The following is a 454,617-nucleotide window of genomic DNA, read 5'->3' as shown; positions in this document are numbered from 1 at the left end:
GGCATCCACGGCCGCCCGCGACGCCCCCACGGCCGCGCCGAGCGCGTCGGCGAGGTCCTCGACCAGCTTGAACTGCTCTTTCGATCCCAGGCCGCGCCCACCGGAGACCACTTTCGCGGCCCCGCGCAGCTCGGGCCGCGACGAAGACTCCACGACCGCGTCGAAACTCTCGATCCGGGCGGCGGGTTTGCCCGACCCGGCCACCTCGAGTGCCTCCACGACGAGGGGGTGCGGTTCGGCGCGGGCCTCGATCGCGCCCTGTCGCACGGTCACGATCAACGGCCCGGTCGTCGCCGCAGACACGGTGGTGTAGGCGCCCCCGTACACGGAGTGCTCCGCGATGATCCCTTCCTGGTCGCGGGCGACGCCGACCGCGTCGAGCGCGACCGCCCACCGCCCCCGCACCGCGACCCGCCCGGCCACGTCCCGCCCGTCCAGCGAGTGCGGCAGCAGCACCGCCACCGGGCGCACCGCCCCGATCGCGGCCATGACCGCGTCGACCACCGGCACCCCCAGCACCGACCCATCCACCGGCGCCGTCAACACGCGCACCGCCCCAAGCCCCGCCGCTGCGGCCGCGACCGCCTCATCCCCGGTGGGCACGAGCACCACCGGGGACCCCACCAGCGCAGCCGCCCCGACCAGGCCCGCCGTCGACGACGCCAACCCCCCGCCCGCAGCGAGCTCGGCCACCACCAACACCACACCCACACCAGCACCACCAGCAGCCGCACTAGCACTACTCGCAGCAGCCGCACCGGTGTCACCCGCAGGGGTGTGGTTCAGGTCACTCGTCACGTCATTCATCACGCCACCCCTTTCGTTACGCCAGTCGGTTCTCGGCCAGGAACGCCGCCAACTGCTCGCCCGCGTCGCCCTCGTCCACGATCTTCACACCCGCCGCCCGCGGCGGCCGCTCCGCGACCGACACCAGGATCGACCGCCCCACCGACCAATCCTCCACATCCACCCCCAGCTCGGACACTGACACCGTGTCGAGGGGCTTCTTCTTCGCCGCCATGATGCCCTTGAAATTCGGGAACCGCCCATCCGGGAACGCCTCCGTCACCGACACCACGGCAGGCAGCCCCGCCGACACCCGCTGCACACCCCCCTCGACCGGGCGCGTCCCCGACACGCCCTCCGGAGAGATCTCCGCCGACGACAGCCCCGTCAGATGCGGCACCGACAACACTTCCGCGACCATCGCCGGCACCACACCCCCCGCCCCATCCGTCGACGCGTTCCCCGCCAGCACGACATCGAACCCCGCACGCGACACCGCAGCGGCCAGCACCTCCGCCGTCAACCCCGCATCCGCACCCACGAGACCCTCGTCCACGACATGCACGCCCCGATCCGCACCCATCGCGAGCGCCTTCCGGACCGTCGACACCGACCCCGCAGGCCCCATCGACACCACCGTCACCTCAACACCAGCATGCGCCTCCGCAACCCGCAACGCCGCTTCGACCGCACGCTCACCGATCTCGTCCAACACCGCCTCAGACACACCCCGATCAGCCAACCCCGTCTCCAAACTCAACACCCGATCACCGTAGGTATCAGGCACCTCCTTCACCAGGACGATGATTCTCATTGCGCTTCCTCCGAGGGTCGGGGTCGGTCTTGGGCATGGGGACGGGCTTGCGGCTCAGGCGCTCCGGAGACAGCCTGGGCGCGGATCAGCCCCGTTGATACGGGCGTCTCGATCCCGTACCCGCCGAGTTTCAGGGGCTGCGTGATCGCCTTCGTGAGCAAGAGGTAGACCGTTGCTCCGACCAGGCACGACGGGATCGACGCGGTCGTATAGGCGAAGAGCGGCGACGGCACGTAGGTGATGGGGTGCAGCAGCAGTGTGTAGGTGACGGCACCCGCCGCGAGGGCGACGAACGCCACCGGGTTCCAGCCGTACCAGTAGCCGACCGCCGACTCCGAGGCCGGTTTGTAGAGCTCGCGGATCGGCACGCGGGTGCGGCGCAGCAGGAAGTAGTCGACGATCCCGATTCCCACGAGCGGGGCGACGAGGATCGCGCCCCACGACAGGAAGCGGCCGTAGTTGTCGTACACGGTGCCCGGGAAGAACACGAGCACGGCTGCGGGGCCGAGGATCACGACGCCCATGAGCGGCCAGGCCATGCGCTGGAACAGCTTGCCTCCGCCGCTGCGCAGCGCGAGCATCGAGCCGTAGCCCTGAGAGAGGATCGCCGTGATGTTGGCGAATGCGATCGCGACGAGCGCGATGATGCCGAACACGGTACCGGTGAGCGGGATCAGCCAGTCGGTGGGCTCGGTGATCTCGAGTACGAGTGCGGCGAAGGTGCCGATGAGTGCGGCGAAGACCGATGCGCCGAAGATGCCGATCCAGTTGGGCCAGAATGCGGCGCGGGCGCTGCGGGTGAGCCGGGCGAGGTTGCCCATGTTGGGCCACCACGCGAAACCGCCGGCAACGCCGAGCTCGATGGCGATCATGAAGCTGACGTGCGGGTTCTCCTCGGGGTCGAGCGCCGGGATCGCGGTGAGCTCCTCCCAGGAGACGCGCGTGAAGATGATGACGGTGATGACGACGAGCACGATGACGAGCGCGGGGGCGACGACCTGGCTGACGCGCTCGACCGAGACGGGGCCTCGGGAGAGGATCGCCCACGCGCTGACGATAGCGATGAGACCGAGGATGCTGACCGCGGCGCCGGTCTTGCTGAGCTCGACCCCGAAGGCTGCGTTGATGATGTTGACGACGCCGTGGCCCAGCATGATGGCGAGGATCGCCGACCAGCCCGCCGCGAAGATCGTCGAGGTGGTGATCATGATGAGGCGGGCCCCGCCGTGGCCGAAGATACCGCGCAGCATCACGAACTGCTCGACGCCGTACTTCGCGGAGGCGAGCACGGGCGAGAGCGCGACGAGCAGCACCGAGATGCCGTAGCCGATCACGACGCTGGCGATCGCCTCGACGGCGCCCACGTAGTAGGCCACGGTGGCACCCTGCAGAAACGCCCAGGTGGCGATTGCGAGGCCGATGTTGACGGTGGAGAAGTCCCAGAAACCCCAGATGCGCTCGCGGGGGAGCAGGGGCAGTTCGTTCAGCGTCGCGTCTTCGGGGACGCGGGCGACCTTGATGCTCTCGGTGTGGATCTGCTGCACCATCAGGCGGCCCACCAGAGCAGCAGCGCCGAGGCCGCCGCGAGCGCGCCGGCGGCGATGAGGAAGTCCCTCCAGGGCAGATTGGTCTGCACCATGCCGCCGCATCCCGGTGATTCCATGCGTTCCAGGCGCCGCTGCAGCTCGGCTTCAAGTTCTACTTCGTTGTCCACGTTGACCTCGATTCATGATTGGTCGACCAATCAATAAACGAGCTTGAGGAAGAATGCTCACGAAGTCAAGTGGCTGGCCATAATTGTTTGACTGACCAGTTAATGGCATACTGATGTGTCATGCAGACAGTGACGTCATCGCCGGCTACGCTGCCGGAACGAACCTCGGTCGTCGTCGTGGGCGCCGGCTACGCCGGTCTCTCGGCCGCCCTCGAGCTCCACGACGCCGGCATCGATGTGCTGGTGGTCGAGGCCCAGGAACGGGTCGGCGGGCGCACGCTCTCCCTCGTCGACGAGGGGGGAGTGGTCATCGATCACGGCGGGCAGTGGGTGGGGCCCACGCAGCGCGACTTCCTCTCGCTGGTCGAGCGCTTCGGCGTCGAGACCTTCCCCACCTACCTCGGCGGGCAGAACATCGAGCGCTGGACGGACGGCTCGAAGCGTCACTTCAAGATCGCGGGCCCCGACGACGGTCCGGGCATGCGCGAGTATGTGCGGGTCATGGAAGAGATCGATCGGATGTCTGCGGCGGTGGATCTCGAGAACCCCGCCGCGACACCGGGGGCTGTCGAGCTCGACAGCGAGACCGTCCACTCCTACTTCGAGCGGACGGTGCAGGATCCCGACGCCCGGTTGCGCCTCGCGCTCGCGGTGCAGAGCGTGTGGACCGTCGAGCCGCGCGATATCTCGATGCTGCACTTCCTCTTCTACGTCGCTTCGGCGGGCAGCTTCGATCAGCTGATGGAGGCCGAGGGCTGCGCTCAGGAGACCCGCTTTGCGAACGGCGCGCAGGAGGTCGCGAAGCGCATCTCGGTTCTGCTCGGTGATCGTGTGCGCCTCGGCGCGCCGGTGCGGCGCATCGAGCGCTCGGGGGACGGGGTGCGTGTTCTCACGGATGCCGGAGATGTGCGAGCGGATCGCGTGATCGTCGCAGTGCCGCCGCCGGCGGGCCAGCAGATCCTGCACGAGCCCCCGCTGCCGACGCCGCGAGCCCGGTGGCTCGCGAAGAGCCCGATGGGCGATGTCGTGAAGATCCATGTCAGCTATGACCGGCCCTTCTGGCGCGACCGGGGCCTGAGCGGCGAGTCGACGCTCTACGGCGATCCGCTGCTCGGTTTCGTGTTCGATAACTCTCCGCATGACGCCTCGGCCGGAGTACTGGTCTGCTTCGTCTACGCCGACCGGGTGCGGGCGTGGCGAGCCCTCGATGAGCGGGAGCGCGTGCGGGAGGTCATCGACACTCTGGTCGATCTCTTCGGGCAGGAGGCCGCGGCTCCCGTGCGCTACGCCGAGAAGGACTGGGCCGAGGAGCGGTTCATCGGCGGAGCCTACGCGGCGAGCCCGGCTCCGGGAGCGTGGATCGAGCACAGTGCTGCCGGGTGGCGCACCCCTGTCGGTCGCGTGCATTGGGCCGGCACCGAAACCGCGAGCGTCTGGAACGGATACATCGACGGCGCGATCTCGTCGGGGCGGCGGGCGGCCGCGGAGGTGCGCTCGGCGCTCGCTGAGAGCGAGCCGACGGGTTACGATGGGATTTCTGAGCCCTGAGAGGAACCGCCACCATGGTTCGACCGAGTGTTGAAGACGAGCGACGCGCGCAGATCATGGCGGCGACGCGCCGAGTGATGGTGCAGCGGGGGGTCTCGATGCTGCGCGTGGCCGATGTGGCGCGCGAGGCGGGGGTGTCTCCCGGGATCGTGCACTACTACTTCGCAAGCAAGGATGAGCTGATCCGCGAGACCTTCGAGGACAACTTCGCGAGTTCGCTCGAGCGGCGCGCCTCCATTCTCGACGAGCCGTTGCCGGCCGATGAGAAGCTGGATGCGCTGCTCGGCTCCTACGTGCCGCTGGATGAGGCGACGCGCGAGTCCTGGCATGTGTGGCTCGAGCTCTGGGTGGGGGCGCTGCAGGACGAGCGTCTGCGCCAGCTCAATGATGACGCCTACGACGAATGGCGCAGCCTCATGGGGAGCGTCATCGCCGAGGGGATCGAGCAGGGAGTGTTCGAGACCGATGATCTCCGCACGGAGGTGAATCAGCTGGTCTCGATGATCGACGGTCTTGCGGTGCAGGCCCTGCTCGGATCCTCGGTGATCTCGGCGGATGAGATGCATCGCATCTGCCGCGAATTCGTTCGCGATCATCTGATCGCCCGCTGACCGCTCGGGCAGCGGGATCGGAGGCCGATCTTCGAGGGTCGGGGTTGACTTCGGTCTCGCGCGTTCGCTAAATTAACTGATGAATCAATTAACGGCAATGATGCCTCGGATCAAGGACGACGATGCTGTTATCCGCTACTTCTGCTCTCGGCGGCGCCGACCCGGCGTCGCTGGGCTCGTTCAGCACCCCGGCCTCGGTCGCCGTGGTGGGGGCCTCGGCCGATCCCTCGAAGTGGGGGCACTGGCTCGCGCGTGGCGCGGCCCTCGGTAAGGATCGCCGCAGGGTCTACATGGTGAACCGGGCCGGGGCCGTTATCGAGGGCGTGCAGAGCCACACCTCGCTCGCCGAACTGCCGGAGGCGCCGGAGCTCGTGGCGATCTCGGTGCCCGGGCCGCTCGTGCTGGGCGTCATCCGAGAGGCTCTCGAACTCGGCACCCGCGCTTTCCTGGTCGTCGCCGCGGAGATGGAGGGGGAACGGGAGGCCGCGGAGCTTCTCGCGGAGCACGGGGCCCGCATGATCGGCCCCAACAGCCTCGGCATCTACTCGGCCGAGGGCGAACTGCAGCTGATGTGGGGCGGAATGCGCCCGGGCAGTCTCGCCATCGTCTCCCAGAGCGGTCAGCTCGGCAGCGAGATCGCGGCGATGGGGCAGCGCATGGGCGTCGGGGTCTCTCGGTTCGTCTCGCTCGGCAACCAGACCGATGTGCGGGCCGCCGAGGTGGTTCGCACTCTCGTCTCCGACGGATTCACGCGCACCATCGGTCTCTATCTCGAGGACTTCTCCGCGGCCGACGAACTGTTCGAGGCGCTCCGGGAGGCGACGGCCGCCGGCAAGCGCGCGGTGCTGCTCACAACCGGTGAGAGCAGTGCGAGTCAGGCGCTCGCCCAGTCGCACACGGGTGCTATGACCTCCTCGATGGATCTCGTCGACGCGGCATGCCGGGCCTCTGGAGTGCTGCGCGTGCGCACGCCCGCCGAGCTCGTACAAGTGGCCTCGTATCTCGATCGCAGACCCCCGCCCGCCGGCCCGCGCGTCGCGATCATCACCGACAGCGGAGGCCAGGGCGGCATCGCTGCCGACGAGGCCGCCCGGCTGGGGCTCGAACTGCCCGAGTTGAGCCGGGAGCTGCAGGATCGCCTGCGACGGCACCTGTCGAGCAGCGCCTCCACCCGCAATCCGATCGACCTCGCGGGGTCGGGCGAGGCCGACCTGGCGGTCTACGCCGAACTCCCGCGCCTGCTCGCGGAGAGCGGTGAGGTGGATGCGGTCGTGCTATCGGGATACTTCTGCAGTTACGGCCACGACACTCCCCAGCTGCTCGAATCGGAGCGTGCGATCGCCGATCGCCTCGCCGCGGTCGAGGGGGTGCCCGTGCTGGTGCATGCGATGGCTCCCGACTCGCGGATCGCCCATCACCTGCTCGACGCGGGAGTGCCGGTCTCCGGGCGCATCGAAGACAGCCTCTTCGCGACCGCGGCCGCTCATCGACTCGGCCGCCCCGCGCTCGCGCGCGGGGAACGGGGCCGGCCACTGGCAGCGGGCACGCAGACCGAGATCCGCGAGGCGCTCGCCGCGGCGGGCATCCCATTCCCCGAACTGCGGGTCGTGCGCACCGCAGACGAGGCGGGGGCCGCGGCCGAGGCGCTGGGCGGTACCGTCGTGCTCAAAGCGGCCTGGCTCGCTCATAAGACGGAAGCCGGGGGAGTAGCGCTGCATCTTCGAGGGGCGGTCGCCGCGCGCGAGGCCTTCATCGAGATGCACGCTCGGATCGGCGACGGAGACTACACGGTGGAGGTGCAGGATACGCGCGAGCACGTCGCGGAGTTCATCGTCGCTGCCCGACGCGACGCGACCTTCGGCCCGGTGGTCACCGTCGGTTACGGCGGCACCGAGACCGAGGTGTGGACCGATGTCGCGCTCGAGCTCGCCCCCGTCGACATCGACGCGGCGCGCGGCATGATCGCGAGCCTCAAGAGCTCGCGGCTGCTCGCTCCCTGGCGAGGCCGCCCCGCGCTCGACGGCGAGGCGCTCGCGCGCATCGTCGTGCGCCTCGGCGCCGTACTCGCCGCGAGCCCCGGCATTCGCGAGATCGAGCTGAACCCCGTTCGCGTCGGCATCGATGGCGCGCTCACGGTCGACTGCCTCGCGATCCCGGATCCCTGATCGGCGCCTGCCCGGTCGCCGCCTCAACCCTGCAAGACCAGCCACAGCACGAGCGACGTGAAGACGCGTCCCGGCACCTCAACGGAAGGAACCCCACATGAACCTCATGGACAGCACCCGCAGCGTCTGGAAGCTCAGCGATGAGCAGGAGGCGATCGTCGAACTCTGCGGCGACTTCGCACGCGAGCAGGTGCGGCCGCTGGGCCGCGAGGTCGATGAGGCCGACGACGGCTCCCCCCTCGAACTCTTCCAGGCGGCCGCGCAGGTCGGCATCACCGACTTCATGATCCCCGAGGAGTTCGGGGGCGGGGGTTTCACCGATCTCTTCACGCAGTGCCTGGTGCAGGAGCAGCTGTGCTGGGGCGATCTCGGCATCGGCAACTTCCTCTGCTCGAACGGCTTCTTCGCCGATCCGCTGCTCGTGCTCGGATCTGAAGAGCAGAAGGAGCAGTGGCTGCGGCCCCTCACCGGTGAGAACCCGATCCTCACCGCCCTCGCCACCACCGAGCCGGGCGCGGGGTCGGATGCGGCCTCCATCACCACCCGCGCGGATCGCACCGACGGCGGGTACCTGCTCCGCGGGCAGAAGGCGTGGATCTCGAACTCGGGCTACGCGGATCAGTACGTGGTCTTCGCGAAGACCGACCCGGCGCAGCGCTCGCGCGGCGTCAGCGCCTTCCTGCTCAAGAAGGGGGCGGAGGGCTTCACGATGGGCGAACCGATGAAGAAGATGGGGCAGCGGGCGATTCGCTGCCGTGAACTGTTCTTCGACGACGTGTTCGTCCCCGAGGAGAACCGCCTCGGTGCGGAGGGCGAGGGCTTCATCGGCCTCATGAAGACCTTCGACGCCTCGCGCATCGTGCTCGCCGCTGCCGCGACCGGCTGCGCCCGTGCCGCCTATGAGTTCGCGCTGAACTACGCCCGCGAGCGGGTGCAGTTCGGCAAGCCCATCATCGAGCACCAGGCGGTCGCCTTCCGGCTGGCCGATATGGCCACTCGGATCGACGCCGCCTGGCTGCAGACCCTCCGTGCGGCCACCATGTTCGATCAGGGCAAGCCCGTGGTCGCCGAAGCCGCGATGGCGAAGCTGCAGGCTTCGGAGACCGCAGCCTTCTGCACCTGGGCCGCGGTGCAGACGCTGGGCGGCTGGGGCTACTCGCGCGAGTTCCCCGTGGAGCAGTGGATGCGCGACGCGAAGCTCGAGGAGATCGAGGAGGGCACCTCCGACATCATGCGCCTCGTGATCTCGCGCAATATGTGACCTTCGGTTATATTGACTGAAGGATCAATTATGAACGTCAAGGAGGACGTCATGCGATATCCCAGGAGAACCCTCGTCGTCGCCTCGATCGCGGCAGCGGGACTGGCCCTCACCGGTTGCGTCGGCGGAGGCGGCGGCGCTCCCGATGAGCAGACTCTGACCGTGACCATGTGGGGCGGCGCCGCGCAAGAGGGGCACGTCGCGACGGTCGTACAACCGTGGGCCGATGAGAACGGTGTCACAGTGCAGCAGGACTCGCCCACCGACTACGCCAAGCTCGACGCGATGGTCGACGCGGGCAAGGTGAGCTGGGGAGTGGTCGAGACGGAGCCCAACTACACCGATACGGCCTGCAAAGCGGGCACGCTCACGAAGCTGAGCGACGAGGTGAAGCAGGCGGCCGAGGAAGCCGAGGTCGATCCCGCGTTCATGAGCGATTGCGGGATTCCGATTCTGCAGTATGCGTTCACGATCGGGTATAACACGGAGAAGTTCGCTGATGGGCACCCGACGACGTGGGAGGAGTTCTTCGATACGGAGAAGTTCCCGGGGAAGCGGGGGTTCTGGAAGTATGCGACGGGCGGGATCTTCGAGGCGGCGTTGCTCGCGGATGGTGTGGCGCCGGAGGATCTGTATCCGCTGGATCTGGATCGCGCGTTCGCGAAGTTGGACACGATCAAGGATGACATCGTGTGGTACGACACGGGTGACCAGCAGACGCAGCTGGTCGCGAGCGGCGAGGCGCCCCTGGTGCAGGCCTGGAACGGCCGCATCACCCAGGCCGCCGCTGACGGACAGCCCGTCGCCAACGAGTTCGGCGAGAACCTCACCACCTACGAGCACGTGGTGATCCCGCAGGGGTACCCCAATACCGAGCTCGCCGAGGACTGGATGGTCTGGTTCCTCTCGAACCCCGAGGCGCAGGCCGATCAGGCGATCGAGACCGGATACGGCCCGGCCTCGCCCCGGGCGCTCGAGTTCGTCCCGGCCGAGGTGCAGGCCGAGCTCGCGGGCAGCGAGGCGGTCGATTCCCAGGCCGCGGCCACCATGGACTACGGCTACTGGGCGGAGAACTACGGCGACGTCACCGAGCGCTTCAACGTCTGGATGGCGCAGTAGGAGAGTTCGCGGATACCGGCCCCGTCGGTTGTGCTGGCAGCGTGCCGGTGCGGCCGGCGGGGCGAACTCTGCCCGGCGTCAGGTGCGCATACGCTATCGGTGAACCGTTCGACTGAGCAACGGTTCAGTTTCGAGGTGGAGGGGGAGGCCGTGGCCGGTCAGGCGCGTGGGGCGGAGCGCCGGGAGGACATTCTCGCGGCGACGGTGGAGCTGGTGGGAGAGCGCGGACACCAGGCCGTGCGCGTCGCCGACGTGGCGCGGCAGCTCTCGGTCAGCGCCGGGCTCATCATCTATCACTTCGGCACGAAGGGGGAGCTGCTCGCGGCCTCGTTCGCCTTCGCCGCGGAGCGAGACCTCGAGGTGGCGCGGGGGATCGCCGAGCGCGAGACGGGCGCGCTGCGGCGCCTGGTGGCGATCGTCGATTGGTATCTGCCGACGGACGCGAGCTTGCGCAGCTGGCGGTTGTGGCTGGACGGCTGGGCGGCGAGTCAGTTCGAGCCTTCGCTCGCCGAGGTGATCCGCGGGTTCGACGCCGCGTGGCGGGACCTGATGACGTGCGCGCTGCGGGCGTGCGCGGAGGGCGGCGCGGCGGAGATCGACGACCCGGAGGAGGCTGCCGTGCAGCTGATGTCGTTCCTCAACGGCATGGCTGTGATGAGTGTCACTGCGCCCGAGTGGGCCGAGGTCTCGGATACGACCGCGCGGGTGCGCGGGTTCCTGGCGCGTCAGTTCGGCGTTTCGTCGGAGGGGCCATCCGTGTGACCGGACTCCGTCGAATCGGTCTTGACTTCATTCCGGTCCTGCTGCACACTCTTAACTGAACCGTCATTTAATAAACAGATGACGGCCCGAATTGGCCTGGTTCTCGAAGAGGAGACGTGCATGAGTGTGAAGACCGTCGACGAGCGGCCGTCGTTCATGGAGATCACCTGGCATGACAGCCGCTCGCCTGCAGTGGGGTACGTCGTGATTGACCGGCTGCTGCGCGGCGTGTCGAGCGGCGGTCTGCGCATGCGCGCCGGATGCACCCTGGACGAGGTGCGCGGCCTCGCGAAGGCCATGACCAAGAAGGAAGCGGTGCACCTGAGCGAGGGCTTGAGCTATGTGCCCGTCGGCGGAGCGAAGGGCGGCATCGACTTCGATCCCCGCGATCCCGATGCGGCGGGCGTGCTCGAGCGATTCCTCGACAGCCTCGCCCCGATCCTGCGCAGCTACTGGGCGGTCGGAGAGGATCTCGGAGTGCGCCAGGACGTCATCGACGAGATCTTCGAGCGGCGGGGCTGGGACAGCGCCGTCGCTCCCGTGCGTCGGCTGCTCGGCGACGATGCGGCGGTGGAGGCCTCAGACGCGCGGGTGGCGAAGGCCTTCGAGGTCACGGTCGACGGCATCGCGCAGGACGAGCTCGTGGGCGGGTACGGCGTCGCCGTCGCAGCTCTGACGGCGATGCGGCTGCGGGGCCTCGCTCCGGATAGCGTGCGCGCGGTGGTGCAGGGACTCGGCTCGATGGGCGGCGCCACCGCCCGCTTCCTATCGCGAGCCGGCGTGAAGATCGTCGGCGTCGTCGATGCGGCCGGCGCGGTCACCGACGAGAGCGGGCTCGACGTCGAGGCGCTGCTGGCGGCCCGGGATCGCTTCGGCACGGTGGACCGCGAACGGCTCCCCGAGGGTGCGGTCGCGCTGCCCGGCGACGAATGGCTGAAGATCGACTGCGAACTGCTCGTGCCCGCCGCGATCTCCAACTGCATCACCGTCGACAACTGCGGCGATGTCGCAGCGCGGCTGATCGTCGAAGCGGCGAATCTGCCGGTGACCCCCGAAGCCGAGGCGCGGCTCGCGGCTCGCGGCGTCGAGGTGATCCCAGACTTCATCGCCAACTCCGGCACGAACGCCTGGTGGTGGTGGGTGCTGTTCGGAGACGTCGACGGGAGTTGGGAGCAGTCGCGGAGGATGCTCGACGAGCGACTGGACGAACTCACCGAGGAGGCGCTCGCCGCGGCCGATGCCGCGGGCATCACGCCGCGCGAGGCGGCCCTCGGCCTGGTGGGCGAACGACTGGCCCGGATCGAAATCGACGAGAGCTGAGGGTCGGGATGAGCAGCGAAGCAGGCATGGGCGGATACTCGGTGCCCGAGACGGAACGCGAGCGGGCGCTCGCGGCGGGAATCGATCCCCGGAACACCGGTCTCGCCGTCATGCAGACCCTGCGCGGATACGGGATCGATGCGGTCTTCGGCATTCCGGGCACGCACAATCTCGAGTTCTATCGCCACCTGCCGCGATTGGGCATCCGCGCCGTGACCTCGCGTCACGAGCAGGGCGCCGGCTACGCCGCAGATGCATGGGCGCAGCGCACCGGGCTGCCCGGGGTCGTCATCACGACCTCGGGGCCCGGACTGCTGAACGCGCTGTCGTCGGTGGGCACGGCCTACTGCGAATCGCGCCCGCTGATCGTGCTGTCGCCCGGTGCGCCGCGCGGGATGGAGGGCAGCTCCATCGGCATGCTGCACGAGACGAAGGATCAGCTGGGAGCCGCGCGCGCCATTGCCGACCGGGCCGTGCGCGTCGCCAGCGCCGAGGAGGCCGTCGAGGCCGTGCACGAGGCATTCGCCGTGCTGCGCTCCGGCCGGCCGCGGCCCGTGTACATCGAGGTGCCGCTCGACCTGCTCGAGGAGTCCACGGATATCTCGATCGAGTCGCTGGGTCCGCGCGAGGCGCCGCCGGCCCCGCAGCCGGTTAGCGCGGATATCGAGGCAGCGGCCCGGCTCCTCGCCGAGGCCGAGCGGCCGGCGATACTCGCGGGATCGGGCGCGCGCTCGGGCCGTGAGGCGCTGCAGACCATCGCCGAACTGCTGGGTGCGCCCGTGGTCACCAGCTCGAACGGCAAGGGGGTCGTCGCAGAGTCGCATCCGCTCGTCATCGGAGCCGAGCTGCGGCTGAAAGCCGCGGTGGACGTGCTCAACGAGGCCGATGCGCTCCTCGTCGTCGGTTCGAAAGTCGCCGTCGGCGAGTTCGCCGCGGGTGAGTTCGCGCCGACGGGGCGCGTGATCCGGATCGACATCGATGAGTCCCAGGGGCGCAACAATCTGGCAGCGGAGCGGGTGCTCATCGGAGACAGCGGCGAGGTGCTGCCGAGCCTGCTCGACGCATTGCGGGCGCTCGGCCCGGCGGGGGAGTCTTCGAATGAGCGTGCGCCCTGGATCTCGGTCGACGAGGTGCGCGCCGCGTGTCTCGCGGAATCGGACGGATACGGGCCCGGGGTCGGCGCGGTGGCGGCCCGCATCGCAGCTGCGCTGCCCGAGGGTGCGATCCTCACCGGTGACTCGTCTCAGATCTGCTACTCGGGCATGGCCGGCCACTTCCGGGCAGAGGGGCCGGCTGAGTGCATCAACATGATCACCTACGCCACCCTCGGCTACGGCCTGCCGGCGGCGATCGGAGCGAAGATCGCCGACCCGGATCGCCCCGTCGTCTGCGTCACGGGCGACGGGGCGCTCATGTTCTCGGTGCAGGAACTGCAGACCGCCGCCGAGCAGCACCTCGATCTCACCGTGATCTGCGTCGACAACGGGGGCTACGGAGAGATCGAGCAGAACGAGCAGGATCGCGGCATCGAGCCGATAGCAGTCCGCCTGAGTCAGCCCGACTGGCCGACGGTCGCGCGGGCGTTCCGCGGGCGCGGCTTCGCCGTCGAGTCCGCTGGTGAACTCGAGGAGCGGATCGCCGAGGCGGTCGAGCACCCGGGGGTCTCGCTCGTGCACGTGCCGATGGGGCTGTTCGAATAGGCGCCGCATCCGGTGAGCGGGCGGGCGCGCTTCGTCGGGCTGTTGCCACGGCCGAGAATGAATGTCATAGTTATCAAGGTTGATTGATTAATCAGTCAATTAAAGCGTCAAGGAGGACGTTGATGAAGAAGAGACTGGTCACCGCATTCGCCGGAGTGAGCGCCGCAGCTCTGATGCTGACGGCCTGCACCAACGGCGGGGGCGGCGTGAGCGAGGACACCCTGACGATGGTCGACTGGGGCGGAGAGACTCAGCGCGTGGCGATGGAGCAGCTCTACCAGCCGTGGGCCGAGGAGAACGGCGTTACGATGAAAGAGGACCAGCCCACCGATTACGCGAAACTCGACGCGATGGTCGACGCCGGCAAGGTCAACTGGGGGACCGTGGAGGTGGAGCCCAACTTCACGGACTCCGCTTGCGCGAACGGCACGCTCGAGAAACTCGGAAAGGAAGTGCTCGACGCGGCGGCCGAGAACGGCGTGGACCCCGAGCTGGTGAGCGATTGCGGGATTCCGATTCTGCAGTATGCGTTCACGATCGGGTATAACACGGAGAAGTTCGCTGATGGGCACCCGACGACGTGGGAGGAGTTCTTCGATACGGAGAAGTTCCCGGGGAAGCGGGGGTTCTGGAAGTATGCGACGGGCGGGATCTTCGAGGCGGCGTTGCTCGCGGATGGTGTGGCGCCGGAGGATCTGTATCCGCTGGATCTGGATCGCGCGTTCGCGAAGTTGGACACGATCAAGGATGACATCGTGTGGTACGACACGGGTGACCAGCAGACGCAGCTGGTCGCGAGCGGCGAGGCGCCCCTGGTGCAGGCCTGGAACGGCCGCATCTTCAAAGCTCAGAGTGAGGGCGAGCCGGTCGCCAACGAGTACGGTGAGAACCTCGGCACCTACGAGCAGATCGTGATTCCGAAGGGCTATGCGAACAAGGACCTGGCGCAGGACTGGATGGTGTGGTTCCTGGGCGCCACGGAAGCGCAGGCGGAGTACTCGCGTCAGACCGGCTACGGGCCCGCGACCCCTGCCACGCTCGAGGAGCTCAGCGCTGACGAGCAGAGCGAACTCGCGAACAGCCCTGAGAACATCGAGCAGCGCTCGGCCATGATCGACTACGGCTACTGGGCCGAGAACTACAGCGAAGTCACCGAGCGTCTGAACGTCTGGATGGCCGGGTGACGAGATGACTGCCACGCATACGGAGGCGATCGCCACAGCTGCGACGTCCGGCTCCGAGGGGCCTGTGAAACCGAAGCGGTCGATGAAGCGCTACTTCGCGATCGACGGCTGGGGCGCCCTGGTGCTGCCGCTCCTGCTGTTCCTGGTCGTGGTCTTCCTGGTGCCGCTCGTGGCGATGCTGGTGAAGAGCTTCACCGATCCCGAACCGGGCCTCGACAACTATCGCGCCGTCTTCGCCGAGCCGCTGTATATGAAGGTGATCTTCAACACCTTCTACGTGGCGACCCTGGTGACCCTGGTCACGCTGCTGCTCGCCTACCCGTACGCCTACCTCATGACGCTGGTGAAGCCGTTCTGGCGCACGGTGATGATGGTGATCATGCTGATCCCGTTCTGGACCAGCGTTCTGGTGCGCAGCTTCGCCCTGATCGTGCTGATGCGCGATACGGGCGTGATGAACACCCTGCTCATCGACACCGGGATCACGGACGAGCCGATCACCATGCTGCGCACCTTCGGCGGCGTCGTCTTCGGCATGGTGCAGGTCTCGCTGCCGTTCGCGGTGCTGCCGATGTACGCGACGATGAGCGGCATCGACAAGCGCCTCAGCCTGGCGGCGCAGAATCTGGGTGCCCGTCCCTCGGGTGCGTTCTGGCGGGTGTTCGTGCCGCTCAGCGTGCCGGGCGTGGCCGCCGGGCTGCTGCTGACCTTCATCCAGGCGCTGGGCTACTACATCACCCCGGCGCTGCTGGGCGGCCCGCAGAACACCATGATCGGTGAGCTGATCGTGCAGCAGGTCTCCGCAGTGCTCAGGTACGGCTTCGCGGCGGCCCTCGCGACGATGCTGCTGCTGCTCACGCTGGCGCTGCTGGGGCTGGCGAGCAAGTTCCTGAACCTCGAGAAGGCACTGATGAGGAGATCCTGATGACGAAGATTCTCACGCGCACCCTTCTCGGCCTGCTCGCGGTCGCGATCGCCGTCTACCTGCTGATGCCGGTGCTGGTGATCATCCCGATGTCGTGGTCCGAGAGCCCCTACCTGGCGTTCCCGCCCGAGGGATTCACCACGCAGTGGTACGAGCGATTCTTCTCTGATATGGCCTGGATGAGCGCCCTCGGCAACAGCCTGACCGTCGGTCTGCTGTCGGCCCTGCTCTCAGTCGTGCTGGGCACGCTCGCGGCTCTCGCCCTGGTGCGGGGCAGGTTCCCCTTCCGCGGCCTCATCATGGGGGTGCTGCTCGCGCCGATGATCGTGCCGTTCGTGATCGTGGGCCTCGCCGTCTACATCACATTCCTGAGCCTCGGGCTGACGCAGACGACCCTCGGTTTCGTGCTCGTGCACACCTGCCTCGGCGTGCCGTACGTGATGATCAACGTCGTGGCCTCGCTGAGCTCGGTGGACCGCCGACTCGAGATGGCCGCGATGAACCTGGGCGCGGGACCCGTGGAGACGTTCTTCCGCATCACGCTGCCGTTGATCTTCCCGGGCATGTTCGCGGGCGCGCTGTTCGCGTTCATCACGAGCTGGGACGAGGTCGTGGTCGCGATCTTCCTCTCGGGCCCCGAGATCACGACGCTGCCGGTGAAGATGTGGTCGGGCATCCGCGTGCAGATCGATCCGACGATCGCGGCCATCTCCACGCTCTCCCTCGTCGTGATCCTGGCCGCCTTCGGCTGCCAGGGTCTGGTCAAAATGTTCTCTTCCGCTTCCGAGCGTCGTCGCCGTAAGCGTATTGCCCAACTGCAGGAGGAAGTCGCATGACTGCTCAGCCCACCTACACTCAGCAGCTCTCCACGATCGGGGAGCAGGCGGGCGCGGCGATCCGCGTCTCCGATGTCGTGAAGACCTACGGCGACGTGACCGTGCTCGACCGGGTCAGCCTCGATATCAACGCCGGGGAGTTCATCACGCTGCTCGGGGCGAGCGGCTCGGGCAAGTCCACGCTGCTCAACATCCTGTCGGGCTTCACGAAGGCGGACGGCGGGCGGCTCGAGGTCGACGGAGAGGACATCACGCGCCGGCCGCCGCACAAGCGCGGTCTCGGCATGGTGTTCCAGCACTACGCCCTGTTCCCGCACATGAACATCTTCGACAACGTCGCGTTCGGCCTGCGCCGCCAGAAGCGGCCCAAGGGCGAGGTGCAGCAGCGGGTGACCGACGTGCTGCGCATGATCCAGATGGAGCACCTCGCCGACCGCAAGCCCGACCAGCTCTCGGGCGGTCAGCAGCAGCGCGTCGCACTCGCCCGCGGCATCGTCTTCGAGCCGCGCGTGCTGCTCATGGACGAGCCGCTCGGCGCGCTCGACAAGCTGCTGCGCGAGGAGATGCAGCTCGAGATCCGCAGGATCCATCAGGAGCTCGGCATCACCTTCATCTTCGTCACTCACGATCAGCACGAGGCGCTGACGATGTCGGATCGCATCGCCCTGCTCAAGCACGGCAGGATCGAGCAGCTCGGCACCCCGAAGGAGCTCTACGATGCTCCGAACTCGCGATACGTGGCGGAGTTCATCGGGGAGTCGAACCTGTTCGAGGGGCGCGTCGCGGACGGGGCGTTCATCGATGCGGGCGGTAATCGGTTCGGCATCCCGGCCGGTCAGGGCGAGCTGCTGATGGTGCGCCCCGAGCACGTGCGCGTCGCGGCCAGCCCGGATGGGCTGCAGAACGCCGTGCCCGTGCGGGTGTTCAACACGGTCTATCTCGGCAGCGACGTGGTGGTGTACGGGCGCGCGGAGTCGGGGCAGGCCATCGTTGCGCGCACCCCGGTCTCGCACGGCGCGGCGGTGCCCCTCGAGGGCGACCGGGCCGTCATGACCTGGACCACCGAGGACAGCCGGCTCGTGCCCGACTCGGAATCCGCTCCGCGCGCGTAGAGGCAGAGCCGGTAGGGGAGCCTGCTGGCGCGGCCGCGGGTTTCCGCCCGGTACGACCGAGGGGGTGCGGGATCGCGAGATCCCGCACCCCCTCGGCGTTGCCCGCAGGTCAGGTGAGCAGGCCCGCGAGGCGCGACCGCACGATCGATTCGCTCTCGCTCACCACCCGCTCGATGAGCTCCGACGTGCTCGGCACGTCGCCGATGAGCCCCTGGGTCTGCCCGGCCCACCACACGCCGCCGTCGACCTCGCCGTTGCCGAGGGCTCGCTCGCGGCCCCGCGCCCCCGATGCGAGGTGGGCGATGTCTGCGAAGGTGGTGCCCTCGCGCTGCTCGATCTCGATGATCTCGTCTGAGACCGCGTTCTTCGCGACGCGGGCCGAATTGCGGAACTTGCGGAACACCACGTTGGTGGAGCGCTCGGTGTTCTCGACGATCTGCCGCTTGATGTTCTCGTGCACCGGAGACTCTGTGGTGGCGACGAAGCGCGTGCCCATGTTGACCGCGTCGGCGCCGAGGGCGAGCGCCGCGACGAGGCCTCGCGCGTCGGCGATGCCGCCCGAGGCGATGATCGGGATATCGAGCTTGTCTGCGGCGGCAGGGATCAGCACGAGCCCGCCAATGTCGTCCTGGCCCGGATGGCCGGCGCACTCGAAGCCGTCGATCGATACGGCGTCGACGCCGATCGACTGGGCCTTCAGAGCATGACGCACGGTGACAGCCTTGTGGATCACCTTGACCCCGCCGGCCTTGAACGCGGGGAGGAAGGGCTCGGGGTTGTTGCCCGCGGTCTCCACGAACGGCACACCGGCCTGCACGATCGCGTCGGCGTACTCGTCGTAGGGGACCGGGTTGATGGTGGGCAGCATGGTCAGATTCACGCCGAAGGGCTTGTCGGTGAGTTCGCGTGTGCGCGCGATCTCCTGAGTGAGCTCCTCGGGCGTCGGCTGGGTGAGGGCCGACAGGAAGCCGAGCGCGCCCGCGTTCGCGACGGCGGCGATGAGGGGCGCGCGCCCCACGGCCGTCATGCCGCCGCAGACGATGGGGTGCTCGATGCCGAAGGTTTCGGTGAAGCGGGTGCGGAAAGGCATGGATCCTCCTTGATCTCAGAAGCGCGCTACCGTCTTCGTATAATTGACTGGCTAGTCAATCAAAATTGTAGCGCAGACGGCCCGGGTTCTGAATACCCGGGCGGGAACGGGCGGTTCTACGCTCCGGTGAATCGAGGCGCCCGGCGTTCGACGAAGGCATCGGCGGCTTCGCGGGCATCGGCGGTGTAGGCGCAGCGCTTCTGCGCGAGGGACTCCTCGTCGAGTGCTGCGCCGAAGTCGGCGGGCTGCGCGCCGAGCAGCCGCTTCGCGGTGGAGAGCGCGAGCGGCGCCTTCGCGAGGAGGGAATCTGCGAGTTCGGTCGCGGCGGTCGCGAGTCGATCCGGATCCACCAGCCGGGACACGAGCCCGATCTCGAGCGCCTGTTCGGCCGTGACCTTCGAGTTGAGCAGGAACAGCTCCTTGGCCCGCGCCTCTCCGAGCAGGCGCGTCAGCGACCAGGCGCCGCCGTAGTCGCTCGCGAGGCCGGCGTCGATGAACGCGGTGCGGAAGACGGCCGACGTCGAGGCGATGCGCAGATCGCAGGCGGCCGCCAGCGAGAGGCCCGCGCCCGCGCAGGGGCCGCCGATGGCGGCGATCGACACCGCATCAGCGCTGCGCAGCAACTCGACGGCGCGCGCGTGGCGGCGCAGCACCCCGGCCGACTGCTCGACGCTCAGGTGCGGCGGCGCGAAGACTCCCGCGGCGAACTCGTCGAGGTCCCCGCCCACGCTGAAGCAGCGCTCGCCGCCGGTCACCACGATCACGCGGACCGTCGGATCGGCGACGGCCGCCTCGACGGAGTCGAGCAGCGACTCCATGAGGGTATCTGTGAACGAGTTGCGGCGTTCCGGTCGGTTGAGGCGGATCGTCGCGGCGCCCTCGGGGGAGATCGAGAGCGTCGTCTCAGGGCCGGCGGCTCCCGGCGCGTTGCCGGCGGGTGAGTCGGTCATGGGTGCTCCTGCTGCTCGGGCCGCGTCTGCGGATAGATTGACTCGTGAGTCAACTCTAACGGGGTGCGGTTCGTGCCGATAGTTCGGATCTCTCCGCTCATTCGGATCGAATCCCAGTGAATCGATCCGAGATAACGGCCTGATCCGAAGTTTGGGATGCAGCTTCTCCCCACCGAGCACGTCAGCGGCTGCCGCTACACTGGGGAGCGGCGCCGACAATCGCGCCGCATACCGGCAACTGAACTCCGAAGGAGCGCATGGTGGCATTTATCGACGCGGTGATCGCCCGCGAGATTCTCGATTCGCGTGGCAACCCGACCGTTGAGGTCGAGGTCGGTCTGACCGACGATTCTGTGGGCCGCGCGGCGGTGCCCTCCGGCGCCTCGACCGGCGCCTTCGAGGCGTACGAGCTGCGCGACGGTGACAAGGATCGCTACCTCGGCAAGGGCGTGACGAAGGCCGTCGACGCCGTCTTCGACGAGCTGGGTCCCGCTATCGAGGGTTTCGCCGCCGATGACCAGCGGATCATCGACGCCGTGCTCAAGGAGGTCGACGGCACCGACAACAAGTCGCGCGTCGGCGCGAACTCGATCCTCGGCGTGAGCCTCGCGGTTGCGCACGCAGCGGCGGCCTCGGCCGAGCTGCCGCTCTACCGCTATCTCGGCGGCCCGAACGCCAGCACTCTGCCCGTGCCGCTCATGAATATCATCAACGGCGGCGCCCACGCCGATACCGGCGTCGACATCCAGGAGTTCATGGCGGTGCCGCTCGGCGCCGAGACCTTCTCGGAGGGGCTGCGCTGGGGCGTCGAGGTCTATCACTCGCTCAAGGCGCTGCTCAAGGAGCAGGGGCTCACCACCGCGCTCGGCGACGAGGGTGGCTTCGCGCCCGACCTGCCCCACAACTCGGCCGCGCTCGACCTCATCGTCGAAGCCATCAAGCGCGCCGGCCTCGAGCCGGGCCGCGACGTTGCCGTCGCGCTCGACGTCGCCTCCTCCGAGTTCTACGAGAACGGCGTCTACAAGTTCGAGGGCCAGGAGCGCACGGCCGCCGAGATGACCGCCTACTACGAGGATCTGCTGACCCGGTACCCGCTCGTCTCGATCGAGGACCCGCTCGACGAGAGCGACTGGGAGGGCTGGGCCCACATCACCGCCGAGATCGGCGATCGCGTGCAGCTCGTCGGCGACGATCTCTTCGTCACCAACCCCGCGCGCATCACCGAGGGCATCGAGAAGGGCGCTGCGAACTCGCTGCTCGTCAAGGTCAACCAGATCGGCACCCTCACGGAGACCTTCGACGCCGTGCAGCTCGCGCAGCGCGCCGGTTTCACCGCGGTGATGTCGCACCGCTCGGGCGAGACCGAGGACGTCACGATCGCCGACCTCGCCGTGGCGACCAACTGCGGCCAGATCAAGACCGGGGCACCCGCGCGCTCCGACCGTGTCGCGAAGTACAACCAGCTGCTCCGTATCGAGGAGGAGCTGGGGGGAGCCGCGAACTACGCCGGCCGCGGTGCCTTCCCCCGCTTCACCGCGTAATCGCGCCGGCGAACGCGCACTCGGACGAAGGGCAGCACGGTGAAACGCTGGGTCGAGGATCTCGGGGCGTGGGCCTCGAGCCTCCGATTCAGCGGTTTCACCGTGCTCGTCGTCGTGCTGGTCGCGGCGGGCGCTGTGATCGTGAGCCCCAGTCTCTCCACCTACGTGCAGCAGAGGCGCGAGATCTCCGAGCTGCGGGAGAGCGTGCGGCTGCATCAGGAGGCCGTCAACGAGATCGACGCCGAGCGCGCCAAATGGAAGGACCCGGTGTACGTGCGCTCCCAGGCGCGTGACCGGCTCTTCTACGTGATGCCCGGCGAGACTCAGCTGGGGGTCATCGACGACATCGTGCTGCCGGTCGAATCCGATGAGGAGACGAGCCCCGAGCTCTCGCGCATCCGCAGCGACTGGGTGCGCGGCATCGCCGCATCCTTCCTGACCGCGGGCACCACCGACGCGCCGCTCGAGGAGCTCGAGGGCGGTGCCGATCCCGAAACCGCAGAACCGGCCGATACCGATCCGGCCGTCACCGAAATCGACCCCACCGCCGAGGAGCCCCAGCAATGAGCCGCCCACCCTACACCGACCCCACCCCAGCCGATATCGTCGCAGTGAGCGAGCAGCTGGGGCGCGAGGCGCGAGGCGTCGTGGGCATCGCCGCGCGGGCGAGCGACGGTGCTCCCGCCGTGGTCGCGACCGCACCTCGCCTGCCCGACGGCTCGCCGTTCCCGACCTTCTACTACCTGTGCCACCCCGAGGCGGTGGCGGCGGCTTCGCGACTCGAGGCCGCCGGTGTGATGAACGAGTTCAACGAACTGCTCGCCGAGGACGAGGCGGTGCGCGCGCAGTACGCTCGAGCGCACGAGCAGTACATCGAGGACCGCGACAGCGTGGGGGAGGTGCCCGAGCTCGCGGGTGTGAGCGCGGGCGGCATGCCGACGCGGGTCAAGTGCCTGCACGCGCTGATCGGACACTCGCTGGCCGCGGGCCCCGGGGTCAACCCGATCGGGGATCTCGCCCTCGAGCGCTGCGGATGGCGCCCCTGATCCTCGTCGGTCGGCAGACGCGCCGTCCTGCTCGCGCCCGCCCCCGCGGGACCTCCGCCGATAGAGCTTTCCGGCCGGCTGAAATGCGGTTGAACAGCCTCATCGCCGACGAATATCGTTGTTTTCTGCGGGATCTCCGTCGGACCGACAGTAATCGCCGCCATCGAGATGTAGTATGGGGTGTCGGGCATGATGTGCCCGGTTTTTCTGTGCCCGCGATCCGGGCATTTCACGCTCATTGCATCAAGGAGACCGCTTCGTGGCGAAGAAGATTCTGATCGTTGGTGGTGGCTACGCCGGCTTCTACACCGCTTGGGGGCTCGAGAAGCTGCTGCGCGCGGGCGAGGCCGAGGTGACGATCGTCGATCCGCTGCCCTACATGGCCTACCTGCCGTTCCTTCCCGAGGTCGCCTCGGGATCGATCGAGCCGCGTCACGCGGTCGTCGCACGCCGCCGCCATCTGAACCGCACCCACAACATCGCGGGCAAGGTCACGGGTATCTCCCACGCCACCAAGACGGCCACGGTCACCCCGAATGAGGGCGAGGCCTTCGACTTCGAGTACGACCACATCGTCGTCACCACCGGTTCGGTGTCGCGCACCTTCCCGATCCCCGGCATCGCCGAGAACGCGATCGGCATGAAGACCATCGAGGAGGCCGTCGCGGTGCGCGACCGCCTCGTCGGCAACTTCGAGCGTGCGGCGTCGCTGCCCGCGGGTTCGCCCGAGCGCGCACGTCTGCTCACCGTCACGGTGGTCGGCGGCGGCTTCGCGGGCATCGAGTCGATCGCCGAGCTGCGATCCTTCGCCACCTCGCTGCTGCGCCGCTACCCCGAGATCTCCTTCGAGGAGACCAAGTTCCACCTGGTCGAGGCCATGGGGCGCATCATGCCCGAGGTCACTGAGAAGCTCGCCGACTGGGTCGTCGCCGATCAGACCCGCCGCGGCGTCGATATCCACCTCGACACGCAGCTCTCCTCGGCCGTCGACGGCCACATCGAGCTCTCGACGGGCGAGAAGTACGAGTCCGATCTGATCATCTGGACCGCGGGCGTCATGCCCCGCCCGTTCCTGCGCGGCACCGATCTGCCCATCGGTCCCCGTGGCCACGTCATCGGCAGCCCCGAGCTGCGCATCACCACCGAGGACGGCAAAGCGCTCGAGGGCGCCTGGACCGCAGGCGACACCTCGCAGACCCCCGACATCTCGTCGACCCCCGGCCCCGGCGGGTTCTGCGTGCCCAACGCGCAGCACGCGGTGCGTCAGGGGCGCCTGCTCGCCAAGAACATCGTCGCCGACCTGCGCGGCGAGGGCGTGCGCAAGTACGAGCACAAGAACATGGGCGCCGTCGCCGGCCTCGGCGTGAACAACGGCGTGTTCCGCTCCGGAGGCAGCTTCGCGATGAAGGGCTACTTCGCGTGGCTCGCCCACCGCTTCTACCACGGCCTCGCGATCCCCACGTGGGAGCGCAAGTGGCGCGTGTTCGGCGGCTGGGTCGGGCACTTCTTCCTGGGTCGCGACATCGTGAACATCGAGGCCCTGCAGGAGCCGCGCGCGATCTTCGAGGAGTTCGCCTCGCGCCCCAAGCCGAAGACCGACTGAGTCTCGAGCCTGGCGCTTCTGACGCTTTTCGCGCCGGGCCTCGCCGACCGGAGCCCCGCAGCACCGAGCTGCGGGGCTCCGCCAGTTTCCGGCTTCCGGTCCGTCCTGCTGTCGTTCGACTCTGCCCGAGATACGGATTTCGCGCGCTGGATCACGGTCAGAGCTGCGAAATCCGTATCTCGACGGGGAGGGGAGGGGGGAGGATCTTTCCTCGTGATCATGAAGACCCTCGCGTGCGTCTCCAGGATGTTGCGCGGTCTTGTAGCCTGAGGGCGTGCGAGCGGGGCGGGGGTTCTGGGTGACGCGGTCCGCGTCCGCCCCGCTGATCGCCCGCGCCTACTTCGCCCTCCAAGCAGCCGCGGGAGTCCTGTGGTGGGTGGGCGTCTTCACACTGCCGCCGGTGCGCCTGGCCACGCTCGGTGGCCTCGACCCGGTCGCCGTCGCGCTCGCGGACATCCCACTGCTCGTGCTCGCCTCGGCGCTCGCGGCGGTGCTCCCGGAGCCGGGGCGGCGTTGGGCGATGCGGATCGCCGTGCCCTGGACGCTGCTCGTCACGGCGGTCCTCGCGGTCTACGCGACGGCGACCGGCCTCGCGGGCTGGGGCGCGGTCATCATGGCGGCGGCGAGCTGCGGGGGCCTCGCCGCGTGGTCGCTCGCGGAACTCGGGCGGATCCCCGCGGAGCGGCTGCTTCTGGGGCCCCTCTCGTTCGGAGTCGCGCCGGCGGCGTCGCCGCGACGTCAGCTCGGCGCGACGCTGCTGCAAATGCTCGTGTTCTGGGCTCTGTTCCTCGCGGTGCTGCCCGCGGGACTCCGCCTGCTCGAGACCCGGTGGGGGCTGCACGTCGCATTCGCGGCACCGCTTCCGGCACTCGGGGGCGCGCTGCTGCTCGGCGCGAGCGCACTGGGCTTGTGGTCGGCGCTCGCGATGTCGCTGCGCGGGGAGGGCACGCCGCTGCCGTCCGCGAGCGCGCGGCGGCTCGTGATCACCGGGCCGTACCGGTGGGTGCGCAACCCGATGGCGCTGGCCGGGATCGTGCAGGCCGTCGGCGTCGGCCTGCTCGCGAGCTCATGGTTCGTGACCGCCTACGCGCTCTGCGGTGCGGTGTACTGGCACACGCTGGTGCGGCCCTTCGAAGAAGCCGACCTCGAGGCGCGCTTCGGCGAGGAGTTCGCGGCCTACCGCCGGCGGGTGCGCTGCTGGGTGCCGCGGCTCGGGCTGGCGCTGGAGCAGCCCCGGGCCTCGCGGCGAAACTGACGGTTTCAGCGAGGCCGACTGTTTCAGCGGCGCTGGAACGCTCGGTCTCGCTGAAACCGTCGGTCTCGATGAGGAGAGGCCGCCGGTGGGCGCCGCGCCGGAAAGGCGGAAAGCTCCGCTTCCCGCTTAACTTTCCCCGGCTGGTGAGCCGGGCGCCTCCGGCAGAGAAACGCTGACGCGTTTCTCCCTAAGCCTCCGGCGCATGCTTCGACAGGAACTCGTACATCGCGGTGTCATCGACCCCGGGGAACGTTCCCGTCGGCAGGGGCGAGAGCACGTGCTGGTGCATGCGAGCGCTCGGCCACGCCTTGCCCTCCCAGCGTGCGAGCAGCTCGGGTGCGGGGGTGCGGCAGCACGCCTCATCAGGGCAGGTCGAGACCCGGCGCTCGGGGGTGTCGCGGCCGCGGAACCACTTCGCGTCGTCGAAGGCCACACCGCAGGCGATCGCGAAGGGGCCGTGCTCGGCGTCGCCCGTCTGCACGCTCGACCAGTAGGTGCCCGCGGGCGTGTCGGTGTACTGGTAGAACTCGCTCGTGCGGTTGGTGCGGTGGAACGCGGTGCGTCCGCCCCACTTGTGGCACAGGATCTCGCCCTCGATCGATCCCGAGGCATCGCTCGGAAACGGCAGATCGTCGTTCTCGTAGCCGCGCACGAGGGTACCCTCGCCATCGGCGCGGTAGTGGTGCACGCGCAGGTCGAGGTGGCTCGTCGCCAGGTTGGTGAAGCGGTGCGCCGCGGCCTCGTGCGTGACGCCGAACGCGTCGCGCAGATCCTCGATCGCCAGATTGCGATTGCGCTTGGCCTGCTGCAGGAAGTCCACGGCGCGCGCCTCCGGCATGAGGCAGGCCGCCGCGAAGTAGTTGATCTGGAGCCGCTGCTCGAGGAACTCGGCGTAGCTCGCCGGCTCGGAGTGGCCGAGCACGCGGTGCGCCATGGCCTGCAGTGCGAGCGAGCGCAGCCCGTGGCCGCCCGGGATCGAGGCGGGCGGCAGGTAGATGCGCCCGTTCTCGAGGTCGGTGATGCTGCGGGTGTTCGACGGCAGGTCGTCGACGAAGATGAGGGTGAAGCCCAGCATCTCGGCGAGCATTGCGACGGTGCGGTGGGTGACGGCGCCCGTGGTGTGGCCGACCCGTCGCATGAGATCGGAGGCGATGAGCTCGATGTCGTGAATGTAGTTGTCGCGCTCGCGCATCTGCATGCGGATGGCGGTGTTCGCGCGGCGCGCTTCCTCGGAGGTCGCTGCCGCGGCTCGGGATCGCCTGGCCAGTTCGCGATGCAGGCCCACGAGCGACTCGAGGGCATCGTCGCTGAGCGTGCGCGGGGTGCGCACGTGGGGGAGACCGAGGCGGAGGTAGCCCGGGGTGGTCTGCGCGCGCTCGAGCTCGATCTCGAGTGCGCTGCGGTGATCCGGAGCCTCGCGGCGCAGCAACTCGGAGGGGTCGATCCCGAGTTCCCTGGCGATGCTCTGCAGAAGGCCGAGGCGCGGCTCGCGACGGCCGTTCTCGATGTGGGAGAGCTGGCTCGCCACTACGCCGACGCGCTCTCCCAACTGCTCGAGAGTCAGTCCGGCACGCGACCTGAAGTGCCGCAGGCGCTTGCCCAGCAGAAGTCGGTCGAGTTCGGTTTCTCCCTGTGTTGGGGTGGTATCCGGGGCCATTCCTTGACTATATGTCAAGAATGGTCAAAATTTACAGCGAGTTTGGTGAATGGCGGGTGAATCGGCTGCTGAGAATGGAGGTGTTACCGATTCTTCACCGACGACGTGTGAACCCGAGGAGAACGAACGTATGAGCGCCACCCAGGTCATCGAGGCCGAGACTGCTGCATCGGAGTCCGTGATCGCGGATCTCGTGCGTGCGAATGCGACCACCGCGAACGAAGAGGTACTGCAGTGGGTGACCGAGGTCGCCGAGCTGACGAAGCCGGTCGACGTGGTGTGGTGCGACGGTTCGCAGGACGAATGGAACCGCATCACCGCCGAGATGGTGGAAGCGGGATCGCTGATCCCGCTCAACAAGGATCTGCGGCCCGGCAGCTTCCTCGCCCGCTCGCACCCGGCCGACGTGGCCCGCGTCGAGGATCGCACCTTCATCTGCTCCGAGAAGGAGGAGGACGCCGGGCCGACCAATAACTGGGTCGCTCCCGCCGAGATGAAGGCGGAGCTCATGCCGCTCTTCGACGGCTCGATGCGCGGCCGCACGATGTACGTCGTGCCGTTCTCGATGGGACCCGTCGGCGGAGCGATCACGCAGCTCGGCATCGAGATCACGGATTCGCCCTACGCGGTGCTCAACATGCGCATCATGACCCGCATGGGCCAGGCCGCGCTCGACGGCATCACCCCCGGCAGCGAGTGGGTGCGCACGGTGCACTCGGTGGGAGCCCCGCTGGAGGAGGGCGCCGAGGATGCGGCGTGGCCCTGCAACGACATCAAGTACATCACTCACTTCCCCGAGACCCTCGAGGTGTGGTCGTACGGCTCGGGCTACGGCGGCAACGCCCTGCTCTCGAAGAAGTGCTTCGCGCTGCGCATCGCCTCGGTGATGGGGCGCAACGAGGGATGGCTCGCCGAGCACATGCTGCTGCTCAAGCTCACCAACGTCGAGACGGGCAAGGCGTACCACCTGTCGGCGGCCTTCCCGTCGGCGTGCGGCAAGACCAACCTCGCGATGCTCCAGCCCACCATCCCCGGTTGGAAGGTCGAGACCATCGGCGACGACATCGCCTGGCTGCGCCCCGGCAAGGACGGCCGCCTCTACGCGATCAACCCCGAGGCGGGCTTCTTCGGCGTCGCGCCCGGCACCGGCGAGTCGACCAACCCGGTCGCCATGGAGACGCTCTGGGGCAACACCATCTTCACCAACGTCGCGCTGACCGACGACGGAGACGTCTGGTGGGAGGGCAAGACCGACGAGGTCCCCGCTCACCTCACCGACTGGCAGGGCAACGACTGGACCCCCGAGTCGGAGAGCCCCGCCGCGCACCCCAACTCGCGCTTCACCGTGCCGATCCAGCAGACCCCCTCGCTCGCGGCCGATTGGTACGAGCAGGACGGCGTGCCGCTCGATGCGATCCTCTTCGGCGGCCGTCGCGCCACGAACGTTCCGCTCGTCGCCCGCTCGCTGTCGTGGGAGCACGGCGTCTTCATCGGCGCGACCGTCTCGTCCGAGAAGACCGCGGCTCAGGAGGGCACTGTCGGCGAGCTGCGCCGCGATCCCTTCGCGATGCTGCCCTTCTGCGGCTACAACATGGCCGACTACTGGGGCCACTGGCTCGAGATGGGCGAGAAGCTCGGCGACAAGGCGCCCAAGGTGTTCCAGGTCAACTGGTTCCGCAAGGGAGCCGACGGTCGCTTCCTCTGGCCCGGCTTCGGCGACAATTCGCGTGTGATCGACTGGATCATCCGCAGCGTCGAGGGAGAGGTCGAGGGTCGTGAGACCGCGATCGGCACCGTGCCCGCCGAGGGCGAGCTCAACCTCGACGGTATCGAGGTGCCGGCTGAGGACATGGAGGAGCTGTTCTCGATCGATCCCGCTTCGTGGCTCGACGAGGCCGACCTCACCGAGGAGTTCTTCGCCCGGTTCGGCGACCGAGTGCCGGCGGCGCTGCGCGATCAGCTCGCGCAGCTGCGCAATCGACTCGGCGCGTAGCCGCCGCAGCTCCCGAGCCCGAGGCTCCGGAGCCCGCCGGCCCGCCCCCGTCTCCTGACACTGCCGAAGGGGGCGCCCACAGACTGTAAGCCCCGCCGTTCTGCCCGACGGCGGGGCTTACTATTTCCGCCGAGCGTCGATACCACCTGCGGTCGGCTCCTGCAAGGGTGTTCCGCTGCGCCGCGCAGTCCACCACGCTGGAAGCATCGCTTCGAACGGAGAACGGAAAGGTGGATGCGATGAGCACACGGAAACAGATCAAGAAGGCCGCGGAGGCGACCGCGTGGAACCCGATGAAGATGCTGAGCCAGTGGGGAGTGCGCAGCTCGCACGCCTACAGTCTGGGGCTGATCTCGGTGGGGATCTCGTTCCTGACCTGGCTGTTCTCGCGCGGGAAGGGCGATGAGAAGTCGCAGTCCGATCGCTGGGGCCTCTTCATCGGCGAATGGGCGCCCACGTTCTTCGCGCTCGGCGTGGGTCTCAAGCTCGAGGAGGAATCCTGAGAAGCGCCGGGACCCGGCTGTCCGGAGACCAACTCCGCCGAGTCCCCCCACTGGGATTCGAACCCAGACTGTGCCGATTTTAAGTCGGCTGCCTCTGCCGGTTGGGCTATGGGGGGCAACCCCACCATCTTCCCACGAGCTCCGAGGGCACGTGGATCGGAACCGAATACGAACACGAAGGAGAAACGCCATGTCGATGATCGATGACGCATCCGACGAGACCAAGAACGCGATCAAGGAGGCTCGCAGGCGCGAGCAGGAGCGGCGCGAGCACGACTCGGATGCCGCCGACGCATCCGCGGACAGCTCCGACGACGACCGGGACACGAGCGGAGACGTGCCCGTGGCGAATCTCGAGTGAACCGCCGCCGGTCGGCCGGCGCGGGCGATGAAGGTGGCACAGCGCATGAGGCGTGTCGCAGCAGCGTAGGCTGGGGCAATGGTCTTCGCCAAAGTGCTGCTCATCATCGCGATCGTCATCGCGATCCTGCTGGCGCTCTACATGAGGTGGAGGGCCTGGCATGCTCGACGAGTCCGGGAGCGAGCAGCCTGGCAGGCCGAACTCGAGCGGGATCTGCGCCGCGATTGAGGCCCGCCTCGACGCTCGCAAGCCCTACACTTCCTCTATGACACTCGATCTCGCCGCCCCGGAGGTGCGCACCGCGGCCGCCGCGCGGCCCTGGGATCGGGAGGATCGGTTCTGGCGAACGCTGGACGAGGCGACGCGGGGGCGCCCGGCCCCCGTAGTCGCGCTGAGTGTCGAGGCGCTCAGCGAAAACGCGCACGATCTGTTGCGCCGGGCCGGGGGCCTGCCCATCCGGGTTGCCAGCAAATCCGTGCGCTCGCGGGCCGTGCTCGACGCGGTGCTCGCTCTGCCTGGTTACCGGGGCGTGCTCGCGTTCACCCTCGCCGAGGCGCTGTGGCTCGCGGATCGCATCGATGATGTGGTCGTCGGGTACCCGACGGCGGATCGCGCGTCGCTCGAGGCGCTGGGACGGGACGAGCGGGCTGCGAGCCGCGTCACCCTCATGGTCGACGATGAGGAGCAGCTCGACCTCATCGATGCCGTGATCGGTGCGGGGGAGCGGGCGCGGATCCGCGTATGCCTCGACCTCGATGCCTCCTGGCGCACCCGGGTGCTCGGCCACCTGGGTGTGAGGCGCTCGCCGATCCACCGCCCGGAGCGGTTGCGCGCACTCGCCGAGCAGGTCGTAGCGCGCCCCGGATTCGCGCTGGTGGGGGTGATGGCTTACGAGGCGCAGATCGCGGGGGTGGCCGACGCGCCGCGCAAGGCCGCCGAGGGGGCGATTCTGCGGGCGGTGCAGCGCGCGAGTGCGAAGGAGCTGGCCGAGCGCCGCGCGGCGGCCGTCGCCGCGGTGCGCGAGGTCGCCGAGCTGGAGTTCGTGAACGGCGGCGGAACGGGATCGATCGAGCGCACCGTCGCCGAATCCGCCGTCACCGAGGTCGCTGCCGGCAGCGGCCTGTACGGTCCGCACCTGTTCGATCACTATCGCTCGTTCACGCCGGCCCCGGCGCTGGGCTTCGGGCTCGACGTCGTCCGCAAGCCGTCGCGCGATCGCGCGACACTGCTCGGCGGGGGCTGGATCGCCTCTGGCACTGCGGCACCGGATCGGCTGCCGCTGCCGGTCTGGCCCGCCGGGCTCTCCTTCGAGCCGCGCGAGGGCGCCGGCGAGGTGCAGACGCCGGTGCGTGGGCGTGCCGCGAATCGCCTGCGCCCCGGAGATCGGGTGTGGTTGCGGCACGCCAAGGCCGGCGAGGCGGTGGAGCACACGAACGAGATCGTGCCCGTGAGGGCGAACGGGACGGCGCTGGCGCCGATCCCGAGCTATCGAGGAGAGGGGCGGTGCTTCCTGTGACGGGACGATCGCGCACACGAGCGGGCGAGGTCGCGGGGCCGAACGCGCGCTGGAACACTCGCTGGAGCAACTGGGCGGGCACCGAGCACTCGCGGCCTGAGCTCGAGATCGTGCCCCGCCGGGCCGAGCAGATCGCGCTCGCGGTGCAGCGCGCTCGCGAGACCGGGCGCACCGTCAAGCCGATCGGCGCGTCGCACAGCTTCACCGGGATCGGCGCGACCGACGGCATCCGCATCGACATGAGTCGCATGCGCGGCCTCGTCTCCGCCGATCCGGCGCGCGGCCGCGTCACCCTCTGGGGAGGCACCCACCTGTGGGAGCTGCCGGCGATCCTCAACCCGCTCGGCCTCGCGCTCGCGAACATGGGGGACGTGGATCGCCAGACCGTCACCGGCGCCACGCAGACCGGCACGCACGGCACCGGTGTGCGCCTCGGCGGTCTCGCGACCGGCGTGGTCGGGGCGACGATCGTGACGGGCAGCGGTGAGACGCTCGTGATCGACGAGGATCACCACCCCGACCTGCTGCCGGCCGTCGCATTGGGGCTCGGCGCGCTCGGGGTGCTCGTCACGATCACGCTGCAGTGCGTTCCCCGCTACCTACTGCGGGCAGAGGAAGCGCCGCTGCCGCTCGACGAGGTGCTCGACGGTTTCGTGGATCGCACGCGCGAGGCAGACCACTTCGAGTTCTTCTGGTTTCCGCACACCCGCCGGGCGCGCACGAAGACCAACACCCGCTTGCCGCTCGAGGCGGGGCGCGACCCGCTGACCCCCGCCGCCCGCTTCGCCGATGAGGAGCTCGCGAACAACCTCGTGTTCGGCGCCTGCGCGGCATTCGGCAGTGCCGCCCCGGGCGCGGTGCCGCGCATCAACCGCTTCATCGAGGGCGTGTCGAGCAGGCGGAGCTACGCGGACGAGTCGCACCGCGTCTACGTCACCCACCGCCGCGTGCGCTTCCACGAGATGGAGTACGGCCTGCCGCTCGAGGCCGTGCCCGACGCGATGCGCGAACTGCGGTCGATGATCGAACGGCGCCGGCATCGCATCTCCTTCCCGGTCGAGGTGCGGTCGGCCGCGGCCGACGAGCTGCTGCTCTCGACGGCGAGCGGCCGTGACACGGGCTACATCGCCGTGCACCGCTATCGCAGGGATCGGGATCGCGGCTACTTCAGCGACGCCGAGGCCATCCTCGCCGCGCACGGCGGGCGGCCGCACTGGGGCAAGATGCACACGCAGACGGCGGCCGTGCTGCGGGAGCGCTACCCGGCCTTCGAGGAGTTCATCGAGATCCGGGATCGCCTCGATCCCGAGCGCCTCTTCGCGAACCCGTACCTCGCGCGCGTGCTGGGGGAGTAGGACCCTCCTCGAACAGGCGCCCGGATCCGCCGGCCCTCAGCGGTTTCATGGGCTTCTTGGATAGGATGCACCTATGTCTGGTGGATTGATTGCCGCGCTCATCGCAGTCGGCGTGCTCGTACTGCTGATCGGCTACGTCTGGATCACGTACAACTCCCTCGTCACCCTGCGCGTGCGCGTCGACGAGGCGTGGAGCGATATCACGGTGCAGCTGAAGCGGCGAGCCGACCTCATCCCGTCGCTCGTCGAATCGGTCAAGGGCTACGCTGCGCACGAGCAGGGCGTCTTCGAAGACGTGACGAAGGCCCGCGCCGAGACGATCTCCGCTCAGGGACCGGCCGAGGCATCCGCGGCCGAGAACCACATGCAGCAGGCGCTCAAGAGCATCTTCGCCGTCGCGGAGGCGTACCCGCAGCTGCAGGCCAGCCAGAACTTCCTGCAGCTGCAGAGCGAGCTCGTCGACACCGAGAACAAGATCCAGGCCTCGCGCCGCTTCTACAACGGCGGAGTGCGCGAGTACAACACCAAGATCCAGGTCTTCCCCAACACGCTCTTCGCACGCGGCATGGGCTTCACCGAGCGCGAGTTCTTCGAGGTCGAAGACGTCGCCTCGATCTCCGAGCCCCCGCGCATCCAGTTCTGACCGAGGCGGCACGTGTACAGCGCGATTCGCCGCAACAAGATCAACAGCGTCCTCATCATCCTGCTGTTCATCGTCATCATCGGCGGGCTGGGCTGGCTCGCGGCGTACATTTACAACTCGCCCGGCATCGTGATCGCCGTCGTGGTCTTCGCCGCGGCGTACGCGCTGTTCCAGTACTTCGCCGCAGGGCGCCAGGCCATCATGATGAGCGGCGCGCAGCGCATCACCGAGGCCGATAATCCGAGGCTCTATCGCATCGTCGAGAACCTCTCGATCACCACGGGCACCCCGATGCCCGAGGTCTACATCGTGAACGATCCGGCCCCCAACGCGTTCGCCACCGGACGCAACCCCGAGAACGCGATGGTCGCAGCCACCACGGGTCTGCTCGACATCATGACCGACCCCGAACTCGAGGGCGTCATGGCGCACGAACTGGGGCACGTGCGGAACTACGACATCCGCGTCTCGATGATCGTCTACGGCCTCGTCGTCGCGATCGGCATGCTCGCCGACATGTTCATGCGCATGGCGTTCTTCTCGCGCGGCAATAACAACAACGGCAACCCCGTGATGCTGATCTTCGGCCTCGTCGCGATGGTCGTCGCTCCGCTCATCGCCTCCGTGGTGCAGCTCGCAGTGTCGAGGCAGCGCGAGTACCTGGCGGACGCGACGGGCGCGCTCACCACGCGTCACCCCGAGGCGCTCGCGAGCGCGCTGCACAAGCTCTCCGAGTACGGGCGGCCCCTGCAGCGGCAGCAGTCGAGCATGGCGCACCTCTGGATCGCGGATCCGCTGAAGCCCGGCATCATGGACCGCCTCTTCGCGACGCACCCGCCGATCCCGGATCGCATCCGTCGCCTGCTCGACATGGGCGGAAAATTCTGACGCCCATTCACTCGCCCTGAGGGCAGGGCGGACGGCTCGCGGAAAGGCGTAAGGTAGAGAGCACCGAGCCAAGGAGGTCGCCCCCACCGTGTCGAACATGTTCCGCTCCCTGTCGGTGCGCAATTACCGCATCTGGTTCGTGGGGGCGCTGGTGTCGAACATCGGTGCTTGGATGCAGGCCACGACGCAGAACTGGGTGGTGCTGACCGAGCTCACCGACAACAACGCGGCGGCGGTGGGCGCTACGATGGCGCTGCAGTTCGGCCCGCAGCTGCTGCTCGTGCCGTTCAGCGGGGCGGTGGCGGACCGGTTCGACCGCCGCAAGGTGCTGCTGGTCACGCAGTCGCTGCTCATGCTGCTCGCCGCAGGCCTCGGCCTGCTGCTCATCACCGGGCACGCGCAGCTCTGGCACCTCTACGGGTTCGCACTGGCGCTCGGCATCGTCAACGCCTTCGACACGACTTCGCGTCAGGCCTTCGTCTCCGACCTCGTCGGGTCGGCCCAGCTCTCGAACGCGGTCGCGCTCAACTCGGCCTCGTTCAACTCCGCCCGACTGGTGGGACCGGCCGTGGCGGGCGTGCTGATCGCGGCCGTCGGATCGGGGTGGGTCTTCCTCATCAACGCGGCCTCCTTCGTCGCGGTGCTGGGCGCGCTGCTGCTCATCGACTCCCGCCCGCCGAAGCCGGCGACCGGCCCTCGGGAATCGCAGCTTCGGCAGCTCTCAGCCGGTTTCCGCTACGTCCGGGCGAGGCACGATCTGCTGGTCATCTTCGTGATGGTGTTCCTGGTGGGGGCGTTCAGCATGAACTTCCCGGTGATCTCATCGACCATGGCCGTCGAGTTCGGCAGAGGGGCGGGCGACTACGGGCTGCTCTCCTCGATCCTCGCGATCGGCTCGCTCTCCGGCGCGCTGCTGGCGGCGCGCCGCCCCGCGGCCCGCATGCGGGTGGTGATCCTCGCAGTGGGCGGTATCGGCATCGTGAGCCTGATCGCGGCTCTCATGCCCACCTTCTGGACATTCGCGGCCACGCTCGTCTTCTTCGGCCTCGCGATCTCGACGATGCTCACCACGGCCAACGGCTTCGTGCAGACGACGGCGGATCCCGCGGTGCGCGGTCGAGTGCTGGCGCTCTACATGGCGATCCTCATGGGCGGCACCCCGGTCGGAGCGCCGCTCGTGGGCGCCGCCGCCGATGCGCTGGGCCCCCGGTCCACGCTGTTCATCAGCGCCGCGGCCGGTCTTGCGGCGTTCGGGATCGGCGTCACCTGGTTGTTCACGGAGCGCCGGCTGCGCTTCCACCGGGATCACGGCCTGCACCTGCGAGTGACGCATGCGGGTCGCCCCGGCCTCGACGACGACCCCGGGCGTCAGGTGGAGACGCTCACGGCGCCGATCACCATCCTGCGCCGCAGTGCGACCGCGGTCGGTGCGGGGGAGTCGGTGCCGCAGGAGGGCTCGGCAGCGGCAGCCACCGGCGCTGTGCCGATCGCCGATCTCGAGACCGTGGACGGGCCGGCGGGGGAACCTGACGAGAAGCCGAAACGGCGGTTCAGGGACGACGGCGAAGATCCTGCGGTGCAGCAGCGCTAGCACGGGGAATCCTGCTGAATCGCGAGTAGGCTATGAGTCGTCCCCGCGGCCGTTGCCGCACGCTCTCTGACGATGGAGATTTGATACCTGTGAGTGACTTCTTGTCAGCACAAACCCGCACCGAAACGGACTCGCTCGGCAGCCTCGAGATCCCGGCTTCTGCGTACTGGGGGGTGCACACGGCTCGCGCTCACGAGAACTTCCCCATCGCGCGCCGCCCCATCTCGGTGTACCCCGACTTCATCCGCGCCTTCGCGTGCGTGAAGCAGGCGGCTGCACGGGCCAACCTCGAGATCGGCGCCCTCGACGAGCAGCGCGCGACGCTCATCGACCGGGCGTGCGAGGAGATCAAGACCGGTATGCTGCACGACCAGTTCGTGGTCGGCGTCGTGCAGGGCGGCGCGGGCACCTCGACCAACATGAACGCGAACGAGGTGATCACCAACCGCGCGCTCGAGCTGGCAGGGCATGAGAAGGGCGACTACTCCTTCATCAACCCGAACGATCACACCAACCGCAGCCAGTCGACCAACGACACCTATCCGACCGCGATCAAGATCGCGCTCGCCTTCTCCCTCACCAGCCTGCTCGACGAGCTCGCACTGCTGGCCGATTCGTTCGCCGCGAAGGGCCGCGAGTTCTCGCACATCATCAAGGTCGGCCGCACCCAGCTGCAGGACGCGGTGCCGATGACGCTCGGCCAGGAGTTCAACGCTTTCGCCGTGACCCTTCGCGAGGACATCGATCGGCTCACCGAGGCCGTCTCGCTGCTGCGCGAGGTGAACATGGGCGCCACCGCCATCGGAACGGGCATCAACGCGGCCAAGGGGTACAAGGAGGCCGTGATCAAGCACCTCCGCGACATCACCGGCCTCGAACTCGAGACGGCCGGCGACCTGGTCGAGTCGACCAGCGACACCGGTGTGTTCATCACCTTCTCGGGCGCCCTCAAGCGCAGCGCCCTCAAGCTGTCGAAGATCTCGAACGACCTGCGGCTGCTCTCGTCCGGGCCGCAGGCGGGGCTCGGCGAGATCAACCTGCCCGCGCGCCAGGCCGGCTCGTCGATCATGCCGGGCAAGGTCAACCCCGTGATCCCCGAGGCCGTCTCGCAGGTGGCCTACTCGGTCGCTGGGGCCGACGTCACCGTGTCCATGGCGGTGGAGGCCGGCCAGCTGCAGCTCAACGCTTTCGAGCCCATCATCGCGCACTCCCTGTTCCAGTCGATCACCTGGCTCAAGCGGGCCTGCGAGACGCTGCGCGTCAACTGCGTCGACGGCATCACGGCGAACGAGGATCGTCTCGCCGACACCGTCTCGCGCTCGGTGACCGTGATCACCGCGCTCGCCCCGGTGATCGGCTACGCCGAGGCGGCGAAGCTCGCGAAGGAGGCGCTCAGCACCAACGAGAAGGTCTCCGAGCTCGTGGTCGCCCACGGTCTGCTCGACGAGGCGCAGCTCGCCGATATCCTGCAGCCGCAGAAGCTCGCGGGGCTCGCTCCCGAGACGGGCGTCATCGAGATCGTGCGGGAGGCCGCCCCCGAGAAGATCGAGGACGGCGAGGCTTCCTGAGCTGTTCGAGGGGTGCTGAGCTCGGCACCCCTCGAACAACGCCGAAAGGCTGATTCCGCATGCAGGATCTGAGATCCTCGTGCGGAATCAGCCTTTCGGTCTATCTAGCAGTCGCTAGGCCTCGACGCAGTGCGAGGTGAGCGAGCCGATGCCCTCGATCGTCACGGTCACATCGGTGCCGGGGCGCAGGTAGAGCGGGGGTTTGCGCGAGCGACCCGCGCCACCGGGCGAACCGGTCGAGATGACCGTGCCCGGCAGCAGCGTGAGCGACTGCGAGATTGACGAGATGAGCTGGGCGACGGAGCGGATCATGAAGCCCGTCGTCGAATCCTGTACGCGCAGGCCGTCGACATCGGTCGTAATGTGCAGCGCCTGAGGGTCGGCGATCTGGTCTGCGGTGACCACGACGGGGCCGATCGGGGTGAACCCGTCGAAGGACTTGCAGCGCGACCACTGCGGCTCCTGGAACTGCACGTTGCGCGCCGTGATGTCGTTGATCGCGGTGTAGCCGAAGACGTAGTCGAGCGCCTCCTCGGGGGAGACGTTCTTGGCCGCGCGGCCGATGATGACACCGAGCTCGCCCTCGTAATCGACCTCCTCGCTGATGTGCGCGGGGAGCGGCACCTCGCCCTCGTGCGGGCCGAGCGAGTTCGGGAAGAGGGAGAAGAGCACCGGGCCGGAGTCGTTGTCGAGGCTCAGCTCGCTCGCGTGCTCGTCGTAGTTGAGGCCCACCGCGAGCACGATGGGCGGGCCGATGACGGCCGGGGCGAAGGTCGCCTCGGCGATCCCCGTCCACTCGCTCTCGGGAAGGTCGGCTGCGGCCGCGCGCAGCCGACCCAGCTCTTCGGGGCCGGCCTCGATGAGCTGCTGCAGCGTCGTGTGGTCGAAGCCGAGGCGAGCCGCGGGAACGAAGCGTTCGTCGTTCACCACCGAGAGCTCGGGGGTGCCGGCGGGGGAGAGGATCAAGTGCGCGAATCTCACGTATCCAGCGTAGCCGACATGCCGATACCCGATGCGTTTCGAGCGGTTCCCTGACGTGTCGGCACCCGATCTTTGTGGGGAGGGCACTGCCGCGCGCGACTGCGGGGTTCCCTCAGAGCGAACGCGGACGTGCATGTCTCGGGGATCCGCGACAATGGGAGGATGAGTGAAACACCCATGACCAAGCCCGAGATCGAGTTCCCCGAGGGGCCGGCCCCCACTGAACTGCAGATCGTGGATCTCGTCGAGGGCTCCGGCGCCGAGGCGCAGGCGAGCTCGACCGTCGACGTGCACTACCTCGGCGTCGAGTACGACTCGGGCGAGGAGTTCGACTCGTCCTGGAGCCGCGGCGAGTCGATCAACTTCCCGCTGCGGGCGCTCATCCAGGGCTGGCAGGTCGGCATCCCCGGCATGAAGGTGGGCGGTCGCCGCAAGCTCATCGTTCCCCCTGCGCAGGCGTACGGCGCCTCCGGCGGCCACCCGCTCTCCGGCAAGACCCTCATCTTCATCATCGATCTGCTGGGCGTCAGCTGATCAGCGAAGGCGATTTCTCGCCTTCGCCAGCTGACGCCGAGCCCGTCTCGGGCTCGGGAGAGAGCGAAGCGAAGCTTCTCCACCAGTAGCTGATCAGCGAAGGCGATTTCTCGCCTTCGCCAGCTGACGCCGAGCCCGTCTCGGGCTCGACTGACCCCTTCTTCGAGCCCGCCCGAGCCTTGCCCGGGCGGGCTCTTCCGCGTTCGGATCCGGCGCGATCCCGTCCCCGCGAGATCCGGATCCTGCGCTCGCTTCGTGCATCGATCGACGTTGCCGCACCGATCTTCCGCGGATCGGGGTGCTTGAACCTCGATCGGTGCGGGAAGCGGGGCGGGGTGAGGCGCCCCCGCAGAGCTCGCCCGCCGCGAGTGGTAGCGTTGCTGTGTTCAGCAAACGCCCAGCAAGAACGGAGCGGCCGGTGGCAGAGGCTCGTCAGCAAACCAGTCAGCAGATCGCGGAACCGAAGCAGCCGAGCGGCGGCATCGATCGCTTCTTCCGCATCACGGAACGCGGATCCACCTTCGGAGCCGAGATCCGGGGCGGGCTGGTCACCTTCGTGACGATGGCCTACATCGTGATCCTCAACCCGATCATCCTCTCGGGCAGCCAGGATGTGCTCGGCAACTACATCGACGGCAGCCCCGGCGGAGAGCAGGCCTTCGCTCAGGCGAGCGCCGTCACCGCGCTCACCGCCGGTCTGATGACGATCCTCTTCGGCGTGGTGTCGCGGCTTCCCTTCGGCTTCGCGGCGGGGCTCGGGATCAACGCCTTCCTCGCGTTCTCCGTCGTCGGGCAGGTGACCTGGCCCGAGGCGATGGCGATCGTCGTGATCAACGGCGTGCTGATCGTGCTGCTCGCGGCCACGGGCCTGCGCCGCATGATCTTCGACGCGGTCCCAGTCGAGCTGAAGCTCGCGATCACGGTCGGCATCGGGCTCTTCATCGCGTTCATCGGCTTCGTCAACTCGGGCTTCGTCACCTCGACGGGTTCGAACTCGCCGCCCGTCGGGCTCGGGATCGGCGGATCGGTCGTCACGATCCCGACCCTGCTCTTCGTGGTGACCCTCATCGTCACCGGCGTGCTCGTCGCGGCGAAGGTCAAGGGAGGCCTGCTCATCGGCCTGATCAGCGGCACCGTGATCGCCGTGATCGTCGAGGCGATCGCGCACCTCGGCCCGCGCGCCGGGGCGGACGGCGAGATCGCCAACCCGGGCGGCTGGGGCCTCACCGTGCCCGAGCTCGGCTCCGCGCCCTTCAGCCTGCCCGATCTCGGGCTCGTGGGCGCCGTGAGCTTCGACTTCGGCCGAGTCGGGGCCGTCACGGTCGTGATGCTGGTCTTCACGCTGCTGTTCACCAACTTCTTCGACGCGATGGGCACGATGACCGGCCTCTCGCGCGAGGCCGGACTCGCAGATGAGAAGGGCAACTTCCCCAACATCAAGTCGGCTCTGGTCGTCGAGGGCGTCGGCGCGATCGCGGGCGGCCTCACCTCGTCGTCGTCGAACACCGTCTTCATCGAGTCGGGCGCCGGCATCGGGGAGGGGGCCCGCACGGGCTTCGCCAACGTCGTCACCGGCCTGATGTTCCTGCTCGCGATGTTCTTCACACCGCTCACCGGCATCGTGCCCACCGAGGTCGCGGCCGCGGCGCTCGTGATCGTGGGCGCTCTCATGATGGCGCAGATCAAGAACATCGACCTGAGCGACTTCCGGGTGCTGCTGCCCGTCTTCCTGACGGTCGCCGTCATGCCGATGACATACTCCATCGCCAACGGCATCGGCGCGGGCTTCGTGGCGTGGGTGCTCGTGCACGCCTTCAGCGGTCGCGCCCGCAGCATCCACTGGCTGCTGTGGGTCGTCGCCGCGGGCTTCGTGGTCTTCTTCGCGCGCGGTCCCATCGAGGCGCTGCTCGGAGCCTGATCGCGACGGCGCTCCGCACGAGGAAGCCCCTGATTCCGCGCATCGCGGCACCGGGGGCTTCCTCGTTCACGCTCAGTTGCCGAGGATGCGCTGGTACGCCTGCGAGTAGCGGTTGTCCTCCTCGGCGGTGAGCGAGCGCATGTCGAAGATACGCTTCGACATCGCATCGTCGGGGAAGATGAGCGGGTTCTCGGCGAGTGCGGGGTTCAGCTTCTCCATCGCCTCCCGGGCGCCGGCGACCGGGGTGACGTACTGCACGTATTCGGCGACCTGCGCCGCCACCTCGGGCTCGTAGTAGTAATCGATGAGCTCGTGCACCTGCTCGAACGCCCCCGTCGCCTTCGGCATGCAGAACGAGTCGACGAAGACCGAGGCGCCGGATTCGGGCACCACGAACTTCCAGATCTCCTCGCCGGCGTCCTCGTTGAGGATCGCGATGTCGCCCGACCAGGCCATGCCGGCCCAGACCGTCTCCTGCTCGAGATCCTGAGTGTACGAATTGCCCTTGACGGTAGCGACCTGACCGCTCGAGATGTGCTTCGCCGCTACATCCAGGGCTGCCTCGAACTCGTCGTCGCCCCAGTCGCCCTCGATGTCCACGCCCTGCTCGAGCATGATGAGCGCCAGAGTGTCGTCCTGCTCGGTGAGCAGGTTCACCTTGCCCTTGAGCTCGGGCGCCCACAGGTCCGAGACCTCGCGCACGCCCTTGGGGTACAGCTGAGTGTTGTAGACGAGGCCCGTCATGCCGGCCTGATAGGGGATCGACCACGTGCGCTCGGGGTCGAAGGACGCGTGCTGCACGAGGTCGATCATCTGGGCGTCGACGTTGGGCATGAGAGAGCGATCGAACTCGGTGATCTGCTCCTGCTCGAGCAGCCGCACGAGCGTGGTGTCGGAGGGCACCATCACGTCGTAGCCCGTATCCTGCTCGAGCTTCAGCTGATCCTTGATCTTGGCGATGAACGTCTTGTTGTCGTCGATGTCCTCGAAGTACTCGACGCGGATGTCGCTCTGCTCCATGAAGGCGTCGAGCGAGGGCCAGCCGCCGGTCTCGTCGTCGTAGTCGAGGTAGTAGGTCCAGTTCGCCCAGCGCACGGTACCGCGCGAGCCGTCGCCCGGGCCGCTCGATCCGGCGCAGGCGGCCAGCGAGCCCATGCCCAGCATGGCTGCGCCGAGCGAGGCGCCTCGCAGCAGCTGACGGCGGTTCATGCGGGCGACTCGCGCCCGGTTCACCAGATCTCGCACGACGGGGTCCGACGGCTGACGGAGCATGTTCCCTCCTTTGGAAACGGCGTCGCGGGCGCGACGCATCTCCGCTCCATCTTCACACAGGCGGGAGACGAAGTCCACGCGGGTGTCAATTGCGTTGACAGAGGCTTCGCCTCCCAGGTCCGTCAAAGCAGCCTGGGTCGGCTCGACCGTCTCAGCCGGCGGGGATCCCGCGGGTCAGTCCCCGAGCACCGCGCTGCGGAGCTGCTCGACCAGCGCGGGGTCGGCGGCGAACAGGAACGGCGTCCCCGGAGCGGTGTCCTCGTCGCGCCCGACCGCGGCGGCTCCCGCCTCGCGCGCGATGAGCAGTCCGGCGGCGAAATCCCAGGGCTGCAGCCCGCGCTCGTAGTAGGCGTCGAGACGGCCCGCGGCGAAGTTGCAGAGGTCGTAGGCCGCCGAGCCGATCCTGCGGATGTCGCGCACCAGGGGTAGCACCCTGGTCAGAGCCTCGGCCTGCTCGATCCGCCGCTCCACCGTGTAGCCGAACCCGGTGGCCACGAGCGCGGTGGCCAGCTCGCGCTTGCCGGAGATCGTGATCGGGGAGCCGTTCAGGCGCGATCCGCCGCCCTCCCACGCATCGAAGAGCTCCCCGGTGCGCGGGTTGAAGACCGCCCCGGCGATCGCTCTCCTCCCGTCGGCGCTCGCGGAGGCGTCGGGCACCGTGGCCGCGATGCTCACCGTGTAAGCGGGCAGGTCGTAGAAGTAGTTGACCGTACCGTCGATCGGATCGACGACCCAGGTGATCCCGCTGGTGCCCTCGACCCCGGCGCCCTCCTCGCCGAGCACGCCGTCGTCCGGGCGGGCGGCGAGCAGCGCCTCGACGATCAGCCGCTCCGACTCGCGGTCGGCCTCGGTGACGATATCGACCTCGCTCGACTTGCTCGCGGAGACCGAGACACCGCGGGCGCGCAACTCGAAGATGCGTTCACCCGCGGTGACGGCGACGTCCGCGGCGAGGCGGGCGAGAGACTGAGGATCATGGGCGTTCGAATTCGCAGAGCTCATGATCCCCAGCCTAGAGGCGCTGCGGTTCCGGGCGCGGTCACCGCACCGCGGGCACCTCGTAGGCGTAGGCCTCCTCGCCGTGAGCGCCGGCATCGATACCGGCCTCCTCGACCTCCACGGGCACGCGCAGTCCGGTCGCGGCCTTCACCGCCAGGGCGATGATCAGCGACACCGTGAAGGAGTACACCATCACGGAGACCACCGAGATCGCCTGCACCAGCAGCAGGCCGGCGTCGCCGCCCATGAACAGGCCGTCATCGAAGGCGAAGAAGCCGAGGTAGAGCGAACCGATCACGCCCGCCACCAGGTGCAGGCCGACCACGTCGAGGGAGTCGTCGTAGCCGAGGCGGTACTTCCACTCGATCGCGAACGCGCACGCCGCGCCGGCGATGAGGCCGAGGAGCAGCGCCCACACGGGGGAGAGGTTCGCGGCCGACGGAGTGATGGCCACGAGGCCGCCGACGGCGCCGGAGGCGGCTCCGATCACACCGGGCTTCTTGCCGCGCAGCACGTCGACGATGATCCAGCCCACGATGCCTGCGGCGGGCGCCCCCAGCGTATTGACGAGGATCAGGCCGGCCTCGCCCGTCTCGGTGGCGAGCCCGGAGTTGAAGCCGATCCACCCGAACCACAGCAGTGCGGCGCCGATCGTCACGAGCGGAATGCTGTGCGGCTTGTGCGATCCCGGCCCGAAGCCGAGGCGCTTGCCCGCGACGAGTGCGAGCGCGAGGGCCGCCGCGCCGGCGTTGATGTGGATCACGGTGCCCCCGGCGAGGTCGATCACCTCGGGCGTTCCGAGTGCGCCGCCGAGGTTCTGGATCCAACCCCCGCCCCACACCCACGCCGCGACGGGGAAGTAGACGAGCGTCGCCCACACGCCCGAGAACAGCACCCACGAGCCGAGGCCGACCCGGTCGGCGATCGCGCCCGAGATGAGCGCCGTCGTGATCATCGCGAACACCGCGCCGAACCCGACGCCGATGAAGTCCGCGGGTGCGGTGTCGATCAGCCCGAAGTCCTTGAACGGGCTACCCGCGAAACCGCTCTCTCCCTCGGCGAAGTAGTTCATGCTGTAGCCGAAGAGGATCCACAGCACTCCGACCACCCCCATCGCGCTCACGCTGAAGAGCATCATGTTCACCACCGAGCGCACGCGCACGAGCCCGCCGTAGAAGAGGGCGAGTCCGGGTGTCATGATGAGTACGAGCGCGGTGCTCGCGAGCGTCCACACGTCCTGCGGTGTGAGTTCCATGGCTGCCGCCTTTCCCTGTGCCGGCGTCGAGCCGGGATCCATCGTGCGACCAGTGTGCGCCGTCGCTGTTTCATGACGGTCTCAAGGCGGTGACGCGAGGATCACCGGTGTGTTTCGAGGGTGTCACGTCGGGCGGAGACCGCCGCGGCGGCGAAACGGTGCTAAGATGTACAGGTTGCCGTTAGAACGGCCGCGGATAAAGAGAGCCCCAGCATCCCGCTGACGGCGCCGCGCAGCAACAGAAAGGGGATCCCTATGGCACTGAGTGCAGAAGTCAAGAAGGCGATCATCGACGAGTACGCGACCAAGCCCGGTGACACCGGTTCCCCCGAGGTGCAGGTCGCAATGCTCTCGCAGCGGATCAAGGATCTGACCGAGCACCTCAAGGCTCACAAGCACGATCACCACTCGCGCCGTGGCCTGCTGCTGCTCGTCGGTCAGCGCCGTCGTCTCCTGGGCTACCTCCAGAACGTCGACATCAACCGCTACCGTTCGCTCATCGAGCGTCTGGGTCTGCGCCGCTAATCGATCGCCGCTCGGACTTACTGCGAAGCGCCCCGTTCCTCCCTGGAGGAGCGGGGCGCTTCTGCGTGTGCGGGCGGGCACGGCGCAACGCCCTCAGTTCGTCTCGTTCAAGTAGGAGATCTTGATCCACGCGGGCGGGTCTCCGGGAGATTCACCCGCGTGGAGCAGGATCTCCTACCCGGGGACGGCGAGTGCGGTGCGAACCGCGCACGCGAAAGCCCCCTCGGGCGCCGGTGGGCAGCCGAGGGGGCTCGATCCTGAAGCGATCCCGGCTCAGGAGCGGGTTCGCGAGATCAGATCTTCGAGGAGGCGTCCTTCAGAACGCTGCGAAGGATGCCGCCGATCTCTGCGAACTCCGACGGACCGATGGTCAGCGGGGGAGCGAGCTGGATGACGGGGTCTCCTCGGTCGTCGGCGCGGCAGTACAGGCCGGCCTCCCACAGAGCGGGCGACAGGTAGTCGCGCAGGAGCCGGTCCGACTCCTCCTCGTTGAAGGTCTCCTTGGTGGCCTTGTCCTTGACGAGCTCGATGCCGAAGAAGTAGCCCTCGCCGCGCACGTCACCGACGATGTCGATGTCGAGCAGCTTCTCGAGCTCGGCGCGGAACAGCGGGCTGTTCTCGCGCACGCGGCCGTTGAGGTCCTCTTCCTCGAAGATGTCGAGGTTCTCGAGGGCGGCAGCGGCGGCGGCCGGGTGACCGGCGAAGGTGAAGCCGTGGTAGAAGGTGTTCTCGGTCGAGTTGAAGGGCTCCGAGACCTTGTCCGAGACGATCATGGCACCGAGGGGCACGTAGCCCGAGGTGATGCCCTTCGCCGAGGTGATGATGTCGGGCTCGTAGCCGAGCGCCTTCGAAGCGAAGAAGTCGCCGATGCGGCCGTAGGCGCAGATGACCTCATCCGAGACGAGCAGCACGTCGTACTGGTCGCAGATCTCGCGAACGCGCTTGAAGTATCCGGGGGGAGGCGGGAAGCAGCCGCCCGAGTTCTGCACCGGCTCGAGGAAGACGGCCGCGACGGTCTCGGGACCCTCGAAGAGGATCGCCTCCTCGATGCGGTTCGCAGCCCACTGGCCGAATGCCTCGACGTCGTCGCTGGGCGCGCCCATCTCTTCTGCGCGGTAGAAGTTGGTGTTCGGCACGCGGTGACCGCCGGGGGTCAGCGGCTCGTAGAACTTCTTCATGTCGGGGATGCCGGTGATGGCCAGCGCGCCCTGGGGGGTGCCGTGGTAGGCGACCGAGCGCGAGATGACCTTGTGCTTCATCGGCTGGCCCTTGATCTTCCAGAAGTGCTTCGCCAGCTTGAACGCCGACTCCACGGCCTCGCCGCCGCCGGTGGTGAAGAAGACCTTGTTCATGTCGCCGGGGGCGTACGAAGCGAGGCGCTCCGACAGCTCGACGGCGGCGGGGTGCGCGTACGACCAGAGCGGCATGAAGTCGAGCTGCTTCATCTGCTTCGCGGCAGCCTGGACGATGCGGTCGCGGCCGTGGCCGGCGTTCACGACGAACAGGCCCGCGAGGCCGTCGATGTACTGCTTGCCGGCAGCGTCGTAGATGTGGTGGCCCTCTGCGCGGGTGATGACGGGGATGCCGTCGTTGAGCACCTTGCGGTTGGTGAAGTGCGGCCACATGTGGTCGCGGGCCGAAGCCTGGAGCGCGGCGGCGTCCACGGCTGCAGTGGGATCGTAGGACATGGTTATCTTGTTCCCCAGTCGTATTTCTGTTTGGTGAGTTGGAGGTAGACGAAGCTCTCGGTCGCCGCAACGCCGTCGATCCCGCGGATCTTCTCGTTGAGCAGTTCGATGAGGCCCTCGTCGTCCTCGCAGACAACCTCGGCGAGGATGTCGAAGGAGCCAGCGCTGAGTACCACGTAACTGATCTCCGGCATCTCGGCGAGACGATCGGCGACGACCCTGGTGTCACCGGAAACGCGGATGCCGAGCATTGCTTGTCGGCTGAAGCCGAGTCGCATCGGGTCCGTCACTGCAACGATCTGCATGACCCCGGCATCCGTGAGCTTCTGCACGCGCTGTCGCACGGCGGCCTCGCTGAGGCCGACCGCTTTGCCGATCTCCGCGTACGAACGACGACCATCGCGCTGAAGCTGCTCGATGATCGCCTTCGACGTCGCGTCGAGTGCGGGCGAGGTGCGTTTGGTGCTCACGCCACTGATTCTTGCAGTGAAATGTCGAAAAAGCAAAGGAATCCGAAGAAAACTGGATTGGAATCTACTTATCCCAGCCTTGAGCAGCGATCGAACCGGGATCGGCACCGCCATTCGGTATTGTACGTCGTCCGCGCCCCTCGCGGGGCGAGTGCGCGGGGCGGCGAGGATCGAGTTCGTGCTTCGGAATGCGTGGAACAGGCCCCGGATCTCTATCGGAAACCGCAGCACCGTGTCTGCGATGTAACCGTTTCATGTCGAAATGTGAGGCGCGCGGGATGCGAGCTTGGCATCGCTTCCCTCTCTGTGCCATTCTCATCTTCACACCCGGCAGTGCGGCCGATCGCGTTGCCGGTGCCACCCGTGAGAACCAAGGGAGATGCTCATGGCACGTCAGCCCGAAGACCCGATCGTCCGAAATATCGTCCAGATGCTGCGCGGAGCTCAGCTCAACCGTCGGCAGCTGCTCCGCGGTGCCGCGGTGGGGGCAGCCGGGGCCGGCGCGCTCGGCCTCTCCGCGTGCTCCGGCGGCGGAGGCGGGGGCGGGGGAGACGGCATCGTCTGGGGCAACTGGACCTACTACCTCGACTACGACGAGTCGACCGGGTCGTACCCGTCGCTCGACGCCTTCATGGACGAGGCGGGGTTCAACGTCGACTACGTCGAGGACATCGACGACAACAACACCTTCTACGGCAAGATCAAGGACCAGCTGAAGCTCGACCAGTACACCGGCTACGACGTGGTCACCTTCACCGATTGGATGAACGCCCGTCTCATCGAAGCCGGCCAGGTGCAGGAATTCGACTACGCCAATCTGTCGAACGTCGAGGCCAACCTGGTGGACGCGCAGTGGGATGCGCTCGACGTCGATTCCGGCCGCAAATTCTCGATCCCGTGGCAGTTGCCGGCGTCGGGCTGGGTATGGAACACGGAGGCCGTGCCGGGCGGGATCAAGACCCTCGACGACTTCCTGAAGCCCGAGCTCAAGGGCAAGGTGGTGGTGCTCAGCGAGATGCGCGACACCATCGGCATGGTGCTCGCGGGCCTCGGCTACGACCCCAACGGCGACTGGGGCGACAAGGAGTTCGACGAGGCGCTCGCGTGGCTCGACGACGCCCTGCAGAGCGGCCAGATCGGCAACGTGAAGGGCAACAGCTACACGCAGGACCTCATCACGGGCGACGCCCTCGCCGCGATGGCGTGGACCGGTGACGTGGTCATGCTGAACGCCGAGAACGACAACCAGTGGACGCTCGAGATCCCCGAGTCGGGCGGCATGATCGCGGCCGACTCCTTCACCGTCCCCAACGGCACCTCCGCCGAGGCGAAGAAGCAGGTCGAGCAGATGATCGACTACTACTACGACCCCGTCGTGATGGCCGAGGTCGCCGACTACGTCACCTTCATCCCGCCCGTGAAGGGCACTCAGGAAGAGATGCGGAAGATCAACCCCGACAACGCCGAGAACCCGCTCATCTTCCCGAGCGATGCCGACTGGGAGCACCTGCACCCCTTCCGCAGCCTCACCGCCGAGGAGGACAAGCGCTACTCGACCGCCTTCCAGAACGTGCTGGGGCTGTAGACATGACGGAGAACTCACTCGCGACATCCGGCGCAGACCTCGAACTCGTCGGCATCCAGAAGCGATTCCCCGGCTTCACGGCCGTCGAGAACCTCGACCTGAAGATCCCCGCGGGATCCTTCTTCGCGCTGCTCGGCCCCTCGGGCTGCGGCAAGACGACCACGCTGCGCCTCGTCGCCGGGCTCGAAGACCCGACGCAGGGCAAGATCCTCATCGGCGGCAAGGACGTCAGCGGTCTGAAGCCCCACAAGCGACAGGTCAACACGGTCTTCCAGTCGTACGCGCTCTTCCCGCACATGACGATCCTCGAGAACGTCGCGTTCGGCCTGCGCCGCCGCAAGTCCGCCGACCCCGTCGGGAAGGCGCACGAGGCCCTGCGGCTCGTCGAGCTCGACCACGTCGCCGATCGCAAGCCCGCGCAGCTCTCGGGCGGGCAGCAGCAGCGCGTGGCGCTCGCCCGCGCCGTGGTCAACCGGCCCGCGCTGCTGCTGCTCGACGAGCCGCTCGGCGCCCTCGACCTGAAGCTGCGTCGCCAGATGCAGCAGGAGCTCAAGCAGATCCAGCAGGAGGTCGGTCTCACCTTCCTCCACGTCACGCACGACCAGGAGGAGGCCATGACCATGGCCGATACGGTCGCGGTGATGAACAAGGGCCGGATCGAGCAGATGGGCGCCCCTGAGGAGCTCTACGAGCTGCCCCGCACCGTGTTCGTCGCGAACTTCCTCGGCCAGTCGAATCTCTTCGCCGTCGATGTGGTCGGCGGCTCGGACCAGGTGCTGCACACCGACCTGCTCGGCACGCGGATCTCGGTGCCCCGCTCGCGCAGCGAGCGGGAGAGCGGATCCATCACCGTGGGCGTGCGCCCCGAGAAGATGACGCTCGGCACCGCGCCCGTCGAGCCGGACGCAGGCCTCAACGCGATCGGCCCGGGCCGCGTCACCGATGTCTCCTTCATCGGCGTCAGCACGCAGTACACGGTCGAGCTCCCGGGATCGGCCCCGGTGCAGGTCTTCCAGCAGAACCTGCAGGCCGGCCCGACCGCCGCCCTCGGCGACGAGGTGTGGCTGAGCTGGCGCGTGGAGCACACCTTCGGCCTCGCCGATGATCGCCTCGAGACCGGCGCCCTCACCGCCGACCTCTCGACCCAGGCCATCGCGGCGCACGCAGCGCTCGGCGAGTAGGGGGCAGCTATGGCATTCACCGCCTTTTCGGCCTCCGCGAAGGCCGTCGAACAGGCGCCCCGCAAGAAGGGGTGGGTCGCGCTGCTGCTGCTCGCGCCCGGCATCGCGTACATGCTGCTGTTCTTCGTGGCGCCCTTCATCCAGCTCGCGCTCACCTCGCTGCAGGCCCCCGACGAGGGCGGCGGCATCGGGCAGTACGTCGCGGCCATGCAGTTCTCGAACTACTGGGTCGCGCTGCAGGAGTACTGGCCGCACCTGGTCCGCTCGTTCGTCTACGCGGTCATCGCGACTGTCGTGGGCCTGCTGATCAGCTACCCGATCGCGTACCTCATCGGCGTGCGCGTGCGCTCGCGGCCTCTGCTGCAGGGCGTGCTGCTGATCCTGGTCGTCGCGCCGTTCTTCATCAGCCTGCTGCTGCGGACGCTCGCCTGGAAGTCGATCCTGCCGAACGAGTGGATCGGCACGCACTTCTCCGTGATCTTCGGGTTGATCTACAACTTCATCCCCTTCATGGTGCTGCCGATCTTCTCGTCGCTGCAGGCGCTCGACCTGCGGTTGCTGGAGGCCGGATCCGACCTCTACGCGTCGCCGGTCACCACCTTCCGCAAGGTGACACTGCCGCTGTCGATACCCGGAGTGGTCTCGGGCACGCTGCTGAGTTTCATCCCGATGTCGGGCGACTACGTGGTCGCCTCGCGCGAGTTCTTGGGCGGCACCTCGACCACGATGATCGGTAACGTCATCGAGTCGAACTTCCTGCAGACGCAGAACTACCCGATGGCCGCGACGCTGTCGATCATTCTCATGCTCATCATCCTGGCGATCGTCGCCACATACGTGCGCAAGAGCGGGGCGGAGGATCTGCTGTGAAGAATTTCAGTCTGGGCAAGGCCTTCGTGCCGGTCGTCGCGACGGTCGCGCTCATCTACCTACTGCTGCCGATCCTGCACGTCATCCTGTTCTCCTTCAACGATGCCGGCCGCAACAACATCATCTGGCGAGGGTTCACGCTCGACAACTGGCAGAACCCCTGCGGCGCTCCGCAGGTCTGCCAGGCGTTCGGCAATAGCATCCTCATCGGCGTGGTCGCGACCGTGATCGCCACGGTGCTCGGCACGATGATCGCCATCGCGCTGGTGCGCTACAAGTTCAAGGGCCGTTCGACGGTCAGCCTGCTGCTGTTCACCCCGATGGCCACGCCCGAGGTGGTGCTCGGCGCGGGTCTCGCCGCGCAGTTCCTGCTCGCGGGCGTGGAGAAGGGGATCGGCACGATCATCCTCGCGCATACGATGTTCTGCATCTCGTACGTCGTGGTGGCGGTGAAGGCCCGCGTGGCGAGTCTCGATCCGGCGATCGAGGAGGCGGGGCGGGATCTCTACGCCTCGCCGGGGCAGGTGTTCTGGCGGATCACCCTGCCCATGCTCATGCCGGGCATCATCGGTGCGGCGCTGCTCTCGTTCGCGCTGTCGTTCGACGACTTCATCATCACGAACTTCAACTCGGGCACCGCGACCACCTTCCCGAAGTTCATCTACGTCTCGGCGCTCAAGGGCGTGCCGGCGCAGGCGAACGTGCTCGCGTCGATCGTGTTCATCGGCGCGCTGCTGCTGGTGATCATCGTGCAGATGGTGAACATCAACAAGCAGAAGAGACTGGCGCGGCAGTAGCTCCACGCGCCTCTCGCCGCCGCGCTTCTCGCGCAGCTCTCGGCCCCCACCGCAGAATCTGCGGCGGGGGCCGAGAGCTTTTGCGTCGCGGGCCGCATCGGGTGCAGGATGTTTGGCTGGCGGGAAGTCCCGCAGCAGACCAGGACGCAGCGGGGCGGACTCGCCCGGGCGATCCTCCGACTCTCGGAGAGCACATGACGAAGACGTTGATGCCGGCGGCCAAGCGCGGCGGAACCCTCAAGCGAAGCCTCGGGCTCTGGGCCATCGTCGGCCTCGGCCTCGGGTACATGACTCCGACGGTGGTCTTCGACACCTTCGGCCTCGTCGCGCGCGACACGAACAACGTCGTGCCGCTCGCCTACGCGGTCGCGCTCATCGTGATGGTCTTCACGGCGATCAGCTACGGCAAGATCGCGGGTGCGATCCCGAGCGCCGGATCCGCGTACACCTATGCCCGCGAGTCGATGCACCCGAATGTGGGCTTCCTCGTGGGGTGGACCGCGCTCATCGACTACATGCTCCTCCCGATGGTGAACTGCCTCATCATCCGCAGCTACCTCGAGGCGTTCTTCCCGGCCGTGCCGGGATGGGTCTGGGTGATCCTCTACGTCGTCTTCGTGACGGGCATCATCTACCTGACGATGCGCGGCACCTCGAACGTGAACATGATCCTGCTCGTGTTCTCGATCGCGGTCATGGCCGTGTTCGTGCTCCTGGTGATCGTGCAGCTCGCCGGCGGCGCCGGTGTCGGCGGCGTCGTCACGGTGCAGCCCTTCTTCCACAGCGGCGTCGAGTTCGGCGCGGTGCTCGCGGGCGCCACGATCGTCTGCTTCTCGTTCATCGGCTTCGACGCGGTCACCATGTACGCCGAGGAGGCCAAGACCCCGAAGATCATGCCGAAGGCGATCCTGCTCACCGTCGTGCTCGGCGGCGCGATCTTCCTCGTCGCCGGCTACTTCACCCAGCAGCGCTTCCCAGACTGGAACGAGTTCGCCCCCGGCGGCGACATGCAGTTCGTCGAGGACTCGACCCTCCCGATCATCGGCGAGCTGGTCGGCGGCAAGGTGCTCGCCGCGGTGCTCACCGCGGCCGGCTTCGCGGCGACGCTCGCATCGGGTCTCGCGTCGCACGCTTCCGTCTCGCGCATGCTGCTCGTCATGGGCCGCAACAACGTGATCCCGAAACGGGTATTCGGCTACATCAACCCGAAGACGCACACCCCGACCTTCAACATCGTGCTCACCGGCGCGATCTCGCTGCTCGCGATCGCCTTCACCCTCGAGATGATCGCGGCCTACATCAACTACGGCGCGCTCATCGCCTTCACCTTCGTGAACCTCTCGGTGATCGCTTGGTTCGCGATCCGCAAGGGCCGCCGGCGCACGCCGAAGGACATCTTCACGTACATCGTGATGCCGGTCATCGGCACGGCTCTCACCGGGCTGCTCTGGGTGAACCTCGACGGGCACGCCCTGCTCGGGGGTCTCATCTGGACCGGACTCGGCTTCGTCTACCTGGTCTTCATCACGAAGGGCTTCCGTCGGAAAGTAGCCTCCTTCGACGAGAACCAGCCCGTCACCGGCTACAACAAGGTGGTCGAGCACGAGCCCGTCGAGTAGCGCGCCTCGGCACGCTCCCGACGGGTGCGCGGGTCGAGCAGCGGCAGTGTGATCCCGCACAGCGGCCCGATGAGTAGGGCGAACGCGAGCGTGCCGGGGCCCGCGTCGCCGCCGAGCGCCCAGCCGATGAGCAGCACGGTGATCTCGACGCCGGTTCGGCCGACCCAGATGGGGGTGCCGAAGCGGAGGTGGATCCCGGTCATCAGCCCGTCTCGCGGCCCGGGCCCGAGGTGCGCGCCGATGTAGAGGCCGCTCGCGACGGCGAGCAGCACGAGACCGAAGGCGAAGCAGGCGACGCGCGCCCAGAGCGCCTCGGGAGCCGGTAGCAGCCACAGGCCGAGCTCGATCCCGGGGCCGACGAGGAGGATGTTGAGGACGGTGCCGATCCCGGGCCGCTGCCGCAGCGGGATCCAGAGCAGCAGCACCGCGAGGCCGATGAGGTTGGTGAGCAGGCCGATGCTCAGACCGCTGTGGACGGCGAGGCCCTGCGCGAACACGGTCCAGGGGTCGACGCCGATCGCGGCGCGGATCATGAACGCGTCCGCGATCCCGTAGAGGAGGAGGCCGGGGACGAGGCGCAGGAGTCGCGGGGTCATGGTGATCAGTCCACCGCAGATTGGACTGGTTTCCAAGAGGCCAATTCGCATACAGTGGCCCCATGATCGCGCAACGACTCTCGGCCCGCCGCCTCCAGGAGCTGCTCGGCGCATGGCGGGGCGACGGGCACAGCTACCGGGAGCTCAGCGAGAGCATCGGGATCCTCGTGCGCGACGGACGGCTGCCGCCCGCCTCCGTGCTGCCCGCCGAGCGCCCGCTCGCCGAACAGCTCGGGGTGAGTCGCACCACCGTGGCCGCTGCCTACCAGCGCCTCCGGGAGGACCGCGTGGTGGAGTCGCGGCGCGGCTCGGGCACGGTCGTGCTCGGACCGCGGGCGACGGGCGGGGACCGCCGCCCGCTCGGGGCTGACGAGGAGATCTCCCTGACACGCGCCTCGCCGGGCCCCTGGTCGGGACTGCCCGAGCTGGGGCGGCGGGCGCTCGCCGAGCACGCCGACGCCTTCCTGCTCGACGGCTTCGACACGATCGGGCACCCGGCGCTGCGCGAGATCATCGCGCAGCGCTACACGGACCGGGGGCTGCCGACCCGGCCCGACCAGATCATGGTGACGCTCGGCGCGCAGCACGCGATCTTCCTCATCGCGCGCACGCTGCTGCGGCGCGGCGATCGGAGCCTCATCGAGTCGCCGAGCTACCCGCACGCCCGCGAGGCGCTCGCCGCCGCCGGGGCGCTCGTCGCCGAGCTGCCCGTCGGGGTGCGCGGCCACGACGCGGCGAGCATGCTCGAGATCACCCGTCGCAGCGCCGCCCGCCTCGCATACCTGATCCCCGACCACCACAATCCCACCGGCCTCAGCATGCCGCCCGAGCTGCGGGAGCACCTCATCGCGAACCTCGCGGATCAGGGCGCGCACCTCGTCGTCGACGAGACGACCGCGGAGCTCGTGCTCGGCGCCCCGCGGCCCGTGCTGCCGTTCGCTGCCTCGGCGGCGCGGCCGCACCACCACGACGCGATCCTCACGGTCGGGTCGCTCGGCAAGACGGTCTGGGGCGGGCTGCGGGTGGGCTGGATCCGCGCCGCTCCCGACCTCATCGCCCGGCTCGAGGCCGCGCGGGTGGTTGGCGATCTCGGCACAGGCACCTGGGCGCAGGTGCTGGGAGCACTCGCGCTCGAGCGCTACGACGAGGTGCTCGCCGATCGTGCCCGCGAGCTCACCGCCGGCCACCGCGCGCTGCTCGCCGCGCTCGAGCGCCGGCTGCCGGAGTGGAGCTTCTCGCCCGCGACCGGCGGCGTGAGCGTCTGGGCCGACCTGGGGGAGCCCCGCAGCACCCGACTGGGCCGCGAGGCCGCACGGCTCGGCCTCCGGATCCCGCCGGGTCCGCAGTTCGGCAGCCCCGGCGTCTTCGAGCGCTTCGTGCGGCTGCCGTTCGCGGCCGCGGGGGTCGACCTGACGCGCGCCGTCGAGGTGCTGAGCCGAGCGTGGCGCGGGGGAAGGGGATCCGCGACGCCCGCCCCCGTGCGCGCCGAGCTCGTGTGAGGGCGCGATAGGCTAGGGGGATCATGCTCGATCTTGACTTCAGCGCTCGCATCAAGGCCCTCCGCGCCACCTACGCCGACATCGCGGCGGTCACCGATCTGCCACGGCTCGAGCGGGAGATCGGCGAGCTGGAACAGCAGGCCGCCGCGCCCGATCTGTGGGACGATCCTGCGGCCGCGCAGAAGGTCACCAGCGGCCTCTCGCACCGGCAGGCACAGGTGCGCAAGCTGCGCGGCGTCGAGAGTCGCCTCGACGACCTCGAGGTGCTGATCGAACTCGCGCAGGAGGCCGACGACGAGGAATCGGCGAAGGAGGCGGCCGACGAGCTCGTAGCGCTCGAGAAGCTCGTGCAGGATCTCGAGGTGCAGACCATGCTGTCGGGGGAGTACGACGAGCGCGCGGCGGTCGTCACGATCCGATCGGGCGCCGGCGGCGACGACGCCACCGACTTCGCCGAGATCCTGCTGCGCATGTACCTGCGCTGGGCCGAGCAGCACGGTTACTCAACCAAGGTGCTCGACACCTCCTACGCCGAGGGCGCCGGAATCAAGTCGGCCACGTTCGAGGTCGACGCCCCCTACGCCTTCGGCACGCTCTCGGTCGAGGCCGGCACCCACCGGCTCGCTCGCATCAGCCCCTTCGGCTCCGCCGACAAGCGGCAGACCAGCTTCGCCGGGGTCGAGGTGATCCCGCTGCTCGAGGAGGCCACCGAGGTCGATATCCCCGAGAACGACATCCGCGTCGATGTCTTCCGCTCGTCGGGCCCTGGCGGTCAGTCGGTGAACACCACGGACTCGGCCGTGCGCATCACGCACATTCCCACGGGCATCGTCATCTCCATGCAGAACGAGAAGTCGCAGATCCAGAACCGCGCGGCCGCCATGCGCCTGCTGCAGACCCGCCTGCTGCTGCTGCAGAAGGAGCAGGAGGCAGCCAAGAAGAAGGAGCTCGCGGGATCCGTCACGGCCAGCTGGGGAGACCAGATCCGCTCCTACTTCCTCTACGGTCAGCAGCTGGTGAAGGATCTGCGCACGGGCCACGAGTCCTCCCAGCCCGAGGCCGTGTTCGACGGGGACCTCGACGGGTTCATCGCCGCGGGCATCCGCTGGCGCTCGCTCTCGAAGAACGACTGAGCTCTTCCAGCAGGATTCCCCTCCGAGATTCTGCGACTCCGCGGAGAATGACGACGCCTCACCAGCGCGCCTGCGTCGGGCCCACAGGCAGAGGGCGTATTGTCGAGGCGTCATGATCCTCTTCGAGAACGTCACCAAGAAGTACCGGGGTACCGCGAAGCCCGCGCTCGACGGTATCGACCTCAGGGTCGATCGCGGCGAGTTCGTCTTCATCGTGGGCGCTTCCGGTTCCGGCAAGTCGAGCTGCCTGCGCCTCATCCTGCGCGAGGATCAGCCGAGCATCGGCAAGATCCACGTGCTGGGGCAGGATCTCAGCAAGATCTCATCCCGCAAGGTTCCCTATTTCAGGCGCAACCTCGGTACCGTGTTCCAGGATTTCCGCCTGCTCTCCAACAAGACCGTCTACGACAACGTCGCGTTCTCGCTCCAGGTGATCGGCAAGTCGCGCGGCTTCATCCAGGAGGCCGTGCCCGACACGCTCGAGATGGTCGGGCTGGCGAACAAGGCCAAGCGCTTCCCGCACGAGCTCTCGGGCGGCGAGCAGCAGCGCGTCGCGATCGCCCGCGCGATCGTGAACAAGCCGTCGATCCTGCTCGCCGACGAGCCCACCGGCAACCTCGACCCGGCCACCAGCCTCGGCATCATGCAGCTGCTGCGCGCCATCAACGCCTCGGGGACGACCGTCGTGATGGCGACGCACGAGGCGACCTTCGTCGACATCATGCAGCAGCGCGTGGTCGAGCTCTCGCAGGGCGTCGTCGTGCGCGACGAGGTGGGCGGCGGCTACGGCGAGACCGCGTCGATCCCCGTCGCCGACCTCTCGGAGGAGGGCGTGCAGGTGCTGCGCACGACCGAGGCGGTCGTGCGTGCGGCGCTCGCCCCCGAGGAGGGCGGCGAGCCCGATCCGGACGCGGAGGCCGCCGAGGCAGCGGCGATCCCGACCCCGCCCCCTGGCATGCAGGCGCCAGAGGCGGCCGCACCCGGCGCGCCGGCTCCCGACACCGACTCCCCGCAGCAGCCCTCATCCTCCGCGGATCCCCTGGACGAGCTGCTCGGCACCGAGACCCTGCGCGAGGCCTCCGTCTTCGAGGAGCCCCACCCGTTCGGCGAGGACGACTCCGAGATCGACGACGATGACGACACAGTGCGGGCCGGCGGCCCGCAGGCGCGTCGCATCCCCGGCTTCCTCGATCCCGGGCGGCCGATGGACCCCGTGCGGATGGCCGAGACCGGAAACCTCGCCGAGCACCTCGGGCTCAGCAGGAAAGACGACGACGAGACGGATGTGGGGCCGGTGCGATGAGGGCGGGACTGGTTCTCGGCGAGGTCTGGAACGGCCTGCGCCGCAACATGTCGGTGGTCATCTCGGTGATCCTCGTGACGTTCGTGTCGCTCACCTTCGTGGGCGCCGCGATCATCATGCAGCTGCAGATCCAGCAGATGAAGACGTTCTGGTACGACCGCGCCCAGGTCGCGATCTACCTCTGCACGGACTACGACCAGAGCGCGACGTGTGCGGGTTCCGACGCCGGCGAGGCCGAGATCTCCGCGGTCGAGGACGCCCTGCAGTCGGGCACGCTCCAGCCGTACATCGACGACTACTTCTTCGTCGACCATGAGCAGGCGTACGAGGAGTTCGCGAAGCAGTTCGAGGGCAATCCGATCCTCGAGATCACGCGGCCCGAGCAGCTGAACCAGACCTTCTGGATCAAGCTGAAGGACCCCTCGCGATCCGATATCATCACCGAGACCTTCTCGGGCATCCCCGGGGTGCAGAGCGTGTCTGATCAGCGCAGCCTGCTCGACCGCATCTTCCTGTTCCTCGGCGTCGCGAGCTACACCGCGATCGCGATCGCGGGGCTCATGCTCGTGGCGGCGATGCTGCTGATCTCGACCACCATCAGGCTCTCGGCGTACTCGCGCAGGCGGGAGATCGGGATCATGCGCCTGGTGGGCGCATCGAACCGATTCATCCAGACACCCTTCATATTGGAGGGGATCATCGCAGCGCTCGTGGGTGCGGTGCTGGCGGGGGCCGCCTCGGTGGGGATCGTGCGCTTCTTCGTGCAGGGCTTCCTCGCGACGGAGGTGCCGTTCACGAGCTACATCACGGTCGAGCAGTCGCTGATCGTGCCGCCGGTGCTCATACTCGTGGGGGTCGTGCTGTCGGCCATCGCCGCCAAGATCGCGATCACCCGCTACCTCCGGGTGTAGGCGGAGCCTGCTCGGAGTCGCGCGCTGAGACCGACCGTTTCAGTGAGACCGACGGTTTCAGAGTCCCTGAAACCGTCGGTCTCACTGAAACCGTCGCGTTCGGCGGTGCGGCGCGGCTCCCGCGACTGCGCTAAGCTGGGTCCTCGCGCTTCCGCGCGGACCCCACCGACCCGTAGAGAGAATGTGACCATGCCCAAGGAGACCGGCGAGAAGCTCATCGCGTCGAACAAGAAGGCGCGGCACGAGTATCTCATCATCGACACCTACGAGGCGGGGATGGTGCTCACGGGCAGCGAGGTGAAGTCCCTGCGCATGGGGCGGGCCTCGCTGGTCGACGGCTACGTGTTCATCGAGCGCGGCGAGGCCTGGCTCGACGCGGCCTACATCCCCGAGTACCTCAACGGTTCGTGGACCAACCACGCCCCGCGCCGCAAGCGCAAGCTGTTGCTGCACCGGCAGCAGATCGACAAGCTCTATCAGAAGACCCGAGAGGGCGGCATGACGATCGTGCCGCTGCGGCTCTACTTCCTCAACGGCCGCGCGAAGGTCGAGATCGCCCTCGCGAAGGGCAAGAAGGAGTACGACAAGCGGCAGACGCTGCGCGAGCGGCAGGACAAGCGCGAGGCCGAGCGCGCCATGCGCAGCCGCAACCGGCTGGGGGAGTAGGGGCCTCGCTGCCCTGCCGGCTGCCGCCTTGCCGGTTGCTGCCTTGCCGGTTGCTGCCTTGCCACTCTGCCGGCTGCCACATTGCCGGCTGCCGCTCAGCCGGCTGCTGCCTCGCCACTCTGCTGACTGCAACCCTGCCGCCCTGCCACTCAGCCGGCGATAAGGCGCGAGAGGCCAGAAACGGCTGGAGTCCTCGCGGATCCGAGCCCTTTCTGACCTCTCGCGAGGATGAGGCGCGGGCTACTCGCGAGCCCTCGCGCCCCGGCCCTCACATCGCGTCGAGCGCGCGGCTCACGTCGAGCAGGACGTCGTTCTGCACGCCGTGCCAGTGATCCGTGTCGGGCTCCGGCCACGAGGACAGTTTGACGATCACCGAGTCGGTCGGCGGATCCAGCCACAGGTTCTGCCCGTGGATGCCGATGCCGCTCACGTTGCCGCGCTCGTTGCCCGTGCACCACCACTGGCGCGTGTAGCTGCCGTCGGGGAACGTGCCGGTGAAGCCCTCGTAGGTCATGGCCTCGCGCGATCCGCCCTCCATGATGCTGCGTACCCAGGTCTCCGAGACGACACGGCCGCCCGGGGCGTGACCGCCGTCGAGCATCATGCGTCCCACGCGCGCGAGATCCCGCGCGGTGCATGAGACGCCGCCGTTCGCGAAGCCGAACCCCGTCGTGTCGACGGTGATGGTCGCGTCGCGGTCGGCGTCGAGCTTCGCCCACAGGTGGATCGAGAGCGCTTCGGCGTAGCGCAGGCCCGTGACGCGCTCGATGATCCACGCGAGCACGTCGGTGTTGGCCGAGCAGTACTGGAACTCGCCCGTAGCGCCGCTGCCGCGCAGCGTGGTGAGGAACTCGTAGGTGTCGGCGGGATCGCCGTCGCGTCGCGACCGCCAGCCCGCGGAGCGGTCGTGGGTCTGCACCTCGGAGGCGGGGTCGACGTAGTCCTCGCTGTAGTCGATCGCGACCTCCATGTCGAGCACCTGCTGCACCGACGGGCCGTCGTAGACGCTCCCCTCGAGCTCGGGCACGTACTCGGTGACGGGCCTGGCCGGATCGATGCGCCCCTCATCGACGAGCGCTCCGACGACTGTGCCGCACAGCGACTTCGAGACGCTCATCAGCAGGTGGCGGTCGTCGGGAGCGAAACCGGCGCGGTAGTACTCGGCGAGCACCTCGCCGCCGCGCAGCACCAGGAAGGCGTCGGTGTAGCTCTGCTCCAGTCGCTGCTGCAGGTCGGGGAGTCGAGGGGTGAGCGAGTCGAGGCGCACCGTCGCTTCGGACGGGGCGGCGGGGGAGCGGCGGGGGATCACTGCGGTGGGCAGGATCTCGCCCAGGTGCGAGAAGGCCCAGCGGTTCTGCGGGGCCTCCTGCCAGCTGTCGAGGTTCGGTTCTCCCGGAGCTCCTCCCGGGTAGCGCGCGGGGTGCGGACCGGTCGTGCTGCGCCTCTGCGAATCGGTGTCGCTATGCGTGTTCATGGGTCCCCTCACTCGGCGATCTGGGCGCGGATCCGGCGCTTCGCGAGCACCGTGTAGACCACGATCGAGACCACGATGCCGACGGGCGTCGAGAGATCGATGTAGCCGAGGGAGACGGCGAACGGGCCGGTCCAGACGTCGGTCGACAGGAAGAGCGCGGTGGCGGTGCCGCCGGCGACGACGGAGACGAGGCCGGCGAGGCTGAAGCCTCCGTGGTACCAGAACTTCGCGCCGGGTCGCTCGTCGAACAGGTCGAGGCCGTTGTACCGGTTGCGGCGCAGCACGATGTCGGCGACGTACACCGCGATCGTGGGCACCGAGATGATGAGCAGGAACTGCAGCATCAGGTTGATGGCGTCGATGAGGCTCGTCGACATCACGAGGAAGAGCGTGAAGGCGGTGCCGAGCACGCCGATGAGGATGGCCGAGGGGATGCGGCGGATCGGCACGCCGATCGACTGGAACGCCATGCTGGCCGTGTAGGTCGTCATGCCGTTGAGCGCGACCGTGTTCACGATGACGCCGATGACGAAGATCGGACCGAGCCACACCGGCAGCATGTCGAGCATCGCGAACTCGATGCCGAACTCGAGCGCGTCGGCCGAGACGACGCTGCCGAGGAGGGCTCCCACGATCGTGAAGAAGGTGAACGGCACGGCGCCGCCGAGCGCCGTCGCCCAGATGATGTGCGAGGGCTTCGCGTCGCGCGGGAGGTACCGAGCCATGTCGGCGCTGTTCGAGAAGGAGAGGGGGCTCGAGGCGAGAATCGCGAAGGCGATCGTGAGGCTCGACCAGAGGGCGACGCCCTGCAGCGGCTCGGGCTGCGTGAAGTTCCAGTCGACGGTCGGCAGGATGAATCCCGTCACCACGAGGAAGATGAGGAGCAGCAGGATGGTGAGGGCGGTGAAAGCCTTCAGGATGAGCGCGTGCCCGTAGACGGCGACGAGGACCGTGACGATCGAGACCACGACCGTCACGACGACGAGGCCGATCGTCTTATCCTCGATGCCCATGCGGGTGAGCAGCTCGGCGCCCATGAAGGACGACGCCACCCAGTTGAGAGCGAGGAAGACGCCCGAGATGAACCAGCCGTAGAAGGCGATCACGATCTTGTTGCCGCGGAAGCCGTAGATGGCGCGCTGGATCACGGAACCCGAGGTGCCGGCCGCGGGGCCGCTGACGGCGACGATGCCGGGGAAGACCCAGAGCAGGGACGCGACGAGGACGACCGCGATGGACTGCCAGATCTCCAGGCCGAGCACGGCGGTGAAGGAGGCGCCGATGGTGAAGTTGAGAACGCTCACCATTGTCGCGGCCCACACCGAGAAGAGGTCTCGGGGCTTGCCGTGGCGCTCGCTCTCGGAGACGAGTTCGATGCCGCGGGTCTCGGGCTGCGTGGGGATGTCGGCGAATTCCTGGTGGGAATCGGCTGGAGTGGGTGCGGTCACTTGGCAGTTCCTCTCGGCGGAGCCCCGAGCATCGTCGCGGGTGACATGAGACAGCGGCGCTGCTATTGGTCATGAGGCCAATGGACTCTATTGGTCACTAATCCAATAGGATGTGGCCCATGGTGTCAAGCGGAGGATCGTCGAGGGTGCGCAAGCAGCCCGAGGAGCGGCGTGCCGAGATCATCGCCGAGGCCGCGCGGATCGCGCTCGGGGACGGACTCGAACGCATCACGCTGCGCGCCGTCGCCGACGGGCTCGGGGTGCGACCGGGGCTGATCAGTCACTATTTTCCGGCGGCGGAGGATCTGGTGATCGCGGCCTTCCTGGCCGCCGTCACCGGCGAGCGGGAGCGATTGCAAGCGGGGGAGGGAAGCGCTCTCGACCGGCTCACCGCCTTCGTGCGCCGCGTCGAGTTCGAGTCGGTCGACCTCTCCCGGCTGTGGCTCAACGCGAGGCATCTCGCACGGTTCACCCCCGCGCTCGCCGAGGCGATCGAGGAGCAGGAGGCGCTCGACCGCGAGCGCCTGGTCGCGCTCATCGAGCAGGGGCGGTCGGAGGGTGCGTTCCAGGTGGCCGATCCGCTCGCGGCGTGCGTGCGGATCTTCATGGCCGTCGACGGCTTCGGCGCCTATGCGAACAACATCGGCGACTTCGAGCCGGAGGCCTACGTGCACTTCGTCGCCGATGTCTGCGAGTGGGCGCTCGGCATTGAGCCGGGCCGGTTGCGCGAACGCGTCGTCCGCGCGTAGCGCGGCGGCGTGCGCGTCGCCGTCCGTCGGCTGGGCGCCGCCGTCCGCGCGCCGCCGCCCGTCGTCTGCGCGTGATCCTCGCCGCGCCCACGATCCGGGGTCATATTCGTGCGTGTCGCCGCGCGCGACACGGCAAGAACTGACCTCGAATCGGCGACACGGCGGAAAGTGACCCCGGGCGAAGGCTGGAGCGGAGGGGTTCGAGCCGCCTGGGTCTTGGCGCGACGGTGATCTAGTGGTATTCTGTAAGGCCGGGATGATCCCGGATTGACAATTCCACAGCGCGTGATGCGAATGCCCCAGACAGCACCTTCGGGTGTGTGCGCCGTTCAGGCGTGAACTCGGGGCCGATCGGTTTCGACACGTCGATTTGAGACTGTGAGAAGCGGGCCGAGGACGCGGAGTTATCTCGTAAACGCCCTTCGCAAACCATAGGTGCCAACGCTAAGCGCACCGACTTCGCTCTCGCTGCCTAAGCAGTAAGACCGAGTCCGTCAGGTCGGGTGGGCCTCCGCCCCGGTTTCCTGGCGTCATCTAGGAGGCTTGCTGGTGCGTCGTGTCTCAGGGCGCGCCGGGACTTTCACTGAGGCTGGGCCCGTCATCCTAGGTGTTCGTGACAAAGGATGGGGCCGAGTAGAACGTCTGCACGAACTACGCTCGTAGAAGGCACGGAATCGTCGAAGTGGACCGGGGTTCGATTCCCCGCGGCTCCACCAGAGTGTTCGCATCACGCGCTGTCGGATCCCCTCTCGTGGAAGGGGAGCGGACGAGGTCCGCGACAAGGTTGCCGAGCGCGACGATGAGGATCAGCAGGAAAGCTCCCGTGCGAATCGCCGCGTAGCGGTGCCGCGAATACACTCGTTCTCGAGATCCGGCCCGGGTCGCGAGGGGAGCGGCAATGGATGTGACTGATGGTTGGACCGTGAAGACGCGGAACGGCTGGGTGCAGGGTTTGAGACGCCCAGGGCACGCCGCCTTCCTCGGCATCCCCTTCGCGGAGCCCCCTGTGGGTGAGTTGCGCTTCGCGGCGCCCGTGCCCAGGCGACCCTGGGAGGGCGTACTGCCGGCGATCACTCATGGACCCACTCCGCTGCGCGCTGCGGCACCGGGGCTCGTGCCCGAACCGGCGATCCCGGGCGACGACACTCTCAGCGTCTCGGTGTTCACGCCGGAGGCGGATCCCGCGGCGCGGCTCCCCGTACTCGTGTGGATCCACGGCGGGGCCTACACCGGCGGCTCGCCGGCGAGCCCGTGGTACGACGGGGCTGCTTTCGCGCGCGACGGTGTCGTGACAGTCGTCGTCTCCTATCGGCTCGGCTTCGACGGGTTCGGAGCGATCCCGGGCGGCTGCGCGAATCGTGCGGTGATGGATTGGCTCTGCGCACTCGAGTGGGTGCAGGAGAACATCGAGGCGTTCGGGGGCGATCCCGCGCGGGTCACACTCGCGGGCCAGTCCGCGGGCGGCGGTGCCGTGCTCACCCTGCTCGGCATGCCGGCGGCGGGTTCGCTGTTCCGCGCGGTCTGGGCGAGCTCGCCCGTGCTGCCGGTGCGCGCACTCGAGGATGCCGAGAGGATGACTCGAAGACTCGCGGCCCGCCTCGGAATCGCTCCCTCACGAGAAGCGCTGGCCGCGATCCCCGAGGAGCGCATCCTCGCCGAGCAGATGGCGGCGGCGCGTCCCCGTGGCCTCTCTTTGAACGCGTTGATCGAGCGCGCTCCCTCGTTCTGCCCGGTCGTCGACGGCGACCTGATCCCCGAACCGACGGTCGACGCCCTCGCGCGCGGCATCGGCGGCGACGTCGACCTGGTCGTCGGATCGAACGACAACGAGATCGTCCTTCCGGCAGAGTCGCTGCCGTCGTGGATCCGGCATGCTCCCGAGGGACTCGTGCTCTGGGCCACTGGACTCCACGGCCACGATATGCGGGAGTACCGCGCCACCCAGAGGGACGGTGGTGTCTCCGGCGCGGTGCCGGCGCTCGGCCAGGAGATCACGGACCGTGTGTTCAGACGCCAGGTCGTGCGGGTCGCCTCAGCGCGTGCGGCGTCGGCACCGGCCTCTACCCGGGTCTACCGATTTTCCTGGCCGTCGCCGACCAAGGGCGGCGCCATCCACTGCCTCGACCTGCCCTTCTTCTGGGACGTGCTCGATCGTGAGGACACGCACCCGATGACGGGGGAGCATCCACCGCGCAGCCTCGTCGATGCCGTACACGGTGCCGCGGTCGCTCTCGTGACGGGAGAAGGGCCCGAATTTCCCGAATGGGACGCGGCCGAACGCAGAGTCGCGCTCATCGGCGGAGACGGGGAGCACCCTGTTCAAACTCTGCCTGACGGATACGCCGGACTCTCCGCGCTGCTGCGCTGAAGCCGCACTCGCCGCTCAGCTCGGCTTTTGCCGTTCGCCGGGCTGCGGCTTGAACCACCCATCCGGCCGTTCTTGCTGCTGGTAGACATCCGGGATACCGTCGGCGTCCGCGTCCACGCGGTCGCGTGCACGGATGCGACCGTACTGGTGATTCCGGATCCCGAGGACGATCGCCGCGAGCACGGCGGCGATGATCGAGGCGGAGAGGATCGCGGCCTTTGCGTGGTCGTGAGCGGGGGAACCGCTCTCGAAGCTGAGCTCGGCGACGAGCAGGGACACGGTGAAGCCGATGCCCGCGAGCAGGCCGACCCCGACCATGTCGATCCAGCGCAGGGCCGGGTCGAGACGGATGCGCCCCAGCTTCGTGACGAGCCAGGTGGTGGTGACGATGCCGAGCGGCTTGCCGAGCACGAGCCCGGCGACGATCGCGAGGGTCACCGGGCTGAGGAGCGCGGCTCCGATCCCATCCCACCCGCCGAGGGAGACACCGGCGGCGAAGAAGGCGAACACGGGCACTGCGAAGCCCGCGGAGAGCGGCCGGAAGCGGTGCTCGAACTCCTCCGCCAGCCCCGGTCCGTCGACGCCGGCGGCACGGTCGACGCGCCGGTGCAGCACGGGGATGGTGAAGCCGAGCAGCACGCCCGCGATCGTGGCGTGGATGCCGGAGGCGTGCATGAGCGCCCACGCGACGACGCCGATCGGGAGCAGGATCAGCCAGGCCGCGAACGGGCGATCCCCGAAGAACGAGCGGAAGCGCTGCGCGACGATCCCGTAGACCGCGATGACGGCGAACGCCCCGACGAGGGGGAGGATCTCGATGCGGTCGGTGTAGAAGATCGCGATGATGCTGATCGCGATGAGATCGTCGACCACGGCGAGGGTGAGGAGGAAGATGCGCAGTGCGCTCGGCAGGTGCGAACCGATGATCGCGAGCACCGCCACGGCGAACGCGATATCGGTCGCCGTGGGGATCGCCCATCCATGCCGAAGTTCGGGCTGCTGCCACACGATCGCGGCGTAGATGAGCGCGGGGACGGCGACACCGCCGCAGGCCGCGGCGATCGGCACGATCGCGGTGCTGAACCTGCGGAGGTCGCCGGCGACGAACTCGCGTTTGAGTTCGAGACCGACGAGGAAGAAGAATATCGCGAGCAGCCCGTCGGCCGCCCACGCACCGAGGCTGAGGCGCAGGTGCCAGGGCTCGTAGCCGACCTCGAGATCGCGCAGCGCGAAATAGCCGTCGGCGAGCGGGGTGTTCGCCCACACGATCGCGATGACTGCGGCGATGACGAGCAAGATGCCGCCGACGGTCTCCTTGCGGAGGATCGCCGCGATTCGGCGGGCCTCGCGGAACGAACCGTAGCGGGGGAAGGAGGGGGAGAGCGTCTGGTTCACGGTGCCTTTCGCGGTCGGGTGGCGTGTATGCGATTCGCCGACCAGACTTCCCGGCACACCATCCGTCCTGCTCCACGGAGACACGACAGGTTGACCATGTTACGCACTGCCGACGGCTGATGCGAAGGGCACGCCGAGATCCGATCGATCCTTCACGTGCGAACTCGGACAGGAGTAGCATCGGGTGCGGTGCGCCGGGAAGTCTGGTCGGCACGTCGAGGCAGGATCAGCCGGTCGGCGTCAACGAGCTGAAGGATGCCTTGATGAACACGCCCACAGGAAGCGTCGCCGTGCAGCGCGTCCATGACCTCGGTGTGCGGGTGCGAGCCAGGGCCCGATATCTGGCGGGTCACTCGCCCGCGCGCATCGCGATCCTCATCTTCGCCGCCGCGACGCTCCTGTTCACCGCGCTGCTGATGCTCCCAGCTGCTGCCCGCTCCGGCTTCGCGACGCCGCTGCCCGACGCCCTGTTCACGGCGGTCTCAGCGGTGACAGTGACCGGTCTGACGACGGTTGAGACCGGTGAGCACTGGTCGATGTTCGGACAGGTCGTGATCCTCGTGGCCATACAGACCGGAGGCTTGGGAGTGGTGACCATCGCGCTGCTGCTGGCGCGGATGGTGACCCGCAGGCTCGGAGTCTCCGGGAGAGTGTTCGCGAAAGAGAGCATCGGCACCGCCGGCCTCGGTGATGTCGGACGGCTCCTGCGGGTGGTCGTCCTGACGACGTTCGTGATCGAGGGGGCGCTCGCCGCCCTCCTCATCCCGACGTTCGCCGTCGCAGAGGGCTCGGTGCTCGACGGCGTCTGGTACGGCGTCTTCTACGCGGTCTCGGCGTTCGGGAACGCCGGCTTCTCCCCTCACGTGGGTGGGCTCATGGCGTTCGCGGACAACGGCTTCGTGCTCGTCCCGATCGCGGCCGGCGTGTTCGTGGGCAGCTTCGGATTCCCGGTGTTCCTCAATCTGATCCGCGTGAGGTGGACGCGCCGCAAGTGGTCGTTGCACACGAAGCTCACGCTGTACACCACGACGATCCTGATGCTCGCCGGGGCCGTCGCCTGGGGCGCGTTCGAGTGGAACAACCCCGACACCGTGGGCCACCGGTCGTGGTGGGAGCGGATCGGCGGCGCGCTCTTCGCCTCGATCATGATGCGCTCGGGCGGGTTCTCGGCCGTCGACACCCAGGCCTCGACCTCGACGACGATGCTGCTCAGCGATGCGATGATGTTCGTCGGCGGCGGATCAGGGTCGACGGCCGGCGGGATCAAGGTGACGACCCTGGCGGTGCTGTTCATCGCGATCCTCGCGGAGGCGCGAGGCACCCGGAACACCAATGCCCTGGGGCGTCGTCTCCCGAACAGCATCCTTCGGCTCGCGATCAGCGTGGTGTTCCTCGGAGCGACCCTCGTGCTGGCCGCGGCAGGGTTGCTCACGATCGTCAGCGACGCGAAGCTCGATCGCATCCTGTTCGAGGTGATCTCGGCGTTCGCAACCTGCGGTCTCTCGGTCGGTATCTCCTCCGAGGTCGGCTCCTTCGGCAAGTACGTGCTGTCAGCCCTGATGCTCATGGGGCGGGTCGGGCCGATCGCGCTCGCCTCGGCGCTCGCGATACGCCAGCGCCAGGAGGCCTTCACGCTCCCGGAAGAGCGCATCGTCATCGGATAGCGGCACGACGCACCCGGGCGTGATCCCGACGCGACGCGTCGGCGCACGCCGCAACAGTGCCGGCCGACGGAGCCAAGGTTATGCTCGCCTACGTTGCGGGCGCTCCCCGCGAGGGTCAAGATGAGATCATGAGCGAGATCCTGCCGAGCACCTCACCGACGTCGACGCACGAGGGCGAGCCCCACGGCCAGGGGATGGGCCAGCGGCTCAATTGGTTGCGCGCGGGCGTGCTCGGGGCGAATGACGGGATCGTCTCGACCGCGGGCGTCGTCATCGGCGTAGCAGGCGCGACCCCGAACAACCTCGTCGCCATCGCGACGGCGGGAATCGCCGCGCTGGTCGCCGGTGCGTTCTCGATGGCCGGCGGTGAGTACGTCTCGGTGAGCACTCAGCGCGACACCGAGCGGGCGATGATCGCGAAGGAGGAGCGCGAGCTCGCCGAGATGCCGGAGGAGGAGCTCGAAGAGCTCGCGGGCTTCTACCGCGAGCGGGGGCTGTCGGAGCATCTCGCCAAGCAGGTGGCGGTGGAGCTGACCGCGAAGGATGCGCTCGCGGCGCACGCGGAGGTCGAGCTCGGCATCGACCCGAACGAGTACACGAGCCCGTGGGCGGCTGCCGTCTCGTCGTTCGTCTCGTTCACCGTCGGCGCGCTGATCCCGCTCGTCATGATCCTGCTGCCCTTCGGCGAGCACCGCGTGTGGATCGCCGCCGCGGCCGTGGTGATCGGCCTGTTCCTGACGGGCTGGATCAGCGCCGCCCTCGGCGGCGCCCCCAGGGGGCGCGCGATCCTGCGCAACGTCGTGATGGGGTCGGCGACGATGGTCGCGACCTACGTGATCGGCATGATCTTCGGGGTCGCGGTCAGTTAGGTCTGGCGGGCCGAGCGCGTATCGGACGAGATCGGAGGCACGCATGATCCTGAACGAGACGTACACGCTGTCGAACGGAGTCGAGATACCGAGGCTCGGACTGGGCACCTGGTTCATCGAAGATCGCCTGGCCGCGAGCGCGGTGCGAGAAGCGGTGGAGATCGGGTACCGCAACATCGACACGGCCCAGGCCTACGGCAACGAGCGCGGCGTGGGAGAGGGGATCCGCACCAGCGGCGTCCCCCGGGACGAACTGTTCGTGACGACGAAGCTCGCCGCCGAGATCAAGGACTACGAGGGCGCCGTCGCCGCGATCCGAGGATCCCTTGAGACGCTCGCGATCGGACACATCGACCTGATGCTGATCCACAGCCCGCAGCCGTGGAGCGACTTCCGGGGCGGCGACTATGCGGAGGGCAACCGCGAGGCCTGGCGCGCACTCGAGGAGGCGCACCGGGCCGGCATGATCCGCGCGATCGGCGTCTCGAACTTCCTTCAGAAGGATCTCGAGAACATCCTCGAGCACGGCTCCGTCGCACCGCAGGTGAACCAGGTGCTGCTGCACGCGGGCAACACGCCGACCGAGCTCCTCGCCTACTGCGAGAGCAGGGGCATGCTCGTGCAGGCCTACTCTCCGATCGCGCACGGCAAGCTGCTGGGCAGACCGGTGATCACGGCGATCGCGCAGAAGTACGGGGCGACGGTGCCGCAGCTCTGCATCCGCTACGCTCTGCAGCTGGGCGCACAGCCGCTGCCGAAGACCGCGAATCCCGAGCACATGCGAGCCAATACCCGGCTCGACTTCGAGATATCCGAGGCCGACATGGAGGTGCTGCGGACCCTGGACGAACGAGACGAACGAGACGACGAGAAGGACGGAGAGCACCGATGACTGAAACGATGCGCGCCCTCATCGCAGGGCGAGGCCCGGAGTGGGTGCTGGCCGACGTGCCGGTCCCGCAGCCCGGCGCCGGAGAGGTGCTGATCCGCAATCGCGCCTCCGCGAGCAACAACGCCGACATGCCCATGCTCGCCGAGGCCGACCCGTCCTCGGGCGGCAGCGGCGACGAGTTCATCGCCGGATACGAGTACGCCGGCGAGATCGCGGCGGTCGGCGAGGATGCGGGGGAGTGGCGGATCGGCGACCCGGTCATGGGCACCTACCCGTCGGCCTTCGCCGAGTACCTCGTGGTCGACCATCGCTTCGTGCTGCCGAGGCCCCTCGGTCTCTCACCCGAGATCGCCTGCGCGCTGCCGACGGCGCTGCTGACCGAGTACGGCGCGCTCCGCGTCGCGGGGTTCGAGCGGGGCCGGAGCGTGCTCGTTACCGGCGCCACCACCGGTATCGGATTCATCGGCGTGCAGCTCGCGAGAACGCTGGGCGCCTCGCGGGTGATCGCGACGACGCGCAGCGCCGACAAGCGCGACCTGCTCGTCTCGCTGGGCGCCGACGACGTGGTCGTCACCTCGGAGGAGGATCTCACCGAGGCGGTGCTCGGGGCGACCGACGGGCGCGGCGTCGACCTGGTGCTCGACCATATCGCCGGGCAGACCTTCGCCCAGTGCCTGCCGGCCACCGCGCACGACGGGCACGTGGTGAACATCGGGCGCCTGGCGGGGCCGGCCTCGACGATCGATCTCGACGCGCTCTCCTACAGGCACCTCACCGTGCACGGGGTCTCGTTCGGATTCTCGCGCGATTGGGAGACCGTGCCGATCCTCGACGCGCTGCACGCCCAGGTGCTTCCCGCGGTCGAGCGCGGGGAGATCCGCCCCGTCATCGACTCCTCGTTCGCGTGCGAGGACTCGCTGGATGCTGCGAACCGGCTGCGCTCGGGCGAGGCCGTCGGCAAGGTCGTGCTCGCGTTCGAGTGAGGCGGGACGGACGGGGCTCCGATATCAGCCCCGGCCTCGGCGCCGGCCGGAGTCGCCGTGCCGGCTCGCGGTAGGCTGAGGGATCATGAGGCGGGTCGCGGTCGTGGTGCTCGAGGGAGCGAAGCCCCTCGACGTCGGCATTCCCGCTCAGGTCTTCACCTCTCGCAGCAGCATGCCGTACTCGGTCGACGTGTGCGGGGTGGAGCCCGGCCTCATCACGGGCGGGGACGGCCTCTCGTATCACGTCGAGCACGGCATCGACGCGCTCGACAGCGCAGATCTCATCTTCGTGCCCGGCTACCGGCACCCCGACCGCGAGCCCCCGCCCGCCGCGCTCATCGAGGCGCTCCGCCGTGCCCATGAGCGGGGGGCGAGGCTCGCGGCGATCTCGACCGGGGCCTTCGCGCTCGCCGCGACGGGTCTGCTCGACGGCAAGCGCGCGACGACCCACTGGCATTATTCGAGGATCCTCGCCGAGCGCTTCCCCGAGGTGAGGGTCGACGAGCGGGTGCTCTTCGTCGACGAGGGGTCGGTGCTCACCTCGGCGGGCGCGGCATCGGGCATCGATCTCTGCCTGCACATCCTGCGCAAGGAGGCCGGGATGTCGGTGGCGAACCACGCGGCCCGCCGCCTCGTGGCGGCTCCCTATCGCAGCGGGGGGCAGGCGCAGTACGTGCCTCAGAGCGTTCCCGAGACGCACGGCGAGCGCTTCACGCTCACGCGCGAGTGGGCGCTGCGCAGGCTCGACGAGACGCTCGACATCGCTCGTCTCGCGGCTCATGCGCGGGTGTCGGAGCGCACGCTCTCGCGGCGCTTCAGAGACGAGACCGGCTACACGCCGATGCAGTGGATCATGCGGGCGCGGATCGATCGTGCGCGCGAACTGCTCGAGGAGACCGACCTCGGGATCGAGGAGATCTCCGCCGCGGTCGGGCTGGGCACTGCGACGAACCTCCGCCGCCACTTCAGGAGTGTTCTCGGCACGACGCCGAGCGATTATCGCCGAACGTTCTCGCGCTCGCGCTGAGGGTATCGCGCCGGCCGAGAACCCGTTGGCCGACGCGACGAGCGGGGGTGAGGCGGAGTGCCCGCAACTTGGCAGGATCCGTTCGGAGGCTGGCATTCAGGCCACTGGACTCGGGGCTCGAATCGGGCCAATCTGGAGGTATTCCGAGTGCAACGGACACTGAAGAAGAAAGTGGGATCATGACTGCTCGTGTGGCTATCAACGGCTTCGGACGTATCGGGCGCGGCGTGCTGCGCGCACTGCTGAAGAAGGACAGCGACGTCGAGGTCGTCGCTGTCAACGACCTCACCAACGGGGAGATGCTGGCGCATCTGCTCGAGTGGGACAGCGTCTACGGCCGTCTGAAGAGGGAGATCTCGTTCGAGGACGGCGAGCTGGTCGTCGATGATCGCCGCATCAAGGTGTTCGCCGAGGCCGACCCGGCGAAGCTCCCCTGGGGCGACCTGGGCGTCGACGTAGTGCTCGAATCGACCGGACGGTTCACGAAGGCCGAGGATGCCCGCAAGCACGTCGAGGCCGGCGCCAAGCGCGTGCTCGTGAGCGCACCCGCGACGAACGCGGACCTCACCGTCGTGGTCGGCGTGAACGACCACCTCTACGACCCCGAGAAGCACGTCATCATCTCGAACGCCTCCTGCACCACGAACGCCTTCGCGCCGCTCGCGAAGGTGCTCGACGACCTCGCGGGCATCACGCAGGGATTCATGACCACGGTGCACGCGTACACGCAGGACCAGAACCTCATCGACGGTCCGCATAAGGATCGCCGCCGCGCCCGCGCCGCGGCCCTCAACATCGTTCCCACATCGACGGGCGCGGCGAAGGCGATCGGTCTCGTGCTGCCGCAGCTCGACGGCAAGCTGTCGGGCACCTCGATGCGCGTGCCGGTGCCCGTGGGCTCGATCGTCGAGCTGAACGCGGCCGTTTCGCGCGAGGTGACCCGTGAAGAGGTGCTCGAGGCCTACCGCGCCGCGGCCGCCGAGGGCCCCCTGGAGCACGTCTTCGAGTTCTCGGACGAGCCGCTCGTGTCATCGGATATCGTGGGCAACTCCCACTCCTCGATCTTCGACTCCGAGCTCACCGAGGTGCAGGGCAAGCACATCAAGGTCACCAGCTGGTACGACAACGAGTGGGGCTTCTCGAACCGCGCCGCCGAGATGCTGGAGAAGCTCGCGAGCTGATTCCGCCCGGAGGGCCTGCCGCCGCTGCAGGCCTCCTCTGTCGCCGCAGGACCTCCGGCACCGTTGTAGACCTCTCACACGGTGTCGGAGGTCTGCGGCGGTATGAGAGGCCTACGCCGGCGACGGGGCGAGCGGACTCCCGTCGAAGGGGACGGAGGATCGCCTCAGCGACGGCGCATGCGCAGCACGAGCAGGGCGATGCCGCGCCACCCGAGCAGGAAGACGCCCAGCGTGATGGTCGCCACGAGGATGAAGGCCGGGGCCGTGCCCTGATCCGACAGCAGCCGCAGCCCCATGCCGAGCATCACGGTGCCCAGCCACACCGGGACTCCGGAGCGCAGGAGCTTGACCGGGTGCTTCCACACGAGTCCCCATCCCCAGACCAGCAGCAGGCCGACGAGGAAGGGCCACGCGGTCTCGAAGAGGCCCAGCAGTGTGGCCTCGCGAGCGTGATTGCTGCGCCCGAGCCCCGCGAAGAGCAGCACGAGCGCGGCATCGACGGCCAGTGCGAGCGCCGCGAGCGCCGGACGCACGGGGGAGACGGCCTCCGGGGTCTGCTCGGGGGAGGCCGTCATCGTGCGACTCCGGCCGAGGTCTTCGATCCCTCCGGTTCTCGCGAGTCCCCGAGCGCGCCCTCGATCGTCGCGATGACCGCGTCGTGCAGCGCGCCGTTCGTGGCGAGCGAGCTGCCGTTCCACGCGCTCTCCGAGCCCTCGATATCGGTGAACCGGCCGCCGGCTTCACGCACGATCGGCACGAGCGCCGCGAGGTCGTAGGGCTTCACGTCGAACTCGGCGACCACGTCGAGGAGGCCCTCCGCGAGCAGCATGTACGACCACATGTCGCCGTAGGCGCGATCCCGCCACACGGCGCGGCTGAGCTCGATGAGGGGGTGCAGGTAACCCGCGACGTCCCACTGCTCGATGCTCTGGAAGCTGAGAGAGGCGTGCTCGAGTTCGGCGATGCCCGAGACCCGCAGTCGACGGGGCTCCTGCCCCGCCTCGCGGCCCCAGGCGCCGCCCCCGGTCTCCGCCCACCAGCGCGCCCCGAACGCCGGAGCCGAGACGACGCCGACGGTGGGTGCTCCGTCGATCTCGAGGGCGATGAGCGTGGCCCAGTTCGGTACTCCCCGCAGGAAGTTCGCGGTACCGTCGATGGGGTCGATGATCCAGCGCCGGGAGCCCTTCTCCGAGCGCCCCGACTCTTCGCCGAAGAAGCTGTCGGCCGGCAGCGCGGCCTCGATGCGCTCGCGCAGCGCTCGCTCGACCGCCTTGTCGGCATCGGTCACGTACGTGCGGTCGGGCTTCGTCTCGATGGTCAGGTCGGCCGACTGGAAGCGGGGGAGCGAGACCGAATCGGCGAGATCCGCGAGCTCGAGCGCGAACGCGAGGTCGGTCGAGGGGGCGGGAATGGAATCGGACATCGAGCACCTTCCGTGAACGGCCAGTGAATCGGCAGCAGATACGAGAAAAGCTCCACCTGGCGGTGGAGCTTTTCTCGATTGCGTGCGCCCTCACGGGCTCGAACCGTGGACCCGCTGATTAAGAGTCAGCTGCTCTACCAACTGAGCTAAAGGCGCCTGCTGCTCGCTGAGCAACGAGGAAAATACTAACACGGGATTTTCCACACGCTCAAATCGGTGGCGGCTGGAAAGGATCGCGGGCGTGTCGCGCGGTCTCAGTCGTCGAGCGGTCGCCTGCGGGACCGCGGTCGCCGCACGAGAAGCGTGGCCGACACGGCCACCGCGATCACGGATCCGGACATCACTGCGAGGCGCGCCGTATCGGCATCGGCCGCATCCGAGAAGCTCAGGTCCGCGACGAGCAGCGCCACGGTGAACCCGACACCGGCGAGAGCGCCGACCCCGATGAGCTCGCGCCACCGCACGGAGTCGTCGAGCTCGGCGCGGGTGAAGCGGGTGAGCAGCCAGGTGGAGAGGGTGATGCCGATCGGCTTGCCGAGCACCAGGCCCACCATGATGCCGAGCGCGATCGGATCGAAGGGGAAGCGCGACTCGCCGCCGATCGCCACACCCGCGGCGAAGAACGCGAAGATCGGCACGGCGATCCCGGTGGAGAGCGGGCGGAAGCGGTGCTCGAACACCTCCGCGAGCTGTGTGCCGCCGGCGCCCGAGACCGGCACGAGGAAGGCGAGCAGCACGCCCACGATCGTCGCGTGGATGCCCGAAGCGTGGAACAGTGCCCACGCGACGATGCCGATGGGGAGCAGGATCAGCCACGGCCCCCAACCGGAGCTCGCGAACCACTGCGGGAAGCGCCGCACGAGGAAGGCGTAGAGCAGGATCGGCAGCAGGCTGCAGAGCAGCGGGAGCAGGTGCACGCCGGCGGTGTAGAAGATCGCGATGATGCTGATCGCGATGAGATCGTCGACGACGGCGAGCGTGAGGAGGAACATCCGCAGCGCCGGGGGGATGCGCGGAGCGATGAGCCCGAGCACCGCGACAGCGAACGCGATGTCGGTCGCGGTGGGGATCGCCCAGCCGTGCGCCGAGGGTGTGCCCGCCGTGAACGCCACGTAGATGAGGGCCGGAACCGCGACGCCGCCGAACGCCGCGGCCACCGGCACGATCGCGGTCGAGAACCGGCTGAGCTCGCCCTCGACGAACTCGCGCTTGAGTTCGAGCCCGACCATGAAGAAGAAGATCACGAGCAGGCCGTCCGAGGCCCACTGCCCCACAGAGAGGTCGAGGTGCAGCGACCCCGGGCCGATCCGCGTCTCCCGCAGCGCGAAGTACCAATCGGCGAGCGGGCTGTTCGCCGCGATGAAGCCGATCAGGGCGGCGACCATGACGATGACGCCCCCGACCACCTCGGCTCGCAGCAGCCTGCTGACGCGAGCCGCCTCGCGCTGGTTGACGAGGCGGAGCAGGCGGCGAGGCCGTCTCTGCTGGCTCGGGGCATCGGAGGAATGGAGCGGCTCGCTCATGCAGCGCCTTTCGAGGAACTCTTGAGATGTGTCTGCGGGGCTCCGATGCGCGCGAGGCGGCGGCGCGGGAACCCGCTGCGCTAGCGCTGCTTCTTGCGGCGCTTCTCGGCCTCTTGCTCGAGCTCGTGCTCCTCGTCCTGCTCCTGCATGGAGACAGTGGCGATGGCGAGTGCGAAGCCGGCCAGCCAGACCCCCCAGACGAGCAGGCGGCGCCAGTCCTTGCGCATGGACTGCGTGCGACGGGCGGTGCTGAGCGCACCGGCGGCCGCTCCGATCACACCGGGATTGGTGACGTACTTGCCGATCGACACGGTTCCTCCCTCGGTTGCGGTTGACGGGATCCGGGATCCCGATCCCGTCAGCCTACCTCGAACCCGAATCGCTCCATTCTGCCTTCCCGGGCGCACCGTCTTCTGGTAAATGGGAGGCGAGCGCGCGGGTGCGCTAATCTTGCAGGCAGGAGTCCGCGGGTGCGGATGCGAGACATGCGGCCTCGACGGTCGCGCCGAAGCGATAGTGAAGGAGAAGGTCGGTATGGCGAAGCATGAGACGCTGTTCGAGGAGAGCTCGCAGGGCGCCGTAGGTGCGGTGACCGCGATCGGCTTCATCCTCTCGGTCGTGCTGGTGGTCGGCGGAATGGTGCTGATGAGCTACGGCTTCAACATCGAGCTCGAGTCGGTCGTCGAGCAGTGGACCTTCTTCGGCGGCCTGGCGGCGACCATCATCGGCTTCATGCTGCCCTTCACCCTGCTGCCCGCCATCGGCAAGTAGCGGCTTCGCGCGAGCGCATCGAGGCGCCGGGGGATCGGAAGATCCTTCGGCGCTTTCGCGTGTGCGATCGCAGTGTCCCCGGCGGCGGCTAGACTGTGCCTATGGCAGAGATTGACATGAAGCCGCGAAGCCGCGACGTCACCGACGGGATCGAGAAGGCTGCTGCGAGGGGTATGCTCCGCGCTGTCGGCATGGGCGATGAGGACTGGGACAAGCCTCAGATCGGCATTGCGAGTTCCTGGAACGAGATCACCCCCTGCAACCTGAGCCTCGACCGTCTGGCGCAGGGCGCCAAGGAGGGTGTGCACTCGGGCGGCGGCTACCCCCTGCAGTTCGGCACGATCTCCGTGTCCGACGGCATCTCGATGGGGCACGAGGGCATGCACTTCTCGCTCGTCTCGCGCGAGGTCATCGCCGACTCGGTCGAGACCGTCGTCATGGCCGAGCGCCTCGACGGCACCGTCGTGCTCGCCGGCTGCGACAAGTCGTTGCCGGGCATGCTCATGGCGGCGGCACGCCTCGATCTCGCCTCGGTCTTCCTGTACGCCGGGTCGATCGCGCCGGGCTGGGTGAAGCTCACTGACGGCACGCAGAAGGAAGTCACCATCATCGACGCCTTCGAGGCGGTCGGCGCTTGCAAGGCCGGCACGATGAGCGAAGAGGATCTCAAGCGCATCGAGTGCGCGATCGCGCCGGGCGAGGGCGCCTGCGGCGGCATGTACACCGCCAACACGATGGCGTCGATCGCCGAGGCGCTCGGAATGAGTCTGCCCGGCTCCGCCGCGCCCCCCAGCGCCGATCGCCGCCGCGACTACTTCGCTCACCGCTCGGGCGAGGCCGTCGTCAACATGATCCGCAAGGGGATCACGGCGCGCGACATCATGACCAAGAAGGCCTTCGAGAACGCGATCACGCTGCTCATGGCCTACGGCGGCTCGACGAACGCGGTGCTGCACCTCCTCGCGATCGCCCGCGAGGCCGAGGTCGACCTCACGCTCGACGATTTCAACCGCATCGGCGCCAAGGTGCCGCACCTGGCCGACATGAAGCCGTTCGGCAAGTATGTCATGGCCGACATCGACCGCCACGGCGGCGTGCCCGTCGTGCTCAAGGCGCTGCTCGATGCGGGGCTGCTGCACGGCGACGTCATGACGGTGACCGGCAAGACGATGGCCGAGAACCTGGCCGAGTTGAATCCGGACCCGATCGACGGCGAGGTGATCCACCAGCTCGACGACCCGATCCACGCCACCGGCGGCCTGACGATCCTGCACGGCAGCCTCGCGCCCGAGGGCGCCGTGGTGAAGACCGCCGGCTTCGACGCCGAGGTCTTCGAGGGGCCGGCTCGGGTCTTCGACCGGGAGCGGGCCGCGATGGACGCGCTCACCGAGGGCGCGATCGGCAAGGGTGACATCGTGGTGATCCGCTACGAGGGCCCGAAGGGTGGCCCCGGTATGCGTGAGATGCTCGCGATCACCGCCGCCATCAAGGGCGCGGGGCTCGGAAAAGATGTACTACTATTGACGGACGGACGATTCTCAGGCGGCACAACCGGCCTGTGCATCGGCCATATCGCACCTGAGGCGACGGACGGCGGTCCGGTCGCCCTGGTCCGCGACGGTGACCTGATTCGGGTCGATATCGCCGCACAGACGCTCGACCTGCTGGTAGATCCCGCCGAGCTCGAGGCCCGCCGAGCAACCTGGGCCCCGCTTCCCCCGCGATACACGCGCGGTGTTCTGGCAAAGTACGCCAAGCTCGTCCGTTCGGCTTCCGAAGGCGCCGTCACCGGTTGACCCGGTGAGGTCGTGCATGCCCTCGACGGGCTCGCACCCGGCCGCTCGCACCGCGGGCGGGTTCGAGCCCGTCGGCGGGCATGGGCCCCGAGCCCCGCGCCGTCACCGCGTCAGTCGCACCCACACCTCAGATCAGGAAAGCAAGAGATGACCTCGGAATCGAGTGCAATCCCCCCATCGAAACCCGCGGCGACGCGCGGCGAGAGGATGAACGGCGCAACGGCCGTCGTCCGCAGCCTCGAGGCCCTGGGCGTCACGGACGTCTTCGGCCTGCCGGGCGGCGCCGTGCTGCCGCTCTACGACGCGCTCATGGACGCCGATCGCCTGCACCACGTGCTCGTTCGTCACGAGCAGGGCGGCGGCCACGCCGCTGAGGGGTTCGCCGCGGCGACGGGCAAGGTCGGCGTCTGCATCGCCACCTCGGGCCCCGGCGCGACGAACCTCGTCACCGCGATCGCCGACGCCTACATGGACTCCGTGCCGATGCTCGCGATCACCGGGCAGGTGTTCTCGCACCTCATGGGCTCGGATGCGTTCCAGGAGGCCGACATCGTGGGCGTCACCATGCCCATCACCAAGCACTCCTTCCTCGTGAAGCGGCCCGAGGAGATCCCGGGGGCGATCGCGGCGGCCTACCACCTCGCCTCGACCGGGCGCCCCGGCCCTGTGCTCGTCGATATCACCAAGGACGCGCAGGAGGGCGAGCTCGACTTCGTGTGGGATCCCCGCGTCGAGCTGGCCGGCTACCGGCCGATCACCAAGGCGAACAGCAAGCAGATCCAGGCTGCCGCCGACCTCATCGCGACCGCCGAGCGCCCCGTCTTCTACGTGGGTGGCGGCGTCGGCCGCGCCGGAGCCTCCGAGGAGCTGCTGCAGCTCGCCGAGCTGGTGGGCGCCCCCGTGGTCACCACGCTGATGGCTCGCGGTGTCTTCCCCGATTCGCACCCGCAGCACCTCGGGATGCCCGGCATGCACGGCACCGTTCCGGCGGTGCTCGCGCTGCAGGAGTCCGACCTGCTCATCACGCTCGGAGCCCGCTTCGACGATCGCGTGACGGGCAAGGCCGCGCTCTTCGCCCCCGACGCGAAGGTGATCCACGCAGACATCGACCCCGCGGAGATCGGCAAGATCCGCGCCGCCGATGTGCCGATCGTGGGTGACGCCGCCGAGGTGATCTCCGATCTCATCGCGGCGGTCTCGACCGCGAAGCTCAGCCGGGAGTTCACCGACCTCACCGCGTGGTGGGACCGGCTGCACCTGCTGCAGGAGCGCTTCCCGCTCGGATACGCCGAGACGAGCGATGGCCTGCTCTCGCCGCAGCACGTGATCCAGCGCATCGGCGAGCTCACCGGACCCGAGGGCATCTACGCCGCGGGCGTCGGACAGCACCAGATGTGGGCCGCGCAGTTCATCAAGTACGAGCGGCCGGGCGCATGGCTCAACTCGGGCGGCGCCGGCACGATGGGCTACTCCGTGCCCGCGGCAATGGGGGCCAAGGTCGCCGAGCCCGATCGTGTGGTCTGGGCGATCGACGGCGACGGCTGCTTCCAGATGACGAACCAGGAGCTCGCCACCTGCGTGGTGAACGACATCCCCATCAAGGTCGCCGTCATCAACAACTCGTCGCTGGGCATGGTGCGGCAGTGGCAGACCCTGATCTACGAGGGGCGCTACTCCAACACCGAGCTCAACACGGGTCACGGATCGCAGCGCGTCCCCGACTTCGTGAAGCTGGGGGAGGCCTACGGGTGCCTCGCCATCCGAGTCGAGCGCGAGGACCAGGTCGACGACGCCATCAAGCTCGCACTCGAGACCAACGACCGCCCCGTGGTGATCGACTTCGTGGTGAGCGCCGACGCGATGGTGTGGCCCATGGTGCGCCAGGGCACCTCCAACAGCGATATCCAGTACGCCCTCGAACATAGCCCCGAGTGGGAGGAGGAGTAATCATGAGCCGCCACGTACTCAGCCTCCTCGTCGAGGACAAACCGGGTCTGCTGACCCGCGTCGCCGGGCTCTTCGCCCGCCGCGGCTTCAACATCGAGTCTCTCGCCGTCGGGCCGACCGAGATGTGCGGTCTCTCGCGCATCACCGTCGTGGTCGACGAGGACGAGACGCTGCTCGAGCAGGTCACCAAGCAGCTCAACAAGCTCGTCAACGTGATCAAGATCGTCGAGCTCGACGAGTCCACCTCGGTGCAGCGCGAGCACGTGCTCATCAAGGTGCGCGCCGACAACCAGAGCCGATCCCACGTGCTCGAGGCAGTGAACCTGTTCCGCGCCCGCGTCGTCGATGTCGTGCCCGACGCGCTCACCATCGAGGTCACGGGCGACAGCGGCAAGATCGAAGCGTTCCTGAAGGTGCTCGAGCCTTACGGAATCAAGGAGATCGCGCAGTCCGGCCTCATCGCGATGGGGCGCGGATCGAAGTCCATCACGGAGCGCGTCTTCAAGAATTGACGGTGTCCTGCACCGTCATCCTGCGGCCGCGCAGCGGATCGCAGGATCCCGCCCCCAACACCCCGTCATCAGTGAGATTCTGCGGCGCAGAATGACGACTTAGATTCCCAGATCCCCACAACAAAGGAGAACCCAGTGGCAGAGATGTACTACGACGCCGACGCCGACCTGTCGATCATCCAGGGCAAGAAGGTAGCCGTCGTCGGTTACGGCTCGCAGGGCCATGCCCACGCGATGAACCTGCGCGACTCGGGCGTCGAGGTCGTCATCGCCCTCAAGGAGGGCTCGAAGTCGATCCAGAAGGCCGAAGAGGCCGGTTTCGAGGTCAAGACCGTGGCCGACGCCGCGGAGTGGGCCGACCTCATCATGATCCTCGCCCCGGACCAGCACCAGCGTGCGATCTACAACGAGCAGATCAAGGACAAGCTGACCGAGGGCAAGACGCTCGCCTTCGCCCACGGTTTCAACATCCGCTTCGGCTACATCGAGGCCCCCGAGGGCGTCGACGTGATCCTCGTCGCTCCGAAGGCTCCCGGCCACACCGTGCGCCGCGAGTTCGAGGCCGGCCGCGGCATCCCCGACATCATCGCGGTCGAGGTCGACGCCTCGGGCACCGCCTGGGAGACCGCGAAGTCCTACGCCAAGGCCATCGGCGGCACCCGCGCCGGTGTCATCAAGACCACCTTCACCGAGGAGACCGAGTCCGACCTCTTCGGCGAGCAGGCGGTGCTCTGCGGCGGTACCTCGCAGCTCGTGCAGTACGGCTTCGAGGTGCTCACCGAAGCCGGTTACCAGCCTGAGATCGCCTACTTCGAGGTGCTGCACGAGCTCAAGCTCATCGTCGACCTCATGTGGGAGGGTGGCATCGCCAAGCAGCGCTGGTCGGTCAGCGACACCGCCGAGTACGGCGACTACGTGTCGGGCCCCCGCGTCATCGATCCCTCCGTCAAGGAGAACATGAAGGCCGTGCTCGCCGACATCCAGTCGGGTGCGTTCGCGAAGCGCTTCATCGAGGATCAGGACAACGGCGCGAAGGAGTTCCAGGAGCTGCGCGCCAAGGCCGAGTCGCACCCCATCGAGAAGACCGGCGTCGAGCTGCGCAAGCTGTTCGCATGGCAGTCGAGCGACGACGACTACACCGACGGCACTGCTGCGCGGTAACCGTCGGCGTAGTCGGGACGGCTGCGCTTGCTGCCGATGATCGCGAGCGATCATCGCGAACCGACGGCACTGCTGCGCGGTGATCCGTAGCGGCTCCCTGAGCCTGTGGCAGTGATCCGAGGGTGCCGGGTTTTCGAACCCGGCACCCTTTTGCGTTGCTCGGGAGGGGCCGGACCTACCGCCGGGCACCGCGCTTCGTGCGCGCCGTCGCCTCAGCCTCCCACGGATCCTCGGGCCAGGGGTGCTTGGGGTAGCGCCCGCGCATCTCCCGTCGGACCTGCTGATAGGGCCCGTTCCAGAACGATGAGAGATCGTCGGTGACGGCGAGGGGGCGCCGCGCGGGGGAGAGCAGGTGGAAGAGGATCGGCACCCGTCCGTCGACGATGCGAGGGGTCTGCGCGAGGCCGAACACCTCCTGCAGCTTCACTGCGACGACGGGACGCGCGGCCTCGTCGGGCGCCGCGTCATCCGACCCCGCGTCCGGATAGTCGATGCGGATCGCGGACCCCGAGGGCACCGTGAGACGCTCCGGCGCCAACTCGTCGAGACGGGCGGCCTCGGGCCACGGCAGCAGCCGGCGCAGGGCGGTGGTGACGTCGATCCCGCGCAGGGATGCGCCGGGCCGCAGTCGCGCCAGATCCGCTCCCAGCCAGTGCTCGATGCCTTCCGTCAGTGCGACCTCGTCCATTGCAGGCCAGGGTTCCCCGATCAGCCGATGCAGCAGCGCCAGGCGAGCTCGCAGCGAGACCGCCGCGTCCGACCACTCGAGCGCCGAGAGCCCCTGCTCGCGCAGGTGGCCAGCGAGGGCCGGGATGGTGTCGTCCTCGGCGGGCGGCACCGGTGCGGAGGAGAGCAGGATCGCGCCGAGCCTGCGCTCCTCGCGCACACGCACGCGCCCCTCCTCGACGCGAGCGGCCCGCGTGCTCGTGATGAGCGGGCCGCCGATGCGCACGGCGTCCGCGCTGGTGAGGTGGGCGGCGAGACGGATCACGGCTCCGGTGCCGTCGGCCGCGCGCCCCGAAGCGCGCTGCACCTCGCGTACGGCGATCCACTCGCTGCCGATGAGGCCGCTGCCCTCGGGGAGCGCGGCTCTCGTGCCGCTCGCGAACAGGTAGCTGCGGGAGTGGGCCCCGGTGCGGCGCGCGATCCACTCCGGGCGGGCGAGAGCGACGACGACGCCGGGCGCCTCTGCCGAGTCCGTTCTGGATGTCGCCGCAGTCGGGCCCGGGGCGTCAGGCGCGTCGGAGCGAGCGATGCCCGACAGCCTCCGAGCCTCTCGACGCCAGCGCTGCGATCCCGCACTGCGCCCGGTTCGCAGCTCGCGCAGCAGCCGGGAGAGGTCGGCCCCCGGCTCGCGGTGGTCGTCGGAAACGGCCGCCACGATCTCGCCGACGAGTTCGGGATCGCCGAGGTCGTGCGCCCCCGCGAGGAGCGCGCGTGCCTCGCGTGCGCCGACCGGCAGCTGAACGACCCGCTCGCCGAGTGCGGTGATGCGGCCGTCATCGTCGACCAGCCCGAGGGTGTGCAGCACCTCGACGGCCGAGGCCATCGCCGCCGGGGGAGGAGGGGTGGGCAACGTCAGACCGGCGCCGCCCGGGGTACCCCATGCGGCGAGCAACAGCGCGGCATCGGTGAGGTCGGCCGACGCGATCTCGGGAGGGGCGGCCGCCGGCATCCGTGCGAAGTCGGTCTCCGAGTACGCCCGCATGGCGCGGCCCGGGCCCTGGCGCGCCGCGCGGCCCGCCCGCTGCTCCGCACTCGCGCGCGAGGCGCTCACCGTGACGAGCCCAGTCATGTCTCTTGCGCGATCCCGTCGGACCTCGCGCGAGAGCCCCGAGTCGATCACGAGGCGGACGCCGGGGACGGTGAGCGAGCTCTCGGCGAGCGAGGTGCTCACGACGATGCGCGCGGGATCGCCGCTGCCGCGCCCGCGCACGGCGCGATCCTGCTCGCGGGCCGGAACGCGCCCGTGCAGGGGAAACACCTCGACGCGCTCGTGAGCCGCGTGCCCGTCCCGAAGCAGGCGCACGACCTCGTCGACCTCTCTGGCTCCCGGCACGAAGACGAGGGCGTCGCACCCCTCCTCGGCCCGGATGCGGGCGGTGAGCGCGGCGAGGTGCGCGAGGTACTGGCGGGTCGCTCCGCGCTCATCGAGTCTGGGGCCGTCGCAGGGGGCGTAATCGATGCGAAGCGGGTGGAGGGGCGAGGGGATCTCGACGACCGGAGCGGGGGAGCCCGGCCCGTCGCCGATCAGCGCCGCGAACCGCTCGGAGTCGAGGGTGGCCGACATCGCGACAAGTGCGAGGTCGTCGCGCAGCGTGCGTACCTCGTCGAGCAGCGCGAGCAGGAGATCGCCGTCGACCGACCGCTCGTGCACCTCGTCGAGGATCACGGCGTCGACGCCCTCGAGGGCGGGATCGGCGATGAGACGGCGCAGCAGTACGCCCGGGGTCAGCACCTCGAGGCGGGTGTCCGGGCCGACGCGGCGCTCGCCGCGCACGGTGAAGCCGACCGCGCCGCCGATCCCGCCATCGCCGGCGCCGCGGTCGCCGCCTCGACCGCTGCCTCCTCCGGCCGTTCCGTTCCCGCCGTCGAGCTCCGCAATGCGCCGCGCCGCCGCGCGCACCGCGACCCGCCGGGGTTGCGTGAGCAGCACCCGGCCGCCACCGCGCCGCGCGACCAGGTTCGCGACGAGCGGCGGCACGAAGGTGGTCTTGCCGGTGCCGGGAGGCGCGGTGATGACGCAGGCGCCGTGCGCCACGGCCTGCTCGATCTCGGCTTGCGCGGCGGCGACCGGGAGCCCAGAGCCGATGCGGCCGAGGTCGAAGGTGTGCATGTCTCCCAGCGTAGGGCGAGTCTCCTTCCCCGAGCTGCAACGCGGAGTCTCGATGTGCTGCTGCGGGCAGGGTGAATCCAGCAGAGCGGGACTCCGCGTTTCAAGATGGTCGAGGCGGTGCTCGCCCAATGGGTGAAGTGCTCGACCCGATGGTGGCGAGCGAGTTGCCGATGACGGGATCCGAGATGCCGCTCGCCGGAGCGATGAGCCGGGCTCACCGTGTTCCCTTCGCCTGACTCATCGTCGCGCAGGCTCAGATGTACGGCCTCACCGTTGTGCGCAGGGACGGCGCGATCCTCGAACTCGAGGACATCGAGTGCACTGCGTGGAACTAGTGCCCGCCCCGCCCCTGCTCGAGAGACGGATCTCGCATGCGGATCCGCGGGTGTGCGTGCGAGATCCGTATCTCGCCGACTCCTCCGGTTGCACCCATCCGCGCGGGCGCCCGCAGGTCTCGCGCGAGCCGAGCGGGCGGCGCTGCAGGCGCCGGCCCCTCTGTCAAGGGGTACCCGGGATCCGGCGCTGCGGTGATAGCGTCGGCCGCACGCACGGATCACGTGCCGAGATGAGGATCGACCCGCGGAGGAGAGCAGCGATGAGCATCGAGCACAGCGACGGAGCGAGCGACATCGAGAGCCGGAAACCGGAGACCGTCGACGCAGTGGCGACCATCATGGTCGAGGTCCGGGATACGGCCGGTGCCGCCGCCTCGCGCGGCGAGGTCGAGCAGATGATCCGATCGCGGCTCGAGCGCGCCGGGGTCGAACTCAGCGCTGCCGAGGTCGCCGACCTCGCGACCCAGCTGGTCGAGGGCGACGAACCCGCGCACTCCTGACGGAGCGGCCTCGCGCTTTCGGCGTGCTCCGAGACTCCGATCGCTAGGGTTGAACCCATGGCGAAAGCAGAGGGCGGCGAGGAGCGGGAGAGCTCCATCGCGAGCGGGTGGACTGTGCATGCCGACCCGGTGAGGGCGGCTGATTCCGAACCCGCCGAGGAGTCGGCTGCACCGCAGGTCGGTCCCGATGCGGCGGGTGCCGACCCGGAGGAGCCCGATGCGGCCGAGCCCGCCCAGCAGCTCTCGAACGCCGCCCTGGTGCTGCTCGGTGTCTTCGGCGGGCTCTACCTGCTCTACGCATGGATCTGGCTCAGCTGGGCGCAGTTCTACGCTGTCCAGAACGCCTCGGTGGCCGAGTCGAGCGGATCGCTCGGCGCCGTGCTGCAGCAGCTCGTCTTCTGGGCGGCCCCGCTCGCGCCGATCCTGTGGTTCTTCAGCGTGCTCGTGCTGTGCCGCGGCGCGGGCATGCGACGTCTGACCCTCTGGATTCTGATCGGGGCGGTCGTGCTGCTGCCGCTGCCGGTGTTCAGCGGAGGGGGCGCATGATGGGACGCCGGATCGTCGCCTGGGCCGTGGCGGCCCTGCTCACCGCGCTGTACGTCTACACGGTTATCGCGGCGGTGGGCAACATCGTGCTGCTGCCGCAGATGGCCACGTCGATGGGGCTCGGGATCACGGGGACGGGCTGGTTCTGGCTCGTCTTCGGCGTGGTCCTGCCCGTCGTGGTCTACGCGCTCGCCCTGCTGATCGGCCGGGGCCGCTCAGCAGCGGCGCGACTGCTCGTGATCGCGGCGGGGCTCTGCCTGGTCGCGGCGGTGCAGCTCGAGGTGCTGCACCTCGTGCCGCAGTCGAGCTTCTTCGGATAGCGGAGGGCAGACGGGAGACGCGGGCTCGGCAGGTTAGACTGGAGCCCCGGTTCCGTGTCGAGCCGGGTTTCTCCTGCCGCTGACCCGAAGGATTCGCTTGATGTCTGCGCCGGTCGTGCTGATCGCCGAACAACTCTCTCCCGCCACTATCGCCGCGCTCGGCCCCGACTTCGAGGTGGTGAACGTAGACGGCACCGACCGCGAGGCGCTCCGCGCCGCTCTCGCCACCGCCGACGCCGTGCTCGTCCGGTCGGCCACACAGATCGACGCCGAAGCCCTCAGCTGGGCGCCGCGGCTCAAGGTCATCGCTCGCGCCGGCGTGGGCCTCGACAACGTCGACATCAAGGCGGCTACTCAGGCCGGCGTGATGGTCGTCAACGCCCCCACCTCCAACATCATCAGCGCGGCCGAGCTGACCGTCGCCCATATCCTCGGTCTCGCGCGCCACCTGCCCCGCGCGCACGGCTCGCTCTCGGCCGGTGAGTGGAAGCGCTCCTCCTTCACGGGCACCGAGCTCTACGAGAAGACCATCGGCATCGTCGGTCTCGGCCGCATCGGTGCGCTCGTCGCCGAGCGCCTGCGCGGCTTCGGCGTCGAGCTCATCGCCTACGATCCCTACGTCACGGCTGCCCGCGCCCAGCAGCTCGGCGTGCAGCTCGTCACGCTCGAAGAACTGGTCGAGCGCGTCGACTTCCTGACGATCCACATGCCGCGCACGCCCGAGACGCTCGGCATGATCGGCGCCGAGCAGCTGCGCGCGATGAAGAAGACCGCCTACGTGGTGAACGTCGCGCGCGGCGGGCTCATCGACGAGGCGGCGCTCGCGGAGGCGCTCACCGCGGGCGAGATCGCCGGGGCGGCGCTCGACGTGTTCATGCAGGAGCCCCCGGCCGACACCTCGCTCACCGGTCTGCCGAACGTGAACGTCACGCCGCACCTCGGAGCCTCGACCGAGGAGGCCCAGGAGAAGGCCGGCGTCTCGGTCGCGAAGTCTGTGCGCCTCGCGCTCGCGGGCGATCTGGTACCCGACGCGGTCAACGTCGCGGGCGGCGCCATCGACGAGTACGTGCGCCCCGGCCTGCCGCTCACCGAGAAGCTCGGACAGGTCTTCGCGAGCCTCGCCGGCGGCGCGATCTCCGCGCTCGACATCGAGGTGCACGGCGAGCTCTCCGAGCACAACGTCGACGCGCTGCGCCTCGCGGCGCTCAAGGGTGTCTTCTCGAAGATCGTCAGCGAGCCCGTGTCGTACGTCAATGCCCCTCTGCTCGCCGAGCAGCGCGACGTCGAGGTGCGCTTCACGGTCGACGGCGACTCCGAGAGCTACCGCAACGTCATCACGATCCGCGGTTCGCTCACCGACGGCACGCAGATGTCGGTCTCGGGCACGCTCACCGGACCCAAGCAGATCGAGAAGATCGTCGGCATCAACGGGTACGATCTCGAGCTGCCGCTCTCGGACCACCTCATCGTGTTCAGCTATGTCGACCGTCCGGGCATCGTCGCGACCTACGGCGGCATCCTCGGTGAGGCCGGGGTCAACATCGCGGGTCTCCAGATCGCGCGCGACGAGAAGAACGGCACCGCGCTGTCGGTGCTCTCGGTCGACGCGCCGGTCGAGGAGTCGCTCATCGGCGCCCTGCGAGGCTCGATCGGCGCCGAGACCCTCAGCACGATCAGCCTGGACGCGCAGTAGGGGCATCCTCCGCCTCTGCCGCTTCCGCTGCCTCTGCCGCTTCCGCCTGGCCGTCGCAGGCGCACCGATTGACGTTTAAGCACCTCGATTTGGGTCGTTTCGGTGTTTGAACGTCGATCGGTGCGACTGGAGGGAGGCGGCGGGGACGGAGGGGCGGGGCTCAAGAGGAATCGCGTCCAGGAAGCGGATGACGCGTGTCCTCGGGCGGCGTAGAGTCGGCATATGAGCATAGGTATGAGTGCAGAAGAGGGGCTCTCGGAGCTCGAGTTCACGGTTTCCGGCTTCATCTCGAAACCGCCCGCCGAGGTGTACGAGGCTGTCGCCGATCCCGCGATCCTCAGCCGATATTTCACCACCGGGGGAGCGCAGGGCCGCGCCGAGACCGGCTCGACCGTGCAGTGGGACTTCGCCGATTTCCCGGGGGCGTTCCCGGTCGAGGTGCTCGAAGCGACGGCGCCGACGCGCATCGTGCTCCGCTGGGGCGGAGTCGAGGGCGCGACGCAGGACCCGCGCGGTACGGAGGTTGAGTTCGAGTTCCGTGCGGTCGACGGCGGATCGCGCACGGAGGTGCGGATCGCCGAGCGTGCCTGGCGGGCGACCCCGAGCGGGGTGCGGGCGGCCTTCGGCAACTGCATGGGATGGACCGGCATGCTCGCCGCGATGAAGGCGTGGCTCGAGCACGGGATCAACCTGCGCGAGGGCTTCTACCGCTGAGTGCGTGATCGGGTGCGACTCACGAGCAGGAATAGGATGCCCGATGCGACGGCGAGCGCGATGCCGGCCGCTGCGACCGCCCCGTCGGAGAGTTCGAGGAACGATGTGAGCGTCGGGTGAGCCAGCCGGGTCGGCTCGTCGAACACCCACCAGCCGTCGAAACTGCGGTAGTTGATGTAGTGATGCCTGCGGATGCCGCCGAGATGCTCCGCGAGTCGCGGACGCAGGAGCGCGTTGAGGAGGACCGCGACTGCGACGGGCAGGGCGACGCAGCCCGGCAGCCACAGTGCCCGGAGTCGCGTGCCGTGGTCCGCCATGGTGAGAAGTGTAGTTCGATCCGGCGCGCTCGCACCGCCGGGTGATAGCCTGGTAGCGCAGACACATGTCTGAATCATCGATGAATCGAGCGCAAGGTCGCTGGTCTTCGGTGGTGGATCCCTCTCCTCCGAGCAGAGTGTTCTTCCACTGTTGATCAGCCCCCTCGACTTCCGTGGGTCGTCCGCGCGCTCGCCTGTAGTAAAGGAGAACCCGTGGAGGGTCCTGAAATCAAGTTCGCCGAGGCCGTGCTCGACAACGGCAAGTTCGGCAAGCGCACCATCCGCTTCGAGGCAGGCCGTCTCGCGCAGCAGGCTCAGGGCGCGGTCGCCGCGTACCTCGACGAGGAGACCATGCTCCTCTCGGCGACCAGCGCGTCGAAGCAGCCGAAGGATCACTTCGACTTCTTCCCGCTGACGGTCGACGTCGAAGAGCGCTCGTACGCCGCCGGTAAGATCCCCGGCTCGTTCTTCCGCCGCGAGGGCCGCCCCTCGACCGAGGCGATCCTCGTCTGCCGCCTGATCGATCGCCCGCTGCGTCCGTCGTTCGTCGACGGCCTGCGCAACGAGGTGCAGATCGTCGTCACCGTGCTGTCGATCGCGCCCGGCGAGTTCTACGACGCGCTCGCGATCAACGCCGCCTCGGCTTCGACGCAGATCTCGGGTCTGCCGTTCTCGGGCCCCATCGCCGGTGTGCGCCTCGCGCTGATCGGCGACCAGTGGGTCGCGTTCCCCAACGAGGAGCAGCTGAAGGAGGCCGTCTTCGACCTGATGGTCGCCGGCCGGGTCATCACCAAGGCCGATGGCAGCGAAGACGTCGCGATCATGATGGTCGAGGCCGAGGCGACCGAGGGATCCTGGAACCTGATCCAGGCCGGCGCCACCAAGCCCGACGAGGCCGTCGTGGCCCAGGGCCTCGAGGCCGCGAAGCCCTTCCTCACCCAGCTGGTGAAGGCGCAGGAGCAGCTCGCCGCCCAGTCGGCCAAGGAGGTGCAGGAGTACCCCGTGTTCCTGCCCTACACCGACGAGGTCTACGCCGCCGTCGCCGAGCTCGCGGAGGCCGAGCTGACCGGCATCTACCAGATCGCCGACAAGCAGGAGCGTCAGGACGCCGACGACGCGCTGAAGGCTCGCGTCAAGGAGGCCATCGCGGCCAAGGTCGAGGCCGGGGAGCTGCCCGCCGAGGCCGAGGGCCAGGTCTCGGGCGCATACAAGTCGGTGACCAAGAAGATCGTGCGCGGTCGCATCCTCTCCGAGGGCGCTCGCATCGACGGCCGCGGTCTGCGCGACATCCGCGCGCTCGACGCCGAGGTCCAGGTGATCCCGCGCGTGCACGGCTCGGCTATCTTCCAGCGCGGCGAGACCCAGATCCTGGGTGTCTCGACGCTGAACATGCTCAAGATGGAGCAGCAGATCGACTCGCTGTCGCCCACCACCAGCAAGCGCTACATGCACCACTACAACTTCCCGCCGTACTCGACCGGTGAGACCGGTCGCGTGGGCAGCCCGAAGCGCCGCGAGATCGGCCACGGCTTCCTGGCCGAGCGCGCGCTCGTGCCGGTGCTGCCGAGCCGCGAGGAGTTCCCCTACGCGATCCGCCAGGTCAGCGAGGCGCTGGGCTCGAACGGCTCGACCTCGATGGGCTCGGTCTGCGCCTCGACGCTGTCGCTGCTCAACGCCGGTGTGCCGCTGCGCGCCCCGGTCGCGGGCATCGCGATGGGTCTCGTCTCCGACGAGGTCGACGGCGAGACCCGCTACGCGACCCTCACCGACATCCTGGGTGCTGAGGACGCGCTGGGCGACATGGACTTCAAGGTCGCGGGCACCTCGGAGTTCGTGACCGCGCTGCAGCTCGACACCAAGCTCGACGGGATCCCCTCGGACGTGCTCGCCGGCGCTCTGTCGCAGGCGAAGGAGGCGCGCACCACGATCCTCGACGTGCTGTCGCAGGCGATCGACGCCCCCGATGAGATGGCGCCCACCGCGCCGCGCATCATCAGCGTGCAGATCCCGGTCGACAAGATCGGCGAGCTGATCGGCCCCAAGGGCAAGACGATCAACGGCATCCAGGACGAGACCGGCGCCGACATCTCGATCGAGGACGACGGCACCGTGCTGATCGGCGCGACCGACGGCGCTGCTGCCGAGGCGGCCCGCGCGCAGGTCAACGCGATCGCCAACCCGCAGAACCCCGAGGTGGGCGAGCAGTACCTGGGCACCGTCGTGAAGAACGCCGCGTTCGGCGCCTTCGTGTCGCTGCTGCCCGGCAAGGACGGGCTGCTGCACATCAGCGAGGTGCGCAAGCTCGCCGGCGGCAAGCGCGTCGAGAGCGTGGACGACGTGCTCTCGGTCGGTCAGAAGATCCTCGTGAGGATCACCAAGGTCGACGATCGCGGCAAGCTGTCGCTCGAGCCCGTGATCGAGGAGCAGGCCGAGGCCGAGGCTCCCGCGGAGGCGGCTGCGGAGTAGTCCCGGCTGATCCGCTGCGAAGGCGCCCGTCGAGCTCAGGCTCGGCGGGCGCTTTCGCGTGCGCGGTGCGTGCGTGATGAAGACGCGAGGGCGTGCAGCGCGGAGCGCCAACGCGATCACTAAGCTGGTGGGATGCGTGAACCGATCTTCCTGCCACTCGACCAGCCCGAGCTCGAAACCGATCTCGCGGGGGGCGTGGTGCGGCGCACCGTGCACCCGAGCGGGTTGCGCGTGCTCACCGAGCGGATGCCGAGCGCGCGCAGCGCCTCGATCGGCTTCTGGGTGGGGGTGGGATCGCGCGACGAGCAGGCGGAGCGCGACGACGCGCCGGGCAGTCTCGGATCCACGCACTTCCTCGAGCACCTGCTGTTCAAGGGCACCCCGACGCGCGATGCCTACTCGATCGCGACGAGCTTCGACCGCATCGGCGCCGAGCACAACGCGCTCACCGCCAAGGAGTACACCTGCTACTACGCGAAGGTGCGCGACGCCGACCTCGACGGCGCGGTGACGGTGCTCGCCGACATGGTGACGAACTCGGTGCTCGACGGCGACGAGTTCGAGATGGAGCGGGGCGTGATCCTCGAGGAGCTCGCGATGGCGGCGGACGACCTCGCCGATGTCGCGAACGAGCGGTTCTTCGAAGCGGTGATGGGGGATCATCCGCTCGGCCGGCCGATCGGCGGCCATCCCGAGACCATCCGCGCCGCGCGGCGCGATGATGTCGACCTGCACTACCGCGACCGCTACGATCCCACGACTCTGGTCATCACGGCCGCCGGTGCGGTCGATCACGACCGCCTGGTCGAGCGCGTGCTCGAGGCGCTGAACCTGTCGCCGCAGGAGCGCTGGCACACTGATCGCGACGGAACTCCGGTGCGACGCGTGCAGGGGGAGGGGAGGATCGACTCCACCAGCGTCGACGCGAGCGCGGATCAGACCCCTTCGGCGAGCTCGGTGCCCGGTCTCTCTACCGGAGCTGCGGGCACCGGGAACGCCGAACCGAGCGTGCACATCACCGCCCGCCCGAGCGAGCAGGTCAATCTGCTGATCGGCACCGAGGGCTTGCGCTCGAACGATCCGCGGCGCTTCGCCTTCGGCGTCATGAACTCGGTGCTGGGCGGCGGCATGTCGAGCCGCTTGTTCCAGGAGATCCGCGAGAAGCGCGGGCTGGCCTACACCGCGTACTCCTTCGGGGCGAGCTACAGCGACGCCGGGCTCTTCGGCATGTACGCGGGGTGCGCGCCCGAGAAGGCAGCCGAGGTGGTCGAGCTCAGCCGTCTGGAACTGCAGCGCATGGCCGAGACCGGCATCACGGATGAGGAGCGCGAGCGGGCGCTCGGGCAGATCGCGGGATCGTCGGCGCTCGCGCTCGAGGACAGCGACACCCGCATGGGTCGCCTCGCGCGCGCCGAGCTGGGCAGCGGGGAGCTCTACGATCTCGACGCGTCGCTGGAGCGCTTCGCGGCTGTCACGGGTGACGAGATCCGGAGCATCGCCGCTGAGCTCGCGGCTCGCCCGCTGACGATCGTCGCAGTGGGCGACACGAGCCGCGCCGAGCTCTGATCCGCCTGCGCCGCTCCCGACGCCGACCTCCGCACTGAATCGGGGTCAGTTTCGGCCGTGTCGCCTCGCGCGACACGGCCGAAAGTGACCCCGGATCGGCGACACGGCCGAAAGTGATCCCGGATCAGCGACACGGCGGACAGTGACCCCGGAACCGCGCGACGTCCTAGACTGGAACCCATGTCTGTGAGCGTTGCGGTGGCGGGAGCCACCGGTCGGCTGGGGTCCCTCGTCTGCCAGGTGATCGAGGAACACCCCGACTTCGAACTGGTCGCCCGTCTGACGAGCGCATCGAAGCCCGAGGAAGGAGCGGAGGCGCGGATCCTCGTCGACGTCAGCCATCCCGAGGCCTCGCCCGGCATCGTGGCGCGCGCGCTCGACCGCGGGCAGCGGGTGATCGTGGGGACGAGCGGGTGGTCGGCGGATCGCCTGGCGTCCTTGGAGCAGCGCCTTGCGGGCCTGCCCGAGACGGGCGCGATCGTGGTGCCGAACTTCTCGTTGGGCTCAGTGCTCGGTACCGTGCTCGCCCGTATCGCAGCCCCGTACTTCGACGCGATCGAGGTGGTCGAGGCGCATCATCCCGCGAAGGTCGACTCGCCGAGCGGCACGGCGGTGCGCACTGCTGAACTGATGGCGGAGGCCCGCGAGGGGCGCGCGGTCGATGCGCCGTTCGCTGAGCAGCCGGCTCGCGGGGAGCTCGTCGCGGGGATCCCGGTGCACAGCCTGCGGCTCGCCGGCGTGGTCGCGAAGCAGGAGGTGCGCTTCGGCGGGCCGGGGGAGGTGCTGACCGTGACCCACGACACTCACTCGAACGAGGCGTACCGCGCCGGCATCCGGGCTGCGCTCGAGGCCGCGGAGGCGACGCGCGGTCTCACAGTAGGACTCGACGCGGTGCTCGGGATCGGCGCGACGTCGCCGGGCGTCTCCGGCCCTTCCGGTGCAGCGCCCGCAGCAGCCGCCGAGGACCGCGCGTGAACGCGCGCACGAGGTCCATTCTCGGCGTCACGACCATGAGCGCGCTGCTCGTGCTCTACTTCGTGTTCGCAGGCATTCGCGCCGTCGCGCTGCTCGTCTCGCGCGAGCCGATCCCGGTGATCATGGGGGCCGCGATGCTGATCCTGCCCCTCCTCGGAGTGTGGGCGCTGGTGCGAGAACTGCAGTTCGGGCGTCGGGCCACGCGGCTCGCCGATCGTCTCGAGGCCGAGGGGCGCATGCCCGAGGAGCCGGTCGCCACCCACCCCTCGGGTCGGCCCGTGAGGGAGGACGCCGACGCGGCGTTCCCCCGCTACCGCGACGAGGCTGAAGCCCACCCCGAGTCGTGGCAGTCGTGGATGCGCCTCGGCATCGTCTACGACGCCTGCGGCGATCGTCGCCGCGCAAGAGCAGCGATTCGACAGGCAATCGCGTGCGAACGCGACGAAATTAGTGGGGAATCGGCCAAGAGTTAGGGAAAATCGAAGTTCCGGCCTACAATCGTCGGCGGGCGACAGCAGGACGGGGCCCGGATGACCCCGCGATCATCCTGCTGCCGAATGCGCGAACACGCTGCGGTGCGTGGGAAAGCAACGGTAGAGAACACATGGCCAAGTACGACCTCACGGCGCCTGAGCCGGCGACACGAACCCTCGACTCGGTGACGGGCATCAGCAAGAAGGGGCTCCCCGCGGGAACGGTGGGGGTGCTGGGCGCCCTGGTCATCGGCCTCTCGACCTGCGCGCCGGCATACACGCTGACCTCGGCGGTCGGGCCGGCGGCGAGCGAGGTCGGCTATCAGACTCCCGCGATCTTCCTCATGGGCTTCATCCCGATGCTGCTCGTGGCGCTCGGCTACCGGGCCCTCAACTCCGCGATGCCGGATTCGGGCACCTCGTTCACCTGGGCTGCGCGCGCCTTCGGGCCCTGGGTCGGCTGGATGGCGGGCTGGGGCCTCATCGCCGCGACCGTGCTCGTGCTCTCGAACCTCGCCGGCATCGCGGTCGAGTTCCTGTTCCAGTCGATCAGCATCCTGGTCGGCGATCCCGCCATCGCCGACATCGCGGGCAACCGCTTCATCAACATCCTCGTCTGCCTGGGCTTCATGGCCCTCGCCACGTTCATCTCGTACCGGGGCATGACCTCGACCAAGGTGTTCCAGTACGTGACCGTCGCCTTCCAGATGGTGGTGCTGGTGTGGTTCATCATCGCGATGTTCATCGGTGCAGGCGATCCGGCCAACACCGAGGGGCGCATGCCCGAGCTCTCCTGGTTCAACCCGCTCGAGGTCGACAGCTTCAGCGCGTTCGCCGCCGGCATCGCGGTCTCGATCTTCGTCTACTGGGGCTGGGACACGGTGCTCACCATGGGCGAGGAGACGAAGCCCTCGAAGGGCCGCCTCTCGACCGAGAGCAAGGCCGCGATGATCCTCGTGCTGATCCTCGTCGTGCTCTACGTCGGCACCGCGGCCGCCACCGTCGCCTACGCCGGTCTCGGCGACGGGCCCACCGGTCTCGGCAACCCCGACATCGCCGAGAACGTGTTCGCCGCGCTCGCGCACCCGGTCATGGGACCGGTGGCGATCCTGCTCTCCCTCGCGATCCTCGTCAGCGCGATGGCCTCGATCAACTCCACCGCGATCTCGCCCGCGCGCACCCTGCTCGCGATGTCTCACTACCGCGCTCTGCCGCAGTCGATCAAGCGCATCCACCCCAAGTACAAGTCGCCTTACGTGGCCCTGCTGTGGTCGTCGATCGTGGCTTCGGCGTTCTACGCCGTGATGCGCTTCATCAGCGAGGACGTGCTGTGGGACACCATCACGGCGCTCGGCATGATGGTCTGCTTCTACTACGGCATCACCGCGCTCGCGAGCCCGTGGTACTTCCGCAAGACCGCGCCCAAGGAGGGGGCGGGGGCGGTGCTCTCCAAGATCGTGCTGCCCGGGATCGGCGGCATCCTGCTGCTCATCGTGTTCGTGCAGACGACGATCGACAGCATGGATCCCGCCTTCGGCTCGGGAAGCAACATCGGCGGGGTCGGTCTCGTCGGCATCATCGGCGTCGTGGTGCTCGGACTCGGCGTGGTGCTCATGCTGGTGCAGGCCCGCGTGGCGCCCGAGTTCTTCAGGGGCCGTGTGCTCGCGAAGGCGGACGCGTCGAACGACACGTCCGCGCTGCAGGTCTTCGACGACGGGCTGGGGTCGTAGCGGCGGGGGATCGGGATCGCCGCGGTAGACTCGAAGTGTGAGTGCGAACGCGATCCCGACCCCCTACGAGGACCTGCTGCGAGAGGTCTACGAGCACGGCACGCCGAAGGCGGATCGCACGGGCACCGGCACCCGCAGCCTGTTCGGGCGGCAGATGCGCTTCGATCTGGCCGAGTCGTTTCCGCTGATCACCACGAAGCGCGTGCACTTCAAGTCGGTCGCCGTCGAGCTGCTCTGGTTCTTGCGCGGCGAGGGCAACATCGACTTCCTCACGCAGCACGGCGTGACGATCTGGGACGAGTGGGCCGACGAGAACGGCGACCTCGGCCCCGTCTACGGGGTGCAGTGGCGCTCGTGGCCGACCCCGAACGGCGAGCACATCGATCAGATCTCGCGGGTCGTCGAGCAGATCCGCGACAACCCCGACTCGCGCCGACTCATCGTCTCGGCGTGGAACGTGGCCGACCTCGACGAGATGGCCCTCGCGCCGTGCCACGCGTTCTTCCAGTTCTACGTCGCTGACGGCAAGCTCTCGTGCCAGCTCTACCAGCGCTCGGCAGACATGTTCCTCGGGGTGCCGTTCAACATCGCCTCGTACGCGCTGCTCACCCTCATGGTCGCGCAGCAGACGGGGCTCGAGCCTGGCGAGTTCGTGTGGACGGGCGGCGACTGCCACATCTACGACAACCACGTGGAGCAGGTCGAGCGGCAGCTCGCGCGCGACCCGTTCCCGTACCCGCGCGTCGAGATCCGCAAGGCCGACTCGATCCTCGACTACACGCTCGACGACTTCGAGGTCGTCGGTTACGAGCACCACCCGGGCATCAAAGCCCCGGTGGCGGTGTGAGCCGTGACCCGCGCTGAGGAGCTTCGCCCCGACTTCACCGGTGACGGAGAGGACGTCGGAAGCGGGATCGGCATGATCTGGGCCGAAGCGCGCGGGGCCGACGGCAGGGGAGCGATCGGTCGCGACGGCGGGATGCCCTGGCGCCTTCCCGAGGATCTCGCGCACTTCAAGTCGACCACCTGGGGGGCTCCCGTGATCATGGGGCGTCGCACCTGGGAGTCGCTGCCCGAACGTTTCCGTCCGCTGCCGGGTCGTGAGAACCTCGTCGTGACGCGCGATTCGGGTTATGCGGCGGAGGGCGCGACCGTGGTGGCCTCCCTCGAGGAGGCGGTCGCGCGTACCGCGGGCGTCGTGCGCGGCGAGTACGAGGCGCACCTGCAGCGGCTCGCGGAGGACTCGGGCGCGAGCTGCCAGGATCCGGGCGCCTGGCCCGCGCGAGCCGCGTGGATCATCGGCGGCGGCCGGCTCTACCGCGCCGCGATGCCGATCGCCGACGAGCTGGTGGTGACCAGGATCGAGCTCGACGTGCCCGACGCCGACACCTTCGCGCCCGGGATCGGGCCGGAGTGGGAGCTCGTCGACCCCGGCGCTCCACGCGTGTCGAAGACCGGGCTCGGCTACCGCTTCGAGCGGTGGGTGCGACGCTGAAGATGCTCCGAGCCGGTCGCCGGGCGGTTGGGCGGAGCTGCTAAGCGCCGATGCTGAGGGGCCGGATCCCCGCGCCGCGTGCGGCCTCGGCGAGGCGGGCGCCTTATCGATGAGGCGAGCGATCCAATGTGCGGGATCGCCGCGCCCACGCCCGAGGTCGAGATGACGCGAGTGGCCCCTATCCCGGTGGAATCGGGGCCGAGCGAGTCATCTCGAGGCGCATCGAGGTCGGCACGCGCCGCCGCGCGGAGCAATGTCAGGGGAGTCGGGTAGCCTAGTGAGGTGGCAATCCAGGAAAATCCCTTTGGTCAGGTGCTCGTCGCGCTCGTCACGCCGTTCCAGGCTGACGGCGAGGTCGATTGGCCCGCCGTCGAGAAGCACATCGACGACTGCATTCAGAGCGGTGCCGACGGCATCGTGGTCACCGGCACCACCGGCGAGACCTCCACGCTGACCGACCCCGAGAAGATCAAGCTGGTCGAGGTCGCCAAGTCGGTGAGCGGAGGCCGCGCGAAGATCATCACGGGCGGCGGATCGAACGAGACCGCGCACGCGATCGAGCTGTACCGGGCCAGTGAGAAGGCCGGCGCCGACGGCGTCATGATCGTCACCCCGTACTACAACAAGCCGACCCAGGCCGGTCTGCTCACGCACTTCCGCATGGTCGCCGACGCGACCGACCTGCCGGTGATCCTCTACGACATCCCCGGTCGCACCGGCGTGCCCATCAAGTACGAGACGATCCTGCGTCTCGCGAAGCACCCCAACATCCTCGCGGTGAAGGACGCCAAGGGCGATTTCAGCGAGGTGAGCCGCGTGCTCAACCAGACCGATCTCATGTACTTCTCGGGCGACGACGCGAACGTGCTGCCGCATCTCTCGATCGGCGCCACCGGCCTCATCGGAGTGACCGCGAACATCGCGGCTGCCCCCTACCGCGCCATCATCGACGCGGTCAACGCCGGCGACCTGCACACCGCCCGAGACGCGCACCAGCGGCTCGAACCCCTGGTGCGCGCCGTGATGACCCACGTGCCCGGCACGGTCGCGGCCAAGTACATCCTGCACGGTCTCGGCCGGATCAACAGCCCCCGCGTGCGCCTGCCCCTCGTGGGGCCGGAGGAGTGGGAGGCCGCCCTCATCGAAGACGAACTCGCACTCGTGACCGACGTGCCGGGTGTCGATCCCTCGAACTTCAGGCCGGACCGCAACGCGGCTGCCGGCGGTGCCCTGCCCAAGATCGCAGGCACCACCCGCTGACCACAGTCATCCTGCGCGTAGGCGCAGGATCTTCGAGTGAGATTCTGCGACTCGCTCCGCTCCCGCAGAATGACGAAGAAGGAGCACGGACTAAGGAATACATGACGAATCCCCCATACGCCCCGCCCAAGCTCGAACAGGGCACCCTCCGCATCACGCCGCTCGGCGGCCTCGGCGAGGTCGGCCGCAACATGACCGTCTACGAGATCAACGGCAAGCTGCTGATCGTCGACTGCGGCGTGCTCTTCCCCGAGGTGCAGCACCCGGGCGTCGACCTGATCCTGCCCGACATCACGAAGATCGAGGATCGCCTCGGCGACATCGTGGCAGTGGTGCTCACGCACGGCCACGAGGATCACATCGGCGGCGTGCCGTACCTGCTCAAGATGCGCGAGGACATCCCGCTCGTCGGCTCGAAGCTCACCCTCGCGTTCGTCGAGGCGAAGCTCAAGGAGCACCGGATCCGCCCGAAGACCCAGGTGGTCGCCGAGGGGGACCGGGTGCAGTACGGCCCCTTCGATCTCGAGTTCGTCGCGGTCAACCACTCGATTCCCGATGCGCTCGCCGTGGCGATCCGCACCGATGCCGGCCTCGTGATCGGCACCGGTGACTTCAAGATGGATCAGCTGCCGCTCGACGGCCGCCTCACCGACCTCCGCGCATTCGCCAGGCTGGGCGAGGAGGGCGTCGACCTCTTCATGACGGACTCGACAAACGCCGACGTGCCCGGTTTCACTCCGCTCGAGAAGAACATCGGCCCGGTCATCGAGCAGGTCATCGCGAAGACCCCGGGCAAGGTGGTCGTGGCGAGCTTCTCGAGCCACGTCCACCGCGTGCAGCAGGTGCTCGACGCCGCTCACGCGAATGGCCGCCGCGTCGTGCTGCTCGGCCGCTCGATGGTGCGCAACATGAAGATCGCGGCCGATCTCGGCTACCTCGATGTACCGGAGGGCGTGCTCGTCGACCTGAAGAAGAGCGGCGATATTCCGGATCACCGCATCGTCTACATGTCGACGGGTTCGCAGGGCGAGCCGATGGCCGTGCTCAGCCGCATGGTCAACCGCGAGCATCAGGTCGAGGTCGGCGAGGGCGACACCGTGATCATGGCTTCGAGCCTGATCCCGGGCAACGAGACCTCCGTGTACCGCGTCATCGACGGCCTCATCAAGCTCGGCGCCAACGTGGTGCACAAGGGCAACGCGAAGGTGCACGTGTCGGGTCACGCCGCCGCGGGCGAGCTGCTGTACTGCTACAACATCGTGCGCCCGAAGAACGTCATGCCGATCCACGGCGAGTACCGCATGCTCGTGGCCAATGCCGCGCTCGCGATCGAGACCGGTGTGCCGCAGAACCGCACCGTCATCGCCGAGAACGGCACCGTCGTCGACCTCGCGGACGGCGTGGCTCGCGCCGTGGGACAGCTCGACACCGAGTTCATCTACGTCGACGGCAAGAGCGTCGGCCGGGTCACCGACGACGATCTGCGGGATCGCCGCACGCTCGCCGAGGAGGGCTTCATCTCGGTGATCACCGTGGTCGAGCCGACGACCGCGCACATCGTGTCGGGTCCCGACATCCACGCAAAGGGCGTCGCCGAGGAGGCGCGGGTCTTCGAGAAGATCAAGCCGCAGATCGCCGATGCGCTCGAGGTCGCCATGAAGGACGGCGTCCACGACCACCAGCAGCTGCAGCAGATCACCCGCCGCACGATCGGCCGCTGGGTCGGCACGAAGCTGCGCCGCAAGGCGATGATCGTGCCCGTCGTGGTGGTGGTGTAGCGAGTGTCGGGCCTCTCGGGAGCGACAGGCTCTCCGGGGCTCGCCCCCGGGGAGGCGGTCGCCCGTTTCGCGAGCGACGCCGAGCGCGCCGACTGGGACACGCTGGTCGCGGCGAACCCCGGCGGCGGTGAGGTCTGGATGGGCGACGCCTATCTCGACCTGAAGCGCCGCGAGGGGCGCTATCGCGACCTCCGCGTGGTGGTGGAGCGCGCCGGGCGGGCGCCGGTCGTGGTGGGGGTGCTCGCCAAGCGGGTGCCGCTGCTGGGGGAGTGGTGGCATCTGCCCGCCGGTCCCGCAGGCGCGACCGTCGAAGACGTGCTCGATACCGCCGCGGCCGTCGCGGAACTCGCCCGATCCCGGGGCGCGTTCATGGTGAAGATCGAGCCGCGGCTCGATCCCGCGGCCCGCGACGCGATCCACGCCGCGGGGTATCGCGACACCGTGCGGATCATCCCGAACCCCTCGACCGTGATCGTCGATCTCGGCGACCCCGGTCGCACCGACGACGAACTGCTGGCGAGCCTCGGCAAGAAGGCTCGCAACTCGATCAACCGCGCCCGTCGCGACGGCATCGAGGCGACGCGCGTGCCCGCGACCGACGAGAACTGCGCTGCGCTCTACCGCCTGCTGCAGGAGACGGCCGAGGGCCGCTTCGTGCTGCGCTCCGAGCGCTACTACCGCGAGTTCTGGCAGTCGTTCGAGCGGAGCGGATCGGGCCAGATGTTCCTCGCCCATCGGGCGGGCGACGACGGGGAGCCGGTGCTCATCGCGGGGGCCTACGCGATGATCCTCGGCGAGAAGACCACCTACAAGGACGGCGCGTCTGTGCGCGCGAAGACCGCCTACGGCGCCTCGCACGCGCTGCAGTGGGAGGTGATCCGCTGGGCTCATGAGCGCGGCGCGGTCGCTCACGATCTCTGCGGTGCTCCGCCGGCGGATCGCGCCGACGACAAGACGCACCCCCTGCACGGCGTCGGTCAGTTCAAGCGCTCGTTCTCGCCCGAGATCACCGACTACGCGGGCGCCTTCGATCTGCCGTTGAAGCCGCGCGCCTACCGGCTCTGGGTCAAGATCGGCGATCGCATCGCACGCCGCGCCTCGCTCGCGCTCAAGAAGGATCCGTACTACTGATGGCTGGAATCATGCGCGCGAGCGCGGTCATGGCATCGGGCACGATGGTGTCTCGCGTGCTGGGCTTCGTGAAGGCGATCCTGCTCGTGGCCGCGATCGGCCAGGTGAAGTCGGTGTCGGGCGATGCGTTCGCCAACGGCAACCTGCTGCCGAACATCGTCTACATGATCCTGCTCGGCGGGATGCTCAACGCGGTGCTCGTGCCGCAGATCGTGAAGGCGGCGAAGGATCCCGACGGGGGCGCCGGCTACATCAACAAGGTGTTCACGCTCGTGGTCACCGCGCTCACCGCGCTCACGGCGCTGGCGATGCTGGCCGCGCCCTGGATCGTGTGGCTGTTCACGGTCTCGTGGCCGCAGGACCAGCGTGCGCTCGCGATCGCCTTCGCCTACTGGTGCCTGCCGCAGATCGCCTTCTACGGCCTGTACACGATGCTCGGCGAGGTGCTCAACGCGAAGAGCGTTTTCGGTCCCTTCACGTGGGCGCCCGTGCTCAACAACGTCATCGCGATCGCCGGCATCCTCGTGTTCATCGCGATGTACGGCGCCGACTCGAACGGGTTGCGCACCCCCGGCGAATGGACCCCGACCATGATCGCGGTGCTCGCCGGCAGCGCGACGCTCGGCGTGGTCGTGCAGGCCCTGATCCTCTTCGTCTCCTGGCACAAGGCCGGTATCCGCTACCGCCCCGACTTCAAGTGGCGCGGCATGGGTCTCGGCAAGACCGCGCGCATCGCGAGTTGGAGCCTCGCCACGATCCTGGTGATGAACCTCGGCGGTATCGTCACGAACAACGTCATCAACACCGCATCGGGGCAGGGACCCTCGGCGCTCGCGATGCAGAACGCCTGGTTGCTGTTCATGATGCCGCACTCGGTGATCGCGGTGTCGCTGGCCACCGCGTACTTCACCCGGCTCTCGGAGTGGGGGCAGAGCGGGCGGATGGCCGAGTTCCGGGCGGATTTCTCGGCCTCCGCGAGGCAGATCCTGCTCGTGATGGTGTTCGCCTCCGTGGTGATCATCGCTGTCGCTCCATTCATCAGCAAGGTCATGAATCCCGGCGCCTCTCAGGATCTCGTGGGCGACTTCACCATCGTGCTGCAGTGCTACATGCTCGGGCTCGCCGCCTACAGCTTCCTCTTCATCGTGCAGCGCGCCTTCTACGCGCTCTCGGATACCCGCACGCCCTTCATCTTCACCTCGGCGCAGGTGGCGCTGCTCGTGGTGATGTCGCTCGGCCTGCTCGTGCTGCCGAAGAATATGCTCGGGCCCGCATACGCGCTGGTGTTCGGCTTCACGACGGTGGTGCAGGCCCTGCTGGCGGTGTGGCTGCTGCGCCGGCGCATCGGTTTCATCGACGCCTCGCGGATCCTCGCCAGCCTGCTGCTCTTCATCATCGCCGCGGTTCCCGCGCTCATCGTGGGTCTCGTCGCGATGGTGGTCAGCGTCTACTTCTTCCCGGACTACGGGATGGTGGCCGCGGTGGCTCTCGCGATCGTCGTCGCGGCGCTCTCGGGGGCGGCCTACCTGGTCACTCTGAAGCTCATACGATCGCCGGAGCTCGCCGAACTCACCGACTTCGTCTCACGCAAACTCGGAAGGAACCGCTCGTGACCTCCCTCTCCGTCACCCCCTGCACCGATCGCGAGCTGTGGGACACCACGGTGAAGCGGCTCGGCGGCCATCCGCTGCAGCTGTGGGGCTGGGGCGACCTGAAGTCGGCCCACCGCTGGAGCGCGGAGCGCGTGCTCGTGCATTCCGGATCCGGCGCGGATGCCGCTGTCGTCGGCGCCTGCCAGCTGCTCACCCGTGCGCTGCCCGGGCCGCTCGGCGGCTTCGTGTACGCCCCGCGAGGGCCGGTGGTCGCGCGCGCGGGCGGGGAGTGGGCCCCGGGCGCCTCGGCAGCCGGCGATCCGGATCTCCCGGCAGCCGACCCCTCCTCCGCCGAGATCGCGGACGCGATCGCCGCGTACGTGCGCGGCACCCGTCGTGCGGTCGCCGTGTCGATCGAGCCCGACGAGGATGCGGGATCCTTCCCGCTGAGCGGCGACTGGCGCGAGGCGAAGACCCCCGTGCTGCCCGCTCGCACGCTGATCCTCGATCTGCGGCGCTCCGAGGACGAGCTGATGGCCGACATGTCGAAGAAGCACCGCCAGTACGTGCGGAAGGCCGGGCGCGAGGAGTCGCTGTCGATCCGCCCGGTCGAGACGCTCGCGCAGCTCGACGAGTGCCTCGAGGTCTACCGGCAGACGAGTGAGCGCGCCGATTTCGGGCTGCACGAGGACTCGTACTACCACGACGCCTTCACGATGCTCGGCGATGACTCGCCGGTGTGGGCGGCGTACGTCGAAGACCGCCCCGTCGCCTTCCTCTTCATGGCCAAGTCGTCTCGCACGGCGTTCGAGCTCTACGGGGGGATGGACGAGACCGGGCAGCGGCTGCGCGCCAACTACGCGCTCAAGTGGCACGTGATCCGCGAGATGAAGAAGCTCGGGATCGAGCGCTACGACTTCGGCGGCCTCATCAACGACGGCGTGACGACGTTCAAGAAGGGCTGGGCCTCGCACGAGAACCTGCTCGCGGGCACCTGGGATCGCCCGGGCCCGGGATACCGGATCTGGACCGAGGGCCTGCCGCTGGCGAAGAAGGTCGTGCGGGCGCTGCGCCGCCGCTGATCGGTGGAGAAAGGCTTCGCTCGACGGCCGATCTGAGGGTGGGCGGAGCGTCACCTCGCGAATGTCGGTGGTCGAAAGTACCCTTTGAATATGGCCAGTAAAACTTCGTCGCGCGAAAAATCGGGCAAGGGCACGGCACGGGGCTCTCGTGCCGCTGCTTCCCGTGCCGACGCGTCCGGCGGGTCGCGCGCCACGGCGAAGACGCGAGTGCTCGCGGAGCCGGAAGCCAAGGACGGCGTGCTCGTGCGCGCCTGGACCGGTCTCTCGCACGGCGTCGGCAACGCCGCGCGCGTGTTCCGCACCGAGCCCCTCGCACCCGAGGACCGCCGCGACGGCGTCCCGATGCTGCTCGTGCTGCTCGCCGTGATCGGCGCCGTGGTCGAGTGGTTCTTCATCGGCCAGCCGATCGCCGTGCAGCTGGATGCCTGGACCTTCGGCGGTCTGCTCGGCCGGGTCGCCTTCGGTCTTCCGATCATCATGGCCGGCTTCGCGCTGTGGCTCTTCAACCACCCCTCCAGCGTCAATGACAATCGGCGTATCGCGATCGGCCTGTTCATCGCCATCGCGAGCATCGCCGGCCTCACCCACATCTACGGCGGGCAGCCGGTGCCGCGCGACGGCATGCCTGCGCTCGCCGAGGCCGGAGGGCTGCTCGGCTGGATGATCGGCGCCCCGCTGCTGTTCCTCACCGTGTGGGTGGCGACGCCCCTGCTGTCGCTGCTGCTGGCGATGTCGGTGCTGATCATCACGAAGACTCCGCCCGGCCGCATCGCCCGGCGACTGCGCGAGGCCTACGCGTTCCTGTTCGGCGTCGCCGAGGGCGAGCCCGAGGCGGAGGCCGAGGAGCGGTCGGCCAAGTCGCGGCGGCGCGAGAAGTCGCAGCAGCAGGCGCTGTTCGATCTCGAGGACGAGACCGAGACGGGCGACGGATCGCTGCCGTGGTGGCGCCGCAATGCTTCGGGACGGGAGCAGGATCCCGAGTACGCCGACGACAAGCCCGCGCTCGACGCGGCGCTCGAGCCGAGCGCGCCCGAGGCGCAGAGCGAGGGCGCCTTCGAGTCCGCCCTCGCCCCCGAGTCCACCGACCCGTTCCCGCCCGGCCTCTTCAACGAGCTCGAGCAAGCCGAGGCGGCGGTTCAGGCTGCCGGCTCGACGCCTGCTTCCGGGCTCGGCGACGACTCCTGGGACGACTTCGCGAGCGATCCCGAACCCGCGGCGCCGGCTCCCGAGGCGTCGGAGGCGGCCACGACCCAGTTCACGGTCGCGCCCCCGCACGATCCCTCGCAGCGCACCGAGTACCTGCTGCCCGATCAGGGCACGCTCGCCGCGGGCGACGCTCCGAAGACCCACACCGAGGCGAACGACCAGATCACGGCCGCCATCGCGCGCGTGTTCGAGGAGTTCAAGGTCGACGCGCGGGTGAGCGGGTTCTCGCGGGGTCCGACGGTCACCCAGTACGAGGTCGAGCTCGGCCCCGGCGTCAAAGTCGAGAAGGTCACGGCGCTGTCGAAGAACCTCTCCTACGCCGTCGCGTCGAACGAGGTGCGCATCCTCTCGCCGATCCCGGGCAAGAGCGCGATCGGTATCGAGATCCCGAACAAGGATCGCGAGAACGTGGCGCTCGGCGATGTGCTGCGCTCCAGCCGCGCGCAGCGCAGCACCCACCCCATGACCATCGGAGTCGGCAAGGACGTGAAGGGCGGCTTCGTCGTCGCGAACCTCGCGAAGATGCCCCACCTGCTCGTCGCCGGTGCGACGGGCTCCGGCAAGTCGAGCTTCATCAACTCGATGATCACGAGCCTGCTCATGCGTGCGACGCCGGCCGAGGTGCGCATGGTGCTCGTCGATCCGAAGCGCGTCGAGCTCACGGTGTACCAGGGCGTGCCCCACCTCATCACCCCCATCATCACGAACCCCAAGAAGGCGGCCGAGGCGCTGCAGTGGGTCGTGAAAGAGATGGACATGCGCTACGACGATCTGGCGAGCTTCGGGTTCCGCCACATCGACGACTTCAACGAGGCGGTGCGCTCGGGGTCGATCGTGCTGCCTGCGGGGAGCCAGCGCGTGCTCAAGCCGTACCCGTACCTGCTCGTGGTCGTCGACGAGCTCGCCGATCTCATGCTCGTCGCCCCGCGTGACGTCGAGGACTCGATCCAGCGCATCACGCAGCTGGCTCGTGCCGCGGGCATCCACCTGGTGCTCGCGACGCAGCGTCCCTCGGTGAACGTGGTCACGGGTGTCATCAAGTCGAACGTGCCGAGCCGATACGCCTTCGCGGTGGCCTCCGGCACCGACTCGCGAGTCATTCTCGACGAGGTCGGCGCCGAGCGCCTGATCGGCCAGGGTGACGGATTGCTGCTGCTCAACGGCGAATCGACGCCGATGCGCGTGCAGGGCGCCTGGGTGGGCGAATCCGAGATCGCGAAGGTGGTCGCGCACGTCAAGGCTCAGGCTCAGCCTGAGTACCGTCCGGACGTGGCCCAGGTCGCGGAGAAGAAGGAGATCGACGAGGATATCGGCGACGACCTCGAGGTGCTGCTCGCGGCCATCGACCTGGTGGTCACCTCGCAGTTCGGCTCCACGTCGATGCTGCAGCGCAAGTTGCGCGTCGGCTTCGCCAAAGCCGGTCGCCTCATGGACCTCATGGAGTCGCGCGACATCGTCGGGCCCTCCGAGGGCTCCAAGGCGCGCGACGTGCTCGTGTCGCCCGAGCAGTTGCCCGAGGTGATCGCGCGGATCAAGGGCGGCCCGTCGAGTTCCGCTCCCTTCCAGCAACCCGCGGCTCCGGCGGCCGCGGCACCCTCTGCCGCGCCGGCTCCGGCGGATGCGGCACCTCCGGCTCCGGCCGAACCTCGCGCCGCCGAGCCCGAGGCTGCTACCGACGTCATCGATCCCTTGACCGAGGCGAGCGGCTCCGGCGACGATCGCTACGATGATCCGGTCGGCAAATACCAGGCGACCCTCGAAGAAGTCGAGGGAGACGACGATGAGGACGCCTGGCAGCTGACAGGCCGAGAATGATCGAGCAGCCCTACGGGGAATGAACGCGAGGAATAGATGACCGCACAGGATCCGGCGGTGAAGCCGAGCAACTGGAACGCGCCCAACATCATCACGATCGCGCGCATCATCGCGACACCGTTCTTCCTCTGGATGCTGCTCGCAGACGGAGGAGCGGGAGGCCCGCTGCGCTGGGCCTCGGCGGTGTTCTTCGTGCTGGCCATCGCTACCGATGCCTGGGACGGCTACCTCGCGCGATCCCGCAATCTGATCACCGACCTCGGCAAACTGCTCGATCCGATCGCCGACAAGGCGCTGACCGGGGCCGCCCTCGTGGGGCTCTCGATCCTCGCCGAGCTGCCCTGGTGGGTGACGCTGATCGTGCTGATGCGGGAGATCGGCATCACCGTGCACCGACTGATGATCGCGCACGATGTCGTGGTCGCGGCGGCATGGATGGGCAAGCTCAAGACGGTGGCGCAATCGGTTGCGATCACCCTCGCGCTGCTGCCGCTCGCCGGCGTACTGGGTCCGGCCGCGCCGGTCGCGTACTGGGCGAATGTGATCACGATGACCGTCGCGGTCGTGCTCACGATCGTGAGCGGTATCGACTACGTCGTCGCGTTCGTGCGCGCTCGCCGGGTGCGGGCATGAGGCCGGTGGGTCAGGGAGCGCCCCGAGCCGGGGGAGAGCTCGCGCGAGCCGTGATCGAGATCGCAGCAGCGCGCGGCTTGCGCATCGCGGTCGCCGAGTCGTTGACCGGGGGTCTTCTGGCCGACGCGTTCGTGTCGGTGCCGGGCTCTTCGCGCGTCTTCTCCGGTGGTGTCGTCGCCTATGACACGGCACTGAAGCACTCGGTACTCGGAGTGGATGCCGAGTTGCTGCGCGAGAAGGGGCCCGTCGACGGGGAGGTGGCCCGGCAGATGGCGAGCGGCGTGAGGCGCGTGTGCGCGGTCCCCCGGGAGGAGGGGGCGGATCCCGTGCCCGCGGATATCGGGATCGCCACCACGGGCGTCGCGGGCCCCGAGCCGGATCCGCAGACGGGACAGGCCGTGGGCACCGTGTGGGTGGGCGTGTGCCTGGGAGAGCGGGCGCGTTCCCTCGAATACTCGCTCTCGGGGGAGCGAGGCGATATTCGCAACGGATCCGTAGCCGCGGCACTGGAACTGATCCTGAATGAATTGGCCCGATCGGCTGAACTTGAGTCGGAGTGACTCAAGTTCAGCAAAGTTTCAGGAATAGGCGCGGTAGTCTCGGGGTTGTTTCCAGTGATTCCCTTCACAATAGAAGGGCATCCCCGCTGTGGCGACATGTCGATGGACGGGTATTGTGGAGGCATGACCCCGAGTCATGCAGTGAAGGAGGGTTCACATGGTGCTGATGCGTCAGGAGATCGGCGACGTGCTGCGTGACTTCCGGCTGCAGAAGGGGCGCACGCTACGACAGGTCGCCGGCGATGCGAGCGTTGCGCTCGGCTACCTGAGCGAGGTGGAGCGTGGCCAGAAAGAGGCCTCGAGCGAGATCCTCGCGGCGGTCGCCGATGCGCTGGATACGCCGCTGTCCGTGATCATGGGTGAGGTGAGCGAGCGGCTCGCCGTGGTCGAGGGTATCTCGATGCCTCTCTCCGGTCGGGTGCCGGATACGGTTCCTGCCGAGCTCGTGTCTGGATACGCGCCTGAGTTGGTGTCGTAACTCTTCGTGAAGCTGAGTGAGTTTCGGCGAGCCTGCGCCGACGAGTTCGGCGCCGACTACTCCGGAGTGCTGATCCGTGATCACTGGCTGGCGTCGCTCGGTGGTACGCCGAGCGACGCCCTCGATCGCGGGGTTCCCGCGCGCGAGGTCTGGCAGGCGCTCTGCGCGGATCTCGACGTTCCCGTCGAGCGGCGTCACGGGCGCGGGCTCATCGATCCTCGAGAATAATGACGGTGCGCCTGCGCTCTATCGCCTGGCGTCGCGGTTCATTCTCGTGAGTGAGTCTCGGCGGTGCGTCATTCCTGCTCCGAGAATGATTCCTCGTGGCCTTTGCTGTCGGTGACGATCAGCTTCTGATCGTCGGTCAGGCGGAAGCCGTTGATCTCGTACATGTCGAGCGTCATGGTTTCGGGGCATCCTCCGATCTCCGGAACCGTTTCGACTCGTGCGGCAAAGGCCCCCTCTTTCGGAGTCCAACTCCCCGCCGACGCGCATCTACCGCCTATGCCGAAGAAGTTCGGCTCAATACTGAGTCGCACCCCGGGGGTTGAGTCGGAAGTCCATTTGCCGAGGATCACGCTTCTCGTGTTGGGGTCGCGTGGGTCCTGGCGCTTGGCTTCGGCGCTGCAGCCCGTGACGACGGGTGCGAAGGCAATGGTTGCCAGTGACATGGCGGCGAGGATTCTGCTGGGCGCCGCCCTGGCTGTTCTCATCGAAACCTCCCTGCCCCGGTCCTCTTCGGCGGTGGTGCTCAGAAGTGTCTCACCTGCGCGCTGGTTCTGCCTATAGAAGGGGTCTTGCCTCATTCGCGCGGCATGCTCGATGAGCGTGTCTCCCGGTGTGTTGTTCGAATATGTGTTCGAGTCGTGGTAACTTCGTCCACAGGTAGCCGATTCGCCGACTTATCCTCAGATTCTCCGCTCGATCCATGAATGTCAGTGGTCCGTCCTAGGGTGTGAAGCAACCGGATATCAATGCCTTGTCTGCCCCATCATCGGGGTCGAGACAGTCGGTAGGCAGCAGGTCAGCGGCGTCGCCGCCCGTATTGAAGGAGCAAGCTCATGGCAGCACCCAAGTCCCCGATCGGGGCATCCAAGGATCGCGAGAAGGCGCTCGAGGCAGCGCTCGCTCAGATCGACAAGAACTTCGGCAAGGGCGCGATCATGCGCATGGGCAGCGTCGAGCGGGCGCCCGTCGAGGTCATCCCCACGGGGTCGGTCGCGCTCGACGTCGCGCTCGGCATCGGCGGCTTGCCCCGCGGCCGCATCATCGAGATCTACGGACCCGAGTCCTCGGGCAAGACCACGCTCACCCTGCACGCGATCGCGAACGCTCAGCGCGCGGGCGGCATCGCGGCCTTCATCGATGCAGAGCACGCGCTCGACCCCGAGTACGCGAAGAAGCTGGGCGTCGACATCGACGCGCTGCTCGTCGCTCAGCCCGACACCGGGGAGCAAGCGCTCGAGATCGCGGATATGCTGATCCGCTCGGGCTCGGTCGACCTGGTAGTCATCGACTCCGTAGCGGCGCTCGTGCCGAAAGCGGAGATCGACGGTGAGATGGGTGACAGCCATGTCGGGCTTCAGGCTCGTCTCATGTCCCAGGCTCTGCGCAAGATCACGGGCAGCCTGAACGCGACCAAGACCACCGCGATCTTCATCAATCAGCTGCGCGAGAAGGTGGGCGTGTTCTTCGGCAGCCCCGAGACGACCTCGGGCGGCAAGGCGCTCAAGTTCTACGCCTCTGTGCGACTCGATATCCGTCGAATCCAGACGCTCAAGGACGGTGCAGATGCAGTGGGCAACCGCACGCGAGTCAAGGTCGTGAAGAACAAGATGGCCCCGCCCTTCAAGCAGGCCGAGTTCGACATTCTGTACGGTGTCGGCATCTCGCGCGAGGGTTCCCTCATCGATTACGGCGTAGAGCAGGGATTCATCAAGAAGAGCGGTGCCTGGTTCACCTACGACGGCGACCAGCTCGGGCAGGGCATGGAGAACGCCCGTCGCTTCCTGATCAACAACCCCGACATCGCGAGCGAGATCGAAGAGAAGATCCTCACCAAGCTCGGCGTCAACGGGCGCAGCGAGGAGACGGCGGAGCCCGAGGGAGCTGCAGTAACACCGGCCCCCGAGGTCGAGCAGCGCGCGAGCGCCTGAGCCGGTGGCTGTTCGATTCCTGCCCCCGCCCGAGGAGCGCCCCGCGGGCGGGGAGGAGAGCCGACCCGATCTCGCCGAGGTGATCGAGCTGCGTTCGTTGCTCGGTGATCGTGGGTGGGGGCGGTCGTCTTCACCGAACCCCGCATCTGAGGAGCCGGACCCCGCATCTAAGGAGCCGGCGGCAGAGGCGGGCGAGGCCTCGGCGGCCTCCGAGAGCGCTGCTGCCGAAGCGGGGGTAGCGGTCGGCCCTTGGGTCGGCGCCGGCGAACCGGCCACTGTTGCGCTGAGCGGGGCTGCTGAGCCCGGGGCCTCCGCGGTTTCGAAGGTGTCTGAGTCGAGCACTCCCGAGTTCTTCGCTGAGCATACCGGGGGTGCAGACGATCCGGATCGAGCGTCCGCCTACGAGGACGGTGTGCGACTGCTGGCGCGTAGAGCTCGCTCCAGCGGGGAGTTGCGCGAGGAACTGGGTCGGCTCGAGCACCCTGCGCACGAGGTCGAGGCTGTGATCGCCGAGTTCGAGGAGAGCCACTACCTCGACGATCTCGGTCTGGCACGCGCCGTTACCGAGAAGCTCCGCGAGACGAAGCGGGCGAGCCGAACGCAGATCCGCATGAAACTGCGCGAACGACGGCTCCCCGACGCGATCATCGAAGAGGCCGTCGGCGAGCTCGACACCGACGAGGAGTTCGGGCTGCTGCGGGAGGCAGCCCAGGACCGGGCGCGCAAGCTCGGCGGCCTCGACCGTCAGACGGCCGAGCGCCGTCTGCTCGGGTTCCTCGCGCGGCGGGGATGGTCGGGCGAACCGGCGATGCGTGCCGCGAAGGAAGCCCTCGACGGCAACGGGGGAGGATCGGGAGTGCGCTTCCGCTGATCTGCTGGGCGCGGTCGTCGGGTAGCTCAACGCAGCCGTGTCGTGGCTGGTCCGGCAAACCGTAAACGGGGACGTCGCCTCGCCGCTGTGATAAGTGGAGAGTGGCGAGGCTGAGGGGCGGCGAAGCGACGTGAACTTAGACCGCCGGCTGGGCGAGCCGACCGTTCGCCGCTGGGCCGGCACCTCTGTCGAGATACGGATTCCGCACGCGGGATCACGGTCCTACCTGCGAAATCCTTCTTTCGGCAGCACTCGGGCAGGAGTGGAAGATGATCTCGCCCACAGAGGCCCGTGTCGAAACCCCGGCGGGAGCAACCTGCGACGGAGCGCAAAGGACGATGCGTCGGATAGGAGCGACGCGAGGCACAAGAACACGAAACAGCGACGACGACACAGCGACTTCGAAACAACCCCGCGGGCGGCAGGGCCTTCGGCGTCCGAAGGTAGAATCGTCTCCATGACTCTCGCCACCGCCGACCCGACCGAGATCGCCCCTTCGCCCGCCGCGCTCCGCCCCGACGGCAGCCCCCGCAGCTACACGGTGCGCACGCTCGGCTGCCAGATGAACGTGCACGACTCCGAGCGTCTCTCGGGGTCGCTCGAGGCCGCGGGTTATATCGCGGCTGAAACCGCCGAGGACGCCGACGTGGTGGTCATCAATACCTGCGCCGTACGCGAGAACGCCGCCAACAAGCTCTACGGCAACCTCGGGCACCTCGCAGGCGTGAAGCGCGAGCGGGAGGGCATGCAGATCGCAGTGGGCGGCTGCCTCGCCCAGAAGGATCAGGGCACCATCGTGGAGAAGGCGCCCTGGGTCGACGTCGTCTTCGGCACCCACAACATGGGGTCGCTGCCGGCGCTGCTCGAACGCGCACGCCACAATGCGGAGGCGCAGGTCGAGATCCTCGAATCCCTCGAGGTCTTCCCGTCCACGCTCCCGACCAAGCGCGACTCGGCCTCCAGCGGCTGGGTGTCCATCTCGGTCGGCTGCAACAACACCTGCACCTTCTGCATCGTGCCCTCCCTGCGCGGCAAGGAGAAGGATCGTCGCCCCGGCGACATCCTCGCCGAGGTGCAGGCACTCGTCGACGACGGCGCCGTCGAGGTCACGCTACTGGGGCAGAACGTGAACACCTACGGGGTCGAGTTCGGCGACCGTCAGGCCTTCGGCAAGCTGCTGCGCGCGATGGGCGACATCGAGGGCCTCGAGCGGGTGCGATTCACGAGCCCCCACCCGGCCGCGTTCACCGACGACGTGATCGCCGCGATGGCCGAGACCCCCAACGTCATGCCCTCTCTGCACATGCCGCTGCAGTCGGGTTCCGACACCGTGCTCAAGGCCATGCGGCGCTCCTACCGCTCCAAGAAGTTCCTCGGCATCCTCGAGGCGGTGCGAGAGCGCATCCCGCACGCCGCGATCACCACCGACATCATCGTCGGCTTCCCCGGCGAGACCGATGAGGACTTCGAGGACACGCTGCGCGTCGTCGAGCAGTCGCGCTTCTCGAGCGCCTTCACCTTCCAGTACTCGATCCGCCCCGGCACCCCCGCGGCGACCATGGACGGGCAGCTGCCGAAAGAGGTCGTGCAGGAGCGCTACGAGCGGCTCATGGCGCTGCAGGAGCGCATCTCGCTCGAGGAGAACCAGGCGCAGATCGGCCGCACCGTCGAGGTGCTGGTCTCATCGGGCGAGGGCAAGAAAGACGCGACCACGCGCAGGCTCTCCGGCCGAGCCGAAGACAACCGTCTCGTGCACTTCGCCGTGCCAGAAGGAGCGGAGGAACCGCGGCCGGGAGACACCGTCTCCGTGCAGATCACGTCGGCCGCACCCCACTTCCTCATCGCCGACCTCACCGATGTCTACAGCGTGCGCCGCACCCGCGCGGGCGACGCGTGGGACCGCCGTCAGGCGGACAGCTGCGGGGTGCCGACCCCCGCTGCGGGCGGTGCCCCGAAAGCCGTGAACCTCGGGCTGCCCACGATCCGAACCCGTGACTGAGGCCGCACGCCCGCCGCAGCTCTGGACGATCGTCGGTGCGACCGGCACCGGCAAGTCCGCGCTCTCGCTCGATCTCGCCGATCGCCTCGCAGCGGCCGGCCGTCCCGCCGAGATCGTGAACGCCGATGCCATGCAGCTGTACCGCGGCATGGATATCGGCACGGCCAAGCTGCCCGTCGCGGAGCGGCGGGGGATCCCGCACCACCTCTTCGATGTGCTCGATCCGGGCGACGAGGCTGCCGTCGCCTGGTATCAGCCCGCTGCTCGTGAGGCCATCGAGGCGATCCACGCCCGCGGCGCCGACGCGATCCTGGTCGGCGGATCCGGACTCTACGTCTCGAGTGTCATCTTCGACTTCGCGTTTCCTCCGCGCGATGATGCGCTGCGCTCCCGGCTCGAGACCGAGTTCGCGGAGAGCGGCGTCGCGCCGCTGCTCGCGAAGCTCGCGGATCTCGCCCCCGAGACCGCGGCGGCGGTCGACACCCGCAACCCGCGGCGCGTGATCCGAGCTCTCGAGGTCGCGCTTCTCGGCGGCGACGCGCAGGTGACGCTGCCCGCGGAGCCGCGACTCTGGAGGCCAGACACCGCGGCCGGGCCGATGACCCGTATCGTCGGCGTGCGCTGCGAGCGGGCGACCCTGGTGGAGCGCCTCGACCGGCGCGTGGAGCAGATGTGGGCCGACGGGCTGCTCGACGAGGTGCGTGCGCTGATCCCGAACCGCCTCGAACAGGGGAAGACCGCGAGCCGGGCCATCGGCTACGCCCAGGCGCTCGCGCAGCTGCGCGGCGACCTGAGCGAGGCCGAGGCGATCGCCGAGACGCAGGCGCTCACTCGTCGGTACGCCCGCCGCCAGGTCAGCTGGTTCAAACGCTACCCCGGCGTGCAGCGGTTGGACAGCCCGGATGCCGAGGAGATCGAGTTCGCATGAATGTTCACACAAGACGCTTCGTAGAGGACGACACGGAGGCGGTCGTGGCGCTGTGGGAAGCCTGCGGCCTCACGCGGCCATGGAACGATCCGCGCGCCGATATCGCTCGAAAGCTGAGCGTGCAGCCGGAACTGTTCAGAGTCGCAGTTTTCCGTGAGAGCGTCGTCGGTTCGATCATGGCCGGCTACGACGGGCACCGCGGCTGGTTGTACTACTTGGCGACCGACCCCGAGCATCGCGGGCGCGGGATCGCGACGCAGCTCGTCCGCGAGGCCGAAGAGGGCCTGCGGGACCTGGGATGTCCCAAGGCTCAGCTCATGGTGCGAAGCGATAATCCCGCGGTGCTGGACTTCTACGAGCGACTCGGTTACGAGCCCTCGAAGGTCAGCACCCTCGGTAAACGCCTCATCATCGATTGACGGTGAAAACGGCGCAGGCGATCGAGTTGGCATGAAACCGCGCTGAGCGCAAGTGACTGCGGCGCAGACGCCGGTGCCCATAGGCTGGAACCATGATTCTGCCTGACGCGCGAACCGTAGAACTGGACAGCGACTCCCGCGAGCGACTCCGAGCGAGAGGCCTCGACTACCGCAGGGTGGACGCGGCGGACGAGCCCGCCCTCGACGCATTCATCCGCGCGATCGCGCGCGGCTTCATCGAGAGCGAACCCACTGCGGAGAAGATCGAGGCCGCGCGGACCGGGCAGCTCGGCCGGCGCCTCATCGGCGTGTTCGACGCGACGAGCCCCCAGCGTGACCTGCCGGTCGCGACCGTGGGGTCGTGGATCGCGCCGCTGACGATTCCGGGCGGCGAGCTGCCCATGTGGGCCGTCAGCGAGGTCACGGTCGCCCCGACGCACAGGCGGCGTGGGATCGCGAGGGCGATGCTGGAGGGCGAGCTTCGAGCCGCGGCCGCAGCCGGTGTGCCTCTCGCGGGGCTCACCGCATCCGAGGCGACCATCTACGGTCGTTACGGCTTCGGCCCCGCCACCTGGCAGACGCGGTGGCGTGTCGATACCCGCCGTGCGGGGTGGGGTGGCACGGATCCGCGCGGTTCTCTGCAGTACGTCGACCGCGAGGACGCCGCCGAGGCCTTCGGGGAGCTGCACGAGCGCACCCGGGCGTCCCGCGTCGGAGAGATCGCCGGCTGGCCGCTGCGCTGGCGGCAGCTCTCGGGGGCGGTGCCGGGGGATCCCCACGGGTCGAGCGTTCGCGCGGTGCGGTACCTCGACCCCGAGGGCGTGCTCCGCGGCGCGATGGCCTTCCGCATCGTCGAGTCCGATACTGACTGGGCGCGTTCCCGTCTCGAGATCCGCCACCTGATCGGCGAGACCTCCGACGCGCACGCGGCGCTGTGGCGGTTCGCGCTGCAGCACGACCTCGTCGGCACGGTCACGGCGGAGATGATCTCGCTCGACGAGCCGCTGCCGTGGCTGGTCGCGGATTCCCGGGCCGCCGTCCGCACTGTCGAGGATCACGGCTGGCTGCGCGTGCTCGACGTGCCCGCCGCGTTCGCCGGGCGCAGCATGGCGGCACCGCTCGACGTCGTGCTGCGGGTCGAGGACCCGCTCGGGATCGCGGGCGGCTCGTGGCGGTTGGAGAGCGGGAGCGACGGATCGTGCCGTGCGGTGGCGGCGCCCGATGCGGAGGCGGAGATCGACCTGGGCGTCGGAGAGCTCGCGTCGCTGTACCTGGGCGGGGTGTCGGCGCGCTCGCTCGCGCAGGCCGGGCGGGTGCGCGGCGACGCCGCTGCCGTCGCCGCGCTCGATGCGGCGCTGCGGATCGACGGCGCACCCTTCCTGAGCATCATGTACTGAGCGGAGAGCGCTCTAGACTGGAGTGATGAGCACCCTCGCGTTCACCAAGGGCCATGGCACGGGCAACGATTTCGTGCTGTTCACCGACCCCGAGGGCGAGCGGCCCCTGAGCCCCGAGCAGATCCGCTTCCTCTGCGACCGCCGCTTCGGTGTCGGAGCCGACGGGGTGATCCGCGCGGTGCGTTCGCGCGCGATCCCCGAGGGGGCAGCGGTGCTCGCCGAGGAACCCGAGGCCGAGTGGTTCATGGACTACTGGAATGCCGACGGCACGCCCGCCGAGATGTGCGGCAACGGGATCCGGGTCTACGCCCACTACCTCATCACCGAGGGGCTGGTCGCCCCCGAGCGCCGCGACACCCTGCCCATCGGCACGCGCGCCGGTGTGAAGGACGTGCTCGCCGGCGTCTCGGGCTACACGGTCGACCTGGGGCGCTGGCGCCTCGCGGAGGATCGGCTCGTCTCCGCCTACGGCCTGGATGTGGCCCGCCCGGGTCTCGGGATCGACCTCGGCAACCCGCACGTGGTGACGGCTCTTGCGCATGTGGGAGAACTCGAGGGCCTCGACCTGCACCGCGCCCCGTCGCTCGACCCGGCGCCCGCGGAGGGCGCCAACGTGGAGTTCGTGGTGCCCGAGGATCCGCTCATCAAGGACGGGATCGCGCGCATCCGCATGCGCGTGCACGAGCGCGGCGTGGGGGAGACCCTCTCATGCGGCACGGGCACCGCGGCCGCAGCGCTGGCGTTCCGGCACTGGGGAGGCGAGGGGATGCCGAACCACTGGCGCGTGGACGTGCCCGGCGGGCGACTCGCGGTGCGCATGTTCCCGACCGAGGAGGGCGAGCACGTCTCGCTGAACGGCCCCGCGGAGCTGGTCTACACCGGGGAGATCGAGCTGCCGTAGGCTTTCGTTCCCTTCGAGATACCCGGGGAGCGGCACCCCGGGCGGCTGCCTCGGCGTGCTCCCTGAGCGCGAATCTCGCTCTCCGAGCCCGCCCTGCGTTCTTTGGAAGTCTGTTCCTCGCTTCCTGAGGCTGTCAAAGGGAACGCGCGCCGATGTCGACGGACCCGTTTGCATGAAGGCAATAAGTTTGTATTATGGTGATGTTCGAATGACCGCGTCGATGGCGAAGTGGGAAGCATGGCACGCAATGAGGCACGCAGGGCGGTGATCTGCCCTTGCCACGACGTCACCGTCGGTGACATCGAGGATGCGATCGATCACGGCCATACCGACCCCGAGACGATCAAGCGGGCCACCGCCGTCTACATGGGCGCTTGCCAGGGCAAGTTCTGCTCGCCGCTCGTGCAGCGCCTGCTCGCCGATCGGGGTGTCGAGCGCGCGGGGGAGCAGCGGCGCCCGGCCGCCAGGATCCCCGTCGTTCCGGTGCCGCTCGGGATGCTCGTGGCGCGCGACGCTCACGACGCTGACGCGGATGGCTCAGCGGAGAGCGCCCAGCAGAACGGGGCCGAGTGATGGCGCTGCCAGGTGTCTCATCTGAGCCGCTGCGCGCCGGCTACGACACGATCATCATCGGCGCCGGAGTGCAGGGCGTTGCGATCGCCTACGAACTCGCGAAGCGCGGCCACACGGACGTGCTGGTGATCGACCGCTCCTGGCCGGGCGGCGGCGCGAGCGGACGCAACGGCGAGCTGATCCGCTCGGCCTTCGCCTCGCGCGAGTGGTGCGACCTGTTCGAGCTGTCGCGCCAGAAATGGCTCGGGCTGTCGCAGGAGCTCGGCATGAACGTACTGTTCAACCGCACGGGTTACGCCGTCGTCGCGTCGACTGAGGAGCAGTGGCGGCAGTGTCGCGCCGACCAGGGCTTCCAAGCGGGGCTCGGGATCCGCACCGAGCTGCTCGATGAGGCCGAGGCCAGGCGGGTGCTGCCGGCCGCGAATCCGGATCTCGTGCGCGGCGCGGTGCTGCAGGAGCAGGCCGGCTTCGCCCACCATGACTCGGTCGTCGCGGCGTACCTCGAGAACGCGGCGCGACTCGGCGTCCAGGTCGTCGCGGGCGAGGCCGTCGTCGGGCTGCTGTTCAAGGGCGACGCGGTCGTCGGCATTCGCACGGCCGGCTCCGGCGAGGTGCGCGCCCGTGCGGTCGTCAACGCCGCGGGCGGGCAGGCACTCGAAATCAACGCCATGGCCGGGCTCGAGATGCCGCTCGTCGCCGCGCGGCTCGAGATGATCGTCACGCAGCCGGTGAAGCCGTTCCTCAAGCCAGGCGTGGCGGCGCTCGAACTGCTCGGGTACTGCCACCAGACGGGACGCGGGGAGTTCGTCGGCGGCACGGAGCTGCCTCGCGTAGACGAGAGCACCAGTCTCAATGGGACCTGGACCGTGCTGCAGGACATCGCGACGAAATTCGTACGACTCTTCCCGACGCTGGCCGGCGTGCGCCTGCTGCGGCACTGGGCCGGGACGGTGAGCCAGACCCCCGACCTCGCCCCCGTGCTGGGGCCGGTGCCCGAGGTCCCGGGCCTGCTGCTCAGCGTCGGGTGGGTCTACGGCTTCATGGGAGCGCCGGGAGCGGCAGAGCTGCTCGCCGATCACATCATCTCGGGCGTGACGGATCGGCGGATGGCCCCGTTCAGCATCGAGCGCACGCGCACCGGCGACTGGATCCGCGAGGGATCCCTCGTGGTGGATATGGATCTGGAGCAGGAACGATGACGGCCGACCGAGAGCTGAGCTTCACCTTCGAGGGACGCAGCGTGACCGCACGCGAGGGCCAATCGATCGCAGGCGCTCTGCGGGCGACGGGCCGGCGCACGCTGTCGCGGGGCGTCAAGTACCACCGTCCGCGTGGTTACACCTGCGGCTTCGGGGCGTGCGGCGACTGCCCGCTCAAGATCGATGGCATGCCCGCGACGGTGTCGTGCACCACGCCGGTGCGGGGAGGCGAGGTCGTGCGGCGAGAGGGCGGCTTCCCGAATGCGGGCTTCGACCTCCTGCGCGCGGCGGATCTGATGCGTCCATTCCTGAAAGCGGGATTCCAGTTCAAGCTGTTCGCCCGGCAGCCCCGGCTGTCGAAGCTCGCTGGCGCTGTGCTCGGCGCGCTCGCCGGGGGCGGCCGTGCGCCGAGCGCTGAGGCGGTCGCGCGTGCCACCGGCATCCGCGTCTCGGAGCGGGAGACCGACCTGCTCGTGATCGGCGGCGGCGCGAGCGGACTGGCGGCCGCGCTCGCAGCCGCCGACACGGGCGCGAGCGTGCTGCTTGTCGATCACGAGCTTCTCGGTGGCAGGAGCCGCGTCCGCACGGAACCGATCCGGGTCGGAGACACCGAGAGACGCCCTTCGGAGATCGTGGGTGACCTGCTCCGTCGTGCGGCGGATCATCCCGGCATCGAGGTGCTGCGCGGCTCGGCGATCGGTCTTATCGACGGCCTCGTCCCCGTCGTGGAGGCGGGCGGGGAAGCACGTCACGACGTGCGCGCCGCAGCCATCGTGCTCGCGACGGGCAGCTACGAGGTTCCGATCCTCGTGCCCGGTCACGATCTCCCCGGAGTCGTTCTCGCCGACGGCGCACTGCGCCTCGCGGCCCTGGAGGGGGTGCGGCCTGGCAGACGCGCGGTCGTGATCGACGGCGATCCTCGCGCCGCCGCCGTGGCGGAGGAGCTCGGCCGATTCGGTGTCGAGGTCGTGGCGCGGGTTCCCGCCCGGCAGGTGGTGCGGGTGACGGGCTGGTCGCGCGCGACCGGCGTCCTGATCCGTGAGGGGGATCACGGGTCCGGATCTGCCCCTCGCTCCAGGCCCCGTCGCGTCCGCGCGGATCTTATATGCGTGGTCGGCCCGCGCCGGCCGGCGGAGGAGCTCGCGCTCCACGCAGCCTACGGCGACGCGGGATCCCACGAGCGGGTCGTCTCGGACGCCGCGGTCGGCCTCGCCGGCGACCGCGTCGCGGTGGTCGGCTCGGCGCGCGGAGAAGCGGGCTACTCCCTGGAAGCGGTCGCCGCGGAGGGGACCCGGATCGCGGGCGTCGCGCTCCGCGAACGCCGCTCTGGCGGGCATGATCCTGCCCACACGACTTCCGGTTCGCAGGCAGAAGTCTTCGGCACAACGGAGTGAATAAGGAGAACACCATGAAGATCATCAGCAAGGCGCTTTCAGCGACCGCCCTCGTGGCGGCGGGCGCGCTCGCCCTCACGTCGTGCTCCGGCGGCAACGGCGGTGACGGCGGAAGCACGACGATGACCGTCGTCTCGTACGGCGGTCCCTATCAGGAAGCGCAGTCGACGGCCTTCTTCCAGCCGTTCGCCGAGGAGACCGGGATCGAGGTCGTCGAGGACAGCCCGACCGACTACGCCCAGCTCCGCAGCATGGTCGAGAGCGAGCGCCCGACCTGGGATCTCGTGCTGGTCGCCAACGACTTCGGCACGACCGTGGACGCCGACTACCTCGAGCCGATCGACTACGACGTGGTCGATCGGGATCAGCTCATCGAGGGGGCGGCCCAGGAGTACCGAGTTGCGGCGGACATCGAGGCCACGGTACTCGCGTACCGGAGCGACGAGTACGAAGCCGCGCCCTCCTCTTGGGAGGACCTCTTCGACACCGAGCGATTCCCGGGCAAACGCATGTTCAATAAGCATGTCGCGGGCGGTGCGCTCGAGGCGGCCCTGCTCGCCGATGGCGTCGCACCCGAGGAGCTCTTCCCGCTCGACGTCGACCGCGCGCTGCGCAAGCTCGACACGATCAAGGACGACATCGTATGGTGGGAGACCTCCGCGCAGTCGCAGCAGCTGCTCGCCTCCGGCGAGGCATCGATCGGGCTCGCCTGGGTCGGCCGCGCGGTCGACGCCGGTAAGGAGGCTCCGGTCGGCATCAGCTGGGACTCGTGGCTGCAGGTCGACGCCTACTGGGTGATCCCGAAGGGCGCACCGAACGCGGAGAACGCGCAGGAGGCGCTCGGATTCCTGCTGCAGGAGGATCCGCAGATCGAGTTCGCCTCGCTCAGCGACTACGGCCCGGTGAACGCGGCGGCCGCCGAGAATCCCGAGGTGATGCAGAACGAGAACCGTCCGACCAACCACCTCGACACCCGCGTCGGGATCGACGACGAGTGGTGGGGCGAGCACCAGGAGGACGTCGACCGGGAATTCCAGGAATGGCTGCTCAGCTGACGACGGCGCGGCCCGCCGGAGCGCGGTGGGCGGGGTGGCTGCTGCTCCTCCCCGCCGCGCTCCTGCTCGCGCTCTTCTTCGTCGTCCCGCTCGTCCTGATGATCCAGACGAGCTTCCGCGACGGCATCGAGACGTATCGCGAGATCTTCACCTCGCCGATCTACGCCCTCGTGCTCTGGAACACGCTGCGGACGGCCGTGCTCACGACGCTGTTGTGCCTGCTGCTCGCCTACCCGTACGCCTACGTGCTGACCCGGGTGGGGCCGCGCACGCGGCTCCTCATGCTCGGCCTCGTGCTCCTGCCGTTCTGGACGAGTCTGCTCGTGCGGAGCTTCGCGTGGGTCGGTCTGCTGCAGGACTCGGGGATACTGAACGGCGCGCTCGCGGCTCTCGGGCTGGTCGATGAGCCGCTGCAGCTGATCCGCACCCCGGCGGGTGTGCTCATCGGCATGGTGCACGTGCTGCTGCCCTACATGGTGCTGCCGCTCGTGACGACGATGGGGCAGATCGACCCCTCGGTGCTGCGCGCGGCGGGCAGCCTCGGCGCCGGCCCGTTCCGCCGCTTCCTCCGGGTGTTCCTGCCGCTCAGCCTGCCCGGGGTCCTGTCGGGTTGCGTGCTCGTGCTGGTGCTCTCGCTCGGGTTCTACATCACGCCCGCGCTGCTCGGCGACGCGCGGGACGCGATGATCGGCGAGACCATCGTGCAGGAGGTCACCAGGTACGGGCCGGTAACGGCGAGCGCGCTCGGCCTCGTCCTCCTCGTCGGCACGCTCGTCTCGCTGGCTCTGCTGCTCGCCGTGCAGCGGATCGGAACGTCCCGAAGGAGTACGAAATGAAACGCGTGCAGGTGCGCTGGGTGCTGCTCGGCGCCTTCGCTGCGGTCGTCGGCGTGTACCTGATGGTGCCGACGCTCATCGTGGTCCCGATGTCGTTCAACGCCTCCTCGGTGCTCGGCGTCTTCGGCGACGGCTGGACGCTCGACTGGTTCGCGCAGATCTTCTCGGAGCGGGACTGGGGCAGGACGGCCCTCACGAGCCTGCAGGTGGCCGTCGGAACGGTGGTGCTCGCCACCTCGGTCGGCACCGCAGCCGCGCTCGGGCTGCAGAAGGTCGCGGCGAAGTGGCGTCTGCCGATCACGGCGCTCATCGTGAGCCCGATGATCATCCCGCCCGTCATCATCGGCATCGGCACTTACGTGTTGTTCCTGAGGTGGTACCTCGACGGATCGGTGCTCGGCCTGATCCTGGCGCACAGCGTGCTCACCCTGCCGTTCGTCGTGGTGACCGTCACCGCGACGCTGTCCCAGCTCGACCCCGTCTACGAGCGAGCGGCCGCGAGCCTGGGGGCCGGCCCGTGGACGCGGTTCCGCAGGGTCACGCTGCCGCTCATCGCTCCGGGGATGTTCGCCGGCGCCCTCTTCGCGTTCGTCATGAGTTGGGACGAGGTCGTCGTCTCGATCTTCCTGACCGACGCGCAGACCCGCACCCTGCCCGTCTTCATGTGGACTCAGGTCCGCACCCAGCTCACGCCCACCCTCGCAGCGGTCGGCGTGTTCCTCACAGTCCTCTCCATCGTCGCGCTCGTCTCGATGCGTCGACTCCAGAAGGGAAACGACCGATGACCGCAAGCATGAGCGCCCCGCGGGGCGCGCACGACCCGGCCGGAACCGAATACGCGCTCGAGGTGCGCGGCGTCTCGAAGTACTACGGCTCTCAGGCAGCGGTCGACGATGTGTCGTTCGCGCTCGAGCCGGGCACGTTCCTCACGATGCTCGGGCCGTCGGGCTCGGGCAAGACGACGACACTCAACATGATCGCCGGGTTCGCGGCACAGGATCGCGGGACGATCACGGTCGCCGGTCGCGACATCTCGTCGATCCCTCCCCACCGGCGCGGCATCGGTGTCGTGTTCCAGAACTACGCCCTGTTCCCGCATCTCACCGTCGAGCAGAACGTCGCGTTCCCGCTCGAGATGGAGGGGATGCGGCGACGCGAGGCGCTCGTGAAAGCGCGCGAGGCGCTCGAGATGGTCGAGCTGGGCAACCGGGCGACGCACAAGCCGCGCGAGCTCTCCGGCGGTCAGCAGCAGCGTGTCGCCCTCGCCCGCGCGGTCGTGTTCGAGCCCCCTCTGCTACTCATGGACGAACCGCTCGGCGCCCTCGACAAACGGCTGCGCACGCAGATGCAGATCGAGATCATGCGGATCAGCCGCAACCTCGGCTCGACCGTGGTCTATGTCACGCACGACCAGGAGGAGGCGCTCGTCATGAGCGACCTCATCGCGGTCTACAACAACGGCGGGATCGAGCAGATCGGCACGAGCCGCGAGCTCTACGAGACGCCGAGGACGCGCTTCGTCGCCGACTTCATCGGTGAATCCGTGCTGCTGCCGTGCGTCGCCGAGCCCGACGGGAGCTGCCACGGGCTCGGCTGGCATGGCGCGCTCCCGAGCCGCGCCGAGCTCAGGGGCGGCCGCGGAGTACTCGTGCTCCGTCCGGAGGACCTCACGATCACGCAGGAGGAGGCGGGAGCCCGGCACGACGGCGCGGCCGCGGCTGCGAACAGCATCGCGGGCACTGTGACCGACGTGATCTACGTGGGCTCGGCGCTGATCTCGCTGGTGCGGACCGACGACGGGGTGGAGATCGAGGTGCGGGCACCCCGCTCGGAGGCTGCTCTCGCGGTCGGTCGCGGCGACCGCGTGCGCGTCGGCTGGCGACCGGAGAGCGCTGTGGTGGTTCCCGACGACGAGAGCGCGGTGCGCGGCGGAGACGGGGATCTCGCCACGAGCCAGCTGCTCGCGCCCGGACGGTGATCGAGCCATGAGGAACGGTGAGATATCCCACTGGATGCGTTCGCGGGGGATCGCCCCCGGTCACGTCGATCCGTCGCGCCCGCAGCTGTCGGAGACCCTCGACGCCGATGTCTGCATCGTCGGCGCCGGCTTCACCGGCCTCTGGTCCGCCTATCACCTGAAGCGGCTCGATCCGGCGCTCAGGATCGTGGTCCTCGAGCGTGAAACGGCCGGCTACGGGGCCTCCGGCCGCAACGCCGGCTGGCTGTCCCCGCTCGTGCCCGGCAACCGAAGGGTGTTCTCGCAGTCCGCCGGCTCGGACGATGCCGGGGTTCGCCTGCAGCGGCGCATGCTCGAGGCCGTGGACGAGGTGCTCGACATCATCCGAGCCGAGTCGATCGATGCCGACGCGATCCGCAGCGGCAACGTCGTCGTCGCCCGCAACCGGGCGGCGATGCAGCGGCTCCGGGCGCGTCTCGCGGGCGATCGCCGGTGGGGCTACAAGGACGACGAGGGCGTCGAACTGTCGGCGGCCGAGGTCGCTGAGCGCATCCGGGTGAACGGCGCCGTCGGCGGGCTGTTCTACCCCGTGGTCGGAAGGATCGACCCCGGCGGTCTCGTGCGCGGGCTCGCCGAGGTCATCGAGCGCCTCGGCGTGGATATCCGGGAGCAGAGCGACGTCACCGCGATCGAACCGGGTCTGGCGCGCACGGCCCGCGGTCTCGTGCGCGCGCGGGCCGTGCTGCGCTGCACCGAGGGCTACTCCGTGGGCATCGCCCGCGATCCGCGCCGGATCATCCCGATCAACAGCTCGATCATCGTCACCGATCCGCTTCCGCAGAGCACGTGGGACGAGATCGGGTGGAGCGGGCGGGAACTCTTCAGCGACGCTGCCCACGTGTTCAGCTACGCGCAGCGCACCGAGGACGGGCGCATCCTGATCGGCGGCCGGGGCAACCCGTACCGCTTCCGGTCGGGCACCGGGGGAGCGGGGTCGGTCGACCGCGCGACCGTCGAGTCGCTCGTACGGCGGCTGCACACGATGCTTCCAGAGACGAGGCCGCACGGGATCGCGCACACCTGGTCCGGGGTGCTCGGCGTCACCAGGGACTGGTGCGCGTCGGTGCGCTTCGACGAGTCGAGCGGACTCGGCCACGCGCAGGGGTACGCCGGCCACGGCGTCACCTCGGCGTACCTCGCGGCGAAGACGCTCGCGGAGGCGGTGCTCGGCCAGCGGAGCGGCGACAGCGCCCTTCCGTGGGCAGGCAGGCAGGCCCGCAACTGGGAGCCCGAGCCGATCCGCTGGGCGGGCGTGCACGCCATGTACCGCATGTTCTCCTTCGCAGATTGGTCCGAAGAGCGCAGCGACGCCGCGAAGACCTCGCTCTTCGCGCGCCTCGGTTCTCGCCTCGCCGGCCTGCACGAGTAGGGTGGAAGCGGTCGGCCGGCGCGCCGCAATGAAGTCCGATGAGGAGTGTCCCATGGCAGCGACGGTATTCGCAGACGCCCCAGAGGCGGGCGAGCGGACTCCGCTCGACGCGGTGGCCGAGGAGCGCCGCCGCACGATCCTCACCGCCGCCTCCGAGTGCATTGCCGTGCACGGCTACGACGGGGTGCGTCTGCGTGAGGTCAGCAAGCGCTCCGGCGTTTCGGTGGGCCTGATCCAGCACTACTTCGACACCCGCGACGAGCTTCTCGCACAGGCGATCCGGCACCTGAGCGAGCGGCTGCTCGCCGAGTTCGCCCGACACACAACCGAGGATCTCGGCGCGTGGCAGCGGATCGAAGGCCTCGTCGACCGGCTCTGCTCGGTCGACGACCTGCAGGGGCACAGCTTCATGTGGATCGCCTTCGGTGCGGCGGTCTCCGGGCATCCTGAGCTCAGACCGCACCTCGAGCGCGTCTACCGGTCGTGGGAGGCGTACGTGCGCGGCGCGATTGAGGCCGGGATCGAGAGCGGCGAGCTGCAACCGGTCGGCGAGGTGCAGGATACGATCGCCATCTACCTCGCGTTCTTCGACGGGTATGAGTACGACATGGGCACGGGCCTCGTGCCCGCCGACGCAGATGAGTTGCGGAATCGGGCGCTGCTCCTCGGGCGGGCGCTCTTCCGGCCCGCCGCTTAGCGGCGTTCCACGTTCTCCGGGCCCGTCGAAGGGAACGGGGATCAGGCGCGCGCCTCGATCACGTGGAACCCCTTGTGCCGCCCCGCGCGCGAAACCTCGAGTTCGGCGAACTCGGCCGCGATCCAGCGCTGCAGCGAGTCTGCGCCCAGGTGCTTCGCGACGACGAGGAAAGCGGCCCCGCCGGGCACCAGACGGGGAAGCCACTGCTGCAGAATGCCGTGCAGAGCCTCCTTGCCCACGCGGATCGGGGGGTTCGACCTGATCTCGGCGAAGCGCACCTCCTCGGGCACCTCGTCGGGCGCGGCGACGCGAACGTTCTCGAGCCCGAGCCGTGAGGCGTTCAGGCTTGTCAGCTCGCGAGAGCGCTCGTTGACGTCGATCGCCCACACCTCCCGATCGGGTGCGGTGAGGGCGGCATCGAGCGCGATCGGGCTCCAGCCGCAGCCGATGTCGAGCACCGGGCCGAGCGGTGCCTCTGCGAGACTCGGCAGGTTGCGCAGCAGCGCCTCGGTGCCGCGGTCGAGGTGTTCCGGGCTGAAGACGCCCCCGGCGGTGAGGACGCTGCGCGGGGATCCGCCGAGTACGACCTCGATCTCGCGGGGACGGTACTCGCCCGCGGGCGTCTCTGAGAAATAGTGCTGCGTCACCCGACCAGTATCCCAGGCGCGCTCGTGAGCAAGCCCCGACTCATGGCAGCATGGTTCGCAGGGGCCGCACCCTCGCACGCACCGCGGGCGGGATCCCGCGCCCCGTTCGGCGACGACGCGGACGGCGGATGAGATGACGCAGACGACAGCACGAGAGGCGACGGCGGTCGCGACGATCGCGCAGAGGATCGTCGGCGAGGTGGGGCGTGCGGTCGTGGGCAAGACCGTCGAGATCGAGGCGGCGGTCGCGACGCTGCTCGCAGGCGGGCACCTGCTGATCGAGGATGTTCCGGGTGTCGGCAAGACCACGCTAGCGACGGCGCTCGCCCGCAGCTTCGGCGCGCAGTCGGCGCGCATCCAGTTCACCTCGGATCTGCTGCCGGCCGATGTCACGGGCGTGGCGGTCTTCGACCAGGCCGTGAAGGAGTTCCGTTTCCACCCCGGTCCGATCTTCGCGAACATGGTGGTGGCCGACGAGGTGAACCGGTCGACCCCCAAGACTCAGTCGGCCCTGCTCGAGGCGATGGGCGAGGGGCGGGTGACGATCGACGGCGTCACGCACCCGCTGCCCGATCCGTTCATGGTGGTCGCGACGCAGAATCCGCAGGACATGGAGGGCACCTTCCCGCTGCCCGAGGCGCAGCGCGATCGCTTCATGACGCGCATCTCGCTCGGCTACCCCTCGCTCGAAGCCGAGGCGTCCCTGCTGAGCGCAGGCCCGCGCGGCAGCGCGTCGGGCGAACCGCCGGAGCGGCGCGAGGCGGCGGAGCCAGGCGAGGCGGCTGCGGGATCGAGGCCGGGCGCCGGACCGATCGCGGCGATCGAGGCGGTGGTGCCCCTCGAGCAGATGGTGTCCGCCCGCGCCGCCGTGGCGCGGGTGCATCTCGCGCCCGAGGTCGCCCGATACCTCGTCTCGATCGTCGCAGCCACGCGCGAGCATCCGGGCATTGCTCACGGGGCGAGCCCGCGAGCGTCGCTGCATCTGGCGGCGATGGCGCGTGCCCGGGCGGCGATGGGCGGGCGAGCGTTCGTCTCACCCGACGACGTCGCGTCGCTGGCCAGGATCGTACTGTCGCACCGCCTCGTCACCGGAGATCTGCACGGCTCGGCGTCCGAGGCGCTGGCCTCGATGGATCGGGCGGTCGAGTCGATCGTCGCGCGGACCGAGGTTCCCGGGCTGCGATGAACGCAGCGGCCCGATCGAAGCGCGCGCCTCGCGGTCGCGCGGCGGTGCGGCGCCCTTCATCCCCGCTGCTGCTCACGTCGCGCGGCGGCGGACTGCTCGCGCTCGCCGCCGTGGTCTGCGGTATCTGGGCGGTGGTGCGGTTGCGGGATCTGCTGGCGCTCGTCGCGCTCGCCGTCGCAGCGGTGCTCGTCTCCGTGCTGAGTCTGCTGCTCATCCGATGGCGCGGAGGGACGCGGGCGACGGTCGAGGTCGACGCGGTCGCGCCGATGGTCGGCGACCCGGTGACCGCGACTGCCGTGGTGAAGCAACGGCTGCCGTTCAGGCAGAGCGCCGAGCTGGTGTGGCGGGGGCCTGAGGGCTCGCGGGCGACGACCGTCGAAGTGCCCGCCCGGGGCGAGTCGCGGGTGGTGTCTGAGTGGCGAGCGACGCGACGCGGCGTCTCAGTGATCGAGGCCGCTGAACTGGTGCTGATGGATCCGCTGGGCCTGGCCCGACTGCGCGTACCGCTGAGGGCGCGAGCCGAGCTGCTCGTGCTGCCGGCTCTGCTGCCGCCCGAGTCGGTGCCGTCGGGGATCGGCGGCGCGGAAAGCGCGCGGGCGGCCCTCGCCGGAGCTTCCGCGGCGATCGGCAACCGCCCCCGCGACGCGGGGGACGCCGACGGGCGGTTGCGCGAGTACCTGCCGGGGGATTCGCCGCGCCGCGTGCACTGGAAGCAGAGCGCGCGTCAGGATCGGCTGCTGGTGAGCGTGCCCGAGCAGGGCGGCGGTGAGGCGCTCGCGATCGTTCTGGTGCTCGACTCGGTGGCGTACCGGGGAGCCGCCGAGTTCGAGCACGCGGTGTCGCTCGCCGCGACGCTCGTGCTGCGCGGCGACGGTCACGGCGCGGCGAGGGCGTCGACCGCTCTGTACACGGTACGGCCGGGCCCGACCGCCGGCGCGGGTCCGAGTGGGGGCGCGCCGGTCATCGAGCGCGCCGCCGCTGCACGGAGCGCCGCGCTCCGGGTGCTGGCTCTCGCCGAGTTGGCGAACGCCGAGACGGCCTCGGCTCCCGCGCACCGGGCGCGACCGCTCGTGGTTCCCGCGTCGGTGATCATCACGGGCAGGATCACGCCGGACGTGGCCGCCCTCGCCGCCCGTTCGGCGGCTGGAACGGTCATCTCGGTGACCTCGACCGCGGCGGCTTCATCGGTCGCGACGGATTCTCCGGGGCCGGCGGATCCGCCGGGAGTGATCGATCCCGAATCGCGCACCGCGATCCCGAGCGGATGGACGATCGTCCGCGCGCAGATGCCCGCGCTGGAGCACGCACCATGACCCGGCGCGATTCAGCCGGTGCCCGGCGCTCGGCCCCGGCCTCGGCGGTCGCAGCCCCTTCTGATGCCAGTCGATCGCTGCTCGCCTCCGCGCTGCTCTTCGCCCTGTGGACGATCGCGCTGATCGAGCTGCGGGAGCTCTTCGTCGGAACGCCGTGGACGCTGCGGGCGCTGATGACCGCGGCCGGGGTGCTGCTGACGTCGGGCCTGCTCGCGCGGCTTGTTCCGGGGCGGCGTGCCCTCGCGTGGCTGTCGGGCGCCATCGTCGGGGTCGGCTTGCTCGCACTGTGGATGTCGCTCGACGGGCGGCTGGTCGGCTGGCTCGCGCAGCCGCGTGCGCTCGCCCAGCAGACCTCCCTGGCGATGGCTCGTGGAGTGCCGCCGGTGACGCTCGAGGGCGCACTGCTCGACGCGGTGCTCGCGGCCTGGCTGCTGGGTCTGCTGCTCTCGTCGCTGCTGCTCGTGCGGTTCGGGCGCGGCTTCGCAGCGGGCCTCGTGCCGGCCCTCGTGATGCTCGGGCCCGCGCTCATCACGTCGCTACGGGTGCCCGCGTCACTGCTGCTCGTCACGGGCCTGCTGCTGCTCCTTCTGCTGTGGGCGGAGGCTCCGATGCGGGTCGGTCGGTGGCGCGGGATCGCCGCGGCCGGTGTCGCGCTCGCGCTCGCGGCGGGCTTCCTCGCCGTGCTTCCCCCGAGCCGGGATCGGGTGTGGAACACCGATGCGATCTCGGCCTCGCCGGTCGCAGCCGGGGTGCCCGACGTGACGATCGCGCTGGCCGAGGATCTGCGCCGGCGCAGCAACGCGATCGCGTTCGAGTACACCGGCAGCTATGGCAACCCGTCGCGCTTCACCCTCGCAGTGCTCTCCGACTTCCGTCGAGGGACCTGGCTGCCCGAGGACGAGCCGGATGCCGAGGGGCGCTCGGTCGGCGTCTCCCGCAGCTCGCTGCGGGCGGAGGAGGCGCGGGGGGCATGGCCGTTCGGCCGGGCGCCGGGGGTGGACGTGCGCGTCGTGGGCCTCCGTAGCGCCTGGCTGCCGCTGCCGCCGACGGCGGACCGGGTCGAGGCAGTGCGGGGATCCTTCGATCCCGAGCAGTGGATCTGGGGCGACGGCACCGTGACCGCGCGCTCCGAGACCGCACTGACCCGGCAGGATCAGGAGTACCGTGTGCGGCTCGCCGATGGGGTGGTCGACGAGGCCGGGCAGTACTTCCCGCCGGGCGTGGACCCGGCCGGGCTCGCCGATCCCGACCGCTACCTCGAGCTGCCGGAGGAGTTGCCCGCAGCCATCACCGAGGCGACGGAGGAGGTGGCCCGGCAGGCGGAGGCCTCTCTGGAACTGTTCTCCGAGGTGACGGGCGGGATCGACACCATCGGGCCTGATGGCATCGTCAGCGGCATGCGCGGGGCCGAAGTCACGGTGAGGCACCTCTCGGAAGCGGGCGACGAGGTCGAGGTCATCATCCCGAATGCGAACGACATGCTCCTGAGCGAGGCGACGCTACCCGCCTGGGCGACCGCCAGCGCGCTCGAGGGGTGGTTCCGCTCGGGCGAGTTCGTCTACGACGAGCAGGCGCCCTACGAACCCGGAGCCGACCCCGACGACCCGTACTCGATGATGGAGGCGTTCCTCGCGCAGCGCGCGGGCTTCTGCGTGCACTTCGCCTCCACCTACGCCGTGATGGCGCGATCGCTCGGGTTGCCGACCCGGGTCGCGGTCGGATACGTCGCCCGCGCCCAGAACACCGGATGGACTCCCGTGCGGGCGCGCGAGCTGCACGCCTGGCCCGAGGTCTACCTCGAGGGTCAGGGCTGGACGGCGTTCGAACCCACTCCGGGCGGCGCCGGCTATCGCGCCGAGACGGGAGAGCCGTACCGCGAGGATCCCGACCCGGACACTGGTGCCGATGACACGCCCGCAACGCAGCCGACGACGCCCGCGACGCAGGAGCCAGATCCAGCGCTCGACGACCCCGAAACCGACCTGGCCGCGACCCCGCGCGACCAGGGAGACGCGCGAGCGGGAACCCTCTCTCGGCTCGGGATCCCGCTCGCGGTACTCGCGACCCTCGTCGGGTTGCTGTGCCTGACTCCGCTCGTGCGCATCCTCCGGAGACGGGGGCGGCGACGGGGGATCGCGCGCGGAGACGAGCCCGCCGCGAGGGCCTGGGCCGAGTTCATGGACACCGCCGTGGATCTGGGGCTGTACACGCCGGGAACGTCGTCGGCTCGGGCGCGCACACCGGAGGCCGTTGTCGAGTACCTCGCGGAGGCGGGGGCCTTCGGCCGAGAAACGGGCGGCGACGGGGAGCGCGCGGCACGGGGGCTCGCGGAGGCGGTTGTCGAGGAGCGCTATGCCGGCGTCTCCGAGGAATCGGGCGGAACCATCGGGCCGAATGAGCCGGGCGGGTTGAGCGGGTCGAGCGGGCCGGCGCTGCTCGCGCACCTGGGTAGGGCGACCCGGGCGTTGCGGGCCCGCGCCGGACGGCGCGCGAGGGCTTGGGCCGCACTGCTGCCGCGCTCGCTGGGTCGACGAGCGATGCGCCCAGGGCGAACGGCCGACACGCCCGGCCGCGATCCGCGTACACTGGAGGCCAGATGACGAAACGCCTCACTGAAGACTCAGCACTCACGAACGAAACCGACGAGCACCGCACCGACGGCGGCGAGCAGCGCGATGACGCGCGTGGCGACGCCCCGGAGACCTCAGCCCCCGAGACCTCCGATCGGCCCGATGCTCACGGTCACCAGACCCCGGCCGACCCGCTCGATCGGGTGCTCTCCCGCGCCTCCGGGTCGGGATCGGCCACCGTGTTCCGCGACCTGGGCGGCGCTCAGGCCCTCGGCGACGAGGAGCACGATCGTCTCTCCGACGACCTCGACCTGATCCGGCTCGAACGGGAGGAGCGAGCGTCGCTCAAGCGCGTCGTCGGCCTCTCGACTGAGCTCGAGGACGTCACCGAGGTCGAGTACCGCCAGCTGCGCCTCGAGAACGTCGTGCTGATCGGGGTCTACTCCGGCTCGGGGCAGACCGGGCTCGAGGAGGCGGAGAACTCACTGCGCGAACTCGCGGCGCTCGCCGAGACCGCAGGTGCACGCGTGCTCGACGGACTGCTGCAGCGCCGCGCGAACCCCGACCCCGCGACCTATCTCGGCAAGGGCAAGGCGCAGGAGCTCGCCGAGCTCGTCGCCGCCGTCGGCGCCGACACGGTCGTGGCCGACACCGAGCTGGCCCCCTCGCAGCGCCGTGCGCTCGAGGACGTGGTGAAGGTCAAGGTGATCGACCGCACCGCCGTGATCCTCGACATCTTCAGCCAGCACGCCAAGAGCCGCGAGGGCAAGGCCCAGGTCGAGCTCGCGCAGCTCGAGTACCTGCTGCCGCGTCTGCGTGGCTGGGGCGAGTCGATGTCGCGTCAGGCGGGCGGCCAGGTGGGCTCCGGGGGAGCCGGCATGGGATCCCGCGGTCCCGGCGAGACGAAGATGGAGCTGGATCGCCGTAAGATCCACACCCGCATGTCGAAGCTGCGCAAGCAGATCGCGGGCTTCGCCCCCGCGCGCGATGCGAAGCGCGCGAATCGCAAGCGCGGCGAGGTGCCGTCGGTCGCGATCGCGGGCTACACGAACGCGGGCAAGTCGAGTCTGCTCAACCGGTTGACCGGCACGCAGGAGCTGGTGCAGAACCAGCTCTTCGCAACACTCGACACGGCCGTGCGCCACGCCGAGACCGCGGACGGCCGCAGCTTCACCTACGCCGACACCGTGGGGTTCGTGCGCAATCTGCCGCACCAGCTGGTCGAGGCCTTCCGTTCCACCTTCGAGGAGGTGGGCGAGGCCGACGTGATCCTGCACGTGGTCGACGGCTCCCACCCCGATCCCGCGGCTCAGCTGCGCACGGTGCGCGACGTGATCGCCGAGGTCGAAGCGCAGGGCATCCCCGAGATCGTGGCGTTCAACAAGGCCGATCTGCTCGACGAGTCCCAGCGGCTGGTGCTGCACGGACTGGCCCCCGATGCGGTGTTCGTGTCGGCCCGCACTGGTGAGGGAGTGGAGGAGCTGCGCGCCCGGATCGCGGCCGCGCTGCCGGTCCCGGATCGCGAGGTGACGGTCGTCGTGCCCTACGAGCGGGGCGAACTGGTCGCCGAGATGCATGAGCGCAACCGGGTGCTGTCGACGGAGTACGTCGAGCAGGGCACCCGCGTGCGGGCATACGTGACGGCAGAGATGCTGTCGAAGCTCGAGCCGTATCTCGAGCACGCGGGGGCGTAACACTTCGTAGTTCACACGGCGCAACATGCGTGCTCCGTGTCTGCGGTGCCGGATAGCTTGAGGGTGACCCGGCACGGTATCGCGGCGGGTCCGAGACAGTGATCCCGACCCGAAGGACCAGCATGCCCGCAACGACGCCCCTGCCCGACGCCACGATCCTCGGGTACCCGCGCCTCGGCCGCCGCCGTGAGCTCAAGCGCGCGGTCGAGACCTACTGGAAGGGCGGCACGAGCGAGGCCGAGCTCCTCGAATCGGCCCGCGCGCTCCGTGCGGCGACCCGCGCCCGGCTCGTCGAGCTCGGTCTGCCCGCTGAGGGCGGCGCCGTGCCCGAGAGCTTCAGCTTCTACGATCAGGTGCTCGACGCGACGCTCGCGCTGGGTGCGATCCCCGGCCGGTTCGCCGATGTCGCTCAGCGCGACGGTGCGAGCGACCTCGACGTGTACTTCGCGCTGGCTCGGGGCGACGAGGATCACCAGCCGCTCGAGATGACCAAGTGGTTCGATACGAACTACCACTACAGCGTGCCCGAGATCGATGAGCGCACGCCGTTCGCCGCGAACGCCGCCGCACTCGTCGCGCAGGTCGAAGAGGCGCGGGAGCAGGGGATCGAGTCGCGACACGTGCTCGTCGGCCCCGTCACCTATCTGCTGCTCGCGAAGGCCTCCGAGGATGCCGGCGCGGGGTTCAGACCGATCGACCGTCTCGATGACGCGCTCGCGGCCTACGCCGAGTTGCTGGGGGCGCTCGCCGCTGCCGGCGCCTCATGGGTGCAGTTCGACGAGCCGGCGCTCGTCTCGGATTCGCTCCCGGTGCCGCGCGAGGAGATCCTGACGCTGGTCGAGCGCGCCTACGGCGTGCTCGGTGCGGCCGACGATCGCCCGCAGATCCTGCTCGCCGCTCCCTACGGCGATGCGTCGAGGGCACTCGTGCGCCTGGGCGCGCTCCCCGTCGAGGCCGTGCAGGCCGACCTGGTGCGAGGCTCGCTGCCGCAGGACGCGCTGGGGTCGGGCGAGCTCGCGCGAGCGTTCGCGGGCACGCAGCTCGTCGCGGGCGTCGTCGACGGCCGCAACATCTGGCGCACCGATCTGCGCGCGGCGCTCGCGCTCGCCGAGCACCTGCAGCGGGCCGGCATCGACACCGTGATCGGCACGTCGAACAGCCTGCAGCACGTACCGCACGATGTGGAGGACGAGTCGAAGCTCGACGCGCGCCTCAAATCGTGGCTCGCCTTCGCCGACCAGAAGATCGAGCAGGTCGCGACCCTGGCCCGCGGTCTCACCGAGGGGACGGCCGCGATCGAGGCCGAGCTGGCCGAGACCGAGCGTGTGCTCGCGGATCGCGCGGCCGCTCCCGGCGTGCGCGTCGAGGGCATCCGCGAGCGTGTCGCGGCGGTCGCCGAAGCCGATCGCCGTCGCGCCTCCGAAGCTGAGCGCCGGCAGGCGCAGGACGCGCTCGGGATCCCGAATCTCGCGACGACCACGATCGGTTCCTTCCCGCAGACCGCCGAGATCCGCCAGGCGCGCTCGGCGTTCATCAGAGGGCAGATCGACCAGGCGGCCTACGACGGGTTCCTCAGAGAGGAGATCGAGCGGGTCATCCGGCTGCAGGAGCGGATCGGGCTCGACGTGCTCGTGCACGGCGAGGCCGAGCGCAACGACATGGTGCAGTACTTCGCCGAGCTGCTCGACGGATTCGCCGTCACCGAGAACGGATGGGTGCAGTCCTACGGCACGCGCGCCACGCGGCCCTCGATCCTGTGGGGCGATGTGTCGCGCCCGGCTCCGATGACGGTCGCATGGTCGGCGTACGCGCAGTCGCTGACCGATCGCCCGGTCAAGGGCATGCTGACCGGCCCGGTGACGATCCTCGCGTGGTCGTTCGTACGCGACGATCAGCCGCTCGCCGACACTGCGGGCCAGGTCGCTCTCGCCCTGCGCGACGAGATCGACGACCTCGTCGAGGCCGGTATCAGAATCGTGCAGGTCGACGAGCCGGCGCTGCGCGAGCTGCTGCCGCTCGACGCCGACCGTCAGGCGCCGTACCTCGACTGGTCCGTGGGCGCGTTCCGCCTCGCGACGAGCGGGGCCGCGCCCGAGGTGCAGATCCACACTCACCTCTGCTACTCCGAGTTCGGCGAGATCATCGACGCCGTCGACGGTCTCGACGCCGATGTCACCTCGATCGAGGCCGCCCGCAGCCGCATGGACGTGGTCGAGCCGCTGGGCGAGCACGGGTATTCGCGGGGCATCGGCCCGGGCGTCTACGACATCCACTCGCCGCGCGTGCCGAGCGTCGAGGAGCAGACGGAGCTCATCCGCATCGCGGCGGAGCGCATCCCGGGCGAGCAGCTCTGGGTCAACCCCGACTGCGGTCTCAAGACCCGCGGCTACGAGGAGACGGTGGCGAGCCTCACCAACCTCGTGCTCGCCGCGAAGGCCGTGCGCGAAGGCGCGGCGTGACTCTGCAGCCGACCGGTCGCGGGCCGTGGCCGACCGACGGGCTCCCCACGGAGCCCGTCGGCTCGCTGCCGCGGCCCGCGCGCCTGCAGCGGGCGGTGCTCGACGCCGAGGCGGGGCTGATCTCGCAGGCCGAGCTGCGGGCGGAGCAGGATCTGGCGGTGCGCGACACGCTCGAACGCCTCGCGGAGACCGGCTCGCCCATCATCACGGACGGTGAGCAGCGGCGGCAGAGCTTCGCGAGCTACCCCCTCGGCACCGACGCGGACGGGGTCGACGAGGGGCCGGTGTTCGCGGTCTTCGCCGACGGGCACCATCGGGTGATCCCGAGTCTCGCGAGAGCGCCGTTCGGCTTCCGTGCCTGGGCCGCCGACGACGTGGCCGGGGCGCGGGCGCTCACCGATCTGCCGCTCAAGCAGGCGGTCGTCTCACCGTCGATGCTGTCGCTCATGGTGCCGGCGGGCGGGCTCGGCGAGTACTCGCGCGAGGATTTCCTGGACGACGTGGTCGACGGCTGCACCGAGGACATCGAGCGCTGCTTCGCGGCCGGCGCCGCACGGGTCACCATCGATTTCACCGAGGGGCGGCTCGCGCTGCGCCGCGACCTGCGGGCTCCCTGGGCCGGGCCTGACGCGCTCGGCGGTTTCATCGACCTCATGAATCGGGTGCTGGATCGCCTCCCGCCCGAGCAGCGCGCCGCCGTGGGCGTGCACACCTGCCCCGGCAACGACAACGACTCGGCTCACAGCGCCGACGTCGACTACGCCGAGCTGATCCCCGAGCTGTTCCAGATCGAGGCCGGATACTTCCTGGTGCAGGCGGCAGGGGAGAAGGATCCGGATCGGGTGGCCCGCCTCGTGGGTGCGCAGCTGCGGGGGAGAACCTCCGTCGGCGACGCGCCACGTGTGCTCATCGGCGTCACGAACCCGACGAACCCCAAGCTCGAGACGGCCGAGCAGATCCGCGACCAGCTGGTGCGCGCCGCACGCTTCGTGCCGCCCGAACTGCTCGGATCCACCGACGACTGCGGCTTCTCGCCCTATCTGGTCGACGAGAAGCCGCGTCACGGTTCGCCCGACTTCGCACGCGACGTGGCCTTGGCGAAGATCGCCGCTCGGGTGCGGGGCACGGCGCTCGCGGCCGAAGCGCTCGCCGGGAGTGCCGAGGGTGCGGCGGTAGCCGGGGGTCCGGGTGCGGGTGCTGTCGCCGGCGCGGAGGCCGTTGGAATCGTCGCGAGCGCGGGGGCCGCGTCGTGAGCCCGCTCCCGCTCGTCGGCAGCGCCCCCACGCGCGCGAGGTTCTCGTTCGAGGTCTTCCCCGCGCGGAGTGGCGCCGCGGCGCTCGCCCTCGGGCACGCCGTGCAGCACCTCTCCGCGGCCGGCCCCGACTTCATCTCGGTCACCTACGGCGCTAACGGATCCAACCGCGATGCGTCGCTCGACCTGCTGCGCTACCTGCGCGACCACACCGACGCGCTGCCGCTCGCGCACCTCACCACGGTGGGTGAGACTCGCGATGCCGTGCGCGACACCATTCATCGCGTGATGGACGCCGGCGTGCACGACTTCCTGGCGCTGCGCGGGGATCCGCCGCGCGGTCTCGATGAGGGTGACGCCGCCGTGCGTGGATCGCTGTCATCGCTCGAACTCGTCGACCTGATCGCCGAGGCGAGAGCCGAACGCCCGCCCCTCACGAGCGTCGGGCGCACCGCAGTGGCCGCCTATCCGAACGGGCACCCCCTCTCGCGGTCTCGTGCGGAGGACATCGAGTGGCTCATCGCGAAGCAGGAGGCGGGGGCGCAGTTCGCGATCACGCAGCTGTTCTTCCGGCCCGATGAGTACCTCGGATTCGTGAGCGATGCCCGCGGCGCGGGCCTGCGGATCCCGATCCTCCCCGGCCTGATGCCGGTCTCGACGAGTGCGCAGCTGCGCAAGGTGGCCTCGCTGGCGGGGCGGCCGGCGCCGGCGAGTCTCGAGCGGGCGCTCGAGGAGGCCGGCGGCTACGCGCCCGAACTGGGGGTCGAGCACACGGTCGAGCTCGCTCGCGAGCTGCTCGCTGGCGGGGCGCCCTCGGTGCACCTCTACACCTTCAACCGGCACGAGCAGGTGCTCGCCGTGTTGCGGCAGCTCGAGCTGCTCACACCCGATCCGGTCGCCTGACGGCTCCGTCGCCGCCCGCCGGCTGCGGGATCCCTCCTCGGCTGCGCTGTTTCCGTCGCCGCCCGCGTCGTTTCCGTCGCCGCGCCGTTTGCGCCGCCGCGTCGTTCGCGTCGCCCTGCCGTTCGCGCCGCGCGCCTCGCGCCTCGCGCCGGGCGCGTCGCGCGCACCGTTGTAGACCTCCTGTACCGGTGTGGACCTCTCGTACCGCGCGAGAGGTCTACACCGGTGCGGGAGGTCTACATCAGCGGGGGAGTGCGAGCTGGGGAGCTCCGGCTCGCACTCCCGCAGGATCCGCTACACCGCCTGGAGGAAGGCGTCATCGGCGGCGGCGCGCTCCGCGAGGTGCTGCAGGTGGGCGGGAACGGGGCGTCCCTTCGCCGCCATCGTCTGAGCCCAGAGCCGCCCTGCCCGGTACGAGGATCGCACGAGCGGGCCCGCCAGCACGCCCGCGAAGCCGATCTGCTCGGCCTCGGCCTTCAGCTCGACGAACTCCTCCGGCCGCACCCACCGGTCGACCGGGTGGTGCAGCTTCGACGGCCGCAGGTACTGCGTGAGGGTGAGGATGTCGCAGCCCGCGTCGCGCAGCTCGCGCATCGTGTCGGTGATCTCGCGGCGATCCTCGCCCATACCGAGAATGAGGTTCGACTTCGTGATCATGCCGGCGTCGCGTGCCTGCGCGATCACGTCGAGCGAGCGCTCGTATCGGAACCCGGGGCGAATGCGCTTGAAGATGCGCGGCACGGTCTCGAGATTGTGGGCGAACACCTCGGGCGCGGCCTCGAACACCTGCGCAAGATCCTCGGGGCGTCCGCCGAGGTCGTCGGCGAGGCACTCGACGCCGGCGCCGGGGTTGAGGGCGTGGATCTGGCGGATCGTCTCGGCGTAGAGCCAGGCGCCCGTGTCGGGCAGGTCATCGCGAGTGACGCCGGTGATCGTGGCGTAACGCAGACCCATCGTGCGCACCGACTCGGCGACGCGCCGCGGCTCGTCGGTGTCGAGGGGCAGCGGCTTGCCCGAGGTGATCATGCAGAAATCGCAGCGGCGGGTGCAGATCGAGCCGCCGATGAGGAACGTCGCCTCGCGATCCTCCCAGCACTCGTAGATGTTGGGGCAGCCCGCCTCCTGGCACACGGTGTGCAGACCCTCGCGCTGCACGAGCGAGCGCACATCGGTGTACTCGGGCCCGAGACGGGCGCGGGTCTTGATCCACTCGGGTTTCTGCTCGATCGGCGTCTCGGCGTTGCGCGCCTCGATGCGCAGCAGCTTGCGCCCCTCGGGGGCCGGAGCGGCCGGTGCTGGGAGGGGCGGTGCAGCCGGGGCCGGGAGAGCCGGATCGGCGGGACGAGGATCCCGATCCTCGGCTCCACCGAGATCCTGCCCCTGCGCCGGGCCTTGCTCCTGCGCCTGGTCCCGCTCTGCGAGGACCTCCGCGAGCGGCCTGCCGAGGTTGACCGCGCTCATTCGGCGACCTCCTCGAGGGCGGCGGTGAGGCGGTCGGTCAGACCGGGGGCGACTTCTTCCGGAGTGATCCGACCTCCCGCGAGCTCGCTCAGCGTCGTCACCCCGGCGTCGGTGATGCCGCACGGCACGAAGTTCTGGAACGCCTCGAGGCTGTTGGAGCAGTTGAGTGCGAGCCCGTGGGTCACGATCCCGTCGCTCGCGTGGATGCCGATCTGGGCGAACTTCTCGAGCTCGCCGCCTCGATCAGCCCAGACCCCGGAGCGGCCGGGCACGCGGATGCCCGTGACGCCGAAGCCCGCCGAGACGTCGATGATGACCTGCTCCAGCTCGCGCACGAAGTCGACGACGCCCAGCCGTTCGCGCAGTCGCACCACAGGATAGGCGACGAGTTGACCGGGGCCGTGCCAGGTCACCTTGCCGCCGCGGTCGACCGGTACGACCGGGGTGCCGTCGCGGGGGTACTCGTCGGGGGCGGATCTGCGCCCCGCCGTGTACACCGGAGGGTGTTCGAGCAGCAGCACGGTGCCCCGGCTCTCGCCCCGTCGGATGCTCTCCGCAGCCCGGGTCTGCAGCTCGAGTCCTTGCTCGTAGGGGACGAGCTGCGGGGCGAAGCCCGCCTTGACGACGCGGATCGGGTCGAGTGCGGGCGGTTGGGTGGAAGTCTGCTCGGGGCGGGGCTGCTGGATCTTCGCAGCGGGGGCGACGGAGGCGGCTGGCGCGACGGAGGACATGAGTCCAGACTAGTTGTACCGAGTTCAACAAATCAAAGCGGGTGAAAGAGCCGGGTCGATGCCGAGCTCCGGTTTCGGTGGCGCTCCCTCGGATGCACCGAGCTTCTAGATGGTGGCGAGCTTCTGTGCTGCGAACCTCCGTGCTGGGAACTTCTGCGCTGCGAACTTCTGCAGCCGTGACGGCCTTCTATACGGAGCGGAAGACCGCGACGACGCGGCCGAGCACCTCGGCGTGGTCGCCGAGAATGGGCTCGAACGCGCTGTTGCGCGGAAGCAGCCAGGTGTGCCCGTCGCGACGCCTGAAGACCTTCACGGTGGCCTCGCCGTCGAGCATGGCCGCCACGATATCGCCGTTCTCCGCCTCGCGCTGCTGTCGCACCACTACGAAGTCGCCGTCGCAGATGGCTGCGTCGATCATCGAGTCTCCGATGACCCGGAGCATGAAGAGCTGCCCGTCGCCCACGAGCTGGCGGGGGAGCGGCACGATCTCCTCGACCTGCTGATCCGCTGTGATCGGGACGCCGGCCGCGATCTGCCCGACGAGTGGAACGTAGGCCGCCTCCTCCACCTGCTGAACGGGAGCCTCCGCGACCGCAGCGCTCGTGCTCGCGAGCTCGACGAGGATCTCGAGCGCGCGGGGGCGGTTCGGGTCGCGCCGGATGTACCCGCCCAACTCGAGGCGGCTGAGCTGATGAGTGACGCTCGAGAGCGATGAGAGGCCGACTGCGTCGCCGATCTCGCGCATGCTGGGCGGATAGCCCCGCGTGTCGACGGAGCGGGCGATGCACTCGAGGATCGCCTGCTGCTTCTCGCTCAAGGGCTTCCGGGCGGGGGGCGCGTCGCTCATCGCAGTCCTTTCCGAGGCCCGAGGGCGGTGTCGATGCGGGTGGATCCATGAATGTCAGTGGTTGCTGGTTCAGTGATCCCGTTGATCGAAACCCTAGCCGCTGGGCTCGAACACTGCCAAACAAGTGTTCGAGTGTCGCGGAAAAGATCGAAACATATATTCGAATCTCTGCTTGCGGTCTCGATCTATCGAAGATATATTCGAAACAGATGTTCGCGCCCACGTGCTACTCGCGAATATCGGAGAGAACGGAGAAGCCACCATGAGCGCACAGGCGGTTCTGCAGCAGGAGAGTCACCCGGTACGTACGACGGGCGCGAAGCTTCGTCTGACCCGTCGCGGGCGTGTGGTCTTCGGTTTCCTCGCCACAGTGCTCCTCGCGGGGCTGCTGGCGTTGATCGCGACCTTCGCGGCTCCTCAGGCGCTTGCATCGGTCGGCGCTGCGGGCCAGGGTTCCGACCAGCAGTTCCACTATGTCGTGGTGCAGCCCGGGGCTTCGCTGTGGTCGCTCGCGACCGAGCTCGATCCCGAGGCCGATCCTCGAGACCTGGTCGCCGAGATCGTGCAGCTCAATCAGCTCGATGGCTCCGGCATTGAGGCCGGCGACGCGATCGCGGTGCCGCTGCGCTATTCCGACAGCCCGGCGGTGTTCCAGTCCGAGGAGCTCGCGGCCTGAGGTGCAGGAGAGCGCGTCCACGGCGCTCCGGCCCTGCGGCTCTAGAATGGTTCGGTGACCAGTCTGAGCGACCTTCCTCTCCGCGCTAATCTCGTCGGCAAGGTGCCCTACGGCGCGCCCCAGGATCCCGTGCCGGTGAGCCTGAATGTCAACGAGAACACGCATCCGATTCCCGAGATCGTGGTCGCCGACATCGTGGAGTCCCTCGCGAATGCGGTGCGCGGGGTGAATCGCTATCCCGATCGGGAGTTCGCCGAACTGCGCGAGGCTCTCGCCGGATACCTCGGACACGGGCTCACTCCTGACCAGTTGTGGGCCGCGAACGGCTCGAACGAGGTACTGCAGCAGATTCTGCAGGCCTTCGGCGGACCGGGTCGTTCGCTGCTGAGCTTCACTCCCACCTACTCCATGTACCCGCTGCTCGCCTCCGGCACTGACACCGAGTGGGTCGCGGTCCCGCGCCCGGACGACTACGCACTCACCCCCGACCTGGTCCAGGAGGCCCTGCGCGAGCATCGCCCGGATATCGCGATCCTGTGCGGCCCCAACAACCCCACGGGCACCCCGCTCGATCGCGAGGTGATCCTCGCCGCCTATGACGCGTTCGACGGCATCCTCATCGTCGACGAGGCGTATCACGAGTTCGACGCCGAGCGGGAGAGCGCGGTCTCCCTGCTACCGGGGCGCCCCCGCCTGCTCGTGTCGCGCACCATGAGCAAGGCATTCGCCTTCGCGGGCGTGCGCCTCGGGTACCTCGCAGCGGATCCCGCCGTGATCGACGCTCTCAGGCTCGTTCGGCTGCCCTATCACCTGTCCGCGCTCACCCAGGCGGCTGCGACCGCGGCGATCCGCCACTCCGCCGAGATGCTCGCGACGGTCGCCGATATCCGTGAGCAGCGCGATCGCCTCGCCGCGGCACTCGAAGGGCTCGGCTACAAGGTGCACCCCTCGGGCGCGAACTTCCTGCTCGTCGGCGGTTTCTCCGACCCTGACAGCGTGTTCGAGACCCTGCGCGCGCAGGGCATCCTGATCCGCAACCTCGGCATCGAGGGGCATCTACGCATCACAGCGGGTACGGAGGCCGAGACCACGGCTGTCATCGAGGCGATCACGGCCCTCACTCCCGAGAACGCTCGCTCGGATGCCCGATAGAATCGAGCCCATGACCGCAGCAGCACGCACCGCCTCGCTCGAACGCTCGACGAGCGAGTCGCAGATCAGCCTGAGCCTCGACCTCGACGGCACCGGCGCCTCCGACATCGAGACCGGCGTGCCCTTCTTCGACCACATGCTCACGGCGCTCGCGCGGCACTCGCTCACCGACCTCACGGTGAGGGCGAAGGGCGACGTGCACATCGATGTCCACCACACGGTCGAGGACACGGGCATCCTGCTCGGCCAGGCGCTTCTCGAGGCGCTCGGCGACAAGCGCGGCATCTCCCGCTACGGCGACGCGCTCGTGCCTCTCGACGAAGCCTTGGCGCAGGCGGTGGTCGACATCTCGGGCCGTCCGTACCTCGTGCACTCGGGTGAGCCGGCCGGCTACGAGTTCCACCTCATCGGCGGCCACTTCACCGGGTCGATGGTGCGCCACTTCTTCGAGGCGCTCGTGCTGAACGCGCGGCTCACCGTGCACCTGAAACTCGTCGAGGGGCGGGATCCGCACCACATCGCCGAGGCCGAGTTCAAGGCCTTCGCGCGCGCGCTGCGTCAGGCGAAGGCCTTGGATCCGCTCGTCGCCGGCATCCCCTCGACCAAGGGCGCCCTGTGACCCAGGGCGTCGCGGCGGCCGGTCCCTCGGCACCCTCGGGAGGTGGCAGGAAGCGCGTCGTCGTGCTCGACTACGGCTCCGGCAACGTCCACTCGGCGGTGAAGGCGCTCGCGAAGGCGGGCGCCGAGGTCGAGCTGACCCGCGACCCGCGCGCGGTCGCCGAGGCCGACGGGCTGCTCGTGCCGGGGGTGGGGGCGTTCGACGCCGTGATGCGGCAGCTGCGCGAGGTGCGCGGTGACGAGCTCATCGACCGCCGACTCGCAGGGGGGCGCCCGGTGCTGGGCATCTGCGTCGGCGAGCAGGTGATGTTCGAGCGCGGTGTCGAGCGCGGCATCGAGACCGAGGGGCTCGGCCAGTGGCCGGGCACCGTGCGCAAGCTCGAAGCCGACGTACTGCCCCACATGGGCTGGAATACGGTCGAAGCGCCCGAGAACTCGGTGCTGTTCCGCGGCATCGCCGAGGAGCGCTTCTACTTCGTGCACAGCTACGCCGCGACCGAGTGGACGATCGAGGGGCGCGGCGAATCGACCAGGCCGGTCGTCACCTGGGCCGAGCACGGCGAGCGCTTCATCGCGGCCGTCGAGAACGGACCGCTGAGCGCCACCCAGTTCCACCCCGAGAAGTCCGGCGAGGCGGGCATCCAGCTGCTGCGCAACTGGATCTCGACCCTCTGATTCGAATATCAAGGAGAACCGTACGCATGAGTGAACTGGCGCAGGGCCCCAAACTGCAGCTGCTGCCCGCGATCGACATGGTCGACGGCAAAGCGGTCCGCCTCACGCAGGGCGAAGCAGGAACAGAGACGAACTACGGCAGCCCGGTCGACGCCGCGCTCGACTGGATCGACCAGGGCGCCGAGTGGATCCACCTGGTCGACCTCGACGCGGCCTTCGGCCGAGGCAGCAACGTCGCGGTGGCGCGCAAGATCATCAAGCGCGCGGGCGACGTGAACATCGAGTTCTCCGGCGGCATCCGCGATGATGAGAGCCTCGAGGCCGCGCTCGAGATGGGCGCGCGCCGGGTCAACCTCGGCACGGCCGCGCTCGAGAACCCCGAGTGGACCCGCGCGGTGATCGCCCGCTACGGCGAGCAGATCGCCGTCGGCCTCGACGTGCGCGGCGAGACCCTCGCCGCCCGCGGCTGGACCGAGGACGGGGGCAACCTCTGGACGGTGCTCGAGCGCCTCGAGGAAGCCGACTGCGCGCGCTACGTCGTGACCGACGTCACCAAGGACGGCACGCTGCGCGGCCCCAACATCGAGCTGCTGAAACAGGTATGCGCGCGGACCTCGCGCCCCGTGGTGGCCTCCGGCGGCGTGTCGAGCCTCGACGATCTCGCGGCGCTGCGCGAGATCGTGCCCCTCGGCGTGGAGGGCGCGATCGTCGGCAAGGCGCTCTACGACGGGGCTTTCACGCTTCCCGCGGCTCTCGACGTGGCCGGGCGCTAGGGCCCGCCGGGCGTAGACCGAGCCCATGGCCATCAAGAAGCTCCCCTCGACGGGCGACGCGCCGCGCTCCACGGGTGTTCCGGAGAGCCTGGTCGCGGGCGGACCCGCCGACTCGGCAGGGTTCCCCTGGGAGGGCCGCACGTTCGAGCATCACGGCACCGACTTCGCCGACGACGACGGTGAGACACCGGACGAGCTGCGCGCGGCCGTGTCAGCCGTGCGGGAGGTCGCGGGCGCGGTGGTCCGGGGCGACGCGGATCCCGACGCGCTCGCGGAGGCGAACGCCGACGCGATCCTCGCCCTCTCGCGCGTGCGCGTGCTGATCCCGCTCCTCGCCGAGGCGGGAGACACGGGGATCACCCCCGACGGTCGCACGGTCGAGAAATCGCAGGAGCTGTCGATCGTGACGATCGCCGCACCCGATGGGCGGCGAGTGATGCCCGTGTTCAGCTCAGTCACCGCGATGCGCGCCTGGCACGCCGATGCCCGCCCGATCCCGGTGCCCGGGCCGCAGGCCGCGCTCGCCGCGGCTCAGGAGGAGACCGACCTGATCATCGTGGACCCCGGCAGCCCCGAGCGCGAGTTCGGTGTGCGGCGCACGCAGCTGCGTGCCGTGGCGCTGGGGGAGCGGTGTCTGCCGGCCTGGGCGGATCCGGCGGTGCTCGAGGCGTTCCGGGCATCGACCGCCCGCGACCCGCGCGTGGTCGAGGTGCTGCTGGTGCCGGGCGATCCCGAAGCGCGGCTGCTCGCCCCCGAGACCGACGTGGTGCTGCGCATCGCCTCTGGGCTCGCCAGGGACGAACTGCAGGAGGTCGTCACCGGCCTGCAGCAGCGGTGGGCCGCGAGCGAGCTCATAGCCGAGCGGGTCGATTCGCTGCGCATCCGGGCCGTCGCCGCCTGAGGAGCGTCGCGGCGACCTCGGCACTGTTCTGCGGGTGGCGACGCGCCCGCGGATGCGGTCGTGGATGTCCGAGGCACCTGTTACGCTCTCGTACACATCCGGCTCAATGCGAAGGAGCAAGCCCTCATGACTTCGAGCACGTCAACAACGGCGGTGCCCCAGCCACGTGCGGAATGGACAGGCCAGATCGGCTTCATCATCTCCGCCATCGGTTCGGCGGTGGGTCTCGGTAATATCTGGCGCTTCCCGGGCGTCGCCTACGAGAACGGCGGCGGCGCCTTCCTGATCCCGTACATCGTCGCGCTGCTGACCGCGGGCATTCCGATCCTCTTCCTCGATTACGCCATCGGGCACCGCTTCCGGGGCTCGGCTCCGCTCGCATTGCGGAGGCTCGCGGGCAAGATGGGCGAGGGCATCGGCTGGTTCCAGGTGATGATCTGCGTGTTCATCGCGATCTACTACACCGCGGTGCTGGCGTGGGCCGCGAGCTACTTCGTGTTCTCGTTCAACGTGCCGTGGCGAGATGACGCGACGGGGTTCTTCGTCGGTGAGTACCTGCAGCTCTCGGATGCGCCCTTCACGATGGACTTCGTGCCGGGCGTGCTCATCCCGCTGGTGCTGATGTGGGTGATCACCCTCGTCGTGCTGGGCGCGGGCGTGGTGAACGGCGTCCAGCGCATCAACATGATCGCGATCCCGCTGCTCGTCGTGGGCTTCCTCGCCCTGGTGATCCGCGCCCTGTTCCTGCCGGGAGCCGCCGAAGGGCTCAACGCGCTCTTCACGCCCGATTTCGCCGCCCTCGCCGACCCCGGGGTCTGGGTCGCCGCGTACAGCCAGATCTTCTTCTCGCTGTCGGTGGCCTTCGGCATCATGATGACCTACGCCTCCTACCGCAAGCGGCGCTCGAACATGACGACGCCCGGCCTCGTCGTCGCCTTCGCGAACTCATCGTTCGAGATCCTCGCGGGCATCGGGGTGTTCGCCACGCTCGGTTTCTTCGCCTTCCAGCAGGGCATCGGCATCGACGAGCTCGAGGGGCTGACCGGAGTCGGGCTCGCGTTCATGACCTTCCCGGCGATCGTCGCCGAGATGCCCGGCGGACCGTTCTTCGGGGCGCTGTTCTTCGGGTCGCTCACACTCGCGGCGCTCACGTCGCTCATCTCGATCCTCGAGGTCGTCTTCGCCGGTGTGATCGACAAGTTCGGGATCGGCCGCAAGACGGCGGCCTACGGCCTCGGCGGCGTACTCGCGGTGATCTCGATCCTGCTCTTCGGCACGACGTCGGGGCTCGTCGCGCTCGATACGATCGACAACTGGGCGAACAATATCGGCATCGTCGCCTCGGCCGTGGTGATGAGCATCACGGTGCTCTGGATCAGGCGAGCCGGGCGCGAATTGAGCGGGCACCTCAGCGCCCTGTCGACCTTCAAGGTCGGTCGCACCTGGTTGTTCCTCGTCTCGGTGCTCGGCCCGGTGGTCCTCGGCTACATGCTCATCGCCACGATCATCGACCTGATCAACAACCCGTACGGGGACTACGACACGACCTATCTGCTGTTCGTGGGCTGGGGATCGGTGCTCGTCATGATCGTGGGGTCCATCGTGCTCACGGCGCTGCCGTGGAAGTTCGCGCCGGATCGATTCACGCCGTGGCCGCCGCTCGATTCCTCCGGGAAGCCGGCGGCGTCCGAGACGGCCCGTTCCGGTCGGCCCGCCGATATCGAGGGAGGTGCGCGATGACCCCCATCGCGATCGTGTTCCTGGTGCTCTCCGCCGTGGTGGTCTGGGGAGGCCTCATCGTCAGCGCGATCTTCCTGGGCCGCCGCCCCGAGATCGCGCAGTACCCGGCGGGCGGAGACGACCCCGCCTCCGAGGAGGTCTACGACCTGCCTCCGATCCGGGACACGTGACTCCGGTCGGAGCGGGTACTCCCGCTCATCGAGCCCGTGCTCCCGTTCCCTGCGTCTCGCGAGGGGAATGGGAGCACGGGCTCAGAACATGTTGAGCAGCAGCACGTAGCAGGCGGTGCCGGCCGCGATGCTGATCAGGGCGCGCCGGCGGCCGAGCAGGTGCACGATCACGGTCACCGCGGAAGCCGCTGCGATCGCCCACAGCTTGCCGGGGCGGGCGATGATCTCTTCGCGCAGTACGACGACGACCAGGATCAGCAGCAGGCCGGCGGGCATCCACCTGCCGAGCCGCTGTACGAGTTTCGACTTGCGCAGCGGTTTGAGCACCGCGAACGGGATCGCGCGCAGGCCGAGGGTGATGATACCGCCGATCGCGATCGCGGAGATCAGGTACCAGACGGATACGTCAGTCATCGTCGTCCCCCGTCGCTCCTGCGGCGCGTCGGACGAGCAGGTGCCGCACGACGAGCAGCGCGGTGAAGATGATGAGCGCGACGAGCAGTGCGGAGTTCGGGGCGATGAGGATCGCCGCGGTCACGGAGAGGCCGGCCAGCACGATCGACGGGATCTCCCTGCGGCTCCGGGCCGCGTCGAGGGTCATCACGATGAAGAGGGCGTAGAGGGCGAACTCAAAGCCCTCCACGGGCTCGGGCAGGGCGTTCGCGATCGCGACGCCGACGAGTCCGCCCGTGACCCAGTAGCCCTGCATGGCCAGCTGGCCGGTGACGATACGCGTCGAGGTGAGGCTCGACTGCGGCATGAGCGCGTAGGTCGCGTAGGCCTCATCGATGAGCGCGTACACCGAGTAGGCGCGCGGCAGCCCGCTCCGCACCCGAGCCAGCGGGAAGGAGAATGCGTAGAAGACGTGCCTGAAGTTCAGGGCGAAGACCGTGGCCGCGATGGTGATCAGCGGCGTCGCCGCGGCGAGCATGCTCACCATGAGCAGTTCGACGGAGCCCGCGAAGATGCCGATCGAGAGCGCGGGTGCGAGCCACCAGGGGAGCCCCGCCTGCACCACGAGCAGCCCGAGCGCCACGCCGAGCGGGAAGATCCCGAGCCCGACGCCGAGCGAGTCTACGAGCCCCTTCCGCGCCTCCGCCGTCACCGGGGTCAGATCACCGAACCCGTGTACTTCTCGCCAGGGCCGGCGCCCGGGGCGTCGGGGATCGCCGAGGCCTCGCGGAACGCCAGCTGCACCGAGCGCAGTCCGTCGCGCAGGGGGCGGGCGTGGGAGTCGCTGATCTCGGGTGCGCCGGCGGTGATGAGCCCGGCGAGGGCGTTGATGAGCTTGCGGGCTTCGTCGAGGTCGGTCTCGTTCTCGGGATCGTCGGCGAGGCCGCACTTGATCGCGGCTGCGCTGAGCAGGTTCACCGCCGCCGCGGTGATGACCTCGACGGCCGGCACCTCGGCGATGTCGCGAGCCGCCTGAGTCGGGGCCAGCGCCTCCGACTCGTGGATCGATGCGTCGTGCTGCGGGTTCTCGCTCATGCTGTCCTGACTGTCTGGGGGATATCTGTGCTAAACTTGCCTGTGGTTCTCGGCAACATGCCGAGATGCGGAAGAGGAGATTCTCCCACCCGGCACCGCCTTCAAGGTTACCGGGTAGTTGGCACCCCGCCGTTCGCGGCAGCTCATAAGGGTGCGGGCGGCGCGTGCGCGGCCCTGATCTCTCTCCGTCGCTTCGCTCAGAAGCGCCCATCACTTGAGATCAGAGGAGCCGGCGATCAGCGATCCCCGTACGAATGACAGAATCCGCGTCCCCGAGGTGCGACTGGTAGGACCCAGTGGCGAGCAGGTCGGGGTCGTCCCGATCGAGACTGCGCTGCGCCTGGCGGCCGACGCCGATCTCGATCTCGTTGAGGTCGCCCCGAACTCGAAGCCTCCCGTGGCGAAGATCATGGACTTCGGCAAGTTCAAGTACGAGGCGGCTCAGAAGCAGAAGGAAGCCCGTCGTAACCAGGCGAACACGATCCTCAAGGAGGTCCGGTTCCGTCTGAAGATCGACAAGCACGACTACGAGACCAAGACGAAGCGTGCGATCGGCTTCCTGTCGCAGGGCGACAAGGTGAAGGCGATGATCCTGTTCCGCGGCCGCGAGCAGTCGCGTCCCGAGATGGGCGTGCGTCTGCTGCAGCAGTTCGCCGAGGACATCGCGGAGTTCGGCACCGTGGAGTCGCGTCCCCGGATCGACGGTCGCAACATGGTGATGGTGATCTCGCCGATCAAGAACAAGTCCGAGGCGAAGGCCGAGCTGAACGCTCGTCGCGCCGAGGAGAAGGCCAGCCGCAAGGCGGACAAGGCGGCAGGCTCCGCCCCCGCCGGCGAGTAATCTACGGCGCACTGCCTCGCGCAGCTGCCCCGTGCAATATGCAGCCGTTCACGGCGCGCACACAACAAGGAGAAATCGATGCCCAAGCAGAAGACCCACTCGGGGGCCAAGAAGCGCTTCAAGCTCACCGGCTCCGGCAAGCTGATGAAGCAGCAGGCCGGCATGCGCCACAACCTCGAGGTCAAGGCCTCGAAGCGCAAGCGCCGTCTGAACGCCGAGCAGGTGCTCGCCAAGGGCGACGCCAAGCAGGCCATGAAGCTCCTCGGCCACTGATCCGGCCCGTCAACACCCCAGACTTTTCGTAAGGAAGAATAGAAATGGCTAGAGTCAAGCGGGCCGTCAACGCCCACAAGAAGCGTCGCGTCATCCTCGAGCGCGCCGAGGGCTACCGCGGACAGCGTTCGCGCCTGTACCGCAAGGCCAAGGAGCAGGTCACCCACTCCCTCGTCTACGCGTACAACGACCGTCGCAAGAAGAAGGGCGATTTCCGTCGCCTGTGGATCCAGCGCATCAACGCTGCATCGCGCGCCAACGGCCTCACCTACAACCGCTTCATCCAGGGCCTCGCTCTGGCGGGTGTCGAGGTCGATCGCCGCATGCTCGCCGAGCTCGCCGTGAACGAGCCCGCCGCGTTCACCGCGCTGGTCGAGGTCGCGAAGAACGCCCTCCCCGAGGACACCTCGGCTCCGAAGGCCGCGTAAGCGCTTCGCTCTTTCAAGCAGCACCCCGTCACCGGTAATGGTGGCGGGGTGCTGCTGTTTCTGCGGGTGCCGCGCCGCCGGCAGTCGTGCCGCCGTGCCGCTGTGGATCCGACGGCGCCCTGGATCGTCGTCGAGATGACGCCTATTGCCCACGAAACCGCCGGAGAAGGGCCGCACGGGTTATCTCGATCAGGTGGGGGCAGGCCGCGCCGCCACACTGCCGAAGCCCAGCAGACGGCGGGCGGGTAGTGTGGACGGGTGAACGATGCGATCCTCAGCAACCCCAAGGCCCCCCGTGTCAGGCGCGCCGCTGCCCTCGCCCGCAAGAAGGAGCGGCAGGAGCAGGGCCGCTTCCTGGTCGAGGGGCCTCAGTCGGTGCGCGAGCTTCTGGCGCACCGGCCCGAGCTCGCCGAGGTCGTATACGCCTCGATGGGCAACGAGCCCTGGCAGCACGAGGTCGACCGGCTCGCCTCCGAGGCGGGAGTGCGAATCGAGCGGGCCACGGACGAGGTCATCGCGGCGCTCGGCGAGACGGTGAACCCGCAGGGTGTGGTGGCCATCGCGCGCGTCTGGGAGGCGGATCTCGCCGAGGCGCTGCAGGTTGCGCGGCTCGTGGCGATTCTGCACGAGGTTCGGGATCCCGGCAACGCGGGGACGGTGCTGCGTGCGGCCGACGCGGCCGGGGCCGATGCCGTGATCTTCGCGGGTGAGAGCATCGACCCGTTCCACCCGAAGGTGGTGCGGTCGACCACGGGGTCGCTGTTCCACCTGCCGGTCGTCGTGGCGCCGACCCTGGCGGCGGCGGTGGGCGCGGCGAGTACCGCAGGCCTCACGACGCTCGCGGCCGACGTTCGCGGTGACGAGCTGCCGGTCGCGCAGGCCGAGGGGACGCTGGGGGGCCGGGTCGCCTGGGTGTTCGGCAACGAGGCGCGCGGCCTGAGCGAGGCGGATCGTGCCCTGACCGACCGCTCGCTCAAGCTCCCCATCTACGGCGCGGCCGAATCGCTGAATCTTGCCACTGCCGCGAGCGTGCTGCTCTACGCCACGGCGTTTGCGCAGCGAGCATAGGGCGAAACACGAAGCGTTTCGCCGCGAGCTGCGGTGCCGCACACGGCGGCAGGCGCGCATAGGGCGAAACGCGAAGCGTTTCGCCGCCCAGACCGCCTCTCGCCGCCGAGACCGCTTCTCGCCGTCGAGAGCGCCTCCGGAACTGACGGTGAAAGACAGTGTCGACGGCAGCACCCAGGCCGACACCGTTGACACGATCCGCCGCTCGCGCTCAGATGCTTGAGACGCTTGCGAGTCGCGGGCTCCCTCGGACTCGGGGATGGGTGCTCCGCGGGTCGGGGAAGGCTACCCGCGGATGATGCCGTGGTACCACGCGGAGGGTACCCCGGGCCGATGCGCGTCGAGCGCCCCTTCGCGACGATGGGAACATGAAGCTCCTTCAGCTCCTGCACCGGCCCGCCGTACTCCTTCCGACCGCGCTGATCGCGGCCTGCCTGCTCGCCGCCGGGATCGCGGTGACCGCCTGCGGCTATCTCGCGTATGCGACGCAGCCGATCACCGCGCTTCCCGTGCAGTAGCGTCGAGGCTAGGGGAGCAGGCTCGCGCCGATCCTCTCGCCGGGCCGGAACCCCGGCAGGATCGCGAACACCGCCGATCCCACGTGGGTGATCCACTCATTGAGCAGATCGGCCTCGTCGAGACGCCGCTGGATCGGCACGAACTGCGCCAGCGGGTCGCGCTGGTAGCACGCGAACAGCAGGCCGGCCTCGCTCCCGTCGTCGTAGTTGGCCGCGCGGCGGAAGATCCGCTCGGCAGGGTCGGTCGAGTGCGCGCGCCGGATGTGCGCCGCCAGCGGGATCATGCTGAGGCCGCGCGCGTCCTTCGCATCGAAATCGGCCGGGGTGTGCTCACCGCCGTCACCCGGGGGCGGCGGTGCCGACAGCGGTGCCCCGTCGGAGAGCCTGCGACCGACCGCCTGCTCGCGGCCGGGCCGATCCACCTCGTCCCAGGTGTCGAGCTCCATGCGGATGCGTCGCAGCACGAGTGCGCTGCCTCCCGCCAGCCAGCCGGCCTCCGACCCGAGCCACACCAGCGCATCGAAGTCGGGCTCGGCGGGCGACGGGTTCACCGTGCCGTCGACCTGACCCATGAGATTGCGCATGGTCGTGCCGTCGCCCTCCGAACCGCGCGCCCGTCGGAAGCCGCGCTGCCGCCACAGCGGCTCGACGAAACCGGCCAGGTCGCGGTCGAGCATGCGCGCGGCGTGCGAGATCGGGATCAGGTCGTCGGACTCGACGATGATCAGCAGGTCGCCGCCGTCGAAATCTCCGCTCAGCCGATCACGGGTGAACGCGGGCAGCGGGGCGAGCCAGGCCGGGCGCGAGGCACCCGCGCGCTCGACGAGGTCGGGGCCGACTCCGACGGTCACGGTGAGCCTGGCGGGCCGGGCCGCGAGCTCGGGCTCGGGATCGGCGAGCGGAGCCCCGCCCGAGGTGAGCCCCTCGATGTCTCCCGTGAGCACTCGGAACATGCGCCGCAGCGCGTCCGCGTCGGTGCCGGCGAGCAGGCGGTACGCCGCGTACAGCGTGTGCGCGGCCGGCACGGTGACGATCCCGGCCTGGTGCGGACCGTGGCAGGGGAGGGATTCGCCCCCGAAGCCGGGCAGTTCGCCGCCGGTACCGAGCGACGGCTCCGTCTCGGCGGCGGCCGCGGCGCCCGGGGGAGGCGGATCGGCTGCCCGCCGGGCGGCCCCGATCCCGAGCGCACCGCCCGCGCCGAGCACCGCGCCGAGCCCGGCCCCCAGCGCGCCGCCCGTGAGCAGCGCGCGGCGGCCGAGCTTCGGCGCGGCGTCGGATTCGGCGGGTGCGGTGCGCGGCTCCGGCTCAGTGCCCGCCATGCTCGGCGTGCTGGTCGGCACTGTGCTGGTCGGCACCGTGCTCATCCGCGCCGTGCTCGCCGGGATCCTGATCGCCGTAGTTCTCATTGGCGCCGGCGTAGTCCTTCACGAGCACCGAGAAGGACGCCTCGGCGCCGTCGTCGAACGCGACGGTGATCGGCACCTCGTCGCCCGCGAGCAGTTCGTGCGCGAGGTCCATGAGCATGATGTGGTCGGCGCCGGGTGCGAACTCGATGGAACCGCCGGCCGGCACGACGACCTCGCCCGGGATCTCCTGCATCACGCCGGAGGAGGTCACCTCGTGCAGTTCGGCGCTGCCGGCGGCCTCGCTCTCGACCGACACGATCACGCGATCCTCGTCACCGTGGTTCTCGAGGCTGCCGAAGACGCCGGTCATGCCCCCGGTGTCGCCGGCCTTCGCCCAGCCGTCGACGAGCGCGATGCTCGACGCGCCGTCGGCCTGGACTGCGCCGGGCGCGGGAGAGCCGCTTGAGGCATCTTCGGTGGCACCCGTCGAGCATCCCGCGAGCAGCGGGGCGGTCAGCGCGAGGGCGGCGAGCGGTGCGAGGGCGAGGGCGGATCGCTTGCCGTTCATCGTGCATCCCCCTCCGAGCCGGTTCCGAGTGCGCGGCGCTTGCGGGCCATGAGGGCCAGCGCCGCGAGGATCACGGCGACGCCACCGACGCCGATGAGGATCGCGGTCCAGGCGCCCCCGGCGGCGGGGGAAGCTTCCTCGGCGGCTGTTTCGTCGGCGCTGCTCTCGTCGGCACCGGAGACCGGTTCGGCAGAACCGTCGGTCTCGACGATCGCGGCGTCTTCGGCCTGGGTCGGTCCGGGCGCGCCGAGCTGCAGCACGAAGCCGCCCTCGATCGGGTGGCCGTCGCTCGACACGACCCGCCAGGCGATGTCGTAGTCGCCCTCCGGCAGATCCGAGGCCAGCTGCTGGGTGACGTCGGGGCCCGAGACCTCCGGGGTGCCGTCCGTGACGTCGGCGCCGTCGGCCGAGGTCACGACGATCTCGGTGCCGACCTCGATGATGCTGTTGTTGAAGGAGAGACGGATCGCGTCCGCCGAACCGGTCTGCGCGTCGGCGACGACGCTGCGATCGACGAGCTCGTCGTGGGCGAGGGCGGGGGAGGCGACGCCGAGGGACAGCCCGAGCGTCGCGAGGGCGGTGAGGCCGAGGGCGGCGATACGGCTGCGCTTCGATGCGAAGCTGCGATGGGTGGGATTCGTAGTGGGGTGCATCAGTGGTCTTTCTCGTGCGGCCCGGCGCACGTTCGAGCGCGCGCCTTCGGTGCGCGGCGGGTGAGCCGGGCGAACTGCGGTGAGGGAAAGGATGCGCCGTGAGGCGCGATCCCTATGCGGAGAAAGACGCCGCGGGAGGCCCGCGGTGACTGATCGCGGAACGGGCGAGGAATCGCGCGCGCAGCGGGGCGCGGAAGACGAGGGGGCGGATCGCCGGGCGTCGTGACGACACCGCGACGGGCCGGGGGCGCGCCCACGGCAGCGCGCGCCGCACGAGGTTGGCGAGTGCGAGGCAGGCGCGCTCGCCGCGGTGCAGCAGCGCGACGGTGAGCACAGCGGCGACCGCGTGGCCGATCCACATCGCCGTGTCGGCCGACGCCGCCGAGGCGAGATCCGGCGCGAAGCCCTGCAGCGCCGCGAGGTGCGTCGCGTGCGCCGGAGCGGGCGGGCCCTGCGGGGCAGTACTGACGACGTCGACGCCCGCGAAGATCCAGTGATAGAGGAACTGGGCGGTCCCCACGGCCGTCGCGAGTCGCCAGAGGGACGCGACGCGACCGGCGAGCGCGGTGCAGAGGGGAAGGGCGAGGATCGCCGTCACGGCCACGGCGGGCCAGGTGATCGTGCCGCCCGCGATCCCGTGGGAGGCGGCGGCGAGGAGCGTCGCCGCGAAAGACCCTGCTGCTCCGCGCGCGGTGCGCGTGCTCCGACTCATGGGGGAGCGGCGCGATCCCGCCGATCTCGTGCGACTCGTTCGGGCGCGAGCCATCGAGACGTCTCGAAGGGGGCGCTCGATCTGCCGCGTTCCCTGCATGACGGCCAGTCTACCTCCCGCCGCTGGATGCGGACTCGGCGGGGCCGGGGCGCGAAGCCGCCCGAGTGGGAGCGGCGGCTCGGCGAACCGGTAGAATGGTGCCTCGTGTCAGCGAGTGAAACGAACCCCGCAGAGGCGGGCGGGGCCCAGCAGCCCGAGTCCGCCAACCCGATCACCCAGCAGGCGGCCGACGCCGCCGTCGACGCGGCGCTCGCCGCCTTCGCCGCGGTCGGCTCCCTCGCCGAGCTCAAGGCCGCCCGCACCGAGCACTCCGGCGAGGCCTCGGCGATCGCCAGGCTCAACGCGCTCATGCGCCAGGTGCCCAAGGACGAGAAGGCCGCGACCGGCAAGCTGATGGGTCAGGCCCGCGGCCGCATCGAGGGCGCCTACAAGGGGCGCGAGGCCGAGCTCGCCCAGCAGGAGGCCGCCGAGAGGCTCGCCGCCGAGACCGTCGATGTCACCGCGGCCCCCGTGCGTCGCCGCACGGGCACGCGTCACCCGCTCGCCCAGCTGCAGGACGAGGCCTCCGACATCTTCATCGGCATGGGGTGGGAGATCGCGGAGGGGCCCGAGATCGAGCACGAGTGGTTCAACTTCGACGCGCTCGGCTTCGATCCCGACCACCCCGCCCGCGCCATGCAGGACACCTTCTTCGTCGAGCCGGCCGACCGGCACCTGCTGCTGCGCACCCACACCTCGCCCGTGCAGATCCGCGCCCTCCTCGAGCGCGAGCTGCCCGTTTACGTCGTCGCTCCCGGTCGGGTCTACCGCACCGACGAGCTCGACGCCACGCACACCCCGGTCTTCCAGCAGATCGAGGGCCTCGCGATCGATCGCGGGCTCACGATGGCGCACCTGCGCGGCACCCTCGAGCACTTCGCCCGGCAGATGTTCGGCGCCGAGGCGAAGATCCGTCTGCGCCCCAACTTCTTCCCGTTCACCGAGCCCTCGGCCGAGATGGACGTGTGGCAGCCGAACGCCAAGGGCGGCGCTCGCTGGGTCGAGTGGGGCGGTTGCGGCATGGTCGACCCCAACGTGCTGCTCGCGGCCGGGATCGACCCCGAGGAGTACCAGGGCTTCGCGTTCGGCATGGGGATCGAGCGCACCCTGCAGTTCCGCAACGACCTCAATGACATGCGCGACATGGTCGAGGGCGATGTGAGATTCAACCGTCAGTTCGGAGGACTGGTCTAATGCGCGTTCCACTCAGCTGGCTCGGCGAGTTCGTCTCGCTGCCGTCCGATGCGACCCCCGAGCAGGTGCACGCCGACCTGGTGCGCGTCGGCTTCGAGGAGGAGTCGATCCGCCGCTTCGATGTGACCGGCCCCGTGGTCGTCGGCGAGGTGCTCTCGCGCGAGCCCGAGGAGCACTCGAACGGTAAGACCGTCAACTGGTGCCAGGTGCGGGTCGCTCTGCCGGGCGAGCGCGCCGCCGACGGTGGCGAGGACGTGCGCGGGATCGTCTGCGGCGCCCACAACTTCGACGCCGGCGACAAGGTCGTGGTGACGCTTCCCGGCGCCGTCCTGCCCGGCGGTTTCGAGATCGCCGCGCGCAAGACGTACGGCCACGTCTCCGACGGCATGATCGCTTCGGCGCGAGAGCTCTCGCTCGGTGAGGACCACGACGGCATCATCGTGCTCTCGCGGCTCGGGTTCGATCCCGACTCGCCCGAGCTTGAGGTCGGCAGCGACGCGAAGGCGCTGCTGGGGCTCGACCAGACCGCGGTCGAGATCAACGTGACCCCGGATCGCGGCTACGCCTTCTCGATCCGCGGTGTCGCGCGCGAGTACGCGCACTCGACCGGGGCAGAGTTCTCGGATCCGGCCTTCTCCCGCGAACCCGCCGCGGCGTCGGGCTTCCCGGTCACGATCTCCGATGAGGCCCCGATCCGCGGCCGGGTCGGCGCGACCGGTTTCGTGACCCGCGTCGTGCGCGGGATCGACCAGTCCCGCCCGACGCCCGCGTGGATGGTGGCCCGTCTGCAGCTCGCGGGCATCCGCTCGCTGTCGCTCGAGGTCGACATCTCGAACTACGTCATGCTCGAGCTCGGCAACCCGCTGCACGCCTACGACCTCGCCAAGCTGCAGGGCGGCATCACCGTGCGCCGCGCGGTCGAGGGGGAGACGCTCGTCACCCTCGACGGACAGGAGCGCAAGCTGCACCCCGAGGACTTGCTCATCACCGACGACTCGGGCCCCATCGGGCTCGCGGGCGTGATGGGCGGCGAGTCGACCAAGGCCGACGAGAGCACGACCGACGTGCTCATCGAGGCGGCGACGTTCGACCCGGTGTCGATCGCCCGCACGGCACGCCGTCACAAGCTGCCGAGCGAGGCCTCGAAGCGCTTCGAGCGCGGTGTGGATCCGCTCGTCGCCCGCGCCGCCGCGCAGCGCATGGTCGACCTGCTGGTCGAGCTCGCGGGCGGCACGGCCGACGAACTCGGCAGCGACATCGTGCCCGACTGGCAGGCCCCCGTGGTGCGCCTGCACACGTCGCGGGTGAACGGGCTGCTCGGCACCGATTACAGCGACGAGGAGATCCGGGGCGCCATCGAGATGATCGGCTGCACGATCTCGCTCGGAACCGCCGGCGATCCCGATCTGCTCTTCGTCACGCCGCCGAGCTGGCGCTCCGATCTCACCCGGCCGGCCGACCTGATCGAGGAGGTCGCGCGCATCGTCGGATACGACCGCATCCCCTCGCTGCTGCCCGTCGCCCCGGCCGGTCGCGGTCTCACCCGCGAGCAGCGCCTGCGCCGCCGCGCCGCCGACGTGGCGACCGCCGCGGGCCTCGACGAGGTGCAGAGCTACCCGTTCGTCTCCCGCGCCCAGCTCGACGCCTTCGGTGCCGGAGCGGAGGCTGCTGCTGTCGAGCCCGCAGCTGCGGAGGGCGCCGCTGCCGAGCCCGCAGCTGCTGCCGACGGGGCGAAGCGCTCGCCGAAGATCGACGCCGTGCGCCTCGCGAACCCGCTCGACGGCGAGGCGCCGTTTCTGCGCCGCTCGCTGCTGCCCGGCCTCGTGACGGCGGCGCAGCGCAACGTGTCGCGCGGCATGACCGATCTGGCACTGGTCGAGTTCGGCTCGGTCTTCGAGCCTCCGACGAACTCGGGGCAGGCGACCGCCACCGCTCTCGGCACCGACTCGGTGCCGCCCCTCGCCGAGCGTCCCTCGGACGAGGTGCTCGCGGAGCTGGACGCCTCGATCCCGAAGCAGCCGCGCCGCGCCGCGGGCCTGCTGCTCGGCGACGCCGTCGTGAAGCAGCCGGGCGAGACGGTGCGGGCCTACGACTGGGCGGATGCCCTCGACGCCGCCCGCACGATCGCCGGAGCGCTGTCCGCCGAACTCGTCGTCTCGCAGGGCTCGCATCGGGCCTTCCACCCCGGCCGCACGGCCGAGCTCGCGATCCGCGTCGCGGATGACACCGACGGCGACGAGGGCGGCCTCGAGGTCGTCGGCGTGGCCGGCGAGCTGCTGCCCGAGCTCGTGGCCGAGTACCACCTGCCCGGTCGGGTGGCGGCCTTCGAGCTCGATCTGGGGCGCATCATCGAGCTTGCCCCGCGCGAGCCGGAGACCTCTCCGCTCTCGACCTACCCCGCGGCCACGCAGGACCTCACCCTCGTGATCGGCGAGGAGGTGCCGGCCGGCGACCTGCTCGCCGTGGTGGTCGCCGGCGCCGGTGATCTGCTCGAGGACGCGCGAGTGGTCGACGACTACCGCGGAACGGGCATCGAGGAGGGGCAGAAGGCGGTCACGTTCGCGCTCCGCTTCCGCGCACCGGATCGTACGCTCAAGGCCGAGGAGGCGAGCGAGGCGAAGCTCGCCGGTGTGGCGGCGGCCGAGCTCGCGTTCGGTGCGAAGCTGCGGGAGTAGCCGGGGCCGGGCCGGTCGCGGAGCGGCCCGGCCCCGGCTACAGCCGAACGGCGACCTCGGCTGTCGAGGGGCCACCGCACTCCTCGGTGCCTCCGGTGCGCTGCCACGCCGGTGTGACCCTGATCTCGGCCATGATCTCTCCGCCCGCGTCGAGGGCTCGAACGCGCAGGGGCTCTTCGAAGTATGAGAGCGGAGCCGTCCAGCGTGTGTCGTCACCCTCGACATGGGCGGCTTCGACTGACTGAACGTCGCAGCCGGCCCGACCGCAGACCAGCAGTTGCGTCACCCGGTTGCTCGCGGCCTCATCGCCCTCGACGGCGATGAGCAGTGTCTGGGGATGCCCCACGGCGGTGCAGTACTGCTCCGTGTTCGTGCAACCGGAGAGCAGCGTCGCTGCTCCGACCGTACCGATTACTGAGAGCGCGACCTGGATGGAGCGAACCGTGGAGGTCATGGACTGATCCTCTCACGGCTCTCCGCGCTCCTGCATCGAGGCTCAGGGTCGTGCCACGAGAGGACCTCCCACCCGAGGCAGACGGGCCGTTCGCCACTGTAGACCTCTCGCACCGATGTAGACCTCTCGGACTGTGCCAGAGATCTGCACCGGTGCGAGAGGTCTACATCGGCGGCAGGCGGGGACGCAGCCCTCGGGTTCCTCTGGGAATGAGGACCTCGGCGCAGGACGGTGCCGTTGTGCGTGTCGGTGGTCGCGAGGATACTGAGACCAACACCCCTGAGGAGGCGGCCATGTCAGTGCAGAAGATCATCCCCAACGTCTGGTGCCGAGGCAACGCGGAGCAGGCGGGAGCCTACTACGCCGAGGTCTTTCCCGGCGCGAGCTCCGTCGTCGAAGCGCGGTATCCGAGCGAGGGTCTGCTCGACTTCCAGAGAGAACTCGCGGGCGAGCCGCTCACCGTGACGGTGCAGATCCCCGACCCGAGGGGAGGCGACTCGACGAGGTTCACGCTCATCAACGCGGGCGACGAGTTCTCTCCGAACCCCTCGATCTCGTTCATGATCAACTTCGACCCCCTCATGTTCGAGGGCGGTGAGGAAGCGGCGCGGGCGCGTCTCGACCTGCTGTGGCGCGGCCTGTCCGACGGCGGCACCGAGCTCATGGCGCTCGGCGAGTACCCCTTCAGCAGGCGCTACGGCTGGGTGCAGGATCGCTTCGGCGTGAGCTGGCAGCTCATGCTCACCGACCCCAAGGGCGACCCGAGACCGTTCATCGTGCCGTCCCTGATGTTCGGCGGGTCGGCGCAGAATCGTGCCGGAGAGGCCATCGATTTCTACACTTCGGTGTTCGAAGACGCCGAGCCCGGGGCGCGTTTCCCATACGGGGTGCAGACCGGGCCGGCGACGCCGGATGCGCTGATGTTCGGCGAGTTCAGGATCGGCGAGCAGTGGTTCGCGGTCATGGATTCCGGCGTGGAGCAGTCCTTCTCCTTCACCTGCGGCATCTCGCTCGAGGTGCAGTGCGCCGATCAGGCCGAGATCGATAAGCTGTGGGATGCCCTCTCAGCGGTTCCGGAGGCCGAGCAGTGCGGGTGGTTGGCGGATCGCTTCGGCGTGAGCTGGCAGATCGTCCCGGCGAATATGGGCGAACTGATGGCGCGGCCGAATGCCTACGCGAACATGATGAAGATGAAGAAGATCGTCATCGACGACTTCTGATCGGACAGGGGACCGCGTAGGGGCGGTGCGCCTGCCCTCCCCACAGGACGGGGACGGGCGGGGTGCTGAAGAGTGCGGCCGCCGCTAGTCGCGGTCGCGATGAAGGCGAAGGGGGAGTCGAGTGCGGGTGCGTGCCAGTTCGGTGAGTAAGGGCCCCGGAGGGCGAGCGCTCCCGTCGACCAGCGTCCACCTCTCGTCGGGCACCGCGGTGTTCGCCGGTGTCGAGACGGCGCAGCGGCCTACGGTGCTCGGCCTCATCGTCACGGGCCGCATGCGGCCCGACACGGGAGAGGTGACGATCGACGGCGTACCCGACGCGCGTGCGCTGCGGCGGCGGCTCGCGCTCGTCGACGCACCCGATGTGAGCGAGCCGCACGGTGACGTGCGCCTCGCAGATGTCGTCGCGGAGGAGCTGATGTTCGCGGGGCGCTCCCGCGGCCCGGTCTCGGTGCGGCGCGAGCTGGAGCGGTTGGCCATCGCCGAGCGGGCCCGCACGCCGATGGCGGATCTCGCACCCGGAGCGCGCGTGCGTGCGCTGTGCGAGCTCGCGCTCGAGCGTCCCGGGACGGAGGGGCTCGTGCTCGTCTCGCCCGACAGGCACGGCGGCGATCCCGCTGAGTGGTGGGAGATCGCGTGCGAGCTCGCCGAGCGCGGCGCTGCGATCCTGGTGATCGCGGGCCTCGCGGCCAGAGCCGCCATCGCAGCCGCTCCCGGCGGGTGGGGTACCGGCGAGGTGGCGAGGCTCGACGCCGAGCACCCCGCGCACGCACAGGGGGAGGAGCTCTCGTGAAGATCCTGCAGATGATCCGGTCCGAGTTCTCCCGGCTGTGGGCGACGCCCATGGCCCGCCTCGCCTTCGTCGCCCTGATGTGCGTGCCTCTGCTCTACGGCGGCCTCTATCTGTGGGCGAATCAGGATCCCTACGCCAAGCTCGATCAGGTGCCGGTCGCCCTCGTCGTGGCCGACGAAGGCGTGCAGCACGGCGACGCCCGCCGTTCCATCGGTGATGAGGTCGCGAAGAACCTCATCGAAGATGGCAGTTTCGACTGGAACCGGGTCTCGGCCCGAGACGCCGAGCGCGGCGTCGAAGACGGCGCCTACGACTTCTCGGTCACGCTTCCGAAGAACTTCACCGAGGCGCTCGAATCCTCCCGCGGCGACGATCCGCACCGTGCAGAGGTGCTCCTCACCACGAACGACGCCAACAGCTATCTCGCCTCGACCATCGGCGAGCAGGCGGTGAAGCAGATCCGCGAGCAGGTCGTGCGCTCGGTGAACAAGGAGGCTGCGCGCGCGATGCTCGACGGTATCGCGGAGATCCGGGTCTCCACGGTGCAGGCCCGCGACGGCGCCTCGAAGCTGGTCGACGGAGCCGGGCAGGCGCAGGACGGAGCGCATCAGCTGGCGCTCGGCGCCGACCAGGCTCACGCGGGCTCGACCGAGCTCTCGGGAGGTCTCGCGACGCTGCGAGACGCGACGGCTCAGCTGCCCTCCCAAACCGAGCAGCTCGCCGGCGGCGCCGCCCAGGTGGCCGCGGGCAACGAACAGGTCGCGCAGCTCGGACGCGAAGTGGCGGGGGCGAGCCAGCAGGCGCGCGACCGGCTCAGTTCCGACAGGGACGCGATTCTGAACGACCTCAGCGCGGCCGGAGTGGCCCCCGAGGTGGTGTTCGCGGTAGCGGATCGGCTGGACGGCGTCGGCGGCGCGCTCGACGACGCGAACAGTCGGGTGCAGAGCACGAGCGCGCAGCTCGACACACTCGCCGCCGGCGCGCGTCAGGTCGCGGACGGGTCGCGGGCGCTCGCCGATGCGAGTCCGCAGCTGGCCGCCGGCATCGCAACCGCCGCCGACGGCGCGGCGCAGCTCGATGCCGGCCTCGGTGATCTCGCCACGGGGGCGCACGCCCTCGACGACGGGCTGGCACCTCTGGTGGCCGGCACCGGGCAGCTGCGCGACGGGCTCGCTGAGGGCGTCGAACGGATCCCCGACAGCAGCGACGAGCTGCGCGGCCGTCAGGCCGCGAACATCTCGGATCCCGTGGACCTGCGCACCGAGAAGGTGACCTCCGCAGGGACATACGGCGCGGGGCTCGCCCCCTTCTTCGTCAGCCTCGCTGCCTGGATCGGCATCTACGCGCTCTTCCTGATTCTGAAGCCCGTGTCGAGGCGCGCGGTGACGGCGCTGCACGCGCCCGTGCGGGTCGCGGTCGCGGGATGGGCGACGCCCGCTCTGCTCGGAGCGGTGCAGATGCTGGCCCTGTTCGGGATCGTGGCAGGGTCGCTCGGGTTCCAGGTCACGCACCCGCTGCCGGCCTACGGGCTCATGGCGCTCGCCTCCGCGACCTTCGCCGCGATCATCCTGGCGCTCAACGTGTGGCTCGGCAGCGTGGGCCAGTTCCTCGGGCTCGTGCTCATGGTCGTGCAGCTCGTGACCGCCGGAGGCACCTTCCCGTGGCAGACGCTGCCAGCGCCGCTCGCGGCGCTGCACCACTACCTGCCGATGTCATTCGCGGTGGACGGGTTGCGGCAGCTGATGTACGGCGGCGACCTCGGTCACGCGGGGACCGACGCGGTGAAGCTCGCGCTCTTCCTGGTGGCGGCGGTGCTGCTCGCGGCGCTCGGGGTGGCGCGGATGATGCGGTCGCGCACGCTGCGGGACCTGCAGCCCAGCCTCATCGGGTAGGGGAGTCCGGCCGATCCGCCATCCCGACCCCTCTCGGTTTATGTATACATAAGTGCCGATAGGTGCCGAAATGCTTGCAAAATTATCCCGTTTATGTATACGCTAGCCCTGTGAGTGTGCAGCCGATCCGCGCCAGCGACCGGGCCTACGCGGCCCTGCTGGAGGATATTCAGAGCGGCGCGCTGCCTCCCGGCTCCGTGATCGGAGAGGTCGAGCAGGCCGAGCGGCTCGGGGTCAGCCGCACCCCGATGCGCGAGGCGATCGGTCGCTTGTCGGCCGACGGCCTCGTGCGACAGCAGTCCCCCCGGGTGCTCGTGGTCACCGGCTTCGACGCCGACGATATCCGCGAGCTCTTCGAGGCGCGGCGCGCGCTCGAGGAGACGGCGGCACGGCTGGCGGCGCGACGCGGCGATCCCGCGGTCTTCGCGGCGCTCGCAGCGGACTTCGCCGCCGCCCATCCCGAATCGGGGGAGGTCGCGGCCGACGACTACTACGCGCTCATCGCCCGCTTCGACGCGGAGATCGACACGGCGGTCGACAACGCCTACCTCATCAGCGCCCTGCGCACGGTGCGCACCCACCTCGCCCGCGCGCGGCGCATCGCCCGAGACAACCGAGACCGTCTCGCAGCCTCGGTCTCCGAGCACGCCCTGATCGCCGATGCGATCGCCCGGGGCGATGCCGAACTCGCCGCGCACGCCACTCACGTGCACCTCCACAACGCCCTCAGCTCGATCCTGAGCTCGATCGGCAAGCCCTCCCAGGAAGGACCGCAATGACCGTCACCCATCACGTCCGCGTGTACAAGAGCGAAGAAGACCTCCCGCGCGAGCAGCAGCTCGCCTGGAAGATCGCGGAGGTCGCCGTCGATCCCGTCGAGGTCGTGCCCGAGGTCGTCGACATGATCATCAACCGGATCATCGACAACGCGTCGGTCGCCGCGGCCTCCCTGAACCGCGGTCCGATCGTCGCCGCTCGCGCTCAGGCCCTCTCGCACCCGGTCTCCAAGGGCGGTCAGGGATCCGCGATCTTCGGCCTCCCGAGCACGGGGGACCGGGCCGAGAAGTCCAGCCCCGAGTGGGCGGCCTGGGCCAACGGCGTCGCCGTGCGCGAGCTCGACTACCACGACACCTTCCTTGCGGCCGAGTACTCGCACCCCGGCGACAACATCCCGCCGATCCTCGCCGTCGCCCAGCACGCCGGCAAGGACGGGGCGGCGCTCGTGCGCGGCATCGCGACGGGCTACGAGATCCAGATGGATCTCGTGCGCTCCATCTGCCTGCACAAGCACAAGATCGACCACGTCGCCCACATCGGCCCGTCGGCCGCCGCCGGCATCGGCACCCTGCTCGGCCTCGACGCCGAGACGATCTACCAGGCTGTCGGCCAGGGGCTCCACACCACCACGGCGACCCGCCAGAGCCGCAAGGGCGAGATCTCTACCTGGAAGGCGCACGCCCCCGCGTTCGCAGGCAAGATGGCGGTCGAGGCCGTGGACCGCGCGATGCGCGGTCAGACCTCGCCGAGCCCCATCTACGAGGGCGAGGACGGCGTGATCGCCTGGATGCTCGACGGCCCCGACGCGTCGTACGACGTGCCGCTGCCCGCTCCGGGAGAGCCCAAGCGCGCGATCCTCGACAGCTACACCAAGGAGCACTCGGCCGAGTACCAGGCCCAGGCGTGGATCGATCTGGCCCGCAAGCTGCACGGGGAGCGCCCCGAGCTGGCCGATCCCGCGAACGTCAAGGCGATCGTGCTGCACACGAGCCACCACACCCACTACGTGATCGGTTCGGGCGCCAATGACCCGCAGAAGTACGATCCGAAGGCGTCGCGCGAGACGCTCGACCACTCGATCCCGTACATCTTCGCGGTCGCGCTGCAGGACGGCGGCTGGCACCACGTCGACTCCTACGCACCCGAGCGCGCCGGCCGCGCCGACACCGTCGAGCTGTGGAACAAGATCACCACGGCCGAGGATGCGGAGTGGACGCGTCGCTACCACTCGGAGGATCCCGACGAGAAGGCCTTCGGCGGCCGGGTCGAGATCGAGCTCGCGAACGGCGAGAAGATCGTCGACGAGATCGCCGTCGCCGATGCCCACCCGCTCGGCGCGCGGCCCTTCGCCCGCGAGAACTACATCCGCAAGTTCCGCATCCTCGCCGAGCCCGTGCTCGAGGAGGCCGAGATCGAGCGCTTCCTCGAGCTCGTGCAGCGCCTGCCCGAGCTCACCGCCGACGAGGTGCGCGAGCTGAACATCGTCGCCGCGCCGGGCGTCATCGACCTCGCGGCCGCTCCGAAGGGACTGTTCTGATGCTGTACTCCAAGACCACTCCGGCCGAGAAGCGCCGGCTCTTCCGCGAGCGCCTCGCGAGCGGCGAACTGCTGCGCTTCCCCGGCGCATTCAACCCGCTCTCGGCGCGGCTCATCGAGCGCAAGGGCTTCGACGGCGTCTACATCTCGGGTGCGGTGCTCTCGGCCGACCTGGGCCTGCCCGACATCGGCCTCACGACCCTCACCGAGGTCGCCGGGCGCGGTGAGCAGATCGCCCGCATGACCGACCTGCCCGCGATCATCGATGCCGACACCGGGTTCGGCGAGCCCATGAACGTGGCTCGCACCATCCAGACGCTCGAGGATGCGGGCCTCGCGGGCACGCACATCGAGGATCAGGTCAACCCGAAGCGCTGCGGTCACCTCGACAACAAGTCGGTCGTCGACGAGAGCACCGCGACCAAGCGCATCCGCGCCGCGGTCGACGCTCGGCGCGATCCGAACTTCCTCATCATGGCGCGCACCGACATCCGTGCCGCCGAGGGGCTCGACGCCGCGGTCGACCGGGCGAAGGCCCTCGTCGACGCGGGCGCGGACGCGATCTTCCCGGAGGCGATGCGCACTCTTGAGGAGTTCGAGGCGATGCGGAAGGCGCTCGACGTGCCGATCCTCGCGAACATGACGGAGTTCGGCAAGAGCGATCTCTTCTCGTCGCAGCAGCTCGCGGACATCGGGGTGAACATCGTGATCTGGCCGGTCTCGATGCTGCGCATCGCGATGGGGGCGACCGGTCGCGCGCTCGATACGCTGAACGAGGAGGGGCACCTCACCTCGAAGCTCGACGAGATGCAGCATCGCGCCGATCTCTACGAGCTGGTCGATTACGAGGAGTACAACCACTTCGACACGAGCGTCTTCAACTTCGAGGTGCAGCGCTGATCGCCGACCGGTGCCGGCCTGCGCGAGCGAGTCGCGGGACGGCACCGGTCCCATATGAGATCCTGCGAGTACGCGCAGGACGACGAGTGAGGAGTCAACGATGACGGAAACCGACATCAAGAAGGGACTCGCCGGTGTGGTCGTCGACTACACCGCGGTCTCGAAGGTCAACCCCGAGACCAACAGCCTGCTCTACCGCGGGTACCCCGTGCAGGAGCTCGCCGCGACGCAGCCGTTCGAGGCCGTGGCCTATCTGCTCTGGCACGGCGAGCTGCCCACCGAGCAGCAGCTGGCCGAGCTGCGCGCCCGTGAGCGCGAGCACCGGGCGCTCGCCGACAACGTGAGGGCCGCGATCGATCTGCTGCCGCTCGAGGCGCACCCGATGGACGAGGTGCGCACGGCCGTGAGCGTGATCGGCGCCTCGGATACCGCGGGCGGCGGTTCGGTGCTCGACGCCTCCGGCAGCCCGGAGCAGAACCTCGACCGCTCGATCCGCCTCTACGCCGCGCTGCCGGCGATCGTGGCCTACGGGCAGCGCCGCCGCCGCGGCGAGGAGCTCGTCGAGCCTCGCGACGACCTCGACTACGCGGCCAACTTCCTGTGGATGACGTTCGGGGAGGATCCGGATCCCGTCGTCGTCGACGCGTTCAACCGCTCGATGACGCTCTACGCGGAGCACTCCTTCAACGCTTCGACGTTCACGGCCCGCGTCGTGACCTCGACGCTTTCCGATCTCTACTCGGCGGTCGTCGCGGCGATCGGCGCGCTCAAGGGGCCGCTGCACGGCGGGGCCAACGAGGCCGTGATGCACATCTTCGCCGAGATCGGCTCGGCCGAGAACGTGGTGCCCTGGCTCGACCAGGCGCTCGCGGAGAAGCGCAAGATCATGGGGTTCGGCCACCGTGTGTACAAGAAGGGCGACTCGCGCGTGCCGACGATGAAGGCGGCCCTCGACACGCTCGTCGAGCACTACGACCGGCCCGACGTGGCCGAGCTGTACGCGACGCTCGAGAACGAGTTCGTCTCGCGCAAGGGCATCTACCCGAACCTCGACTACCCGTCGGGGCCGGCGTACAACCTCATCGGCTTCGATACCCTCACCTTCACGCCGCTGTTCATCGCGTCGCGCGTGACGGGCTGGACCGCGCACATCATGGAGCAGGCCGCCTCGAACGCGCTGATCCGCCCGCTCTCCGCCTACAACGGCGCGGAGGAGCGTCACATCGAGGGCTACGTCCCCACCGCCGAGGAGATCGCGGCGTCGGAGCGGGAGGCCGAGGCGGGCTGAGAGCCCGCGGTAACGTGGGGTGCGGATCCGATGCGGGATCCGGATCCGCACCCGCCGATCGAGGAGCAGCAATGACCGAGTACACCACCATCCTGACCGAGACGCGGGGTCGTGTGGCGACCATCACCCTGAATCGGCCCGAGGCGCTGAACGCCCTGAACTCGACGCTGGTGCGCGAGCTCATCGAGGCTGCGCTCGGCTTCGACGCCGACCCCGGCATCGGCGCCATCGTCATCACGGGGTCGGAGAAGGCCTTCGCCGCCGGCGCGGACATCAAGGAGATGGTCGACCACGGCTACGCCGAGATGTACCTCGGCGGCCCCTTCCCGGGGTGGGGCGGGTTCGAGCGCATGCGCACGCCCGTCATCGCCGCGGTGGCGGGCTTCGCGCTCGGCGGCGGCTGCGAGCTCGCGATGATGTGCGACATCATCATCGCGGCCGACACCGCGAAGTTCGGGCAGCCCGAGATCAACCTCGGGATCCTGCCTGGCTTCGGCGGGTCGCAGCGCCTGCCTCGCGCGATCGGCAAGTACAAGGCCGCCGAGATGGTGCTCACCGGGCGCATGATGGGCGCTGAGGAAGCCGAGCGGAGCGGGCTCGTCTCGCGGGTGGTCCCGGCTGCGGACCTGCTCGATGAAGCCGGGAAGACGGCCGAGACGATCGCCTCGAAGTCGCTGCCCGCGGTGTACGCCGCCAAGGAGGCGCTGCAGGCCGCTCAGGAGACGCCGCTCGCGGAGGGACTGCGATTCGAGCGGCAGGCCTTCGCCGCCGCGTTCGCCACCGAGGACCAGAAGGAGGGCATGCGCGCCTTCGCCGAGAAGCGCGCACCCGAGTTCAAGCACCGTTGAGGGGCTTGCGCCGGGGCACCGCCGCCGAGCACGACGCTTTCAGCGAGACCGACGCGTTCAGCGCCTCTGAAACAGTCGGACTCGCTGAAAGCGTCGCGCTCGGCGAGTCACCCGCGCGGCGGAGGAAAGGCGGGGCCCGTCTCGACCGGGGCCCAGATCACGATCAGCGCCGTGGCGAGCGGCCCGATCAGCAGGCTCCCGAGGAACCACCTCAGGCGGGATCGCCCCTTCTGCTCGGCCAGGCCGGCGTTGATGAGGGCCAGCGAAACCCAGAACAGGCCCGTGGGAACGTAGTCGTTGAGGGTGTCCATGCTTCCAGGCTAGCCGGGCGCACCGGGGGCCCGCCGCCGAGCGCGACTGTTTCAGCGAGACCGACGCGTTCAGCGCCTCTGAAACAGTCGGACTCGCTGAAAGCGTCGCGCTCGGCGAGGAGGCCCCTCGCGAGGTGCCAGAATAGACGGGTGACGACGGAGGGCGTGCGATGACCTATTCAGTGGCGGTAGCCGGTGCCAGCGGATACGCGGGAGGCGAGCTGCTGCGCCTGCTCGCGGCCCACCCGGAGTTCGAGATCCGCACCGTGACCGGGCACTCCAGCGCGGGCCGGCCGCTCATCGAATCGCAGCCCCATCTGCGCTCGCTCGCCGAACTCGTGCTGCAGCCGACCGAGCCCTGGGTGCTCGACGGCCACGACGTCGTGTTCTTCGCGCTGCCGCACGGCGCCTCCGGCGAGCTCACCGCGCAGTTGAAGGACGTCCGGCTCGCCGTCGACTGCGGCGCAGACCACCGGCTCACCGACCCCGCGGACTGGGCCGCGTTCTACGGAGGCGAGCACCACAGCGCCTGGACCTACGGCGTCCCCGAGCTGATCGTGACCGAGCTCGCGGCGGACGGCACGCCCATCTGGACGAGGCAGCGGGAGCATCTGGCCGGCGCGACGCGGATCGCGGCTCCGGGCTGCAACGCGTCGACCGTGGCGCTGTCGCTCGCCCCGGGCATCGCCGCGGGCGTGATCGAGCCGCGGGACATCGTGAGCGTGCTCGCCGTGGGGCCGAGCGGCGCGGGCAAGGCCGCGAAGACGCACCTGCTCGGAGCCGAACTCATGGGCACGGCGAACCCCTACGCCGTCGGCGGCACGCACCGGCACATCCCCGAGATCCGCCAGGCGCTGCGCGGCGCCGGAGCCGCGGAGGAACCGACGATCAGCTTCACCCCCGTGCTGGTCCCGATGAGCCGAGGGATCCTCGCGACCTCGACGGCGCGCATCGCACCCGGCGTCTCCGCGCAGCAGGTGCGCGATGCCTGGGCCGACGCGTACACCGCCGAGCCGTTCGTGCAGCTGCTGCCCGAGGGCGTCTTCCCGCGCACCGCCGACACCCTCGGCGCGAACACGTGCCTGATGGGCGTCACCGTGGACGAGGCGGCCGGACGCGTCGTCGTCGTCGCGGCGCTCGACAATCTGGCCAAGGGCACCGCGGGGGCCGCGATCCAGTCGGCCAACATCGCCCTCGGTATCCCCGAGACCACCGGACTGTCAGTGAATGGAGTCGCACCGTGACCGTCACCACCCCAGCAGGATTCAGGTCGGCGGGCATCGCCGTCGGCCTCAAGAGCACGGGCAAGCCCGACCTCGCGCTCGTCGTCAACGACGGCCCCGCATCGGCGAGCGCGGTCGTCTTCACCAGCAACCGCGCGCAGGCGAACCCCATCCTGTGGAGCCGCAAGGTCGCCCTGAACGGCCCCGCCCGCGCCGTCATCCTCAACTCGGGCGGCGCGAACTGCTTCACCGGCGACTTCGGCTACGAGACCGTCCGCCTCACCGCGGAGGCCGTCGCCGAGGCGCTCGGGGAGCCTGACGCGGAGCGGATCCTCGTCTGCTCCACCGGCCTCATCGGCACCGGCGACCAGACCTTCCGCGACAAGATCGTGAACAACGTGCCGGCGCTCGCCGACGCGCTCGCCGACGACGACACGACCGCGCCCGCCGCGATCCTCACCACCGACTCCGTCGAGAAGACCGCGGTGCACGCGGGGGACGGCTGGACGATCGGTGCGATGGCGAAGGGCGCGGGCATGCTGGCACCCGGCCTCGCGACGATGCTCGTCGTGATCACCACGGACGCGCTGCTCGACGACGAGACGCTGGATCGAGCGCTGCGCCGGGCCACGGGTGCGAGCTTCGACCGCCTCGACAGCGACGGCTGCATGTCGACGAACGATCAGGTGACACTGCTCGCGAGCGGCGCATCGGGCGTCACCCCCGACGAGGGCGCGTTCGGCGACGCGCTCGCCGCCGTCTGCGACAGCCTCGCCGCGCAGCTGCAGGCGGACGCCGAGGGGGCGAGCCACGACATCGACATCGAGGTGCGGGGCGCGGCGAGCGTCGACGACGCGATCGAGGTCGGCCGATCCGTCGCGCGCAACAACCTCTTCAAAGCCGCGATCTTCGGCAACGACCCGAACTGGGGTCGCGTGCTCGCCGCGATCGGCACCACGGAGGCCGCATTCGACCCCTACGTCGTCGACGTCAGCTTCAACGGCGTGCGCCTCTGCCACGCCGGCGCCCCCGACCGACCGGTCGAGGAGTGCGACCTGACGCCGCGTCGCACACGCGTCGAGATCGACCTGTTCGCGGGCGAGCACACCGCCACGATCCGCACCAACGATCTCACGCACGACTACGTCCACGAGAACAGCGCGTACTCCAGCTGAAGAACGGAACCCGATGACCACGACCACGAGAACCGTCGACCACGAGCAGGCGTCCGCGAAGGCGCAGGTGCTCATCGAGTCGCTGCAGTGGCTCAAGAAGTTCCGCGGCAAGATCATGGTGATCAAGTTCGGCGGCAACGCGATGGTCGACGATTCGCTGCTCGCGGCATTCGCCGAGGACGTCGTGTACCTGCGGCACACGGGCATCCTGCCCGTGGTCGTGCACGGCGGCGGGCCGCAGATCAACGCGATGCTCGCGCGTCTGGGCATCGAGAGCGAGTTCAAGGGCGGCTACCGGGTGACCACCCCGGAGACGATGGACGTGGTGCGCATGGTGCTCACGGGCAAGGTGAACCCGGAGCTGGTCGACGAGATCAACGCGCACGGTCCGCTCGCGGCCGGGACGACGGGGGAGGACGCGGGCCTGTTCATCGGCCGTCGCCGCCCGCCCGTCGAGGTCGACGGGGAACTGGTCGACCTGGGCCTCGTCGGCGACGTGGCCGACGTGCGCCCCGAGCCGGTGCTGGCGCTGCTCGAGGCCGGGCTGATCCCGGTCGTCTCCTCGATCGCGCCCGACATGGACCGCCCGGGGGACTCGCTCAACGTCAACGCCGACGCGGCGGCCTCCGCGCTCGCCGCCGCCCTGGGCGCCGAGAAGCTGGTGATCCTCACCGATGTCGCGGGTCTCTACGCCAACTGGCCCGACCGCGACTCCCTCGTGTCGAGCATCTCGGCGACCGAGCTCGAGCAGCTGCTGCCGAGCCTCGAGTCGGGCATGATCCCGAAGATGCGAGCCTGCCTCGACGCGGTGCGGGGCGGGGTGCCGAAGGCCGCGATCATCGACGGTCGCGAGCCGCACTCGGTGCTGCTCGAGATATTCACGGAGCGGGGGATCGGCACCGAGGTCACGCCCTGAGGGCGCGGGGTGAACGAGGGCGCGGTGGCCGAACAGCGGGCGCTGCGCCCGCGCGATGCGTGGTGGATCGCCGCCGGCACCGCGGCGGCGATCGCCCTGTTCGCGTGGCGGGCGACGGGGGCGGCCTCGTGGTCGTGGCAGTGGTCGTGGCAGTGGTCATGGGCGCTCGGGGCGGTCGGCTACGCGGGATTCGGAGCGCTGTCGGTCGCGCTCGCGATGATCGACGCCCGCACGCTGCGCCTGCCGAACCGTCTGCTACTCGCTGCGGGGATCTGGCTGACGGTATGGCTGGTGCCCGCGGCCCTGGCCCTCGGCGAACCCGCGAGGCTCGGGTGGGCGGCGCTGGCGGCGCTGCTGTTCTTCGTGCTCTTCGCAGGGCTCTGGCTGTGCTGGGGGCCGGCCTTCTTCGGAGGCGGTGACGCGAAGCTCGCGCCGATCTGCGGGTTCGCGGTCGCCTGGATCGGCCTCGGGGCGGTGCTGATCTTCCCGTTCGCGGTGGCGGTGGCGACGCTTCCCGGGCTGGTGTCCGCCCTCCGCAACCGCGAACGGCAGCTGGCCTACGGGCCGTCGCTGCTCATCGCGGCGTGGCTGGCGATCGCCTTCCCAGCCGAGTGGGTGCTGTAGCGCTCGCCGGAAGCACCCGGTGAGGCGACCGGCACCGGTTGTCGCTTATCACCCGGTGCACCCGCCCACAAGGCCTTTCCGTCGTCCCTGTCGATGCGTAGAGTGAGCGATGACAGAACTGCGGAGATGGAGTGTGTCATGACTATTCGACGTATCTGGATCGCCGGCGCGGCGATCGCGGCTCTCGCCCTGACGGGGTGCGGCTCCGGCGGCAGTGGCGGAGGCGGCGGGGATGACACGGCCACGGGCGATTTCGAGGGCGAGTCCCTCAACGTGGTCGCCGCGTGGTCGGGCGCCGAGCAGGAGAACTTCGAGGCCGTGCTCGACGAGTTCAGCAAGCGCACGGGCGCGAAGGTGACCTACACGAGCTTCGGCGACAACGGCCCCACCTATATCCAGGGGCAGCTCGAGGGCGGAACGCCCCCGAACGTGGCGGTGCTCGGGCAACCTGCGCTCATGCAGTCGCTGGCGCAGAACGGCGACATCGTGCCGGTGGCCGACGGAGTGCGGTCGGCGGTCGAGGAGAACTACGCGCAGGATTGGATCGACCTCGGCAGCGTCGACGGCGACCTGTACGGTGTGTGGTTCAAGGGCGCGAACAAGTCGACCGTCTGGTACAACGCCGATATCTACGACGAGGCGGGTGCGACGGAGCCGGAGGACTGGGACGACTTCATGACACAGCTCGGACTGGTGAGCGACGCCGGCTACGCGGGCATCTCGGTCGGAGCCGACGTGGGGTGGCCGCTGACCGACTGGTTCGAGAACGTGTACCTGCGGACGGCGGGGCCAGAGAAGTACGACCAGCTGACCAAGCACGAGATCCCCTGGACCGACGAATCGGTGAAGGAGGCGCTCGGCGTGCTGGGCGAGCTGTGGGGGAGCGACCTCGTGCAACCCGGCGGCGATCAGCGTGACTTCCCGACGAGCGTGACCGAGGTCTTCGGCTCCGATCCGCAGGCGGGCACGGTCTTCGAGGGCGACTTCGTGGCCGGCAACATCGCGGCCGACGGCAACTCGACCGTCGGGGAGAACGCGCTGTTCTACGACTTCCCGTCGGTGAACGGTTCGAAGCCCTCGGTGGTGGGCGGCGGTGACGTCGCCGTGCAGTTCGACGACGGTGAAGCGACGACGGCGCTCATGGAGTTCCTCGCCTCGCCCGAGGCGGCCGAGATCTGGGTGCCGAACGGCGGCCTGACCTCGCCCAACGGGGCGGTCGACACCTCGCTCTACCCGGACGACGTCTCGCGTCAGATCGCGGAGGCGCTGACGGGAGCCGAGGAGCTGCGGTTCGACATGTCCGACCTCACGCCGAGCGCGTTCGGCGGCACCCCGGGGCAGGGTTTCTGGCAGGAGATGATCTCGTTCTACCAGGATCCGAGCGACATCGACGGCACGGCGCAGCGCCTCGAGGACGCGGCCGCCAAGGCCTACCAGTAAGGCGGCGATCGCCATGAGCCGCACCGCGACGGTGCCGGTGCAGATCCGTGGCCGCGGGCGAGGAGCCCGCGGCCACGGCCGCACCCGGCGCTGGCTGCTCGTCGCCTCGTTTCTGGGGCCCGGCCTCCTCGTGCTCGGAGCCCTCGTCGTGTATCCGATCGTGTACACGGTGGTGCGCTCGTTCTTCGACAAGAGCGGGGCCTCGTTCGTGGGCTGGCAGAACTACGTCACGATGTTCACGAACGACACGACGTTCACCGCGATCCGCAACAACCTGATGTGGGTGATCGTGGCACCGGTGACGGTGACGATCATCGGGCTCGTCTTCGCGGTGCTGGTCGACAAGCTCGGCTGGAAGACGGCGTTCAGACTCATCGTGTTCATGCCGATGGCGATCTCGATGCTCGCGGCCGGCGTCATCTTCCGCGGCATGTTCCAGGAGAGCCCGCAGCTCGGCGTGGTGAACGCCGCGATCGTGGGAGTGCAGAGCGTGTTCGGCGATCAGTCGAGCTATCCGGGGGCGAAGCCGCGCGACGGCTTCGGCATCGAGGCCGAGAAGGGGATCATCGCGACGAGCGCGCCGGTGGAGGCGGGCGCGACGCAGAACTTCCCCCTCACGGGGGTCAAGCAGAGCGAGCTGCCCGAGACGCTCGTCGACGCCGAGGAGGCCGCTGGACCGGGGAGCACCGAGATATCGGGCACCGTGTTCCTCGACGTCATCAGGGGCGGCGGGGGTACCGACGGAGAGATCGAGAAGGGGAAGAAGGGCCTCGAGGGCGTGCGCGTCGACGCGGTGAGCGCGGACGGCTCCATCCGGGGCTACGCGACGACCGGTGCGGGCGGCGTCTACACGATCCAGGGCCTCGAAGCCGGAGAGAGCTACCGGATCGCGCTGCCCGCGGCGAACTTCGACGCGGGAGCGCAGGGCGTCTCGTGGCTGAGCGCGTCGTTCATCAACGTCGTGGTGATCCTCGCCTACGTCTGGATCTGGGCCGGCTTCGCCATGGTCATGATCGCCTCGGGGCTGTCGGCGATGGATCGCTCGCTGCAGGAGGCGGCACGCACCGACGGCGCGAATGAGTGGCAGGTCTTCACCCGCATCACGGCGCCCCTGCTGGCCCCCGTGCTGGTCGTCGTGTTCGTCACGCTCATCATCAACGTGCTGAAGATATTCGATCTCGTCTACGTGATCCCGCCGGGCGCATCGAAACCCGCCGCGAACGTCATCGCGGTCGAGATGTGGACGGTGTCGTTCGGCGGGGGCAGCAACCAGGGGCTCGGATCGGCCCTCGCGATCCTGCTGCTCGTGCTCGTGCTGCCGTCGATGATCATCAACGTCCGCCGGTTCAGAGAGGAGAGGAGCCGATGAGCGCCGTGTCCGCTCCCCGGAAGTCCCGTGCAGGCCGCAGCATCGCGAGGATCGCCAGCCGCGGGCTCGTCAACGCGATCCTGCTGATCGTGGCGATCTTCTGGCTCGTGCCGACTCTCGGCCTGCTGCTCACCTCGTTCCGCAGCGCGGGGGACAACGCCTCGAGCGGCTGGTGGACCGTGCTCACGAAGCCGGCCGAGCTCACGATCGAGAACTACGCGAACCTGCTCTCGAACCCCGTCATCACGGGGTCGTTCTGGAACACGATCGTGATCGCGCTGCCGACCACGCTGCTCGTGGTCGTCATCGGCGCGCTCGCCGCCTACGCGTTCGCCTGGCTGCACTTCCCCGGTCGCGACTGGCTGTTCATCGCGGTGATCGTGCTGCTCGCCGTGCCGCTGCAGGTCGCCCTGATCCCGCTCGCCAGGCTGTTCGGGGTGCTCGGGATCTTCGGCAGCGTGCTCGGTGTGATCCTGTTCCACACGGCCTTCGGTCTGCCGTTCGCGATCTTCCTGCTGCGCAACTTCTTCATCCAGATCCCTGAGGAGATGCTCGAGGCGGCCCGGATCGACGGCGCGAGGGACTGGCGGATCTTCTTCCAGATCATGCTGCCGCTCGCACTGCCGGCGATCGCCTCGCTCGCGATCTTCCAGTTCCTGTGGACCTGGAACGACATGCTCGTCGCGCTGATCTTCACGAATACCGACTCGCAGCCGCTCACGGTGGCGATCCAGTCGCAACTGCGTCAGTTCGGCGCGAACATCGACGTTCTCTCAGCCGGGGCCTTCCTCTCGATGCTGGTTCCGCTGGTAGTGTTTTTCGCGTTCCAGCGATACTTCGTACAGGCACTGCTGGCGGGGTCGCAGAAGTAGCTTCGGGAAGGGCGCACCGTTTGATCGACCGCTACGACGCCTATCTGTTCGATCTCGACGGGGTGATCACCCCCACCGTCGACCTGCACATGCGCGCCTGGGCGGAGACCTTCGACCGCCTGTTCGCGCTCCGCGGCGAGGAGCCGTATCGCGAGAGCGACTACTACGAGTCGCTCGACGGGCGACCGCGCTTCGAGGGCGTGGCCGCCCTGCTGCGAGCGCGCGGCATCTCGCTGCCGATGGGCGAGCCGGGCAACGACGGCTTCGAGAGCGTCATCGGCATCGGCAACCGCAAGAACCGGGTGTTCACCGAGGTGCTGCAGCGCGACGGCATCGATCCGTACCCCGGCTCGCTGCTGCTGCTCGATCGGCTCGCGGCGCTCGGGCGCCCGCTCGCGGTGGTCTCGAGCTCGCGCAACGCCGAGGCGGTGCTGCACGCCGCCGGCCTGAGGGATCGCTTCTCGGCCGTGGTCGACGGCGTGGTCGCCGAGTACGAAGGACTGCCCGGCAAGCCGGCGCCCGATACCTTCCTGCGGGGCGCCGAGCTGCTGGGCGCCGACCCTTCCCGCTCGGTGGTGTTCGAGGACGCGGCCTCGGGGATCGCGGCCGCGAAAGCCGGCCGCTTCGGCCTCGTCGTCGGCGTGGACCGGGGGGCGGGGAAGGCCGCCCTCGAGGCTGCCGGCGCAGACACGGTAGTGATGGATCTGGAGGAGCTTGCACGATGAATCCCGAACTGTTCGACACCCCGGTGGAGGGTTTCCGGCGCGACTTCGGGGCGGATCCGTGGCGGCTCGTGGTTCGGGGCATCGACCGCGCCCTGTGCGGGGAGGACGAGACCCTGTTCTCGCTCGCGAACGGCTACCTGGGGCTTCGCGGGAACCACGAGGAGGGGCTGCCGCTCGGCAGCCACGGCACCTTCGTCAACGGGCTGCACGAGACGTGGCGGATCCGTCACGCCGAGAACGCCTACGGCTTCGCCGAGCACGGCCAGACCATCGTCAACGCTCCCGATGTGAAGACGATCCGCATCTACATCGACGACGAGCGCCTCAACCTCGAGTCCTCGGAGATCCTCGACGCGCAGCGCATCCTCGATCTGCGCGCGGGAACGCTCACCCGCACGCTGCTGTGGCTCACTCCGACGGGCAAGCGGGTGCGGGTGGAGACGCGTCGGATGGTCTCGTTCGCCTCGCGTCACCTCGCGACGCTCGAGATGCGGGTCACGGTGCTCGACGCCGACGCCGATCTCTCCGTCTCCAGCCTCATCATCAATCGGCAGGATCTGAATCGCGTGCACTCGGAGCAGGGCGCGACCGCGGGGCTGGCCGATCCGCGCAAGAGCGAGCAGCTGACGCAGCGGATCCTGGATCCGGGCCCGGCGCGCCATGTCGGGCATCGCAGTGTGCTGAGCTACCGGGTGCACGATTCGGGCATGACCCTCGGCGTCGGCGTCGACCACGAGTTCGACGGCGGCCACGAGGGGGAGTGGCAGACCCGGGTCGAGGCCTCGGACGACCGGGTGCGGCACCTCTTCCAGGGCACCGCGCGCCAGGGGCGCACGGTGCGGCTCGTGAAGACCGCCGCATATCACTCCTCCGCGACCGCGGGGCCCGAGGAACTGCTCGACCGCTGCGTGCACACGCTCGAGAAGACGGCGGCCGAGCCCGCTGAGCTGCGCTGGGAGCGCCAGCGGGAGTTCCTCGACGAGTTCTGGGATCGCAGCGACGTGCAGGTCGAGGCCGAGCCCGGGGTGCAGCAGGCGATCCGCTGGAATCTGTTCCAGCTCGCCCAGGCCGCGGCCCGCGCCGACGGCCGCGGGATCCCGGCGAAGGGGCTCACGGGCTCTGGCTACAGCGGGCACTACTTCTGGGACTCGGAGATCTACGTGCTGCCGTTCCTCAGCTACACGACGCCGCTGTGGGCGCGCAACGCGCTGCGAGCGCGGGAGCGGATGCTGGATCAGGCGCGCAGCCGCGCCGTCATGCTGAACGAGGACGGCGCGCTGTTCCCGTGGCGCACGATCAACGGCGAGGAGGCGAGCGCGTACTACGCGGCCGGCACCGCGGCGTACCACATCAACGCCGACATCACCTACGCGCTGGCGCGCTACGTCTTCGCGACGGGCGATTTCGAGTATCTGCTCTCGGGGGCGTGCGACATCCCGGTGGAGACGGCGAGGCTGTGGCGCAGCCTCGGGTTCTGGCGCACGGAGCGCGACGGAGAGCGCAAGTTCCACATCCACGGGGTGACGGGCCCCGACGAGTACACGACGGTGGTCAACGACAACCTGTTCACCAACGTGATGGCTCGATTCAATCTGCGCATCGCTGCCCAGATGGTGCGGCGGCTCGAAGCGGAGGCGCCCGAGGTCTACGCCGGGCTGCTCGAGCGTCTCCGTCTCGATCCCGACGAGGTCGTGGCGTGGGAGGAGGCCGCCGACGCGATGAGCGTGCCCTACTCGCAGGAGATGGGGATCCATCCGCAGGACGCCCACTTCCTCGACCGGGAGGTGTGGGATCTCGCCGCGACGCCGCCCGAGCAGAAGCCGCTGCTGCTGCACTTCCACCCGCTCGTGATCTACCGCTTCCAGGTGCTCAAGCAGGCCGACGTCGTGCTCGCGCTGCTGCTCGCGAGCGACGAGTTCAGCAGGGACGAGAAGCGCCGGGACTTCGAGTACTACGATGCGCTCACGACGGGCGACTCGACGCTGTCGGCCGTCGTGCAGTCGATCATGGCCGCCGAGGTGGGGTACCCCGAGCTCGCCTACCGGTACTTCGAGCACGCCCTGCACGTCGACCTCGGCAACCTCCACCGCAACTCCGCCGACGGCGTGCACATCGCCTCGGCGGGCGGCGTCTGGATGACGCTCGTGCAGGGCTTCGCGGGGCTGCGCGATTCGGCGGGCCGGCATCTGAGCTTCGACCCGAGGCTCCCCGGCCACTGGGATTCGCTTCGGTTCAAGCTGGTCTGGCGGGGGCGTCGGATCGCGGTCGAGCTGCTGCGGGATCGCATCTGCTTCGAGATGGTCGAGGGCGACACGCCCGTCTCGGTGACCGTGCGGGGTGAAGTGCTGGAGATCCCGGCGGGGGAGCGACGGGAGGTGCTTCTCGCGGATCAGGGCCCGGATCGCGGTCCGTTCCGAGGGCTGTCGGCCGGCATGCTGCCGCGCGAGGGGGACGCCGGACCCGTCTTCGCGCCCGAGGTTCCCACGGTGACGACGGAGATTCCCACGCGCGACACCCACGCTCTGTGAAACCGCCCTGCCGTGGGCAGGGCTGCGGGAGACCGGGGAGTAGGATGGAGGGGTTCCGAGACGAGTGAAAGGTGGGGGCATCGTGACCTATGTGATCGCTCTTCCGTGCGTCGACGTGAAGGATCGCGCGTGCGTCGACGAATGCCCGGTCGACTGCATCTACGAGGGCGAGCGCTCGCTCTACATCCATCCCGACGAGTGCGTCGACTGCGGCGCGTGCGAGCCGGTGTGCCCGGTGGAGGCCATCTACTACGAGGACGACCTCCCCGAGGAGTGGGCTGACTACTACAAGGCCAACGTCGAGTTCTTCGACGAGATCGGGTCCCCGGGCGGCGCGGCGAAGGTCGGCGTCTACGACTTCGATCACCCCATCATCGCGGCGCTGCCGCCCCAGGGCGAGTAGTCGCGTGCGCGGCCCGCTTCCCGACTACCCCTGGGACGCCATGGCGCCCTACGCCGAGCGGGCTGCGCAGCACCCGGGCGGCGCGCTGAACCTCTCGGTCGGATCCCCGGTGGATCCCGCCCCGCAGAGCGTCCGCGACGCGCTCTGCGCCGCGACCGATGCGCACGGTTACCCGGCGACGGCCGGCACTCCGCGGCTCCGCGAGGCGATCGCCGAGTGGTACTCCCGCCGCCGGGGTGTCTCGGTCGCGCCCTCCGCGGTGCTGCCGACGGTGGGCTCCAAAGAGCTCGTCGCGCTGCTGCCCTTCCTGCTCGGCCTCGGCGCGGGCGAGGCCGTCGTCTTCCCGCGCGTGGCCTATCCGAGTTACGCCATGGGAGCAGCGCTCGTGGGCGCAGAGGCGATCCCCTCCGACGATCCGGCCGAGTGGCCCGAGCACACGAGGCTCGTGTGGATCAACTCCCCGTCCAACCCCGATGGTCGGGTGCTCGACACTGCTTCGCTGAGGGCGGCCGTCGAGCGCGCCAGGGAACTGGGGGCCGTGATCGTCGGCGACGAGTGCTACGCCGAGTTCGGCTGGGCCGCGCCGTGGGACGTCGAGCGGATCCCCTCGATCCTCGATCCCCGCGTCGTCGGCGACGACCACACCGGGGTGCTCGCGGCCTACTCGCTCAGCAAGCAGTCGAACCTCGCGGGCTACCGCGCCGCGTTCGTGGCCGGTGACGCCGAACTCATCGACCGGCTGCTCACGGTGCGCAAGCACGCGGGCCTCATGTCTCCCGCGCCGGTGCAGGCCGCGATGATCGCCGCGCTCGAGGATGAGGCGCACGTCGCCGAGCAGCGCGATCGTTACCGTGCGCGACGCGAGGTGCTGCTCCCGGCTCTGGAGGCCGCGGGGTATCGGGTCGACGGCAGCGAGGCCGGGCTCTACCTGTGGGTCACCCGAGGCGCTGATGCGTGGGAGAGTGTCGCGGAGTTCGCGGATCTCGGGATCGTCGTGGGCCCGGGGCATTTCTACGGCGACCACTCGCCGCAGCACGTGCGCCTCGCGCTCACCGCCGGCGATGAGGCGATCTCGGCGGCGGTGCAGCGAATCCGGGAGTCGGCGCCGTCTGCATGACGGACCGCGGCACCCGAATCGCCTTTTGCTCGACGTCGAGATATTCTAGGTGGCGGCACTGCGATTCGACGGTGCGTGCATTCGCTCCGATCGGAGCCGATAGGGTGATAAGAACGAGGGCGTCCACCCGATGCCTTCTCCGCATAAGACCTCACGAGGAGACGACGTGACCGATTCGACTCAGCAGCAGGACCCGGCCACCGCAAAACTCACCTTTCCCGGAGGGGAAGCAGAGTTCCCGATCCTCGAATCAGTCGACGGGCACTCCGCCATCGATGTCAGCACGCTGACCAAGCAGACCGGATACACGGCTCTCGACTACGGCTTCGTGAACACGGCCTCCACCAAGTCGGCCATCACCTACATCGACGGCGACGAGGGCGTGCTGCGCTACCGCGGGTACCCCATCGAGGAGCTCGCGCGCAACTCGACCTTCCTCGAGGTCGCCTACCTCCTCATCTACGGAGACCTGCCCAGTGCGGACGAGCTGGCGGCCTTCGACGACGAGATCCGTCGCCACACCCTGCTGCACGAGGACATGCGCTACTACTTCGAGGGTGTGCCCCACACCGCGCATCCGATGGCGGTGCTCTCGGGCGGCCTGCAGACCATGTCGACCTACTACGAGAGCTCGCTCGACACCACGGTTCCCGAGTTCGTCGAGGTCAACACGATCCGCCTGCTGGCCAAACTGCCCGTGCTCGCCGCCTACGCGCACAAGAAGTCGATCGGCCAGGCCTTCCTGTACCCGAAGAACTCGCTCGGCTTCGTCGAGAACTTCCTCCGCCTCAACTTCGGCAACAAGGCCGAGGACTACGAGATGAACCCCGTGCTCGTCGACGCGCTCGACAAGCTGCTCATCCTGCACGCGGATCACGAGCAGAACGCCTCGACATCGACCGTGCGCCTCGTCGGCTCGACCGGAGCCAACATGTTCTCCTCGATCTCGGCCGGCATCAACGCGCTCTCGGGCCCGCTGCACGGCGGCGCGAACGAGGCCGTGCTCGAGATGCTCGCGCAGATCCGCGACTCCGGCCAGAGCGTCGAGACCTTCGTCGAGAAGGTCAAGCGCAAGGAGGACGGAGTCAAGCTCATGGGCTTCGGGCACCGCGTCTACAAGAACTACGACCCGCGCGCCCGCATCGTCAAGGAGAGCGCCAGCCGCGTGCTCGAGGAGCTCGGCGTCAACGACCCGCTGCTCGGTCTGGCGCAGGAACTCGAGCAGATCGCGCTCGAAGACGACTACTTCAAGGAGCGCAAGCTCTACCCGAACGTCGACTTCTACACCGGCGTCATCTACAAGGCGATGGGCTTCCCGACGCGCATGTTCACCGTGCTGTTCGCGATCGGTCGTCTGCCCGGCTGGATCGCCCAGTGGCGCGAGGCCCGCGACGACGCGCAGACCAAGATCGGCCGCCCGCAGCAGCTCTACACGGGTTCCGTCGAGCGCCACCTGAACCGCTGATCCCGCAGCGCTGAGCCCTCGCCCCTCTTCGAGAAGGGGCGAGGGCTCGATGCTGTGCTCGTGCGCGCCCGTTCAGGGAGGAGATCGGGGCTCAGGAGGAGAATTCTCCGGGAATCCGTCCTCCTGAGCCCCGATCTCCTCCCTGACTCAGGCCGGCTCGGGCATGCAACCCCAGGTTCAGGCGTGCAGCACTAGATTCAGGTGTGCAACCCCGGGTTCAGGCGTGCAGTTCCGAGTTCAGCTCGATGCCGGCTCCCTCACGCGGCAGGGCCTCGACGCCGCCGGTGCGCGAGTTGCGACGGAACAGCAGTTGCGGCAGGCCCGACAGCTCGACGGCCTTCACCTCGACGGGGGCACCCTGCGACTCGACAGTGCCCTTCGGCAGCACCACCTTGGTGCCCGCCGTCACGTAGAGCCCCGCCTCCACGACGCTGTCGTCGCCCAGCGAGATCCCGATGCCGGAGTTGGCGCCCAGCAGCGCGCGCTCGCCGATCGTGATGCGCTGCGTGCCTCCGCCCGACAGCGTGCCCATGATCGAGGCGCCGCCTCCGATGTCCGAGCCGTCGCCCACGACGACGCCCTGCGAGATGCGGCCCTCCACCATCGAGGCTCCCAGCGTGCCCGCGTTGAAGTTGACGAAGCCCTCGTGCATCACCGTGGTGCCCGGCGCGAGGTGCGCGCCGAGGCGCACGCGCGACGTGTCGGCGATGCGCACGCCCTGGGGCACGACGTAGTCGGTGAGACGGGGGAACTTGTCGAGGCCGACCGCGGTGATGCCCGCGCGCTTCAACTGCGGCAGGCGCGCCGCGTAGACGTCGGGCAGCATGGGGCCCGCAGTCGTCCAGGCGATGTTCGGCAGCTTGCCGAAGATGCCGTCGAGATTGATGCTGTTCGGGCGCACGAGGCAGTGCGAGAGCAGGTGCAGGCGCAGGTAGGCGTCCTCGGTGGAGGCCGGGGGCGCATCGAGGTCGATCTCGATGTCGACCGGGCGCATCTCGACGCCGCGCAGTTCGTCGGCACCCGCGAGCTGTTCGAGCTCGGCCGGCGCGATCCACGGGTCGCGCGTCGCCGGGCGCTTGCCCAGCGCGGGCGATGGGAACCATGCGTCGAGAACCGTGCCGTCGGCGGCTGTGGTGGCGATACCTGCGGACCATGCGAAGCGGGAGTCAGTCATGGTTTCTAGGCTACCGTTAGGCTGGGACGGATGAATGCCGATCCTGCACCCGATTCCGCCTCCCCTTTCGAACCCGCCCGCGGGCGAGCTCTCGACCCGACTCTGGGCGCGGTGGAGCTCACCCGCCAGCTGTGCGACATCCCCTCGGTGTCGGGTGATGAGCGTGCCATCGCCGATGCGGTCGAAGCAGCGCTCGGGGAGCACGCTCCGCACCTGCACGTGACGCGCGACGGCGACACGCTCATCGCCCGCACCGAGCTCGGTCGCGACCGGCGGGTCGCGATCGCCGGACACCTCGACACGGTTCCCATCAACGACAACCTCCCGGTTCGCGACGAGATCGACGAGGCGACGGGGGAGACCGTGATCCGGGGGCGCGGCACGGTCGACATGAAGGCCGGGGTCGCGGTGCAGCTCGCCCTCGCGATCGAACTCACAGCCCCCGCCGTCGATCTGACCTGGATCTGGTACGACCATGAGGAGGTCGCGTCGGAACTCAGCGGGCTCGGCCGGGCCATGCGCAACCATCCGCAGCTCTTCGCCGCGGACTTCGCCATCCTCGGTGAGCCGTCGAACGGTACGATCGAGGGCGGCTGCAACGGGACGATGCGGGCGCGAGTCACGGTGCGCGGCAAGCGGGCGCACTCCGCGCGCAGCTGGATGGGCGTGAACGCGATCCAGCGAGCCGGTGCTCTGCTCGACCGGCTCGCCCGCTACGAGGCGCAGCGCATCGTGGTCGACGGCCTCGAGTATCGCGAGGGCTTGAACGCGGTGCGCATCGAGGGCGGCGTCGCCGGCAACGTGATCCCGGATCGCTGCAGTTTCGAGGTGAACTACCGCTTCGCCCCCAGCCGTTCCGTCGAGGAAGCCGAGCAGCTGGTGCGCGACTTCTTCTCGGACGCGGACGAGGTGGAGATCGTGGATCGCGCCCCCGGCGCGAGGCCCGGGCTCGACGCGCCGCTCGCGCAGCGCTTCGTGGCGGCAGTCGGGGCCGAACCCACGGCGAAGTTCGGGTGGACTGACGTGGCCCGCTTCTCGGCCCTCGGGATCCCCGCCGTGAACTTCGGGCCGGGAGACGCCCTGCTCGCCCACGCCGACGATGAGCGCGTGCCCGTGACGCAGATCGAGTTCACGGAGCGGGCCCTCCGCGCCTGGCTGCAGACGGATGAGGCGTAACGGGACGACTCCCGGTTCGCCCTCCCGTGCGGCAGCCCGATAAACTAGATAGCAACCATAACTTTCGAGGAGGCGTCATGGCTGCAATGAAACCGAGGACTGGGGACGGACCCATGGAGGCGGTTCGTGAGAGTCGGCTGATCGTCGTGCGAGTGCCGCTCGAGGGTGGCGGGCGCCTCGTGGTGTCGGTCAACGACCAGGAGGCCACCGAACTGCGCGACGTGCTGTCTGCCGTGCTCGACGGCTAGGCTCGCACAGAGCAGTAACGCAGCAACGGAGGAAGCCCCGGGAATCGCTGATTCCCGGGGCTTCCTGTCGTTCGTGGTCAGTCAGGCGTCGACGGGCCCGGCCCGTCGACGGGCCCGGCCCTTCGACGGGCTCAGCCGTCGAGGCGCACGAGGGTCAGCACTCCGTCACCGGTGGGGGAGAGCATGGGGGCGAGCGCCGGCGACTCCGCCACGAGCGCGAGCAGGTCCCGGCACGCCACGGTCGCTTCGTCGCGGGCTGCGGGATCCGGCACCCTGCCGTGGGCGAAGATGCCCGGCACGACGATGCACCCTCCAGGGCGCACGATGCCGAGCGCGTACTCGAAGTGCTCCAGCAGCAGGGCCGGGTCCGCGTCGAGCAGCACCAGGTCGTAGGCGCCGAGGTTCAGGCGGGGCAGCACGTGGCGCGCTTCGCCCTCGATGAGCCGAAGCCGCGACGACGCGACGCCGGCGTCGGCGAACACGGCCCTGGCCTCGCGGAGATGCTCCGGCTCGATCTCGATCGAGGTCAGCGTGGCCTCGGGGGCGTAGCGCAGCAGTGCGAGTCCGCTCACGCCGACGCCGGTGCCCACCTCGCAGATGGCCTGAGCGCGGGTCAGCACCGTCAGCGCTGAGAGCTGCGCCGCGGTGGAGCGGCTGACGGGCTCGACGCCGAGCTCGAGAGACAGGCGGCGCGCACGCACGATCGCATCTGTCTCGCCCGGGTACTGCTCGGCGTATTGCCAGTTGCGTTCGAGCTTGCTCACGTTCTCCTCCGGTGTCCTGCGGCGGTGTCACGCCGACAACTCCTAGCGTAGCGCTACCGAAGACCGCCTCGAAGAGCTCTATGATGGTCTAGATGGGCCTCACGATAGATAAGATTCTGGTGATCATGGTGATCGCCATGTTCGTGCTGGGTCCCGAGCGGCTGCCCCTCTACGCGAAGAAGCTCGGCGAGTTCGTGCGCGGGGCCAAGCGCATGGCAGACGGGGCGAAGGATCGCCTGCGCGATGAGATGGGCCCCGAGTTCGATCAGGTCGACTGGAAGCAGCTCGATCCGAGACAGTACGATCCGCGCCGCATCATCCGCGATGCGCTCGTGGAGGACGAACGGGAGGCGCGCGCCGAGGCTCGACGGGCCCGGATCGCCGAAGCCGCGGAGCAGCGTCGCGCAGCGTCGGGAGACGGCCGGGCCGAGGGTCCGCTGTATTTCGACGAGGAAGCCACGTGAGCGAGTCGGGGTTACCCATCCGATCAGCTGAGATAAGACTGCGCGAGCAGTTCGGTTCATCCGAGCGCGAGTTCAACGAGATCCTCTCGGCCCTCAACAGCTTCTCCATCGTCGCGATTACCGACCGTCGCGGTGTGATCCTGCACGTGAACGACCGCTTCTGCGAGATATCCCGGTACTCCCGCGACGAGCTGGTGGGGCAGACCCATCGGATCATCAACTCCGGTCGCCATCCGAAAGAGTTCTTCCAGGAGATGTGGCGGGTCATCGGCCGCGGCGGGGTCTGGAAGAACGAGATCTGCAACCGCGCCAAGGACGGCACGGAGTACTGGGTCGATACCACCATCATCCCTCTGCTCGACGAGCGGGGCCGGCCCGAGCGGTACGTCGCGATCCGCACGGAGGAGACGCAGCGGCACCTCGCCGAGGAGCGGGTGCGCGAACTCGCCTTCCGGGACCGCGTGACCGGGCTTCCCAATCGCGCGTCGATGCTGCAGGCGATCGAGGCCGACGGCGATCGGAAACCGGAGGGCGAGCTCAGCGGGTTCATTTCGGTGAGCGTCGACGATCTCTCCGTCGTCAATGATGCGTTCGGGTACCAGGCGGGTGATCGTCTGCTCGTCGACTCGGCGCGCAGGCTTCGCGGCCTCGATCTGCACGACTCGGTCGTGAGCCGGATCGGAGCCAACACCTTCGGGATCCTCCTGCCCCGCCTCGGCAGAGACCTCGAGGCGTCTGATCGGCGCGCGGCCGAGTGCGTCGATCAGGTGCTCGACACGCTGACGGGGACGGTCGACCTCGAATCGGGGGTGGTGATCGATGCCACCGCGAGTGCCGGTTACGTGCTGTGGACGGCTCCTGAGAGCCGCGGAGACGATTGCGGCCCGGGCGCCTGCGACAGCCACATCAAGACGACCGACGCTCACGAGATCATCAAGTGCGCCGATATCGCGCGCAAGCACGCGCGCCGCGCCGGCGGCCCGCGCCGCATCCGCCACTTCCGCCAGAGCATGCTCGACGACGCGCAGCGTCGGGTCCGTCTCATCTCGGAGCTGAGGCGCGGTATCGAGAACGGCGAACTGCGCCTCTTCTCGCAGCCGATCGTGGACCGCGAGCAGCGCGTGATCGGGGAGGAGGGGCTGATCCGGTGGGTCAGCCCCGAGCGCGGGCTCGTCGAGCCCGGCGCCTTCATCCCTCTGGCGGAGCAGACCGGCCTCATCGTGGAGATCGGCGAGTGGGTGCTCGAGGAGGCCTGCGGGGTGCTCGCAGCCTGGGAGCGGGATCCCGAGCGCGAACACCGCACCTTCTCGGTGAATCTCAGCGAGCGCCAGCTGCGGGTCGACGACTTCGCGGAGCGCGTGCGCGCGATCATCGCGAAGCACGGCGTCTCGCCGGGGCGCCTGAAGCTCGAGCTCACCGAGAGCGTGCTGCACACCGATCTCGACCGCACGGTCAAGCTGCTGTCCCTCCTGCGGGCCGACGGGGTGCTCGCCTCGCTCGACGACTTCGGCACGGGATACTCCTCGCTGAGTTATCTGCGGCAGCTGCCCGTCCAGCAGCTCAAGATCGACCGCTCATTCACTTTCTCCGTGGTCGAGGACGAGGCCAGCGCGTCGATCGTGCGCACGATCGTGCAGCTCGGGCGCACCTTCGCTCTGCAGGTGGTGGCCGAGGGCGTCGAGACCCGGCAGCAGTTCGAGAAACTGCTCGAGCTCGGTGTCGACGCCTTCCAGGGGTACCTGTTCGCGCGTCCGCGCCCGGTCGACGAGTCCATCGACGCGATCGGCTGAGAGACCGCGCCGACCGGGAGTCCGCGGCTCAGCGGGGCGCGATCCCGAGCGACCTGCCGGCCAGGCTGCGGCCCCGCGCAGCGATCGTGCGCGCGATGCGGATCACCTCCGCGGCGGCCGGATCCTCCGGCGCGACCAGCACGGCCGGCTCGCCGCGGTCGCCCGCCTCCCTGAACGCGGGACTGAGCGGCACACTGCCGAGCAGCGGAACCGCCTCGGATTCGCCGCCCGCGGCGTCGGTGCTGAGACGATCGGCGACCAGCTGCCCGCCGCCGCTGCCGAACACGTCGAGCACGCTGCCATCGGCCTGCACCAGGCCCGCCATGTTCTCGACCACCCCGATCACCCGCTGACCGGTCTGGCGCGCCACGAGCGCGCTGCGCACGGCCACGTCGGCCGCCGCCTCCTGCGGAGTGGTGACGACGAGCACCTCGGCCTGGGGGAGCAGCTGACCGACGCTGATCGCGATGTCGCCCGTGCCCGGGGGCAGGTCGAGCAGCAGCACATCGAGATCGCCGAACCAGACATCGCGCAGGAACTGCTCGATCGTGCGGTGCAGCATGGGTCCGCGCCACGATACCGCGGTGGTGCGCGGGTCGGCCTCGCCCAGGAACATGCCGATCGAGACGGTCTTCACCCCGTGAGCGACGGGCGGCAGGATCATGTCGTCGACGCGCGTCGGCTGCTCGGTGCGGCCGTCGCGGCTGAGCCCGAGAATGCCGGGGATCGAGAACCCGAACACGTCGGCGTCGACGAGGCCGACCGCGAGGCCCTGCTGGGCCAGGGCGACCGCGAGCCCGGCGGTGAGCGAGGACTTGCCGACACCGCCCTTGCCGCTCGTCACCGTGATCACCCGCGTGAGCGAGTCCGGTCCGAACTGCTGCGGCCGCGATCCGCGATCCCCGCGCACCCGCTCGATGAAGGCCTTCCGCTCCGCGGGCGACATCACACCCACCTCGACCTCGGCCGACACGACCCCCGCCGCGGACTCGGCTGCAGCGAGCGTATCGGCCTCGATGCGGCGGGCGGCGGGGCATCCAGCGATGGTGAGCAGGATCGCGACCGTCGCGTGCCCCTCGGCGTCCACGCGCACGTCGCGCACCATGCCGAGCTCCGTGATCGGGCGCAGGATCTCGGGATCCCGCACCCGCTCGAGCGCGGCCAGGACCGCGGCCTCAGCGTCCGTCGGCATCGCGATCCTCGGTTGCGGCGGCCTCGTCCGTCCCAGCAGACGCCTCAGAGTCCTCCTCCGACTCCGCCTCCTCCAGCTCGGCCAGCAGCGAGCGCAGCTCGGCTCGGATGAAGTCGCGGTCGGGCAGATCCTTCAGTGCGAGCCGCAGTGCCACGACCTCGCGAGCCAGGAACTCCGTGTCGGCGAGGTTGCGTTCGGCGCGCTGCCGATCCTGCTCCATCTGCACGCGGTCCCGGTCGTCCTGACGGTTCTGCGCGAGCAGGATCATCGGCGCCGCATACGACGCCTGCAGCGAGAGGATCAGCGTGAGCGCGGTGAAGCCGAGCGCCGCCGAGTCGAAGCGCCACGACTCGGGGCCCCAGGTGTTCCACGCCAACCACGCCACGCAGATGAGCGTGAGGATCAGCAGGAACCACGGGGTGCCCATGCCGCGCGCGATGCTCTCGGTCCAGCGCCCGAAACGCTCCTGGCTCTTGCTGCCGCCGAGCGAGACGCGGCCCGCCCGCGCTCCGGTCGCGAGGGGCGCGTCGAGTCCGGGATCCTGCCGCTTGAACAGGCTCATCGGCGGCTCCTCTGCGGTGCGGAGGGACGGGGCTGCTCGTCGTCGGCGTGGCGCCAGTCGTCGGGGAGCAGGTGATCGAGCACGTCGTCGACGGTGACCACGCCCACCAGGCGATGCTGCTCGTCGACGACCGGCATCGCGACGAGGTCGTAGCTCGCGAGGCGGCGCGAGACCTCGGCGGCACTCGCGTCGACCGTGACCGGTTCGATCTCGGTGTCGATGAGCGACACCATGCGCTCATGGGGCGGGAAGCGCAGCATACGCTGGAAGTGCGCCATGCCGATGTACTCGCCCGTGGGCGTCTCGTACGGGGGGTGCGTCACATAGACGGCCGAGGCCATGGCCGGCGGGATCTCGGCGCGGCGGATCATCGCGAGCCCCTCGGCCACGCTCGACTCGCCCGACAGCACGATCGGCGCGGGGCTCATGAGGCCGCCCGCGGTGTCCGCGTCGTACTCGAGCAGGCGGCGCACGTCCTCGGCCTCCTCCGGCTCCATGAGGTCGAGCAGCTCCTCGCCCTTCGCCGTGGGCAGCGCGGAGATGAGGTCGGCCGCGTCGTCCGGCTCCATGCGATCGAGCACATCCGCGGTGCGGTCGGCCGGCAGCTGGGCCAGCAGCGCCAGCTGATCCTGCTCGCTCATCTCCTCGAGCGCGTCCGCGACGCGCTCGTCGGCCAGCTCGCCGATCACCTCGAGCATGCGGTGCTGCGGCAACTCGAGCAGCGCCTCGGCGAGGTCGGCGGGCTTGAGATCGACCATCGTCTGAATCAGCAGCTCGGCCGACTGCGCCGAGCCGCTCGAGCTGGGCAGCACCAGATCCGACCAGCGCACGATCCGCGAGTCGCCGCGGCTGAACGGCGCCGCGGGCTTCGGAAGTCGCACGAAGACCTCGGAGACCACCCACTCGCCCGTGCGGGTGCGCTCGATCGCGGCGTCCTCGATGCGGGCCGTCTGCGGCTGCCCGCCCGAGTGCTCAGGAGCGAGCTGCACCTCGCGGCCGATGATCTCGGCGATCATGCGGGTCTCGCCGCCGCGCTGCTCGAAACGGCGCACGTTGATCAAGCCCGTGGTAATCACCTGGCCTGAACCGATCGAGGTGACACGGCCGATCGGCACAAACACTCGGCGTTTGCCGGGGATCTCGACGATCAGGCCGACCACGCGCGGCGCGCTCGCCGCCCGGAAGACGACCAGCACATCGCGCACCTTGCCGATCCGGTCGCCGACCGGATCGAACACTCCGCGCCCGGCGAGGCGCCCGACGAAGACCCGCATCACACTCACACCTCTAGCGTAGTGGTGCCGAGCCCGGCAGTGAGAGAATGGACGCATGAGTACTCCCGGCCCCATCTCCTCCTCGCGCGCACCCCTGATGCCCGAGATCCCGCAGGGCGAGATCGTCTCCACCTACGACCGCTACGAAGACGCCAAGCACGCGGTCGACGTGCTCGCGCGCGCCAGCTTCCCGGTGCAGCGCATCAGCATCGTCGGCAACGACGTGCGCAGCGTCGAGCGCGTCACCGGGCGGCTCACCTACGGGCGGGTCGCCCTCATGGGAGCGCTCTCGGGCGCCTACCTGGGCCTGTTCCTCGGGCTCCTGCTCTTCATCTTCCAGCCCGACAACGCCGGCATCCTCGGCGTGTTCGTCGCGGCCGTGGTGATCGGCGCCGGTTTCGGCATGCTCTTCGGCGTGCTCTCCTACGCGATGAACCGTAACCGCCGCGACTTCTCGTCGGTCATGCAGATGGTCGCCACCCGATACGATCTGATCGTGGAACCCGAGCTGCTGCACGAGGCGCGGCGCATCCTCACGGAGTCGGTGCGGTAGCGCGGCGCGGGCAGCGGTAGGCCCAGGGCAGCGGCGCGGCGGGCCGGCGGGCTCCCGCCGCCGAGTCGGCCTGTTTCTATCGAGTCGGCCCGTAATGTGCGTGAATTGCAGGCTCTTTCGATATAAGTAGGCCGGCTCGGCGAGGAGAAACCGCCCGCAGTACTTCGCTCACAAGCAGCGCATCTGGCCGGGCGTGCTGTTTCATCCACAGATCGTGTTCCGAGCCCCTGCGATCGGAGCGAATCTGCCAGGCTGCGAGCATGACACCTCGGTACGGCCTCGCGTCAATCTCAGCTGCGGTGCGCTCGCGGGACGACCTGTTGCAGCGGAACTGGTCCGCGCGGGGCATCGCCGACGCCGTCGCAAAGGGAACGCTGGAACGGCTCGCTGCCGGGCGGTATCTCGACGGCGGGATGTGGCGCGAGCTCTGGCCGGACCAGAAGCTGCTCGCGCGAGTGCTCGCGGTCTCCGGGAATCCCGACCTCGCAGGCTGCTTCTGGAGGGAGTCTGCGGCCGTCGTGCACGGGCTGCGTCTCTACCGTCCACCTTATGATCGCGCCCAGCTGCTGCTCCCCGGAGCTTCCACCGTCCGCCACAGCACCTTCATCGCGCGCAGCACTGACCGGGTCCGAGACGGAGAAGCCGGCCTGCTCCACGGCATCCCCGTCACGAGCCTCTCGAGAACGGTGATGGACCTCGCCCGGCTGGCTCCGCTGGAGCTGGCGCTCGGAGCGCTGGACCACGCGTTGGAACTGCAGTTCGGCAAGCACCGCGGCGTACCGAACTCACCCGACGTCGTGGAATGGTTGGAGGGGCTGCGCCGGGACCTGCTCTCGGGGCCCCGCCGACGCGGTGTGAGGAGAGCGCTGCGGATCGTCGAACTCGCCGATGCCGGGTCGGAATCGGTGCTGGAAACTCTCGGACGACTCCGGTTCGTGCAGGCGGGGTACCGGGTGAGTACGCAGGTGCCGGTGGTTCACCCCGATGGCAGCGTGAGCTACTTCGACCTCGGGCTCGACGACCTCGACATCCTATGCGAGATCGACGGACGATCGAAGTACCTCGATGAGGGCTTGCGCGGGGGAAAGACCGCGGCTGAGGTGGTCCTCGCCGAGAAGAGACGCGAGGACAAGGCCCGAGGGAGCACGCCGAAGCGGGTCATCCGGCTGATGCACGAGGATCTGCGCACGCTCGACAGCTTCTACGCGGCCGCGCGCGCCTACCGTTTACCACCGCCTCCGGCCGCCCACCGTTCATCGAGCCGTCCCCTTCGTATCGACCCGGTATGGAATTCGCAAGAAATCTAGGCGGACTCGATACAAACGGGCCGACTCGATCGGCGGGGTGGGGAGCGGGGCTCGGCGGGGCGGAGAGCGGCGCCGGGTCAGCCCTCGCGCAGCAGCTTCTGGATCCGCTGCAGCGAGACCGGCTCGGCGGTGCGCAGCTGCTGCGCGAACAGGCTCACGCGCAGCTCCTCGATCAGCCAGCGCACGCGCACGAGGTGATCGGGGGCCTGCTCGGGCAGCGGGATCGCGCCGCCCGCCTGCTCGAAGAGCGCGAGCGCGCGGTCCACCTCGTTCTGCCAGGCCCGATCCCGCCCCGGGTTCTCGACGAGCCCCCGCATGCGCAGCTGCACCGCCTCCAGATAGACGGGCAGCCGCGCAAGCTGGGCGAGCCCGGTGCGCGAGACGAAGCCGTCGTAGACGAGTCCGTCCACCTGGGCCGCGGCCCCAGCCACCTGACCCAGCACCTGGATCGACTTCGCTCCGTCGATCGCCTTGCGCGCGAGCCTCGCCGCGTCGAGCACGCGGGCGGTGAGGGCGATCGCGCCGTAGATGTCGTCGATGAGGGATCGCGCGTAGTCGTTCGCGATCCGCTCGAACGCGGACTCCGACCACACGAGCCCGTCGGGGGAATGACGGCGGATCACGCCGTCGGCGACCGCGAGCGAGACATCTGCGATCGCGGCGTCGAGCGACCGGTACGGCCCGGCGCCGAGCAGCAGCTTCTCCTGATTGGAGAGGTGATCGCGGATGTAGCTCGCCGGCGACGGCGAGCTCAGGGCGACGAGGCGGCGGGTCCCGCGTCGCGACAGCCGGACCTGCTCGGCCTCGTCGGCTACGAGCGTCAGATCGACGCCTGTGCGGCGATCCACGATCGCGGGATAGGCGCGCACCACGCCCGCCCCGGATCCCCGCCCCTTCGCGTAGGCCGTGTCGACGTGCCTCGGCAGCTCGCCGAAGTCCCAGGCGGTCGAGCCCTTGCGCTCGAGATCGCTCTTCGGCAGCGCCGCCGCCGCGACCTTGGCGACGCCCTGCGTCGCGCGATCCTTGTGCGCCGCCTGCAGCGCGGCAAGATCCTTGCCCGACCCGATAGTGCGCCCGCGCCCGTCGACCACGCGGAACGTCGGCGTGAGGTGCGCCGGCAGACGCGACGGGTCGAAATCGCCGGGGGAGACGGTCACGCCCGTGCGACGGCGGATCTCGTCGGCCAGCAGTTGGAGCAGCGATGAGTCGGAGTCGGCGCCGTCCAGCTTCGGCTCGACGGTCTCGAGGAGCGTGCGCGCCCAATCCGCGGCGGGCACGACGTGCTTGCGGATGGCCTTCGGCAGCGTCTTGATGAGCGCCGTCACGAGTTCCTGACGCAGGCCCGGCACGAGCTTCTCGAAGTCGGAGCCCTCGAGTCGCGGCAGCAGCGGCAGCGGCACGTTGACGGTGACGCCGTCGTCGTCGGCCGAGGGGTCGAAGCGGTACTTGAGCCGCAGTGTCTGATCGCCGTGCCGCCACTGGCGCGGGAACTCGCTCTCATCGACCTCGGCCGTCTCGCCCTCGACGAGATCCTCGCGGCGCATGGTGAGCAGTTTCGGCTGCGTGCGCTGCGCCTCCTTCCACCACCCCTCGAAGTCGCGCGTCGACGCGACCTCGGCGGGAATGCGGGCGTCGTAGAAGTCGAAGACGGCCTCGTCGTCGCTCACCAGATCGCGGCGCCGGGTGCGCTCCTCGAGCTGCTCGAGTTCCCTGCGCAGCTGCCGGTTCGCCCGGTCGAACGCGAAGAAGGAACCGCCGGACGGAATCTCCCACTCGCCGTCGACCAGGGCGTGACGGATGAACAGCTCTCGCGCCTGCTCGCGGTCGAAGCGGGCGAGCTGCACCCGGCGGCGGTCGACGATGGGCACCCCGTAGAGCGTGACCCGCTCGTAGGCGACGGCCGCGCCCTGCTTCTTCTCCCAGTGGGGCTCGCTGATCTGCCGCTTCGCGAGGGGGCCCGCGAGCTCCTCGGCCCAGGCCGGGTCGACGACGGCGTTGGACCGGGCGAACAGCCGCGAGGTCTCGACGAGCTCGACGCTCATCACGACCTCGGGCGGCTTCTTCGCGAGCACGGAACCGGGATAGAGCACGAATCGCGTGCCCCGGGACCCCACGTACTCCTGGGCGGGCTTCCGCTTGACCGCGCCGGGAGCGCTCCGTCCGCGGGCGGGCGCAGAGCGATCCTGGCGATCATCGCGCACACCGAGCTGGGAGAGCAGGCCGGCGAGCATGGAGCGGTGGATCGCCTCGCCCGATCCCGAACCGTCCGCGGAATCCGCGCGGCGGACCCCCGCGATCCGGGCGAGCTGGCGGTAGAGGTCCATCCACTCGCGCACGCGCAGGAAGTTGAGGTATTCGGCCTTGCACAGACGGCGGAAGGCGCTCGACGACAGCTCGCGCTGCTGCTCCTGCAGGTATTCCCAGAGGCCCAGCAGCGTCATGAGGTCGCCCTGCGGGTCGGCGAAGCGGGCGTGCAGCTGGTCGGCCTGGGCGCGCTTCTCCTGCGGCCGCTCGCGCACGTCCTGGATCGTGAGGCCCGCGACGATCGCCAGCACTGCGGGGACGACGTCGTGCTTGTGGGCCTCCACCACCATGCGGGCGAAGCGCGGCTCGATGGGCAGCCGGGCGAGCTCGCGGCCGATCTTCGTGATCCGCGGGCGGGCGCGGGTTCCCCTGCCCTCGAGCTGCACCGCTCCCAGCTCGGCGAGCAGCCCGAGACCGTCGGCGATGCCCCGCTGGTCGGGAGGCGTGAGGAACGGGAAGCGCGCGATATCGCCGAGGCCGAGCGACAGCATCTGCAGGATCACGGAGGCGAGGCCCGTGCGCCGGATCTCGGGCTCGGTGAACTCGGGCCGGCTCTCGAAGTCCTCCTCGGAGTAGAGCCGGATCGCGATGCCGGGGCTCGTGCGCCCCGAACGGCCCGATCGCTGGTTCGCGCTCGCCTGCGAGACGGCCTCGATGGGCAGCCGCTGCACCTTGCTGCGCGCCGAGTAGCGCGAGATGCGGGCGGTGCCGGCATCGACCACGTAGCGGATGCCGGGCACCGTGAGCGAGGTCTCGGCCACGTTGGTGGCGAGAACGATGCGACGGGCGCCCGCGTTCGCGCCGCTCGGGCGCTCGAAGACCCGGTGCTGCTCCGCCGCGCTGAGGCGGCCGTAGAGGGGCAGGATCTCGACAGGTTTCGCCCGATTCGAGCCGAGACGCCCGCGCAGGGCATCGGCCGCGTCGCGGATCTCGGCCTCGCCGCTGAGGAACACGAGCACGTCGCCGCGCTCCTCCCGAGACAGCTCGTCGACCGCTTCGCCGATGGCGTCGAAGAGATCGCGCTCGACGGTGCGCACCCGCGGCGCCCCGCCCTTGGGATCGGGCTGCTCGATCCTCTCCACGAGGGGGCGGTACCGGATCTCCACCGGGTAGGTGCGGCCCGAGACCTCGATGATGGGGGCCGGCTGCTTCGTCCTCGCGTCGGCGAAGTGCTCGGCGAACGACTCGGGATCGATCGTCGCCGACGTGATGATCACCTTGAGGTCGGGCCGCCGGGGGAGCAGCGTCTTGAGGTAGCCGAGCAGGAAGTCGATGTTGAGCGAGCGCTCGTGCGCCTCGTCGATGATGATGGTGTCGTAGGCGCGAAGGTCGCGATCGCGGTGGATCGCGTTGAGCAGGATGCCGTCGGTCATGAGGCGGATCCGCGTGTCCTCCGAGACCTTGTCGGTGAATCGCACCTGGTAGCCGACGAGCCCGCCAAGCTCCGAGCCGAGCTCCTCGGCGATGCGCTCGGCGATCGTGCGCGCGGCGATGCGGCGGGGCTGCGTGTGGGCGATGCGCTCGCGGCCGAGGGCCAGGGCGATCTTCGGCAGCTGGGTCGTCTTGCCCGACCCGGTCTCGCCGGCGACGATGACCACCTGGTGGTCGCGGATCGCCGCCTCGATCTCGTCGCGCATCTGCGAGACGGGAAGCTCTTCGGGAAAGGAGACGCGCACTGGGGGCTGAGGCATGGTGCTTCCATTATCCCGTGCGGCGTCGCCCGGCGGCACGGATTCGCCTCGGATCACATCGAATCCGCGCTTTCGATGTGCTCGGGGGCAGATCTGTGCGGTTGCGACGGGGAGGGGAGCTGCGCGATTGCGGAGGTCGGCGCGATCGGAGCACGTTGTGACTGGGAGGAGACGGCGCCCACGGCGAATGTCGGCGGCCGGGCATAGACTGGGGCGCGCACCCGACCCTCGGCGAAAGCGAGCCCGAATGAGCGCCCTCCAGATCCCGAACATCACCCTGAAGAACGGAGTCCGCAGCGGGGGTGATCCCGTCGAGATCCCGCAGCTCGGCCTCGGCGTCTTCCTCGTCGAACCGGGCGAGACCGAGCGCATCGTCTCCGAAGCGCTCGAGGTGGGCTATCGGCACATCGACACCGCCGCGGCGTACTTCAACGAGGCCGAGGTCGGCCGCGCGATCGCTTCGAGCGGCATTCCGCGAGACGAGCTGTTCATCACGACGAAGCTCTGGAACTCCGATCATGAGGACGTGGCGGGCGCCTTCCAGCGCAGCCTCGATGCGCTCGGCCTCGACCGGGTCGATCTGTACCTCGTGCACTGGCCCGTGCCCATGCACGGCACCGCGCTCGCCGCGTGGCGCGGCGTCGCCGAGACCGCCGAGTCGGGGCGGGCCTCCGCTATCGGCGTCTCGAACTTCGAGATCGAGCACCTGCAGCAGATCATCGACGAGACCGGGGTCGTGCCGGCCGCGAACCAGATCGAGCTGCACCCCCTGCACCAGCGCCGCGAGCTGCGGGCGTTCTGCGCTGAGCACGGCATCGCGATCGAGGCCTGGGGGCCGCTCGCGCAGGGCAAGAGCGACCTCTTCGAGCGCTCCGCGATCCTCGACGCGGCCTCGGCGCACGGCAAGTCCGGTGCGCAGGTGGTGCTCCGCTGGCACGTGCAGCGCGGCACGATCGTGTTCCCGAAGACGATGCGCCGGGAGCGCATGATCGAGAACGCCGACATCTTCGATTTCGAGCTCAGCGAGGCCGAGATGGCCGCCATCGACGCCCTCGACGAGCAGCGTAATTTCGGACCCGACCCGTACACCTTCGACAACCGGTGAAGGCCGGGCCGCGCGACGGAAAGGACGCAGTATGACGAAGACTCCGATCACTGTCACTCTCACGGGCGCCGGTGGGCAGATCGGCTACGCGGCGCTGTTCCGGATCGCGGCCGGCGACATGCTCGGCCCCGAGCAGCCCGTCGCGCTCCGCTTGCTCGAGATTCCGCAGGGGATGAGAGCGGCCGAGGGAGCGGCGCTCGAACTCTCTGACTGCGCCTTCCCTCTGCTCGCCGGGGTCGAGATCAGCGACGACCCGGACGTCGCCTTCGACGGCGCGAACGTGGCGATGCTCATCGGGTCGCGCCCTCGCACGGCGGGCATGGAGCGCGGCGACCTGCTCGAGGCGAACGGCGCCATCTTCGGCCCGCAGGGGCGTGCGATCGGCGCTAGGGCGGCCGACGACGTGCGCGTGATCGTGGTCGGCAACCCGGCCAACACGAACGCCCTGATCGCCCAGCAGCACGCCCCCGACGTGCCGGCCGAGCGGTTCACCGCGCTCACCCGGCTCGACCACAATCGCGCGGTCGGCCTGCTCGCGGCCGAAGCCGGGGCGCCGGTCGCCGATGTCGACGGGGTGACGATCTGGGGCAACCACTCGGCCACGCAGTACCCCGACCTCAATCACGCGACCGTCGGCGGTCGTGCGGCACTGGAGGTCGTCGACCCGGCGTGGGCGCGAGGCCCCTATGTCGATCGAGTGGCGAAGCGCGGTGCCGAGATCATCGAGGTGAGAGGCGGGTCTTCCGTCGCTTCGGCCGCGAACGCGGCCATCGAGCACGTGCGCGACTGGGTGCTCGGCACGGGGGAGCGCCGTACCAGCGCGGCCGTCGTCTCTCGCGGGGAGTACGGGGTGCCCGAGGGGCTCATCTCGTCGTTCCCCGTGCGTTCCTCCGGCGGTGCCTGGCAGATCGTCGAGGGGCTCGAGATCGATGAGTTCTCGCGGCAGCGGATCGCCGAGTCGGTGGCCGAGCTGGTCTCGGAGCGCGAGGCGGTACGGCAGCTCGGGCTGATCGACTGACGCTGCGTCTGCGATGTGGTGTCGCTGCATCACCGGTGCGCTGATCCGTCAGCCCGATGGGACGCCTCGGGCCGCCGGGGCGCACTCCGGCGGCTCCGGCAGGCCATAGGATAGAAGCCATGTCTAAGGTGCTTTCTTCCCTGCCTGTCGGCGAACGCGTCGGCATTGCATTCTCCGGTGGCCTCGATACCTCTTGCGCGGTGGCGTGGATGCGCGACAAGGGCGCCGTGCCCTGCACCTACACCGCCGACATCGGCCAGTACGACGAGCCCGACCTCGAGGGGGTCACCGCGCGTGCGAAGGAGTACGGCGCCGAGATCGCCCGCTTCGTCGACGCGAAGCTCCCCCTCGTCGAACAGGGGTTCCTGGCTCTGCAGACCGGCGCGTTCAATGTGCGCTCGGGAGGCAAGACCTACTTCAACACGACTCCGCTCGGCCGCGCCGTCACCGGCACGCTGCTCGTGCGCGCCATGAAGGAGGACGGCGTCGACATCTGGGGCGACGGCTCCACTTACAAGGGCAATGACATCGAGCGGTTCTACCGCTACGGCCTCATGGCCAACCCCGCGCTGCGCATCTACAAGCCGTGGCTCGACAGCCAGTTCGTGGAGGAGCTGGGCGGCCGCCAGGAGATGAGCGAGTGGCTCGTCGCCCACGGCTACCCCTACCGCGATTCCGCCGAGAAGGCTTACTCGACCGACGCCAACATCTGGGGCGCCACGCACGAGGCCAAGAAGCTCGAGTTCCTCGACACGGGCCTCGACATCGTCGAGCCCATCATGGGCGTCGCCGCGTGGCGCGAAGACGTCGAGGTCGCCACCGAGGAGGTCTCGGTGCGCTTCGAGGCCGGTCGCCCGGTCGCGATCAACGGCGTCGAGTTCGATGATCCGGTAGCCCTGGTCTACGAGGCGAACGCGATCGGCGGCCGCCACGGCCTCGGCGTCTCGGATCAGATCGAGAACCGCATCATCGAGGCGAAGTCGCGCGGCATCTACGAGGCGCCGGGCATGGCGCTGCTGCACATCACCTACGAGCGCCTCGTCAACGCGATCCACAACGAGGACACGGTCGCCAGCTACCACAACGAGGGTCGCAGGCTCGGTCGCCTCATGTATGAGGGTCGCTGGTTCGATCCGCAGGCGCTCATGCTCAGCGAATCGCTGCAGCGCTGGGTCGGATCCGCGATCACGGGAGAGGTGACCCTGCGCCTGCGCCGCGGCGACGACTACACGATCCTCAACACCACCGGCCCGAGCCTGAGCTACCACCCCGAGAAGCTCTCGATGGAGCGCACGGTCGGTGCTGCCTTCGGACCCGAGGACCGCATCGGTCAGCTCACCATGCGCAACCTCGACATCGCCGACTCGCGCCAGCGGCTCGAGCAGTACGCCGCGCTCGGCCTCGTGGGCAGCTCGACCGCGGACGTGGTCGGAGAGCTCGAGCAGGGCGGCGCCGCGCAGATCGCGAACGCGGTCGGCGGCATCGACGAGGAGGGCGACGCGCTCGGCCTCTCGGCGGCCTTCGACGCCGGCACCGACTGAGAACGGGGCCGCTCGCACCCTCGAGCTGCCTCGAAAGGTTGGGAACGCATGCGGATCGCCGATCCGGCATGCGTTCTCAGCCTCTCGCGCGGGTGCGGTCGCGCGGAGATACGACGAACCCCCGTTCCCTTCGACGAGTTCAGGGAACGGGGGTTCGTCGTAGCGGCGGTGCGCTCAGGAAGCGCGGCGGGCGCGGGCGGCGCGGCGCTTGAGCGCGCGGCGCTCGTCCTCGCTGAGGCCGCCCCACACGCCCGAATCCTGACCGGTGTCCATCGCGTACTGCAGGCACATCTCGGTCACCGTGCAGCGAGCGCAGACCGACTTCGCTCGCTCGATCTGCTCGACCGCCGGGCCGGTGTTACCGACCGGGAAGAAGAGCTCGGGGTCTACGGTGAGGCAAGCAGCCTTCTCGCGCCAATCCATGTGTGTCCTCCATCTGTAAACGCACGCGCGCAAAATACACTGGAGACAAGTGCCAGAGATCCCGCGCCGTAACTACCTGAAACGTGGCTGAGAATGCTCACGTCGGTGTGCGCGAAACTCGACGGAATATATAGTTTCACGGATGTAGAAGCAAATCAATAGTTCGTTTGCAATTGAATGGAAAGAGATCCGAAATGCCCTCGTCACCCGCTGATCACCCACGCTCCCGAGCCGCATGGAAAGCCCTCGGCGCGCTGCTCGCAGTGGAGGGGGCGCTGCTGCTGTGGGTGGTGGGGGTGACTGTGGTCGGAACCGTGACGGGAGACGGCAACCCGCTGCAGAATCTCAGCCTCATCGTGATGGCGGCGCTGTCGCTGGTGTGGGTCGTGGTCACCTTCGCGGGGGCGGTGAGAACGCGGGCGAGCTGGGTGCGAGGATCATCGCTCACCATACACGTGCTGCTCTTCGCGGCGGGGACGGGGTGCCTGCAGATCGGAATCGGACCGTGGTGGCTCGGCTTCGCCCTCGTGGCGCTCGCGCTCGCGGGGTTCGCCGCCGCGATCCTCGCCCGCCCCGCGGTCGCGCCCGCCGCTGAGCAGTAGCGCTGGTCTTACCGATCGCGATCGCCGCGAGGTCCGCGCATGAGCACGGGGTGACGGCGTCGAAACGCCCCGGCTCAGCCCTCGAGGCCGAGCAGCTTGCGCACTCGGGCGACGTGCCCGGTGGCCTTCACGTTGTAGAGGGCGTGGGCGATCCGCCCCTCCTCATCGATCACGAAGGTCGAGCGGATCACACCCTCGATGATGCGGCCGTAGCTGTTCTTCGTGCCGTACGCTCCGTATGCGCGGTGCACCTCGGCCTCCGGGTCGCTGAGGAACGGGTATTCGAGGCCGTCGCGATCGGCGAACCGGCGCAGGCGCTCCACTGAGTCACGGGACATCCCCAGCACGCGATAGCCGGCCGCCGCGAGCGAAGCCGAGGACTCCTGGAACTCGCAGGACTCCTTCGTGCACGCAGGAGTCATCGCCTCGGGGATGAAGAACAGCACGACCTTCTCGCCGCGGAAGTCGGAGAGCGAGCGGGTCACGCCGTCTTGATCGGGGAGCGAGAAATCGGGGGCGGGCTGTTCGGGCTCGAGGATCACGCGTTCCGTCATGTCTTCAGCCTAGCGGGTCGCGCTGACACTGACCCGCGATCGGCTGCTACTTCAGCAGGCGGCGCAGCGACTCGACGCGTGCTGCGCCCGAGGCGTCGAGCCGCCCGTCGGCCACGGCCGCGTCGAGTTCGCAATCCGGCGCGTCCTCGAGGTGCGTGCACCCGCGCGGGCAGCCGTCGATGATCTCCGCGAGGTCGGTGAAGCCGCGCAGGATCCCCTCGGGCGTCACGTGGCCGAGGCCGAACGAGCGCACCCCCGGGGTGTCGATCACCCAGCCGGTGTCGCCGCCCGCGCAGCCGGGCGTCTCCGCGCGATAGGCGACCGACGACGACGACGTGTGCCGTCCGCGACCGGTCACCTCGTTGACGTGACCGGTCGCACGGCCGGCCTCGGGCACGATCTCGTTGATGAGGGTGGACTTGCCGACGCCCGAGTGCCCCACGAACACCGTGGTGCGGCCCGCGAGGGCCTCGCGGATCTCGGCGAGCGGCCACGCGTCGGGCGCCGATCGGAAGACCGGCACCTCGAGCGCCGAGAAATAGGCGAGGAAGGGCTCGGGATCGGCGAGATCCGTCTTCGTGATGCACAGCAGCGGGCGGATCCCGGCGTCGTACGCCGCCACCAGATAACGATCGACGAGCCGCACCCGCGGCTCGGGATTGGCGGCGGCGACCACGATCAGCATCTGGTCGGCGTTCGCCACCATGACGCGCTCGACGGTGTCGCTGTCGTCGGCGCTGCGGCGCAGCAGCGTGCGGCGATCCTCGATGCCGACGATGCGAGCGAGCGAGCCCTCCGCGCCGCTCGTGTCGCCGACGAGCTGCACGCGGTCGCCGATGACGATCGGGGTGCGTCGCAGCTCGCGGGCTCGGGCCGCAACCACGGTTCGCTCCTGGGAGTCGGCAGGATCGGCGCCGCGTTCGACCAGGGTCGTGTAGCGGCCCCGATCCACCGCGGTCACCATGCCGACGACCGCATCGGAGTGCTCGGGTCGGCGCTTGGTGCGGGGCCGGTTCGCCTTGGGGTTGGGACGCTGGCGCACCGCGTGGTCGGCGTACTCGGCGTACGGGCCGTCGAGCGCGTCGTCCTCGTCGGGCGGGAGCCAGCTCATGCGCCGTCGGCCCCGCGAGCGAGATCCGGGAAGAGCCCCCCGAGCCCCAGCGGGCCGTTCGACGGCAGCTCCGCACCCGCGGTGCCCGTCGGCCCTTCACCGGTGCCCGCGAGGCCGAGCATGCGATGCCACAGCTCGGAGAACTGGGGCAGGGTCTTCGAGGTCGACGCGATGTCCTCGACTTCGACGCCCGCCACGACGAGCCCGATGAGCGCGCCGGTCGTCGCCATGCGGTGATCGGCGTAGCTGTGCCAGACGCCGCCGTGCAGAGGGGCCGGGTCGATCGCGATGCCGTCCTCGAGTTCGCGGGCGCGGCCGCCGAGAGCGTTGATCTCGTTCACCAGCGCCGCGATGCGGTCGGTCTCGTGGTGTCGGATGTGGCCGATGCCGGTGACCTCGCTCGCCTCGCCGTCGGAGCCGTCCGTGCCGTGGGCTGCGAGAGCGGCGAGGCCGACGAGCGTGGGGGCGAGCTCGCCCGCCTCGGGCACGTGCAACCGTGCGCCCCTCAGGCGGCCGTCGCCCGAGACGGTGAGGGCGCCGTCCTCGGCGAGCTCGGCTCGGGCCCCGAACTCGGGCAGCAGCGCGCGCAACTGGTCGCCGACCTGCGTCGTGGCCGCGGGCCAGCCGGGCACGGTCACGCGGCCGCCGACCGCGACGGCGGCCGCGAGGAAGGGCGCCGCGTTCGAGAGGTCCGGCTCGATGGGGGCGTCGAGGGCTCGGATCGGACCGGGCTCGACGATCCACTCGCCGGGGGCGGGGGACGAGACCTCGACGCCGCGTGAGCGCAGCGTATCGATGGTCATCTCGATGTGCGGCAGGCTCGGCAGCCGCTCGCCCGTGTGCACCACGTGCACGCCCTGATCGAAGCGCGCGCCCGAGAGCAGCAGCGCCGATACGAACTGGCTCGAGAGCGAGGCGTCGATCTCGACGCGGCCGCCTCGCAGCGAGCCGGTGCCGTGCACGGTGAAGGGGAGCGCGCCGCGCCCCTCATCGGCGATATCGGCGCCGAGCGCGCGCAGCGCGTCGAGCACCGGGCGCATGGGGCGCTTGCGGGCGTAGAGGTCGCCGTCGAAGGCGACCGGGCCGAGCGCGAGCGCAGCCACCGGCGGGACGAACCGCATCACGGTGCCGGCGAGGCCGCAGGCGATGCTGGTGGACCCGGTCAGCTCCTCGGCGGGGGTGATCCGGAGATCGGGACCGAACGGACTGCTCGTGGGGATCTCCTCGATCCGTGTGCCGAGCGCCCGCAGGGCATCGATCATGAGCGCCGAGTCCCGGGAGTGCAGGGGCGCCCGCAGCGTGCCGGGTCCCTCCGCGAGGGCGGCGAGGATCAGCTCACGACCCGTCAGCGACTTCGAACCGGGGAGCGCGACCCGAGCCTCGACCGGACCCTCCGCGAGCGGAGCGGGCCAGAGCTCGGCCGACTCCCCGTGCACTTCGCCCGCGCGCACCTCGTCGCCGTCTTTGCCCCGGTTCATCTTCGCTTCAAGCATCGTCCCCGAGTCTACCGGGGGTCGGGCGTGCCGGGGGGCGTAGGATCGTAGTCGTGAGTGACACCACTGCGCATGACGACCAGGCGGTACTGGAGCAGCGCTTCACGCGTGACGCGCTGCCGCTGCTCGACCAGCTGTACGGCGCGGCGATGAAGATGACGCGCAATCCTCAGGATGCTCAGGATCTGGTGCAGGAGACCTACCTGAAGGCCTTCTCGGCGTTCGCCTCGTTCCAGGAGGGCACCAATCTCAAGGCGTGGCTGTACCGCATCATGACGAACAGCTATATCAACACCTACCGCAAGAGACAGCGCGAACCGTATCTGGGCGCCGTCGACGAGCTGGAGGACTGGCAGCTGGGCGGGGCCGAGTCGACCACCGCGATGTCTGCGCGGTCGGCCGAGGCCGAGGCGATCGACCGCACCCCTGATGCCGTGGTGAGCGAGGCATTGAACGCGCTGCCCGAGGATTTCCGCATGGCCGTGTACCTCGCCGACGTGGAGGGCTTCAGCTATCAAGAGATCGCCGACATCGCGGAGGTGCCGATCGGCACCGTCATGAGCCGGTTGCACCGGGGGCGTTCGCGCCTGCGCAAGACCCTCGGGGAATACGCGCGCGAGCAGGGCGTTGGACTGAATGCGGGAAGCGCGGCGACGAAGCGCGCGGGCCGCACGAAGTCGAAGAAAACGGAAGAGGGAGCGACGTGATGAGCGATTGCGGCTGTGAGAAGGCGAAGGCCAACCTCTACGAGCTGCTGCGCGGCGAACTCTGCGCCGAGGAGTCGGCGCCGATCCGACAGCACCTCGAGGACTGCCCCGACTGCCAGGACGAGCAGAGCGTCTGCATCCGTCTCACCGAGGTGGTGCGCCGCGCCTGCGAGGAAGAGCGCGAGAACTGCGCACCGGCCGACCTCCGCGACGCGATCCTGCGCGGCCTTCGCGTCGGCGGCTGAGTTCTACTCCACGACCTGCGCGTGGAGTCGTTCCACGGTGGCGTCGTCGACGCCGTTCGCGCGCAGATAGTCGCGCACCGACCCGAAGCGGTTCTCGACGGCGGTGAGTGCACGGTCGATCGCCTCGATCGGGGTCGCGACGAGCAGCTGCTCGAGCGACGGGGTGACCTCGATGCCGAGGTGCCGGATCAGCTCGAGGTTCTTCGCGCGCCACTCGCCGGTGAGATTCTGCTCGGAGGCCGCGTAGTCGTGCATGACGTCGTCCCGATCCACGCCGAGGGCGAGCAGCGTGAGCGCGGCGACGGCGCCCGTGCGGTCTTTGCCCGCCGTGCAGTGGAAGACGGTGGCGCCCGGCTCGGCGAGCATCGTCACGGCCGAGGCGAGCGTATCGCCGTGCTCGAGATAGAGCATCTCGGTGAGCGCGAAGATGTCGAGCTGCGCCGAGATGTGCTCGCTCACGTCGGGGAAGATCGGGTGCGGCACCACGGTCGCGCTGTCCGGCACCAGGTCGGGCAGCGGCCCGCGCTCGGCATCGTCGCGCAGGTCGATCACGCGCGCCACGGAGAGTTCCGCGAGCTGCTGTCGGCCGCGGTCGCTGAGTGCCGCGAGAGCGTCGGATCTGAAGAGCACCCCGGGCTTCGTGCGGCCGCCGTCGGCGCGGAAGCCGCCGAGGTCGCGGAAATTGTAGGTTCCTTCGATGGGCAGCAGTGCGGAGATCACGATGCCATCCTAGAGGCCGCGTTCAACGATGCCGCGCACCGTGGACGCGAGCAGGACAGGTTCGGCCTCGTGCAGGTTGTGCGGGCCGGGGAGCGCGATGATCTCGGCCGCAGGCAGGCGATCCCGCCACTCGTCGACGAGTTCTTCGTTCAGGATCCCGCGCTCCGCGCGCACGAGGGTGATCGGCAGGTCGAGCGACCGCAGGGCGCCCCAGATGGGCGCGTAGGGGCGGGGATCGTCGGATCCCGATCCGGGCAGCGCGTCGAGATGGGCCAGGTGGTGCGTCCACTCGAGTCGGCCGTCGGGGCGTCGGCGGGTGTTGAGAGCGACGCCGCGGCTGAGAGCGGTGCGATCGGAGCCGATGCCAAATTGGACGGCTCGGTCGACGATCTCTTCGACCGAGCCGTAGTCGCGCTGACCCGTGATGAACTCGGCGACCGACCCCGCGTTGCCGCCCGGTGCGATGCCGGGGGTGATGTCGACCACGACGAGGTGCCGAACCAGTTCGGGGCGTGCCGCGGCCACGAGGGCGGCGGTGAGGCCCCCGAGCGAGTGTCCCAGGAGGGTCACGGGCGTCGGCGCGAACTGCTCGATGGCCGCCGAGACGTCGCTCGCGAGACGGTCGGGGCGATAGTCGGCGTCGGCTCGCCAGTCGCTGCGCCCGTGCCCCGGCAGGTCGAGCGCGAGGGCGGGCAGGCCGAGGGAGAGCAGCGTGGGATCGAAGCTGTGCGCGTTGAGACCTGCGCCGTGCAGCAGCACGAGGGCGGGATCGGCGGGGGCGTCGAAGCGCAGACCGCTGATGCGCCGGCCCTCGCCGACCTCCGCCGCCACGCGCTCCACCCGCGGCAACGGGCCCGTGCGGCCGACGCGTGCGGCGTCTCCGCTGAGGAACCGGAACTCGTCGTCGGTTGGGGATGCGGCTGCGCTGCTCATCCCGCCAGTGTACGAGATCTCAGCGTCCGCTCACTCCGGGAAGACCCGGCGCGCGATGGCCTGGACATCGCCGTCGAGGTCGCTGATCTGCAGGCGCAGTTCTGAGATCCGCGCGGAGGTCTCGGCTCGCAGCTCTGAGATCTGTGCGGAAGTCTCGGCTCGTAACTCCGAGATCTGGGCCGAGGTCTCTGCCCGCGAGGTGGCGAACTCGGCCCGCATCTCCGCTCTGAACGAGACGAACTGCGAGGTGATCGCCCGCCACATCACCTGGGTCGTGAATGTGACCATGCCGATGAGGGCGGCGGCGAACACTCCGATGAGCGTCCACACCTGGGGTTCTGTCATCTCGATCACACCTCCATTCTGCTCGATGTGACACTGATGATGCCAGCCTGAGCGGAGGAGCAGCGCTCAGATCCGCAAGATGTGGATATCTCGCCCGGATTGCTCGCAATCGCTCGAGTGTGAGCGAAGTACACGGCACCCATTCGGCTCGAGGGGTACGCCGGTCAGCGAGGCGACGAGGGCTTCTTGACGTAGCCGCCGTCTTCGAGCCCGGCCTCGATCTCGAAGCGGTTGCGCAGCGGGTCGCGGCCCGCGAGCAGGTAGAGCAGCGGCATCGCCAGACCGTACCGCCGCCACTGCTCCCGGTGCACCCGCTCATGACGCAGCACCGCGCGGCCGGCGTTGCGGTCGGTGAGATAGCAGGAACCGACGCAGCTGCCGCCCCGGCCGAACGTCCACTTCGGCATGCCGCGGAAGACCCAGAGCCCCTGGCGCCGCTCGATCCGCCCCGTGCTCCAGATGCACCCCCACACGAACCCCACCGCGGTCGCGTAGAGGTAACCGAGGCGCGCGAGGGGCCAGGGGCGCGGATCATCCGGGGCGACGGGCGGTTCGGGAGTGAGCCGAGCGTCCCGCGGATCGCGGCTCACCGGCGCGCCCCGGAGGTGAGGGCCGCGAGCACGCGCAGCACGGTGGGCAGATCCTCCGCGGCGGCCGTCGCGCTCGACGGCGCGAACTCGCAGACGGCCGCGCCCGCGAGGGGCAGCGTCGTCACGGCAGCCCGGATCGCGGCGGTCAGCTGCGCCACGGTGATCCCGAACGGCACGGCGTCGTGCACGGCCGAGAACTCGGCGGGGTCGAGCACATCGAGATCGACGTGCACGTACACGGCCGCCGCGTCCGAAGCTGCGAGGCGATCCGACACGGCGGTGGCGAGCGCGTCGGGATCCGGGTGCTGCTCGGGATCCGTCACTCCGGCGATCGACACCGGGTCGAGCACGTGCACTCCTCGGCGCTCGATCTCCACATCCTCCTCGGGGTCGATCGCCCGCGCGCCGACGAGGGTCAGCAGGCCCGCGTCGATGGGCGTCGCGGAGGCGAGGTCGGGAGACCCCTCGCCGAGAGCATGACGCAGGGTCATGCCCGATGCGGCACCGGACGGCGAGGTGCTCGGGTGCTGCAGATCCGGGTGCGCGTCGAACCACAGCACGGCCAGGCGATCCGCGCCGTGCGCCCGCACCGCGGCCTCGAGCCCCGGCAGCGAAGACGCGCAGTCGCCGCCCAGAATCACGGCAGGCGCATCTCCTGCCTCGGAGATCGCCCGAAGCGCGGCATCGCGCGCCTGCAACAGGCTGCTCAGCCGGGCCACGGGAGTGCCCATGGCATCACCGGCCTCGAGCGGCACCGGCACCTCTCGGGTAGCGCTCGCGGGCAGGTCCTCGCGCAATACCTCGGCGCCCTCGGCGATCTGCATGGCCCGCGACGAGGCAGAACCCTGCCACTCCGGCATCATCAGGAACACGGGCTTCGGCATGGCGTCTCCTCGAAGCGACTAGCGACCTCCTCAGGATACTCCGATAGATCCGCTCAGCCCACGGTGACGAAGTCGATCAGGTGCTCGACCCGGCCGACCAGCTCGGGCTCGAGATCCCGGAAGTCGCGCACGCGCCCGCGGATGCGCGACCATGCGTCGGCGATGTCGGCGGGCTCCTCCGAGGGCCAGCCGAGCGCCCGGCAGATGCCGCGCTTCCACTCGATGGACCGCGGGATCTCCGGCCACGCCTCGAGCCCCATCCTCGCCGGCTTCACCGCCTGCCAGATGTCGACGAACGGGTGGCCGACGATGAGCACGTGCGCGCCGTGCGGCCCCTTCGCGATCGACTCCGCGATCCGCGTCTCCTTGCTGCCTCGCACCAGGTGATCGAGCAGCACGCCGGCGCGCCGCTCCCGGCCCGGCCCGAACTCCGCCAGCACCTGTTCGAGGTTGTCCGCGCCCTGCAGCAGCTCGACCACGACACCCTCGACCCGCAGGTCGTCGCCCCACACCTGCTCGACGAGCTCGGCGTCGTGCTTGCCCTCGACGAAGATGCGGCTCGGCATCGCGACTCGCGCCCGCTGCTGCGGCGCGGCGAACGATCCGGAGGCCGTGCGCTGACGCCCGGCGGGCTTGCGCTTGGGCGGCACGAGGCGCACGGGCTCGCCGTCGATGAGGAAGCCGTCGCTCAGCGGGAAGGCGCGCACCTTGCCGCCGAAATCCTCGAGCTGCACGAGCCCCTCTCGGGCACCGACCACGGCGCCGCACCATTCCGTCTCGCTGTGCTCCACCACGAGCCCGCGCGCGAGCGGAACCTCCCGCCGCTGCACGGGGCCGCGGCGGGGCTTCATGCGGGCGAGGGGGTCGTCGTCGTAGCGCGGGTCGAACACGGAATCCGAGCCTACCCGCTCCGTGCCGCCCTCTCGCCTTCCGAACGCGGAGTGCCGAACTGCGGCTTCGACGCTGCAGGAACCAGCAATTCGGGACTCCGCGTTAGGAAAGGGAGGGGAGGGAGGCCGCAGGAGTTGAAGCCGCGTTAGGGGAGGGGGAAGGGGAGGCCGCAGGAGTTGAAGCGCCGAGCGGGGGAGATAGGCTGATGCGGTGAACGAAGCGCCCGCCGACCCCGACGAACAGCGGGGCGGGCGTCGCGGCCTGCGCGGTCTGCTCGTCGATACCACCCCGCTCACCGCGAGCCCCGCCTTCGCGAAGCTCTGGACGGGCACCTCGGTCGCGCAGATCGGCGCGCAGGTCACGGTCGTCGCGGTGAGCCTCCACATCTACGAGATCACGCACTCGACCCTCGCGGTGTCGTTCGTGGCGCTGTGGGCGCTCGGGCCGATGATCCTGGCCGGTTTCGTGGGCGGCGCGCTCGCGGACGCATTCGACCGGCGCACGGTCGCCCTCGTCACCGCGATCGTAGCCTGGTGCAGCACCGGCACACTCGCGCTCATCGCCTTCCTCGGTGTCGAGACCACCTGGCCCTACTACGCGCTCGCCGCGGTGAACGCCGCCTCGGCGACGATCAAGGGTGCGGCGCAGGGGGCGATCCTGCCCCGCCTGCTCCCCACCCAGCTGCTGCCCGCAGCCGCGGCGCTCAGCGGCATCACGATGGGGCTCGCGGTGACGGTCGGCCCCGCGATCGCCGGCGTGCTGGTGGCGACCGTCGGTTTCGCCTGGACCTATCTGGTCGACGTCGTGCTGTTCACCGGCGCGTTCCTCGGGATCATGAGCCTGCCGCCCATCGCCCCGGACGGGGCCAAACGGGGGATCGGCTTCGGCTCGGTGGTGGACAGCATGCGGTTCCTGCGCCGCGCCCCGAACGTGCGCGCGACCTTCGTATGGGATCTGATCGCGATGATCCTGGGGCAGCCGCGCGTGGTGTTCCCCGCCGCCGGCGCGATCGTGCTCGGGGGAGGCCCGGTCACCGTCGGCATCCTCACCGCGTCGTTCGCTGTGGGCGCGCTGCTGAGCGGTCTCGTCTCGGGTCCGCTGGGAGGCGTGCGCAGGCAGGGGCGAGCGGTGACGCTCGCGGTGGCTGGGTACGGGATCTGCACGGCCCTGTTCGGGGCGGTGCTGCTCGCGGCGTCGCTCGGCGTCGACGAGCGTCTCGTGGCCGGGGTCGCGGGAGACGATGACGCGTTCATCCCCGCGAACATCGTCGCGATCGCCCTCGCAGGAATCGCGCTCGCGGGGGCCGGGGCGGCCGACAACGTGAGCGCGGTGTTCCGCACCACGATCCTGCAGGCGGCGGCCCCGGATGACGTGCGGGGACGCATGCAGGGCCTCTTCTACGTGGTCGTGGCGGGAGGTCCTCGCGTCGGCGACCTCGTGGCGGGCGGCCTGGCGACCCTGTTCGCGCTGTGGGCCTCGCCGATCGTCGGAGGCCTGCTCATCTGCGGCATCATGCTCGTGCTGCTGCGCACGGCGCGCGGCTTCCAGAGCTACGACGCGCGCCGGCCGACTCCGTAGCGCAGCAGCCCCTGGCCCGTGGCGTCGCTGCGGGGTGACGCCGTGGCGTCGCCGCGCCGTTCGGTGCCCGGGCCTGCTAGCGTGCTGGCATGAGCACCGACGCATCGACGCCCGCCCACGCCGAACCGCTCGTGATCGCACGCCGGGAGGGATCGATCACCCGCATCACGCTCAACCGGCCGCGCGCGATCAACGCGCTCACCCTCGAGATGTTCGAGTTGATCGGCCGAGCGCTCGAGGTCGCTCAGAGCGACGGGTCCTCCACGATCCTGCTCGACGGGGCGGGCGAGCGGGGCTTCTGCGGCGGCGGCGACATCAAGGAGATCTCGAGCGGCGACTCGCTGCTGATCCTCTCGACCGAGTACCGGCTCGATCTGGCGCTGGCGGAGTCTCGAGTGCCCGTGGTCGGCGTCATGGACGGCATCACGATGGGCGGCGGAATCGGTCTCGCCGGGCACGCGAAGCACCGCGTGGTCACGGAGCGCAGCAGGCTCGCGATGCCCGAGGTGCGCATCGGGATCGTTCCCGACGTCGGCGGTCATCTGCTGCTGGCGCACGCGCCCGGTCGCCTGGGCGAGATGCTCGCGGTGACCGCCGGCGAGATGGGCCCGGGCGACGCGATCGCGCTCGGGTTCGCGGACCACTTCGTGCCGTCGGAGCGGCTGGCCGCGCTGGGCGAGGCACTGGCGGGCGGCGAGGATCCGGCGACGGCGTGCGCACGACTCGCCGAGCCGGCGCCCGACTCGCCCGTGCTGGCCGCGGGCGAGTGGTGGGGGCCGATCGCGGAGGAGGTCTTCAGCACGCAGCATCCGCCGACCTTCGAGGACGCTGCGGGAACGGCGACGCGGTTGATCCGCGCGCTCGAGGCGGCGGGAGACGACGGGCGGATCGCGGCCGAGTGGGCGGCGGAGACGGTGCGCGGCATGTGCCCCGTGTCAGTGGCCGTGACCCTTGCGCAGATCGATCGCACGCGCCGTCTCGGTCTAGGTCTCGCCGAGGTGCTGGCCGACGATCTGCGCGTGCTCGGCAGGATCGCGGTGCGCCCGGACTTCGCGGAGGGCGTGCGCGCGCAGGTGATCGACAAGGATCGCAACCCGAGGTGGTCGCCGTCCCGCATCGAGGAGCTCGACCCCGCCGAGCTCGAGGCGATCCTCGCCCCCTGAGCCCGCCGCTCGCCGCCGCTCGCGCCGGAGCACGGCTCCTCGGCATTCCCGCGATATCCTGGGCCGATGCACTGGACTCCCGACGGCCCCGACCTCGTGGCCGCGGGCGACAACCTGCCGATCCTCCGCGCGCTGCCGGGCAGCGCATTCGCGGTCGTGTACCTCGACCCGCCCTTCAATACGGGCCGCACTCGGCAGGCGGAGCGAGTACGGGGCACGCGGATCCGCGACGACGGCTCGGCGGGCGCCGGTGCCGGCCCCGGCGCCGGCCTCGAAGCTGTTCCCGCCGCTGGCCCCGCGCAGCAGGAGCGCCTCGGCTTCCGCGGCGACGGCTACCGGGTGACGCGCGAGCGCACCCTCGCCTACGACGACCGCTTCGGCGACTACTGGGACTTCCTCGAGCCGCGGCTCGAGGAAGCCTGGCGGGTGCTCTCGCCCGACGGCCTGCTGTACCTGCACCTCGACTACCGCGAGGTGCACTACGCGAAGGTGCTGCTCGACGCGCTCTTCGGGCCCGAGTGCTTCATCAACGAGATCATCTGGGCCTACGACTACGGCGCGCGCACCAAGCGGCGCTGGCCGGCCAAGCACGACAACATCCTCGTCTACGCGAAGCACCCCGACTGGTACTACTTCGACGCCGACGCGGTCGACCGCGAGCCCTACATGGCACCGGGGCTCGTGACCGCGGAGAAGGCCGCCCGCGGCAAGCTGCCCACGGATGTCTGGTGGCACACGATCGTGTCGCCGACCGGCAAGGAGCGCACCGGGTATCCGACGCAGAAGCCGCTCGGCGTGCTGCGGCGCATCATCCAGGCCTCTTCCCGTCCGGGCGACTGGGTGCTCGACCCCTTCGCGGGCAGCGGCACGACGGGCGAGGCGGCTGCCGGGCTGGGGCGCCGCTTCATGCTGATCGACGACAATCCCGAGGCGGTCGAGGTGATGCGGGCCCGGCTGGCCTCCGCGGCTCCCGTATTCGTCCCCTGAACTCGGGGCTGCTGGCGCCGAGAGTGACGGTTGCAGCGAGACCGACTATTACAGAGCCCCTAGAACAGTCGGTCTCGCTGCAACCGTCGCTCTCGCTGTGCAGCTACACCAGCGCGAGCAGTGCGCGGTGGAGGGACGGATCATTGCTGAGCTCCGGGTGGAACGACACGCCGGTGACGCGGCCGAGCTTTCGCAGGGCCGCGGGATCGGGATCCGGTTCCAAGGGTTCGACTGCGTCAGGCACCACCGCGCCGGGCTCTACCGATGTCGCGCCGAGCAGCCTGCCGTCGCGACGGGCGATCGCGCGGGCACCCGGGCCGAGTCCGACCACCTCGGGAGCTCGGATGAGCGCCCCGCGCACGGGGCCGGTGAAGCCCGCCGCCATGACGTCGAACTCTTGCTCCGCGGAGGCGAGTTGCGGCCCGATCGCGTTGCGTCGCACGGTGATGTCGAGGCCTCCGAGAGAGCGCTGCCCGGGGGCTGGATCCTCGACGCGCGCAGCGAGGAGGATGAGTCCCGCACAGGTGCCGAGCACGGGGATCGTGCCGTGCACCGCGTCGCGCAGCGGTTCGAAGAGTCCGAACCGGCGCGCGAGGCGATCGATCGCTCCCGACTCGCCTCCCGGCAGGATCAGGGCGTCGATCCGCGGTCCGTCGGGTCCCGCGAGATGCTCGGCTCTCCGCACCGCGACGGCGCGAGCCCCGAGCGCCTCGACGGTGCGAGTGTGCTCGGCGACGCCGCCCTGCAGCGCGAGCACGCCGACGGTCGGTCGGGAGCGGAGGGACCTGCTCACCAGCCGCGCTCGGCGAGGCGGTGCGGAGCGGGCAGATCGGCGACGTTGATGCCGACCATCGCCTCGCCGAGCCCGCGCGAGGCGTCGGCCACGGCGCGCGGATCGTCGTACTGCGCGGTGGCGGCGACGATCGCGGCCGCGCGCTTCGCCGGCTCGCCCGACTTGAAGATGCCCGAGCCGACGAACACGCCATCGGCGCCGAGCTGCATCATCATGGCCGCGTCGGCCGGGGTCGCGACACCGCCCGCGGTGAAGAGCACCACGGGCAGCGCGCCGGTCTCGGCGACCTCGCGCACGAGCTCGTAGGGCGCCTGCAGTTCCTTTGCGGCGACGTAGAGCTCGTTGGTGCCGAGCGCGCCGAGGCGGGCGATCTCGCCCCTGATAGTGCGGATGTGCCTGGTCGCCTCCGAGACATCGCCGGTGCCGGCCTCGCCCTTCGAGCGGATCATCGAGGCGCCTTCCGCGATGCGGCGCAGGGCCTCGCCCAGGTTGGTCGCGCCGCAGACGAAGGGCACGGTGAAGCCCTGCTTGTCGATGTGGTTGACGTAGTCGGCGGGGGAGAGCACCTCGCTCTCGTCGATGTAGTCGACCTCGAGCGCCTCGAGCACCTGGGCCTCGACGAAGTGGCCGATGCGCGCCTTCGCCATGACCGGGATCGAGACGGCGGCCTTGATGCCGTCGATGAGGTCGGGATCGCTCATACGGGCGACCCCGCCTTGTGCGCGGATATCGGCAGGCACGCGCTCGAGCGCCATGACGGCGACGGCGCCGGCGTCCTCGGCGATGCGGGCCTGCTCGGGAGTGACGACGTCCATGATGACGCCTCCTTTGAGCATCTCGGCGAGTCCGCGCTTGACGAGCGGGGATCCCGTGCGGGGTGCGGAGGCGGTGGGTTCGGATGCGGTATTGATCGACATGCGCTTCAGCCTGGCCGGGAGGTGTGGTTCTACACAAGATCCATTTTCAATGTTCTTCAGTGGACCACTTGGTCGTGTCTCTCGGCCGAGCCATCAGGGAGGCCCGGGTGCTCGGAGACCGGCAGATCGCTGGCAGACTGGAGACGTGACCGATCCCGCACGCCGCCGGGGCCCGGCCGAGCTCGTGGTGGAGCTCGATCGAGCCGCAGCGCTTCCGCTCCCCGCCCAGCTCGCCGCCGCGCTGCGCGAGTCCATCGACGCCGGGCGTCTACGGCCGGGCGAGGGCGTTCCCGCGAGCCGTGCGCTCGCGTCGCGCCTCGGCGTCGCCCGGGGCGTGATCGTCGCCGCCTACGAGCAGCTCATCGCCGAGGGGTACCTGCGCGCCGAGCATGGCCGCGGCACCCTCGTGAACCCCGATCTGGGAACGGCGGCGGTCCCGGCTTCCGGTCACGCGGACCGGGCTGGATCGGGCGCTGTCCGCGTTCCGGGCGCCGTGGGCGCGCCAGGATCCGCGGGTGCCGCGGGTCGCGTCGGGCTCACCGGTACGACCGGCACCCTCGCACCCATGCTCGACGGCGACGATCCCGCTCCGAGGCCGCCGCTCGCCCCCGGCACCCCGCTCACCGATGCCACCGAGCGCCCCGCCTGGCGCGCGGCTTGGCGGGCCGCCGTCGCCCGCGCTGATCGCCGACCGCCCGCTCTCGGGGACCCGGCACTCCGGCGCGAGATCGCCGAGCACCTCAGGCTCGTGCGCGGCACGGCGCGCCCGGCGGACGATGTGATCGTGACCGCCGGCGCGCGCGAGGGGCTCGGGCTGCTGCTCACCGCGCTCGGCACCACGCGCGGGCACGGACTCGTGGTGGGGGTCGAAGATCCCGGGTACCCCTCGCTGCGCGGGGTCGCGGCCCGGCACGGCGCCCGCATCGTGTCGCTGCCCGTCGACGCGGAGGGCCTGCGCACCGACGGCCTGCCGGAGGGCCTGCTCGACCTCGTCATCGTGACGCCGAGCCACCAGTACCCGGTCGGCGGTTCCCTGCCGCTGCCGCGCCGGCGCGAACTGCTCGACTGGGCCTCGCGCACGGGCGTGGTCGTGGTGGAGGACGACTACGACTCAGAGCTGCGGCACGTGGGCGGCCCGCTGCCCGCTCTCGCGGCGCTCGACGATCCCCGGGCGGGATCCGTCGTCACGCTCGGCACCTTCTCGAGCACGGTGACGCCGGCGCTCGCGGCGGGCTTCCTGCTCGCGCCCCGGAACCTGCGCTCACTGCTCGAACCGGTGCGGCACGACCTGGGGTCCCCGGTCTCGGCGGTCGTGCAGATCGCGCTCGCCGACTACCTCGCCACGGGCGAGCTGCGCCGCAACATCGCCCGCGTGCGCCGCCGTCATGCCGCTCGCCGCGATCTGATCTCGGAGCGCTTCGCGGGGTCGCGCGATGTGCGGGTGCGTCCCATGAGCGGAGGCCTGCACGCGGTGCTCGAGTTCGCGGGGGAGGGCGCGCGTCGGCGCGAGGCACGAGTGGTCGAGGCTGCGGCTCGTGAGACGACGGCCTTCCCGGTCGGCCTCGGCATCGCGGAGCTGGGGGCCTACTGGCAGCACCGGAGCCCCGATCGCGCGTCCGGTGTGGTGCTGGGCATGGGCGGACCGGACGACGACGAGTTCGCAGCGGCGATCGAGCGGCTGCGGAGGATCCTGCTCGCGGTGTGAGCCTCTGGCGGAGTCGCCGGTGTAGACCTCATGCACGGATGCAGACCTCTCGCACCGCGTTTCCGGTCTACTTCGGTGCGGCAGGTCTGCATTCGCTGGGTCGGGCCGGTCAGGTGCGGGGAGACCCCGACGCGCCGAGCCGCTCCAGCAGGGCGTCGCGCAGCACGACCGCGTGGTTCGTGTGCTCGTCCTTGGCGCCGTAGAGCAGGGTGAGCGGGTCGTGCTCGCGCGCGAACCGCGCCAGCCGATCGACCGCGTCGGAGGCCGGCGGTTCTGCGAGTTCGGCCCGGTAGTGAGCGGCGAACGCGGCGAAGCGCTCGGGATCGTGGCCTCGCGGATCCGCGTGCCAGTCGCGTCGCAGTTCCGCGCTGGGCGCCGCGCTCTTCTCCCAGAGGTCGAGCCGCGCCTCCTCCTTCGATACGCCGCGGGGCCACAGCCGATCCACCAGCACCCGGTAGCCGTCTCCGGGTTCGGCGGGTTCGTACACGCGTTTGATCCTGATATCCATGCCTCCAGTGTGCGCCCGCGCGTCGTGGAGTGCCAGGGATGCCCGGAGACCGGTACCCTGGCGGGGTGAGCGTCGACGATATCTCTCCCGGTATGCAGAACTACCTCAAGGTGATCTGGGGTCTGCAGGAGTGGTCGGACGCGCCGGTCTCGAACTCCGCCATCGCGGAGGCCGCGGGCGTGCGCCTCTCGACCGTGTCGGACGCGCTGCGCAAGCTCGCCGACCAGGAGCTCATCGGCCATGCCCGCTACGGCAGCGTCACCCTCACCGACCTCGGGCGGCAGCACGCGATCTCGATGATCCGCCGTCACCGCCTGCTCGAGACCTTCCTGGTGCAGATGCTCGGCTACGAGTGGGACGAGGTGCACGAGGAGGCCGACCGCCTCGAGCACGCGGTCTCCGACGGGCTGATCGACCGCGTCGACCGGGTGCTCGGATATCCGACCAGGGACCCGCACGGCGATCCGATCCCGAGCGCGGACGGACGCGTGCACCGCCCCGATGCCGTGATCCTCTCGGCAGCGCCCGCCCCCTGCCGCGCGCGTATCGAGCGCATCTCCGACGCCGACAACGAGATGCTGCAATACTTCGCGAGCCGCAGTCTCGTCGTCGACGCCGAACTCGAGGTGCTGCCGGGGGAGCCCTACTCCGAGACCGTCACGGTGCGTGTCGGCGGTGCGGACACGCCCATCAGCCTGGGCCCCGCCGCAGCCTCGTCGATGTGGGTGTCGGTCACCGCCGCATAGCGTCCATCGAGGAGTCGTTCGAGGGCTCGGGGCGCGGGTCCGGATCCTTCGCGAACTTCAGGCCGATCACGCAGCCGACGATGCCGGCGAGGAAGAGCACCTTGAGCGGGGACGGCTCATCGGTGCCCATCACGAACGAGACGCCGACGGTGAGTGCGGCGCCGAGCCCGGTCCAGATCGCGTAGGCGACGCTGATCGGGATCCCGCGCATCGCGTAACCGAGGCCGACCATGCTCAGCGGGCTGGCGATGAAGAAGACGATCGTGGGCATCAGTACTGAGAAGCCGCGCGACTCGTCGAGCGCGATGGCCCACACCGCCTCGAGGCCGGCGCTCGCGAGCAGCGCGAGCCAGTGCGCGCCCGTGGCCACCTTCGCGGGTTCGTTCGAGCTTCGTGATACCGCCATCTCAGCTCACCGCCTTCAGGCCGACCACGCAGCCGATGAGGCCGATGAGCAGCGCGACACGCAGCACGGTCGCACGGTCCTTGCGCGTGAGCATGGCCCACGCGGCGGTGAGCACGGCCCCGATCCCGACCCACACGGCGTAGGCGGTGCCGACCGGGATGGTCCGCATCGCGATCGACAGTCCCACCATGCTCGTGCCGAGGGCGACGATGAAGATCACGCTCGGCCAGAGCCGCTTGAATCCCTTCGAGGCGTCGAGGGCGGTCGCCCAGACGGCCTCGAGCATTCCGCTCAGAATGAGCAGTGCCCATGCGAGTGACATGACGCAGCTTCCTTCCGGCCGTCGTCAGTGTGCGGGTACAGCTCCCTCGTCCGCGCCCCGGGTCGCAGGGGCCTCATCTATTTTTGCACACCCGGCACCGCCTCTTCCTGCCGAGGAGCGACGGCGAGTTTGCGACGGAACCCGGCCGAGCGCCAGTTTTGCGCGATAATGGGAGAGGCCCGAGTGGGCTCTCGGAAGGAGCGCGGTGTTCGGCTGGTCGAAGAAACGCAAGCGCGGCAGTGCGCGCCCTGCTCGCAGGCTGCCTCGACGCGTGCTCGCCCCCGTCGAGGAGATCGTCGAGCAGGGGCTGCTCGTCGCCGATGTCGCGGTGCGGATGAGTGTCAAGAACGAGATCATCATGAACGCGCTGAAGCGGCACGCCGACTACGACGAGGCGCAGATCCGCGAGATGGTGCGTCAGGCCACCGAGGATCTCGCGAAGGAGCGCGAGCGCGACGCGCTGCACATCGCCCGTATGCGCAGCGAGATCCGAGACACGGGTCACAGCTCCTGGAGCGAATCCGACTACGGCAACGACGACAACCGTACGCTGCGGCACCGCCAGGAGGTCTACGAGAAGGTCGCCGAGGAACTGCAGACCCGGGCGAACGACATCGAGTACCTGAGCGACACCGCCGAGCGGGCGCGCTCGATGGCGTGGCACGAGATCGGCGACTCGCTCAAGGAGCGGGCCACGCACCCCTACTACAGCGGCGGTGCCAGCGAGGAGTATCAGGCCGCGCGCGAGGGCCGCATCCAGCAGCTCATCGAGAAGGACCTCACGGCGCTCGTGCAGCAGCAGACTCAGAGCAAACCCGGTCGCCTGCGCAAGAAGCGCAAGACCGAGGGGGAGTGATCGCTACCGCAGGGTACGGGAGCACCGTCCGCGCGATCAGGGCCTGCGCAGTTCCGGATGCCGGGTGAGGTAGCGCGCGATGAACCAGCACGAGGCGTGCACCCGTCGTTCGCCGACGGCCTCGCCCGTGAGCGCGCGGTGCGCGAGCAGCGACGCGAGCCCGGTGCCGCGCAGCTCGGGCAGCACGACCGTGTGGTCGAAATCGATGACGTCGTCGCCGAGCAGGGAGTAGTGGGCCTCGCCCACGAGGCGATCCGACGCGCCCTCCGCATTCTGCGGCTCCTGCGCGCTCTGATAGACCGCATAGCGGTGCCGCTCGGGCTCGTGCTCGATGCGGATCCCGTCGGCCGCCGCCTGCTGCTCATCCCCGTACCTCGCCATGCGGCCAGCATAGTTGCGGCTCGGGGCCGCTGCGAGGGGTTGACACCGGAGGCGGCCCGCAGTGGGCCGGGCCGGCGCACTATCCTCGAGGGAGTCGGCAGAATCAGCGGACCGGGAAGACGCAGGGAGCAGCATGACCGATCTCGACGACGGGCGCGAATCATCAGTGGGGCTTCGCGTGGAGCGCGCGATCCGCACCGCGGCCCGCTCGGGCAATCGGCTGCTCTCGGGCGGCGTCGCGCGGGTGGAGGTCTCGGACGACGCGGAGAGAGAGGCCCTGCTGACCGCGCTCGGACGCATGGGGGTGCGGCTCGAGCCGGATGCGGGAGTGCCCGCGGAGTTCGTGTTCGTCGACGGCCCTGTGAGCGCAGGATCGGCGGGGCATGCGAAAGGCTCGCCCGATCCCGGGCGCGTTGACACCGGGCGTGTTGACGCCGGCGCGCTCGCCCCGGTGGTGGTCGGTCTCGACGGGGGAGTCGCATCGGACCGCAGCCCGGACGCGGCGGCGCGGATCGCGTGGGCGAGACGCGGCATGCGCGCGACGGCGCGCCTCGCCGAGCAGCTCGCTGACTCGGCGGCACGGGAGCCGGAGGCACGGGGGTCGCGCTCGGGAGCGGAGCCGGGAACGGAGTCGGTCTTGGGATCGGCACGCCGTCCGCCGCGGATCGCCGTGAGCCTCGTGCTCGAACCCAAGACGGCGGCGCTCACCCTCGCGCTCGCCGACGCCGGATGCGAGGTCGCGCTGTTCAGCGCGGTCTCGGAGACCGACCCCGAGGTCGCCGCGGCGCTCGCCGCAGACGGGCGGGTCGCGGTGTTCGCCCCGACCGGCGCGGTCAGCCGCGACGCCGCCGCGCGCCTCGACGCCGAACATGCGGCGGCGATCCTCGACTGGGCGCCGGAGTACCTCATCGACGATGGTTCGCACCTGATCCGCCTCGCCCACACCGAGCGCCCGTCCGCGCTCGAGCACCTGCGGGCGGCGGCCGAGGAGACCACGAGCGGCGTGCGGCCGCTGCACGAGATGGCGGCCGAGGGATCCCTGCGCGTGCCGGTGATCGCGGTGAACGACGCGCGCACCAAGACCGACTTCGACAACCTCGTCGGCACCGGCCAGTCGTGCGTGCTGGCGATCGCCGATCTGCTCGACGGCGCTGACAGTGCCGGCGGCGATCGGCGGCACGACGGTTACCGGGGGGTCGCGGGCACCCGCTGGGCGGTGATCGGCTACGGCCCCGTCGGCGTCGGCACCGCCCGTTTCGCGGCCGCGCTCGGCGCCCGGGTCACGGTCGTGGAGCGGGATCCGGTGCGCGCGCTCTCCGCGCTGCACGACGGCTTCGAGGCCCGCCGCGCCGAGGAGGCGCTACCCGCCGCCGACGTCGTGGTGAGCGCGACGGGCGTGTGGCACACGCTCGACGCGGACGGTTTCGCGCTGCTGCGCCCCGGCACCGCGGTCGCGGTGGCAGGCGGGATCGACGACGAACTCGCCCTTGACGATCTGCTCGCCGACGGGTGGTGCCCGCGCGAGGTCGGCGACGGTCTGGCCGAGTGGGTCCCACCGGGCGGCGATCGGGGCCCGGTCGTGCTCGCCGAAGGCGGCGGCGTCAATTACACCGCGGCCGAGGGCAACCCGATCGAGGTGATGGACCTCTCGTTCGCGACCCAGCTTGCGGCGCTCATGCGCCTCATGGGGGGCGATCTCGCGCCCGGGGTGCACACGCTCTCCGCGGAGGACGAGGATCGCGTGGCGCGCGCCGCACTGGAGGCTCGGGGCGGATCCGCCGATCCCGCCCCGCTCCGCAGCCGTCCGGGCGGTGCCGCGCAGCCCTGGGCGGTGCACCGCTACCGTGCCGCGTTTCTCTCAAGCATTCCGCGCACGCAGGTTGACGGTTGACCCGCTCCGCGCACGCAGGCTGACGACCCGACGAACCCCGCCCGCCGCACCCCCTAGAATCTTCGGGTGACCACAGCACCCGAAATCGTCGTCTACAGCGCGCCCCTCGTCTTCCCCGTCGTCAGTCCGCGCATCGAGGACGGTGCGGTGGCGGTGCAGAGCGGACGGATCCTGCACGTCGGCGACCGCCGCTGGGTGCTCGACGCGCTCGCCGCCCGCGGCGCGGCGCACCGGGAGGAGCGCTGGGACGGGGTGATCGCCCCGGGTCTCGTGAACGCCCACACTCACCTGCAGTACACCGGCATGTCCGAGGTCGCCGAGCGCAACTACACCGGGTTCGATCACTGGGGCGACGCGTTCGACGCGGTCTACGAGCGGGTCGGGCACGACTGGGCCGCGGCCGCAGCCGACGGTGCCAGGCGCAGTCTTGCCGCCGGAGTCACCGCCGCCGCCGACGTGGTCACCGACCGCGAGGCGCTCAGCGCGCTCCACGACGCGGGCATGCACGGCATCGCCTACTGGGAGGTGTACGGCAAGAGCAATGCCGACTGGGACGCCGCCGCGCGCGAGGAGGTGCGCCAGCAGATCCGCGCGATCCCGACCCCGCCCGGTGCCGGCGTGTCGCCGCACGCCCCCTACTCGCTCGAGGTGCAGCCCCTGCTCGAGCTGCCCGACATCGTGCGCGAGGAGGGGCTGCGGCTGCACATCCACCTCGCCGAGGCGCACATGGAGCGCGAGTTCGACGGGATCGACGGCTACGTCGGGGCGGGGCCGGGCGGCCACGGCGAGTGGCCGGAGCTGGCGGCCGACAGCTTCCGCGCGCTGCGCTCGCACGGCATCGGGGTCTCTTCGACGCAGTTCGTGGATCACCTCGGCGTGCTCGGGCCCGACTGCCACATCGCCCACGGCGTGTATGTGAGCGCCGAGGATCGCGCGCTGCTGCGCGCCCGCGGCACGAGCGTGGCCTTGTGCCCGCGCTCGAACGAGGTCATCGGCCTCGACATGCCGCCCGTCGCCGCGTACCTGCGCGAGGGGAACCTCATCGCGGTCGGCACGGACTCCCTCTCGTCGTCGCCGTCGCTCGACCTGCTCGCCGACGTCGCCGCGCTGTACCGGGTCGCGCGATCACAGGGGTACCGAGAGGACGACCTGCACCAGCGGCTCTTCACCGCCGCGACGCTGGGCGGCGCCGCAGCCCTCGGGCTGCACGTGGGCAAGCGCCGCATCGGGCAGCTCGGCGTCGGCGCGATGGCCGACCTGGCCTTCTTCGAGACGGCGTCGCGCCACCCCGACGCGGCCCTCGCGGAGCTCGTCGAGGAGGGCGCCGGCCGAGCCCGCCGCACGATCATCGAGGGCGAGGAGCGCTTCCGGGCGTGACGGCCCGCCCCGTCGAGATACGGATCTCGCATGCCGAGTTGCGCTCAGGCCTGCGATATCCGCCTCTCGGCGCGCTACTCGCGTGACGCCCGGTGACGGGCAGTGCGGGCGAGGTGCGCAGAATCTCATAGACTGTACTGCGGTCCGCGCGATCCGTCAGGCCTCGCCGCCGCGCCTCCCCACCATCCCGAAGGAGCCCCCATGTCCCGCACCTCCCGTCTCGTCGCGGCCGCCGCAGCCGGCGCCGCGGCACTGCTCGCACTCACCGCCTGCACGGCGGGCGGATCCTCGGATGAGAACGCGGAGGGCGTGGGCCCGGTGACCGAGGGCAAGCTCACGATCGCCACCGGCGAGCCTGCGTACGCCCCGTGGGTGATGAACGACGACCCTGAGAGCGGCGAGGGCTTCGAAGCCGCAGTGGCCTATGCGGTCGCCGAGGAGATGGGCTATGCCGAGGGCGACGTGGAGTGGGTGCGCACCAGCTTCGACTCGGCCATCGCACCCGGCCCCAAGGACTTCGACCTGAACATCCAGCAGTTCTCGGCGACCGAGGACCGCAAGAAGGCCGTCGACTTCTCCACGCCCTACTACGAGACGACGCAGGCCGTCGTGGCCGCGGGCGGCACGAAGGCCGCCGAGGCGAAGAGCATCGCCGACCTCAAGGACGCCGCCATCGGCGTCGCCTCCGGCACGACCTCGCTCACCGTCGCCGAGGACGTGATCGCGCCGACGAGCGATCTCCAGGTATTCAACAACGTCGACGACGCCGTCGCCGCGCTGCAGAACGGCACGATCGACGCGCTCGTGACCGACCTGCCCGGCGCATTCTACGTACGCGACGCGCAGCTCGACGACGGCGTGATCGTCGGTCAGCTCGATTCCTCCGAGGGCGGCGACGAGTTCGCCTTCCTGCTGCCCAAGGGCTCCTCGCTCACCGCCGACGTCTCCGCGGCGGTCGATGCGCTGCGCGAGGACGGCACGCTCGACGCTCTCGTCACCGAGTGGATCGCCGATCAGGGCGCTCCCGTTCTGAAGTAACGCAACGCCCGCACCCGTGACCACGACGAACCCGGCCGCCGCGCCGTTCGAGCCCTCGTCCATCGAACTCGAGCGGCGCGCGTACCGTCGCGCGCGCAAGCGGCGCTCGATCCTCATCAGCATCGTGAGCACGCTCGTCTTCGCGGCGGTGCTCACGCTCGTGCTCGTGAGCAGCCCCGGTTGGGATCGCGTGCGCGAGACATTCTTCGACCCGCAGGTCGCCATCGACGCCTTCCCGCGGGTCATCAAGGGGCTCTGGCTCAACATCCAGGTGCTCTTCGTCTCGGCGATCGGAGTGGCGATCCTCGGCACCCTGCTCGCGATCGCGCGCACGCTGAAGGGGGCGGTGTTCACGCCGATCCGTCTGATCGCCGCGGGTTACACCGACATCTTCCGCGGCATCCCGGTGCTGCTGGTGCTGTACCTGGTGGGCTTCGGCATCCCGGGTCTCGAACTCACGGCCAAGATGCCGGCCCCGTTCTGGGGCACGATCGCGCTGATCCTCTGCTACTCGGCTTACGTCGCGGAGGTGCTGCGCGCCGGCATCGACGCCGTGCACCCCTCGCAGCGGCTCGCCGCCCGCTCCCTTGGCCTCAGTCACGGGCGTACGCTGCGCCTCGTGGTGATGCCGCAGGCCGTGCGCAAGGTCACACCCGCGCTCATGAACGACTTCGTCTCGATGCAGAAGGACGTCGGCCTGATCTCGGTGCTCGGTGCGGTCGACGCGATCCGCGGGGCGCAGATCGAAGTAGCCTCGGCCTACAATTTCACGCCGTATGTACTGGCGGGCCTGCTGTTCGTGCTGCTGTCGTGGCCGTTCATCCGGCTCACCGACTGGGTCACGGCGCGGGCTCAGAAGCGCGAGCAGGTGGGAGGCACCGTATGAACGAGTCGGCGACGCGGGCGGGGGATGCCGCAGCCGCTCCGACGGCCCCCGTGCTCGAGGTGCGCGGGGTGCACAAGCGGTTCGGCGATCACCCCGTGCTGCGGGGCATCGATCTCACCGTCGCGCGGCACGAGGTGGTCGTGCTCATCGGCGCCTCCGGATCGGGGAAGTCGACGCTGCTGAAGACGATCAACCTGCTCGAGCAGGTCGACGACGGGCGCATTCTGCTCACCGGGGCCGACGGCGCCACGGAGGACATCACCGATCCCCGCGCCGACGCCGATCGGGTGCGGGCGCGGATCGGCGTCGTCTTCCAGCACTACAACCTCTTCCCGCACATGAACGTCATCGACAACGTCACGCTCGCCGCGCGCAAGGTATTCGGCACATCGCGCGCGGAGGCCGAGCGCATCGGCCTCGGTCTGCTCACCCGGATCGGCCTCGCCGACAAGGCGAAGGAGTACCCCGACCGGCTCTCGGGCGGGCAGCAGCAGCGCGTCGCCATCGTCCGTGCCATCGCGACCGATCCCGAGCTGCTGCTGCTCGACGAGATCACGAGCGCGCTCGACCCGCAGCTGGTGGGTGAGGTGCTCGATCTCGTCGGCGACCTCAAGACCGCGGGGTCGACGATCGTGATGGCGACGCACGAGATGTCGTTCGCGAGGCGGGTGGCGGATCGCGTGGTGTATCTGAAGGACGGCGTGATCATCGAGTCGGGGCCGCCCGAGCAGATCTTCGACCGCCCCGAGCGGGAGGAGACGCGGGAGTTTCTGTCCCGCGTGCGCGACCCATTCGGCGACTGAACGCAGGATGACGGGGGACCCGCTTGCGCGAGCCCTGAAGCGGGAGTAAGCTCCTAGGTCTGCCTCCGAAGGGTTCTCCGCGCGACCTCGGTCGAGGCCCGCTCTCTGCTGCAAGGAGTTTCTTCCGTGACCTCAGACACCGCTTCCGTGCGAGTGCCTCCCGCGAACGACGACGGCATCGATCCCGCAGGCATGCGGGTGATCTGGCTGCTGCTCGTCGCGGCCTTCGTCGCGATCCTCAACGAGACGACCATGGCGATCGCCATCCCCGCGCTGAACGCGTCGCTCGGGATCCCGCCCGAGCTCGGGCAGTGGCTCACGAGCGCCTTCATGCTGACCATGGCGGTCGTGATCCCGACCACCGGCTTCCTGCTGCAGCGCTTCACCACCAGGCAGATCTTCCTCGCCGCGATCATCTCGTTCGTGGCGGGCACCGCCATCTGCCTCGTGGCGCCCGGGTTCACGATGCTGCTCGTCGGCCGCATCGTGCAGGCCGCGGGTACGGGCATCATGATGCCGCTGCTCATGACGACCATGATGAACGTCGTGCCGCCCCACTCGCGGGGCCGCATGATGGGTCGAGTCGGTCTGGTGATCAGCCTGGCTCCCGCCCTCGGACCTACGCTGTCGGGCGTGGTGCTCGACCACCTCGGATGGCGCTGGCTCTTCGGCATCATCCTGCCCATCGCGGTCGTCGCGCTGCTGCTCGGCGCGAAGTGGATGACCAACCTCGGCGAGACGACGCACGCTCCGATCGACGTGCCGTCGATCCTGCTGTCGGTCGTCGCCTTCGGCGGGATCGTCTTCGGGCTCAGCCAGCTCGGCGGGCACGGCGGCACGGGCGGCGGGGGAGTGCCCCCGTGGGTGATCATCCTGGTGGGCGTCGTGTTCCTCGCCGTCTTCGTGTGGCGCCAGCTGGCGCTGCAGAAGAAGGACGATGCGCTGCTCGACCTGCGTGTCTTCGCATCGCGCAACTACCTGATCTCCGTCATCATCATGGCCGTGATCGCGCTGTCGATGTTCGGCACGTTCTCGCTGCTGCCGCTCTACCTGCAGAACGTCGCGGGTCTCGAGCCCACGGCAGCCGGCCTCGTGCTGCTGCCCGGTTCGATCCTCATGGGCCTGCTTGGGCCGGTGATGGGGCGGATCTACGACGCGCGCGGGCCCAAGACGCTGCTCGTGCCGGGCACGACCCTCATTTCAGCCGCGATGTTCATGTATTCCACGGTGGGCGCGCATACGCCGGTCTGGCTGCTCGTCGCGGTGCAGATCGCGATGTCGCTCGGCCTCGCGAGCTCGTTCACGCCGCTGTTCTCGGCGTCGCTGGGGTCCCTCGACCGTTCGCTGTACTCGCACGGCTCGGCCGTGCTGAACACGCTGCAGCAGGTCGGCGGCGCGGCCGGCACGGCGGTGCTGATCTCGATCTACTCGACGTTCCTGCACTCGGGCGAGGCGCGCGGCCTGACGACCTCCGAAGCGGGGGAGCCGGGCACCCACGCCGCCTTCTTCGTCGCCGCCTGCATCTCGCTCGTGCCGCTCGTGCTGGCCTACTTCGTGAAGAAGCCGGCCGACCAGGAGGGCGCCCCCGCCGGGCACTGAGCGTTTCGCCCCCTGAGCCGGTTGCGCCGCCTCGGCGCGCTCAGGGGACGAGACGAGCCCGGAAACCCGCGGTGAGCTCTCACTCGAGCGCGGTGATCGAGCGGCGCACCGCCTCGGCGAGCTGCCGCACCGCGGTCGACGGCCCGCCCGGCCCCGCGGGCGCGGCCAGCAGCAGCTCGCGCGCGAAACGTGGATCTTCGATGGGGCGCAGCACCACCCCGTCGGGCGGGTTCGCCGCGACGAGGCTCGGCACCAGGCCGACGGCCATACCCGCGGCGATCAGTCCCAGCACCACGGAGTAGTCGTCGGTGCGGATCGCCACGTCGAGCTTGTACCCCTCGGCCTCGAACACCTCGCGCACGAGCTCGTCCAGCGTGTCTCCGGGCGTCGACCCGACCACCCAGCTCTCCGATGCCAGCGCGAGCAGCGCGGCCCGATCGAATCGCTGAGTCGCCGCCGCGGAGTGTGCCTCGGGGAGCGCGATGAGCATCGGGTCGGTGAACAGGTGCGTGGTGTGCACCTCGGAGCGGAACGGGAGCCGGTAGTCGCTGGCCGCGTAGACGAGTGCGGCGTCGAGGGTGTGCTGGTTCACCCGCGCGACGAGCGGGGAGACCTCCTCGAGGATGGCGTCGAGCTCGATCCCGATCTCCGAGACGCGGCTGACGATGCCGGGCAGCAGCCGCGCCGCCGCCGTGGGAAAAGTTCCGAAGCGCAGCCGCGTGCGGCCCAGCTGGGCCAGATCGCGCACGTCCGCGAGAGCGCGATCGGCGAGGCCGAGGATCTCCTCGCCGCGCTCGAGCATGAGCGTGCCCGCGGTGGTGAGCTTGCTGCCCCGGGTGCTGCGCTCCGTGAGATCGGTGCCCACGAGACGGTCGAGGTTTCTGAGGTGGTAATCGACCGTGGGCTGGCTCCAGCCGAGCCTGATGGCCGCGCGCGCCACGGAACCCTCGGCTGAGACCGCGCTGAGGGCCTGGAGCTGACGCAGATCGATCATGAGTACCCCTGTTTCCTCTGGAGCGAATCGGGCGGATCACCCCCGTTCGCTCAAAACAGTATATGGTTCCCGGGAGGGGTTTGCGGGGTTCCGCGCGGCGCCTCGCGCGCGGGATGCTTACCGTATGTTGCATCAGGACACCACGACACACGGCACCTCCGCATACGACGGGGCGGCCGGACCCGCGACCATCGCACCGTCGATCGGCGACGCCGGATCGGCCGCGGATCCCGCGCCGCAGCAGCGGTCGAGGTCGGCGGCTGCGCCGCGCTACGCCGAGGATCAGACCGGCACCCCCTACGCCGACGCGATCGCCCGGTTCGGCGACTCCGATCCGCTGTCGCTCATGGTGCCCGGTCACGGTAACGCTCCCGGGGCGGGGGGCGAGCACATCGCCGAGCTGTTCGGCGCCCGCGTCGCGCAGCGCGACGTGCCGCTCCTGCTCGAAGGTATCGACGCCGGAGAGAACAGTCCCCTGGTGCAGTCCCAGCGCCTGGCGGCGGATGCGTGGGGCGCGCGCCGCACCTGGTTCCTCACGAACGGCGCCTCGCAGGCGAACCGCACGGCCGCGATCGCGGTGCGGGGGCTCGGCGAACGGATCCTGATCCAGCGCGCCATGCACTCGAGCCTCACCGACGGGGTGCTGCTCGCGGGTCTTGCACCCGCCTTCGTCGCGCCCTCGGTCGACACCCGGCACGGTATCGCGCACGGGCTCACGCCCGAGGCGCTCGAGGCGGCGCTCGTCCGCGAGGAGCGGGCGGGTCGCGCGGTGTCGAGCGTCTACGTCGTCTCGCCCAGCTACTTCGGCTCGGTGGCCGATGTGGCGGGCCTCGTCGAGGTGGCGCACCGCCACGACGCCGCGATCATCGTCGACAACGCGTGGGGCGCGCACTTCGGCTTCCACCCCGATCTGCCGGAGTCGCCGGCCAGGCTCGGCGCCGATCTGGTCGTCTCGAGCACCCACAAGCTCGCCGGCTCCCTGACCCAGTCGGCGATGCTGCACCTGGGACACGGCCCATTCGCTGAGCGCCTCGAACCGCTCGTGGCACGCGCCTACAGCATGACCTCCTCGACCTCCATGAGCGCCGTGCTCATGGGGTCGCTCGATACCGCCCGTCACGCGATGGCGACGGGGGAGGAGCGCATCGGGCGGGCGGTGCGCGCGGCGCGTGAGATCCGGGATCGGCTGGATCGGGATCCGCGGTTCTCCGACATCGGCGACGGTTTCGGCGCCTTTCCGGACATCACCTCGACCGACCCGTTGCGGGTGCCCATCGACGTGTCGCGGCTGGGCCGCAGCGGTCACTGGGTGCGCTCCGCGCTCAAGGAGCGCCACGGCGTCTATCTCGAGATGTCGACCGCGACGAGCATCGTCGCGGTCATCGGTGCGACTCGCGAGGTCGACGTCGACCGCTTCATGGCGGCCCTCGACGAGGTCGCGCGGGAGGCCGAGCGGCTGGGCTCCGAACCGATGCACGAGTTCCCCGAGCTGCCCGAGCCGGGCGTGCTGCGCATCCTGCCGCGCGACGCGTACTTCGGAGCGAGCGAGGTGGTGCCCGCCGAGCAGGCGATCGGTCGCATCTCAGCCGACACGCTCGCGGCGTACCCGCCCGGCATCCCGAACATGCTCCCGGGGGAGGAGATCACGGTCGAGACGGTGGACTTCCTGCGCGCGGTCGCGGCCTCGCCGACGGGTTACGTGCGCGGGTCGGTCGACCCGGAGGTCTCGCTCATCCGGGTGGTCGCGGAGTAGCCGCCCGGAAACGGCAGAAGGCGGTGGGGTCCCGAGGGATCCCACCGCCTTCTGCCGTGCGAAGACGCTTACTTCTTCTTCTCGAACAGGTTTCCCACGAGGGTCGAACCGATGAGCACCACGGCGAGCAGCACCACGCCGACGATCGACACCGCGACGACGTCGACGGGCTGGCCCGCGCTCGAGAACATCGACTCGTGCTCGTGGCCGTCGTGGGCGAAGGCGGGGGCCGCGACGAAGACCGAGGCAAGAGCTGCGGTCACGGCGGCGGCGATGCGGGTGCGGATCTTCACGGTGTCTCCTCGCGAATGTCGTGATGCTGGGGCGGCGCCCACGGCGCACGCGATGCCTCCATCCTATCCCGACGTCGGCGCCGTCGCGCGCGGCGCGTCGGGGGCGGTCGGATGCGCCGCGCGTTCAGGCCGCTGACGGAGTGTGGATCCGCCCCTCGATCCGCCCGTCGACGACCGTGATCAGCTCGTCGAGGCATCGCTCGTGCACCAGATCGTGCGTGACGAGCAGCGTCGCCGTGCCGCGCTCCCGCGTGAGCCGACCGATGAGATCCATGATCTCGGAGCCGCGTTCCCGGTCGAGCGCGCTCGTCGGCTCATCCACGAGCAGGGTCTCGGGAGCGTGCACGAGGGCCCGGGCGATCGCGACGCGCTGCCGCTGTCCGCCGGAGAGCTGATGCGGTCGCCGATCCCGCTGCGCCTCGAGGCCGACGGCGGCGAGCAGTCCGTCGGCTCGGTCGCGGACCGCGGAGCGGCGCCGCGATCCCGCCGCGCCGAACCCGCCCCGCCCGCCGAGCTCCGCCATCACGAGCAACTGCTCGCGCGCGGTGAGCGAGGGGATCAGGTTCGACTGCTGGAAGACGATGCCGATGCGCTCGCGGCGCAGTGCCGCAGCCTCGCCCGCGGTCAGCCGTGCCGCGTCGACGTCGCCGATCATCACTCGCCCGGAGTCGGGGCGGATCAGCGCGGCGGCGACGGCGAGCAGGCTCGATTTGCCCGAACCGGAGGGGCCCGTGATGCCGGTGACGCGGCCGGCGGGCGCCGTCAGCGAGACGCGGTCGAGTGCGGTGACGCGTCCGTCGCCGTCGGGGAAGGTGAGGGTGACGTCGTGCAGCTGGATCATCGGTGGCTCCCGAGGGCGGTGAGGGGGTCGGACGAGGTGACGGAGCGGAGCGCGAACGCGGCTCCGGCGAGCCCGAGCACGGCCATCACGGCGGCCGGGGCGAGGGTGGTGAGCGGGCTCAGGAGGAAGGGGAGGGCGGATCCGACGAGCGCGCCGAGCCCGACCACCGCGGCGAGCCCGACGCCGATCCCGGCGGCGAGCACCGTGAGCGCCTGGCCGAGCGCATCGAGCACGAGCGATCCGGTCGTCGCGCCGAGGGCCCGCAGCACCGCGACGTCGGTCGAGCGCTGCATGGTCCAGACCGTGAAGAAGGCGCCGACCACGAGCGCCGAGATCCCGAACAGCATCGCGATCATGAGGCCGAGCGAACCGATCTCGGAGCGGAAGGTCTCGAGCGCGGCGAGGCTCGCGAGGGGGCTCTCGGCGCTCGTGCCGGTGCGCTCGGCGACGGCATCCCAGTCGGGGTCGCCCGAGACGGCCAGCACGGTCGGTTCGCCGCTGCCGCCGACGCGTTCGTCTGCTTCGGCCCAGGCGTCGGGCGCCATCACCACGACCGGGGTGTGGCTGTACCACGCATCGCCGCCGACGGTCGAGACGCGGTACTCCTCGCCCGTGATGGTGACCGAGCCGCCGACCGCGGCGTCGAGCTCCCGCGCCGCGCCGGCGGAGAGCCCGACCTCGTGATCGTGGGCGGGGGCCAGCGCGGCGATCGCGTTCTGATCCGTCCCCGATCCCTCTTCCCCGCCCTTCGACCGAGGCACGCCGAACAGCGCCACCCCTGTCGGGGAAGAGGAGCCCGAGGTCTCCGCCCGCGACTGGACGATGCCGACCGGGAGCGCAGCCTCCACTCCCGGTGCGCTCCGCCATGCGTCGACCGCCTCTTCGGAGAGCGCCGAGGTCGCGAAGCTCGCGCCCTCGCCCGATGCGTCCTGCAGCACGAGACGGTCTCCCGGCAGCGCGAGTACTCCCGACACGTTCTGCGCGGCCAGCCCTCCCGTGAGGCCGGACAGGAAACCGACGAGCAGGGTGATGAGGGCCACGACGGCCCCGATGAGCATGAATCTGCCGCGGGCGAACCGCAGGTCTCTCCAGGCGACGAACACGTTCTTCCTCTCCGGGCCGCCCGAACGAGGATCGCGGCCCGGTATCCAGCCTCCGCTCGACGCGGTCCGACAGCATCGCCCGCCGGGGCGGTTCCCCGCTGCACCCTCCGGACCCCGCCGATCGAACTTTCGGTTGATGCGAGGCGACGCCCCGGTGGCCTAGCCTGAGAGGCGATGTCCCACCGCACCACGCTCACCCCCGTGTTCGCCGGGCTGCGTTTCGGGTTGCACGCCCTGCTCATCGCGCTCGCGGCGTTCGCAGTGGTGCGCGCCGTCGTACTCCACGAGCCCCGATGGCCGTGGGTGCTCGCGCTCGCGGTGCTCTTCGTCGGGCTCTACCTGGTCGGTGCCGCGACGGCGTCGCGCAGCGGTGGTCCGGGGAAGCCGGGCCCGCTCGGCGCTCGCGGTCGTGTCGCGGCGCGATGGGCCGCGCCGATCTGGATCCTGGCGCTCACGCTGCTCTGGGCGGCGCTGGTCTGGATCGCGCCCGACGGCGCCTACCTCGTGTTCCCGATGTTCTTCCTGTACCTGCACGTGCTGCCCGGGGCCGCGGGCGTCACCGCGGTCGTCGCCGGCACCGCGATCGCCATCGGTGCGCTGGGGATCCACCACGGCTTCAGCGTCGGCGGCGTGCTCGGGCCGCTGGTCGGAGCGGGAGTCGCGATCCTCATCGGCCTCGGCTACCGCGCGCTCGCGACCGAGGCGCGGGAGCGCGAGCAACTGGTCGAGGAACTGCTGGCTACCCGGGAGCGCCTGGCCGAGACCGAGCGCGAGCAGGGTGCGCTCGCCGAACGGGCGCGGTTGGCGCGGGAGATCCACGACACCGTCGCGCAGGGCCTGTCGAGCATCCAGATGCTGCTGCACGCCGCCGAGCGCGATGCGCCGCACGGCGCCGCGCTGCGGCACGTGCGCCTCGCGAGGGAGACCGCCGCCGAGAGCCTCGCCGAGACGCGGAGGTTCATCAGGGAGCTGACCCCTGCCGGCCTCGACGACGGACTCGCCGCGGCTCTGCGCCGGCTCGCCAGGGAGCAGGAGCGGCGCAGCGGCCTGCGCATCGAGGTGACCGCGAAGGAGACCGACCTGGCGCTGCCGATGGATGTGCAGAGCGCGCTGCTGCGGATCGCGCAGGGCGCCATGTCGAACGCCGTGAGGCACTCCGGGGCCGATCGGGTCGACCTCTCGCTCGCGGATGCCGGCGGAGAGATCGTGCTGACGGTGCGCGACGACGGTGTCGGCTTCGATCCCGAGCGTGCCGCTGCTCACGGCGCCGGCCGCGACTCCTTCGGGCTGCGCGCGATCGCCGAGCGCGCGGAACAGCTCGGGGGCGCTCTCGAGATCGACTCGGCGCCCGGAAGGGGCACGACGCTGCGGGTGGCCGTCGCGGTTCCCGGTTCTTCGACCGACGACCGCGGTGGGGAGGAAAGGCGATGATCAGGATCCTGCTGGCCGACGACCACCCCGTCGTGCGCGCCGGCGTGCGCGCGCTGCTCGAGGGCGAGGCCGACCTGGAGATCGCGGGGGAGGCCGCGGATCCCGAATCCGCCGTGGCGCTTGCCGCGAGCCTCAGCCCCGACGTGGTGCTCATGGATCTGCAGTTCGGGGCGGCGGCAGGAACGGGAGCCGACGCCACGCGCCGCATCCGGGCGCAGGCCGATCCGCCCGCGGTGCTCGTGCTCACCAACTACGACACGGATGGCGACATCCTGAGCGCTGTCGAGGCGGGCGCGAGCGGCTACCTACTGAAGGACGCGCCGCCCGACGAGCTCGTAGCGGCGGTGCGCGCGGCGGCGGCCGGCGAGAGCGCGCTCGCACCCGCGATCGCGGGGCGGCTGCTCGCGAGACTGCGCGCCCCGGCGGTCAGTCTCAGCGCACGAGAGATCGAGGTGCTCGGGCTGGTCGCGGCCGGGGAGACGAACAGCGGGATCGCCGCCGCGCTCCACATCAGCGACGCGACCGTGAAATCCCACCTCGTGCACGTCTACGACAAGCTCGGCGTGTCGACCCGCACCGCCGCCGTCGCCGCGGCGCGCGAGCTCGGCGTGCTGCGCTGAACCGTTCGGGGCCGTGAGAGCCGTAGGCTGAAGGGCATGACGGACGAGGATCCCTGCCCCTGCGGAAGCGGCGTGCCCTACGGGGAGTGCTGCGGGCCGCTCCATGCGGGCGCCCCCGCGCCGACGGCCGAGCGGCTCATGCGCTCCCGTTACAGCGCGTTCGCTCTCGGGAACGCGGAGTACCTGCTCGAGACCTGGGATCCCGCCAGCCGACCGGGTGAGCTCGACCTCGACGCCGAGCTCGAGTGGCGGCGGCTGCTGATCCGCGACACGTCTGCGGGCGGCCTCGACGACCAGACCGGCCAGGTCGCGTTCACCGCGGTGGGCCGAGGGCCGGATGGGCGCTTCGAGCTGCGCGAGCGCAGCAGATTCGCGCGGAATGCGGCAGGGCGTTGGATCTATATCGACGGTACCGAGGCGTAGCGCGGCGGGCGTCGCCGTCGATCCTGCCCTTCGCCGTCGATCGTGCCCCTCGCCGTCGATCCTGCCTGTCGCCGTCGATCCTGTCCCTCGCCGTCGACTCGACCTCTCGCCGTGCGGTTCTGAGGCGGTCTCGGCGGCCGGAGGCCTGCTCGGCGAGCGGATCAGCGGATGTACACGTCGAGATGGTTGCCGAACGTTCCGCGGTCGTAGATCTTGCCCTGATAGCCGAACGGGGTGTCGAAGACCGTGCCCTTGGGGTGGGAGCCTGCGAGCACGATGTAGCCGTCGGCATCGCTCACGTACCCGTCGTCGTTCACGTGGCGACCGGGGATCGCGAGCCCGGGGCCCGGCAGCACCTGCTCGCTGTAGAACGTGAACTTGTAGCCGCCCCAGTTGACCGCCCCGGTGAACATGAACTGTTCGAGGGTGTAGAGGGCCGCGGAGCGCGCGCCCCCGGCGCCGGCCGACTTGCCGGACCCCGCCGCCGAGGTGTCGGCCGCCTCGACGCTCGTGTCGAGCACGGCGACCGAGGCGTCGGCCGCGTCGAGCCGCTGCTGCCGCTGCCCGAACGCGCCGCTGCCGTCGGCGGCGAACGCCATCGAGATCGAGTAGGGCGCCAGGGCCGCCGAACCGAGCAGCACCACGACGGTCGCCGCGGCGCCGGCCCCGAGGAAGCGGGACCAGCGGGAGACCCCGTGGCGGGCGGAAACGTGTGACATCGAAACCCGATGGTACCCCGAGGAGCTGGGCGACCGCGAGGGGAGACGGATCCCTCGCCTACGCCTGCGCCGCGCGGATCCAGGCCTCGACGTCGTCGGCGGTGCGCGGGATCCCCGCCGACAGGTTCACGCAGCCATCGGCCGTGACCACGATGTCGTCCTCGATGCGCACGCCGATGCCACGGAACTCCTCGGGAACCGTCAGGTCGTCGGGCTGGAAGTACAGGCCGGGCTCGATGGTGAACACCATGCCCGGAGCGAGTACGCCGTCGAGGTACATCTCGCGACGGGCCTGCGCGCAGTCGTGCACGTCGAGTCCGAGATGGTGGCTCGTGCCGTGCACCATGTAGCGGCGGTGGTAGGCGGTGCCGTCGTCCTCGGGCAGCAGGCCCCACTCGCGGGTGCGGTGCTCGATCACCGCCATCGCGGCGTCGTGCACGTCGCCGAAGCGGATGCCGGGGCGCACGATGGCGCGCGCGGCGTCGGCGGCCTCGAGCACGGCGTCGTAGACGCGGCGCTGCACCTCGGAGAACACGCCCGATACCGGGACGGTGCGGGTGATGTCGGCCGTGTAGAGGCTGTCGAGCTCGACGCCGGCATCGAGCAGCAGCAGGTCGCCCGCCCGCACGGGGCCGTCGTTGCGGATCCAGTGCAGGGTGCACGCGTGGGGGCCCGAGGCCGCGATGGTCTCGTAGCCGACCGTGTTGCCGTCGAGGCGGGCGCGCTGGTTGAAGACGCCCTCCACGATCCGCTCTCCGCGAGGATGCGCGCTCGCCTGAGGCAGCGCGGCGAGCACCTCCGCGAAGCCCTTCGCGGTCGAATCCACCGCCGCCTGCATCTCCGCCAGCTCGAACTCGTCCTTGACGAGGCGCAGCTCGGAGGCGGCACGGGAGAGCTCGGCGTCCTCGGCGGACGCGGATCCCGCGTCTTCACCGCCGACCGCACCGCGGCCGATGACGCGGTCGCCCTCGCTCGAGACGAAATCGGCGATCGGGGCGGTGCGGATCCCCAGCGCTCCGGCCACCTGGGCCAGAGAGGGGCGCGCGCCGATCCAGAACTCGCCGATCTCGGGATTGGCGAAGAACTCGTCGCTGTCGCGCCCGGCCCGCTCACGGAAGTAGAGCGTGGCCTCGTGGCCGTCGGCCGTCGGGTCGAGCACGAGGATCGAACCCGGCTCGCTCTCGGCGCCCCAGCCCGTGAGGTGCGCGAAGGCGCTGTGGGCGCGGAACTGGTAGAATGTGTCGTTCGAGCGCTGCTTCATCGCCCCGGCGTGGATCACCAGGCGCTCGCCCGCGAACTGCCGGGCCAGGGCCTCCCGGCGCTGCGCGGCGAAGGGGGCGACGGGCCAGGGGGAGGGGATGACCTCGGGGCGATCGGCCCAGTGCGATGAGATGTAGTCGAGGAATGTGTCGCTCCGCGGTGTGGTGCTGCGGTTGCTGTTGTCGATCTCCACCTCGTGGGTGGTCTGCACGCTCTCGGTCATCTCTCCATTCTCCCACTCGGGCCTGGGTGCGATGCCAATCTCGGGGCGTAGCCTGAGGGCGTCGTCCGGCCCGACAGGGGCGGCGACTCCGACGGGTACGACAGGAAGAGGGATCAGGATGGCTACATACGACGTTGCGGACCGCTCGGCGATCGTGACAGGCGCGGGATCGGGCATCGGCAAGGCCGTTGCCCTGCTGCTGGCCGCGAACGGCGCGAAGGTCGTCGTGCAGGACCTGAACGAGGACGCCGCGAACGCCGTCGTCTCGGAGATCGAGGCGTCCGGCGGCACCGCGGTCGCGGTTGCGGGCGATGCCGGGGCGACGGACGTGATCGAGGCCACCGTGGCGGCGGCCGAGGCGCTCGCGCCCCTGAAGATCGGTGTGAACAACGCGGGTATCGGCGGCCCTGCCGCCCCCACGGGCGACTATCCCGACGACGGCTGGGACCGGGTGCTCGACATCAACCTCTCCGCGGTCTTCCGCAACACGCGCGCCCAGGTGAAGCCGATGCTCGAGAACGGCGGCGGTTCGATCGTGAATCTCGCCTCGATCCTCGGCAGCGTCGGCACGCCGTACTCGCCTGCCTACGTCGCGACGAAGCACGGTGTCGTCGGCTTCACGAAGGCGGCCGCCCTGGCGTACGCCGAGCAGGGGGTGCGCATCAATTCGGTGGGCCCGGGGTACATCGATACTCCGCTGCTCGCTCAGATGGATGCGGAACAGAAGGCGGCGCTCGTCGCACTGCACCCCGTCGGCCGGCTCGGCAAGGCCGAGGAGGTCGCCAACCTGGTCGGCTTCCTCGCGAGCGACGCCGCGTCGTTCATCACCGGCAGCTACCACCTCGTCGACGGCGGCTACACGGCGCAGTAGGGCGGCGACCGGAGCGCTGCTCCGGGCGGGTGCCTCGACGGGGCGCCCGCCCGAAGCGCAGGGCGCGACCTCGTAGAATGAAGGAATGGCGGAAGCGACCGGGAGCGGCGGGTACGACCTGCACACCCACTCCGTGTTCTCGGACGGCACGATGCGACCCGGCGAGATCGCCCGGGAGGCCGCAGAACTGGGCCTCGCTGGGTTCGCCCTGACCGACCACGACACGGTCGACGGTTGGGAGGAGGCCCGCGAGGCCGCCCGTGCCGTCGGCGTCGACTTCCTGCCCGGCATCGAGATCACCACGAAGCACAACGGCAGATCCAGGCATCTGCTGGGTTACGGCATCGACCCGGCGGCCGGCGAACTGTTCGAGGCCCTCGCCGAGGTGCGCAGCTCCCGCCTGGGGCGGGCTCGGGAGATGGTGCGGCGGCTCTCGGCGAACTACGCGATCACCTGGGACGCGGTGGTGGGCGAGGAGGACGCTCGCACCGTCGGCCGGCCCCATATCGCGGACGCGCTCGTCGCCGCGGGGTACTTCGCGGATCGCAGCACGGCCTTCGCCGAGATACTGCACCCGCGTTCGCCCTACTACCTCGGAACGTACGCCATCGAGACGGTCGAGGCGATCCGTCTGGTGAACGCGGCCGGGGGAGCGGCGGCGCTCGCGCACCCGGCCGCCTTCAGGCAGCGCACGCCGACCTCTGCTCGTGAGCTGCGCGAGATCGCGGCTGCGGGGCTGTGGGCGGTCGAGCTCGAACACCCCGAGAATCGTGCTGACTGGGTGCCCGCCCTCGTCGAAACCGCTTCCGAGCTGGGGCTCGCGGTGACCGGATCGAGCGACTATCACGGCGCGGGCAAGCCGAACCGGTTGGGGCAGCACACCACGGCTCCCGCACTCGTGGAACGGCTGCGCGAGCGCGTTGCGACGCCGCGCTGATCTCTCGGCGTTCTTGGCGCTCTTGCGAAAACGGGAGTCCCATTCTGCTGCTTCCCTCCCCGGTGAAGCAGCAGAATGGGACTCCCGTTTTTCTAGCAGGTGCAGGTGCCGGAGCCGAAGCAGAAGCAGGTGCCGGGGCCTGAGCAGGTGCCGAAGCAGAAGCAGGTGCCGGGGCCTGAGCAGGTGCCGGCTCCGGAGCCGAGCGGGGCTGCGGTTACTCGGCAGCGGTGTCGGGGGCCGCGCCCGCCGCACCGCCGTCGGCCGCGACCTGCGAGCCACCGCGGCGGCGACGACGACGGCGACGCGCGGGGGCCTGGCCCTCGCCCGCCGGCGCGTCGTTCGATGTGCCGGGCTCGCTGCGTCCCTCGAGGTCGTGACCGTGCCCCTCGTGGCCGTGCGCCTCGTGGCGCCCGCCCCCGCGCGGATTCGCGCTGCGGGTGCGGCGGCGGTTGCGCGATCGGCCCTCGCCTCGTTCTTCTCCGGAACCGCCCTCGGACGCCCGGTTCGATGACCCGCGGCGCGACCCGCGCGCTGCAGCGGGCTCCTTCACGGGCGTGGCCTTGAGCCGGCCCTTCGAGCCCTCCGGGATGTTCAGGTCGGAGAAGAGGTGCGGCGACGACGAGTAGGTCTCGACCGGCTCGGGGACCCCGAAGCCGAGGGCTTTATCGATGAGGGCCCACTTGTGCAGGTCGTCCCAGTCGACGAAGGTCACCGCGATGCCGGTGCGGCCCGCGCGGCCGGTGCGCCCGACGCGGTGCAGATAGGTCTTCTCGTCATCGGGGACGGTGTGGTTGATGACGTGCGTGACATCGTCGACGTCGATGCCGCGGGCCGCGACGTCGGTGGCGATGAGGATGTCCTTCTTGCCCGCCTTGAACGAGGCCATCGCGCGCTCGCGCTGATCCTGATTGAGGTCGCCGTGCACCGACGCCGCGTTGAAGCCGCGATCGTTCAGCTCCTCCTGCAGTTTCGCCGCCGCGCGCTTCGTGCGCATGAAGATCACGGTCTTGCCGCGGCCCTCGGCCTGCAGGATGCGGCCGATCACCTCGTCCTTGTCGAGGGAGTGCGCGCGGTAGATGATGTGCTCGATGTTGGCCTGCGCAACGCCCTCGTCGGGGTCACTGGCCCGGATATGGATCGGCTTCGACATGAAGCGGCGCGCGAGTGTGACGATGGTGCCGGGCATGGTTGCCGAGAACAGCATGGTGTGACGGGTGGGCGGGGTCTTCGAGAAGAGCTTCTCGATGTCGGCGAGGAAGCCGAGATCGAGCATCTTGTCGGCCTCGTCGAGCACCATTTCGCGCACGTTGCCGAGGTCGAGCAGGCGCTGGCTCGCGAGGTCGAGCAGACGGCCCGGGGTGCCGACGACGATCTGGGCACCGGCCTTCAGCTGGTCGATCTGCCCCTCATAGGCCTTGCCGCCGTAGATCGGCACGACGGTCGCGCCGCGATTCTTCGCGGCCAGTTCGAGATCCTCGTACACCTGCACGCAGAGCTCGCGGGTGGGAACGACGACGAGCGCCTGCACGCCGGGCTCGGGGTCAGCGCCGATGCGCTGCAGCAGCGGCAGCCCGAAGCCGAAGGTCTTGCCGGTTCCGGTCTTCGCCTGACCGATGATGTCCTGCCCGGTGAGGGCGAGCGGGATCGTCTGCTCCTGGATCGGGAAGGCCTCGGTGATGCCCTTTTCGGTGAGAGCATCGACCATGTCCTGGTCGACGCCGAGTTCGAGGAATGTCGTCACGTTGCGTCCTGTTCGATAGTGCGAAGCTGCGCGCACAATCACGAAGGCGCAGCGGCCGGTGCTCCTGCGTCACCGGCGATGAATACGTTCGAGCACAGTCTATTCCAGCATCTGCACCGGTCGGCGGTAAGCTGACAGGGTGTTCGAGTGGATCCGTGGGCTGCGCAAGAAGAGCGCCCCAGCGCGCAAGATGCGCTCTCGCGGCGATGCCGCCGACACCGAGCGCGTCGAGCTGCCGGAGTTCGCACCGGGTGCGCTGCCGTTTCTCGGTCTGACCTCCTACCTGCAGCTCGAGCTCTACGAGGGAGCCACTCGCGCCGTCTCGGGCGCTCCCACGCTCGAGGCCAAGGACGTGCTCGCGCGCGTGGCAGGGCAGACACTGTCGAAGCATCAGCGACTCACCGCGGAGATCCGCCGACGCGGCGAGGAGCCGCACGTCGTGATGGCGCCCTTCGCCCAGGTGATCGAGCAGTACGTCGAGCGCATCGACGCTGAGGACTGGCACCAGCACGTGCTCTCGCTGTACCTCGTCGGCGGTCTCTTCGACGACTTCTTCGCGAGCCTCGCGGGCGGGCTGCGCGACGGCTACCGCAACGAGGCCATCGCGATCCTGCGCGACGACACCGGCCGCGCCGAACTCAAGGAGCTATTGCAGGCCGCTCTCGCGGCCGAGGAAGGCCTATCGAGCTGGCTGGCGCTCTGGGGCCGACGACTGGTGGGCGATACGCTGCTCGTCTCGCGCGCCGTGCTGGCCCTCAGCGAGGGGCGACCGTTCGTGGCGAGCGAGGTCGAGCCGGTGTTCACCGAACTCATCGCCGATCACATCCGCCGCATGGACGGTCTCGGTCTGACGGCATGAGCGGGGCCGTGCCCCTACCGTCCGCCGGCGTCGGAGCTCCGGGCGGCGCTGCTGACAGGGGAGACCGTGCGTCTCTTCCGCTCGTGACCGACGGCAACCCGATCTGCGGCTACTTCGAGGCCGGCCGGTGCCGATCCTGCACGCTCATCGAGACCCCCTATGCGCAGCAGCTGCGTGAGAAGGAGGAGCGCTGCCGCGAGCTGCTGCCCGATGTGCCCGAGCGGGCCTGGCTGCCATCGGTGCCGGGCGGCGTGCGCGACTTCCGCAACAAGGCGAAGCTGGTCGTCGGCGGTCGGCCGGGGAAGGTGACGCTCGGCATCCTCGGGCCCGACGGCTCGGGCGTCGACCTCCGCGACTGCCTGATCCAGGAGCCCGTGATCCGCGCCGCGATCCCGCATCTCGCACGCTTCCTCGACCAGACCGGCCTCCCTCCCTACGACGTGCCGAAGCGGCGGGGCGAGCTCAAGTTCGTGCACGTCACGGCGTCGCCTGACGGGGATCTCATGCTGCGCTTCGTGGTGCGCAGCGAGCGATCCCTCGAGGTGCTGCGCGGTCGGCTGGAGCAGCTGCGGCGGGCCGTGCCGAGCGCGGTCGTCGTGTCGGTCAACCTGCTGCCCGAGCACAAGGCCGTGCTCGAGGGCGAGCGCGAGGAACTGCTGCTCGGGTCGTCGCTCTCGATGGGAACGGGATCGTCGCTCGCGCTGCACCTCCGGCCCCGCAGCTTCTTCCAGACCAACACGTCCGTCGCTCGCGCACTGTATGCGCAGGCCGCGGCGTGGGTGGATCGGGCGGATCCCGCCTCCCTCTGGGACCTCTACTGCGGGGTCGGCGGTTTCGCGCTGCACTGCGCGGGCCGTGCGGAGGACACGGCGGCGCTGCCCGCGCGTCGTGTGCTGGGCGTCGAGATCAGCGAGGAAGCGGTGCGCTCGGCCAGGCGCAGCGCCCGGGAGGCCGGGATCGCGGCTCGCTTCGAGGCGGCCGACGCGACGGCGTTCGCATTGGCCGCGCGTCGCGAGGACAGGCCGGAGGCCGTGATCGTGAACCCGCCGAGGCGCGGGATCGGCGCCGAGCTGGCGGCGTGGCTGGAGGGCGGTGCCGGGATCCGGCACGTCGTCTACTCGAGCTGCAACCCCGAGAGCCTCGCTCGCGACCTCGCGGCGATGCCGTCGTTCTCCGTGCGTGAGGCGCGGGTCTTCGACATGTTCCCGCACACGCGGCACATGGAGGTCGCGGTGCTGCTCGAGCGGTGACGTTCGGTGGGGCCGGTGGTATGATGCGCCCAGAACGTCGACGATGACGCTCTCAGACCCACCCGGGGAGTCCGTGGATCCGTGGAACAGCAGCGCTGCTGCATGAGACAAGGACTCAGACATGCACACGGGATTGAAGGCAATCGGTGCCGTTCTCTTCGCGGGAGGGGTCGCGCTCTGCGGGGCGGCTCCGGCGCTCGCCGCCCCTCCGGGAGGCGGCTCCTACACCTGTACGGGCGGCTCCGTGCCCTCCGGCAGCTACTCCGAGCTGACCATCGCCGGCATGTGCGACGTGGGCTCCGGCGCCGAGATCGCGGTCTCCGGCAACCTGGTCGTCGCCTCGGGGGCCGTGTTCGATGCGCAGAGCGCGCCGTCGAGCATCACCGTGGGCCGCAACGTGACGGCTTCGAGCGGCTCGCTCGTCGGCCTGGGCTGTCAGCCGGCGGTCCCCGGCAACTCCGGGCACCCGTGCGCGACCGACCCGAATGCACGGTCCACGATCGCGGTGCGCGGCAACATCACGCTCGACGGCGCGATCGGCGTCTTCCTGAACGGGCTCGACGTGGGCGGCAACGTCACGATCTCCGGAGGCGGATCCGACATCCCCTGGTCGATCAAGAACAACACGGTCGCGAAGAACATCACCGTCAGCGGGATCACCGAGGAGTGGCTCGGGGTCATGTGGAACCGTGTCTCCGGCAACGTGACGCTGCAGAACGTCACGATGACCGGGAGCGACGACGCGACCGGCAGCGGTGTGAACAGCGTTTTCGTCGTGCGCAATGAGATCGGTCGCAACATCACCTGCAGCGGGCTGACCCCCGGAGTGTTCGGCTACGGCAATACGATCGGCAAGAACGCCGTCGGGCAGTGCGCGGTGCTGGCGGGCTGAGATGATCCGAGGCCGCGGGCGGGCGGCGGAGTCCGCTCGCGGCCGGCGGCGCATGGCAGGATGTTCCTATGAACATTGTGCTCGGAGTGACCGGCGGCATCGCCGCCTATAAGGCCGTCGCGCTGGCGAGGCTGCTCGTCGAGACCGGCCACGAGGTGCACGTGGTGCCGACCGATGACGCGCTCCGCTTCGTCGGCCGGCCGACCTGGGAGGCGATCAGCCGACACCCCGTCACAACCTCCGTGCACGAGGACGTTCCCGAGGTGCGCCACGTCGCGCTGGGCCAGCGTGCGGACCTCGTGGTCGTGGCTCCCGCTACCGCCAACACGCTCGCGCGCATGACCGCGGGTCTCGCCGATGACCTGTTGGGCACCACGCTGCTCGCCACACGCGCTCCGGTGCTCGTCGCACCCGCGATGCACACCGAGATGTGGCAGCACCCCGCGACGCAGGACAACGTGGCGATCCTGCGCTCGCGCGGGGTGCGGTTCGTCGGTCCCGAGAGCGGGCGGCTGACGGGTGACGACAGCGGCCCGGGCCGCATGAGCGAGCCCGAGCAGATCGCGCGGGCGATCGAGAGCCTGCTGGGCGGCGAGACCGATCCCGAGACCCCCGACGATGCGGCGCGCGGCGCCGATCCCGAACCCGCGGGGGACTCCGCCGCCGATCCCGATCTCCATCCGCAGCCGGAGTTCGACGCCCGACTGCTCGCGGAGCCCGCCGAAGGGGCAGAGGGAGCCAGGGACCTCGACGGCGTCCGCGTGCTCGTCACCGCCGGCGGCACTCGAGAGCCGATCGATCCGGTGCGCTACCTCGGCAACCGCTCGAGCGGCAGGCAGGGAGTGGCGATCGCGGCTGCTGCGGCGGATCGCGGGGCCAAGGTCGTGCTGCTGGCCGCGAACATCGACGAGTCGGTGCTCGCGCAGGTGCGGGATCGGGCGGCCGTGCGCGTCGTTCCGATCGGCACGACGGCCGAGCTCGAGACGGCGGCCCACGCGGCGGCGAGCGGAGCGGAGGTCGTGATCATGGCGGCGGCGGTCGCCGATTACCGCGTGGCGAACGTCGCGGATCAGAAGCTGCGCAAAGAGGACTCGCCGGGTGAAGCTCCCGTGCTCGAACTCGTCGAGAACCCCGACGTGCTGGTCGGGCTGGTTCGCGAGCGTCGTCCCGGGCAGGTGATCGTCGGTTTCGCAGCGGAGACCGTCGCGGGCGGATCGTCGGGAGCCGAGGCCGGGGAGACCGGATCGGGCCGAACCGAGCTGCTCGAGCGCGGCCGGCGCAAGCTCGCTCGCAAGGGCGTCGACCTGCTGGCCGTGAATGCGGTGGGCTGGAACGCCGGTTTCGAGAGCGACGACAACAGTCTGCTGGTGCTCGATGCCGACGGCGGGCTCGCCCGCGAGGCGCACGGCAGTAAGCGCGAGGTGGCCGACCGTCTGCTCGACGCGGTACGCGACGAGTTGCGATAGCGGAGCCGTCTTCCGGCCCGGCCCGATCCGCTCGCAGAGCTTGCCGTATCCCGTTCCCCGAGCTCGTCGAAGGGAACGGAATATCGGCCCGCCGGGCGCGGACTCAGCTGATGAAGCCGACCTTGCGGCCGCCCTCTCCGCCGAGCTCGACATAGCTGATCGAGTCGGTGTCGACCAGGTACTGACGCCCCTTCGTGTCGGCGAGCGCCACGAGAGCGGAGTCCTTCTCGATGGCGGCGTCGATGAGGCTGCGCACCTCGTCGGCGCTCGCCTCGGTCTCGAACGCGAGCTCACGGGGCGAGTGCTTGATGCCGATACGAACTTCCACGGGTGCCTCCTCGGGTGCTGTGGTGCGAGACCACGAATGATTCCGTTCTCCGAGTCTAGGGTGCCGGCATCGGGCGGAGGTGCCTCGAGGGCGGCCGTTCGCCGTCAGCGCATCGGCGCCCGCAAGAATGTCGGAGGTGCTCGATAGTGTGATCGCATGCTCCCATTCGACCCGTCCCAGCAGGCCGCCCTGGCCCTCGACCCTTCCCGTCATGCTCGAGTGCTGGGGGCGCCGGGCACCGGCAAGACGCGGGTGCTGATCGAGGCGTTCACCCGGGTGATCGGCAGAGAAGGGTGGGGTGAGGATCACGCTCTGGTCATCGCTCCGAATCGGCTGGTGGCGGGCGAGCTGCGCGGGCGCGTCGAGCGCAGCGCGGCACGCGCGATCGGAGGCACTCCCGTTCGCCCCTCGACCTCGCTCGCCTTCGCGGTGCTCTCGAGGGCGGCAGCGGTCGAGGGGAGCGAAGCCCCGAGACTGCTGACGGGCACTGCGCAAGACGAGGCGATAGCCGAGACGGTGGAGCGCGGTCTGGCAGGGCAGGCGGGTATACCGGGGCTTCCCCCGGAGGTCTTGCAGAGTCCGGCGTTCCGAGCCGAGTTGCGCGAGCTGTGGCGCGTGGTCGACGATTTCGACCTCGAGCCGGCGCGCCTCGCCGCCGACCTGCGTGAGATACGGTCGGGGGCGGCGTCCGAGGCGCTCACGCGAATGCCGCAGCCCGAGCTGATCGACCGATGGTGCGCGAGCCTCGACCTCATCTCGGCCGTGGCCGGGCGGATCGCGGCCGAGCGGCCGGGGGAGCTGAGTTCGAGCGCGCTGCTGCGCGCTGCCGCCGCCGCGGTGAGAAGCTCGGGATCGGCGCGCACCGCAGACGGAGTCGCGATTCCGGGCACGTTCGCGGTGCCTCGCTTGCTGCTCGTCGACGATGCGCAAGAACTGGGGGAGGGAGAGCTCGCGCTGCTGGCGGCCTGCGCGAGCGTCGGCAGCCGTGTCTGGGTGTTCGGCGATCCCGATGAGGCGACGGGGGCGTTCCACGGCGAGCGAACCGCCGTGCTGGCGAGACTCGGCGATGAGCTGCAGCGTCGAGGCGGGGCACCGGGCGGCCGGGCGGACGGACCCGGAGTCGGTGAGGCCGAGCAGTGCGTCGTGCTCGGCACGGTGCATCGGCACGGTGCGGCGTTGCGGGAGTTCGTAGGCGGTCTCACCGCGCGGATCGGCGCGGCCGGGGCGGGGGAGCAGCGCTCGGCCGGCAGTGCTCACGATGAACCGGGGTCGGTGGAGTTCGCGGTGGCGGGGTCGCCCGCCGAGCAGTTGGGAGTCGTCGCGCACCGTCTGCGCGCACGGCATCTCGGCCTGGACGGTGAGCCTCGCACGGACTGGGGCGAGATGGCCGTCATCTGCCGAAGCCGTTCCGAGGCGTCGCGGGTCTCGCGCGCGCTCGCGGTGCACCAGGTGCCCACGGGGGTCGCGGCGGGCGGCATCGTGCTTCGGGAGCACCAGATCGTCCGTGAGCTGATCAGGCTGCTGCAGCACGCGCTCGGGCTCTCGGCGCTCACCGGCGAAGACGTGCTGCGCCTCGCGGGGGGCGTGATCGGCGGCCTCGACCCCGTCGCGATCAGGCGTCTGCGGTGGGCACTGCTGCTGCAGGAGCGTCGAGACGCGCGCGCCGAGCAGCGCGAGGTCCGCGGCATCGACGAGCTCGTGCTCGAGGCCGTGGCGCTCCCCGGCGAGCGGCCCGTCATCGATAGCTCGGGAGGCCGAGCACTGCGCCGCATCGGTCTCATCATCCAGGCTGCCGTGCGCAGCTCTGAGGCGGGCGGCACGGCGCGCGAGACGCTGTGGGCGCTGTGGGAGGGCACTCGGCTCGCCGAGCAATGGCAGAACGAGGCGCTCGACGCGAGAGGCGCCCGAGCCGACGAGGCACATCGGTCGCTCGACGCGGTGATGGGTCTCTTCTTCGCGCTGCAGCGTCACGAAGAGCAGGACAGCGCGCAGCCCGTCGAAGAGCTGCTCGACGATCTGCTGCTGAGCGCGGTACCCGAGGATTCGCTCGCTCATCGCAGCGAGCGGTCCGCGGTCACGGTCACGACGCCGCAGGGCGCGATCGGTCGCGAGTTCGCCGTGGTGTCGGTGATCGGAGTGCAAGACGGCGCCTGGCCGAACCTGCGTGCCCGCGGCTCGCTGCTCGGCACCGCCGCTCTTGAGCGCTGGCTTCGGGGAGGCGAGGCGCTGCCGCCCTCGCGCAGGGACACGATGCATGACGAGCTCAGGCTGTTCGCCCACAGCTGCGCCCGCGCGAAAACCGAACTGCTCGTGGTGGCCGTCTCCGATGAAGAGCAGCATCCGAGTCCGTTCTTCGGATTCGGCCGAGAGCATCTGCGTGAGGGACTGCCCAGCACCAGACTCACTCTGCGCGGCGCCGTCGCGGAGATGCGCCGACGACTCACGCTCGACCCCGCTGACGGGCAGGCCCGCGCCTCGCTGGCGGCGCTCGCTCGCGACGGCGTCGCGGGGGCCGCGCCCGATGAGTGGTACGGAGTGCTGCCTCCGAGCACCACGGCTCCGCTCTTCGAGACGAGGTCGGAGGAGGCCTCGGGCGCAGGATCCGCGGCGGGCATCGACCCCGATGCAGACACGGCTGCGGGTGCGCACGCGGGTGCAGATGCGCGTGTAGACCTCGAACGCAGGGTGCCCGTCAGCCCGTCGCACCTCGAGCGGGCCGAGACCTGCCCTCTCGACTGGGCGATCGCGAGCCTCGGGGGTGGCCGCGGAAGCGTGCAGGCGAGCCTCGGAACGCTGGTTCACCATGCTCTCGAGACGGCGCAGCAAGCCGACGCCGAGGCGATGCTCGACTCCGTGAAAGCGGAGTGGGGCAAGCTGCCGTTCGAGGCGGAGTGGGAGTCGGTTCGCGCCGAGCGAGTCGCCCGCGCGATGACCGAGAGTCTCGCCGCCTACCTGAGCGCATTCGAGGGATCGGATCGAACGCTGATCGGACGGGAGACACCCTTCGCGGTCCCGCTCGAGGGAGCGGTGCTGCGGGGGATGGCAGACCGGCTCGAGATGACGGCTCTACCGGACGGCACGTGCGAGGTGACGGTGCTCGACCTGAAGACCGGGCGCACCCCGCCGAGCAAAGCCGGGGCCGAGGAGCACGTCCAACTGCAGGCCTACCAGCTCGGGGTGGCGCTCGACGCCTTCGAACTCGCCGAGGGGACGCTTCCCCCGGGCACTCGGAGCGGCGGGGCCCGTCTGCTCTACGTCCACCCCGACGCGACCAAGCGCGCGGACTACGTCGAGCGGGTGCAGCAGCCGATCTCGGAAGAGACGATGAGTCTGCTGCGGCAGCGCGTCGTCGATATCGCAGGGGTCATGGCGGCCGGCGAATTCACCGCCCGCGTCGAGCACCACTGCTCGGATCCGCACCAGCCGGGCGACTGCCGACTCCACATCATCCCGGCGGTGAGCCGGGCATGACCTCCACCGCGAACGCATCCATGAATCCGGAGCCTCCCGTGTTCTCAGCCTCCCGCATCGCCGAGCTCCTGGCGGTCCCGCCGAAGCCCGCCCTCGTGCCCACAGCAGAGCAGCGCGCGGTGATCGAGCATCCGCTCGGCGGCAGCACCCTCGTCGTAGCCGGGGCAGGGAGCGGCAAGACCGAGACCATGGCCAACCGGGTGGTGTGGCTCGTCGCCAACGGGCTCGTCGGACCCGATCAGGTGCTCGGTCTCACCTTCACCCGCAAAGCCGCGGGTGAGCTGCGCGAACGGATCTCGGGGCGGCTCGCGGCATTCGCCGAGCGATTGCAAGACGCGGCCGAGCGGCGGATGCTCTCCCCGAGAGAGCACGAACGATCCCTCACCCTCTGCGAGCATCTCGCAGACGGTCTCGACATCCCCGACGTGAGCACCTACAACTCCTTCGCGGCAGGGGTGCTGCAGGAGTTCGGAGCGGCTGCGGGGGTCGCACCCGGCGTCGCCGTGATCGACGAGGCGACCGCCTGGCGTATCGCGCGGGAGACCGTGATCGCGAGCCGCGACCCGCAGCTCGCGACGAGTGAACTGAGCCTGCCGCAGCTCATACGCCATCTGCTGAACATCGACCACGCCGTTTCCGACAATCTCACGTCGCTCGACCGGGTCGACCGGGTTGTCGAGGAGTTCTCTCGTGTGATCCACCTCCCCTACAACGAGAAGGAGCGAGGAAGCGAGCCGAGCGGGAAGGTGTACGCACCGGTTCGCGATGCCGTCGCCGGCCTCGCCGAGACACCGCTCATCACACGGCTGGCCCGCGAGTACGCCGCCGAGAAGCATCGTCGAGGGGTCATCGAGTTCTCCGACCAGCTCGCGCTCGCGACTCTCGCGCTCGAACGCTCCGCCGATGCCGTGCCGATGCTCCGCCGCAGGCACCGCGTCGTGCTGCTCGACGAGGTGCAGGACACCTCCGTCGGGCAGACGCGATTCCTCTCCCGCATCTTCGCGGGGGCCTCGGTGATGGCGGTCGGCGATCCTCATCAGTCGATCTACGGCTGGCGGGGCGCGTCGGCCGAGGGCCTGCAATCCTTCCACGCCGACTTCCGGGCTCGGGGCCGGGAATCCGAGCCCCCCGCCGCCCCGCCCACGACGCTCACGCTGTCCACCAGCTGGCGCAATCCCGACCTGGTGCTCGACGCCGCGAACGTCATCGCCGGGCCACTCGCCGCCGATGCCGCTATCGAGGTGCCAGCACTCTCGCCGCGTCCGGGCGCAGAGCAGGGGAGTATCGACTGGTGCTACCCCGAGACCGCCCACGAGGAGCGCGTAGCCGTCGCGGAATGGATGCGGAACGCACGGGAAGCCCATCTCGCCGAGCACGGCGAGATGCCGACCGCGGCGGTCATCTTCCGCAAGCGGAGTCCGATGGCGGCCTTCTCCGCTGCGCTCACGGAGGCCGGGGTCGCGAACCGCATCATCGGGCTCGGCGGGCTCCTCACCACCCCCGAGGTCACCGACGTGGTGAGCACGCTGCGCTGCATCTGGTACGCCGACGCCGGCAGCGACCTCATCAGGCTGCTGACCGGCCCTCGCTTCCGTATCGGCGTCGCGGACGTCGCGGGACTGCGCGACGCGGCGAGGTGGTTCGGGGAGCGCGACGTCGCTCACCAGCCCCTCAGCGACGAGGACCGTGAGGACGACAGCGTGCTGCCCGATCCCGATCGTCGCTTCACGCTCATCGATGCCCTCGACCAGATCGCCACCATGCGCAAACTCGATCACGCGGCTCTGCGCGGCATCAGCGAGGTCGGACGTGAACGGCTTCGCGAGGCGGGTCGCATGCTCGCCGGCCTGAGGCAGGGGGTCGGCGGCAGCATTTCAGAACTGATCGGCTCGACGGTGCAGGCGCTCCGGCTCGACATCGAGCTCGACGCCAACGAAACTCGCGAGAGCGCCGGCGGCTCGGCCGCTCACGCCAACCTCGACATCTTCACCGAACTCGTCGAGGGCTACCTCGCGGTCGACAGCCGCGGCACCCTGGCCTCGCTGCTCGAATGGATCGAACGCGCGATCGAATCCGATGAGACGGCTGAGCACGTCGCAGCGCCTGCGCCCGGCACGGTGCAGCTCATCACCGCGCATGGTGCGAAGGGGTTGGAGTGGGATCTGGTGGCGGTGCCGCGATTGGTCGCGGGCGAGTTCCCCGGGACTCCGAAAAGCGGGGCGGGGTGGTTGCGCACCGGCGAACTCCCGGACGAGCTGCGCGGCGACGCATCGGCTCGCCCCGAACTGAACTGGCGTATCGCGGATACGCAGCAGGAGCTGCGCGACCGCATCGCGGCCTACCGAGACGAGCTGAAACAGCGGCACCAGGAAGAGGAGCGACGGCTCGCCTACGTGGCCGTCACCCGGTCCGCGAGCCGGCTGCTGCTCAGCGGCTCCTTCTGGGGCGGACAGACCCGGCCGCGCGATCCGTCCCCCTATCTCGTGGAGCTCGAGCAGGCGGGCCTCATCTCCGGGCTGCCTGAGAAGAGCGCGCACGAGAACGACCCCAGCGAGCTCGACGAGCTCACGCTGCAGTGGCCGCTCGACCCGCTCGGCGCCCGCGAGGCCGCGGTGATGCGAGCCGCAGAAGCCGTGCGCAGCGCGATCGAAACCGCCGACGGAGACGCGGATCCGCTCGACGATGCCGAGCTCGATGAGACCGTGCGACTGCTGCTCGCGGAGCGCCGCTCCGCGATGAATCACGGTGCAGGCTCGGGCGCCGCTTCGGGTGCGCGTCCAGCCGGAGGCGCGGGATCCGCTGCCGGTGACGCCGTTGGACGTCCCGCTGATCAGGATCTGCCCGAGCGGATCACCGCCTCGACCTTCCACGAGTTCATCGAGGATCCGGAGCGAGCCGAGCGCCGCAGACTCCGCCCCGTGCCGCAGCGCCCCTATCGGCGCACCCGCATCGGCAACCGGTTCCACGAGTGGGTCGAGCGGCGCTCGACCACTGCGCAGGGCACCGCGCTGCCACTCACGGGGCTCGACCTCGAAGGGTGGGAGCCCGACCTGGCCGAATTCGACGGCGAAGCCGAGCTGCGGCCCCTCATCGAGCAGTTCGAGCGATCGCGCTGGGCGCAGCTGCGGCCGATCGCCGTGGAGCAGGAGGTCACGCTGCCGTTCGCCGGCCGCACCCTCGTCTGCAAGCTCGACGCGGTCTACCGTATCGACGCCGACTCCGATGCGATCGAGCGCTTCGAGATCGTCGACTGGAAGGCGGGCAGGTCGCCCCGCACTGAGGCCGAGCGAGAGAGTCGTTTCTTCCAGCTCGACCTCTATCGTCACGCCTACGCGCAGTGGGCGGGCATCGACCCGGAGCGCATCGACGTCTCGCTGTTCTACGTGGCCGAGGGCATCGAGCTGAGCGGCAACGACCCGCGCAGTCTCGAAGAACTCGAGCGGATCTGGAGGGAGGCAGCGGCTCGCGTGCGGAGCGCTCCGTGAGGGGGAGCTCAGTCGACGGGCTTCCCCAGGCTGCCGGGAGCTTCAGACCGTCCGGGCGCATCCGGATCACCCGGAGCGCGTGACGCCTCCGGTGCATCCGGCAGTTCGTTCGGATCGATGGGCTCGGTCTGCTGGTCGGCGAGGGGTTCTGTCAGGAGCTCCGAACCGGCCGAGTCATCCGAACCGTCTGACACGTCCGCACCGCCGGACCCAGCCTGCGTTCCGTCGTCATCGCTGAGCGGCTCGATGAAGTCCGTGTCGACCCCGAACATGCGATCCTCGTCGAGTGCCTCGTAGGCCGCGGTGTCGGAGAGATGATCGACGACCTCGGGAGTCTCGTCGAGCAGAGCCGACACCTCCGACTCACCCAATGGGGACCGGTTCCGCGCGGCGAACACCGCCGCCCCGAGCGCACCCGAAGACCCCACCATACGGTCGAGCATGCCCACGGCGTCGTCGATCACGGCCTGATCGTGGGAGTCCACGCCGTGCAGCAGCCAGCGGGCGACCTCCAGCTCGTGGTACAGCGCTGCGCGCACGCGCAGGTGCGAGAGCGAACCCGTGTTGCGGTTCCGCGCATAGCGGGCGAGCACGGCATCGAGCACCTCGGGGCCGGCTGCGAGCAACCACGCGAGATCCGAGGCCGGATCACCCACCGAGAGCTCGGACCAGCCCAGTACCCCGGTGACCCGGTCCTCCTCGACCAGTATCTGCTCCGCGTCCAGCGATCCGTGCACGACGGTGGGCGTGAAGTCCCAGACCGAGGCTGCCTCGACGGTCTGCTGCCAGCGCCGCAGAACCGTCTCCGGCAGCATCCGGGTCATCTCGGCGCGGTCGATCAGGCGGGTGGTCAGCAGCCGCAGATCCTGGGCGCTGCGCACCGGGAGCCCACCGTTCTGCGCCACGCTCGTCGGCAGATCGTGAATCGCGCCGATAGCCTCCGCGACGGGTTGCAGCAGCAGGGCGTCATCGGAGAGATCCTCCGTCTCGAAGGTCTCTCCGCTGAGCATCGTCGACACCACCGCTCGCGTGTCGCCCGCCCGGGTCATTCCGAGCGTCTCGGGCACGTCGAACGGCAGTCTGCTGCGCGGCCCCTCGGTAAGCGCGGCGATCCCCAGCAACTCGGCCGACTGCTGGACCTCCGCGGCCTGCGTGCGAGGCACCCGGACGAGCAGTTCGGCGTCTGCGCTTGCTACCACGGCTGAGGCGAAGCTCTCGTCGCCCTCGTGCGCGCGCACCCCGAATACGACCAGGCCCGGTACGGCCGAAGTCGCGAGCGCGGCTAGAGTGAAGGGAATGGTGGCCATGTATTCAGGGTATGCACGAGGGCGGTCTCTCACGCCGCGCCACGCGCACCGAACGGCACACCGCAGGCAACTTCGAGGGACCGCGCAGCACAGGCCCTGCGCTCCTTCAAGAGAGGAAACGCGATGATCGTCGACTACCCTCCGCTCGCCGGAAGCGCTCTCGACCGCGACGCTGAGACCCGTGCCGATATCGAGCGTTTGAGGTCGGCGTGGCGCGAACCCTCGGCGAAGCTGTTGCGGGTGCGGGGAGTCGAGATCCCGGTCATCGAAGGGCCCGCGAGCGGCGAGGGAGAACCGCGCCTCGCACTGATCGGCACGGACGGCGAGTTCGAGGAAGCCGATCACGATCTGTGCGCGACCCACCTCTATCTCGGGAGAGCCGAGGGCGACCCGGTCTTCGCGACGCTGATCGCCGAGCACGACTCCGAAGCAAGCGTCGAGGTGCCGGGGGAGGAATGGCGGCACCCGTTCGAGATCGCCGACAGGCTCCCCGAGTACGAGCGGGAGATGATCTCCGTCGCATCCGGGCTCATCCGCTGGCACGAGTCATCGAGGTTCTCCCCGCGAGACGGGAGCCTCACCGAGCCCGGGCTCGGCGGCTGGATGCGACGGGACGGGCACGGCGGCGAGCACTTCCCCCGCACCGACCCCGCAGTGATCGTGCTGATCGAGCACGAGGACCGGGTGCTCCTCGGATCGAACGCGCTGTGGGAGAGCGGAAGGTTCTCGCTGCTCGCCGGGTTCGTGGAGACGGGTGAGTCGCTGGAGCAGGCGGTCTCCCGAGAGGTGTTCGAGGAGTCGGGGGTGCACCTGAGCGACATCCGCTATGTGACCTCGCAGCCCTGGCCGTTCCCCCGTTCGCTCATGCTCGGATTCCGGGCGCGCCTCGCGGCTGACGCGGACCCGCTCGACCTGAACCCCGACCCCGAGGAGATCTCGGAGCTGCGGTGGTTCAGCCGTGACGAGCTGCGCAGTCCGGGGCCGGGCATCACGCTGCCGATGCCACTCTCGATCGCCCGATGGATGATCGACCGGTGGGTGGCGGAGGGCGCGCATGGCGACTGACACCGATGCGATCCTCGCCGACCTCGACCCGGAGCAGCGCGAGATCGCCGAGTGCCTGCGCGGGCCCGTCGCCGTATTGGCGGGCGCAGGGACCGGCAAGACCCGGGCGATCACCCACCGCATCGCGCACGGGGTGCGCAGCGGGGTGTACGCGCCCGATCGTGTGCTCGCCGTGACGTTCACCCGGAAGGCTGCCGGGGAGCTGCAGGGGCGTCTGCGAGGGTTGGGAGCCGAAGGCGTGCGCGCTCAGACGTTCCACGGAGCCGCGCTCGCGCAGCTGGGGCACTTCTGGCCGCAGCTGGTCGGCGGGGCGGCGCCGCAGGTGCTGCCGGGCAAGGTCGCGGCCCTCTCGCAGGCCGTCGAGAGCATGGGACTGCGCCTCGGAGGCGAGGCGTTGCGGGACGCGGCCTCGGAGATCGAGTGGCGTAAGACCTCGATGCTGAGCATCGACGCCTACGCGGAGCGGGTGCAGGATCGTCCGCTGCCGCAGGGGCTCACGCCCGAGCAGCTGATCGACGTGCATCGCGCATACGCGACGCTGCTGGAGGAACGCCGTCAGATCGATTTCGAAGACGTGCTCGTGCTGCTCACCGGAATGCTCGAGACCGAGCCGCTGGCGGCGCTGCAGGTGCGCGAGCGGTACCGCTTCTTCACGGTGGACGAGTTCCAGGACGTCTCGCCGCTGCAGCACGCTCTGCTGCGCGTGTGGCTCGGGGACCGCGACGATCTCTGCGTGGTGGGCGATGCCAGCCAGACCATCTACTCCTTCGCCGGTGCCACGAGCTCCTACCTGCTGCGATTCGGGATCGAGTATCCGCACGCGCGCGAGATCAGGCTCGAGCGCAACTATCGCTCGAAGGAGCCCGTGGTGCGGCTCGCCAACCGCCTCATGCGAGACCGGCCCGGCGCGCTCACGCTGCAGGCGACGCGCGAGGACACTGCCGGTGCTGCGCCGACGTTCGAGTGGTTCGGCAGCGAGCACGACGAGGCGGCCGCGGTGGCCGACTCGATCGCCGACGCGATCCGCACCGGCACCCCGCCCTCGGAGATCGCCATCCTCTACCGCACGAATGCGCAGTCCGCGCGTTTCGAGGAGGCGCTGCAGCAACGGGGGATCAGCGCCCGGGTGCACGGCGCGCAGCGGTTCTTCGAGCGAGCCGACGTGCGGCAGGCCGTCATGCTGATCCGGGGCGAGGCGAAGGTCGCGGATCCGAGGCCGCTGTTCCAGATCGTGAGCGATGTGCTGCGCTCGGGAGGCTGGACCGAGAAGGCGCCCGAGGGCGCTGCGGCGCGGGAACGCTGGGAAGCGCTCAGCGCGCTGCTCGCGCTCGTGGACGAGATGCCGCCGGGCGCTGGCATCCGGGAGTTCAGCGACGAGCTGCTCGCACGTCAACGCACCCAGCACGAACCCACGATGGAGGCCGTGACGCTCAGCGCCATCCACGCCGCGAAGGGGCTCGAGTGGTCGATGGTGCACGTGGTCGGTATGAGCGAGGGGGTGCTGCCGATCGCCCACGCCGTCGACGAGGCCGCCATCGAGGAGGAGCGGCGTCTCGCCTACGTCGCGTTCACCCGTGCGCGAGACGTGCTGCGGCTCTCCGGTGTCGGTGGGGGTGCGCGCGCTCCGAGGCAGCCGTCTCGCTTCCTCGCCGAGGCGGGGCTGCTGGCGTAGGAACGGGGGCGGACACGAGCCCGAGCGCGAGATTCCCGGCCCGGCCCGGCCGGCTCCCGATACCCGCCTCGATGTCCCCGCACCGTCCGCTACGCGGCGGCGCACGCGCACTCCGGATGAGGGGCCACACGGGCGAGCCCGGGCGCACCGCTCACCTGGCCGCGTCGCATCGGTATGGTTGCTCGGGTCGTGTGCGCCGCCGGGTCTCCCGCGCGCCACCTGCCGATGAGCAGCGCGGCGAAGGCCGCCGCCATGTGAGCTCCCGCGGCGGTTTCGCTGGGAGGGCTCGAACCGTAGAGCTGCGCCGCGAGCACGGGGTAGGCCGGATCCTCCGCGAGCATCGTGAGAGCGCAGCAGGTGTGGCAGGGAGCGCCCCGCGCCGACACGAGCGGGCCGACGACGACTGCGCGATCGGTGAACCTGATGAGCAGGTGCGGGACCGCGCGGCTGAGCCAGCGCTGCGCCCGCTCGAGCGGTTCGAGGTAGCGCTCGATGTGCACGACGAGTTCGTACTCCTCGTCGGGCCCCGGCTGCGAATCGAGCGCGCACAGGCCGGTGGCGCCGAGCGCCTCTCTGAGACCGGGAACCTCGCGCCCGTCGTCGCAGAGCAGCGCGCGCAGCGATCGGTGCGGATGCTCGGACGGTGAGTCGCCAGTCGGCGCGAGGGGCGCCGACTCCAGGGCGGGGGAGAGCGCCGCGAGCAGCTCGCGCGTCTCATGCGGGGTCGCCCCCAGGCGCCGAGCCTCGAGGGCGAGTCGGCGCGGGGCGATCCCCGATACGAGGGCGCGGAGGAGACGCTGCGTGCCGGGGCTCGGCTGTCGCACCCGGGCCTGCGCGTGCTCGAAGCCGATGCGCAGGGTCTCGGGATCCTCCCAGCACAGAGGGAAATCGGGGTGTATGCGGGTGATCGTGTCTTCCATGACACGATTCTGGAGTGTCGAGCCGGCGGAGGATCCGCTATCCACAGGCATCGGGCCGGATCGTCGAGAATTCGGTCGATCCTGCTCTCTGTGAGCGAAGTACTGAGGCCGTGGCGGGGCTGCCTCGAAGGAACCCGCGGCAGCCCGGGAGCGCCGGGAACGCCGGGAACGCCCTATACCGGGTGCCCCGGCTCGCCCCGCCCGTCATCGCCGCGACTGCCCTCATCGTGACCATCCTCGCCGCCCTGGTGCGGCGGCAGTTCGCCGTCGAGCAACTGCGCCAGCGCGGCGTCGAACTCGTCGGCCTCGGCATCGGGGGCAGCACCGGCCAGGCCCAGCCGCTCGAGCAGTCGCGCCGGATGGTCGAGTTCCTCGGCGGTCGGGAGCAGATCAGGATGCGCCCAGAGCCCGTCGCGCGTCGCGGCGTCGCTGCGCTCCGCCACGAGACGCCAGACCGCGGCCGCGTCGCGCAGGCGCCGGGGCCGCAGCTCCAGACCGGCGAGGGCGGAGAACGCATGCTCCGCCGGTCCGCCGGTCGCGCGGCGTCTCCGCACCATCTCGGCGATCGCGTCGGCTCCCGGGATCCGCTTCGCGGCCTCCGCGGTGACGACATCCACCCAGCCCTCCACGAGCGCCAGCATGGTCTCCAGCCGCCCGTGCGCCGACTCTTGGGCCTCGGTCTTCGGCGGGATCAGCGCGCCGTTCGAGATCAGCTCCTGAATCTGCGCGGGGTTCTGAGGGTCGATATCGCGCGCCATCTCCTCGATGCGGTCGGTATCGATCCGGATCCCGCGAGCGTAGTCCGTGATCGCCGTCAGCAGGTGCAGCCGCAGCCACTTCGTGTGCCTGAACAGCCGCGCGTGGGCGAGCTCCCGCACCGCGAGGTACAGCGTCACCGCCTCCGGATCCTGATCCAGTCCCTCCGCGAAGGCCGCGACTCCGCTCGGGAGCAGTGCGCCGCCCTCGCGACCGGGGCCCGAGAGCAGCGGGATCCCGATATCCCCGGCCGAGACGACCTCGCCCGAGAGCCGCCCGACGATACTGCCGAGCTGCACGGCGAACAGCGCGCCTCCCACGCTTCGCAGCATGGGGGTCGCCCCCTGCAGCGCATCGCTCAACTCCTCGGGCATCTGGCTCTGCAGTGCGTTCATGAGCGCGCGCGTGATGGATTCGGCCACGGGCTCGGCCAGGCTGATCCAGGTGTCGACCGACTGCTGCACCCACTCGATGCGGGTGAGCGTGCGCGGCGCGTCGGGAGTCGGTCCCAGCTCGGTCGCCTCGTCCAGCCACAGTGCGGCGACGGGGAAGGCGCGCATCGCGGGCGCGGGATCGCCCGCCGGCGTGCCGCTCGCGGCTTCGATGGCGGTGCGACGCGCGGTCGACCAGTCGATCTCGTCGCTGGGATGCTGCATCGCGCCCTGCAGCGTGCTGAACAGCCCCTGCAGCGTCCGGGGATCCACCGGGATGCCCGCCGCCTTCGCGAACTGCTCGGCATCCATGCCGTTCATCTCGGAGCCGCCGCCCTGCAGCATCTCCCGCAGGATGCGCTGCAGCTCCTCGAAGTCCTCCGGACCCCGATCGCCCGAGTTGCCGTGGTCGCTCTCGCTCATTACCCGCTCCTTACGCTTCTGCGTCGTCAACCACGCTACGGCACCTCCGTCAGATCCGCCTGCTAGATTGGCCGACGCTCGGCGAATCCCATTGCGCCGACTGCGAACAACCGTGAGACCCAGTGAGGAGACGAGTGGACCACGAACTGATGGAACGCCGTCGCCTGCGCGTCCTGCTCGTTCTCGCCCTGTTCGCCTGCGCGGTTCTGCTGGCGGCGCTGATCCCCTCGCCGTTCGCGATCGAGCGGCCCGGCCCCGTCGTCGACACGCTCGGCGAGGTGCAGCTCGAAGACGGGAGCACGGGGCCCGTCATCGCAGTCGAGGACACGGAGCTGTTCGAGACCGAGGGGGAGCTCAACCTGCTCACCGTCTCGATTCTGGGCGACCCCGAGCACCCGCAGAGCTGGCTCTCTCTGCTTCCGGCGATCTTCGACCCGGCGCAGCGGGTGGCCCCCGTGACGGAGTTCTATCCCGAGGGCGTCACTCTCGAGCAGCGGCAGGATCAGAACGCCGCGTACATGGACTCGTCCCAGCAGCAGGCGGCGGCTGCGGCGTTCCGGTGGTTGGGAGAGCCCGTGGACGTCGAGCTGAGCGTGGCGGGTGTGATCCCCGACGGCCCCTCCGACGGCGTGCTCGAGGAGGGCGACGTGCTGCTGACGGTCGATGGCGAGCCGATCGCCGACTTCGGCGAGCTGCGGTCGCGCATCGGCGCGGCGGGCGAGGGCGGGCGGATCGCCGTCGGGTTCGAACACGACGGCGATCGGCGGGAGGCGACGCTCGAACCCCGCGTGCCCCAGGGCGGGGGAGAGCCCTTGATCGGCGCGACGATCGCGTCGCAGTACGACCTCCCGCACGAGGTCGATATCAGTCTCACCGAGATCGGCGGACCGAGCGCGGGCCTGGCCTTCGCGATGGGGCTCGTCGAGAAGCTCACGCCCGGCAGCATGCTCGGAGACCTCACTGTCAGCGCGACGGGCACGATCACCGACGAGGGCGAGGTCGGCGCGATCGGCGGTCTGACGCAGAAGATGTGGGCGGCGGATCGCGCCGAGAGCGACCTGTTCCTCATGCCGCTGGGCAACTGCGACGACCTGCCTCGGCAGCGGCCCGACGGACTCCGGATCGCGCCCGTCGCGAACCTCGGCGAGGCCGTCGCCGCGGTGGAGGCCGCGGCGGCCGGGAAGGAGCCGGCCGGAGTCGAGCGCTGCGACATCGACGGGTAGCGGTTCTCCGACGCTCGGGCTCGGGCTCTTTGTCAGCGGCGACCGATAGGGTGGTGCGCAGAACCCGCCCGGCGCGCCTCAGGCGCGCACTCAGGACAGGAAAGTAACTCGAAGACGTGACCGACCAGAACGCAGGCGCTCCGGCTGCCAGTCCGCGAAGAATCTCTCCACTCGCCATCACCGTCGTGCTGGTGGTGCTGCTGATCCTCGGCTTTCTCGCCGTCGCTTCGGTGTTCACCGAGGTGCTCTGGTACCGACAGGTCGGGTATCTGCCGGTACTCACCACGCAGTGGATCGCAGCGGCGGTGATGTTCCTCATCGGCTTCGTCGGCATGGCGGTGCCGCTGTTCTTCGCGATCGATATCGCCTACCGGAAGCGGCCGGTCTATGCCCGCCTCACCGCGCAGCTCGATCGTTACCAGGAGCTCTTCGAGCCGCTGCGGCGACTGGTGAAGTGGGCGCTCCCCGCCGCGTTCGGTCTGTTCGCGGGCATCAGCACCGCGACGCAGTGGCAGCGCGCATTGCTCTGGCTGAACAGCGAACCCACCGGTGAGAAGGATCCGCAGTTCGGATTCGACGTCTCCTTCTACCTCTTCGATCTGCCGATTCTGCAGGGGATCGTAGGGTTCGCGTCGGCGGTCGCGCTCATCGCGCTCATCGCGGGAGTCGCCACGAGTTACCTGTACGGCGGCATCTCGTTCTCGGGGCGCGACGTGCGCGTCTCGAAGGCCACCCGCATCCAGGCCGCGGTGATCGCGACCCTCTACCTGGCACTGCAGGCCGTGAGCCTGTGGCTCGACCAGTACGCCTCGCTCACGGAGACCGGGGGGCGCTGGACCGGCGCCCTGTTCCAGGACGTGCACGCCGTGATCCCCGGCAAGCAGATCCTCGCGGGCATCGCGGTGATCGTCGCGGTGCTGTTCCTCGTGACGGCCTTCACTGGCAAGTGGCGGCTGCCGGTCATCGGCACCGCCCTCTTCCTCGTGTCGAGCATCGTGCTCGGAGTGGGCTACCCGTGGGCCGTGCAGCAGTTCCAGGTCGGGCCCGACGAGAAGAGCCTCGAAGCCGAGTACGTCGAGCGCAATATCGAGGCCACCCGTGCCGCCTACGGCATCGACGACGTCGAGGTCGAGCGCTACGACGCGGTGACGGATGCGGAACCCGGCGCGCTGCGCAACGACGCTGTGACGACCGCGAACATCCGCATCATCGACCCCGAGATCGTCTCTCCCACCTTCTCGCAGCTCGAGCAGATCCGTCAGTACTACAAGTTCCCCTCCTCTCTGAACGTCGACCGCTACGAGATCGACGGGGAGGTCGAGGACACGGTGTCGGCGATCCGCGATATCGACATCAGCGATCAGGACGGCTGGTACAACCGCACGCTCGTCTACACCCACGGCTACGGGCTCGTGGCGGCCTTCGGCAACCAGCGATCGCCCGGCGGCGAGCCGGTGTTCCTGGAGAACGGGATCCCGACCAGCGGCAAGCTGGGCGAGTTCGAACCCCGTGTCTACTTCGGCACCAACTCTCCCGAGTACTCGATCGTGGGCGGCGAGCGGGATCGCGCCATCGAGCTCGACTTCCCGGCCGACGCCGAGAGCTCGGCCGAGGCCTCCGCTGAGAACGAGGAGGGTGCGACGCCCGCCGAGACCTCGGGCGAGCAGGAGACCGTCGAACCCGAGAGCACGGAGGCTCCCGCGGAGAACGAGGAGGGGCGTCAGAACATGACGACGTTCTCGGGCGACGGCGGCCCCGAGCTGAGCAACCTCTTCACCAAGCTGATCTACGCGCTGAAGTTCCAGGACATGGAGGTGCTGCTGTCGGGCGCCGTGGTCGACGGATCGCAGATCCTCTACGACCGAGACCCCGTCGACCGGGTGCAGAAGGTCGCGCCCTACCTCACCATCGACGGAGCCCCGTACGCCTCGGTGGTCGACAACCGGATCGTCTGGATCGTCGACGGATACACGACCTCTTCCGATTACCCGTACTCCGAGGTGACGGACATGAACGAGCTGACGGTCGACGCCGACAACGAGCGCACCGACCCTCTGCCGAAGCCCGTCAACTACATCCGCAACTCGGTCAAGGCCACCGTCGACGCGTATGACGGCTCGGTGAATCTGTACGCCTGGGACGATGAGGATCCGCTGCTCAAGGCCTGGGGCAATATCTTCCCCGACACGCTCAAGAGTGTTTCCGAGATGAGCGGCGACCTGCTGGCTCACGTGCGCTACCCCAGCGACCTCTTCAAGGTGCAGCGCGCGATGCTCGGCGAATACCACGTCACCGACGCCGACGCGTTCTACTCGGCCGAGGACCGCTGGCGCACGCCCAACGACCCCGTGTCGAGTTCGAGCGGGGGCAACGCGCAGACGCTGGCGCAGCCGCCCTACTACCTGACGCTCGCCGCGGGCGCCGATGCCGAGCCGAACTACTCGATCTACTCGACGTACATCCCCGACCAGCAGGGCGAGGGATCGCGAGACATCCTCACCGGGTATCTCGCGGCGAACTCCAACGCGGGCTCGAAGGACGGCGAGGTGTCCGACGAGTACGGCACGCTCAAACTGCTGACGCTGCCGAAGGGCGATCCGATTCCCGGCCCCGGACAGGTGCAGAACAGCTTCACCACGGATTCCGAGGTGTCGCGTCTGCTCAACATCCTGCGCCAGGGCGAGAGCCAGGTGATCAGCGGCAACCTACTGACTCTGCCGGTCGGCGGGGGCCTGCTGTATGTGCAGCCGGTGTATGTGAAGGCGTCTTCGGGCACGAGCTTCCCGATCCTGCAGAAGGTGCTCGTCGCGTTCGGCGACCAGATCGCCTTCGAGGACACGCTCGATGAGGCGCTCGACGCGCTCTTCGGCGGAGACTCGGGCGCCAGCGCCGGAGACGGAGGCACCACGACGACGACCGAGGACCCGACGACCGAGGATCCGGGCGACACCGGGGACACCGATTCCGGTGATTCAGGTTCGGCCGACACCGGCGGGACCGCGGGATCCGGAGGGTCGAACGCGTCGCTCGACGAAGCTCTGCGCGAGATGCAGCAGGCGATTCGCGACCGCGACAAGGCGATGCAGGACGGCGATTGGACCGCCTTCGGCGACGCCGACGAGCGGCTGCGCGCGGCGCTCGAGGACGCGCTGGCTGCGGAATAGGGCGGTCGGCACCCATCATCAGGGCGGCCCGGCCGGGAGGATGCTCCCGGCCGGGCCGCCTCGGTGTTTGAGACAGTGTGAGAATCGCCGGTGATTCGCGGGAGATCGGGCCCAGGCGGCCGAACTCTGCCGGTTTCCGGAGAATCGCCGGAGTTCTGCCAGGCCCAGGGCCGTGCTGCTTTCGCATCCGACCTCTTCGACCAGCAGCAGACGTCGAGCACCTCTCGCAGGCCCCGTTCGAGCCGGAGCACGGGTTCCCTCCGTAGCCGAGGGCGATCGTGTCGTCGGTGCGGGGGAGACGGGTGAGACGCGCCAGCGGCTCGACGAGCACTCCTAGCTTTGCGAGGCGGGTGGCCGTTTCGGTGCCGCTCGTGCCGTTCGGGCGCTGCCTGGGCAGGAGTGATCCGGTTCGCAGCGCCTGGAAACCAAACAGCCTCTGATCAGTTTCACCTGATCAGAGGCTGTTTCTTCGTTGCGGGGGCAGGATTTGAACCTACGACCTCCGGGTTATGAGCCCGGCGAGCTACCGAACTGCTCCACCCCGCGGCACACCTCCAATCTACTCAGAGGTGAGCCGACATCCAAATCGACGCGCGGACGGTGGTGTTGAGGCCTAAGAGGAGGATGTGCGTGGGCGCGGGCGGCGAGTGCGGGCGCGGCTCCGTTCGCGATAGCCTGGATCTGTGAAACAGCTGATGCAGAACGCCGACTGAGGATCACGTGAAGCGCCTGCGCACCGCGATCCGTGCTTATCCGTTCGTCTTCGCGACCCTGCTCGTCGCGATAGTGGGGCTACTCCTTCTGCTCACTCCGGCTCACCGTCTCGTGCCGTGGCTTGTGAGCGCGTACGCGATCGGCATCGCGGTGTGGCAGGCGGTCGGTATGATCCGTTCTCTGCTGCGGGGCCATGCCGGGCTCGATATCCTGGCGGTCACCGCGATCGTGGCGACAGTGGCGGTGGGCGAGTACTGGGCCGCACTCGTGGTGGTGCTGATGCTCACCGGAGGAGAGGCGCTGGAGGATTACGCGCAGCACCGTTCGCAGCGCGAGCTGACCGCGCTGCTGAGCCGGGCGCCGCAGCAGGCGCGTCGCGAGATCGAGATCGACGGTGCACCGGGCTTCGAGACGATCGACGTCGATGATGTCGCGGTCGGCGATGTACTGCTGGTCAGGCCGGGGGAGTTGGTGCCGGTCGACGCGGTGCTGCTTGACGAGGCGGCAGCGTTCGACGAGTCGTCGCTCACGGGCGAGAGTCTGCCGGTGGAGCGCGTGGCCGGTGAAATGGTGGCCTCCGGTGCGGTGAACGGGCGGGCAGCGGTGCGGATGCGGGCAGTCGCGGTCGCCGACGACAGCCAGTATCAGCAGATCGTGACCCTCGTTCGCGAAGCGCAGGAGAGCAGGGCGACGACCGTGCGCCTCGCGGACCGCTACGCCGTGCCGTTCACGCTGCTCTCCCTCGCGATCGCGGCCGCGGCCTGGGGGGTGAGTGGCGAGGCCGTCCGCTTCGCCGAGGTGCTGGTGGTGGCGACGCCGTGCCCGCTGCTGATCGCGGCCCCGGTCGCGTTCCTGGGCGGCATGAGCCGGGCGGCGAAGGCGGGACTCATCGTGAAGGGGGGAAGCGTGCTCGAGCAGCTCGCCCGTGTGCGGTCGGTGGCCTTCGACAAGACGGGTACGCTCACCACGGGTCGACCCGAACCGCGCCGTGTCGAGCCTGCCGCCGGTTTCGATGAAGACGAGGTGCTGCGGCTCGCCGCCTCCGCGGAGGTGTACTCCTCGCACGTGCTCTCGGGTGCCGTCATTCAGGCGGCGAAGCTGCGCGATGTCGAGCTGCTGCCGGTCGAGGCGGCCGAGGAGCACGCGACGAACGGGGTCGCGGCCCGTATCTCCTCGGGCGTCGTGCGCGTTGGAAAGCCGGCCTGGATCGCCGAGCACGCGAAGGGAATGGTCCGTGCGCGGTTGGAGGCCGGGGAGCTCGCGATCTACGTCTCGCTGGACGACCGTTTCGTCGGCACGATCGTGATGCGGGATCGCCTCCGAGGCGATGCGGCGAGCACGGTGGCGGAGATGCGCGCGCTCGGAGTCGAGCGCATGGCGATGGTCACCGGTGATGTGGCCGCGACCGCGGCTCCCTTCGCAGCCGAGATCGGCATCGAGGAAGTGCACGCCGAGTGCCGCCCGGCGGACAAAGTGCGGATCATCGCCGGCATGGGTCCCCGCCCGCTGATGATGGTGGGTGACGGCCTCAACGACGCTCCCGTGCTGGCCGCGGCCGACGTGGGTTTTGCGATGGGGGCGAAAGGTGCGACGGCGGCGAGCGAGTCGGCTGATGTCGTGAATCGTTTCGACCGGATCTCCGGCGCGGCTGAAGCGGTGAGGATCGGCCGGGACACCGTGCGCATCGCGCTGCAGAGCATCTGGCTCGGCATCGTGATCAGCGTCGGACTGATGGTCGTCGCGGCACTCGGTTTTCTGCCGGCCCTCGTCGGCGCCTGGCTGCAGGAGGCCGTCGATCTCATCGCGATCCTCGGCGCCCTCCGGGCACTGCGGGCGCCGAGGCATAGTAGTGGGGAGCGTAGAACCCGTCGCCGATAGAAACCGATACTCGAGCGCTGGACCGCGGCGCCTGGAAACCAAACAGCCTCTGATCAGTTTTAGCTGATCAGAGGCTGTTTCTTCGTTGCGGGGGCAGGATTTGAACCTACGACCTCCGGGTTATGAGCCCGGCGAGCTACCGAACTGCTCCACCCCGCGGCACAAGAAATAACTATACGTGGAGGCCGACTCGAATGCAAATCAGGGATGGAGCTGACCGGAGGTCGCTGCCAGGGCCGCACTCTCCCGCATCCCGATGATCCGCAGGCGACATGCAGTGCTCGTAAATGCAATTCATAAGTTCGCAGGCCAGGGTAGGAGCAAGAGAAGGGAGCCCCCAATGACGACCACCCCCGAGAACGACCGACCGGGCGCTCAGTACGACCCCTCCGCTCAGGTGAGCGCCGGCGAGGGCGCTGCGCCGCAGCACACCGACCAGGCGGGAGCCGAGCGGTCGGCGCCTCACCCGGCGCCGATGTCTCACACCGCGCCGACGACGCAGTTGCCAGAGAACGTCGCCGAGCACCAGCAGACGGCTGCGTGGCCGCAGGGTGCGCCGGTCGGCTCGAGCGCCCCGGGTGCCCCGGCCGGTCCGGCCGGCCCAAGCGTCTCGGCCGGCCCGAGCACCCCCGCCGGGACTGCGACCGCTGCCGCCCACCCCAAGAGCCGCAGCGGCGCGCTGCTCGCCGGTCTCGCGATCGGCGCGCTGCTCGGAGGCGTGGTGGGCGGAGGGGTCGCCGCGATCGTCGCCTCGAACGCGGCCCCTCAGACAGTGGCCCAGAGCGGCAATTCGGGCACGCTGACCCTCAACAACGCCGATAACGCGACGCAGATCTCCGGCGTCGCCGCGGTCGCGACGCCGAGCGTCGTCACGCTCGAGGTCGCGGGCGAGGGGGCGTCGGGCTCGGGTTCGGGCGTGATCTACCGCGAGGACGGCTACATCATCACCAACGCCCACGTCGTCACGCTCGACGGGGCGACCTTCGACCCGCAGGTGCGCGTCAAGCTGAGCGATGGCCGCATCCTCGACGGGGAAGTGGTCGGCACCGCTCCCTACGCCGACCTGGCCGTGGTCAAGGTCGACGCCGACAACCTGCCCGCGATCAAGACGGCGGATTCGAGTCAGCTCAACGTCGGCGACCTCGCGGTCGCGATCGGGGCGCCGCTCAACCTCGCGAACACCGTGACGAGCGGTGTGGTCAGCGCGGTGAACCGAGGGATCTCGGTCGGCAGCGCACTGGTTCCTCAGGACCCCACGCCGCAGCAGGACGAGGGGGGAAGCGGTTCGGCTCCGTGGGACTTCCGCTTCGGGCTCCCCGGCGAAGACCAGCAGCAGGAGCAGCAGCAGTCGAACAGCGGCACCGTCACGCTCCCGGTCATCCAGACGGATGCCTCGATCAACCCCGGCAACTCGGGCGGCGCACTGCTCAACGGTAACGGAGAGCTGATCGGCATCAATGTCGCGATCGCGTCGCCCACGAGCTCGCAGGGCGTCGCGGGCAGCGACGGCCTCGGATTCGCCATCCCGGTGAACCTGGCCACCCGCGTCGCAGACGAGATCATCGACGGCGAGAAGCCCTCGCACGGCCTGCTGGGCGCCTCGGTCGCCGACTCCAGCCAGGACACCGATGAGGACGCGAACCATGCCGGGGGCCTGCTCGTCGACGTCCCCCGGGGCGGGGCCGCCGCCAAGGCCGGTCTGCGCGCGGGGGACGTCATCACCGCGGTCGACGGTGTGCCCGCGGTCGACGGAACGTCGGTCTCGGCCCTCGTGCGCATGCACGAGGGAGGGAGCAAGGTTTCCATCGAGTACACCCGTGGTGGTCAGCCGCACGAGACGGAAGCCACGCTCGGCACCCTCGAGTGGTGAGGGCGCGCGGAGTAGGGCATGCGGACCGCGATAGCCGCCCCTCTCCGCGCACCCCGCTCTCGGCGGTAAGCTGACTCCGATGAGTAACGCCGGATTCAGCTTCGCGAGCGGCAATCTCGCCAAGCTGCTCGCGCTTCCCAAGTACCTGCTGTCGCTGCTCGTCTCGTGGTTCGTTCCACGGGACGAGCAGCGCTGGGCGTTCGGGAGCGGTATCGGCGTCGGAGAGGGCGCGTTGGCCCTCGCCCGTGCCCTGCGCGCGGCCGACCCCGAGGCCCGCATCACCTGGCTGGTGGCCGATGACTCCGAAGCCGCGATCGCGCGGGCGGAGGGGTTCGAGCCCGTGCTCAGGCGGGGCCGCTCGGGGTACTGGGCGACGCTGAGAGCCGGCCGGATCGTGGTCACCCACGGTCTGGGGGACGCCAACCGGTTCGGGATCTACGGCGGCACCGTCGTGCAGCTGTGGCACGGTGCGCCCCTCAAGCGGCTGCACCTGGACTCTCCCGTCACCACCGCCGTGCGGGGCCCCGCGCCCGTGCGGGCGCTGCTGCGACGCATGTATCTCGCCGGTTCGCGCGAGGTCGACCTGTTCGTAGCGGGCTCGATCACCGCGGCGGAGCGCCTGCGCTCGGCGTTTCGCGTCGATCCGGGCAAGGTGCGCGTGCTCGGCGATCCCAGGGACGACGAGCTCGCGCAGCAGGCGCGCGACCCCGAAGCGGCCGCCCGAGCGCGGGACAGGCTGATCGAGGCGCTCGGCGACTCCGGAGCGTCGATCTCCGAGTCCGAGGCGATCGTGCTCTATGCCCCGACCTGGCGTGACGGGGATGCCGATCCCGGGGTCCCGACCGCGACCGAGATCGAGACGATCCGACGCACCCTGCGCGAGACCGCAGCGCATCTGCTGATCCGATCGCATCCGCTCGGCGTCGGGGCCTACGAAGCGCTGCTCGGGGACCGGGTGCACCTGCTCGGCGCGGATCGCGTGCGCGACATCACTCCGCTGCTCGGCGGCGTCGACACCGTCATCACCGATTACTCCTCGCTCGCCGTCGATTTCTCCTTGCTCGGGCGTCCGATCGTGTGGTTCGCACCCGACCTCGAGCGCTACACCGCCACCCGCGGCCTCTACGAACCGCTCTCCGTGACGAGCGCGGGGCGCGTGGAGCATGACTGGGGCGACGTCTCCCGCCGCCTGACGGAGTTGCACGGCAGCGTCCATGCATTGCGCGCGGCCCAGGCCGACGCGAGAGCGCTCGCCGCCCGATTCCACGCCCACCCCGAGGGGGGAGCGGCTCAGCGGGTGCTCGCCGAGATCCACCGTCTGAGCCTTCCGCCGAGTCAGCTGGTCACGGCTGGGTCGGCGTTCTTCGAGAGCTTCTACGGCAGGCAGGTGAGCTGCAATCCGCTGGCGATCGACCGCGAGATCGCGAGGCGGTTCCCGGCCGTCACCCGCTACTGGAGCATCACCAGCGAGCGGCAGCGGGTGCCCGACGGCGCCGTGCCGCTGCTCGTCGGCGGACGCGAGTGGTTCGCGGCGCGTCGAACCGCGCGCCTGCTGGTCGTCAACGACTGGTTGCACGGGGGAGTCGGCGGGCGAGGCGGTTTCCGTCGCGGTCGCGGGCAGACCGTGCTGCAGACCTGGCACGGCACCATGCTCAAGCACCTCGCGCTCGGCCGCCCGCACGTCGGGCTGCGCACCCGCATCGCCGTCCATCGCGAGAGCAGGCGGTGGAGCCTCATGCTCTCGCAGAACCCCCACTCCACCGAGCAGTTCCGATCGAGCTACGCCTTCCGGGGCGAGATCCTCGAGACGGGCTACCCGCGCGACGACAGGCTCGCCCGCGCGATGGTGGGGGCGGAGCGCAACCCGGTCGTAGTCGGCACGGCGCGAGCGGCGCTCGGGATCGACCCCGGATCGTCGGTGCTCGTCTACGCCCCGACCTGGCGCGACGGCGGGCTCACGCTCGTCGACGACCTCGATGTCCGGGCGCTCGCCGCGGAACTCGGCCCGGAGTGGACGATCGTCGCTCGCGGTCACACCCGCACTCACGCGTTCGGCAGCTACGGCGGTTTCGGAGCCTTGGACGAGGCGGCCGCCCGCGTGATCGATGCGTCGCAGCACCCGGACGTGAACGATGTGATTCTCGCGGCCGACCTGCTCGTCACCGACTACTCCTCGATCATGTTCGACGCCTCCGTCACGCACCTGCCCACGGTCTTCTTCGTTCCCGACCTCGCGGCCTACCGCGATCGCGAGCGCGGGTTCACGTTCGATTTCGAGCGGGAAGCGCCGGGACCGCTGCTCTCGCGGCGCGAAGAGGTGGTCGAGTGCGCTCGCGAGCTCGCCTCGCACGGACTCGATGCGGCGTGGGTGCGGGACGCGGCTCCCGCCGCCGATGCCTGGCGGCGGCGCTTCAACCCTCACGACGACGGACGCGCCTCGGAACGGGTGGTCGACGCTCTGGTCGAGCGGGGCGCGCTCGGGGAGTAGCGGAGCCCAGGGCCTCGGGGAGGCGGGGATCAGCGCGAGGCGCTCGCGGGAACCGGGATCGGCGCGCGGCCCCTCACACGCGCGAGCGGTCCACCACGCGGCCGCCCCCGAGCACGATGCCGCGGAGGAAGCCGGATCCCCAGCTCAGGTGCATGGTCACGAGCGTCGCCGCCGTGAGGAGGCGATCCCGCAGTCCTCGCTGATCGGGGATCCGTGCGGTGGCGTAGGCGATCCCGAGCAGATACAGCAGCGCGGGCGCCGGCAGCAGCGACCACCCGGAATCCCAGGGGAGGACGCCGCAGACGAGCAGCACGAGCCCTGCCAGGCTCGCCGCGATCCCGAGCACCAGGAGTCCGGGGGCGAAGAACCGCCAGGGGTTCGCGCGGCCGTAGCGCCGCACGAGCACGGCGCGCCAGGCGCCGGTCGCGAAGAACTGGCGCGCCAGATCGCCGAGGGAGGCGCGGGGCCAGTAGGTGACGCCGAGGGCGGGCTCGAACCAGACGAGGTAGCCCGCGCGGCGGATGCGCAGGTTGAGCTCCCAGTCCTCGCCGCGCAGGATCGTGGGGTCGTAGCCTCCCACGGCCTCGAGCGCCTCGCGCCGGAAGATGCCGAGGTAGGCCGATTCGGCCGGTCCGGGTTGCCCGTCGCCGTGATAGGCGCCGCCCCCGAGGCCGAACGGACTGTTGTATCCTCGTGCGATCGCCGACTGCACCGGGCCACGACCGGCGGCGCGCATCACGCCGCCCACGTTGACCGCGTTCTCGCGGCGCAGCGCCGCGATGCCGCGCCGGGTGTAGTCGGGTGTGAGCTCCGAGTGCGCGTCCACGCGCACCACCACGGGGAAGCGGCTCGCCTCGATCGCCAGGTTGAGAGCCGTCGGGATGTGGGTCGCTGGGTTCTCGACGAGGCGAACCCGCGGATCGTGCTCCGCGAGCGAGGCGGCGATCTCATCGGTGCGGTCCCGTGAGGGGCCGAGGGCGAGCACGATCTCCTTCTCGCCCGCGTAGTCCTGGGCGAGGATCGTGTGCACGGCGGTCTCCAGATACGCCTCCTCATTGAGCACCGGCATGATGTAGCTCACAGCGGGCAGCTCTGGAAGGGGCGGGAGAGTCACCCGTCGATCTTCCCACAGGAGCGTCGAGGTCGGCTGACACCGCTTCTCACGCGATCGAGATGACTCGGGGCGCCCCTCACCGGGGCCATCGGGGGTCACAGGCGTCATTTCGATCACGGAGAGGGGGCGGGTGGCGGGATCTGGGTGGGACTCAGAGGAGGAGCGATATTCTGAGGGGATGCAACTGGCGAAAGACGCGAAGCGCGCGGTGCGGCTGGCGAAACGTGTGCTGAAGGGCCGGCGCGCCTACTTCGATCTCAGGGCCCGGCTCCAGGAGCGCGGCCCGCTGCCCGAGCAGCACTTCCGCGTGGGCGTCTACTTCGCCGACAGCGACGTCAACATCTATCAGATGCGCCAGTGGTACGCGCCGCTGAAGGAGCTGTCGAAGCGGTGGCCGGTGCTGGTGCTCGCGCGCAACGCGGCCGGCGCGCGGCAGCTCATGCAGGAGAGCGGTCTCGACGTGGCCTTCGTGCAGAAGGTCACGGACATCGAGCGCGTCATCGAGGAGCAGCCGCTCGAGGTGGTCCTGTACGTGAATCAGAACACCCGCAACTTCCAGATGATGCGCTACGGGCAGCGCTGGCACGTGTTCATCAATCACGGCGAGAGCGACAAGATGTACATGACCAGCAACCAGTACAAGACGTACGACTGCGCGCTGGTCGCGGGCGACGCCGCACGCTCGCGACTGTCGAAGGCGCTCTGGGACTACGATGTGGACCGGCGCACGATCCCGATCGGCCGCCCGCAGGCCGACCATCTCACCGGCACCCCGCCGTTCGTGCCGGACGACCGCACGGTGGTGCTCTACGCCCCCACGTGGGAGGGCGACCGACCCGCCGCGTGCTACGGCTCCGTGGCGACCCACGGCGAGAGGCTGGTGCGCGAGCTGATCGCCACAGGCCGTCACCGGGTCGTGTACCGCCCGCACCCCCGCAGCGGGGTGGTCGACGCCGAGTTCGGCGCCGCGAACGCCCGCGTCATCGAGATGCTGGAGGAGGCGAATCGGCAGGATCCGGCGGCGCAGCACGTCTACGACACCTCGCCGACGCTCGGCTGGCAGCTGAGCCTGCCCGATGTCGCGATCTGCGACATCTCGGCGATGGTCTACGACCGTCTCGCCACGGGCAAGCCGCTCATGGTGACACGCCCGGTTGCTCCCGAGGCTGAGGTGGACGAGGGCGGGTACCTCAGCGTCTGCGAGTGGCTCGACGCGGATCAGGCCGGCGATATCGTGTCGGTGCTGGATCGCGTGATCGGCGACGAGGCCGCGCGTGAACGGCTCGGAACCTGGTCCCAGCACTACTTCGGGGACACCTCGCCGGGGGCGCCCACCCGCCGCTTCCACGAAGCCATCGAGGGGCTGCTCGCGAAGGCCGAGGAGTGGCGGTCGCGCTAGGCGCGCTGCGTGCCGGGCCGCGGCATCGCGCCGCCGCAGCCGGCGGCCACCCCGCCGCGCGCCCCGCCGCGCGCCCCACGACGGGGGAGGGCGCGGATCACGCGGGATGGTCCGTGTTGTAGCGATCCAGCACGTCCTCGATCGGTCCGTCGAGCGCGAGCCGGCCCTTGTTGAGATACAGCCCCCGGGTGCAGAACCTGCGCAGGTCGCCCTCGCGGTGAGAGACGAGGAACAGGGTCTTACCCTGGGCCAGCAGCTCTTCGATGCGGCGGTAGCACTTTGCCCGGAACGCCTTGTCGCCCACGGCGAGCACCTCGTCGACGAGCAGCACGGGCTCGTCGAGCTGCGAGACGACCGAGAAGGCGACGCGCACCTTCATGCCGCTGGAGAGGTGCTTGAAGGGAGTGTCGATCACCTCCTCGGCACCGGCGAACTCGATGATGTCGTCGAATCGGTCGGCGATCTCGCGACGGCTGAGACCGTGCAGGCCCGCGGCGAGGTTGACGTTGTCGCGCACGGTGAGGTCGCCGACGAAGCCGCCCGTGATCTCGATCAGGGGGGCGACCCCGCCGTGCACGGTCACCGACCCCTCATCGGGCAGCAGCACTCCCGCGACGAGTTTGAGCAGTGTCGACTTGCCCTGCCCGTTGCGGCCGACGACGCCGATCGCCTCACCCGGTCGAACGTCGAAGGAGACCTCGCGCAGCGCCCAGAACTCGCCCGGGCGGCCACGGCGTCGGCGACCGGCGAAGAGATCCTTGAAGCTGCGGCGTGAGCCGCGGTTGCGGCGGAACCGGATGCCGAGTCCCTGCACGGAGATGATTGCGTCGCTCACGTCATAGCTCCTTCAGGACGCCGCCGATGGAACGGTTGAAGAGGATGATGCCCGCGGCGAGGATGACCGCGGTGAGGCCCGCGGAGGTGGCGACGAGCGGCCAGTCGAGCTGATCGGGGAAGAAGCCCGCGCGGAACAGCGCGAAGATGCCCGAGAGCGGATTGAGCCAGGCGAGCGGCTGCGCGAACTCGGGAAGGTCGGCTGCGCCGTAGATGACCGGCGAGGCGTAGAAGCCCATTCGGAGCAGCAGCTTGATCGCGCGCTCGAGGTCGCGGAAGAACACGACGAGGGGAGCGAGGATCAGGCCGATCCCGAGCGTGAAGGCCGCGAGCAGCACGACCGCGAGCGGGAACAGCACCACGCCCCACCCCACGTGGGCGCCGCTGAAGATAGCGAAGAGCACGAGGACCGGGATGCTCAGCAGGAACTCGACCCCCTTGGTGCAGATGATTCGCCCCACCCAGATCCATCTGGGCAGCGCCACCGATCGCACGAGCTTGAGGTCGCGCAGGAACGCGTTGCTCGAGTCGCTCACCGCGCCCTGCACCCACACCCACGGCATGAGCGCGGTGAGCAGGAAGACGATGTAGGGCGCCTCGCCCACCGTGCGGTGGAACACCTGGGTGAAGATGAACCAGTACATCAGGCTCATCAGCAGGGGATCGAGGATCGACCACAGGTAGCCGAGCGTCGAGGTCGAGTACCGCACCTTCAGGTCGCGACGACTCAGCATCCACAGCGAATGCCACGTCGTCGCCCGCGAAGAGCGGGATCGGGGGTAAGAAGTCACACTGCCATTCTGCCGGTTTCCGGCTCCCGGCGAGCGCACACTCTCCGAGCCCGATGATTTGATAAATTAGACACGTGCCGCCCGTATCGCCTTCGACCGATCCTGTTTCCGAGCCGGAAGAGAGCTCGAGGCCGAGCGAACCGGTTTTCGACGACCGAGAGGCGGCGCCCCCGCGGGGCGCCGGATCCGGCAGCGCTCCGGCCTCGCCGGCCGGGTCGCCGCGCGTGCGCCCGAGCCGCACTTCAGGCGGCGCCGGGAGCGGTGCCGCAAGTGAGTCTGCTGAGAGCCGGAGTGCGGCCGAGCCCGCCTCCGCGGCTTCGCCGCGCACCGGTCGCATTCAAGTGCCGGTGCCCTCGGTGGTGCGAGCGAGGGAGCGCGGCCGGCTGGCCGAGCAGAAGCCGATCGTGCTGCGCACCGAGATGCTGACCAAGACCTACGGCTCGCTCGTCGCCGCGAACGAGGTCTCGATCGAGGTGCACGAGGGATCCTTCACCGGTGTGGTCGGCCCCAACGGTGCGGGCAAGACCACCACGCTCTCGATGATCAGCGGCCTGCTGCGCCCGACCTCGGGTCGCGTGAGCGTGCGCGACGTCGACGTCTGGAGCGACGGGCCCGCGGCGAAGCGCCTCATCGGCACCCTGCCCGACCGCCTGCGTCTGTTCGACCGCCTCACCGGTGCGCAGCTGCTCTACTACTGCGGCGTGCTGCACGGCGTCGAAGAGGGGACGGTGGCGCAGCGCTCGGCGGAGCTCGCCGAGGCGTTCGGCCTCGAGTCGGCGCTCGGCCGCCTCGTCTCCGACTACTCGGCCGGCATGCAGAAGAAGATCGCGCTGGCCTGCTCCATGATCCACGCCCCCGAGGTCCTGGTGCTCGACGAGCCCTTCGAGGCGATCGACCCGGTCTCGGCCTCGAACGTCACCGAGATCCTCGAGAAGTTCGTGGGCGGCGGCGGCAGTGTGGTCATGTCGAGCCACAGTCTCGACCTGATCCAGCGGGTCTGCGACCACGTCTCGATCATCGTCGACGGCAGCGTCATCGCGCAGGGCACCGTCGACGCGGTGCGCGACGGTCTCAGCCTGGAGGAGCGGTTCACCCGTCTGACCGGCATGAGCGATGCAAGGAAGGGGCTGGAGTGGTTGCACGGCTCTTCCGACTCCGAGTAGCGCTGCTGGGGGGCGCGTTCAGGGGATCGTTCGTCAAGGGCCTGCGCACCTCGCTGCTCTACGTTCTGCTCGCCGCAGCCGCGGTGCTCCTCGCGGTACTGCCCGCCCGGCTGCTGCCCGAGGGCTCCGACCGCGCGATCGTCGACGTGATCATCGGCACGATCGTGCTCGCGGCGGCCTTCGTGGTGCCGTTCTTCGAGAACCGGCGCAACCTCGAGCCGCGGCAGTTCGCGCAGTTCCCCGTGAGCTCCGGCGCCATCGGGCTCTCACTGCTGCTGACCTCGATCGCGACCTGGCCTTTCCTCCTGCTGCTGGTCTGGCTGATCGCTCTCGGTGTGCTGCGGCCCGAGTGGGCCGAGCCCGGCTGGATCGCTCCCGTCGCACTGCTGCTCGCCGCGATCCTCGCCCTCTGCAGCGTGCGTGTGACATCGACGCTCTCCAAGCTGATCGCCGGCGCGCGCAACGCCGGAACGATTCGCACGGTGGGCGCGGTGCTGCTCGTCGCCTTCCTGCCTGTCGCCGTGTTCGCGGCCGCCACGGCGTTCGGCGCCGAGGGATCGGCCGCAGCCGCCGCGGGTGCCGAGGTCGCGGGCTGGACCCCGTTCGGCGCGCCCTTCGCAGCACTGGCTCTGGCGTCCGCGGGCGATCTCGACGGAGCTCTGCTGCGCCTCGCTGTGACGGTCGGCGCGATCCTGATCCTGCTGCTCGTCTGGTTCCCCCTCGTGAACCTCGTCAATCAGCGGGTCGACCGCCCCGTCGCCCCCGACGCCGCCCGCTCGGGCCTCGGCTGGTTCGAGCGCTTCGCGGCGCAGCCCGGCCAGGTGATCGCGGCGCGCGAGCTCACCTACTGGGCGCGGGATCCGCGATACCGCGTCGCGCTCTTCGCGATCCCGATCGCACCGCTCGTGATGCTGATCGCGTTCGCCGTGGCGGGCGCCGATCTGCGTGCGCTGTCCCTCGTGCCGCTGCCGGTCATCCTCCTGCTGCTCGGCTGGTCGCAGCACAACGACGTGTCGATGGACTCGACCGCGATCTGGGAGCACGTGGCGAGCGGCATCCGCGGTCGCGCGGATCGCGCGGGCCGCCTCGCCCCGGTGCTGCTCATCGGTCTGCCGCTCGCGCTCATCGGGTCGAGCATCACGGTGACGATCCTCGGCGAGTGGCGAGTGCTGCCGGCGGTGATCGGCATGAACGTGGCGGTGCTCTTCGCGGCGTGCGCGGTGTCGAGCGTGTTCTCGGTGCTCATGCCCTACCCGGCGACGCGCCCCGGCGACAGCCCCTTCTCCCAGCCGCAGTGGTCGGGATCGGGATCGGGCCTCGCGCAGACGCTGTCGATGATCTTCGCCCTGCTGCTCGCCGTGCCCCCGGTGTGGTTCGCGATCAGAGCGATCCTCGACGTCGAGTTCGTGAGCAACATGTGGGCGCTCGCGTTCGGCCTCGGATACGGCCTGGTCGTGCTGCTGCTCGGCGTGTTGATCGGCGGATGGCTCTTCGATCGCAGCGGGCCCGAGCTCATCGCGGTCACCCAGGTCTTCGACTGACGCGGTAGGTGCGCTCCGGGTGACGGGCAATGAGGAGATCGCTTTCCAAGCAGGTGGAGATCCTCGAATCGGCCCGCATGGGCGTGGATCTCCTCCTTGGGCGCCGATGAGGCCCGCGGGCTGACACACTTCGAACTCCGGGAGTACAATTGCCCCATGGGTATTTTCTCGCGTGATCCGGATACCGCTGGCGGGGGCACCGATGTGCTCGACCGCGAGCTCGAGAAGCTGCTCGAGGATTCGCAGATCGAGGACGGCGACCACGAGCGCTTCTCGCACTACGTTCCCAAGGACAAGATCCTCGAATCGGCCGTGACCGGCAAGCCGGTGCGCGCGCTCTGCGGCAAGAAGTGGACGCCGTCGCGCGATCCCGAGAAGTTCCCGGTCTGCCCCGATTGCAAGCGGGTCTACGAGCGCATGAAGAAGTGACCGACGCAGTCGGTCATCCTGCGGGCGCGTAGGACATAGGGCGTCGTCCCGTCCGTCTCCGGGCGCGGGGGCGCATCATCCCGTCATCCTGCGGGCGCGGAGCGCAGGATCTCCCCGCTCAGCGGTACTCGGTGGGGATCGCGGGATCGCCGCGGGTGAGGCTCAGGGCGACCGGCGGCAGCTCGGCGAGGCGCATGCGGTGCCTCTCACGGGCTGCTGCCAGCCCTTCAGTGCCGATGTGCTCGGGCAGGATCTCGCCGGCCCGTACGAGCGGGACGAGCACCTCGCGGGTCTTGCCGGGAAGGTCCTCGCCCTCCGGTTCACCGCCGGGGCCGTCTCCGAGCAGGATCAGTTCGGCCGTCGCGGTGCCCCTGGGGTTGTAGCTGCGGCGCACGCTCTTGCGGCCGCCCACGGATGCCTTCTCGGCCGACTTCTTCGCGACCGAGATCCACTCGCCGGCATCGTTCTGATGGGCGACCAGCTTGTACACCATGCCCATCGTGGGGGTGCCCGAGCCGACCACGACCGACGTGCCGACGCCGAAGCTGTCGACGGGGGCCGAGGCGAGCGCAGCGACGGTGTGCTCGTCGAGATCGTTCGTCACGGTGATGCGCGTGCGGGTGGCGCCCAGCTCGTCGAGGAGCCGGCGAACCTGCGCGACGACCACGGGAAGGTCGCCCGAGTCGATGCGGACGGCGCCGAGCTCGGGGCCTGCGACCTCGATGGCGGTGCGCACCCCCTGCTCGATGTCGTAGGTGTCGACGAGCAGGGTGGTGTCGGTGCCGAGGGCGGCGACCTGCGCCTCGAAGGCCTGTCGCTCGCTGTCGTGCAGCAGCGTGAAGCTGTGGGCGGCGGTGCCCATGGTCGGGATCCCGTAGAGCCGGCCCGCCTCGAGGTTCGAGGTGGCGCTGAAGCCGGCCAGGTATGCGGCGCGTGCGGCGGCGACGGCGCTGTACTCGCCGGTGCGTCGCGAGCCCATCTCGGCGAGGGGCTTGCCGCCCGAGGCGTGGCTCATGCGCGAGGCTGCGGTGGCGACGGCCGAGTCGGCGTTGAGGATGCTGAGCGCGAGGGTCTCGAGCAGCACGCCCTCGGCGAAGCTCGATTCGACGGTGATGAGGGGGGAGCCGGGGAAGAAGACCTCGCCCTCGGGGTAGCCCCAGATGTCGCCTGAGAAACGGAAGTCGGACAGCCAGTCGAGGGTCGCGGAGCTCACGACCTGCCGCTCGCGCAGATACTCGAGTTCGGCTTCGGTGAAGCGGAAGCGCTCGATCGCGTCGAGCAGACGGCCGGTACCGGCGACCACACCGTAGCGCCGCGCGCCGGAGAGGCGTCTCGCGAAGAGCTCGAAGACGCTGCCGCGGTGGGCCGTGCCCGCCTGCAGGGCGGCGTCGACCATGGTGAGCTCGTAGTGGTCCGTGAGGAGAGCCGTTGACGTGTGCACGCCGCCAGCATATCCGGTGCCGGGTCGGCGCAGCTCAGCGGAAGTCGCGCGAGGTGACGCCGGCCGGTGCGGCCAGCGGCTCGAAGGCGTCGGCGATGATGTTGATCACCCCCTCGGGCGAGCGCTCGACCATGCCGCGGATCACGAGCGCGGGGGAGGACCGCGCCACGAGTCGGTTGCGCAGCCAGACATCGCGCCAGGTCACCACGTTGACGCTGCCCGCCTCGTCCTCCAGCGTCACGAAGACGATGCCGCCGGCGGTGCCGGGGCGCTGGCGGTGCGTGACGAGGCCCGCGACCTCCACCACGGTTCCGGGCGGTACCAGGCGCACCCCGTCGGAGCGCACCACGCCCCTCGCATCGAGTGAGTCGCGCAGCAGCTCGAGCGGGTGCGCGGTGAGCGGCACTCCGGTGGTCCACATGTCGAGCGCGGTCTGCTCGGCTGGGTTCAGCACGGGGAGCAGCGGCGGCTGCACGTGCACGGCGATGCCCGGCAGGAAGCGCTCGCGGTTGTCTGCCGCCGGGGCAGCCGACCAGAGCGCTTCCCGGCGGCCGATCCCGAGGCTCTCGCAGGCACCGGCTGCCGCAAGCGCCTCGATCCTGCTGCGATCCAGGTCGGCCCGTCTGGCGAGATCCGCGAGGTCCGCGAAGGGTGCTTGCGCTCGGGCCGCGGCGATGCGCTCCGCCGCCGCGGCCTCGATGCCGCGGATCGCGGTGAGGCCGAGCCGCACGGCGAAGGCGCCGTCGCGGCGGTGGGCGGCGCTCGTGTCGCGTGCGCCCGGATCGAAGGGGCCGGCGGGTGGCTGATGAGGATCGAGACAGGAGTCGAGCCCCGTGAGGCGGGGTCCGCGCACGGGATCCGCGCCCGCGAGCGTTTCGAGGTCGGCCTCGGGCGCCGACCGCTGCACGTCGGGCGGCAGCACCTCGACCCCGTGCCGCCGCGCGTCCTGCACGAGCTCCCTGGAGGAGTAGAAGCCCATCGGCTGGGAGCGCAGCAGGCCCGCCAGGAAGGCCGCCGGGTAGTGCAGTTTGAACCATGAGCTGACGTAGACGAGCAGCGCGAAGCTGAGCGAGTGGCTCTCGGCGAAGCCGAAGTCGGCGAAAGATTTGATCTGCTCGTAGAGGCGGGCGGCTGCATCGTCGGGGATGCCGTGGCGCTTCATCCCGGCGAAGAGCTTCGCCTCCAGGCTCTCGATCCGCTCCTCGCCGCGCTTCGAGCCCATCGAGCGGCGCAGCAGATCTGCGTCCTCCCCATCGCAGTTGCCGATGGTCGTGGCCATCTGCATGAGCTGCTCCTGGAAGATGGGCACGCCCAGGGTGCGTTTGAGCACGGGCTCGAGGAGCGGATGGGGGTAGGTCACCGCCTCCTGGCGGTTCTTGCGCCGCAGGAAGGGGTGCACGGCTCCGCCCTGGATCGGGCCGGGCCGGATCAGCGCGATCTCGATGACGAGGTCGTAGAACTCCCGCGGGAGCAATCGCGGAAGGGTGTTCAGCTGCGCCCGGCTCTCCACCTGGAACACGCCGACCGCGTCTGCTCGGCACAGCATGTCGTAGACGCCGGGTTCCTCCTTCGGAACCGTGTCGAGCGTCCACCGCTCGCCCGTGCTCGCCGCGACGATGTCCATCGTCTTCTGCAGGGCGCTCAGCATGCCGAGTCCAAGCATGTCGAACTTGACGAGGCCCATCGTCTCGCAGCTGTCCTTGTCCCACTGCAGCACGGTGCGGTCGTCCATGCGGGCGTGCTCGATGGGGCAGACCTCGCCGACGGGCCGCTCCGTGAGCACCATGCCGCCGGAGTGGATGCCGAGGTGGCGCGGGGCCTTCAGGAACTGCCGGGCCAGCCGCTGCACGGCAGGCGGGATCGGGCTCTCGGGATCGTCCTCGATGCCGCTCCAGCGCTCCAGGCCCTTGGTCCAAGCTCTCTGCTGTCCGGGGCTGTAGCCGAGGGCCTTGGCGGCGTCGCGAATCGCCGCCTTGGGCCGGTAGCTGATGACGTTCGCGACCTGCGCCGCGTTGCGGCGGCCGTACTTGCTGTAGACGTACTGGATGATCTGCTCGCGCCGCTCGGAGTCGAAGTCGACGTCGATGTCGGGCTCCTCGTCGCGCAGGCTCGACAGGAAGCGCTCGAAGGGGAGGTCGTATCTGATCGCGTCGACCGCCGTGATGCCCAGCACGTAGCAGACGGCTGAGTTCGCGGCTGATCCTCGTCCCTGGCACAGGATGCCTCGGTTACGGGCCTCTCTCACGAGATCGTGCACGATGAGGAAGTAGCCGGGGAAGTCCTTCTGCTCGATGACCCTGAGCTCCTGCTCGATCCGGGCTCGATTGAGCTCGGGGAGGGGCGTTCCGTAGCGGGCCTCTGCGCCCTCCCACACGAGCTTCCGCAGCCAGCTCATCTGCGTATGCCCCTCGGGCAGATCCAGTTTCGGCAGTTTCGGACGCGCGGCTTTCAAGGGGAAGGCGAGTTCCCTGGCGAGCGGAACGGTGCGCGCGACCGCGTCGGGGTGACGGGCGAACCTGCGGAGCATCGCGGCTCCGCTGCGCAGGTGGGCGGATCCGGTCGCCGGCAGGTGCGGGTCGAGCTCGTCGAGGCTGCGCCTCGCGCGGACCGCGGCCATGGCCTCGGCGAGCGGGGACTGCTCCCGGGTGGCGTAGTGGACATTGCCCGTGGCGACCGTGGGGAGGCCTCTCTCAGCGGCGAGGGATGCGAGACGCGCATTGACGGAGTCATCGCCGGGGTGACCGTGATTCGTGAGCTCGACATACACGCTCTCCTCGCCGAAGAGCGCGGTGAGGCGATCGAGTTCCGCCAGCGCCAGGGTGTCGCCGATCTCTCGGCTCGAGGCGGACCGGTGCGTTCTCGCGAGGGCTCGGTGCACGGCGCCCTTGCGGCAGCCGGTGAGGATCACCCAGTGGTCCCTCCCAGCCGCTGCCAGCTCTTCCAGATCGTAGACGGGCCTGCCCTTCTCGCCGCCGGCGAGCTGCGCCTCCGTGATCGCTCCGGCGAGGCGGTGATACCCCTCCGCCTGGCGCGCGAGTACCAGCAGGTGCGTGCCGGTCGGGTCGGCGGCGCCCAGCTGAGGGGCATCGAGCCCGAGCGAGAGCTCGGCACCGTAGACGGTGAGCAGCGGCTGGTGCCCCTGCGTCCCGTCTTGACCGTCCCGGCTCTCCTCCCCGTCACGATCCTCCCTCTCCTGCTCCTTTCGCTTCGCCTCTCTGGCCTGAGCCTCTGCGGCCTCCGCGAACTGGGAGGCCCCGTAGAAGCCGTCGTGATCGGTGAGCGCGATCCCGGTGAGCTGGAGGCGTGCGGCCTCCGCGACGAGCTGCTCGGGCGAGGACGAACCATCGAGGAAGCTGTAGTGGGAGTGGGCGTGCAGCTCCGCGTAGGGGACGGCAGGGGCCGAAGGCTCGGGTCCGGGAGCGGCGACGGACTCGGGAGCGGCACCGGGATCGGGGGCAGGATCGGGCTCGACGGTATCCGGGGCGCGCCCCGAGAGCCGTCGCTCGAATTCCCGCCACGGCAGCGGTGAGTTCTGCCAGCCCATCAGTCGTACCTCCCCTCGGCGTACCAGCGCCCCCGCTCGTGCAGCAGCAACCAGGCATCGCCGTCGCCGAGCTGCACCTGCAGCCTGAACCGTTCGGGGGCGCCTCGCCACCACTGCTCTCGCACGGGCCAGGGGATCGACCAGTCGCTCACGGGAGCGTCGAATACGGTGGGACCCACGCGGAGGCGTGCAGGCCGAGCGGTGAGCAGATCCTCCTCGTCGATGTTCACGGTGCGGGCGTGCTCGTCTCGGAGCTCGGCGGGGAGAGGCTCGGGGAAGACGAGGCTGGGCTTCGGCCCCGGGAGAGCTCCGGGCCAGGGACCGGCGGCGGAGTCGCGCGCCGCGTGCTGCGCCGAATGGGCCGTGTTCCACGGCACGAAGCGCTGCCGCGCGGCGAGCATTCGCCCGCCGGCGAGTTCCGCCGTGCCGACACCGGTGTGTCCGAGTCGGCTCTGGGCCCTGCTGAGGTGGTGGTGCACCCGTGCGTCGGGTTCGGCGCTCCACAGGCCGGGCTCATGAGCGGAGGCGCGATCGGTGTGCGCGGGGGACAGTCGGACCAGGGCGATACCCGTGCCCTCTCGTCCGCCTTCTGCCGGCGTATGCTTCGACGGCAGCGCGGCGACCTGCCAGCGGATGCGATTGACCGCGTCGGCGGCCGTGAAACGGTGGGGGTGCGCCCACACCCGCTCGTGCCGCACACCGAGATCGTCGGTGAGTTCGACGCGCAGCCCGGTGCAGACGAGGCGGTCCTCTGCGAGCCCCGAGATGAAGCGCTCGGCGAGCGCCATGCATGCGAACGCGAGCTGCTCCGAGTTCTCCACGGGAGGTTCGAGGGGGAGTTCCACCGCGAGGTCGCGCATCGGTCGCCGAGGCCGGACTTCGGAGCCGTGCCGCGGGCCCGAAGCGGATGCGCGCCGATGCGCAGCCACCCCGGCGGCCCCGAACCGCTGTCGCACCGCATCCTCGGGAAGCGCGGCCAGTGCGCCGAGCGTGCGAATGCCGAGACCGCTCAGCACCTCGGCGAGGGCGGGTTCTGCCGCGCGCGACACGGGGAGATCGCTCAGAAAGGCCGCCGCGGCACCGGGGGGCACGATGCGCACGCCCTCCCGGGGCGCCGTCACCGCGGGGTCGCCCGAGCCGGCACGGGCGGCCTGCTCCGCGGCGAAGCGGCCATCGGCGATCCCGACTCGCGCGTCGGCCAGGCCCAACTTCGCGGCGAGCGCCAGGATCGCCGCTGCGGCGCTCTCCTCGCCCCCGTAGTAGCGGGCGGGGCCGCGAGCGCGCATGGCGCAGAGACCCGGACGGAGCGGTTCGACTCCGGGGATGAGGCGTTCGAGCTCCGCGATCACCGGAGCGAATCGACGCTCGTCGGTCTCCGGGTCATGCGGGTGCACCGCGAGGCTCGGGAGGCGGGACTGCGCCTCGGCCTCCCGTAGCCCCGCGCGCACCCCTTCGGCGCGCGCCGCGCCCGAGCATGCCACCACCCGGCGATCCGCGACCAGCGCGATGTGCGGCGAGTCCTGAGTCTCAGCTCCTGCGGCCTCGGCCTCCCGCAAGTGGGCGATCACCGGCCAGTCGGGGACCCAGAAGACGATGATCCGCTCAGCCGGGTTCGAAGCCGCGCTCGAAGCCGTGCTCGCCGCGGCGCTGCTCCCGAGTCCGCCACTCATCGGAGCACCAGCCTGCGCACTTCGCCGGCATCGGGGTCGGCGATCGCGCCGCCCGTGAAGCGCACGGCGTGGCGACCGACGCCCCGGCGATCCTGGGTCTGCACGATGAGTTCCCGATCCTCGAGCAGACCGTGCCCCTGACCGAGCCCCCTCCAGTGAGATGCCGTGACCCGCAGCGTGCTCTCGGGACGGGGCCAGTCGCCCACCGCGACCAGCGCCGATCCATGCTCGCGGAGCCGCGCCGAGACCCGTTCGACAGCGGTCGGACGGGGGTGCTGCACCCCGCACACGACGACGAGGGTGAGGATCTCGCTCAACGCACCAGCCAATCCCACCGTGTCCGCACCCGGATCGGGGATGAGTACGCAGCGGTCGAGTGCGACCCCGAGCGCGGCGGCGGCTTCGGCCCCGAATGCAGGGCAGCCGATCACGCCGCACCACGCGCCGGTGGACGAGGCCTCGGCCAGCATCGCGAGGGCGAGCTGGAACGATCCGTGAACGGCGTAGCTGGCGCCCTTCCGCAGGGCGCCGCCCGGGAACAGCCGACGCAGCCCTGCCGCTGTGGGGAGCGCGCGATCGTCGAGCCGCAGCGGCTGCATCTCGGTGATGCGCTGCTGGAGCGAGCGAACGGTCGCGGTGGAATTCATGCAGCAATATTCGAACATATGTTCGAGTAAGTCAATCTCGGCGTGTCTCGCCCTCGTCGGGGAGCGGAGTGCGCGCGAAGACGGCGTAGGATGGGATGGATGAACGAGGACGAGCTAGACGATTACGAGCGCGAAGCCGAGCTGTCGCTGTTTCGCGAGTACCGCGACATCGCCAGTCAGTTCCGCTACGTCGTCGAGACTGAGCGCCGCTTCTACCTGGCCAACGAGGTGGATCTCAAGCGGCAGGACGCCGGAAGCGACTTCTACTTCGAGCTTTCGATGAGTGATGTCTGGGTGTGGGATGTCTATCGCTCCGACCGCTTCGTGAAGTCGGTGCGGGTGCTCACATTCAAGGATGTGAACGTCGAGGAGCTCTCGGCCCGCGAGTTCAAGCTGCCCCAGGAGCTGTCGCTCGACGAGTAGCGACCGGGGTCGGTCTGCCGACTGCTTCGCTCACAGATGAGCCTCCGCCGGCACAGGGGATCACTTCTCCACAGATCATGAGGATCCGGCCCCTGCGCTATCGGTGCGATGGCAGAGTCGGGGCATGACCATTCTTCGCATACCGGCTCTCATGCTTCTCGCGGCCGCCGCGCTCATCGCCGGCCTGTCATCGAGTGTCTCGGGCACGGGCATCGAGACGAGACCAACGCCCGCCGCGGGCGAAGCTGCGACCATCCTCTGGGTGTCGCCGACGGGCGCCCTCGATGTGACGGGACCCTATCGCGCGCCCCCGCACCGCTACGGTTCGGGGCACCGCGGAATCGACCTGGCAGCGGCACCGGGCGCGACGGTCGCCGCGCCCGCGGCGGGCACCGTGTCTTTCACGGGGACTGTGGTGGATCGGCCCGTGATCTCGGTGAGGGTGGACGAGCGCACCGTCTACTCACTGGAGCCGGTAGCGAGCGACCTCGCTTCGGGAGACCGCGTGGCGGGCGGTGCGCTGCTCGGCGAGGCGGCTGCCGGAGGCCACTGTTCGAGTGAGTGCGTGCACCTGGGGGTGCGGGTGGACGGCGAATACGTGAATCCGCTGCGCTACCTCATGCACCGGCCGATGCTGCTGCCCTGGTGAGGGCGGGTCATGCGCGGGGGTGCGCCTGCCGGTAGCTCTCGGCGAGCCTCTCAGTGGAGACGTGGGTGTAGACCTGTGTGCTGGCGAGACTGGAGTGCCCGAGCAGTTCCTGCACGACGCGCAGGTCCGCTCCGCCGTTCAGCAGGTGGGTCGCGGCGGTGTGCCGCAGCGTGTGCGGGCCGCGCGGGCCTCCGCCCGGCTCCCGCTCGAGTTCGCGTGCGACGAGCCGGTACACGGCGTTGCTGCCGAGCCTTGCGCCGCGGCTGCCGAGGAAGAGCGCCGCCTCGACGGATCCGGCGGACCTGGCCGAAAGAGCCGGTCTCCCCGATTCGAGGTAGACGGTGACGGCTGCTGCGGCAGGGCCGCCCAGCGGCACGACGCGCTCCTTGTTTCCCTTGCCGAGCACCCGCACGGTGCGCTCGCGCCGGTCGATGCTGTCGAGGTCGAGGGAGCACAGCTCGGAGACGCGCAGCGCCGAGGCGTACAGGAGCTCGAGCACGGCGTGATCTCGCAGCTGATCCGGGTCTCCGCTCTCGGCGCGCCGGGCTGCGCGTTCGAGGACGCGTTTCATCTGCTCGTCGGCGAGCACCCGGGGGAGGTCTCGCTGGGCTTTCGGGGCGCGCAGCCTCGAAGCAGGGTTGCCCGGCACGAGGCGGCGCTGCTCGAGCCAGGAGCCGAACGACTTGAGCGTGGCGACGTTGCGGGAGAGGGTGCTCGCCGCGAGGCCGCGCTGCTGCCGCTGCCAGAGCCACCCGCGCATGAGCTCGAGATCGCACTCGGGCAGGGTGCGGGCGCCGGCCTGCTCGGCGAACTCCGCGAAATCATGCAGATCCCGTGCGTAGGCGCGCACCGTGTGCTCGGAGTACCCGTATTCGAGGCGCACGGCGGCGATGAACGCCTCGATCGCCGCCGTCAGATCCATGCACTCATTCTCGCCGCTGCGGCATCGCCTCCGCCAGTTTCTCCGTCTATCTATCGGATCGCGGCGGGAGGCTGCGGGAACGAGGTGTGTTCCTCCCAGTTCTCGGCATCCTGGCTCAGGGGCGCTTCGAAGAACCGTAGCTCGTGGCGGGCCGATGTCTCGAACGCCGCACGCATCCTTTCCCCGCGCTTATCGGTGGCGTGCGCGGCGTGGGCGGTGACGATGCCGACGGCTTTCCGGTTAAGGTCGCGGAAGGCAGGATCGCCGTAGGTCTGGAGCCAGGCCGCATACGGGTGATCCGGTGTCGCGTGAGCAGCCAGCCTCTCGCCCAGGTCGACGTAGATCCAGAAGCAGGGCAGGAGGGCAGCGATGAGCTCACCGTAGTCGCCGCGCGCAGCGATTGCGAGGAGATGATCGACATAGGCGGTGGTGGCGGGGCTCGGCGCCGCGTCGAACACCGCGTCTGCGGGAAGCCAGCTCGTGTGGAGTTCGAGCTCGGTGGCGATCGCGCCGTGCGCGCTGGAGATCCAGAACGCCTGCTCGGCAGGGCTCGGGGCGAGCTTGCCGGCTTCAGCGAGCGCGCGCGAGTAGTCCCTGAGGTACAGCGCATCCTGGGCGAGATACCGGGTGAATGGCTCCCGCGGCAGCGAACCGTCAGCGAGTCTCCGGATGAAAGCCAGATCATCGATCCGGGCGCGGACCCCCGCGATCCCGTCCCACCAACGTGTGGCGATCTCCTCCGCGCTGACCGCTGCGGTGCCGCCGCGCTGCCAGAGTCCCGCGAAGTGAGAGACCGGGCCGGATCCTCGTCCGACGTCGAGCCGGCTTGCCGCGGCGATGCTCTCGGTGAGCCAGCTCTTCGCCTGCCCGATGGCGATCGCCCAGTCGCCCGAACGCGCGTAGAGTGTGGCGATCGCCGAAGACAGGGAGCACCCGGTGCCGTGGGTGTTCGGGGTGTCGATCCGGGCAGCGGTGAAGATGTCGACATCGCCGGCCGGGGAGACCAGCGCGTCGTCGGAGTCGGCGCCGTCGAGGTGGCCGCCCTTCATCAGTACGCGCACGCCGGAGCGCCGGGCGAGCGTCTCGGCCTGCTGGAGGGCGTCGTCCCAGTCGGCTGCCGCTTGCTCGCCGAGCAGCGCGGCGAGCTCCGGGATGTTCGGGGTCACCAGATCCGCGTGCGGCAGAAGGTCGCGCAGAGCGCTCTCGGCGGTCTCCGTCAGCAGGCGGTCGCCGCTGGCAGCGACCATCACGGGATCGAGCACCACGGCCGGCGGGCGTACGCGCTTCAGCCAGTCTGCGACGGCGGTGATGATCGGGGTGTCGAACAGCATCCCGAGTTTGACGGAGTCGATCGTCACGTCGTCGGCCACCGCTGCGAGCTGCTCGGTGAGGAACTCCACGGGCGGCGTGTGGATGGCGCGGACACCGGTCGTGTTCTGCGCGACGAGTGCCGTGACCACCGCCATGCCGTACCCGCCATTGGCGGCGATGCTCTTCAGGTCGGCTTGGACGCCCGCGCCGCCCGTCGGATCGGTGCCGGCGATGCTCAGCACCCGCGGAATCCGGGTGAGAGATTGCTCTCGAGAGGCCGGGGTCATGATCCTTCCTCCCAGGCCGCGGCGAGCGCGCGTGCGGATGCACGGGGATCGGCGGAGGCGCAGACCCACGACACGACTGCCGCGCCGGCTACTCCGCCGGCGCGGAGCGCGGGAAGATCGTCGGGGGTCACCCCGCCGATCGCGACTGCGGGCAGTGCGCACTCGGACGCGAGGGCGATGACCCCGGAAACCCCCAGTGGCGGGGGAGCGTCGGCCTTCGAGACGGTGTCGCGCACCGTGCCGATGCCCACATATCCGACACGGGCGGCGCTCGAGACGGTCGCGCTCAGATCGCCGGGGGTGTTCGCAGTCAGGCCAATCACCGGTTCAGCGCCGATGAGCGCCCGCACGTCCTCCACCGGGAGGTCGCTCTGACCGACGTGCACACCGGTCACCCGCGCGCCATGGGCGCGAGCGGCGAGGAACACATCGACCCGATCGTTGACGAACAGCGCGACGCGCGGCGGGAGGCGATCGGCCAGCGCCTCCACGAGCTGGAGCACCCGGCGGGTGTCGGCGTGCTTCTCCCGCACCTGCACCGTGGTGACCCCGCCCGCGACCGCTTCCAGCACGACGTCTACGATGTCGCGACCGGATCGTGCCGCCTGTGCGGAATCCGTGACCAGGTAGACCGAGAGATCCAGCGTCATGACAGCCTCGCCCGTTCGTGCAGCTGCGCCGCGCCGAGGCCGCCGAGGGAGTCCAGCAGCGCGACGGCGAACGAACCAGGCAGATCTGCGCGTTCGGCGGCCAGCTCGCCCGCCACCGTGTATGCCAGGCACGCCGCGGTCGTGGCAGACAGCCGATCGTCGCCGATGGCGAGGAACGCGGCGAGCACACCGCCGAGCGCACACCCGGCTCCGGTGATCCGCGTGAACAGCTCCGTGCCGTTCGAGATGCGGGTCATGCTCGTGCCGTCCGTCACCAGATCGACGGTGCCGGACACAGCGACCACGGCCCCGCACGACTGCGCGATCTCGACCGCGGCGTCCTGCGCATCGTCCACGGCGTCCGTGGCGTCGACGCCGCGGACGCTCGCCCCGAACCCCGCCAGCGCACGGATCTCCGAGGCGTTTCCCCGGATCGCCGTCGGCCTCAGCGACATCAGTTCGCGCACCAGATCGGTGCGGACGGGCAGCCCGATCCCGACCGGATCGAGCACCCAGGGAGTGCCGGCCTGCGAGGCTGCGCGGGCGGCCTCGATCATCGCGCCGCGCTGTTCTGCAGACGGGGTGCCGACATTGATCAGCACGGCTCCTGCGGTTCCGGCGAATACCCCGGCCTCGCCCGGAATATCGACCATCGCGGGGCTGCCGCCCACCGCGAGCACGGCATTGGCGACGAGGTTCGTGGTGACCGTGTTGGTCAGGCACTGCACCAGTGGAGATTCGATCCGCAGCCTGGAGAGCAGTGCCCCGGATGAAGCGGACAGGTGGTCATGCGTGCGCGTCATGCGCGACATCCCTTCGCTAGTACGAACTAGATCAGGTTCGACGGGTGTGATCTCAGCCCCTCGGGGCACCCCGTGTCACGTGGTTGCCTCGATCATAGCCCAGCCCAGCCCAGCCCAGCCCAGCCCCGACCCGTGCCCAGCCCGTCATGACCCGTGAGCGCCTCTTCGGCCGGCTCTGGCATTCGGGCGCTCCCTCCGAGATACGGATCTTGCATGCCCATCCGCGGAAGAGGCTGCAAGATCCGTATCTCGACGGGTCGGGAATGGGGTGGCCTATGTTCGCCGTTCCAGTGCCCACGCGGGGCCGGGGGAGCCCGGTGTTTCGCGACGCGCCACGGCGCCGAGCAGTTCGAGTTCGGCGAGTGCGCCCCTCGCCTCCTGTTCGTCGACGCCGGCGAGCCGGGCGATTGCCGGGAGGTCGCGGGCGCCCCGGAGCGGAAGCGCGTCGAGCACGCGCCGGTGCAGCGCGGGCTGGCGCGCCCCCTCCGATCCGCCCCCGCTGCCGCCGCTACCCGCACTGCCGGCACCGGCGGGTCCCGCGGCCGCGGCGTCGAAGAGTACGGGATCATCGCCGAGCCCCGCGAACTCCCTGACCTCCGCCTCGTTCGTGACGAGTGCGGCGCCGTAGTCGCGGATCAGGCGATGGCACCCGGCCGAGGCAGAGCTGGTCACTGCTCCGGGTACCGCCCCGAGCGGGCGCCCCAGCTCCGCCGCATGCCCGGCCGTGTTGAGCGACCCCGATCGCACCCCGGCCTCGGTGACGAGCGTGGCCCTGGAAAGAGCCGCGATCGTTCGGTTCCGCTGCAGGAATCGCCACCGGGTGGGTGCCGCACCCGGCACCATCTCGGAGCAGACCGCGCCCGTCTCGGTGATGCGCGTCAGCAGGGGGCCGTGCGAGCTCGGATAGGCGCGATCCGCGCCGCCGGCCAGCACCGCGACGGTGGGCGAGCCGACGGCGAGCGCCGTGCGATGCGCGACGGCATCGATCCCGTACGCCGCACCGGAGACGATGACCGCGCCCGCGGAGCACAGGGCCTCCGTGAACTCGGCCGTCACACCGGCGCCGTACCCCGTGCACGCCCGCGCCCCCACCACCGCGACCGAGAACGCCGCGAGCTGAGACGCATCGCCCCGCGTCCAGAGCAGCAGGGGCGCGTGCCGCCCGAGATCATCCAGCGCGCTCGGCCAGTGCGGGGATCCCGGAGCCAGGATGCTCATCCCCGCATCGAGGGCGCGGTCGAGGTCGCCGATGCTCGCCGCTCGGTCGAGACGCAGCCGCCAGCGAGCGAGCGCCTTGGCGACCGTGCCCGGCTGCGACTCGAAGGCCCCCTCTGCGCGAGCGATCTCGCAGACCCGACGGGGAGCGGTCGACGCCAGCAGCAGTTCGAGAGCCCGAGTGGCCCCCAGGATCGACACGAGGGCGCCCGCGACCGCATCACCCGGCTCCACGAGTCTCGACCACACCGCACGCGCGAACAGGCTCTCCAGCTGCCCGGCCTCCGCCTCGGGTGCGAGCCGGATCACTCGCCCGCGCACATCGGCGTCGACGTCGAGCAGCGCACGCACCTTCTCCTCGCCGTGCTCGTTCACCGGGGATCACCACCCCGAAGCGCGAGCGCCTGCGCGATCTCGTCCCGTTTCGGCCTGGGCTTGCCCGCGAGGTCCGCGATGCTCCATGCGACGCGCAGCACCCGGTCGTAGCCCCTCAGCGTCAGTGCCCCTCTGGCGTACGCGCGGTCGAGCACGACGGTGTCGGCTCGCGGCAGTCTCGCGGCCGAGCCCCGGAGCCAGCTGCCGGGCACCTCCGCGTTCGTGCTCCACGGAGTTCCCCGCAGCCGCTCGGCCGCCGCCCCGCGAGCCATGGTCACACGGCGCCGCAGCTCGGCACTCGAGGGGCGGGTCGCTTCCGTATCGGCGAGCAGCACGCCCGGCACCCGTTGCACAGTGAGTCGCAAATCGATGCGATCGTTGAGCGGACCCGAGATGCGCTGCAGATACTTCACCCGCCTGCTCGGCGAGCAGCCGCACTCGGCGCCGGGATCCCGCGACCCGGCATTGCCGCACGGGCACGGATTCGAGGCCAGCACCAGTTGAGTGCGAGCCGGAAGCACGGCGTGGACCCTGGCGCGATGAATCTCGATGCGGCCGGATTCAAGCGGTTGCCGCAGCGCGTCGAGCACCGTGCCGGGAAACTCGGGAGCCTCGTCGAGGAACAGCACCCCGTGGCAGGCCCGAGTGATCGCCCCCGGGCGTATCCCGCCGCTGTCGCCCCCGCCGATGATCGCCACCTTGGAAGCCGTGTGGTGCGGCGACTCCATGGGCGGACGGTTCACGAGCGAGGTGAGCGACACGCCGCCCAGGGCCGCGATGCTGCTCACGGTCAGCGACTCCTCGTCCGTGAGATCGGGGAGGATCGAGGGCAGCCGGGACACGAGCAGGGTCTTGCCCGCCCCGGGCGGTCCGAGCAGCGACAGATGGTGCCGACCCGCAGCGGCGACCACGAGCGCCTCGACGGCCTCGGGCTGCCCGATCACATCGGCCATGTCGAGCATCGAGTCCTCCGCACCGTGGAATGCGGTCGCCGGTGCGCTCGCCGCGACGCGCTCGCCGCCGGTGCCGGGCAGAACCCGCGCACGGTCGCGCTCGCCTCGATACCAGCCCACGGCGGCGGCGAGATCTGCTACCGCGATCACCTCGAGGTTCGGTACGAGCGCTGCTTCGGCGCTGCAGACCTCGGGCACCATGACGCGGCGGAAGCCGAGACTGTGCGCGGCCACGGCCGCGGGCAGCAGACCGGCGGGCCTGCGCAGCTCTCCGTCGAGCCCAAGCTCGCCGAGGTGCGCGGTCCGCGAGAGCTCGTGCGCCGGCACGTGGCCCAGCGCGGCCAGGGCGGAGAGGGCGATCGCGAGGTCGAAACCGGAGCCCTGCTTCGGCAGAGAGGCCGGGCTCAGATTCACCGTGACGAAGCGCTCCGAGACGGGCATGCCGAGCTGCGCGGTGGCGGATCGCACGCGCAACCGCGCCTCGGCCAGACTCGTGTCGGGGAGTCCGATGATCGCCATGCCGGGGAGCTGCTGCGACACTGCGGCCTCGACCATCACGGCGGTGCCATCGAGTCCGGTGAGTGTGATCGCCGCGGCGCGGCAGACCGCGCGGCTCACAGGAGGCCTCGCAGGTGCTCGATGCGGGGCGCGTCGTTCGGGGCCATTGTGATGCCCACCGCGTCGACGCGCAGCTGCGGGGCGTGCGCCCCGCGATCCTGCGCCCAGTCGAGGAGCAGCCTCTTGATGCGCGCGGCTTTGCGAGCGGTGATCGCCGAGAGCGGGCTGCCGTATCCGGTGCCCGTGCGGGTCTTCACCTCGACGGCGACGAGCGCGGAACGATCGCGAGCGACGAGGTCGAGCTCGCCGTAGCGGTTGCGCCAGTTCCGTTCGAGCACGATGAATCCCTGCTGCTCGAGAAAGGCCGCGGCGAGCATCTCTCCCTGCGCGCCGAGGGTCTGGTTATGGGCTGGTGTGCGGGTCATGTGGCACCTCCTGCAGCTCAGCGTGAGGGATGCCGGGAGGCGGCCGGTGCAAAAACCGAGGAATGTGGATGGAAAGTCGGGTTCTAGGCGAAAACGCCCAGTTGTGAGCGGAGTCCTACCACGATCGGCGCCGTCGCGCGGCGGCGCTTGGTGCTAAGATGGTCGATGCATCTCGAAAGAGATGACTTCGCGTGCCCGCACAGCGGAGCAAAGCCGACGGTCCCTGTTCGCGTATTCAGCGCTGCAGGGCGGCCGAGCCCGGGGCACCAGGATCTGGTCGCACTCGCGACCGATGACAACCGCAAGCGCGCGCCCGCAGGGGTGCGCAGAACAGGAGAACGGCAATGGCCGTCGTCACCATGCGTCAGCTGCTCGACAGCGGTGTTCACTTCGGACACCAGACCCGCCGCTGGAACCCGAAGATGAAGCGCTTCATCTTCACCGAGCGCTCGGGCATCTACATCATCGATCTGCAGCAGTCGCTCGGCTACATCGATGCCGCCTACGAGTTCGTGAAGAGCACCGTCGCCCGCGGCGGCAACATCCTCTTCGTCGGCACCAAGAAGCAGGCCCAGGAAGCGATCGCCGAGCAGGCGACCCGCGTCAACCAGCCCTACGTCAACCAGCGCTGGCTCGGCGGCCTCCTCACCAACTTCCAGACCGTCACCGGGCGCCTCGAGCGCATGAAGGAGCTCGAGCAGCTCGACTTCGAGGGCACCACGAGCGGCTTCACCAAGAAGGAGCTGCTGCTCAAGAAGCGCGAGCTCGAGAAGCTGCAGAAGTCGCTCGGCGGCATCCGCAACATGAGCAAGACCCCGTCGGCTCTCTGGGTGGTCGACACCAAGAAGGAGCACCTCGCGATCGACGAGGCTCAGAAGCTCGGCATCCCGGTCATCGCGATCCTCGACACCAACTGCGATCCCGACGAGGTCACCTACCCGATCCCGGGCAACGACGACGCGATCCGCTCGGTCGCGCTGCTCACCCGCGTGATCGCCGACGCCGTCGCCGAGGGCCTCATGGAGCGTCACCAGAAGCCCGCCGAGGGTGCTGAGGCCGCTGCCGAGCCCCTCGCCGAGTGGGAGGTCGAGCTGCTGAACGCCGAGAAGACCGAGGCTCCCGCCGAGAGCGCCGAGGCCGCGACCGAGGCTCCCGCCGAGGCGGCTGCCGAGGCCCCCGCCGCCGAGTAACCACCACCAGAACTACATCCTGCGACTGCGCGCAGGATGACATGAAATAGAGGAGTCACACATGGCTGCAGTGAGCATGGCCGCTGTGAAGGAACTGCGCGAGCGCCTCGGCGCCGGCATGGTCGATAGCAAGAACGCACTCGTCGAGGCCGACGGCGACATCGAGAAGGCCATCGAGATCCTGCGTCTCAAGGGCCTGAAGGGCGTCGCGAAGCGCGGCGACCGCGAGGCGAGCGAGGGGCTCGTCGCCGTCAAGCAGTCGGAGGGCGCTGCGACGCTCATCGAGCTCGTCTGCGAGACCGACTTCGTCGCGAAGAACGAGAAGTTCCTCGCCCTCTCCGAGCGCGTGCTCGACGCCGTTGTGGCGGCCGGTGCGAAGACCACCGAGGAGGCCCTCGCGGCCCCCGCGGAGGGCAAGACCGTCGCCGAGCTCATCACCGATGAGGCCGCCATCATCGGCGAGCGCATCGAGCTGCGCAAGGTCACGCGCATCGAGGCTCCGGCCACCGCCGTCTACCTCCACCGCACCTCGAAGGATCTGCCCCCGCAGATCGGCGTGATCGTGGGCTACGAGGGTGCCGACGACAAGGCTGCGCTGAGCATCGCCCAGCACATCTCCTTCGCCGACCCGCTCTACGTCACCCGCGAAGAGGTGCCGGAGGCCGACGTCGAGAAGGAGCGCGAGATCGTCACCGAGATCTCGAAGAACGAGGGCAAGCCCGAGGCTGCTCTGCCGAAGATCGTCGAGGGGCGCCTGAACGCGTTCTTCAAGCAGGTCGTGCTGGGCGAGCAGGTGCACGCACTCGATTCCGACAAGCGCGACGTGAAGAAGGTCGCCGACGCCGCGGGGATCACCGTCACCGCTTTCGCGCGCGGCAAGGTGGGCGCCTAAGCGTCTTCCAGGGCCCGGATCGCATCTGCGATCCGGGCCCTTATGCTGCGTGCGGCGGTGAACGCACAGGCGCACGCAGCGGCACCCCATAAGCTACTTGATAGACCATCCGAGCGAAGGAGTACCCCATGACCGAGACCCCACATAAGCGTCGAGTGCTGCTGAAGCTTTCGGGGGAGGCCTTCGGGGGAGGGACGCTGGGGGTGAACCCCGACGTGGTCAGCCAGATCGCCCGCGAGATCGCGGCGGCGATGGACGACGCCGAGGTCGCGGTCGTGGTCGGCGGGGGGAACTTCTTCCGCGGCGCCGAGCTCTCGCAGCGCGGCATGGATCGAGCTCGCGCGGACTACATGGGGATGCTCGGCACGGTGATGAACGCGCTGGCGCTGCAGGACTTCCTCGAGCAGGCGGGCGTCTCGAGCCGCGTGCAGTCGGCGATCACCATGACGCAGGTCGCGGAGACCTACATCCCGCTGCGCGCGATCCGGCACCTCGAGAAGGGGCGCGTGGTGATCTTCGGCGCGGGCGCCGGTCTGCCGTACTTCTCGACCGATACCGTCGCCGCGCAGCGCGCGCTCGAGATCCACGCCGACGAGGTGCTCGTCGCGAAGAACGGCGTCGACGGCGTCTACACCGCGGATCCGAACAAGGATCCCGACGCGACCCTCATCGAGGAGATCACCTACGGGGATGCCCTGGTGCAGGGGCTGAAGGTCGTCGACTCGACCTCGTTCAGCCTGTGCATGGACAACGGCATGCCGATGCGCGTGTTCGGCATGGAGCCCGCGGGCAACGTGACCGAGGCGATCCGCGGCAAGCAGCTCGGCACCCTCGTGCACCGCTAAGCTGGATATCAGAGCGTTTCAGAAGGTTTCAAAAGGAGAGCACCGTGATCGAAGAGATCTTCGTCGATGTCAAGGACCGCATGAACAGGGCGGTCGAGGCCGCGAAGGAGGGCTTCGCTACGGTGCGCACCGGCCGCGCCAACCCGGCCCTGCTGCAGAACCTGCAGGTCGACTACTACGGCACCCCGACGCCGCTGTCGCAGCTGGCGTCCGTGCAGAATCAGGATGCCCGCAGCCTGATCGTCACACCCTACGACAAGGGCGCGATGAAGGGCATCGAGCAGGCGATCCGCGACATGCCGAACCTGGGGGCGAACCCCTCGAACGACGGCAATGTGATCCGCGTCACCCTGCCCGAGCTCACCGAGGAGCGCCGCAAGGAGTTCGTCAAGATCGTGAAGGGGCGTGCCGAGGACGCGCGAGTCGCGATCCGCAACGTGCGCCGCAGCGGCAAGGACGACCTCGACGCGCTCAAGAGCGAGATCGGCGAGGACGAGGTGGCTCGCGCCGAGAAGGAGCTCGAGTCGGTGACCAAGCAGTTCATCGACCAGGTCGATGACGCGCTCAAGCGCAAAGAAGCCGAACTGCTGGAGGTCTAACCTCCATGGCCGGTTCTGACAGGCGCGACGAGTTGCGCAGCGCGATCGAGAGCAGGCGCGCGCAGCTCGAGGCGACCAACGCCAGGATCGAGGCCCGGGCCGGGCGCAACCTGTTCTTCGCGATACTGTCGGGCCTCGTGTTCGCAGTGGTCTTCCTCGCGAGCCTGCTGCTCGTGAAGCAGGTGTTCGTACTGCTCGTGGTGCTGCTCGTCGCGGTGGCGCTGGTCGAGCTCGCGGCCGCGTTCCGGGTTGCGGGCCGGCGAGTGCCACGCGTCGGCGTCGTGCTCGGGGGCCTGGTGGTCGTCGGCGGCGCCTACTTCTGGGGCGCCGAGGGCATGCTGCTCGGGCTGTTCGCCGGCTCGGCGCTGCTCACGGTCTGGCGGCTGGTCGAGGGCCTGGTGCCGGCGTGGGAGACGCCGCCCCGCACGCTGGTGCGCGACGTGTTCTCGGGCCTGTTCACGCTGGTCTACGTCGCGTTCCTCGCGTCGTTCGCGGTGCTGCTCGTCGATGTCGACGGCGGCGAGTGGTGGGTGTTCGCGCTCGTGCTCATCGTGGTCTCGGTCGATGTCGGGGCATACGCCGCGGGTGTCACGCTGGGCAAGCACAAGATGACGCCGAGGATCAGCCCGAACAAGACCTGGGAGGGCTTCGCGGGCGCGGCCGTCGTGGCGACCGCGGTCGGTGTCGGCGTGTCGGTGCTGGCACTCCAGCAGCCCTGGTGGGTCGGGATCGTGCTCGGCGTCGTGGTGCTGATCACGGCGACCATGGGGGATCTCACCGAGTCGCTCATCAAACGAAACCTGGGAGTGAAAGACATGAGTTCCTGGATCCCCGGTCACGGGGGGTTCCTCGATCGGCTCGACTCGCTGCTGCCGTCGGCCGTCGGAGTCTACGGCGTCGCGCTCGTGCTGGGGGTGGCGTGATGACAGCCGCTTCACAGCAGGAACCGCGGGCGAACCGTCAGAATGGTGCGGTGCACTCCTCCTTCCCCCTCGCCACAGGCTCGCAGATCGGCTATCAGCCGGAACAGGTGGATGCCTTCCTCGATCGCGCTCGGGCGGCCTACGAGGGCGCCGGCGAGGCGTCGATGACAGCTGAGGAGGTCCGCCGTACGGCGTTCGCGGTGAAGCGCGGAGGATACGCGGCGCGTTACGTCGACGCCGCGATGGATCGGCTCGAGGACGTCTTCTTCGAGCGCGAGCGGCGCGCCCGCGTTCGATCCGAGGGCGAAGAGGCCTGGTGGGATGAGACCCGCCAGCTCCTCTCCGAGGTGCGCGGGCGCATGCAGCGGCCGCGGGGCAGGCGATTCCGCCGGCGCGGGATCTTCGCGACCGGTTACCGTCGCTCGCAGGTCGATGCTTTCCTCGACCGGATCTTCGACATGTTCGAGCGCCGCGAGCTCGGGCTGTCGACGGCGGAAGTGCGCGACGTGGTCTTCCACTCGCAGTGGCGGGGCTACGACGAGGATCAGGTCGACGCCCTGCTCGATTCCGTCGTCGAATTGATCCTCGCGACCCGCTGAGGGCTTCGGGTTCTTTCTCGCCATCATTGAATGACTCCATCGTCTGAGATATAATCGTTATATTGTGCCTGTCGTGAATTCCACCCCCCTGTCGCGCTGGACCCGTGTGAAGGTCCCCGTCGCCGTGCTCGCTGTCGCCGGAATCTTCGGTGGAGCGGTCGTCGCCCCGTTCGCAATGCCGAGCGCGCCCGCCGATGCCGAAGCAATGGCCTTCCAAGAGCGGATCCATCAGGAGTTCACTCCGAACGTCACGGAAGAGGCCGACCTCGTGTTCACCGAGGTGCCGGCGGAGCTCTCGCAGGCCGAGCAGCAGCGCATCAAGGCCGAAGAAGAGGCCAAGGCTGCCGCCAAGAAGGAGGAGGAGGAGGCGAAGAAGAAGTCTTCGTCCGGCGGCTCTTCCTCCTCTTCGTCGGGGAGCGATTCCGGCGGAGGCGCCCCTCCGAAGTACTCCGGCGGGGGCTCGCCCGCCGAGTGGATGGCTGCCGCGGGGATCGCAGAATCCGACTGGGGCTACGTCGACTACATCGCGTCGAAGGAGAGCGGCTGGAACCCCAACGCGACGAACGCGAGCTCGGGTGCGTGCGGCCTGATCCAGGCCCTGCCCTGCAGCAAGGTGCCCGGCAACGGCTACGACCCGGTCGACAACCTGCGCTGGGCGAACGGGTACGCGGTCAGCCGCTACGGCAGCTGGGCTGCGGCCTATGACTTCTGGACTTCCAACCACTGGTGGTGAGCCGCCGGTGAGCGACGGGGGAGACCGCGGTGGCGCGTAGTCGTCGCGTCAACAAGTATCAGCGAGCCGCGGAGAACCCGCCTCGAGACGTCACCCGCCTCGCCTACGGCGGAGCGCGCAAGGAGATGCGTCGCGGAACGGAGTGGTTCGTCCGAGAGGTGCCCGCTCACCGCGCGGAGAAGAGCTACCGCTGCCCGGTCTGCGCGAACGAGGTGCCGCCCGGCCAGGCGCACGTCGTGGCGTGGAGTGCCGAGCACTTCTTCGGCGATGACGCCGCGGTGCGCGACCGTCGGCACTACCACCTCTACTGCTGGCAGGCCGGCTAGGCTCGAGCCGCGCCGCGAGTCGCTAGAAGAGCGTCGGGGGAGCCGGGGGAGTCGAGACGGCGACCTCGGGGGTCGGGATCGAGGATCCCGCGATACCGGGCCCTCGGTCCGGCTCTCGGCCGAGCTGGAACGCCGTAGCCGCTGCGCGCGCCCGCTGATCCGCCGCCTCGTTGAGCGGATGGCCCGCGTGCCCCTTCACCCACTCGAAGCGCACATCGCGGCCCGCGAGGGCCTTGTCGAGCTGCTCGAGCAGCTCACGGTTGAGCACGGGCTTGCCGTCGGCCTTGCGCCAGCCGCGGCGCTTCCAACCGGGCATCCACTGGGTCACCGAGTTGATCACGTACTGGCTGTCGCACAGCACCCGCAGGGGTTCTTCCGCGCGGTCGGCCGTCGCGTGCAGCAGATCGAGCACGGCCATGAGCTCGCCCTGATTGTTGGTGGCGCGCGGCCAGCCCCCGGCCCGCCATTGCTCGCCGTCGATCACCCATGCCCAGCCCGCGGGGCCGGGGTTGCCGAGGGCCGAGCCGTCGGCGGCAGCGGTCAGCGTCACGCCTGCTCCTCCCGGGGATCCGACGGCTCCTCGGCGGAAGCCGCAGCGGGCTGCTCAGCCTCGAGACGATCGTCCTCAGCCTGAGCGGCCTGATCGTCCTCCGGCTGCTCGAGCACGGGCCGCTCGACGACGTTGCCGGCCACGCTGCTCATCTTCTGCGCGTTCGAGAGCACCTCTCCGAGGCTCTCGAAGTAGCGGGCGACCGCTCCGCGCTCGACCTTCAGCTGCGTCATGCGATCCTCAGCGGCGGCCAGCACCTTCGTGGCGCGATCCTCGGCCGCGGCGAAGGTGGTCTGGGCGCGCTGCTCGGTCTCGAGGATGATCTCGGCTGCCCGGCGCTCGGCCTCGGCGCGCGTGTTCCGCGCGTCCTGAGCGGCCTCGGAGGTGATGCGCTCGTACTCGGCCCGAGCGGCATCGAGCTGTGCACGGAGCTCCGCGAGCTCGGTGCGAGTGGCCTCGATCTCCCGGCGCGACGCCTCCGCGGCCTCCTGCTGGCGGGTCGCGAGCTCCTGCTCGAGCGCTTCGCGCTGCTGCGCGGAGGAGGTGTTGAACTCGAGCGTCTCCGCCTCGATCCGCTCGCGCATGGCGCGCACTGCGTCCTCCGTCTCGGCGCGCAACTGCGCGAGACGGGACTCCTCGGCGGCACGGTGCTCGGCGACCTCGGCGACGGTGTCCGCGCGCAGCAGATCCGTCTCCTCCGTCACTGCGGTCCGCTTCGCCTCGACCTCCCGCTCGATGGTCGCGGTCTGCGCTTCGCGCTCGCGACGCAGGTCCTCCTCGTGCTGCGCACGGGCCGCGGCCATGGCGCGGTCGTGCTCCTCGCGCTCCCTGGCGATGTCGGCGGCGAGCTTGGTGCGCTCCCGGTCGATCTCCATCTCGAGTTCTTCGCGCTGCAGGCCGAGGCTCTCGGCGGTCTCGTCACGCTGGATGCGCAGGCGCTCCTCGGCCGCCTCCCGCTCATCGGCAAGGCGCTGCTCGTGCTCGCGCAGTTGGGCGGCGAGGCGTTCGGCGTGCACGGTCGCCTCGTCCGAGAGCTGCGCTTCGATCTCCTCGCGCTGGCGGGCGAGCTGCCGCTCCTGCTCGTCGCGGGCCTCGGCGAGGCTCTGCTCGTGCGCCGCGCGTTCGGCGTCGACGCGAGCGCGGTGCTCCTCCCACTCCGCGATGAGTCGATCCTGATGGCTGGTCAGCTCGCTGCCGATGCGGTTCTCGTGCGCGGCGCGCTCGCGCTTCATGCGCTCCTCGTGGGCTTCGAGCTCCGTCGAGAGCAGGTTCTCCTGCGCGGTGCGCTGTGCGGCGAGCTCCCGCTCCTGCAGTTCGCGCTCCTCGGCGAGGCGAGCCGCATGGGCTTCGCTCTCACGCGCGATCCTGCTGTCGTGCTGCTCGCGCTCCTGGGCGATGGCCGTGTCATGCTGCTCGCGCTCGCGCGCGATCGCGGTCTCGTGCTCCTCCCGCTCACGCGCGATCCGGGCCTCGTGCTCTTCCCGCTCGTCGGCGAGTGCGCGATCGTGCGCCTCGCGCTCCTCGGCGATGCTCTGCTCGTGCGCCTCGCGCTCCCGTGCCAGACGGGACACGTGGGCGGTGAGCTCGGCCGAGAGCTGCTCCTCCTGCGCCTCGCGCTCGTTCCTCAGTTTGGCCTCGTGCGAGACGACCTCGGCGCGCAGGGCGTCGTCGTGCGCCTCGCGCTCCTCGGCGATGGCCTGCTCGTGGGCCTCGCGCTCGGCGGCGATCCTCGCCTCGTGCGCCTCCAGCTCCTGCCGCAGCTGCTGCTCCTGCTGCTCTCTGACAGCGGACAGCTCGGCCTCCTGGCGCTCCCGGGCCTCGGCTCGGTCGCGAGCCGCCAGCTCGTCGGCGCGGGCGCGCTCGCGGGCTCCCTGCTCGGCGAGCGTGGCGAGTTCGGCCCGCTGCGCCTCGAGTGCCCGGGCGATGGCCGCCTCGTGCTCCTCGCGCTCCTGGGCGATGCGGTCGGCGTGCACCTGCTGCTCCGAGGCGAGCCGCCGTTCGTGCTGCTCGCGCTCCGAAGAGATCGCCTCGTCGTGCTCCCGGCGTTCCTGGGCGATGCGTCCGCGCAGCGTCTCCATTTCGGTCGTGAGCGCCCGGCGCTCCGCCTCGATCCGCCCCTCGAGCTCGCGCTGGCGCTCGGTGTAGCGCTCCTCGAGCTCGGCCTCCTCGCGTTGCCGCTTGGCCTCGAACTCGGCGCGTGCGCGCTCGGACTCCTGCACGAGGCGCGCCCGCTCGAGCTCGGCCTCGCGTTCGCTCTCGGCCTTCTGCCTCGCGAAAGTCTCCGCGTGCCGCTCCGTCTCGCTCCGCAGCTCGTTCGCCTCGGCCCGGGCCTCGGCGGTGATCTGCTCGATCTCCGCGCGCGCCGATGCGAGCTCCGCCTGAGCGTCGCGGTGGGCGGTCTCTCGCTCCGCGGTGGCCTCTCGAACGGCGGCGCTGCGGGTGAGCTCCGCCTCGCGGCGGGCCTCCTCGACGAGCCGCTCCCGCTCCGCATTGGCGGCCGCCGTCTGCTCCGCGAGATCGGTGCGGGCGCCGGTGATGATGATCTCCGCCTGCTCCGAGGCCGAGGAGAGCAGTTCGTCGGCGCGGTTCTGCGCCTGGGTGAGCACCCGCTTCGCCTCTTCCTCCGACGAGCGGCGCAGCTTCTCGGCATCGAGATCGGCCTGGGCCATCAGACGCTGGGCGTGATCCTCGGCGACCTTGAGACTCTTCTCGACACGCAGGCCGAGACCCGAGTATCCGCTCGCCCCGAGCTCGGCGACCTGCTCCTGCAGGTCCGCGATGAGTTCTCGCTGCTCCTGCCCGACCCGAGTGGCCTGCTGATGCGCGAGCTGCAACGATTCGAGGTGCGACTGCAGCGTGGCGATGTGCCCGGTCAGGGATCCGATGCGCTCGTCCACTTCCTCGCGGTTGTAGCCGCGGAAGGCAGGGGAGAACTGCTGAGCTGATTCGGACACGTGGCCTCCGGGAATCGAACGACGTCGTACTCGCCTGGCTGGGAGAGGGAGCACAGAGAATGAGGTCCAGATTAACGCACCCGGGTGTGCATGAGCCGGGATCCGCACAAATCCCAGCTCGCACGGGCTCTCCTTCGGCTTTCTGTTGCGCGGGTATCCATCTCGTATCGAGAAAGCTCCGGTACCGTTGTCTGAAGAACAGTGACGCCCCGGCCGGGCCTTCGGCCGAATCACCGCTCCCGCGGCGGGCGTCGTCCACTCTTGATAAGGAGCCCCCGTGCGATATGTGCTTGCGATCGCGGCGCTGGTGATCTCCGGTGTCCTGCTGCTGCTGGGCATCGGCCAGCGCACGTTCCTCGCCGGCCCGTCCGAGATCAGTTTCCCGGTCGAGACCAACTCCGAAGCCGGTTACGCGCTCATCGACGGCGGGGAGCTCGCGAAGATGCCCGGTCAAGCGAATGTCGTGGTGCGGGGCGGTCAGGCCTTCGTCGCCACGGGGCAGACGCGCGACGTCGAGGGCTGGGTCGAGCCGTACCTGCACGCCGAGCTGACGGTGGACACGAAGCAGCAGCGCCTGCTGAGTGCGCTCGTCGCTCCCGCCGTGGTCGATGCGCCCGCTCCCGGGGCAGAGGCCGAGGTTCCCGCGGCGCTCGATCCTCGCGGCAGCGACCTGTGGCTCGAGGAGCGCTCCGTCGACGACGAGAGCGAGGGCGCAGACGCCAGCACCCTGCGGGTTCCGGTGGCACTCGGAGAGGAGCAGACGGTGCTGATCGCGTCGAACGGCGAGGACCCCGTGCCCTCCGATGTCTCGCTCGTGTGGGCGCAGGATCCCGATACGCCGTGGGCGGGCCCGCTGCTCGTGGGCGGCGGCCTCTTCGCGGTCGTCGGCGGCGTGCTGTATCTGCTCGCGATCGACCACAACCGCCGCGGCCTCGGCCCGCGCCGCGGTCGTCGCGGGCCCCTGCAGGGCATCCGCAACGCGTTCGGCCGTTCGGGCCGGCGCCGCCGGGCCGCCGCGCAGGCCCCGGTCGAGAACGGCGCGGGATCCGGATCGGGATCCGCATCCATGCGTTCCACGCGAGGCGCCCGCCTGCGCCGCGCGGCCTCCCTTCCCGCTCTCGGCCTCGCCGCCGTGGTCGGCCTGACCGGATGCTCGCCCAGCTACTGGCCGCAGCTCGGACCCGAGCCGGTGAAGGAGGAGACCCCTGCGCCGACGCCGTCTTCCGCAGCGCCGGTTCCCGTGACCGACGGGCAGTTGAGCCGGATCGTGCAGCGCATCTCGGAGCTGTCGAACGAGGCTGACGACGGCCTCAACGTCGACCTGCTCGGCGAGCGGTTCACCGGCGACGCGCTGGCGCAGCGCACCGCGAACTACACGATCCGCTCGGCCATGCCCGAGTACAGCGTCGTGCCGCCTCGGATCACCGATAAGGAACTCGACTACGAGCTCGTGCAGAGCACCGAGTCGTGGCCGCGCACCATCTTCGTGACGGTCGAGTCCACGAGCGGATCCGACGACCCCGCGGACGCCGTGGTCGAGGACCCCACGGCCGAGGACGGGGCGGATCCCGAGCAGACCGAGGCCCCCGCGACCTCGCCCTCGCTCGCCCTCGTGCTCACGCAGGAGACCCCGCAGCAGAACTACCAGGTATCGCGGGTGCTCGCGCTGCGCGGCGGGATCTCGATGCCGCAGGCCGCACCGGCCGAGGAGGGGACCGCACTGCTCGCGAACGACATCGAATCACTCGTGGTACCGCCGGGCGAGGTCGGCGCGCAGTTCGCAGCCGTGCTGCAGGGCGGAGCCGAGGTTCCCGAAGCCGAGGCCTTCGACATCGAGGACGACACCCTGCTGAAGAACTACGGCAAGGCGCTCGCGGAGCAGGCCCAGAAGCAGTCGGACGACAAGGGCCAGTCCATGGCCTTCTCGGTCGCCGCGCGTCAGGGCGATGAGGAGCCGGTCGCGCTCTCGACGGGTGTCGGCGGCGCGCTGGTCGCCACCACCGTGATCGAGGAGCAGATCGTCGACTCGGCGGGCGGGCGGTACAAGCCGCAGGCGAACGGGGCGGTGACGGCGCTCTCCGGGCTCGAAGGGGAGCAGGAGCGGCTCGTGCAGGAGGTCGCGCACCAGCTGCTCTTCTACGTGCCCAGCAAGACGGACGGAAGCAAGATCCAGCTGCTCGGTGTGACGAGCGAGCTGGTGGGAGTGAGGAATTGAGCATGAGCCAGCAGATGCCCGAGCGTATTCCCGGCGGCGGGATCGACCTGAGTCACCTGGCCGCCCGAGGGCAGGCCGCCCAGGGAGGCGCCGCACCTCAGGCCGCAGCCTCTCAGACCGCACCCTCGGGGGCCGCATCCGGTGCGCCAGGATCGGGGCAGACGGTCGACGTGCCGTCGCTCGTGCTCGACGTCACCGATGCGACGTTCGAGCAGATCGCGCAGCTCTCCGCCGTGGTGCCGGTGGTCTTCGACCTGTGGGCCGAGTGGTGCCAGCCGTGCAAGACCCTGAGCCCGGTGATCGAGAAGGTCACCCGAGAGTTCGACGGCCGCGTGCTGCTCGCCAAGGTCGACGTCGATGCGAACCCCGGTCTGGCTCAGGCCTTCCAGGCCCAGTCGATTCCGACGGTCGTCGCGCTCGTGGGCGGGCGGCCGGTTCCGCTGTTCCAGGGTGCGGTGCCCGAGGCGCAGGTGCGGGAGTTCTTCGGCCAGCTCGTGCAGCTCGCTGAGCAGAACGGCGTCTCGGGTCGCGTGAATGCTCCGGATCAGGGCGACGAGGCCCAGGCCGGCCCGTCCGAGCCCGCTGAACCGGAGATCCCCGAGGCGCATCGCGCCGCGGTGGAGGCTGCCGAGCACGGCGACTACGCGGCGGCGGTGGCCGAGTGGGAGGCGGTGCTGGCGAAGGCTCCGGCCGACGCAGAGGCCCGCGCGGCGCTCGTGCAGATGAAACTGCTGCAGCGTCTGCAGGGCCGCACCGCCGATGAGATCCGCTCCGCCGCGGCGGCCGATCGCGGCGACGTCGAGGCGCAGATGGCCGTCGCCGATCTCGATGTCTCGGGCGGCCACGTCGAAGACGCTTTCCTGCGCCTGCTCGATCTCTTCGCCGAGAGCACCGACGCCGATGACCGCGCAGTGATCCGCGAGCGGTTGCTGGAGCTCTTCGAGGTGGTCGGGGTCGCGGATCCGCGCGTCGCCGCTGCGCGAGGGCGTCTCGCGAACCTGCTCTACTGAGCGCCCCTGCTGGCTGCGGAGCGGGGAGCGGAGACGGGATGACGAGAGCGACGCCGGGCGGAGGCCGCGTACGCGCCTATCTGGATCACGCGGCGACCTCGGCGATGCCGGAGGAGGTGCTCGTCGCTTACACCGAAGCGCTGCGACTGGTCGGCAACCCCGCGTCGACCCACGGTCACGGCCAGCGGGCGAGCGAGGTGCTCGAGCAGGCGCGCGAGCGGCTCTCGAGGGCGCTCGGCTGCGACCCCGCCGAGCTGATCCTCACCGGAGGCGGCACCGAGTCGATCAACCTCGCGCTCAAGGGGATGTTCTGGGCCAGGCGCGCGAAGCTGGGTGGCGAGCCGGTGCTGCTGGTCGCGGAGGGGGAGCACCACGCCACGATCGAGGCGGCGGAGTGGCTGCGCGACGCGCAGGGCGCGCGCCTGCGGTGGCTGCCCGTCGACGGCGAGGGCGCGCTGCACCCCGAGACGCTCGCCTCGGCCATCGCGGAGGAGGGCGCGGAGAACATCGCGCTCGTCTCGTTCCTGTGGGCGAACAACGAGGTGGGCGCCGTGCAGCCGGTCGCGGAGCTGTGCCGGATCGCGGCCGAGGCCGGCGTGCCGACGCACGTCGACGCCGTGTCCGCGCTGGGTCAGCTGCCGATCGATTTCGCAGCTTCCGGGGCCTCCGCCGTGTCGGTCTCGGCGCACAAGATCGGGGGACCGGTCGGGGTCGGAGCGCTCGTGCTCGGGCGGCGCACGGCAGCCGAGCCGCTGCTGCACGGCGGGACGCAGCAGCGGGCGCGATCCGGCACCCAGGATGTCGCAGGCGCGGTCGCGTTCGCCGCCGCCCTCGACCTCGCGGTCGATGCCGACGGGCGCCCGGATCCGGTCCGCACCGCCCGACTCGCGGCGCTGCGCGACCGGCTCATCTCGGGCGTGCGCGAGATCGATCCGACCGCCGTGCTGCGCGGCCCGGATCCTGCGCCGGCTTCGTCCCCTGATCGCGCTTCGGCCCCTGATCGCGCTTCGGCCCCTGAGCCTGCCGAAGGGAAGGAATCAGCGCCTGCCGAAGACCCGAGCCGCCTGCCCGGCAACGCCCACTTCACCTTCCCGGGCTGCCAGGGCGACTCCCTCGTCTTCCTGCTCGACGCCGCGGGTGTGTCGGTCTCGGTGGGATCCGCGTGCCGGGCCGGGGTCGCGGAGGTGTCCCACGTGCTGCTGGCGATGGGCGTGCCCGAGCGCGAAGCGGCCGGGGCGCTGCGCTTCACGCTCGGGCCTGAGACGCGCGACGAGGAGGTCGACGCGCTGCTGGACGCTCTGCCTGCGGCGCTCGAGCGGGCGCGCGCGGCGGGCCTCTCGTAGACTCGCTCGGTGAGGCGGGACCGAGTGAGAAGGGGGCGCGCGTGCTTGATCCGTACTGGGTGTTCGCGGGTGCGGCGCTCGGTCTGATCGGCAGCGTCCGCTACGCCGTCGCGATCACGAGGGGGCTCGTGCGCCCCAACCTCGTCACCTGGTCGCTGTGGGCCTCGGCTCCGCTGATCGCCTTCTTCGCACAGCTCGATTCCGGGGTGGGGCTGCCGGCCGTGATGACGCTCGCGGCGGGCGTCGGCCCGTTGATCGTGATCGCCACGAGCCTCGTCTCGCGCCGGCACTTCGCGCGCCTGAGGCCGTTCGACGCGATCTGCGGGATCGTGGGCGCCGTCGCGCTGGCGGTGTGGTTCGGTCTCGGTGCCGCGCCGGTGGCGGTGCTGTTCGCAGTGGCGGCCGATGCTGCGGCCGCGCTCCCCACGGTGCTCAAGGTGTGGCGGCACCCGGACTCCGAGAACACGCTCTTCTACGTGCTCGTCGGCGTCGGCGCGGTGATCACGCTGCTGACCATCACAGTGTGGACGCCGCAGGCCGCCGCGTTCGCCGTCTACCAGCTCGCGATCTGCGTGATCCTCGTCGCCGTCATCGCCGCCCGCCGCCGGGTGACCCGAAGCTCATAGGCGGCGGAGACGGAGAGCGCGTAAAATGGTCCGGATGAAGATTCTGGCGGCGATGAGCGGAGGCGTGGACTCCGCTGTGGCGGCGGCGCGGGCCGTCGAAGCGGGGCACGATGTGGTGGGGGTTCACCTCGCACTCAGTCGCATGCCCGGCACGCTGCGCACCGGCTCCCGCGGTTGCTGCACGATCGAGGACGCGATGGACGCCCGCCGTGCCGCGAACCTGCTCGGCATCCCCTTCTACGTGTGGGATCTCAGCGAGCGGTTCAAGGAGGACGTGGTCGACGACTTCATCGCCGAGTACGCTGCCGGCCGCACTCCCAACCCCTGCATGCGCTGCAACGAGAAGATCAAGTTCGCGGCCCTGCTCGACAAGGCGATCGCGCTCGGTTTCGACGCCGTCGCGACGGGCCACTACGCCACGCTCGAGGAGGGTCCGAAGGGCCGCGAGCTGCACCGTGCGAGTGCCTGGGCGAAGGATCAGTCCTACGTGCTCGGCGTGCTCACGGAGCGGCAGCTCGCGCACTGCTATTTCCCGCTCGGAGACACGCCCTCGAAGGAGCTGATCCGGGCGGAGGCCGAGGATCGCGGCCTGCAGGTCGCGCAGAAGCCCGACAGCCATGACATCTGCTTCATCCCCGACGGCGATACCCGGGGCTGGCTCTCGGAGCACCTCGAACGCGAGCCGGGCGAGATCCTCGACGAGTCGGGGGAGGTGGTCGGCAGGCACGACGGCGCGCACGGGTACACCGTGGGGCAGCGTCGCGGGTTGCAGCTCGGCCGCCCGGCGCCCGACGGGCAGCCCCGATACGTGCTGTCGATCCGCCCCGTCTCCAACCAGGTCGTCGTCGGCCCGAAGCAGAGCCTCGCCATCGGGCGCATCGCCGGCGGTCGATTCAGCTGGGCGGGCGACCCCGGTTTCGATGTGAGCGACTCCTTCGACTGCGAGGTGCAGATCCGGGCGCACGCCGACCCGGTGCCCGCGCGAGCAAGACTGGAGCCGATCGTCGAGGCCGAGCGCACCGAGCAGCATCGTGCCGACGCCACTCACGAGCTGGTCGTGGACATCGATCTGGAGCGGGCCGAGCCGCTGCTCGGAGTCGCCCCGGGGCAGACGGCGGTCATCTATGTCGGCACCCGGGTGCTCGGCCAGTTCACGATCGATCGCGCGCTGCCGGCGACGGCGCGCGAGATGTCGTCGTGACCCGCGCAAATGTCGGAGGTCGCTTCTAGACTTGAGGCGTGAACGAGAACACGCAGATCCCAACCGACTTCGATGATGCTCGCGCCGAGGCCGAGCGCCTCAGCGGTGAGATCGAGCGCCTGCGGCGCGCATATTACTCTGAGGCGACGAGCCTCGTCTCCGACGCCGAGTACGACGAGATGTTCCATCGCCTCGAGGCGCTCGAGCGCGCGTACCCCGAGCTCGCAGGGCAGGACAGCCCGACGCGCGAGGTGGGGGCCGCCGTCGTCTCGGCCGGGTTCCCCGAGCACGAGCACGCCGAGCGCATGCTCAGCCTCGACAACGTCTTCTCGATCGACGAGTTCCGCGAGTGGGCCGAGAAGACCCGGGCCGCGGCGGGCCGGGATGTGCGATGGCTCTCCGAGCTGAAGATCGACGGCCTGGCGATCAGCCTCGCCTACCGGAACGGTGTGCTCGAGACGGCGACGACGCGGGGCGACGGCCGGGTCGGGGAGGACATCACGGAGAACGTCGAGCTGATCCCGGTGATCCCGCGCGAACTGCGCGGCGACGGCATCCCCGAGTTCTTCGAGGCGCGCGGCGAGGTGTTCCTCAGCCGAGAGGACTTCGAGGCGCTCAACGAGCGCCAGCACGAGCTCCAGAGCGAGTTCGCGGCCGAGCAGCGGGCGAAGGGAGTGCCCGACGAGCGCATCACGATCCGCTACCCCGAGTTCGCGAATGCGCGCAATACCGCCGCTGGCAGCCTGCGCCAGCGAGCCGAGAAGAAGAGCGCGGCCGAGCTCGCGCTGATGCGGGATCGGCTGGGGCGGCTCTCACTCTACGTGCACGGCATCGGCGCCTGGCAGCACCCCGACTTCGAGAACCAGTCGGACGCCTACCGTCTGCTCGGCGAGTGGGGGCTGCCGGTGTCGCCCCACTCGCGCGTGTTCGACACGATCGATGAGGTGGCCGCGTTCATCGCCGATCGCGGCGAGCACCGGCACGACGTGGAGCACGATATCGACGGCATCGTCGTGAAGGTCGACGAGCTCGAGCTCCACGCCGAACTGGGGGAGACGAGCCGTGCCCCGCGCTGGGCGATCGCATACAAGTACCCGCCCGAGGAGGTGCATACGCGTCTCATCGACATCCGGGTGGGCGTCGGCCGCACGGGCCGGGCGACGCCGTACGCGGTGATGGAGCCGGTGAAGGTTGCGGGGTCGACGGTGCGGCAGGCCACGTTGCACAACCAGCAGGTGGTCAAGGCGAAGGGGGTGCTGATCGGCGACACCGTCGTGCTGCGCAAGGCGGGCGACGTGATTCCCGAGGTGCTCGGCGCCGTGCTCGAACTGCGCGACGGCAGCGAGGTCGAGTGGCGCATGCCCGAACGCTGCCCCGAGTGCGGAACGCCCCTGCGACCCATGAAGGAGGGCGACATCGACCTGCGCTGCCCGAACGCGCGAGCGTGCCCGGCCCAGGTGCGCGGTCGGGTCGAGCACATCGGATCGCGCGGGGCGCTCGATATCGAGGTGCTCGGCGAGATCACCGCCGCGGCGCTCACGCAGCCCGAGACCCCGTCCCAGCCCCCGCTCGAGACCGAGGCCGGACTGTTCGACCTGACCCTCGACGAGCTCGTTCCCATCACGGTCATCGTGCGCGACAGCGAGACCGGTGAGCCCGTGATCGACGAGGAGACGGGCGAGCCGCGCAGGCGCTCTCCGTTCCAGCGGGTCGTGCTCGACTATCCGCCCGAGGCCGAGGGACTCGATGCGGCCGCGCGCCGGAAAGCGGGGTACCGCAAGAACCACCGGGTGATTCTGCCCTCGAAGGACGCCGAGACCTTCTTGGCCGAGCTCGAGAAGGCGAAGACGAAGCCGCTGTGGCGGCTGCTCGTCGCCCTGAACATCCGCCACGTCGGCCCGGTCGCCGCGCGGGCCCTCGGAGACTGGTTCGGATCGCTCGACGCCATCCGCGCGGCCTCGGTCGAGGAGCTCTCGGAGGTCGACGGAGTGGGCGGCATCATCGCGGAGTCGCTCAAGGAGTGGTTCGAGGTCGACTGGCATCGCGAGATCGTGGACCGGTGGGCGGCCGCCGGGGTGCAGTGGGCCACGCCCGGTCACCCCGGCCCCGGAGCGGCCGCCGCCGACGGAGGCGTGCTGGCCGGGCTCACTGTGGTCGCCACCGGGTCGCTCGAGGGGTTCACCCGAGACGGGGCGAAAGAAGCGATCATCCAGGCGGGCGGGAAAGCGGCCTCGAGCGTCTCGAAGAAGACGGACTACGTGGCCGCCGGGCCGGGCGCCGGGTCGAAGCTGGCGAAGGCCGAGGAGCTCGGCATCCCGGTGCTGAACGCGGAGCAGTTCGCCGTTCTCGTTACGGAGGGTCCCGACGCTCTAGACCTCTGACTGCGGGGGCTCTGCTCAGCTTCACCCCGCGGGTGAAAACTCATGCGAGTTATCCACATAAGTCGTTTTTCGTTCCGGACCGATCCTCTTCGTTCACTAACGTGAGGTCTCAGCGGGCTCGATGCAACGCCCGAATCGAACACCTCGGAAGGGAACGACGATGCTTCAGATAACCCCGCCGCCCGTTCGCGCCGAATGGGCCGGGCAGGATCCCCTGCTCACCGATTACTACGACGCCGAGTGGGGGATGCCGGTGACCGACGAGGCGGGAGTGTTCGAGCGCCTGAGCCTCGAAGCGTTCCAGGCCGGGCTCGCCTGGATCACGGTACTGCGCAAACGGGAGGCGTTCCGGGCCGCGTTCGCGGGTTTCGATCCCGAACGGGTCGCCGTCTTCGACGAGGCCGACATCGAGCGGCTGCTCGCCGACAGCGGCATCATCCGCAACCGTCGCAAGATCACGGCCACCATCGAGAACGCCCGCGCGGCCCTCCGCCTGCGCGAGGACACGGGGAAGGACCTCGCGCAGCTGGTCTGGTCGTACATGCCGGAGCGCACGCCGACCCCCGAGACCGACGCCGCCGTGCCCAGCAGCTCGGCCGAGTCCGCAGCTCTCGCGAAAGAACTCAAGCGCCGCGGGTTCAAGTTCGTCGGCCCGACCACCGTCTACGCGCTCATGTGCGCCATCGGCGTCGTCGACGCGCACCTGCTGAACAGCCACCGCCGCGGTTGCTCCGGGCTCTGGCACCCGGACGGCACGCGCAGGGCGGCCCCCGAGTTCGGCGCCGCGCAGGAGGCGGGCGGAGCTGCCGGTGCGGGCAGGTAAGGTGCGGATGACCCGCTTTACGTGATCGAGATGACGCGTGCAGCCCCTCGCCGACATGGCTCCGGGCTGGATGCGTCATCTCGATCACGGGTGGGACTGATTCAAAGCCCCCTGTAAGGGACCGGGCACCGAGTCCGCCTCGGTAGGATGGTGTGGTTCACCTCTTCACCACACGATGGAGCAGCATGCCTGACACCCCTGCGGCAGTATCTGCCGGGGCGAGCGGCGAGATCACGGCGGAGACCGTGCAGCATCTCGCCGGCCTCGCCCGGATCGCCCTCACCGATGCCGAGATCGAATCGCTCACCACCGAGCTCGACTCGATCCTCACCAATATCGCCAAGGTCAGCGAGGTCGCACGTGAGGACGTGCCCGCCACGAGCCACCCGATCCCGCTGAGCAACGTGACGCGCCCCGACGAGGTCGCCGATGTGCTTACCCGCGAGCAGGCTCTAGCGAACGCGCCCGAGGCGAGCGACGGCATGTTCCGGGTTTCGTCGATCCTCGGTGAAGAGCAGTAAGGGGCCGCGATGAGTGAACTGATCGCACTGACCGCGGCCGAGCTGGCCGCGAAGCTGTCCTCCGGGGAGGTTTCCTCCGAGGAGGCGACGCGCGCCCACCTCGACCGCATCTCCGCGGTCGACGGAGAGCTGAACGCCTTCCTCGCCACCGATGCCGAGGCGTCTCTCGCCGCCGCTCGCGACATCGATGCGCGCCGTGCCGGAGGGGAGTCCCTCGGCGAGCTTGCCGGCGTGCCGCTGGCGGTGAAGGACGTGCTGGTGACCACCGACATGCCCTCCACCTCGGGTTCGAGGATTCTCGAGGGCTACCGCTCGCCCTACGACGCGACTGCGGTCGCCAGGGCGCGGGCAGCCGGCCTCATCAACATCGGCAAGACCAACATGGACGAGTTCGCGATGGGCTCGTCGACCGAGAACTCCGCGTACGGCCCCACCCGCAATCAGTGGGACGCCGAACGTGTGCCGGGCGGCTCGGGCGGCGGCTCGGCCGTGGCGGTCGGCGCCTTCGAGGCCCCGCTCGCGCTCGGGTCGGATACCGGCGGCTCGATCAGGCAGCCCGCCGCGCTCACGGGCACCGTGGGCGTCAAACCGACGTACGGCGGCGTCAGCCGCTACGGCGCGATCGCACTCGCATCCTCACTCGATCAGATCGGACCGTGCGCGCGCACCGTGCTCGACACCGCGCTGCTGCATGACGTGATCGCGGGTCACGATCGGCACGACTCGACCTCGCTCGACTTCGCCTGGCCCTCGATGGCCTCCGCGGCACGCGGTGGCGCCGATCCCTCCACGCTCAAGGGCCTGCGCGTCGGCGTGGTGAAGCAGCTCATGGTCGATGGATTGCAGGCGGGGGTCAAGGCCCGCTTCGACGAGGCGCTCGCGCTCCTCGCCGAGCAGGGCGCGGAGATCGTCGAGATCGACGCCCCCCACTTCGAGTACGCGGTCGCCGCCTACTACCTGATCCTCCCCGCCGAGGCCTCCAGCAACCTTGCGAAGTACGACTCCGTGCGCTTCGGCCTGCGCGTCACCCCCGAGGGCGGCGGCACGGTCGAGAGCGTGATGAGCGAGACCCGTGCCGCCGGCTTCGGCACCGAGGTGAAGCGACGCATCATCCTCGGCACCTACGCCCTCTCGGCCGGTTACTACGACGCCTACTACGGCAGCGCGCAGAAGGTGCGCACGCTCATCCAGCGCGACTTCGCCTCCGCCTTCGAGCAGGTCGACGTGATCGCCTCCCCGACCGCGCCCACCACCGCCTGGAGGCTCGGCGAGCACGCGGGCGACCCGATGCGGGATTACCTGAACGACGCCACGACCATCCCCGCGAACCTTGCCGGGCTCCCCGGTCTCAGCCTGCCCATCGGCACCGCGAGCGAGGACGGCCTGCCCGTCGGCCTCCAGCTCATGGCGCCGGCGTTCGAGGACGCGCGCCTGTACCGCGCGGGGTCGGCGATCGAGGCTCTCATCGCGCAGCGCGACGGCTCGCCGTTCTGGGCTCAGGCCCCTTCCCTTGCAGGCGCACCGACCGGAGAGGCGGCGAACTGATGGCCAAGACCAAGCTGATGGACTTCGACAAGGCGCTCGAACTCTTCGAACCGGTGATCGGCCTCGAGGTGCACGTCGAGCTCAACACCAAGACGAAGATGTTCTCGTCGGCGCCCAACGCGTTCGGCTCCGACCCCAACACGAACCTGACCCCGGTGTGCCTCGGCCTGCCCGGCGCGCTGCCCGTGGTCAACGAGCAGGCCGTGCGTCACTCGATCAGCCTCGGGCTGGCGCTCGGCTGCGAGATCGCCGAGGTCTCGGGCTTCGCCCGCAAGAACTACTTCTACCCCGACATGGCGAAGAACTACCAGATCTCGCAGTACGACGACCCGATCGCGTACGACGGCTCCGTCGAGATCGAGATCGCCTCCGGCCGCGTCGTGCACGTACCGATCGAGCGGGCGCACATGGAGGAGGACGCCGGCAAGCTCACCCACGTGGGCGGATCGACCGGGCGCATCCAGGGCGCCGAGTACTCGCTCGTCGACTACAACAGGGCGGGCGTGCCGCTGGTCGAGATCGTCACCCGCCCCGTCTTCGGAGGCGAGGCCGACACTCCCGAGATCGCGGCGGCCTACGTGGCGACCATTCGCGAGATCGTGATCGCCCTCGGCATCTCCGACGCGCGCATGGAGCGCGGCAACCTGCGCTGCGACGCCAACGTCTCGCTGCGCCCCCGCGGCAACGAGGGCGCCGGCATGTCGGTGCTCGGCACGCGCACCGAGACGAAGAACGTGAACTCGCTGCGCTCGATCGAGCGCGCGGTGCGCTTCGAGATCCAGCGCCAGGCGCAGATCCTCGCGGACGGCGGTTCCATCACCCAGGAGACCCGCCACTGGCACGAGGACACGGGGGAGACCTCTCCCGGCCGCCCGAAGAGCGACGCCGACGACTACCGCTACTTCCCGGAGCCGGACCTGGCGCCGCTGACGCCGTCGCGAGAGCTGGTCGAGGAACTGCGGGCCGCGCTGCCCGAGCACCCGACGCTGCGTCGTCGTCGCCTGCGCGATTCGTGGGGCTTCTCGGCCCTCGAGTTCCAGGACGTCATCAATGCCGGGCTGCTCACCGCGATCGAGTCCACGGTCGAGGCGGGAGTGCCCCCGCAGACCGCTCGCAAGTGGTGGACCGGGGAGATCGCGCGCATCGCGAACGAGCGCTCGGCCGTCCCGACCGACCTCATCACCCCGCAGCAGATCGCCTCGGTGGTGGAGCTCGTCGACGCCGGTACCCTCAACGACAAGCTCGCTCGCCAGGTGATCGCCGGCATCATCGACGGCGAGGGCACTGCCTCCGAGATCGTCGAGGCACGCGGGCTCGCGATCGTCTCCGACGACGGCGCGCTCATCGAGGCCGTCGATGCGGCGCTCGCCGAGCAGCCCGATGTGCTCGCGAAGATCCGCGACGGCAAGGTGCAGGCGGCAGGCGCCATCATCGGCGCCGTGATGAAGGCCATGCGCGGTCAGGCCGACGCGGCGCGCGTGCGCGAGCTCGTGCTGGAGCGGGCGGCGGAGTAGCTGCGACCCCGGGCGGTCGGCGCACTCCCGCATCGGATCCGGCAGTTATTTCGGATCTGGCAGTTATTTCGGAGGGAATCACCCGGGTTCGATCCGAATAACGGGTGAGATCCGAATAACGGGTGAGATCCGAGGTACGAATCGGGCACTCCGAGCCGCAGCGGATCCGGATCCGGTCCCCGTAGACTCGGAGGACCGGATCCGCGCCGCAGGCGTCGCCCGCGCGGCGCACCGTCACCGAGGAGGCATGCCATGTCAAACACCGCCGGAACAGCGTCAGCGAACGAGGGGGAGCACTCGGAGCACTCGACCCGGGGCTCGTACGTGACGAGCGGGGCCGAGTTCACGCGCGACACCAACTACATCGAGGATCGGATCGTCGCCGACCCGGCGGCGGTGCGGGCGCTTCCCGCACCGCCGCCGTCGAAGATCGGAACGCTGGGCTACGGACTGCGCGAGGGCGCCGAGGCGTGGCCCGTGGAACCGGGGCGCTACCGGCTGATCGCGGCGAACGCGTGCCCCTGGGCCAATCGCACCGTGATCGTGCGGCGCCTGCTGGGGCTCGAGGACGCGATCTCGCTGGGCCGCCCGGGCCCGACCCACGACGCACGATCCTGGACCTTCGATCTCGACCCCGACGGGCGCGACCCCGTGCTCGGCACGGAGCGTCTGCAGCAGAACTATTTCACCCGCTTTCCCGGATACCCGCGCGGGATCACAGTGCCCGCGATCGTCGACATCCCGAGCGGCGGAGTGGTGACGAACGACTACCCGCAGATCACGCTCGACTTCTCGACCGAGTGGCGGGAGTTCCACCGCGAGGGCGCCCCCGACCTGCTGCAGGGCCGCTTCGACGAGATGCGACCCGTGATCGAGCGGGTGTTCACGGAGGTCAACAACGGGGTCTACCGCTGCGGCTTCGCCGGCAGCCAGGAAGCCTACGACGCCGCCTACGCGCGGCTGTGGGAGGCCCTCGACTGGCTCGAGGAGCGGCTCGCCACGCGCCGCTACCTCATGGGCGGCACGATCACCGAAGCCGACGTGAGGCTGTTCACCACGCTGGCCCGGTTCGATCCGGTCTATCACGGGCACTTCAAGACGAACCGGAACAAGCTCGCTGAGATGGATAACCTCTGGGGCTACGCGCGCGATCTCTTCCAGACGCCCGGCTTCGGCGACACGATCGACTTCGTGCAGATCAAGCAGCACTACTACATCACGCACGAGGATGTGAATCCGACACGGATCGTGCCGGCGGGGCCGGAGCTCGGCAACTGGCTCGATCCTCACGGGCGCGAGCGCCTCGGGGGAGAGCCGTTCGGCGAAGGCACGCCTCCCGACGAGGTGCGGGAGAGCGAGCGGATCGCCGCGGGGCACAACCCGCTGTATCCGCTCGACGCGGGGTAGACGCACCGACGGGCTCGGGGACCGGCGGTCCCCGAGCCCGTCTCAGGCGCGACTAATTGACGTCCTCGTCGACCCAGTCCATCGACTTGGTGACGGCCTTGCGCCAGTTGCGCAGCTGACGGTCGCGCTCCGCGCCGTCCATCTCGGGCTCCCAGCGCCTGTCCTCCTGCCAGTTGGCCGAGAGGTCGTCGAGGCCGTTCCAGAAGCCGACCGCGAGGCCCGCGGCGTAGGCGGCACCGAGGGCGGTCGTCTCCGCGACCACGGGGCGCACGACCGGCACACCCAGCACATCGGCCTGGAACTGCATGAGCGCGTTGTTCGCGACCATGCCGCCGTCGACCTTGAGCTCGGTCAGGTCGACGCCGGCGTCGGCATTGACCGCGTCGAGCACGTCGCGCGTCTGGAATGCGACCGCCTCGAGCGCGGCGCGGGCGATGTGGCCCTTGTTGGCGTAGCGGGTGAGGCCGACGATGGCGCCGCGGGCGTCGGGGCGCCAGTAGGGGGCGAACAGACCGGAGAAGGCCGGCACGATGTAGACGCCGCCGTTGTCGGGCACGCTCGCCGCGAGTTCCTCGACCTGGGGAGCGGAGTCGATGATCCCGAGCTGATCGCGCAGCCACTGGATGAGCGAGCCCGTCACCGCGATCGATCCCTCGAGCGCGTAGTGCGTGGGTGCGTCGCCGAGCTTGTAACCGACGGTGGTGAGCAGTCCGTTCTTCGAGTGGACGATCTCCTCGCCCGTGTTGAAGATGAGGAAGCAGCCCGTGCCGTAGGTGTTCTTCGACTCGCCGGCCTGGAAGGCCGCCTGTCCGAAGGTGGCGGCCTGCTGGTCGCCCAGGATGCCGGCGATGGGGGTCTCGCGCAGCAGCGACGAGTCCTCGGCGTGGCCGTAGACCTCGGAGGACGACTTGATCTCGGGCATCATCGAGCGCGGCACGCCGAAGACCTCGAGGATGTCGTCGCGCCACTCCAGCGTCTCGAGGTCCATGAACAGGGTGCGCGATGCGTTGGTGACGTCGGTGGCGTGCACGCCGCCGTCGACGCCGCCGGTGAGGTTCCACAGCACCCAGCAGTCCGTAGTGCCGAAGAGCAGGTCGCCGGCCTCCGCGGCCTCGCGAGCGCCCTCGACGTTCTCGAGGATCCAGGCGATCTTGGTGCCCGAGAAGTAGGTCGCGAGGGGCAGCCCGACGATGTCCTTGAACCGGTCGGTGCCGCCGTCGGCTGCGAGGCGGTCGACGATGTCCTGCGTGCGCGTGTCCTGCCACACGATCGCGTTGTACACCGGCTTGCCGGTCTTCTTGTTCCAGACGACCGCGGTCTCGCGCTGGTTGGTGATACCGACCGCCGCGATGTCGTGACGGGTGAGGTCGGCGCGGCCGAGCGCGATGCCGATCACCTCCTGCACGTTCTGCCAGATCTCGGATGCATCGTGCTCGACCCAGCCGGCCTGCGGCATGATCTGCTCGTGCTCCTTCTGGCCGACGGAGATGATGGACCCCGCGCGGTCGAAGATGATGGCACGGCTCGAGGTCGTGCCCTGATCGATGGCGATGACGTACTTGGACATGGAGTTCCTTTCGAAGCGGCGAGGCGGCGGTGCGTCGCCGTGGTGGGAGGAGAGACGGCCTCGGACCTCCGGGGCCGTCTCTCCGCTGAGATCGGTACTGCTGGCCGGGGCCGCGGCCCCGGCCCGACAGGCGGTTACGCCAGCGAGAGCAGCGCGGGAGCCGCGAAGGCCGCGATCGCGCCGCCCACGAGCGGGCCGAAGACCGGCACCCACGAGTAGCCCCAGTCGCTGCCGCCCTTGCCCTTGATCGGCAGGATCGCGTGAGCGATGCGGGGGCCGAGGTCACGGGCGGGGTTGATGGCGTAGCCGGTGGGGCCGCCGAGGGACGCGCCGATACCGACGACGACGAGAGCGACGGGCAGCGCGGTCAGCGGTCCGAGGCCGCCGGGCACGCCCACGTTGACGTCGCCGTAGTCGGCGAAGGCGAGAACGGCGAACACGAGCACGAACGTCGCGATGACCTCGGTGACGAAGTTCGCTCCGTACGAGCGGATCGCGGGGCCGGTCGAGAAGACGCCGAGCTTGTTGGCGGCTTCGGGCTCCTCGTCGAAGTGCTGCTTGTACGCGGCCCAGCAGAGGATGGCGCCGATGATCGCGCCGACCATCTCGGCGGCGAACGCCACGAAGAACATCGGGGCGGTGATGGTGCCGGCGATGAGCAGGCCGATGCCCACGGCGGGGTTCAGGATCGCGCCGGAGTACGCCGAGGCGAGTACACCGACGAACACCGCGAGACCCCAGCCCCAGTTGATCATCAGGGTGCCGCCGGCGTTGCCCTTGGTCTTCGCGAGGACGACGTTCGCGACCACGCCGCAGCCGAGCAGCACCAGCAGCGCGGTTCCGACCAGTTCGGAGAGGAAGTACAGTCCGAGATTGATTTCCATTGTTGTCTCCATTGACCTTTCGGGTGCACCTCACCCGCGCCGCCGTGGCGCTTCGGAGGTGAGAGTAGGGAGTAGAGAAGTGAATGCGAGCCGGGGAACCGGCCCGAAGAAGGGGAGCGAGTCGCTCACCCGGCGATGAATGATCCTCCCTTCGACGGATCGATACGATGCGCTTCTCGCAGCAGTTCGATCGTGCGTTCCACCTCTGCCGCGATCGTACCCTCATTCCAGTCGAGAGCGGGAGCGATCGCGTCCGCGGCGGCGCGCACGCCCTCTTCGGTGAGTCCGCCGACGAAGGCGATCGAGGTGCGCCGCAGCAGCAGATCGTCGAGGTGCACGACCTGTTCGGTCGCGGCGAGATGGGCGAGTTCGGCCGCGGTGTAGCCGGGAAGCTCGGGCAGTTCGGGATCCTGCTCGGGCGTGGCGGCGAGCACCTCGGTGGCGCGGGTGCCGTATCGGTCGAGGAGCACGGCGACGCGCCCGCGGTCGCGTCCGTCCGAGTGCGCCGTGAGCCAGCGCAGGCGAGCCGCAGCGTCGACCGGGTAACCGTCCCCGCCGCCGATGGCGAGCTTCTCGGTGTTGAGGCGCCGCTGCTTGCCGAGGTGCGCCATCGCCTCGTTGGAGAGGTGCTCGGCGAGCGCCCGGAACGTGGTCCACTTGCCTCCCACCAGACTGAGTACCGGCACGGAGCGGTTCTCGGTGGGCACGATGCGGTAGTCGCGCGAGACGAAGCCCGGGGCGGTGTCGTCGTGCCGGGGGAGCGGGCGGATGCCCGAGAAGGAGTAGACGATGTGCGAGCGGTCGACCGCGATCTTCGGGAAGACGTGATGCACGAGGTCGAAGAAGTAGTCGACCTCCTCCTCCGTGCAGACGACGGGCTTCGACGGATCGGCGTCGATGTCGGTGGTACCGACGAGCACCCGGTTCTTGAGGGGGTAGATCAGCACGACGCGGCCGTCGGAGTGCTCGAAGAAGATCTCTCGGCCGCCGGTCGCCGCGAGCAGCTCGGGGTGGTCGAGCACGATGTGGGAGCCCTTCGTGCCGCCCATGTAGCGCGTGGTGTCGCCGAGCGCCTCGTTGGTGATGTCGGTCCAGGGGCCGCTGGTGTTGAGCACCAGGCGCGCGGAGAAGTCGAACTCCTCGCCCGTGGTCTCGTCGCGCAGCCGCACGCCGTTCTCGCCGCTGCCGACCGCCGGCAGGTAGTTCGCCGCCCGGGCGCGGTCCCCGCCGGCGAGCAGGCCGTCGTTCAGTACGTCGAGTGCAAGGCGCTCGGGGTCGTGCATCGAGGCGTCGTAGTAGGTCGCGGTGTACTTGAGGTTCGAGTTGAGCTGCGGCAGCTCCTTGAGCGACTCGCGGCGTCCGAGGAAGCGGTGACGCGGTACCTGCCCGCCGCCGCGCGAGAAGGTGTCGTAGATCATCAGGCCGATCTTGATGAGCGCGGCGCCGCGCTCGTTCGGCTTTCCGCGGCCATGGGTGACGAGCAGGCGGAACGGCGCGGAGAGGATACCCGAGAAGGTCGAGAAGATCGGGATCGTGGTGCGCAGGGGCTGCACGTAGTGCGGTGCGTTGCGCACGAGGCGGTTGCGCTCGGTCACCGACTCCTTGACGAGGCGGAACTCGCCGTTCTCGAGATAGCGGATGCCGCCGTGGATCATGTGGCTGGACGCCGATGATGCTCCGGAGACGAAATCGCCTCGCTCCACGAGGGCGACGTCGATGCCCTGCAGCGCCAGCTCGCGGAAGGTCGCGATGCCGTTGATGCCGCCGCCGATGATGAGCACGTCCGCGTGCGGTCGCGCGCGAAGCTGCTCGACTGATGGGCGAGAGATTGCTGTGCGCTCGTTCATTTCCAGAACCTTTCGAGTCTGTTTCCGCCAGAATGCTCCACTCGTGAACCGAATTGCAAAGTAGTTGCACATATGTGCAGAATGATGTCGGAACGGAGGCTCCACACATGGTCGGACGGCAGAGTCCTGCGAAAACGCGCGATGCACTGCGTGCGGCGCAGCTCTACTATCAGCAGAACCTCACCATGGAGGCGATCGCCGAGGACCTGCGGGTCTCCCGATCCTCCGTCTCCCGACTCCTGGCGCACGCCCGCGCGACGGGCCTCGTGGAGATCCGCATCCATTCACCCCAGGAGGCGCGCTCCCGGATCGAGCAGCGCTTCTCCGAGAGGTACGGGATCACCGCCCACGTCGTGCCCGGCTCGGAGCGCCAGTCCGAGAACGAGCGCCTGGAGCGCACGGCCCAGGCCGCGGCTCAGCTCATCGCGACGGCGGTCGTTCCCCGCACCACCATCGGCGTGGCCTGGGGATCCACCACCAGTGCGGTGGCGCGCAGCCTGGTGCGCAAGCCCACCGCCGAGACGCGAGTGGTGCAGATGAACGGAGCCGCGAACGGGCGCACGACCGGCGTCTCGTACGCGACCGGACTGCTCGGCGGTTTCGCCAACGCGTTCTCCGCGGAGGTCTTCGAGTTCCCCGTGCCCGCGATCTTCGACGACCCGGCGACGCGTACGGCGCTGTGGCGCGAGCGCGCAGTGAGCCGGGTGATCGACCTGCAGGCCGCCGTCAACCTGTTCGTCTTCGGGCTGGGATCCCGCATCGGCGACCCCAGATCCCATATCTACTCGGGCGGATACCTCGGCGCCGATGACCTGCGCGCCCTCGTGGAGCAGAGCGTGGTCGGAGACTGCGCCACGGTGTTCTACCGGTCCGACGGCCGCACCGAGGGCATCCCGTTGAACGAGCGCTCCAGCGGGCCTCCCTTCGACGTGGTGCGCCGCATCCCGCAGCGCCTCTGCGTCGTGTCGGGCGCGGCCAAGCGCGACAGCCTGCGCGGGGCTCTGGCGGCGGGCATCATCACCGACCTCGTCGTGGACGAGAGTCTCGCCCGACAGGTGCTCATGGCCGAGAGCGCCGCGGCGTGAGAGGATAGCGGCCATGAGCGAGGGCCGACGCGAAACTACCTCGCCGGTGCCGGACGGGAATCGGAGCTCCGCCTCGATTCTGCACGTGGACATGGACTCGTTCTTCGTCTCGGTCGAACTCCTCGACCGGCCGGAGCTGCGCGGGCTGCCGGTGGCCGCGGCGCACGACACCGCTCGTTCCGTCGTATCGAGCGCGAGCTACGAGGCGAGGCGATTCGGCGTGCGGTCCGCGATGCCCGTCGCCCGAGCCAAGCAGCTCTGCCCGCAGCTGATCCTCGTGGCGCCCGTCTTCGAGAAGTACCGCCGCGCCTCGAAGCAGGTCATGGCGATCTTCGAGGAGTTCACGCCGCTGGTCGAGCCGCTGAGCATCGACGAGGCGTTCCTCGATGTCGCGGGATCGGTGCGGCTGTTCGGTCCGCCCGCGGAGATCGCCCGGCAGCTGCGCGAGAGGGTGCGCGAGCGCACGGGCCTTCCCGCCTCGGTCGGGCTGGCCGGCACGAAATTCGTGGCGAAGCTCGCCTCGCAGCGCGCCAAGCCGGACGGTGTGCTCGAGGTGCCGCCGGAGCGCACGCTGGAGTTCCTGCACCCGTTGCCCATCGAGGCGATGTGGGGAGTGGGGCGAGCAACTTCGCGAGCGCTGCAGGCCCGCGCGATCCGCACCGTCGCGGACCTCGCGAGGGAGCCGCTGCCGTCGCTCGAGCGGATCGTGGGAGCCGCGAATGCGCGTCGGCTGCACGAGCTCGCGAACGGCCGCGATGCACGACGCGTCGAGACCTCGCGGGTGGAGAAGAGCATCGGGCACGAGGAGACCTTCGCCGTCGACGTGCGCGACGGCGAGAAGCTGCAGCGCGAGCTGCTGCGTCTCGCGACGCGCACGGGGGAGCGGCTGCGCGCCGCGTGCGCCGAGGCGCGCACCGTGTCGATCAAGGTGCGGTGGGAGAACTTCGACACTGTCACCCGCTCGCGCACGCTCGCGGAGGCGACCAACTCCTCGCAGCGGATCTACCGCACCGCGGTCGAGCTCTTCGACGGCCTTCGTTCGGCCGGGCGTCCCGTGCGCCTCATCGGGGTGCGAGCCGAGCAGCTGGTCCCCGCCGGAGCCGACGCCGCGGCGCTCTGGAGCGATGACGAGCACTGGAAGGCCGTCGACCAGGCCGTCGATCAGGTGGCGGATCGCTTCGGGGCGGCCGGGGTGAGGCCCGCGAGCCTGCTGGAGGATCGCGACGAGGTGGTCGATCCGCGCTCCCTGCAGCCGCCCGACTAGCCCCCGACCGTGTCGTCCCCGCGATCCGCGCCCATCACGGCCAGCACGGATTCGAGGATCGCGGCGAGCCAGTCGAAGACCATCACGGTGCCGCGCGTCTCGTCATCGTCGAGTAGCGAAGCGTGGTCGCCGGCGGCGTCGAGGCCGATGCGGGCGGCGATCGCGAGTCGCAGCGCGGTCAGCGTGCGCGCCCAGGCGGGCAGTTCGGTCACGGGGATGTCGACCTCGATCGCACGCGACTCGCCGTCGACGCTGCCGCCGAGCCCCAGCGCGGAGGTGAGCTGCATCGCGTCCTGCAGCTTGCGGTTGAGCAAACCTTGCTCGGTGACCCGCCGGAAGGCGCCGGCGTCGTCCTGAGTCTCGTAAGCATCGGGGAAGAGCCTCGCGAGCGCCGGGTCCTCGGGCGCCTCGTCGGAACCGCCGACCTCGAGGCTCGCGAAGAGCGGGTCGGGGTCGAGCGCCGTGCTGCTGTGACTCTGGAGCAGGTGGATGAGCTGGGTCACCAGCTGATCCAGCATCGAGGCCTCGTCGTGCTCGAGCAGCAATCGCAATCCGCCGTCCTGCAGCGGCAGCAGCCTCATTCGCCACCCGCCTGCCGCACCGTCGCCCACAGGCCGTAGCCGTGCATCGCCTCCACGTGCATCTCCATCGCCTCGCGTCCGCCCTCCGCCACCACGGCGTTGCCCCGATGGTGCACCTGCAGCATCAACTCCTCCGCCCGATCCCGATCGAAGCCGAAGTGGACCTGGAAGACGTAGGCGACGTAGGACATCAGGTTCACGGGGTCGTCCCACACCACCGTCTGCCACACCGGCTCGATGGCCGCCTGCCGGGCCTCGCGCCGATCCGCGCCGGTTCTCGTCGCGCTCATCACGGTCACCGCCTCAACCCCACCCGAGTTCGTGGATGCGCTGCTCGCCGATACCGTAGAAATGCGCGATCTCGTGCACGAGGGTGATGCGGATCTCCGCGACGAGCTCGTCGAGGTCGGCGCAGTGCGAGAGCAGGTTCTCCCGGAAGAGGATGATGCGATCCGGCTCCTCGCCGTAGCCGTAGACATCGCGCTCGGCGAGGGAGAAGCCCTCGTAGACGCCGAGGATATCGCTACCGTCGGACGGCCGATCCTCGACCAGGAAGATCACGTTGTCGAGCTGCGCGAGCATGTCGTCGTGCAGCGAATCGAGGCCGTCTGCGACCAGCGATTCGAACTCCTCGTGCGACATCTCGAGCATGTTTTCACCCTACACAGAAAGCCGTGGCGCGTGCTCAGGAGATTCGGAACCGCCTGGGCCGCGGGGATCGGGATCCGGGACGCGCGCCCCGCGTGTCCGATTTGGCGCGGGAGGGCATCCATGGGCTATGATCGTGGGGTTGCCTCGTTCGCCTCGGCGAATGCGGACAGCATGGTGGCTATAGCTCAGTCGGTAGAGCACCGGCTTGTGGTGCCGGTGGTCGCGGGTTCAAGTCCCGTTAGCCACCCTGATGAATCTGCCCCCGGTTTACGAGCCGGGGGCAGATTTCTTTTTGAAGCACCTGATCATCCGTATATTCTGCGTGGTGCGGCATGGTGACTCGGGCAGCTCGGGTTGGTCTCTCGCGTCACCGGCCATACCTCACCGTACTCCCGAGAGAGGTTGAATGTCGGACGCATGATCTAACCTCGCCCCATGAGAATCGGCGTCTACATCGACGGATACAACCTCTATTACGGGGGTCGAGGTATCTGCGGTCGATCCACGGCTGGATGGAGGTGGCTCGACATCATGGCGTTAGCTAAAGATCTTGTTTCGGCTCATTCACGATGGATTGATCCGACTATCGAGACAGTCACCTACTGCACCGCCAGAATCAGCGGCGCGAGCAACCCTGAGGGTCAGCGTGAACAGGACGTGTACCTGCGGGCACTGGAACAATCCGGTGCGGCGACACACATCGCCTTTGGCAACTATGTTGCCCGAGTCGCGACGGCACCGCTCGCCGTTGCAGGGAGAAACGGGAAGCCGGTCATCTCACACCCGCAGTGGCCGATTATGGTGCAGGACGGCTCCGAGGGCGACGTGCCCGATGCGAGATTTATGGCTTCCATCGCGCGACGCGAGGAGAAGGGGTCCGATGTCAACGTTGCTTCCCATCTGCTCATCGACGTTCTCACTGGAGCCATCGATGCGGCTCTGGTGATTTCGAATGACAGCGACCTGGCGTTTCCGATCAACTACGTGCGTGACCTCGTTCCAGTGGGGTTGATCAACCCGACGAAAGGCTACCGAGCAGGCAAACTCGCAGGCCGACCATCCAACGGCGCCGGTGATCACTGGTGGTACCAGATGCGGCCCGACGACTGGTATCGGAACCAACTCCCGCATGCGATCGGAACCAAGATCAGGAAGCCACCGAAGTGGTGATCCGTGCTAACCTGGATCCACACCACCCGGCCCCTCAGGGGTCGGGTTTTCTTTTATTAGAAGGAGCGAAACGCGTTCTGCGGCCCGCCTGGCTCCGGCGGCGCTCTCCATCGTCGCCAGGGTGCAGGCCCTAGCGTCGCAGGGAGGCTCGTAGCGCGGTCATCATGAAGCGGGCCTTGCTGGGACGGCCTCGCCACGAGCGGCCGGATCGCACGTCCACGCCGTGCACGCGGGGCGCCTCGATCGCGGGCTTGCGGCCCAGTAGGAGCTGCACGACGTCGGTCGCGAGCATCGCGGCCGAGATCTCGACGGCCGGCGCGATCGCGGGAGCCTCGATCTCGCCCTGCTCGACCGCGCGCAGGGTCTGCGCGCTCAGGTAGGGCGGAATGCGCTGCACCCATCGCCAGAGCGGGATCGAGACCTCGCCGCTGTCGAGGGCGTCGAAATCGATGCCGCGAGGCAGTCCCATGAGGTCCTCGAAGTGCGTCGGCCGGGTCAGTACGGTATGCCACGCACCGAAGGCCACCTCGACTCCGAGCGCGACGGGCAGCCCCGCCGAGGTCGCGGTGCGCGCGAGCCGGAGCCCGAGCGACGGCACGGTGTAGTCGGTGCCGTCCACCACCGCGTCAGCGCCCTCGATGAATCCGTCGAGGTTCTCGGCAGTGATTCCGGCAGGCCAGGTGCGCACCTCGACCGAGGGCGAGACCGCGCGGCACAGCTCGGCGACGACCTCGCTCTTGTTGCGGCCGACCGTTGCGAGCGTCGACGCAGCCTGGCGATTCAGGTTCGAGACGGAGAAGGTATCGGGATCGGCGAGGCGCAGCCTGCCCACGCCCGACCGGGCGAGCACCTCCGCCACGCGCCCTCCGACGCCTCCGACGCCCGCGATCGAGACGGTCGAGGAGGCCAGTACCGCGAGTTCGGCGGCGGTGAAGATGCCGCGACTCCGGTCGAGATGCTCCGGAGTTCGAGCGTCATCGATCACGGTAGACCAGGTGCTTCCGACCGATGGTGCCGTCCCAGGGGTGCGAGTAGTAGGTGCCGCGGATGCTCCGCTTCTTCTCGGCGATATCCGCTCTCGCGCCCTCCCAGAAATCCTCGAGCCGCATGTAGATCACGAAGTTCTCGGCGTTGAAGACGAACTGCGACTCGCTGATGCGGGTGACCGGGTACCCGAACCGGGTGAGGGCCTTGAAGAACCAGGGCTCGACCTCGGCGTAGCAGTGCTCGATCCCGAGCTCGTGGAGCCTCTCGAAGAGCGCGCGCATCAGTCCGACCTGCGCCAGTCCGGCGCGGTGCTCGCGCACCACGGCGAAGCCCGAGATCTCGGCGCTGTCGGGCTCGGGGGTCACGTCGAAGGCCGACTCCACCTGGAGCGGGCGCGCATGCTGCTCCGATCCGAAGATGAGGCGCGCGGTCGCCACGGGCGCGCCGGCGTGATCCCACGCGAGAAAGTGCTCGGAGTAGTCGTCGTAGCGGTCGGTGTAGACGGGCTCGTCGACGTCGTCCTCGGTGAAGAGACCCTCTTCGAGGTAGACGTTCTGGCGCACCAGCCGCCATGTCCGCAGTTCCTCTTCCGTCTGCACCCGCGTGATGCGGTAGGAGGAGGGGGGAAGCGGGGCCTCCGCGTCGCTCCGGGGTTCGTTCCCGAGCATCACAGTATCCAAGCTCATCTCGCGGAGATCCTCTGTTCTGTTTTGCGATCGCTGTCGCGCGATTGCAGGGGACAAGACTAACAGGAACTGCTGTTCCGAAGGGAGCGGAACGCGCCTGCGCGCCTGCTGCGGAGAAAGGCGCCCGGTTGGTAGCATTTACCCACCTGTGGCGGAGCGTGAGGGGATACCGTGTCGGAAGAGAATTGGAAGCGGGGCGGCAATCAGCGGCCCCAGTCTGGTCTCGACGACGCTCGTGCCAGAGTGCTGGATCGGGCGATCCGGCACGTGGAGGAGACGGGCTTGTCGCTCGGCATGAACAGCGAGCTCGTCGAAAGGCTGGCGAGCGATGCCGGAGTGCCTGTTCGGCAGTTCACGAAGATCTGGCCGTCGGCCGATTCCTTTCTGGCCGACCTGTTTTGCGAACTGGCGAACCAGGCGCGCATCGACCGTGCCGACACTCAGACGCTGCTCTCCACCTGGCAGTACCTGGGCACGCGCGTGGACGACCTGCGCACAGCCGAGGGGCGCCGCGGTGTGCTCATCGACCTGGTGCGCATCGTGACCAAATACAACTTCGAGGTGGTGACGGCCTCCAGCAAGTGGCGCACCTACGCCGCGCTGTCGACGACGATCATCTCATGGCCGGATCCCGACGCCCGCACCCGCATGCTCGATGCGCTGCGGGCGAGCGAGCTCTCCTTCGTCGACACCATGGAGAGCTTCTACCGCAACCTGATGCCGACCATGGGATACCGCCTGCGTGCCGGGTTCCATAACGACTACCAGCCGTTCGTGATCGCGGCCGCCTCGGTCATCGAGGGCCTCGGCATCGTGCGCGAGACGGTTCCGGCGCTCGTCGACGCCCACTTCGATCTGCCGTCGGCGGACGCGACGGAGAGCTGGTCGGTGGCGTCCATCGCCTTCATGGGTGTGCTCGATGCCTTCTTCGAACTCGACCCGGCCTTCGTGCCCGAGGACGCGATCGCGCGCCTCAGCGGCGGCATCGACGTGACGCCGCAGGCGGGATCGGCCGCGGGGTACTAGCGCTCCGCTCTTCAGCAGAGGCTTCACGCTGACGGCTCAGCCGATCACCGCTCGTCTGCCCCACCGCTGGAGGCGCTCGACGGTGAGCATGTGCGAGATCGGCCGACCGAAGTAGTAGCCCTGCACGCTGCGCACGCCCAGGCCGCCGAGGATCTCCGCCATCTCCCGGTTCTCGATGCCCTCGACGATCACGGTGTAGTCGAGGTTGTCGCCGAAGCCCTGCAGCGCTTTGATGACCTCCCGCTGCCGCGTGTCATCGAGATTGTCGATCAGGCTCTTGTCGATCTTGAGGATGTTCATCGGGAAGTGGACCAGTGCGCCGACCGACGAGGCCTCCGAACCGTAGTCGTCGAGCGCGATGAGCACTCCGGCGCTCTGCATGATCTCGGCGTCGCGTCGCAGTTCGTCGGTCACGGCATGCAGCGAGCGCTCGTTGAGCTCGATGCACAGCGCGATGTCGGGGTGCAGGCGGGCCGCCTCCCGCACGAACGGACCGAGCTCGGCCTCGGTGATCTGGCCGAGCTCGAGATTGACGGTGATGCAGCGGATGCCGGGCTCGAGCCTGCGGAACTCCTCCGCCGCGTCGAGTGCCTTGGTGATGACCTGTCGCGTGAGTTCGTTCATGAGGCCGAGACTCTTGGCGCGTGCTACGAGGGAGGGCGGGGACACCGGCCCGAGCTCGGGGTCGACGTAGCGCACGAGCGCCTCGAACGCCCAGATCTCGCCCTGCTGGATGTCGACGATCGGCTGGAACGCGAGCACCAGGCGGTCCTCGCGGATCGCTCTCGCGACGATGTCGTTGGTCCGCGCCGCCCGATGGGACGACACGCCGAGGCTGCTCTCCGAGGCCTGATCTCCGCTGCGGCGCGAGCGCTTGACGTTCAGCATGGCGCGATCCGCATCCTCCACGAGGGACTGGGCGTCGAGCTCTCTGTGGCTGGAGAACGCGAGACCCGCGCTCAGGGTGGGGCGCATGCAGCGTCCCTCGACGGTGAGGGGCTGGCTCGCGGCCGCGACGATCCGCTCCGACGAGGTGCGGGCCTGTTCGAGCGAGTCGAGATCCGAGAAGATCACGACGAACTCGTCTCCGCCGACCCGCGAGACGAAGTCGCCGCCTCCCGCGGCGCTGCGCAGGCGGCCGGCGATGACCTTGAGCAGTTCGTCGCCGATGCGGTGACCGAAGCCGTCGTTGAGCTTCTTGAAGTTGTCGAGGTCGATGAAGAGCAGAGCGATGCCTTCGTGGTACGAGCGATTCTCGTTGGCGTCGGCGAGCGCCTTCTGGAAGGCGCCGTAGTTCGGCAGCCCGGTCAGCGCGTCGCTGTCGGCGCGGGTCTCGAGGCTCTCGATCTCGTGCCTGGTGCGAGCGGTCTCGGTCGCGAGGTGGGCGAGGGTCGCGAGCGCGCGCTCGTCCTCTCTGAGGAAGAGGCCTCCGCCGATCTTCCGAGATGCCACCAGGTGCTGTTCGATGCCGGGGTCGAGCTCGATCTTCGCGCCGATCTCGTTGCGCTCGGGAGGCGCGGCGCGAAGCTCGATCGAGCCGGCCTGCACGACCCTTCGGGCGCGCGTCAGCAGTGCGTCGGAGAGCTCGTCTCTCGCTGCCGCCATGGGAAGCTCGACCGCCGCGTCCACGAGACGGCTCAGGCGTCGTTCGATGCCTGCGAAGCGGCTTCGCTGCGCGAGCATGTAGGCGATCGAGGCGACGAGGAGCACGATGAAGGGGGTGAGCCGGGTGTGCGGATCCTGCTCGAGCCAGGGGATGACGGCGGTATCTGCGAACCGCATGATCGTCGCGGTCATCGCGACGACGAGGATCACGGAGCCGAGTCGGATCGGGGAGATGCGGGTGAAACCGAGGATCCGGCCCGGCGGCGTGCCGATCCGGTGCCGCGCGAATTCGCCGACCAGGAAGATCGCGTAGTAGACGAGGGTCGCGACGATGAAACCCACCGACGACCAGACACCGCGGTCGGTCAGGCCGACGTGGATCAGCACGAAGGCGGAGGCTGCCGCCGAGCCGAGACCGGTCACGTACAGCGCGTGCATCAGGCTGCGGCGGATGACGAGCTGGGACAGCAGTATGCCGATCGCCCAGATGGAGACGCTGAGGATGGGGAGCTCCCGCACGGGCGGGATCGCGAGCATGACGATCGCCACCCCGACGAGGGGGAATCCTGGGGCGCGGCCGACGCGGATCTGGAGCGGGCTGCAGATGAGCACGCCGAGGATGACCGCGAGCACGAGGGTCCACGACTCGGGCCTTGCATCGGTGAGGCGGTAGGCGCCGTACCCGATCACGCACAGCGCGAATACGGCGAAGGGGGTGGAGAAGAGATTGCCTTTTCGCGTCGTATCCAAGACCCTGAACACCGGTGACCTGCTCCGCGGTCAGCGCTCGAGGGCGGTGTCGAGCGGCTGCGGCCCGTCGATGAGCGACGAGTAGCGCTCGCTCACCGTGCGTGCCACGGCTTCGGAGGCTGCCTTGTCGGGGCCGGGTGCGGGGATCATCGCGGTGCTGCGGAAATAGGCGAGCTCCTGGATCGATTCGGCGATGTCCGCGAGCGCGCGGTGCCCTCCGCGCTTCGCCGGGGCACCGAAGTAGGCGGCGGGGTACCAGCGGCGGCTCAGCTCCTTGATCGTGGAGACGTCGATGCTGCGGTAGTGCAGGCGTTCGTCGAGTTTCGGCAGGTACTTCGAGACGAAGCGGCGATCCATGCCGATCGTGTTGCCCGCGACGAGGGGGCGCCTGCCGGGGGTGACGAGTCGGCTCAGGTAGTCGAGCACGCGCTGCTCGGCCTCTTCGAGAGACACGCCGTTCTCGATGCGGGGGAGGAGGCCCGACTCGGTGTGCATGGAGCGCACGAAGTCGTTCATGTGGGCGAGCGCCTCGGGGCCGGGGTTGATGACGATCTCGAATCCGGGATCAAGAGGAGCGAGCTCGAAGTCGGTCACGATGACCGCGATCTCGCAGAGGCCGTCTCGGTCCACATCGAGACCGGTCATCTCGCAGTCGATCCAGACGATCTGATCCGCTGGGGTGTTCGACACTGTGGTTCCTCGTTCCTGCTCGGGGCCGCTCGGGATCGCGGATCCCGCACCGGGTCAGTCTATCGTCGGCACGGCGCGCGGCGCCTCGCCTCTAGACTGGAGGGCATGGCAGTTCTTCCCATCGTGATCTCCGGCGAGCCGGTGCTCCACCGCCCCGCAGCACCCGTGACCGAGTTCGATGCCGAGTTGCGCACGCTCGTCGACGACATGTTCGAGACGACGGTGGCAGCTCCAGGCGTCGGGCTCGCCGCGCCCCAGGTGGGGGTCGGCAAGCGGGTCTTCGTGTGGATGTACGAGGATCAGGATGAGGCGCCGGCCCAGGGCGCGGCGATCAACCCCGAGCTCTGGATCGCCCCGCTCGAGCCGGGCCTGCCCGGTGAGGACGAGGTCGAGGGCTGCCTGTCGTTCCCGGGGGAGCGTTTCGCGCTGCGCCGTTCGTCGCGAGCGCTGCTGCGCGCCCAGGATGTCGACGGGAAGCCGTTCGAGATCACGGCGAGCGGATGGTTCGCCCGAGTGCTGCAGCACGAGTTCGACCACCTGAACGGTCTGCTCTACGTCGATCGGCTGGTGCACCCGGAGAACCGCGGAGCGCAGAAGGCCCAGCGCAAGAACGGGTGGGGACGTCCGGGCCTGAGCTGGCTGCCGGGCGTCGACGACCTCGAGGGCTGAGCGCCCGCAGCGCCTGCTCTCAGGGCCGTTCGAGGCCCGCCGGGTGCGCTCAGCGCTGTTCGAGCCGTCGCGAGTCGGCAACCGCGGTCCACGCGAGAGTCGCCGCGGCGAGCAGCGCCGCCGTGATCCCGAACGCCCAACCGAAGCCACCGAGATCGACGACGGCGCCCGCGATGGCGGGGCCGAGCACTCCGCCGAGGTCGCTCATCATCGAGTAGCCGGCGACGACCTGGCCGCCGCGCCGCTGCCCGAGCACGTCGGCGAGCACCGCCTGCTGCCCGGGGTTGACGAGCGCGGATCCCGCCCCCGCGACGAACATGACGGCGGCGGCGACCCACACGCCGGGGGAGGCGGGCACCGCGGCGTAGGCGACAGTGAGCACCGCCATGCCCGCGATGAGCACGGGCTTGCGGCCGAGGCTGTCGTTCCAGCGGCCCGACGGGAAGATGAGCACCGCGTTGCCGGCCGCGTAGGCCGCGAGCACCCAGGCGGCGATGGTCGCGTCGCCGTCGAAGGCGACGGCGACGAGGATCGGCACGACTGAGACGCGCACGCCGTACGAGGCCCAGCCGAACGCGAACACCGACAGCAGCAGGGCGCGGTACTGCGGCACGGCGAGGGCCTGCCGGAACTGCAGCGTCGATCCGCCCTCCGCTTCCGCGCCGCTCAAAGGCGCCGGGGATCCTGCGGCCTGAGAGCGGCGCAGCGCGACGGCTACGACGGTTGCCGCCGCGAGCAGCGTCACGAAGTAGAACACGAAGGGGGCGCGCAGGCCGAAGCCCGCGACGATGCCTCCGAAGACGGGGCCGAGCAGGCCGCCGAGCAGGAAACCGGCCGCGTTGAGGCTCGCGACCCGACCCCGGGCGTTCGGCGGGCTGACCTTCACGAGCAGCGCGGTCGCGGCGACCGTGAACATGGTCGATCCGATGCCGCCGAGGCCGCGCAGCACCACGAACTGCGTGTAATCAGCGGCCAGCGCGGCAGCGCCGGTCGAGAGCGCGACGATGAGGATGCCGATCGTGTAGGTGCGCCGCTCGCCGAGGCGCCCCACGACCCACCCGGCCAGCGGGGCGCAGAGCAGGCGCATGAGCGCGAAGGCGCTGACGATGGCCGAGGCGGCGAACGCGGAAACCCCGAACTCGAGCGCGAACTGAGGGATCGCGGGGGCGACCACGCCGTAGCCGAGCGCGACCGTGAAGCCGCCCGCCACCAGCGCCCAGACCTCGAAGGGGAGTCGGGGTCGGGTGGTTGCGCGCACTCGACGATCCTACCGGCGGGGTGGCTCGCGATCCTGGCGCAGCGCTTGCGCGGACCACTACTCAGCGTTACAGTGTAGTGGTACACAGCATTGCTAGGTAGTGGAGGGTGGCGCATGGCCAAGCAGATGACCGAGATGCTCAAGGGGGTTCTGGAGGGCATCGTGCTCGCCATCATCTCCGAGCGACCGGGGCACGGTTACGAGATAAGGGCCAGGCTGCAGCAACTCGGCTTCGCAGATACCGCGGAGGGCACCGTCTACGCCCTCCTCGTGCGCATCGAGCAGCGCGGCCTCGTCGACGTCGTCAAGACGCCGTCCGAGAAGGGGCCGCCCCGCAAGGTCTACTCCGTCAACGCGGCGGGCAGCGCCTATCTCGAGGAGTTCTGGCTGTCATGGGACTTCCTCGCCCACCGCATCGCAGCACTTCGAGAAGGAGCAAACCAATGAGCACATTCCTCGACACCATCATCGGCGACCTCGGCGAGAAGCGGCGCTGGCGGGATTCCCAGCGTCGCATCAAGGCCCTCCCGAGCGACTACCGCGGAGCGGCGCAGGCCGTCGAACGCTACCTCATGCGCTTCGGCGCCATCTCGAAGGGGGACGTGCTCGTGCGGATGACGGAGGATCTCGCCGATCTCTTCGAGAGCGCCGCGGCGGACGGCACGTCGATCCGGCAGATCGTCGGCGATGACCCCGTCGAGTTCGCCGAGCTGTTCCTCGCGAACTATGCGGAGGGGCAGTGGATCATCAAGGAGCGCCGCCGGCTCATCGCCGCGATCGATGAACTCGACGGCTCGAAAACCGCCGGGCCCGACGCCGGAGAGGGGCGATCATGACATCCCCGGCGATCCGCATCGAAGGCCTCACCAGGGCGTTCGGGAGCCAGCGGGTGCTGCGCGGCGTCGACCTCGAGGTCGAGCGCGGCACGATCTGCGCCCTCCTCGGATCCAACGGGGCGGGGAAGACGACGCTGGTGAGGATCCTCTCCACGCTGCTGAGCGCGGACTCCGGGGCCGCCTCGGTGGCGGGATTCGACCTCGCGAGCGACCCCGCCGAGGTGCGTCGTCGCATCAGCCTCACCGGACAGTTCGCCGCGGTCGACGAGATCCTGACCGGTGCCGAGAACCTCTCGCTGATGGCGAGGCTCCGGCACGTCGCGGATCCCGCCTCGGTCTCGCGGGAACTCCTTCGCCGATTCTCGCTCGAGGATGCGGCGGATCGGCGGGTCGCGGAGTACTCGGGCGGCATGCGCCGCCGACTCGACATCGCGATGAGCCTCATCGGCGATCCCGAAGTGATCTTCCTCGACGAGCCGACGGTCGGTCTCGATCCCGAAGCGCGGATCGAGGTCTGGCAGGCGGTGGGCGAGCTCGCTCGGGCGGGGACGACGGTGCTGCTCACCACGCAGTACCTCGAGGAGGCCGAGCATCTCGCGGATCGGATCGCGATCCTGCACGAGGGCCGGATCATCGCGAACGGCACGCTGCAGCAACTGAAAGGACTGCTGCCGCCGGCGCGGGTCGAGTACATCGAGAAGCAGCCGTCGCTCGAAGAGGTCTTCCTCGCAGTCACCGGGGCCGGCGGCACGACGGGAGCATCGAAATGAACGGTCATCTTCTGCAGGACACGGGGGTGCTGCACGCGCGGCTCATGCGACACGTGCTGCGGAGCCCCGACACGCTCATCACCACCGCGATCATGCCGATCGCGATCATGCTGATGTTCGTCTTCGTGCTCGGAGGCGCCATCGACACCGGTGACGCGTCGTACATCGACTACATGCTGCCGGGGATCCTGCTCATCACGATCGCCTCGGGGGTGTCCTACACCGCGATGCGGCTGTTCCAGGATCTGCACACCGGGATCTTCGAGCGCTTCCAGTCGATGCCCATCGCCCGCTCCTCGGTGCTCTGGGCGCACGTGCTCACCTCGCTCGTCGCGAACCTGATCTCGCTCGCGGCCGTCGTGCTGGTCGCCCTGCTGCTCGGGTTCAGGAGCGGAGCGGGGATCGGCGCGTGGCTGGCGGTGCTCGGAGTGCTGGTGCTCTTCACCCTCGCTCTGACCTGGATCGCCGTGATTCCGGGGCTCCTGGCGAAGAGCCTCGACGGTGCCGTGGCATTCTCGTACCCGCTGATCTTTCTGCCCTTCGTGAGCTCGGCGTTCGTGCCGACCGACACGATGCCCGGCCCGGTGCGGTTCTTCGCCGAGAATCAGCCGGTGACGTCGATCGTGGACGCGATCCGCGGCCTGCTCGCGCAGCAGCCGGTGAGCGGGGACATCTGGATTGCGCTCGCCTGGTGCCTCGGCATCCTGGCGGTCGCGGCCGGGTTCGCGATGCTCGCGTACCGGCGCCGCTCGGCGTAGGCGGGGGCTGGGTGGCCGTTGCGCTGGGCAAATAGAGTGCCCCCGGCAGGATTCGAACCTGCGACCAACGGATTAGAAGGCCGTTGCTCTATCCACTGAGCTACGGAGGCAAGGGTTCCAGCGTATCGCAGCGAGGCTCTCCTCGTTGCACCGCGTTACCCTCTCCGCCGATCCCAAGCCCTTTCGTCAGGACTGCTCGGTTTCACCAGCACCCCTCGGGCTCGGCGCCCCGGTCGACGCGCTCCGCCCGGAGACTCCGCAGACCGGTGGAGGCTACAGCGTGAGCAGCACCTTCGTGGCCTCGCGCTGATCCATCGCCCGGTAGCCCTCGGCCGCCTGATCGAGAGGCAGCGTGAGATCGAAGACCTTACCGGGGTCGATCTTGCGATCCCAGATGAGCTGGATGAGCTCGGGCAGGAAGCGGCGCACGGGAGCGGGCCCGCCGTGGAGGTGAATCTCGGAGAAGAACAGCTCGCCCCCGGGCAGTTCGACGCCGTGCGAGACGCCGACGAAGCCGACGTGCCCGCCGGGGCGGGTCGAGCGGATGGCCTGCATCATCGACTCCTGGGTGCCGACGGCCTCGATCGCGCAGTGGGCGCCATAGCCGTTGGTGAGTTCCTTGATCCTCGCCGCCGCCTCGTCGCCGCGCTCCTCGATGATGTCGGTCGCCCCGAACTCGCGGGCGAGCGCCTGGCGATCCGAGTGGCGGGACGAGACGATGATGCGCTCCGCTCCGAGATGCTTCGCCGCGAGGACCCCCATGAGTCCGACCGCGCCGTCGCCGACGACGGCGACGGTCTTGCCGGGGCCCGCCTCGGCGGCGACGGCCGCGAACCAGCCGGTGCCGAGCACGTCGGAGGCCGCGAGAAGCGCCGGGATGAGTTCGGGATCGGGCTGCCCGGGCGTCGCGACCAATGTGCCGTCCGCAAGGGGGATGCGCGCCCTCTCGGCCTGGGTGCCGATTCCGCCGTGCACGAACTCGGCGTGCACGCAGCGGGACTGGTAGCCGGCCCGGCAGATCTCGCACTCGCCGCAGGAAATCACGAACGAACCGACGACGAAGTCGCCGGGCTTCACGGTCTGCACCTCGCTGCCGATTTCTTCGACCACGCCCACGTACTCGTGGCCCATGAGCAGCCCGTCGGCCTCCTCGGCGCCGCGGTAGGGCCACAGGTCGGATCCGCAGATGCAGGTGGCCGTGAGCTTCACCACCGCGTCGGTGGGTTCGATGATCCTCGGGTCTTCCCGCTCGCCGACTCGAACATCGCCGGGTGCGTCCATGATGACTGCGCGCATCTGCTGCTCCTTCGTTCCAGAGGTCTTCGATATCTCTACTGTTCAGCACACCAGCTCGGGTGGGAAAGGGGGAGCCCCTGTGAATGGTGGTATTGGCAGGGCCTCCCAGTGAGGTGCTCGTGCTCCTATCGTTGATGCATGGACAATCAGGCCGATGTGCGCGAGTTCCTGACCTCGCGCAGGGAACGCATCACTCCCGAGCGGGCGGGCCTGCCTGCAGGCGGCAACCGCAAAGTGGCGGGACTGCGCCGCAGCGAGGTCGCCACGCTCGCGGGCGTGAGCGTCGAGTACTACACGAAGCTCGAGCGCGGGCAGATCAGCGGCGCCTCGCCGGAAGTGCTCGATAGTCTCGCCCGTGCTCTGCAGCTTGACGAGGCCGAACGCGCCCACCTCTTCGATCTCGCCAACGCGGCGAGCCCGGTCGCCCGACCCAGAAAGCGGCGCAGTGGAAAAGGATGGGCTCCGAGCCCGGGCCTGCAGTGGGCGCTCGACGGATTCACCGCGGGCCCGGCGTTTGTGCGCAATGGCCGCATGGACCTGCTCGCCGTGAACCCGCTCGCTCGGGCGTTCTACACCGAGCTCTACGACATGCCCGGCCAGCCGCCGAACATCGCCAGGCATGCCTTCCTGGACCCGCGCGCGTACGACTTCTACCCCGACTGGGAGGGGTTCGCCGATATCACCGTCGCGATCCTGCGCACCGAGGCGGCGCGCGATCCTCACAACAAGGAACTGCACGACCTGATCGGCGAGCTGAGCACGCGCTCGGATGAGTTCCGTACCCGCTGGGGCAAGCACAACGTGCGGCATCACGGTAGCGGCTTCAAGACCTTCCGCCACCCGGTCGTGGGCGAGATGACGCTCGCCTATGAGGGCATGGATATGGAAGCCCATCACGGGCTCACCTTCACGGTGTACACCGCGGAGCCCGGGTCGAAGTCGGAGGAGGCGATGCGCCTGCTCGCGTCCTGGGCGGCGAGCACGGTAGGCGTAGGCCGCGCCGAGCTCGGCGCCTGAGTCAACTGCGCCGATCCTTCGCGAACAGGATGCCGAGCGGGATGAAGTACAGGGCTGCGATCGCGGCGCCGACGACGACGGGCCCGGTCGTTCCAAGCGCTGACTCCAGGGCGTAGCCCGCGATCCACGACCCGATCGCCGTGCCCACGTTGAACGATGAGGTGCTCAGGGCAGAGGCGAGTGTCGGGGCGTGCTCGGCGTAGCCGACGGCCTTGCCGATGAGCACGGGGTTGGTGGACATGCCGAAGAGCCCGAGGAGGGTGATCAGAATGATGGTGGCGGCTGGCTGGTGCGAGAACAGGGCGAGCAGGACGAGCACGAGGAACGTCGCCGCCGCCGAGGTGAACAGCAGGGGGTACTGGTGCGTGGTGCCGAGGCGGCCGCCCAGGAGGGAGCCGACCAGTGCGCCGATGCCGTAGGCGACGAGGATCAGCGGCACTGAAACGGCGGGCAGGCCCGTGTTCTCGGTGAGCAGCGGGCTGATGAAGCTGTAGGCCGCGAGCGAGGAGCCGCAGACGATCGCGCACCCGGCGAGCACGAGCCACACCCGCACGTCCTTGAGGCTCGCGAGTTCCGCGCGGACGGACGGGATCGGCCCTGCGGTGGAGTCTTTCGCGACGAGGCGGAGGATCAGCGCGGCGGCGAGCAGGGCGAGCATGGCGAGGCCCCAGAAGGGCCCGCGCCAGCCGATCGCCTGCCCTGCGAACGCGCCGAGCGGCACGCCGAGCGCGTTGGCGAGCATGCCGCCGCCGAGAACGATCCCCAGCGCTTTCGAAGCGGCCGGTCCCGCGGCTTTCGCGGCGACGACCGCGGCGACGGCCCAGAACGCGCCGGTTGCGAGCGCGGTGAGGAACCGGGCAGCGAGGATCACGGGGAAGTTCGACGAGACGGCGACGATGACGTGGCCGATGGCGAACACGAGGAGTGCGAGCGTCAGGGTGAGGCGGCGCTGCAGCTTGAGTGTCGCGATTGTCATGACCGGCGTTCCGACGATCATGCCGACCGCGAAGACGGTGATCATAAGCCCGGTGCTCGCGACAGAGATGCCGAGGTCGGCGGCGATCTCGGGCAGGATCCCGGCGACGATGAACTCGGTGGTGCCCATGAGGAACACCCCGGCGGCGAGCACGTACGTGACCGCGGACATACGACCAGGCTGCTTCACAGGGGCAACGTTCACTGGGATGGGACCGGTATGAATCGACACGATGCGGCCTCCGATGACGCGGGTGGCGGGGCGCGCGGGATCGGGGCGCCCGTGTGGGGACCGCACCAGTCGACCATAGGAGGACGGCGGGAGGGAGTTCCTGTCGATGGTGGTACTCGGAGGGCCTCCCGCGCGGCGCCGCTCATTCCGTAGGCTTGGAGCACCAGGGTGTTCTGAGGGAGGTCGACGATGTCGAGGCCCGCGATCCCGAACCGTCGCGCGCCGGGCTCAAAGCCCGTAGCGCGGCGCTCGATGTCCCCTCGAAGGCGGGCGCTGCTCGTGCTGCCGCTGGTCGCGGTGCTCGCGCTCGCCGCCTGCGCGCCGGAGCGGAACGCAGAAGGCTCCTCGCAGCCCGGTTCCTCCGAGCCGCTGGTGGTCGCCGATCATCTCGACGTGCCGTGGTCGATCGCATTCCATGGGGATACAGCTCTCATCAGTGAACGCGACTCCGCACGCATACTCGAACTCACCGCCGACGGCACCCGCGAGGTCGGTGTCATCGAGGGTGTGAGCGCAGCGGGGGAGTCGGGACTGCTGGGGCTCGCGATCCAGGGAGACGATCTGTACGTCTACTCGACGGGGGAGGGTGAGAACCGGATCCAGCGATACCCGCTGACCGGCGAGCCCGGCACGCTCGGGCTCGGTGATCCCGAGACCGTGCTCGCGGGGTTGCCGCACGCGAACTGGCACAGCGGTGGCAGGATCGCGTTCGGCCCGGACGGGATGCTCTACGCCACGGTCGGCGACGTGCACGAGCGCGGCAGCGCCCAGGATCTCGACCGGCTCTCGGGCAAGATCCTGCGGATGACGCCCGAGGGGGAGGTGCCCGACGATAATCCCTTCGACGGCTCCTACGTGTACAGCTACGGGCACCGTAATCCGCAGGGCATCGCCTGGGACGACGAGGGCACGATGTACTCGGCTGAGTTCGGCGAGGACACGTGGGACGAGCTCAACGTCATCGAGCCCGGCGGCAACTACGGGTGGCCCGAGGTCGAAGGCGCGGCCGGCGACCACCGCTTCATCGACCCGGTGCAGCAGTGGGCACCGGCTGACGCGAGCCCGAGCGGGATCGCGGTCGCCGACGGATCGATCTGGATCGCGAACCTCCGCGGCGAGCGGCTCCGCGAGGTGCCTCTGGATGACCTGACAGCGTCGACCGAGCACTTGGTGCGCGAGTACGGGCGGCTGCGCCTCGTCGTCCCCGCCCCCGACGGGTCGCTGTGGCTGCTCACGAACAACACCGACGGTCGCGGTGATCCGGCGCCCGACGACGACCGGATCCTCCGGTTCGAACCGACCGGTTGACGGGGAGGGAACCTCTGCTCGTACTCCACCGGCCGGCTCGACCGAGGACGCGAAAGGACTGTCCGCGTCAGCCCGCCTGCGATCCGCTCTTCGAGGGGTCCTTTCTCCGCAGCGTGACGAACGTCAGTGCCAAGCCGACGACCGCCCACACCGAGAGCACGGTCCAGGAGAAGCTCGTCTCGGCGTCCGGGAAGTAGGAGAGGTCGCGCATCAGGGTCGCGGCCGAACCCGCCGGGAGCCACTGGCCAAACGTTCCCCATGGCGAGAGGATGAACTCGACGGGCACCGTTGCCGCGGAGAGCGGGTTGGCGACGAGGATCATGAACGCCGAGCCGATCGCCGTGCCCGCGCGACCGAGCACCGCGCCGAGACCGGTGATGGTGCCGGAGATCGCGGCGATCGCCAGGCCCATGCCGAGGGCGTTGAGTCCGTAGTCGCCCTGCAGCGCACCGTAGATCCCCTGCAGCACGCCGGTGAGGACGAGCCCGGCCGAGGCCGCGTAGATCAGCACCGCCACGACCCGACGTGCGCCTGATCCCTTGACCGCGAGCGTGATGAACACGCCGCCGAGAATGCCGCCGATCACGAGTGGGAACATGGACGCCGTCAGGCCGGCGCCGTTCGGATCGTCGTCGGAGAGAGGTACGACGTCGGTGACCTCGACCGTGACGGTGGGGATCGAGAACGCCTCGCCGTCGCCCGTCGGAGCGAGCTGCGGTGTCTGCCCCTGTGCGACGGCCTGGAGTGCCTGCTGCATCTGCGCGGCGGCCTGCTCCTGGGCCTGAGCGATGCCGGTTTCGACTTGCTCCCGGATCTTCGCGTCGATCTCGGACTGCAGCCGGGGTGCGAAGCCCGAGAGCATCTGCGCTACCTGGGTGTTGGCGGCGCGGGCGATCAGGATCTCGGGGCCCTCCGTGGGCTCGGCGCCGAGAATGACGGCTCCGTAGACTTTCCGCTGTTCGATGGCGTCAACTGCGGCAGCGCGATCGTCGAGGCGGGTCAACTCGATCGCGCCGTCGGCTTGGTCTTCGATGTTCTCGGCGACCTGGTCGACCTGGTCGGGTTCTCCGACGACGCCGACCGGAAGGCCCTGCGGGTCGGCGGTGACCGCCGGCCATGAGAAGGCCAGCAATACCACCGCGACCAGCAGGGAGAGCCCGGCTCCGAGGGCGATCAGCCGTCCCCAGCTCGTGGGCGGGGGCGAGATTTCGGTGCGATTCATGGTTCCTCCAGGAGACGGGGCAAATAAAAAGAATGATCGTTCTTTATTGTTGCTCGGGCGGGTAGGGTTGTCAAAGGAGGGGCGATGCCGAAGATCAGCGATGAGCGACGTGAGGAACGTCGCGGGCAGATTCTGGATGCTGCCGTGCGGTGCTTCAGCCGAAGCGGATATCACCGCACATCGATGACCGACATCATCGCGGAGTCAGGCCTGTCGTCCGGTGCGATCTACGGATACTTCCGCGGGAAGCAGGAGATCATTCACGCGGTCGCGCACTCGGTGATGCAGGGCCGCTTCGGAGAGCTGAACTCGCTCAGCGAGGATCGCGTGCTCACACCGGCGCAGATCGCTTCGGTGCTCATCGGCGGGCTGCGGGCGTCGCTGCCGACGACCATGCTCGTGCAGGTGTGGGCGGAGGCCACGATCGACGCCGAGCTGCGCGCCATGTTCCAGGAAGTGGCGGGCACGGTTATGGGACAGGTCTCGGGGCTGCTCGAACGCTGGGCAACGGAGTACCCCGAGCGGGTCGACGGCGACCCGGCGGGGTGGGCTCGGAGGTCGACACCGGTGTTCGTCGCAGTGGTGATGGGGTTCATCGTGCAGTCCACGCTCGTGGACGAGTTCGACGGCGACGCCTTCGTGGCCGCTCTCCCCGGTGTGCTCTAGGGGCTGTGACTGCGGCTGTCTCGCGTCCCGTCGTAGTGCACCGATCTGCCGTGACGCACACCGATTTCGGGGTTTCAGTGTGCTTGAAGGTCGATTGGTGCCGATAGGACGGCGGGTCGCGACCACGCGTCCGCATCGGAGTTCATGCTGATCACTCCGCGGGTCGCGAGGCTGACCTGTTCTGATCGGGATCGCGATGGACTATAACTCGACCCTTACGGGGCCAGTGCTGCTGAGCACTCCGACGCCGGTCAGTCGTCCCTGCGCTCGTCGTCGCGATCCTCGCGCTTCTGCCGCCAGGCTGCGTTGATCTTCTTCGCGTTCAAGCCCACGACGGTGAGCAGCACGAGGGCTGCCGCCATCATCATCAGGAACGGAGCTGCGGTATCCATAGTGTCGAGTCTTGCGCGCCGGGGAAAGGAGGGCAACGCGCTCACACGGGGTTCTCAGGAGCGGTGTCTGGGTGCTCTGTCGGCGTCTTCGGAACCCTCCGTCTGCGATTCCTCCAGCGCCTCGGCCAGGTCTTCGCTCACTTGCGGGTCTGTGGCCAGGGCGTCGAAGATCGGCGCGTCGCCTTCGTCTCCCTGCTCGAGCTTCTGATGCGTGATCTTGCCGACCTGCGTCATACGGTTACCCCCTGTCTTCGGTTCCAGGCTAACGGGGGAGAAGAGGCAAACGTAAATCAGCGCACGCCACCGTCACAGCTCGCGCAGGTACAGGAGCATCCGGTAATCCTGTCCGGGCTGCACATTGACGAACCCGTGCCGTTCGTAGAATCTGCGGGTATCCGTGTCGATCTCATCTACACCGATGTGGATCTCGCGCGAGCCCCTGGAGAGCGAGTAATCGACCGTCGCGTCGAGCAGGTCTGATCCGAGTCCCCGGTCGCGGAGATCGGGCACGACGTAGAGTTCCTCCAGCTGCACGAGGGGGCCGTCGAAGTACGGCGTCGGGCGCAGGCTGAGCAGCGCGAAGCCGAGCGCGCGGGGCGCCCTGCTTTCGCCTTTCCCCTGATCCTCGGCGAGGAACGCGACGATGCGGTCTCCGGCGAGGAGCGAGCGCAGCCGCTCCGCGAACTCCGCGGGCGTGGGCGTCGGCGTCTCGAACTCGGTATTGAAGTCGAACAGCAGCCGGGCGACCGTATCGGCATCGTCGACGCCCGCCATGCGAATCGTGTGCTCCATCGTCTCTCCTCGACCCCCGCGGTATGCGGGCCGCGAATCAGTCGTCGACCTCGACGACCTCACCCGAAACCGCGTCGACGAGCACGTCGCGGTCGTTCCCGCTCGCGGCGATCTCGACCTCGAAGAAGGTGCCCTGCCAATCACGGTCCAGCTTCCACGACTTGACCGGCCCGTCGATCTCGCCTGTCGCGGCCGTCATCGCCTCCTCGGGGGAGATGAGCCCGCTCGTGTCGAGAACCTCTTCTTCGGCTTCCGCGGCGTCGTCGGCATCGAGCGGTTCGCGCTGCTCGTGCACGATCTCGCCGCTCGAGGCGCTCACGATCGCCTCGTACTCCTCCGTGTCCGACACGAGTTCGACCGAGTAGACCAGCTCTCCGCGATCCCGATCCAGCTCGACCGAGATGAGTCGGCCGTCGAAGGCTTCCTGCGCAGCTGCGACCGCATCTTCCCATGACACATCCACGCTCGCGTCGATCAAGCTCTCTTCGGCGGTAGGCCCGGCCGATCCGCCAGACCCGCCCTCCTCGCTGCGCTCACTGGTCGTTCCGGGATCCGACGCCGCCGGAGAGTCCTCGACGGCTGCGGGCCCCGCGCATCCCGCGAGCAGGAGCAGTGCGGCCACGGATGCGGCCCCTCCCGTTCCCGCTCTCAGCAGCGAGATGCCTCCGGTGCGCTCGGGGCTGCCGCCTCGGTGCTCGTCCAATGCTCGGTTCGTCATGAGACGCCTCCTCTCGGATCCCGCGCCGGGAACGCACTATCCGCCCCCTCGCGTGCCCCCAGGCTAGGAAGCGAACATGGGAGTCGCCGCAATGCCGCTGATAACGCGAGGATGACTCGAAGCCCGGAACCAAGCCGGTTAGCCTGGTCTTGATGGCTCATTCAATGAAATCCGGTCTGCGCTCCGGCTCGCACGGGGCGCTGCGGCCGCCGATGCTCCTCGCGGTCGCGATCCTCGCCGCGTTCACCGCGCTCGCCGCATCGCTCCTTATCGCGCCGGCCCCCGCGCACGCCGATGTCGAAGACTTCAGCTACGACAGCTGGGACGTGCAGTACGACATCGGCGTCGACGACGACGGCAGAGCGATTGCGCACGTCACCGAGACCCTGGTCGCCCGGTTCCTCGAGACGGATCAGAACCGGGGCATCGTGCGCTCGCTGCCGCGGGACTATCAGGGAGCGTCGACAGATCCGCGCGACTTCAAGGTGACCGACGAGAACGGCGATCCGGTGCCGTTCGAAACCGAGTCCGGTACCGACGACGAGCACGACGCCGCCTATGTCGCCGTGCTCACGGGCGACGACGAGTACGTGCACGGCAGGCAGACGTATGTGATCGAGTACACGCTGAGCGATGTGATCCTGGCACGCGACGATGGCGCCGCCGACGAGTTCTACTGGGACGTAGTGCCCTCCGCGAGGCAGCAGCCGATCTCGTCCTTCACCGCCGAGATCCGCTTCGATCAGGCGCTTGCCGAGCACCTCACCGGGGAGCAGCGCTGCTATAGAGGCAGTGCGGGATCGCGCGACGAGTGCATGATCAGCGGGTTCGAAGGCGAGCTGCGAGCCGGCCCGATGCCGCTGGACGCGCGCGAGGGGGCCACGATCGCGGTGGGGCTGGAGCCCGCGACCGTGGTGCAGCCGCCGCAGCGGCTCCCGAACCCGCTGCTCGACTTCGTGCCGTTCCTCGTCGCAGGCGCCGGGCTCATTCCCGCACTCGGGGGAGTCATCGCCGCCTCGGCGATGCGCCGCAAGCACAAGAACTCGGGTCGGGGGACCGTCGTGGCGCAGTACGACGTGCCGCCGTCCCTGCCACCGCTTATCGCTGCGCCGATCGCGGGTGTCGGGAGGAGCGTGGTGGCGGCTCAGCTCGTGCATCTCGCGGTGAACGGGATGATCCGGTTCGAGGACGGTCCTCCCGACACCGGCTTCTTCGGTTCGGGCAAGCCGCAGACGGCGCTCCGCGTGGTCGATCCGCTCAAAGCGCAGGATCAGTTCGACCGTTCGACGCTGGACGCCGTCTTCCCGGGGACGCCGGCGCCCGGAACGGTGTTCGTGCTGCCGAAGAAGGATGAGTCGTTCGCGAAGAGGATGCAGGCCCTCGAATCCGCGGCGATGGAGCAGGCCGAGAACCGCGGATACTTCCAGCGCGAGCGCAGCTCTGCCGGGAGGGTGTTCGGCTGGGTGACTCTCGGGCTCGTCGCGGTGCTCGCCGTTCTGGTCGTATTCGGCTTCATGCTGCGCAGCAAGCCTTTCGGCGCGGTCTTCGGGATGGTTCTGGGTGTGCCGCTGATCCTGCTGGCGATCTACAGCATGAAGAAGCACCGCGTGTACACCCGCGCGGGAGCGGAGACGCGCGAGTACCTCGAGGGAGTGAAGCTGTTCATCGAGGTCGCCGAGGCGGATCGGCTGCAGATGCTGCAGTCGTATCAGGGCGCCGAGCGACTGCAGGACGGCTCGGTGAATGTGATCCATCTCTATGAGAAGCTGCTGCCCTACGCGATGCTGTTCGGGCTCGAGAAGCAGTGGGGCAAGGTTCTGGAGAGCTGGTACTCGGCGAACCCGAACAACAACATCGGGTGGTACAGCGGATACCAGGCGCACAACATCGGCTCCATCGGCGATACCGTCTCCCAGATGGTCAGCTCGATCAGTTCCTCCGTCAGCTATTCCTCGAGCAGCTCCGGGGGATCGAGCGGCGGCGGCTCCGTCGGTGGTGGCGGCGGTGGCGGATCGGCCGGCGGTCGCTGATGCTCGGGGTCGGGCCCGTCCCGTGGCACCGGGGCGTCCCGCCCCGACCTTGTTCACGATCGCAGACCGGAGGTTCCCGCGATGACGTATGAACCGACGCCGCACCTCATGCCCATGAGTGCCCCGAGCGGCCCGCACCCGCTTCGCCGGTGGCGCGGGCTCGTGTGGGCCGACGTCTCCGGTTACATCCTCGTCAGCGCGGTCTTCGTCGCATTCAGCACCGCGGCGCGGATCGAAGCCGGCGCGGCCGACCCCTCCGGCTACGCCGGGCTCACGCCGTTCATCGTGTCGCTCTGCTTCGGGCTGCCGGTCGTGCCCACGGCCGTGATGAGCCTGATCCTCGGACTGCGCGGCGCCAACGAGGCAGCCCTCGCGCCCGGACGCTGGACCGGCTTCCGCAGGCGAGTCGGCCAGCTCGCCCTCGCCTGTCTGATCGGATGCGTCGCCGTCGTCGTGCTCGGAGTTCTGTACATGCTCATCCGCGGTCTCGCCGGCGGCAACCCCGGGGCCTCTATCGGCGCGGCGCTGGGCCTCGGCGGGATCATGCTCGCTCTGGCGTTCTTCATGGCGCCGATCCTGCTGGGCATCTCCACGCTGATAGCGATACTGGCTCGACTGGTCATCGGCGGACCGGTCCCTGGGCGACCGAGGGTCGCTGAATGATGGGGGACGAGGCGACAGGGCAGGATCTCGGCATCAGGTCGCCGTTCAGCGACCGTCTGGACCGCATCAGCGCCGATCTGCTCTTCGAGCACTACGGGATCGGCTGAGAGCCATGGGCCTCTACGAACGCTTCGCTGCCCGCCGCGAGGACGGGCGCTTCTGCGATATCGGCGTCCCCGATCTCGTCGAACCTGAGCACGTGCGTATCCGGGTGCTCGGCAGCGCTACGAGTCGGCGGTACGACGGGGCTTTCGTCGTCGATGTGCACGCACCCGGCCGGGAGCCCGTCCGCGGTGAGGTCCGGTCGGGCATGAAGCCGTCGAGTCTGGGCGGTCTCGTGCCAGGCTTTTTCGTGCCGGGCATCGTTGATCGTGCGAACCCGTCGCGGATCCTGCTCGTCGAACCGCCGTGCGGGCCGGATCTGCCGCTGGTCGATCCGAAGGTGCAGCAGAACCGGGATATGCGGGATCTGCGCACCGCGGCGCTGTTGCATCGATATCCGCCGCCGAGCACGGCGCGACTGTTCGAACTGATGGAGCCCACCGCTTCTGCGGCGCACCCGCTGTGGGATGCCGTCCGGTTCCGGATGGGGCTGATGACGGGCCCGGAGGCACGGGCGGTGCTGGATCGGATCCGCGCCGACGGCAACGCCTGGGATGAGGCACAGGTGGCGGTCAATCCCGCTTGGCATCTGCTCGGCTCAGATTTCTTCACACCGCAGGCGGAGTGCCTGAGCCATCTCGGGAAGGTCGCGCCGGGCGGGCGCGAGATCGACGAGCAGCCGCTCATGTCGATCGGGCTTGCCGTGCTGCTGCGCGAACTGCATCGGGAGCAGGTCGACCCTGACGCCTATGCCCGGCTGGTGCGCCCGTTCGTGGAGGTGTGCGGGCCGATCGACGGATCCTGACGCGGGCACGCCGACGGTCAGCAGTGGGATGATCGATGACATCGCAACCTCTCGCTCACAGCCGGCTCATCCTGAAGGCTAGAGGTTCTCGGCGCGGAAGACGCGCACCTCGGCCAGCTCCTCAGCAGTGTTGATCATGCGCCAGAAGCTCGGAGCCGGCTGCTGCATCTCAGCGCTCACCACGAGCGCGGGGTCGATGTCGCGCGGCCGGGTTCCCGGCATGGCGCGCCACCCGGTCAAGAGCCAGGTCTCCCTGCCGGAGTCGTCGGGGTGAGCCGCCCACGTCCAGCGGCAGTCCCACCGCTCCCGCATCACCTCGGCGAGAAACGAGATGAGGTGCCAGAGCAGCTCGGCACGGTGGCGATCGGGCAGCGACTGGAATGGGGGAAGGTCGCGAAGAGACTGATCGATCCGGTCGGCGCAGGCGAACGGGCCCTGCTGCTTCCCGGCCGCGACATCGCCGCCTGCGATCTCGTACAGGTGCCAGGCGGCCGCCGAGGCGTCCCGCGTGAACTCTTCCGTGTTCGAGGACCAGTCTTCGGTCGTTGCGTCGTTCACCGTCATACCTCGCTTCATTCGGACGCTGGCGTGGGCTCGCGCTTCACCACGCTACCCGAGAAGGGTGTGATGGCGGCATCTCAGCCCTGCCGCGCCGTCCGCCGCTTGCGCTTCGGCCGGGTCACCACGATGGGCACGATGATTGCCGCCGCGATCAGACAGAGAGCCAGGACGATGACTGCGATTACCCCAGTGACGACCCACGGCAGCATCGATCCCTTATCGCAGCGGTCCCATCACCGGAGCATCGCGGCGCCCACTACGATCCCGTAGTCGTGCTCGAGACGGGCAGCGGCGGGTTCGCCGGCGTACAGCGCGCGGTGCACCAGGTCGACGGGCGCTGCGGGAGCGCGCGCAGCCCGGCGCATGGCTGTGAGGGCGACAGGCATGACGAATCCTGCGGTGCCGAGTTCGATGATGAACCCGACTGCCGCAGAGAACAGGCAGAGCATTGCGGCGATCCCGACGAGCCTGCCCTCGGGGCCGAGAGCCAGCTCGTCCGCGAACACGAAAACCCAGGAGAACACGATGCCGAAGAGCCCGGCGAATGCGGCGAATGCGGCGACCAGCCCCGGCATGCCGAGGGGTGCCCCGGCCGAGACCACCCGACGTGGCCGGATCCGGATCCGGATCAAACGGCAGGTCATGAACAGGGCGGAGATACACCCCACTGCGAGGAGCAGGACGAGCCACCATCGCGACGGCCCGAACAGCATCCACGCGATCAGCGACAGTGCAAGGGTTGCGAGCGTTGCGAGCCCCGCCAGGACGCACGACACGAGGTGCAGAATGCGGGCCCGGGAGGTGTTCCGCTCGATGGCGGTGGCCCACGTCGGTTCATAGGGGCCGGTATCCGGGCCGTCGCTGCCGCCCGATGGGCGCCGCAGGTGCTTGACGTCCCCGGCGGGGCGGGAGGGTGCTCGGCGCCGTTCGAGCACGAGCTCGTCGGCATCGGCGTCGGACACTGCGCCGTCCGTCCACACGTCGAACTCGTCGCCCTGCTGCGGCGCCCATCGAGGGTAGTCGGCATAGCGGATGTTGAAGGTGCTGACTTCAGGCCCGGAGGTGCGCAGGGTGAGCTCGAATACCGGCTGGTCATCGAGCCACGAGCGCAGAAAGCGCGCTTCCTGCACCGTCGCGGTGGTATGGACGCCATGAGAGCGGATCGCATCGATACGGGCAAGGCGCAGTTGATCGGCGCGCCACTGCTCGCGAGCGGCGCGCAACCTGGGCAGGGCGAACCGTGCGACGAGCAGGTCGACCGCGACGATCGCGGCGGCGATGAGCAGGGTCTCGGGAAGCGGGGGAGCCGCCCAGAGCACCGCGACGGAGATTCCGAGGGTACCGCCGAGCGCGAATGCGAGGAGCCTGACGCAGAGCGCCGAGCGCTTCAACCCGCCCGGAGGCAGGGGATGATGCCCCGAAACCGTCCGTGCCCCGGTGACCGCGTAGCCCGTCGAGTACACGAGGCACTCGGTGACGGCGCGGTTCTCGAATACCATCACGAAGAGCGCGACGCAGAGACCCGCTACGGCCGACTCGGCTCGGATGACGGTATCGGCCTTACCGGCGATGCCCGGGATCTCCCCGGCGATACTGATGTGGCACGTCACCCAGAACGCGAACGCGCCGCCGAGGAACGCGGTGAACGCCGCCACGATGAAGCGGCGGGGCAGGGATCGGCGCATCGATTGCCGCACGGCGGAGGCGACGGGCCGGGGATGGTGAGGCGCTGAGGCCTGGCTCAGCGAGAACGTCATGAGTCCTCCTTCGCCTCGAATGGTCGGATTCTATAGCCATAGGAATCGCGGTCGGTGTGATACTTGCAGTCAGTGGGGTATCGCTCGGGAGGTGCGGATCATGTCGAGGCTCATCGTCTCCGCCTGGGTGACTCTCGATGGGTATGTCGCCGGGGCGGATGACTCGATGGACTGGCTCCGGGGCGATGCGGACCTGGCTGCCTACGAGATGGATCTCGTCGAGGGCGCGGGTGTTCTGCTGCTCGGTAGGAAGACCCACGAGGATTTCGCCTCCTACTGGCCCAAGGTCGCCGGCGGAGAACTTGAGGCAGACGAGGCGAACCGGCAGTACGCGCGTCGCCTCGATCAGCTCGAGAAGATCGTCGCGTCCCGCACGGGCCGCATCGCCTCGTGGCCCCGGAGCCGGTGCATCCAGGAGGTCTCGGAGGCAGAGATCCGGCGAGTGAAAGTATCGGCCGACGGCGACGTGGTGGTCTACGGCAGCCTGAGCCTCGTCGGAGCGCTGAACGAGTTGCGGGCGATCGATGAGTTCCATCTCATCGTGCATCCCGTGCTGCTCTGTCGAGGCAAGCCGCTTCTGGGCGAGGATCAGCCTCGCGCCGATCTGGGACTGATCGAGTGCAAGCCGTTCTCCTCCGGTGCGGTGCTTCTCAAGTACGGAACAGCGGGGTAGCACGGCGTTCTGATCACGAGATGGGGCGGGCGAGCGGGTATTGCCGAAAGCTCACTCGGAGAAGAACGCCAGCGAAACCCCCAGCAGCGCGCATACCAAGCCGAAGATGCCCGCGACGATACGGAGCCGACGGGCGGTCGCGTGTTTCCAGCCGTGCCTCGCAGCGAAGACCAGGGAGACGAGGAAGGTGACGACTGCGCATGCTCCGACGATGCTGAGCGCGATCACCACGACGGGCGTCATGGTTTGTCCCCGGTGAATGCGAAGCTGACCCCGATCACGGCGCAGATCCCGGCGGCGATCCCCGCGAGCGTGCGCAGCAGCGATGCAGTGTCACCGTCGATCAGAAACGATCCGAGAAAACAGAGCCCCGCGATCACGCCGAAGATGCTGACGCCGACCACCTGCCAGCGTCGGATCCCGGAAAGCTCCCCCTTGCCCATACTGGCACGCTACACGGCTCGTCTCCGATTGCAAGAGCCGTGCGAATCGCGCAGCTCACTTCTTCAGCTGTCGGGCGGCCTCGTCGGCGAGATCGGGCCGGTAGTGCCGGAGCCAATCGCCGACGCGACCGTCGATCCAGTCGGCGCAGGCTCCTCCCTGCCGCGACATCGCCGCCAGCGGGACCCGTTGCATTATGCAGGTATTTACCTGCATAATGAGGGCATGGATGCGGACATGGTGTTCAAGGCGCTGGCCGATCCGGGGCGGCGACTGCTGCTCGACATGCTGCATGAGCGGTCGGGCCAGACGCTGGGTGAGCTCTGCGAGGGGCTGGACATGCGCCGCCAGTCGGTCAGCCAGCACCTCGAGCTGTTGGAAGCGGCGAACCTGGTGTCGTCGATCCGCGACGGCCGGCGGAAGCTGCACTACCTCAACCCTGTGCCGATCCATGAGATCCAGCGCCGTTGGATCTGGAAGTTCGAGGAACCCCGATTGGCCTTCCTCGACGCCATCACGCAGCGAGCAGAGGAGTACGCGATGACTGAAGCAGGCAAGGGTGCCGTTCCCGACTACGTCTACACGACCTATATCCGCGCCACCCCGGAGCGGGTATGGCAAGCGCTCACCGACGCAGAGCTGAGCGGGCGATTCTGGGGGCATGCCCAGATCTCGGATTGGAAGATCGGCAGCCGGGTGGACCACGTCCGTCTCGACGGCACGGGGATCGCCGATGCCTCGGGCCGAGTGATCGAGGTGGATCCGCCGCGCCGTCTCGTCTTCGGCTTCGACGACCCGGCGCGTTTCGACGACCCCGCGTTCGAGCCGAGCGTGGTCACGTTCGAGATCGAGTCCGACCGGGATATCGTCAAGCTCACTCTCACCCACACGGTGCTGGCGAGCCTCGACGAGCTGCGCGCCGTGGGGCAGGGGTGGCCCGCGGTGCTCGCCAACCTCAAGACGCTGCTGGAGACCGGCGAGGCGCTGCCGCAGGAGCCCTGGGCGTTCCATGCAGAGGAGCGCGCGGCCGGCATGGCGAAGAACGGGTGAACCCTCGCCGGTGACCCGAGCCGGCGACTGAGAGAATGACCTATGGCCTCACTGCTCTCTCGGCGCCCGCTGACGGGATTCTTCGTGCTCGCGTTTCTCGGTTCCTGGGCGGCGTGGAGCCCCTGGTGCCTCTCCAGGAGCGGGATCGGCCTGCTCTCATTCGAGCTGCCGTTCTCCGCGGTCGCCGGCATCAACCAGCTCGGCATGTTCGCCGGCCCGTTCGCGGCGGCGCTCCTCATGACCCGCATCGCCGAGGGTCGCGCGGGCGTCCGTGAGTTCTGGCGTCGAATGGTTCGGTGGCGGGTGCGTCCGCGCTGGTACGTCCTGGCTCTGATCCTCCTCCCGTTCGCCACGGCCGTCGGGTACCTGTTCGCTCCGGGCATCGCGTGGGGAGCGGGCCACGGTGGTATCGCCGTGCTTGGATTGCTGGCGGGCGCGTATGTCACGTACTTGCTCGGCGGGCCGGTTCAGGAGGAGCCGGGTTGGAGAGGCTTTGCGCTTCCGCGGCTCCAGCAGCGACTGCACCCCGTGACCGCGGCGCTCGCGCTCGGTGTGATCCACTGCTGCTGGCATGCCCCGCTGTTCCTCACCGACGAGTGGGACACCGCGCGTCAGGATCCCAGCCAGTATCTGGCCTACCTGATCCTGGTCGTCAGCATGTCGTTCATCATGTCCTGGCTTGCGAACGGATCACAGCACTCCACGCTGCTGGTGATCCTCGGGCACAACGGCATCAACTGGGCGATGTTCGGAGTTGAGACCCTGGCCGGGACCGAGGTCGCGAATAACTGGCCTGCGGCGATCGGGCTTGCCGGGCTCGCGATCCTCGCCGTGCTCGTCAGTCGTGGGCGGCTCGGGTGCCGGGCCCCGGCCCCGCATCCCTCGGCTGCGAGCCGGGGTGCTCGAGGGTGAAGCGCTTCGCGGCGCGCGCGGCCGGGACGAGGCCGATCAGCACCCACCCGAGCAGCCAGACGACGGATGATCCGAGGATGATAGTCGGCACCCGGGCAGTGCCCAGCAGGATGAGGATCGCGCTGCCGATCGCCCCGGCGACCAAACCGAGGCCCGCGACGGTGAGACAGGGCGCTGCTGCGCGATGCACGACGATCCAGGCGTCATGATTGCGGAGCGTGAGTGTCGTCCGGTAGCCGAGCAGCCGGTTGCGCGGCAGCGTGCCCTCGCGGGAGATCCTCGCCCACCGGAGGACGAGCAGTCCGGCGATGAGGACCAACCCTGAGCCCATGAGTTCCTGAATCATCTCGAGATGCTCCCCTCTGTGCACTGTTGCCAGCACGTTACTGCGGCTCCAGACGGGTCGGGCACCACCCACGGGTGGAAAGATCCACGCACTGAAACTCGGAGAGGCGAACATTCTTGTCCGTGCGAAGTATAGATTTCGCTAGTTGACTAGTAATATGTTGCCTTATGAATGATCTGGTGGGTGTCAAGCAGCAGCTCCTGCTGAAGCAGCTCGGCGACGACGAGGCGGCGAGGCTGGTGATGGCGGTGCTCACGACGGCGCGACGCATCGATGCGGCGTGCGCAGAACTGCTTGCGCAACACGATCTGACGGAGGGCCGACTGGCGGCGCTGCTCGCGATCTCCGCGGAGCCGGGGGTCACGCCGCGCGCGCTCGCCCACCGCTTGGAGGTGACCTCGGCGACAGTGACCGGCCTGCTGGATCGCCTCGACCGTGACGGCCTGATCGTGCGCAGGGCGCACGCGACCGACCGACGCACCCATACGCTCGGGGTCACTGCCGTCGGTGAGCAGCTCGTCTCTGAACTGGTGCCGGTCTATGCCGACTGGCTGCGCCGGCTCGGCGACGGGATCGGACAGAGAGATCGTCGCAATGCCGAGAGCGTGCTCGCTGCGGTGCAGCAGAACCTCGCGGGAGACGCCCGATGAGCGGGGGAGGAGCGCGCAGCCGCGCCGACATCGACCCGGTGCATCTTGGCGCGCTGAACAGCGGTGCCGCACCATCGCGCACCCTTGCCGAGGCGCTCGCGATCGACCACACGGTGCTGCTGCGCAGCGTGCTCCCCGATGCCGATGCCGCGCTGCGAGCCGAGGTCGCCGATGCGCAGGGGGTGGGGATTCTCAAGCGGATGACCCGTATCGGGGAGGCGCTGGCTGCGCGGCTCGACGCGGCCGAAGTCGAACGGATCAGTCGCCACCCCTCCGATACTGTACGCGGATGGGGCTGCTTCCTGATCGCCGCGCGCAACGCAGATGCCGGTCCTGTCGCTCTGCTCGAGCGACTGCGTGCCTTCGCCGACGATGAGCACTTCGCGGTCCGGGAATGGGTGTGGATGGCGGCCCGCCCGGTCCTCGTCACAGATCTCGATACGAGCATCGACGTTCTCGCGCGGTGGACCGCCGATCCGTCCGAGCGGGTGCGCCGCTTCGCGAGCGAGGCGCTGCGGCCGCGGGGCGTGTGGGCCGCCCACATCGATCAGCTCAAGCAGCATCCGGAAAAGGGGGAGCCGATCCTGCATCCGCTGCGCGCGGATTCCTCCCGCTACGTGCAGGATTCGGTGGCGAACTGGATCAACGACGCCGCGAAGACGCGCCCCGACTGGGCGGCGGCTCTCTGCGCCGGATGGTCTGCCGAGAGCGACAGCGCCGCGACTGCCCGGCTCGTGAAGCGTGCGCTGCGCTCACTCGGCCCGGCCTGAGTCATCACCGCGAGGGCGCGGCGGAACTAATCGTCGCTCTCTTCGATGATCCGCTTCATCGCTCGAAGCGTGACCGGGATGCCCTCCTGCGCCGCCTGCCGCCGCTTCTCGACCTCTGCGGCAGCGTCAGCTCCGAAGCGCTGTGCGAAGAACGCTTGCCCCTTCGCAGTGAACTCCCACGACTCAGTGAGCTCCGTACTGCTGCCGACCGGACGCATCGTATACGTCCAGAACACGTTGCCTTCGGTGACACCCCAGCCGAATGCCCGCCCCGCTTCGCACACGGTGACCTCGCAGCGCGTCTCCCAGGTGCGATCCGGGGTCACGTTCCGGCCGGTGAAGAACGCGCCCGGGCGCGGCCCGTCGCCTTCGTCCCACCAGCATGCTTCGCACACGGGCGACCACTCGCCAGTTCGGGTGACATCGGAGACGACCGCGAATACCTGCTCTGGTGTCGCGTTGATCAGGATCGAATCGGCGTGCGTCAGGGAATCAGGCATAGGGGGATTCTAGTGCCGGACGCCTGTCTGCCTCAGCCTGCGCCAAAGGCACGCCGGAAGGTCGGCTCGGCTACGACAGCCACTTGATCAACAGGGCCAGGCCGATCGCGCCGCCGGCGAGCAGTGCCCATGCCTTACCCGAGGTCGGGATGTAGTTATGGCCGTCGGGCGTCCAGAACATCGGCAGCCAACCCTTGGCGTTCTCGGTTTCGTCATCGGGTTCTTGTTGTGCGGCCATGATGTCCAGCGTAACGAAGCGAGCCGCAACACATTCCCGGCTCTTCGTATTTGAGGGTGTAGACGGGGTGCCCGGAGCGGCAACCAGGAAATAGGATCGAGGCCTTTCGGTGATGGAAGTTCTTACGCGACTCATCCGAAAGACCTCGACGTGTCCGCTACGTTCCATACCCCTGATCTGGCCGCGTTCTGCCGTCTCGACGAGCTCGGACTCGAAGCGATCGGACAGTCTCTCGAACCTGATCGGATGCGAGAGGTCAAAAAGTGATCCGCTTCTCGGGGATTCGAACCCTTTTTGACCTCTCGTTGGGAGGGAAGCAGGATGGGTGCTGGAGCCACGTTCATGCGCAGGGAATCGCTGAACGATAGCCACCCCGGACGAAGGCCCCGGATGCCGTTAAGCGCAGACCTCCTCGGAGTTCTCGGTGATGATCCAGTCGGTCCCGACGCGCTCGAGCGCAACCCGGCCGCAGCTGCTGCCGCCCGTGTAGGTGACGAAGAGTTCCGCGGTGTTTTCGGTCTCGGCGATCGAGTCGATCTCCACCTCTGCCGACTGTCCCAGCGCCGCGTACAGTTCGGCGGTCGTCGTGATCATCGTGGTGCAGTCCGATACGGGCATGCCGCTCGCTTGCATCTCGGTCAGCATCCGTTCGACGAGTCCGTCGCTGAGGGACGCGCACGCCGCCTGGGCGTCCGGCTCTCGGCTCGCCGCGAGCCAGGCGAGGAACGCCTCTTCGGCGGTCTGCCCGGGCTCGGTCGACGGCTCCGGTGCGGCCGGTGTCGAGGGCTCTGCGGGTGCGGATGAGGAGGGCTGGGTCGGTACGTCGTTCCCATCGCTCTCTCCGGCGGCCGCGCAGCCGGTCAGCGATGCGATGAGCAGCAGGCCGCAGGATGCCGCGGCCAAGCGATCTCCGAGTGCGAGCTCCATGCGGCCAGTATCTCAGGCTGAGACTCGTGGTCATCGACGGGGCAGGATATTTCGCGCCGGGGGCGCTTGACCTTGACACTGTGACAAGGTTTCTACTGGAGTGAGGAGGTGGTCACCGTGACCCGCGTACACACAACAACCGATAACGGCTCCGCGCTGCGGCGCGCACTGGAGGCGAAGAATCCCTCGGCCCGTCTGCAAGCGGCCCTCACCGCCGGCACGAATCCTGATCCCGCATTCATCGAGGTGCTGGTGGAGCACTGCGCAGGCGAGCCCGACTTCTACGTGCGCGACATGCTCACCTGGGCGCTGACACGACATGATCACCCGACCGTGATCGAGCTGATCCTGCCTGAACTGCGATCCACTATTCCGCAGGCGCGGAGTCAGGCGCTGCACACGCTCACGAAGATCGCAGACCCCGGCACCTGGTCCGTTGTCACGACGGAGCTGCTGCAAGACGAGGATGAAACGGTGGCCCGCACGGCGTGGCGCGCCGCAGCGGGGCTCGTGCCCGAGGGGCGGGAGGAGTGGCTCGCCGAGACGCTCTCCACACAGTTCGCCCGAGGTGACCGCGACGTGCAGTTGAGCCTCAGCCGTGCGTTCGCCGACATCGGTCCTGCGGCCGCGCCCGTCGTGGAGCGCGCGAAGGCTCACGAGGACGAGGCAGTGCGGACGCACGCGATCGCGACCGAGATGATCATGGAGGATCCCGAGCTCGGCTTCGATGCCGCTGTTTACGAGGCGCGCAAGACCGTCGCGCTGTCCGCAGCCCCGACGATCCGGGACGGGAACAATGCTGATCGGTGAGGTCGCCGAACGGTCGGGAGTGAGTGCGCGCATGCTGCGCCACTATGACCGGATCGGCCTCGTATCGCCGACCTCGCGCACCCCCGGCGGATACCGCGAGTACACGGACGATGACATCCGGCGCCTCTTCCAGGTCGAAGGCCTCCGATCGCTCGGGCTCGGCCTGAGGGAGATCGTCGATGCGCTCGGCGATCTCCCGTTCAGCCCGGCTGAGATGGTCGAGCAGCTCATCACACGCACGGAGGAGCACCTGGCGCAGCAGACGCGGCTGCTGCACGAGCTGCGCCAGGTGCAGGCCGGCGAACTCGCGGAGTGGGCGGACGTGCTGCACACGATCAGCCTGATCCGTGGCCTCAACGTCGACGACCCCTCGGAACGTCAGCGCTTCGCGCTCACAGTGGAGGAGGAGGCCGGCGCGAGAGGCATCGGCGCACTGGTTGAAGCGGCGCTGGCGGAGACCGATATCAACGCTGCAGGGGCGCTGGACTGGGTGCTCGCGCGAGGCGGAGACGAGGCCGTCCCTCTTCTCGCCCGGGCACTGTTCTCATCCGATGAGCGCCGACGGCGCCGCGCAGTCGACGCGCTCGTCAAGATCGGGTCACCACGGGCGACCGGTGTTCTGGCTGACGCGTTCGAGCATCCCGATCCGCGGGTGCGCTCTCGGGCCGCGCTCGCGCGTGGACGACGCGGCGACCGCGGGGCGATCCCGACTCTCATCGCTCTCGTAGCCAGCGGGCGTGACGACGTGGCGGCCGCGGATGCCTTGGCAGAACTCGCTACCGGGCAAAGCGGAGGAGCTGAGGAGATCGTGCGTCTCATTCGCGCTGAACTCGCACGAGCGGACGGCGCTGACGCGGCGGCGCGACAGCGCCTGACGGCGGCGCTCGCCGATATCCCCGGTCCCGAGGCGAATGCACTGTTGGCCGCGTTGACGGACGATTCCGACCCCCGTGTCGCGCACACCGCCCAGTACCTGCTGCAGTCACGCGGAGTTGTTGAATAGTGCTGCGCTGCCGATCCCAGCATCATGCCGCGGGGCCTCGACGATCTCGCCGTTCCGCGGCAGTGCCCCTTCGAAGGTGATCGGCACCGCTCTGGCCCGCTCGGGATCCCGGTGGTCCATGGCCTGGATGTGCGCGTGAGGCTCCGTGCTGTTCCCGGAGTTCCCGCAACGCGCCAGCAGGTCGCCGGCCAGGACCCGCTGGCCGGCGCGGACCGCGACGCTGCGGCGCTGCAGGTGGCACAGGGCGACGACGATGCCTTCCTCGTTCTCGATCATCACGTGGTTGCCCGCGAGAGCGGCCCACCCGGAGGCGAGTCGGCGCCGCTGCGTCAGCGCGTAGCCGATCGAGGAGAGACCTCGGTAGGCCGCGTGATCCTCGTCGGCGTCGCGCACAGCGACCACGGTGCCGTCGAGTGGGGCGAGGATCACCCGGCCGAAGCCCGGGAATCGCGACGGCGGCTCCGGTGTCAGCAGCGTGCGGGGCGTCATCGGGGCCGAGCGGCCATTCTGATCGACCGGCACGAAGTCGATCGCGTAGGAGCTCGCGAGCAGCGCCGTGCCGTGACTGGGTGTCCGGTTCGCCGGGCTGTTCTGCACGAGCCACCGACCCGTGAACGGGTAACGCAGGTCGCGGCCTGCGGGGGTGCGGCTGAACGCCATCGTCATGCCGTCAGGGTAGCAAGCAGGGAGCACCTGGGTTTATCGATGCTGGGCTGCTCTGCGCACCGGCCAAGTGCCGACGAGTGGCTCATCTGCCTTGACATTCATGTGAACGGAGGTTCATTATTGGGCCATGGATGATTTCGCAGTGATCGCCGAGCCCACCCGGCGCTCCATCGTGGATCGTCTTCGCGTCTCCGAGCATGACGTGGGAGCGCTGGTGGGCGAGCTGGGTATCTCTCAGTCGCTGGCGTCGAAGCACCTGCGTGTGCTTCGGGAAGCGGGTGTCGTCGAGTCGCGGGTCGTCGGTAGGCGCCGCGTGTATCGCCTCACCTCGCGTCCACTGCCGGATGTGATGGCGTGGGTGCGGCCCTACGTCGAGCTGTGGGGCACGAGCTTCGACCGTCTCGCGGAGGCACTGAGCGAGGAGGAACCCGATCATGGCCGATGAACCTCGAGACGAGGAGATCGCCCGGCAGGTGCATTCCCCTGTCGATGTGCTGCTGCAGCAGGATGGCGCCGAGTGGACGCTCGTCATGCGTCGCGCCTTTCCGCACACTCCTGAGGAGCTGTGGCGCATGCTCACAGAACCCGACCGCCTCGCGCGGTGGTCACCGGTCGTTCCCGATCGGGTGCTGGACAGCCCGGGCCCCGCGACGTGCCGGGAGCACCCGCATGACACCCCGATCGACGCCGAGGTGCTCATCGCCGACACGCCGCGCAAGCTGGTCCATCGGTGGGGGCCGGAGCTTCTGAGCTGGACGATCACTCATGCCCCGGCCGGCGGAGCGGTGCTCGAACTCCGCCAGACGCTCGCCGACCACGGGCGCGCGAGCCTCTATGCGGCGGGCTGGCGGGTCTGTCTGGGGCGTCTCGCTGCCGAGGAGGACGGGACCGATCGAGAACGCGTGGTGGGTGACCGAGCGTGGGCCTACGGATGCCGCGAACTGATCGAGCACTACGATGCAACACTCACTGCTTCACCGAACCGTTAGGAGAGAACATGACTGCAGAAACCACCTCGGGCAAGATCGTCGGCACGGTCGTCTGCTTGCCGGTGCGGGATCTCACCGCCGCATCGGATTTCTATCGAGCCGTGTTCGACCTGCCCGAACTCGAAATCGGCGAGGGCATGGTCGTCGTGGAGATTCCCGGGCTCTCGCTCTTCCTGATCGAGGAGCAGGCCTTCGAGACGTACAGCGAGAAGGCCGGACGGGGTGTTGCGTATCCCGGCAAGGACACGAGTGTGATCCTCAGCTGCGCCGTCGAGTCCCGAGTCGCGCTCGACGACATGCTGAGCACCGCCGCATCGCTGGGAGGGACGGTGCCGAGGCGGGCTGGCATGGACGAGGAGTTGGGGCTGTACCTGGGCTACTTCTTCGATCCCGACGGCCATCACTGGGAACTCGCCCACTCGGATAAGTAGAGCTACCGTATTCCGACGCTGAAGTGCGGGGATCGGGCGCTCACCTCACAGGCTCCATCCGGTTCCGGTCCAGCGCCGGATGTCTGCGAAGCGCAGTCGGCCGACGAGTCTGGCGGGTCTGCGCGGAGTGAGCAGTACGCCCCAGCCGTCGGCCGGGAGGCTCGGGCGGCGCACGAGGTACCCGCCGGCCGCGTCGGGCCCGAAGATCTCCTCCGAGCCGAACACGTTCGCGTCCGAGGGCCGCCAGTGCTCGTTGCGCGCCAGACTCGTGGCGTGCTGGTCTTCCTCGAGGCGCGCCAGCCAGATCCGGAACGCCGTGAAGATCCGCTCCGCCTGGGCATCGGAAGCATCCTCTGCAATGGCGACGCAGGTTTCCCGGTATCCGTCGCCGTCATGGATGTTGAAGCGGGTCGGGTGCAGTTCGCACAGCACCACCCGCACCTCGGGGATCAGGATCGGCGGCCGCGCTCGCCGTCTCCGCCGACTGAGCACCTCCCACACCCAGAGCACTGCGCTCGCGACGAGCAGTGCGATCCCACCCGCCCAGTGCATCGAGGCCGGTTCAGCGCCAGAATCGGTGCGCGGCAGGATCCCGAGCACCAGGCCGCCGATGACGATCGCGCCGACCGCCGCGCAGACGATCGCGAGCATCGGCAGTGCTGAGCGCTGATCCTCGATCCAGTCCGCGATCGATGCCGCGTCCGCGGAGTCGATATCGGGCGGATCAGTCAGCCGTTCGTAGGGTTCCGGCGAGCGCACGGCCTGTGCCCACGCCGAGAAGGGATCGTCCGGCCAAGCGAGTGCTGCACGCATCGATCCGGGAGTACCGTCGGTGTTCTCCGGCATCTCGACCCCCTCGGTTCCCGGGGATCGTCTCCTGGCCAGTGATCTGCGGTGCCGCTGTGATCAGCGACGTACCCCTCGCCGTACATAGTTAAGCACGGCCTGTGCTCCCGATCACAGGTCGATCGCAGTGCGCTGGTGATAGCCGCTACTGCGTGAGGTGCATCGGCCTTGGCCTTCTGGCGTGTGCTGCGCCCGCCTCCGTCGGATGAGGAATGGAAAGGCACTCCTCAGGTTCGGGGCCGCGGCTCGCGGGGCGCCTGTTGAAGGTGACGACGTCGGCTCAGCGCAGAGCATCGGCGAGCGAGGAGAGATGGGTGCGGCTTTGCGCTGACGCGGCGATCGCGTCGCGCTGGGCGATCGCGTCTGCGAGGTTCGCGTGCACGTGCTGGTCGGCCTCGCTGCCGTGGGCGTCTCGGATGCGGAGCATGTCGATCATCGCCTGACGGAGGCGCGGCGTGAACCCGTCGAAGAGCTCCAACAGGATCGGGTTGTGGGCCGCGGCGACGATCGCGCGATGGAACGCGGTGTCGGCGTCGACATGCTCCTCGATGCCGGCCCTCCGCTGCCATCGGAGGTCGAGTGCTCGGCGGATCGCGTGCAGATCCCGCGGGGTGCGGCGACTGGCCGCAAGCCCTGCGGCCTCGGTCTCGATGGCGATCCGCGCCTCGATCACCGCGATGATGTCAGCTCGGGCCAGCACCTGGTCCCAGTCCTCGCGCACGTCCAGGGCCGTCACGAACACGCCCGCACCCTGTCGTGACGAGAGCACGCCGCGGCCGGCGAGCTGGCGGATCGCCTCACGCACTGTCGAACGCCCGACGCCCAGCTGCGGGGCGAGCGTGGTCTCGCCGGGAAGCTTCTCGCCAAGCTCCCACTCGCCTGATCTGATCCGTTCGAGCAGCAGCTCGGCGGCCTGATCCGCGAGCGGAGTCCGTTGTACCTGAGCCATGCTCATTGCCCTTCTGCTCTGCTTGTCTGAGGAGTTGTGGTACAGTCTACCCATGTTCCCCATCGAGTTCTTTCTTCTTCGCCGCCACGGCGGGGTCTAGTCCGACCGGCTCCCCGCCGTGGAGCCTCTCGCTGCGCCGGTCATCACGACCGATCCCGAAGGAACCCGTCATGACCACGACTTTCCCAACTCTGACTACGCCCGCAGGCCCGGTGCCCGCTGAGGCTCCCGCGTGGAACCGGCAGCGACGTTCGCAGATGCCGTCGCACCGCTACGCCGATGTGTACTCTCGTGTCGCCGTGCCGCTCACCTCCGCGGAGCGCGAATGGCCGGCCAAGCAGTTGACGGAGGCGCCCCTGTGGGTGCCGGTCGATCTGCGCGACGGAAACCAGGCCCTCGCCGAGCCGATGGATCCCGCCCGGAAGCGCCGATTTTTCGAACTCATGGTCGCTATGGGGTACAAGGAGATCGAGGTCGGCTACCCGTCGGCTTCCCAGACCGACTACGACTTCGTTCGGCTCATTGCCGACACGGACATCGCACCCGACGACGTGACGATCGTCGTGTTCACGCCCGCCCGGCGCGATCTGATCGAGCGTACGGTCGCCTCCGTTCAAGGGATCGCGAACCCGGTGGTGATCCACATGTACACCGCTACCGCACCGGCCTGGCGAGACCTGGTGCTGCGGCAGGATCGCGATGAGCTGAAGCGGCTCATCCTGGCGGGTGGACGCGACGTGCTCGAGTTCGCCGGCGAGACGCCGAACGTGCGGTTCGAGTTCAGCCCAGAGGTGTTCAACCTCACCGAGCCCGACTACGCGATCGATATCTGCGACGCGATGACCGAGCTGTGGCAGGCGACGCCGGAGCGACCGGTGATCCTGAATCTTCCTGCGACCGTAGAGATCGCGGCGCCGAACGTGTACGCCGACCAGATCGAGTACATGCACAGACGCCTCGCCCGCCGCGACGGTGTGATCCTCTCCGTGCACCCGCACAACGACCGCGGCACCGGCATCGCCTGTGCGGAACTGGCTGTGCTCGCGGGTGCCCAGCGGGTCGAGGGGTGCATCTTCGGCAACGGCGAGCGCACCGGCAACGTGGACATCGCGACGCTGGCGCTGAATCTCCACGCGCAGGGCATCGATCCGATGATCGATTTCTCCGACATCGATGAGATCCGCCGCACCGTTGAATACTGCAATCGCATCGACGTGCACGCCCGGCACCCCTATGTCGGCGACCTCGTGCATACCGCGTTCAGCGGCACCCACCAGGACGCGATCAAGAAGGGTTTCGCCGAGCACCGCGCCCGGGCCGAAGCCGAGGGTCGGGCGGCGAGCGAGATCGAGTGGCGGGTGCCATACCTGCCCATCGATCCCGCCGACATCGGTCGCAGCTACGACGCCGTGATCCGCGTCAACTCCCAGTCAGGCAAGGGCGGCATCGCCTATCTGCTCGAAACCGAATACGGCATCGAACTGCCTCGCCGTATGCAGATCGACCTCGCACGCCACGTCCAAGCCCACACGGACACCACCGGCGGGGAGGTCACCGCGGCCGAGCTGAGGAGCATCTTCGAGGCCTCCTATCTCGCGGCGCAGAGCGACAGCGGAGTGAGCCTCCTCGGGTACGAGACGAGTGAGAACGGGGGAGTGACCCGCACTCGGATCGACCTGCGGGTCACCGGCGGGGACTTCTCGAGCGAGCACGTGGGCATCGGCCCTATTGAGGCGCTGACGGCCGCCCTCGCCGAGCGCGGGATCGACCTCGAGGTACTCGAGCTGCATCAGACAAGCATCGGTGCAGGGAGCGGCAGTCAGGCTCTCACACTCATCGAGTACCGATGCCCCGACGGTACCGGATGGAGTGCCGGACGAGCCGATTCGGTGCTTGCCGCCAGCATGAACGCCGTCCTCGCCGCCGCGGGAGCCTGTTCTGCGGCCTGACTTCCTAGTCTCGCGACACGGGGCGCTCGGTCACTCCTTCGGCTTCGGGAGCGCGCATGCCGCGGTTCCTCCGGGCAGACGGTGGCGGAAGCGGGCGATCAGCGAATAGCCGAGCGCCGATACCCACGAGAACGGCGGCGTGACCAACAGGTGACCGAAGAACCGTGCGGCGTACGACGGTTGCATGCGCAGGAGCGCCGCGAATGCGGCGTGTCCGCGGAATCGTCTGTTGCCGCACAACAGCCAGGCGAATCTCGTGACGTCGTTCTGAGCGAGTCCGAGTTCTCCGAGATCCAGCCACTGCCAGGGCTGCGCATCGGGAAATCGGTCGAGAAGTCGCTCGAGTCGGCGCACCCAGGTGGTGCAGAAGGCGCAGTCGCCGTCGTACACGAGAAGCGATTGTTCGGTCGGGGCACTCATGCTTTCGATGATAGGAGCGATCGATCGACAGCGAACAGCTCCGAAACAACGGCGAGCTCCGAAGAACCCGCGTATCAGGAGTGCCGGAGGCCCCAGTAGCATCAGTGCATGCCAGGAGGATCGCCCAACGGGCCCGGGGGCGACCGGGCCGGGACTCATGCTCTCATGTTCGGGATCATCGCCGCGGCCTGTGCGTTGATCCCGATCGTCGGTGATTTCATCGCCGTTCCCTGTGCCGTTCTTGCCCTGGGGTTCGGGCTGCTCGGTATTCGTCGTCACGAGACCGGACGGCCCGCGCAAGTGGTCCGGGCGACTATCGGCACTGTCCTCGGTTTGCTGGCGCTATTCGTGGTCGGCATCCTGTTTGCAGTAGCGCAGCTACCCGCATAGGGGCAGTGGCATTGCTGCTCGTGACGGGGAAGCGCGAGCATCGCTGAAGAGCGGGAGGATCGGGATCGGCGATCGCAGCAGGATCGCGGCCCCTCTCCGGGTGAGAGAATACTCAACGACGAGACGATCGGGCGCCATGACGGATTCGCCTGTCGTCGGGTGGCATCCGGATCGCGGGGGAGAGGACGGGATCGATGAGCGAACAGGCGACCACGATCGACGAGTATCTGGATGGGGTCGATCCCGCGTTTCGTCCGGAACTCGAGCGAATACGCGCACTGGTGACGCGGCTCGTGCCGAGCGTCCAGGAAACCATGAGCTACCGCATGCCGACGTTGAAGTACAAGGACCGCGCGTTGGTCTACTTCACCGCGTCCAAGAAGCACATGAGCTTCTATCCCTCCTCGTGGGCGATCGACGAGCTGAAGGATCGACTCTCTGATTACAAGACCACGGAGCACGCGGTCCAGTTCACGCTCGCGAACCCGCTCCCCGATGAGCTGATCGAGGATCTCGTCCGAGTCCACGTTCGCGAGATCGACTCGGATCGCAAGTAGTCGCTCGATCGGCTGCCGGTCTGGCGAGATGAGCCGGTTGATGCCCGCCACCGAGCCTTATCGCTCTATCGTGCGGGGAAGACGCGCGCCAGCCACTCGCTGAAGGTTTCGGTGCCGCGCAGGGCATCAGGGCCGGGAAGCAGGGAACCGTCGCGCTGAGCACCACCGAACGCGCCTCCCAGATTGATCGGGAACACCAAGCGGCCCGCGCCGCTCGCTCGGGCGTAGCCGCGAACCATGTCCAGGAGGGATTCTTCCCGAGGGCCTCCCAGGTCCGCTGCGCGCCCGGCGGGTGCGGCCTCGGCGAGATCCACGAGGTGCGCACCGACCTCTCGTACGGCGACCGGTTGCGTGCGCATCCGGGGGCTGAAGTGCAACGGCCCACGGGTGCCCATCCGGTATACCTGAGCGGCGAACTCGTGGAACTGCGTGGTGCGGGCGATCGTGAATGGGACACCGCTTTTCTCGACAGCCCGTTCCTGGGCCAGTTTGCCGCCGTACAGCGGATACTCGCTCGCGCGATCGCAGTTCACGATCGACAGCACGACGATGAGGGGTGGGCGAGCGGTCGTGAGCGTGCGGATGACGGCTTCGTGGAACGCGGTCGGATCGTCGCCCGGTCTCACACCGGAAGCGTCGATGACAGCGTCAGCTCCCTCGAGGGCGTCTCGCGCGCCCGCGCCTGATATGAGATCGACGCCCTCTGAACGTGCCAACAGGGTCACCTCGTGCCCGCGCTCGCGCGCTGCTCGAGCCGCTTGCGCGCCAGCCTGCCCGGTTCCACCCGCGATTGCGATCCTCATGACTGCAGCCTACAGAAGGGCCGTATCCCTCGCCCTCGGTGAGTAGCTGATTAGCCCGGATCCGCCTCAGCCGCACCGATCCGCCGTCGAGCACACGGAAACCCGGGAATCGGGGTGCTCGACGACGGATCGGTGCTGCTAGAGGTGCGCCCTCGGGAGATGGGGCGGTGGTGCTACGCCTCACGCTACGAGGATGTCGGCAGAAGTTACCCCGCGGAGTCGCCCCGACCCCGTGCAGCCTTCGCGCGACGATACTGTCTGACGCCGGCCACGAGTACCAGGACCGCGGTTCCCCAGGTGAGAACGATCAGGAACCAGAGCGGCACCGCTTTCGCGCCGCTTCCCGTCAGAGAAGTCAGATCTCCCTCGGTTCCGACGAGTTGGAGCACCGGGGCGGCGCACCACAGTGCGAGGCCGAGGGCGAGGAAGCACCACTGCGCCCCGTTCGGGCCATTGCCCGCACCTCGTCGTCTCGCCAGTGGCGGCAGCAGCGCGAGGCCCGCTACGGTGAACCCGCCCGCGAGCATCATCATGACGCCGCCCATCGAGACCAGCGGGATGAGCCCCAGAACGATCGGGATGAGAAACCCCACGGAGATCGCGCCGAAGAACGAGAACGCCAGGACGAGCTTCCATGGCTTCTCAGGCATCGCTGTTGCTCCTCTTCTTCGTATTCCTCGAGCACCGGCCTCTCTCGCTCACGGGTGATGTGTACGACAGGGCGTTTGGTGCCTCTCATCTATCAGCCTATGCGGAACCCTGGTCCCGTCCGGTCGCGGCGATATCGAGAAGGGGACGCCCGTGCTCACGGGAGAAAGGCGGAGATGAGGGGGCTGCGGATCTGCGAGCCGCCCGTATCATTTCTCGTACTCTGAGGCGTTCGGGTCCACGAGATCCCGAGGCGAGATCGCAGCGCAGAGAACGCCGTAGAGCATGCAGCAGATCGTGGCGAACATGGCGAGCCCGGTGTTGGGGTCTTCGCCGCGGTCGAGCGCGGCCGAGAGCGTCCATGTGCCGATCATGATGGAGGCCAGTGCTGCGGCGACCGACGCGATCAGACCTCGTTGAATGCGCCGATGATACTTCCACCGCTCACGCAGGCCGAGCAGGCCGATCGCGGCGCTCAGGATGCCCGAGACTATGGCCAGCGACGCGATGATCCACCCAGGATCGCTGCGGATCAACTCGCCCTCCGATGAGAAGAAGGACGCAAGATCCTCGGTCCACACCGAGGGGTGCACGGCGAGGAAACCGAGGGCCACCGCGAACGGCACCAGCATCAATACGAGGCTCAGCACCTCGCGAAAGCTCACAGCGCGTTGCGGTGCGTCAGACACTTCGAGTGAGAACATGCGACCTGCACCTCCTCATTGCGGCGACTGTTGAACAAGAACTATGGCTCCAGCCTAGCCAGACCTCATTCTCCGAATCCGGATCCGCATCCTTGCGTCAGATCATCTGTCGGTGGGATCCTGGCGAATGAGAGTGGTACGTACCGCCGATAGGGGGAGACGAGATGAACGGCATCACGCAGGCGGCACTGGTCATCGACTGGACTCAGATGCCCACCTACAACACCATCATGTCTGTCGCTGCCGGGGCGGGGCTGCTGAGCGTAGTCTGGCTCGGACGCGGTCTGCAGCGCGGGGCTCCGGTGCGATTGGAAGGCTACGCTGTCTCCTTTCTCGTGCTCGGGACGATCCTCACCATCACCGGCGCGCACATGACGCTTACCTGGCCGCTGGCGAAATATTTCCCATTTGACAACATCATTTTCGGTGAGCCCAGCCTGGGTTTCGGCGTGCTGCTGCTCGGCAGCGCGATCCTCCTGTGGCGGCGCAAGGATCTTCCCGAGACAGAGGACCGGGGCGCCGAGATCGCGTCGGTGGTGAGACCTCTCGGGATCATCATCGTCGGCTTCGGACTGGCGCTTGGTGCGATCGCATTCGCCGGCCTCATCTTCCAACTTTTCGCCGCGCCGCCCGAGGAACCCATTAGCGGAGCGTTCGCGCAGTGGCCGTGGGTGGAGGCGACGTTCATGTCGGGCATGTTTGGCGTCGCCGGCATCGGTGCCGTGCTCTTCCCGCTCGCGCTGCGCGGATTCTCCACGGGCTCGCAGCGGACGACGTGGCAGTGGATCGTCGGCATCTGCATCGGACTCCCGGGCCTCGGGTTCTTCCTATTCGGCGCGCTCAACTTCTTCACGCACATCGGGCTCATCATCAACACGATGGGATGAGCCCGGGATCGAAGCTCAGCTCTTCTTCTTGGCGGCGGCCTTCGCGGCGCGCTTCGTCTCCCGCACCTTGAGCAGGGTCTCGGGGGAGGTGATGTCTGCGACGCTGCGGAACGATCCCTCTTCGCCGTAGGCGCCGGCGGCCTCTCGCCATCCCTCGCCCGCGAACCCGCACTGCTTGCCCAGCAGCGCGAGGAAGATCCTCGCCTTCTGGTCACCGAAGCCCGGCAGCGCCTTGAGACGCTTCAACACGGTCTTGCCGTCGGGATCGCCCTCGGTCCAGATCGCGGAGGCGTCGCCGCCCCACTCGTCGACGATCGTGCGGCACAGCGTCTGAACGCGCGCGGCCATTGAGCCGGGGAATCGGTGCACGGCGGGCGACTGCTTGAAGGCGGCCTCGAAGTCGTCGGCGTCGCAGTTCGCGATCGTCTCGGCGTCGACCGAACCGATCCGCTGCTCGATCTTGAGCGGGCCCGCGAATGCGACCTCCATCGCGACCTGCTGGTCGAGCAGCATCCCGATCAGCAGGGCGAGCGGATTGTTCGTGAGCAGTGCGTCGGCTTCGACATCGTCGGTGAGGTGGAGTGCCATGGTTTCAGTATCGCACTTCGTGAGCCGGTGTGTGGGCCTGTGCGTGGCCTTAATGCTGTGCGAGGATCTGCTGCGCGAGGGTCTCGGCCAGCCAAGACGCATAGGCGTCTTCTGGCCAACCGCATCCCTCGGTCGCGCTGATGAAGGTTTCGACTCCGGTCACCAGCCAGGCCCGGTCGACAGCCTCGTCGACGCCGAGGCCCGGCCTGAGTGCGTCCCGCGCCGCGAGGCGCTCGATGAGGTGGGTGAGGCCCTGTCTGCGCCGTTCGTTGCCCTGGGCCATGAGCTCGGTGAGCTCGGCCATGGCCCCCTGAGCGATGGTGAATGACGGCCTGCTCGTGGCGAAGAACGCGCAGGTCCACCGGGCGAACGCCTCGAGGATCCGTTCGGGATCCTGCTCGGCCGCGATGCGCTGACGCCACTGGGCGGCTTCAGCTGATTCTTCCATCTGCTCGATGATCGCGCGAGCCACACCGGCTTTCGTGCCGAACGCGCTATAGACCGTCTGCGCCGATACGCCGGCACGCTCGGCGATCGCGGCGATCGTCGTGCCCACGAAGCCTTCCGACTCGAACAGGTCCCGGGCCGCAGCCGTAACCGCTCGCCGCGTACGAGCCGCCTGCTGCTCGCGCACCGTGGACCGGTACGGGCGTCGCGGCGTTCCCGTCCGCGTATCGTCGCTGTTCATGCTTCAGAGTCTTCCAGAGGGGCCGGTAATTCGTTAGAGTCAACTATAGCCAATATGGGATGGTGACGAGAGGTGCGGAACGATGAATGACACCGGGGGAGTCGGGCGGGTCGGGCCCGCGCAGGGCAGGGCGCTCGGGTCGTTGGTCGGGGTGATATTCGGGCTCGTGTTCGTGATCGTCAACTCAAGCGGCCTTGCCGCGACGGCCCGTGCGGTGGTGCTCGCTGTGGCAGGGCTGGGCGTCATCACCGTTCTCGCGCTGATCGTGCGGGACGCTCGTGGTGGGCGGGACGGCGCGGGCGGCCGGGGCGGCGGGAACGGGGCACTGTTCGGGCGGGCCTACTGGATGATCGTCGGGGTGGAGGCAGTGGCACTGTTCGTCGGTGCTCGGCTGGTGTCCGAGTTCCTCCGCCCGGAGCTCGGCGTCGCGTGGGTATCGTTCGTCGTCGGGGTGCACTTCTTCTCGCTGGGATGGTTGTTCCGGCTGCACCGGTTTCATGTCCTCGCGGTGCTGGTCACCGCATGCGGGGTCGCCGGGTTCGCGTGCGCCGCTTTCGGGCTCCTGTCCGGCATCGCCGTCGTCAGCGGTGTCGCCCCCGGTTTCTTGCTGATCGGCTTCTCCGCCTGGGCGATGCTTCCGGCGCGGAGCGTTGGCCACCCGACTGCGTAACCTCTCGGGTCACATTTTCCACGGGTCGAGGAGTTCGACCGAGGTGCCGACGAAATCTTTCGTGTTCCGGGTGGCGCAGACCGCGCTGCGACAGCGGCAGATCGCGGCAATCTTCGCATCGGCCATGCTGATCGGGCGACCCTATCCAAGGCGATCGCTCACACTGTCGGATCGATGCTGCACAGCCGGGGTGGGAAGGGCGGTAAGCTGGGCGCCGTGAGCTATCGAGAGCTGTACTCGCAGCGTCAGGAGGTTGTCGGCGACGCCCTCGCCGACAGTGATTAGCCGAGTCGTTCATGCCGTGCCTGCGCAGTACGCGCCCGCTCGGCTGATTTCGACGACCCTGCAACTCTCATCGGGATCGCGCGTTCGCGCGTCCCGGAAGGAATACTCATGCGACCCCTGACCGAGGCTTTCATACGTGGCTCTTTCATCAACGCGTCCCGCAGGGAGGTGAAAGAGATGGTGCTGCCGGCTGCCTTCGAGAGCATGGGCGAGGCCGATTGGGAACGGCTCGACTACTTCGGCTGGCGGGATCCGAAGTTCGCGAAGCGGGCATACGTCGTGCTGCCGAGGCTCGACGCTGAACCGGTCGGCGTCGCGCTGAAGCAGGCCGACGCCTCTCCCCGCTCGCGCCCCATGTGCAACTGGTGCTGCGACGTGCGCCTGCCGAACGACGTCGTCTTCTGGAGCGCGAAGCGCGTCGGCGACGCTGGCCGCCGCGGCAGCACCGTCGGCACGCTCATCTGCCGCGACTTCGAGTGCTCGCGCAATGTGCGCAACGACCCGCCGCCCGCCTACGAGGGGTACGATGTCGCGGCCGCGCGCGTGCGACGGATTGAAGACCTCCAGCTGCGGGCCGCCGGTTTCGCCGAGATGCTGCTCGCGGGGCGGTAGGGGCCGGGGCTGCTCCGCGGGAAGCCTCCAGCCGAACGTCGGCGGGGTGCTCATCGCGACCGGGCGCGGCGCGGCGTCGCGTCGCTCGGGCGGGGATCCGGGATGCTGAGACTATGAACAGTGTGCGCGCTCGCGGCGTCCGGCCGCGCGGAGCCGGGCGGTGAGCGGGTCGGGGCAGCGGGACGAGGATCCCCGCCGCTTCGCCGCGCTCAGAAACCGCAGCTCGGGGACCTACATCGTCGGCGGAGCGCTGTCGATGATGGCCGACAACATCGAGCACGTGCTCGGCTACTGGGTGCTGTGGCAGACCTTCCACTCGCCTTGGCTCGTCGGATTCCAGATCGTCAGCCACTGGCTGCCGTTCCTGCTGTTCTCCGTGTACGCGGGCGCGCTCGCACAGCGCTTCGACTGCCGCCGCATCATCCAGATCGCCCAGGCGCTGTTCATGTTCGTGTCGATCTGCTGGGGTGTGCTCTTCCTCACCGGCACCCTCGAGCTCTGGCATGCCTGCGTGCTGCTCGTACTGCACGGCCTGGCCGGCTGCCTCTGGATGCCCGCCGAGCAGCTCATGCTCTACGACTTCGTCGGCCCTCGGCAGCTGCCGAGCGCGGTGCGGATCAACTCGACCTTCCGCAGCCTCGCGTTCATAGCGGGGCCGGTCGTGGGCTCCGCCCTGCTGATCGGGATCGGCCCCGCGTACGGGATGTTCGTGAATGTGCTGTTCTACCTGCCGCTCACGATCTTCCTCTTCCGCACCCGCTTCACCGGGCACAGCGGCGCGGGATCCGCGGATGCCCCTGCCTCAGACGCAGCCTCTGCGGCGCCGCCCGCCCCGCAGGGCATGTCCTTCCTCGCGGCGTTCTCCGTACTCGGCACGGTGCGGCGGCACCGTGAGATCTTCGGCATGATCCTGCTCACCGCCCTGAGCGGGATCACTATCGGGCACCTCCTGCAGAACGCCATGCCCGAGTTCGCCGAGATCCTCGCCGGCGGCAGCGGACCCGGCGCTGCCTACGGCCTGCTGCTCTTCGCGAACGGGGCCGGGGGAGTGCTCGGCGGGTTCCTGCTCGAGGCCACGCGCAAGGTGCCGCCCACGGCGCCCACCGCGGTCGGTGCGGCGATCCTGCTCGGGATCAGCACCGTGGTCTTCGCGAGCAGCGGCAGCCTCGTGCTCGCGGTGATCGCGCTCGCCATCGGCGGCGTCGCGAAGATCACCGCGGAATCGACCGAGATGAGCATCGTGCAGCTGCAGGCACCCGACGCGGAGCGGGGCCGCGTCATCGGCGCCTACACGATGTTCGGCCCGGGCATGATGACCTTCGGCGGGGTGACTGCGGGCCTCCTCGGCTCGCTGCTCGGCATCCAGGCGGCGGTATTCGCCTCGGGCCTCGTGCTCACCGCGGGATCCGCAGTCGTCGGGGCCTGGCTGCTGCTGCCGCGCCGCAGCTGAGAGTCCGCAGCTCAAGCAGGAGATCGCGCTTCAAGCAGGAGATGATCTCGGGATCCACCCGCCTGACACGCGATCTCCTACCTGGCCGCTGCCGCTTCGCTCACTCGAACCGGTTGACCATCGCGAGCGCGGCGCGGTCCACGTAGTCGCGGAAGGCCGCATCGTGCATGGGTGGCAGCTCGACGGCATCGAGAGCGGCGTGCATGTGCTTCAGCCATCGCTCCTTCGCGTCGGGGGTGACGGCGAACGGGGCGTGACGCATGCGCAGCCGCGGGTGACCGCGCTGCTCCGAGTACGTCGTCGGCCCGCCCCAGTACTGCTCGAGGAAGGTGCGCAGGCGCCAGATCGCGCCCTCCCAGTCGGCGTCGGGGTACATGGGGGCGAGCACGGGATCCTCGCGCACTCCGTCGTAGAAGACTCTGACGAGACGATCGAACGTCTCGGTACCGCCCACCTGCGACCAGAGCGTCTCGGTCACCGCGGGCCCCTCCGATCCCGCGCGGAGCGTGAGCCGGGGTGCAGGTGGCTGCTGCTCGTTCATCCGGCGCCTCCCGGGTACTGCGGCAGTTCGGTGGCGAGCTGGATGCCCTCCTCGTTGAAGCGCCGGATCAGCTCGGCGCGCAGCGCGCGCTGCACCGCCCACTGGGCTTCGGGGCGCGTGCGCATGGCCAGGCGCAGCGTGGCGCGATCGCCGTACGCGCTCTCCACGCCCCAGACCTCGGGCTCTCCGGTGATCTTGCGCGCGGTCGCGGGGTCCCGCATGAGGCTCTTCGCCGTCTCCATCGTGACCCGCTCCACCTCGGCCAGGTCGCTGTCGGCCTGCACGGTCACGTCGACGAGTGCTCGGCCCCACCCCTGCGACGAGTTGCCGAGGGTGAGGATCTCGCCGTTGCGCACGAACCAGAGCGTGCCGTCGACGGCCCGCACCTGAGTCACGCGAATGCCCACGTCCTCCACGGTGCCGCTGACGTCGCCGACCGTGATCCAGTCGCCGACGCCGAGCTGATCCTCGAACACCATGAAGATGCCGTTGAGGAGATCCTTGACGATGTTCTGCGCACCGAAGGCGAGGCCGGCGCCGATGATGCCGGCCGAGGCGACGAGGGCGCCGACGTTGACGCTGAGCTCGGAGAGCACGAGGATCAGCGCGATGGCCACGATGATCCAGGTGATCGCCGCGCGCCCGACGCTGCCGAGCGTGCGCGTGCGCTGCACGGCACGCGCGTTCACGTAGGGCGCGGCCTGGATCTCCGAGGTCGTGTCGACATCCTGCGCTCGCTTGACTCCCTGCACGATGCGGGTGACGGTGCGCATGAGCACGCGCCGCAGCACCCAGTTGAGGGTCACCGCCACCGCGATGATCAGCAGGATGCGCAGCGGCACCTGATAGGTCGTGATGAAGTCGACGAAGGCGTTGCCGACGACCTCGGGGACGTCCTCGACTCCTTGCATGCGGAATCCCGTCATCGGACCTCCCTATCAGCCTGCTGCGCGAGCAGCGCGCGCTCGACGCCCGCGAGGTGCTCGATGATCATGCGGCGCAGTGCGGCGGGGGCGTCGGTGTGGTCTTCGAGCCAGGATCGCGTGGCCTGCGCGAGCTCGGCGTTCGCGAGCGGCGCGGGGTAGAAGCCGTCGATCAGCTCCTCGGCGATCGCGTAGCTGCGCGACTCCCACACCGGCAGCAGCGCGTCGAAGAAGCGGCCGACGAAGGGCTCGAGCAGCGCGAGGTCGTGGGCACGGGTGAAGCCGGCGCCCGTGGCGCGCACGATCGCGTTGGGCTTGTCGCTCTCGTCGAACACGGAGGCCCACGCGCGGTCCTTGTCCTCGGCGGTCGGCAGTGCCGCCCGCGCGTGCGCCGCCGACTGGTTGCCGGTCGCCGTGCGATCCGTCTCGAGCTGCTGCGCGATCCTCGCCTCATCGATGCGCCCGCCCGCGGCGAGCGAGGTGAGCAGCTCCCAGCTGAGATCGGTGTCGATCTCGAGCCCGTCGAGCGCCAGGGTTCCGTCGAGCAGGCTCTGCACACGGTCGAGGTGGGCCTCGCTCGTGGCCAGCTGGGCGAAGGACTTCACGAACTGGAACTGCGCGTCCGAGCCGGGTGCGGCGGTCTCGGCGAGCTCCTGCAGCCCATCGGCGACCCGGCCGAGCACGGCGTCGCGACGCGCGGGATCCACGTAGCTCGAGGCGGCGAGCACCAGCTGGCCGAGCACGGTGCGCAGGGTGGTGGAAGCCGTCTCCCGCCCGATGTGGGCCAGCACGATGTCGACGAAGCGCGAGGCCGGGAACTCGGCGTCGCGCGTCGCGTCCCAGAGCGTTCCCCAGACGAGGGCCCTCGCCAGGGAGTCGTCGATGTCTCCGAGACGCGCGGCCGCGGTCTCGAGCGACCGCTCATCGAGCCGGATCTTCGCGTAGGTGAGGTCGTCGTCGTTCAGCAGCAGGAGCTCGGGCTGCTCGGCCCCGCGGAGCTGCGGGATCTCGGTGCGGGCGCCGTCGACGTCGAGCTCGAAGCGGTGCACGCGGCGCAGCGCGCCGTCGGCGAAGGCGTATAGGCCGACGGCGATGCGGTGCGGGCGGATGGTGGGGTACTTCGGATCGGCGGTCTGTTCGATCGCGAACGACGTGTAGCGTCCGTCTTCGTCGAGCTCGAAGACCGGGCGCAGCGTGTTCACGCCGGCGGTCTCCAGCCACAGCTTCGACCACTCGGCCAGATCGCGGCCGCTCTGAGCCTCGAGCTCGGTGAGCAGGTCGACGAGCTCGGTGTTGGAGTGGTGGTGCTTCACGAAGTAGTCGTGCACGCCGCGCATGAACGGCTCGCGGCCCACCCACGCGACCAGCTGCTTGAGCACCGACGCGCCCTTCGCGTAGGTGATTCCGTCGAAATTGACGAGCACGTCTTCGAGGTCGCGGATCTCGGCGACGATCGGATGCGTCGACGGCAGCTGATCCTGGCGGTACGCCCACGACTTCTCGGAGGCCGCGAACGTGGTCCAGCAGTCGCTCCACTCGGTCGCCTCGGCCACGCCCAGGGTCGACATGTACTCGGCGAACGACTCGTTGAGCCACAGATCGTTCCACCAGCGCATCGTCACGAGGTCGCCGAACCACATGTGCGCGAGCTCGTGCAGGATCGTGACGACGCGGCGCTCGCGCATCGCGTCGGTGACCTGGCTGCGGAACACGTAGGCCTCGGTGAAGGTGACCGCACCCACGTTCTCCATGGCGCCCATGTTGTACTCGGGCACGAAGAGCTGATCGTACTTGTCGAAGGGGTAGGGGTAGTCGAACTGCTCCTCGAAGAAGGCGAAGCCCTCGCGCGTCTTCTCGAAGATGTAGTCGGCGTCGAGGTGCTCGCCGAGCGACTCCCGGCAGAACACGCCGAGCGGGATCGTGCGCCCGTCGCGGCTCGTCAGCTCGCTGCGCACCACCCGGTACGGGCCGGCGATGAGCGCGGTGATGTAGCTCGACATGACGGGCGTCGGTTCGAACCGCCACGTGGAGATCGCCTGCTCCGCCCAGTCGTCGCCCTGGGCGCCGGCCTTCTGACCCGCGGCGACGGGCTCGGGCGTCGGCTGGTTGCTCACCACCTGCCAGCGGGCGGGCGCGGTGATGGTGAACTGGAAGGTCGCCTTGAGATCCGGCTGCTCGAAGACCGCGAACATGCGCCGCGAATCGGGCACCTCGAACTGGGAGTAGAGGTAGACCTCCCCGTCGGCCGGGTCGACGAAGCGGTGGAGGCCCTCGCCGGTATTCATGTACCGCTGCGTCGAGGCGATCCGCAGCACGTTCTGCTCGGCGAGCTCGGGCAGCTGCACGCGGGAGTCCGAGAACACCTGCGCGGGATCGAGCGAGCGTCCGTTCAACTCGACGCTCTCGACCGAGTCGGCGATGAGATCGATGAATGTCGAGGATCCGGCTCGGCCTCCGAAGCGCACCGTGGTGACGGCGTTGAAGGTCTCTGCACCGGTGGTGAGGTCGAGTTCGACCTCGTAGCTCTCGGTGGTGACGATGCTGGCGCGTTCGCGCGCTTCGACGCGGGTCAGATTCTCTCCGGACACGGTGCTCCTTCGGGCGTTGCGGTCGGTGTCGGGGCCGGGATCTCACGAAGGATCGGCCCGCACGGTGGTGAAGTATCGCGACAAGCCTATGCCCGGAGGCTATGTGTCGGCTCAAGACGTCGAGCCTGTTCTCGGGGAGCCTTCCGGCCGTAGACTGGCCTCATGAGCAACACCGTCGAAGTCGAGTTCTGGTTCGATCCAATCTGCCCCTGGTGCTGGATGACCAGCCGCTGGGCCGCGGAAGTCGCCGAGGTGCGCGGCTTCGAGATCGCGTGGCACCCGATCAGCCTCGCCGTTCTCAACGAGGGCAACGAGACGGGCAGCCACGCTGAGGGGCATCGGCAGGGCAAGCGCATGGGGCGCGTGGTCGAAGCCGCGCGAGTCGCGCACGGCGAGGGCGTCGTGGGCGCCCTCTACACGGAGCTCGGCAATCGGCTGCATCCCGGCGGCCGGGATGATTACGACGCCGTGATCGCGGAGTCGCTCGAAGCGCTCGGCCTGCCCGCCGACCTCGCTGCGGCGGCCGATGACGAGCGGAGCGACGCGCAGGTGCGCGCCAACACCGATCACGCGATGGAGATCGCCGGGCCCGACGTGGGTGTGCCGATCATCTCCGTGGACGGAGTCGCCTTCTTCGGGCCGGTGGTCACGCCGGCGCCGACGGGCGAGACGGCGCTGAGGCTGTGGGACGGGATCGTCGCGGCCGCGAGCGTGCCCGGGTTCTACGAGCTCAAGCGCGGGCGCACCGTCGGCCCGCAGTTCTGATCCTCCCCCGCAGCCCCGATAGAATCGTGCGCATGCGCATTCACGTCGCCACTGATCACGCCGGACTCGAGTTCAGCCAGCAGTTGCAGCAGCACCTGCGCGACCGGGGGTTCGAGGTCATCGACCACGGGCCCCAGGAGTACGACGCTCTCGACGACTACCCCCCGTTCTGCATCAACGCGGCGCTCGCGGTAGCCCGTGATCAGCGCGACGGCGTCGAGGCGCTGGGTGTGGTGTTCGGCGGCTCGGGCAACGGCGAGCAGATGTCTGCGAACAAGGTCGAGGGCATCCGTGCCGCCCTGGTGTGGAACGAGTCGACGGCGCAGCTCGCCCGCGACCACAACGACGCGAACGTGATCTCGATCGGTGCCCGTCAGCACGAGGTCGCCGACGCGATCCGCTTCATCGACCTGTTCATCGACACCCCGTTCTCGGGCGACGAGCGTCATGTGCGCCGCGTCGGGCAGATCGGCGAGTACGAGCGCACCGGCGGCATCTCGGGCAAGCACGTCGATACCCCCTGACGCGGGTGTCGTGCAGAGAATCCTGAGCTGAGAGCGAGACGAACGTGCCCGAGGGCCACTCCGTACACCGCATCGCGCGGCAGTTCCACGCGAACTTCGTGGGCACCGCGCCCAGTGTGACGAGCCCGCAGGGCCGTTTCGCGCAGGGCGCCGCGATCCTCGACGGTCACGAGATGACCGACGCCCGCGCCGTCGGCAAGCAGATGTTCCTCGAGTTCGAGGGCGATCACTGGTTGCGCGTGCACCTCGGCATCTACGGGGCCTGGGACTTCGCGGGCGAGGTGCGGGTGGATCCCTCGATCCAGATCCACGGCCACACTCCCGGGCACTCCAAGCTCGGGCAGACGGGGGAGTACTCGAGGCCCGACCGTGCGAGGCCCGTCGACCGCGACGGCGAGGATTCGGTGACCTCGATCGGAGCTCCGCGGCGTGCTCGCGTGCGCATGGCCGAGCACGACCGCGAGACCGAGGAGGTCGGTTCGTTCCCGCCGGATCCGGTCGGACAGGTTCGGGTGCGCCTGCTGAACGAGACGGTCTGCGCGGATCTGCGCGGGCCGACGGCCTGCGAGGTGCTGACGCCGGCCGAGGTCGACGCGGTCGTGCAGCGCCTCGGCCCCGATCCGGCCAACGCGAACACGCCGGCGGAGCGGGAGCGGTTCGTCTCTCGTGCCCATAAGAAGAAGACCCCGATCGGGCTCGTGCTCATGGACCAGTCCGTGATCGCGGGGATCGGCAACGTCTACCGGGCGGAGATGCTGTTCCGGGCCGAACTCGACCCTCACACGCCCGCGAACACCCTCGACCGCACCGTGCTCGAGGCCCTCTGGGACGACTGGGCCCACCTGCTCGACATCGGCATCACCGTCGGCCAGATGATCACGATCGACGGGCTCGAGGGCGAGGCCTACGCGCGGGCGCTGTCGGAACGCGATGAACGGCACTGGGTGTACAAGATGGAGGGCACGCCCTGCAAGCGCTGCGGCACCAACATCCAGCTCGAGGAGTTCGGAGCGCGCAAGCTCTACTGGTGTCCCGGGTGCCAGCTCTGACGTAGCGCGCTGCACAACGCGCGCGTGGTGCCAGCTCTGAGCCGACGTGCTGCTGAACGAGCCGCGCGTCTCATCACCCGACGCTGGCCAGTGCGAAGGGGAGCACCGCGGGTGCGCCCGCGGCGAGCAGTGCCCTCGCTGCGACCGTGATCGTCCATCGGCTGTCCACGAGGTCGTCGACGAGCAGGATCGGGCCCGGGGCCTGAGAGACGGTCTCGGCGAGGACGGGGCTCACCCCGAATCGGCCCCATACCGACGCCAGCCGGAACGCGCTGTTGCCGCCGGGCCCCACCGCCGGTACCGAGGGGTCGACATCGAGTGACCCCAGGAACGGCAGGCGGCCGCGCTCCGCGATCGCGGCCGCCGTGCTTGCGACGAGTAGCGGGCGGCTGAGCGAGGGCATCGCCACGACCCCCACAGGGCGCTCCTGCCACGGCCAGTCGCGCAGCGTCGCGATGACCCCTTCGAGCAGCCTGTCGTCGATGGGTCGATCGGCAGTGCCCGCGTCGAAGATGTCGCGCAGCGGGCCGCCCCAACCCAGATCGGTGAGACGCGCGATCGCCCGCCCGGGCGCGGGGCGTTCGCCCTCGGGGATCCTGCCCTTCACCGGGAGGCCTCGGCGGTCCGCCCCGGTGGGCCACATGCCGCGCGGCTCGATCGGCACGCCGACGCGCTGCAGCTGGCCCGATGCGCGCTGCGCCGCCTCGCCCGGGATATCGGTGGGGTACCACGCGCCGGCGCAGACGTCGCAGCGTCCGCACGGCGCGGCGGTCGGATCGTCGAGATCGCGCTGCAGCGTCTCCATGCGGCAGCGCTCTCCGCGCTCATAGGCGAGCATCGATCGCTGCTCGGAGGCGCGGGCCGAAGCGATGCGCTCGTACCGCTCGGCGTCGTAGCGCCACGGGGCGCCGGTGGCGACCCAGCCGCCGGATACTCGCCGCACTGCACCGTCGACGTCGAGCACCTTGAGCAGCAGCTCCAGCGGGCTGCGGCGGATGTCGACGCGGGCCTCGAGGGCGGGCGTCGACAGCGGCGGGTCGTCGGGGCCGCCGAGGGCGGCGAGCACTGCGGCGGCACGCTCCGGATCCGGCATGGAGGCCGTGGCAAAGTAGCGCCAGATCGCCTCGTCCTCGGCCCCGGGCAGGAGCAGCACATCGGCGTCAGCGGCTCCGCGGCCCGCGCGGCCGACCTGCTGGTAGTACGCGACCGGTGAGGACGGGGCGCCCAGATGCACGACGAACCCGAGATCGGGCTTGTCGAACCCCATGCCGAGCGCGCTGGTGGCGACGAGCGCCTTCACCTCGTTCGACTTGAGCGCGGCCTCGAGGCGCTCGCGCTCATCGGGGTCCGTGCGACCGGTGTAGGCGGAGACCGCGTAGCCGGCCTCTCGGAGCAGCCGGGCGGTGTCTTCCGCCGCCGATACCGTGAGCGCGTACACGATGCCGCTGCCGTGCAGATCGCCGAGGTGGGCCACGAGCCAGGCCAGTCGTTCCCGAGACGTCGGCAGGGCGAGGGATCCCAGCCGAAGCGACTCGCGCGCGAGAGACCCGCGCAGCGTCAGCACGTCGCGGCCCAGCTGCTCCACGACGTCGTCGACGACCCGGGCGTTCGCCGTGGCGGTGGTGGCGAGCACCGGCACGTCGCGTTCGAGCCCCGCGAGAAGCGCCGCGATGCGTCGGTAGTCGGGTCGGAAGTCGTGCCCCCAGTCGGATATGCAGTGCGCTTCGTCGATGACCAGCAGGCCCATCCGTCCGAGCAGCCCGGGCAACTGCTGCTCGCGGAAGCGGGGATTGTTCAGCCGCTCCGGAGACACCAGCAGCACATCGATCTCGTCGGCCGCGAGCCTGCTCTCGATCTGCTCCCACTCGTCGGAGGTGGCCGAGTTGATCGCCGCGGCCCGCACCCCCGCGCGCTCGGCGGCCGCGACCTGATCGCGCATCAGGGCGAGCAGCGGGGAGACGAGCAGCGTGGGCCCCGCACCCCGTCGACGCAGCAGTGCGGTCGCCACGAAGTAGACGGCCGACTTGCCCCAGCCCGTGCGCTGCACCACGAGGGCGCGACGCCGCTCGGTGACGAGCGCGCTGATCGCCTCGAACTGCCCGTCGTGGAAGTCTGCGTCGGGCCGACCGGTGAGCCGGCGCAGAAGCTCGGACGCCTCGCCGTAGACGGCGCTGTCGCGGATGGTCTGCTGCTGGGGTTCCATGCCCCCGATGATGGCAGAGGGCACTGACATTCTCGTCGGCGGGACTGGGAGCCAGGGAATCAGCAAGAACGGTCATGCGCTGGGGTCCGGGCGCCGCCAGACTGGAGACATGACCACGAACGGAAGGGATCGACTCCGCGAGCTGCTCGACGCGGTGCTCGACGAGAGCCACCGGAGTCTCGACGACATGGCCGGGGGAGCGCACACCTCGCGCTTTCACTTCGCCCGCTCGATCTCCCGGGCAGCGGGCGAGGGGCCCGTCGCGATGCGGCGGCGCGTGATGCTCGAGCGGGCGGCCTGGCAACTGCGAGACGGAGCGAGTGTGGCCGAGGCAGCCTGGACCGCCGGGTACGACTCGGCCGAGGGCTTCAGCCGGGCCTTCGCCCGCGCCTTCGGGCACCCTCCGAGCGCCCCCGCCGCGAGCCACTGGCTTCCCAGCCCGAACGGGATCCACTTCCACCCGCCCACATCGCTGTGGGTGCACGCCGAGGAGGGTGTCATGAACCCGTTGACCGAGCAGCTGGTGCGCCACGATATCGACGACACCTCGTACCTCCTGGACGCGGCTGCACACCTCGATGACGGTGAGGTCTCCCGCCCGCTGCTCCCGGGCAACACGGTGCTCGAGTGGGACGGTGAGGAACCCTCGATCGCGTCGGTGCTCGAATCGCTGGTGCACTCGAAGGAGGTGTGGCTCGCGGCGCTCGAGGGGCTCGACCTTCCCGAGCGCGGCGACCCGCCGGCCCTCGGAGAGCTCCGAGCGCGGCACGAGCGGGCGGCCGCGCGGTGGCTCGCGGCGGTGCGCGACATCGACCGGCGAGGCGCCTGGGACGACCGGCTGGTGGATGCCCTCTGCGATCCGCCCGAGAGCTTCGTGATCAGCGCCGTGGTCGCGCACGTGCTCACCTTCTCCGCGCACCGCCGCCAGCTGGTGCGATTCATGCTGCGCAGCTGCGGAAGCCGGGTCGACGACGGCGATCCCATCATGTGGCTTCGGCGACTGCGCGGCGAGATCGATCCCGAACCCGAAGAACACGAAGGAGCAGCCTTATGACGCGCCTCATCTACTACACCGCCACCACACTCGACGGCTTCCTCGCCGACCCCCACGACTCGCTCGACTGGCTGCTGCGGCAGCCGCAGGAGGAGGACGGCCCGGGCGACTACGAGCGCTTCTTCGCCGGGATCGGGGCCCTCGTGATGGGGAGGACGACGTACGAGTGGGTCCTCGACCATGAGAAGGACTCCTGGCCCTACGAGATCCCCACGTGGGTGATGACGCATCGCGACCTGCCGCTGCCGGGGGCGGGTACCGGCTCAGAGCACGACATCCGCTTTTCGCAGCGCCCGGTCCGGGACGTGCATGCCGAGATGCTCGCCGCCGCCGACGGAAAGGATCTCTGGGTCGTGGGAGGGGGCGACCTCGCGGGTCAGTTCGCCGATGCGGGACTGCTCGACGAGATCCTCACCTCCATCGCGCCCGTCGTGCTCGGCGCCGGCCGTCCGCTGCTGCCGCGCCGCCTCGATCTCGAGCTGGTCGAGACGGGCCGCAACGGAGCGTTCGTCACCGCCCGTCATCGGGTGATCGGTCGGCTGCTCGAGGATCGCCCCTCCCCGTGATCAAGCAGCGCCTCAGTCGAGGAGGGTGCGTAGGCCCCACCTTCGACGGGCTCAGGGAGCGGGGTGCTCCCTTCGAGATACGAGTTTCGCATGCCGGATCGCGATCGCGGGTGCGAGATCCGTATCTCGACGGGGATCGGGATCGGGATCGGGGAGAGGGCCGGCGTGATCCACTGTCTTGGGTGTGGCATAATAGTTCCTTGTGCCACGGTGCGGCACTGCCGCGAGGGTCCGCACACACCGTGAGCCCAACACCTCAGTACTTTCCTTATCATTCCGCGTTCCGACTTGCGGCGGGCGCAGAGAGAGACAATCATGCAGAAGCTCGACCACGTCGATGCCGCGTCGCTCAAGAGCGACATCCCCGAGTTCCGCGCCGGCGACACCGTCAAGGTGCACGTGAACATCGTCGAGGGCAACCGCTCGCGTATCCAGGTGTTCCAGGGCATCGTCATCGCCCGTCACGGCGAGGGCGTCCGCGAGACGTTCACCGTCCGCAAGATCAGCTTCCAGGTGGGTGTGGAGCGCAAGTTCCCCGTGCACTCGCCCGCGATCGACAAGATCGAGGTCGTGACCCGCGGTGACGTGCGTCGCGCCAAGCTGTACTACCTGCGCGGTCTCACCGGCAAGAAGGCCAAGGTCAAGGAGAAGCGCGACTTCTGATCCGCGCTCTTCAGCAAGAAACCCCCGCTTCGGCGGGGGTTTCTTCTTTCCCAGGGTGCGAATGGCAGGATGGACTGGTGCGGCTCACGGCTCGGCTGCACCGGAGAGGGCAAGCGAGATGAACGAATCGGCGAGCGAACCTCGGCGGCGCGGCGGCGGGATACTCGGATTCCTCAGGGATCTGGTCGTGATCCTGGTCGTCGCATTCCTCGTCTCGTTCCTGCTCAAGACGTTCCTCGTGCGCAGCTTCTACATCCCGTCCGAGTCGATGGAGCAGACGCTGCAGGTCAACGACCGCATTCTGGTGAACCAGCTCGTACCCGATGTGATGTCGGTGCAGCGGGGGGACATCGTGGTGTTCAAGGACCCGGGCGGGTGGCTGCTGCCTCGGGGCACCGAGCCGCCGCAGGGCTTCGAGAAGGTGCTGCAGGCCGTCGGTCTCGCGGCCGACACGAGCAACGAGTACGTGGTGAAGCGCGTGATCGGGATCGGCGGTGATCGGGTGCAGTGCTGCGACGCCGAGGGCCGGGTCACTGTGAACGGTGTGCCGCTCGACGAGCCCTACATCGTGATCCCTCCGGGGGAGGGCGGTCGGGCCTCCAAGATCGACTTCGACGTCACGGTGCCCGAGGACTCGGTGTGGGTGATGGGCGACAACCGCTATCAGAGCAAGGACTCCCGCTACAACCAGGATCAGCCGGGGCGCGGATTCGTGCCCGAGAGCGAGATCGTGGGCCGCGCGTTCGTGCTCAACTGGCCCCTGAACCGTTTCACCTGGCTGGGCGCTCCCGAGGGCACGTTCACGGGCGTCGAGCAGGCGGGAGAACAGGCCCGCGAGAAGGCGGCGGCGCAGTGATGAGCCCGGCGATGCCGAAACGCGCGCTGAGGCCGGACCCCTCGAAGGACCCGACGCTCGAGGTGGAACAGGCGTGCTTCGCCGAGGGCTTCGAACTGGTGATCGGGATCGACGAGGTCGGCCGCGGCGCGGTCGCAGGCCCGGTCGCCGTCGGCGTGCACGCGGTGATGCGGGGAACGGTCGGATTCCCCGAGGGGCTCCGCGACTCGAAGCTGCTCAGCGAGAAGCGGCGCGAGGCGATGGCGCCGCTCGTGTGCGAGTGGGGGCCGGGATCGGTCGGATACGCGAGCGCCGAGGAGATCGACGAGCACGGGATCGGCGCCATGCTGGGGGAGGCGGCGCGACGCGCGCTGCTCGAGCTGCACGCCGCGGGCGTGCCCGTCGATCGCGCGCTGATCCTGCTCGACGGTTCGCATGACTGGCTCAGCCCGGTGCTCAGGTCGCCGTTGCGGGTGCGTACCAGGGTCGGGGCGGATCGCAGTTGCGCTTCGGTGGCGGCGGCGTCCGTGCGCGCGAAGGTGGAGCGCGACGCGCTCATGCGGGAGGCGCACGAGGCGCACCCCGAATACGGGTGGACGTCGAACAAGGGCTACGGATCCCGCGCCCACTACGAGGGCATCGCGGCCCTGGGGCTCACGGAACTGCATCGACGCACCTGGATCAAGCAGCCGGCGTAGGCCCGCTTCTGCTCCGTCACCGCCGGAGCGGTAGGCTGTTCGGGTGAGCAATCGCGATATTTCGCCCGACGCGCCCATCGGGGTGTTCGACTCGGGCGTCGGCGGCCTGACGGTGGCGAGGGCGATCCGGGATCAGCTGCCCCACGAGTCGATGATCTACGTGGGCGACACGCTGCGCACCCCCTACGGGCCGCGGCCGATCGCGGAGGTGCGCCGCTTCGCGCTCGAGATCCTCGACGGGCTCGTGGCGCAGGGCGTGAAGATGCTGGTGATCGCCTGCAACACCGCCTCGGCCGCCGTGCTGCGCGACGCCCGCGAGCGCTACGACGTTCCCGTCGTCGAGGTGATCGGCCCCACGGTGCGCAGCGCCGCTGCCATCACGCGTAGCGGCAGGGTGGGCCTCATCGGCACGCAGGGCACGATCCAGTCGCGCGTCTATGACGACCTCTTCGCGATGCGCCCCGAGATCTCGCTGACTGCAGCCGCCTGCCCCCGCTTCGTCGAGCTGGTGGAGGCCGGCCTCACGAGCGGCCCCGAGGTGCACGCCGTAGCCGAGGAGTACCTCGCGCCGCTGGTGGCCGAGCGGATCGACACGCTCGTGCTGGGCTGCACGCACTACCCCTTCCTGCGCGGCGCGCTCGCGCGGGTCGTCGGACCGGACGTGGCGCTCGTGTCGAGCGACATCGAGACGGCGAACGAGGTGTTCCGGGTGCTGACAGAAGAGGGCCTGCTGCGCTCGCCCGGTGCCGGCGAGCCGGTGCTGCGCTACGAGGCGACGGGCGATGATACGCGCGGTTTCGTCGATCTCGCGCGCAGAATGCTCGGGATCGGCATCGACGCGGTCGATCGTCTCGAGACGGGCTCGATCACGCTTCCCCGCTGACCGCCGCGGGCCCGCGCTCGAATGTCGGAGGCTCCCTGTAGCGTACGGGCAGACGGCATTGCGGCGATCCCTCGACCTGAACGACCGACCGAAGGAGAGAACATGAGTGACCAGACACGCGCCGACGGGCGCACTCCGCAGCAGATGCGCCCCGTGACCATCGAACGCGGGTGGAGCTCGCAGGCCGAGGGCAGCGCGCTGATCTCGTTCGGCGCCACGCGTGTGCTCTGCACCGCCTCGTTCACTCCCGGTGTGCCGCGGTGGCTGACGGGCAAGGGGACCGGCTGGGTCACGGCAGAGTACTCGATGCTGCCCCGCTCGACGAACGAGCGCATGCAGCGCGAGGCGGTGCGCGGCAAGATCGGCGGCCGCACCCACGAGATCTCGAGGCTCATCGGGCGCAGCCTGCGGGCGGTCATCGACACGAAGGCGCTGGGCGAGAACACGATCGTGATCGACTGCGACGTGCTGCAGGCCGACGGCGGCACCCGCACCGCGTCGATCACCGGTGCGTACGTCGCGCTGGCCGACGCGATCGAGTGGGCGCGTGCGGCCGGGCACATCGCTCGCAAGGCCCAGCCGCTGCGCGACAGCGTGGCAGCGGTCTCGGTCGGCATCGTGGGCGGCACGCCGATGTCAGACCTGGCCTACGTCGAGGACTCGCGCGCCGAGACCGACATGAACGTCGTGATGACCGGGTCGGGCGACTTCGTCGAGGTGCAGGGCACCGCCGAGGGAGCGCCGTTCGATCGCGCCGAGCTGAACAGCCTGCTCGATCTCGCGCTCGCGAGCGGCTCCGAGCTCTCCGAGATCCAGCGCGCGGTGCTGGCCGAGACCCTCGCGGCGAAGGAGGGATGATCATGACGCAGCTGGTGCTCGCCTCGCACAACGCCCACAAGCTCGAGGAGCTGCGGCGCATTCTCGGCCCGCTGATCCCCGGCATCGATCTGATCGGCTACGACGGCCCCGAGCCCGTCGAGAACGGGCTGACCTTCGAGCAGAACGCGCTCATCAAGGCGCGGGCCGCCGCGGCGCACACCGGCCTGCCGGCGATCGCAGACGACTCCGGTATCGCGGTCGATGTGCTCGGCGGGTGCCCGGGCATCTTCTCGGCGCGCTGGGGCGGCCCGGAGCGCAGCGACACCGGCAACGTCGACCTGCTGCTGTGGCAGCTCACCGATGTCGCCGACGAGCACCGCGCCGCGAGCTTCGTCTGCGCCGCCGCGCTGGTGGTGCCGCCCGGCGAGGGCACCGGGCTCACGGGTGGGCCTGGCGCGGGCGAGGTCTGCGAGCTCGGTGTCTGGCCCGGCCGTGTGCTGAGGCAGCCGGAGGGGGAGCACGGCTTCGGCTACGATCCGATCTTCCAGCCCGAGGGCGAGCAGCGCTCGGCTGCAGAGCTCACGGGCATCGAGAAGGACCGACTGTCCCATCGCACCAGGGCCTTCTCGGCTCTCGCCCCGGAGATCCTGGCGCGACTGGGCTGAGACCGACCTGAAGAGTGGAGACGGCAGCATGACTGATGCGTACGCATCCGAGGCGACCGGCGGGCTGGTGCGCCCCGCGGTGACAGAGGCCGATGCAGTGCTGATCGCGCGCGAGTGCTACGGCATCGAGGCGAGTGCACGGGAGCTCGGCAGCAATCAGGATCGCAACTTCGTGCTCAAAGAACCGGGTGGGGCCCGCAGCGTGCTGCGCGTCGACAACCCGGTGTTCGGGGATGAGGAACGCGACGCTCAGCACGCCGCTCTCGACGCGTACCGGGATGCGGGCGTGCCGGTCGCGTCTGTGCTCCCCGGGATCGACGGCTCGCTCACGCAGCGCTGGCGCGGCTTCGCAGTACGGCGCAGCGAGTTCGCGGAGGGCGAGCCGATGGTCGACGGCGGCTACTTCGCGCCGGTCGTGCTCGAGGAGTTCGGGCGTCTCGCCGCCGCCTCGGTGAATGCGCTCGCGCGGCTGCGGCATCCGGGCCTCGAGCGCGATCACATGTGGATCATGGCGGTTGCGCACGAGCAGACCGTGAGACTCGCTTCGTCGATCGCCGACGAGGATCTGCGCGAGCGGGTGCTGGGCGCATCCGAGGCCGCGCAGCGCGCACTCGACGCGGTAGCCGGTGACCTGCCCCTGCAGGCGATCCACGGCGACCTCACCGACGACAACGTGACCGGTGTGCGGGGCGACGACCGTCGTCTGCACCCGCACACCGTGCTCGACCTCGGAGACCTGGCCTACGGGTGGCGCGTGGCCGAGCTCGCCGTCACGGCGAGCTCGATGCTGCACCACGAGCCCGCGCGCCCGCTCCGCGTGCTCGATACGGTCGCGGCCTTCCACCGCGCCGCACCGCTCTCCGCGGCGGAGGCCCGGGCGGTGTGGCCGCTCATCGTGCTGCGCGCCGCCGTGCTCGTCGCGAGCGGCTGGCGCCAGCTCGAGATCGACGGCGCCAACGACTACGCCCGTGAGCGCATCGCGGGGGAGCAGGCGATCTTCGACGCCGCGACGCGATACCCGCTCGTCGAGATGACGGAGCACGTGCTGGCGAGGCTCGGCTTCAGCGGGCTGCCTCATGGGGCGGGACTCAGGCTGGCGGCCGATCCCTTCGCGCAGACGGAGTCTTCCCGTCATCCTGCGGGAGCGGAGGGAGTCGCAGGATCCCGCCCGCTCCGGTCCCTCCTCCCTGACCTGGAAGGCGAGGTGTCCGTGATCGACCCGGGCGTGGAGTCCGAGTCGCTCGACGGCGGGGCCTGGCTCGAACAGCATGCCGAACCGCGGTTGCTCGCGGAGTCCCTCGCGGAAGGTGTCGGGGCGGCCGTCTACCCCTACGGCGTGTACCGCCTCACGCAGACCCGCATCGATGCGGCGGAGGCCGCGGCCACCTGGCCCACGGCGACCGAGATATGGGTAGCCGCCGGGTCTCAGATGTCGGTCGCTGCTCCCGTCGGGGGAGTCGTCGTCGGCGCCTTCGGGGGCCTGATCTCGCTGCTCGTCTCCGAGGAATGGCTGCTGATCGTGTCGGGTGTGCAAGCGACGGTGGCGCGGGACGAGCTGGTCGAGGACGGGGCACAGATCGGCGTGCTCGAGGGCGGTACCGCGCCGCGGCCGGTGCACGTGCGGCTGGTGCGCGTCGACGCCATCGCGGCTGACACCCAGCTCGCGGTGGCGCAGTTGCAGAGGCTCGAGGCCGAGCGCGCGGCCGGCGACTTCCGCGGCTCCGCGGTGAACCGCGTCACCCCGGATCGTGTGTCGGCCTGGGCGCGGCTCACCCGCGATCCGGCCGCGATCCTCGGTCTGCCGCCGCGCGCGCAGCGCGACGAATCCGGCGACGAGCAGGCCCGGCGCGAGCAGATCTTCGCGAGCGCGCAGGAGCGCTACTACGAGCGGCCCATGCAGATCGAGCGGGGCTGGCGCCACCACCTCGTCGACACCACGGGTCGCGCGTACATCGACATGGTCAACAACGTGACGGGCCTGGGGCACGGGCACCCGGGGGTGGCCGACGCGGTGAATCGGCAGATCCGCATCCTCAACACCAACTCACGTTTCCTGTACCGCGAGCTCGCCGAGTACAGCGAGCGTCTGCTCGCGCTGCTCCCCGAGGCGGCGCGCACGCCCGCCGCCGATGGCAGCGGACGTGACGCGCTCGACACGGTGCTGCTCGTCAACTCGGGCTCCGAGGCCGTCGATCTCGCCCTGCGCCTCGCGCAGGCCGCAACGGGCCGCAAGACCGTCGTGGCGCTGCGCGAGGCCTACCACGGCTGGACCATGGCCTCCGACGCCGTGACCACGAGCGCCTACGACAACCCCTACGCGCTCGAGAACCGGCCCGACTGGGTGCACGTCGCCGACGTGCCCAACCGCTTCCGCGGCACCTACCGCGGCGACGCGGGCGATCGGAGCGTGGGCGCGCGCTATGCCGCCGACCTCGGGTCCGACCTGCTCGCTCTCGCCGGAGAGGGACGCGGGGTCGCCGCGTTCATCTGCGAGTCGGTGCTGGGCAACGCCGGCGGCGTGCTGCTGCCCGACGGCTACCTCGCCGACGCCTACGCGCGTGTTCGTTCGGCGGGCGGCCTGTGCATCGCGGACGAGGTGCAGGTGGGCTTCGGTCGCATGGGGTCGACCTTCTGGGGCTTCGAACAGTCGGGGGTCGTGCCCGACCTCATCACCATCGCGAAGCCGATGGGCAACGGATTTCCCATCGGCGGCGTCATCACCTCGAAGCGCATCGCCGACGCGCTCGCCACGCAGGGACAGTTCTTCTCGTCGGCGGGCGGCAATCCGCTCAGCTGCCGCGTTGGCCTCGCGGTGCTCGACGCGATGCGCGACGAGCGGCTGCAGCAGAACGCGCACGTGGTGGGCGAGCGGCTCGCCGAGGGTTTCCGGGCGCTCGCCGAGCGTCACCCGCTCATCGGCCCGGTGCACGGCGAGGGGCTCTATCTCGGTGTCGAGCTCGTGCGCGATCACGAGACGATGGAGCCCGCGAAGGAGGAGGCCGCGGCGATCTGCGAGCGCCTGCGAGAGCTCGGCGTGGTCGTGCTCACCACCTCGGAGCGCTCGAACGTGCTCAAGGTGAAACCGCCGCTCTGCCTCACCGCCGAGAGCGCCGACTTCGTGCTCGAGCAGCTCGACCGGGTGCTCAGCACCGGCTGGTGACGGCACCCGGTCGGTGCGGCGCATCGCGGCAACGGCGCGCCGCGGCAATGGCGCGCCGCGACCGCGATGCCCGCGGCGCCCGTTCTCACAGTTGCAGGATCGCGCGGGCGATCATGAAGTAGACGATCAGGCCAGTGGCGTCCACGAAGGTCGAGATGAACGGGTTCGAGAAGACCGCGGGGTCGACGCCGACCGCTCGCGCCAGCAGGGGCATGCCGCCGCCCACGGCGGCCGCCAGCGTGCAGACCGTGAGCAGAGTGAGTCCGATGACGAGCCCGATCGGCACGGAGTAGACGAGGCCCGCGATGGCGAAGCCGAGTCCGCCGAGCAGCAGGCCGAGCACGGCGCCCGTGCGGAGCTCGCGCGCGAGCACGCGCAGCAGGTCCCTGGGGCGCACGTCGCCGAGCGCGAGCGCCCGGGTCACCGTCGTGGCCGCCTGGTTGCCGGTGTTGCCGCCGGTGCCGATGAGCAGCGGCACGAAGAGCGCCAGCACCGTCACCTGCTCCAGCGTCGCCTCGAACACCGACAGCACCTGCACGGTGAGGGTGGCGCCGATCGCCAGCACGAGCAGCCATACCACCCGGGATCGCACGATCGAGAGCACGGGCGTCGAGAGGTACGGGCGCCGTAGCGGCTCGGAGCCGCCCTGTCTAGCCGCGTCCTCGTTCTCCTCGCGCTCGAGGATGCGTACGGCGTCGTCGATGGTGAACATGCCCACGAGACGGCGCTCGCTGTCGACGATGGGCATGGCGAGCAGAGCGAGGTCGGCGCAGCGGCGGGCGGCCGTCTCGTCCCGCTCCACGGCCTCCGCGGTGTGCGCCGGCTGCATGAGGTCGGCGACGACTCGCCCGGGCTCCGCCCGCATCAGCTCGCGCAGGCTGACGACCCCCACCACCCGCCTGCCGTTGTCGAGCACGGGCACGGTGTACACGGTCTCGGCGTCGTCGAGACGCGCCTGCACGCGGACGAGCGACTGCTCGACGGTCAGCTCGGCCCTCGTCCACACGTACTCGGGTGTCATGCGCCGGCCCACGCTGCCCTGCGGGTAGCCGAGTACGGCCGCGGTGAGCAGCCGATCGGTCTCGGGGAGTCCGCGCAGCAGGCGCGTGGCGAGCGACGCCGGCACCTCCTCCAGCAACCAGGCCCGGTCGTCGGGATCGAGCTCCGCGAACAGCCGCGCGACCTCCGCGTCGTGCAGTCCGTCGAGCAGGTCGCCCTGCAGTTCGGGGTCGAGCGATTCGAAGACCTCGAGGGCTCGCTGCTTGGCCAGCAGGCGGAAGACGATCGCTCGTCGGCGCAGACTCAACCGGTCGAACAGGGGTACCAGGTCGGCGGTCGTGAGCGGGGCCAGCGTCTCGGTGAGCGCGTGCAGGTCTCGGGCTGCGAGCTGCTGCTCGATCGTGTCGATGAGCCCGTCGACGACGGGGATCGGCTGGGTGGTCATGGCGGCTCCTTCCGGGTGCGCGCCGGGGCGCGCACGATCGTGAGCGCGCTCGGGCGGTGGCCCGAGGCGCGCTGATGGTGCGCCGGGCGACCGGCGGGCCGTCGACTAGCGGAAGCCGATCGAAGCGGTGAGCACGGTACCCGGCTGGTGACTGCAACTGTCACTGGGCATGCGACTCACCTCGCTTCGTGTCATGGAGATTCGGGATCGCGAAATGCTCCGATCCGCAGAGACCATAGCAGTATCGGCGCCGCCCGACAAGCCGCGGCACCTTCTTCAAGTAGGAGATCTGCTCCTAAACGGGAATATTCAGCTGGATCGCCCGCCTGGGAGTAGATCTCCTGTTTGGGCTGCGGGATCGGAGACGAGCCCGAGCAGCACCTCGACCAGGATCACGACCGCGATCAGCACGAACAGCGCGCCCGCGACGATATCGAACCAGGGCGCGGCCCGCCCCAACCAGCGGCGGAACGCCGGCGCCGATGAGGCGAGTGCGATCCCGACGAACCAGACCAGTCCACTCGTGAACATCACGGCGATGATCGCGAGACGCAGACCCCATCCCGCACCCGCCGGCAGGAACTGGGCCAGCAGTGCCGTGAAGAAGATGAGCGCCTTCGGGTTCGCGAGGTTGGTGGTGAGACCCAGCAGCCAGGGGCGGGCCACCGATCCGGCACCGCGATCCGCCCCCTCTTCGCGCAGCCCCGCGATCCCGCCCCGCATGCTCTGCACGCCGAGATAGCCGAGCACGACCGCGCCCACCGTCTGCATGACCGGCAGCAGCGCCGGCAGCGCCTCGAAGAGCGCCGCCAGCCCCAGTACGGACACCACGATCCAGAGCAGGTTGCCGCTCATGATGCCGAGCGCCGCGAGCACCGCCGCTCGGCGCTCCCGCACCGCGAGACGCAGCAGCAGGAACAGGTCCGGCCCGGGCAGCGCGAGGGCCGCGAACCACGCCACGAGCAGCCCGCCCCAGCCCGCCGCCGTCACCGGCGAGCCTCGATGAGATGGCGGGTCGAGTGCGCGACGAAGGGAGTGCCGCCGCGCATCTGCGCGTCGAGCTCGAGCAGCACATCGCGGTATCGCTCGACGGAGAAGTCGGGCACCCACCAGACGCACTTCCGCAGGATCCAGATCACCGCTCCGACGTCGAAGAACTCCATGCGGCACGTCGCGGTCCGCAATCGGAGGATCTCGAATCCCCGATCCCGCGCGGCGGCGGCCTCGTCTTCCGGATCCCGGAGGCGTCGCTCGGCGGGGAGAGGGCCGAGGAAGCGCTCGATGAGTTCGAACGCCGATGCCGGCCCCACGTGCTGCGCGAGGTAGACGCCTCCGGGGCGCAGCACCCGGTGGATCTCGTGCCAGTCGGGTGCGACCGGGTGCCGAGCCGTGACGAGTTCGAAGCTGCCGTCGGGGAAGGGCAGCGGCTCGCCGGGTTCCGTGCCCGCCACCTCAACGCCGCGGGGACCGAGCCGCTGCCTCGCGCGTGCGACGTTGGGCGGCCAGGACTCGGTGACCGCCATGCGCGGGGGCAGCGCGGGCGCCTCGTCCACGACTTCTCCGCCCCCGGTGTCGAGGTCGAGCGCCGATGAGACCGACCCCAGACGAGCCGCGAGCAATGAGGCGTACTTCCACGGCGGGCGCTGCTCGGTGGCGCGCCCCCGCAGAAACTCGAACCCCCACCCGGTGACATCGGCTCGGACGGCCTCCGCCGCCAGCTCGTCGAAGCTTCGCATCGCCCCATGCTAGCGTCCGCGGCCTCCGGAGCGGGTGCGCGGAGCGCGGTGCAGTGGAGCGCGGTGCAGTGGTGAGCGGTGCAGTGGTGCGCGGAGCGCGGTGCCCGGTCGCCTCAGTCGCTCTGCGAGCGCGCCTCGGCGAGCGAGCGCTCCAGGAGCTCGCGCAGCACGGCGCGATCGATCTTCGTGAGGCGGGTGAGATAGAGGCACGCCTTGCTCGCGCGGTGCGGGCCGAGCCGATCGAGGAGGTCCGGCCAGCGCTCCGCGAAGCCGGTCGTGAGATAGAGCGTGTGCTTCGCGGATCCGGTGGCGAAGGCGAGATCGGGCATGCGTCCGCCGTGCCCGCTGTCGTAGCGGTACTCGTGCTCGCCGAAGCCGATGATCCGCCCCGCCCAGACGACGGGCGCCGCGCCGCTCAGCTCGCGATGCAGCGCCAGCAGCTCGTCGGCCTCGGCTCGGCGGGGGCCGGTCACGCGGTCCAGCACCTCGGAGACGGGGAGATCCGACGGGGACATCGCGGGTTCGTTCGCTGCCATGGGTGCCTCCGGTTCGTCGCCCGGGCCGGAGATCGGCGGGGTGCCCCCATGGTACTGCGCATCCGGCGGAGAGGTGAGGGCTCACGAAGCTGCTCGCCTCGTAGACTGTGCCGGGGAACGGAGGCCCGCGATGTCGATGACCGATGACCTGCTCGGAGACGAGCGCGTCGGAGCGCTGCTGGAGGCGCTCGAGGCGGCGAGCGGCGGGCGTCGGTTCGAAGCCACACGTGAGACCGCGGCCGGCCTCGCGGAACTGACGCTGAGCGGGAGGGCGCGGGCGCTGGCGGGCGGGATCGCGCGCGACGTCTCGGGAGGCCACGCGCAACTGGCGGGCATCGTGCGGACGGCTCTCGAGAACCCGGAGTTCGAGGGTTTCGCCCTCTGGCCGGTCGGTCTCGCGTCGGCGAGGATGGCGCTGAGCGAGGGGACGGACGAGGGCTTCGACTCGTCGCTGGCTCTGCTGGGGGAGATGACGAAGCGCTTCACCTCGGAGTTCGCGGTCCGTCCGCTGCTGATCCACGACCTCGACCGTGCGCTCGACCGGATGGCCGCGTGGACGACGGACTCCGACTGGCGCGTGCGTCGACTCGCCAGCGAGGGGACCCGCCCCCTGCTGCCGTGGGCCGAGCGGATCCCGGCCCTCGTGGCGGATCCCGCGCCGACCAGGCCGATCCTCGACGCCCTGCACGACGACGCCGACGAGAACGTGCGTCGCTCCGTCGCCAATCACCTCAACGATCACAGCCGGGCGCATCCCGCGTTCGCGGTCGAGGTCGTGCGCGGATGGAGCGGCGGCGAGCATTTCGAGCGGGTCGCCCACCACGCGCTGCGCACGCTGGTGAAGCGCGGGGATGCCGCCGCCCTCGAACTGCTCGGCTTTCCCCCGGTGAGCCTGGCGGTCTCGCCTCTCGAGGTCTCGCCGTTGCGGGTCGCAACGGGCGGTGCGATCGCCTTCGGCGCGGCGGTGGAGAACGTCGGGGCGGATCCCGCGCCGCTCGTGATCGACTACGTGCTGAGCTTCCCGGGCGCTCGGGGAGACGAGCGCTCGAAGGTCTTCAAGATCATGCGCCGCACCCTCGGTCCCGGTGAACGGTTCGAGGTGCGGGCCTCGCACTCGTTCAGGCCGATCACCACTCGCCGGTACTACCCGGGGCGCTACGGCGTGTCGCTGCAGATCAACGGGGTGCCCCATCCGCGCACCGATTTCGAACTGAGGTAGCGGGCGGACTGCCGGAGGGACTCGACACCGAGGTCTCCGAGGCGGTGCTCTCCGGGGGCGAGCGCCAGCGCCTCGCCGTCGCGCGGGCGCTGGTGAGGCGTCCGGAGGTGCTGCTGCTGGACGAGGCGACCGCGCAGCTCGACGGCTCCACGGAGGCCGCGATCCAGCGGGTCATCGCCGACGCCGCCCGCAGCGGCGCCGTCGTCACCATCGCGCACCGGCTGTCGACCGTGCTCGACGCCGATCGCATCGTCGTGCTCGACCGGGGGCGCGTGCGCGACTCGGGATCCCACGGCGAACTGCTCGAGCGGGACGAGCTCTACCGGGAGTTCATCGCGGCGCTGCGGATCGGCGTCGGTGCCGCGTAAGTCGGTGCCGGTGCCGCGTGAGCATCGAGCCCCGCGTTCGGCGATATCCTGGCGGGTGGAGCCGCGCCGCGGCGGACGCAACTGACTCGTGGGAGGTGCCGATGCCGGGTGCATCGCGGGCGATTCCCGTCACCGGATTCCTGCTCGCGGTGGGGTCCGCCGCCTCGTTCGCGCTATCGGGCATCTTCGCGAGTGCTCTCCTCGATGCGGGGTGGTCGGCCGGGGCGGCGGCGACGACCAGGATCACCCTCGCCGCCCTCGTGCTCGCCGCCCCCACGGTGCTCGCGCTGCGCGGCCAGTGGAACCTGGTGCGGGCGGCGTGGCGGCCGATCCTGCTCTTCGGGTTGCTCGCGGTCGCGGGTTGCCAGCTCGCCTTCTTCCTCGCCGTGCAGTTCATCCCGCCGAGTCTCGCGCTGCTCATCGAATTCATGGGCCCCGTGGTGCTGATGCTCTGGCTCTGGTCGCGCACCCGCGTGGCGCCCGCGGGGCTGACGCTGGTCGGCGCGGCCGTGGCGGTGCTCGGGCTCGTCGCGATCTCCGGTTCGGGATCGGGCGGGGCGCTGCATCCGCTGGGCATCGCCTTCGCGCTCGTCGCCGCGATCGGCAACGCGGCCTACTACGCGGCGGGGGCGAACAGCGACCACGGCATCCCGCCGATCCCGTTCGTGGGGCTCGGCCTCGCGGTCGGCGCGGTGGTGCTGGGCCTGGCAAGCGCGACCGGGCTGCTCCCCTTCGCCGTGACGGGGAACCCCGCGGTGATCGCAGGTGCCGAACTGCCTCCCGCGGTCGCAGTCGCGGGCATGGTGCTCATCTCGACGGTGCTGTCGTACGTGCTCGGGGTCGCCGCGTCGCGCCGTCTCGGTGCCACGGTCGCGAGCTTCACCGGGTACTCGGAGGCGATGTTCGGCATCGTCTGGACCATCGTGCTCCTCGCGGTCGTTCCCACGCGCGTGCAGTGGTTGGGGGCGGCGCTGATCATCGCCGGGGTGGTTGCGGTGAAGGCGGGGGAGATCCTGCGCGCGCGTGGGTCGCAGCGACCGGGCTAGATTCCGAGCGCCAGCGGTGCGGAGCCGCGGGGCCGGAGTCGCGAGAGGTCGAAAACGGCTCGGGATCCCGGGAAATGGAGCAGATTTCGACCTCTCGGGGGAGTGGGAGCGTTGAGGGGCTGCGCATTCCCGGGGAGTGGGAGCGTTGAGAGGCTGCGCATTCCCCGGGGAGCGGGCGTCACAGCGCTCGGGCCCGCTACTCAGGCGAGGCCGAGTTCGTCCACGACCTGCGCCACTCGGGCGCGCTGCGGTCCGGTGAGGCCCTGTATCGGTAGCGGGAGGCAGCGGTCGGGGGCGAGGCCGAGGTGTTCAGCGATCGCGGCGGTCACCCGCAGGCTGCCTCCGGACTCCGAGAAGAGCGCCCACAGCGGAGCGAGGCGCTCGGATTCCGCGGCCGCCTCGGATGCACGGCCCTGCTGCGCGGCACGGGTGATGGCGAGTGCCGGATCGGGCAGAGTACCGCCGATCACCGAGTACCAGGCGTCGCAGCCCGCATTCAGGCCGGTCGCGGCGAAGGCGTCGCCCGAGACGCCGATCGTGACGTGTGCCGGCACGACCCGTCGGATCTCCGCGACGCGCGCCCGTGCCGCATCGGGGTCTGAGGGGACGCCGGGGATCTTGATCGAGGCGATGCCGGGCAGTTCGGCGATGCGTGCGTACAGCCCGGTGGTGAACGCGAAGTGCGTGGTGCCGGGGTTGTCGTAGACGATCACCGGTAGATCCGTGTGCTCGGTGACTGCGCGGAACAGCTCGAACACGTCGTCGGCTGTGAGCGGCTGATAGGTCATGGGCGCCAGCAGCAGGCCTGACGCGCCCGCTTGTTCCGCGTCGTCGACGTGGGTGAGCACGTGCGAGGTGCGCAGACCTCCGACGCCCACGAACACGGGGGTCCCGCCCGCATGCTGCACGGCGAGCCGGGCGACGCGGGCGCGTTCGGCGACGCTGAGGTATGCGTAGGACCCCGTCGACCCGAGTGCGGTGATCGAGTCCACTCCCGCCGTGGCGAGGCGCTCGATGAGCCCGGCGAACGCGCGCTCGTCGACCCGGTCGTCGTGGAGCGGGGTGAGCGGGTAGGCCGAGAGGCCGGTGAAGAGGGCGGTCATGCCTGCTCCTCCTGTTCTTGGTCCTGTCCTGGGCGATGCGCGAGACCGAGCAGCGGGTTGCCGTAGACCGACTGCACCTCGGAGATCACGACGCGATACTCGCCGATCCACTCCCCGTGACGAGCTTTAGCGAGCCGGTGCGTGTCCATGCCGATCAGCTCGCGTAGAGCCTCCATGTCGCTCCAGTAGTAGACCTCGGCGTGCAGACCCGCTTCCTCGTTGTGCCACGCCTCCTCGCCGAGGAAGCCGGGGATCCGGCGGGCGCGCTCGGCGATCTCGCCATCGATGCGATGGAACTCGTCGGTGAGCTCCCGGATTTCGAAGATGAACGTGGAGCTGTACTTCGGGGTGGCGGTCATGGAGTCTCCTTCGCGGCGGGGCGGGCTACTGCAGGCGGGGCCGGATCGGCGGTGCGTGCACCGCCCCGTTGGGCGGCTGCGCCGGCGACGACGACCAGGGCGATGCCCGCGAGCTGCATCGGCGTCGGGGACTGGGCGAGCACGAGCAGGCCGATGAGGATCCCGAACGCAGGCTCGATCGACAGCAGCGTGCCGAACGCGGTGTGCGTCATGCGGCGCAGTGCGAGCATCTCGAGCCCGAACGCGATCACCGGTGTGATCAGCGCGATCCCCGCAGCGGCGGGCAGTACCCACCAGGTGAAGTCGCCCGCGATCACCTGCGGCAGGCCCACCGGCATCGTGGCGATGGCGGCGACGGGGATCGTGAGCGAGAGTCCGCTGATACCCGAGAACCGGTCGCCGACGTGCTGAGTGAGCAGGTTGTAGAGGCCCCAGCAGGCGCCGGCGGCGGCCGCGAAGCCGACCCCGGCGAGGTCGATGGCGCCGTGCCAGGGCTCGGTGAGCAGCACCACGCCGACCAGCGCGAGCGCCGGCCACATCAGCGCCTTGCGCTGCCTGCTCATCACCCCGGCCACGGTGAGCGGGCCGAGGAACTCGATCGAAACCGCGGTGCCCAGCGGAATGCGATCCACCGCCGCGAGGAAGAAGGTCGTCATGAACCCCGTCACCACCCCGAGGGCGAGCAGCGCGGGCAGATCCTGGCGCCGTATCGACCGGATCGCGGGCCGGGCGATGAGCCAGAGGAGCGCCGCGCCGAAGCACATGCGCAACCAGGCGGTACCGGCGGGACCCACCTGATCGATGACCGGCACCGAGAGGGCGTTCGAGAGCTGCACGGAGAGCATCGCGATGACGGCCAACGACCACGCGGGAACTCTCATGGGCGCGCTCACAGCGCCCCGATCAGGCGACGGGAGGTCCTCATCCGGGGGCATACGGCCGACAGCGCCTCGATGAGGGCGTCGCCGGCTGCGGACAGTTCGTCGTCGGTCATCGGTGCGAGGGCGTCCATGATGAAGAACGCGGTCCGGGTGCTGTTCGTCAGCGCTGTGCGCTGTCCCTGCCGCCAGTTCCAGCGACGACAGGTCACTCCGGCATCGTCGCACCAGACGACCTCGCCGGCCTCGGGATGCTCGATCGCGGCCTCCCCGTTCGCGGTCGTGTCGAACGGCTCGGCCCCCGTGGCGCGGATCAGACGCGCCGGCCCGTCGTAGCGGTCGAAGTCCTCACCGCCGAGAGGGATCTGATGCAGCACCGAGATCGCGTTGTAGACATCGGTGAGCGCGTTGATGCGAGGCAACCCCTGCTCAGCCCGACGAGTCAACGCCTCGAGGCTGTTCCGAGTGCGTTGCGGCTTCGCCCCGAAGGCTCGGTACGCCTCCCTCCAGGCGGCGACATGCGGCAGCTCGGTCACCGGGGACGCGGCGAGGAGCTCCTCGGCATGCGATTCGGCTCGTTCGACCAGCGCGTCTGCCGCGGGGGAGGTCGCCTCCGCGTCCAGCCCCTCTGCGACGAGCAGCAGGGCGCGGTAATCCGGGCGAAGCTCGAACACCTCGGGTTCGACCGCGCTCGCGGTGAGGAACTCATCGGGACTGAGGATCTCAGGCATCCACGGCTCCGTTTCTGTACTGGCGGCCGACGCCCGGTTCGTAGACGCAGAGCGAGAAACGCGCGGGCGCATTATCGGGGTTGGTGTAGGAGTGGGGGACATCGCCGAAGAAGGACAGGGCGTCCCCGGCGGCCAGTTCGTGCGACTCGCCTCCGGCTTCGACGATCATCGCGCCCTCCAGCACCTGGAGCAGCTCACGGGTGCCGGTAGCGTGCTCCTCGCTCCGATGCTGTTCACCGGGCCCCAGCGTCCAGTCCCAGAGCTCGACCACGTCCGGGGGTTCCGTACCGGCGACGAGCACGCCGCGCCCGCCACGTTCCCCGGCCCACAGCACCGCGCCGCCGCCGGCCGGAGTGAGCTTCGCCGTCCGCGGTGCAGGAGCCTCGACGAGGGACGGGAGTCCCACCCCCAGAGCATCGGAGAGCCGCAGCAGCGTGCCCACGCTCGGGTTGACCCCGCCCTGCTCCACGTTCACGACCATCCGTCGGCTCACCCCGGCATGCTCCGACAGCTGATCCAGCGTCCATCCGCGAGCGTTCCGCTCCTGCTTCACCCGAGCGCCGATAGCGCGCGCGAGCGACTCTGCTCCCTGATCCATAAGTGCAGAATAATGCACCAATGGGGCATTGCCAAACATCGGAGCGGCCGGACTCGACCCGGGCCGCGGGCTCAGTCGAGTTCTGAGGTCAACCACTCGACGGCATCGGCGGCGGAACCGGTCGGGGCGCTGCGCCAGCCGGCGCCGGCCCAGAGATGCAACCGATCCGCGTCGCCGGCCCGGCCCGCTGCGGCGCGGAGCGAGCGAGTCAGGTGGTGCACGGCGGGGTAGCCGTCGATCGACGCCGCCTGATGCCGATCGATGAATCCGTTGCGCAGCGCGCGTGCGGGGCGACCCGTGAAGACTCGGGTGAGCACGGTCTGCGTGAACGAGGGGGAGCCCAGGGCGGCTCGGTGCGCCGGCGAGGTGCCGGCTTCGTCCGTGCGGAGCAGCAGCGTTCCGACCGCTACGGCCTGCGCGCCGGCCTCGAGCAGTTCGCGCACGGCCCCCGGCCCGTCGACCCCGCCCGCTGCGATCAGCGGCAGATCCACGGCCTGCAGCACGCGCCGCACGAGCGCGGCGGTCGTGATCGATTCGGGATCCCGGGTGCCGTCGAACACGGCGCTGTGACCACCCGCCTGCGACCCCTGGACGACGAGGCCGTCGACGCCGGCCTCCCGCGCGAGCCGGGCCTCCCCGGGCGAGGTCACCGTGGCTATGACGCGGGTGCCCGCCCGGCGGAGGGCGGCGATGTCGGCGCGGTCGGGGAGGCCGAAGGTCAAGGACACCACAGGCACGGGATCCTCGGTCAGCAGCGCGAGCTTCTCACCCCACCCGTCGTCGTCCTGCACGGGGGACGGGTCCAGTTCGAGCCCGTACGCGTCGGCCTCGGCTCGCAGTTCCTCCGCGTACGCGGCGAAGGCGGCCTCGTCCACCGATTCACCGGACGGCACGAAGAGGTTGACGCCGAAGGCGATGTCCGCCGCGCGCACGGCGGCGATCTCCTTCTCCAACGCTTCGCGGGGCTTGTATCCACCGGCCAGGAACGGGAAGCCCCCGGCCGAAGCGACGGCTCGCGCCAGCGCGACCGTCGAGGGGCCACCCGCCATGGGTGCCGCGACGATCGGGAGACGGCTGTCCAAGAGACGGGTCATAAACATCCCTCATTTCGTGCGCGAGGGGGGACTTGAACCCCCACGTCCGAAGACACTGGAACCTAAATCCAGCGCGTCTGCCAATTCCGCCACTCGCGCGAAGACCCGCTGCGAGGTCCGTCCTTAGTCTATCTGCTCCCCAGCGCGCGAAGTGCGCCCGGAGGAGGCAGTCCGATCCCGTGCTCGAGGTCAAATTTTCCGCCGTGCAGAAATACCGCGAATATTCACACCCGATTTGGCGCACGGGAGGTGTCCTGGCTGCCCCAAAGTAGAAGTAGTTCATATCGGAGCTAGCCGCCATCACACGAAGGAGTCAGCATGACTGCGTTCCAGAACGATATCGAGGCCGTCGAGGCGCTCAAGGAGCAGAACGGCTCAGGCTGGGATGCGATCAACCCCGAGCACGTCGCCCGGATGCGGGCCCAGAACCGGTTCCGCACGGGGCTCGAGATCGCGCAGTACACGGCCGACATCATGCGCCGCGACATGGCAGAGTACGACGCCGATGCATCGCTCTATACCCAGTCGCTCGGCGTCTGGCACGGGTTCATCGGGCAGCAGAAGATGATCTCGATCAAGAAGCACCTCGAGACCACGAAGAAGCGCTACCTCTACCTCTCCGGCTGGATGGTCGCCGCCCTGCGCTCCGAGTTCGGCCCGCTGCCCGACCAGTCGATGCACGAGAAGACCGCGGTGCCGGCCCTCATCGAGGAGCTCTACACGTTCCTGCGCCAGGCCGACGCCCGCGAGCTCGATCTACTGTTCACCCAGCTCGACGAAGCCCGCCGCGCGGGCGACGAGACCGCGGTCGAGTTCATCCAGTCGCAGATCGACAACTACGAGACCCACGTCGTGCCGATCATCGCCGACATCGACGCCGGCTTCGGCAACCCCGAGGCGACCTATCTGCTCGCGAAGAAGATGATCGAGGCGGGCGCCTGCGCGATCCAGATCGAGAACCAGGTCTCCGACGAGAAGCAGTGCGGGCACCAGGACGGCAAGGTCACCGTTCCGCACGAGGACTTCATCGCCAAGATCAACGCCGTGCGCTACGCGTTCCTCGAGCTCGGCATCGACAACGGCGTGATCGTCGCCCGCACCGACTCGCTCGGGGCCGGCCTCACCCAGAAGCTCGCCGTCACGAATACGCCCGGCGATCTGGGAGACCAGTACAACTCGTTCCTCGACGTCGAGGAGATCTCCGAGAGCGATCTCGGCAACGGCGATGTGGTCATCAAGTGCGACGGCAAGCTGCTGCGCCCGAAGCGCCTCCCCTCGAACCTCTACCAGTTCCGCAAGGGCACGGGCGAGGATCGCGTCGTGCTCGACTGCATCACCTCGCTGAAGAACGGCGCGGATCTGCTGTGGATCGAGACCGAGAAGCCGCACGTCGAGCAGATCGCCGGCATGGTCGACCGCATTCGCGAGGCGGTCCCGAACGCGAAGCTCGTGTACAACAACAGCCCGTCGTTCAACTGGACCCTCAACTTCCGCCAGCAGGCCTACGATCTGCTCGTCGAGCAGGGGGAGGACGTCTCGGCCTACGATCGCGACAACCTCATGAGCGTCGAGTACGACGGCACCGAGCTCGCCCGCCTCGCCGACGAGAAGATCCGCTCCTTCCAGCGCGACGGCTCCGCCAGGGCCGGCATCTTCCACCACCTCATCACCCTGCCGACCTACCACACGGCGGCGCTGTCGACCGACAACCTGGCCAAGGGATACTTCGGCGACGAGGGCATGCTGACCTACGTGCGCGACGTGCAGCGCCAGGAGATCCGTCAGGGGATCGCCACCGTCAAGCACCAGAACATGGCCGGCAGCGACATCGGCGACAACCACAAGGAGTACTTCGCCGGCGACGCCGCTCTCAAGGCCGGCGGCAAAGACAACACCATGAACCAGTTCAGCTGAGCCGCAGCTGACGCGAAAGGGGGCCCGGCCGAAGCCGGGCCCCCTTTCTGTCTTCCGGGGCGAGGTCGCGTCTACTCGACGACGCGGGCGCCCTCGGGCAACTGCGTCCCGGCCGGGACCCGCACGGTGACGTACTCCTCGGCGGCAGCCGGGGCAGCCTCCCGCAGTCCGGCCTCGATGCGGCCCGCGGTCACCTGATCCTGCTTCACCGCAGGGTGGTGGTGGCTCATCCGGTCGATCCACGCGAGTGCGAGCGCCGAGACGATGAAGGCGAGGTGGATCGCGACCTCCCACAGCACGCCGTCCCAGGAGTAGAGCACCGATCCGTCGGCGTTGCGCACGACGCCCTTATCCATACGGCCGACCTCGATGAAGGTCTTGAGCAGGTGGATCGAGGAGATCGAGATGATCGACACCGCGAGCTTCACCTTGAGCAGGTTCGTGTTGACGTGCGAGAGCCACTCGGGCTCGTCGTGATGCCCCTCGACGCGGATCTTCGAGACGAAGGTCTCGTAGCCGCCGATGATCACCATGATGAGCAGGTTCGCGATCATCACGATGTCGATGAGCGCGAGCACGCTCAGCATCACGTCGGTTTCCGTGACGTGCCCGGTGACGATCACGTTCTCGACGAGGTGCCACAGCTCGATGAAGAACAGCACCACGTAGATGGCCTGCGCGATGATGAGCCCGAGGTAGAGGGGAGCCTGCAGCCAGCGGCTCGCGAAGATGAAGGCCGCGAGCGTGCGGGAGGCGGGGCCGGGGCCGCGAGCGGTGCTGCGGTCGATCGGCGGGGTCGAACGGTCGATCACGGGCGTCCTTTCGTCTGCGATTGAGAATCACATCGTAGCGAGGGGAATCGCTCAGCCGCTGGGAGCAGACGCGGCGGCTCGCGAGCGCCTGATCCGCGGATCGCCGGGGTTCGGGTATGCTGGTGCCTTCGAAAGGGAGTATTCCGTTTCGCTCGCGTCGTCAGTACGCCGGGCTCCGTGGCCCGGCCGGTGCGAGCGCGGTGCCGTCTCGCCGGATCACCCGGGGGAGTCGCCGGGGAGAGACTTTCGGTTCATCCGCGCACCCGCGCCGCACCGAAAGAGATGTTCGTGGCACCTGTTCTTCCACCCTGGTTCGAGATCGGTTCGATGATTCTGCTCGTCGGAATCCTCGTCGTCGACCTGCTCCTCATCATCAAGCGCCCCCACGTGCCCAGCATGCGCGAGGCCAGCCTCTGGGTCGGCTTCTACGTGCTGCTCGCGCTGCTCTTCGCCGGGGCGATCTTCCTGCTGGGCGATGTGCAGCACGGAACCGAGTTCCTCGCCGGCTGGCTCACGGAGTACAGCCTCTCGATCGACAACCTTTTCGTGTTCGTGCTGATCCTCGCGAGCTTCAAGGTGCCGCACGCCTACCAGCAGCGCGCGCTCATGATCGGCATCATCCTGGCGCTGGTGTTCCGCGGCGTCTTCATCCTCGCCGGAGCCGCGCTCATCGAGCGGTTCATCTGGATCTTCTTCCTCTTCGGCGCGTGGCTCATCTGGACCGCTTGGCAGCAGGTCAAGCCGGGTGAGGAGGAGCACGGCGGCGACAGCTGGATCATCCGTCAGGTGAAGAAGGTCATGCCGATCTCCGACCACTACGACGGCGGCAAGCTGCGCACGACGGTCGACGGCAAACGGATGTGGACCCCGTTCCTGCTCGTGCTCGTCTCGCTCGGCACCACCGACCTGCTGTTCGCCCTCGACTCGATCCCCGCCATCTTCGGCATCACGCGCAGCCCGTTCATCGTCTTCACCGCCAACGTGTTCGCGCTCATGGGTCTGCGTCAGCTCTACTTCCTGCTCGGCGGCCTGCTCGACAAGCTCGAGTACCTCAAGTACGGCATCGCCGCGATCCTGGCGTTCATCGGCGTGAAGCTGGTCTTCCACGCCCTGCACGAGAACGAGCTGCCGTTCATCAACGGCGGGCACCACGTCGAATGGGTGCCCGACATCAGCATCTGGTTCTCGCTCGGGTTCATCGTCGCGGCGATGGCGGTGGCTACCATCGCGAGCGTCGTGAAGATGAATCGCGAGGCCAAGCGCAGCGGTCAGCGGCTGCACCTCGGAGCGGCCGATACTCCGGAGGACTGATCGCCCGGTGGTAGACTCTTCATCATGCGTCGTCGGCAGCTTCTTCTTCCTTGCCGCGACGGGGTGTAGCATTTCGGCCCTCCCGTCGCGGAGTCAGGCACGGCCGAAAGCGATCGCGCGTGTTCGCGCGTGCAAGTTACGGAATAGAGAAGCGCACGTATGACTGAAGCAACCAAGCCCCGAACTCTGGCCGAGAAGCTGTGGGACGACCACGTCGTCGTCAAGGGCGAGAACGGCGAACCCGATCTCATCTACATCGATCTCCACCTGATCCACGAGGTGACGAGCCCGCAGGCCTTCGACGGCCTCCGCATGGCCGATCGGCCCCTGCGCCGTGTGGATCTCATGATCGCGACCGAGGACCACAACACGCCGACGGTGAACATCACGCGGCAGATCGAGGATCCGACGAGCCGCCTGCAGATCGAGACCCTGCGTCGCAACGTCGAGGAGTTCGGCGTGCGGGCCCACCCGCTCGGCGACAAGGAGCAGGGCATCGTCCACGTGGTGGGCCCCCAGCTCGGCCTCACCATGCCCGGCATCACCGTGGTGTGCGGCGACAGCCACACCTCGACGCACGGCGCGTTCGGCGCGCTGGCGTTCGGTATCGGCACGAGCGAGGTCGAGCATGTGATGGCCACGCAGACGCTTCCGCTCAAGCCGTTCAAGACCATGGCGATCAACGTCGAGGGCGAACTGCGCCCGGGCGTCACCGCGAAGGACATCATCCTCGCGGTCATCGCGAAGATCGGCACCGGCGGCGGGCAGGGCTACGTGCTCGAGTACCGCGGTTCGGCGATCCGCGGCCTCTCGATGGACGGTCGCATGACGATCTGCAACATGTCGATCGAGGCCGGCGCGCGCGCGGGCATGGTCGCGCCCGACGAGACCACCTTCGAGTACGTGAAGGGCCGTCCCCATGCTCCGCAGGGCGAGGACTGGGATCGCGCGGTCGAGTACTGGAAGACGCTGCCGACCGACGAGGGCGCCGTCTTCGACCGCGAGGTGTTCATCGATGCGAGCGAGCTCGAGCCGTTCGTGACCTGGGGGACGAACCCCGGGCAGGGCGTGCTGCTGAGCGATCGTGTGCCGGATCCCGCGGAGATCGAGGATCCGAACGAGCGCGTCGCGGCCGAGCGGGCGCTGGAGTACATGGACCTCGAGGCCGGCACCCCCATGAAGGAGATCGCGGTCGACGCGGTGTTCATGGGATCCTGCACCAACAGCCGCCTCGACGACCTGCGCACCTTCGCGAGCATCATCAAGGGCAAGAAGAAGGCCGACGGCGTACGCCTCATGGTGGTGCCCGGGTCTGCGCGGGTGAGGCTCGAGGCCGAGGCCGAGGGCATCGACAAGATCGTCGAGGAGTTCGGCGGCGAGTGGCGCTTCGCCGGCTGCTCGATGTGCCTCGGCATGAACCCCGACCAGTTGGCGCCGGGGGAGCGCTGCGCCTCCACCTCGAACCGCAACTTCGAGGGGCGCCAGGGCAAGGGCGGGCGCACGCACCTCGTCTCGCCGCTCGTCGCGGCGGCGACGGCGATCCGCGGCACGCTCTCGAGCCCCTGGGATCTGAACGAGGATGCCGCGAAGGGCATCACCCACGATGCGGACGGCGCCGGGATCGCCGCCGAGAAGGCGGAGGCTGCGTAATCATGGACAAGTTCATCACGATGACGGGCGTGGCGGCACCGCTGAAGCGCTCGAACGTCGACACCGACCAGATCATCCCCGCGGTCTTCCTGAAGCGCGTCACGAAGACCGGCTTCGACGACGCCCTCTTCTACCACTGGCGTCAGAGCGACGACTTCGTGCTCAACCAGCCCGCGTTCGCGGGCGCCGAGATCCTCGTCGCCGGCCCCGATTTCGGTACCGGCTCCTCGCGCGAGCACGCCGTGTGGGCGCTGCGCGACTTCGGCTTCAAGGTCGTCATCTCGCCGCGCTTCGCGGACATCTTCCGGGGCAACTCCGGCAAGCAGGGGCTGCTCGCCGCACAGGTCGAGGAGGCCGACGTCGAGAAGCTCTGGGCCGCGATCGACGCGGAACCCGGCGTGCAGCTGACGGTGAGCCTCGAGGATCGCACGGTGTCGGTGGGCAACCTGAGTGTGCCGTTCCAGATCGACGACTACACTCGCTGGCGGCTCATGGAAGGGCTCGACGACATCTCGTTGACCCTCCGCAACGAGTCCGCAATCTCTGAATTCGAGGCTCGGCGCCCGTCGTGGATGCCGACCACAACCCCGCTGGAGGCCGCGTGAGCGAGCAGGACGCACCGAACGACGACGCGAACGTCGCCGTTATGAACGATGAGGCGACCGCCGCGGGCCTGAGACAGGACGCGAAGAAGGCCGGCGCTCGTGTCGGTCTGACCTCCGACGAGATCATCATCAACGGCGGCAGGCCCCTCAAGGGGCGCATCGAGGTGCGCGGCGCGAAGAACCTCGCGCCGAAGGCCATGGTGGCGGCGCTGCTGGGCAAGACCCCGAGCGTTCTGCGCAACGTGCCCAACGTGTCGGACATCCGCGTGGTGGCCGGTCTGCTCGCTCTGCACGGCGTGCTCATCACCAAGGGCGAGGATCCGGGCGAGTGGCGTCTCGACCCGTCGAACGTCGAGCAGGCGCACCACGCCGACATCGACGCTCACGCGGGGTCCTCGCGCATCCCGATCCTCTTCTGCGGCCCGCTGCTGCACCGGCTCGGAGAGGCGTTCATTCCTGATCTCGGCGGCTGCCGCATCGGCGACCGGCCGATCGACTTCCACCTCGACGCTCTGCGCAAGTTCGGCGCGGTGGTCGAGAAGCTGCCGAGCGGGATCAGCCTCACCGCACCCAACGGTCTCAAGGGCGCGAACATCGAGCTTCCCTACCCCTCGGTCGGCGCGACCGAGCAGGTGCTGCTCACGAGCGTGCTCGCCGAGGGGCAGACCGAACTGCGCAATGCGGCCATCGAGCCCGAGATCATCGACCTCATCTGCATCCTGCAGAAGATGGGTGCGATCATCACGGTCGAGCCGAACCGGGTCATCTTCATCGAGGGTGTGAAGGAGCTGCGCGGCTACGACCACGCGGCGATCTTCGACCGCAACGAGGCCGCCAGCTGGGCGGCCGCGGCGCTCGCGACCAGGGGAGACGTGTTCGTCGAGGGGGCGAAGCAGGAGGAGATGATGACCTTCCTCAACGTCTTCCGCAAGGTCGGCGGCGACTTCGACGTGCACTCCGACGGCATCCGCTTCTGGCACCCCGGTGGGGCGCTGAAGCCCGTGACCATCGAGACCGATGTGCACCCCGGCTTCATGACCGACTGGCAGCAGCCGCTCGTGGTCGCGCTCACGCAGGCGGAGGGCGTGTCGACCATCCACGAAACCGTCTACGAGAACCGCTTCGGGTTCACCGACGCGCTCAACAAGATGGGCGCCGACATCCGCGTCTACAAGGACGGCCTGCATGACGACACGCGCCGCGTGCTGCGCCGCGAGTTCGAGCAGGCCGCGGTGATCACCGGCCCGACCCCGCTCACCGGTGCCGAGATCGAGGTGCCCGACCTGCGGGGCGGCTTCAGCTACCTCATCGCCGGCCTGACCGCCGAGGGGCAGACGAAGGTCACGAACCTCGGCATCATCTCGCGCGGCTACGAGAACTTCATCGAGAAGCTGCGCAAGCTCGGCGCAGATTTCGTCTACGAGAGCTGATCCCTCGTTCCTCCCCGGCACGGCATTCCGCGCCGGGGAGGCCGTCGCGAGATAATGTGAGCATGACTGACACGGTAAAACTCCGCAGCCGCCCCTCCGCGGAGAAGCGTCGACCCTCCGTGTTCTGGGTGCTCGCCTGCGCGATCCTGCCGGCCTGGTCGCTCATGGTGCGGTACCGCTTCACCCCCCAGTCGAAGCTGCCGAAGACGGGTCCCTTCATCCTGGCGCCCAACCACTACAGCGAGATCGATCCGATCGCGATGGGCGCCGCCGTCTGGCATCTGGGCCGCCTGCCGAGGTTCATGGCGAAGGCGAGCCTCTTCCGCGTTCCCGTGCTCGGCTGGCTGCTGCGGGCATCCGGCCAGATCCCGGTGGAGCGGCAGGGATCGGCGCGCCCGGCGCGAGACGGCGCGAACCCCATGGGCGCGGCGGGTCAGCTCATCGAGCGCGAGTCGGGAGTGATCGTCTATCCGGAAGGATCGCTCACGCGCGATCCGGATCTCTGGCCCATGCGGGGCAAGTCGGGCGCGGTGCGGCTCGCTCTCGAATCTGGCATCCCGCTGATCCCGGTGGCGCACTGGGGTACGCAGGATCTCATGCCGCGCTACGCCAAGCGCATCCACCCGTTCCCGCGGAAGACCATCCGCGTCTCGGTGGGCGAGGCGCTCGACCTCAGCCGCTTCGAGGGACGCGCTGTCGATCAGCGGGTGGTGACCGAGGCCACCAACCTGCTCATGGACGCGATCACGGCGCTGCTCTCCGACCTCCGAGACGAACAGCCCCCGGCCGAGCGCTGGGATCCGAGCAAGCACCAGCAGAGTGAAACGGGGCGTTTTTGACCACTCGGCCGATCCCGATCGTCACCGGAATGAATCAGCGCAACCGCGGCCGCAAGGTCGCGGTGATCGGCGCGGGCAGCTGGGGGACGACCTTCGCGAAGGTGCTCTGCGACGCGGGGTGCGACGTGACCGTCTGGGCGCGTCGACGCGAGGTCGCGCACGAGATCCAGGTCGCGAAGCGCAACTCGCAGTACCTCTCGGGCATCAACCTGCCGAAGAGCCTGAAAGCGACCGATGACCTGAGCGTCGCGCTGCGCGGGGCTTCCCTCGTGTTCCTCGCGGTGCCGAGCCAGACCCTGCGGCAGAACCTCATCGACCTCGAGCCGTACCTCGACCGGCGCAGCGTGCTCGTGAGCCTGGTGAAGGGCGTCGAGAAGACCACCACCATGCGCATGTCGCAGGTGATCTACGACACCCTCGACCTCGACGAGGCCCGCATCGGCGTCATCTCGGGCCCGAACATCGCGCTCGAGATCGCCAAGGAGCAGCCGACGGGCGGCGTCGCGTCGTGCGTCGACCTCGCCGTGGCGCAGGAGATCGCCACCGCCGCATCGGCGCCCTACTTCCGCACCTACGTCAACACCGACGTCATCGGCACCGAGCTCGGCGGCGTGCTCAAGAACCTGATCGCCCTCGCGATCGGCATCGTCGATGGCGTCGGCTACGGCGAGAACACGAAGGCCGCGATCATCACGCGCGGCATCGCGGAGATGACGCAGTTCTCGGTCGCGCAGGGCGCTGATCCCGCCACGCTCTCCGGTCTCGCCGGGCTCGGCGACCTCATCGCCACCTGCCAGTCCCCGCTCTCCCGCAACAACACCGCGGGCCGGCTCATCGGCCAGGGGTACACGCAGGAGGAGACCAAGGAGCAGATGCAGCAGGTCGCCGAGGGGATCACCTCGGTGCCGCCGGTGCTCGAGCTGGCCCGCGAGCTCGGGATCGGCATGCCGATCGTGGAGCAGGTGCAGATGGTGCTGAGCGGTCGCATGGCTCCGAAGGATCTCGGCCCGCATCTCGCCACCGAAGACGACGTACCCCAGCCGGAGCAGACGCTCACCGGCACCCAGGAAGGCGCCTGGCGCCGATTGCTCAACCGTTTGAAGGGACCCTCGACGTGACCGCAGCCCCCACCGTATCGGCGAACGCCGAGAACTCGTCCGCCGGCAAGCGCACCGTCGTGCTGCTGTTCGGCGGCCGATCGAGCGAGCACGGCATCAGCTGCGTCACCGCGGCCGGCGTGCTCCGGTCGATCGATCGCGAGCGGTTCGACGTGATCCTCGTCGGCATCACCAAGCACGGCGCGAATGTGCTGCTGCAGGAGAGCGATCTCGAAGACTACCGACTCGAGGCGGGGGCGCTGCCCGAGGTGCGCGACAACGGCACGCGCGTGCTGTGGCCCGCGTCGACCGAGACCCGCTCGCTCACCGTGATCGATCAGAGCGGCGCGCTGCGCACGCTCGGTCACGCCGACGCGGTGCTGCCGATGCTGCACGGACCCTACGGCGAGGACGGCACGGTGCAGGGCATGCTCGACCTCGTCGACCTGCCCTACGTGGGCAGCGGCGTGCTGGGCTCCGCCCTGTGCATGGACAAGCACGCCGTGAAGACCGTGCTCGCCGACGCCGGAATCCCGGTCGCGCCCTGGCGCACCGTGACCCGTGAGCAGGTGGCGCGCGATCCGCACCTCGTCGAGGCGCTCGACGAGGGGCTTCACTACCCGCTCTTCGTCAAGCCCGCGCGAGCCGGCTCGTCGGTCGGCGTGAGCCGCGTGACCGAGCGGTCCGAGATTCCCGCCGCGCTCGACGTCGCGTTCGCCGAGGATCGCACCGTGCTCATCGAGTCGGGCGTGACCGGTCGCGAGGTCGAGATCGCCGTGCTCGAGGGGCGCGGCGACGACCAGCCCCGCACCAGCTCGGTGATCGGCGAGATCGTCTTCACCGGGCGTGAGTTCTACGACTTCGAGGCGAAGTACCTGGGGGCGGCGGGCGTCGAACTCGCACTGCCCGCGCAGGTGACCGATGCCGAGTTCGAGGCGATCCGCGATGCCGCCGTGCGGGCCTTCGAAGTGACGCAGTGCGCGGGGCTCGCGCGCATCGACTTCTTCCTCACCGATAACGGGCCCGTCATCAACGAGATCAATACGCTCCCGGGCTTCACGCCGATCTCGATGTACCCGCGCCTCTGGCAGGAGTCGGGGCTCGGCTACACCGACCTCATCACCGAGCTGGTGGAGCTCGCGATCGAGAAGAAGCCGGCGTACTGAGCGCCTGTGCCGGGTGCCCGGAGCCGAGTGCTCCGGGAGCCTAGGGTTCGAGCGTGTCGACGAGGCCCACGCACTCGCGGGTCTGCGGCAGCTGCTTGACGACGGTGCCGAGGTCGAGCACCGCGGCGGTGCCGCTGGCGTGCTCGGAGTTCACGAAGACGGCGAGGCCGGGCGAGCGGCCGTAGGCCTCGAAGCGGTAGATCGGGGCCTGCGAGTCGTCGATGATCCAGTCGACCCCATCGACGTTCACGCAGCTGTCGGTGGTCGGCCCGCTCGGCACGACGCCGCACTGCAGTTCGACGCCCGAGGGCGTGCCCCAGGCGCCGGTCGCCTGCGCATTGGTGGTGCGCCGTTCGAGGCCGGCGACGGTGTCGGGCAGCCGCACGATCACGTCGGCGCAGGCGGGGTCGTTCGCGTTCTCCGCCGCCTCCATCGGCACGTCTCCCGCGCAGCCCGTGAGGAGCGTCGCCGAGGCGAGTGCCGCCGTGGTCAGGGTGAGCGTGCGGATCCGGAGCGAAGTCACGCAGCCAGCCTACCGACATCCCCCTGTGCGCTAGTTTGAGAGTGTGAAGGCAACCGTGGGCGAGCTGGGGGAGCGCGAGGTGCTGGCGCGGGTGCTCGCCGGTCTCGGGAGTGCCGAGGCCGCGCGGCTCGGGCCGGGCGATGATTGCGCGGTACTCGGCTTCGCCGGTGACGCGGTCGTGACGACCGACACGATGATCGAGGGCCCCGACTTCCGCCTCGCGTGGCACGACGGTTTCGACCTGGGGTGGAAGCTCGCGGCGACCAACCTCTCCGATGTGGCCGCCATGGGGGCTCGGCCGACCGCGCTCACGGTCGCGCTCGCGGTGCCCCGCGAGACCCCGGTCGAACTGCTGGAGCGCATCGCCCGAGGGCTCGACGCGGCCTGCCGGGAACTCGCGCCGGGCTGCGGCGTGGTCGGGGGAGATCTCGGCCGGGCGCCCGTCGTGACAGCCTCGGTGACCGCGCTCGGCGACCTCGAGGGGCGGCAACCGGTCACCCGCTCGGGCGCGCGCCCCGGCGACGTGATCGCCTACGCCGGGCCGCTGGGCCTCGCCGGGCTCGGGCTCTCGCTGCTGTTCGCCGAAGCCGCCGATCCCGACGGCACCGCGCATGCCCGCTCCCTGCCGGGGCTGCGCCGGGCGCACCCCGTCGAGATCGCCGCGCAGCTCGCGCCGACCCCGCCGATCGGGCTCGGGGTGCGGGCCGCCGAGGCGGGAGCGACCGCCATGATGGACGTCTCGGACTCGCTCTCGATCGACGCCGACCGCATGGCGCGCGCGAGCGGCGCGGTGCTCGACCTCGACGCGGCGCTGCTGGAGGCTGGTTTCGGCGCCCAGCTGGGGGCCTCGGGGGCGCGGGTGCCGGTCGAAGCGATGCTCACGGGCGGAGAGGACCACGGTCTGCTCGCTACCTTCCCCGCTGCCGGGACGCTGCCCGACGGATTCGTGCGGATCGGCGAGGTGCGGGCGCTGGGAGCCGAGAGCCGGGGATCCCGCGCGGAGCTGCCTACCGTGACCCTCGACGGCGCTCCGCTCGAGCCGCGCGGCTGGGACCCGTACACGGTGCGGCTGCCGGGGGCCTGACGAGCGTTCCTGCGGGGAGACTACTCCCCGTGCGGTGTCCCAGCGGCGCCGGCCGTGAGCCGCAGCGCAGCCCACAGCTCGGCCCGGGTATCGGGGGAGTCGAGGTCGGCCTGCAGCAGTTGCCCGGCGGTCTGCACCCGTGCCTTGAGCGTGTGGCGGTGGATGCCGAGCTCGGTCGCGGCGGGGCTCGTCTGCCCGTGGTGCGCGAGCCAGGCGCGCAGGCTGAGTTCGATCGTGTCGTCGTGCTTGCGATCGTGCTTCCGCAGAGGCGCGAGCAGGCTGTCGGCGCGGCGCCGTGCATCGGGCACCGTGCTCAGGAGATGCAGCACGCCGTCGTGGAGGGCGGGGAGGTAGTCGACCGGCCCCTCCGCTCCGCTCGCGATCGCGTACTCGAGGGCACGATCCGCCTGGTCGATCAGCTCGCCCAGCTGAGTCGGTTCGCCGCGCTCGGATATGCCCGACGGGATGCGGCGGGGGAGCAGCAGGCGGCGGATCGCCGGGAGGTGCCGCGCCTCCGCGACCATCACGGGTGCGCCGTCGAGAGCGGCGCTGATGACCCCCTGGCTGCCGGCGTCGAACGACTGCAGGTCCTCGAGCGTCTCCGGGGCCAGCCCCTCGGAGCGGTAGCGCACCGCGACGACCGTGCCTCGGGGTACGCGGGCGAGGGCGCCCTCTGCCAGCTTCTCGGCGAGGGCGAAGTCCCCGGCGATCAGCAGCGTCACGATCGCGTCGCGCAGCGAGGCCTGGGCTGCGTCGATCCCGCTGCGGTGCTCGAGCTGCACCGTGGCCAGTGCTGCGACGAGCCCCACCAGCGTGCGCTCAGCGGTGTCCGGGGCGCCGTGATCCTCGACCGCCAGGACGCCCAGCACCCTGCCCTGCCTGCCGAGCGCCTGCATCCGCACCCCGCCGCCCGTGCCGCCGATGCGCCCGGCGCTCAGACCGCGCTCGACGAGACGCCGGGTCTCGCGCTGGATCCACTCGGTCTGCACCTCGCGTCGGGCGGAGCGGGGCGCGAACTCGATGATCCGGCCTGAGCGGTCGGCGATGCACACCCAGCGGTCGAGCCTGGACGCGGCCTCGCGCACGACCGATCCCAGTCCGTCGCGTTGCAGAGAGGCCGACGCGACCGCGCGCTGCGACTCGAGGGCCCAGATGTCGCGCTCGCGAGCGCCCGCTTCGAGCAGGCGCGCCGCCGTCTGCACGATCTCGATGAATGCCGTGTCGTATGGCACGCGGAAGAGCGGCAGCCCGAGCCTGTCGCAGGCCGAGACGATCCGCGCGGGCACCCGATCCCAGTGCAGGCCGACCGCGACGCCGAGGGCGGTCACCCCGGCCCCGATGAGCCGTTGCGCGTAGGCGTCGGCGTCGCGCTGATCGTGCACAGCCGTGAAGCGGGCGCCGGTGGTGAGGAGCACGGTGCGGGGCGTGAGGAAGGGGGCGGGATCCTCGAGCTCGCTCACGTGCACCCACTGCACGGGGCGCTCGGTCGCGTCCTCGGAAGCGCCGGCGATCAGCACGAGCCCGAGCTGATACTGGCGCAGCAGTTCGCCGAGCTCGATGCTGGGCGAGTGCGTGACGGGTGTCGCGGTACCCGACGAGCGTTCCGTCCGATCCTGATGCTCTGCCATGTCGCTCGCTTGAAGTCGTGTGCCGAAATGTCGAAAGTTCGACGTTGTTTCGTCCATCTTGGCACAATGGGCCCGATGAGTGCGGGTCTAGGCTGATCCCGAATCCATTCGAATCCGCGATGCGCCCCGCGCCGCGGATGAGCCTCAAGGAGAATCTCATGGCAGACGCCCTCATCGGCGGCCCCTCGCTTCCGCAGGAGCGCAAGCTCGTCACCAGCATTCCCGGCCCGAAGTCGCAGGAGATCATCGCGCGCAAGAGCGCCGCGGTCGCTGCGGGCGTCGGTGCTGCGCTGCCCGTCTCGATCGTCGCCGCAGGCGGCGGCGTTATGGTCGACGCCGACGGCAACTCGCTCATCGACCTCGGCTCGGGCATCGCCGTGACCGGCGTCGGCAACTCGGCCCCCCGCGTCGTCGAGGCCGTCACCGCTCAGGTGCAGCAGTTCACGCACACCTGCTTCACCGTCACCCCCTACGAGGGCTACATCCAGGTCGCCGAGAAGCTCAACGAGCTGACCCCCGGCGATCACGAGAAGCGCTCCGCCCTCTTCAACTCGGGTGCCGAAGCCGTCGAGAACGCCATCAAGATCGCGCGTCACTACACCAAGAAGAACGGCGTCGTCGTGTTCGACCACGCCTACCACGGCCGCACCAACCTCACCATGGGCATGACCGCCAAGAACATGCCTTACAAGGACGGCTTCGGCCCGTTCGCCCCCGAGGTCTACCGCGTGCCCACCTCGTACCCCTTCCGCGACGGCCTGACCGGCGCCGAGGCGGCCGAGGTCGCGCTCACCCAGATCGAGAAGCAGGTCGGCGCCGCCAACCTCGCCGCGATCATCATCGAGCCCATCCAGGGCGAGGGCGGCTTCATCGCTCCCGCCGAGGGCTTCCTCCCCGCACTGCAGGAGTGGGCGACCGCCAACGGCGTCGTCTTCATCCTCGACGAGGTGCAGACCGGCTTCGCCCGCACCGGCGACCTCTTCGCCGCGAACCACGAGGGTGTCGTCCCCGACCTCGTCACCACCGCCAAGGGCATCGCGGGCGGCCTGCCCCTCTCGGCCGTGACCGGCCGCGCCGAGATCATGGATTCGGCGCACGCCGGCGGCCTCGGCGGCACCTACACCGGCAGCCCGATCTCGTGCGCCGCGGCCCTCGCGACCATCGAGACCTACGAGCAGGAGAACCTCTCGGAGCGCGCCCGCGAGATCGGCGCGATCATCGAGGAGTTCTTCACCGAGCTGCAGAAGAACGACGACCGCATCGGCGACATCCGCGGCCGCGGCGCCATGCAGGCCATCGAGCTCGTGGAGTCGGGATCGAAGAAGCCCGCCGCCGCGCTGACCGGCGCGATCGCCAAGCAGGCCGGCGAGCAGGGCGTGATCCTGCTCACCTGCGGCACCTACGGCAACGTGATCCGCTTCCTCCCGCCGCTCGCCATCTCGGACGAGCTGCTGCGCGAGGGCCTGCAGATCGTCGCCGACGCGCTCGCCGCTAACTGACAACGGAAGGACACAGAACAATGGCTTTGAAGCCCAACGAGCAGGAGCTGCTCGACCGTGTTGAGAGCGGCCTCGGAATCGGCGGCAAGTGGGAGGCTTCGACCTCGGGTGCGACGTTCGACGTGCATGATCCCGCGACCGGCGAGGTCATCAAGACGATCGCGGACGCGACCGTCGAGGACGCGGTGCGCGCGCTCGACGCGGCCGTCGAGGCGCAGCAGGAGTGGGGCAACACCCCGACCCGTGTGCGCTCGAACATCCTGCGCCGCGCGTTCGATCTGCTGATGGAGCGCAAGGAGGAGTTCGCGCTGCTGATGGCCATGGAGATGGGCAAGCCCATCGCCGAGGCCCGCGGCGAGGTCGTGTACGGCGGCGAGTTCCTGCGCTGGTTCTCGGAGGAGGCCGTGCGCGTGCAGGGCGACTACCGTCAGAACCCCGAGGGCACCGGCAACATGGTGGTCTCGCACATCCCCGTCGGTCCGTGCTACTTCATCACGCCGTGGAACTTCCCGCTGGCGATGGCGACCCGCAAGATCGCTCCGGCGCTGGCCGCCGGCTGCACCTCGGTGATCAAGCCGGCCGCGCTGACCCCGCTGACCACGATCTACTTCGTGCAGCTGCTCGAGGAGGCGGGCCTGCCCGCCGGTGTCGTGAACGTGGTGCCGACCTCGAAGTCGAGCGCTCAGTCGTCGGCGCTGCTCAGCGATCCGCGCCTGCGCAAGCTGTCGTTCACCGGGTCGACCCCGGTGGGCGTGAAGCTGCTCGAGGCCGCGGCGCAGAACGTGCTGCGCACCTCGATGGAGCTCGGCGGCAACGCGCCGTTCATCGTGTTCGAGGACGCGGATCTCGATAAGGCCGTCGAGGGCGCGCTGCTGGCGAAGTTCCGCAACATCGGCCAGGCCTGCACCGCGGCGAACCGCATCATCGTCCACGAGTCGGTGGCCGACGAGTTCGCGCGTCGCGTGGGCGAGAAGGTCGCCGCGATGAAGATCGGGCGCGGCGCCGACGAGGGCAACGACATCGGCGCGCTGGTCGAGGAGAAGGCCGTGGCGAACACGGCGCGTCTCGTGGCCGACGCGGTCGAGACCGGCGGCACGATCGTGACCGGCGGCGAGACCATCGACGGCCCGGGCAACTTCTTCCAGCCGACCGTGATCGACAACCTCAGCTCGCAGGCCGCGATCATGCGCGAGGAGATCTTCGGGCCGGTGCTCGGGATCATCCGCTTCTCCACCGAGGAGGAGGCGGTCGAGATCGCCAACAACACCGAGTACGGCCTCGTGAGCTACGTGTTCACCGAGAACATCGCTCGCGGTCACCGCATGATCGAGCAGCTCGAGACCGGCATGATGGGCCTGAACACCGGCCTCGTGTCGAACGCGGCGGCTCCGTTCGGCGGCGTGAAGCAGTCGGGCATCGGCCGCGAGGGCGGCTTCGACGGCATCCACGAGTTCCTGTCGACGAAGTACACGCTGATCCCGCGCTCGTAGCCCGCGATCACTGAAACTCCGGCGATCCGCCCGGTACCGGCAGCTTCGAGCTGTTTCTCCCGGTATCCGGCGGATCGCCGGAGTTTTGTGTTGTGCCCGTGGCATCTCTCGGAGTGCTCCGGGCACTATGAGCTTGGGTTTCGCAACGCCGGCGCATAGGCTCGTCTCACACTGCTGAGGTTCGTGCTGCAGGTCGATGCTCCGGGAGGAACGATGAAGCTCCGAGTTCGAAGAGTCGCCCTCGCGGCTGGCCTCGCTGTCGGTCTCGCCCTTGCGGGGTGCACCGCTGATGCGGATCCGCAGCCGACTCCCGAAACCGATGCGGCGATGAACCAGGAGACGTTCGACGCACTCGAGCCGAGCATCACCGCCGATTTCCAATGCGGACAGCTCAGCCTGCTCGCGACCTACCAACTCCGACTCGACCAAGGACTTTCCGGCGCCGAGGGCGACGAAGCGGGCAGAGCGGCCCAGGAGCGGATGCTCGAGGATCTCTGGGCGAGCCTCCTTGAGGGCGATACCGCGATCACCCCTCACATCCGGGACATCAAAGAAGCCCTGGAGGAAGGCGACACGGTCAAATACAGCGAGGCTTCCGAGGCGGCTTCGAGCGCCTGCACCGAGAACGGCACCGGGATCCAGATGGGTTTCCTGCCCGGCGAGGGCGGCTGAGCCTCCTCCGGCTTACTCCGGGCCCTGCTGCTCCGAGTCCTGCTGCTCCGAGCCCTGCTCGTCGGCGACGACCTCCGCCCACCACAGCGCAGTCTCGCCGTAGCGCTTCTCGCGCACGGGGGCGAGGCCGGCCGGCCAGGTGGGTTCGGGGGAGCGGGTGCTGCGCTCGACGAGCACCGCCGCGTCGTCGGTGAGCAGGGGGACGAGCGCGGTGAGGTTCGCGGTGAGTTCGGCCTCGCCGAGGTCGTAGGGCGGATCGAGCAGCGCCACGTCCCAGCGCGGCGCCGGTCCGTGCGGGGCTGATGTACCCGACACGGCGCCCGACCCCGTCCCGGCGCCGTCGAGGAAGGTCTGGACCGACTGCCGCACCACGTCGACGGCCGGTGCCGATCCGGCATCCTTGAACGCGCCCAGCACGGTGCGCGTATTGCGGCTCGCGACCTGCGCCGCCTGCGGATGCTTCTCGACCAGCGTCACCGCTGCCGCCCCGCGGCTCGCTGCCTCGAGGCCGAGCGCACCCGATCCGGCGTAGAGGTCGAGCACACGGGCGCCGTCGACGAGTCCCCACGATTCGAGCGTCGAGAAGACGGCCTCGCGCACGCGGTCGCTCGTGGGGCGGGTGCCCGATTTCGGCACGTCGAGGCGAAGGGATCCCGCGGCTCCGGCGATGATTCTGGTCACCCCACGAGGGTACCGCCTCGCAGTGTCGGTGGCCGCCGATACGCTAGAGGCATGGTTCTCGCGACACTCGATACGCCGCTCGACGGGGTCGTCGGCGCGCGCACCGCGAAGCCGCTCGAGCGCGCCTTCGGGGTGCGCACCGTGGGGGAGCTGCTGCACCATATTCCGCGCCGGTACTCGCGACGCGGCGAGCTGACGCCGCTCATGGGGCTGCCGCTCGGCGAGCAGATCACGGTCGTGGCGCAGGTGCTCGACGTGCGCGAGCGTCAGATGCAGCGCCGCCGCGGCAAGATACTCGAGGCCCGCATCACCGACGGCACCGGCACGCTCACGCTCACGTTCTTCAACCAGCCCTACCGCATCCGCGATCTCGTGCCGGGGCGGCGGGGCATCTTCGCCGGCAAGGTCAGCGAGTACCGCGGGCAGTTGCAGTTGCAGCATCCCGAGTACGAGATGTTCGAGAACCGCGACGAGGCCCCGGGGGGCGCGCAGCTCGACGAGGCCGCGGCCCGCGCCTGGGCCGAGACACCGGTGCCGATCTATCCGGCCACCGCGCAGATGCCGAGCTGGACGGTGCAGCGCGCGGTCGAGCTCGCCCTCGACGCGCTCGGTCCGGTCGCCGATCCGCTGCCCGCCGAGATCCGCGAGGCCGAGGGCGTCATGGCGTACGGGCCGGCGCTCGAACTGATCCATCGCCCCCAGCACGACGCCGACTGGCGCGGCGCCCAGCAGAGTCTGCGGTTCCGCGAGGCCTTCGAGCTGCAGCTCGCGTTACTCGACCGCAGGCGCCGGGCGAGCCTCGAGGCGAGCACGCCGAGGCCGCTGTCGGGCGCGGAGGCCGGGGGATCGGGGCCGGGGGCTGGAACAGGAGCGGGGCCGGGATCAGGATCCGGATCAGGATCAAGTTCAGGATCCACACCGCTCGACCGCTTTGACGCCGCGCTGCCGTTCGACCTGACGGGTGACCAGCGCCGCGCCGGCGAGACCATCTCGCACGAGTTGGCCCAGCCCCACCCGATGCACCGGCTGCTGCAGGGCGAGGTCGGGTCGGGCAAGACGCTCGTCGCGCTGCGCGCCATGCTGCAGGTGGCCGGGAGCGGCGGCCAGAGCGCACTGCTCGCCCCCACCGAGGTGCTCGCGGCGCAGCACTTCCGCTCGATCGTCGACGCTCTCGGCCCCGACCTCGCGGCCGAGCTCAATCCCGTGCTGCTGACCGGGCGCATACAGGCGGCGGAGCGCAAGCGGGCGCTGCTCTCGCTCGCCTCCGGCACCTGTCGGATCGCGGTCGGCACGCACGCCCTCATCGGCGAGAACGTGACCTTCTACGACCTCGGCCTCATCGTGGTCGACGAGCAGCACCGCTTCGGTGTCGAGCAGCGCGAGGCCCTGCGCCGCAAGGGCACCTCGCCGCACGTGCTCGCCATGACGGCGACGCCGATCCCGCGCACGGTCGCGCTCACCGCGTTCGGCGACCTCGAGGTCACCACGATCCGCGAGCTGCCCCCGGGGCGACAGGGCATCGAGACCTTCACCGTGCCCGAGCTCGAGATGCCGAACCGCGCGGCCCGTGTGTGGGCGCGCACCGCAGAGGATCTCGCCGCCGGGCGTCAGGTCTACGTGGTCTGCCCAGCGATCTCTGCGGGCGAGGTCGATCCCGAACTCGAGAACGAGGTCGAGAACGAGGACGCCGAAGCCGCGCGGCCGAGACCGCTCGCGAACGTCGAGGACACGGTCGCCGAGCTGCGGCGGCGCCCCGAGTACGCGGGCGTGCAGATCGAGGGGCTCGACGGCGGGATGACCTCGGATGAGAAGGACCGCGTGATGCGCGGTTTCGCGGAGGGGCGGATCGGGATCCTCGTCGCCACCACCGTCATCGAGGTCGGCGTCAACGTTCCGAATGCCTCGATCATGATCGTGCGAGACGCCGACCGCTTCGGCATCTCGCAACTGCACCAGTTGCGAGGTCGGGTGGGCCGCGGCGAGCATCCGGGTCTGTGCCTGCTGATGACCACGGCCGCACAGGGGACGGTCGCGCGCGAGCGCATCGAGGCGGTCGCCGCGACCTCCGACGGCTTCGCCCTGGCCGAGATCGACCTCGAGCTGCGGCGCGAGGGCGATATCCTCGGCACCGCGCAGTCGGGCGGGCGCTCCACTCTGAAGCTGCTGCGCGTGGCCGAGCACGGCGAGCTGATCGCGCACGCCCGCGAGGTCGCGGCGGCGCTCCTCGAGCGCGATCCCGAACTCGAGACGGCCCCCGGCCTCGCCGAGCTCATCGCCCGCGAGCACGAGGCGGGCCTGCTCGACAACCTCGCGAAGTCCTAGAGACCGGTACCCAGGTACCACACGGAGGGCACTCGGGGTCGATCCGCGCCCTGCTCGGCGATCCTACGGTGGAAGCAACGATGCAGCACTCTGCAGCACCGCACGCACCACGCGAAGGAGACCATCATGATCGAGGCACGAGGCCTGAGCAAGCAGTACGGCAAGAAGACCGCCGTCGACGACATCAGCTTCTCGATCAAGTCGGGTCAGGTGACCGGCTTCCTGGGCCCGAACGGCGCCGGCAAATCGACGAGCATGCGGCTCATGGTGGGGCTGGATCGCCCCTCGGCTGGCACGGTCACCGTGAACGGCAAGCGCTACGCCGACTCGCACGCGCCGCTGGCCGAGGTCGGTGCCCTGCTCGACGCCAAGGGCGTGCACCCCGGGCGCACCGCCCGCGGGCACCTGCGCGCACTCGCGGCGACGCACGGCATCCCGGATCGCCGAGTGCACGAGGTGCTCGAGCAGACGGGCCTCTCCGCGGTCGCGAACAAGCGGGTCGGCGGCTTCTCGCTCGGCATGGGGCAGCGGCTCGGGATCGCGGCCGCGCTGCTCGGCGACCCGCAGACGCTGATTCTCGACGAGCCCGTGAACGGCCTCGATCCCGATGGCGTGCTCTGGGTGCGGCAGCTGCTGCGCCACCTCGCCGGTGAAGGGCGGACGGTGCTGCTCTCGAGCCACCTGATGAGCGAGATGGCGCAGACCGCCGACCACGTCATCGTGCTGGGGCGGGGGCGCGTCGTCGCCGACGCGCCGATCGCGGATTTCGTCGCGGGCGGCGGCGCGCAGCGCGAGCGGGTGCGGGTGCAGAGCCCCGAAGCCGCGAAGCTCGCGTCGCTGCTCATGGGAACTGAAGGCGTGCAGCTCGATCCCGAGGGCGACCAGGGCTTCACCGCCAGGGGGATCACGGCAGCCGAGATCGGACGCGCCGCCGCTGCCCACGGCATCGAGCTGCACGAGCTCAGCCCGGTCTCCTCGTCGCTCGAGGACGCCTACCTCGCTCTCACCCGCGGCGAGCTCGAGTACGAGACCGCTTAAATACGCCTGGGTTCTAAATAGGCCTGAGTTGAAGGAAGACATCATGACCTCCACCATCACCATCGACGCGAGCACGGTTCCCGGTGAGAACGCCGGCGGATCCTCCGCTCGCTCCGCCCGGCAGTCCGCCCGCCCGATCATGGGCGCGCCACGCCTCACCTTCGGCGGCGTGCTCCGCTCCGAACGCATCAAGCTGCTCTCGCTGCGCAGCATTCGTCTCACGCTGCTCATCACCGTGCTCGTCGGGCTCGGATTGAGCACGATGATCGCGCTGCTGTGGAGCAGCGAAGCGGGCAGCCCCGATTCCATGATGACCCTGGACGCCGCCGGGCTGCAGAGCTACCTGCTGATCGTCTCGACGTTCACCGCACCGTTCCTGGCACTCGTGTTCGGGGTGCTCGGGGTGTTCGCCGTGACGAGCGAGTACTCGAGCGGCATGATCCTCTCCACCCTCACCGCGGTTCCTCGCCGCACGCCGGTGATCGTGGCGAAGGCGATCGTCACCGCGGTCGTCGCAGCGATCACCGCCCTCGTGCTCGTGCTCGGCGGGTTGGCGCTCGCGATCGCGTTCCTGCCGCAGGCTGCCGAGCAGCTCGGTTCCGCGACGGTCATCTCGGGCGGCCTCGGCACCCTGGCCTATCTCGTGCTCATCACCCTGCTGGCATTCGGCATCGCCGCGATGCTGCGTTCGACCGCCGGCGGCATCGCCGTGATCGCTGGCATCACGTTCGTGCTGCCGATCGCGATGCAGATGCTCATGCTCACCGGGTGGGAGTGGCTGCCGACCGTCTCCGCGTACCTCCCGGGCGACCTCGGCGGTACCCTCTCGATGGGGCTCCCCGCTCCGGGCGCTCCCGGGGCCGGTGTTCCCGGCGCTCCCGGTGCGGTCGGTCCCGACTACTGGGGCGCGCTGATCGCGATGGCGATCTGGGCAGCGGCCGCGCTCGTGCCCGCGGCGCTCCTCTTCAAGCGCCGCGATGCGCGCTGAGCGACGGGAAGAATCACTAGGGTGAAGGGGTGAGCATCGAACAGTCGACCGCGGCCGAGGTGCGGCTGCCGCGCCCGCCGGGAGTGATCCGGCGGGCGCTGGCCGCGCACCCGCTCGCGGTCGACGTGTTCATCGTCGTCTGGTACTTCATCGGATGCGGGCTCGCGCTCGGCATCGACATGGTGGGCATGCTGAGCGCGAGCACCGCCTACGGGGCGCCCTATTACCTGCACGGTGCGTGGTGGCTGCTGGCGCTGGTCAAGGCTCTGATCATCGCGCTCGCGCTGCTGTACCGCCGCCGTTTCCCGCTGGCCGGGCTCATCGTGGTGACCCTGCTGCTGCTCTGGGAGTACAGCGCGCAGGCCCTGCCCAACAGCGTCGCGCTGCTCTTCATGATCTACGCGGTGCCGGTGTATCGCAGTGTGGCCGCCGGGTGGGTCGGCTACGGGGTGGCGGTTGCGGGATCGATCCTGAGCTATTTCCTCACGGGAGGGGCCGGGGAGGTCTCGGCGGAGACGGCGGTGCCGGGCGGGGTCTTCCTGGCCGACGGCAACGGCTTCAGAGCGACGGAGTTCATCGCGCTCACGGTGATGACCGCGATCTGGTATCTCGCGATACTGATGCTGGGCATCAACCTCGGCAACCGCCGCCGCTACGTCCAGGCGATCATCGATCGGGCCCACCAGCTCGCGAGAGAGCGCGACCAGCTGGCGCAGCTCGCCGTGGCGGAGGAGCGATCCCGCATCGCGCGGGAGATGCACGACATCGTGGCGCACTCGCTATCGGTGATGATCGCCCTCTCGGAGGGTGCGGTGCGCGCGGCGCAGGCCGCACCCGATGCCGCAGCCGATGCGATGTCGCGCAGTGCGGAGACCGGGCGCACGGCCCTCGCCGAGATGCGCCGCCTGCTGGGTGCGCTCACGGACCAGGGCGAGCAGGCGGAGCTCGTGCCGCAGCCGGGAGTGCAGGATCTGCCCGAGCTCGTGAGGGGCTTCCGGGATGCGGGCGTCGACGCGCGCCTTGAGATATCGGGTGAGGCCTCGGGGGATCGCGGACAGGATCTCGCGGTCTACCGCGTGGTGCAGGAGGGGCTCACGAACGTGCTGCGCTACGCGGGCACGGGCGCGCAGGCGGAGGTCCGCGTGGAGCGGCTGCCCGATCGCACCGTGGTCGAGGTGCGCGATTTCGGCGCGGTGCCCGGATCGTCGACTCCCGTATCGGGGGTCGGTTCGGGGCGCGGGATCGCCGGCCTGCGCGAGCGGGCGCGAGTATTCGGCGGAGAGATCTCCGCGGGCCCCACCCATATGGTGGGCGGGGGGTGGCTGCTGCGAGCGGTGCTGCCGGTCAGCGCGGCGGCTCGAGAACGGGTCGCTGGCACCTGGAACGAAGAGGAGAAGCGATGAGCGAGGCTCAGATCAGGGTGATGCTGGTCGATGACCAGGAACTGATCCGCACGGGGTTCAGGCTGGTGCTGCTGGCCGAGCCGGGCATCGACGTGGTCGCGGAGGCCGCAGACGGTGAAGCCGCGCTCGCCGAGCTGGCGAGGCTCGAGGCCGAGGGGCGGGGGTGCGATGTCGTGCTGATGGACGTGCGGATGCCGGGTATGAACGGCATCGAGGCGACCGGGCGCATCGTGGCCGAGCACCCGGACACGCGGGTGCTGGTGCTCACCACCTTCGACCTCGACGAGTACGCCACGGGGGCCATTCAGGCGGGCGCGAGCGGGTTCCTGCTCAAGGACGCACGCCCCGACGACCTCGTCGATGCGATCCAGCGCGTCGCTGCCGGCGACGCCGCCATGGCGCCGAGCGTCACGCGCCGGCTCATCGAGCAGATCCGCCAGACCGAGCCTGCGGGGCGACCGCGCGACGAACACACCGCGGTCGCCGCCGAGCCCGGCGAGGTCTTCGAGGTGCTCACCGAGCGCGAGCTCGACGTGCTGCGGCTCATCGCCGAGGGGCTCAACAACTCGGAGATCAGCGCCGAGCTGTTCCTCTCGGAGTCGACGGTCAAGACCCATGTCGGGCGCGTGCTCGCCAAGCTGCAGCTGCGCGACCGCGTGCACGCCGTGATCTTCGCGAAGCAGCACGGCCTCTGATTCTTCCAAGCTGCGACAGATAGGGTGGGAAGCATGACCAAGATCGCTGTCGTACCCGGATCTTTCGATCCGGTCACTCTCGGACACCTCGACGTGATTCGTCGCGCCGCCGACATCTTCGACGAGGTGCACGTGCTCGTCGTGCACAACCCGGGCAAGGACGCGATGCTGCCCATCTCGGAGCGTGTCGGGCTGATCCAGAAGGCGCTCGACGAGGACCCGCAGATGCCCCGCAACATCCTCGTCGCCTCCTGGTCGGTCGGCCTGCTGGTCGACTACTGCACGGAGGTGGGGGCGTCGGTGCTCGTGAAGGGCATTCGGTCGCAGATCGACGTCGCCTACGAGACGCCCATGGTGATCATGAATCGCAGCCTCGCCGGTGTCGAGACGGTGTTCCTGCTTCCCGACCCCGGGCACGCTCACGTGTCGAGCACGCTGGTGCGCCAGGTCTCGGCGTTGGGCGGCGATGTCTCCCCGTACGTGCCGCCCGCCGTCGCACGCTTCCTCGCCAAGACGAGGCCGGCCTGATGAGCGGCGCACGAGTGTTCCACGAGAACATCCGCGACATCTACAACCGTCCGGGGGAGATGCGCGAGCGATCCCGCACCGTGGCCGCTCCCGAAAAGCTCGGTGAGGGCCTCGCGTGGGTGGCCGAGGGGGAGGACATCAACCTCGACCTTCGTCTCGAATCCGTGCACGAGGGGATCCTCGTGTCGGCCGAGGTCGGCACGACGGTGCACGCGGAGTGCGGGCGGTGCCTGAAAGAGTTCGCCACGCCGTTTCAAGTCGAGTTTCAGGAGCTTTTCGCGTATACTCCTACGGAGGCCGACGAGTACGGGGTTCACGGTGATCACGTGGATCTTGAACCCCCGCTCCGAGACGCGGTAGTGCTTGCACTGCCGTTCCAGCCAGTGTGCCGCCCGGACTGCCCGGGGCTCGACCCCGAGTCCGGTGAGTTGCGCGAGGCCGAGGCTGCAGCCGAGTCCGTTGCGGTCGATCCGCGGTGGGCTGCGCTGGCCGGGTTTCTGGCCGAAGAAAAAGACGTGGATCGGTCTTCCGATCCTGAAGGCAACTAGGAAAGAGAGCATCATGGCTGTTCCCAAGCGCAAGATGTCGCGTTCGAACACCCGTCACCGCCGTTCGGCGTGGAAGGCCGAGGCCCCCAAGCTGGTGAAGACCGTCGAGAACGGCCGCACCGTCTACAGCCTCCCGCACCGCGCTCGCGTGGTCGAGGACTCGCAGGGCAACGCCCTCTTCCTCGAGTACAAGGGCCGCAAGGTCGCCGACGCGTAAGTTGGCTTCGAACCCTCGAGAGCCGTCGGGAACGCCGCAGGGCGACCCCGGCGGCTTTCTCGTGCCCTTCGGCGTGACCGTCGATCCCGAATTGCTCGACCTCGCGCTGACGCACCGCTCGTGGGCCTACGAGCAGGGTGGAGCGCCACACAACGAGCGACTCGAGTTCCTCGGCGACTCGATTCTCGGCCAGGCGGTCACGGTCAAGCTGTACCGCGATTACCCGGAGCTGAGCGAGGGCGAGCTCGCGAAGCGACGCTCGGCACTCGTGTCGACCGTGGCGCTCGCGGAGGTCGCCCGGGGCCTCGGGCTCGGAGCGTCGCTGCGGCTGGGGAAGGGCGAGAAGCAGACGGGCGGCAGGGACAAGGATTCGATCCTCGCCGATACCGTCGAGGCGATCATCGGCGCGGTCTTCCTCTCGACCGATGCTGAGACGGCCAACCGCTTCGTACTCGACCTCGTGGCTCCGCTGTTCGCGGATCCCGATCGCTTCACCGTGGCCGTCGATCCCAAGACGTCGCTGCAGAAGGAGGCCGCGCGACGCGGTCTGCCGCACCCGCCCTACGAGACCTCGGGCTCCGGCCCGGATCACGATCGGCGCTACACCTCCCGCGTCACCCTCGACGGCATCGTCGGTGTGGGCGAGGGCACGAGCAAGAAGACGGCCGAGCTCGCCGCGGCGCGCGACGCCGTCGAGCAGCTGCGCGTGCGTCGCAAGTCGCGCAAGAAGTAGCTCGCGTGCCCGAGCTTCCCGAAGTCGAGGTCGTGCGCGCCGGTCTCGCTCCCGCGGTGACCGGAGCGACGGTGATCGCCGCGGAGGTGCGCGACCCGCGCGCACTCAAGAGGCACCTGCCGCTCGGCGTCGACGGGTTGCCCGGCGATGACGGGCTGGGTGGGCACGGTGTCACGCTGACCCCGGAGGCCGGACTCGCGCGCTCCGCCGATTTCGAGCGTCGGGTGGCGGGCCTGCGGCTCGCCGCGCCGCAGCGCCGGGGCAAGTTCCTGTGGATTCCGATCGCTCTGAACGCGGGGGACGGCCTCCCTTCGCCTGTCGAGAACATGCCCAGCCAGGCGCTGCTCGCCCATCTCGGCATGAGCGGACAGCTGCTGCTGCGCTCGCTCGACGCCCCCGACGATCGGCACGTGCGGATCCGGCTGTGGATCCAGCATCCCGAGCACGGCGAGCTGAGGCTCGACTTCGCCGATCAGCGCCTGTTCGGCTCGCTCGCCCTCGACGGGCTCTCCGCGGCGGCGGGCGGCGGCGCGATCCCGAATCAGGCCCGCCATATCGCGCGCGACCCGCTCGATCCGGCCTTCGACGACGACGCGTTCGTCGCGGCGCTGCGGTCGCGCAGCGCCGGGGTGAAGAAGCTGCTGCTCGATCAGACCCTCGTGAGCGGCGTCGGCAACATCTACGCCGATGAGGCGCTGTGGCGGGCGCGACTGCATCCCGAGACCGCGGGCACGTCGATCGGGCCGCGCAAGGCGCGAGATCTGCTCACGGCGCTGCGCGACGTGTTCGCGAAGGCGCTGGCCGAGGGCGGCACGAGCTTCGACGCCCAGTACGTCAACGTGAACGGCCAGGCGGGGTACTTCGCCCACTCGCTGAACGCGTACGGGCGCACGGGGGAGCCGTGCCCCCGCTGCGGCGAGCCGATCAGGCGCGTGCCGTTCGGCGGGCGCTCGAGCCACTTCTGCCCGCGGTGTCAGCGGCGCCGGTGATCCGACTCGCGCTCGCTCTGAAGGCTGGATACAACCGCTCCTCCGTCTCTCCCGCTATCGTGTGAGGAACAGTGCTCATTGGAGGATCCATGCCCTACGTCGTCGACTTCGTGAACCCCTCGACTCAGGGTCTCGAGACCTCGCCCGTCGCCGAGGCTCTCGCCGGTCTCCGCGCGAACGAGGCGCGCTACTTCAAGAACAAGTACGACCACGAGTTCACGGTGAGTCCGGTCGAGGAGGATCCCCAGACGCTCGAGTGGGTGACCCGTGTGCTGAAGGAGGAGCGCGATATCGTCATCGCCAGCCGCCCTCTCGAGGTGAGCAGCTTCGAAGTCGACGGGATCCGCATGGCCTACGTGTTCTACGAGTCCGGGCTCTCGATCAACGTCATGTACACGCTCGCGGAGTCGGGCAAGCGCGCCGTCGGCTTCAAGCTCTCGCAGGGCATGGAGGTCCCCGAGGAGCTCGCTTCGAAGTTCAAGTTCGCCCGCCAGCGCTCGAAGCTCGCGGGCGAGATCCGGGGTTCCTACTTCGTCGTGAAGGGCGAGTACTAGGCTGCCCGATGACCGAGCTGCCGACTGAGATCGCGCTGTTCACGGCTTCGGCCGCGTGGGCGACGCAGGTCGTTCGCGCCGTGCCGCCGTTCGCCTGGGATGGACCGGGGCTCGGAGGCTGGAACCTGCGGGCGCTCGTCGGACACACGAGCCGAGCGATGCTGACCGTCGAGCAGTACCTTGCGAGCAGGGCGTCCGAAGAGGCCGTGGCGAGTGCCGGGGAGTACTACGAGCGGGTGGCCGAGTTGTCCGGCGCTGATGATGCTGCGGTGCTGCAGCGGGGCATCGCCGCTGGCGAGCTCCTCGGTGATACTCCCGCGGCCGAGTTCTCAGCGATCGCAGATCGAGTGACCGGTCTGCTCAAGGGAGTCGAAGCTGAGCAGGATCCGCTCATCAGCACGATCGCCGGAGGCATACGGCTGAGCAGGTATCTCCCGACCCGAACCTTCGAACTGATCGTGCACGGCCTCGACATCGCACGAGCCGTCGGATCGGACGCTGAACCCCCGACACCCTGCCTCGCCCGTGCTCTCGAACTGAGCATCGATCTCGCGCTGCGCACGGGAAGGGGATCAGACCTGCTGATGCTCCTCACCGGCCGCACCTCTTCAGGGTTCTCGGTATTGCCGTAGTGGTGCGCGGTCTCATCCTCAGCATCCTGATTCTCCTCGAGACGATCCGGGGCTTCTCCACTTAGACGCAGTTCCACCGCGCAGCTCGACCGGCCTCGGAGATCTGCCTCGCCGCGGAGATCCGCCTCGCCTCGGAATCAGGCGCGCGAGAACCTGGCATGCCAGAGCAGCCGGGATCAGAATCGCAGCTCCCGCGATGTAGTCGCGGTAGCCGAGCGGCGGGCCGGCGCGTTCGATGTCGCGACGCGCGAGGGCCGCTCCCGGCCACATGACCGGGAGCGCCGTCGCGACGCCTGCGGTGTACCTGCGCTGCACGAGCGACGCCAGGAGGTGCGTCGCGACGTGTGCCTCGAGTCCCGCTGACACCGCTCGATAGAGTCTCGAACGGCCCTTCGTTCGCGCGCCGCGGTGACACGCGAATAAGACGATCGTTCCCATGAGCCCGACGGCGAGCCATGATTGGCGTTGATCGAGGCGAAGCCGTTCGACGCTGGTCTCATCGGCGAGTGCATCGCAGGTCGCCGGGAACGCGAGCGCCTCCTCGACGTCGTGGATCGCCCAGGCCACGAACAAGGCTGTCGGTCCTTTGAAGCCCATGCCCTGAGTGTAGCCGTAGCTGTCATCCAGATACCCGCTCCTTGCGCATGTGACCGCGCTCGCGACATCATGAATGCGTGCCGATGCATCGCGAGGAAAGAGTCGGTGAGGTATTCCGCGCGTTCTTGAAGCTCGGGGTGACCTCGTTCGGCGGCCCGGTCGCTCATCTCGGATACTTCCGCGAGGAGCTCATCGCGCGCCGGAAATGGGCGAGCGAATCCCAGTACGCCGAACTCGTCGCACTCTGCCAGTTCTTGCCCGGGCCGGCCTCCAGTCAGGTGGGGTTCGCCCTGGGTCTCCTCCGGGCCGGGTGGCTCGGGGCACTCGCGGCGTGGACCGCGTTCACGCTGCCGTCGGCACTGCTGCTGGTGCTGTTCGCGATCGGCGCGGTCGGCCTCGACGGACCGCTAGGCCACGGCCTGCTCGTCGGGCTCAAGGCAGTCGCCGTCGCGGTCGTCGCGCACGCGGTGTGGGGCATGGCCCGCACACTCACACCGGATCTGCGTCGCCTGCTGATCGGTCTCTTCGCGGCTGCGCTCTGCCTGCTGCTGCCGGGGAACGTCGGGCAGATCGCGGCGATCGTCGCCGGTCTGATCGCGGGGGTGCTGTGGTGCGGAGGGGTCGCCGACGAGTCCTCCGAGCCGCTCGCGATACGCGTCTCCCGCAGGGTCGGGATCTCTGCGCTGCTGCTATGCGTGCTGATGCTCGCGGCACTGCCGATCCTCGTGCGCGTCACCCAGAACAGCTGGATCGGTATCGCCGACGCCTTCTCCCGCGCCGGCGCGCTCGTCTTCGGCGGCGGGCACGTCGTCCTCCCGCTGCTGCAGGCGGAGCCGGCGGTTTCGGGCGGGGTGACGCACGAGCAGTTCCTCGCGGGTTACGGCGCGGTCCAGGCGGTGCCGGGGCCCCTGTTCACCTTCGCGGCCTACCTGGGGTTCGAGATGGAATCCGGCCTCGCAGCGGGCATTCTGGGCGCGCTCCTGGCGCTGGTCTCGGTGTTCCTCCCCGGCATGCTGCTGCTGGTCGCCGCCCTCCCGTTCTGGAGTCGGCTGCGCGCGAGCGCCGGAGCGCGCTCCGCCCTGGCGGGAGCCGGCGCGGCCGTGGTCGGGATCCTCGCCGCCGCGCTCTGCACGCCGGTCATCACCTCGGGCATCACCGGGATCGTGCCGCTCCTCATCGCGCTGGCATGTCTCGCGATGCTGCTCGTGTGGAAGCTCCCGGCGTGGCTCGTCGTCATCGGTGGAGCGTGCGCGGGGCTCGTCGCCGGGCTTCTGGGAATCCCGGTCGGCTGGGTCTAGCCGGGTCGCGGGCCGGGTCGCGGACTGGGTCCCCGACTGCGGGGGATCGGAACTCTCAGGCTCGCTTGGACCGCATGGCCCGCGTCTGTTTCAGAGCGGGGTCGTTTGCGAGCGCCCGATAGCGATCGGACTCGAGCGGTACGAGGGCGACCCGGCCCTGCGAATCGTGGTGGATGCCCCAGCCGTACCGCTTCCCCAGCGGAGACGACCGCAGACAGGCCTGGCTCTTCGCGAAGAACGCCTCGCGGGCTTCGGAAAGCTCTTCGTCGGGGATCTCCTGGCGGATGCGGTGCACCTCGAACAGCACGTCGTCGCTCGTGAGCTCGTACGGGCGTTCGGAGATGAGCCGGTATTGGAGGGATGCGACGGTGGGGCCTTTCGCGCCGTCGGAGGGTGCTTCGGCTTGCGTGACGGGGCAGTCATCTGCGACCCGGATGAACGTGTCGATGTAATTGGTGGATCCCATGCTCTCAATCTAGCCACTGCTCGCGGGAGTAGCACGGTGTTCGAGCCGCCCAGGAACGATGGGAAATATACTGCGCACATGAGTGTGAGTGCCTCCGCCCGCGTGCGCCTGCGAGTGCGATCCGCCGTCTCTATCGTGCTCGGGATCGCGGCCGGTGCCGCAGTGGCGCCATCGCTCGGGATCGCGGCCGGGTTGCTCGCCGGTTGGGGCGTCGTCGCGCTCGTGAACGTGGTCTGGGTATTGCTGACCGTCTGGTCGATGGGACCCGCCGAGACGAGGGCGCACGCGACCGCCGAGGATCCGGGGCGCAGTGCTGCGCGCGTCATCGCGGTGGTGAGCAGCGTTGCGAGCCTGATCGCGGTAGCGGTGGTGGCGGCCCAGGCGCAGCGGGCGGACGGGATCACCGCCTACCTGCTGGCGGGGATCGCGCTGCTCAGTGTGGCGAGTTCGTGGGCGCTGATCCACACGAACTACATGCTGCGCTACGCCGACCTCTACTACCGCAGCGGGGAGGACGGCGAGGCGCTCGGCGGCATCGACTTCAACCAGGCCGAACCGCCGCAGTACACCGACTTCGCCTACTTCTCGGTCGGCCTCGGAATGACGTACCAGGTGGCCGACACCGATGTGAGCCGTTCCGACGTGCGCCGCGTGGTGATCGCGCAGACCCTGCTCGGCTACCTGTTCGGCGTGGGGATCATCGCGAACGTCGTCAACCTCATCTCCGGGTTGGGGTGAGCGCCGTGGTCGATCTGCATCAGACCGAGCCGGGCTTGCCTGTCGAGCACCCCTGGCTCGCGCTCTCGCGGTGGGGGATGGCCTGGCGCGCGGCCCTGGGGCTGATAGCGGTCGGATTGTGCATCGTGATGGTGATGGCGGTCTTCGATCTCGGCACTGCCGACCCGAAGCCCGGCATGGTGCTGAGCCTGGCCGGGTTCGGCGCACCCCAGCTGGTCGTCTTCGTGCTGGTGGCCGCGCTGCTCGGGCCTTGGCTGCGACGCTACTATCCCTTCAGTCAGGCGTTGCTGTTCGGAGGCATCGGGGTCGGCGCGGCGTTCGTGCTGGCGGTTCCCTTCGAGATCGTGGCTCAGGTCGCGAATCCGAGCCCCTGGGGCGGGGGTCTGCTGCTCGTGCTCATGATCGCGGGTCTGCCCTTCTTCTTGACCGGCGCGATCGGGTACGGCCTCGCGATCTGGTCGGTGACGCGAAAAGGCGCACGGGTGTTCTGGCCGTTGCTCGCCGCGGTGCTCGCCCTCTACGTCACCCTCTGGACGCTGCACGCTATCGGGGCGTCGACGTAGCGGCGTCCGGTGGGACTTCGCCACTCCAAGACCCCGCCCGGGCGTTGTCTCGGTTTCCAGCCTCGACCTCCGAGCATCTCGAAGTGCTTGAGGGTGTGATGCTTGCGGCAGAGGTGCGCCAGATTGCCGAGCTCGGTGGGCCCGCCCTGTGCGGCAGCCACCGTGTGGTCGATGTCGCAGTGGTCGAGTCGGCGCGTGCACCCGGGGAACCTGCAGCGCTGATCACGTGCCCCCAGCAGACGCCTGAGATCTTCGGATGGGCGGTAGCGGTCCACGGTGAGCACCAGGCCGCTGACGGGGTGGGTGAGCACCCGCTCCCATGCGAGGGTGCCGCCGGCGAGCCTGCGGGCGGTCTCGCTGTCGATGGGACCGTAGCCGGCGAGCTCTGCGGGATCGCTGAACGCTGCATTGTCGCAGGAGTCGTCTCCGATGAGGGTGAGCACCGGCACCGAGACCTGAACTCGACCCGAGATCGCGCCCAGAGGGTCGCCGATGCCCGACGCCGGCTCGCCCGCGCCGTCGGCGCTGCCTGCCAGTAGCAGTTCGGTGAGCACGTCGGCCTGCGCCTGTTGCAGGGTGGGAGCCGCCGGCCCGGCCGTGTGCTCCGGGGTTGCCGCATGTCCGGCGCCGATGCCGACACCGGCGCCAGTGCCGACACTGACACCGGCGCCAGTGCCGGCGCCAGTGCCAGTGCCAGTGGCAGTGGCAGTGGCAGCGCCATGATCGGCGCTGAGGGTCCGTCTGGCGATACGCGCCAGGCGGTCCTTGATGGCGTAGGCCTCGACCGCTCCGATCGTGGCGCACAGCTCGGCCATGCCGTCTTCGAGGGGCACGATGCGCACCCCGCGTCGCTGCCTAGCGTCGCGGTGCCGCTGGTCGATGTCGCGTTCAGCGAAGCGCTCCGCGAGGCGCAGCGCGTGCGCCCGTAGCTGCCGCGCGGTGAGTTCGAGGGCGAGCGGCAGCACCTCTCGCTCGTATGCGGCGCAGGCCTGCACGTCGGCGATGATCCGCCCCGCCTCCTCGATGACCTGGGTGTGGCGCAGCGAGAGACGGCCCTCGGAGAACGCGGCGGCGGTCTGGGCGTAGCGGTCGAACAGCCGGTCGGCGTGGCTCATGCGGTGCGCGGCCGCGGTCTGACCGGTGCGGGTCGCGGCAGCGACCTCGGCCTCGACGGCACGGTGGACGAGCTCGCCGTGATCCGCGTGCCCCTCGTCTCGCGCGATCTGCGAGGCGAGTCGGGCCAGACTCGCCAGGTGCATCGCCTTGAGGTACTCGAGCTGCTGCAGCGCGACCTCGATCTGCTCGACCGCACCGATGCCCGCGTTCAGCGCGTCGCGCTGAGCGTCGGTCATGAGATGGGGGAGAGCTTGCATAGGGCCATTCCATCAGGGACCACTGACACTCATGGGGGCTCGGGCGGAGGGGATATTCCAAAGTTTCGGGAGGATTGTTATTGAGCTGCCTACAAGTGGAAGAAGCGCATGGGTGTCGAGGCGGGCGTGCGCCGCCTATGTGCGCTGCGGGTGTGCGCCGCTCGCAGGCGTTGCCGGCGCGCGCTACCCGCGCACGCGTGCGCTGCCCGCAGGCGCTGCCGGCGTGATCGGCCATGACCGCCGCAGCCTCAGCCCGATCCCGTCCCGCGCCCGCTGAGTTTGCGATGCATCCCAACGGCTAATAGCATTAGCCAAATGAACATGATGCGGGTGACCTGGGGCATGAGCGCCCTCGTCTGGTTCGGTTTCGTGGTGCTCTGGTGCGTCGCGCTCGGCTGGCCGGCCGTGGGAATCGCGGTGCTCTTCGCGATCCTGCCCGACGTCCCCCTCGTCGGCGGTTTCGCCGAGCGGGGCCGCCTCAAGGCCGAGCGGGTGCGCCTCTACAACACGCTGCACTCCATGCCCGTGCCGCTGGCCATGCTGGCGATCGGCGCCGTCGCGTTCTTCATCACCGGTGGCCTCGACGACGGCTTCTGGCCGCTCGCGCTCGTGGGCGCCGTCTGGTTCGTGCACATCGCGGCGGATCGTGCGTTCGGCTACGGGTTCCGCGACGCCGACGGCAGCATCATCCCGGTCGGCGGCGCGTTCGGGTGAGCGAGCGCCGCGCGCAGCTGCTGGATCTCGCAGAGCGTGTGCTGGAGCGCGACGGAATCGAGCGCTTCGGCATGAACGCGGTTGCCCGCGAGGCGGGGATCAGACCGCCGAGCCTCTACAAGCACTTCTCCGGGGCCGAAGACCTCGAGCACGCGCTGATCTCGCGGTGGTTCCGACGGCTCGCGCTCGCGTTCGAGGAGGGGGCTGAGAGTGACGCGGATCCAGAGCCCGCCCTCGATCCCGAGCCCGCCCTCGATCCCGAGCCCGCTGCCGCCGCCACCCTCATCGCGCGCTTCGCCGAGGTGTACCGCGAGAACGCCCTCGCCGCGCCCCAGCTCTACCGCCTGGCGACGGAACGCCCCCTCGACCGCTCGCTGCTCGAAGAGGGGGTCGAGGCGGCAGCGATGACTGCGGTGCTCGAGGCGCTCGGCGAGACCGCTGAGGATCACGATCGGGCGCGCTTCATATGGGCCGCGGCGCACGGTCTCGTCTCCCTGGAGCTGGCCGGTCGCTTCCCGCCGGAAGCCGACCTCGAAGGGCCGTGGCGGATACTCGTCGAGACCGCCGAGGCCTGAGGCCCCGCCCGCCAGCTCTTCAGCCCGCCAGCTCTCCCGCCCGTCGAGATACGGATCTCGCATACCCGGTCGCGATCCCGGGTGCGAAATTCGTATCTCGGCTCCTGATCACGCGCCCCCGCAATGGCGGGGAAGCGGCCGAACGGCGGGTACTCTCGTAGAGATCGGCGGATCACCGCCGATCGTGTGCGCCCGACCCCGGAGCGCAGAGGAACACGAGTGCCGGCGCAGGCCGGACGCGGAAAGGAAGGGCGGCGTGCACCTCAAGAGCCTCACGCTCAAGGGCTTCAAGTCCTTCGCACAGCCGACGACCTTCCAGTTCGAGCCGGGCGTCACCGCGATCGTGGGCCCGAACGGCTCGGGCAAGTCGAACGTCGTCGACGCGCTCGCCTGGGTGATGGGCGAGCAGGGTGCGAAGACGCTGCGCGGCGGCAAGATGGAGGACGTGATCTTCGCGGGCACCTCCACCCGCGGGCCGCTCGGCCGGGCCGAGGTGCGCCTGACCATCGACAACTCCGACGGCGCGCTGCCGATCGAGTACTCGGAGGTGACGATCAGCCGCACGCTGTTCCGCAACGGGTCGAGCGAGTACGCGATCAACGGCGAGAGCTGCCGGCTGCTCGATGTGCAGGAGCTGCTGAGCGACTCGGGGCTCGGGCGCGAGATGCACGTGATCGTCGGGCAGGGGCAGCTCGACGCGGTGCTGCGGGCGACCCCCGAGGATCGGCGCGGCTTCATCGAGGAGGCGGCGGGGATCCTCAAGCATCGCCGCCGCAAGGAGCGCACCCTGCGCAAGCTCGACGCGATGGAGACGAACCTCACGCGTCTGAACGACCTGGCGGGGGAGATCCGGCGACAGCTCAAACCCCTGGGGCGGCAGGCCGAGGTGGCGAAGCAGGCGCAGTCGATCGCCGCTGAGGTGCGCGACGCGAAGGCGCGCCTGCTCGCCGACGACGTGGCGCGCCTGCGTGCCGAGCTCGACGAACTCGCGAAGGACGAGGCCGAGCGGCACTCGGAGCGCATCGTGCTGCAGGAGCAGGTGGAGCAGAAGCAGCTGCGCATCCAGCGCCTCGAGCAGGATCAGCAGAGCGACGAGCTCGATGCTGCGCGGCGGGTGACCATCGGCCTCGAGTCGGTGCAGTCGAAGCTGCGCGGGCTCTATTCGCAGACCCAGCAGCGGCTCACCTTCCTGGCCACGCAGGCGGAGGCGCCCGAGCAGGTGAACCGGCTGACGCGGGCGGCCGTCGACGAGGCCGCGGAGGAGGTGCGTCGGCTCGAGGCGCTGATCCCCGAGGCCGAGACCGCCTGGGAGCGGGGAGGATCGGCGACGCGCCGTGCGCAGCAGGCGCTCGATGCGATCGACGAGCACATCGCTGCGCAGAGCGCCCTCGTCTCGAAACACGACCTGCAGCTGTCGCAGTTGCGGGGCCGGGCCGAGGCGGCCGAGCAGAAGCGGGCGGCGGTCGCGCAGGAACTGGCGAGACGCGAGCAGGCGGTCGCGCAGGCCGAGGAGCGGGCCGAGACCGCGCGACGGGAGCTCGCGGACTTCGAGGAGCGGGCGGAGGCCGAGGATCCGGGCGCGAAGGACGCCGACGCGGGGGAGCGGATCGCCGACTGGGACGCGGCGTATCGGGAGGCGCAGGATCGGCAGGGCGACGCCGAGCAGCGGCGCGACGAGGCGCGGGATCGGCTGCACGCCCTCGAGCAGGAGCGCGCCGGGCTCGAAGCGCGGGTGAGCGCGCTGACGCGATCCCTCGACCAGCGCGACGCCTCGGGCGCGCTGCTCGCCGATGCCCCCGACGGCATCGCGGGCCGCGTCTCCGACCACGTGCGGGTGCGCGAGGGAGCCGAGGCCGCCATCGGCGCGGCGCTCGGCGTCTTCGCGGACGCGCTGCTGGCCGAGTCGGAGGCCGCGGCCGGGCTCGCGATTTCGGCAGCGCACGACCGGGACCTCGGGCGGCTGCGGGCCGTGCTGGCGAGTGCCGGGAGCGGTGCAGGAGGCGGAGCGGATCCCGGCGCGAATGCCGCCCCCGAGATCGAGGGGGCGATCCGCGCCGTCGACGTGATCCTCGAGGCGCCGGCCGGGGTGCGGGGGCTTCTCGCGCGCAGCTACATCGCGGACGATCTGGAGGCCGCGATCAGCGCCTCGGCCGTGTTGCGCGAGCGGTGGCCGGGGGGCTCGTACACGGTCGTCACCGGCGGGGGAGACGTGCTCACCGAGCACACCCTGAGCGGGGGATCGGCCCTCGCTCCCTCGCGCATCGAGCTCACCGCGGAGCTGGAGCAGGCCGAGCAGGCGCGCGCCGAGGTGGCCGAGCGGATCGCGGAGACCGAGATCGAGCTGGCCGAGCTGCGCGAGGCCGCCTCCCGGGCGAAGACCGACGCCCAGAGGGCCTTCGCCGAGCTGCGGGCCGCGGACGCCCGCCTCGCGGAGGCCGCGAAGGAGCGCAACCGGCTGTCGACCCGGGCCGAGGCGGCTCAGGCCGAGGCGGAGCGCGCGCGGCAGTCGCTCGTCGCCGTCGAGCAATCGATCGAGGCCGCCGCGCAGGAGGCGGAGCGCGCGGCGCAGGCGTTCTCAGAGGCCGAGGCCGAACCGCGGCCGATCCTTGACGCGAGCCAGCGCGACGAACTGCTCGCCGAGGTCGAGCGCGCCCGCGTGGCGGAGGTCGAGCTGCGGCTCGCACTCGAGACCGCCCGCGAGCGCGCCCGCGCCGCGGAGGCCCGCCGCCGCAGCCTCGAAGAGCAGTTCGAGGCCGAGCGTCACGCCGCCGAGGAAGCGGCCCGCCGCGCCGTGCTGCGGTCGCGGCAGGCGGCGCAGGCCGAGCGCGTGGCCGATATGCTGCCGGCGATCCTCGACGCCTGCGATCGATCCCTCACCGAGGCTCGCCTCGCCCAGCAGGCCGCCGAGCAGCAGCGGGCGAAGCACAGCCAGGAGCTCACGCTGCTGCGGTCGGAGGAGTCGGAGCTGCGGCGGAAGCTGCAGAGCCTCACCGAGCGGGTGCACGGCGTCGAGCTGAAGAGCTACGAGAGAAAGCTGCAGCTCTCGGCGCTGCTCGAGCGCTCGGGCAACGAGCTCGGGCTCGTGGAGGACGTGCTGATCGCGGAGTACGGACCCGACGTGCCCGTGCCGGTGCACGCCGACGGTGTTGAGGCCGACACCCGATCTGCTGATCCCTCGGGCGAACCGGATCCCGAACCCGAGTACGCGAACGCGCTGGAGGCCGAACTGGCCGCGGAGCTGGGACTGAAGCAGGAGCGGAAAGCGCCCGAGCAGTCATCCCGTGAGCCTGCCGAATCCACTATTCCCTACGTGCGCGAGGAGCAGGAGCGGCGGCTCGCGAAGGCCGAGAAGCGCCTCTCGCAGCTCGGCCGCATCAACCCGCTCGCGCTCGAGGAGTTCGCCGCGCTCGAGCAGCGCCACCGCTTCCTCGCCGACCAGCTCAAGGATCTCGCCAAGACCCGATCCGATCTGCTGGCGATCATCGAGGAGCTCGACAGCAAGATGCAGGGCATCTTCGCCGCGGCGTTCGAGGACACCAAGGCCGCGTTCGCGGAGGTCTTCCCGATCCTCTTCCCCGGCGGCTCGGGAGAGATCTCGCTGAGCGACCCCGACGACCTGCTCGGCACGGGCATCGACATGGCGGTGAAGCCGGCGGGCAAGAAGGTGGAGCGCCTCTCGCTGCTCTCGGGAGGGGAGCGCTCCCTCGCCGCCGTCGCGTGGCTCATGGCGATCTTCCAGGCGCGGCCCAGTCCGTTCTACATCGTCGACGAGGTCGAGGCTGCCCTCGACGACGCGAATCTCGGGCGACTGCTGCAGGTGTTCGAGCGGCTGCGCGAGAACTCGCAGCTGATCGTGATCACCCACCAGAAGCGCACGATGGAGATCGCCGACGCGCTCTACGGCGTATCGATGCGGCAGGACGGCATCAGTGCGGTCGTGGGGCAGCGGATCGGCCGCGACGAGCAGTAGCGCGGGCAGCGCAGGGCAATGGCGCAGGCCCGATAGGATCATGGCATGGCTGAGCGATCCTGGTCCTTCTCGAAAGCGTTCCGCAACCTCTTCACCGGCCCCGAGCTCATCACGGAGGAGACGTGGGACGAGCTCGAGAGCGCGCTGATCACCGCCGACTTCGGCCCGGACGTGACCGACTCCATCCTCGATCAGCTGCGCGCCGACGTCGAGCGGCACCGCGTCACCGAGGTGAAGCATATGCGCAGCATGCTGCGCGACGCGATCGAGGAGCGCCTCGCGGCCTACGATCCCACGCTGCGTCTCTCCGAGCGCCCCGCGGTCATCCTGGTGGTGGGCGTCAACGGCGTCGGCAAGACCACCACCATCGGCAAGTTCGCGAAGTACCTCACCGCCTTCGACAAGCGGATCATCGTGGGAGCGGCCGACACGTTCCGCGCTGCCGCGGTCGAGCAGCTGGGAACGTGGGCCGATCGCGCCGGCGTCGACATCGTGAAGCCGCAGCAGCAGGGGCAGGATCCGGCGTCCGTCGCGTTCCAGACCGTCGAGCGGGCGAAGAACGAGGGCTACGACATCGCCATCATCGATACGGCGGGTCGGCTGCAGACCAAGGGCGGTCTCATGGACGAGCTCGGCAAGGTGAAGCGCGTCATCGAGAAGCAGGTGCCGGTCGCCGAGGTGCTGCTGGTGCTCGACGCGACCACCGGGCAGAACGGCCTCGCGCAGGCCGAGGCATTCATCGAGCACGCCGGCGTGACCGGGCTGGTGCTCACCAAGCTCGACGGCTCGGCCAAGGGCGGCTTCGTGCTGTCGGTGCAGCAGAAGACCGGGTTGCCCATCAAGCTCGTCGGCCAGGGCGAGGGCATCGGCGACCTCACCGGTTTCACCCCGCACGTCTTCGCCCAGCAGCTCGTCGGGTGATCCTGACCCGCCTTTCGACTACCGCCCCGAGCCAGAGGCCCGGCATTCTCGCTGTCAGCGAAATCCCGCCCGCGGGGTGCGCAGGGGGAGTAGACCGGTAGGTGAGGCCTGACGGCCGAGCCGAACGCTGCGACCGCCGGACCGGATCAGCCCCCAGAAGGGGTCACCATTCGAGAAAGGCAACACCCTTGCAGAACCTCACCGTGCTCGGAACCGGAGTGCTCGGATCCCAGATCATCTTCCAGTCCGCCTACTCCGGCAAGAACGTCGTCGCCTACGATCTGAACGACGAGATCCTCGCGAAGCTCGCGGATCGCTGGGAGTACCTGAAGCCGCTCTACCTGCGGGACCTGCCCGATGCGACGCCGGAGAAGCTGGAGGCGGCGGTGGGTCGCATCCGCACCAGCTCGGACCTCGCCGACGCGGTGAAGGACGCCGACATCATCATCGAGGCCGTGCCCGAGCGCCTCGACATCAAGCAGCAGACCTGGGAGAAGGTCGCCGCGGTCGCCCCCGAGAAGACGATCTTCTGCACGAACTCCTCGACCCTGCTGCCGAGCGATATCGCCCCGTTCACCGGTCGCCCCGAGAAGTTCCTCGCACTGCACTTCGCCAACGAGGTGTGGGCGAAGAACACCGGCGAGGTGATGGGCCACCCCGGCACCGACCCCGAGGTGTTCGAGCAGGTCGCCCACTTCGCTGAGGAGATCGGCATGGTGCCGATCCGCATCCACAAGGAGCAGCCGGGCTACGTGCTCAACTCGCTGCTCGTGCCGTTCCTCAACGCGGCCGCGGCTCTCCTCGTGAAGGGCATCGCCAGCCCTGAGGACATCGACCGCACCTGGAAGATCGCCACCGGCGCGCCCACGGGCCCGTTCGAGATCTACGACGTCGTCGGGATGACCACCCCCTACAACCTCGGCAAGGACAGCCCCGACCCCGTGCAGCGCGAGTTCGCCGAGTACATCAAGCGCGAGTACATCGACAAGGGATACCTGGGCAAGGGATCGGGCCGCGGGTTCTACGAGTACGAGTAGGTCGGGGAACCGCGGTGAGCCGGGTAGAATGAACGCGCTATGGCTACTTTCGGAAACCTGTCTGCTCGGCTCACCGAGACCTTCAAGAACCTCCGCGCGAAGGGCAAGCTGTCGGCCTCGGACGTCGACAGCACGGTGCGCGAGATCCGCCGCGCGCTGCTCGAGGCCGACGTCGCGCTCGACGTGGTCAAGGAGTTCACGGCGAAGGTGCGCGAGCGCGCCCTCGGCGACGAGGTCAACCAGGCGCTGAACCCCGCGCAGCAGGTCGTGCAGATCGTCAACGAGGAGCTCGTCGGCATCCTCGGCGGCGAGCAGCGCCGGCTGCAGTTCGCGAAGAACCCGCCCACGGTGATCATGCTCGCCGGCCTGCAGGGCGCCGGTAAGACCACCCTCGCGGGCAAGCTCGCGAAGTGGCTGCGCGATCAGGGCCACACCCCGATGCTGGTTGCCTGCGACCTGCAGCGCCCCAACGCCGTCACCCAGCTGGGGGTCGTCGCCGAGCAGGCCGGAGTCGACATCTACGCGCCCGAGCCGGGCAACGGCGTCGGCGACCCGGTGAAGGTCGCGAAGAACGGTGTCGCCGAGGCCAGGCGCACGCAGCACGACTTCGTGATCATCGACACCGCGGGCCGCCTCGGCGTCGACGCCGAGCTCATGCAGCAGGCCGCCGATATCCGCAAGGCGACCGATCCCGACGAGGTGCTGTTCGTCATCGATGCGATGATCGGTCAGGATGCGGTCGCGACGGCCCGCGCCTTCCAGGAGGGCGTCGACTTCACGGGCGTCGTGCTCACCAAGCTCGACGGCGATCAGCGCGGCGGTGCCGCTCTCTCGATCCGCGGCACCACGGGCAAGCCGATCCTCTTCGCCTCGACCGGCGAGGGCCTGGGCGACTTCGAGCCGTTCCACCCCGATCGCATGGCGAGCCGCATCCTCGACCTCGGCGACGTACTCACCCTCATCGAGCAGGCCCAGCAGGCCTTCGATGAGGAGGAGGCGCGCAAGGTCGCCGAGAAGATCGCGAGCGACTCCTTCACTCTCGACGACTTCCTGGCCCAGATGCAGCAGCTGCGCAAGGCCGGCTCCCTGAAGAAGATGATGGGGATGCTGCCCGGCATGGGCAAGATGAAGGATCAGCTCGACAACTTCGACGAGCGCGAGATCGTGCGCACCGAGGCCATCATCCAGTCGATGACGCGCGCCGAGCGCCAGAATCCCAAGATCCTCAACGGATCCCGTCGCCTGCGCATCGCCAAGGGCTCGGGTGTGACGGTCACCGAGGTGAACCAGCTCGTGCAGCGCTTCGAGCAGGCCGCCAAGATGATGAAGACGGTGGCCCGCGGCGGAGTGCCGCAGATCCCCGGCATGGGGCCGATGCCGGGCATGAGCCACGGCGGCAAGAAGAAGCAGCAGGCGAAGGGCAAGGGCAAGAAGCAGTCGGGCAATCCCGCCAAGCGCGCCCAGCAGGCCGCCGGCGTCGCCGCGAAGCAGGCGAGCAGGTCCGCGACCGGCTCCGGCTTCGGTCTGGGCGGCGGAAAAGCGCAGCCGAGCGAGGAGGAGCTCGCGAAGCTGCAGCAGATGCTCGGCAAGGGGCTGCGCTGACGCTTCGCGGCTCCGATCCCGCCGGCCGGCTCGCGCTGTTCCGGTCGGAGTGGCCGCGCCGGGTGAGCTGGGGCGAGGTGCGCGACGAGGATCCGTCGGCGTTCCGCTCCGCCGCCAGGGGTGCTTTCCTGGTGGTTGCGGCCGTGCCCGTCGCCCTGCTCTGCTCCAGCCTCACGACGGAGATGCCGGTGGCGATCCCGCTGCCCGACTGGCTCGACTGGGGGCGCGGGCTGTTCATGATGGTGCTGCTCTGGTTCGTGATCGGGCTCTGGATCTGGGGCGCCGTGCTGCTCTCCATGCCGGCCGACACGCGGCGCGGGATCGCGTTTCAGCGGTTCGCACGGCAGCGCGGGCTGCAGTACCGGCGCTACGGCATCCTGCCGCGCCGCTGGGGCATCTTCTTCGGCGAGGGGCGGGCGGGAGCGCCGCCCCGCAAGCTCGCGCGGCTGGCCCACCGCGAGGATCCGGCCCGCGCGCCGCTCTACCAGTCCCAGTTCGCGCTCGCCGAGGAGGGGGTCGACCGCGGCGAGCTGATGGATCCGCCGCTGCAGATCGCCCTCGCCACCTACACCGGCGGGAAGAGCGACCCCAAGGGGCCGTTCCCGGCGTTCCGCTACCTGTCGATGAAGCTGCCGCGCGCGCTGCCGCACCTCATGATCGACGCGCGCCGCAACGGCAGCCTGCGCGCCGTGCTGCCCGGCTCGCAGCGGCTCTCGCTGGAGGGCGACTTCGACCGCCATTTCACGGTGTACGCGCCGGCCGGGTACCAGCGCGACGCGCTCGAACTGCTCACCCCGGATGTTATGGTCTGCCTCATCGACCACGGCCGGCGCTGGGACATCGAGGTGATCGAGGATCGGCTCGTCGTGGCCTCGCGCCGTTTCCGCGCGGGTTCGGATCGCTCGGAGGTCACCGCGATGCTGCTCTTCTCCGAGCTCGTCGCGCGGGAGCTCGGGCACCAGGCCCGTCACTACACCGATCCGAGGGCCGCGAGGCCGCGCTCGCAGGTGGCCGACGCGGGGCGACGGCTCCGCCTGCGTTCGGCCGCCTGGACGACGGCCGCTTTCGTGCTCGCCGTCGCAGGGATGTTTGCGTTCCCCCATCTGCTCGGCTGGTGGCTCGACCGGAACTGATCCGGGAATGAACCGGCCCCGTGCTGCCCACCCGCGTAGACTCGGGGGAGATGCCGAGGGGAGGGGCGGATGACGAGCGATAGGTCCTGGGCCACGCTGCCCAACGCGATCACGCTGCTGCGCCTGCTGCTCGTCGTTCCCATCGCGCTGCTGCTGATCGAGGGCGCACGGCCGGTGCTCACCGTGGTGCTGCTCGTGATCTTCGGCGCGAGCGACTGGGTCGACGGCACGCTCGCGCGGCTGCTGAACCAGGTCTCCCGGTTCGGCAAACTGTTCGACCCCCTCGCGGATCGCATCGGCGTCGTCGCGATCGTGCTCGCGATGATCGCCGCGGGGCTGCTCCCGGCGTGGACGGCGATCGCGATACCCGGCGTCGACCTGGTGCTGCTCGTGGTCTATGTCTTGAAGCGTCCCGAGCGCATTCCCGATGCGAGCCTGCTGGGCAAGGCCCGCACGGCCGTGATGATGGCGGGCCTCGCCGCGGTGGGATTCGGGATCCTGCCCGGCCTCGAGTGGCTCGGCGAGGTCGGGCGGTGGATCACCGCGGTCGGCGTGGTGATGCACGTCGTGGTGGGCGCCGACTACTTCCGTCAGATGCTCGCGGATCGCCGCCGGGGATGAGGGGGCTCTAGGCTGGAGCGTATGAGCAGCAGCCCCGAGTACTGGATCGGCAAGGACATCGTCGCCCGCGACGTGTGGACGACGGTGCCGCTCGACTGGGCCGATCCCGCCGGCGAGCGGATCCGGGTCTACGCCCGCGAGCTCGTCGCCGCGGAGAAGCGCGGCGAGGACCTGCCGTTGCTGGTGCATCTGCAGGGCGGGCCGGGCGGTAAGGGTACGCGCCCGCTGGGTCGCTCGGGCTGGGTGGGAGCGGCGCTGCGCCGCTTCAGGCTGGTGATCCCGGATCAGCGGGGCACCGGTCGCTCGACCCCCGTGAGCGGCGACGACTTCGAGAGGCTGCCCGCGGAGGAGTCGGCCCGGCGTCTCTCCCTGCACCGTGCCGACTCGATCGTGCGGGATCTCGAAGCGATTCGCGCCGCGCACTACGAGGGGCGCCAGTGGTGGACCATCGGCCAGAGCTACGGCGGGTTCCTCACGCTGCACTACCTGTCGACCGCGCCCGAGGCGATCGTCGGGTCCGTGGTGACGGGAGGGCTCGCGGGTCTCGACGCCGGCCCCGCCGAGGTGTATCGCCGCACATTCCCGCGCACGCGGGAGAAGAACCGGCTCTTCCGCGAACGACTGCCGCACCTCGAGGAGCGCGTCGCGCGCATCGCCGACCTGCTCGGATCGCAGGACGTGCGGCTGCCGGACGGCGACCGCCTCACGGTGCGCCGCCTGCAGACGCTCGGCTTCGACTTCGGCATGGCCCCCGGTTTCGACCGCGTGCACTGGCTGCTCGACGAGGCCTTCGCCGACGCCGCCGAGACGAGGCTGAGCGAGGCGTTCATCGACGCCGTGGGGGCCGACACGGGGTTCGCCGGCAGGCCGCTCTACGCGGCGCTGCAGGAGGCGATCTACGGCCCGGGCCCCTCTGCCTGGGCGGCGCAGCGCGAGCGGGAGCGCCATCCGGACTTCGCCGAGTCGTCGCGGCCGCTGCAGTTCACGGGGGAGATGGTGTTCCCGTGGATGTTCGAGGAGATCCGGGCGCTGCGCGGGTTCCGGGCCGGGGTCGAGCTGCTGGCCGAGCGGGCCTGGCCGATCGCGCTGTACGACGGGGATCGGCTGGCGTCGAACGAGGTGCCGGTCGAGGCGGCGGTGTACTTCGACGACATGTACGTCGATGCGGATCTCTCGCTCGACACGGCCAAGCGGGTCGCGGGTCTGAATGCCTGGGTCACGAACGAGTACGAGCATGACGGCGTGCACCACGACGGGGTGGCCGAGCGCCTGTTCTCGGCTCTCGAGCACCGCCTCGGAGGGACGCCGAAGGCAAGAAATGCCTGATCGCAACAAAAATTGCGTTTCTGGTGCTTTTGTGTGAGGATTGTTGAGTTCGCGCAAACCTGCGCGCCCAGGCTTCCGCTCCCGCTCGAATAAGCGATGCGCGGCGTCACACTACTCGATTCAAGGAGTCATCATGGCTGTCAAGATCCGTCTCAAGCGCCTCGGCAAGATCCGTGCGCCCTACTACCGCATCGTCGTCGCCGACTCGCGCACCAAGCGCGACGGCCGCGTGATCGAGGAGATCGGCAAGTACCACCCCACCGAGCAGCCCTCGTTCATCGAGGTCGACTCCGACCGCGCGCAGTACTGGCTCAGCGTGGGCGCTCAGCCCACCGAGCAGGTGGCCGCGATCCTCAAGCTCACCGGCGACTGGGGCAAGTTCACCGGCGAGGGCAACACCGAGTCGGTCGTCAAGCCGGTCGAGCCCAAGCCTGTCTTCGAGGCTGACGCGGCCAAGAAGCCCGTGCTGCGCCCCAAGGCCGAGAAGCCCGCTGCCCCCGCTGAGGCTCCGGCCGAGGAGGCCGCGGCCGAGAACGCCGAGGGCTAATCCTCTTGGCTGAGCAGGCGCTGGCCGAAGCGCTCGACCACCTGGTGCGCGGCATCGTCGATCACCCCGAGCGGGTGCGCGTCGATGCGCGCGAGACCCCTCGGGGCGATGTGCTCGAGGTGCGTGTGCACCCGAGCGACCTCGGGCGGGTGATCGGACGCAGCGGTCGCACCGCGTCCTCGCTGCGCACCGTCGTCTCGGCGCTCGCCGAGGGCGGCCGCGTGCGCGTCGACGTGATCGATACCGACCAGGACGACCGCGACGATGACGCGGTCGAGTCGGAGGGTGCCGCCTGATGGCTGACGCTCACGGGCGTGTGCGAGCTCCCCGTCCCGCAAGCGGGGCGGGGAGTTTGCGTGTCGGACGCCTCACCAAACCTCACGGCCTCAAGGGCGGCATCAAGCTCGAGCTGTTCACCGACAATCCCGAACTGCGCTTCGTTCCCGGCGCGGTGTTCCACCTGCAGGTCCCCGAGGATTCGCCCTGGTTCGGCCGCACCATCACCATGCGCGAGCTGCGCTGGTTCAACGACTCCCCGGTCGGCTTCTTCCAAGAGGTGCCCGACCGAACCGCTGCCGAGAGCATCGTGCGCGCGATCCTCTGGATCGACGAGCAGGCCGTCGCGGCGGGTGAAGAGGAGAACGCCTGGTACGACCACCAGCTGGTCGGTCTCGACGTCGTGCGCGACGACGATGGCGGGCCGGTCAAGCTCGGCACGGTCGCGGAGGTGCAGCACTTCCCCGCTCAGGATCTGCTCGTCGTCAACACCGAGAACGGCCCGGTGCTCGTGCCGTTCGTCGAAGCGATCGTGCCGCTCGTCGATGTCGAGGCCGGGGTGGTGCGCGTGACGCCGCCCGCCGGCCTCTTCGAAGAGCTCGCTGCGACGCCCGAGGCGGAGACCGGCGACGCGGACGGCGCGACGGCATGAGGATCGACGTCGTATCCATCTTCCCCGGCTACTTCGACGCGCTCGAGCTGTCGCTGCTCGGCAAGGCGAAGCAGAAGGGGCTCATCGATGTGCGGGTGCACGACCTGCGGGATGCGGCGCACGACAGGCACCGCACGGTCGACGACACGCCCACGGGCGGCGGCGCCGGCATGGTGATGAAGCCCGAGCCCTGGGGCGAGATGCTCGACGGCATCCTCGCCGAGTCTCCGGATGAGCCCGCCGAGACCCCGCGATCCGAGGCGCACGGCCCGCTCATCATCTTCCCGTCGCCGGCCGGCGAGGTGTTCACGCAGCGCATGGCGCGCGAACTCGCGCAGGAGCAGCACCTCGTGTTCGGCTGCGGTCGCTACGAGGGTATCGACCAGCGCGTCTTCGACGAGTACGCCGAGCGCGGGCGCGTGCGCCTGGTCAGCATCGGCGATTACGTGCTCAACGGGGGAGAGGTCGCGGCGATCGCGATGATCGAGGCGATCGCGCGACTGCTGCCCGGGGTCGTGGGCAACCCCGAGAGCCTCGTCGAGGAGTCGCACGAGGAGGACGGGCTGCTCGAGTATCCGAGCTACACCAAGCCC

General features: G+C 69.5%; 431 protein-coding genes, 7 tRNA genes, 1 other RNA gene and 1 riboswitch (2 of these 440 cut by a window edge). Of the genes, 290 read left to right on the top strand and 149 right to left on the bottom strand.

Translation table 11 applies throughout. The features are described from left to right. The 4 genes in view from KVY00_RS04320 to KVY00_RS04305 are tightly spaced (at most 16 nt apart) and all read right to left on the bottom strand, a layout consistent with a single transcriptional unit that may run on beyond the window. Positions 1-807 carry the 5' portion of an electron transfer flavoprotein subunit alpha/FixB family protein gene (locus tag KVY00_RS04320; protein ID WP_223044500.1) on the bottom strand. Its footprint begins 246 nt before the window's first position, so only the first 807 of its 1,053 coding nucleotides appear in the window; the start codon lies at positions 805-807; its stop codon lies beyond the left edge, outside the window. 16 nt (positions 808-823) lie between these two features. Further along, entirely contained in the window at positions 824-1,600 is a 777-nt protein-coding gene (locus KVY00_RS04315; RefSeq protein ID WP_223044499.1) for an electron transfer flavoprotein subunit beta/FixA family protein, read from the bottom strand. Then, the gene (locus KVY00_RS04310; protein ID WP_223044498.1) at positions 1,597-3,147 is read right to left on the bottom strand and encodes a purine-cytosine permease family protein; all 1,551 of its coding nucleotides are present in this window, start codon (positions 3,145-3,147) and stop codon (positions 1,597-1,599) included. The genes KVY00_RS04315 and KVY00_RS04310 overlap by 4 nt, the downstream gene beginning before the upstream one ends. Continuing rightward, a complete protein-coding gene (locus KVY00_RS04305; RefSeq protein WP_223044497.1) occupies positions 3,147-3,314 on the bottom strand; it encodes a hypothetical protein in 168 nt (55 codons plus the stop codon). The genes KVY00_RS04310 and KVY00_RS04305 overlap by 1 nt, the downstream gene beginning before the upstream one ends. A 120-nt stretch (positions 3,315-3,434) precedes the next feature. Here KVY00_RS04305 and KVY00_RS04300 point away from each other — a divergent pair, with 120 nt between their 5' ends. The 12 genes from KVY00_RS04300 to KVY00_RS04245 all read left to right on the top strand — a co-directional run bounded on the left by KVY00_RS04300 (position 3,435) and on the right by KVY00_RS04245 (position 17,857). Next, on the top strand, positions 3,435-4,862 hold the full coding sequence (locus KVY00_RS04300; RefSeq protein WP_223044496.1) for a flavin monoamine oxidase family protein: 1,428 nt from the start codon (positions 3,435-3,437) through the stop codon (positions 4,860-4,862). 14 nt (positions 4,863-4,876) lie between these two features. Next, a complete protein-coding gene (locus KVY00_RS04295; RefSeq protein WP_223044495.1) occupies positions 4,877-5,473 on the top strand; it encodes a TetR/AcrR family transcriptional regulator in 597 nt (198 codons plus the stop codon). Between the two features lie 122 nt (positions 5,474-5,595). Further along, complete coding sequence (locus KVY00_RS04290) at positions 5,596-7,638, top strand: acetate--CoA ligase family protein (protein ID WP_223044494.1); 2,043 nt, start codon at positions 5,596-5,598, stop codon at positions 7,636-7,638. 97 nt (positions 7,639-7,735) lie between these two features. Beyond that, on the top strand, positions 7,736-8,899 hold the full coding sequence (locus tag KVY00_RS04285) for an acyl-CoA dehydrogenase family protein (protein ID WP_255572754.1): 1,164 nt from the start codon (positions 7,736-7,738) through the stop codon (positions 8,897-8,899). A gap of 30 nt (positions 8,900-8,929) precedes the next feature. Next, positions 8,930-10,018: an ABC transporter substrate-binding protein gene (locus KVY00_RS04280; protein WP_223044493.1), complete on the top strand. Its 1,089-nt coding sequence runs from the start codon at positions 8,930-8,932 to the stop codon at positions 10,016-10,018. Between the two features lie 99 nt (positions 10,019-10,117). After that, a complete protein-coding gene (locus tag KVY00_RS04275) occupies positions 10,118-10,780 on the top strand; it encodes a TetR/AcrR family transcriptional regulator (protein WP_223044492.1) in 663 nt (220 codons plus the stop codon). Between the two features lie 120 nt (positions 10,781-10,900). Then, complete coding sequence (locus KVY00_RS04270) at positions 10,901-12,100, top strand: Glu/Leu/Phe/Val dehydrogenase dimerization domain-containing protein (RefSeq protein WP_223044491.1); 1,200 nt, start codon at positions 10,901-10,903, stop codon at positions 12,098-12,100. Positions 12,101-12,108: 8 nt separating this feature from the next. Beyond that, positions 12,109-13,800, top strand: a complete 1,692-nt coding sequence (locus KVY00_RS04265; RefSeq protein WP_255572753.1) for a thiamine pyrophosphate-binding protein — start codon at positions 12,109-12,111, stop codon at positions 13,798-13,800. Between the two features lie 122 nt (positions 13,801-13,922). Next, positions 13,923-14,984 carry an ABC transporter substrate-binding protein gene (locus tag KVY00_RS04260; protein ID WP_223044490.1) on the top strand — a complete coding sequence of 354 codons (1,062 nt, stop codon included), beginning with the start codon at positions 13,923-13,925 and terminating at the stop codon, positions 14,982-14,984. Positions 14,985-14,988: 4 nt separating this feature from the next. Beyond that, entirely contained in the window at positions 14,989-15,909 is a 921-nt protein-coding gene (locus KVY00_RS04255; RefSeq protein ID WP_223044489.1) for an ABC transporter permease, read from the top strand. After that, entirely contained in the window at positions 15,909-16,745 is an 837-nt protein-coding gene (locus tag KVY00_RS04250; RefSeq protein WP_223044488.1) for an ABC transporter permease, read from the top strand. The genes KVY00_RS04255 and KVY00_RS04250 overlap by 1 nt, the downstream gene beginning before the upstream one ends. Continuing rightward, positions 16,742-17,857 carry an ABC transporter ATP-binding protein gene (locus KVY00_RS04245; RefSeq protein WP_223044487.1) on the top strand — a complete coding sequence of 372 codons (1,116 nt, stop codon included), beginning with the start codon at positions 16,742-16,744 and terminating at the stop codon, positions 17,855-17,857. The genes KVY00_RS04250 and KVY00_RS04245 overlap by 4 nt, the downstream gene beginning before the upstream one ends. Before the next feature lie 109 nt (positions 17,858-17,966). On the opposite strand, the gene KVY00_RS04240 is transcribed toward KVY00_RS04245, so the two are convergent. Both KVY00_RS04240 and KVY00_RS04235 read right to left on the bottom strand, forming a co-directional pair. Beyond that, positions 17,967-18,947: an NAD(P)H-dependent flavin oxidoreductase gene (locus KVY00_RS04240; RefSeq protein ID WP_223044486.1), complete on the bottom strand. Its 981-nt coding sequence runs from the start codon at positions 18,945-18,947 to the stop codon at positions 17,967-17,969. Between the two features lie 116 nt (positions 18,948-19,063). Next, a complete protein-coding gene (locus tag KVY00_RS04235; RefSeq protein WP_223044485.1) occupies positions 19,064-19,897 on the bottom strand; it encodes an enoyl-CoA hydratase-related protein in 834 nt (277 codons plus the stop codon). A 260-nt stretch (positions 19,898-20,157) separates the two neighbouring features. Between KVY00_RS04235 and eno the strand changes: the two genes are divergently transcribed. The 5 genes from eno to KVY00_RS04210 all read left to right on the top strand — a co-directional run bounded on the left by eno (position 20,158) and on the right by KVY00_RS04210 (position 25,342). Continuing rightward, on the top strand, positions 20,158-21,438 hold the full coding sequence (eno, locus tag KVY00_RS04230) for a phosphopyruvate hydratase (protein ID WP_223045175.1): 1,281 nt from the start codon (positions 20,158-20,160) through the stop codon (positions 21,436-21,438). A gap of 39 nt (positions 21,439-21,477) precedes the next feature. After that, on the top strand, positions 21,478-22,005 hold the full coding sequence (locus KVY00_RS04225) for an FtsB family cell division protein (protein ID WP_223044484.1): 528 nt from the start codon (positions 21,478-21,480) through the stop codon (positions 22,003-22,005). Further along, the gene (locus KVY00_RS04220) at positions 22,002-22,484 is read left to right on the top strand and encodes a DUF501 domain-containing protein (RefSeq protein ID WP_223044483.1); all 483 of its coding nucleotides are present in this window, start codon (positions 22,002-22,004) and stop codon (positions 22,482-22,484) included. Before KVY00_RS04225 ends, KVY00_RS04220 begins: the two co-directional genes overlap by 4 nt. A gap of 259 nt (positions 22,485-22,743) precedes the next feature. Then, entirely contained in the window at positions 22,744-24,087 is a 1,344-nt protein-coding gene (locus KVY00_RS04215; protein ID WP_223044482.1) for an NAD(P)/FAD-dependent oxidoreductase, read from the top strand. 274 nt (positions 24,088-24,361) lie between these two features. After that, complete coding sequence (locus tag KVY00_RS04210) at positions 24,362-25,342, top strand: methyltransferase family protein (protein ID WP_223044481.1); 981 nt, start codon at positions 24,362-24,364, stop codon at positions 25,340-25,342. 187 nt (positions 25,343-25,529) lie between these two features. On the opposite strand, the gene KVY00_RS04205 is transcribed toward KVY00_RS04210, so the two are convergent. Further along, positions 25,530-26,999, bottom strand: a complete 1,470-nt coding sequence (locus tag KVY00_RS04205) for a helix-turn-helix domain-containing protein (protein WP_223044480.1) — start codon at positions 26,997-26,999, stop codon at positions 25,530-25,532. A 130-nt stretch (positions 27,000-27,129) separates the two neighbouring features. On the opposite strand from KVY00_RS04205, the gene KVY00_RS04200 reads away from it, so the two are divergent. Together KVY00_RS04200 and KVY00_RS04195 are read left to right on the top strand one after the other, a co-directional pair. Then, positions 27,130-28,992 (top strand): phosphoenolpyruvate carboxykinase (GTP), encoded by a 1,863-nt coding sequence (locus KVY00_RS04200; RefSeq protein WP_223044479.1) that lies wholly within the window; start codon positions 27,130-27,132, stop codon positions 28,990-28,992. Positions 28,993-29,231: 239 nt separating this feature from the next. Beyond that, entirely contained in the window at positions 29,232-29,495 is a 264-nt protein-coding gene (locus tag KVY00_RS04195) for a hypothetical protein (RefSeq protein WP_223044478.1), read from the top strand. Between the two features lie 42 nt (positions 29,496-29,537). Here KVY00_RS04195 and KVY00_RS04190 read toward each other — a convergent pair. Continuing rightward, a tRNA-Leu gene (locus tag KVY00_RS04190) sits at positions 29,538-29,611 on the bottom strand. Between the two features lie 74 nt (positions 29,612-29,685). Between KVY00_RS04190 and KVY00_RS04185 the strand changes: the two genes are divergently transcribed. The 8 genes from KVY00_RS04185 (at position 29,686) to KVY00_RS04150 (ending at position 37,417) form a co-directional block, all read left to right on the top strand. Then, positions 29,686-29,856, top strand: a complete 171-nt coding sequence (locus KVY00_RS04185; protein ID WP_223044477.1) for a hypothetical protein — start codon at positions 29,686-29,688, stop codon at positions 29,854-29,856. A 78-nt stretch (positions 29,857-29,934) separates the two neighbouring features. Further along, positions 29,935-30,084, top strand: coding sequence for a hypothetical protein (locus KVY00_RS04180; protein WP_223044476.1), 150 nt, complete (start codon positions 29,935-29,937; stop codon positions 30,082-30,084). A gap of 37 nt (positions 30,085-30,121) precedes the next feature. Beyond that, a complete protein-coding gene (locus tag KVY00_RS04175; RefSeq protein ID WP_223044475.1) occupies positions 30,122-31,372 on the top strand; it encodes an alanine racemase in 1,251 nt (416 codons plus the stop codon). Beyond that, complete coding sequence (locus KVY00_RS04170; RefSeq protein WP_223045174.1) at positions 31,369-32,727, top strand: D-arabinono-1,4-lactone oxidase; 1,359 nt, start codon at positions 31,369-31,371, stop codon at positions 32,725-32,727. Before KVY00_RS04175 ends, KVY00_RS04170 begins: the two co-directional genes overlap by 4 nt. A gap of 73 nt (positions 32,728-32,800) precedes the next feature. Next, positions 32,801-33,370 (top strand): LemA family protein, encoded by a 570-nt coding sequence (locus KVY00_RS04165; RefSeq protein ID WP_223044474.1) that lies wholly within the window; start codon positions 32,801-32,803, stop codon positions 33,368-33,370. A gap of 12 nt (positions 33,371-33,382) precedes the next feature. Next, the gene (locus tag KVY00_RS04160) at positions 33,383-34,258 is read left to right on the top strand and encodes a M48 family metallopeptidase (RefSeq protein ID WP_223044473.1); all 876 of its coding nucleotides are present in this window, start codon (positions 33,383-33,385) and stop codon (positions 34,256-34,258) included. A gap of 97 nt (positions 34,259-34,355) precedes the next feature. Continuing rightward, complete coding sequence (locus KVY00_RS04155) at positions 34,356-35,849, top strand: MFS transporter (protein WP_255572845.1); 1,494 nt, start codon at positions 34,356-34,358, stop codon at positions 35,847-35,849. A gap of 89 nt (positions 35,850-35,938) precedes the next feature. Beyond that, entirely contained in the window at positions 35,939-37,417 is a 1,479-nt protein-coding gene (locus KVY00_RS04150; RefSeq protein WP_223044472.1) for an aspartate ammonia-lyase, read from the top strand. Between the two features lie 114 nt (positions 37,418-37,531). On the opposite strand, the gene KVY00_RS04145 is transcribed toward KVY00_RS04150, so the two are convergent. Beyond that, positions 37,532-38,398, bottom strand: a complete 867-nt coding sequence (locus tag KVY00_RS04145) for a fumarylacetoacetate hydrolase family protein (protein WP_223044471.1) — start codon at positions 38,396-38,398, stop codon at positions 37,532-37,534. 162 nt (positions 38,399-38,560) lie between these two features. On the opposite strand from KVY00_RS04145, the gene KVY00_RS04140 reads away from it, so the two are divergent. After that, entirely contained in the window at positions 38,561-38,932 is a 372-nt protein-coding gene (locus KVY00_RS04140; protein ID WP_305069215.1) for an FKBP-type peptidyl-prolyl cis-trans isomerase, read from the top strand. Between the two features lie 418 nt (positions 38,933-39,350). Then, the gene (locus KVY00_RS04135) at positions 39,351-40,850 is read left to right on the top strand and encodes an NCS2 family permease (protein WP_223044470.1); all 1,500 of its coding nucleotides are present in this window, start codon (positions 39,351-39,353) and stop codon (positions 40,848-40,850) included. A 72-nt stretch (positions 40,851-40,922) separates the two neighbouring features. On the opposite strand, the gene KVY00_RS04130 is transcribed toward KVY00_RS04135, so the two are convergent. The 3 genes from KVY00_RS04130 to KVY00_RS04120 all read right to left on the bottom strand — a co-directional run bounded on the left by KVY00_RS04130 (position 40,923) and on the right by KVY00_RS04120 (position 44,376). Beyond that, positions 40,923-42,122, bottom strand: a complete 1,200-nt coding sequence (locus KVY00_RS04130) for an ABC transporter substrate-binding protein (protein ID WP_223044469.1) — start codon at positions 42,120-42,122, stop codon at positions 40,923-40,925. Between the two features lie 174 nt (positions 42,123-42,296). Next, positions 42,297-43,124, bottom strand: a complete 828-nt coding sequence (locus KVY00_RS04125; protein WP_223044468.1) for an inositol monophosphatase family protein — start codon at positions 43,122-43,124, stop codon at positions 42,297-42,299. 37 nt (positions 43,125-43,161) lie between these two features. Beyond that, positions 43,162-44,376, bottom strand: a complete 1,215-nt coding sequence (locus KVY00_RS04120; protein ID WP_223044467.1) for an ammonium transporter — start codon at positions 44,374-44,376, stop codon at positions 43,162-43,164. A gap of 255 nt (positions 44,377-44,631) precedes the next feature. On the opposite strand from KVY00_RS04120, the gene rpsO reads away from it, so the two are divergent. Further along, positions 44,632-44,901, top strand: coding sequence for a 30S ribosomal protein S15 (gene rpsO / locus KVY00_RS04115; RefSeq protein WP_223044466.1), 270 nt, complete (start codon positions 44,632-44,634; stop codon positions 44,899-44,901). A gap of 293 nt (positions 44,902-45,194) precedes the next feature. On the opposite strand, the gene KVY00_RS04110 is transcribed toward rpsO, so the two are convergent. Next, on the bottom strand, positions 45,195-46,589 hold the full coding sequence (locus KVY00_RS04110) for an aspartate aminotransferase family protein (protein WP_223044465.1): 1,395 nt from the start codon (positions 46,587-46,589) through the stop codon (positions 45,195-45,197). Between the two features lie 2 nt (positions 46,590-46,591). Continuing rightward, positions 46,592-47,059: an Lrp/AsnC family transcriptional regulator gene (locus KVY00_RS04105; RefSeq protein WP_223044464.1), complete on the bottom strand. Its 468-nt coding sequence runs from the start codon at positions 47,057-47,059 to the stop codon at positions 46,592-46,594. 385 nt (positions 47,060-47,444) lie between these two features. Between KVY00_RS04105 and KVY00_RS04100 the strand changes: the two genes are divergently transcribed. From KVY00_RS04100 to KVY00_RS04080, 5 genes are all read left to right on the top strand, one after another. After that, complete coding sequence (locus KVY00_RS04100) at positions 47,445-48,644, top strand: ABC transporter substrate-binding protein (protein ID WP_223044463.1); 1,200 nt, start codon at positions 47,445-47,447, stop codon at positions 48,642-48,644. Between the two features lie 2 nt (positions 48,645-48,646). Further along, entirely contained in the window at positions 48,647-49,825 is a 1,179-nt protein-coding gene (locus KVY00_RS04095; RefSeq protein ID WP_223044462.1) for an ABC transporter ATP-binding protein, read from the top strand. A gap of 9 nt (positions 49,826-49,834) precedes the next feature. Continuing rightward, the gene (locus tag KVY00_RS04090) at positions 49,835-50,695 is read left to right on the top strand and encodes an ABC transporter permease (protein WP_223044461.1); all 861 of its coding nucleotides are present in this window, start codon (positions 49,835-49,837) and stop codon (positions 50,693-50,695) included. Beyond that, positions 50,692-51,492, top strand: coding sequence for an ABC transporter permease (locus KVY00_RS04085; RefSeq protein WP_223044460.1), 801 nt, complete (start codon positions 50,692-50,694; stop codon positions 51,490-51,492). Before KVY00_RS04090 ends, KVY00_RS04085 begins: the two co-directional genes overlap by 4 nt. A 194-nt stretch (positions 51,493-51,686) precedes the next feature. Further along, a complete protein-coding gene (locus tag KVY00_RS04080) occupies positions 51,687-53,111 on the top strand; it encodes an APC family permease (RefSeq protein WP_255572751.1) in 1,425 nt (474 codons plus the stop codon). On the opposite strand, the gene yczE is transcribed toward KVY00_RS04080, so the two are convergent. Beyond that, a complete protein-coding gene (gene yczE, locus KVY00_RS04075; RefSeq protein ID WP_223044459.1) occupies positions 53,075-53,707 on the bottom strand; it encodes a membrane protein YczE in 633 nt (210 codons plus the stop codon). The genes KVY00_RS04080 and yczE overlap by 37 nt on opposite strands. A gap of 62 nt (positions 53,708-53,769) precedes the next feature. On the opposite strand from yczE, the gene yczR reads away from it, so the two are divergent. The 5 genes from yczR (at position 53,770) to smpB (ending at position 59,219) form a co-directional block, all read left to right on the top strand. Further along, positions 53,770-55,206, top strand: a complete 1,437-nt coding sequence (gene yczR / locus KVY00_RS04070) for a MocR-like transcription factor YczR (protein ID WP_223044458.1) — start codon at positions 53,770-53,772, stop codon at positions 55,204-55,206. A gap of 23 nt (positions 55,207-55,229) precedes the next feature. Further along, positions 55,230-56,339, top strand: coding sequence for a peptide chain release factor 2 (gene prfB, locus KVY00_RS04065; protein ID WP_223044457.1), 1,110 nt, complete (start codon positions 55,230-55,232; stop codon positions 56,337-56,339). Between the two features lie 112 nt (positions 56,340-56,451). Next, positions 56,452-57,642 carry a cell division ATP-binding protein FtsE gene (gene ftsE, locus KVY00_RS04060; protein ID WP_223044456.1) on the top strand — a complete coding sequence of 397 codons (1,191 nt, stop codon included), beginning with the start codon at positions 56,452-56,454 and terminating at the stop codon, positions 57,640-57,642. Then, entirely contained in the window at positions 57,639-58,553 is a 915-nt protein-coding gene (gene ftsX, locus KVY00_RS04055; protein ID WP_223044455.1) for a permease-like cell division protein FtsX, read from the top strand. Before ftsE ends, ftsX begins: the two co-directional genes overlap by 4 nt. Positions 58,554-58,742: 189 nt before the next feature. After that, entirely contained in the window at positions 58,743-59,219 is a 477-nt protein-coding gene (smpB, locus tag KVY00_RS04050) for an SsrA-binding protein SmpB (protein WP_223044454.1), read from the top strand. Between the two features lie 268 nt (positions 59,220-59,487). Here the strand turns inward: smpB and nylB are convergent, their stop codons facing one another. Both nylB and KVY00_RS04040 read right to left on the bottom strand, forming a co-directional pair. Next, positions 59,488-60,693, bottom strand: a complete 1,206-nt coding sequence (gene nylB, locus KVY00_RS04045) for a 6-aminohexanoate-dimer hydrolase (protein ID WP_223044453.1) — start codon at positions 60,691-60,693, stop codon at positions 59,488-59,490. A gap of 8 nt (positions 60,694-60,701) precedes the next feature. Then, positions 60,702-62,141 carry a purine-cytosine permease family protein gene (locus tag KVY00_RS04040; protein WP_223044452.1) on the bottom strand — a complete coding sequence of 480 codons (1,440 nt, stop codon included), beginning with the start codon at positions 62,139-62,141 and terminating at the stop codon, positions 60,702-60,704. 119 nt (positions 62,142-62,260) lie between these two features. Here KVY00_RS04040 and KVY00_RS04035 point away from each other — a divergent pair, with 119 nt between their 5' ends. From KVY00_RS04035 to KVY00_RS04025, 3 genes are all read left to right on the top strand, one after another. After that, entirely contained in the window at positions 62,261-62,890 is a 630-nt protein-coding gene (locus KVY00_RS04035) for a TetR/AcrR family transcriptional regulator (RefSeq protein WP_223044451.1), read from the top strand. Positions 62,891-63,233: 343 nt separating this feature from the next. Further along, positions 63,234-63,606, top strand: a transfer-messenger RNA (tmRNA) gene (gene ssrA / locus KVY00_RS04030). A 182-nt stretch (positions 63,607-63,788) separates the two neighbouring features. Continuing rightward, positions 63,789-65,258 carry a carboxylesterase/lipase family protein gene (locus tag KVY00_RS04025; protein WP_223044450.1) on the top strand — a complete coding sequence of 490 codons (1,470 nt, stop codon included), beginning with the start codon at positions 63,789-63,791 and terminating at the stop codon, positions 65,256-65,258. A gap of 15 nt (positions 65,259-65,273) precedes the next feature. Here the strand turns inward: KVY00_RS04025 and nhaA (KVY00_RS04020) are convergent, their stop codons facing one another. Next, a complete protein-coding gene (gene nhaA / locus KVY00_RS04020; protein WP_223044449.1) occupies positions 65,274-66,653 on the bottom strand; it encodes a Na+/H+ antiporter NhaA in 1,380 nt (459 codons plus the stop codon). A gap of 263 nt (positions 66,654-66,916) precedes the next feature. Here nhaA (KVY00_RS04020) and KVY00_RS04015 point away from each other — a divergent pair, with 263 nt between their 5' ends. The 6 genes from KVY00_RS04015 (at position 66,917) to gap (ending at position 73,269) form a co-directional block, all read left to right on the top strand. Then, entirely contained in the window at positions 66,917-68,317 is a 1,401-nt protein-coding gene (locus KVY00_RS04015) for a TrkH family potassium uptake protein (RefSeq protein ID WP_223044448.1), read from the top strand. Positions 68,318-68,445: 128 nt separating this feature from the next. Further along, positions 68,446-69,186, top strand: coding sequence for a VIT1/CCC1 transporter family protein (locus KVY00_RS04010; protein WP_255572750.1), 741 nt, complete (start codon positions 68,446-68,448; stop codon positions 69,184-69,186). 43 nt (positions 69,187-69,229) lie between these two features. After that, on the top strand, positions 69,230-70,078 hold the full coding sequence (locus KVY00_RS04005; protein ID WP_223044447.1) for an aldo/keto reductase: 849 nt from the start codon (positions 69,230-69,232) through the stop codon (positions 70,076-70,078). After that, positions 70,075-71,061, top strand: a complete 987-nt coding sequence (locus KVY00_RS04000; protein WP_223044446.1) for a quinone oxidoreductase family protein — start codon at positions 70,075-70,077, stop codon at positions 71,059-71,061. The genes KVY00_RS04005 and KVY00_RS04000 overlap by 4 nt, the downstream gene beginning before the upstream one ends. Positions 71,062-71,146: 85 nt before the next feature. Then, entirely contained in the window at positions 71,147-72,088 is a 942-nt protein-coding gene (locus KVY00_RS03995; protein ID WP_223044445.1) for a GlxA family transcriptional regulator, read from the top strand. A gap of 179 nt (positions 72,089-72,267) precedes the next feature. Continuing rightward, entirely contained in the window at positions 72,268-73,269 is a 1,002-nt protein-coding gene (gap, locus tag KVY00_RS03990; RefSeq protein WP_223044444.1) for a type I glyceraldehyde-3-phosphate dehydrogenase, read from the top strand. Between the two features lie 164 nt (positions 73,270-73,433). Here gap and KVY00_RS03985 read toward each other — a convergent pair whose 3' ends face one another. The 5 genes from KVY00_RS03985 to KVY00_RS03965 form a co-directional block, all read right to left on the bottom strand. Further along, positions 73,434-73,844, bottom strand: coding sequence for a DUF3054 domain-containing protein (locus KVY00_RS03985; RefSeq protein ID WP_223044443.1), 411 nt, complete (start codon positions 73,842-73,844; stop codon positions 73,434-73,436). Further along, complete coding sequence (locus KVY00_RS03980; protein ID WP_223044442.1) at positions 73,841-74,692, bottom strand: inositol monophosphatase family protein; 852 nt, start codon at positions 74,690-74,692, stop codon at positions 73,841-73,843. Before KVY00_RS03980 ends, KVY00_RS03985 begins: the two co-directional genes overlap by 4 nt. An 83-nt stretch (positions 74,693-74,775) precedes the next feature. After that, positions 74,776-74,848: transfer RNA gene (locus KVY00_RS03975), tRNA-Lys, on the bottom strand. Between the two features lie 98 nt (positions 74,849-74,946). Further along, positions 74,947-76,215 carry a Na+/H+ antiporter NhaA gene (gene nhaA / locus KVY00_RS03970; protein ID WP_223044441.1) on the bottom strand — a complete coding sequence of 423 codons (1,269 nt, stop codon included), beginning with the start codon at positions 76,213-76,215 and terminating at the stop codon, positions 74,947-74,949. Between the two features lie 80 nt (positions 76,216-76,295). Then, positions 76,296-76,526: a hypothetical protein gene (locus KVY00_RS03965; RefSeq protein ID WP_223044440.1), complete on the bottom strand. Its 231-nt coding sequence runs from the start codon at positions 76,524-76,526 to the stop codon at positions 76,296-76,298. 223 nt (positions 76,527-76,749) lie between these two features. On the opposite strand from KVY00_RS03965, the gene KVY00_RS03960 reads away from it, so the two are divergent. The 5 genes from KVY00_RS03960 (at position 76,750) to ilvC (ending at position 82,402) form a co-directional block, all read left to right on the top strand. Further along, positions 76,750-76,986 (top strand): hypothetical protein, encoded by a 237-nt coding sequence (locus KVY00_RS03960; protein WP_223044439.1) that lies wholly within the window; start codon positions 76,750-76,752, stop codon positions 76,984-76,986. A gap of 101 nt (positions 76,987-77,087) precedes the next feature. Next, positions 77,088-78,782, top strand: a complete 1,695-nt coding sequence (ilvD, locus tag KVY00_RS03955) for a dihydroxy-acid dehydratase (RefSeq protein ID WP_223044438.1) — start codon at positions 77,088-77,090, stop codon at positions 78,780-78,782. Positions 78,783-78,929: 147 nt separating this feature from the next. Next, positions 78,930-80,729 carry an acetolactate synthase large subunit gene (locus KVY00_RS03950; protein ID WP_223044437.1) on the top strand — a complete coding sequence of 600 codons (1,800 nt, stop codon included), beginning with the start codon at positions 78,930-78,932 and terminating at the stop codon, positions 80,727-80,729. Between the two features lie 2 nt (positions 80,730-80,731). Next, positions 80,732-81,241, top strand: a complete 510-nt coding sequence (gene ilvN / locus KVY00_RS03945) for an acetolactate synthase small subunit (protein ID WP_223044436.1) — start codon at positions 80,732-80,734, stop codon at positions 81,239-81,241. A gap of 144 nt (positions 81,242-81,385) precedes the next feature. Continuing rightward, the gene (ilvC, locus tag KVY00_RS03940) at positions 81,386-82,402 is read left to right on the top strand and encodes a ketol-acid reductoisomerase (RefSeq protein WP_394358280.1); all 1,017 of its coding nucleotides are present in this window, start codon (positions 81,386-81,388) and stop codon (positions 82,400-82,402) included. A gap of 175 nt (positions 82,403-82,577) precedes the next feature. Here ilvC and hrpB read toward each other — a convergent pair whose 3' ends face one another. Beyond that, entirely contained in the window at positions 82,578-85,238 is a 2,661-nt protein-coding gene (gene hrpB / locus KVY00_RS03935; RefSeq protein WP_223044434.1) for an ATP-dependent helicase HrpB, read from the bottom strand. Between the two features lie 595 nt (positions 85,239-85,833). Here hrpB and KVY00_RS03930 point away from each other — a divergent pair. From KVY00_RS03930 to KVY00_RS03910, 5 genes are all read left to right on the top strand, one after another. Beyond that, positions 85,834-86,073, top strand: coding sequence for a hypothetical protein (locus KVY00_RS03930; RefSeq protein ID WP_223044433.1), 240 nt, complete (start codon positions 85,834-85,836; stop codon positions 86,071-86,073). Between the two features lie 57 nt (positions 86,074-86,130). Continuing rightward, on the top strand, positions 86,131-86,619 hold the full coding sequence (locus KVY00_RS03925; RefSeq protein WP_223044432.1) for a hypothetical protein: 489 nt from the start codon (positions 86,131-86,133) through the stop codon (positions 86,617-86,619). Next, positions 86,616-86,939: a hypothetical protein gene (locus KVY00_RS03920; protein ID WP_255572749.1), complete on the top strand. Its 324-nt coding sequence runs from the start codon at positions 86,616-86,618 to the stop codon at positions 86,937-86,939. Before KVY00_RS03925 ends, KVY00_RS03920 begins: the two co-directional genes overlap by 4 nt. A 100-nt stretch (positions 86,940-87,039) precedes the next feature. Then, the gene (serA, locus tag KVY00_RS03915) at positions 87,040-88,632 is read left to right on the top strand and encodes a phosphoglycerate dehydrogenase (protein WP_223044431.1); all 1,593 of its coding nucleotides are present in this window, start codon (positions 87,040-87,042) and stop codon (positions 88,630-88,632) included. Between the two features lie 234 nt (positions 88,633-88,866). After that, positions 88,867-89,346: an SRPBCC domain-containing protein gene (locus KVY00_RS03910; protein ID WP_223044430.1), complete on the top strand. Its 480-nt coding sequence runs from the start codon at positions 88,867-88,869 to the stop codon at positions 89,344-89,346. On the opposite strand, the gene KVY00_RS03905 is transcribed toward KVY00_RS03910, so the two are convergent. Beyond that, on the bottom strand, positions 89,337-89,663 hold the full coding sequence (locus tag KVY00_RS03905) for a hypothetical protein (protein ID WP_223044429.1): 327 nt from the start codon (positions 89,661-89,663) through the stop codon (positions 89,337-89,339). The genes KVY00_RS03910 and KVY00_RS03905 overlap by 10 nt on opposite strands. A 213-nt stretch (positions 89,664-89,876) precedes the next feature. On the opposite strand from KVY00_RS03905, the gene KVY00_RS03900 reads away from it, so the two are divergent. The 17 genes from KVY00_RS03900 to KVY00_RS03820 all read left to right on the top strand — a co-directional run bounded on the left by KVY00_RS03900 (position 89,877) and on the right by KVY00_RS03820 (position 110,131). After that, positions 89,877-92,129, top strand: coding sequence for a polyribonucleotide nucleotidyltransferase (locus KVY00_RS03900; protein WP_223044428.1), 2,253 nt, complete (start codon positions 89,877-89,879; stop codon positions 92,127-92,129). 132 nt (positions 92,130-92,261) lie between these two features. Beyond that, complete coding sequence (locus tag KVY00_RS03895) at positions 92,262-93,695, top strand: M16 family metallopeptidase (RefSeq protein WP_223044427.1); 1,434 nt, start codon at positions 92,262-92,264, stop codon at positions 93,693-93,695. 180 nt (positions 93,696-93,875) lie between these two features. Further along, positions 93,876-94,670, top strand: coding sequence for a 4-hydroxy-tetrahydrodipicolinate reductase (dapB, locus tag KVY00_RS03890; RefSeq protein ID WP_223044426.1), 795 nt, complete (start codon positions 93,876-93,878; stop codon positions 94,668-94,670). Further along, positions 94,667-95,143 carry a hypothetical protein gene (locus KVY00_RS03885; protein WP_223044425.1) on the top strand — a complete coding sequence of 159 codons (477 nt, stop codon included), beginning with the start codon at positions 94,667-94,669 and terminating at the stop codon, positions 95,141-95,143. The genes dapB and KVY00_RS03885 overlap by 4 nt, the downstream gene beginning before the upstream one ends. Positions 95,144-95,274: 131 nt before the next feature. Further along, on the top strand, positions 95,275-96,873 hold the full coding sequence (locus KVY00_RS03880) for an APC family permease (protein WP_223044424.1): 1,599 nt from the start codon (positions 95,275-95,277) through the stop codon (positions 96,871-96,873). Between the two features lie 37 nt (positions 96,874-96,910). Next, entirely contained in the window at positions 96,911-97,720 is an 810-nt protein-coding gene (locus KVY00_RS03875; RefSeq protein ID WP_223044423.1) for a thymidylate synthase, read from the top strand. Positions 97,721-97,792: 72 nt separating this feature from the next. After that, a complete protein-coding gene (locus KVY00_RS03870; RefSeq protein ID WP_223045169.1) occupies positions 97,793-98,368 on the top strand; it encodes a dihydrofolate reductase in 576 nt (191 codons plus the stop codon). A gap of 282 nt (positions 98,369-98,650) precedes the next feature. Then, on the top strand, positions 98,651-99,628 hold the full coding sequence (dapA, locus tag KVY00_RS03865) for a 4-hydroxy-tetrahydrodipicolinate synthase (protein ID WP_223044422.1): 978 nt from the start codon (positions 98,651-98,653) through the stop codon (positions 99,626-99,628). Positions 99,629-99,729: 101 nt separating this feature from the next. After that, a complete protein-coding gene (locus KVY00_RS03860; protein WP_223044421.1) occupies positions 99,730-101,406 on the top strand; it encodes a ribonuclease J in 1,677 nt (558 codons plus the stop codon). 3 nt (positions 101,407-101,409) lie between these two features. Next, the gene (locus tag KVY00_RS03855; RefSeq protein ID WP_223044420.1) at positions 101,410-102,537 is read left to right on the top strand and encodes a lipid II:glycine glycyltransferase FemX; all 1,128 of its coding nucleotides are present in this window, start codon (positions 101,410-101,412) and stop codon (positions 102,535-102,537) included. After that, on the top strand, positions 102,537-104,150 hold the full coding sequence (gene murJ, locus KVY00_RS03850) for a murein biosynthesis integral membrane protein MurJ (protein ID WP_223044419.1): 1,614 nt from the start codon (positions 102,537-102,539) through the stop codon (positions 104,148-104,150). The genes KVY00_RS03855 and murJ overlap by 1 nt, the downstream gene beginning before the upstream one ends. Beyond that, positions 104,147-105,211, top strand: a complete 1,065-nt coding sequence (locus tag KVY00_RS03845) for a lipid II:glycine glycyltransferase FemX (RefSeq protein ID WP_223044418.1) — start codon at positions 104,147-104,149, stop codon at positions 105,209-105,211. The genes murJ and KVY00_RS03845 overlap by 4 nt, the downstream gene beginning before the upstream one ends. Before the next feature lie 90 nt (positions 105,212-105,301). After that, positions 105,302-108,232, top strand: coding sequence for a DNA translocase FtsK (locus KVY00_RS03840; protein WP_223044417.1), 2,931 nt, complete (start codon positions 105,302-105,304; stop codon positions 108,230-108,232). Positions 108,233-108,268: 36 nt separating this feature from the next. Beyond that, on the top strand, positions 108,269-108,865 hold the full coding sequence (gene pgsA / locus KVY00_RS03835) for a CDP-diacylglycerol--glycerol-3-phosphate 3-phosphatidyltransferase (RefSeq protein ID WP_223044416.1): 597 nt from the start codon (positions 108,269-108,271) through the stop codon (positions 108,863-108,865). Beyond that, the gene (locus KVY00_RS03830) at positions 108,862-109,425 is read left to right on the top strand and encodes a CinA family protein (protein ID WP_223044415.1); all 564 of its coding nucleotides are present in this window, start codon (positions 108,862-108,864) and stop codon (positions 109,423-109,425) included. The genes pgsA and KVY00_RS03830 overlap by 4 nt, the downstream gene beginning before the upstream one ends. A gap of 157 nt (positions 109,426-109,582) precedes the next feature. Further along, positions 109,583-109,903 (top strand): helix-turn-helix domain-containing protein, encoded by a 321-nt coding sequence (locus KVY00_RS03825; protein WP_223044414.1) that lies wholly within the window; start codon positions 109,583-109,585, stop codon positions 109,901-109,903. A gap of 6 nt (positions 109,904-109,909) precedes the next feature. Beyond that, the gene (locus KVY00_RS03820) at positions 109,910-110,131 is read left to right on the top strand and encodes a DUF3046 domain-containing protein (protein WP_223044413.1); all 222 of its coding nucleotides are present in this window, start codon (positions 109,910-109,912) and stop codon (positions 110,129-110,131) included. Positions 110,132-110,199: 68 nt separating this feature from the next. On the opposite strand, the gene KVY00_RS03815 is transcribed toward KVY00_RS03820, so the two are convergent. Then, positions 110,200-110,574: a hypothetical protein gene (locus KVY00_RS03815; protein WP_223044412.1), complete on the bottom strand. Its 375-nt coding sequence runs from the start codon at positions 110,572-110,574 to the stop codon at positions 110,200-110,202. A gap of 390 nt (positions 110,575-110,964) precedes the next feature. On the opposite strand from KVY00_RS03815, the gene recA reads away from it, so the two are divergent. The 16 genes from recA to KVY00_RS03735 all read left to right on the top strand — a co-directional run bounded on the left by recA (position 110,965) and on the right by KVY00_RS03735 (position 127,714). Next, entirely contained in the window at positions 110,965-112,059 is a 1,095-nt protein-coding gene (gene recA, locus KVY00_RS03810) for a recombinase RecA (RefSeq protein ID WP_394358271.1), read from the top strand. Between the two features lie 4 nt (positions 112,060-112,063). Continuing rightward, complete coding sequence (locus KVY00_RS03805) at positions 112,064-112,930, top strand: regulatory protein RecX (protein ID WP_223044411.1); 867 nt, start codon at positions 112,064-112,066, stop codon at positions 112,928-112,930. 457 nt (positions 112,931-113,387) lie between these two features. After that, positions 113,388-114,929 carry a tRNA (N6-isopentenyl adenosine(37)-C2)-methylthiotransferase MiaB gene (gene miaB / locus KVY00_RS03800; RefSeq protein WP_223044410.1) on the top strand — a complete coding sequence of 514 codons (1,542 nt, stop codon included), beginning with the start codon at positions 113,388-113,390 and terminating at the stop codon, positions 114,927-114,929. Then, on the top strand, positions 114,922-115,857 hold the full coding sequence (miaA, locus tag KVY00_RS03795; RefSeq protein WP_223044409.1) for a tRNA (adenosine(37)-N6)-dimethylallyltransferase MiaA: 936 nt from the start codon (positions 114,922-114,924) through the stop codon (positions 115,855-115,857). Before miaB ends, miaA begins: the two co-directional genes overlap by 8 nt. Continuing rightward, positions 115,854-116,276: a GNAT family acetyltransferase gene (locus tag KVY00_RS03790; protein WP_223044408.1), complete on the top strand. Its 423-nt coding sequence runs from the start codon at positions 115,854-115,856 to the stop codon at positions 116,274-116,276. Before miaA ends, KVY00_RS03790 begins: the two co-directional genes overlap by 4 nt. 92 nt (positions 116,277-116,368) lie before the next feature. Then, entirely contained in the window at positions 116,369-117,673 is a 1,305-nt protein-coding gene (locus tag KVY00_RS03785) for a GNAT family N-acetyltransferase (RefSeq protein ID WP_223044407.1), read from the top strand. 25 nt (positions 117,674-117,698) lie between these two features. Then, positions 117,699-118,574 (top strand): diaminopimelate epimerase, encoded by an 876-nt coding sequence (dapF, locus tag KVY00_RS03780; protein ID WP_223044406.1) that lies wholly within the window; start codon positions 117,699-117,701, stop codon positions 118,572-118,574. Positions 118,575-118,811: 237 nt separating this feature from the next. After that, complete coding sequence (locus KVY00_RS03775; protein WP_223044405.1) at positions 118,812-119,147, top strand: (2Fe-2S)-binding protein; 336 nt, start codon at positions 118,812-118,814, stop codon at positions 119,145-119,147. Next, the gene (locus KVY00_RS03770; RefSeq protein WP_223044404.1) at positions 119,147-120,346 is read left to right on the top strand and encodes an NAD(P)/FAD-dependent oxidoreductase; all 1,200 of its coding nucleotides are present in this window, start codon (positions 119,147-119,149) and stop codon (positions 120,344-120,346) included. Before KVY00_RS03775 ends, KVY00_RS03770 begins: the two co-directional genes overlap by 1 nt. Then, the gene (locus KVY00_RS03765) at positions 120,343-121,740 is read left to right on the top strand and encodes a 2Fe-2S iron-sulfur cluster-binding protein (RefSeq protein WP_223044403.1); all 1,398 of its coding nucleotides are present in this window, start codon (positions 120,343-120,345) and stop codon (positions 121,738-121,740) included. The genes KVY00_RS03770 and KVY00_RS03765 overlap by 4 nt, the downstream gene beginning before the upstream one ends. Positions 121,741-121,754: 14 nt before the next feature. Further along, on the top strand, positions 121,755-122,795 hold the full coding sequence (locus KVY00_RS03760; RefSeq protein WP_223044402.1) for an ABC transporter substrate-binding protein: 1,041 nt from the start codon (positions 121,755-121,757) through the stop codon (positions 122,793-122,795). Beyond that, entirely contained in the window at positions 122,780-123,631 is an 852-nt protein-coding gene (locus tag KVY00_RS03755) for an ABC transporter permease (protein ID WP_223044401.1), read from the top strand. Before KVY00_RS03760 ends, KVY00_RS03755 begins: the two co-directional genes overlap by 16 nt. Next, on the top strand, positions 123,628-124,416 hold the full coding sequence (locus tag KVY00_RS03750) for an ABC transporter permease (RefSeq protein ID WP_223044400.1): 789 nt from the start codon (positions 123,628-123,630) through the stop codon (positions 124,414-124,416). The genes KVY00_RS03755 and KVY00_RS03750 overlap by 4 nt, the downstream gene beginning before the upstream one ends. Continuing rightward, a complete protein-coding gene (locus tag KVY00_RS03745) occupies positions 124,413-125,609 on the top strand; it encodes an ABC transporter ATP-binding protein (protein WP_255572745.1) in 1,197 nt (398 codons plus the stop codon). Before KVY00_RS03750 ends, KVY00_RS03745 begins: the two co-directional genes overlap by 4 nt. A gap of 7 nt (positions 125,610-125,616) precedes the next feature. Continuing rightward, a complete protein-coding gene (locus tag KVY00_RS03740) occupies positions 125,617-127,017 on the top strand; it encodes an NAD(P)/FAD-dependent oxidoreductase (protein WP_223044399.1) in 1,401 nt (466 codons plus the stop codon). Positions 127,018-127,069: 52 nt separating this feature from the next. After that, the gene (locus tag KVY00_RS03735) at positions 127,070-127,714 is read left to right on the top strand and encodes a TetR/AcrR family transcriptional regulator (RefSeq protein ID WP_223044398.1); all 645 of its coding nucleotides are present in this window, start codon (positions 127,070-127,072) and stop codon (positions 127,712-127,714) included. Between the two features lie 41 nt (positions 127,715-127,755). Here the strand turns inward: KVY00_RS03735 and KVY00_RS03730 are convergent, their stop codons facing one another. Continuing rightward, positions 127,756-128,361 carry a class I SAM-dependent methyltransferase gene (locus tag KVY00_RS03730; protein ID WP_223044397.1) on the bottom strand — a complete coding sequence of 202 codons (606 nt, stop codon included), beginning with the start codon at positions 128,359-128,361 and terminating at the stop codon, positions 127,756-127,758. A 133-nt stretch (positions 128,362-128,494) separates the two neighbouring features. Here KVY00_RS03730 and KVY00_RS03725 point away from each other — a divergent pair, with 133 nt between their 5' ends. The 7 genes from KVY00_RS03725 to KVY00_RS03695 all read left to right on the top strand — a co-directional run bounded on the left by KVY00_RS03725 (position 128,495) and on the right by KVY00_RS03695 (position 139,738). Further along, positions 128,495-129,547: an AAA family ATPase gene (locus tag KVY00_RS03725; RefSeq protein WP_223044396.1), complete on the top strand. Its 1,053-nt coding sequence runs from the start codon at positions 128,495-128,497 to the stop codon at positions 129,545-129,547. Further along, the gene (locus tag KVY00_RS03720; RefSeq protein ID WP_223044395.1) at positions 129,544-130,860 is read left to right on the top strand and encodes a DUF58 domain-containing protein; all 1,317 of its coding nucleotides are present in this window, start codon (positions 129,544-129,546) and stop codon (positions 130,858-130,860) included. The genes KVY00_RS03725 and KVY00_RS03720 overlap by 4 nt, the downstream gene beginning before the upstream one ends. After that, positions 130,857-133,460, top strand: a complete 2,604-nt coding sequence (locus KVY00_RS03715) for a transglutaminase family protein (RefSeq protein ID WP_223044394.1) — start codon at positions 130,857-130,859, stop codon at positions 133,458-133,460. Before KVY00_RS03720 ends, KVY00_RS03715 begins: the two co-directional genes overlap by 4 nt. Then, on the top strand, positions 133,457-135,124 hold the full coding sequence (gene hflX, locus KVY00_RS03710; protein WP_223044393.1) for a GTPase HflX: 1,668 nt from the start codon (positions 133,457-133,459) through the stop codon (positions 135,122-135,124). The genes KVY00_RS03715 and hflX overlap by 4 nt, the downstream gene beginning before the upstream one ends. Before the next feature lie 122 nt (positions 135,125-135,246). Beyond that, the gene (metE, locus tag KVY00_RS03705; RefSeq protein ID WP_223044392.1) at positions 135,247-137,583 is read left to right on the top strand and encodes a 5-methyltetrahydropteroyltriglutamate--homocysteine S-methyltransferase; all 2,337 of its coding nucleotides are present in this window, start codon (positions 135,247-135,249) and stop codon (positions 137,581-137,583) included. Continuing rightward, positions 137,580-138,836 carry a uroporphyrinogen decarboxylase/cobalamine-independent methonine synthase family protein gene (locus KVY00_RS03700; protein WP_255572744.1) on the top strand — a complete coding sequence of 419 codons (1,257 nt, stop codon included), beginning with the start codon at positions 137,580-137,582 and terminating at the stop codon, positions 138,834-138,836. The genes metE and KVY00_RS03700 overlap by 4 nt, the downstream gene beginning before the upstream one ends. Beyond that, positions 138,833-139,738: a methylenetetrahydrofolate reductase gene (locus KVY00_RS03695; protein WP_223044391.1), complete on the top strand. Its 906-nt coding sequence runs from the start codon at positions 138,833-138,835 to the stop codon at positions 139,736-139,738. The genes KVY00_RS03700 and KVY00_RS03695 overlap by 4 nt, the downstream gene beginning before the upstream one ends. 294 nt (positions 139,739-140,032) lie before the next feature. Here the strand turns inward: KVY00_RS03695 and lipA are convergent, their stop codons facing one another. The 3 genes from lipA to lexA form a co-directional block, all read right to left on the bottom strand. Next, the gene (lipA, locus tag KVY00_RS03690; RefSeq protein WP_223044390.1) at positions 140,033-141,199 is read right to left on the bottom strand and encodes a lipoyl synthase; all 1,167 of its coding nucleotides are present in this window, start codon (positions 141,197-141,199) and stop codon (positions 140,033-140,035) included. Continuing rightward, entirely contained in the window at positions 141,196-141,930 is a 735-nt protein-coding gene (gene lipB / locus KVY00_RS03685) for a lipoyl(octanoyl) transferase LipB (RefSeq protein WP_223044389.1), read from the bottom strand. The genes lipA and lipB overlap by 4 nt, the downstream gene beginning before the upstream one ends. A 187-nt stretch (positions 141,931-142,117) precedes the next feature. Continuing rightward, a complete protein-coding gene (lexA, locus tag KVY00_RS03680) occupies positions 142,118-142,777 on the bottom strand; it encodes a transcriptional repressor LexA (RefSeq protein ID WP_223044388.1) in 660 nt (219 codons plus the stop codon). 262 nt (positions 142,778-143,039) lie between these two features. Between lexA and KVY00_RS03675 the strand changes: the two genes are divergently transcribed. The 8 genes from KVY00_RS03675 (at position 143,040) to KVY00_RS03640 (ending at position 149,482) form a co-directional block, all read left to right on the top strand. After that, a complete protein-coding gene (locus tag KVY00_RS03675) occupies positions 143,040-143,453 on the top strand; it encodes a hypothetical protein (RefSeq protein ID WP_223044387.1) in 414 nt (137 codons plus the stop codon). 54 nt (positions 143,454-143,507) lie between these two features. Next, the gene (locus KVY00_RS03670; RefSeq protein ID WP_223044386.1) at positions 143,508-144,605 is read left to right on the top strand and encodes a histidinol-phosphate transaminase; all 1,098 of its coding nucleotides are present in this window, start codon (positions 143,508-143,510) and stop codon (positions 144,603-144,605) included. Positions 144,606-144,615: 10 nt separating this feature from the next. Then, positions 144,616-145,224 (top strand): imidazoleglycerol-phosphate dehydratase HisB, encoded by a 609-nt coding sequence (gene hisB, locus KVY00_RS03665; protein ID WP_223044385.1) that lies wholly within the window; start codon positions 144,616-144,618, stop codon positions 145,222-145,224. Beyond that, the gene (gene hisH / locus KVY00_RS03660) at positions 145,221-145,898 is read left to right on the top strand and encodes an imidazole glycerol phosphate synthase subunit HisH (RefSeq protein ID WP_223044384.1); all 678 of its coding nucleotides are present in this window, start codon (positions 145,221-145,223) and stop codon (positions 145,896-145,898) included. The genes hisB and hisH overlap by 4 nt, the downstream gene beginning before the upstream one ends. Positions 145,899-145,924: 26 nt before the next feature. Then, positions 145,925-146,671, top strand: coding sequence for a bifunctional 1-(5-phosphoribosyl)-5-((5-phosphoribosylamino)methylideneamino)imidazole-4-carboxamide isomerase/phosphoribosylanthranilate isomerase PriA (gene priA, locus KVY00_RS03655; RefSeq protein ID WP_223044383.1), 747 nt, complete (start codon positions 145,925-145,927; stop codon positions 146,669-146,671). A gap of 25 nt (positions 146,672-146,696) precedes the next feature. Then, positions 146,697-147,572 (top strand): SseB family protein, encoded by an 876-nt coding sequence (locus KVY00_RS03650; protein ID WP_223044382.1) that lies wholly within the window; start codon positions 146,697-146,699, stop codon positions 147,570-147,572. Between the two features lie 126 nt (positions 147,573-147,698). Beyond that, on the top strand, positions 147,699-149,312 hold the full coding sequence (locus KVY00_RS03645; RefSeq protein WP_255572743.1) for a sodium-dependent transporter: 1,614 nt from the start codon (positions 147,699-147,701) through the stop codon (positions 149,310-149,312). After that, the gene (locus tag KVY00_RS03640; protein ID WP_223044381.1) at positions 149,309-149,482 is read left to right on the top strand and encodes a methionine/alanine import family NSS transporter small subunit; all 174 of its coding nucleotides are present in this window, start codon (positions 149,309-149,311) and stop codon (positions 149,480-149,482) included. The genes KVY00_RS03645 and KVY00_RS03640 overlap by 4 nt, the downstream gene beginning before the upstream one ends. 81 nt (positions 149,483-149,563) lie before the next feature. Here the strand turns inward: KVY00_RS03640 and KVY00_RS03635 are convergent, their stop codons facing one another. Genes KVY00_RS03635 through KVY00_RS03625 form a run of 3 tightly spaced genes read right to left on the bottom strand, consistent with a single transcriptional unit; the run spans position 149,564 to position 150,970 of the window. Beyond that, positions 149,564-149,896 (bottom strand): branched-chain amino acid transporter permease, encoded by a 333-nt coding sequence (locus KVY00_RS03635; protein ID WP_223044380.1) that lies wholly within the window; start codon positions 149,894-149,896, stop codon positions 149,564-149,566. Then, entirely contained in the window at positions 149,889-150,587 is a 699-nt protein-coding gene (locus tag KVY00_RS03630; RefSeq protein ID WP_223044379.1) for an AzlC family ABC transporter permease, read from the bottom strand. Before KVY00_RS03630 ends, KVY00_RS03635 begins: the two co-directional genes overlap by 8 nt. A gap of 5 nt (positions 150,588-150,592) precedes the next feature. Then, positions 150,593-150,970 (bottom strand): DUF1844 domain-containing protein, encoded by a 378-nt coding sequence (locus KVY00_RS03625; RefSeq protein ID WP_223044378.1) that lies wholly within the window; start codon positions 150,968-150,970, stop codon positions 150,593-150,595. Between the two features lie 277 nt (positions 150,971-151,247). On the opposite strand from KVY00_RS03625, the gene infC reads away from it, so the two are divergent. The 5 genes from infC (at position 151,248) to KVY00_RS03600 (ending at position 154,098) form a co-directional block, all read left to right on the top strand. Continuing rightward, positions 151,248-151,811 carry a translation initiation factor IF-3 gene (gene infC, locus KVY00_RS03620; RefSeq protein WP_394358269.1) on the top strand — a complete coding sequence of 188 codons (564 nt, stop codon included), beginning with the start codon at positions 151,248-151,250 and terminating at the stop codon, positions 151,809-151,811. A gap of 78 nt (positions 151,812-151,889) precedes the next feature. Next, the gene (gene rpmI, locus KVY00_RS03615) at positions 151,890-152,084 is read left to right on the top strand and encodes a 50S ribosomal protein L35 (RefSeq protein ID WP_010156662.1); all 195 of its coding nucleotides are present in this window, start codon (positions 151,890-151,892) and stop codon (positions 152,082-152,084) included. A gap of 44 nt (positions 152,085-152,128) precedes the next feature. After that, a complete protein-coding gene (rplT, locus tag KVY00_RS03610; protein ID WP_223044377.1) occupies positions 152,129-152,512 on the top strand; it encodes a 50S ribosomal protein L20 in 384 nt (127 codons plus the stop codon). Between the two features lie 258 nt (positions 152,513-152,770). Beyond that, positions 152,771-153,580, top strand: coding sequence for a TrmH family RNA methyltransferase (locus KVY00_RS03605; protein WP_223044376.1), 810 nt, complete (start codon positions 152,771-152,773; stop codon positions 153,578-153,580). A gap of 368 nt (positions 153,581-153,948) precedes the next feature. Beyond that, positions 153,949-154,098, top strand: coding sequence for a hypothetical protein (locus KVY00_RS03600; RefSeq protein WP_223044375.1), 150 nt, complete (start codon positions 153,949-153,951; stop codon positions 154,096-154,098). 8 nt (positions 154,099-154,106) lie between these two features. Here KVY00_RS03600 and KVY00_RS03595 read toward each other — a convergent pair whose 3' ends face one another. From KVY00_RS03595 to KVY00_RS03580, 4 genes are all read right to left on the bottom strand, one after another. Continuing rightward, positions 154,107-155,417, bottom strand: coding sequence for a Dyp-type peroxidase (locus KVY00_RS03595; protein WP_223045165.1), 1,311 nt, complete (start codon positions 155,415-155,417; stop codon positions 154,107-154,109). Then, positions 155,404-156,012: a copper chaperone PCu(A)C gene (locus tag KVY00_RS03590; protein ID WP_223044374.1), complete on the bottom strand. Its 609-nt coding sequence runs from the start codon at positions 156,010-156,012 to the stop codon at positions 155,404-155,406. Before KVY00_RS03590 ends, KVY00_RS03595 begins: the two co-directional genes overlap by 14 nt. Beyond that, a complete protein-coding gene (locus tag KVY00_RS03585; RefSeq protein WP_223044373.1) occupies positions 156,009-156,665 on the bottom strand; it encodes a copper resistance CopC family protein in 657 nt (218 codons plus the stop codon). The genes KVY00_RS03590 and KVY00_RS03585 overlap by 4 nt, the downstream gene beginning before the upstream one ends. A 112-nt stretch (positions 156,666-156,777) precedes the next feature. Further along, the gene (locus tag KVY00_RS03580) at positions 156,778-157,476 is read right to left on the bottom strand and encodes a hypothetical protein (RefSeq protein WP_223044372.1); all 699 of its coding nucleotides are present in this window, start codon (positions 157,474-157,476) and stop codon (positions 156,778-156,780) included. 105 nt (positions 157,477-157,581) lie between these two features. On the opposite strand from KVY00_RS03580, the gene pheS reads away from it, so the two are divergent. Together pheS and pheT are read left to right on the top strand one after the other, a co-directional pair. Then, on the top strand, positions 157,582-158,670 hold the full coding sequence (pheS, locus tag KVY00_RS03575) for a phenylalanine--tRNA ligase subunit alpha (protein ID WP_394358268.1): 1,089 nt from the start codon (positions 157,582-157,584) through the stop codon (positions 158,668-158,670). Next, positions 158,670-161,345: a phenylalanine--tRNA ligase subunit beta gene (pheT, locus tag KVY00_RS03570; RefSeq protein WP_223044371.1), complete on the top strand. Its 2,676-nt coding sequence runs from the start codon at positions 158,670-158,672 to the stop codon at positions 161,343-161,345. The genes pheS and pheT overlap by 1 nt, the downstream gene beginning before the upstream one ends. 37 nt (positions 161,346-161,382) lie before the next feature. On the opposite strand, the gene KVY00_RS03565 is transcribed toward pheT, so the two are convergent. Then, positions 161,383-161,799, bottom strand: coding sequence for a hypothetical protein (locus tag KVY00_RS03565; RefSeq protein ID WP_223044370.1), 417 nt, complete (start codon positions 161,797-161,799; stop codon positions 161,383-161,385). A gap of 293 nt (positions 161,800-162,092) precedes the next feature. On the opposite strand from KVY00_RS03565, the gene KVY00_RS03560 reads away from it, so the two are divergent. From KVY00_RS03560 to KVY00_RS03525, 8 genes are all read left to right on the top strand, one after another. Next, positions 162,093-163,019 carry a VOC family protein gene (locus tag KVY00_RS03560; protein WP_223044369.1) on the top strand — a complete coding sequence of 309 codons (927 nt, stop codon included), beginning with the start codon at positions 162,093-162,095 and terminating at the stop codon, positions 163,017-163,019. A gap of 142 nt (positions 163,020-163,161) precedes the next feature. Next, positions 163,162-163,809 (top strand): hypothetical protein, encoded by a 648-nt coding sequence (locus tag KVY00_RS03555; protein WP_255572742.1) that lies wholly within the window; start codon positions 163,162-163,164, stop codon positions 163,807-163,809. Beyond that, positions 163,806-165,701 carry a YhgE/Pip domain-containing protein gene (locus KVY00_RS03550; protein WP_223044367.1) on the top strand — a complete coding sequence of 632 codons (1,896 nt, stop codon included), beginning with the start codon at positions 163,806-163,808 and terminating at the stop codon, positions 165,699-165,701. The genes KVY00_RS03555 and KVY00_RS03550 overlap by 4 nt, the downstream gene beginning before the upstream one ends. 125 nt (positions 165,702-165,826) lie before the next feature. Next, positions 165,827-166,480, top strand: coding sequence for a GntR family transcriptional regulator (locus KVY00_RS03545; RefSeq protein WP_223045163.1), 654 nt, complete (start codon positions 165,827-165,829; stop codon positions 166,478-166,480). After that, entirely contained in the window at positions 166,477-168,015 is a 1,539-nt protein-coding gene (locus KVY00_RS03540; protein WP_223044366.1) for an MmgE/PrpD family protein, read from the top strand. The genes KVY00_RS03545 and KVY00_RS03540 overlap by 4 nt, the downstream gene beginning before the upstream one ends. Then, positions 168,015-168,914: a methylisocitrate lyase gene (prpB, locus tag KVY00_RS03535; RefSeq protein WP_223044365.1), complete on the top strand. Its 900-nt coding sequence runs from the start codon at positions 168,015-168,017 to the stop codon at positions 168,912-168,914. Before KVY00_RS03540 ends, prpB begins: the two co-directional genes overlap by 1 nt. Positions 168,915-169,014: 100 nt before the next feature. Then, entirely contained in the window at positions 169,015-170,202 is a 1,188-nt protein-coding gene (locus KVY00_RS03530; protein WP_223044364.1) for a bifunctional 2-methylcitrate synthase/citrate synthase, read from the top strand. Positions 170,203-170,273: 71 nt separating this feature from the next. Next, positions 170,274-171,050, top strand: coding sequence for an enoyl-CoA hydratase (locus KVY00_RS03525; RefSeq protein ID WP_223044363.1), 777 nt, complete (start codon positions 170,274-170,276; stop codon positions 171,048-171,050). Between the two features lie 107 nt (positions 171,051-171,157). On the opposite strand, the gene KVY00_RS03520 is transcribed toward KVY00_RS03525, so the two are convergent. After that, entirely contained in the window at positions 171,158-171,361 is a 204-nt protein-coding gene (locus KVY00_RS03520) for a hypothetical protein (RefSeq protein WP_223044362.1), read from the bottom strand. A 170-nt stretch (positions 171,362-171,531) separates the two neighbouring features. Here KVY00_RS03520 and argC point away from each other — a divergent pair, with 170 nt between their 5' ends. The 12 genes from argC to KVY00_RS03460 all read left to right on the top strand — a co-directional run bounded on the left by argC (position 171,532) and on the right by KVY00_RS03460 (position 185,218). Next, positions 171,532-172,605 carry an N-acetyl-gamma-glutamyl-phosphate reductase gene (gene argC, locus KVY00_RS03515; RefSeq protein WP_223044361.1) on the top strand — a complete coding sequence of 358 codons (1,074 nt, stop codon included), beginning with the start codon at positions 171,532-171,534 and terminating at the stop codon, positions 172,603-172,605. Continuing rightward, positions 172,602-173,759, top strand: coding sequence for a bifunctional glutamate N-acetyltransferase/amino-acid acetyltransferase ArgJ (gene argJ / locus KVY00_RS03510; RefSeq protein ID WP_223044360.1), 1,158 nt, complete (start codon positions 172,602-172,604; stop codon positions 173,757-173,759). Before argC ends, argJ begins: the two co-directional genes overlap by 4 nt. Positions 173,760-173,772: 13 nt before the next feature. Then, a complete protein-coding gene (gene argB, locus KVY00_RS03505; protein ID WP_223044359.1) occupies positions 173,773-174,675 on the top strand; it encodes an acetylglutamate kinase in 903 nt (300 codons plus the stop codon). Positions 174,676-174,699: 24 nt separating this feature from the next. Further along, entirely contained in the window at positions 174,700-175,299 is a 600-nt protein-coding gene (locus KVY00_RS03500) for a prepilin peptidase (protein ID WP_223044358.1), read from the top strand. Between the two features lie 138 nt (positions 175,300-175,437). Next, complete coding sequence (locus KVY00_RS03495) at positions 175,438-176,739, top strand: ABC transporter substrate-binding protein (RefSeq protein ID WP_255572741.1); 1,302 nt, start codon at positions 175,438-175,440, stop codon at positions 176,737-176,739. Positions 176,740-176,752: 13 nt separating this feature from the next. Further along, entirely contained in the window at positions 176,753-178,108 is a 1,356-nt protein-coding gene (locus KVY00_RS03490; RefSeq protein ID WP_223044357.1) for a carbohydrate ABC transporter permease, read from the top strand. Next, positions 178,105-178,980 (top strand): carbohydrate ABC transporter permease, encoded by an 876-nt coding sequence (locus KVY00_RS03485; protein WP_223044356.1) that lies wholly within the window; start codon positions 178,105-178,107, stop codon positions 178,978-178,980. Before KVY00_RS03490 ends, KVY00_RS03485 begins: the two co-directional genes overlap by 4 nt. Before the next feature lie 20 nt (positions 178,981-179,000). Continuing rightward, complete coding sequence (locus KVY00_RS03480) at positions 179,001-179,705, top strand: HAD-IA family hydrolase (RefSeq protein WP_223044355.1); 705 nt, start codon at positions 179,001-179,003, stop codon at positions 179,703-179,705. Beyond that, a complete protein-coding gene (locus KVY00_RS03475) occupies positions 179,702-182,233 on the top strand; it encodes a glycoside hydrolase family 65 protein (protein ID WP_223044354.1) in 2,532 nt (843 codons plus the stop codon). The genes KVY00_RS03480 and KVY00_RS03475 overlap by 4 nt, the downstream gene beginning before the upstream one ends. A gap of 82 nt (positions 182,234-182,315) precedes the next feature. Then, positions 182,316-182,636, top strand: a complete 321-nt coding sequence (gene fdxA, locus KVY00_RS03470) for a ferredoxin (protein ID WP_024356322.1) — start codon at positions 182,316-182,318, stop codon at positions 182,634-182,636. 4 nt (positions 182,637-182,640) lie between these two features. Continuing rightward, positions 182,641-183,753 (top strand): succinyldiaminopimelate transaminase, encoded by a 1,113-nt coding sequence (gene dapC / locus KVY00_RS03465; protein ID WP_223044353.1) that lies wholly within the window; start codon positions 182,641-182,643, stop codon positions 183,751-183,753. Positions 183,754-183,919: 166 nt separating this feature from the next. Continuing rightward, positions 183,920-185,218, top strand: coding sequence for a citrate synthase (locus KVY00_RS03460; protein ID WP_223044352.1), 1,299 nt, complete (start codon positions 183,920-183,922; stop codon positions 185,216-185,218). A gap of 217 nt (positions 185,219-185,435) precedes the next feature. On the opposite strand, the gene dapD is transcribed toward KVY00_RS03460, so the two are convergent. Further along, positions 185,436-186,392: a 2,3,4,5-tetrahydropyridine-2,6-dicarboxylate N-succinyltransferase gene (gene dapD, locus KVY00_RS03455; RefSeq protein ID WP_223044351.1), complete on the bottom strand. Its 957-nt coding sequence runs from the start codon at positions 186,390-186,392 to the stop codon at positions 185,436-185,438. Between the two features lie 30 nt (positions 186,393-186,422). On the opposite strand from dapD, the gene dapE reads away from it, so the two are divergent. Both dapE and KVY00_RS03445 read left to right on the top strand, forming a co-directional pair. Then, positions 186,423-187,568: a succinyl-diaminopimelate desuccinylase gene (gene dapE / locus KVY00_RS03450; protein WP_223044350.1), complete on the top strand. Its 1,146-nt coding sequence runs from the start codon at positions 186,423-186,425 to the stop codon at positions 187,566-187,568. Between the two features lie 77 nt (positions 187,569-187,645). Continuing rightward, positions 187,646-187,816, top strand: a complete 171-nt coding sequence (locus tag KVY00_RS03445; protein ID WP_223044349.1) for a DUF3117 domain-containing protein — start codon at positions 187,646-187,648, stop codon at positions 187,814-187,816. A gap of 131 nt (positions 187,817-187,947) precedes the next feature. Here KVY00_RS03445 and KVY00_RS03440 read toward each other — a convergent pair whose 3' ends face one another. After that, positions 187,948-188,580, bottom strand: coding sequence for an O-methyltransferase (locus KVY00_RS03440; RefSeq protein WP_223044348.1), 633 nt, complete (start codon positions 188,578-188,580; stop codon positions 187,948-187,950). Between the two features lie 92 nt (positions 188,581-188,672). On the opposite strand from KVY00_RS03440, the gene KVY00_RS03435 reads away from it, so the two are divergent. After that, entirely contained in the window at positions 188,673-189,044 is a 372-nt protein-coding gene (locus KVY00_RS03435) for a twin-arginine translocase TatA/TatE family subunit (RefSeq protein ID WP_223044347.1), read from the top strand. Next, on the top strand, positions 189,041-190,834 hold the full coding sequence (locus KVY00_RS03430) for a putative bifunctional diguanylate cyclase/phosphodiesterase (RefSeq protein WP_255572740.1): 1,794 nt from the start codon (positions 189,041-189,043) through the stop codon (positions 190,832-190,834). The genes KVY00_RS03435 and KVY00_RS03430 overlap by 4 nt, the downstream gene beginning before the upstream one ends. A gap of 28 nt (positions 190,835-190,862) precedes the next feature. Here KVY00_RS03430 and KVY00_RS03425 read toward each other — a convergent pair whose 3' ends face one another. The 3 genes from KVY00_RS03425 to KVY00_RS03415 are packed head-to-tail and all read right to left on the bottom strand — an operon-like array spanning position 190,863 to position 193,871. Beyond that, complete coding sequence (locus KVY00_RS03425; protein ID WP_223044346.1) at positions 190,863-192,026, bottom strand: Mrp/NBP35 family ATP-binding protein; 1,164 nt, start codon at positions 192,024-192,026, stop codon at positions 190,863-190,865. Continuing rightward, on the bottom strand, positions 192,010-192,588 hold the full coding sequence (locus tag KVY00_RS03420; RefSeq protein WP_223044345.1) for a DUF1003 domain-containing protein: 579 nt from the start codon (positions 192,586-192,588) through the stop codon (positions 192,010-192,012). The genes KVY00_RS03425 and KVY00_RS03420 overlap by 17 nt, the downstream gene beginning before the upstream one ends. Continuing rightward, positions 192,585-193,871 carry a magnesium transporter MgtE N-terminal domain-containing protein gene (locus KVY00_RS03415; protein WP_223044344.1) on the bottom strand — a complete coding sequence of 429 codons (1,287 nt, stop codon included), beginning with the start codon at positions 193,869-193,871 and terminating at the stop codon, positions 192,585-192,587. Before KVY00_RS03415 ends, KVY00_RS03420 begins: the two co-directional genes overlap by 4 nt. A 46-nt stretch (positions 193,872-193,917) precedes the next feature. Here KVY00_RS03415 and KVY00_RS03410 point away from each other — a divergent pair, with 46 nt between their 5' ends. Both KVY00_RS03410 and KVY00_RS03405 read left to right on the top strand, forming a co-directional pair. Further along, positions 193,918-194,415 carry a general stress protein gene (locus KVY00_RS03410; protein WP_255572739.1) on the top strand — a complete coding sequence of 166 codons (498 nt, stop codon included), beginning with the start codon at positions 193,918-193,920 and terminating at the stop codon, positions 194,413-194,415. Positions 194,416-194,675: 260 nt separating this feature from the next. Beyond that, complete coding sequence (locus KVY00_RS03405) at positions 194,676-195,722, top strand: hypothetical protein (protein WP_223044343.1); 1,047 nt, start codon at positions 194,676-194,678, stop codon at positions 195,720-195,722. 77 nt (positions 195,723-195,799) lie between these two features. Here KVY00_RS03405 and hrpA read toward each other — a convergent pair whose 3' ends face one another. After that, complete coding sequence (gene hrpA, locus KVY00_RS03400; RefSeq protein ID WP_223044342.1) at positions 195,800-199,717, bottom strand: ATP-dependent RNA helicase HrpA; 3,918 nt, start codon at positions 199,715-199,717, stop codon at positions 195,800-195,802. 247 nt (positions 199,718-199,964) lie between these two features. Here hrpA and KVY00_RS03395 point away from each other — a divergent pair, with 247 nt between their 5' ends. The 3 genes from KVY00_RS03395 to argG all read left to right on the top strand — a co-directional run bounded on the left by KVY00_RS03395 (position 199,965) and on the right by argG (position 203,381). Beyond that, on the top strand, positions 199,965-200,822 hold the full coding sequence (locus KVY00_RS03395; protein ID WP_223044341.1) for an aldo/keto reductase: 858 nt from the start codon (positions 199,965-199,967) through the stop codon (positions 200,820-200,822). 31 nt (positions 200,823-200,853) lie between these two features. After that, positions 200,854-201,840 (top strand): malate dehydrogenase, encoded by a 987-nt coding sequence (locus KVY00_RS03390; RefSeq protein WP_223044340.1) that lies wholly within the window; start codon positions 200,854-200,856, stop codon positions 201,838-201,840. A 119-nt stretch (positions 201,841-201,959) separates the two neighbouring features. Next, positions 201,960-203,381 carry an argininosuccinate synthase gene (gene argG, locus KVY00_RS03385; RefSeq protein ID WP_223044339.1) on the top strand — a complete coding sequence of 474 codons (1,422 nt, stop codon included), beginning with the start codon at positions 201,960-201,962 and terminating at the stop codon, positions 203,379-203,381. A gap of 174 nt (positions 203,382-203,555) precedes the next feature. Here the strand turns inward: argG and KVY00_RS03380 are convergent, their stop codons facing one another. Next, complete coding sequence (locus KVY00_RS03380; RefSeq protein ID WP_017884807.1) at positions 203,556-203,804, bottom strand: WhiB family transcriptional regulator; 249 nt, start codon at positions 203,802-203,804, stop codon at positions 203,556-203,558. Positions 203,805-203,998: 194 nt separating this feature from the next. Here KVY00_RS03380 and KVY00_RS03375 point away from each other — a divergent pair, with 194 nt between their 5' ends. Continuing rightward, positions 203,999-204,406, top strand: coding sequence for a hypothetical protein (locus KVY00_RS03375; RefSeq protein ID WP_223044338.1), 408 nt, complete (start codon positions 203,999-204,001; stop codon positions 204,404-204,406). 74 nt (positions 204,407-204,480) lie between these two features. Here the strand turns inward: KVY00_RS03375 and KVY00_RS03370 are convergent, their stop codons facing one another. Genes KVY00_RS03370 through aroA form a run of 3 tightly spaced genes read right to left on the bottom strand, consistent with a single transcriptional unit; the run spans position 204,481 to position 207,564 of the window. Continuing rightward, positions 204,481-204,960, bottom strand: coding sequence for a peroxiredoxin (locus KVY00_RS03370; RefSeq protein ID WP_223044337.1), 480 nt, complete (start codon positions 204,958-204,960; stop codon positions 204,481-204,483). Positions 204,961-205,006: 46 nt separating this feature from the next. Continuing rightward, positions 205,007-206,071, bottom strand: a complete 1,065-nt coding sequence (gene rsgA, locus KVY00_RS03365) for a ribosome small subunit-dependent GTPase A (RefSeq protein WP_223044336.1) — start codon at positions 206,069-206,071, stop codon at positions 205,007-205,009. Next, complete coding sequence (gene aroA / locus KVY00_RS03360) at positions 206,068-207,564, bottom strand: 3-phosphoshikimate 1-carboxyvinyltransferase (RefSeq protein ID WP_223044335.1); 1,497 nt, start codon at positions 207,562-207,564, stop codon at positions 206,068-206,070. The genes rsgA and aroA overlap by 4 nt, the downstream gene beginning before the upstream one ends. A gap of 53 nt (positions 207,565-207,617) precedes the next feature. On the opposite strand from aroA, the gene KVY00_RS03355 reads away from it, so the two are divergent. Together KVY00_RS03355 and KVY00_RS03350 are read left to right on the top strand one after the other, a co-directional pair. Next, a complete protein-coding gene (locus tag KVY00_RS03355) occupies positions 207,618-208,271 on the top strand; it encodes a sigma-70 family RNA polymerase sigma factor (RefSeq protein WP_223044334.1) in 654 nt (217 codons plus the stop codon). Next, entirely contained in the window at positions 208,271-208,516 is a 246-nt protein-coding gene (locus tag KVY00_RS03350; protein WP_223044333.1) for an anti-sigma factor family protein, read from the top strand. The genes KVY00_RS03355 and KVY00_RS03350 overlap by 1 nt, the downstream gene beginning before the upstream one ends. A 3-nt stretch (positions 208,517-208,519) precedes the next feature. On the opposite strand, the gene KVY00_RS03345 is transcribed toward KVY00_RS03350, so the two are convergent. From KVY00_RS03345 to KVY00_RS03320, 6 genes are all read right to left on the bottom strand, one after another. Beyond that, positions 208,520-209,236 (bottom strand): tyrosine-protein phosphatase, encoded by a 717-nt coding sequence (locus KVY00_RS03345; RefSeq protein ID WP_223044332.1) that lies wholly within the window; start codon positions 209,234-209,236, stop codon positions 208,520-208,522. Between the two features lie 9 nt (positions 209,237-209,245). Next, entirely contained in the window at positions 209,246-210,169 is a 924-nt protein-coding gene (locus KVY00_RS03340; protein ID WP_223044331.1) for an alpha/beta fold hydrolase, read from the bottom strand. A gap of 30 nt (positions 210,170-210,199) precedes the next feature. Continuing rightward, positions 210,200-210,514 (bottom strand): hypothetical protein, encoded by a 315-nt coding sequence (locus tag KVY00_RS03335; RefSeq protein WP_223044330.1) that lies wholly within the window; start codon positions 210,512-210,514, stop codon positions 210,200-210,202. A gap of 164 nt (positions 210,515-210,678) precedes the next feature. Next, a complete protein-coding gene (locus KVY00_RS03330; protein ID WP_255572738.1) occupies positions 210,679-211,104 on the bottom strand; it encodes a Fe-S oxidoreductase in 426 nt (141 codons plus the stop codon). After that, a complete protein-coding gene (locus KVY00_RS03325) occupies positions 211,101-211,988 on the bottom strand; it encodes an arginase family protein (protein ID WP_223044329.1) in 888 nt (295 codons plus the stop codon). Before KVY00_RS03325 ends, KVY00_RS03330 begins: the two co-directional genes overlap by 4 nt. A 53-nt stretch (positions 211,989-212,041) precedes the next feature. Continuing rightward, the gene (locus KVY00_RS03320) at positions 212,042-212,878 is read right to left on the bottom strand and encodes a DUF3097 family protein (RefSeq protein ID WP_223044328.1); all 837 of its coding nucleotides are present in this window, start codon (positions 212,876-212,878) and stop codon (positions 212,042-212,044) included. A gap of 211 nt (positions 212,879-213,089) precedes the next feature. Here KVY00_RS03320 and KVY00_RS03315 point away from each other — a divergent pair, with 211 nt between their 5' ends. From KVY00_RS03315 to KVY00_RS03305, 3 genes are all read left to right on the top strand, one after another. Further along, positions 213,090-214,457 carry an MFS transporter gene (locus tag KVY00_RS03315; protein WP_255572737.1) on the top strand — a complete coding sequence of 456 codons (1,368 nt, stop codon included), beginning with the start codon at positions 213,090-213,092 and terminating at the stop codon, positions 214,455-214,457. 89 nt (positions 214,458-214,546) lie between these two features. Next, the gene (locus tag KVY00_RS03310; protein WP_223044327.1) at positions 214,547-215,620 is read left to right on the top strand and encodes an enoyl-CoA hydratase/isomerase family protein; all 1,074 of its coding nucleotides are present in this window, start codon (positions 214,547-214,549) and stop codon (positions 215,618-215,620) included. Positions 215,621-215,686: 66 nt separating this feature from the next. After that, positions 215,687-216,607: a DNA-methyltransferase gene (locus KVY00_RS03305; RefSeq protein WP_223044326.1), complete on the top strand. Its 921-nt coding sequence runs from the start codon at positions 215,687-215,689 to the stop codon at positions 216,605-216,607. A gap of 103 nt (positions 216,608-216,710) precedes the next feature. On the opposite strand, the gene pdxT is transcribed toward KVY00_RS03305, so the two are convergent. Both pdxT and pdxS read right to left on the bottom strand, forming a co-directional pair. Continuing rightward, a complete protein-coding gene (gene pdxT / locus KVY00_RS03300) occupies positions 216,711-217,400 on the bottom strand; it encodes a pyridoxal 5'-phosphate synthase glutaminase subunit PdxT (RefSeq protein WP_255572735.1) in 690 nt (229 codons plus the stop codon). Further along, positions 217,397-218,317: a pyridoxal 5'-phosphate synthase lyase subunit PdxS gene (gene pdxS, locus KVY00_RS03295; RefSeq protein ID WP_223044325.1), complete on the bottom strand. Its 921-nt coding sequence runs from the start codon at positions 218,315-218,317 to the stop codon at positions 217,397-217,399. Before pdxS ends, pdxT begins: the two co-directional genes overlap by 4 nt. 145 nt (positions 218,318-218,462) lie before the next feature. On the opposite strand from pdxS, the gene pdxR reads away from it, so the two are divergent. After that, positions 218,463-220,022: a MocR-like pyridoxine biosynthesis transcription factor PdxR gene (gene pdxR / locus KVY00_RS03290; RefSeq protein ID WP_255572734.1), complete on the top strand. Its 1,560-nt coding sequence runs from the start codon at positions 218,463-218,465 to the stop codon at positions 220,020-220,022. A gap of 109 nt (positions 220,023-220,131) precedes the next feature. On the opposite strand, the gene KVY00_RS03285 is transcribed toward pdxR, so the two are convergent. Continuing rightward, positions 220,132-220,530, bottom strand: a complete 399-nt coding sequence (locus tag KVY00_RS03285; RefSeq protein ID WP_223044323.1) for a DUF488 domain-containing protein — start codon at positions 220,528-220,530, stop codon at positions 220,132-220,134. A gap of 65 nt (positions 220,531-220,595) precedes the next feature. On the opposite strand from KVY00_RS03285, the gene KVY00_RS03280 reads away from it, so the two are divergent. Then, a complete protein-coding gene (locus KVY00_RS03280) occupies positions 220,596-221,276 on the top strand; it encodes a metal-dependent transcriptional regulator (protein WP_305069214.1) in 681 nt (226 codons plus the stop codon). Here KVY00_RS03280 and KVY00_RS03275 read toward each other — a convergent pair. Both KVY00_RS03275 and KVY00_RS03270 read right to left on the bottom strand, forming a co-directional pair. Next, complete coding sequence (locus KVY00_RS03275; RefSeq protein WP_223044321.1) at positions 221,263-221,682, bottom strand: DMT family transporter; 420 nt, start codon at positions 221,680-221,682, stop codon at positions 221,263-221,265. The two genes, KVY00_RS03280 and KVY00_RS03275, sit on opposite strands and share 14 nt — an antisense overlap. 1 nt (position 221,683) lies before the next feature. Further along, the gene (locus KVY00_RS03270; RefSeq protein ID WP_223044320.1) at positions 221,684-222,004 is read right to left on the bottom strand and encodes a DMT family transporter; all 321 of its coding nucleotides are present in this window, start codon (positions 222,002-222,004) and stop codon (positions 221,684-221,686) included. A 205-nt stretch (positions 222,005-222,209) separates the two neighbouring features. Here KVY00_RS03270 and KVY00_RS03265 point away from each other — a divergent pair, with 205 nt between their 5' ends. Beyond that, positions 222,210-222,860, top strand: coding sequence for an asparagine synthase (locus tag KVY00_RS03265; RefSeq protein WP_223044319.1), 651 nt, complete (start codon positions 222,210-222,212; stop codon positions 222,858-222,860). Positions 222,861-222,896: 36 nt separating this feature from the next. Here KVY00_RS03265 and KVY00_RS03260 read toward each other — a convergent pair whose 3' ends face one another. Further along, on the bottom strand, positions 222,897-223,241 hold the full coding sequence (locus tag KVY00_RS03260) for a GNAT family N-acetyltransferase (protein ID WP_223044318.1): 345 nt from the start codon (positions 223,239-223,241) through the stop codon (positions 222,897-222,899). 133 nt (positions 223,242-223,374) lie between these two features. Here KVY00_RS03260 and KVY00_RS03255 point away from each other — a divergent pair, with 133 nt between their 5' ends. The 6 genes from KVY00_RS03255 to KVY00_RS03230 all read left to right on the top strand — a co-directional run bounded on the left by KVY00_RS03255 (position 223,375) and on the right by KVY00_RS03230 (position 230,835). Continuing rightward, positions 223,375-225,132, top strand: a complete 1,758-nt coding sequence (locus tag KVY00_RS03255) for an adenosylhomocysteinase (RefSeq protein WP_255572733.1) — start codon at positions 223,375-223,377, stop codon at positions 225,130-225,132. A 66-nt stretch (positions 225,133-225,198) separates the two neighbouring features. Then, a complete protein-coding gene (locus KVY00_RS03250) occupies positions 225,199-226,509 on the top strand; it encodes an amidohydrolase family protein (protein WP_223044317.1) in 1,311 nt (436 codons plus the stop codon). Positions 226,510-226,710: 201 nt separating this feature from the next. Continuing rightward, entirely contained in the window at positions 226,711-227,547 is an 837-nt protein-coding gene (locus KVY00_RS03245) for an ABC transporter substrate-binding protein (RefSeq protein WP_223044316.1), read from the top strand. A 16-nt stretch (positions 227,548-227,563) separates the two neighbouring features. After that, entirely contained in the window at positions 227,564-228,433 is an 870-nt protein-coding gene (locus KVY00_RS03240) for an amino acid ABC transporter permease (protein WP_223044315.1), read from the top strand. Beyond that, positions 228,430-229,236 carry an amino acid ABC transporter ATP-binding protein gene (locus KVY00_RS03235; RefSeq protein WP_223044314.1) on the top strand — a complete coding sequence of 269 codons (807 nt, stop codon included), beginning with the start codon at positions 228,430-228,432 and terminating at the stop codon, positions 229,234-229,236. Before KVY00_RS03240 ends, KVY00_RS03235 begins: the two co-directional genes overlap by 4 nt. Before the next feature lie 126 nt (positions 229,237-229,362). Continuing rightward, complete coding sequence (locus KVY00_RS03230; protein WP_223044313.1) at positions 229,363-230,835, top strand: DHA2 family efflux MFS transporter permease subunit; 1,473 nt, start codon at positions 229,363-229,365, stop codon at positions 230,833-230,835. 79 nt (positions 230,836-230,914) lie between these two features. Here KVY00_RS03230 and KVY00_RS03225 read toward each other — a convergent pair whose 3' ends face one another. Continuing rightward, positions 230,915-231,829, bottom strand: coding sequence for a LysR family transcriptional regulator (locus KVY00_RS03225; protein ID WP_223044312.1), 915 nt, complete (start codon positions 231,827-231,829; stop codon positions 230,915-230,917). 124 nt (positions 231,830-231,953) lie between these two features. Here KVY00_RS03225 and KVY00_RS03220 point away from each other — a divergent pair, with 124 nt between their 5' ends. Beyond that, positions 231,954-233,582, top strand: coding sequence for an aminotransferase class I/II-fold pyridoxal phosphate-dependent enzyme (locus KVY00_RS03220; protein WP_223044311.1), 1,629 nt, complete (start codon positions 231,954-231,956; stop codon positions 233,580-233,582). 68 nt (positions 233,583-233,650) lie between these two features. Here KVY00_RS03220 and KVY00_RS03215 read toward each other — a convergent pair whose 3' ends face one another. From KVY00_RS03215 to KVY00_RS03205, 3 genes are all read right to left on the bottom strand, one after another. Continuing rightward, a complete protein-coding gene (locus KVY00_RS03215) occupies positions 233,651-233,875 on the bottom strand; it encodes a hypothetical protein (protein ID WP_223044310.1) in 225 nt (74 codons plus the stop codon). A gap of 124 nt (positions 233,876-233,999) precedes the next feature. Then, positions 234,000-234,716 (bottom strand): ABC transporter ATP-binding protein, encoded by a 717-nt coding sequence (locus KVY00_RS03210; RefSeq protein ID WP_223044309.1) that lies wholly within the window; start codon positions 234,714-234,716, stop codon positions 234,000-234,002. Beyond that, positions 234,713-235,819 carry an ABC transporter permease gene (locus KVY00_RS03205; RefSeq protein ID WP_223044308.1) on the bottom strand — a complete coding sequence of 369 codons (1,107 nt, stop codon included), beginning with the start codon at positions 235,817-235,819 and terminating at the stop codon, positions 234,713-234,715. Before KVY00_RS03205 ends, KVY00_RS03210 begins: the two co-directional genes overlap by 4 nt. A 174-nt stretch (positions 235,820-235,993) precedes the next feature. Between KVY00_RS03205 and KVY00_RS03200 the strand changes: the two genes are divergently transcribed. Genes KVY00_RS03200 through KVY00_RS03190 form a run of 3 tightly spaced genes read left to right on the top strand, consistent with a single transcriptional unit; the run spans position 235,994 to position 238,293 of the window. Beyond that, a complete protein-coding gene (locus KVY00_RS03200; RefSeq protein WP_223044307.1) occupies positions 235,994-237,250 on the top strand; it encodes a sensor histidine kinase in 1,257 nt (418 codons plus the stop codon). Further along, positions 237,247-237,870 (top strand): response regulator, encoded by a 624-nt coding sequence (locus KVY00_RS03195; RefSeq protein WP_223044306.1) that lies wholly within the window; start codon positions 237,247-237,249, stop codon positions 237,868-237,870. Before KVY00_RS03200 ends, KVY00_RS03195 begins: the two co-directional genes overlap by 4 nt. 36 nt (positions 237,871-237,906) lie before the next feature. Then, entirely contained in the window at positions 237,907-238,293 is a 387-nt protein-coding gene (locus KVY00_RS03190; RefSeq protein ID WP_223044305.1) for a YchJ family protein, read from the top strand. Between the two features lie 161 nt (positions 238,294-238,454). Here KVY00_RS03190 and KVY00_RS03185 read toward each other — a convergent pair whose 3' ends face one another. Both KVY00_RS03185 and KVY00_RS03180 read right to left on the bottom strand, forming a co-directional pair. Then, positions 238,455-239,012 carry a hypothetical protein gene (locus tag KVY00_RS03185; RefSeq protein ID WP_223044304.1) on the bottom strand — a complete coding sequence of 186 codons (558 nt, stop codon included), beginning with the start codon at positions 239,010-239,012 and terminating at the stop codon, positions 238,455-238,457. Positions 239,013-239,070: 58 nt separating this feature from the next. Beyond that, positions 239,071-240,495, bottom strand: coding sequence for an aminopeptidase P family protein (locus KVY00_RS03180; RefSeq protein WP_223044303.1), 1,425 nt, complete (start codon positions 240,493-240,495; stop codon positions 239,071-239,073). A gap of 118 nt (positions 240,496-240,613) precedes the next feature. On the opposite strand from KVY00_RS03180, the gene KVY00_RS03175 reads away from it, so the two are divergent. Together KVY00_RS03175 and KVY00_RS03170 are read left to right on the top strand one after the other, a co-directional pair. Continuing rightward, on the top strand, positions 240,614-241,366 hold the full coding sequence (locus tag KVY00_RS03175) for an SDR family NAD(P)-dependent oxidoreductase (protein ID WP_223044302.1): 753 nt from the start codon (positions 240,614-240,616) through the stop codon (positions 241,364-241,366). Between the two features lie 85 nt (positions 241,367-241,451). Then, positions 241,452-242,303, top strand: a complete 852-nt coding sequence (locus KVY00_RS03170; RefSeq protein ID WP_223044301.1) for a PHP domain-containing protein — start codon at positions 241,452-241,454, stop codon at positions 242,301-242,303. A 214-nt stretch (positions 242,304-242,517) separates the two neighbouring features. On the opposite strand, the gene KVY00_RS03165 is transcribed toward KVY00_RS03170, so the two are convergent. Further along, entirely contained in the window at positions 242,518-244,008 is a 1,491-nt protein-coding gene (locus KVY00_RS03165) for a DEAD/DEAH box helicase (RefSeq protein ID WP_394358279.1), read from the bottom strand. A gap of 175 nt (positions 244,009-244,183) precedes the next feature. Between KVY00_RS03165 and KVY00_RS03160 the strand changes: the two genes are divergently transcribed. The 4 genes from KVY00_RS03160 (at position 244,184) to KVY00_RS03145 (ending at position 248,511) form a co-directional block, all read left to right on the top strand. Next, entirely contained in the window at positions 244,184-244,903 is a 720-nt protein-coding gene (locus tag KVY00_RS03160; protein WP_223044299.1) for a ferritin-like fold-containing protein, read from the top strand. After that, the gene (locus KVY00_RS03155) at positions 244,900-246,153 is read left to right on the top strand and encodes a methyltransferase domain-containing protein (protein WP_223044298.1); all 1,254 of its coding nucleotides are present in this window, start codon (positions 244,900-244,902) and stop codon (positions 246,151-246,153) included. The genes KVY00_RS03160 and KVY00_RS03155 overlap by 4 nt, the downstream gene beginning before the upstream one ends. A 121-nt stretch (positions 246,154-246,274) precedes the next feature. Continuing rightward, positions 246,275-247,045, top strand: coding sequence for a hypothetical protein (locus KVY00_RS03150; protein WP_223044297.1), 771 nt, complete (start codon positions 246,275-246,277; stop codon positions 247,043-247,045). A 68-nt stretch (positions 247,046-247,113) separates the two neighbouring features. Continuing rightward, positions 247,114-248,511 (top strand): bifunctional phosphopantothenoylcysteine decarboxylase/phosphopantothenate synthase, encoded by a 1,398-nt coding sequence (locus tag KVY00_RS03145; RefSeq protein WP_223044296.1) that lies wholly within the window; start codon positions 247,114-247,116, stop codon positions 248,509-248,511. 103 nt (positions 248,512-248,614) lie between these two features. On the opposite strand, the gene KVY00_RS03140 is transcribed toward KVY00_RS03145, so the two are convergent. Then, positions 248,615-248,839, bottom strand: coding sequence for a DUF3107 domain-containing protein (locus KVY00_RS03140; protein ID WP_223044295.1), 225 nt, complete (start codon positions 248,837-248,839; stop codon positions 248,615-248,617). A gap of 156 nt (positions 248,840-248,995) precedes the next feature. Here KVY00_RS03140 and KVY00_RS03135 point away from each other — a divergent pair, with 156 nt between their 5' ends. Together KVY00_RS03135 and KVY00_RS03130 are read left to right on the top strand one after the other, a co-directional pair. Then, positions 248,996-252,310 carry a UrvD/REP family ATP-dependent DNA helicase gene (locus tag KVY00_RS03135; RefSeq protein WP_223044294.1) on the top strand — a complete coding sequence of 1,105 codons (3,315 nt, stop codon included), beginning with the start codon at positions 248,996-248,998 and terminating at the stop codon, positions 252,308-252,310. After that, positions 252,307-255,795: an ATP-dependent DNA helicase gene (locus tag KVY00_RS03130; protein WP_223044293.1), complete on the top strand. Its 3,489-nt coding sequence runs from the start codon at positions 252,307-252,309 to the stop codon at positions 255,793-255,795. The genes KVY00_RS03135 and KVY00_RS03130 overlap by 4 nt, the downstream gene beginning before the upstream one ends. Before the next feature lie 8 nt (positions 255,796-255,803). Here KVY00_RS03130 and KVY00_RS03125 read toward each other — a convergent pair whose 3' ends face one another. Next, on the bottom strand, positions 255,804-257,102 hold the full coding sequence (locus KVY00_RS03125; protein ID WP_223044292.1) for a phosphotransferase: 1,299 nt from the start codon (positions 257,100-257,102) through the stop codon (positions 255,804-255,806). A gap of 123 nt (positions 257,103-257,225) precedes the next feature. On the opposite strand from KVY00_RS03125, the gene nudC reads away from it, so the two are divergent. Both nudC and KVY00_RS03115 read left to right on the top strand, forming a co-directional pair. After that, entirely contained in the window at positions 257,226-258,167 is a 942-nt protein-coding gene (gene nudC, locus KVY00_RS03120) for an NAD(+) diphosphatase (protein WP_223044291.1), read from the top strand. Beyond that, complete coding sequence (locus KVY00_RS03115; protein WP_223044290.1) at positions 258,157-259,839, top strand: ATP-dependent helicase; 1,683 nt, start codon at positions 258,157-258,159, stop codon at positions 259,837-259,839. The genes nudC and KVY00_RS03115 overlap by 11 nt, the downstream gene beginning before the upstream one ends. Before the next feature lie 89 nt (positions 259,840-259,928). Here the strand turns inward: KVY00_RS03115 and KVY00_RS03110 are convergent, their stop codons facing one another. Continuing rightward, positions 259,929-260,759: a hypothetical protein gene (locus tag KVY00_RS03110; protein ID WP_223044289.1), complete on the bottom strand. Its 831-nt coding sequence runs from the start codon at positions 260,757-260,759 to the stop codon at positions 259,929-259,931. A gap of 173 nt (positions 260,760-260,932) precedes the next feature. Further along, positions 260,933-262,369 (bottom strand): zinc-dependent metalloprotease, encoded by a 1,437-nt coding sequence (locus KVY00_RS03105; protein ID WP_223044288.1) that lies wholly within the window; start codon positions 262,367-262,369, stop codon positions 260,933-260,935. Between the two features lie 134 nt (positions 262,370-262,503). Here KVY00_RS03105 and KVY00_RS03100 point away from each other — a divergent pair, with 134 nt between their 5' ends. After that, positions 262,504-263,592 (top strand): YlbL family protein, encoded by a 1,089-nt coding sequence (locus tag KVY00_RS03100; protein WP_223044287.1) that lies wholly within the window; start codon positions 262,504-262,506, stop codon positions 263,590-263,592. 116 nt (positions 263,593-263,708) lie between these two features. Then, the gene (locus KVY00_RS03095; protein ID WP_223044286.1) at positions 263,709-266,756 is read left to right on the top strand and encodes a UPF0182 family membrane protein; all 3,048 of its coding nucleotides are present in this window, start codon (positions 263,709-263,711) and stop codon (positions 266,754-266,756) included. A gap of 472 nt (positions 266,757-267,228) precedes the next feature. Here KVY00_RS03095 and KVY00_RS03090 read toward each other — a convergent pair. Continuing rightward, positions 267,229-267,302 (bottom strand) — tRNA-Met (locus tag KVY00_RS03090). A 174-nt stretch (positions 267,303-267,476) separates the two neighbouring features. Here KVY00_RS03090 and KVY00_RS03085 point away from each other — a divergent pair. After that, on the top strand, positions 267,477-269,348 hold the full coding sequence (locus tag KVY00_RS03085) for a heavy metal translocating P-type ATPase (RefSeq protein ID WP_223044285.1): 1,872 nt from the start codon (positions 267,477-267,479) through the stop codon (positions 269,346-269,348). 85 nt (positions 269,349-269,433) lie between these two features. Here the strand turns inward: KVY00_RS03085 and KVY00_RS03080 are convergent. Further along, positions 269,434-269,507, bottom strand: a tRNA-Met gene (locus KVY00_RS03080). Between the two features lie 181 nt (positions 269,508-269,688). On the opposite strand from KVY00_RS03080, the gene KVY00_RS03075 reads away from it, so the two are divergent. Together KVY00_RS03075 and KVY00_RS03070 are read left to right on the top strand one after the other, a co-directional pair. Then, positions 269,689-271,218: a S1C family serine protease gene (locus KVY00_RS03075; protein WP_223044284.1), complete on the top strand. Its 1,530-nt coding sequence runs from the start codon at positions 269,689-269,691 to the stop codon at positions 271,216-271,218. A gap of 79 nt (positions 271,219-271,297) precedes the next feature. Further along, the gene (locus KVY00_RS03070) at positions 271,298-273,706 is read left to right on the top strand and encodes a CDP-glycerol glycerophosphotransferase family protein (protein WP_223044283.1); all 2,409 of its coding nucleotides are present in this window, start codon (positions 271,298-271,300) and stop codon (positions 273,704-273,706) included. 73 nt (positions 273,707-273,779) lie between these two features. Here KVY00_RS03070 and KVY00_RS03065 read toward each other — a convergent pair whose 3' ends face one another. Then, the gene (locus KVY00_RS03065) at positions 273,780-274,820 is read right to left on the bottom strand and encodes a glycosyltransferase family 2 protein (RefSeq protein WP_223044282.1); all 1,041 of its coding nucleotides are present in this window, start codon (positions 274,818-274,820) and stop codon (positions 273,780-273,782) included. 178 nt (positions 274,821-274,998) lie between these two features. On the opposite strand from KVY00_RS03065, the gene KVY00_RS03060 reads away from it, so the two are divergent. Next, on the top strand, positions 274,999-276,219 hold the full coding sequence (locus tag KVY00_RS03060; protein ID WP_223044281.1) for a CDP-glycerol glycerophosphotransferase family protein: 1,221 nt from the start codon (positions 274,999-275,001) through the stop codon (positions 276,217-276,219). Between the two features lie 97 nt (positions 276,220-276,316). Here KVY00_RS03060 and KVY00_RS03055 read toward each other — a convergent pair whose 3' ends face one another. Continuing rightward, complete coding sequence (locus tag KVY00_RS03055; protein ID WP_223044280.1) at positions 276,317-277,054, bottom strand: ABC transporter ATP-binding protein; 738 nt, start codon at positions 277,052-277,054, stop codon at positions 276,317-276,319. Between the two features lies 1 nt (position 277,055). Beyond that, positions 277,056-277,844: an ABC transporter permease gene (locus KVY00_RS03050; protein WP_255572731.1), complete on the bottom strand. Its 789-nt coding sequence runs from the start codon at positions 277,842-277,844 to the stop codon at positions 277,056-277,058. Positions 277,845-278,200: 356 nt separating this feature from the next. Here KVY00_RS03050 and KVY00_RS03045 point away from each other — a divergent pair, with 356 nt between their 5' ends. From KVY00_RS03045 to KVY00_RS03035, 3 genes are all read left to right on the top strand, one after another. After that, positions 278,201-279,007, top strand: a complete 807-nt coding sequence (locus KVY00_RS03045) for an ABC transporter ATP-binding protein (protein ID WP_255572730.1) — start codon at positions 278,201-278,203, stop codon at positions 279,005-279,007. Beyond that, positions 278,977-280,548, top strand: coding sequence for a hypothetical protein (locus KVY00_RS03040; RefSeq protein WP_223044278.1), 1,572 nt, complete (start codon positions 278,977-278,979; stop codon positions 280,546-280,548). The genes KVY00_RS03045 and KVY00_RS03040 overlap by 31 nt, the downstream gene beginning before the upstream one ends. A gap of 156 nt (positions 280,549-280,704) precedes the next feature. Next, positions 280,705-280,977 (top strand): DUF3039 domain-containing protein, encoded by a 273-nt coding sequence (locus tag KVY00_RS03035; protein WP_223044277.1) that lies wholly within the window; start codon positions 280,705-280,707, stop codon positions 280,975-280,977. 118 nt (positions 280,978-281,095) lie between these two features. Here the strand turns inward: KVY00_RS03035 and KVY00_RS03030 are convergent, their stop codons facing one another. Genes KVY00_RS03030 through KVY00_RS03015 form a run of 4 tightly spaced genes read right to left on the bottom strand, consistent with a single transcriptional unit; the run spans position 281,096 to position 288,279 of the window. Continuing rightward, positions 281,096-282,418 (bottom strand): nicotinate phosphoribosyltransferase, encoded by a 1,323-nt coding sequence (locus KVY00_RS03030; protein ID WP_223044276.1) that lies wholly within the window; start codon positions 282,416-282,418, stop codon positions 281,096-281,098. Between the two features lie 34 nt (positions 282,419-282,452). Continuing rightward, the gene (locus tag KVY00_RS03025) at positions 282,453-285,962 is read right to left on the bottom strand and encodes an error-prone DNA polymerase (RefSeq protein WP_223044275.1); all 3,510 of its coding nucleotides are present in this window, start codon (positions 285,960-285,962) and stop codon (positions 282,453-282,455) included. Then, positions 285,962-287,632, bottom strand: a complete 1,671-nt coding sequence (locus KVY00_RS03020) for a DNA polymerase Y family protein (protein ID WP_223044274.1) — start codon at positions 287,630-287,632, stop codon at positions 285,962-285,964. The genes KVY00_RS03025 and KVY00_RS03020 overlap by 1 nt, the downstream gene beginning before the upstream one ends. After that, positions 287,629-288,279, bottom strand: coding sequence for a hypothetical protein (locus KVY00_RS03015; RefSeq protein ID WP_223044273.1), 651 nt, complete (start codon positions 288,277-288,279; stop codon positions 287,629-287,631). Before KVY00_RS03015 ends, KVY00_RS03020 begins: the two co-directional genes overlap by 4 nt. 99 nt (positions 288,280-288,378) lie before the next feature. Between KVY00_RS03015 and KVY00_RS03010 the strand changes: the two genes are divergently transcribed. Then, positions 288,379-288,702 (top strand): DUF2469 domain-containing protein, encoded by a 324-nt coding sequence (locus KVY00_RS03010; RefSeq protein WP_017884881.1) that lies wholly within the window; start codon positions 288,379-288,381, stop codon positions 288,700-288,702. A 124-nt stretch (positions 288,703-288,826) separates the two neighbouring features. Continuing rightward, the gene (locus tag KVY00_RS03005; protein WP_223044272.1) at positions 288,827-289,351 is read left to right on the top strand and encodes a peptidoglycan DD-metalloendopeptidase family protein; all 525 of its coding nucleotides are present in this window, start codon (positions 288,827-288,829) and stop codon (positions 289,349-289,351) included. A gap of 7 nt (positions 289,352-289,358) precedes the next feature. Here the strand turns inward: KVY00_RS03005 and KVY00_RS03000 are convergent, their stop codons facing one another. From KVY00_RS03000 to KVY00_RS02970, 7 genes are all read right to left on the bottom strand, one after another. Continuing rightward, positions 289,359-290,273: a tyrosine recombinase XerC gene (locus KVY00_RS03000; protein ID WP_223044271.1), complete on the bottom strand. Its 915-nt coding sequence runs from the start codon at positions 290,271-290,273 to the stop codon at positions 289,359-289,361. A 50-nt stretch (positions 290,274-290,323) separates the two neighbouring features. Further along, entirely contained in the window at positions 290,324-291,871 is a 1,548-nt protein-coding gene (locus KVY00_RS02995) for a bifunctional hydroxymethylpyrimidine kinase/phosphomethylpyrimidine kinase (RefSeq protein ID WP_223044270.1), read from the bottom strand. Next, the gene (gene thiE, locus KVY00_RS02990; RefSeq protein ID WP_223044269.1) at positions 291,868-292,521 is read right to left on the bottom strand and encodes a thiamine phosphate synthase; all 654 of its coding nucleotides are present in this window, start codon (positions 292,519-292,521) and stop codon (positions 291,868-291,870) included. Before thiE ends, KVY00_RS02995 begins: the two co-directional genes overlap by 4 nt. After that, entirely contained in the window at positions 292,518-293,324 is an 807-nt protein-coding gene (gene thiM / locus KVY00_RS02985) for a hydroxyethylthiazole kinase (protein WP_255572729.1), read from the bottom strand. Before thiM ends, thiE begins: the two co-directional genes overlap by 4 nt. Next, positions 293,316-293,407, bottom strand: a riboswitch (TPP riboswitch). It overlaps the preceding gene by 9 nt. Before the next feature lie 190 nt (positions 293,408-293,597). Next, entirely contained in the window at positions 293,598-294,914 is a 1,317-nt protein-coding gene (dprA, locus tag KVY00_RS02980; RefSeq protein WP_255572728.1) for a DNA-processing protein DprA, read from the bottom strand. Next, the gene (locus tag KVY00_RS02975; RefSeq protein ID WP_223044267.1) at positions 294,911-296,485 is read right to left on the bottom strand and encodes a YifB family Mg chelatase-like AAA ATPase; all 1,575 of its coding nucleotides are present in this window, start codon (positions 296,483-296,485) and stop codon (positions 294,911-294,913) included. The genes dprA and KVY00_RS02975 overlap by 4 nt, the downstream gene beginning before the upstream one ends. Next, positions 296,482-296,850, bottom strand: coding sequence for a YraN family protein (locus tag KVY00_RS02970; protein WP_223044266.1), 369 nt, complete (start codon positions 296,848-296,850; stop codon positions 296,482-296,484). The genes KVY00_RS02975 and KVY00_RS02970 overlap by 4 nt, the downstream gene beginning before the upstream one ends. Positions 296,851-297,194: 344 nt before the next feature. On the opposite strand from KVY00_RS02970, the gene rpsB reads away from it, so the two are divergent. The 8 genes from rpsB to KVY00_RS02930 all read left to right on the top strand — a co-directional run bounded on the left by rpsB (position 297,195) and on the right by KVY00_RS02930 (position 302,957). Beyond that, positions 297,195-298,040, top strand: a complete 846-nt coding sequence (gene rpsB, locus KVY00_RS02965) for a 30S ribosomal protein S2 (RefSeq protein WP_223044265.1) — start codon at positions 297,195-297,197, stop codon at positions 298,038-298,040. Positions 298,041-298,101: 61 nt separating this feature from the next. Beyond that, positions 298,102-298,932 (top strand): translation elongation factor Ts, encoded by an 831-nt coding sequence (gene tsf, locus KVY00_RS02960; RefSeq protein ID WP_223044264.1) that lies wholly within the window; start codon positions 298,102-298,104, stop codon positions 298,930-298,932. 128 nt (positions 298,933-299,060) lie between these two features. Next, positions 299,061-299,777: a UMP kinase gene (pyrH, locus tag KVY00_RS02955; RefSeq protein WP_223044263.1), complete on the top strand. Its 717-nt coding sequence runs from the start codon at positions 299,061-299,063 to the stop codon at positions 299,775-299,777. Positions 299,778-299,857: 80 nt separating this feature from the next. Next, entirely contained in the window at positions 299,858-300,376 is a 519-nt protein-coding gene (frr, locus tag KVY00_RS02950; protein WP_394358278.1) for a ribosome recycling factor, read from the top strand. A gap of 5 nt (positions 300,377-300,381) precedes the next feature. Next, positions 300,382-301,299 carry a phosphatidate cytidylyltransferase gene (locus KVY00_RS02945; protein ID WP_223044261.1) on the top strand — a complete coding sequence of 306 codons (918 nt, stop codon included), beginning with the start codon at positions 300,382-300,384 and terminating at the stop codon, positions 301,297-301,299. Between the two features lie 50 nt (positions 301,300-301,349). Beyond that, positions 301,350-301,898, top strand: coding sequence for a DivIVA domain-containing protein (locus tag KVY00_RS02940; RefSeq protein WP_255572727.1), 549 nt, complete (start codon positions 301,350-301,352; stop codon positions 301,896-301,898). 64 nt (positions 301,899-301,962) lie between these two features. Next, positions 301,963-302,631, top strand: coding sequence for an aggregation-promoting factor C-terminal-like domain-containing protein (locus tag KVY00_RS02935; protein ID WP_394358265.1), 669 nt, complete (start codon positions 301,963-301,965; stop codon positions 302,629-302,631). Between the two features lie 29 nt (positions 302,632-302,660). Beyond that, positions 302,661-302,957, top strand: a complete 297-nt coding sequence (locus tag KVY00_RS02930) for an ATP/GTP-binding protein (protein ID WP_223044259.1) — start codon at positions 302,661-302,663, stop codon at positions 302,955-302,957. 22 nt (positions 302,958-302,979) lie between these two features. Here KVY00_RS02930 and KVY00_RS02925 read toward each other — a convergent pair whose 3' ends face one another. After that, a complete protein-coding gene (locus tag KVY00_RS02925) occupies positions 302,980-303,507 on the bottom strand; it encodes a ribonuclease H family protein (RefSeq protein WP_223044258.1) in 528 nt (175 codons plus the stop codon). Then, complete coding sequence (locus KVY00_RS02920; RefSeq protein ID WP_223044257.1) at positions 303,504-306,461, bottom strand: hypothetical protein; 2,958 nt, start codon at positions 306,459-306,461, stop codon at positions 303,504-303,506. The genes KVY00_RS02925 and KVY00_RS02920 overlap by 4 nt, the downstream gene beginning before the upstream one ends. A gap of 277 nt (positions 306,462-306,738) precedes the next feature. On the opposite strand from KVY00_RS02920, the gene KVY00_RS02915 reads away from it, so the two are divergent. The 11 genes from KVY00_RS02915 (at position 306,739) to KVY00_RS02865 (ending at position 321,047) form a co-directional block, all read left to right on the top strand. Further along, positions 306,739-308,676: a glycosyltransferase gene (locus tag KVY00_RS02915; protein WP_223044256.1), complete on the top strand. Its 1,938-nt coding sequence runs from the start codon at positions 306,739-306,741 to the stop codon at positions 308,674-308,676. Positions 308,677-308,678: 2 nt separating this feature from the next. After that, positions 308,679-309,686: a tetratricopeptide repeat protein gene (locus KVY00_RS02910; RefSeq protein WP_223044255.1), complete on the top strand. Its 1,008-nt coding sequence runs from the start codon at positions 308,679-308,681 to the stop codon at positions 309,684-309,686. Between the two features lie 38 nt (positions 309,687-309,724). Then, positions 309,725-311,029 (top strand): cysteine desulfurase family protein, encoded by a 1,305-nt coding sequence (locus tag KVY00_RS02905; RefSeq protein ID WP_223044254.1) that lies wholly within the window; start codon positions 309,725-309,727, stop codon positions 311,027-311,029. 41 nt (positions 311,030-311,070) lie between these two features. Then, on the top strand, positions 311,071-311,655 hold the full coding sequence (locus KVY00_RS02900) for a hypothetical protein (RefSeq protein WP_223044253.1): 585 nt from the start codon (positions 311,071-311,073) through the stop codon (positions 311,653-311,655). A gap of 34 nt (positions 311,656-311,689) precedes the next feature. Continuing rightward, a complete protein-coding gene (gene mnmA / locus KVY00_RS02895) occupies positions 311,690-312,856 on the top strand; it encodes a tRNA 2-thiouridine(34) synthase MnmA (RefSeq protein WP_223044252.1) in 1,167 nt (388 codons plus the stop codon). 38 nt (positions 312,857-312,894) lie between these two features. Beyond that, positions 312,895-315,237: an NAD-dependent DNA ligase LigA gene (gene ligA / locus KVY00_RS02890; RefSeq protein ID WP_223044251.1), complete on the top strand. Its 2,343-nt coding sequence runs from the start codon at positions 312,895-312,897 to the stop codon at positions 315,235-315,237. A 160-nt stretch (positions 315,238-315,397) separates the two neighbouring features. Then, positions 315,398-316,060, top strand: coding sequence for a DNA-3-methyladenine glycosylase I (locus KVY00_RS02885; protein WP_223044250.1), 663 nt, complete (start codon positions 315,398-315,400; stop codon positions 316,058-316,060). 185 nt (positions 316,061-316,245) lie between these two features. Beyond that, positions 316,246-316,581 (top strand): Asp-tRNA(Asn)/Glu-tRNA(Gln) amidotransferase subunit GatC, encoded by a 336-nt coding sequence (gene gatC, locus KVY00_RS02880; RefSeq protein ID WP_223044249.1) that lies wholly within the window; start codon positions 316,246-316,248, stop codon positions 316,579-316,581. A 9-nt stretch (positions 316,582-316,590) separates the two neighbouring features. Beyond that, on the top strand, positions 316,591-318,126 hold the full coding sequence (gene gatA / locus KVY00_RS02875; RefSeq protein WP_223044248.1) for an Asp-tRNA(Asn)/Glu-tRNA(Gln) amidotransferase subunit GatA: 1,536 nt from the start codon (positions 316,591-316,593) through the stop codon (positions 318,124-318,126). Then, positions 318,126-319,640, top strand: a complete 1,515-nt coding sequence (gene gatB / locus KVY00_RS02870) for an Asp-tRNA(Asn)/Glu-tRNA(Gln) amidotransferase subunit GatB (RefSeq protein WP_223044247.1) — start codon at positions 318,126-318,128, stop codon at positions 319,638-319,640. Before gatA ends, gatB begins: the two co-directional genes overlap by 1 nt. A gap of 252 nt (positions 319,641-319,892) precedes the next feature. Further along, positions 319,893-321,047: a glutathione S-transferase C-terminal domain-containing protein gene (locus KVY00_RS02865; RefSeq protein ID WP_223044246.1), complete on the top strand. Its 1,155-nt coding sequence runs from the start codon at positions 319,893-319,895 to the stop codon at positions 321,045-321,047. A 52-nt stretch (positions 321,048-321,099) separates the two neighbouring features. Here the strand turns inward: KVY00_RS02865 and glpK are convergent, their stop codons facing one another. The 3 genes from glpK to KVY00_RS02850 form a co-directional block, all read right to left on the bottom strand. Then, positions 321,100-322,614: a glycerol kinase GlpK gene (gene glpK / locus KVY00_RS02860; protein ID WP_223044245.1), complete on the bottom strand. Its 1,515-nt coding sequence runs from the start codon at positions 322,612-322,614 to the stop codon at positions 321,100-321,102. Positions 322,615-322,748: 134 nt separating this feature from the next. Continuing rightward, positions 322,749-323,498: an MIP/aquaporin family protein gene (locus KVY00_RS02855; protein ID WP_223044244.1), complete on the bottom strand. Its 750-nt coding sequence runs from the start codon at positions 323,496-323,498 to the stop codon at positions 322,749-322,751. A gap of 125 nt (positions 323,499-323,623) precedes the next feature. Further along, a complete protein-coding gene (locus tag KVY00_RS02850; RefSeq protein ID WP_223044243.1) occupies positions 323,624-325,345 on the bottom strand; it encodes a glycerol-3-phosphate dehydrogenase/oxidase in 1,722 nt (573 codons plus the stop codon). Between the two features lie 107 nt (positions 325,346-325,452). Between KVY00_RS02850 and KVY00_RS02845 the strand changes: the two genes are divergently transcribed. Together KVY00_RS02845 and dinB are read left to right on the top strand one after the other, a co-directional pair. Then, a complete protein-coding gene (locus KVY00_RS02845; RefSeq protein ID WP_223044242.1) occupies positions 325,453-326,430 on the top strand; it encodes a sugar-binding transcriptional regulator in 978 nt (325 codons plus the stop codon). 13 nt (positions 326,431-326,443) lie between these two features. Then, complete coding sequence (gene dinB / locus KVY00_RS02840; protein WP_223044241.1) at positions 326,444-327,694, top strand: DNA polymerase IV; 1,251 nt, start codon at positions 326,444-326,446, stop codon at positions 327,692-327,694. Here the strand turns inward: dinB and KVY00_RS02835 are convergent. Genes KVY00_RS02835 through KVY00_RS02825 form a run of 3 tightly spaced genes read right to left on the bottom strand, consistent with a single transcriptional unit; the run spans position 327,691 to position 328,926 of the window. Then, positions 327,691-328,275 (bottom strand): DUF2017 family protein, encoded by a 585-nt coding sequence (locus KVY00_RS02835; RefSeq protein WP_223044240.1) that lies wholly within the window; start codon positions 328,273-328,275, stop codon positions 327,691-327,693. The two genes, dinB and KVY00_RS02835, sit on opposite strands and share 4 nt — an antisense overlap. After that, a complete protein-coding gene (gene clpS / locus KVY00_RS02830) occupies positions 328,272-328,565 on the bottom strand; it encodes an ATP-dependent Clp protease adapter ClpS (protein ID WP_223044239.1) in 294 nt (97 codons plus the stop codon). Before clpS ends, KVY00_RS02835 begins: the two co-directional genes overlap by 4 nt. A 13-nt stretch (positions 328,566-328,578) precedes the next feature. Continuing rightward, complete coding sequence (locus tag KVY00_RS02825) at positions 328,579-328,926, bottom strand: metallopeptidase family protein (RefSeq protein ID WP_223044238.1); 348 nt, start codon at positions 328,924-328,926, stop codon at positions 328,579-328,581. A gap of 174 nt (positions 328,927-329,100) precedes the next feature. Here KVY00_RS02825 and KVY00_RS02820 point away from each other — a divergent pair. Together KVY00_RS02820 and KVY00_RS02815 are read left to right on the top strand one after the other, a co-directional pair. Beyond that, positions 329,101-329,173: transfer RNA gene (locus KVY00_RS02820), tRNA-His, on the top strand. Positions 329,174-329,361: 188 nt separating this feature from the next. After that, on the top strand, positions 329,362-330,096 hold the full coding sequence (locus KVY00_RS02815) for an NYN domain-containing protein (protein WP_223044237.1): 735 nt from the start codon (positions 329,362-329,364) through the stop codon (positions 330,094-330,096). Between the two features lie 130 nt (positions 330,097-330,226). On the opposite strand, the gene KVY00_RS02810 is transcribed toward KVY00_RS02815, so the two are convergent. Continuing rightward, complete coding sequence (locus KVY00_RS02810; protein WP_223044236.1) at positions 330,227-331,081, bottom strand: ThiF family adenylyltransferase; 855 nt, start codon at positions 331,079-331,081, stop codon at positions 330,227-330,229. After that, complete coding sequence (locus tag KVY00_RS02805; RefSeq protein WP_223044235.1) at positions 331,071-331,769, bottom strand: GNAT family N-acetyltransferase; 699 nt, start codon at positions 331,767-331,769, stop codon at positions 331,071-331,073. Before KVY00_RS02805 ends, KVY00_RS02810 begins: the two co-directional genes overlap by 11 nt. 171 nt (positions 331,770-331,940) lie before the next feature. On the opposite strand from KVY00_RS02805, the gene KVY00_RS02800 reads away from it, so the two are divergent. Beyond that, on the top strand, positions 331,941-332,795 hold the full coding sequence (locus tag KVY00_RS02800; protein WP_223044234.1) for a hypothetical protein: 855 nt from the start codon (positions 331,941-331,943) through the stop codon (positions 332,793-332,795). A 36-nt stretch (positions 332,796-332,831) separates the two neighbouring features. Here the strand turns inward: KVY00_RS02800 and KVY00_RS02795 are convergent, their stop codons facing one another. Both KVY00_RS02795 and orn read right to left on the bottom strand, forming a co-directional pair. Then, positions 332,832-335,162, bottom strand: a complete 2,331-nt coding sequence (locus tag KVY00_RS02795) for a putative bifunctional diguanylate cyclase/phosphodiesterase (RefSeq protein WP_223044233.1) — start codon at positions 335,160-335,162, stop codon at positions 332,832-332,834. Positions 335,163-335,180: 18 nt separating this feature from the next. After that, positions 335,181-335,840: an oligoribonuclease gene (gene orn, locus KVY00_RS02790; protein WP_223044232.1), complete on the bottom strand. Its 660-nt coding sequence runs from the start codon at positions 335,838-335,840 to the stop codon at positions 335,181-335,183. Positions 335,841-335,945: 105 nt separating this feature from the next. Here orn and def point away from each other — a divergent pair, with 105 nt between their 5' ends. Continuing rightward, positions 335,946-336,509 carry a peptide deformylase gene (def, locus tag KVY00_RS02785; RefSeq protein WP_223044231.1) on the top strand — a complete coding sequence of 188 codons (564 nt, stop codon included), beginning with the start codon at positions 335,946-335,948 and terminating at the stop codon, positions 336,507-336,509. Positions 336,510-336,558: 49 nt separating this feature from the next. On the opposite strand, the gene KVY00_RS02780 is transcribed toward def, so the two are convergent. Next, positions 336,559-337,767, bottom strand: a complete 1,209-nt coding sequence (locus KVY00_RS02780; RefSeq protein ID WP_223044230.1) for an MFS transporter — start codon at positions 337,765-337,767, stop codon at positions 336,559-336,561. 114 nt (positions 337,768-337,881) lie between these two features. Between KVY00_RS02780 and KVY00_RS02775 the strand changes: the two genes are divergently transcribed. From KVY00_RS02775 to KVY00_RS02760, 4 genes are read left to right on the top strand one after another with little or no spacing between them, the layout of a single operon-like run. Continuing rightward, the gene (locus KVY00_RS02775) at positions 337,882-338,214 is read left to right on the top strand and encodes a PadR family transcriptional regulator (protein ID WP_223044229.1); all 333 of its coding nucleotides are present in this window, start codon (positions 337,882-337,884) and stop codon (positions 338,212-338,214) included. Then, a complete protein-coding gene (locus KVY00_RS02770; protein WP_223044228.1) occupies positions 338,211-338,603 on the top strand; it encodes a DUF1048 domain-containing protein in 393 nt (130 codons plus the stop codon). Before KVY00_RS02775 ends, KVY00_RS02770 begins: the two co-directional genes overlap by 4 nt. Beyond that, positions 338,600-339,373: an ABC transporter ATP-binding protein gene (locus KVY00_RS02765; RefSeq protein ID WP_223044227.1), complete on the top strand. Its 774-nt coding sequence runs from the start codon at positions 338,600-338,602 to the stop codon at positions 339,371-339,373. Before KVY00_RS02770 ends, KVY00_RS02765 begins: the two co-directional genes overlap by 4 nt. Further along, complete coding sequence (locus tag KVY00_RS02760) at positions 339,370-340,131, top strand: ABC transporter permease (RefSeq protein ID WP_223044226.1); 762 nt, start codon at positions 339,370-339,372, stop codon at positions 340,129-340,131. The genes KVY00_RS02765 and KVY00_RS02760 overlap by 4 nt, the downstream gene beginning before the upstream one ends. 37 nt (positions 340,132-340,168) lie before the next feature. Here KVY00_RS02760 and KVY00_RS02755 read toward each other — a convergent pair. Further along, positions 340,169-340,241: transfer RNA gene (locus KVY00_RS02755), tRNA-Arg, on the bottom strand. Between the two features lie 163 nt (positions 340,242-340,404). Further along, complete coding sequence (locus KVY00_RS02750) at positions 340,405-341,427, bottom strand: zinc-dependent alcohol dehydrogenase family protein (protein ID WP_223044225.1); 1,023 nt, start codon at positions 341,425-341,427, stop codon at positions 340,405-340,407. A 138-nt stretch (positions 341,428-341,565) separates the two neighbouring features. On the opposite strand from KVY00_RS02750, the gene KVY00_RS02745 reads away from it, so the two are divergent. After that, positions 341,566-342,444 carry a helix-turn-helix transcriptional regulator gene (locus tag KVY00_RS02745; RefSeq protein ID WP_223044224.1) on the top strand — a complete coding sequence of 293 codons (879 nt, stop codon included), beginning with the start codon at positions 341,566-341,568 and terminating at the stop codon, positions 342,442-342,444. A gap of 1 nt (position 342,445) precedes the next feature. Here KVY00_RS02745 and KVY00_RS02740 read toward each other — a convergent pair whose 3' ends face one another. Next, entirely contained in the window at positions 342,446-343,591 is a 1,146-nt protein-coding gene (locus KVY00_RS02740) for an MFS transporter (protein ID WP_223044223.1), read from the bottom strand. 312 nt (positions 343,592-343,903) lie between these two features. On the opposite strand from KVY00_RS02740, the gene KVY00_RS02735 reads away from it, so the two are divergent. After that, a complete protein-coding gene (locus KVY00_RS02735) occupies positions 343,904-344,959 on the top strand; it encodes a PQQ-dependent sugar dehydrogenase (RefSeq protein WP_223044222.1) in 1,056 nt (351 codons plus the stop codon). A gap of 67 nt (positions 344,960-345,026) precedes the next feature. On the opposite strand, the gene KVY00_RS02730 is transcribed toward KVY00_RS02735, so the two are convergent. Beyond that, on the bottom strand, positions 345,027-346,181 hold the full coding sequence (locus KVY00_RS02730) for an ABC transporter permease (RefSeq protein WP_223044221.1): 1,155 nt from the start codon (positions 346,179-346,181) through the stop codon (positions 345,027-345,029). 84 nt (positions 346,182-346,265) lie between these two features. Here KVY00_RS02730 and KVY00_RS02725 point away from each other — a divergent pair, with 84 nt between their 5' ends. Next, positions 346,266-346,847, top strand: coding sequence for a TetR/AcrR family transcriptional regulator (locus KVY00_RS02725; RefSeq protein ID WP_223044220.1), 582 nt, complete (start codon positions 346,266-346,268; stop codon positions 346,845-346,847). A gap of 251 nt (positions 346,848-347,098) precedes the next feature. On the opposite strand, the gene KVY00_RS02720 is transcribed toward KVY00_RS02725, so the two are convergent. The 4 genes from KVY00_RS02720 to KVY00_RS02705 form a co-directional block, all read right to left on the bottom strand. Then, the gene (locus tag KVY00_RS02720) at positions 347,099-347,239 is read right to left on the bottom strand and encodes a hypothetical protein (RefSeq protein ID WP_223044219.1); all 141 of its coding nucleotides are present in this window, start codon (positions 347,237-347,239) and stop codon (positions 347,099-347,101) included. 54 nt (positions 347,240-347,293) lie between these two features. Continuing rightward, complete coding sequence (locus KVY00_RS02715) at positions 347,294-347,473, bottom strand: hypothetical protein (protein ID WP_223044218.1); 180 nt, start codon at positions 347,471-347,473, stop codon at positions 347,294-347,296. A gap of 72 nt (positions 347,474-347,545) precedes the next feature. Next, complete coding sequence (locus tag KVY00_RS02710) at positions 347,546-348,031, bottom strand: GNAT family N-acetyltransferase (RefSeq protein ID WP_223044217.1); 486 nt, start codon at positions 348,029-348,031, stop codon at positions 347,546-347,548. Positions 348,032-348,068: 37 nt separating this feature from the next. Beyond that, positions 348,069-348,749, bottom strand: coding sequence for a PepSY domain-containing protein (locus KVY00_RS02705; RefSeq protein ID WP_223044216.1), 681 nt, complete (start codon positions 348,747-348,749; stop codon positions 348,069-348,071). 152 nt (positions 348,750-348,901) lie between these two features. Between KVY00_RS02705 and KVY00_RS02700 the strand changes: the two genes are divergently transcribed. The 3 genes from KVY00_RS02700 (at position 348,902) to KVY00_RS02690 (ending at position 352,349) form a co-directional block, all read left to right on the top strand. Next, positions 348,902-350,779 (top strand): DUF2207 domain-containing protein, encoded by a 1,878-nt coding sequence (locus KVY00_RS02700; RefSeq protein WP_255572724.1) that lies wholly within the window; start codon positions 348,902-348,904, stop codon positions 350,777-350,779. Between the two features lie 81 nt (positions 350,780-350,860). After that, on the top strand, positions 350,861-351,442 hold the full coding sequence (locus KVY00_RS02695) for a hypothetical protein (RefSeq protein WP_223044215.1): 582 nt from the start codon (positions 350,861-350,863) through the stop codon (positions 351,440-351,442). 112 nt (positions 351,443-351,554) lie between these two features. Next, positions 351,555-352,349: a hypothetical protein gene (locus tag KVY00_RS02690; protein WP_223044214.1), complete on the top strand. Its 795-nt coding sequence runs from the start codon at positions 351,555-351,557 to the stop codon at positions 352,347-352,349. A 78-nt stretch (positions 352,350-352,427) separates the two neighbouring features. On the opposite strand, the gene KVY00_RS02685 is transcribed toward KVY00_RS02690, so the two are convergent. After that, positions 352,428-352,907: a hypothetical protein gene (locus KVY00_RS02685; protein WP_223044213.1), complete on the bottom strand. Its 480-nt coding sequence runs from the start codon at positions 352,905-352,907 to the stop codon at positions 352,428-352,430. Between the two features lie 236 nt (positions 352,908-353,143). Continuing rightward, a complete protein-coding gene (locus tag KVY00_RS02680) occupies positions 353,144-354,667 on the bottom strand; it encodes a hypothetical protein (RefSeq protein WP_223044212.1) in 1,524 nt (507 codons plus the stop codon). A 100-nt stretch (positions 354,668-354,767) separates the two neighbouring features. Between KVY00_RS02680 and KVY00_RS02675 the strand changes: the two genes are divergently transcribed. Continuing rightward, positions 354,768-355,340 carry a dihydrofolate reductase family protein gene (locus KVY00_RS02675; RefSeq protein ID WP_223044211.1) on the top strand — a complete coding sequence of 191 codons (573 nt, stop codon included), beginning with the start codon at positions 354,768-354,770 and terminating at the stop codon, positions 355,338-355,340. Positions 355,341-355,391: 51 nt separating this feature from the next. Here KVY00_RS02675 and KVY00_RS02670 read toward each other — a convergent pair whose 3' ends face one another. Genes KVY00_RS02670 through KVY00_RS02660 form a run of 3 tightly spaced genes read right to left on the bottom strand, consistent with a single transcriptional unit; the run spans position 355,392 to position 355,976 of the window. Then, the gene (locus KVY00_RS02670) at positions 355,392-355,583 is read right to left on the bottom strand and encodes a hypothetical protein (protein ID WP_223044210.1); all 192 of its coding nucleotides are present in this window, start codon (positions 355,581-355,583) and stop codon (positions 355,392-355,394) included. Then, positions 355,580-355,783, bottom strand: coding sequence for a hypothetical protein (locus tag KVY00_RS02665; RefSeq protein WP_223044209.1), 204 nt, complete (start codon positions 355,781-355,783; stop codon positions 355,580-355,582). Before KVY00_RS02665 ends, KVY00_RS02670 begins: the two co-directional genes overlap by 4 nt. A 55-nt stretch (positions 355,784-355,838) precedes the next feature. Beyond that, on the bottom strand, positions 355,839-355,976 hold the full coding sequence (locus KVY00_RS02660) for a hypothetical protein (RefSeq protein WP_223044208.1): 138 nt from the start codon (positions 355,974-355,976) through the stop codon (positions 355,839-355,841). 30 nt (positions 355,977-356,006) lie between these two features. Here KVY00_RS02660 and KVY00_RS02655 point away from each other — a divergent pair, with 30 nt between their 5' ends. Both KVY00_RS02655 and KVY00_RS02650 read left to right on the top strand, forming a co-directional pair. Further along, positions 356,007-356,831, top strand: a complete 825-nt coding sequence (locus tag KVY00_RS02655; protein ID WP_223044207.1) for an ArsR/SmtB family transcription factor — start codon at positions 356,007-356,009, stop codon at positions 356,829-356,831. A gap of 42 nt (positions 356,832-356,873) precedes the next feature. Continuing rightward, the gene (locus tag KVY00_RS02650; protein ID WP_223044206.1) at positions 356,874-357,743 is read left to right on the top strand and encodes a CPBP family intramembrane glutamic endopeptidase; all 870 of its coding nucleotides are present in this window, start codon (positions 356,874-356,876) and stop codon (positions 357,741-357,743) included. On the opposite strand, the gene KVY00_RS02645 is transcribed toward KVY00_RS02650, so the two are convergent. Then, positions 357,670-358,089, bottom strand: coding sequence for an SdpI family protein (locus KVY00_RS02645; RefSeq protein ID WP_223044205.1), 420 nt, complete (start codon positions 358,087-358,089; stop codon positions 357,670-357,672). The genes KVY00_RS02650 and KVY00_RS02645 overlap by 74 nt on opposite strands. A 167-nt stretch (positions 358,090-358,256) precedes the next feature. Here KVY00_RS02645 and KVY00_RS02640 point away from each other — a divergent pair, with 167 nt between their 5' ends. Then, on the top strand, positions 358,257-358,739 hold the full coding sequence (locus KVY00_RS02640; RefSeq protein WP_223044204.1) for a MarR family winged helix-turn-helix transcriptional regulator: 483 nt from the start codon (positions 358,257-358,259) through the stop codon (positions 358,737-358,739). Further along, positions 358,736-359,509, top strand: coding sequence for a HEAT repeat domain-containing protein (locus KVY00_RS02635; RefSeq protein ID WP_223044203.1), 774 nt, complete (start codon positions 358,736-358,738; stop codon positions 359,507-359,509). The genes KVY00_RS02640 and KVY00_RS02635 overlap by 4 nt, the downstream gene beginning before the upstream one ends. A 26-nt stretch (positions 359,510-359,535) precedes the next feature. On the opposite strand, the gene KVY00_RS02630 is transcribed toward KVY00_RS02635, so the two are convergent. From KVY00_RS02630 to KVY00_RS02620, 3 genes are all read right to left on the bottom strand, one after another. Further along, positions 359,536-360,009, bottom strand: a complete 474-nt coding sequence (locus KVY00_RS02630; RefSeq protein WP_223044202.1) for an SRPBCC family protein — start codon at positions 360,007-360,009, stop codon at positions 359,536-359,538. 70 nt (positions 360,010-360,079) lie between these two features. Then, positions 360,080-360,247, bottom strand: coding sequence for a hypothetical protein (locus KVY00_RS02625; protein ID WP_223044201.1), 168 nt, complete (start codon positions 360,245-360,247; stop codon positions 360,080-360,082). A gap of 396 nt (positions 360,248-360,643) precedes the next feature. Next, a complete protein-coding gene (locus KVY00_RS02620) occupies positions 360,644-361,174 on the bottom strand; it encodes a hypothetical protein (protein WP_223044200.1) in 531 nt (176 codons plus the stop codon). 117 nt (positions 361,175-361,291) lie between these two features. Here KVY00_RS02620 and KVY00_RS02615 point away from each other — a divergent pair, with 117 nt between their 5' ends. Together KVY00_RS02615 and KVY00_RS02610 are read left to right on the top strand one after the other, a co-directional pair. Continuing rightward, positions 361,292-361,984, top strand: coding sequence for a HEAT repeat domain-containing protein (locus KVY00_RS02615; RefSeq protein ID WP_255572723.1), 693 nt, complete (start codon positions 361,292-361,294; stop codon positions 361,982-361,984). Between the two features lie 31 nt (positions 361,985-362,015). Continuing rightward, the gene (locus KVY00_RS02610) at positions 362,016-362,987 is read left to right on the top strand and encodes a HEAT repeat domain-containing protein (RefSeq protein WP_255572722.1); all 972 of its coding nucleotides are present in this window, start codon (positions 362,016-362,018) and stop codon (positions 362,985-362,987) included. Here the strand turns inward: KVY00_RS02610 and KVY00_RS02605 are convergent. Then, positions 362,967-363,653, bottom strand: coding sequence for a M23 family metallopeptidase (locus tag KVY00_RS02605; RefSeq protein ID WP_223044198.1), 687 nt, complete (start codon positions 363,651-363,653; stop codon positions 362,967-362,969). The two genes, KVY00_RS02610 and KVY00_RS02605, sit on opposite strands and share 21 nt — an antisense overlap. Before the next feature lie 127 nt (positions 363,654-363,780). On the opposite strand from KVY00_RS02605, the gene KVY00_RS02600 reads away from it, so the two are divergent. The 3 genes from KVY00_RS02600 to KVY00_RS02590 are packed head-to-tail and all read left to right on the top strand — an operon-like array spanning position 363,781 to position 365,073. After that, entirely contained in the window at positions 363,781-364,098 is a 318-nt protein-coding gene (locus tag KVY00_RS02600) for an ArsR/SmtB family transcription factor (RefSeq protein ID WP_223044197.1), read from the top strand. After that, on the top strand, positions 364,088-364,642 hold the full coding sequence (locus tag KVY00_RS02595) for an SRPBCC domain-containing protein (protein ID WP_223044196.1): 555 nt from the start codon (positions 364,088-364,090) through the stop codon (positions 364,640-364,642). The genes KVY00_RS02600 and KVY00_RS02595 overlap by 11 nt, the downstream gene beginning before the upstream one ends. An 8-nt stretch (positions 364,643-364,650) precedes the next feature. After that, positions 364,651-365,073 carry a VOC family protein gene (locus tag KVY00_RS02590; RefSeq protein ID WP_223044195.1) on the top strand — a complete coding sequence of 141 codons (423 nt, stop codon included), beginning with the start codon at positions 364,651-364,653 and terminating at the stop codon, positions 365,071-365,073. Positions 365,074-365,118: 45 nt separating this feature from the next. Here KVY00_RS02590 and KVY00_RS02585 read toward each other — a convergent pair whose 3' ends face one another. Both KVY00_RS02585 and KVY00_RS02580 read right to left on the bottom strand, forming a co-directional pair. Then, positions 365,119-365,919, bottom strand: a complete 801-nt coding sequence (locus tag KVY00_RS02585) for a hypothetical protein (RefSeq protein WP_223044194.1) — start codon at positions 365,917-365,919, stop codon at positions 365,119-365,121. Between the two features lie 280 nt (positions 365,920-366,199). Next, positions 366,200-366,868 (bottom strand): FadR/GntR family transcriptional regulator, encoded by a 669-nt coding sequence (locus KVY00_RS02580; RefSeq protein ID WP_223044193.1) that lies wholly within the window; start codon positions 366,866-366,868, stop codon positions 366,200-366,202. Positions 366,869-367,038: 170 nt separating this feature from the next. Here KVY00_RS02580 and KVY00_RS02575 point away from each other — a divergent pair, with 170 nt between their 5' ends. Further along, entirely contained in the window at positions 367,039-368,817 is a 1,779-nt protein-coding gene (locus KVY00_RS02575) for a 2-isopropylmalate synthase (RefSeq protein WP_223044192.1), read from the top strand. 30 nt (positions 368,818-368,847) lie between these two features. Here KVY00_RS02575 and KVY00_RS02570 read toward each other — a convergent pair whose 3' ends face one another. Next, positions 368,848-369,237 carry a thiol-disulfide oxidoreductase DCC family protein gene (locus KVY00_RS02570; protein WP_223044191.1) on the bottom strand — a complete coding sequence of 130 codons (390 nt, stop codon included), beginning with the start codon at positions 369,235-369,237 and terminating at the stop codon, positions 368,848-368,850. Positions 369,238-369,402: 165 nt separating this feature from the next. On the opposite strand from KVY00_RS02570, the gene KVY00_RS02565 reads away from it, so the two are divergent. Next, a complete protein-coding gene (locus KVY00_RS02565) occupies positions 369,403-369,627 on the top strand; it encodes a hypothetical protein (RefSeq protein ID WP_223044190.1) in 225 nt (74 codons plus the stop codon). Positions 369,628-369,821: 194 nt separating this feature from the next. Further along, positions 369,822-370,184 (top strand): iron chaperone, encoded by a 363-nt coding sequence (locus KVY00_RS02560; protein WP_223044189.1) that lies wholly within the window; start codon positions 369,822-369,824, stop codon positions 370,182-370,184. 65 nt (positions 370,185-370,249) lie between these two features. Here KVY00_RS02560 and KVY00_RS02555 read toward each other — a convergent pair whose 3' ends face one another. From KVY00_RS02555 to KVY00_RS02545, 3 genes are all read right to left on the bottom strand, one after another. After that, complete coding sequence (locus KVY00_RS02555) at positions 370,250-370,987, bottom strand: SDR family oxidoreductase (RefSeq protein ID WP_223044188.1); 738 nt, start codon at positions 370,985-370,987, stop codon at positions 370,250-370,252. A 206-nt stretch (positions 370,988-371,193) separates the two neighbouring features. Continuing rightward, positions 371,194-371,637 (bottom strand): hypothetical protein, encoded by a 444-nt coding sequence (locus tag KVY00_RS02550; protein WP_223044187.1) that lies wholly within the window; start codon positions 371,635-371,637, stop codon positions 371,194-371,196. Positions 371,638-371,844: 207 nt separating this feature from the next. Then, positions 371,845-372,339, bottom strand: a complete 495-nt coding sequence (locus KVY00_RS02545; RefSeq protein ID WP_223044186.1) for a hypothetical protein — start codon at positions 372,337-372,339, stop codon at positions 371,845-371,847. A 164-nt stretch (positions 372,340-372,503) separates the two neighbouring features. Between KVY00_RS02545 and KVY00_RS02540 the strand changes: the two genes are divergently transcribed. Continuing rightward, on the top strand, positions 372,504-373,226 hold the full coding sequence (locus KVY00_RS02540) for a DUF981 domain-containing protein (protein WP_255572721.1): 723 nt from the start codon (positions 372,504-372,506) through the stop codon (positions 373,224-373,226). A gap of 15 nt (positions 373,227-373,241) precedes the next feature. On the opposite strand, the gene KVY00_RS02535 is transcribed toward KVY00_RS02540, so the two are convergent. Together KVY00_RS02535 and KVY00_RS02530 are read right to left on the bottom strand one after the other, a co-directional pair. Beyond that, entirely contained in the window at positions 373,242-373,814 is a 573-nt protein-coding gene (locus tag KVY00_RS02535) for an HhH-GPD-type base excision DNA repair protein (RefSeq protein WP_223044185.1), read from the bottom strand. 49 nt (positions 373,815-373,863) lie between these two features. Continuing rightward, on the bottom strand, positions 373,864-374,502 hold the full coding sequence (locus KVY00_RS02530) for a TetR/AcrR family transcriptional regulator (RefSeq protein ID WP_223044184.1): 639 nt from the start codon (positions 374,500-374,502) through the stop codon (positions 373,864-373,866). A 166-nt stretch (positions 374,503-374,668) separates the two neighbouring features. On the opposite strand from KVY00_RS02530, the gene KVY00_RS02525 reads away from it, so the two are divergent. From KVY00_RS02525 to KVY00_RS02515, 3 genes are all read left to right on the top strand, one after another. Beyond that, complete coding sequence (locus KVY00_RS02525; protein WP_223044183.1) at positions 374,669-375,172, top strand: hypothetical protein; 504 nt, start codon at positions 374,669-374,671, stop codon at positions 375,170-375,172. 393 nt (positions 375,173-375,565) lie between these two features. Beyond that, complete coding sequence (locus KVY00_RS02520) at positions 375,566-376,069, top strand: FBP domain-containing protein (RefSeq protein ID WP_223044182.1); 504 nt, start codon at positions 375,566-375,568, stop codon at positions 376,067-376,069. A 160-nt stretch (positions 376,070-376,229) separates the two neighbouring features. Then, on the top strand, positions 376,230-377,519 hold the full coding sequence (locus KVY00_RS02515) for an MFS transporter (RefSeq protein ID WP_255572720.1): 1,290 nt from the start codon (positions 376,230-376,232) through the stop codon (positions 377,517-377,519). 100 nt (positions 377,520-377,619) lie between these two features. Here KVY00_RS02515 and KVY00_RS02510 read toward each other — a convergent pair whose 3' ends face one another. Genes KVY00_RS02510 through pepN form a run of 3 tightly spaced genes read right to left on the bottom strand, consistent with a single transcriptional unit; the run spans position 377,620 to position 381,571 of the window. Beyond that, positions 377,620-378,060, bottom strand: a complete 441-nt coding sequence (locus KVY00_RS02510; protein WP_255572719.1) for a globin — start codon at positions 378,058-378,060, stop codon at positions 377,620-377,622. Further along, the gene (locus KVY00_RS02505; protein WP_223044181.1) at positions 378,057-378,986 is read right to left on the bottom strand and encodes a mechanosensitive ion channel family protein; all 930 of its coding nucleotides are present in this window, start codon (positions 378,984-378,986) and stop codon (positions 378,057-378,059) included. The genes KVY00_RS02510 and KVY00_RS02505 overlap by 4 nt, the downstream gene beginning before the upstream one ends. After that, entirely contained in the window at positions 378,983-381,571 is a 2,589-nt protein-coding gene (gene pepN / locus KVY00_RS02500; protein ID WP_223044180.1) for an aminopeptidase N, read from the bottom strand. The genes KVY00_RS02505 and pepN overlap by 4 nt, the downstream gene beginning before the upstream one ends. Before the next feature lie 162 nt (positions 381,572-381,733). Here pepN and KVY00_RS02495 point away from each other — a divergent pair, with 162 nt between their 5' ends. From KVY00_RS02495 to KVY00_RS02485, 3 genes are read left to right on the top strand one after another with little or no spacing between them, the layout of a single operon-like run. Then, positions 381,734-382,336, top strand: a complete 603-nt coding sequence (locus KVY00_RS02495; protein WP_223044179.1) for a mycothiol-dependent nitroreductase Rv2466c family protein — start codon at positions 381,734-381,736, stop codon at positions 382,334-382,336. A gap of 32 nt (positions 382,337-382,368) precedes the next feature. Next, a complete protein-coding gene (locus KVY00_RS02490) occupies positions 382,369-382,860 on the top strand; it encodes a ribose-5-phosphate isomerase (protein ID WP_223044178.1) in 492 nt (163 codons plus the stop codon). Positions 382,861-382,904: 44 nt separating this feature from the next. Then, positions 382,905-383,909, top strand: coding sequence for an Fpg/Nei family DNA glycosylase (locus KVY00_RS02485; protein WP_223044177.1), 1,005 nt, complete (start codon positions 382,905-382,907; stop codon positions 383,907-383,909). Between the two features lie 73 nt (positions 383,910-383,982). On the opposite strand, the gene KVY00_RS02480 is transcribed toward KVY00_RS02485, so the two are convergent. Then, positions 383,983-386,112: a RecQ family ATP-dependent DNA helicase gene (locus KVY00_RS02480; RefSeq protein ID WP_223044176.1), complete on the bottom strand. Its 2,130-nt coding sequence runs from the start codon at positions 386,110-386,112 to the stop codon at positions 383,983-383,985. 109 nt (positions 386,113-386,221) lie between these two features. On the opposite strand from KVY00_RS02480, the gene KVY00_RS02475 reads away from it, so the two are divergent. The 9 genes from KVY00_RS02475 to KVY00_RS02435 all read left to right on the top strand — a co-directional run bounded on the left by KVY00_RS02475 (position 386,222) and on the right by KVY00_RS02435 (position 395,455). Further along, a complete protein-coding gene (locus KVY00_RS02475; RefSeq protein ID WP_223044175.1) occupies positions 386,222-387,166 on the top strand; it encodes a helix-turn-helix transcriptional regulator in 945 nt (314 codons plus the stop codon). After that, a complete protein-coding gene (locus KVY00_RS02470) occupies positions 387,163-387,732 on the top strand; it encodes a dihydrofolate reductase family protein (RefSeq protein WP_223044174.1) in 570 nt (189 codons plus the stop codon). Before KVY00_RS02475 ends, KVY00_RS02470 begins: the two co-directional genes overlap by 4 nt. Before the next feature lie 315 nt (positions 387,733-388,047). Further along, positions 388,048-388,395, top strand: a complete 348-nt coding sequence (rplS, locus tag KVY00_RS02465) for a 50S ribosomal protein L19 (protein WP_223044173.1) — start codon at positions 388,048-388,050, stop codon at positions 388,393-388,395. A gap of 118 nt (positions 388,396-388,513) precedes the next feature. Next, a complete protein-coding gene (gene lepB / locus KVY00_RS02460) occupies positions 388,514-389,251 on the top strand; it encodes a signal peptidase I (RefSeq protein ID WP_223044172.1) in 738 nt (245 codons plus the stop codon). A gap of 11 nt (positions 389,252-389,262) precedes the next feature. Next, positions 389,263-389,928, top strand: a complete 666-nt coding sequence (locus KVY00_RS02455; RefSeq protein WP_223044171.1) for a ribonuclease HII — start codon at positions 389,263-389,265, stop codon at positions 389,926-389,928. Between the two features lie 43 nt (positions 389,929-389,971). After that, positions 389,972-390,811 (top strand): glutamate racemase, encoded by an 840-nt coding sequence (gene murI, locus KVY00_RS02450; RefSeq protein ID WP_223044170.1) that lies wholly within the window; start codon positions 389,972-389,974, stop codon positions 390,809-390,811. Positions 390,812-390,913: 102 nt separating this feature from the next. Then, the gene (rph, locus tag KVY00_RS02445) at positions 390,914-391,669 is read left to right on the top strand and encodes a ribonuclease PH (RefSeq protein WP_223044169.1); all 756 of its coding nucleotides are present in this window, start codon (positions 390,914-390,916) and stop codon (positions 391,667-391,669) included. 2 nt (positions 391,670-391,671) lie between these two features. Beyond that, positions 391,672-392,295, top strand: a complete 624-nt coding sequence (locus KVY00_RS02440) for a non-canonical purine NTP pyrophosphatase (protein ID WP_223044168.1) — start codon at positions 391,672-391,674, stop codon at positions 392,293-392,295. 28 nt (positions 392,296-392,323) lie between these two features. After that, entirely contained in the window at positions 392,324-395,455 is a 3,132-nt protein-coding gene (locus KVY00_RS02435; protein WP_223044167.1) for an aminotransferase, read from the top strand. A gap of 85 nt (positions 395,456-395,540) precedes the next feature. On the opposite strand, the gene mgtE is transcribed toward KVY00_RS02435, so the two are convergent. The 4 genes from mgtE to KVY00_RS02415 form a co-directional block, all read right to left on the bottom strand. Further along, positions 395,541-396,899 carry a magnesium transporter gene (gene mgtE / locus KVY00_RS02430; RefSeq protein ID WP_223044166.1) on the bottom strand — a complete coding sequence of 453 codons (1,359 nt, stop codon included), beginning with the start codon at positions 396,897-396,899 and terminating at the stop codon, positions 395,541-395,543. A 309-nt stretch (positions 396,900-397,208) separates the two neighbouring features. Then, the gene (locus KVY00_RS02425) at positions 397,209-397,889 is read right to left on the bottom strand and encodes a LysE family translocator (RefSeq protein WP_223044165.1); all 681 of its coding nucleotides are present in this window, start codon (positions 397,887-397,889) and stop codon (positions 397,209-397,211) included. After that, entirely contained in the window at positions 397,886-398,635 is a 750-nt protein-coding gene (locus tag KVY00_RS02420) for a class I SAM-dependent methyltransferase (protein WP_223044164.1), read from the bottom strand. Before KVY00_RS02420 ends, KVY00_RS02425 begins: the two co-directional genes overlap by 4 nt. Before the next feature lie 113 nt (positions 398,636-398,748). After that, a complete protein-coding gene (locus KVY00_RS02415; RefSeq protein ID WP_223044163.1) occupies positions 398,749-399,171 on the bottom strand; it encodes a DUF1801 domain-containing protein in 423 nt (140 codons plus the stop codon). A gap of 130 nt (positions 399,172-399,301) precedes the next feature. Here KVY00_RS02415 and KVY00_RS02410 point away from each other — a divergent pair, with 130 nt between their 5' ends. The 3 genes from KVY00_RS02410 (at position 399,302) to KVY00_RS02400 (ending at position 401,804) form a co-directional block, all read left to right on the top strand. Then, positions 399,302-400,390 (top strand): DNA alkylation repair protein, encoded by a 1,089-nt coding sequence (locus KVY00_RS02410; protein ID WP_223044162.1) that lies wholly within the window; start codon positions 399,302-399,304, stop codon positions 400,388-400,390. Positions 400,391-400,398: 8 nt separating this feature from the next. Next, positions 400,399-400,758 (top strand): ATP-binding cassette domain-containing protein, encoded by a 360-nt coding sequence (locus KVY00_RS02405; RefSeq protein WP_223045147.1) that lies wholly within the window; start codon positions 400,399-400,401, stop codon positions 400,756-400,758. Positions 400,759-400,859: 101 nt separating this feature from the next. Next, a complete protein-coding gene (locus KVY00_RS02400) occupies positions 400,860-401,804 on the top strand; it encodes an EamA family transporter (RefSeq protein WP_223044161.1) in 945 nt (314 codons plus the stop codon). Between the two features lie 200 nt (positions 401,805-402,004). Here KVY00_RS02400 and KVY00_RS02395 read toward each other — a convergent pair whose 3' ends face one another. The 7 genes from KVY00_RS02395 to KVY00_RS02365 form a co-directional block, all read right to left on the bottom strand. Further along, positions 402,005-402,907 carry a dihydrodipicolinate synthase family protein gene (locus KVY00_RS02395; protein WP_223044160.1) on the bottom strand — a complete coding sequence of 301 codons (903 nt, stop codon included), beginning with the start codon at positions 402,905-402,907 and terminating at the stop codon, positions 402,005-402,007. After that, positions 402,904-403,266, bottom strand: a complete 363-nt coding sequence (locus KVY00_RS02390; RefSeq protein WP_223044159.1) for an antibiotic biosynthesis monooxygenase family protein — start codon at positions 403,264-403,266, stop codon at positions 402,904-402,906. Before KVY00_RS02390 ends, KVY00_RS02395 begins: the two co-directional genes overlap by 4 nt. After that, positions 403,263-404,147 carry an EamA family transporter gene (locus KVY00_RS02385; RefSeq protein WP_255572718.1) on the bottom strand — a complete coding sequence of 295 codons (885 nt, stop codon included), beginning with the start codon at positions 404,145-404,147 and terminating at the stop codon, positions 403,263-403,265. The genes KVY00_RS02390 and KVY00_RS02385 overlap by 4 nt, the downstream gene beginning before the upstream one ends. An 8-nt stretch (positions 404,148-404,155) precedes the next feature. Then, entirely contained in the window at positions 404,156-404,875 is a 720-nt protein-coding gene (locus tag KVY00_RS02380; protein WP_223044158.1) for a B3/B4 domain-containing protein, read from the bottom strand. Then, positions 404,868-405,473, bottom strand: coding sequence for a helix-turn-helix domain-containing protein (locus KVY00_RS02375; RefSeq protein ID WP_223044157.1), 606 nt, complete (start codon positions 405,471-405,473; stop codon positions 404,868-404,870). Before KVY00_RS02375 ends, KVY00_RS02380 begins: the two co-directional genes overlap by 8 nt. Before the next feature lie 71 nt (positions 405,474-405,544). Then, the gene (locus KVY00_RS02370; protein WP_223044156.1) at positions 405,545-406,567 is read right to left on the bottom strand and encodes an NAD(P)H-dependent flavin oxidoreductase; all 1,023 of its coding nucleotides are present in this window, start codon (positions 406,565-406,567) and stop codon (positions 405,545-405,547) included. Between the two features lie 17 nt (positions 406,568-406,584). Then, positions 406,585-406,666: transfer RNA gene (locus KVY00_RS02365), tRNA-Leu, on the bottom strand. A 219-nt stretch (positions 406,667-406,885) separates the two neighbouring features. Between KVY00_RS02365 and KVY00_RS02360 the strand changes: the two genes are divergently transcribed. Further along, the gene (locus tag KVY00_RS02360) at positions 406,886-408,481 is read left to right on the top strand and encodes an isocitrate lyase (protein WP_223044155.1); all 1,596 of its coding nucleotides are present in this window, start codon (positions 406,886-406,888) and stop codon (positions 408,479-408,481) included. 71 nt (positions 408,482-408,552) lie between these two features. Here KVY00_RS02360 and KVY00_RS02355 read toward each other — a convergent pair whose 3' ends face one another. Continuing rightward, positions 408,553-409,293 (bottom strand): TIGR00645 family protein, encoded by a 741-nt coding sequence (locus KVY00_RS02355; RefSeq protein ID WP_223044154.1) that lies wholly within the window; start codon positions 409,291-409,293, stop codon positions 408,553-408,555. 282 nt (positions 409,294-409,575) lie between these two features. Between KVY00_RS02355 and KVY00_RS02350 the strand changes: the two genes are divergently transcribed. The 7 genes from KVY00_RS02350 to KVY00_RS02320 all read left to right on the top strand — a co-directional run bounded on the left by KVY00_RS02350 (position 409,576) and on the right by KVY00_RS02320 (position 417,391). Next, a complete protein-coding gene (locus tag KVY00_RS02350; RefSeq protein WP_394358263.1) occupies positions 409,576-410,604 on the top strand; it encodes a TerC family protein in 1,029 nt (342 codons plus the stop codon). A 159-nt stretch (positions 410,605-410,763) separates the two neighbouring features. Continuing rightward, positions 410,764-412,254 (top strand): 3-isopropylmalate dehydratase large subunit, encoded by a 1,491-nt coding sequence (leuC, locus tag KVY00_RS02345; protein WP_223044152.1) that lies wholly within the window; start codon positions 410,764-410,766, stop codon positions 412,252-412,254. A gap of 2 nt (positions 412,255-412,256) precedes the next feature. Beyond that, on the top strand, positions 412,257-412,859 hold the full coding sequence (gene leuD / locus KVY00_RS02340; protein ID WP_223044151.1) for a 3-isopropylmalate dehydratase small subunit: 603 nt from the start codon (positions 412,257-412,259) through the stop codon (positions 412,857-412,859). Between the two features lie 41 nt (positions 412,860-412,900). Continuing rightward, entirely contained in the window at positions 412,901-414,289 is a 1,389-nt protein-coding gene (gene murA / locus KVY00_RS02335; RefSeq protein ID WP_223045145.1) for a UDP-N-acetylglucosamine 1-carboxyvinyltransferase, read from the top strand. A gap of 62 nt (positions 414,290-414,351) precedes the next feature. Next, complete coding sequence (locus KVY00_RS02330; RefSeq protein ID WP_223044150.1) at positions 414,352-415,128, top strand: lysophospholipid acyltransferase family protein; 777 nt, start codon at positions 414,352-414,354, stop codon at positions 415,126-415,128. Between the two features lie 29 nt (positions 415,129-415,157). After that, positions 415,158-416,246 (top strand): NAD(P)H-dependent glycerol-3-phosphate dehydrogenase, encoded by a 1,089-nt coding sequence (locus KVY00_RS02325; protein WP_223044149.1) that lies wholly within the window; start codon positions 415,158-415,160, stop codon positions 416,244-416,246. Further along, positions 416,243-417,391 carry a D-alanine--D-alanine ligase family protein gene (locus tag KVY00_RS02320; protein WP_223044148.1) on the top strand — a complete coding sequence of 383 codons (1,149 nt, stop codon included), beginning with the start codon at positions 416,243-416,245 and terminating at the stop codon, positions 417,389-417,391. Before KVY00_RS02325 ends, KVY00_RS02320 begins: the two co-directional genes overlap by 4 nt. Before the next feature lie 40 nt (positions 417,392-417,431). Here KVY00_RS02320 and KVY00_RS02315 read toward each other — a convergent pair whose 3' ends face one another. Continuing rightward, on the bottom strand, positions 417,432-417,914 hold the full coding sequence (locus KVY00_RS02315) for a DUF3515 family protein (protein ID WP_223044147.1): 483 nt from the start codon (positions 417,912-417,914) through the stop codon (positions 417,432-417,434). A gap of 43 nt (positions 417,915-417,957) precedes the next feature. Between KVY00_RS02315 and thiL the strand changes: the two genes are divergently transcribed. Further along, the gene (thiL, locus tag KVY00_RS02310; protein ID WP_223044146.1) at positions 417,958-418,998 is read left to right on the top strand and encodes a thiamine-phosphate kinase; all 1,041 of its coding nucleotides are present in this window, start codon (positions 417,958-417,960) and stop codon (positions 418,996-418,998) included. 20 nt (positions 418,999-419,018) lie between these two features. Here the strand turns inward: thiL and KVY00_RS02305 are convergent, their stop codons facing one another. Continuing rightward, on the bottom strand, positions 419,019-420,626 hold the full coding sequence (locus tag KVY00_RS02305; protein WP_223044145.1) for a PucR family transcriptional regulator: 1,608 nt from the start codon (positions 420,624-420,626) through the stop codon (positions 419,019-419,021). Between the two features lie 158 nt (positions 420,627-420,784). Here KVY00_RS02305 and gabT point away from each other — a divergent pair, with 158 nt between their 5' ends. The 3 genes from gabT to KVY00_RS02290 all read left to right on the top strand — a co-directional run bounded on the left by gabT (position 420,785) and on the right by KVY00_RS02290 (position 424,287). Further along, positions 420,785-422,125, top strand: a complete 1,341-nt coding sequence (gabT, locus tag KVY00_RS02300; protein ID WP_223044144.1) for a 4-aminobutyrate--2-oxoglutarate transaminase — start codon at positions 420,785-420,787, stop codon at positions 422,123-422,125. Between the two features lie 20 nt (positions 422,126-422,145). Continuing rightward, complete coding sequence (locus KVY00_RS02295) at positions 422,146-423,615, top strand: NAD-dependent succinate-semialdehyde dehydrogenase (RefSeq protein ID WP_223044143.1); 1,470 nt, start codon at positions 422,146-422,148, stop codon at positions 423,613-423,615. 213 nt (positions 423,616-423,828) lie between these two features. Then, entirely contained in the window at positions 423,829-424,287 is a 459-nt protein-coding gene (locus KVY00_RS02290) for a hypothetical protein (RefSeq protein ID WP_223044142.1), read from the top strand. 12 nt (positions 424,288-424,299) lie between these two features. Here KVY00_RS02290 and KVY00_RS02285 read toward each other — a convergent pair whose 3' ends face one another. Then, on the bottom strand, positions 424,300-424,968 hold the full coding sequence (locus tag KVY00_RS02285; protein WP_223044141.1) for an RsmD family RNA methyltransferase: 669 nt from the start codon (positions 424,966-424,968) through the stop codon (positions 424,300-424,302). Positions 424,969-425,019: 51 nt separating this feature from the next. On the opposite strand from KVY00_RS02285, the gene KVY00_RS02280 reads away from it, so the two are divergent. The 12 genes from KVY00_RS02280 to KVY00_RS02225 all read left to right on the top strand — a co-directional run bounded on the left by KVY00_RS02280 (position 425,020) and on the right by KVY00_RS02225 (position 435,615). Continuing rightward, positions 425,020-427,290 carry an ATP-dependent DNA helicase RecG gene (locus tag KVY00_RS02280; RefSeq protein ID WP_223044140.1) on the top strand — a complete coding sequence of 757 codons (2,271 nt, stop codon included), beginning with the start codon at positions 425,020-425,022 and terminating at the stop codon, positions 427,288-427,290. A 126-nt stretch (positions 427,291-427,416) separates the two neighbouring features. After that, positions 427,417-428,328: an ABC transporter ATP-binding protein gene (locus KVY00_RS02275; protein WP_223044139.1), complete on the top strand. Its 912-nt coding sequence runs from the start codon at positions 427,417-427,419 to the stop codon at positions 428,326-428,328. A 43-nt stretch (positions 428,329-428,371) separates the two neighbouring features. Beyond that, entirely contained in the window at positions 428,372-429,316 is a 945-nt protein-coding gene (locus KVY00_RS02270) for an ABC transporter permease subunit (protein WP_223044138.1), read from the top strand. A 29-nt stretch (positions 429,317-429,345) separates the two neighbouring features. Continuing rightward, on the top strand, positions 429,346-430,719 hold the full coding sequence (locus KVY00_RS02265) for a sensor histidine kinase (RefSeq protein WP_223044137.1): 1,374 nt from the start codon (positions 429,346-429,348) through the stop codon (positions 430,717-430,719). Beyond that, complete coding sequence (locus KVY00_RS02260; protein ID WP_223044136.1) at positions 430,716-431,414, top strand: response regulator; 699 nt, start codon at positions 430,716-430,718, stop codon at positions 431,412-431,414. The genes KVY00_RS02265 and KVY00_RS02260 overlap by 4 nt, the downstream gene beginning before the upstream one ends. A gap of 33 nt (positions 431,415-431,447) precedes the next feature. Continuing rightward, positions 431,448-431,942, top strand: coding sequence for a pantetheine-phosphate adenylyltransferase (gene coaD / locus KVY00_RS02255; RefSeq protein WP_223044135.1), 495 nt, complete (start codon positions 431,448-431,450; stop codon positions 431,940-431,942). Next, positions 431,942-432,490: a YceD family protein gene (locus tag KVY00_RS02250; protein WP_223044134.1), complete on the top strand. Its 549-nt coding sequence runs from the start codon at positions 431,942-431,944 to the stop codon at positions 432,488-432,490. The genes coaD and KVY00_RS02250 overlap by 1 nt, the downstream gene beginning before the upstream one ends. A gap of 13 nt (positions 432,491-432,503) precedes the next feature. Further along, positions 432,504-432,707: a 50S ribosomal protein L32 gene (gene rpmF / locus KVY00_RS02245; RefSeq protein ID WP_017885009.1), complete on the top strand. Its 204-nt coding sequence runs from the start codon at positions 432,504-432,506 to the stop codon at positions 432,705-432,707. A 61-nt stretch (positions 432,708-432,768) separates the two neighbouring features. Further along, on the top strand, positions 432,769-433,440 hold the full coding sequence (gene rnc, locus KVY00_RS02240; RefSeq protein WP_223045144.1) for a ribonuclease III: 672 nt from the start codon (positions 432,769-432,771) through the stop codon (positions 433,438-433,440). 5 nt (positions 433,441-433,445) lie between these two features. Further along, entirely contained in the window at positions 433,446-434,429 is a 984-nt protein-coding gene (gene mutM / locus KVY00_RS02235; protein WP_223044133.1) for a bifunctional DNA-formamidopyrimidine glycosylase/DNA-(apurinic or apyrimidinic site) lyase, read from the top strand. A gap of 89 nt (positions 434,430-434,518) precedes the next feature. Beyond that, complete coding sequence (locus tag KVY00_RS02230) at positions 434,519-434,983, top strand: phage tail protein (RefSeq protein ID WP_223044132.1); 465 nt, start codon at positions 434,519-434,521, stop codon at positions 434,981-434,983. A gap of 8 nt (positions 434,984-434,991) precedes the next feature. Beyond that, complete coding sequence (locus KVY00_RS02225) at positions 434,992-435,615, top strand: maleylpyruvate isomerase N-terminal domain-containing protein (protein ID WP_223044131.1); 624 nt, start codon at positions 434,992-434,994, stop codon at positions 435,613-435,615. 18 nt (positions 435,616-435,633) lie between these two features. Here the strand turns inward: KVY00_RS02225 and KVY00_RS15635 are convergent, their stop codons facing one another. After that, positions 435,634-436,212, bottom strand: coding sequence for an HXXEE domain-containing protein (locus KVY00_RS15635; protein ID WP_223044130.1), 579 nt, complete (start codon positions 436,210-436,212; stop codon positions 435,634-435,636). 83 nt (positions 436,213-436,295) lie between these two features. Between KVY00_RS15635 and chrA the strand changes: the two genes are divergently transcribed. Continuing rightward, positions 436,296-437,510 carry a chromate efflux transporter gene (chrA, locus tag KVY00_RS02215; RefSeq protein WP_223045143.1) on the top strand — a complete coding sequence of 405 codons (1,215 nt, stop codon included), beginning with the start codon at positions 436,296-436,298 and terminating at the stop codon, positions 437,508-437,510. 55 nt (positions 437,511-437,565) lie between these two features. Here the strand turns inward: chrA and KVY00_RS02210 are convergent, their stop codons facing one another. Beyond that, positions 437,566-437,976 (bottom strand): DUF6157 family protein, encoded by a 411-nt coding sequence (locus tag KVY00_RS02210; RefSeq protein WP_223044129.1) that lies wholly within the window; start codon positions 437,974-437,976, stop codon positions 437,566-437,568. Positions 437,977-438,054: 78 nt separating this feature from the next. On the opposite strand from KVY00_RS02210, the gene KVY00_RS02205 reads away from it, so the two are divergent. Next, positions 438,055-438,714: a DUF1345 domain-containing protein gene (locus KVY00_RS02205; protein WP_223044128.1), complete on the top strand. Its 660-nt coding sequence runs from the start codon at positions 438,055-438,057 to the stop codon at positions 438,712-438,714. A 5-nt stretch (positions 438,715-438,719) separates the two neighbouring features. Continuing rightward, complete coding sequence (locus KVY00_RS02200) at positions 438,720-439,277, top strand: hypothetical protein (protein ID WP_223044127.1); 558 nt, start codon at positions 438,720-438,722, stop codon at positions 439,275-439,277. Here the strand turns inward: KVY00_RS02200 and KVY00_RS02195 are convergent. Next, positions 439,232-440,650, bottom strand: a complete 1,419-nt coding sequence (locus KVY00_RS02195) for an HNH endonuclease signature motif containing protein (RefSeq protein WP_223044126.1) — start codon at positions 440,648-440,650, stop codon at positions 439,232-439,234. The genes KVY00_RS02200 and KVY00_RS02195 overlap by 46 nt on opposite strands. 315 nt (positions 440,651-440,965) lie before the next feature. Here KVY00_RS02195 and KVY00_RS02190 point away from each other — a divergent pair, with 315 nt between their 5' ends. The 13 genes from KVY00_RS02190 to trmD form a co-directional block, all read left to right on the top strand. Beyond that, entirely contained in the window at positions 440,966-441,364 is a 399-nt protein-coding gene (locus KVY00_RS02190) for a DUF4260 family protein (protein WP_223044125.1), read from the top strand. Further along, positions 441,361-441,939, top strand: a complete 579-nt coding sequence (locus KVY00_RS02185) for a TetR/AcrR family transcriptional regulator (RefSeq protein ID WP_223044124.1) — start codon at positions 441,361-441,363, stop codon at positions 441,937-441,939. Before KVY00_RS02190 ends, KVY00_RS02185 begins: the two co-directional genes overlap by 4 nt. Positions 441,940-442,195: 256 nt before the next feature. Continuing rightward, positions 442,196-445,909: a chromosome segregation SMC family protein gene (locus tag KVY00_RS02180; protein ID WP_223044123.1), complete on the top strand. Its 3,714-nt coding sequence runs from the start codon at positions 442,196-442,198 to the stop codon at positions 445,907-445,909. 45 nt (positions 445,910-445,954) lie between these two features. Beyond that, positions 445,955-446,830: a signal recognition particle-docking protein FtsY gene (gene ftsY, locus KVY00_RS02175; RefSeq protein WP_223044122.1), complete on the top strand. Its 876-nt coding sequence runs from the start codon at positions 445,955-445,957 to the stop codon at positions 446,828-446,830. Positions 446,831-447,018: 188 nt separating this feature from the next. Beyond that, positions 447,019-447,867 carry a 3-hydroxyacyl-CoA dehydrogenase gene (locus KVY00_RS02170; protein WP_223044121.1) on the top strand — a complete coding sequence of 283 codons (849 nt, stop codon included), beginning with the start codon at positions 447,019-447,021 and terminating at the stop codon, positions 447,865-447,867. Between the two features lie 39 nt (positions 447,868-447,906). After that, positions 447,907-449,469: a signal recognition particle protein gene (gene ffh / locus KVY00_RS02165; protein WP_223044120.1), complete on the top strand. Its 1,563-nt coding sequence runs from the start codon at positions 447,907-447,909 to the stop codon at positions 449,467-449,469. 62 nt (positions 449,470-449,531) lie between these two features. Then, positions 449,532-450,602: a hypothetical protein gene (locus KVY00_RS02160; protein ID WP_223044119.1), complete on the top strand. Its 1,071-nt coding sequence runs from the start codon at positions 449,532-449,534 to the stop codon at positions 450,600-450,602. A 69-nt stretch (positions 450,603-450,671) separates the two neighbouring features. Beyond that, positions 450,672-451,223, top strand: coding sequence for a CDP-alcohol phosphatidyltransferase family protein (locus tag KVY00_RS02155; RefSeq protein WP_223044118.1), 552 nt, complete (start codon positions 450,672-450,674; stop codon positions 451,221-451,223). A 21-nt stretch (positions 451,224-451,244) separates the two neighbouring features. Then, complete coding sequence (locus KVY00_RS02150; RefSeq protein WP_223044117.1) at positions 451,245-452,549, top strand: alpha/beta fold hydrolase; 1,305 nt, start codon at positions 451,245-451,247, stop codon at positions 452,547-452,549. Between the two features lie 133 nt (positions 452,550-452,682). Continuing rightward, a complete protein-coding gene (gene rpsP / locus KVY00_RS02145; protein ID WP_223044116.1) occupies positions 452,683-453,096 on the top strand; it encodes a 30S ribosomal protein S16 in 414 nt (137 codons plus the stop codon). Between the two features lie 5 nt (positions 453,097-453,101). Next, on the top strand, positions 453,102-453,392 hold the full coding sequence (locus KVY00_RS02140; RefSeq protein ID WP_223044115.1) for an RNA-binding protein: 291 nt from the start codon (positions 453,102-453,104) through the stop codon (positions 453,390-453,392). Then, on the top strand, positions 453,392-454,024 hold the full coding sequence (gene rimM, locus KVY00_RS02135; protein WP_223044114.1) for a ribosome maturation factor RimM: 633 nt from the start codon (positions 453,392-453,394) through the stop codon (positions 454,022-454,024). The genes KVY00_RS02140 and rimM overlap by 1 nt, the downstream gene beginning before the upstream one ends. Further along, positions 454,021-454,617: the 5' portion of a tRNA (guanosine(37)-N1)-methyltransferase TrmD gene (gene trmD, locus KVY00_RS02130; protein ID WP_223044113.1), read on the top strand. The gene runs 168 nt beyond the window's last position; only the first 597 of its 765 coding nucleotides appear in the window; the start codon lies at positions 454,021-454,023; its stop codon lies off the right edge, out of view. Before rimM ends, trmD begins: the two co-directional genes overlap by 4 nt.

The organism is Leucobacter tenebrionis, from assembly GCF_019884725.1.
GTDB lineage: Bacteria > Actinomycetota > Actinomycetes > Actinomycetales > Microbacteriaceae > Leucobacter > Leucobacter tenebrionis.
Note: the sequence above shows the minus strand (reverse complement) of the source record. Positions and strands in the feature narration are given on the sequence as shown.

Bases quoted from the DNA above. Each gene is read 5' to 3' on its own strand.
- KVY00_RS03395 (WP_223044341.1), top strand. From the start codon at position 199,965: ATGAGCGCCCTCCAGATCCCGAACATCACCCTGAAGAACGGAGTCCGC.
- KVY00_RS02655 (WP_223044207.1), top strand. From the start codon at position 356,007: ATGGATGCGGACATGGTGTTCAAGGCGCTGGCCGATCCGGGGCGGCGA.
- argB (WP_223044359.1), top strand. From the start codon at position 173,773: ATGACCACGACCACGAGAACCGTCGACCACGAGCAGGCGTCCGCGAAG.
- KVY00_RS03475 (WP_223044354.1), top strand. From the start codon at position 179,702: ATGAATCCCGAACTGTTCGACACCCCGGTGGAGGGTTTCCGGCGCGAC.
- KVY00_RS04285 (WP_255572754.1), top strand. From the start codon at position 7,736: ATGAACCTCATGGACAGCACCCGCAGCGTCTGGAAGCTCAGCGATGAG.
- KVY00_RS03490 (WP_223044357.1), top strand. From the start codon at position 176,753: ATGAGCCGCACCGCGACGGTGCCGGTGCAGATCCGTGGCCGCGGGCGA.
- ilvN (WP_223044436.1), top strand. From the start codon at position 80,732: ATGAGCCGCCACGTACTCAGCCTCCTCGTCGAGGACAAACCGGGTCTG.
- KVY00_RS03580 (WP_223044372.1), bottom strand. From the start codon at position 157,476: ATGCAGGGAACGCGGCAGATCGAGCGCCCCCTTCGAGACGTCTCGATG.
- rpmI (WP_010156662.1), top strand. From the start codon at position 151,890: ATGCCCAAGCAGAAGACCCACTCGGGGGCCAAGAAGCGCTTCAAGCTC.
- hrpA (WP_223044342.1), bottom strand. From the start codon at position 199,717: ATGCCTCAGCCCCCAGTGCGCGTCTCCTTTCCCGAAGAGCTTCCCGTC.
- KVY00_RS02305 (WP_223044145.1), bottom strand. From the start codon at position 420,626: ATGGCAGAGCATCAGGATCGGACGGAACGCTCGTCGGGTACCGCGACA.
- KVY00_RS03880 (WP_223044424.1), top strand. From the start codon at position 95,275: ATGGCCAAGTACGACCTCACGGCGCCTGAGCCGGCGACACGAACCCTC.
- KVY00_RS03860 (WP_223044421.1), top strand. From the start codon at position 99,730: ATGACGAATCCCCCATACGCCCCGCCCAAGCTCGAACAGGGCACCCTC.
- KVY00_RS02260 (WP_223044136.1), top strand. From the start codon at position 430,716: ATGAGCGAGGCTCAGATCAGGGTGATGCTGGTCGATGACCAGGAACTG.
- KVY00_RS03105 (WP_223044288.1), bottom strand. From the start codon at position 262,369: ATGAGCGAGAGCGACCACGGCAACTCGGGCGATCGGGGTCCGGAGGAC.
- KVY00_RS03125 (WP_223044292.1), bottom strand. From the start codon at position 257,102: ATGGCCACCATTCCCTTCACTCTAGCCGCGCTCGCGACTTCGGCCGTA.
- KVY00_RS04015 (WP_223044448.1), top strand. From the start codon at position 66,917: ATGAACACGCCCACAGGAAGCGTCGCCGTGCAGCGCGTCCATGACCTC.
- KVY00_RS02390 (WP_223044159.1), bottom strand. From the start codon at position 403,266: ATGACCGCCACCCCGAAGTACAGCTCCACGTTCATCTTCGAAATCCGG.
- KVY00_RS03325 (WP_223044329.1), bottom strand. From the start codon at position 211,988: ATGCCGAAGCCCGTGTTCCTGATGATGCCGGAGTGGCAGGGTTCTGCC.
- KVY00_RS03905 (WP_223044429.1), bottom strand. From the start codon at position 89,663: ATGGCGGACCACGGCACGCGACTCCGGGCACTGTGGCTGCCGGGCTGC.
- KVY00_RS02205 (WP_223044128.1), top strand. From the start codon at position 438,055: ATGAGTGTGAGTGCCTCCGCCCGCGTGCGCCTGCGAGTGCGATCCGCC.
- KVY00_RS03000 (WP_223044271.1), bottom strand. From the start codon at position 290,273: ATGGATCTGACGGCGGCGATCGAGGCGTTCATCGCCGCCGTGCGCCTC.
- KVY00_RS03590 (WP_223044374.1), bottom strand. From the start codon at position 156,012: ATGAACGGCAAGCGATCCGCCCTCGCCCTCGCACCGCTCGCCGCCCTC.
- KVY00_RS03015 (WP_223044273.1), bottom strand. From the start codon at position 288,279: ATGAATTCCACCGCGACCGTTCGCTCGCTCCAGCAGCGCATCACCGAG.
- KVY00_RS03115 (WP_223044290.1), top strand. From the start codon at position 258,157: ATGGCGACTGACACCGATGCGATCCTCGCCGACCTCGACCCGGAGCAG.
- gabT (WP_223044144.1), top strand. From the start codon at position 420,785: ATGGCAGACGCCCTCATCGGCGGCCCCTCGCTTCCGCAGGAGCGCAAG.
- KVY00_RS03625 (WP_223044378.1), bottom strand. From the start codon at position 150,970: ATGAGCGAGAACCCGCAGCACGACGCATCGATCCACGAGTCGGAGGCG.
- KVY00_RS04270 (WP_223044491.1), top strand. From the start codon at position 10,901: ATGAGTGTGAAGACCGTCGACGAGCGGCCGTCGTTCATGGAGATCACC.
- KVY00_RS03740 (WP_223044399.1), top strand. From the start codon at position 125,617: ATGAGGAACGGTGAGATATCCCACTGGATGCGTTCGCGGGGGATCGCC.
- KVY00_RS03540 (WP_223044366.1), top strand. From the start codon at position 166,477: ATGACCGTCACCCATCACGTCCGCGTGTACAAGAGCGAAGAAGACCTC.
- leuC (WP_223044152.1), top strand. From the start codon at position 410,764: ATGACTGAAGCAACCAAGCCCCGAACTCTGGCCGAGAAGCTGTGGGAC.
- KVY00_RS03350 (WP_223044333.1), top strand. From the start codon at position 208,271: ATGAGCGATTGCGGCTGTGAGAAGGCGAAGGCCAACCTCTACGAGCTG.
- KVY00_RS03870 (WP_223045169.1), top strand. From the start codon at position 97,793: ATGATCTGGGCCGAAGCGCGCGGGGCCGACGGCAGGGGAGCGATCGGT.
- KVY00_RS03765 (WP_223044403.1), top strand. From the start codon at position 120,343: ATGACGGCCGACCGAGAGCTGAGCTTCACCTTCGAGGGACGCAGCGTG.
- KVY00_RS03335 (WP_223044330.1), bottom strand. From the start codon at position 210,514: ATGACAGAACCCCAGGTGTGGACGCTCATCGGAGTGTTCGCCGCCGCC.
- KVY00_RS02570 (WP_223044191.1), bottom strand. From the start codon at position 369,237: ATGAGTGCCCCGACCGAACAATCGCTTCTCGTGTACGACGGCGACTGC.
- KVY00_RS03910 (WP_223044430.1), top strand. From the start codon at position 88,867: ATGAGTGCAGAAGAGGGGCTCTCGGAGCTCGAGTTCACGGTTTCCGGC.
- KVY00_RS03650 (WP_223044382.1), top strand. From the start codon at position 146,697: ATGGCCATCAAGAAGCTCCCCTCGACGGGCGACGCGCCGCGCTCCACG.
- KVY00_RS02550 (WP_223044187.1), bottom strand. From the start codon at position 371,637: ATGCCTGAGAAGCCATGGAAGCTCGTCCTGGCGTTCTCGTTCTTCGGC.
- lepB (WP_223044172.1), top strand. From the start codon at position 388,514: ATGAACGAATCGGCGAGCGAACCTCGGCGGCGCGGCGGCGGGATACTC.
- lipA (WP_223044390.1), bottom strand. From the start codon at position 141,199: ATGAGCGCGGTCAACCTCGGCAGGCCGCTCGCGGAGGTCCTCGCAGAG.
- KVY00_RS02370 (WP_223044156.1), bottom strand. From the start codon at position 406,567: ATGACCCGTCTCTTGGACAGCCGTCTCCCGATCGTCGCGGCACCCATG.
- KVY00_RS03275 (WP_223044321.1), bottom strand. From the start codon at position 221,682: ATGGCGGTATCACGAAGCTCGAACGAACCCGCGAAGGTGGCCACGGGC.
- mnmA (WP_223044252.1), top strand. From the start codon at position 311,690: ATGAAGATTCTGGCGGCGATGAGCGGAGGCGTGGACTCCGCTGTGGCG.
- KVY00_RS02225 (WP_223044131.1), top strand. From the start codon at position 434,992: ATGACCGAGCTGCCGACTGAGATCGCGCTGTTCACGGCTTCGGCCGCG.
- KVY00_RS04265 (WP_255572753.1), top strand. From the start codon at position 12,109: ATGAGCAGCGAAGCAGGCATGGGCGGATACTCGGTGCCCGAGACGGAA.
- KVY00_RS03340 (WP_223044331.1), bottom strand. From the start codon at position 210,169: ATGAGCAGCGCAGCCGCATCCCCAACCGACGACGAGTTCCGGTTCCTC.
- KVY00_RS02630 (WP_223044202.1), bottom strand. From the start codon at position 360,009: ATGCCTGATTCCCTGACGCACGCCGATTCGATCCTGATCAACGCGACA.
- gap (WP_223044444.1), top strand. From the start codon at position 72,268: ATGACTGCTCGTGTGGCTATCAACGGCTTCGGACGTATCGGGCGCGGC.
- lipB (WP_223044389.1), bottom strand. From the start codon at position 141,930: ATGTCCTCCGTCGCGCCAGCCGCCTCCGTCGCCCCCGCTGCGAAGATC.
- KVY00_RS02710 (WP_223044217.1), bottom strand. From the start codon at position 348,031: ATGGAGCACACGATTCGCATGGCGGGCGTCGACGATGCCGATACGGTC.
- aroA (WP_223044335.1), bottom strand. From the start codon at position 207,564: ATGCTTGAAGCGAAGATGAACCGGGGCAAAGACGGCGACGAGGTGCGC.
- KVY00_RS02545 (WP_223044186.1), bottom strand. From the start codon at position 372,339: ATGTTCTCACTCGAAGTGTCTGACGCACCGCAACGCGCTGTGAGCTTT.
- KVY00_RS04000 (WP_223044446.1), top strand. From the start codon at position 70,075: ATGACTGAAACGATGCGCGCCCTCATCGCAGGGCGAGGCCCGGAGTGG.
- KVY00_RS02605 (WP_223044198.1), bottom strand. From the start codon at position 363,653: ATGACGATGGCGTTCAGCCGCACCCCCGCAGGCCGCGACCTGCGTTAC.
- KVY00_RS02660 (WP_223044208.1), bottom strand. From the start codon at position 355,976: ATGCAACGGGTCCCGCTGGCGGCGATGTCGCGGCAGGGAGGAGCCTGC.
- KVY00_RS03790 (WP_223044408.1), top strand. From the start codon at position 115,854: ATGAATGTTCACACAAGACGCTTCGTAGAGGACGACACGGAGGCGGTC.
- KVY00_RS03530 (WP_223044364.1), top strand. From the start codon at position 169,015: ATGACGGAAACCGACATCAAGAAGGGACTCGCCGGTGTGGTCGTCGAC.
- KVY00_RS03760 (WP_223044402.1), top strand. From the start codon at position 121,755: ATGAAGATCATCAGCAAGGCGCTTTCAGCGACCGCCCTCGTGGCGGCG.
- KVY00_RS04290 (WP_223044494.1), top strand. From the start codon at position 5,596: ATGCTGTTATCCGCTACTTCTGCTCTCGGCGGCGCCGACCCGGCGTCG.
- dapD (WP_223044351.1), bottom strand. From the start codon at position 186,392: ATGACTGACTCCCGCTTCGCATGGTCCGCAGGTATCGCCACCACAGCC.
- KVY00_RS02190 (WP_223044125.1), top strand. From the start codon at position 440,966: ATGAACATGATGCGGGTGACCTGGGGCATGAGCGCCCTCGTCTGGTTC.
- KVY00_RS02740 (WP_223044223.1), bottom strand. From the start codon at position 343,591: ATGTCCGCGGTCACGTACGTGCTCGCCGCCGGGGTGTTCCTCATGGGC.
- KVY00_RS02510 (WP_255572719.1), bottom strand. From the start codon at position 378,060: ATGAACGAGCAGCAGCCACCTGCACCCCGGCTCACGCTCCGCGCGGGA.
- KVY00_RS03130 (WP_223044293.1), top strand. From the start codon at position 252,307: ATGACCTCCACCGCGAACGCATCCATGAATCCGGAGCCTCCCGTGTTC.
- gatB (WP_223044247.1), top strand. From the start codon at position 318,126: ATGGCCAAGACCAAGCTGATGGACTTCGACAAGGCGCTCGAACTCTTC.
- prfB (WP_223044457.1), top strand. From the start codon at position 55,230: ATGCTCGATCTTGACTTCAGCGCTCGCATCAAGGCCCTCCGCGCCACC.
- leuD (WP_223044151.1), top strand. From the start codon at position 412,257: ATGGACAAGTTCATCACGATGACGGGCGTGGCGGCACCGCTGAAGCGC.
- KVY00_RS04195 (WP_223044478.1), top strand. From the start codon at position 29,232: ATGAGCACACGGAAACAGATCAAGAAGGCCGCGGAGGCGACCGCGTGG.
- mgtE (WP_223044166.1), bottom strand. From the start codon at position 396,899: ATGACCACCCAGCCGATCCCCGTCGTCGACGGGCTCATCGACACGATC.
- nylB (WP_223044453.1), bottom strand. From the start codon at position 60,693: ATGAACACGCATAGCGACACCGATTCGCAGAGGCGCAGCACGACCGGT.
- KVY00_RS02885 (WP_223044250.1), top strand. From the start codon at position 315,398: ATGCTTCAGATAACCCCGCCGCCCGTTCGCGCCGAATGGGCCGGGCAG.
- KVY00_RS02805 (WP_223044235.1), bottom strand. From the start codon at position 331,769: ATGAGCTTGGATACTGTGATGCTCGGGAACGAACCCCGGAGCGACGCG.
- KVY00_RS02730 (WP_223044221.1), bottom strand. From the start codon at position 346,181: ATGAATCGCACCGAAATCTCGCCCCCGCCCACGAGCTGGGGACGGCTG.
- KVY00_RS02435 (WP_223044167.1), top strand. From the start codon at position 392,324: ATGACTGATGCGTACGCATCCGAGGCGACCGGCGGGCTGGTGCGCCCC.
- hrpB (WP_223044434.1), bottom strand. From the start codon at position 85,238: ATGCACACCTTCGACCTCGGCCGCATCGGCTCTGGGCTCCCGGTCGCC.
- KVY00_RS02415 (WP_223044163.1), bottom strand. From the start codon at position 399,171: ATGGCAGCGAACGAACCCGCGATGTCCCCGTCGGATCTCCCCGTCTCC.
- argC (WP_223044361.1), top strand. From the start codon at position 171,532: ATGACCTATTCAGTGGCGGTAGCCGGTGCCAGCGGATACGCGGGAGGC.
- KVY00_RS03520 (WP_223044362.1), bottom strand. From the start codon at position 171,361: ATGGACACCCTCAACGACTACGTTCCCACGGGCCTGTTCTGGGTTTCG.
- KVY00_RS02680 (WP_223044212.1), bottom strand. From the start codon at position 354,667: ATGACGTTCTCGCTGAGCCAGGCCTCAGCGCCTCACCATCCCCGGCCC.
- murJ (WP_223044419.1), top strand. From the start codon at position 102,537: ATGGCTGGAATCATGCGCGCGAGCGCGGTCATGGCATCGGGCACGATG.
- KVY00_RS02910 (WP_223044255.1), top strand. From the start codon at position 308,679: ATGAGCCAGCAGATGCCCGAGCGTATTCCCGGCGGCGGGATCGACCTG.
- KVY00_RS02575 (WP_223044192.1), top strand. From the start codon at position 367,039: ATGACCACGACTTTCCCAACTCTGACTACGCCCGCAGGCCCGGTGCCC.
- KVY00_RS02490 (WP_223044178.1), top strand. From the start codon at position 382,369: ATGCGCATTCACGTCGCCACTGATCACGCCGGACTCGAGTTCAGCCAG.
- KVY00_RS03840 (WP_223044417.1), top strand. From the start codon at position 105,302: ATGGCCAGTAAAACTTCGTCGCGCGAAAAATCGGGCAAGGGCACGGCA.
- KVY00_RS04245 (WP_223044487.1), top strand. From the start codon at position 16,742: ATGACTGCTCAGCCCACCTACACTCAGCAGCTCTCCACGATCGGGGAG.
- KVY00_RS02395 (WP_223044160.1), bottom strand. From the start codon at position 402,907: ATGACCGCCCTCTTCACCGGCCTCTCGGCCTACCCGCTCACCCCGCTC.
- KVY00_RS03560 (WP_223044369.1), top strand. From the start codon at position 162,093: ATGTCAGTGCAGAAGATCATCCCCAACGTCTGGTGCCGAGGCAACGCG.
- pheT (WP_223044371.1), top strand. From the start codon at position 158,670: ATGCGCGTTCCACTCAGCTGGCTCGGCGAGTTCGTCTCGCTGCCGTCC.
- KVY00_RS03145 (WP_223044296.1), top strand. From the start codon at position 247,114: ATGAACATTGTGCTCGGAGTGACCGGCGGCATCGCCGCCTATAAGGCC.
- KVY00_RS03020 (WP_223044274.1), bottom strand. From the start codon at position 287,632: ATGAGTGGCGGACTCGGGAGCAGCGCCGCGGCGAGCACGGCTTCGAGC.
- KVY00_RS03635 (WP_223044380.1), bottom strand. From the start codon at position 149,896: ATGACTGACGTATCCGTCTGGTACCTGATCTCCGCGATCGCGATCGGC.
- KVY00_RS03770 (WP_223044404.1), top strand. From the start codon at position 119,147: ATGGCGCTGCCAGGTGTCTCATCTGAGCCGCTGCGCGCCGGCTACGAC.
- KVY00_RS02270 (WP_223044138.1), top strand. From the start codon at position 428,372: ATGACCTCCACCATCACCATCGACGCGAGCACGGTTCCCGGTGAGAAC.
- KVY00_RS02750 (WP_223044225.1), bottom strand. From the start codon at position 341,427: ATGCGCGCAGTCATCATGGACGCACCCGGCGATGTTCGAGTCGGCGAG.
- KVY00_RS03025 (WP_223044275.1), bottom strand. From the start codon at position 285,962: ATGGGCTGGCAGAACTCACCGCTGCCGTGGCGGGAATTCGAGCGACGG.
- KVY00_RS02520 (WP_223044182.1), top strand. From the start codon at position 375,566: ATGCGACCCCTGACCGAGGCTTTCATACGTGGCTCTTTCATCAACGCG.
- KVY00_RS02595 (WP_223044196.1), top strand. From the start codon at position 364,088: ATGGCCGATGAACCTCGAGACGAGGAGATCGCCCGGCAGGTGCATTCC.
- rplS (WP_223044173.1), top strand. From the start codon at position 388,048: ATGCAGAAGCTCGACCACGTCGATGCCGCGTCGCTCAAGAGCGACATC.
- KVY00_RS03005 (WP_223044272.1), top strand. From the start codon at position 288,827: ATGACCATTCTTCGCATACCGGCTCTCATGCTTCTCGCGGCCGCCGCG.
- KVY00_RS02585 (WP_223044194.1), bottom strand. From the start codon at position 365,919: ATGCCGGAGAACACCGACGGTACTCCCGGATCGATGCGTGCAGCACTC.
- KVY00_RS03270 (WP_223044320.1), bottom strand. From the start codon at position 222,004: ATGTCACTCGCATGGGCACTGCTCATTCTGAGCGGAATGCTCGAGGCC.
- KVY00_RS02665 (WP_223044209.1), bottom strand. From the start codon at position 355,783: ATGGGCAAGGGGGAGCTTTCCGGGATCCGACGCTGGCAGGTGGTCGGC.
- KVY00_RS03410 (WP_255572739.1), top strand. From the start codon at position 193,918: ATGAGTACTCCCGGCCCCATCTCCTCCTCGCGCGCACCCCTGATGCCC.
- KVY00_RS04120 (WP_223044467.1), bottom strand. From the start codon at position 44,376: ATGGAACTCACACCGCAGGACGTGTGGACGCTCGCGAGCACCGCGCTC.
- rpsB (WP_223044265.1), top strand. From the start codon at position 297,195: ATGGCCGTCGTCACCATGCGTCAGCTGCTCGACAGCGGTGTTCACTTC.
- KVY00_RS02770 (WP_223044228.1), top strand. From the start codon at position 338,211: ATGAGCACATTCCTCGACACCATCATCGGCGACCTCGGCGAGAAGCGG.
- KVY00_RS02590 (WP_223044195.1), top strand. From the start codon at position 364,651: ATGACTGCAGAAACCACCTCGGGCAAGATCGTCGGCACGGTCGTCTGC.
- nudC (WP_223044291.1), top strand. From the start codon at position 257,226: ATGATCGTCGACTACCCTCCGCTCGCCGGAAGCGCTCTCGACCGCGAC.
- KVY00_RS04200 (WP_223044479.1), top strand. From the start codon at position 27,130: ATGAGCGCCACCCAGGTCATCGAGGCCGAGACTGCTGCATCGGAGTCC.
- lexA (WP_223044388.1), bottom strand. From the start codon at position 142,777: ATGAGCGACGCGCCCCCCGCCCGGAAGCCCTTGAGCGAGAAGCAGCAG.
- nhaA (WP_223044441.1), bottom strand. From the start codon at position 76,215: ATGAGCGAGCCGCTCCATTCCTCCGATGCCCCGAGCCAGCAGAGACGG.
- KVY00_RS03310 (WP_223044327.1), top strand. From the start codon at position 214,547: ATGAGCACCGACGCATCGACGCCCGCCCACGCCGAACCGCTCGTGATC.
- frr (WP_394358278.1), top strand. From the start codon at position 299,858: ATGAACAGGGCGGTCGAGGCCGCGAAGGAGGGCTTCGCTACGGTGCGC.
- KVY00_RS03815 (WP_223044412.1), bottom strand. From the start codon at position 110,574: ATGTCACTGGCAACCATTGCCTTCGCACCCGTCGTCACGGGCTGCAGC.
- KVY00_RS02350 (WP_394358263.1), top strand. From the start codon at position 409,576: ATGTTCGTGGCACCTGTTCTTCCACCCTGGTTCGAGATCGGTTCGATG.
- KVY00_RS03200 (WP_223044307.1), top strand. From the start codon at position 235,994: ATGTCCCACCGCACCACGCTCACCCCCGTGTTCGCCGGGCTGCGTTTC.
- pgsA (WP_223044416.1), top strand. From the start codon at position 108,269: ATGACCGCACAGGATCCGGCGGTGAAGCCGAGCAACTGGAACGCGCCC.
- KVY00_RS03390 (WP_223044340.1), top strand. From the start codon at position 200,854: ATGACGAAGACTCCGATCACTGTCACTCTCACGGGCGCCGGTGGGCAG.
- KVY00_RS02400 (WP_223044161.1), top strand. From the start codon at position 400,860: ATGCCGGGTGCATCGCGGGCGATTCCCGTCACCGGATTCCTGCTCGCG.
- coaD (WP_223044135.1), top strand. From the start codon at position 431,448: ATGACCAAGATCGCTGTCGTACCCGGATCTTTCGATCCGGTCACTCTC.
- KVY00_RS02375 (WP_223044157.1), bottom strand. From the start codon at position 405,473: ATGGATCAGGGAGCAGAGTCGCTCGCGCGCGCTATCGGCGCTCGGGTG.
- KVY00_RS02945 (WP_223044261.1), top strand. From the start codon at position 300,382: ATGGCCGGTTCTGACAGGCGCGACGAGTTGCGCAGCGCGATCGAGAGC.
- KVY00_RS03285 (WP_223044323.1), bottom strand. From the start codon at position 220,530: ATGGATATCAGGATCAAACGCGTGTACGAACCCGCCGAACCCGGAGAC.
- pyrH (WP_223044263.1), top strand. From the start codon at position 299,061: ATGACCGAGACCCCACATAAGCGTCGAGTGCTGCTGAAGCTTTCGGGG.
- KVY00_RS04180 (WP_223044476.1), top strand. From the start codon at position 29,935: ATGGTCTTCGCCAAAGTGCTGCTCATCATCGCGATCGTCATCGCGATC.
- KVY00_RS03070 (WP_223044283.1), top strand. From the start codon at position 271,298: ATGAGTAACGCCGGATTCAGCTTCGCGAGCGGCAATCTCGCCAAGCTG.
- KVY00_RS02905 (WP_223044254.1), top strand. From the start codon at position 309,725: ATGACGAGAGCGACGCCGGGCGGAGGCCGCGTACGCGCCTATCTGGAT.
- rpmF (WP_017885009.1), top strand. From the start codon at position 432,504: ATGGCTGTTCCCAAGCGCAAGATGTCGCGTTCGAACACCCGTCACCGC.
- KVY00_RS02580 (WP_223044193.1), bottom strand. From the start codon at position 366,868: ATGGCTCAGGTACAACGGACTCCGCTCGCGGATCAGGCCGCCGAGCTG.
- KVY00_RS03075 (WP_223044284.1), top strand. From the start codon at position 269,689: ATGACGACCACCCCCGAGAACGACCGACCGGGCGCTCAGTACGACCCC.
- KVY00_RS02725 (WP_223044220.1), top strand. From the start codon at position 346,266: ATGCCGAAGATCAGCGATGAGCGACGTGAGGAACGTCGCGGGCAGATT.
- KVY00_RS02760 (WP_223044226.1), top strand. From the start codon at position 339,370: ATGAACGGTCATCTTCTGCAGGACACGGGGGTGCTGCACGCGCGGCTC.
- KVY00_RS02625 (WP_223044201.1), bottom strand. From the start codon at position 360,247: ATGGCCGCACAACAAGAACCCGATGACGAAACCGAGAACGCCAAGGGT.
- KVY00_RS02635 (WP_223044203.1), top strand. From the start codon at position 358,736: ATGAGCGGGGGAGGAGCGCGCAGCCGCGCCGACATCGACCCGGTGCAT.
- KVY00_RS03750 (WP_223044400.1), top strand. From the start codon at position 123,628: ATGAAACGCGTGCAGGTGCGCTGGGTGCTGCTCGGCGCCTTCGCTGCG.
- KVY00_RS02150 (WP_223044117.1), top strand. From the start codon at position 451,245: ATGAGCAGCAGCCCCGAGTACTGGATCGGCAAGGACATCGTCGCCCGC.
- metE (WP_223044392.1), top strand. From the start codon at position 135,247: ATGCCCGCAACGACGCCCCTGCCCGACGCCACGATCCTCGGGTACCCG.
- yczE (WP_223044459.1), bottom strand. From the start codon at position 53,707: ATGACCCCGCGACTCCTGCGCCTCGTCCCCGGCCTCCTCCTCTACGGG.
- KVY00_RS02495 (WP_223044179.1), top strand. From the start codon at position 381,734: ATGAGCAACACCGTCGAAGTCGAGTTCTGGTTCGATCCAATCTGCCCC.
- KVY00_RS03260 (WP_223044318.1), bottom strand. From the start codon at position 223,241: ATGGCGAGGTACGGGGATGAGCAGCAGGCGGCGGCCGACGGGATCCGC.
- KVY00_RS02470 (WP_223044174.1), top strand. From the start codon at position 387,163: ATGACGCGCCTCATCTACTACACCGCCACCACACTCGACGGCTTCCTC.
- KVY00_RS02440 (WP_223044168.1), top strand. From the start codon at position 391,672: ATGACGCAGCTGGTGCTCGCCTCGCACAACGCCCACAAGCTCGAGGAG.
- KVY00_RS02535 (WP_223044185.1), bottom strand. From the start codon at position 373,814: ATGGCACTCCACCTCACCGACGATGTCGAAGCCGACGCACTGCTCACG.
- KVY00_RS02735 (WP_223044222.1), top strand. From the start codon at position 343,904: ATGTCCCCTCGAAGGCGGGCGCTGCTCGTGCTGCCGCTGGTCGCGGTG.
- KVY00_RS02650 (WP_223044206.1), top strand. From the start codon at position 356,874: ATGGCCTCACTGCTCTCTCGGCGCCCGCTGACGGGATTCTTCGTGCTC.
- rplT (WP_223044377.1), top strand. From the start codon at position 152,129: ATGGCTAGAGTCAAGCGGGCCGTCAACGCCCACAAGAAGCGTCGCGTC.
- KVY00_RS02620 (WP_223044200.1), bottom strand. From the start codon at position 361,174: ATGGAGCTCGCACTCGGAGATCGCTTGGCCGCGGCATCCTGCGGCCTG.
- KVY00_RS04220 (WP_223044483.1), top strand. From the start codon at position 22,002: ATGAGCCGCCCACCCTACACCGACCCCACCCCAGCCGATATCGTCGCA.
- KVY00_RS03825 (WP_223044414.1), top strand. From the start codon at position 109,583: ATGGTGCTGATGCGTCAGGAGATCGGCGACGTGCTGCGTGACTTCCGG.
- KVY00_RS03180 (WP_223044303.1), bottom strand. From the start codon at position 240,495: ATGACCGAGAGCGTGCAGACCACCCACGAGGTGGAGATCGACAACAGC.
- KVY00_RS02410 (WP_223044162.1), top strand. From the start codon at position 399,302: ATGTCGATGACCGATGACCTGCTCGGAGACGAGCGCGTCGGAGCGCTG.
- KVY00_RS04010 (WP_255572750.1), top strand. From the start codon at position 68,446: ATGAGCGAGATCCTGCCGAGCACCTCACCGACGTCGACGCACGAGGGC.
- ftsX (WP_223044455.1), top strand. From the start codon at position 57,639: ATGAGGGCGGGACTGGTTCTCGGCGAGGTCTGGAACGGCCTGCGCCGC.
- KVY00_RS04130 (WP_223044469.1), bottom strand. From the start codon at position 42,122: ATGCTCCGTCAGCCGTCGGACCCCGTCGTGCGAGATCTGGTGAACCGG.
- KVY00_RS03190 (WP_223044305.1), top strand. From the start codon at position 237,907: ATGACGGACGAGGATCCCTGCCCCTGCGGAAGCGGCGTGCCCTACGGG.
- KVY00_RS03895 (WP_223044427.1), top strand. From the start codon at position 92,262: ATGCGTGAACCGATCTTCCTGCCACTCGACCAGCCCGAGCTCGAAACC.
- KVY00_RS03485 (WP_223044356.1), top strand. From the start codon at position 178,105: ATGAGCGCCGTGTCCGCTCCCCGGAAGTCCCGTGCAGGCCGCAGCATC.
- KVY00_RS04295 (WP_223044495.1), top strand. From the start codon at position 4,877: ATGGTTCGACCGAGTGTTGAAGACGAGCGACGCGCGCAGATCATGGCG.
- KVY00_RS04005 (WP_223044447.1), top strand. From the start codon at position 69,230: ATGATCCTGAACGAGACGTACACGCTGTCGAACGGAGTCGAGATACCG.
- thiE (WP_223044269.1), bottom strand. From the start codon at position 292,521: ATGACGCTGGATCTCTCGGTCTACCTGGTCACGGATTCCGCACAGGCG.
- KVY00_RS02775 (WP_223044229.1), top strand. From the start codon at position 337,882: ATGGCCAAGCAGATGACCGAGATGCTCAAGGGGGTTCTGGAGGGCATC.
- KVY00_RS02360 (WP_223044155.1), top strand. From the start codon at position 406,886: ATGACTGCGTTCCAGAACGATATCGAGGCCGTCGAGGCGCTCAAGGAG.
- KVY00_RS03960 (WP_223044439.1), top strand. From the start codon at position 76,750: ATGGCGAAGCATGAGACGCTGTTCGAGGAGAGCTCGCAGGGCGCCGTA.
- KVY00_RS03405 (WP_223044343.1), top strand. From the start codon at position 194,676: ATGACACCTCGGTACGGCCTCGCGTCAATCTCAGCTGCGGTGCGCTCG.
- KVY00_RS03920 (WP_255572749.1), top strand. From the start codon at position 86,616: ATGATGGGACGCCGGATCGTCGCCTGGGCCGTGGCGGCCCTGCTCACC.
- KVY00_RS04300 (WP_223044496.1), top strand. From the start codon at position 3,435: ATGCAGACAGTGACGTCATCGCCGGCTACGCTGCCGGAACGAACCTCG.
- KVY00_RS02565 (WP_223044190.1), top strand. From the start codon at position 369,403: ATGTTCGGGATCATCGCCGCGGCCTGTGCGTTGATCCCGATCGTCGGT.
- dapB (WP_223044426.1), top strand. From the start codon at position 93,876: ATGTCTGTGAGCGTTGCGGTGGCGGGAGCCACCGGTCGGCTGGGGTCC.
- KVY00_RS03195 (WP_223044306.1), top strand. From the start codon at position 237,247: ATGATCAGGATCCTGCTGGCCGACGACCACCCCGTCGTGCGCGCCGGC.
- KVY00_RS03640 (WP_223044381.1), top strand. From the start codon at position 149,309: ATGACCCCCATCGCGATCGTGTTCCTGGTGCTCTCCGCCGTGGTGGTC.
- KVY00_RS03725 (WP_223044396.1), top strand. From the start codon at position 128,495: ATGACGCAGACGACAGCACGAGAGGCGACGGCGGTCGCGACGATCGCG.
- KVY00_RS15635 (WP_223044130.1), bottom strand. From the start codon at position 436,212: ATGGGCTTCAAAGGACCGACAGCCTTGTTCGTGGCCTGGGCGATCCAC.
- KVY00_RS04095 (WP_223044462.1), top strand. From the start codon at position 48,647: ATGACGGAGAACTCACTCGCGACATCCGGCGCAGACCTCGAACTCGTC.
- KVY00_RS03155 (WP_223044298.1), top strand. From the start codon at position 244,900: ATGAGCGGGGCCGTGCCCCTACCGTCCGCCGGCGTCGGAGCTCCGGGC.
- KVY00_RS03600 (WP_223044375.1), top strand. From the start codon at position 153,949: ATGAAGCTCCTTCAGCTCCTGCACCGGCCCGCCGTACTCCTTCCGACC.
- KVY00_RS02475 (WP_223044175.1), top strand. From the start codon at position 386,222: ATGACCACGAACGGAAGGGATCGACTCCGCGAGCTGCTCGACGCGGTG.
- ftsE (WP_223044456.1), top strand. From the start codon at position 56,452: ATGATCCTCTTCGAGAACGTCACCAAGAAGTACCGGGGTACCGCGAAG.
- KVY00_RS03755 (WP_223044401.1), top strand. From the start codon at position 122,780: ATGGCTGCTCAGCTGACGACGGCGCGGCCCGCCGGAGCGCGGTGGGCG.
- tsf (WP_223044264.1), top strand. From the start codon at position 298,102: ATGGCTGCAGTGAGCATGGCCGCTGTGAAGGAACTGCGCGAGCGCCTC.
- KVY00_RS03305 (WP_223044326.1), top strand. From the start codon at position 215,687: ATGCACTGGACTCCCGACGGCCCCGACCTCGTGGCCGCGGGCGACAAC.
- KVY00_RS02970 (WP_223044266.1), bottom strand. From the start codon at position 296,850: ATGACCCGCACACCAGCCCATAACCAGACCCTCGGCGCGCAGGGAGAG.
- KVY00_RS02765 (WP_223044227.1), top strand. From the start codon at position 338,600: ATGACATCCCCGGCGATCCGCATCGAAGGCCTCACCAGGGCGTTCGGG.
- KVY00_RS04260 (WP_223044490.1), top strand. From the start codon at position 13,923: ATGAAGAAGAGACTGGTCACCGCATTCGCCGGAGTGAGCGCCGCAGCT.
- KVY00_RS03165 (WP_394358279.1), bottom strand. From the start codon at position 244,008: ATGGTCGATGCTCTCACCGAAAAGGGCATCACCGAGGCCTTCCCGATC.
- gatC (WP_223044249.1), top strand. From the start codon at position 316,246: ATGCCTGACACCCCTGCGGCAGTATCTGCCGGGGCGAGCGGCGAGATC.
- KVY00_RS02250 (WP_223044134.1), top strand. From the start codon at position 431,942: ATGAGCGGCGCACGAGTGTTCCACGAGAACATCCGCGACATCTACAAC.
- dinB (WP_223044241.1), top strand. From the start codon at position 326,444: ATGAGCGAGGGCCGACGCGAAACTACCTCGCCGGTGCCGGACGGGAAT.
- priA (WP_223044383.1), top strand. From the start codon at position 145,925: ATGAGTGAACTGGCGCAGGGCCCCAAACTGCAGCTGCTGCCCGCGATC.
- KVY00_RS03035 (WP_223044277.1), top strand. From the start codon at position 280,705: ATGGGTATTTTCTCGCGTGATCCGGATACCGCTGGCGGGGGCACCGAT.
- hisB (WP_223044385.1), top strand. From the start codon at position 144,616: ATGACCGCAGCAGCACGCACCGCCTCGCTCGAACGCTCGACGAGCGAG.
- KVY00_RS02295 (WP_223044143.1), top strand. From the start codon at position 422,146: ATGGCTTTGAAGCCCAACGAGCAGGAGCTGCTCGACCGTGTTGAGAGC.
- KVY00_RS04240 (WP_223044486.1), bottom strand. From the start codon at position 18,947: ATGCCTTTCCGCACCCGCTTCACCGAAACCTTCGGCATCGAGCACCCC.
- KVY00_RS02505 (WP_223044181.1), bottom strand. From the start codon at position 378,986: ATGACGGGATTCCGCATGCAAGGAGTCGAGGACGTCCCCGAGGTCGTC.
- KVY00_RS03010 (WP_017884881.1), top strand. From the start codon at position 288,379: ATGAACGAGGACGAGCTAGACGATTACGAGCGCGAAGCCGAGCTGTCG.
- KVY00_RS03225 (WP_223044312.1), bottom strand. From the start codon at position 231,829: ATGATCGATCTGCGTCAGCTCCAGGCCCTCAGCGCGGTCTCAGCCGAG.
- KVY00_RS04205 (WP_223044480.1), bottom strand. From the start codon at position 26,999: ATGGCCCCGGATACCACCCCAACACAGGGAGAAACCGAACTCGACCGA.
- KVY00_RS02845 (WP_223044242.1), top strand. From the start codon at position 325,453: ATGGTCGGACGGCAGAGTCCTGCGAAAACGCGCGATGCACTGCGTGCG.
- KVY00_RS02325 (WP_223044149.1), top strand. From the start codon at position 415,158: ATGAATCAGCGCAACCGCGGCCGCAAGGTCGCGGTGATCGGCGCGGGC.
- KVY00_RS02835 (WP_223044240.1), bottom strand. From the start codon at position 328,275: ATGAGGCTGCTGCCGCTGCAGGACGGCGGATTGCGATTGCTGCTCGAG.
- KVY00_RS02330 (WP_223044150.1), top strand. From the start codon at position 414,352: ATGACTGACACGGTAAAACTCCGCAGCCGCCCCTCCGCGGAGAAGCGT.
- KVY00_RS03930 (WP_223044433.1), top strand. From the start codon at position 85,834: ATGAGCATCGAGCACAGCGACGGAGCGAGCGACATCGAGAGCCGGAAA.
- KVY00_RS02675 (WP_223044211.1), top strand. From the start codon at position 354,768: ATGTCGAGGCTCATCGTCTCCGCCTGGGTGACTCTCGATGGGTATGTC.
- rimM (WP_223044114.1), top strand. From the start codon at position 453,392: ATGGCTGACGCTCACGGGCGTGTGCGAGCTCCCCGTCCCGCAAGCGGG.
- KVY00_RS02645 (WP_223044205.1), bottom strand. From the start codon at position 358,089: ATGATTCAGGAACTCATGGGCTCAGGGTTGGTCCTCATCGCCGGACTG.
- KVY00_RS03980 (WP_223044442.1), bottom strand. From the start codon at position 74,692: ATGTCCGATTCCATTCCCGCCCCCTCGACCGACCTCGCGTTCGCGCTC.
- clpS (WP_223044239.1), bottom strand. From the start codon at position 328,565: ATGAGCGCGACGAGAACCGGCGCGGATCGGCGCGAGGCCCGGCAGGCG.
- KVY00_RS02850 (WP_223044243.1), bottom strand. From the start codon at position 325,345: ATGAACGAGCGCACAGCAATCTCTCGCCCATCAGTCGAGCAGCTTCGC.
- serA (WP_223044431.1), top strand. From the start codon at position 87,040: ATGTCTGCGCCGGTCGTGCTGATCGCCGAACAACTCTCTCCCGCCACT.
- thiM (WP_255572729.1), bottom strand. From the start codon at position 293,324: ATGACGCGCACGCATGACCACCTGTCCGCTTCATCCGGGGCACTGCTC.
- KVY00_RS03995 (WP_223044445.1), top strand. From the start codon at position 71,147: ATGAGGCGGGTCGCGGTCGTGGTGCTCGAGGGAGCGAAGCCCCTCGAC.
- ftsY (WP_223044122.1), top strand. From the start codon at position 445,955: ATGGCTGAGCGATCCTGGTCCTTCTCGAAAGCGTTCCGCAACCTCTTC.
- KVY00_RS02600 (WP_223044197.1), top strand. From the start codon at position 363,781: ATGGATGATTTCGCAGTGATCGCCGAGCCCACCCGGCGCTCCATCGTG.
- murA (WP_223045145.1), top strand. From the start codon at position 412,901: ATGAACGATGAGGCGACCGCCGCGGGCCTGAGACAGGACGCGAAGAAG.
- KVY00_RS04250 (WP_223044488.1), top strand. From the start codon at position 15,909: ATGACGAAGATTCTCACGCGCACCCTTCTCGGCCTGCTCGCGGTCGCG.
- KVY00_RS03170 (WP_223044301.1), top strand. From the start codon at position 241,452: ATGGCGGAAGCGACCGGGAGCGGCGGGTACGACCTGCACACCCACTCC.
- KVY00_RS03735 (WP_223044398.1), top strand. From the start codon at position 127,070: ATGGCAGCGACGGTATTCGCAGACGCCCCAGAGGCGGGCGAGCGGACT.
- KVY00_RS02275 (WP_223044139.1), top strand. From the start codon at position 427,417: ATGATCGAGGCACGAGGCCTGAGCAAGCAGTACGGCAAGAAGACCGCC.
- KVY00_RS04310 (WP_223044498.1), bottom strand. From the start codon at position 3,147: ATGGTGCAGCAGATCCACACCGAGAGCATCAAGGTCGCCCGCGTCCCC.
- KVY00_RS03210 (WP_223044309.1), bottom strand. From the start codon at position 234,716: ATGATCCAGCTGCACGACGTCACCCTCACCTTCCCCGACGGCGACGGA.
- KVY00_RS03565 (WP_223044370.1), bottom strand. From the start codon at position 161,799: ATGACCTCCACGGTTCGCTCCATCCAGGTCGCGCTCTCAGTAATCGGT.
- KVY00_RS03715 (WP_223044394.1), top strand. From the start codon at position 130,857: ATGACCCGGCGCGATTCAGCCGGTGCCCGGCGCTCGGCCCCGGCCTCG.
- ilvC (WP_394358280.1), top strand. From the start codon at position 81,386: ATGTACTACGACGCCGACGCCGACCTGTCGATCATCCAGGGCAAGAAG.
- KVY00_RS03645 (WP_255572743.1), top strand. From the start codon at position 147,699: ATGACTTCGAGCACGTCAACAACGGCGGTGCCCCAGCCACGTGCGGAA.
- KVY00_RS03380 (WP_017884807.1), bottom strand. From the start codon at position 203,804: ATGGATTGGCGCGAGAAGGCTGCTTGCCTCACCGTAGACCCCGAGCTC.
- prpB (WP_223044365.1), top strand. From the start codon at position 168,015: ATGCTGTACTCCAAGACCACTCCGGCCGAGAAGCGCCGGCTCTTCCGC.
- ilvD (WP_223044438.1), top strand. From the start codon at position 77,088: ATGGCAGAGATTGACATGAAGCCGCGAAGCCGCGACGTCACCGACGGG.
- KVY00_RS03060 (WP_223044281.1), top strand. From the start codon at position 274,999: ATGCAACTGGCGAAAGACGCGAAGCGCGCGGTGCGGCTGGCGAAACGT.
- KVY00_RS02670 (WP_223044210.1), bottom strand. From the start codon at position 355,583: ATGACGCCCGTCGTGGTGATCGCGCTCAGCATCGTCGGAGCATGCGCA.
- rph (WP_223044169.1), top strand. From the start codon at position 390,914: ATGAGTGACCAGACACGCGCCGACGGGCGCACTCCGCAGCAGATGCGC.
- KVY00_RS02155 (WP_223044118.1), top strand. From the start codon at position 450,672: ATGACGAGCGATAGGTCCTGGGCCACGCTGCCCAACGCGATCACGCTG.
- KVY00_RS03235 (WP_223044314.1), top strand. From the start codon at position 228,430: ATGAACGAGTCGGCGACGCGGGCGGGGGATGCCGCAGCCGCTCCGACG.
- gatA (WP_223044248.1), top strand. From the start codon at position 316,591: ATGAGTGAACTGATCGCACTGACCGCGGCCGAGCTGGCCGCGAAGCTG.
- KVY00_RS04185 (WP_223044477.1), top strand. From the start codon at position 29,686: ATGTCGATGATCGATGACGCATCCGACGAGACCAAGAACGCGATCAAG.
- KVY00_RS02455 (WP_223044171.1), top strand. From the start codon at position 389,263: ATGCCGAAACGCGCGCTGAGGCCGGACCCCTCGAAGGACCCGACGCTC.
- KVY00_RS02640 (WP_223044204.1), top strand. From the start codon at position 358,257: ATGAATGATCTGGTGGGTGTCAAGCAGCAGCTCCTGCTGAAGCAGCTC.
- dapE (WP_223044350.1), top strand. From the start codon at position 186,423: ATGAATGCCGATCCTGCACCCGATTCCGCCTCCCCTTTCGAACCCGCC.
- KVY00_RS03420 (WP_223044345.1), bottom strand. From the start codon at position 192,588: ATGAGCCTGTTCAAGCGGCAGGATCCCGGACTCGACGCGCCCCTCGCG.
- KVY00_RS04280 (WP_223044493.1), top strand. From the start codon at position 8,930: ATGAACGTCAAGGAGGACGTCATGCGATATCCCAGGAGAACCCTCGTC.
- KVY00_RS03135 (WP_223044294.1), top strand. From the start codon at position 248,996: ATGCTCCCATTCGACCCGTCCCAGCAGGCCGCCCTGGCCCTCGACCCT.
- KVY00_RS03775 (WP_223044405.1), top strand. From the start codon at position 118,812: ATGGCACGCAATGAGGCACGCAGGGCGGTGATCTGCCCTTGCCACGAC.
- KVY00_RS04155 (WP_255572845.1), top strand. From the start codon at position 34,356: ATGTTCCGCTCCCTGTCGGTGCGCAATTACCGCATCTGGTTCGTGGGG.
- KVY00_RS03255 (WP_255572733.1), top strand. From the start codon at position 223,375: ATGACCGATCTCGACGACGGGCGCGAATCATCAGTGGGGCTTCGCGTG.
- KVY00_RS02530 (WP_223044184.1), bottom strand. From the start codon at position 374,502: ATGAACAGCGACGATACGCGGACGGGAACGCCGCGACGCCCGTACCGG.
- KVY00_RS03175 (WP_223044302.1), top strand. From the start codon at position 240,614: ATGGCTACATACGACGTTGCGGACCGCTCGGCGATCGTGACAGGCGCG.
- KVY00_RS03495 (WP_255572741.1), top strand. From the start codon at position 175,438: ATGACTATTCGACGTATCTGGATCGCCGGCGCGGCGATCGCGGCTCTC.
- KVY00_RS02290 (WP_223044142.1), top strand. From the start codon at position 423,829: ATGAAGCTCCGAGTTCGAAGAGTCGCCCTCGCGGCTGGCCTCGCTGTC.
- KVY00_RS02690 (WP_223044214.1), top strand. From the start codon at position 351,555: ATGGGCCTCTACGAACGCTTCGCTGCCCGCCGCGAGGACGGGCGCTTC.
- KVY00_RS02195 (WP_223044126.1), bottom strand. From the start codon at position 440,650: ATGCAAGCTCTCCCCCATCTCATGACCGACGCTCAGCGCGACGCGCTG.
- KVY00_RS04080 (WP_255572751.1), top strand. From the start codon at position 51,687: ATGACGAAGACGTTGATGCCGGCGGCCAAGCGCGGCGGAACCCTCAAG.
- KVY00_RS03435 (WP_223044347.1), top strand. From the start codon at position 188,673: ATGGGCCTCACGATAGATAAGATTCTGGTGATCATGGTGATCGCCATG.
- KVY00_RS02230 (WP_223044132.1), top strand. From the start codon at position 434,519: ATGCCCTACGTCGTCGACTTCGTGAACCCCTCGACTCAGGGTCTCGAG.
- KVY00_RS02555 (WP_223044188.1), bottom strand. From the start codon at position 370,987: ATGAGGATCGCAATCGCGGGTGGAACCGGGCAGGCTGGCGCGCAAGCG.
- KVY00_RS02420 (WP_223044164.1), bottom strand. From the start codon at position 398,635: ATGCGAAGCTTCGACGAGCTGGCGGCGGAGGCCGTCCGAGCCGATGTC.
- KVY00_RS03370 (WP_223044337.1), bottom strand. From the start codon at position 204,960: ATGACGGAACGCGTGATCCTCGAGCCCGAACAGCCCGCCCCCGATTTC.
- hflX (WP_223044393.1), top strand. From the start codon at position 133,457: ATGACGAAACGCCTCACTGAAGACTCAGCACTCACGAACGAAACCGAC.
- KVY00_RS03745 (WP_255572745.1), top strand. From the start codon at position 124,413: ATGACCGCAAGCATGAGCGCCCCGCGGGGCGCGCACGACCCGGCCGGA.
- KVY00_RS02705 (WP_223044216.1), bottom strand. From the start codon at position 348,749: ATGACGAACCGAGCATTGGACGAGCACCGAGGCGGCAGCCCCGAGCGC.
- recA (WP_394358271.1), top strand. From the start codon at position 110,965: ATGGCAGCACCCAAGTCCCCGATCGGGGCATCCAAGGATCGCGAGAAG.
- KVY00_RS03220 (WP_223044311.1), top strand. From the start codon at position 231,954: ATGTTGCATCAGGACACCACGACACACGGCACCTCCGCATACGACGGG.
- KVY00_RS02855 (WP_223044244.1), bottom strand. From the start codon at position 323,498: ATGGAAATCAATCTCGGACTGTACTTCCTCTCCGAACTGGTCGGAACC.
- KVY00_RS04110 (WP_223044465.1), bottom strand. From the start codon at position 46,589: ATGTCCTACGATCCCACTGCAGCCGTGGACGCCGCCGCGCTCCAGGCT.
- KVY00_RS03830 (WP_223044415.1), top strand. From the start codon at position 108,862: ATGAGGCCGGTGGGTCAGGGAGCGCCCCGAGCCGGGGGAGAGCTCGCG.
- KVY00_RS03595 (WP_223045165.1), bottom strand. From the start codon at position 155,417: ATGGCGGGCACTGAGCCGGAGCCGCGCACCGCACCCGCCGAATCCGAC.
- KVY00_RS03185 (WP_223044304.1), bottom strand. From the start codon at position 239,012: ATGTCACACGTTTCCGCCCGCCACGGGGTCTCCCGCTGGTCCCGCTTC.
- KVY00_RS04035 (WP_223044451.1), top strand. From the start codon at position 62,261: ATGGTGTCAAGCGGAGGATCGTCGAGGGTGCGCAAGCAGCCCGAGGAG.
- argG (WP_223044339.1), top strand. From the start codon at position 201,960: ATGTCTAAGGTGCTTTCTTCCCTGCCTGTCGGCGAACGCGTCGGCATT.
- KVY00_RS04125 (WP_223044468.1), bottom strand. From the start codon at position 43,124: ATGAGCTCTGCGAATTCGAACGCCCATGATCCTCAGTCTCTCGCCCGC.
- KVY00_RS04025 (WP_223044450.1), top strand. From the start codon at position 63,789: ATGGATGTGACTGATGGTTGGACCGTGAAGACGCGGAACGGCTGGGTG.
- dapF (WP_223044406.1), top strand. From the start codon at position 117,699: ATGAGCACCCTCGCGTTCACCAAGGGCCATGGCACGGGCAACGATTTC.
- KVY00_RS02480 (WP_223044176.1), bottom strand. From the start codon at position 386,112: ATGGAACCCCAGCAGCAGACCATCCGCGACAGCGCCGTCTACGGCGAG.
- rsgA (WP_223044336.1), bottom strand. From the start codon at position 206,071: ATGAGCTGGCTCCCGCCCGACGAGGACGACGCGCTCGACGGCCCGTAC.
- KVY00_RS04165 (WP_223044474.1), top strand. From the start codon at position 32,801: ATGTCTGGTGGATTGATTGCCGCGCTCATCGCAGTCGGCGTGCTCGTA.
- def (WP_223044231.1), top strand. From the start codon at position 335,946: ATGGCAGTTCTTCCCATCGTGATCTCCGGCGAGCCGGTGCTCCACCGC.
- KVY00_RS03950 (WP_223044437.1), top strand. From the start codon at position 78,930: ATGACCTCGGAATCGAGTGCAATCCCCCCATCGAAACCCGCGGCGACG.
- KVY00_RS04315 (WP_223044499.1), bottom strand. From the start codon at position 1,600: ATGAGAATCATCGTCCTGGTGAAGGAGGTGCCTGATACCTACGGTGAT.
- KVY00_RS02865 (WP_223044246.1), top strand. From the start codon at position 319,893: ATGTCAAACACCGCCGGAACAGCGTCAGCGAACGAGGGGGAGCACTCG.
- KVY00_RS03110 (WP_223044289.1), bottom strand. From the start codon at position 260,759: ATGGAAGACACGATCACCCGCATACACCCCGATTTCCCTCTGTGCTGG.
- KVY00_RS03675 (WP_223044387.1), top strand. From the start codon at position 143,040: ATGAGCGCACAGGCGGTTCTGCAGCAGGAGAGTCACCCGGTACGTACG.
- KVY00_RS04175 (WP_223044475.1), top strand. From the start codon at position 30,122: ATGACACTCGATCTCGCCGCCCCGGAGGTGCGCACCGCGGCCGCCGCG.
- KVY00_RS03150 (WP_223044297.1), top strand. From the start codon at position 246,275: ATGCACACGGGATTGAAGGCAATCGGTGCCGTTCTCTTCGCGGGAGGG.
- KVY00_RS02280 (WP_223044140.1), top strand. From the start codon at position 425,020: ATGGTTCTCGCGACACTCGATACGCCGCTCGACGGGGTCGTCGGCGCG.
- KVY00_RS02825 (WP_223044238.1), bottom strand. From the start codon at position 328,926: ATGCTCGAGATGTCGCACGAGGAGTTCGAATCGCTGGTCGCAGACGGC.
- KVY00_RS02610 (WP_255572722.1), top strand. From the start codon at position 362,016: ATGCTGCGCCACTATGACCGGATCGGCCTCGTATCGCCGACCTCGCGC.
- KVY00_RS04090 (WP_223044461.1), top strand. From the start codon at position 49,835: ATGGCATTCACCGCCTTTTCGGCCTCCGCGAAGGCCGTCGAACAGGCG.
- pdxS (WP_223044325.1), bottom strand. From the start codon at position 218,317: ATGTCGATCAATACCGCATCCGAACCCACCGCCTCCGCACCCCGCACG.
- KVY00_RS02210 (WP_223044129.1), bottom strand. From the start codon at position 437,976: ATGGGATCCACCAATTACATCGACACGTTCATCCGGGTCGCAGATGAC.
- KVY00_RS04255 (WP_223044489.1), top strand. From the start codon at position 14,989: ATGACTGCCACGCATACGGAGGCGATCGCCACAGCTGCGACGTCCGGC.
- KVY00_RS02720 (WP_223044219.1), bottom strand. From the start codon at position 347,239: ATGGATACCGCAGCTCCGTTCCTGATGATGATGGCGGCAGCCCTCGTG.
- KVY00_RS02715 (WP_223044218.1), bottom strand. From the start codon at position 347,473: ATGACGCAGGTCGGCAAGATCACGCATCAGAAGCTCGAGCAGGGAGAC.
- KVY00_RS03425 (WP_223044346.1), bottom strand. From the start codon at position 192,026: ATGCCGACGGACGCTGAGGCCGCGGTCCTGGCCGCGCTCGAGCGGGTG.
- KVY00_RS04100 (WP_223044463.1), top strand. From the start codon at position 47,445: ATGGCACGTCAGCCCGAAGACCCGATCGTCCGAAATATCGTCCAGATG.
- KVY00_RS04140 (WP_305069215.1), top strand. From the start codon at position 38,561: ATGAGTGAAACACCCATGACCAAGCCCGAGATCGAGTTCCCCGAGGGG.
- miaB (WP_223044410.1), top strand. From the start codon at position 113,388: ATGACTCTCGCCACCGCCGACCCGACCGAGATCGCCCCTTCGCCCGCC.
- yczR (WP_223044458.1), top strand. From the start codon at position 53,770: ATGATCGCGCAACGACTCTCGGCCCGCCGCCTCCAGGAGCTGCTCGGC.
- KVY00_RS02380 (WP_223044158.1), bottom strand. From the start codon at position 404,875: ATGCCTGAGATCCTCAGTCCCGATGAGTTCCTCACCGCGAGCGCGGTC.
- KVY00_RS02560 (WP_223044189.1), top strand. From the start codon at position 369,822: ATGAGCGAACAGGCGACCACGATCGACGAGTATCTGGATGGGGTCGAT.
- KVY00_RS03445 (WP_223044349.1), top strand. From the start codon at position 187,646: ATGGCTGCAATGAAACCGAGGACTGGGGACGGACCCATGGAGGCGGTT.
- chrA (WP_223045143.1), top strand. From the start codon at position 436,296: ATGCATCGCGAGGAAAGAGTCGGTGAGGTATTCCGCGCGTTCTTGAAG.
- KVY00_RS04235 (WP_223044485.1), bottom strand. From the start codon at position 19,897: ATGACCGACTCACCCGCCGGCAACGCGCCGGGAGCCGCCGGCCCTGAG.
- KVY00_RS03925 (WP_223044432.1), top strand. From the start codon at position 86,131: ATGGCGAAAGCAGAGGGCGGCGAGGAGCGGGAGAGCTCCATCGCGAGC.
- KVY00_RS02815 (WP_223044237.1), top strand. From the start codon at position 329,362: ATGAGAATCGGCGTCTACATCGACGGATACAACCTCTATTACGGGGGT.
- ffh (WP_223044120.1), top strand. From the start codon at position 447,907: ATGGCTACTTTCGGAAACCTGTCTGCTCGGCTCACCGAGACCTTCAAG.
- rpsO (WP_223044466.1), top strand. From the start codon at position 44,632: ATGGCACTGAGTGCAGAAGTCAAGAAGGCGATCATCGACGAGTACGCG.
- glpK (WP_223044245.1), bottom strand. From the start codon at position 322,614: ATGTCCAAGTACGTCATCGCCATCGATCAGGGCACGACCTCGAGCCGT.
- KVY00_RS03720 (WP_223044395.1), top strand. From the start codon at position 129,544: ATGAACGCAGCGGCCCGATCGAAGCGCGCGCCTCGCGGTCGCGCGGCG.
- KVY00_RS02700 (WP_255572724.1), top strand. From the start codon at position 348,902: ATGGCTCATTCAATGAAATCCGGTCTGCGCTCCGGCTCGCACGGGGCG.
- smpB (WP_223044454.1), top strand. From the start codon at position 58,743: ATGCCCAAGGAGACCGGCGAGAAGCTCATCGCGTCGAACAAGAAGGCG.
- KVY00_RS03525 (WP_223044363.1), top strand. From the start codon at position 170,274: ATGACCGAGTACACCACCATCCTGACCGAGACGCGGGGTCGTGTGGCG.
- KVY00_RS02745 (WP_223044224.1), top strand. From the start codon at position 341,566: ATGGACAATCAGGCCGATGTGCGCGAGTTCCTGACCTCGCGCAGGGAA.
- KVY00_RS02540 (WP_255572721.1), top strand. From the start codon at position 372,504: ATGAACGGCATCACGCAGGCGGCACTGGTCATCGACTGGACTCAGATG.
- KVY00_RS02385 (WP_255572718.1), bottom strand. From the start codon at position 404,147: ATGAGAGTTCCCGCGTGGTCGTTGGCCGTCATCGCGATGCTCTCCGTG.
- KVY00_RS03375 (WP_223044338.1), top strand. From the start codon at position 203,999: ATGCCCTCGTCACCCGCTGATCACCCACGCTCCCGAGCCGCATGGAAA.
- KVY00_RS03585 (WP_223044373.1), bottom strand. From the start codon at position 156,665: ATGCACCCCACTACGAATCCCACCCATCGCAGCTTCGCATCGAAGCGC.
- KVY00_RS03245 (WP_223044316.1), top strand. From the start codon at position 226,711: ATGTCCCGCACCTCCCGTCTCGTCGCGGCCGCCGCAGCCGGCGCCGCG.
- KVY00_RS03985 (WP_223044443.1), bottom strand. From the start codon at position 73,844: ATGACGGCCTCCCCCGAGCAGACCCCGGAGGCCGTCTCCCCCGTGCGT.
- KVY00_RS02995 (WP_223044270.1), bottom strand. From the start codon at position 291,871: ATGACCCCGGCCTCTCGAGAGCAATCTCTCACCCGGATTCCGCGGGTG.
- KVY00_RS02695 (WP_223044215.1), top strand. From the start codon at position 350,861: ATGACGTATGAACCGACGCCGCACCTCATGCCCATGAGTGCCCCGAGC.
- KVY00_RS03785 (WP_223044407.1), top strand. From the start codon at position 116,369: ATGATTCTGCCTGACGCGCGAACCGTAGAACTGGACAGCGACTCCCGC.
- rpsP (WP_223044116.1), top strand. From the start codon at position 452,683: ATGGCTGTCAAGATCCGTCTCAAGCGCCTCGGCAAGATCCGTGCGCCC.